Annotated in this window: 413 protein-coding genes, 17 tRNA genes and 10 pseudogenes (1 of these 440 only partly in view); 193 read left to right on the plus strand and 247 right to left on the minus strand. The window is 66.4% G+C overall.

Annotated features, from left to right (window positions below; genetic code table 11):
* Window positions 1–60, plus strand: the final stretch of a protein-coding gene (locus tag ACYKG1_RS12700; protein ID WP_478470665.1) for a helix-turn-helix transcriptional regulator. The gene continues 894 nt to the left of window position 1, outside the view; only the last 60 of its 954 coding nucleotides appear in the window; its start codon lies off the left edge, out of view; the stop codon is at window positions 58–60.
* Between the two features lie 92 nt (window positions 61–152).
* Here the strand turns inward: ACYKG1_RS12700 and ACYKG1_RS12705 are convergent, their stop codons facing one another.
* From ACYKG1_RS12705 to ACYKG1_RS12715, 3 genes are all read right to left on the minus strand, one after another.
* A complete protein-coding gene (locus ACYKG1_RS12705) occupies window positions 153–2,063 on the minus strand; it encodes a CocE/NonD family hydrolase (RefSeq protein ID WP_478470666.1) in 1,911 nt (636 codons plus the stop codon).
* Between the two features lie 144 nt (window positions 2,064–2,207).
* Window positions 2,208–2,594, minus strand: a complete 387-nt coding sequence (locus ACYKG1_RS12710) for a DUF4440 domain-containing protein (protein WP_478470667.1) — start codon at window positions 2,592–2,594, stop codon at window positions 2,208–2,210.
* Window positions 2,594–3,952 (minus strand): MFS transporter, encoded by a 1,359-nt coding sequence (locus ACYKG1_RS12715; protein WP_478470668.1) that lies wholly within the window; start codon window positions 3,950–3,952, stop codon window positions 2,594–2,596. Before ACYKG1_RS12715 ends, ACYKG1_RS12710 begins: the two co-directional genes overlap by 1 nt.
* A gap of 105 nt (window positions 3,953–4,057) precedes the next feature.
* On the opposite strand from ACYKG1_RS12715, the gene ACYKG1_RS12720 reads away from it, so the two are divergent.
* The gene (locus ACYKG1_RS12720; protein WP_478470669.1) at window positions 4,058–4,954 is read left to right on the plus strand and encodes a LysR family transcriptional regulator; all 897 of its coding nucleotides are present in this window, start codon (window positions 4,058–4,060) and stop codon (window positions 4,952–4,954) included.
* Between the two features lie 98 nt (window positions 4,955–5,052).
* Here the strand turns inward: ACYKG1_RS12720 and ACYKG1_RS12725 are convergent, their stop codons facing one another.
* Window positions 5,053–7,848: a beta-glucosidase family protein gene (locus ACYKG1_RS12725; protein ID WP_262084377.1), complete on the minus strand. Its 2,796-nt coding sequence runs from the start codon at window positions 7,846–7,848 to the stop codon at window positions 5,053–5,055.
* Between the two features lie 338 nt (window positions 7,849–8,186).
* Here ACYKG1_RS12725 and ACYKG1_RS12730 point away from each other — a divergent pair, with 338 nt between their 5' ends.
* The gene (locus ACYKG1_RS12730; protein ID WP_100473133.1) at window positions 8,187–8,621 is read left to right on the plus strand and encodes a VOC family protein; all 435 of its coding nucleotides are present in this window, start codon (window positions 8,187–8,189) and stop codon (window positions 8,619–8,621) included.
* A gap of 339 nt (window positions 8,622–8,960) precedes the next feature.
* Window positions 8,961–9,665: a helix-turn-helix domain-containing protein gene (locus ACYKG1_RS12735; protein WP_478470670.1), complete on the plus strand. Its 705-nt coding sequence runs from the start codon at window positions 8,961–8,963 to the stop codon at window positions 9,663–9,665.
* Window positions 9,666–9,674: 9 nt separating this feature from the next.
* Here ACYKG1_RS12735 and ACYKG1_RS12740 read toward each other — a convergent pair whose 3' ends face one another.
* The gene (locus ACYKG1_RS12740) at window positions 9,675–10,553 is read right to left on the minus strand and encodes a sterol desaturase family protein (protein WP_478470671.1); all 879 of its coding nucleotides are present in this window, start codon (window positions 10,551–10,553) and stop codon (window positions 9,675–9,677) included.
* Window positions 10,554–10,695: 142 nt separating this feature from the next.
* On the opposite strand from ACYKG1_RS12740, the gene ACYKG1_RS12745 reads away from it, so the two are divergent.
* From ACYKG1_RS12745 to ACYKG1_RS12775, 7 genes are all read left to right on the plus strand, one after another.
* Window positions 10,696–11,646 carry a LysR family transcriptional regulator gene (locus tag ACYKG1_RS12745; RefSeq protein ID WP_262084380.1) on the plus strand — a complete coding sequence of 317 codons (951 nt, stop codon included), beginning with the start codon at window positions 10,696–10,698 and terminating at the stop codon, window positions 11,644–11,646.
* Between the two features lie 92 nt (window positions 11,647–11,738).
* On the plus strand, window positions 11,739–12,389 hold the full coding sequence (locus ACYKG1_RS12750; protein ID WP_100473141.1) for a DsbA family oxidoreductase: 651 nt from the start codon (window positions 11,739–11,741) through the stop codon (window positions 12,387–12,389).
* 36 nt (window positions 12,390–12,425) lie between these two features.
* Window positions 12,426–13,433 (plus strand): cyclase family protein, encoded by a 1,008-nt coding sequence (locus tag ACYKG1_RS12755; RefSeq protein WP_262084381.1) that lies wholly within the window; start codon window positions 12,426–12,428, stop codon window positions 13,431–13,433.
* A gap of 287 nt (window positions 13,434–13,720) precedes the next feature.
* On the plus strand, window positions 13,721–14,335 hold the full coding sequence (gene imuA, locus ACYKG1_RS12760; RefSeq protein ID WP_478470672.1) for a translesion DNA synthesis-associated protein ImuA: 615 nt from the start codon (window positions 13,721–13,723) through the stop codon (window positions 14,333–14,335).
* Window positions 14,336–14,344: 9 nt separating this feature from the next.
* Entirely contained in the window at window positions 14,345–15,754 is a 1,410-nt protein-coding gene (locus tag ACYKG1_RS12765) for a Y-family DNA polymerase (protein ID WP_262084382.1), read from the plus strand.
* Between the two features lie 6 nt (window positions 15,755–15,760).
* The gene (locus ACYKG1_RS12770) at window positions 15,761–18,871 is read left to right on the plus strand and encodes an error-prone DNA polymerase (protein WP_478470673.1); all 3,111 of its coding nucleotides are present in this window, start codon (window positions 15,761–15,763) and stop codon (window positions 18,869–18,871) included.
* Window positions 18,872–18,952: 81 nt separating this feature from the next.
* Window positions 18,953–19,459, plus strand: a complete 507-nt coding sequence (locus ACYKG1_RS12775) for a hypothetical protein (protein ID WP_100473155.1) — start codon at window positions 18,953–18,955, stop codon at window positions 19,457–19,459.
* Window positions 19,460–19,470: 11 nt separating this feature from the next.
* Here the strand turns inward: ACYKG1_RS12775 and ptsJ are convergent, their stop codons facing one another.
* Window positions 19,471–20,757 (minus strand): MocR-like B6 salvage transcription factor PtsJ, encoded by a 1,287-nt coding sequence (gene ptsJ, locus ACYKG1_RS12780; RefSeq protein ID WP_100473157.1) that lies wholly within the window; start codon window positions 20,755–20,757, stop codon window positions 19,471–19,473.
* A 76-nt stretch (window positions 20,758–20,833) separates the two neighbouring features.
* Here ptsJ and ACYKG1_RS12785 point away from each other — a divergent pair, with 76 nt between their 5' ends.
* The 9 genes from ACYKG1_RS12785 (at window position 20,834) to ACYKG1_RS12825 (ending at window position 28,687) form a co-directional block, all read left to right on the plus strand.
* Entirely contained in the window at window positions 20,834–21,607 is a 774-nt protein-coding gene (locus ACYKG1_RS12785; protein WP_262084384.1) for a YggS family pyridoxal phosphate-dependent enzyme, read from the plus strand.
* Window positions 21,604–22,305, plus strand: a complete 702-nt coding sequence (locus ACYKG1_RS12790; protein WP_478470674.1) for a glutamine amidotransferase — start codon at window positions 21,604–21,606, stop codon at window positions 22,303–22,305. Before ACYKG1_RS12785 ends, ACYKG1_RS12790 begins: the two co-directional genes overlap by 4 nt.
* Window positions 22,302–22,526 (plus strand): hypothetical protein, encoded by a 225-nt coding sequence (locus ACYKG1_RS12795; protein ID WP_049444441.1) that lies wholly within the window; start codon window positions 22,302–22,304, stop codon window positions 22,524–22,526. The genes ACYKG1_RS12790 and ACYKG1_RS12795 overlap by 4 nt, the downstream gene beginning before the upstream one ends.
* Window positions 22,527–22,596: 70 nt before the next feature.
* Entirely contained in the window at window positions 22,597–23,103 is a 507-nt protein-coding gene (locus ACYKG1_RS12800; RefSeq protein ID WP_478470675.1) for a hypothetical protein, read from the plus strand.
* A gap of 122 nt (window positions 23,104–23,225) precedes the next feature.
* On the plus strand, window positions 23,226–23,735 hold the full coding sequence (locus ACYKG1_RS12805) for an RNA polymerase sigma factor (protein WP_087922901.1): 510 nt from the start codon (window positions 23,226–23,228) through the stop codon (window positions 23,733–23,735).
* The gene (locus ACYKG1_RS12810) at window positions 23,732–24,658 is read left to right on the plus strand and encodes a FecR family protein (protein ID WP_478470676.1); all 927 of its coding nucleotides are present in this window, start codon (window positions 23,732–23,734) and stop codon (window positions 24,656–24,658) included. The genes ACYKG1_RS12805 and ACYKG1_RS12810 overlap by 4 nt, the downstream gene beginning before the upstream one ends.
* A 64-nt stretch (window positions 24,659–24,722) precedes the next feature.
* Window positions 24,723–27,194: a TonB-dependent receptor gene (locus ACYKG1_RS12815; RefSeq protein ID WP_478470677.1), complete on the plus strand. Its 2,472-nt coding sequence runs from the start codon at window positions 24,723–24,725 to the stop codon at window positions 27,192–27,194.
* Entirely contained in the window at window positions 27,181–27,981 is an 801-nt protein-coding gene (locus ACYKG1_RS12820; protein WP_478470678.1) for a ChaN family lipoprotein, read from the plus strand. The genes ACYKG1_RS12815 and ACYKG1_RS12820 overlap by 14 nt, the downstream gene beginning before the upstream one ends.
* Window positions 27,974–28,687: an energy transducer TonB family protein gene (locus ACYKG1_RS12825; RefSeq protein ID WP_478470679.1), complete on the plus strand. Its 714-nt coding sequence runs from the start codon at window positions 27,974–27,976 to the stop codon at window positions 28,685–28,687. Before ACYKG1_RS12820 ends, ACYKG1_RS12825 begins: the two co-directional genes overlap by 8 nt.
* On the opposite strand, the gene ACYKG1_RS12830 is transcribed toward ACYKG1_RS12825, so the two are convergent.
* The 8 genes from ACYKG1_RS12830 to ACYKG1_RS12865 all read right to left on the minus strand — a co-directional run bounded on the left by ACYKG1_RS12830 (window position 28,684) and on the right by ACYKG1_RS12865 (window position 38,655).
* Complete coding sequence (locus ACYKG1_RS12830; protein WP_262226833.1) at window positions 28,684–29,118, minus strand: RidA family protein; 435 nt, start codon at window positions 29,116–29,118, stop codon at window positions 28,684–28,686. The genes ACYKG1_RS12825 and ACYKG1_RS12830 overlap by 4 nt on opposite strands.
* Before the next feature lie 99 nt (window positions 29,119–29,217).
* On the minus strand, window positions 29,218–30,120 hold the full coding sequence (locus tag ACYKG1_RS12835; RefSeq protein WP_262084391.1) for a cation diffusion facilitator family transporter: 903 nt from the start codon (window positions 30,118–30,120) through the stop codon (window positions 29,218–29,220).
* 28 nt (window positions 30,121–30,148) lie between these two features.
* Window positions 30,149–32,437, minus strand: coding sequence for an Orn/Lys/Arg family decarboxylase (locus tag ACYKG1_RS12840; protein ID WP_100473168.1), 2,289 nt, complete (start codon window positions 32,435–32,437; stop codon window positions 30,149–30,151).
* A gap of 20 nt (window positions 32,438–32,457) precedes the next feature.
* On the minus strand, window positions 32,458–33,810 hold the full coding sequence (gene adiC, locus ACYKG1_RS12845; RefSeq protein WP_478470680.1) for an arginine/agmatine antiporter: 1,353 nt from the start codon (window positions 33,808–33,810) through the stop codon (window positions 32,458–32,460).
* 77 nt (window positions 33,811–33,887) lie between these two features.
* Window positions 33,888–35,318: a DcaP family trimeric outer membrane transporter gene (locus ACYKG1_RS12850; protein WP_262084392.1), complete on the minus strand. Its 1,431-nt coding sequence runs from the start codon at window positions 35,316–35,318 to the stop codon at window positions 33,888–33,890.
* A gap of 511 nt (window positions 35,319–35,829) precedes the next feature.
* A complete protein-coding gene (dsbG, locus tag ACYKG1_RS12855; protein ID WP_100473171.1) occupies window positions 35,830–36,672 on the minus strand; it encodes a thiol:disulfide interchange protein DsbG in 843 nt (280 codons plus the stop codon).
* A gap of 30 nt (window positions 36,673–36,702) precedes the next feature.
* On the minus strand, window positions 36,703–37,506 hold the full coding sequence (locus ACYKG1_RS12860) for a redoxin family protein (protein ID WP_262226836.1): 804 nt from the start codon (window positions 37,504–37,506) through the stop codon (window positions 36,703–36,705).
* A gap of 81 nt (window positions 37,507–37,587) precedes the next feature.
* Window positions 37,588–38,655 carry a GlxA family transcriptional regulator gene (locus tag ACYKG1_RS12865; RefSeq protein ID WP_478470681.1) on the minus strand — a complete coding sequence of 356 codons (1,068 nt, stop codon included), beginning with the start codon at window positions 38,653–38,655 and terminating at the stop codon, window positions 37,588–37,590.
* Window positions 38,656–38,841: 186 nt separating this feature from the next.
* Here ACYKG1_RS12865 and ACYKG1_RS12870 point away from each other — a divergent pair, with 186 nt between their 5' ends.
* The 7 genes from ACYKG1_RS12870 (at window position 38,842) to ACYKG1_RS12900 (ending at window position 40,178) form a co-directional block, all read left to right on the plus strand.
* Complete coding sequence (locus ACYKG1_RS12870) at window positions 38,842–39,240, plus strand: heavy metal-responsive transcriptional regulator (RefSeq protein WP_100473174.1); 399 nt, start codon at window positions 38,842–38,844, stop codon at window positions 39,238–39,240.
* A gap of 103 nt (window positions 39,241–39,343) precedes the next feature.
* Window positions 39,344–39,419, plus strand: a tRNA-Ala gene (locus ACYKG1_RS12875).
* A 54-nt stretch (window positions 39,420–39,473) separates the two neighbouring features.
* Window positions 39,474–39,549 (plus strand) — tRNA-Glu (locus ACYKG1_RS12880).
* Window positions 39,550–39,733: 184 nt separating this feature from the next.
* Window positions 39,734–39,809 (plus strand) — tRNA-Ala (locus ACYKG1_RS12885).
* Window positions 39,810–39,857: 48 nt separating this feature from the next.
* Window positions 39,858–39,933: transfer RNA gene (locus tag ACYKG1_RS12890), tRNA-Glu, on the plus strand.
* 46 nt (window positions 39,934–39,979) lie between these two features.
* Window positions 39,980–40,055 (plus strand) — tRNA-Ala (locus ACYKG1_RS12895).
* Between the two features lie 47 nt (window positions 40,056–40,102).
* Window positions 40,103–40,178 (plus strand) — tRNA-Glu (locus tag ACYKG1_RS12900).
* 139 nt (window positions 40,179–40,317) lie between these two features.
* Here ACYKG1_RS12900 and ACYKG1_RS12905 read toward each other — a convergent pair.
* Entirely contained in the window at window positions 40,318–40,734 is a 417-nt protein-coding gene (locus ACYKG1_RS12905; RefSeq protein ID WP_100473175.1) for a GNAT family N-acetyltransferase, read from the minus strand.
* Between the two features lie 77 nt (window positions 40,735–40,811).
* Here ACYKG1_RS12905 and ACYKG1_RS12910 point away from each other — a divergent pair, with 77 nt between their 5' ends.
* Window positions 40,812–41,768, plus strand: a complete 957-nt coding sequence (locus ACYKG1_RS12910) for an SOS response-associated peptidase family protein (RefSeq protein ID WP_100473176.1) — start codon at window positions 40,812–40,814, stop codon at window positions 41,766–41,768.
* Between the two features lie 45 nt (window positions 41,769–41,813).
* Here ACYKG1_RS12910 and ACYKG1_RS12915 read toward each other — a convergent pair whose 3' ends face one another.
* Both ACYKG1_RS12915 and ACYKG1_RS12920 read right to left on the minus strand, forming a co-directional pair.
* Entirely contained in the window at window positions 41,814–42,011 is a 198-nt protein-coding gene (locus ACYKG1_RS12915) for a hypothetical protein (RefSeq protein WP_478470682.1), read from the minus strand.
* Window positions 42,012–42,080: 69 nt separating this feature from the next.
* Entirely contained in the window at window positions 42,081–42,461 is a 381-nt protein-coding gene (locus ACYKG1_RS12920) for a response regulator (protein WP_100473178.1), read from the minus strand.
* A gap of 132 nt (window positions 42,462–42,593) precedes the next feature.
* Here ACYKG1_RS12920 and ACYKG1_RS12925 point away from each other — a divergent pair.
* From ACYKG1_RS12925 to ACYKG1_RS12935, 3 genes are all read left to right on the plus strand, one after another.
* A tRNA-Leu gene (locus tag ACYKG1_RS12925) sits at window positions 42,594–42,679 on the plus strand.
* A 70-nt stretch (window positions 42,680–42,749) separates the two neighbouring features.
* On the plus strand, window positions 42,750–43,292 hold the full coding sequence (locus ACYKG1_RS12930; protein ID WP_478470683.1) for a GNAT family N-acetyltransferase: 543 nt from the start codon (window positions 42,750–42,752) through the stop codon (window positions 43,290–43,292).
* 115 nt (window positions 43,293–43,407) lie between these two features.
* Entirely contained in the window at window positions 43,408–44,850 is a 1,443-nt protein-coding gene (locus ACYKG1_RS12935) for a GGDEF domain-containing protein (protein WP_478470684.1), read from the plus strand.
* On the opposite strand, the gene ACYKG1_RS12940 is transcribed toward ACYKG1_RS12935, so the two are convergent.
* Window positions 44,847–46,673: a methyl-accepting chemotaxis protein gene (locus ACYKG1_RS12940; protein ID WP_262083123.1), complete on the minus strand. Its 1,827-nt coding sequence runs from the start codon at window positions 46,671–46,673 to the stop codon at window positions 44,847–44,849. The genes ACYKG1_RS12935 and ACYKG1_RS12940 overlap by 4 nt on opposite strands.
* Before the next feature lie 551 nt (window positions 46,674–47,224).
* Between ACYKG1_RS12940 and ACYKG1_RS12945 the strand changes: the two genes are divergently transcribed.
* Together ACYKG1_RS12945 and ACYKG1_RS12950 are read left to right on the plus strand one after the other, a co-directional pair.
* Window positions 47,225–48,313, plus strand: coding sequence for a DUF5694 domain-containing protein (locus ACYKG1_RS12945; protein ID WP_478472749.1), 1,089 nt, complete (start codon window positions 47,225–47,227; stop codon window positions 48,311–48,313).
* 62 nt (window positions 48,314–48,375) lie between these two features.
* A complete protein-coding gene (locus ACYKG1_RS12950; RefSeq protein ID WP_262227263.1) occupies window positions 48,376–48,666 on the plus strand; it encodes a putative quinol monooxygenase in 291 nt (96 codons plus the stop codon).
* 1 nt (window position 48,667) lies between these two features.
* Here ACYKG1_RS12950 and ACYKG1_RS12955 read toward each other — a convergent pair whose 3' ends face one another.
* The 10 genes from ACYKG1_RS12955 to ACYKG1_RS13000 all read right to left on the minus strand — a co-directional run bounded on the left by ACYKG1_RS12955 (window position 48,668) and on the right by ACYKG1_RS13000 (window position 58,590).
* Window positions 48,668–48,907, minus strand: coding sequence for a hypothetical protein (locus ACYKG1_RS12955; RefSeq protein ID WP_238381588.1), 240 nt, complete (start codon window positions 48,905–48,907; stop codon window positions 48,668–48,670).
* Between the two features lie 165 nt (window positions 48,908–49,072).
* The gene (locus tag ACYKG1_RS12960) at window positions 49,073–51,256 is read right to left on the minus strand and encodes a PAS domain S-box protein (RefSeq protein WP_478470685.1); all 2,184 of its coding nucleotides are present in this window, start codon (window positions 51,254–51,256) and stop codon (window positions 49,073–49,075) included.
* 207 nt (window positions 51,257–51,463) lie between these two features.
* Window positions 51,464–53,851, minus strand: a complete 2,388-nt coding sequence (locus ACYKG1_RS12965) for a Tex family protein (protein ID WP_100473186.1) — start codon at window positions 53,849–53,851, stop codon at window positions 51,464–51,466.
* Window positions 53,852–54,058: 207 nt separating this feature from the next.
* On the minus strand, window positions 54,059–54,274 hold the full coding sequence (locus ACYKG1_RS12970) for a hypothetical protein (protein ID WP_006452005.1): 216 nt from the start codon (window positions 54,272–54,274) through the stop codon (window positions 54,059–54,061).
* A gap of 379 nt (window positions 54,275–54,653) precedes the next feature.
* Complete coding sequence (locus ACYKG1_RS12975) at window positions 54,654–55,106, minus strand: hypothetical protein (protein ID WP_100473187.1); 453 nt, start codon at window positions 55,104–55,106, stop codon at window positions 54,654–54,656.
* Window positions 55,103–55,300, minus strand: a complete 198-nt coding sequence (locus tag ACYKG1_RS12980) for a PspC domain-containing protein (protein WP_202908150.1) — start codon at window positions 55,298–55,300, stop codon at window positions 55,103–55,105. The genes ACYKG1_RS12975 and ACYKG1_RS12980 overlap by 4 nt, the downstream gene beginning before the upstream one ends.
* A gap of 73 nt (window positions 55,301–55,373) precedes the next feature.
* Window positions 55,374–55,748 (minus strand): YfeK family protein, encoded by a 375-nt coding sequence (locus ACYKG1_RS12985; RefSeq protein ID WP_100475212.1) that lies wholly within the window; start codon window positions 55,746–55,748, stop codon window positions 55,374–55,376.
* A gap of 52 nt (window positions 55,749–55,800) precedes the next feature.
* On the minus strand, window positions 55,801–56,868 hold the full coding sequence (locus ACYKG1_RS12990) for a class III poly(R)-hydroxyalkanoic acid synthase subunit PhaC (RefSeq protein ID WP_478470686.1): 1,068 nt from the start codon (window positions 56,866–56,868) through the stop codon (window positions 55,801–55,803).
* A complete protein-coding gene (gene phaE / locus ACYKG1_RS12995) occupies window positions 56,865–57,953 on the minus strand; it encodes a class III poly(R)-hydroxyalkanoic acid synthase subunit PhaE (protein WP_478470687.1) in 1,089 nt (362 codons plus the stop codon). The genes ACYKG1_RS12990 and phaE overlap by 4 nt, the downstream gene beginning before the upstream one ends.
* Before the next feature lie 22 nt (window positions 57,954–57,975).
* Window positions 57,976–58,590: a CDP-alcohol phosphatidyltransferase family protein gene (locus tag ACYKG1_RS13000; RefSeq protein WP_100473191.1), complete on the minus strand. Its 615-nt coding sequence runs from the start codon at window positions 58,588–58,590 to the stop codon at window positions 57,976–57,978.
* A gap of 347 nt (window positions 58,591–58,937) precedes the next feature.
* Between ACYKG1_RS13000 and ACYKG1_RS13005 the strand changes: the two genes are divergently transcribed.
* Window positions 58,938–59,588 (plus strand): class I SAM-dependent methyltransferase, encoded by a 651-nt coding sequence (locus ACYKG1_RS13005; protein ID WP_100473192.1) that lies wholly within the window; start codon window positions 58,938–58,940, stop codon window positions 59,586–59,588.
* Between the two features lie 64 nt (window positions 59,589–59,652).
* Here the strand turns inward: ACYKG1_RS13005 and ACYKG1_RS13010 are convergent, their stop codons facing one another.
* The 5 genes from ACYKG1_RS13010 to ppsR all read right to left on the minus strand — a co-directional run bounded on the left by ACYKG1_RS13010 (window position 59,653) and on the right by ppsR (window position 63,904).
* A complete protein-coding gene (locus ACYKG1_RS13010; RefSeq protein WP_478470688.1) occupies window positions 59,653–61,017 on the minus strand; it encodes an MATE family efflux transporter in 1,365 nt (454 codons plus the stop codon).
* Window positions 61,018–61,135: 118 nt separating this feature from the next.
* Complete coding sequence (locus ACYKG1_RS13015) at window positions 61,136–61,750, minus strand: DUF2239 family protein (protein ID WP_478470689.1); 615 nt, start codon at window positions 61,748–61,750, stop codon at window positions 61,136–61,138.
* A gap of 142 nt (window positions 61,751–61,892) precedes the next feature.
* Window positions 61,893–62,381: an NUDIX hydrolase gene (locus ACYKG1_RS13020; protein WP_478470690.1), complete on the minus strand. Its 489-nt coding sequence runs from the start codon at window positions 62,379–62,381 to the stop codon at window positions 61,893–61,895.
* 42 nt (window positions 62,382–62,423) lie between these two features.
* Window positions 62,424–62,933 (minus strand): DUF1249 domain-containing protein, encoded by a 510-nt coding sequence (locus ACYKG1_RS13025; RefSeq protein WP_100473195.1) that lies wholly within the window; start codon window positions 62,931–62,933, stop codon window positions 62,424–62,426.
* A gap of 149 nt (window positions 62,934–63,082) precedes the next feature.
* Window positions 63,083–63,904 (minus strand): posphoenolpyruvate synthetase regulatory kinase/phosphorylase PpsR, encoded by an 822-nt coding sequence (gene ppsR / locus ACYKG1_RS13030; RefSeq protein ID WP_005417170.1) that lies wholly within the window; start codon window positions 63,902–63,904, stop codon window positions 63,083–63,085.
* A gap of 144 nt (window positions 63,905–64,048) precedes the next feature.
* On the opposite strand from ppsR, the gene ppsA reads away from it, so the two are divergent.
* Together ppsA and ACYKG1_RS13040 are read left to right on the plus strand one after the other, a co-directional pair.
* On the plus strand, window positions 64,049–66,427 hold the full coding sequence (gene ppsA, locus ACYKG1_RS13035; protein ID WP_262083131.1) for a phosphoenolpyruvate synthase: 2,379 nt from the start codon (window positions 64,049–64,051) through the stop codon (window positions 66,425–66,427).
* Between the two features lie 150 nt (window positions 66,428–66,577).
* Window positions 66,578–67,471, plus strand: a complete 894-nt coding sequence (locus ACYKG1_RS13040) for a mechanosensitive ion channel family protein (protein WP_049422444.1) — start codon at window positions 66,578–66,580, stop codon at window positions 67,469–67,471.
* Window positions 67,472–67,512: 41 nt separating this feature from the next.
* On the opposite strand, the gene ACYKG1_RS13045 is transcribed toward ACYKG1_RS13040, so the two are convergent.
* The 5 genes from ACYKG1_RS13045 to ACYKG1_RS13065 all read right to left on the minus strand — a co-directional run bounded on the left by ACYKG1_RS13045 (window position 67,513) and on the right by ACYKG1_RS13065 (window position 71,432).
* Window positions 67,513–68,628 carry an alkene reductase gene (locus tag ACYKG1_RS13045; RefSeq protein WP_478470691.1) on the minus strand — a complete coding sequence of 372 codons (1,116 nt, stop codon included), beginning with the start codon at window positions 68,626–68,628 and terminating at the stop codon, window positions 67,513–67,515.
* Between the two features lie 210 nt (window positions 68,629–68,838).
* Window positions 68,839–69,711: an EcsC family protein gene (locus ACYKG1_RS13050; RefSeq protein WP_100473198.1), complete on the minus strand. Its 873-nt coding sequence runs from the start codon at window positions 69,709–69,711 to the stop codon at window positions 68,839–68,841.
* Window positions 69,712–69,825: 114 nt separating this feature from the next.
* Window positions 69,826–70,398, minus strand: coding sequence for an oligoribonuclease (orn, locus tag ACYKG1_RS13055; RefSeq protein WP_100473199.1), 573 nt, complete (start codon window positions 70,396–70,398; stop codon window positions 69,826–69,828).
* Window positions 70,399–70,472: 74 nt separating this feature from the next.
* Window positions 70,473–70,997: a tRNA adenosine(34) deaminase TadA gene (gene tadA / locus ACYKG1_RS13060; RefSeq protein ID WP_262083133.1), complete on the minus strand. Its 525-nt coding sequence runs from the start codon at window positions 70,995–70,997 to the stop codon at window positions 70,473–70,475.
* A 75-nt stretch (window positions 70,998–71,072) separates the two neighbouring features.
* Window positions 71,073–71,432, minus strand: a complete 360-nt coding sequence (locus ACYKG1_RS13065; protein WP_100473201.1) for a winged helix-turn-helix transcriptional regulator — start codon at window positions 71,430–71,432, stop codon at window positions 71,073–71,075.
* Window positions 71,433–71,510: 78 nt separating this feature from the next.
* Here ACYKG1_RS13065 and ACYKG1_RS13070 point away from each other — a divergent pair, with 78 nt between their 5' ends.
* The 3 genes from ACYKG1_RS13070 (at window position 71,511) to ACYKG1_RS13080 (ending at window position 73,048) form a co-directional block, all read left to right on the plus strand.
* A complete protein-coding gene (locus tag ACYKG1_RS13070) occupies window positions 71,511–72,278 on the plus strand; it encodes an NAD(P)H-dependent oxidoreductase (RefSeq protein ID WP_100473202.1) in 768 nt (255 codons plus the stop codon).
* Between the two features lie 68 nt (window positions 72,279–72,346).
* Window positions 72,347–72,784, plus strand: a complete 438-nt coding sequence (locus tag ACYKG1_RS13075; RefSeq protein ID WP_478470692.1) for an acetyltransferase — start codon at window positions 72,347–72,349, stop codon at window positions 72,782–72,784.
* A gap of 57 nt (window positions 72,785–72,841) precedes the next feature.
* Complete coding sequence (locus ACYKG1_RS13080; RefSeq protein ID WP_087922941.1) at window positions 72,842–73,048, plus strand: hypothetical protein; 207 nt, start codon at window positions 72,842–72,844, stop codon at window positions 73,046–73,048.
* 12 nt (window positions 73,049–73,060) lie between these two features.
* Here ACYKG1_RS13080 and ACYKG1_RS13085 read toward each other — a convergent pair whose 3' ends face one another.
* A complete protein-coding gene (locus ACYKG1_RS13085) occupies window positions 73,061–73,567 on the minus strand; it encodes a GNAT family N-acetyltransferase (protein WP_478470693.1) in 507 nt (168 codons plus the stop codon).
* Between the two features lie 261 nt (window positions 73,568–73,828).
* Between ACYKG1_RS13085 and ACYKG1_RS13090 the strand changes: the two genes are divergently transcribed.
* Genes ACYKG1_RS13090 through ACYKG1_RS13100 form a run of 3 tightly spaced genes read left to right on the plus strand, consistent with a single transcriptional unit; the run spans window position 73,829 to window position 76,502 of the window.
* The gene (locus tag ACYKG1_RS13090; protein ID WP_262083136.1) at window positions 73,829–74,485 is read left to right on the plus strand and encodes a hypothetical protein; all 657 of its coding nucleotides are present in this window, start codon (window positions 73,829–73,831) and stop codon (window positions 74,483–74,485) included.
* Window positions 74,486–74,523: 38 nt separating this feature from the next.
* Entirely contained in the window at window positions 74,524–75,177 is a 654-nt protein-coding gene (locus ACYKG1_RS13095; RefSeq protein WP_262083137.1) for a hypothetical protein, read from the plus strand.
* Entirely contained in the window at window positions 75,174–76,502 is a 1,329-nt protein-coding gene (locus ACYKG1_RS13100) for an XVIPCD domain-containing protein (RefSeq protein WP_262227273.1), read from the plus strand. The genes ACYKG1_RS13095 and ACYKG1_RS13100 overlap by 4 nt, the downstream gene beginning before the upstream one ends.
* A 54-nt stretch (window positions 76,503–76,556) precedes the next feature.
* Here ACYKG1_RS13100 and ACYKG1_RS13105 read toward each other — a convergent pair whose 3' ends face one another.
* The 14 genes and pseudogenes from ACYKG1_RS13105 to ACYKG1_RS13170 all read right to left on the minus strand — a co-directional run.
* Window positions 76,557–77,825 (minus strand): hypothetical protein, encoded by a 1,269-nt coding sequence (locus ACYKG1_RS13105; protein ID WP_478470694.1) that lies wholly within the window; start codon window positions 77,823–77,825, stop codon window positions 76,557–76,559.
* Between the two features lie 97 nt (window positions 77,826–77,922).
* Window positions 77,923–78,930 (minus strand): XVIPCD domain-containing protein, encoded by a 1,008-nt coding sequence (locus tag ACYKG1_RS13110; protein WP_100473209.1) that lies wholly within the window; start codon window positions 78,928–78,930, stop codon window positions 77,923–77,925.
* A 57-nt stretch (window positions 78,931–78,987) separates the two neighbouring features.
* Window positions 78,988–79,524 carry a hypothetical protein gene (locus tag ACYKG1_RS13115; protein ID WP_478470695.1) on the minus strand — a complete coding sequence of 179 codons (537 nt, stop codon included), beginning with the start codon at window positions 79,522–79,524 and terminating at the stop codon, window positions 78,988–78,990.
* Between the two features lie 460 nt (window positions 79,525–79,984).
* On the minus strand, window positions 79,985–80,998 hold the full coding sequence (locus ACYKG1_RS13120; protein WP_478470696.1) for a hypothetical protein: 1,014 nt from the start codon (window positions 80,996–80,998) through the stop codon (window positions 79,985–79,987).
* Window positions 80,999–81,045: 47 nt separating this feature from the next.
* On the minus strand, window positions 81,046–81,630 hold the full coding sequence (locus ACYKG1_RS13125) for a DUF4189 domain-containing protein (RefSeq protein WP_478470697.1): 585 nt from the start codon (window positions 81,628–81,630) through the stop codon (window positions 81,046–81,048).
* A gap of 635 nt (window positions 81,631–82,265) precedes the next feature.
* The gene (locus ACYKG1_RS13130) at window positions 82,266–82,799 is read right to left on the minus strand and encodes a DUF4189 domain-containing protein (RefSeq protein WP_478470698.1); all 534 of its coding nucleotides are present in this window, start codon (window positions 82,797–82,799) and stop codon (window positions 82,266–82,268) included.
* 283 nt (window positions 82,800–83,082) lie between these two features.
* Window positions 83,083–83,607 (minus strand): DUF4189 domain-containing protein, encoded by a 525-nt coding sequence (locus ACYKG1_RS13135; protein WP_478470699.1) that lies wholly within the window; start codon window positions 83,605–83,607, stop codon window positions 83,083–83,085.
* Window positions 83,608–83,637: 30 nt separating this feature from the next.
* A pseudogene (locus ACYKG1_RS13140) lies at window positions 83,638–84,381 on the minus strand (TrbL/VirB6 family protein); the annotation flags it as partial.
* A gap of 52 nt (window positions 84,382–84,433) precedes the next feature.
* On the minus strand, window positions 84,434–84,970 hold the full coding sequence (locus ACYKG1_RS13145) for a DUF4189 domain-containing protein (RefSeq protein ID WP_111175862.1): 537 nt from the start codon (window positions 84,968–84,970) through the stop codon (window positions 84,434–84,436).
* A 168-nt stretch (window positions 84,971–85,138) separates the two neighbouring features.
* Window positions 85,139–85,441 (minus strand): annotated as a pseudogene (locus ACYKG1_RS13150) (TrbL/VirB6 family protein); the annotation flags it as partial.
* Window positions 85,442–85,552: 111 nt separating this feature from the next.
* Complete coding sequence (locus ACYKG1_RS13155; protein ID WP_308307016.1) at window positions 85,553–86,095, minus strand: DUF4189 domain-containing protein; 543 nt, start codon at window positions 86,093–86,095, stop codon at window positions 85,553–85,555.
* Between the two features lie 45 nt (window positions 86,096–86,140).
* Window positions 86,141–86,839, minus strand: a pseudogene (locus tag ACYKG1_RS13160) (type IV secretion system protein); the annotation flags it as partial.
* 179 nt (window positions 86,840–87,018) lie between these two features.
* The gene (locus tag ACYKG1_RS13165) at window positions 87,019–87,633 is read right to left on the minus strand and encodes a DUF4189 domain-containing protein (RefSeq protein ID WP_258014708.1); all 615 of its coding nucleotides are present in this window, start codon (window positions 87,631–87,633) and stop codon (window positions 87,019–87,021) included.
* Window positions 87,578–88,380 (minus strand): annotated as a pseudogene (locus tag ACYKG1_RS13170) (TrbL/VirB6 family protein); the annotation flags it as partial. The pseudogene ACYKG1_RS13170 and the gene ACYKG1_RS13165, both read right to left, overlap by 56 nt.
* 171 nt (window positions 88,381–88,551) lie before the next feature.
* Between ACYKG1_RS13170 and ACYKG1_RS13175 the strand changes: the two are divergent.
* A pseudogene (locus ACYKG1_RS13175) lies at window positions 88,552–89,160 on the plus strand (IS5 family transposase); the annotation flags it as partial.
* A gap of 286 nt (window positions 89,161–89,446) precedes the next feature.
* Here the strand turns inward: ACYKG1_RS13175 and ACYKG1_RS13180 are convergent.
* The 14 genes and pseudogenes from ACYKG1_RS13180 to ACYKG1_RS13245 all read right to left on the minus strand — a co-directional run bounded on the left by ACYKG1_RS13180 (window position 89,447) and on the right by ACYKG1_RS13245 (window position 103,535).
* A complete protein-coding gene (locus ACYKG1_RS13180; protein ID WP_478408994.1) occupies window positions 89,447–89,962 on the minus strand; it encodes a DUF4189 domain-containing protein in 516 nt (171 codons plus the stop codon).
* A 61-nt stretch (window positions 89,963–90,023) separates the two neighbouring features.
* A complete protein-coding gene (locus tag ACYKG1_RS13185) occupies window positions 90,024–91,178 on the minus strand; it encodes a TrbL/VirB6 family protein (RefSeq protein ID WP_478472751.1) in 1,155 nt (384 codons plus the stop codon).
* Between the two features lie 83 nt (window positions 91,179–91,261).
* Complete coding sequence (locus ACYKG1_RS13190) at window positions 91,262–92,077, minus strand: hypothetical protein (RefSeq protein WP_262083352.1); 816 nt, start codon at window positions 92,075–92,077, stop codon at window positions 91,262–91,264.
* 52 nt (window positions 92,078–92,129) lie between these two features.
* Entirely contained in the window at window positions 92,130–94,577 is a 2,448-nt protein-coding gene (locus ACYKG1_RS13195) for a VirB4 family type IV secretion/conjugal transfer ATPase (protein ID WP_478470700.1), read from the minus strand.
* Window positions 94,578–94,658: 81 nt separating this feature from the next.
* Window positions 94,659–94,967 carry a VirB3 family type IV secretion system protein gene (locus ACYKG1_RS13200; protein ID WP_100049996.1) on the minus strand — a complete coding sequence of 103 codons (309 nt, stop codon included), beginning with the start codon at window positions 94,965–94,967 and terminating at the stop codon, window positions 94,659–94,661.
* Window positions 94,960–95,370 (minus strand): TrbC/VirB2 family protein, encoded by a 411-nt coding sequence (locus ACYKG1_RS13205; RefSeq protein WP_100473219.1) that lies wholly within the window; start codon window positions 95,368–95,370, stop codon window positions 94,960–94,962. Before ACYKG1_RS13205 ends, ACYKG1_RS13200 begins: the two co-directional genes overlap by 8 nt.
* Before the next feature lie 579 nt (window positions 95,371–95,949).
* Window positions 95,950–96,427 (minus strand): annotated as a pseudogene (locus ACYKG1_RS13210) (lytic transglycosylase domain-containing protein); the annotation flags it as partial.
* A 3-nt stretch (window positions 96,428–96,430) separates the two neighbouring features.
* Entirely contained in the window at window positions 96,431–97,474 is a 1,044-nt protein-coding gene (gene virB11 / locus ACYKG1_RS13215; protein WP_100473221.1) for a P-type DNA transfer ATPase VirB11, read from the minus strand.
* A 14-nt stretch (window positions 97,475–97,488) separates the two neighbouring features.
* Window positions 97,489–98,760 carry a TrbI/VirB10 family protein gene (locus ACYKG1_RS13220; RefSeq protein ID WP_262083355.1) on the minus strand — a complete coding sequence of 424 codons (1,272 nt, stop codon included), beginning with the start codon at window positions 98,758–98,760 and terminating at the stop codon, window positions 97,489–97,491.
* Window positions 98,757–99,536 (minus strand): TrbG/VirB9 family P-type conjugative transfer protein, encoded by a 780-nt coding sequence (locus ACYKG1_RS13225; protein WP_100473223.1) that lies wholly within the window; start codon window positions 99,534–99,536, stop codon window positions 98,757–98,759. The genes ACYKG1_RS13220 and ACYKG1_RS13225 overlap by 4 nt, the downstream gene beginning before the upstream one ends.
* Window positions 99,533–100,597, minus strand: a complete 1,065-nt coding sequence (locus ACYKG1_RS13230) for a VirB8 family type IV secretion system protein (protein ID WP_262083356.1) — start codon at window positions 100,595–100,597, stop codon at window positions 99,533–99,535. The genes ACYKG1_RS13225 and ACYKG1_RS13230 overlap by 4 nt, the downstream gene beginning before the upstream one ends.
* Before the next feature lie 89 nt (window positions 100,598–100,686).
* Complete coding sequence (locus tag ACYKG1_RS13235; RefSeq protein WP_100473225.1) at window positions 100,687–101,133, minus strand: hypothetical protein; 447 nt, start codon at window positions 101,131–101,133, stop codon at window positions 100,687–100,689.
* Between the two features lie 429 nt (window positions 101,134–101,562).
* Window positions 101,563–103,242 (minus strand): type IV secretory system conjugative DNA transfer family protein, encoded by a 1,680-nt coding sequence (locus ACYKG1_RS13240; RefSeq protein WP_100473226.1) that lies wholly within the window; start codon window positions 103,240–103,242, stop codon window positions 101,563–101,565.
* A gap of 35 nt (window positions 103,243–103,277) precedes the next feature.
* Window positions 103,278–103,535, minus strand: coding sequence for a hypothetical protein (locus tag ACYKG1_RS13245; RefSeq protein ID WP_014037656.1), 258 nt, complete (start codon window positions 103,533–103,535; stop codon window positions 103,278–103,280).
* Between the two features lie 219 nt (window positions 103,536–103,754).
* Between ACYKG1_RS13245 and ACYKG1_RS13250 the strand changes: the two genes are divergently transcribed.
* A complete protein-coding gene (locus ACYKG1_RS13250; RefSeq protein ID WP_262227284.1) occupies window positions 103,755–104,966 on the plus strand; it encodes an MFS transporter in 1,212 nt (403 codons plus the stop codon).
* Window positions 104,967–104,982: 16 nt separating this feature from the next.
* Here ACYKG1_RS13250 and ACYKG1_RS13255 read toward each other — a convergent pair whose 3' ends face one another.
* On the minus strand, window positions 104,983–105,462 hold the full coding sequence (locus ACYKG1_RS13255) for a MerR family transcriptional regulator (protein ID WP_478470701.1): 480 nt from the start codon (window positions 105,460–105,462) through the stop codon (window positions 104,983–104,985).
* Between the two features lie 89 nt (window positions 105,463–105,551).
* On the opposite strand from ACYKG1_RS13255, the gene ACYKG1_RS13260 reads away from it, so the two are divergent.
* From ACYKG1_RS13260 to ACYKG1_RS13285, 6 genes and pseudogenes are all read left to right on the plus strand, one after another.
* The gene (locus tag ACYKG1_RS13260) at window positions 105,552–106,790 is read left to right on the plus strand and encodes an NADH:flavin oxidoreductase/NADH oxidase family protein (protein ID WP_100473229.1); all 1,239 of its coding nucleotides are present in this window, start codon (window positions 105,552–105,554) and stop codon (window positions 106,788–106,790) included.
* Between the two features lie 92 nt (window positions 106,791–106,882).
* A complete protein-coding gene (locus tag ACYKG1_RS13265; RefSeq protein WP_262083359.1) occupies window positions 106,883–107,359 on the plus strand; it encodes a hypothetical protein in 477 nt (158 codons plus the stop codon).
* Window positions 107,360–107,461: 102 nt separating this feature from the next.
* Window positions 107,462–107,731, plus strand: a complete 270-nt coding sequence (locus ACYKG1_RS13270; protein ID WP_100473231.1) for a hypothetical protein — start codon at window positions 107,462–107,464, stop codon at window positions 107,729–107,731.
* Between the two features lie 123 nt (window positions 107,732–107,854).
* Window positions 107,855–108,094: pseudogene (locus ACYKG1_RS13275) on the plus strand (hypothetical protein); the annotation flags it as partial.
* Window positions 108,095–108,214: 120 nt separating this feature from the next.
* Complete coding sequence (locus tag ACYKG1_RS13280; protein ID WP_014647589.1) at window positions 108,215–108,463, plus strand: hypothetical protein; 249 nt, start codon at window positions 108,215–108,217, stop codon at window positions 108,461–108,463.
* Between the two features lie 378 nt (window positions 108,464–108,841).
* Window positions 108,842–110,545, plus strand: coding sequence for an ATP-binding protein (locus ACYKG1_RS13285; RefSeq protein ID WP_478470702.1), 1,704 nt, complete (start codon window positions 108,842–108,844; stop codon window positions 110,543–110,545).
* A 7-nt stretch (window positions 110,546–110,552) separates the two neighbouring features.
* On the opposite strand, the gene ACYKG1_RS13290 is transcribed toward ACYKG1_RS13285, so the two are convergent.
* Window positions 110,553–112,076 carry an FAD-dependent monooxygenase gene (locus tag ACYKG1_RS13290; RefSeq protein WP_478470703.1) on the minus strand — a complete coding sequence of 508 codons (1,524 nt, stop codon included), beginning with the start codon at window positions 112,074–112,076 and terminating at the stop codon, window positions 110,553–110,555.
* 82 nt (window positions 112,077–112,158) lie between these two features.
* Between ACYKG1_RS13290 and ACYKG1_RS13295 the strand changes: the two genes are divergently transcribed.
* The 6 genes and pseudogenes from ACYKG1_RS13295 to ACYKG1_RS13320 all read left to right on the plus strand — a co-directional run bounded on the left by ACYKG1_RS13295 (window position 112,159) and on the right by ACYKG1_RS13320 (window position 118,020).
* Window positions 112,159–112,803 (plus strand): TetR/AcrR family transcriptional regulator, encoded by a 645-nt coding sequence (locus ACYKG1_RS13295; protein WP_478470704.1) that lies wholly within the window; start codon window positions 112,159–112,161, stop codon window positions 112,801–112,803.
* 72 nt (window positions 112,804–112,875) lie between these two features.
* Entirely contained in the window at window positions 112,876–115,017 is a 2,142-nt protein-coding gene (locus ACYKG1_RS13300) for a TonB-dependent siderophore receptor (RefSeq protein ID WP_478470705.1), read from the plus strand.
* Window positions 115,018–115,206: 189 nt separating this feature from the next.
* Window positions 115,207–115,773, plus strand: a complete 567-nt coding sequence (locus ACYKG1_RS13305; protein WP_100473235.1) for a putative periplasmic lipoprotein — start codon at window positions 115,207–115,209, stop codon at window positions 115,771–115,773.
* Window positions 115,770–116,240, plus strand: coding sequence for an outer membrane lipoprotein (locus ACYKG1_RS13310; RefSeq protein ID WP_478470706.1), 471 nt, complete (start codon window positions 115,770–115,772; stop codon window positions 116,238–116,240). Before ACYKG1_RS13305 ends, ACYKG1_RS13310 begins: the two co-directional genes overlap by 4 nt.
* Window positions 116,241–116,374: 134 nt before the next feature.
* Window positions 116,375–117,474, plus strand: a pseudogene (locus ACYKG1_RS13315) (ABC transporter permease); the annotation flags it as partial.
* Window positions 117,475–117,564: 90 nt separating this feature from the next.
* Entirely contained in the window at window positions 117,565–118,020 is a 456-nt protein-coding gene (locus ACYKG1_RS13320) for a hypothetical protein (RefSeq protein WP_478470707.1), read from the plus strand.
* 437 nt (window positions 118,021–118,457) lie between these two features.
* On the opposite strand, the gene ACYKG1_RS13325 is transcribed toward ACYKG1_RS13320, so the two are convergent.
* The 4 genes from ACYKG1_RS13325 to ACYKG1_RS13340 all read right to left on the minus strand — a co-directional run bounded on the left by ACYKG1_RS13325 (window position 118,458) and on the right by ACYKG1_RS13340 (window position 121,995).
* The gene (locus tag ACYKG1_RS13325) at window positions 118,458–119,780 is read right to left on the minus strand and encodes a Smlt3024 family type IV secretion system effector (protein ID WP_478470708.1); all 1,323 of its coding nucleotides are present in this window, start codon (window positions 119,778–119,780) and stop codon (window positions 118,458–118,460) included.
* Between the two features lie 31 nt (window positions 119,781–119,811).
* Window positions 119,812–120,675: a Smlt3025 familytype IV secretion system inhibitor gene (locus ACYKG1_RS13330; protein WP_100473239.1), complete on the minus strand. Its 864-nt coding sequence runs from the start codon at window positions 120,673–120,675 to the stop codon at window positions 119,812–119,814.
* A gap of 76 nt (window positions 120,676–120,751) precedes the next feature.
* Window positions 120,752–121,159: a hypothetical protein gene (locus ACYKG1_RS13335; RefSeq protein ID WP_262227292.1), complete on the minus strand. Its 408-nt coding sequence runs from the start codon at window positions 121,157–121,159 to the stop codon at window positions 120,752–120,754.
* A 488-nt stretch (window positions 121,160–121,647) separates the two neighbouring features.
* The gene (locus tag ACYKG1_RS13340) at window positions 121,648–121,995 is read right to left on the minus strand and encodes a winged helix-turn-helix transcriptional regulator (RefSeq protein ID WP_262083370.1); all 348 of its coding nucleotides are present in this window, start codon (window positions 121,993–121,995) and stop codon (window positions 121,648–121,650) included.
* Window positions 121,996–122,096: 101 nt separating this feature from the next.
* On the opposite strand from ACYKG1_RS13340, the gene acuI reads away from it, so the two are divergent.
* From acuI to ACYKG1_RS13355, 3 genes are all read left to right on the plus strand, one after another.
* Window positions 122,097–123,086 carry an acrylyl-CoA reductase (NADPH) gene (acuI, locus tag ACYKG1_RS13345; protein WP_478470709.1) on the plus strand — a complete coding sequence of 330 codons (990 nt, stop codon included), beginning with the start codon at window positions 122,097–122,099 and terminating at the stop codon, window positions 123,084–123,086.
* A 167-nt stretch (window positions 123,087–123,253) separates the two neighbouring features.
* Window positions 123,254–123,574: a hypothetical protein gene (locus tag ACYKG1_RS13350; protein WP_100473242.1), complete on the plus strand. Its 321-nt coding sequence runs from the start codon at window positions 123,254–123,256 to the stop codon at window positions 123,572–123,574.
* A gap of 316 nt (window positions 123,575–123,890) precedes the next feature.
* Entirely contained in the window at window positions 123,891–126,644 is a 2,754-nt protein-coding gene (locus tag ACYKG1_RS13355) for a UvrD-helicase domain-containing protein (RefSeq protein WP_478472753.1), read from the plus strand.
* A 94-nt stretch (window positions 126,645–126,738) separates the two neighbouring features.
* Here ACYKG1_RS13355 and ACYKG1_RS13360 read toward each other — a convergent pair.
* Window positions 126,739–126,828, minus strand: a tRNA-Ser gene (locus ACYKG1_RS13360).
* 123 nt (window positions 126,829–126,951) lie between these two features.
* On the opposite strand from ACYKG1_RS13360, the gene ACYKG1_RS13365 reads away from it, so the two are divergent.
* The gene (locus ACYKG1_RS13365) at window positions 126,952–128,025 is read left to right on the plus strand and encodes a DUF4241 domain-containing protein (RefSeq protein WP_478470710.1); all 1,074 of its coding nucleotides are present in this window, start codon (window positions 126,952–126,954) and stop codon (window positions 128,023–128,025) included.
* A gap of 55 nt (window positions 128,026–128,080) precedes the next feature.
* Here the strand turns inward: ACYKG1_RS13365 and ACYKG1_RS13370 are convergent, their stop codons facing one another.
* On the minus strand, window positions 128,081–129,073 hold the full coding sequence (locus ACYKG1_RS13370) for a LysR family transcriptional regulator (protein ID WP_005410175.1): 993 nt from the start codon (window positions 129,071–129,073) through the stop codon (window positions 128,081–128,083).
* A gap of 126 nt (window positions 129,074–129,199) precedes the next feature.
* Between ACYKG1_RS13370 and ACYKG1_RS13375 the strand changes: the two genes are divergently transcribed.
* Both ACYKG1_RS13375 and ACYKG1_RS13380 read left to right on the plus strand, forming a co-directional pair.
* Window positions 129,200–129,787, plus strand: coding sequence for an FMN-dependent NADH-azoreductase (locus ACYKG1_RS13375; protein ID WP_478470711.1), 588 nt, complete (start codon window positions 129,200–129,202; stop codon window positions 129,785–129,787).
* Window positions 129,788–129,923: 136 nt separating this feature from the next.
* Window positions 129,924–130,274 carry an SH3 domain-containing protein gene (locus ACYKG1_RS13380; RefSeq protein WP_478470712.1) on the plus strand — a complete coding sequence of 117 codons (351 nt, stop codon included), beginning with the start codon at window positions 129,924–129,926 and terminating at the stop codon, window positions 130,272–130,274.
* A 141-nt stretch (window positions 130,275–130,415) separates the two neighbouring features.
* Here ACYKG1_RS13380 and serS read toward each other — a convergent pair whose 3' ends face one another.
* Window positions 130,416–131,696: a serine--tRNA ligase gene (gene serS / locus ACYKG1_RS13385; RefSeq protein WP_478470713.1), complete on the minus strand. Its 1,281-nt coding sequence runs from the start codon at window positions 131,694–131,696 to the stop codon at window positions 130,416–130,418.
* A 113-nt stretch (window positions 131,697–131,809) separates the two neighbouring features.
* Between serS and ACYKG1_RS13390 the strand changes: the two genes are divergently transcribed.
* Both ACYKG1_RS13390 and ACYKG1_RS13395 read left to right on the plus strand, forming a co-directional pair.
* Entirely contained in the window at window positions 131,810–132,448 is a 639-nt protein-coding gene (locus ACYKG1_RS13390) for an energy transducer TonB (RefSeq protein ID WP_100473247.1), read from the plus strand.
* A gap of 119 nt (window positions 132,449–132,567) precedes the next feature.
* Complete coding sequence (locus tag ACYKG1_RS13395; protein ID WP_262083374.1) at window positions 132,568–133,143, plus strand: energy transducer TonB; 576 nt, start codon at window positions 132,568–132,570, stop codon at window positions 133,141–133,143.
* A 158-nt stretch (window positions 133,144–133,301) separates the two neighbouring features.
* Here ACYKG1_RS13395 and aroA read toward each other — a convergent pair whose 3' ends face one another.
* From aroA to ACYKG1_RS13415, 4 genes are all read right to left on the minus strand, one after another.
* Window positions 133,302–134,609, minus strand: coding sequence for a 3-phosphoshikimate 1-carboxyvinyltransferase (aroA, locus tag ACYKG1_RS13400; RefSeq protein ID WP_262083375.1), 1,308 nt, complete (start codon window positions 134,607–134,609; stop codon window positions 133,302–133,304).
* 76 nt (window positions 134,610–134,685) lie between these two features.
* Window positions 134,686–135,885, minus strand: coding sequence for a prephenate dehydratase (gene pheA, locus ACYKG1_RS13405; protein WP_478470714.1), 1,200 nt, complete (start codon window positions 135,883–135,885; stop codon window positions 134,686–134,688).
* 51 nt (window positions 135,886–135,936) lie between these two features.
* Window positions 135,937–137,022: a 3-phosphoserine/phosphohydroxythreonine transaminase gene (serC, locus tag ACYKG1_RS13410; protein WP_478470715.1), complete on the minus strand. Its 1,086-nt coding sequence runs from the start codon at window positions 137,020–137,022 to the stop codon at window positions 135,937–135,939.
* A gap of 253 nt (window positions 137,023–137,275) precedes the next feature.
* On the minus strand, window positions 137,276–138,082 hold the full coding sequence (locus tag ACYKG1_RS13415; protein WP_478470716.1) for an FHA domain-containing protein: 807 nt from the start codon (window positions 138,080–138,082) through the stop codon (window positions 137,276–137,278).
* A 125-nt stretch (window positions 138,083–138,207) separates the two neighbouring features.
* Here ACYKG1_RS13415 and ACYKG1_RS13420 point away from each other — a divergent pair, with 125 nt between their 5' ends.
* The 3 genes from ACYKG1_RS13420 (at window position 138,208) to ACYKG1_RS13430 (ending at window position 140,296) form a co-directional block, all read left to right on the plus strand.
* Window positions 138,208–138,483: a polyhydroxyalkanoic acid system family protein gene (locus ACYKG1_RS13420; RefSeq protein WP_005417302.1), complete on the plus strand. Its 276-nt coding sequence runs from the start codon at window positions 138,208–138,210 to the stop codon at window positions 138,481–138,483.
* A gap of 80 nt (window positions 138,484–138,563) precedes the next feature.
* Complete coding sequence (locus tag ACYKG1_RS13425; RefSeq protein ID WP_478470717.1) at window positions 138,564–139,055, plus strand: phasin family protein; 492 nt, start codon at window positions 138,564–138,566, stop codon at window positions 139,053–139,055.
* A 236-nt stretch (window positions 139,056–139,291) separates the two neighbouring features.
* Window positions 139,292–140,296, plus strand: a complete 1,005-nt coding sequence (locus ACYKG1_RS13430) for a restriction endonuclease (protein WP_100473254.1) — start codon at window positions 139,292–139,294, stop codon at window positions 140,294–140,296.
* A gap of 102 nt (window positions 140,297–140,398) precedes the next feature.
* Here ACYKG1_RS13430 and hutC read toward each other — a convergent pair whose 3' ends face one another.
* Together hutC and ACYKG1_RS13440 are read right to left on the minus strand one after the other, a co-directional pair.
* Window positions 140,399–141,127: a histidine utilization repressor gene (hutC, locus tag ACYKG1_RS13435; protein ID WP_088026455.1), complete on the minus strand. Its 729-nt coding sequence runs from the start codon at window positions 141,125–141,127 to the stop codon at window positions 140,399–140,401.
* A 28-nt stretch (window positions 141,128–141,155) separates the two neighbouring features.
* Window positions 141,156–142,526, minus strand: a complete 1,371-nt coding sequence (locus ACYKG1_RS13440; protein ID WP_100473256.1) for a formimidoylglutamate deiminase — start codon at window positions 142,524–142,526, stop codon at window positions 141,156–141,158.
* Between the two features lie 67 nt (window positions 142,527–142,593).
* On the opposite strand from ACYKG1_RS13440, the gene hutI reads away from it, so the two are divergent.
* The 6 genes from hutI (at window position 142,594) to ACYKG1_RS13470 (ending at window position 151,719) form a co-directional block, all read left to right on the plus strand.
* On the plus strand, window positions 142,594–143,817 hold the full coding sequence (gene hutI, locus ACYKG1_RS13445; RefSeq protein ID WP_478470718.1) for an imidazolonepropionase: 1,224 nt from the start codon (window positions 142,594–142,596) through the stop codon (window positions 143,815–143,817).
* Window positions 143,814–145,355 carry a histidine ammonia-lyase gene (hutH, locus tag ACYKG1_RS13450; protein WP_100473257.1) on the plus strand — a complete coding sequence of 514 codons (1,542 nt, stop codon included), beginning with the start codon at window positions 143,814–143,816 and terminating at the stop codon, window positions 145,353–145,355. The genes hutI and hutH overlap by 4 nt, the downstream gene beginning before the upstream one ends.
* Window positions 145,352–146,206: an N-formylglutamate deformylase gene (hutG, locus tag ACYKG1_RS13455; RefSeq protein WP_100473258.1), complete on the plus strand. Its 855-nt coding sequence runs from the start codon at window positions 145,352–145,354 to the stop codon at window positions 146,204–146,206. The genes hutH and hutG overlap by 4 nt, the downstream gene beginning before the upstream one ends.
* Complete coding sequence (hutU, locus tag ACYKG1_RS13460; protein ID WP_262083382.1) at window positions 146,203–147,870, plus strand: urocanate hydratase; 1,668 nt, start codon at window positions 146,203–146,205, stop codon at window positions 147,868–147,870. Before hutG ends, hutU begins: the two co-directional genes overlap by 4 nt.
* 149 nt (window positions 147,871–148,019) lie before the next feature.
* The gene (locus ACYKG1_RS13465; RefSeq protein WP_478470719.1) at window positions 148,020–149,456 is read left to right on the plus strand and encodes a serine hydrolase domain-containing protein; all 1,437 of its coding nucleotides are present in this window, start codon (window positions 148,020–148,022) and stop codon (window positions 149,454–149,456) included.
* Between the two features lie 151 nt (window positions 149,457–149,607).
* Window positions 149,608–151,719, plus strand: a complete 2,112-nt coding sequence (locus tag ACYKG1_RS13470) for a TonB-dependent receptor family protein (protein WP_478470720.1) — start codon at window positions 149,608–149,610, stop codon at window positions 151,717–151,719.
* A gap of 46 nt (window positions 151,720–151,765) precedes the next feature.
* Here ACYKG1_RS13470 and ACYKG1_RS13475 read toward each other — a convergent pair whose 3' ends face one another.
* The 4 genes from ACYKG1_RS13475 to ACYKG1_RS13490 all read right to left on the minus strand — a co-directional run bounded on the left by ACYKG1_RS13475 (window position 151,766) and on the right by ACYKG1_RS13490 (window position 154,259).
* Window positions 151,766–152,284 (minus strand): hypothetical protein, encoded by a 519-nt coding sequence (locus ACYKG1_RS13475; RefSeq protein ID WP_100473262.1) that lies wholly within the window; start codon window positions 152,282–152,284, stop codon window positions 151,766–151,768.
* A gap of 193 nt (window positions 152,285–152,477) precedes the next feature.
* Window positions 152,478–153,257, minus strand: a complete 780-nt coding sequence (locus tag ACYKG1_RS13480; RefSeq protein ID WP_478470721.1) for a hypothetical protein — start codon at window positions 153,255–153,257, stop codon at window positions 152,478–152,480.
* 153 nt (window positions 153,258–153,410) lie between these two features.
* Complete coding sequence (locus ACYKG1_RS13485; protein ID WP_478470722.1) at window positions 153,411–153,608, minus strand: hypothetical protein; 198 nt, start codon at window positions 153,606–153,608, stop codon at window positions 153,411–153,413.
* Window positions 153,609–153,683: 75 nt separating this feature from the next.
* Window positions 153,684–154,259 carry a TetR/AcrR family transcriptional regulator gene (locus tag ACYKG1_RS13490; RefSeq protein WP_478470723.1) on the minus strand — a complete coding sequence of 192 codons (576 nt, stop codon included), beginning with the start codon at window positions 154,257–154,259 and terminating at the stop codon, window positions 153,684–153,686.
* A 69-nt stretch (window positions 154,260–154,328) separates the two neighbouring features.
* On the opposite strand from ACYKG1_RS13490, the gene ACYKG1_RS13495 reads away from it, so the two are divergent.
* Entirely contained in the window at window positions 154,329–154,874 is a 546-nt protein-coding gene (locus ACYKG1_RS13495; protein ID WP_478470724.1) for a thioesterase family protein, read from the plus strand.
* Between the two features lie 3 nt (window positions 154,875–154,877).
* Here ACYKG1_RS13495 and ACYKG1_RS13500 read toward each other — a convergent pair whose 3' ends face one another.
* Together ACYKG1_RS13500 and ACYKG1_RS13505 are read right to left on the minus strand one after the other, a co-directional pair.
* Window positions 154,878–155,600: a hypothetical protein gene (locus ACYKG1_RS13500; RefSeq protein WP_478470725.1), complete on the minus strand. Its 723-nt coding sequence runs from the start codon at window positions 155,598–155,600 to the stop codon at window positions 154,878–154,880.
* A gap of 67 nt (window positions 155,601–155,667) precedes the next feature.
* On the minus strand, window positions 155,668–156,798 hold the full coding sequence (locus ACYKG1_RS13505) for an agmatine deiminase family protein (RefSeq protein ID WP_478470726.1): 1,131 nt from the start codon (window positions 156,796–156,798) through the stop codon (window positions 155,668–155,670).
* A 105-nt stretch (window positions 156,799–156,903) separates the two neighbouring features.
* Here ACYKG1_RS13505 and ACYKG1_RS13510 point away from each other — a divergent pair, with 105 nt between their 5' ends.
* A complete protein-coding gene (locus ACYKG1_RS13510) occupies window positions 156,904–157,788 on the plus strand; it encodes a LysR family transcriptional regulator (protein WP_478470727.1) in 885 nt (294 codons plus the stop codon).
* Here the strand turns inward: ACYKG1_RS13510 and ACYKG1_RS13515 are convergent.
* On the minus strand, window positions 157,763–158,551 hold the full coding sequence (locus ACYKG1_RS13515) for an SGNH/GDSL hydrolase family protein (RefSeq protein ID WP_478470728.1): 789 nt from the start codon (window positions 158,549–158,551) through the stop codon (window positions 157,763–157,765). The genes ACYKG1_RS13510 and ACYKG1_RS13515 overlap by 26 nt on opposite strands.
* Before the next feature lie 49 nt (window positions 158,552–158,600).
* Window positions 158,601–159,566 carry a DUF2268 domain-containing putative Zn-dependent protease gene (locus ACYKG1_RS13520; RefSeq protein ID WP_478470729.1) on the minus strand — a complete coding sequence of 322 codons (966 nt, stop codon included), beginning with the start codon at window positions 159,564–159,566 and terminating at the stop codon, window positions 158,601–158,603.
* 138 nt (window positions 159,567–159,704) lie between these two features.
* On the opposite strand from ACYKG1_RS13520, the gene ACYKG1_RS13525 reads away from it, so the two are divergent.
* Complete coding sequence (locus ACYKG1_RS13525; protein ID WP_100473270.1) at window positions 159,705–160,688, plus strand: hypothetical protein; 984 nt, start codon at window positions 159,705–159,707, stop codon at window positions 160,686–160,688.
* 10 nt (window positions 160,689–160,698) lie between these two features.
* On the opposite strand, the gene ACYKG1_RS13530 is transcribed toward ACYKG1_RS13525, so the two are convergent.
* From ACYKG1_RS13530 to ACYKG1_RS13585, 12 genes are all read right to left on the minus strand, one after another.
* A complete protein-coding gene (locus tag ACYKG1_RS13530) occupies window positions 160,699–161,019 on the minus strand; it encodes a hypothetical protein (protein ID WP_100473271.1) in 321 nt (106 codons plus the stop codon).
* A gap of 127 nt (window positions 161,020–161,146) precedes the next feature.
* Entirely contained in the window at window positions 161,147–162,358 is a 1,212-nt protein-coding gene (locus tag ACYKG1_RS13535) for an ABC transporter permease (RefSeq protein WP_478470730.1), read from the minus strand.
* Window positions 162,359–162,390: 32 nt separating this feature from the next.
* Window positions 162,391–163,647 (minus strand): ABC transporter permease, encoded by a 1,257-nt coding sequence (locus ACYKG1_RS13540; RefSeq protein ID WP_262227320.1) that lies wholly within the window; start codon window positions 163,645–163,647, stop codon window positions 162,391–162,393.
* Between the two features lie 70 nt (window positions 163,648–163,717).
* Window positions 163,718–164,494, minus strand: coding sequence for a class I SAM-dependent methyltransferase (locus ACYKG1_RS13545; RefSeq protein WP_478470731.1), 777 nt, complete (start codon window positions 164,492–164,494; stop codon window positions 163,718–163,720).
* Complete coding sequence (locus tag ACYKG1_RS13550; RefSeq protein WP_478470732.1) at window positions 164,478–165,350, minus strand: hypothetical protein; 873 nt, start codon at window positions 165,348–165,350, stop codon at window positions 164,478–164,480. Before ACYKG1_RS13550 ends, ACYKG1_RS13545 begins: the two co-directional genes overlap by 17 nt.
* Window positions 165,347–166,591, minus strand: a complete 1,245-nt coding sequence (locus ACYKG1_RS13555; RefSeq protein ID WP_478470733.1) for a hypothetical protein — start codon at window positions 166,589–166,591, stop codon at window positions 165,347–165,349. The genes ACYKG1_RS13550 and ACYKG1_RS13555 overlap by 4 nt, the downstream gene beginning before the upstream one ends.
* Before the next feature lie 65 nt (window positions 166,592–166,656).
* A complete protein-coding gene (locus ACYKG1_RS13560; protein WP_262083399.1) occupies window positions 166,657–166,959 on the minus strand; it encodes a hypothetical protein in 303 nt (100 codons plus the stop codon).
* 22 nt (window positions 166,960–166,981) lie between these two features.
* On the minus strand, window positions 166,982–167,272 hold the full coding sequence (locus tag ACYKG1_RS13565; protein WP_478470734.1) for a hypothetical protein: 291 nt from the start codon (window positions 167,270–167,272) through the stop codon (window positions 166,982–166,984).
* A 205-nt stretch (window positions 167,273–167,477) separates the two neighbouring features.
* A complete protein-coding gene (locus ACYKG1_RS13570) occupies window positions 167,478–167,822 on the minus strand; it encodes a helix-turn-helix domain-containing protein (protein ID WP_262083401.1) in 345 nt (114 codons plus the stop codon).
* Between the two features lie 129 nt (window positions 167,823–167,951).
* A complete protein-coding gene (locus ACYKG1_RS13575; protein WP_478470735.1) occupies window positions 167,952–169,784 on the minus strand; it encodes a M3 family metallopeptidase in 1,833 nt (610 codons plus the stop codon).
* Between the two features lie 282 nt (window positions 169,785–170,066).
* On the minus strand, window positions 170,067–172,529 hold the full coding sequence (locus tag ACYKG1_RS13580; protein WP_478470736.1) for a S9 family peptidase: 2,463 nt from the start codon (window positions 172,527–172,529) through the stop codon (window positions 170,067–170,069).
* 148 nt (window positions 172,530–172,677) lie between these two features.
* Entirely contained in the window at window positions 172,678–173,007 is a 330-nt protein-coding gene (locus ACYKG1_RS13585; protein WP_100473280.1) for a hypothetical protein, read from the minus strand.
* A 621-nt stretch (window positions 173,008–173,628) separates the two neighbouring features.
* On the opposite strand from ACYKG1_RS13585, the gene ACYKG1_RS13590 reads away from it, so the two are divergent.
* Together ACYKG1_RS13590 and ACYKG1_RS13595 are read left to right on the plus strand one after the other, a co-directional pair.
* Window positions 173,629–174,405, plus strand: coding sequence for a HipA family kinase (locus ACYKG1_RS13590; RefSeq protein WP_100473281.1), 777 nt, complete (start codon window positions 173,629–173,631; stop codon window positions 174,403–174,405).
* Entirely contained in the window at window positions 174,383–174,775 is a 393-nt protein-coding gene (locus ACYKG1_RS13595; RefSeq protein ID WP_100473282.1) for a DUF3037 domain-containing protein, read from the plus strand. The genes ACYKG1_RS13590 and ACYKG1_RS13595 overlap by 23 nt, the downstream gene beginning before the upstream one ends.
* 16 nt (window positions 174,776–174,791) lie before the next feature.
* Here ACYKG1_RS13595 and ACYKG1_RS13600 read toward each other — a convergent pair whose 3' ends face one another.
* The 8 genes from ACYKG1_RS13600 to ligA form a co-directional block, all read right to left on the minus strand.
* Window positions 174,792–175,340: a lysozyme inhibitor LprI family protein gene (locus ACYKG1_RS13600; protein ID WP_478470737.1), complete on the minus strand. Its 549-nt coding sequence runs from the start codon at window positions 175,338–175,340 to the stop codon at window positions 174,792–174,794.
* A gap of 23 nt (window positions 175,341–175,363) precedes the next feature.
* On the minus strand, window positions 175,364–177,886 hold the full coding sequence (locus ACYKG1_RS13605; RefSeq protein ID WP_478470738.1) for a membrane-bound PQQ-dependent dehydrogenase, glucose/quinate/shikimate family: 2,523 nt from the start codon (window positions 177,884–177,886) through the stop codon (window positions 175,364–175,366).
* A gap of 124 nt (window positions 177,887–178,010) precedes the next feature.
* Window positions 178,011–180,710: a DNA gyrase subunit A gene (gene gyrA, locus ACYKG1_RS13610; protein WP_478470739.1), complete on the minus strand. Its 2,700-nt coding sequence runs from the start codon at window positions 180,708–180,710 to the stop codon at window positions 178,011–178,013.
* 260 nt (window positions 180,711–180,970) lie between these two features.
* On the minus strand, window positions 180,971–182,035 hold the full coding sequence (gene mtnA / locus ACYKG1_RS13615; RefSeq protein WP_478470740.1) for an S-methyl-5-thioribose-1-phosphate isomerase: 1,065 nt from the start codon (window positions 182,033–182,035) through the stop codon (window positions 180,971–180,973).
* A 47-nt stretch (window positions 182,036–182,082) separates the two neighbouring features.
* Window positions 182,083–182,814, minus strand: a complete 732-nt coding sequence (locus ACYKG1_RS13620) for a DUF3011 domain-containing protein (RefSeq protein WP_100473286.1) — start codon at window positions 182,812–182,814, stop codon at window positions 182,083–182,085.
* A 143-nt stretch (window positions 182,815–182,957) separates the two neighbouring features.
* Window positions 182,958–183,914, minus strand: coding sequence for an EF-P lysine aminoacylase EpmA (epmA, locus tag ACYKG1_RS13625; protein WP_100473287.1), 957 nt, complete (start codon window positions 183,912–183,914; stop codon window positions 182,958–182,960).
* Window positions 183,911–184,396 carry a GNAT family N-acetyltransferase gene (locus ACYKG1_RS13630; RefSeq protein WP_014037728.1) on the minus strand — a complete coding sequence of 162 codons (486 nt, stop codon included), beginning with the start codon at window positions 184,394–184,396 and terminating at the stop codon, window positions 183,911–183,913. The genes epmA and ACYKG1_RS13630 overlap by 4 nt, the downstream gene beginning before the upstream one ends.
* Before the next feature lie 49 nt (window positions 184,397–184,445).
* Window positions 184,446–186,917 carry an NAD-dependent DNA ligase LigA gene (gene ligA / locus ACYKG1_RS13635; protein WP_478472755.1) on the minus strand — a complete coding sequence of 824 codons (2,472 nt, stop codon included), beginning with the start codon at window positions 186,915–186,917 and terminating at the stop codon, window positions 184,446–184,448.
* A 164-nt stretch (window positions 186,918–187,081) separates the two neighbouring features.
* Between ligA and ACYKG1_RS13640 the strand changes: the two genes are divergently transcribed.
* Complete coding sequence (locus ACYKG1_RS13640) at window positions 187,082–188,206, plus strand: pyridoxal phosphate-dependent aminotransferase (protein ID WP_478470741.1); 1,125 nt, start codon at window positions 187,082–187,084, stop codon at window positions 188,204–188,206.
* Window positions 188,207–188,324: 118 nt separating this feature from the next.
* On the opposite strand, the gene zipA is transcribed toward ACYKG1_RS13640, so the two are convergent.
* The 5 genes from zipA to rpsF all read right to left on the minus strand — a co-directional run bounded on the left by zipA (window position 188,325) and on the right by rpsF (window position 194,106).
* Window positions 188,325–189,062: a cell division protein ZipA gene (zipA, locus tag ACYKG1_RS13645; RefSeq protein WP_006376490.1), complete on the minus strand. Its 738-nt coding sequence runs from the start codon at window positions 189,060–189,062 to the stop codon at window positions 188,325–188,327.
* A gap of 46 nt (window positions 189,063–189,108) precedes the next feature.
* Window positions 189,109–192,612, minus strand: a complete 3,504-nt coding sequence (smc, locus tag ACYKG1_RS13650; protein WP_478470742.1) for a chromosome segregation protein SMC — start codon at window positions 192,610–192,612, stop codon at window positions 189,109–189,111.
* Between the two features lie 259 nt (window positions 192,613–192,871).
* Complete coding sequence (gene rplI, locus ACYKG1_RS13655; protein WP_014647660.1) at window positions 192,872–193,321, minus strand: 50S ribosomal protein L9; 450 nt, start codon at window positions 193,319–193,321, stop codon at window positions 192,872–192,874.
* A 105-nt stretch (window positions 193,322–193,426) separates the two neighbouring features.
* A complete protein-coding gene (gene rpsR / locus ACYKG1_RS13660) occupies window positions 193,427–193,657 on the minus strand; it encodes a 30S ribosomal protein S18 (protein ID WP_002804494.1) in 231 nt (76 codons plus the stop codon).
* Window positions 193,658–193,668: 11 nt separating this feature from the next.
* Entirely contained in the window at window positions 193,669–194,106 is a 438-nt protein-coding gene (gene rpsF / locus ACYKG1_RS13665) for a 30S ribosomal protein S6 (RefSeq protein ID WP_049445625.1), read from the minus strand.
* 400 nt (window positions 194,107–194,506) lie between these two features.
* Between rpsF and ACYKG1_RS13670 the strand changes: the two genes are divergently transcribed.
* Window positions 194,507–194,740 (plus strand): hypothetical protein, encoded by a 234-nt coding sequence (locus ACYKG1_RS13670; RefSeq protein ID WP_262083411.1) that lies wholly within the window; start codon window positions 194,507–194,509, stop codon window positions 194,738–194,740.
* Window positions 194,741–194,829: 89 nt separating this feature from the next.
* On the opposite strand, the gene ACYKG1_RS13675 is transcribed toward ACYKG1_RS13670, so the two are convergent.
* Window positions 194,830–195,168, minus strand: coding sequence for a HesB/IscA family protein (locus tag ACYKG1_RS13675; protein WP_006452998.1), 339 nt, complete (start codon window positions 195,166–195,168; stop codon window positions 194,830–194,832).
* 128 nt (window positions 195,169–195,296) lie between these two features.
* Between ACYKG1_RS13675 and asnS the strand changes: the two genes are divergently transcribed.
* From asnS to ACYKG1_RS13735, 12 genes are all read left to right on the plus strand, one after another.
* Window positions 195,297–196,691, plus strand: a complete 1,395-nt coding sequence (gene asnS, locus ACYKG1_RS13680; RefSeq protein WP_478470743.1) for an asparagine--tRNA ligase — start codon at window positions 195,297–195,299, stop codon at window positions 196,689–196,691.
* Window positions 196,692–196,721: 30 nt separating this feature from the next.
* Window positions 196,722–197,021, plus strand: coding sequence for a hypothetical protein (locus tag ACYKG1_RS13685; RefSeq protein WP_005417403.1), 300 nt, complete (start codon window positions 196,722–196,724; stop codon window positions 197,019–197,021).
* 7 nt (window positions 197,022–197,028) lie between these two features.
* A complete protein-coding gene (locus ACYKG1_RS13690) occupies window positions 197,029–197,343 on the plus strand; it encodes a hypothetical protein (protein WP_014037738.1) in 315 nt (104 codons plus the stop codon).
* 7 nt (window positions 197,344–197,350) lie between these two features.
* Window positions 197,351–197,992, plus strand: coding sequence for an FMN-binding negative transcriptional regulator (locus tag ACYKG1_RS13695; protein WP_478470744.1), 642 nt, complete (start codon window positions 197,351–197,353; stop codon window positions 197,990–197,992).
* A gap of 72 nt (window positions 197,993–198,064) precedes the next feature.
* Entirely contained in the window at window positions 198,065–198,727 is a 663-nt protein-coding gene (can, locus tag ACYKG1_RS13700; RefSeq protein WP_087923022.1) for a carbonate dehydratase, read from the plus strand.
* 19 nt (window positions 198,728–198,746) lie between these two features.
* Window positions 198,747–199,268 (plus strand): 3-hydroxyanthranilate 3,4-dioxygenase, encoded by a 522-nt coding sequence (locus ACYKG1_RS13705; RefSeq protein ID WP_478470745.1) that lies wholly within the window; start codon window positions 198,747–198,749, stop codon window positions 199,266–199,268.
* A 165-nt stretch (window positions 199,269–199,433) separates the two neighbouring features.
* Window positions 199,434–200,708, plus strand: a complete 1,275-nt coding sequence (gene kynU / locus ACYKG1_RS13710; protein WP_100473295.1) for a kynureninase — start codon at window positions 199,434–199,436, stop codon at window positions 200,706–200,708.
* A gap of 31 nt (window positions 200,709–200,739) precedes the next feature.
* Window positions 200,740–202,107, plus strand: coding sequence for an FAD-dependent oxidoreductase (locus ACYKG1_RS13715; RefSeq protein ID WP_478470746.1), 1,368 nt, complete (start codon window positions 200,740–200,742; stop codon window positions 202,105–202,107).
* A complete protein-coding gene (gene sbcB / locus ACYKG1_RS13720; RefSeq protein ID WP_478470747.1) occupies window positions 202,107–203,546 on the plus strand; it encodes an exodeoxyribonuclease I in 1,440 nt (479 codons plus the stop codon). The genes ACYKG1_RS13715 and sbcB overlap by 1 nt, the downstream gene beginning before the upstream one ends.
* Window positions 203,543–204,229, plus strand: a complete 687-nt coding sequence (locus ACYKG1_RS13725) for a DUF2461 domain-containing protein (RefSeq protein ID WP_478470748.1) — start codon at window positions 203,543–203,545, stop codon at window positions 204,227–204,229. The genes sbcB and ACYKG1_RS13725 overlap by 4 nt, the downstream gene beginning before the upstream one ends.
* On the plus strand, window positions 204,229–205,221 hold the full coding sequence (locus ACYKG1_RS13730; RefSeq protein ID WP_478470749.1) for an aldo/keto reductase: 993 nt from the start codon (window positions 204,229–204,231) through the stop codon (window positions 205,219–205,221). The genes ACYKG1_RS13725 and ACYKG1_RS13730 overlap by 1 nt, the downstream gene beginning before the upstream one ends.
* Window positions 205,222–205,263: 42 nt before the next feature.
* Window positions 205,264–205,815 (plus strand): DUF2939 domain-containing protein, encoded by a 552-nt coding sequence (locus ACYKG1_RS13735; RefSeq protein ID WP_478470750.1) that lies wholly within the window; start codon window positions 205,264–205,266, stop codon window positions 205,813–205,815.
* 75 nt (window positions 205,816–205,890) lie between these two features.
* Here the strand turns inward: ACYKG1_RS13735 and ACYKG1_RS13740 are convergent, their stop codons facing one another.
* The 3 genes from ACYKG1_RS13740 to ACYKG1_RS13750 all read right to left on the minus strand — a co-directional run bounded on the left by ACYKG1_RS13740 (window position 205,891) and on the right by ACYKG1_RS13750 (window position 212,891).
* Window positions 205,891–206,835 carry a 5'-nucleotidase gene (locus ACYKG1_RS13740; RefSeq protein WP_100473300.1) on the minus strand — a complete coding sequence of 315 codons (945 nt, stop codon included), beginning with the start codon at window positions 206,833–206,835 and terminating at the stop codon, window positions 205,891–205,893.
* A gap of 47 nt (window positions 206,836–206,882) precedes the next feature.
* Window positions 206,883–207,656, minus strand: a complete 774-nt coding sequence (locus tag ACYKG1_RS13745; RefSeq protein WP_032962058.1) for an NAD kinase — start codon at window positions 207,654–207,656, stop codon at window positions 206,883–206,885.
* 258 nt (window positions 207,657–207,914) lie between these two features.
* Window positions 207,915–212,891, minus strand: coding sequence for an NAD-glutamate dehydrogenase (locus tag ACYKG1_RS13750; RefSeq protein WP_478470751.1), 4,977 nt, complete (start codon window positions 212,889–212,891; stop codon window positions 207,915–207,917).
* A gap of 250 nt (window positions 212,892–213,141) precedes the next feature.
* Here ACYKG1_RS13750 and ACYKG1_RS13755 point away from each other — a divergent pair, with 250 nt between their 5' ends.
* The 3 genes from ACYKG1_RS13755 to ACYKG1_RS13765 are packed head-to-tail and all read left to right on the plus strand — an operon-like array spanning window position 213,142 to window position 218,255.
* On the plus strand, window positions 213,142–213,798 hold the full coding sequence (locus tag ACYKG1_RS13755; protein WP_100473302.1) for a TetR/AcrR family transcriptional regulator: 657 nt from the start codon (window positions 213,142–213,144) through the stop codon (window positions 213,796–213,798).
* A complete protein-coding gene (locus ACYKG1_RS13760) occupies window positions 213,798–215,066 on the plus strand; it encodes an efflux RND transporter periplasmic adaptor subunit (protein ID WP_262227336.1) in 1,269 nt (422 codons plus the stop codon). Before ACYKG1_RS13755 ends, ACYKG1_RS13760 begins: the two co-directional genes overlap by 1 nt.
* 15 nt (window positions 215,067–215,081) lie before the next feature.
* The gene (locus ACYKG1_RS13765; RefSeq protein WP_262227337.1) at window positions 215,082–218,255 is read left to right on the plus strand and encodes a multidrug efflux RND transporter permease subunit; all 3,174 of its coding nucleotides are present in this window, start codon (window positions 215,082–215,084) and stop codon (window positions 218,253–218,255) included.
* Window positions 218,256–218,399: 144 nt separating this feature from the next.
* Here ACYKG1_RS13765 and ACYKG1_RS13770 read toward each other — a convergent pair whose 3' ends face one another.
* Both ACYKG1_RS13770 and ACYKG1_RS13775 read right to left on the minus strand, forming a co-directional pair.
* A complete protein-coding gene (locus ACYKG1_RS13770) occupies window positions 218,400–218,687 on the minus strand; it encodes a hypothetical protein (RefSeq protein WP_262227351.1) in 288 nt (95 codons plus the stop codon).
* 130 nt (window positions 218,688–218,817) lie between these two features.
* Window positions 218,818–219,966 carry an acyl-CoA dehydrogenase family protein gene (locus ACYKG1_RS13775; RefSeq protein WP_262083421.1) on the minus strand — a complete coding sequence of 383 codons (1,149 nt, stop codon included), beginning with the start codon at window positions 219,964–219,966 and terminating at the stop codon, window positions 218,818–218,820.
* Between the two features lie 153 nt (window positions 219,967–220,119).
* On the opposite strand from ACYKG1_RS13775, the gene ACYKG1_RS13780 reads away from it, so the two are divergent.
* The 4 genes from ACYKG1_RS13780 to ACYKG1_RS13795 all read left to right on the plus strand — a co-directional run bounded on the left by ACYKG1_RS13780 (window position 220,120) and on the right by ACYKG1_RS13795 (window position 226,166).
* Window positions 220,120–221,049, plus strand: a complete 930-nt coding sequence (locus tag ACYKG1_RS13780) for an ArsR/SmtB family transcription factor (RefSeq protein WP_014037755.1) — start codon at window positions 220,120–220,122, stop codon at window positions 221,047–221,049.
* A 13-nt stretch (window positions 221,050–221,062) separates the two neighbouring features.
* Entirely contained in the window at window positions 221,063–222,154 is a 1,092-nt protein-coding gene (locus ACYKG1_RS13785) for a homocysteine S-methyltransferase family protein (protein ID WP_100473307.1), read from the plus strand.
* Between the two features lie 57 nt (window positions 222,155–222,211).
* Window positions 222,212–224,896 (plus strand): methionine synthase, encoded by a 2,685-nt coding sequence (gene metH / locus ACYKG1_RS13790; RefSeq protein WP_478470752.1) that lies wholly within the window; start codon window positions 222,212–222,214, stop codon window positions 224,894–224,896.
* Window positions 224,897–224,981: 85 nt separating this feature from the next.
* Window positions 224,982–226,166: an MFS transporter gene (locus ACYKG1_RS13795; RefSeq protein WP_262083424.1), complete on the plus strand. Its 1,185-nt coding sequence runs from the start codon at window positions 224,982–224,984 to the stop codon at window positions 226,164–226,166.
* 12 nt (window positions 226,167–226,178) lie between these two features.
* Here the strand turns inward: ACYKG1_RS13795 and ACYKG1_RS13800 are convergent, their stop codons facing one another.
* The 6 genes from ACYKG1_RS13800 to ACYKG1_RS13825 form a co-directional block, all read right to left on the minus strand.
* Entirely contained in the window at window positions 226,179–228,251 is a 2,073-nt protein-coding gene (locus tag ACYKG1_RS13800) for an acyltransferase family protein (RefSeq protein ID WP_262083425.1), read from the minus strand.
* A gap of 48 nt (window positions 228,252–228,299) precedes the next feature.
* Window positions 228,300–228,980 carry a DUF2058 domain-containing protein gene (locus ACYKG1_RS13805; RefSeq protein WP_100473311.1) on the minus strand — a complete coding sequence of 227 codons (681 nt, stop codon included), beginning with the start codon at window positions 228,978–228,980 and terminating at the stop codon, window positions 228,300–228,302.
* Between the two features lie 10 nt (window positions 228,981–228,990).
* Complete coding sequence (locus ACYKG1_RS13810; protein WP_005410256.1) at window positions 228,991–229,233, minus strand: SlyX family protein; 243 nt, start codon at window positions 229,231–229,233, stop codon at window positions 228,991–228,993.
* Entirely contained in the window at window positions 229,226–230,575 is a 1,350-nt protein-coding gene (locus tag ACYKG1_RS13815) for a UDP-glucose dehydrogenase family protein (protein WP_100473312.1), read from the minus strand. Before ACYKG1_RS13815 ends, ACYKG1_RS13810 begins: the two co-directional genes overlap by 8 nt.
* A gap of 23 nt (window positions 230,576–230,598) precedes the next feature.
* A complete protein-coding gene (locus tag ACYKG1_RS13820; protein ID WP_014037761.1) occupies window positions 230,599–231,576 on the minus strand; it encodes an FKBP-type peptidyl-prolyl cis-trans isomerase N-terminal domain-containing protein in 978 nt (325 codons plus the stop codon).
* 96 nt (window positions 231,577–231,672) lie between these two features.
* Window positions 231,673–232,260 carry a glutathione peroxidase gene (locus ACYKG1_RS13825; RefSeq protein WP_478470753.1) on the minus strand — a complete coding sequence of 196 codons (588 nt, stop codon included), beginning with the start codon at window positions 232,258–232,260 and terminating at the stop codon, window positions 231,673–231,675.
* 606 nt (window positions 232,261–232,866) lie between these two features.
* Here ACYKG1_RS13825 and ACYKG1_RS13830 point away from each other — a divergent pair.
* From ACYKG1_RS13830 to ACYKG1_RS13855, 6 genes are all read left to right on the plus strand, one after another.
* Window positions 232,867–233,226 (plus strand): GntR family transcriptional regulator, encoded by a 360-nt coding sequence (locus ACYKG1_RS13830; protein ID WP_005410261.1) that lies wholly within the window; start codon window positions 232,867–232,869, stop codon window positions 233,224–233,226.
* Entirely contained in the window at window positions 233,226–234,101 is an 876-nt protein-coding gene (locus ACYKG1_RS13835; RefSeq protein ID WP_100473315.1) for an ABC transporter ATP-binding protein, read from the plus strand. The genes ACYKG1_RS13830 and ACYKG1_RS13835 overlap by 1 nt, the downstream gene beginning before the upstream one ends.
* A complete protein-coding gene (locus ACYKG1_RS13840) occupies window positions 234,098–235,126 on the plus strand; it encodes an ABC-2 transporter permease (protein ID WP_100473316.1) in 1,029 nt (342 codons plus the stop codon). The genes ACYKG1_RS13835 and ACYKG1_RS13840 overlap by 4 nt, the downstream gene beginning before the upstream one ends.
* 25 nt (window positions 235,127–235,151) lie before the next feature.
* Window positions 235,152–236,039 (plus strand): GIN domain-containing protein, encoded by an 888-nt coding sequence (locus tag ACYKG1_RS13845; RefSeq protein WP_478470754.1) that lies wholly within the window; start codon window positions 235,152–235,154, stop codon window positions 236,037–236,039.
* A 30-nt stretch (window positions 236,040–236,069) separates the two neighbouring features.
* Window positions 236,070–236,675 (plus strand): YggN family protein, encoded by a 606-nt coding sequence (locus ACYKG1_RS13850; protein WP_100473318.1) that lies wholly within the window; start codon window positions 236,070–236,072, stop codon window positions 236,673–236,675.
* 106 nt (window positions 236,676–236,781) lie between these two features.
* Window positions 236,782–237,207, plus strand: coding sequence for a hypothetical protein (locus ACYKG1_RS13855; protein WP_100473319.1), 426 nt, complete (start codon window positions 236,782–236,784; stop codon window positions 237,205–237,207).
* A 70-nt stretch (window positions 237,208–237,277) separates the two neighbouring features.
* On the opposite strand, the gene ACYKG1_RS13860 is transcribed toward ACYKG1_RS13855, so the two are convergent.
* Window positions 237,278–238,705: a class II fumarate hydratase gene (locus ACYKG1_RS13860; RefSeq protein ID WP_262227342.1), complete on the minus strand. Its 1,428-nt coding sequence runs from the start codon at window positions 238,703–238,705 to the stop codon at window positions 237,278–237,280.
* 247 nt (window positions 238,706–238,952) lie between these two features.
* Between ACYKG1_RS13860 and purB the strand changes: the two genes are divergently transcribed.
* From purB to lpdA, 6 genes are all read left to right on the plus strand, one after another.
* Window positions 238,953–240,320, plus strand: a complete 1,368-nt coding sequence (purB, locus tag ACYKG1_RS13865; RefSeq protein ID WP_478470755.1) for an adenylosuccinate lyase — start codon at window positions 238,953–238,955, stop codon at window positions 240,318–240,320.
* A gap of 729 nt (window positions 240,321–241,049) precedes the next feature.
* Window positions 241,050–242,465: a ribosomal protein uL16 3-hydroxylase gene (locus tag ACYKG1_RS13870; RefSeq protein WP_478470756.1), complete on the plus strand. Its 1,416-nt coding sequence runs from the start codon at window positions 241,050–241,052 to the stop codon at window positions 242,463–242,465.
* Window positions 242,466–242,474: 9 nt separating this feature from the next.
* Entirely contained in the window at window positions 242,475–243,371 is an 897-nt protein-coding gene (locus ACYKG1_RS13875; protein WP_478470757.1) for a GNAT family N-acetyltransferase, read from the plus strand.
* Between the two features lie 187 nt (window positions 243,372–243,558).
* Complete coding sequence (locus tag ACYKG1_RS13880) at window positions 243,559–246,390, plus strand: 2-oxoglutarate dehydrogenase E1 component (protein WP_478470758.1); 2,832 nt, start codon at window positions 243,559–243,561, stop codon at window positions 246,388–246,390.
* 40 nt (window positions 246,391–246,430) lie between these two features.
* Entirely contained in the window at window positions 246,431–247,633 is a 1,203-nt protein-coding gene (gene sucB, locus ACYKG1_RS13885; RefSeq protein WP_049420906.1) for a dihydrolipoyllysine-residue succinyltransferase, read from the plus strand.
* A gap of 63 nt (window positions 247,634–247,696) precedes the next feature.
* Window positions 247,697–249,133, plus strand: a complete 1,437-nt coding sequence (gene lpdA / locus ACYKG1_RS13890) for a dihydrolipoyl dehydrogenase (RefSeq protein WP_478470759.1) — start codon at window positions 247,697–247,699, stop codon at window positions 249,131–249,133.
* Window positions 249,134–249,463: 330 nt separating this feature from the next.
* Here lpdA and ACYKG1_RS13895 read toward each other — a convergent pair whose 3' ends face one another.
* The 8 genes from ACYKG1_RS13895 to ACYKG1_RS13930 all read right to left on the minus strand — a co-directional run bounded on the left by ACYKG1_RS13895 (window position 249,464) and on the right by ACYKG1_RS13930 (window position 258,843).
* A complete protein-coding gene (locus ACYKG1_RS13895) occupies window positions 249,464–249,676 on the minus strand; it encodes a hypothetical protein (protein ID WP_010486834.1) in 213 nt (70 codons plus the stop codon).
* A 156-nt stretch (window positions 249,677–249,832) separates the two neighbouring features.
* Window positions 249,833–251,263: a replicative DNA helicase gene (locus tag ACYKG1_RS13900; protein ID WP_075677331.1), complete on the minus strand. Its 1,431-nt coding sequence runs from the start codon at window positions 251,261–251,263 to the stop codon at window positions 249,833–249,835.
* 347 nt (window positions 251,264–251,610) lie between these two features.
* The gene (locus tag ACYKG1_RS13905; protein WP_262082692.1) at window positions 251,611–252,171 is read right to left on the minus strand and encodes an NADPH-dependent FMN reductase; all 561 of its coding nucleotides are present in this window, start codon (window positions 252,169–252,171) and stop codon (window positions 251,611–251,613) included.
* A gap of 66 nt (window positions 252,172–252,237) precedes the next feature.
* The gene (gene asnB / locus ACYKG1_RS13910; RefSeq protein WP_262228162.1) at window positions 252,238–254,181 is read right to left on the minus strand and encodes an asparagine synthase (glutamine-hydrolyzing); all 1,944 of its coding nucleotides are present in this window, start codon (window positions 254,179–254,181) and stop codon (window positions 252,238–252,240) included.
* Between the two features lie 3 nt (window positions 254,182–254,184).
* A complete protein-coding gene (locus ACYKG1_RS13915) occupies window positions 254,185–256,464 on the minus strand; it encodes a thiamine pyrophosphate-dependent enzyme (RefSeq protein WP_478470760.1) in 2,280 nt (759 codons plus the stop codon).
* Window positions 256,465–256,542: 78 nt separating this feature from the next.
* Window positions 256,543–257,199 carry a glutathione S-transferase family protein gene (locus ACYKG1_RS13920; protein WP_478470761.1) on the minus strand — a complete coding sequence of 219 codons (657 nt, stop codon included), beginning with the start codon at window positions 257,197–257,199 and terminating at the stop codon, window positions 256,543–256,545.
* Window positions 257,200–257,329: 130 nt separating this feature from the next.
* Window positions 257,330–257,872, minus strand: coding sequence for a GNAT family N-acetyltransferase (locus tag ACYKG1_RS13925; RefSeq protein ID WP_478470762.1), 543 nt, complete (start codon window positions 257,870–257,872; stop codon window positions 257,330–257,332).
* Between the two features lie 125 nt (window positions 257,873–257,997).
* Complete coding sequence (locus ACYKG1_RS13930; RefSeq protein WP_478470763.1) at window positions 257,998–258,843, minus strand: glycine zipper 2TM domain-containing protein; 846 nt, start codon at window positions 258,841–258,843, stop codon at window positions 257,998–258,000.
* Between the two features lie 163 nt (window positions 258,844–259,006).
* Between ACYKG1_RS13930 and ACYKG1_RS13935 the strand changes: the two genes are divergently transcribed.
* Both ACYKG1_RS13935 and ACYKG1_RS13940 read left to right on the plus strand, forming a co-directional pair.
* Entirely contained in the window at window positions 259,007–259,222 is a 216-nt protein-coding gene (locus tag ACYKG1_RS13935) for a DUF6116 family protein (protein WP_478470764.1), read from the plus strand.
* A complete protein-coding gene (locus ACYKG1_RS13940) occupies window positions 259,219–259,998 on the plus strand; it encodes a TatD family hydrolase (RefSeq protein WP_478470765.1) in 780 nt (259 codons plus the stop codon). The genes ACYKG1_RS13935 and ACYKG1_RS13940 overlap by 4 nt, the downstream gene beginning before the upstream one ends.
* Before the next feature lie 71 nt (window positions 259,999–260,069).
* Here ACYKG1_RS13940 and ACYKG1_RS13945 read toward each other — a convergent pair whose 3' ends face one another.
* On the minus strand, window positions 260,070–260,897 hold the full coding sequence (locus ACYKG1_RS13945; RefSeq protein ID WP_478470766.1) for a tRNA threonylcarbamoyladenosine dehydratase: 828 nt from the start codon (window positions 260,895–260,897) through the stop codon (window positions 260,070–260,072).
* 79 nt (window positions 260,898–260,976) lie between these two features.
* On the opposite strand from ACYKG1_RS13945, the gene ACYKG1_RS13950 reads away from it, so the two are divergent.
* Together ACYKG1_RS13950 and ACYKG1_RS13955 are read left to right on the plus strand one after the other, a co-directional pair.
* A complete protein-coding gene (locus tag ACYKG1_RS13950; RefSeq protein ID WP_478470767.1) occupies window positions 260,977–261,411 on the plus strand; it encodes a hypothetical protein in 435 nt (144 codons plus the stop codon).
* A gap of 137 nt (window positions 261,412–261,548) precedes the next feature.
* Window positions 261,549–262,043 carry a glycine zipper 2TM domain-containing protein gene (locus ACYKG1_RS13955; protein WP_005410289.1) on the plus strand — a complete coding sequence of 165 codons (495 nt, stop codon included), beginning with the start codon at window positions 261,549–261,551 and terminating at the stop codon, window positions 262,041–262,043.
* A 72-nt stretch (window positions 262,044–262,115) separates the two neighbouring features.
* Here ACYKG1_RS13955 and ACYKG1_RS13960 read toward each other — a convergent pair whose 3' ends face one another.
* Window positions 262,116–262,325: a cold-shock protein gene (locus ACYKG1_RS13960; RefSeq protein ID WP_100473336.1), complete on the minus strand. Its 210-nt coding sequence runs from the start codon at window positions 262,323–262,325 to the stop codon at window positions 262,116–262,118.
* 235 nt (window positions 262,326–262,560) lie between these two features.
* Here ACYKG1_RS13960 and ACYKG1_RS13965 point away from each other — a divergent pair, with 235 nt between their 5' ends.
* From ACYKG1_RS13965 to arsC, 3 genes and pseudogenes are all read left to right on the plus strand, one after another.
* Complete coding sequence (locus ACYKG1_RS13965; RefSeq protein WP_100473337.1) at window positions 262,561–263,046, plus strand: DUF456 domain-containing protein; 486 nt, start codon at window positions 262,561–262,563, stop codon at window positions 263,044–263,046.
* Window positions 263,047–263,446: 400 nt separating this feature from the next.
* Window positions 263,447–264,319: pseudogene (locus ACYKG1_RS13970) on the plus strand (phospholipase A); the annotation flags it as partial.
* Complete coding sequence (arsC, locus tag ACYKG1_RS13975) at window positions 264,319–264,660, plus strand: arsenate reductase (glutaredoxin) (RefSeq protein WP_100473339.1); 342 nt, start codon at window positions 264,319–264,321, stop codon at window positions 264,658–264,660. The pseudogene ACYKG1_RS13970 and the gene arsC, both read left to right, overlap by 1 nt.
* 20 nt (window positions 264,661–264,680) lie before the next feature.
* Here the strand turns inward: arsC and ACYKG1_RS13980 are convergent, their stop codons facing one another.
* The 3 genes from ACYKG1_RS13980 to ACYKG1_RS13990 form a co-directional block, all read right to left on the minus strand.
* Complete coding sequence (locus tag ACYKG1_RS13980) at window positions 264,681–265,316, minus strand: glutathione S-transferase family protein (protein ID WP_100473340.1); 636 nt, start codon at window positions 265,314–265,316, stop codon at window positions 264,681–264,683.
* A gap of 57 nt (window positions 265,317–265,373) precedes the next feature.
* Window positions 265,374–265,709 (minus strand): hypothetical protein, encoded by a 336-nt coding sequence (locus ACYKG1_RS13985; RefSeq protein ID WP_262228160.1) that lies wholly within the window; start codon window positions 265,707–265,709, stop codon window positions 265,374–265,376.
* Between the two features lie 121 nt (window positions 265,710–265,830).
* A complete protein-coding gene (locus ACYKG1_RS13990) occupies window positions 265,831–267,348 on the minus strand; it encodes a fumarate hydratase (protein WP_478470768.1) in 1,518 nt (505 codons plus the stop codon).
* A gap of 170 nt (window positions 267,349–267,518) precedes the next feature.
* On the opposite strand from ACYKG1_RS13990, the gene ACYKG1_RS13995 reads away from it, so the two are divergent.
* The 4 genes from ACYKG1_RS13995 to ACYKG1_RS14010 all read left to right on the plus strand — a co-directional run bounded on the left by ACYKG1_RS13995 (window position 267,519) and on the right by ACYKG1_RS14010 (window position 271,872).
* Window positions 267,519–268,415, plus strand: coding sequence for an RNA polymerase sigma-70 factor (locus ACYKG1_RS13995; protein ID WP_478470769.1), 897 nt, complete (start codon window positions 267,519–267,521; stop codon window positions 268,413–268,415).
* Between the two features lie 36 nt (window positions 268,416–268,451).
* Entirely contained in the window at window positions 268,452–268,901 is a 450-nt protein-coding gene (locus ACYKG1_RS14000) for a carboxymuconolactone decarboxylase family protein (protein ID WP_053509636.1), read from the plus strand.
* A 240-nt stretch (window positions 268,902–269,141) separates the two neighbouring features.
* Entirely contained in the window at window positions 269,142–271,013 is a 1,872-nt protein-coding gene (locus tag ACYKG1_RS14005; RefSeq protein ID WP_478470770.1) for an ABC transporter ATP-binding protein, read from the plus strand.
* 79 nt (window positions 271,014–271,092) lie between these two features.
* Entirely contained in the window at window positions 271,093–271,872 is a 780-nt protein-coding gene (locus tag ACYKG1_RS14010; protein WP_262082701.1) for a ferredoxin--NADP reductase, read from the plus strand.
* Window positions 271,873–271,949: 77 nt separating this feature from the next.
* Here ACYKG1_RS14010 and ACYKG1_RS14015 read toward each other — a convergent pair whose 3' ends face one another.
* A complete protein-coding gene (locus ACYKG1_RS14015) occupies window positions 271,950–272,429 on the minus strand; it encodes a glutathione peroxidase (RefSeq protein WP_100473345.1) in 480 nt (159 codons plus the stop codon).
* A 130-nt stretch (window positions 272,430–272,559) separates the two neighbouring features.
* Between ACYKG1_RS14015 and ACYKG1_RS14020 the strand changes: the two genes are divergently transcribed.
* Window positions 272,560–274,728 carry a M3 family metallopeptidase gene (locus ACYKG1_RS14020; RefSeq protein WP_478470771.1) on the plus strand — a complete coding sequence of 723 codons (2,169 nt, stop codon included), beginning with the start codon at window positions 272,560–272,562 and terminating at the stop codon, window positions 274,726–274,728.
* A gap of 70 nt (window positions 274,729–274,798) precedes the next feature.
* On the opposite strand, the gene cfa is transcribed toward ACYKG1_RS14020, so the two are convergent.
* Genes cfa through ACYKG1_RS14035 form a run of 3 tightly spaced genes read right to left on the minus strand, consistent with a single transcriptional unit; the run spans window position 274,799 to window position 277,155 of the window.
* Window positions 274,799–275,914, minus strand: a complete 1,116-nt coding sequence (gene cfa, locus ACYKG1_RS14025; RefSeq protein ID WP_262082703.1) for a cyclopropane fatty acyl phospholipid synthase — start codon at window positions 275,912–275,914, stop codon at window positions 274,799–274,801.
* Window positions 275,915–275,933: 19 nt separating this feature from the next.
* Window positions 275,934–276,815: a DUF3298 and DUF4163 domain-containing protein gene (locus ACYKG1_RS14030; RefSeq protein ID WP_100473349.1), complete on the minus strand. Its 882-nt coding sequence runs from the start codon at window positions 276,813–276,815 to the stop codon at window positions 275,934–275,936.
* A 37-nt stretch (window positions 276,816–276,852) separates the two neighbouring features.
* Entirely contained in the window at window positions 276,853–277,155 is a 303-nt protein-coding gene (locus ACYKG1_RS14035) for a GNAT family N-acetyltransferase (protein WP_006455911.1), read from the minus strand.
* A 209-nt stretch (window positions 277,156–277,364) separates the two neighbouring features.
* Here ACYKG1_RS14035 and ACYKG1_RS14040 point away from each other — a divergent pair, with 209 nt between their 5' ends.
* Entirely contained in the window at window positions 277,365–277,526 is a 162-nt protein-coding gene (locus tag ACYKG1_RS14040) for a hypothetical protein (RefSeq protein WP_014037806.1), read from the plus strand.
* 43 nt (window positions 277,527–277,569) lie between these two features.
* Here the strand turns inward: ACYKG1_RS14040 and ACYKG1_RS14045 are convergent, their stop codons facing one another.
* Window positions 277,570–278,196: a rhomboid family intramembrane serine protease gene (locus ACYKG1_RS14045; RefSeq protein ID WP_014037807.1), complete on the minus strand. Its 627-nt coding sequence runs from the start codon at window positions 278,194–278,196 to the stop codon at window positions 277,570–277,572.
* 7 nt (window positions 278,197–278,203) lie between these two features.
* On the minus strand, window positions 278,204–279,769 hold the full coding sequence (locus ACYKG1_RS14050) for a POT-type proton-dependent oligopeptide transporter (RefSeq protein WP_262082705.1): 1,566 nt from the start codon (window positions 279,767–279,769) through the stop codon (window positions 278,204–278,206).
* Between the two features lie 161 nt (window positions 279,770–279,930).
* Between ACYKG1_RS14050 and ACYKG1_RS14055 the strand changes: the two genes are divergently transcribed.
* Window positions 279,931–280,767 carry an endonuclease/exonuclease/phosphatase family protein gene (locus ACYKG1_RS14055; protein ID WP_262082706.1) on the plus strand — a complete coding sequence of 279 codons (837 nt, stop codon included), beginning with the start codon at window positions 279,931–279,933 and terminating at the stop codon, window positions 280,765–280,767.
* A 170-nt stretch (window positions 280,768–280,937) separates the two neighbouring features.
* On the opposite strand, the gene ACYKG1_RS14060 is transcribed toward ACYKG1_RS14055, so the two are convergent.
* Window positions 280,938–281,549 carry a superoxide dismutase gene (locus ACYKG1_RS14060; protein WP_005410310.1) on the minus strand — a complete coding sequence of 204 codons (612 nt, stop codon included), beginning with the start codon at window positions 281,547–281,549 and terminating at the stop codon, window positions 280,938–280,940.
* 218 nt (window positions 281,550–281,767) lie between these two features.
* Here ACYKG1_RS14060 and ACYKG1_RS14065 point away from each other — a divergent pair, with 218 nt between their 5' ends.
* Together ACYKG1_RS14065 and ACYKG1_RS14070 are read left to right on the plus strand one after the other, a co-directional pair.
* The gene (locus ACYKG1_RS14065; RefSeq protein WP_100473352.1) at window positions 281,768–282,229 is read left to right on the plus strand and encodes a guanyl-specific ribonuclease; all 462 of its coding nucleotides are present in this window, start codon (window positions 281,768–281,770) and stop codon (window positions 282,227–282,229) included.
* Complete coding sequence (locus ACYKG1_RS14070) at window positions 282,226–282,639, plus strand: barstar family protein (RefSeq protein WP_100473353.1); 414 nt, start codon at window positions 282,226–282,228, stop codon at window positions 282,637–282,639. The genes ACYKG1_RS14065 and ACYKG1_RS14070 overlap by 4 nt, the downstream gene beginning before the upstream one ends.
* Before the next feature lie 185 nt (window positions 282,640–282,824).
* Here the strand turns inward: ACYKG1_RS14070 and ACYKG1_RS14075 are convergent, their stop codons facing one another.
* Together ACYKG1_RS14075 and ACYKG1_RS14080 are read right to left on the minus strand one after the other, a co-directional pair.
* On the minus strand, window positions 282,825–284,585 hold the full coding sequence (locus tag ACYKG1_RS14075) for a hypothetical protein (RefSeq protein WP_262082707.1): 1,761 nt from the start codon (window positions 284,583–284,585) through the stop codon (window positions 282,825–282,827).
* 10 nt (window positions 284,586–284,595) lie between these two features.
* On the minus strand, window positions 284,596–285,195 hold the full coding sequence (locus ACYKG1_RS14080) for an NfuA family Fe-S biogenesis protein (RefSeq protein WP_100473355.1): 600 nt from the start codon (window positions 285,193–285,195) through the stop codon (window positions 284,596–284,598).
* 90 nt (window positions 285,196–285,285) lie between these two features.
* Here ACYKG1_RS14080 and ACYKG1_RS14085 point away from each other — a divergent pair, with 90 nt between their 5' ends.
* The 3 genes from ACYKG1_RS14085 to zupT all read left to right on the plus strand — a co-directional run bounded on the left by ACYKG1_RS14085 (window position 285,286) and on the right by zupT (window position 286,958).
* Window positions 285,286–285,636: a 4a-hydroxytetrahydrobiopterin dehydratase gene (locus tag ACYKG1_RS14085; RefSeq protein WP_100473356.1), complete on the plus strand. Its 351-nt coding sequence runs from the start codon at window positions 285,286–285,288 to the stop codon at window positions 285,634–285,636.
* The gene (locus ACYKG1_RS14090) at window positions 285,633–286,049 is read left to right on the plus strand and encodes an energy transducer TonB (RefSeq protein ID WP_478470772.1); all 417 of its coding nucleotides are present in this window, start codon (window positions 285,633–285,635) and stop codon (window positions 286,047–286,049) included. Before ACYKG1_RS14085 ends, ACYKG1_RS14090 begins: the two co-directional genes overlap by 4 nt.
* 99 nt (window positions 286,050–286,148) lie before the next feature.
* A complete protein-coding gene (zupT, locus tag ACYKG1_RS14095; RefSeq protein ID WP_100473358.1) occupies window positions 286,149–286,958 on the plus strand; it encodes a zinc transporter ZupT in 810 nt (269 codons plus the stop codon).
* A gap of 54 nt (window positions 286,959–287,012) precedes the next feature.
* On the opposite strand, the gene ACYKG1_RS14100 is transcribed toward zupT, so the two are convergent.
* Window positions 287,013–287,987, minus strand: coding sequence for an RluA family pseudouridine synthase (locus ACYKG1_RS14100; RefSeq protein ID WP_049401092.1), 975 nt, complete (start codon window positions 287,985–287,987; stop codon window positions 287,013–287,015).
* Window positions 287,988–288,394: 407 nt separating this feature from the next.
* On the opposite strand from ACYKG1_RS14100, the gene ACYKG1_RS14105 reads away from it, so the two are divergent.
* On the plus strand, window positions 288,395–291,658 hold the full coding sequence (locus ACYKG1_RS14105) for an Rne/Rng family ribonuclease (protein ID WP_262082711.1): 3,264 nt from the start codon (window positions 288,395–288,397) through the stop codon (window positions 291,656–291,658).
* 171 nt (window positions 291,659–291,829) lie between these two features.
* On the opposite strand, the pseudogene ACYKG1_RS14110 reads toward ACYKG1_RS14105, so the two are convergent.
* The 10 genes and pseudogenes from ACYKG1_RS14110 to ACYKG1_RS14155 form a co-directional block, all read right to left on the minus strand.
* Window positions 291,830–292,725 (minus strand): annotated as a pseudogene (locus tag ACYKG1_RS14110) (endonuclease/exonuclease/phosphatase family protein).
* A 2-nt stretch (window positions 292,726–292,727) separates the two neighbouring features.
* On the minus strand, window positions 292,728–295,895 hold the full coding sequence (locus ACYKG1_RS14115; protein ID WP_478470773.1) for a discoidin domain-containing protein: 3,168 nt from the start codon (window positions 295,893–295,895) through the stop codon (window positions 292,728–292,730).
* A complete protein-coding gene (locus ACYKG1_RS14120) occupies window positions 295,892–296,728 on the minus strand; it encodes a carbohydrate ABC transporter permease (protein WP_053460869.1) in 837 nt (278 codons plus the stop codon). The genes ACYKG1_RS14115 and ACYKG1_RS14120 overlap by 4 nt, the downstream gene beginning before the upstream one ends.
* Entirely contained in the window at window positions 296,725–297,606 is an 882-nt protein-coding gene (locus tag ACYKG1_RS14125) for a carbohydrate ABC transporter permease (RefSeq protein WP_005410323.1), read from the minus strand. The genes ACYKG1_RS14120 and ACYKG1_RS14125 overlap by 4 nt, the downstream gene beginning before the upstream one ends.
* A complete protein-coding gene (locus ACYKG1_RS14130; RefSeq protein WP_100473362.1) occupies window positions 297,603–298,940 on the minus strand; it encodes a sugar ABC transporter substrate-binding protein in 1,338 nt (445 codons plus the stop codon). Before ACYKG1_RS14130 ends, ACYKG1_RS14125 begins: the two co-directional genes overlap by 4 nt.
* Window positions 298,941–298,944: 4 nt before the next feature.
* On the minus strand, window positions 298,945–300,549 hold the full coding sequence (locus ACYKG1_RS14135) for a glucoamylase family protein (RefSeq protein ID WP_100473363.1): 1,605 nt from the start codon (window positions 300,547–300,549) through the stop codon (window positions 298,945–298,947).
* Window positions 300,550–300,799: 250 nt separating this feature from the next.
* A complete protein-coding gene (locus tag ACYKG1_RS14140) occupies window positions 300,800–303,856 on the minus strand; it encodes a TonB-dependent receptor (RefSeq protein WP_100473364.1) in 3,057 nt (1,018 codons plus the stop codon).
* A gap of 76 nt (window positions 303,857–303,932) precedes the next feature.
* Entirely contained in the window at window positions 303,933–304,970 is a 1,038-nt protein-coding gene (locus tag ACYKG1_RS14145) for a LacI family DNA-binding transcriptional regulator (protein ID WP_042358849.1), read from the minus strand.
* Window positions 304,971–305,119: 149 nt separating this feature from the next.
* Complete coding sequence (locus ACYKG1_RS14150) at window positions 305,120–305,395, minus strand: BolA family protein (RefSeq protein ID WP_100473365.1); 276 nt, start codon at window positions 305,393–305,395, stop codon at window positions 305,120–305,122.
* Window positions 305,392–305,691, minus strand: a complete 300-nt coding sequence (locus tag ACYKG1_RS14155; RefSeq protein ID WP_032129789.1) for a YciI family protein — start codon at window positions 305,689–305,691, stop codon at window positions 305,392–305,394. The genes ACYKG1_RS14150 and ACYKG1_RS14155 overlap by 4 nt, the downstream gene beginning before the upstream one ends.
* Window positions 305,692–306,066: 375 nt before the next feature.
* Between ACYKG1_RS14155 and ACYKG1_RS14160 the strand changes: the two genes are divergently transcribed.
* From ACYKG1_RS14160 to ACYKG1_RS14170, 3 genes are read left to right on the plus strand one after another with little or no spacing between them, the layout of a single operon-like run.
* Window positions 306,067–306,975 carry a segregation and condensation protein A gene (locus ACYKG1_RS14160; protein WP_100473366.1) on the plus strand — a complete coding sequence of 303 codons (909 nt, stop codon included), beginning with the start codon at window positions 306,067–306,069 and terminating at the stop codon, window positions 306,973–306,975.
* A 13-nt stretch (window positions 306,976–306,988) separates the two neighbouring features.
* Entirely contained in the window at window positions 306,989–307,864 is an 876-nt protein-coding gene (gene scpB / locus ACYKG1_RS14165; protein WP_100473367.1) for an SMC-Scp complex subunit ScpB, read from the plus strand.
* Complete coding sequence (locus ACYKG1_RS14170) at window positions 307,857–309,494, plus strand: pseudouridine synthase (protein WP_478470774.1); 1,638 nt, start codon at window positions 307,857–307,859, stop codon at window positions 309,492–309,494. The genes scpB and ACYKG1_RS14170 overlap by 8 nt, the downstream gene beginning before the upstream one ends.
* A 116-nt stretch (window positions 309,495–309,610) precedes the next feature.
* Here ACYKG1_RS14170 and ACYKG1_RS14175 read toward each other — a convergent pair whose 3' ends face one another.
* Window positions 309,611–310,399, minus strand: a complete 789-nt coding sequence (locus ACYKG1_RS14175; RefSeq protein ID WP_262082717.1) for an AraC family transcriptional regulator — start codon at window positions 310,397–310,399, stop codon at window positions 309,611–309,613.
* Window positions 310,400–310,489: 90 nt separating this feature from the next.
* On the opposite strand from ACYKG1_RS14175, the gene ACYKG1_RS14180 reads away from it, so the two are divergent.
* Window positions 310,490–311,620, plus strand: coding sequence for an MFS transporter (locus tag ACYKG1_RS14180; protein WP_478470775.1), 1,131 nt, complete (start codon window positions 310,490–310,492; stop codon window positions 311,618–311,620).
* On the opposite strand, the gene ACYKG1_RS14185 is transcribed toward ACYKG1_RS14180, so the two are convergent.
* The 3 genes from ACYKG1_RS14185 to ACYKG1_RS14195 all read right to left on the minus strand — a co-directional run bounded on the left by ACYKG1_RS14185 (window position 311,607) and on the right by ACYKG1_RS14195 (window position 314,114).
* Window positions 311,607–312,041, minus strand: a complete 435-nt coding sequence (locus ACYKG1_RS14185; RefSeq protein WP_100473371.1) for a hypothetical protein — start codon at window positions 312,039–312,041, stop codon at window positions 311,607–311,609. The two genes, ACYKG1_RS14180 and ACYKG1_RS14185, sit on opposite strands and share 14 nt — an antisense overlap.
* 103 nt (window positions 312,042–312,144) lie before the next feature.
* Window positions 312,145–312,951 (minus strand): amidohydrolase, encoded by an 807-nt coding sequence (locus tag ACYKG1_RS14190; RefSeq protein ID WP_478470776.1) that lies wholly within the window; start codon window positions 312,949–312,951, stop codon window positions 312,145–312,147.
* A gap of 14 nt (window positions 312,952–312,965) precedes the next feature.
* Entirely contained in the window at window positions 312,966–314,114 is a 1,149-nt protein-coding gene (locus tag ACYKG1_RS14195) for a pyridoxal phosphate-dependent aminotransferase (protein WP_478470777.1), read from the minus strand.
* Between ACYKG1_RS14195 and ccmA the strand changes: the two genes are divergently transcribed.
* From ccmA to ACYKG1_RS14250, 11 genes are all read left to right on the plus strand, one after another.
* Window positions 314,074–314,931, plus strand: a complete 858-nt coding sequence (ccmA, locus tag ACYKG1_RS14200) for a heme ABC exporter ATP-binding protein CcmA (RefSeq protein ID WP_428993185.1) — start codon at window positions 314,074–314,076, stop codon at window positions 314,929–314,931. The genes ACYKG1_RS14195 and ccmA overlap by 41 nt on opposite strands.
* Entirely contained in the window at window positions 314,928–315,623 is a 696-nt protein-coding gene (gene ccmB / locus ACYKG1_RS14205; RefSeq protein ID WP_006456616.1) for a heme exporter protein CcmB, read from the plus strand. Before ccmA ends, ccmB begins: the two co-directional genes overlap by 4 nt.
* Window positions 315,624–315,666: 43 nt before the next feature.
* Complete coding sequence (ccmC, locus tag ACYKG1_RS14210) at window positions 315,667–316,437, plus strand: heme ABC transporter permease CcmC (RefSeq protein ID WP_087923100.1); 771 nt, start codon at window positions 315,667–315,669, stop codon at window positions 316,435–316,437.
* Window positions 316,434–316,622, plus strand: coding sequence for a heme exporter protein CcmD (gene ccmD / locus ACYKG1_RS14215; RefSeq protein ID WP_005410342.1), 189 nt, complete (start codon window positions 316,434–316,436; stop codon window positions 316,620–316,622). Before ccmC ends, ccmD begins: the two co-directional genes overlap by 4 nt.
* On the plus strand, window positions 316,619–317,080 hold the full coding sequence (ccmE, locus tag ACYKG1_RS14220) for a cytochrome c maturation protein CcmE (protein WP_100473374.1): 462 nt from the start codon (window positions 316,619–316,621) through the stop codon (window positions 317,078–317,080). Before ccmD ends, ccmE begins: the two co-directional genes overlap by 4 nt.
* On the plus strand, window positions 317,081–319,000 hold the full coding sequence (locus ACYKG1_RS14225; RefSeq protein WP_262082722.1) for a heme lyase CcmF/NrfE family subunit: 1,920 nt from the start codon (window positions 317,081–317,083) through the stop codon (window positions 318,998–319,000). It begins immediately after the preceding gene.
* 8 nt (window positions 319,001–319,008) lie between these two features.
* Entirely contained in the window at window positions 319,009–319,626 is a 618-nt protein-coding gene (locus ACYKG1_RS14230) for a DsbE family thiol:disulfide interchange protein (protein WP_201116834.1), read from the plus strand.
* A 4-nt stretch (window positions 319,627–319,630) separates the two neighbouring features.
* Window positions 319,631–320,080, plus strand: a complete 450-nt coding sequence (locus tag ACYKG1_RS14235) for a cytochrome c-type biogenesis protein (protein WP_100473377.1) — start codon at window positions 319,631–319,633, stop codon at window positions 320,078–320,080.
* Window positions 320,074–321,063 carry a tetratricopeptide repeat protein gene (locus tag ACYKG1_RS14240; RefSeq protein ID WP_100473378.1) on the plus strand — a complete coding sequence of 330 codons (990 nt, stop codon included), beginning with the start codon at window positions 320,074–320,076 and terminating at the stop codon, window positions 321,061–321,063. Before ACYKG1_RS14235 ends, ACYKG1_RS14240 begins: the two co-directional genes overlap by 7 nt.
* 84 nt (window positions 321,064–321,147) lie before the next feature.
* Window positions 321,148–322,260, plus strand: coding sequence for a homoserine O-acetyltransferase MetX (gene metX / locus ACYKG1_RS14245; RefSeq protein ID WP_478470778.1), 1,113 nt, complete (start codon window positions 321,148–321,150; stop codon window positions 322,258–322,260).
* Window positions 322,261–322,605, plus strand: a complete 345-nt coding sequence (locus tag ACYKG1_RS14250) for a DUF1294 domain-containing protein (protein ID WP_100473380.1) — start codon at window positions 322,261–322,263, stop codon at window positions 322,603–322,605.
* Window positions 322,606–322,660: 55 nt separating this feature from the next.
* Here ACYKG1_RS14250 and cydC read toward each other — a convergent pair whose 3' ends face one another.
* On the minus strand, window positions 322,661–324,340 hold the full coding sequence (cydC, locus tag ACYKG1_RS14255) for a thiol reductant ABC exporter subunit CydC (RefSeq protein WP_478470779.1): 1,680 nt from the start codon (window positions 324,338–324,340) through the stop codon (window positions 322,661–322,663).
* Window positions 324,337–326,082 carry a thiol reductant ABC exporter subunit CydD gene (gene cydD / locus ACYKG1_RS14260; protein ID WP_478470780.1) on the minus strand — a complete coding sequence of 582 codons (1,746 nt, stop codon included), beginning with the start codon at window positions 326,080–326,082 and terminating at the stop codon, window positions 324,337–324,339. Before cydD ends, cydC begins: the two co-directional genes overlap by 4 nt.
* Window positions 326,083–326,309: 227 nt before the next feature.
* Between cydD and ACYKG1_RS14265 the strand changes: the two genes are divergently transcribed.
* The 10 genes from ACYKG1_RS14265 (at window position 326,310) to pgaD (ending at window position 336,998) form a co-directional block, all read left to right on the plus strand.
* Window positions 326,310–327,899, plus strand: a complete 1,590-nt coding sequence (locus ACYKG1_RS14265; protein WP_049423960.1) for a cytochrome ubiquinol oxidase subunit I — start codon at window positions 326,310–326,312, stop codon at window positions 327,897–327,899.
* Window positions 327,900–327,914: 15 nt separating this feature from the next.
* Window positions 327,915–329,066 carry a cytochrome d ubiquinol oxidase subunit II gene (gene cydB, locus ACYKG1_RS14270; RefSeq protein ID WP_100473383.1) on the plus strand — a complete coding sequence of 384 codons (1,152 nt, stop codon included), beginning with the start codon at window positions 327,915–327,917 and terminating at the stop codon, window positions 329,064–329,066.
* A gap of 58 nt (window positions 329,067–329,124) precedes the next feature.
* Window positions 329,125–329,241, plus strand: coding sequence for a cytochrome bd-I oxidase subunit CydX (cydX, locus tag ACYKG1_RS14275; protein WP_005410354.1), 117 nt, complete (start codon window positions 329,125–329,127; stop codon window positions 329,239–329,241).
* Window positions 329,242–329,296: 55 nt separating this feature from the next.
* Window positions 329,297–329,373: transfer RNA gene (locus ACYKG1_RS14280), tRNA-Pro, on the plus strand.
* Between the two features lie 139 nt (window positions 329,374–329,512).
* Window positions 329,513–329,589 (plus strand) — tRNA-Pro (locus ACYKG1_RS14285).
* Between the two features lie 221 nt (window positions 329,590–329,810).
* Window positions 329,811–331,016, plus strand: a complete 1,206-nt coding sequence (locus ACYKG1_RS14290; protein WP_262082728.1) for a CynX/NimT family MFS transporter — start codon at window positions 329,811–329,813, stop codon at window positions 331,014–331,016.
* Window positions 331,017–331,357: 341 nt separating this feature from the next.
* On the plus strand, window positions 331,358–333,385 hold the full coding sequence (gene pgaA, locus ACYKG1_RS14295) for a poly-beta-1,6 N-acetyl-D-glucosamine export porin PgaA (RefSeq protein ID WP_478470781.1): 2,028 nt from the start codon (window positions 331,358–331,360) through the stop codon (window positions 333,383–333,385).
* Between the two features lies 1 nt (window position 333,386).
* On the plus strand, window positions 333,387–335,273 hold the full coding sequence (gene pgaB / locus ACYKG1_RS14300; RefSeq protein ID WP_478470782.1) for a poly-beta-1,6-N-acetyl-D-glucosamine N-deacetylase PgaB: 1,887 nt from the start codon (window positions 333,387–333,389) through the stop codon (window positions 335,271–335,273).
* Window position 335,274: 1 nt separating this feature from the next.
* Window positions 335,275–336,531, plus strand: coding sequence for a poly-beta-1,6-N-acetyl-D-glucosamine synthase (gene pgaC / locus ACYKG1_RS14305; protein WP_100473387.1), 1,257 nt, complete (start codon window positions 335,275–335,277; stop codon window positions 336,529–336,531).
* Window positions 336,528–336,998 (plus strand): poly-beta-1,6-N-acetyl-D-glucosamine biosynthesis protein PgaD, encoded by a 471-nt coding sequence (pgaD, locus tag ACYKG1_RS14310; protein WP_100473388.1) that lies wholly within the window; start codon window positions 336,528–336,530, stop codon window positions 336,996–336,998. Before pgaC ends, pgaD begins: the two co-directional genes overlap by 4 nt.
* Before the next feature lie 75 nt (window positions 336,999–337,073).
* Here the strand turns inward: pgaD and ACYKG1_RS14315 are convergent, their stop codons facing one another.
* The 12 genes from ACYKG1_RS14315 to ACYKG1_RS14370 form a co-directional block, all read right to left on the minus strand.
* Window positions 337,074–338,345, minus strand: a complete 1,272-nt coding sequence (locus tag ACYKG1_RS14315) for a glutamate-5-semialdehyde dehydrogenase (protein ID WP_478470783.1) — start codon at window positions 338,343–338,345, stop codon at window positions 337,074–337,076.
* Entirely contained in the window at window positions 338,342–339,499 is a 1,158-nt protein-coding gene (gene proB / locus ACYKG1_RS14320) for a glutamate 5-kinase (RefSeq protein WP_478470784.1), read from the minus strand. The genes ACYKG1_RS14315 and proB overlap by 4 nt, the downstream gene beginning before the upstream one ends.
* A gap of 11 nt (window positions 339,500–339,510) precedes the next feature.
* Window positions 339,511–339,774 (minus strand): YciI family protein, encoded by a 264-nt coding sequence (locus ACYKG1_RS14325; protein ID WP_100473391.1) that lies wholly within the window; start codon window positions 339,772–339,774, stop codon window positions 339,511–339,513.
* Window positions 339,774–341,069 (minus strand): argininosuccinate lyase, encoded by a 1,296-nt coding sequence (gene argH / locus ACYKG1_RS14330; protein WP_478470785.1) that lies wholly within the window; start codon window positions 341,067–341,069, stop codon window positions 339,774–339,776. The genes ACYKG1_RS14325 and argH overlap by 1 nt, the downstream gene beginning before the upstream one ends.
* A 20-nt stretch (window positions 341,070–341,089) precedes the next feature.
* The gene (gene argC / locus ACYKG1_RS14335; protein ID WP_262228139.1) at window positions 341,090–342,043 is read right to left on the minus strand and encodes an N-acetyl-gamma-glutamyl-phosphate reductase; all 954 of its coding nucleotides are present in this window, start codon (window positions 342,041–342,043) and stop codon (window positions 341,090–341,092) included.
* On the minus strand, window positions 342,040–342,642 hold the full coding sequence (locus ACYKG1_RS14340; protein ID WP_478470786.1) for a GNAT family N-acetyltransferase: 603 nt from the start codon (window positions 342,640–342,642) through the stop codon (window positions 342,040–342,042). The genes argC and ACYKG1_RS14340 overlap by 4 nt, the downstream gene beginning before the upstream one ends.
* 3 nt (window positions 342,643–342,645) lie before the next feature.
* Entirely contained in the window at window positions 342,646–343,974 is a 1,329-nt protein-coding gene (locus ACYKG1_RS14345; RefSeq protein ID WP_262228137.1) for an acetylglutamate kinase, read from the minus strand.
* A gap of 25 nt (window positions 343,975–343,999) precedes the next feature.
* On the minus strand, window positions 344,000–345,097 hold the full coding sequence (locus ACYKG1_RS14350) for an acetylornithine deacetylase (protein ID WP_478470787.1): 1,098 nt from the start codon (window positions 345,095–345,097) through the stop codon (window positions 344,000–344,002).
* Between the two features lie 5 nt (window positions 345,098–345,102).
* The gene (locus ACYKG1_RS14355) at window positions 345,103–345,555 is read right to left on the minus strand and encodes a GNAT family N-acetyltransferase (protein WP_071229716.1); all 453 of its coding nucleotides are present in this window, start codon (window positions 345,553–345,555) and stop codon (window positions 345,103–345,105) included.
* Window positions 345,556–345,610: 55 nt separating this feature from the next.
* Window positions 345,611–346,801, minus strand: a complete 1,191-nt coding sequence (locus ACYKG1_RS14360) for an argininosuccinate synthase (protein WP_100473397.1) — start codon at window positions 346,799–346,801, stop codon at window positions 345,611–345,613.
* A 68-nt stretch (window positions 346,802–346,869) separates the two neighbouring features.
* Window positions 346,870–347,880 carry an N-acetylornithine carbamoyltransferase gene (locus tag ACYKG1_RS14365; protein ID WP_100473398.1) on the minus strand — a complete coding sequence of 337 codons (1,011 nt, stop codon included), beginning with the start codon at window positions 347,878–347,880 and terminating at the stop codon, window positions 346,870–346,872.
* 318 nt (window positions 347,881–348,198) lie between these two features.
* On the minus strand, window positions 348,199–348,762 hold the full coding sequence (locus ACYKG1_RS14370; RefSeq protein ID WP_100473399.1) for a glycine zipper 2TM domain-containing protein: 564 nt from the start codon (window positions 348,760–348,762) through the stop codon (window positions 348,199–348,201).
* A 187-nt stretch (window positions 348,763–348,949) separates the two neighbouring features.
* Here ACYKG1_RS14370 and cysS point away from each other — a divergent pair, with 187 nt between their 5' ends.
* Genes cysS through ACYKG1_RS14385 form a run of 3 tightly spaced genes read left to right on the plus strand, consistent with a single transcriptional unit; the run spans window position 348,950 to window position 352,076 of the window.
* On the plus strand, window positions 348,950–350,326 hold the full coding sequence (gene cysS / locus ACYKG1_RS14375; protein WP_262082742.1) for a cysteine--tRNA ligase: 1,377 nt from the start codon (window positions 348,950–348,952) through the stop codon (window positions 350,324–350,326).
* A 53-nt stretch (window positions 350,327–350,379) separates the two neighbouring features.
* Window positions 350,380–350,832 (plus strand): SufE family protein, encoded by a 453-nt coding sequence (locus ACYKG1_RS14380; RefSeq protein WP_478470788.1) that lies wholly within the window; start codon window positions 350,380–350,382, stop codon window positions 350,830–350,832.
* Window positions 350,829–352,076: an MFS transporter gene (locus tag ACYKG1_RS14385; RefSeq protein ID WP_478470789.1), complete on the plus strand. Its 1,248-nt coding sequence runs from the start codon at window positions 350,829–350,831 to the stop codon at window positions 352,074–352,076. The genes ACYKG1_RS14380 and ACYKG1_RS14385 overlap by 4 nt, the downstream gene beginning before the upstream one ends.
* A 252-nt stretch (window positions 352,077–352,328) precedes the next feature.
* On the opposite strand, the gene dksA is transcribed toward ACYKG1_RS14385, so the two are convergent.
* Window positions 352,329–353,558: an RNA polymerase-binding protein DksA gene (gene dksA / locus ACYKG1_RS14390; RefSeq protein WP_478470790.1), complete on the minus strand. Its 1,230-nt coding sequence runs from the start codon at window positions 353,556–353,558 to the stop codon at window positions 352,329–352,331.
* Between the two features lie 271 nt (window positions 353,559–353,829).
* On the opposite strand from dksA, the gene yidD reads away from it, so the two are divergent.
* From yidD to ACYKG1_RS14405, 3 genes are read left to right on the plus strand one after another with little or no spacing between them, the layout of a single operon-like run.
* Window positions 353,830–354,084: a membrane protein insertion efficiency factor YidD gene (gene yidD / locus ACYKG1_RS14395; protein ID WP_014037867.1), complete on the plus strand. Its 255-nt coding sequence runs from the start codon at window positions 353,830–353,832 to the stop codon at window positions 354,082–354,084.
* 1 nt (window position 354,085) lies between these two features.
* A complete protein-coding gene (locus ACYKG1_RS14400) occupies window positions 354,086–355,432 on the plus strand; it encodes a dihydroorotase (protein ID WP_478470791.1) in 1,347 nt (448 codons plus the stop codon).
* Entirely contained in the window at window positions 355,432–356,280 is an 849-nt protein-coding gene (locus ACYKG1_RS14405) for a M23 family metallopeptidase (protein ID WP_162292085.1), read from the plus strand. Before ACYKG1_RS14400 ends, ACYKG1_RS14405 begins: the two co-directional genes overlap by 1 nt.
* Before the next feature lie 110 nt (window positions 356,281–356,390).
* Here ACYKG1_RS14405 and ACYKG1_RS14410 read toward each other — a convergent pair whose 3' ends face one another.
* The 5 genes from ACYKG1_RS14410 to efp form a co-directional block, all read right to left on the minus strand.
* Complete coding sequence (locus tag ACYKG1_RS14410; protein WP_100473404.1) at window positions 356,391–357,095, minus strand: squalene/phytoene synthase family protein; 705 nt, start codon at window positions 357,093–357,095, stop codon at window positions 356,391–356,393.
* An 11-nt stretch (window positions 357,096–357,106) separates the two neighbouring features.
* Complete coding sequence (locus tag ACYKG1_RS14415) at window positions 357,107–357,802, minus strand: phosphoglycolate phosphatase (protein ID WP_478470792.1); 696 nt, start codon at window positions 357,800–357,802, stop codon at window positions 357,107–357,109.
* On the minus strand, window positions 357,799–358,515 hold the full coding sequence (gene ubiG, locus ACYKG1_RS14420) for a bifunctional 2-polyprenyl-6-hydroxyphenol methylase/3-demethylubiquinol 3-O-methyltransferase UbiG (RefSeq protein WP_262082745.1): 717 nt from the start codon (window positions 358,513–358,515) through the stop codon (window positions 357,799–357,801). The genes ACYKG1_RS14415 and ubiG overlap by 4 nt, the downstream gene beginning before the upstream one ends.
* A gap of 25 nt (window positions 358,516–358,540) precedes the next feature.
* Window positions 358,541–359,884 carry a TRZ/ATZ family hydrolase gene (locus tag ACYKG1_RS14425; protein WP_100473407.1) on the minus strand — a complete coding sequence of 448 codons (1,344 nt, stop codon included), beginning with the start codon at window positions 359,882–359,884 and terminating at the stop codon, window positions 358,541–358,543.
* Between the two features lie 206 nt (window positions 359,885–360,090).
* Complete coding sequence (gene efp / locus ACYKG1_RS14430; RefSeq protein WP_005410381.1) at window positions 360,091–360,657, minus strand: elongation factor P; 567 nt, start codon at window positions 360,655–360,657, stop codon at window positions 360,091–360,093.
* Between the two features lie 96 nt (window positions 360,658–360,753).
* On the opposite strand from efp, the gene epmB reads away from it, so the two are divergent.
* Window positions 360,754–361,794, plus strand: coding sequence for an EF-P beta-lysylation protein EpmB (gene epmB, locus ACYKG1_RS14435; protein WP_478470793.1), 1,041 nt, complete (start codon window positions 360,754–360,756; stop codon window positions 361,792–361,794).
* A 70-nt stretch (window positions 361,795–361,864) separates the two neighbouring features.
* On the opposite strand, the gene ACYKG1_RS14440 is transcribed toward epmB, so the two are convergent.
* The 3 genes from ACYKG1_RS14440 to ACYKG1_RS14450 form a co-directional block, all read right to left on the minus strand.
* Entirely contained in the window at window positions 361,865–363,991 is a 2,127-nt protein-coding gene (locus ACYKG1_RS14440) for a putative bifunctional diguanylate cyclase/phosphodiesterase (RefSeq protein ID WP_478470794.1), read from the minus strand.
* On the minus strand, window positions 363,988–364,863 hold the full coding sequence (locus ACYKG1_RS14445) for a phosphate/phosphite/phosphonate ABC transporter substrate-binding protein (RefSeq protein ID WP_238381601.1): 876 nt from the start codon (window positions 364,861–364,863) through the stop codon (window positions 363,988–363,990). Before ACYKG1_RS14445 ends, ACYKG1_RS14440 begins: the two co-directional genes overlap by 4 nt.
* 103 nt (window positions 364,864–364,966) lie before the next feature.
* Window positions 364,967–365,737 (minus strand): RNA methyltransferase, encoded by a 771-nt coding sequence (locus tag ACYKG1_RS14450; RefSeq protein ID WP_100473411.1) that lies wholly within the window; start codon window positions 365,735–365,737, stop codon window positions 364,967–364,969.
* Window positions 365,738–365,857: 120 nt separating this feature from the next.
* On the opposite strand from ACYKG1_RS14450, the gene ACYKG1_RS14455 reads away from it, so the two are divergent.
* A complete protein-coding gene (locus ACYKG1_RS14455; RefSeq protein ID WP_005417749.1) occupies window positions 365,858–366,685 on the plus strand; it encodes an inositol monophosphatase family protein in 828 nt (275 codons plus the stop codon).
* 688 nt (window positions 366,686–367,373) lie between these two features.
* On the opposite strand, the gene htpX is transcribed toward ACYKG1_RS14455, so the two are convergent.
* Window positions 367,374–368,240 carry a protease HtpX gene (gene htpX, locus ACYKG1_RS14460; RefSeq protein WP_100473412.1) on the minus strand — a complete coding sequence of 289 codons (867 nt, stop codon included), beginning with the start codon at window positions 368,238–368,240 and terminating at the stop codon, window positions 367,374–367,376.
* 93 nt (window positions 368,241–368,333) lie between these two features.
* Here htpX and gluQRS point away from each other — a divergent pair, with 93 nt between their 5' ends.
* The 3 genes from gluQRS (at window position 368,334) to phaR (ending at window position 370,729) form a co-directional block, all read left to right on the plus strand.
* Window positions 368,334–369,254 (plus strand): tRNA glutamyl-Q(34) synthetase GluQRS, encoded by a 921-nt coding sequence (gene gluQRS, locus ACYKG1_RS14465; RefSeq protein WP_478470795.1) that lies wholly within the window; start codon window positions 368,334–368,336, stop codon window positions 369,252–369,254.
* A 17-nt stretch (window positions 369,255–369,271) separates the two neighbouring features.
* Entirely contained in the window at window positions 369,272–370,012 is a 741-nt protein-coding gene (phbB, locus tag ACYKG1_RS14470; RefSeq protein WP_097049002.1) for a beta-ketoacyl-ACP reductase, read from the plus strand.
* 183 nt (window positions 370,013–370,195) lie between these two features.
* Entirely contained in the window at window positions 370,196–370,729 is a 534-nt protein-coding gene (gene phaR / locus ACYKG1_RS14475; RefSeq protein WP_478472756.1) for a polyhydroxyalkanoate synthesis repressor PhaR, read from the plus strand.
* Window positions 370,730–370,803: 74 nt separating this feature from the next.
* Here the strand turns inward: phaR and ACYKG1_RS14480 are convergent, their stop codons facing one another.
* The 6 genes from ACYKG1_RS14480 to ACYKG1_RS14505 all read right to left on the minus strand — a co-directional run bounded on the left by ACYKG1_RS14480 (window position 370,804) and on the right by ACYKG1_RS14505 (window position 378,360).
* Complete coding sequence (locus ACYKG1_RS14480; RefSeq protein WP_478470796.1) at window positions 370,804–371,760, minus strand: TraB/GumN family protein; 957 nt, start codon at window positions 371,758–371,760, stop codon at window positions 370,804–370,806.
* A gap of 2 nt (window positions 371,761–371,762) precedes the next feature.
* Window positions 371,763–372,692: a DUF1684 domain-containing protein gene (locus ACYKG1_RS14485; RefSeq protein WP_478470797.1), complete on the minus strand. Its 930-nt coding sequence runs from the start codon at window positions 372,690–372,692 to the stop codon at window positions 371,763–371,765.
* An 11-nt stretch (window positions 372,693–372,703) separates the two neighbouring features.
* Window positions 372,704–374,605 (minus strand): DNA mismatch repair endonuclease MutL, encoded by a 1,902-nt coding sequence (gene mutL, locus ACYKG1_RS14490; protein ID WP_100473417.1) that lies wholly within the window; start codon window positions 374,603–374,605, stop codon window positions 372,704–372,706.
* A gap of 146 nt (window positions 374,606–374,751) precedes the next feature.
* Window positions 374,752–376,314, minus strand: a complete 1,563-nt coding sequence (locus tag ACYKG1_RS14495; RefSeq protein WP_478470798.1) for an N-acetylmuramoyl-L-alanine amidase — start codon at window positions 376,312–376,314, stop codon at window positions 374,752–374,754.
* A gap of 82 nt (window positions 376,315–376,396) precedes the next feature.
* The gene (gene tsaE / locus ACYKG1_RS14500) at window positions 376,397–376,879 is read right to left on the minus strand and encodes a tRNA (adenosine(37)-N6)-threonylcarbamoyltransferase complex ATPase subunit type 1 TsaE (protein WP_478470799.1); all 483 of its coding nucleotides are present in this window, start codon (window positions 376,877–376,879) and stop codon (window positions 376,397–376,399) included.
* The gene (locus ACYKG1_RS14505) at window positions 376,876–378,360 is read right to left on the minus strand and encodes an NAD(P)H-hydrate dehydratase (RefSeq protein ID WP_478470800.1); all 1,485 of its coding nucleotides are present in this window, start codon (window positions 378,358–378,360) and stop codon (window positions 376,876–376,878) included. Before ACYKG1_RS14505 ends, tsaE begins: the two co-directional genes overlap by 4 nt.
* A gap of 23 nt (window positions 378,361–378,383) precedes the next feature.
* Between ACYKG1_RS14505 and queG the strand changes: the two genes are divergently transcribed.
* Both queG and xseA read left to right on the plus strand, forming a co-directional pair.
* A complete protein-coding gene (queG, locus tag ACYKG1_RS14510) occupies window positions 378,384–379,454 on the plus strand; it encodes a tRNA epoxyqueuosine(34) reductase QueG (protein ID WP_100473421.1) in 1,071 nt (356 codons plus the stop codon).
* Between the two features lie 44 nt (window positions 379,455–379,498).
* Window positions 379,499–380,830 carry an exodeoxyribonuclease VII large subunit gene (xseA, locus tag ACYKG1_RS14515; protein ID WP_478470801.1) on the plus strand — a complete coding sequence of 444 codons (1,332 nt, stop codon included), beginning with the start codon at window positions 379,499–379,501 and terminating at the stop codon, window positions 380,828–380,830.
* Between the two features lie 747 nt (window positions 380,831–381,577).
* Here the strand turns inward: xseA and ACYKG1_RS14520 are convergent.
* Complete coding sequence (locus ACYKG1_RS14520) at window positions 381,578–382,474, minus strand: M48 family metallopeptidase (protein ID WP_478470802.1); 897 nt, start codon at window positions 382,472–382,474, stop codon at window positions 381,578–381,580.
* A gap of 88 nt (window positions 382,475–382,562) precedes the next feature.
* The gene (locus tag ACYKG1_RS14525; RefSeq protein WP_262228123.1) at window positions 382,563–384,455 is read right to left on the minus strand and encodes a formylglycine-generating enzyme family protein; all 1,893 of its coding nucleotides are present in this window, start codon (window positions 384,453–384,455) and stop codon (window positions 382,563–382,565) included.
* 84 nt (window positions 384,456–384,539) lie between these two features.
* Here ACYKG1_RS14525 and rnd point away from each other — a divergent pair, with 84 nt between their 5' ends.
* Window positions 384,540–385,619 carry a ribonuclease D gene (rnd, locus tag ACYKG1_RS14530; protein WP_478470803.1) on the plus strand — a complete coding sequence of 360 codons (1,080 nt, stop codon included), beginning with the start codon at window positions 384,540–384,542 and terminating at the stop codon, window positions 385,617–385,619.
* 116 nt (window positions 385,620–385,735) lie between these two features.
* Entirely contained in the window at window positions 385,736–386,806 is a 1,071-nt protein-coding gene (locus ACYKG1_RS14535; protein ID WP_478470804.1) for a hypothetical protein, read from the plus strand.
* A gap of 76 nt (window positions 386,807–386,882) precedes the next feature.
* On the opposite strand, the gene ACYKG1_RS14540 is transcribed toward ACYKG1_RS14535, so the two are convergent.
* Window positions 386,883–389,213 carry a TonB-dependent receptor gene (locus ACYKG1_RS14540; RefSeq protein ID WP_478470805.1) on the minus strand — a complete coding sequence of 777 codons (2,331 nt, stop codon included), beginning with the start codon at window positions 389,211–389,213 and terminating at the stop codon, window positions 386,883–386,885.
* Between the two features lie 235 nt (window positions 389,214–389,448).
* Between ACYKG1_RS14540 and ACYKG1_RS14545 the strand changes: the two genes are divergently transcribed.
* Window positions 389,449–389,524, plus strand: a tRNA-Ala gene (locus ACYKG1_RS14545).
* A gap of 62 nt (window positions 389,525–389,586) precedes the next feature.
* Here the strand turns inward: ACYKG1_RS14545 and ACYKG1_RS14550 are convergent.
* Window positions 389,587–389,757 (minus strand): hypothetical protein, encoded by a 171-nt coding sequence (locus ACYKG1_RS14550; RefSeq protein WP_262082760.1) that lies wholly within the window; start codon window positions 389,755–389,757, stop codon window positions 389,587–389,589.
* A 163-nt stretch (window positions 389,758–389,920) separates the two neighbouring features.
* Between ACYKG1_RS14550 and ACYKG1_RS14555 the strand changes: the two genes are divergently transcribed.
* Entirely contained in the window at window positions 389,921–390,406 is a 486-nt protein-coding gene (locus ACYKG1_RS14555) for a hypothetical protein (RefSeq protein WP_478470806.1), read from the plus strand.
* Between the two features lie 6 nt (window positions 390,407–390,412).
* Here ACYKG1_RS14555 and ACYKG1_RS14560 read toward each other — a convergent pair whose 3' ends face one another.
* Window positions 390,413–391,174 (minus strand): SDR family oxidoreductase, encoded by a 762-nt coding sequence (locus ACYKG1_RS14560; RefSeq protein ID WP_478470807.1) that lies wholly within the window; start codon window positions 391,172–391,174, stop codon window positions 390,413–390,415.
* A 132-nt stretch (window positions 391,175–391,306) separates the two neighbouring features.
* Here ACYKG1_RS14560 and ACYKG1_RS14565 point away from each other — a divergent pair, with 132 nt between their 5' ends.
* Window positions 391,307–392,149, plus strand: a complete 843-nt coding sequence (locus ACYKG1_RS14565; RefSeq protein WP_478470808.1) for a bifunctional transcriptional activator/DNA repair enzyme AdaA — start codon at window positions 391,307–391,309, stop codon at window positions 392,147–392,149.
* Between the two features lie 61 nt (window positions 392,150–392,210).
* On the opposite strand, the gene ACYKG1_RS14570 is transcribed toward ACYKG1_RS14565, so the two are convergent.
* Window positions 392,211–393,236, minus strand: coding sequence for an NADP-dependent oxidoreductase (locus tag ACYKG1_RS14570; protein ID WP_478470809.1), 1,026 nt, complete (start codon window positions 393,234–393,236; stop codon window positions 392,211–392,213).
* 334 nt (window positions 393,237–393,570) lie between these two features.
* On the opposite strand from ACYKG1_RS14570, the gene ACYKG1_RS14575 reads away from it, so the two are divergent.
* The 7 genes from ACYKG1_RS14575 to dxs all read left to right on the plus strand — a co-directional run bounded on the left by ACYKG1_RS14575 (window position 393,571) and on the right by dxs (window position 400,192).
* A tRNA-Phe gene (locus ACYKG1_RS14575) sits at window positions 393,571–393,646 on the plus strand.
* A gap of 73 nt (window positions 393,647–393,719) precedes the next feature.
* Window positions 393,720–393,795 (plus strand) — tRNA-Phe (locus ACYKG1_RS14580).
* A 160-nt stretch (window positions 393,796–393,955) separates the two neighbouring features.
* The gene (locus ACYKG1_RS14585) at window positions 393,956–394,507 is read left to right on the plus strand and encodes a lipocalin family protein (protein ID WP_262082763.1); all 552 of its coding nucleotides are present in this window, start codon (window positions 393,956–393,958) and stop codon (window positions 394,505–394,507) included.
* A 163-nt stretch (window positions 394,508–394,670) separates the two neighbouring features.
* On the plus strand, window positions 394,671–395,147 hold the full coding sequence (locus tag ACYKG1_RS14590) for an LEA/WHy family protein (RefSeq protein ID WP_100473432.1): 477 nt from the start codon (window positions 394,671–394,673) through the stop codon (window positions 395,145–395,147).
* A 64-nt stretch (window positions 395,148–395,211) separates the two neighbouring features.
* The gene (locus ACYKG1_RS14595; protein WP_478470810.1) at window positions 395,212–397,002 is read left to right on the plus strand and encodes an acyl-CoA dehydrogenase C-terminal domain-containing protein; all 1,791 of its coding nucleotides are present in this window, start codon (window positions 395,212–395,214) and stop codon (window positions 397,000–397,002) included.
* Between the two features lie 511 nt (window positions 397,003–397,513).
* The gene (locus ACYKG1_RS14600; protein ID WP_032956174.1) at window positions 397,514–398,179 is read left to right on the plus strand and encodes an HNH endonuclease; all 666 of its coding nucleotides are present in this window, start codon (window positions 397,514–397,516) and stop codon (window positions 398,177–398,179) included.
* 105 nt (window positions 398,180–398,284) lie between these two features.
* Window positions 398,285–400,192: a 1-deoxy-D-xylulose-5-phosphate synthase gene (gene dxs, locus ACYKG1_RS14605; protein WP_100475224.1), complete on the plus strand. Its 1,908-nt coding sequence runs from the start codon at window positions 398,285–398,287 to the stop codon at window positions 400,190–400,192.
* Window positions 400,193–400,318: 126 nt separating this feature from the next.
* On the opposite strand, the gene ACYKG1_RS14610 is transcribed toward dxs, so the two are convergent.
* The 3 genes from ACYKG1_RS14610 to ACYKG1_RS14620 form a co-directional block, all read right to left on the minus strand.
* The gene (locus ACYKG1_RS14610; RefSeq protein WP_005417823.1) at window positions 400,319–400,522 is read right to left on the minus strand and encodes a hypothetical protein; all 204 of its coding nucleotides are present in this window, start codon (window positions 400,520–400,522) and stop codon (window positions 400,319–400,321) included.
* A 174-nt stretch (window positions 400,523–400,696) separates the two neighbouring features.
* A complete protein-coding gene (locus tag ACYKG1_RS14615) occupies window positions 400,697–401,254 on the minus strand; it encodes a DUF3011 domain-containing protein (RefSeq protein WP_100473435.1) in 558 nt (185 codons plus the stop codon).
* A 119-nt stretch (window positions 401,255–401,373) separates the two neighbouring features.
* On the minus strand, window positions 401,374–401,580 hold the full coding sequence (locus ACYKG1_RS14620) for a hypothetical protein (RefSeq protein WP_478470811.1): 207 nt from the start codon (window positions 401,578–401,580) through the stop codon (window positions 401,374–401,376).
* A 403-nt stretch (window positions 401,581–401,983) separates the two neighbouring features.
* Here ACYKG1_RS14620 and ACYKG1_RS14625 point away from each other — a divergent pair, with 403 nt between their 5' ends.
* The 4 genes from ACYKG1_RS14625 to ACYKG1_RS14640 all read left to right on the plus strand — a co-directional run bounded on the left by ACYKG1_RS14625 (window position 401,984) and on the right by ACYKG1_RS14640 (window position 403,517).
* The gene (locus tag ACYKG1_RS14625) at window positions 401,984–402,268 is read left to right on the plus strand and encodes a hypothetical protein (RefSeq protein ID WP_478470812.1); all 285 of its coding nucleotides are present in this window, start codon (window positions 401,984–401,986) and stop codon (window positions 402,266–402,268) included.
* Window positions 402,269–402,280: 12 nt separating this feature from the next.
* The gene (locus tag ACYKG1_RS14630) at window positions 402,281–402,514 is read left to right on the plus strand and encodes a DUF1653 domain-containing protein (RefSeq protein ID WP_478470813.1); all 234 of its coding nucleotides are present in this window, start codon (window positions 402,281–402,283) and stop codon (window positions 402,512–402,514) included.
* A gap of 87 nt (window positions 402,515–402,601) precedes the next feature.
* Window positions 402,602–403,171: a TetR/AcrR family transcriptional regulator gene (locus tag ACYKG1_RS14635; protein WP_478470814.1), complete on the plus strand. Its 570-nt coding sequence runs from the start codon at window positions 402,602–402,604 to the stop codon at window positions 403,169–403,171.
* A gap of 13 nt (window positions 403,172–403,184) precedes the next feature.
* Window positions 403,185–403,517, plus strand: coding sequence for an SMR family transporter (locus tag ACYKG1_RS14640; RefSeq protein ID WP_100473447.1), 333 nt, complete (start codon window positions 403,185–403,187; stop codon window positions 403,515–403,517).
* A gap of 22 nt (window positions 403,518–403,539) precedes the next feature.
* Here ACYKG1_RS14640 and ACYKG1_RS14645 read toward each other — a convergent pair whose 3' ends face one another.
* From ACYKG1_RS14645 to ACYKG1_RS14665, 5 genes are all read right to left on the minus strand, one after another.
* On the minus strand, window positions 403,540–403,713 hold the full coding sequence (locus ACYKG1_RS14645; protein WP_006380555.1) for a DUF1328 domain-containing protein: 174 nt from the start codon (window positions 403,711–403,713) through the stop codon (window positions 403,540–403,542).
* Between the two features lie 94 nt (window positions 403,714–403,807).
* Entirely contained in the window at window positions 403,808–404,449 is a 642-nt protein-coding gene (locus ACYKG1_RS14650; RefSeq protein WP_262082769.1) for a LysE family translocator, read from the minus strand.
* 98 nt (window positions 404,450–404,547) lie between these two features.
* A complete protein-coding gene (locus ACYKG1_RS14655; RefSeq protein WP_087923173.1) occupies window positions 404,548–405,156 on the minus strand; it encodes an ATP-dependent Clp protease proteolytic subunit in 609 nt (202 codons plus the stop codon).
* A gap of 37 nt (window positions 405,157–405,193) precedes the next feature.
* Window positions 405,194–405,544, minus strand: coding sequence for an SRPBCC family protein (locus ACYKG1_RS14660; protein WP_087923174.1), 351 nt, complete (start codon window positions 405,542–405,544; stop codon window positions 405,194–405,196).
* Complete coding sequence (locus tag ACYKG1_RS14665) at window positions 405,544–405,855, minus strand: ArsR/SmtB family transcription factor (RefSeq protein WP_100473449.1); 312 nt, start codon at window positions 405,853–405,855, stop codon at window positions 405,544–405,546. Before ACYKG1_RS14665 ends, ACYKG1_RS14660 begins: the two co-directional genes overlap by 1 nt.
* Window positions 405,856–405,940: 85 nt before the next feature.
* Between ACYKG1_RS14665 and ACYKG1_RS14670 the strand changes: the two genes are divergently transcribed.
* Window positions 405,941–406,633 (plus strand): aspartate/glutamate racemase family protein, encoded by a 693-nt coding sequence (locus ACYKG1_RS14670; RefSeq protein ID WP_478470815.1) that lies wholly within the window; start codon window positions 405,941–405,943, stop codon window positions 406,631–406,633.
* Between the two features lie 24 nt (window positions 406,634–406,657).
* On the opposite strand, the gene ACYKG1_RS14675 is transcribed toward ACYKG1_RS14670, so the two are convergent.
* Complete coding sequence (locus tag ACYKG1_RS14675; protein WP_100435043.1) at window positions 406,658–407,053, minus strand: hypothetical protein; 396 nt, start codon at window positions 407,051–407,053, stop codon at window positions 406,658–406,660.
* Window positions 407,054–407,294: 241 nt separating this feature from the next.
* Between ACYKG1_RS14675 and ACYKG1_RS14680 the strand changes: the two genes are divergently transcribed.
* The 3 genes from ACYKG1_RS14680 to ACYKG1_RS14690 all read left to right on the plus strand — a co-directional run bounded on the left by ACYKG1_RS14680 (window position 407,295) and on the right by ACYKG1_RS14690 (window position 408,683).
* Window positions 407,295–407,804, plus strand: a complete 510-nt coding sequence (locus ACYKG1_RS14680; RefSeq protein WP_478470816.1) for a DUF3011 domain-containing protein — start codon at window positions 407,295–407,297, stop codon at window positions 407,802–407,804.
* Window positions 407,805–407,919: 115 nt separating this feature from the next.
* Window positions 407,920–408,246 (plus strand): DUF6713 family protein, encoded by a 327-nt coding sequence (locus tag ACYKG1_RS14685; RefSeq protein ID WP_238381602.1) that lies wholly within the window; start codon window positions 407,920–407,922, stop codon window positions 408,244–408,246.
* Window positions 408,243–408,683, plus strand: a complete 441-nt coding sequence (locus ACYKG1_RS14690; RefSeq protein WP_478470817.1) for an N-acetyltransferase family protein — start codon at window positions 408,243–408,245, stop codon at window positions 408,681–408,683. Before ACYKG1_RS14685 ends, ACYKG1_RS14690 begins: the two co-directional genes overlap by 4 nt.
* A gap of 65 nt (window positions 408,684–408,748) precedes the next feature.
* Here the strand turns inward: ACYKG1_RS14690 and ACYKG1_RS14695 are convergent.
* The 9 genes from ACYKG1_RS14695 to thrS form a co-directional block, all read right to left on the minus strand.
* Window positions 408,749–408,825 (minus strand) — tRNA-Pro (locus ACYKG1_RS14695).
* 68 nt (window positions 408,826–408,893) lie between these two features.
* On the minus strand, window positions 408,894–409,250 hold the full coding sequence (locus ACYKG1_RS14700; RefSeq protein ID WP_005410431.1) for a MerR family transcriptional regulator: 357 nt from the start codon (window positions 409,248–409,250) through the stop codon (window positions 408,894–408,896).
* A complete protein-coding gene (locus ACYKG1_RS14705; protein ID WP_005410432.1) occupies window positions 409,231–409,530 on the minus strand; it encodes an integration host factor subunit alpha in 300 nt (99 codons plus the stop codon). The genes ACYKG1_RS14700 and ACYKG1_RS14705 overlap by 20 nt, the downstream gene beginning before the upstream one ends.
* A gap of 27 nt (window positions 409,531–409,557) precedes the next feature.
* On the minus strand, window positions 409,558–411,939 hold the full coding sequence (pheT, locus tag ACYKG1_RS14710) for a phenylalanine--tRNA ligase subunit beta (RefSeq protein ID WP_478470818.1): 2,382 nt from the start codon (window positions 411,937–411,939) through the stop codon (window positions 409,558–409,560).
* 123 nt (window positions 411,940–412,062) lie between these two features.
* Window positions 412,063–413,058 carry a phenylalanine--tRNA ligase subunit alpha gene (locus tag ACYKG1_RS14715; RefSeq protein ID WP_005417865.1) on the minus strand — a complete coding sequence of 332 codons (996 nt, stop codon included), beginning with the start codon at window positions 413,056–413,058 and terminating at the stop codon, window positions 412,063–412,065.
* Window positions 413,059–413,251: 193 nt separating this feature from the next.
* On the minus strand, window positions 413,252–413,611 hold the full coding sequence (gene rplT, locus ACYKG1_RS14720; protein ID WP_005410435.1) for a 50S ribosomal protein L20: 360 nt from the start codon (window positions 413,609–413,611) through the stop codon (window positions 413,252–413,254).
* 11 nt (window positions 413,612–413,622) lie between these two features.
* A complete protein-coding gene (gene rpmI, locus ACYKG1_RS14725; protein WP_005410436.1) occupies window positions 413,623–413,820 on the minus strand; it encodes a 50S ribosomal protein L35 in 198 nt (65 codons plus the stop codon).
* A gap of 265 nt (window positions 413,821–414,085) precedes the next feature.
* Complete coding sequence (gene infC / locus ACYKG1_RS14730) at window positions 414,086–414,628, minus strand: translation initiation factor IF-3 (protein WP_005410437.1); 543 nt, start codon at window positions 414,626–414,628, stop codon at window positions 414,086–414,088.
* A 48-nt stretch (window positions 414,629–414,676) separates the two neighbouring features.
* Window positions 414,677–416,578, minus strand: a complete 1,902-nt coding sequence (gene thrS / locus ACYKG1_RS14735; RefSeq protein WP_100473453.1) for a threonine--tRNA ligase — start codon at window positions 416,576–416,578, stop codon at window positions 414,677–414,679.
* Window positions 416,579–417,007: 429 nt separating this feature from the next.
* Here thrS and ACYKG1_RS14740 point away from each other — a divergent pair, with 429 nt between their 5' ends.
* The 3 genes from ACYKG1_RS14740 to ACYKG1_RS14750 are packed head-to-tail and all read left to right on the plus strand — an operon-like array spanning window position 417,008 to window position 419,137.
* On the plus strand, window positions 417,008–417,304 hold the full coding sequence (locus ACYKG1_RS14740; RefSeq protein ID WP_478470819.1) for a hypothetical protein: 297 nt from the start codon (window positions 417,008–417,010) through the stop codon (window positions 417,302–417,304).
* On the plus strand, window positions 417,304–417,567 hold the full coding sequence (locus ACYKG1_RS14745) for a hypothetical protein (protein WP_100473455.1): 264 nt from the start codon (window positions 417,304–417,306) through the stop codon (window positions 417,565–417,567). Before ACYKG1_RS14740 ends, ACYKG1_RS14745 begins: the two co-directional genes overlap by 1 nt.
* Window positions 417,568–417,577: 10 nt before the next feature.
* Window positions 417,578–419,137 carry a PepSY-associated TM helix domain-containing protein gene (locus ACYKG1_RS14750; RefSeq protein ID WP_262082775.1) on the plus strand — a complete coding sequence of 520 codons (1,560 nt, stop codon included), beginning with the start codon at window positions 417,578–417,580 and terminating at the stop codon, window positions 419,135–419,137.
* A 121-nt stretch (window positions 419,138–419,258) separates the two neighbouring features.
* Here ACYKG1_RS14750 and ACYKG1_RS14755 read toward each other — a convergent pair whose 3' ends face one another.
* On the minus strand, window positions 419,259–420,449 hold the full coding sequence (locus ACYKG1_RS14755) for a glycoside hydrolase family 18 protein (RefSeq protein WP_262228106.1): 1,191 nt from the start codon (window positions 420,447–420,449) through the stop codon (window positions 419,259–419,261).
* Window positions 420,450–420,820: 371 nt separating this feature from the next.
* Between ACYKG1_RS14755 and ACYKG1_RS14760 the strand changes: the two genes are divergently transcribed.
* Complete coding sequence (locus ACYKG1_RS14760) at window positions 420,821–421,885, plus strand: serine hydrolase domain-containing protein (protein ID WP_262228105.1); 1,065 nt, start codon at window positions 420,821–420,823, stop codon at window positions 421,883–421,885.
* On the opposite strand, the gene ACYKG1_RS14765 is transcribed toward ACYKG1_RS14760, so the two are convergent.
* The 27 genes from ACYKG1_RS14765 to tpiA all read right to left on the minus strand — a co-directional run bounded on the left by ACYKG1_RS14765 (window position 421,854) and on the right by tpiA (window position 449,737).
* Window positions 421,854–423,422 (minus strand): winged helix-turn-helix domain-containing protein, encoded by a 1,569-nt coding sequence (locus tag ACYKG1_RS14765; protein WP_478470820.1) that lies wholly within the window; start codon window positions 423,420–423,422, stop codon window positions 421,854–421,856. The genes ACYKG1_RS14760 and ACYKG1_RS14765 overlap by 32 nt on opposite strands.
* A 127-nt stretch (window positions 423,423–423,549) precedes the next feature.
* Complete coding sequence (gene pnp, locus ACYKG1_RS14770) at window positions 423,550–425,658, minus strand: polyribonucleotide nucleotidyltransferase (RefSeq protein WP_262082779.1); 2,109 nt, start codon at window positions 425,656–425,658, stop codon at window positions 423,550–423,552.
* Window positions 425,659–425,809: 151 nt separating this feature from the next.
* Complete coding sequence (gene rpsO / locus ACYKG1_RS14775; RefSeq protein ID WP_005410445.1) at window positions 425,810–426,070, minus strand: 30S ribosomal protein S15; 261 nt, start codon at window positions 426,068–426,070, stop codon at window positions 425,810–425,812.
* 173 nt (window positions 426,071–426,243) lie between these two features.
* Window positions 426,244–427,152, minus strand: a complete 909-nt coding sequence (truB, locus tag ACYKG1_RS14780) for a tRNA pseudouridine(55) synthase TruB (RefSeq protein WP_262228103.1) — start codon at window positions 427,150–427,152, stop codon at window positions 426,244–426,246.
* 105 nt (window positions 427,153–427,257) lie between these two features.
* Window positions 427,258–427,641: a 30S ribosome-binding factor RbfA gene (rbfA, locus tag ACYKG1_RS14785; RefSeq protein WP_005410447.1), complete on the minus strand. Its 384-nt coding sequence runs from the start codon at window positions 427,639–427,641 to the stop codon at window positions 427,258–427,260.
* A 124-nt stretch (window positions 427,642–427,765) separates the two neighbouring features.
* Window positions 427,766–430,414: a translation initiation factor IF-2 gene (gene infB / locus ACYKG1_RS14790; protein WP_478470821.1), complete on the minus strand. Its 2,649-nt coding sequence runs from the start codon at window positions 430,412–430,414 to the stop codon at window positions 427,766–427,768.
* Window positions 430,415–430,506: 92 nt separating this feature from the next.
* Complete coding sequence (gene nusA / locus ACYKG1_RS14795) at window positions 430,507–432,018, minus strand: transcription termination factor NusA (RefSeq protein ID WP_005410449.1); 1,512 nt, start codon at window positions 432,016–432,018, stop codon at window positions 430,507–430,509.
* Window positions 432,019–432,022: 4 nt separating this feature from the next.
* Window positions 432,023–432,613: a ribosome maturation factor RimP gene (rimP, locus tag ACYKG1_RS14800; protein ID WP_100473464.1), complete on the minus strand. Its 591-nt coding sequence runs from the start codon at window positions 432,611–432,613 to the stop codon at window positions 432,023–432,025.
* A 366-nt stretch (window positions 432,614–432,979) separates the two neighbouring features.
* A tRNA-Met gene (locus ACYKG1_RS14805) sits at window positions 432,980–433,056 on the minus strand.
* 82 nt (window positions 433,057–433,138) lie between these two features.
* Window positions 433,139–433,215: transfer RNA gene (locus ACYKG1_RS14810), tRNA-Met, on the minus strand.
* A 127-nt stretch (window positions 433,216–433,342) separates the two neighbouring features.
* Window positions 433,343–434,803 carry an NADH-quinone oxidoreductase subunit NuoN gene (nuoN, locus tag ACYKG1_RS14815; protein ID WP_100473465.1) on the minus strand — a complete coding sequence of 487 codons (1,461 nt, stop codon included), beginning with the start codon at window positions 434,801–434,803 and terminating at the stop codon, window positions 433,343–433,345.
* Window positions 434,804–434,818: 15 nt separating this feature from the next.
* Window positions 434,819–436,327: an NADH-quinone oxidoreductase subunit M gene (locus ACYKG1_RS14820; RefSeq protein WP_005410452.1), complete on the minus strand. Its 1,509-nt coding sequence runs from the start codon at window positions 436,325–436,327 to the stop codon at window positions 434,819–434,821.
* Window positions 436,328–436,350: 23 nt separating this feature from the next.
* Window positions 436,351–438,516 carry an NADH-quinone oxidoreductase subunit L gene (gene nuoL / locus ACYKG1_RS14825; RefSeq protein ID WP_100473467.1) on the minus strand — a complete coding sequence of 722 codons (2,166 nt, stop codon included), beginning with the start codon at window positions 438,514–438,516 and terminating at the stop codon, window positions 436,351–436,353.
* A gap of 7 nt (window positions 438,517–438,523) precedes the next feature.
* A complete protein-coding gene (gene nuoK, locus ACYKG1_RS14830) occupies window positions 438,524–438,829 on the minus strand; it encodes an NADH-quinone oxidoreductase subunit NuoK (RefSeq protein WP_005410454.1) in 306 nt (101 codons plus the stop codon).
* Window positions 438,826–439,482: an NADH-quinone oxidoreductase subunit J gene (locus ACYKG1_RS14835; protein WP_100473468.1), complete on the minus strand. Its 657-nt coding sequence runs from the start codon at window positions 439,480–439,482 to the stop codon at window positions 438,826–438,828. Before ACYKG1_RS14835 ends, nuoK begins: the two co-directional genes overlap by 4 nt.
* A 9-nt stretch (window positions 439,483–439,491) precedes the next feature.
* On the minus strand, window positions 439,492–439,980 hold the full coding sequence (gene nuoI, locus ACYKG1_RS14840) for an NADH-quinone oxidoreductase subunit NuoI (protein WP_005410456.1): 489 nt from the start codon (window positions 439,978–439,980) through the stop codon (window positions 439,492–439,494).
* A 4-nt stretch (window positions 439,981–439,984) separates the two neighbouring features.
* Complete coding sequence (gene nuoH, locus ACYKG1_RS14845; protein WP_006458641.1) at window positions 439,985–441,079, minus strand: NADH-quinone oxidoreductase subunit NuoH; 1,095 nt, start codon at window positions 441,077–441,079, stop codon at window positions 439,985–439,987.
* A complete protein-coding gene (gene nuoG, locus ACYKG1_RS14850; RefSeq protein ID WP_478470822.1) occupies window positions 441,076–443,310 on the minus strand; it encodes an NADH-quinone oxidoreductase subunit NuoG in 2,235 nt (744 codons plus the stop codon). The genes nuoH and nuoG overlap by 4 nt, the downstream gene beginning before the upstream one ends.
* On the minus strand, window positions 443,307–444,647 hold the full coding sequence (gene nuoF, locus ACYKG1_RS14855) for an NADH-quinone oxidoreductase subunit NuoF (protein ID WP_005410459.1): 1,341 nt from the start codon (window positions 444,645–444,647) through the stop codon (window positions 443,307–443,309). Before nuoF ends, nuoG begins: the two co-directional genes overlap by 4 nt.
* 4 nt (window positions 444,648–444,651) lie before the next feature.
* Window positions 444,652–445,179: an NADH-quinone oxidoreductase subunit NuoE gene (gene nuoE, locus ACYKG1_RS14860; RefSeq protein WP_100473470.1), complete on the minus strand. Its 528-nt coding sequence runs from the start codon at window positions 445,177–445,179 to the stop codon at window positions 444,652–444,654.
* A gap of 97 nt (window positions 445,180–445,276) precedes the next feature.
* The gene (locus ACYKG1_RS14865) at window positions 445,277–446,584 is read right to left on the minus strand and encodes an NADH-quinone oxidoreductase subunit D (protein WP_100473471.1); all 1,308 of its coding nucleotides are present in this window, start codon (window positions 446,582–446,584) and stop codon (window positions 445,277–445,279) included.
* Complete coding sequence (locus ACYKG1_RS14870; RefSeq protein WP_478470823.1) at window positions 446,581–447,330, minus strand: NADH-quinone oxidoreductase subunit C; 750 nt, start codon at window positions 447,328–447,330, stop codon at window positions 446,581–446,583. The genes ACYKG1_RS14865 and ACYKG1_RS14870 overlap by 4 nt, the downstream gene beginning before the upstream one ends.
* 33 nt (window positions 447,331–447,363) lie before the next feature.
* Window positions 447,364–447,918, minus strand: coding sequence for a NuoB/complex I 20 kDa subunit family protein (locus ACYKG1_RS14875; protein ID WP_005417936.1), 555 nt, complete (start codon window positions 447,916–447,918; stop codon window positions 447,364–447,366).
* Complete coding sequence (locus ACYKG1_RS14880) at window positions 447,909–448,265, minus strand: NADH-quinone oxidoreductase subunit A (protein ID WP_008265012.1); 357 nt, start codon at window positions 448,263–448,265, stop codon at window positions 447,909–447,911. The genes ACYKG1_RS14875 and ACYKG1_RS14880 overlap by 10 nt, the downstream gene beginning before the upstream one ends.
* 111 nt (window positions 448,266–448,376) lie before the next feature.
* A tRNA-Leu gene (locus ACYKG1_RS14885) sits at window positions 448,377–448,461 on the minus strand.
* 51 nt (window positions 448,462–448,512) lie between these two features.
* A complete protein-coding gene (gene secG, locus ACYKG1_RS14890; protein ID WP_010486424.1) occupies window positions 448,513–448,950 on the minus strand; it encodes a preprotein translocase subunit SecG in 438 nt (145 codons plus the stop codon).
* A gap of 31 nt (window positions 448,951–448,981) precedes the next feature.
* Window positions 448,982–449,737, minus strand: coding sequence for a triose-phosphate isomerase (gene tpiA / locus ACYKG1_RS14895; RefSeq protein WP_262228097.1), 756 nt, complete (start codon window positions 449,735–449,737; stop codon window positions 448,982–448,984).
* Window positions 449,738–449,848: the final 111 nt, after the last annotated feature.

Genomic DNA, 449,848 nt, shown 5'->3' on the forward strand with positions numbered 1-449,848 from the left:
CGCAAGCGCTTCGGCCTGGTCCCCAGCCGCTGGCGCACCGGTCCTTCGAAGGTCGGCTGAAAGCCCCTGTTGCGGTAGGTGCCGACCTTGGTCGACACGCTTCATACCGATGCGGATGCCGGCCAGCGGCCGGCACCACCACCCGCTCCGCCTCAGTACACCGGCAGATCGATGTAGCTGGCCTGTGCCGCGCTGTGCCAGACCCGCTGGGTGGCCTTCTGGTAGTCACCCGGCTTGGCCAGGTAGACGTTCGGCACGTAGGTCTGCGGATTGCGGTCGTACAGCGGGAACAGGCTGGACTGCACCTGCACCATCACCCGGTGCCCCTTCTGGAAGGTGTGGTTGGCATTGGGCAGGTCGAAGCGGTACGGCAGCACTTCGTTGGCAGCCAGCGGTTTCGGATCGCTGAAGCTCTCGCGATAGCGGCCACGGAAGATCGCCAGCGACACCGGCAATTCATAGCCACCCATTTCCGGCGTCGACGCTTCCTGGTCCGGATACACGTCGATCAGCTTCACCACCCAGTCGCTGTCGGTGCCACTGGTCGACGCCTGCAGATGCACCACCGGTGCGCCGCCGATGCGCAGCGGCGCGGTCAGCGGTTCGGTGATGAAGGTCAGCACGTCCGGGCGGCCATCGACGAAGCGCTGGTCCTTGACCAGCCAGGTGGTCCACATGTCGCGGTCGCCGAAGCGGACCGGGCGCGGCACGAACGGCACCGGCTTGGCCGGGTCGGACACATATTCCTCGAAATCACCCTCGCCCGCCGCCGGCGCCTGGAACGCCAGCTTGCCGCCGGCCCGCAGGTACAGCGGCTTGCTGCTGGCGGCACAGCCCTTGTCGCAACTGCGCGGCCAGCCCTTGAGGCGATCCCAGTGGTTTTCACCGGTGTTGTAGATCAGCACCGGCGGCGTGTCCGCCTTCGGCGCACCGTCCACCAGGTACTGGTCGAAGAACGGCTTGAGCACATCGCGACGGAACTGCAGCGCGGTATCGCCATCGAACTTCAGCGCACCCAGCTCGCTGCCGCTGTAGTTCACCTGGCTGTGCCGCCACGGGCCCATCACCAGGTAGTTGCGGTTGTTGCCGCTGTCGCGCCCTTCCATCGCCTGGTAGGCGTGGTTGGCACCCCACATGTCTTCCTGGTCCCACAGGCCCTGCAGCCACATGGTCGGCACCTTCAATGGTGTCTTTGCCATCACCGCGTCCAGCGCCTGGTCCTGCCAGAAGCCGTCATAGGCCGGGTGCTCGACCAGCTTCTTCCACCAGGTCAGCTGGTCCACGCCGGTGAAGCGCGCGTAGTCGCCGGCCGAACCGATGCGCAGGAAGGTGCTGTAGTCGTCGTAGCCGAGGCTGGGCAGCGGCGTGCCCTTGCCGCGCTTCTCGGTCTGCATCGCGAAATAGTTGAAATTGACCTGGCGGAACGCACCGTAATTGAGCCAGTCGTCGCCCATCCAGCCATCGACCATCGGGCTCTGCGGCGCGGCCACCTTCAGCGCCGGGTGCGGGTCGGTCAGCGCCATCACCACGGTGAACCCCTCGTACGACGAGCCGAGCATGCCCACCTTGCCGTTGCTCTCCGGCACGTTCTTCACCAGCCAATCGATGGTGTCCCAGGCGTCGGTCGAATGGTCGACTTTGGTGCTGTTCAACGGCCCGCGCAGCGGCCGGGTCATCACGTAATCGCCTTCGGAGCCGTACTTGCCACGGATATCCTGGAACACACGGATGTAGCCGCCGTCGACGAACACCTCGTCGCCCTGCGGCAGCAGGTCGCGCATGCGTGGCGAATCACTGCGGTTGGCGCGGCCAGCGGCATCGTAGGGCGTGCGGGTCAGCAGGATCGGCGCGTTGTGGGCACCCTTGGGCACCACGATCACCGTATACAGCCTGGTGCCATCACGCATCGGCACCATCACCACGCGCTTGTCGTAGTCGCGGCCGACATCGGGGGCAACGAAGGGTTTGCCGCTGATGTCCGGGGTCATCGGCGGGGTATCGGCAGCCAGCACGGTGCTGGACAGGCAAAGGGCGATGGCTACAGCAACGGCACGCACACGCATGGAGACCCCTCCCGGCAGGAAAGCCTCAAGCCTACTCCTGCCCTGTGCCGTGAAGTGTGGGCGGGCTTTGCATTCTGCGGTGAATGCAGGCAGGACTGATGGCACATGTGCCTCCGGTGCCGCTGCGCTCGCCGGCACTATCGGTCAGGCTGCCGCCACCTCATGCAGCGCCAGCCAGCGCCAGCGCCCCTGCTCCTGCCCCAGTACCGCCAGCGACTCCCGCCATGCGGGTGCGCCACTCTCGATCGAATGCCCTTCGCGATAGCGCAGTACCGCCAGCGGTGAAGGCGCTTCCACCGCCTGCACGGCTTCGATGGAAATCTGCAGCCCTGGACGCGCGCCATGGCCGCCCGCGAACAGCGCCTGCACGGCATTCCGGTCCAGCCTGCGACCGGCGATGCCGACCATGCTGAAGTCCGCGCAGAAATGCGCCATCAGGTCCTCCAGCGCGTCGGTGCCGACGTCGGCACGGAACCAGGCCTGCAGTTTGTCGTGCAGGTGGTGGACTTCATGTTCTGCGGTGGTATCCATCAGGCATTCTCGGGTTGCGGAAAGGAAAGCTGTTGCGGCCGGCGCAACAGCGCCAGAGGCAGCAGGGTCAGTACGGCGGCCAGCCCCAGCGCTACGCGGGTGGCGTGGGCCGGCAGCCATTGCATGGCCAATGCCAGCAGCAGCGCGATGGCCGCGGTGCCCAGGCAGAAGCTGAGTTGGCGGTTGAGATTCCAGAGTGCGCTGGCATCGCCCAATGCGTCGCCCTCGACCCCATGGAAGGCCAGCGTCTGCGCGGTGCTGCTGCACAGGCTGCCGCCGGCGCCCATCAGTGCGAACAACAGCCCGGCCAACGCGAACGCCGGCTGCGGCAGCAGCGCCATCAGCAGCAGGCCGCTGGCCTGCAGGAGCATGCCGGCGCGCAGTACCGTGGCCGGACCGAAGCGGACCAGCAGGCGCTTGCTGGCTGTGATCGCAATGGCCGAGGCCAGCGCCCACGGCAGCATCAACGCGCCGATGCGTGCAGCGCTGTAACCGGCCTGGTGCAGCTGCAGCGTGCTGACCAGCTGGCTGCCGATGAACACACCGGGTACGGCCAGATAGACCAGCATCGCCAGGCGCAGCCCGCGATGGGACAGCAGCGACCAGCGCAGCAGGGGCTGCGCCTGCCGGCGTGCATGCCGCAGGTGGGCCGCCGCCAACAGCAGTGCAATCAACAGCAGTACGACACCGGCTGACCGATGGCCGGGTTCGCCCAGCCAGGTAAGCGCCAACAGCAGCGCGCCCAGCGCCATCATCGCGGTGGACAGCGCATAGGACTGCAGGCGTGGCGCACTACGCGCGCCGTCGGCCGGCGTCCACGCCAGTACCAGCCCAATCGCCGCCACCGCCAGCGGCAGGCTGGCCCAGAGCACACCGCGCCAGGACAACCACTGCACCAGCAGCCCACCGAGCGCGGGCGCCAGTGCCGGCACCAGCAACGCCACCAGCAGGATGCGGCGGGTCAGCGCGCCACGCTGGTCGGGCGTGCAGTGCCGGTACGCTGCCGCCTGTGCCACCGGAATCAGCAGGCCACCGGCCAGGCCCTGCAGCAGCCGCCAACCCAGCAGCCAGCCGATACCCGGTGCAGCGCCCGCCAGTGCAGCGGCGCTCGCGAACAGCAGCAGCGCCATCAGCAGCAGACGGCGCTCACCACAGCGCGCGGCCAGCCAGGGCGCCAGCGGAATCACCACGCTCAGGCCCAGCATGTAGGCGGTGCCCACCCAGGCCAGGGCGCCGACGTCGGCGCGCAGTTCCGCCGCCAACGCCGGATAGGCCACCGTGGCGATGAACATGTTGACCAGATCCAGGGCGAACACCAGCAGGAAGATCGCCTCGTGGCGCAGGCGGGGGGACGGCATCGGCGGCGCTCCAGCGGGGAAGCGGCCAGCATGCCGTGCGGGCTTTGTTGGAAAAACACGACGACAGCTGCAACACTGTCAAATCTGTTTTGACAATGAATGCCCATGGTCAGCCTCGATCGCTTCGATATCTTCCGTGCCGTGGTCGAGGCGGGCAGCCTGACCGCAGCGGCCGATCGCCTCGGCCTGAGCCGTGCGGTGGTCAGCTTCAACCTGAAGCGGCTGGAGCAGGAGCTGGGTGTGACCCTGCTGCTGCGCAGTACCCGCCACCTGGCCCTGACCGACGCTGGCGAGCAGTTCCTGCAGCACTGCGTGCAGGCGCTGGATGCCGCACAGGCGGCGATCGATGCCGCACGCCGCGACCAGCACCAACTGCAGGGTGTGTTGCGCCTCACCACCACCCCGGAGTACGCGCAGCTGCGCCTGATTCCCGCACTGGAAGCCTTCCGTGCGCGGCATCCGGCCCTGCAGCTGCACCTGTCGACCTCACCGGCGCCGGCCGACCTGATTCCCGAACGTTTCGACCTGGCGATCCGCCTCGGCCGTCTGCCCGATTCGGGCCTGCATGCCAGTGAACTGGAACGGCATCCACTGTGCGCGGTGGCGGCTCCGTCCCTGCTGGCACGCCTGCCCTCTGCCGATGCTGCCGATGACCCCGTGCAGCTGGGCACCCTGCCCCGCCTGGGCTACCCGCGCCTTGCCGATGTGCCGGTGATTGCACCTGACGGCAGCGACGCGCTGTTTGCCACCAACCCGGGCAATGCAGTGGTGCGCGTGGATGGCGCCAGCAGCCTGCGCGCCTTTGCCATGGCCGGCGCCGGGGTCACCGTGCTGCCACGCTGGCTGATCGAGGACGACCTGGCCCAGGATCGCCTGTGCCCGGTGCTGCGTCAGCACCGCTTCCCACAACAGCGCGTGTACGCGGTCTACCCGCACAGCACGCAGCCCTCACCGAAGGTGCGGCAGCTGATCGACTTCCTGCGCGGGTGGTTCGTCACCTGAAAAGGGGACGGAGGGGATTAAGTCGTTTATGCATAAACGACTTAATCCCCTCCGTCCCCTTTTTTGCACGGCCCCTTGCGGGGCCATGCCTTCAGGCATCAGCGCAGCACCTGCTCCACCAGCTGCACGTCCACTGTCTGCAGCGGCTCGGCGGCGTTGCGCGACAGCTGCACCTGGTAGGTGCCACCGTCGATCTTCCACTGGCGGGCCTGCGCATCGTAGTGGGCCAGGGTCTTCGGCTCGGCTTCGATGCGGATGCGGCGCTGTTCGCCCGGCTGCAGGGTCACCTTGTCGTAGCCGATCAGGCGGATCGGCGTGGTGCTGCCGGCCGGCAGTTTCAGGTACAGCTGGGCGACGTCGGCACCGGCGCGCTTGCCGGTGTTGCGGATGTCGACGCTGGCAACCAGGCGCGAGCCTTCCACGCTCACCTTCAGATTTTCATAGGCGAACGAGGTGTAGGACAGGCCATGGCCGAAGGCGAAGGTCGGGGCCAGGCCCTTGGCCGCCATCCACTTGTAGCCGACGTTGGCGCCTTCGATATCGAAATCGAATACATCACCGAACGGCTTGGCCGGCTTGAAGCCGAGGCCATCGATGTGCGGGCGCGGCAGCTGCGATTCGTCCACCACCCAGGTCACCGGCAGGCGGCCGGACGGATTGGCCTGGCCGGTCAGCAGCGCGGCAATGCCTTCGCCACCGCGGATGCCCGGGTACCAGGCCTGCAGCATCGCCGGCACCTGCGCCAGCCACGGCGTGCGCACCGGGCCGTTGGTTTCCAGCACCAGCACGGTCTTCGGGTTGGCCTTGGCCACGGCCGAGATCAGGGCGTCCTGGTTGTCCGGCAACTGCATGTCCGGCAGGTCCACCGATTCGGCCGCCCACTGGGTGGCGAACACGATGGCTACATCCGCCTGTGCGGCAGCCTTGGCCGCAGCGGCGGCGTTGGTACCGTCCACATACTCGATGGTTGCATCCGGACGCGCCGCACGCAGCGATTCCAGCGGCGAGGACGGGTGGAAGATCACCGGGCCCGGCCAGGTGGTCGGCAGCACGCCTGGCACCGCGTTGGTGCCCTTGGCGGTCACGCCCACCATCGACGAACCACCGCCACCGATCACGCCCTTGTCGGCGTGGCCGCCGATGATGACGATGCGCTTCACGCTGTCGGCCAGCGGCAGCAGGTTGCCTTCATTGCGCAGCAGCACGCTGCCTTCTTCCACCGTGCGCTGGGCAACGGCGAAACCGGCCTCGGCGTCGACCTTCTGGTGCTGCGGCGGGTTGTCGAAATTGCCGTGCAGGAACATCGTGCGCAGGATGCGCGCCACCATGTCGTTCAGGCGCGCCTGCGGCACCACGCCGCCATGCACGGCCAGGCGCAGCGGTTCGTCGAAGAACACCGCCGCGTCGAACACTTCGCCGGCCGACTGCTGGTCCAGGCCGGCCAGCGCCGCCTTCGAGCCACTGTGCACGCCGCCCCAGTCGGACATCACGAAGCCGGGGAACTTCCATTCCTGCTTCAGCACCTGGTTCATCAGGTAGCCGTTCTCGCAGCCGTAGGTGCCGTTGATCTTGTTGTACGAACACATCGCCACGCCCGGGCGGCCGGCTTCAAGCGCGATCTCGAAGGCCAGCAGGTCCGACTCGTGCATGGCCTGTTCGCCGATGCGTACGTCGTGGAAGTTGCGGCGGGTCTCCATGTCGTTCAGCGCGAAGTGCTTCATCGAGGAGATCACGTGCTGGCTCTGCACGCCCTGGATCACTGCGCCAACCATCGAACCGGCCAGCAGCGGGTCTTCACCGGCGTACTCGAAATTGCGGCCGTTGCGCGGGTCTCGCTGCAGGTTGACGCTGCCCGACAGCAGGATGTTGAAGCGCTGCTGCCACGCCTCGCGACCCATGGTTGCGCCACCGGCAAAGGCGACCGCACGGTTCCAGGTGGAAGCGGTGGACGGACCCGACGGCATTGCCGTGGCGAAATCGCCCGGGCGGATGCCGCCCGGATTGGTCACGCCGACGCCGGCATCGGCCGACTGCTGCGACGGAATGCCCAGCCGCGCCACGCCCGGCACGAAACCGGCCGAACCGACCGCACCTTCCGGCAGCGGGCCACCATCCTTGCCCAGCCCGAAGTAGCTGTGCAGCATCTGGAACTTTTCATCCTCGGTCATCGCCTTCAGCAGCAGCGCAGCGCGCGCATCGGCGTTGAGGGTGGTGTCCATCCACGGCCTGTCACCGTGCTTGTCGGCGGCGTAGGCCAAGGTCAGCAGCGTGGCACGCAGGGTGCTGCCTTCCACCTTGAACGGTGCGCTGCTGGCGGCCTGGAAACCATCGCTGAAGTAACTGGCATCGGCCTCCAGCGCGACATGCGCCGGATCGAAGCCTGCGGCCTTGGCCGATTCACCGGCCACCGCGCCAAGCAGCACCGCCGGTGCGCCCAGCCGCGAACGGGTAACCAGCGCCGGCAGCTGCGCGGCGCCTGCGCCGGCATCGGTATAGACCGCCACGGTGTGGCGACCGTCGTCCAGGCGCAGGTAGTTCAGGCCGGGCTGGTCCGGACCGGATTCGGCAGCGATCGGCAACCGGGTCAGCACGGCCTGGCCGCGCTGGGTCTGGCCATCGTCCTTGCCGGCGGCAATGAAGCGGTACTCGTAGCCCAGGCCATCGGCCAGCACCTGCAGCGGATCGACCTGGCCGATGCCACGCTGTACCTGGCGCACGCTGACCGCGTCCACCTGCAGCGTCTTCAGTTGGGCCGCGAGGGCCGGCATCGCCTCGGCGGTCGGCGCCTGTTCCAGGGTCAGCACGGTGAATGCCGCAGGATCAGCCCAGGCCGGGGTGGCAAGTGCGGCAGACAGGGCCAGGGACAGTGCAAGCGGCTTTGTAAACGTTTTCATCGGCAGGCGTAATTCCGTTGCCAAGGCAATCGGTCCAGGGAAAGTGCCGCCGAAGGGTGCAGCGTTCATGCCGCGCAGGGGTTGCCAGGCAACGTCCCGCAGGCCGAAGGACGGGCCGGTCTGCGCGCGGGACCCTCCTCCCGGCGTGACAACCTGCCTGCCCGGGCCGCGCAGGGCGACCCAATCATGTGAAGATTGTGCGAGGGCATTCACACCTGTCAACAGGACCTAAGTCACAGGGGCAACCTGGTCGCCGGTTATCAGGCCATCACCGGCAGTCATCAGCAGGCCGCACGGGGCTGCCGATAATGGGGCATCACCGGCCCTGCCCTCCGCCCATGAACATGCACCGCGACTTCGACCATCTCTGGCGCGACCGCTGTGATACCTCGAGCCAACGCAGCCCACGCGTGCTGATCCGGGTATTCGTTGCTCCTGGCGAACTGGAGCGCAGCGTGGCCTTCTACGAGCAGCTGCAGGGCGTGGTGGCCGATGCGGGTTTTCCGTTTCCCGATGCCGGCCTGCGCCTGGCGATGGTCGGTGCATTCCTGCTGATCGAAGGTTGCGATGAAGCGCTGGCGCCGTTCACCTCGACCACGGGGACGCTGCTGGTCGATGACGTTCGGCCCTATCACGACAAGCTGGTCGCTGCGGGCGCCGAGATCATCTTCCCGCTGCAGGTGGTACCGACCGGGGCGGCGTTCAATGCGGTGCATCCCGATGGCACCGTGGTCGAGTACGTGCATCACCGGCCCGACCCGCATGGGCGGTGAGGGTACGCACGGCCGGGCTGCGCCCGGCACCCGCAGAGGCAACGGCCAATGCAACAGCAACAGCAAAAACTGGGTTTCTGCAGGCAGGCGGGGTGGATCCGGTTGCGGGGGACGGCGCAAGTACGTCCATGTAGCCTCGATCGCGCCATCCATGGCGCTCACGCCCCCGCAACCGGACCCACCCCGCCTTCGACAATTCCCCGCACGGCCTGCTGTAGCGCCGAACCCATGCTCGGCTCATATGTCTCGGATCTCGAAATATTCGATTTCATCGCTTGGGGTCAGATCTGTTTTCCCAAGGAAAAGCGGATCTGACCCCAGATTCATTTCGATCCACGCATGGCGTGGATCTACAATTCCTCCATGTCCTCTCCCGCCCTGCCCCGGAATGGCACGCTGCTGCTGGATGCTCACGTGGCCGTGCTGCAGGGCCACGCCGGTGGCAGCGATACGCACGCGCACTACGCCCATCAACTGTTGCTGAGCGACGGCGCGCCCTGGCAGGTCGAGATCGATGGCGCGCAGCAGCAGGGCCAGCGGCTGTGGCTGCCGTCGTTCCAGCCGCATGCAATCCTGTCGGCGCCGCAAGCAGGCTGCATGGTGTTCCTTGAACCGGCCCATGCCGATCCTCCCCAGATCCAGCAGCACCTGCATGCACTGCCGGGCAACGCAGTGGAACTGCATGACTGGCTGCCACGACTGAGCCGCCCACAGCCGCTGGATCGCCGCGTGCAGGCAGCACTGGCCCGTATCACACAGCACCTGCCTGGCCCGGTACCCGCCGCCGATATCGCCGAGGCGGCGCATCTGTCGGCCAGTCAGTTGCACCGGCGCTTCCAGTCCGATCTGGCGGTGACCCTGCGTGGCTGGGTGCTGTGGCAGCGGCTGCGCAGCGCGCTCACGCATCATCTGCGCGGGCACACCCTGACCGTCAGTGCGCATGCCGCCGGATTCGCCGATCTGGCCCATCTGTCGCGCAGCCTGCGCCGCATGTTCGGCATCGGTGCCGCACAGCTGCAGGGCCTGCAGCTGCATGCGGCCTGACACCGCCGATCATCCGCGCCTGCGTAACCCGTCCGGCAACGCCGGCACCTCGCCATGCGGCAGTTCGCGGAACGGCGCCAGCAGCTGCCCGGGATAATCGCGCGGATAGTCCGGTTGGCTGCCGATGCCGAGGTCGCGTTGCTGCAGCCGATAGCCGGGCGCATCGAAGGCGGTCCCCAGCAGGTGGTCCCAGACAGTCAGGAACAGGCCGAAGTTGACGTCGCCGGCGGTGCCGTAACGCATGTGGTGGAAGCGGTGCAGCGGCGCCCAGGCCATCACCCGGCCCAGCACACCCGGGCGCATGTCCACGTTGGAATGCTGCAGCAGCAGCTGGATGGCAATGGCGAACGCCAGCACCGCGGCCACCGGCATCGGCAGGCCCAACACCAGCAGCGGCAGCACGCCACCGACGGCTTCGGCCGCCTGGTGCAACGGGTGTTTCATCAGGCCGTTGAAGCCGTACATGCGGGTGACGCTGTGATGCACCGCGTGCAACCGCCACAGCCAGCCGATGCGATGGCTGGCGTAGTGCACCAGGGTGATGCCAAGGTCGGCGCAGACGATGGCCAGCAGTACCTGCAGCGTGAACGGCCACTGCAGCGGCCACAGCTGCCACGGAATGAGCGCTGCCAGCAGCGGCACCGCGGCGATCGACAGCAGGTTCAGGCTTTCGTTGACCAGCCCATGCAGGGTGTCACGCAGGCTGTCGCCCTGGTCGTGGTTGAACGCGGGGTCATACGGCCAGGCATGTTCGGCAGCGAACGAAACCGCGATGGCGACCGCCAGCAAGACCAGCAGCCATAGCGGATCGCCGCGGAGGTGGCCGACCCACACGACGGCGGCGGCAACGAAACCGAGCAGGAACAACGGGGCATACAGGCGGAGCATCCAGTGTTTCATGGGCAACCCGGAACGTGAGGGGCCTGCATGCTGGCGCGGCGCGACGGTTGCGGGCTTGAACAAACGGCGCAACCCGGCGCGCTCCTGCTGGAGACCCATCGTGGTTGGCACCGCGTTTCCACATCCATGCATGGCGTGGATCTACAATGGCGCCCTCATCGCGCCCGGGACCGGCATGGATTCCTTCAACCTGATGCGTGCCTTCCGCCGCATCGTCGAACGCGGCGGGCTGGCCCGCGCCGCCGAAGACCTGGGCATGTCGCCCGCCGGGCTCAGCAAGCAGTTGCGCACGCTGGAAACACACCTGGGCGTGGTGCTGCTGCAGCGGACCACGCGGCGCATGAGCCTGACCGAGACCGGCCACGCTTATTACCGTGAATGCTGCCGCCTGCTCGATGAGCTGGACGCATTGGAACGTGGCATCGCCGAACAGCGTGGCGAGGTGGCCGGGCGCCTGCGTGTCAATGCACCGCAGTCGTTCGCGCTGAGCACGCTGTCGCCGCTGCTGCCACGTTTCCTGCAGCAGCACCCGCAGCTGTCGCTGGACCTGGTGATGGAAGACCGCCTGCTTGATGCAGTCGGCGAAGGTTTCGATGTGTCGCTGCGGCTGCGTGCCGAACTGGATGACTCACGACTGGTGGCGCGCCGGCTGGCCTCGCTGCAGCAGGTGCTGTGCGCGGCCCCGTCCTACCTGCAGCAGCATCCGGCACCACAGGCGGTGGACGATCTGCAGGCGCACAGCGTGCTGGCCTACAGCCTGTCCGACTCGCCCGGCAGCTGGCCGCTGCTCGGCCCGGATGGGCAGGTGACCATCACCCTGCCGGCACGCGTCACCGTCAACAACAGCCTGCTGCTGCGCGACCTGCTGGTGGCCGGCATGGGCATCGGCGCCCTGCCCTCGTTCCTTGCGGCACCGGCACTGGCCCGTGGCGAACTGCAGCAGGTGCTGCCCGACCACCGCTATCCGCCGCGCTTCGTGCATGCGGTCTACCCCACCTCGCGCCACCTGCAGCCCAAGGTGCGTGCCTTCATCGATTTCCTGCACGCCGAGCTGCCCGGCTGCGCCGGCCTGGATTCGTAACCGCCAGCGAAAACTGAGCTGCCCGCGGCGTGCTGTTTCAACCACGCCGCGCTGCCTAACCTGCCGCCTCCCCTCTCACCGATGGCAGGCAGATGTCTTCCGTTCCCTCCCCCGCCACCGCAGCGCCGGTGGTCGATTTCTTCCACGACGTGGTCTGCGGCTGGTGCTTCGTGCTGGCCCCGCGCCTGCAGCAGGTCTCGGCCGAACTCGGCATCCAGGTGCGCCACCGCAGCTTCGTGCTGCAGGACTCGCGCGCACAGATGATCGAGGTGTTCGGCTCGATGGAGCGCGCCAAAGCGATCATCCTGCGCCACTGGACCGACTGCGCCGCGCATGAAGACAGCGCACGCATCGATATCGAAGGCATGCGCGCACAGGACTTCGAGTATCCGTCCGGCTGGCTCGGCGCACTGGCCTGCCAGGCCGCCGGCATGCTCGGCGGCAATGATGCCCATGGCGCGATGTTCGATGCCGTGCAGTGGGCGCACCTGCACCAGCACCGCAACATCGGCGATGCCGAAGTGCTGCTGGATATCGCCGAATCGCTGGGGCACCCGCGTGGTGCCTTCGCTGACCACATGCGCAGCGACGCAGTGCGCCAGCGCGTGCAGGCCGATCGTGCCGAAGCCGCAGCCCTCGGCATCCGTTCCATTCCCACCGTGATCGGCGGCAACGGCCTGCGCCTGCAGACCCTGCCGCTGCCACAACTGCGCCAAGCCCTGGCGCACCTGGTCGCGGCCTGAGCCGCACCGTCCCCCCACCCTGCAAGGAGATTCCCCATGGCCCCACGTACCCTGGCCACCGCGCTGGCCCTGCTGCTGGCCGGCACCGCCGCTTCCACCACCGTGTCCGCACACGAACGCGTTCCCTCCGGCCAGCAGGTCGGCACCAGCCCCTGGGGGCCGAAGGACGAGATCGGCCGCCTCAACCTGATCACCGAGGCCTCGCGCGCGGCCATCCTGTCGCGGGTCAGCGGCGGCAAGGCCTATGACCTGGCCACCGAGTACTACGTCGGCATGCCCAGCTGGCAGGACGCCGGCGACCCGCACTACCAGTTCTGGATGACCCACACCCCGCGCGGCACGGTGATGGATGATCCGATGGGCGTGGGTGAAACCATGAACCTCACCCGCAGCTACACCGGCACCGCGTTCTCGATGTACAGCCACACCGGCACCCATATCGATGCGCTGAACCACTTCGGCATCCATGGAAAGATCTGGAACGGCTTCGAGGCCGACAAGCACCTCGGTGACCGTGGCTGGAACGTCACCGGCATCGAGAAGTTCCCGCCGCTGATCGCGCGTGGCGTGATGATCGACGTGGCAGGCGCCAAGGGCGTGGACATGCTGCCGGACAGCTACCGCGTCACCCGCCAGGACCTGAAGGATGCGCTGGCACGCCAGCAGGTGAAACTGCAGCAGGGTGACATCGTGCTGATCCGCACCGGCCGCATGCGCCTGTTCGAACAGCCCAAGGCCTACATGGCCAACCCGCCGGGCATGGGCCTGGATGCGGCGCGCTTCCTGGTCGAGGACAGTGGCGCGATGATCGTCGGCGCCGACAACCTCAGCTTCGAGACCTTCCCTTCGGAGGTATCCGACGACTACGTGCCGCTGCACACCTACCTGCTGGCCCAGCAGGGCGCGCCGATCATCGAGCTGGTGGCGCTGGACGAACTGGCCCGCGACAAGGTCTACGAGTTCGCCTTCATCGGCGGCCCGCTGAAGATCCGCGGCGGCGATGCCGCGCCACTGCGCCCGATCGCGTTGCCGGTCCGCCCGTAACCGGGGCCTGTGGGTGCCGACCCTGGTCGGCACCGTTCCCCCATCCACGCATGGCGTGGATCTACCGAGGCTCTGTCCAGTAAATCCACGCCATGCGTGGATGCTTTACCCCTTCAGCAACCTGAAACCTGACCCGCCAATTTCATTAGTAATTCTACTCACAACGCGAGTAGCATGTGCGGTCTCAGCCCCTGATACCGGCCCGCCGATACTCGCTCCATGCCTGCCGTTTCCGCCCGTTCCTGCCGCTTCCAGCCTGCCCGGCACCTCTCTTGGAGGACCGGCTGATGGGCGCCGTCGTCGCCCTCGACCGGCTGCTGGACGGGCGTCAGCTGTGGCGCGGCCCGGCCCGGCAGGGGCCGGCCAGTGATCATCTGGCCAGCGGGCACCCGGCACTGGATGCGCGCCTGCCCGGCGGTGGCTGGCCCACCAGCGGGCTGTGCGAGGTGCTGCAGGCGGCGCCCGGCGTGGGCGAGCTGGCCCTGGTCTGGCCGGCGCTGGCCAAGCTGAGCCAACGCGACCGCCCGATCGTGCTGGTCGCCCCACCCTATCGCCCGCATGCCCCGGCCTGGGCGGCGGCCGGGCTGGACCTGGCCCAGCTGCAGATCATCCACGCCGCGCCGAAGCAGGCGCTGTGGGCCGCCGAACAGTGCCTGCGCTCTGCGGCCTGCGCGGCGGTGCTGTGCTGGCCGCACCAAGCCGACGACCGCTCACTGCGCCGGCTGCAGGTGGCTGCCGACAGCGGCCAATGCCTGGGCTTCGTGTTCCGCGAGGCGCAGGCGGCGCGCAATCCCTCTCCGGCCAGCCTGCGCCTGCAGCTCGACCACGGCCAGGTGCGGGTGCTGAAGTGCCGTGGCGGCCTGCCGCCGGCGCAGCCATTACCGCTGGCCATCGCCCACTGAGGCCGCGCCATGCACTGGGCCTGCCTGTTGTTGCCGCAGCTGGCGTTGGACAGCGTGCTGCGCCTGCAGCCGGACCCGCAGCGGCCGCTGGTGCTGCTGCAGGGGCCGGCGCAGCGTCGCGTGCTGCGAGCGGTCAGCCCGTCCGCACGCGCAGCGGGGCTGCGCCCGGGCATGCTGCTGTCGGCTGCGCAGGTGCTGGTGCAGGACATGCACCTGCACGACTACGACCCGAACGCCGAACAGCACACCCGGCAGCTGCTGGCCAGCTGGGCCTACGCCTACAGCTCGCAGGTCAGCCTCGATTTTCCGCACGCGCTGGTCATGGAGATCGGCGCCAGCCGTGCCCTGTTCGGTGACTGGCTGACGATCGAAAAGCGCCTGCGCGGCGAACTGCATGAGCTTGGTTTCCGCCATCGCCTGGTGGCCGCACCCACCGCGCATGCCGCGCGCGTGCTGGCCAACGTCCATGATGGTCTTGGCATCGATGCGCAGCAGCTGCCGGCGGCGCTGGCACAGCTGCCGTTGCCGCGCTGCGGCCTGCCCAGCGAAGCGGTGACCGTGCTCGGCCGTTCCGGCCTGCGCACGTTGGGCGCAGTGCTCGAACTCCCTCGCGACAGCCTGGCCCGGCGCTTTTCACCGGAGGTGCTGCAGCAGCTGGATGCGCTGCGCGGCCTGCCTGCCGCACCACTGCGTTACTACCAGCCACCGGACCGTTTCGATGCACGCATCGAATTCGAATACGAGATCGAATCCAGCCAGGCCCTGCTGTTCCCGTTGCGCCGCCTGCTGCTGGACCTGGCCGCTTTCCTGTGTTCGCGCGATGGCGGCGTGCAGCGCTTCGACCTGCATTTCGAGCATGACCTGCTGCCGGCCAGCGTGCTGACCATCGGCCTGCTGGCACCCGAGCGTGATCCCGCATTGCTGTTCGAGATCGCGCGCAACCGCATGGAAGCCTTCGCCTTGCCCGCCGGCAGCCGCGCACTGCGCCTGCAGGCCGAGCAGCTGCCACCGTTCGTTCCCGCCGCGCGTGACCTGTTCGATACCCGGCCGGCGCAGGCGATGCCCTGGAACCAGCTGCGCGAGCGCCTGCGCGCGCGGCTCGGCGATGACGCCGTGCAACCGCTGGCGGTACAGGCCGACCATCGCCCCGAGCGCGCCAGTGGCACCCAGCCGCCGGCCAAGCCTCCGTCGTACTGGCCGCTGCGCCCCGGCTGGTTGCTGGACACTCCGCAACCGCTGCGTGATCCGCGGCTGCGCATCGTCACCGGGCCGGAGCGGATCGAATCGGGCTGGTGGGACCAGGCCGATGCGCGTCGCGATTACTACGTGGTGGAAACCACGCATGGCCAGCGCGGCTGGGCTTTCCGTGAGCGCAACGACCCGCATGCGCCGTGGATGCTGCACGGCTGGTTCGGCTGAGCCGTCATGCACAACGAACTGCCCGGCTACGCCGAACTGCACTGCCTGTCGGCCTTCAGTTTCCAGCGTGGCGCCTCGATCGCCGAAGAACTGTTCGCGCGCGCCGCTGGCCAGGGCTACCGCGCGTTGGCGATCACCGACGAATGCTCGCTGGCCGGCATCGTGCGTGCCTGGCAGGCCGCCAAGGCGCATGCCGTGGCGCTGATCGTCGGCGCCGAATTCCAGGTCGAGGACGGGCCGAAGCTGGCCCTGCTGTGCACCGACCAGGCCGCCTACGCCGGGTTGTGCCAGTTGATCACCACCTGCCGGCGACGCGCGGCCAAGGGCGAGTACCGCTGCCTGCGCGAGGACCTGCTCGGCCTGCCCGACGGCCTGCTGTGCCTGTGGCTGGACCGGCAACCGGCCGCTACTGACCTGGAACTGCTGCGTGCCGGCTTCAACGATCGCCTGTGGCTGGCGGTGGAGCTGCACCACGAGCACGACGACGCGCGCCGCCTGCAGCAGCTGCAGGCCTTCGGCGAGCGCCACCGCCTGCCGCTGGTTGCCAGTGGTGATGTGCACATGCACGTACGCCGCCGCCGCGCCCTGCAGGACACCCTGACCGCGATCCGCCACCGCTGCAGCGTGGCCGAAGCCGGCTGGCGCCTGTTCCCCAATGGCGAGCGCCACCTGCGTCCGCGTACCGCACTGGCCCGGCTGTATCCGCCGGCCCTGCTGGCCGAGACCCTGCGCATCGCCGAGCGCTGCCACTTCACCCTGGAGCAGCTGCAGTACACCTATCCGCGTGAGCTGGTGCCGCAGGGCCACGACCCGGACAGCTGGCTGCGCGTACTGGTCGAACGTGGCATCCCCTGGCGCTGGAAAGGTGGCATCGAACCGGCGCAACGCGCGCAGATCGAACACGAACTGGCGCTGATCAAGCAGAAGAACTACGCCTCGTACTTCCTCACCGTGCAGGACATCGTGCGCTTCGCACGCAGCCAGGGCATCCTCTGCCAGGGCCGTGGCTCGGCAGCCAACTCGGCGGTGTGTTTCGTGCTGGGCGTGACCGAGATCGATCCGGCGCGCAGCAATCTTCTGTTCGAGCGCTTCATCTCCGCCGAGCGCGACGAACCACCGGATATCGACATCGACTTCGAGCACGAGCGCCGCGAGGAAGTGCTGCAGTACGTGTTCAAGCGCTATGGCCGCGAGCGCGCCGCGTTGACCGCGGTGGCGATCAGCTACCGTGGCCGCAGCGCGATCCGTGACGTCGCCCGTGCGCTTGGCCTGCCGATGGACCAGGTGAACGAACTGGGCGCGGCGATGGACCACTGGGGCGGCAACATTCCACTGCCGGAAACCCTGCGCGAGCGCGGTTTCGATCCGGACACGCCCTTGATGCGGCGCCTGCTGGCGTTGACCGCTGAGCTGATCGACTTCCCGCGCCACCTGTCGCAGCACCCCGGCGGCTTCGTGATCTCCGAGCACCCGCTGTCGACCCTGGTACCGGTGGAGAACGCGGCGATGGCCGGCCGCACCGTCATCCAGTGGGACAAGGATGACCTGGATGCCACCGGCCTGATGAAGGTCGACTGCCTGGCGCTGGGCATGCTCACCGCCATCCGCAAGTGCCTGGCGATGCTGCAGCAGCATGGCCTGCACGAAGGACGCATGGATGCGATTCCCGATGAAGACGGCCCAACCTACGACATGATCTGCGCCGCCGACACCATCGGCGTGTTCCAGATCGAGTCGCGCGCGCAGATGGCGATGCTGCCACGCCTGCAGCCACGCGAGTTCTACGACCTGGTGATCGAGGTGGCGATCGTGCGCCCCGGCCCGATCCAGGGCGACATGGTCCATCCTTACCTTGAGCGGCGGCGGATCCTGCGCGAACAGGGACCGGACGCGTTGAACGATCCGGACAATCCGCTCTATCCAGCACGGCTGGAACGTGTGTTCGCACGCACGCTGGGCGTGCCGCTGTTCCAGGAACAGGTGATGCAGCTGGCAGTGGAAGCCGCCGGTTACACGCCTGGCCAGGCCGATGCACTGCGCCGCTCGATGGCGGCGTGGAAGCGTCGTGGCGGCTTGGAACCGCATCGCGAAAAGCTGCTGACGGGCATGTTGAAAAACGGCTTCAGCCTGGAATACGGCGAGCACCTGTTCGAGCAGATCAAGGGGTTCGGTGATTACGGTTTCCCGGAAAGCCACGCCGCCAGCTTCGCCCTGCTGACCTATGCCAGCTGCTGGCTGAAGTGCCACCATCCGGCCGCGTTCACCGCCAGCCTGATCAACAGCCAGCCGCTGGGTTTCTACAGCCCCGACCAGCTGCTGCAGGATGCGCGCCGGCATGGCATCGGCGTGCTGCCCGTGGACGTGCGCTACAGCGACTGGGACTGCACCCTGGATTTCAGCAAGGGCGCGGCCGCGATCCGGCTCGGCCTGCGCCTGGTCGACGGCTGTAGTGAAGCGGCTGTGCAGGCCATCATGCGCGAACGTGCGCGGCGCCCGTTCGATGATGTCGGCGACCTGTGCCAGCGCACCGCCCTGGATCGCCGCCAGCAGGGCCTGCTGGCCGATGCCGGTGCGCTGCGTGGGCTCAGTGGCCATCGCCATCGTGCGCGATGGGACATCTCCGGCGTGGAGAATCGTCTGCCGCTGTTCGACCAGGCCCGCGCCACTGCTGAAGCCCGCGTGCCACTGCCCCTGCCCAGTGCGTGGGAGGACATGCAGGCCGACTACCGCAGCACGGGCACTACTCTCGGCCGCCATCCCATCTCATTCCTGCGCGCGCAGCTGCGCAGCCGCGGCTGCCTGGATGCCGCACAACTGGCGGGCCACGGCCATGGCCGCCGCGTGCGCATCGCCGGCCTGGTACGCATGCGCCAGCGCCCGCAGACCGCCAGCGGCGTCACCTTCCTCACCCTCGAAGACGAGACCGGCATGGTCAACGCCGTGGTCTGGCGGCACCTGGCCGATCGCCAGCACCGCGTGCTGGTCGATACCCAGCTGATGCAGGTCGATGGCCGCCTGGAGCGCGTCGATGGCGTGCAGCATGTCATCGTGCAGCGCATGCATTGCCTGGATGAACTGCTGCAGGGGCTGCGCAGCCACAGCCGCGATTTCCATTGACGATACACAGCGTCACACAGCGAACTGGTCATCAGTCCCCCGCATCCGCTATCGTCGCTGCATCCAAGGAAGGACGACACGATGCCCCGTGCACTGCTGCTGACCACGCTGGTGGTCTCCATACTCGCCCTGCTGGTTTCCGGCTGGACTGCCTGGAACCTGCATCGCAGCCAATCGTCGCAGCGCATCATCGAAGCGCGCGGGCTGATCATCCACGATGGCAACGGCCAACCACGGGTGATCCTCGGCGCGCCGGTTCCCGACCCACTCAGCCGGGGCCGTACCCAGGGGCCGCGCGCCACGGCCCTGTCCGGCCTGATCCTGCTGGGCCCGGATGGCTCCGAACGCGGGGGCTATGGCACCAGCGATCGTGGCGGTGAAGCCGTGCTGACCCTGGACGATGCCAATGGCACCACGGAAGTGTTCAAGGTGGTGGCCAACCCGGACCGCGGCGCCAGCCTGATGGTCAAGCACCAGAACAACACCGGCGCCATGCTCACCTCCTGGCAGGGCAAGCCGGAACTGATGTTCGTCGATGACAGCGGCCAGTCCTACTACGTGCGCCCGGGCGCCAACGCCGCGCCCTGATCTGCCTTTTTCTACAGACCGCACACCGCCGCCAGGTCATCGGCCAGCTGCCGCAACTGCACCGATCCCAGCGCCGCGCAGGTGATGCGCAGGCCATGCCCCGGCGCCGCCACCGCGAACACTTCGCCAGCACGCACATGCCATCCGCGTGCAGCCAGCGCCAGCACCTGCGGATGGCTGTCGGCCGGCAGCGGCAGCCACAGGTTCAATCCTTCCATCGGCTGCGGCGTCGGCATGCCACGTGCGTGCAGCAGTTCCTGCAGCGACTGCAGCCGCTGCTGGTAACGCTCGCCCGCCGAGGCGATCTTCGCCCGCAGCGTTGCCGACCCCAGCACCGAGGTCGCTGCATCCTGCAGCAGGTGACTGACCCAGCCCGTGCCGGACGCCAACCGCAGCCGCAACCGCGACGCGGTCTCTTCATCACAGGCCAGCCAGGCCAGCCGCAGATCCGGACCGAGCGGTTTGGACAACGAACGCAGCAGCGCCCAGCGCCGGCCATCCAGCGGCAGTACCGAGTGGTAGGCCTGCTGCGAAAGCAGCGCGTAGTGATCGTCGATCAGCACCGCTACCTGCGGGTAGGCCGCCAGCAGCTGGCGCAACGCCCGTGCCCGCTTCGCATCCAGGCTGGCCCCGGTCGGGTTGTGTGCCCGCGGGGTCAGCAGCACCGCGCGTGCGCCGGCCTCCAACGCCGCCCGCAGCGAATCGACCTGCATGCCATGCGCGTCCACCGTCACCGGCAACGGTGCGTGGCCCACCGCGTTGAGCACGTTCAGGCTGCCGAGGAAGCACGGATCCTCTACCGCGATTCGATCCCCCGGCAGCAGCCATGCCGCCAGCAGGCGTTCGATGCCATCGACCGCGCCATGGGTCAGCTCCAGCGCATAACCCTCGGGGCAGTCCGCATCCAGCGAGGCCCGTGCCAGCACCTGCAACTTCGGGTCGACCGTGCCCACGCCGTACAGGCGCGGCGCCGCCGGCGCCACGCGCAGATTGGGCAGCAGGCGCGGGTCCGGGTTGCCACCGGCGAGGTCATGCAGGGCCAGCCCTGGTGTACTGCCCTCGCGTGCCAGCGTCGGCGGCAGGCCACGCACCACTGTGCCGCGGCGACCCGCCGTGCTGGCCAGGCCCGCCGCATCCAGGCGCTTGTAGGCAGCGGCCACCGTATTGCGGTTCACCCCCAGCTGCCCTGCCAGCTCACGCACCGGCGGCAGCACGCTGCCAGCCAGCAGGCGGCCCTTGCCGATGCCGTCGCGGATGCTGTCGAAGATCGACTCGGCGCTATGCCCGGTGATTTTCATTTTGTCCTATGCCAAAATATATCTTGTCCTGTGCCAGTGTATCCCACCCTGGCCACCCTGCATTGGAGGTGCCCGCATGCCCCTTGCCGCTGCCGACTGGCCCGTCGCCCAGTCCGTTGAACAGATCGCCGCGAACCTGGTCACGGTGCGCCAACGCATCGCCGATGCCTGCGCCCGCGTCGGCCGGGACCCGGCCAGCGTTCGCCTGCTGCCGGTCAGCAAGACCGTTGATGACGCCCGTATCCGCATGGCGGTGGCTGCCGGTTGCCACGAACTGGGCGAGAACAAGGTGCAGGAGGCGCAGCGCAAGGCCGGGACGATGGCCGACCTGGGCGTGCGCTGGTCGGTGATCGGGCATCTGCAGACCAACAAGGCGCGCTACGTGGCACGTTTCGCCAGCGAGTTCCAGGCGCTGGACAGCCTGCGCGTGGCCGAGGCCCTGCAGCAGCGCCTGCAACTGGAAGACCGCACGCTGGATGTGTTCGTGCAGGTCAACACCTCGGCCGAACCCAGCAAGTACGGACTGGAGCCCGACGCGGTCGAGACCTTCGTGCAGCAGCTGCCGGCTTTCGATCGCCTGCACGTGCGCGGCCTGATGACCCTGGCCATCTTCACCCCCGACGTCGAGCGCGTGCGCGCCTGCTTCGTGCGCCTGCGCGAACTGCGCGACCAGCTGCAGCGCACCGCCCCGCCCGGCCTCGACCTGTCGCAGCTGTCGATGGGCATGTCCGGTGATTTCGAAGTGGCCATCGAGGAAGGCGCCACCGTGGTCCGCGTCGGCCAGGCCATCTTCGGTGCCCGCGCCACCCCGGACAGCTTCTACTGGCCTGGCAGCGGAGCCCCGGCATGAAGCGTGCGGTCGTTCTGCAACACGTCGCCTTCGAAGACCTCGGCACCCTGCAGCCGCTGCTGCTGGCACAAGGCTGGCAGCTGCAGGTGCTGCAGGCCGGTATCGACGCGCTCGACGCCGCCGAAACCGCCGACCTGCTGGTGGTGCTGGGTGGTCCGATCAGTGTCAATGACACAGAGACCTACCCCTTCGTCATCGACAGCATTGCCCTGCTGCAGCGCCGGCTGCAGCAGCAACAGCCGACCCTGGGCATCTGCCTTGGTGCACAGCTGATGGCCCGCGCGCTTGGTGCCGGCGTCGCCGCCAGTGGTGGCAAGGAGATCGGCTTCGCGCCGTTGCTGCTGACCGATGAAGGCCAGCGTTCACCGCTGCAGGCCCTGCAAGGCATTCCCGTGCTGCATTGGCATGGCGAGGCATTCGAACTCCCAACCGGTGCCAACCGCCTGGCCAGTACACCGGCCTGCCGCCACCAGGCCTTCGCCATCGGCTGCCATGCGCTGGCCCTGCAATGCCATCCGGAACTGGACGCCCGCCAGTTCGAACGCTGGCTGATCGGCCACACCCTGGAGCTGGCGCAGGCCGGCATCGATCCGAACGATCTTCGCGCCCAGGCACGTCGATATGGCGCACCGCTGGCGGCGGCGGCCACCGCAATGTTCGACCACTGGCTGCAGGACCTGCCGGAGCTGCCGCGATGAACTACCGATTGCAGATCCACCGCGATGGCGCCTGCTGGGGCCACTTCGACTGCAGCGGCCCCGACGCGCTGCAGCGCATGGATGCCATCGCCGCACAGCTGCCTGCCGACCAGGGCTTCCAGTTGACGCGACAGAAGGGAGTTGGCGAAGAACGCATCCTGTCCAGCAATGCCGACGGCCTGCGCGTACTGGCGTCGCAGATCCAGTACCGCGACCTCTGACCCGACGATGGTAGTGCCGGCCGCTGGCCGGCACTACCCCGGCTGTTTCCCCACATGCGAAGCTTCACGCATGCTGACCCTGCACCGCGGCAGCCACCACGGGTTGCATGTCGCCCCGCGCTGGCCCTCCCGCCATATCCAGATCGACGCAGAGGTGCTGCAACGCCTGCTCGAGGCACAGGCACTGCTGCCTGCCGAACTGCGCCTGCTGCTCACCCGGGGCTTCGAGCCCCGCCACAGCCGCCTCGGCGGCTTCCGGCGCCTGGTGCGGCGGCTCGGTATCACCCTCTTCCGCACCTGCTATCCGCAACGGCACGATGAAGTCGATGCCATTTTCGGCGCCAACGGCCACGATATCGATGGCCGTCATATCGATGTCTCACTGGTACTGCGCGGCAAGCGACTGCGGCTGCTGCCGCTGGGCGTGTTCACCCCGCCGCGCTGGCAGGATCGTCGCGTCGCCCGCCATGCAGAAGTGATCGCGCGGGTGAAGCACGGCCTGCAGCACTGCGGCTTCGAGCTGCACCACAACCCCACCGAAGCCCTGCAGATCCACTGCGACTATCGCCCGCGCTGATCCCGCGTCCGCGCAGGTGTGCCATGCCCATCTATAGATGCAAATGATTCTCTTTTGCTGTAAGGTGCAGCCGCTGCCCTTGCCGCCGCGGGCTGTTCCCTTTCCCAGTTGTCGCCCGCCCCGTGTCCACGCCTGTCGAACCGACGGATGTCGCGCAGCTGTGTGCGGCCCATTACCGGCCGCTGCACGCCCATGTCCGCCGTAAACTCCCGCAACGCAGCGACGCCGATGACGTCGTCCAGGAAACCTGGCTACGCGTCGTCAAGGTCGCCGCCAGCGGCCTGCTGAGCAACGGCCGCGCCTACCTGTACCGCGTCGCCCACAATCTGATCGCTGATCACTACCGGCAACGCCAGCGCCGTCGTGAGGAAGCGCTGGATGACGCGCAACTGCACGCCCTCGCCGATCCTGCACCGCTGCCGGAGCAGCGCCTGCTGGATGCCGAACAGCTGCGCCATCTCGACGCGATCATCGCCGCGCTGCCACCGCGCTCGCGCCAGGTGTTCCTGCTGGCCCGGGTGGAGCAGATGGCGCTGGCCGAGATCGGCCGCCAGCTCGGTATCAGCCGGCAGACCGCGCACGGCCATCTGCTGCGTGCGCTGGTAGCGCTGCAGCAGGTACCCGGCGCATGAGCCAGGATGCGATCGCGCGCGAGGCTGCGCGTTGGTGGCTGGACGGCCACGACGGCGGCCGCGACGAGCGCGCCTTCAACCAGTGGTACCACGCTGACTACCGCCACGCCGCGCAGTACCAGCACCTGCAGGCGCTCTGGCAGGCCGGTGATGCGACGCCCAGCCTGCAGCGGCACCAGCGCAAGCGGCAGCGCCGACGATTGCGCGATGCCGGCACTGCCGTGCTGCTGCTCTGTGCCTTGGGCCTGTATACCCGCCAGGCCGCGCCACCAGCCGCCCAGGTAATGCGCACGGCGTCGGGCGAGATCCGCGAAGAAGTCCTGCCGGATGGCTCGCACGTGCTGCTCTCGCCCGGCAGCGAAGTCCATGTCCGCATCGATGCACAGCGCCGCCAGCTGCAGCTGCAGCATGGCCAGGCCTGGTTCAAGGTAGCCGCCGATGCGCAGCATCCGTTCCAGGTGCATACGGCGCACGGCACGGTCACCGCGCTCGGCACCGCCTTCGACCTTGCCGTGCAGGACAACGACAGCGTGGTCACCGTCACCGAGCATCGCGTCCGCGTGGACAGCGGCAGCCGCAGTGAGCAGGCCATCGAAGGGCAGCAGCTGCGCTTCGATGGACAGGCAGCGACCGTCGGCCTGGCTCCCAGCCAGAGCGCGCTGGCCTGGCGCGAACGTCGCCTGCATTGGGTCTCCACGCCCTTGGCCGAGGTCACCCAGAACCTGGATCGCTGGCATGGCGGCCATACCTGGATTATCGGCGCACACCTGCGCCAGCAGCCGGTCACCCTGCTCGGCAGCGCTGGCGGTGCGGCGCGCAGCCGGGACCAGCTGGCCACGCAGCTGCATGTGCGAGTGCTCCGCCTCGGCGCGGGCGTGCAGGTCTGGCTGCCACCACGCAGGGGACATCGCGATGCACCCTGACATCGGCCCTGCCGCTGCGTCTACCCAGGATGACGACGCGCTGCGTCAGCCCCTGGAGCCCCCGATGCTGTTTCACCGCCCCCTTGTCCTCGCCCTGTCACTGGCCTGCGCCAGTCCGCTTCCGCTGTTGTCCGCCAGCGCTCATGCGCAGGCCGCCACCCGCCACTTCGATCTTCCTGCACAACCGCTGGCCAGCGCACTGGACGCCTACAGCCGCTTGACCGGTGTCGACCTGGTGATCGGCGCGGCTCTGCCGGGCGGCCAGACAGCGCCGGCGCTGCGCGGACAGTTCGACGATGCTCAGGCCCTGTCGCGCCTGCTGGCGGGCAGCGGCCTGCGCCCCCGCTTCATCGACCCACGCCGCGCCACGCTGGAACCGGCGCCGGCCGAACCCGCCGATGGCAGCCGTCGAACCGGCCCGCTGCGCGTGCAGGGTGATACCGCGAACGGTCATTCTCCCGGTGCGGGCGCCAGTCAGTATGTGCCAGCCACGCGCGATGGCTTCGCGCCGGCGGTCGGCAGCGAGCGCGTGGCAATGGCCGAACGCCAGGACGGCAACAGCCTGCTGCGTTCGATGCCCGGCACCCACAGTTTCCATTCGCGCAGCCAGCCCGGCCTGCAGGTCAACATCCGCGGCATGACCGGCGCTGGCCGGGTCAACACAATGATCGACGGTGTCACCCAGACCTTCCGCAACAATGCCGGGCATGGCTCGGGCGGCCCGTTCGCCTATGTCGACCCGTTCCTGCTGGCCGGCGTGGACGTGCAGCGCGGCGCGGTGGCCGGCGGTGATGGCGCCGGCACGCTGGCCGGCAGTGCCAACTTCCGCACGCTGGACATCGACGACCTGCTCGGCGAAGGCCGCGACTGGGGCCTGCGCGCGGGCTATCGCCATGGCAACAACGGCTACGGCAGTGGCCGCACCTTCGCCGGTGCCTGGCGCCACAGCGAGGACGGTGGTGACCGCCAGTTCGGCCTGCTGGCCGCCGCCAGCAGCAGTCGCAGCAGCGAGTACGCCACCGCACGCGGGCAGAAGAACAAGGCCGACCCCGGCAGCCAGCAGCCCAGCAGCTGGCTGTTGAAAGCACGCCTGCAGCCCAGTGACCAGCATCGGCTCGACCTGAGCCACATGCGATACGAAAACGACTTCTACCACAACTACCCGTGGCAGATTTCCGCGCGTAACCAGCGCGCGAGTTACCACTACACGCCCTACACGCCGTGGATCGACCTGCGCGCGACCTTCGCCAGCAACAAGACCCGGCTGTTCTATCCGCCGGTGGAGGACTCCAGCTACATCGGCCGCCGCACCCACAGCAGCCTGAGCAGCTGGACACTCGACAACACCAGCCGCTTCGACATCGGCGCACTGCAGGCGCGCTGGAACACCGGCATCAAGCACCAGTCAGACATCTACGTGGCCGACACCCCGACCCTGCGCGGCGCCAACCCCCAGGGTCGCAGCCAGCTGGACAGCGTGTTCAGCACGCTGGAACTGCAGTACGACGTCTACGCGCTGACCGCAGGCCTGCGCCAGGATCGCTATGGCATCCGTGGCCACGTCCCGGTGTGCTCGGATGTCCCCGGCCAGTGCGCGGAGACCAACGGCGGCGGCATCGACGTGCGCCGCACCCAGCACGCGCTCAGCCCCAGCCTGGCGGTTTCGTGGCAGGCCACCGACTGGCTGCAGCTGTTCGCCGAAGCCTCGCGCACATCGCGCCCGCCGCGCGTGCAGGAGATGTTCTTCGAGAAAATCCCGCTGGAAGGCATGAGCGATGCCGACGGCGTGGGCGCCAACCCGTTCCTGCGCCGTGAGCGCTCGCGAAACCTGCAGTTCGGCGCCAACCTCAGCACCGACTCGCTGCTGGTTGACGGCGACCTGGCCCAGCTGCGCGTCACCCGCTTCGACAACCGCATCCGCGACTACATCAAGCCGCAATACCTGCTGATCGTGCATCCGCCGGAAGTGGAGCCATTCGTGGTGCCGATCGATAGCGATCCACAGCTCACTGCCTGGACCGATGCGCTGGACGTGGACGACTTCAGCACCACCACGCGCTGGATGAACCACCCGGGCGTGGTGCGCATGCGCGGTATCGAGCTGGAAGCGCACTACGCCAGCGAGCACTACCACGCCACGCTGAGCTGGACCCGCTCGCGCACCAGCGCGCCGCCCATCGAGTTCGTCAACCTTGAAGACATCACCGCCCTGCCCGATCGCTACTGGACGTTGGACGTGGGCGGCCGCTGGTGGCAGCAGCGCGTGCAGGCCGGCCTGCGCGCCGAGTACTCCGGCCCGACCGAGGAAGGCTACGACTTCTTCCAGACCCGCAAGACCGGCGGCACCGGCGTGCTGCTGGACTTCTACGCCAGCTTCAAGCCCCAGGCCAACACGACCCTGTGGCTGAACATCGAAAACCTGCAGAACAAGGCCTATGACAACAATGCCTCGATCGACAGCATCTTCAGCCCGATCCTGGACCGCGGCAACGGCCGTGGCCGCACCGTCTCGATGGGCGTCAATGTGGCGTTCTAGCCGGCGCTGGTGGCCGCTGTGCCTGCTTGCGCTGGCGTCGATGGCCAGCGCGCAGCCGATGCCCGGCAAGGTGGTCGACCTCGCCAGCGGCCAGAGCCTGGACGAAGCGGCGTTCGTGAAGCGCGCAGCGAACGCCCCGCGGCTGCTGTTGGGCGAACGCCACGACCTGGCCGGTGACCACGCCGCCCAGCGCTGGCTGCTGCAGTCTCTGCAGCAGCAGCGTCCACAAGGCGCGCTGGTGCTGGAGATGATCGCCAGCGAACGCCAGCCGCGCCTGCAGCGGGTGCAGCGCTGGCTGGCCAAGGGCAACCATGCCGACGGTGCGCGCCTGCAGGAGCTGCTGGGCTGGGATACACGATGGCCATGGACCGCCTATGGCGGGCTGGTGCAGGACGCCACCGCCGCCGGCATCCCCCTGTTCGGCGGGAATCTCGCGCGCGCCGAGGTCAACGCGCACCTTGCGTCCGCTGATGCAGTGCGGTTCCCGGTGGCCGCTGCCCGCCAACGCCTGTCGGCCGTGGTGCTGGCCCAGCACGCGGACGCAGCACCGATGCTGGAAGGGATGCTGGCCGTGCAACAGGCCCGCGACAGGCGCATGGCACAGGTAATGACCGAGGCACCTGCACCCGCGCTGCTGGTGGCCGGTCGCTGGCATGTACTGCGCGGTACCGGCGTGCCGGGCTACCTGCCAGCGGACACACCGGCGCTGGTGATCGCACTGGCCTCGCCGGGTGAAACCATCGAGGCGGCCGACGCCGACCTGCTATGGGTGCTGGACGATGAGTGAGCGCGGCCAACACTGGCAGGCGGTCGCCATCAGCATCGGCCTGCACCTGTTGCCCCTGCTGCTGTTGGTGCACTGGGTGGCCGCGCCGCCGCTGCTGCCGCCGCCTGAGCAGGACGTGCGCATCAGCCTGCGCCTGCTGGCGCCGGCGACACCGCCCCAGCCAGTGGAAGAACGCCAGGCCGACACCCCGAGCCAGGCGCAGCAGGCCCGCGCATCGCAACCCACCCGGTCACCGCCGCCGCCCACGCCCACCGCTGCGCGCGAAGGCGACCTCGCCGCCAGCGAACACGGTGGCACTGGCCGACAACCGCTGCCGGTCGCCACGCCTGCGGCCGTGACCGATGCAAGTCCCGCACCGGCATCGATCACGGCCGCGCCGCACGCTCCCGACGCACCACCGGCAGACTTCCAGGCCGGCGCCGCCAGCGACCAGTGGGAAGCCCGCCTGATGGCGCGGCTGGAGCGTTACCGCTACTACCCCGCCGCCGCACGTTCACGCCGGCAGCAGGGTACGGCCTGGGTCAGGGCCAACATCGACCGCGAAGGTCGGCTGCTGGCGCTGCGGTTGGAGCAGTCCAGTGGCCAGCCGATGCTCGACGCCGCCGCGCTGCAGACATTCCGTCGTGCGCAGCCGCTGCCGCCCATTCCCGATGAACTGAAGGCACCGCAGGAACTGGTGGTGCCGGTCGAGTACTACCTGCGCTAGGCCGTGTAAGCCTCCGCCTCGATCTCGAACAGCATGCCGTCCAGCGCCAGCCGTGGCACAGGGATCAGTGTGCAGGTCGGTGCAGCACGGTTCGGCCAACGCTGCCGCACCTGCCGGGCGATGATGCCCAGCCGGTCCTCGTCGTGGTCGACCACCAGGATGCGCAACCGTGCGACATCAGCCAGGCTGGCCTGCGCCGAGCGCAACGCAATCTGCAGGTTGTCCAGTGCCTGCTCGACCTGTTCCTCGAAACCGGGGGAGAGATGACCATCGGCATCCTCACCGCCCTGCCCGGCGATATGGATTACCCGCGCCGGCAGGCGAACGACGGCCACGTGCGAGTACCCGTTGGCCGAAGGGTCGTATAGCCCGGGAGGATTGAACAGTTCCAGCAGGCCATGGCCGAGGTCCGGGGTGGTCAGCAGGTTCATGCCGCATGCCTCGTGGGGGATGCGAGGCAGTCTGCAACCTAAACTCGGGTTGAGGTCAAACAGCGCCCGTGCAACAGATCGGTTCGCCACGCGCAACGATCACGTCCACGCCGGATCCGCCGTGAAATCGATGGTCAACCAGAACGTACTGCCGCGGGCATCCAGCCGCACCGCGATCTCATCGCGCATCGCATCGACTTCGCCCACCGACCCCAGCGGCGTGGTCGGGTCAGCCAGCACATGGATCTCGATGAAGCGCATCCGCCCCATCTTCGCCACATGGCTGGTGAAACCGGCATAGCCACGCTCGGCCACGAACGCCTGCATCACCTGCTGCACGCGCCGGTCCAGATCATCCGGTGCCACCTGCAGCACTTCGCGCATGGCCTTCCACGCGCTGCGCGCCGGCACCGGCAGCACCGCAAGGCTGATCAGCGCCAGCACGATCGAATCCAGGTACGGCACCCAGTGGTGCCACTCACCGCCGTGCAGGACCAGCGCCAACACGAAGGCCAGCACCACCGCCAGGCTCATCAACCCACCCAGCAGCCAGCCGCGCACATCCAACCACAAAAGAGCGGAGCGCAGATGCCGCGCCTGCTGCGCGACGAACGCCGCCATCGCCAGGTTGCTGGCACTCAGCAGCGCCGCCCACCACAGCGCTGGCCCGAACTTCACCTCGTGCCCGCCCGTGGTCAGGCCGATCACGGCGTTGGCCAGCGCATACACGCAGGCCAGCGACAGGATCACACCGCCCAGTGCCTCGACCATCGGCTCCAGGTGCCAGTAGCCGTACTGGAAGCGCGGGCTCTGTTCCCGCGCCACCAGCCGCAGCACCGACAACGACACCAGGGTCAGGGCGACGTCGACCAGGCTGTACACGCCGTCGAACAGGATGGCCTGTGATCCCACCAGCAGGCCACCGCCGAAGCCGGCCGCGCTCACCGCCAGGGTGACCCCGATCGAGAACTTCAGGATGCGTTGCTCGCGCGCGGTATCCATCGTTCGCCGAAGCGCCGACCGTTGCGGGTCAGGCCTTCAGCACCTCCACCTTGTACGAAACCGCATCCCCCTCCTGCTCGATGATGAGCCCGTGCACGTCCGATTCGAAGCCCGGGAAGCGGGCGTTCTGCTCACGGGCGATGCGCAGCGACTGGATGATCGGCTCGTCGCTGTCGCCGAAGCGCTCGCCCGGCATGATGGTCGGGATGCCCGGCGGGTACGGCACCAGCATGGTCGCAGCGACGCGACCACTGAGCAGCTCGATGTCGACCCGCTCGATCTCGCCCTTCACCAGGTGGTTGTAGGCATCGGCCGGGGTCATCACCGGGGTCGGCAGATCCACGTACATCTCGCGCATCACCTTGGCCACGGCAAATTCCTGGTTGAACGCATGCAGCGCGTCGCACAGGTCACGCAGGCCCCAGCCGGCGTAGGCATTCGGATAATCGGCGGCCAGCGTCGGCAGTGCCTGGCTCAGCGGCGCATTGCGATCGTAGAGCTCCTTGAACGCCATCAGCTCGGTGACCAGGGTGCTCCACTTGCCCTTGGTGATGCCCATCGAGAACAGGAACAGCACCGAGTACAGGTTGGTCTTTTCCACGGTGATGCCGCGGCCCCACAGGAACTTGCTCAGCACTGCCGCCGGGATGCCCAGCTTGCCCATGCTGCCGTCCATCGCCAGGCCCGGGGTCAGCAGGGTCACCTTGACCGGGTCGATCAGCACATAGTCATCAACCAGGTTCTCGAAGCCGTGCCAGTGCGCATCCGGCTGCAGGTACCACTCCTCGCGCTTGGCCACCAGCGGTGCTGGCGTATCGCCCTTGTCCAGGCTGCGCTCGAGCTTGGTGGGCTGCCACACGCTGAACCACCAGTCGTCCCGGCCGAGATCATCGCGCACGTGCAGCATCGCGCGGCGGAAGGCGATGGCCTCGTCGTGCATTTCCTGTACCAGCGAACGGCCGGCATCGCCCTCCATCATCTTCGAGGCGACGTCACAGGCCGCGATCACCCCGTAGTGCGGGCTGGTCGAGGTATGCATCATGAACGACTCGTTGAAGCGCTCGGCATCCAGGTTGCGCTGCGCCGAATTGCGTACGTGGATCATCGATGCCTGCGAGAACGCCGCCAGCAGCTTGTGGGTCGAATGCGTGGTGAAGATGATCGCATCCTGCTCACGCGGCTTGCCCTTGGCCATGCCGTAGTGGTTCTCGTAGAACGGATGGAACGCGGCGTAGGCGTACCAGGCTTCGTCGAAATGCAGGAAGTCGACCGCGCTGCCGATCTCATCGGCAATCTTCTCGGCGTTGTAGCACAGGCCGTCGTAGGTCGAATTGGTCACCACCGCGATGCGCGGCTTGGAACCGGCCCTGTAGGCCTGGCTGGCCAGCGGATTGGCGGCGATGCGCTGCTGCAGCGACTCCGGCGTGAACTGATCCAGGCTGATCGGACCGATGATGCCGTGCGCGTTGCGGCTGGGGGTGAAGTACACCGGCACCGCACCAGTCATGATCAGCGCGTGCAGCAGCGACTTGTGGCAGTTTCGATCGACGAACACCACGTCGCCACGCGCCACCGTGCCATGCCAGACGATCTTGTTGGCGGTGGAGGTGCCGTTGGTGACGAAGAAGGTGTGGTCGGCACCGAAGTTGCGCGCGGCTTCGTTCTCGGCGTCCTTGATCGGGCCGGTGTGATCGAGCAGCGAGCCCAGCTCCGGCACCGAGATCGACAGGTCGCTGCGCAGGGTATTCTCGCCGTAGAACTGGTGGAATGCGCGGCCGACCGGCGATTTGGTGAACGCCACGCCGCCGGCATGGCCGGGCGTGTGCCAGGAGTAGTTGGACTCGGCCGCATGATGGATCAGCGCCTTGAAGAACGGTGGCAACAGGTTCTTCATGTAGTCTTCGGCCGCGCGCATCACCTGCCGCGAGATGAAGCTCTTGGTGTCCTCGAACAGGAAGATGAAGCCATGGATGTACTTGAGCAGCTTGCTCGGCACCTTCTCGATGGTGCGGCGCTCGCCGTACAGGAACACCGGCAGGTTGGCGCGGCGTGCGCTCTGCTCGCGCAGGAAGGCAGTCAGGCGCTGGAACTCGCCATCCACTTCTTCGCTGCCGTCGATCGAGATCAGCACTGCCGAGGCCGCCACGTAGGTGCGGGCACCAGCACGGGCATCATCCAGGTTCAGGCCGCACAGCACGCGCTGGCCATTGCCGCGCAGCTCTTCCACCAGGGCGCGGATCAGGATGCCGCCGATGCGCGGCGACTCGTAGTCGTTGTCGATGACAATGACCGGATAGTCCAGGGACTTGAAGTACACGTTTATTCTCCTTGTCGAACTCAGGAACGCTGGGCGCCGGCGCTGATGGCCGAGGCCTCGCGGGCGCGCTGCCGCTGCTGGCGGCGCTCCTCGCTGAAGAAGGGATAGAACACGGTGATGAACAGCACGAACAGGAAGGCGTACTGCACGATGGTTCCCGACGAGCCGTAGATCGCCCACAGGCAGTACACGACGGTCAGGCTGGTCAGGGTCCAGAACGCACCGGTGTGGACCAGGGTGTGCGACCGCTCGACCACGAAGTAGCACGCTACGCACGAGTAGATGTAGGGCAGCAGGGTCAGCACCACGGCCGCCGACGTGATCACGTCGAACTGGGCCGACGCGGTTTCCGAGGTGGAGGTGACCAGCACCGCCAGGGTCATCAGCACGGCCACGATCAGCACGCCCTTGACCGGCACGTCATCCTTGTTGGTCTTGCTGAAGATGCTCGGGAACAGGCCATCATCGGAGGCCGCCTTCGCACTCTGCGCAGTCAACAGGATCCAGCCACCCAGCGAACCGGCGGCACCGATGAAGGCGCACAGGCTGACCAGCGCACCGCCCCAGCCACCGACCGCCTTGGCCGCGGCCAGCGCGAAGGGCGCGTCGGACACCTGCAGTTCCGAGTTCGGCACCATGCCCATGATCACCGAAGAACTGGCGATGTAGGCGATGGCGGCCAGGAACACACCGGCCAGCGTAGCGCGGGCCACGTTCTTTTCCGGGTTCTCCACCACGCCAGCCGTCACCGAGGCCGACTCGACACCGATGAAGGCCCACAGAGTCAGTGCTGCAGCGCTGGAGACCGCGCCGAAGTTGGACTCGCCCGACACGTTGTACGCGCCCTTGAAGATGTCGGCATCGAAGAAGAACCAGCCGAAGATGGCGATGCCCAGGATCGGCACCAGCGCAAAGCTGGTGGTGACCGTCTGCACCCGGCTGACGAACGCCGGCCCGATCATGTTGGCGAAGCTCAGTGCCCACACCAGCACCAGCACCGCGATGCAGCGCACCAGTGGTTCGGACAGGATCGGGAAGAAATAGCTGAAGTAGCCCACCGCCGCGATCGGGATGGCGACGTTGCCGATCCAGTTGGCGAACCAGTAGATGGTATTGGTCTGGAAGCCCATGTAGGGTCCGAACCAGTCACGCGCGTAGGCGTAGGGGCCACCCGCCTTCGGTGCCAGCTTGCCCAGCTTGGCGAACACGAAGGCCAGCAGCAGCGCACCTGCGGTAGTGATCAGCCAGCCCCAGATCGAGGCAGTACCGATCTTGGCCAGGCTGGAAGGCAGCAGGAACACGCCTGAGCCCATCATGTTGCCGGCGACGAGGAAGGTGGCTCCGACCACCCCGATTTTCTTTGCTTCTGCCATGACAATCTCCAGTACTGGCATGAGCCCGGTGCAGCCGGGCGTGGGGACGGGTTACGCTGGCGTACGACCGCTGGCGCCTATTTGATGAAGTTGTATTGCAGGCTGCCCTGCACCCGGACCGTGTCGCCGCGCGCACCGCCCTGCTGTTCAAGGCGGCCGTACAGCAGCTCCATGCCCATCGTCCACGAAGGCGCCGGGCTCCAGATCAGGTTGAAGACGCCGTAGCGGCTCTGCCGGAATGCGTCGGCCGCCAGTGCGGCATTCCGCTCCAGGGTCAGCTGGCCGAAGATCACGTTCGAACGCCACAGCCCGGACCAGTAGTGGGTGTAGCCGACGAAGCCGCCGTGCAGATCCAGCGCATCGAGGCGGCCATCGGTACCGACTACCGCGTCCAGCCCGGAGCCGGTCAGGTCGGCGGTGTAGCGGCTGAGACCACGCCCACCCAAGACACCGAACAGCAGCAGATCGCGCTCACCCACGGACGCCGATCCACTCACCTGCAGACCGCCGGCCACGCGCCGGTCGCGCACGCCATCGCCGTCATAGGCCAGGCTTCGTGCCACTGCGCCGAGCTGCAGGTGGCCCCAGTCACGCTCCATGCGCGCGGTCACCGTCACATCAGGCAACCGGTTTACCGCGCCCCGCTCATCGGTGGCACCAGCAAGTTCGGTCTTCGGATCTTCGGCAGCGACAGTCAGGATGTTGCCCTTGCCTATTGCGAAGCTGTGGTGGATGCCCGCCACCAGCAGGTATCCGGCACCGCCGGGCCCTGCGAAATCCAGCGTATCGGGCAGGCTGTCCGGGTCCATGAAGCTGGAATAGCCGTAGCCGGCATAGGTATTGCCGAGCTGGCCATAGGCATGGCGCAGGCGGAATTCGTAGCCGTCACTGCTACCGAAGAAGTCATTCTCCAGGTAGAAGCGTAGGTTGCCGTGCGTGGTCGGACGTCGCGCCTCGAAGCTGAAGCGGGTCTGCTTGGCATGGATGTTGAAATTGGAGACGTCACGATGGCGACCGCCCACCGGCATCGATGAAGGAATGAACTGGTCCTCGTCGCCGGCTGCACGCGAATCGGCGATGGCATCCAGCTTGGCGTAGCCGCCGATGCGGATCATCGTGTCAGTGCCAGGAATGGCGAAGAAGCCCTTCAGGTCCGGATCGGTCGGGCCGGCCGCACTGTCCGGTCGCGACGCAGCGGTGGACGGGTCGGCCACTGATTCGCGCTGCGGCAGCACCGGCTGCGCCACGCCCGGCACCTGGGTGGGATGCAGCAGGTTGGCGCTGCTGGCGGCTGCAGCCATCGGCGGCGGCACCTGCGCCCTGGCCGCTACGGCCCCCTCACGCTGCTCCAGCCGATCCAGGCGCTGCTGCATCCCTTCCAGCGCCTGGCGCATGGCAGCGATCTCCTTTCGCAACGCCTGCGCATCTTCCTGACCATCCTGCTGCGCATACGCTGGCGTGATCGCCAGTGCGGTCAAGCAGGCCAGACTCAGTACCGCCACGCGCATTGCATCCTCCCTGGACGAACACTTGATTCGCGCTGACGGGACGCACGCATGTGCCACCCCGGCCTCGCGCCGCCGTTGCTGGAAATGCGGATACTGCGTCGACGACAACGGACAGCCTGCGCATGACAGGCAACAGGACCGTGACACTGCCCTGCCTGTACCGATGTCGACGCCATCAAGGCCGCACTGCCAGAGAGGTGGCGACCGCAGCGGTCTGGGTAACAAGCATGGGGTGAGAGTGTCGTGAATGGCTGAGCCGACCGACCCCGATCAGGGCCTGGCGAGCGCGGCATCCATCGCGCATTGACGCTGTATTCCATGCGTCACAGGCTAATCCGCCTGTCGTTTTTGGCCTTGATTGGAATCAAGGCACGAGGCTTGATGTCAGTCACTATTCAGACGTGACGACGAACAGATGATGCGCAGGCCGCACATCGATCCTGATCACGGAAAGCAACAGGCCCGCATGCTGCCATGCGGGCCCGTGGGTCATTCCGATGAGAGGCGCGACTCAGCGCGGGCCCAGCACCGTCTGCAGGTCAGCGCCCTGCGGCAAGCCGGCGCGACGCTGCACCTGGCCCTGCGCGTCCTGGAACAGGATGCCCGGCGTGCCCTGGAAGCCCATCTCGATCATCAGCACCTGGTTGGCGTCGAGCTTGCCAGCGATCTCGCGACTGATGTTCGGCAGCGCCTTGATGCCACCACGATCAAAATCGTGCTCGTTCTGCAGCAGCGCCGCGCTCGGGTCACGGGCAGCGAGGATGGCCGCCGCCTTGGCCGGGCTGTCCTCGCGGATGACGCCGACCATGATGTGACGCAACTGCACCTTGCCGGCGTCGACCCACGGCCGTGCTGCTTCCCAGAACTTGTGACAGTAGGGGCAGTTGGCATCGCTGAAGGTATAGACCACGCGCGGCGCATCGGCCTTGCCGTCACGCACCCATGCACTGGCTTCCAGCTTGGTCCACATCTTGGCCGACATCGGTGCAGCGACCAGCTTTTCCACCGCCTCGGCGGCCACATCATTGCCTTCGGCATCGAACAGGCTGCCTACCAGCACGTGCTTGCCGTCGGCGGTGACGTAGGCTGCGGCCGGCTGCTGCCCGCCCACCACGCCAGCGAAGCCACGCAGGCCGCCCGGTGCATCGAACTCGGCAACGACTTCGAAGCCGTGCTTCTCGATGCCTTTCAGCACCGCAGGACGGTCACCTTTGGCCGCGGACGTCGGAGCACTCGCAACCGGTGCTGCCGCCGTCTTGCCCGGTGGGGTCTGGGCCTGGCTGCAGGCGGCCAATGCCAGCATGACCGGCAGCAACAGCACCGCCGGAGCGATGCGCAGGGAAGTGGACAACATGGGAACTCCGTAGTGAGATGCCCGGGCAGGCTACCGCAGCCGGCGCAGTTTGTGTTCAAGACCGGCCGCAGTCAGTTCGCCCAGGTGCAGTTCACGCAGGCGCCCGTCGGCATCGAAGAAGAGCGTGGAAGGATAGGCCTGCACGCCCAGCACGGTTGAAGCGGCAGCGTCATCGTCCAGCAACACGTTGCCCAGCACCAGTCGTTCGCTGGCGAGGAAACCCTGGACCTCATCCAGGGTTTCGCCCTGGTTGAGGAACACAAACTGCACCTCGGTATGCGTCTGCTGTGCGGATGCCAGCACCGGCATTTCGCGTCGGCAGGGGCCACACCAGCTGGCCCAGAGATTCAGTACCACCGGTTTGCCCCGGAACTGCTGCAGGTCGATCACGCGCCCCTGCAGATCGGCCACGTTCACCGCCGGCAGCGGCATCCGCTGTGCCTGCCATGCCGCCAGCACGTGGCTGCCCGCCGCCCAGAGCACCACGCCCGCCAGCGCCCCGGCCAGCACCGGCGCACGCAATGCATGCCATGGCCTCAGCCGCCAGACACCCCATGCCAGGCCTGCAACCAGCGCGACCGTGAGGTGATACCCACCATCGGCGATCTGCAGGATGCTCCAGGGGGCCTCACGATAGAGCGCGAAGTTCAAGGCCACGAAGCTGATGCGTCCGCATAGCAGGCCGATCAGCAACATGTCCAGGACCATGCTTGCCGCGGAAGGCACTGCCATCCCGTCCTTCCGACGCGGCCACAGATGTGCCACGGCCATGGCCAGCAGCACGCACATCAGGATCAACACCACCGGCATCGGCACCGGCCCAACACTCGACATCAGCCCACCTGTTCCAACATCCGTTGCCTGCATGGTCGAGGCGTCGCGCCCAGGTTGCAAGCGCGACGCCCGCCGCAGGCATCAGGCCGCGCTGCGCGGCATCTGCATGCCAGGCACCGATTGCAGCCCGCGCAGGCTGCCCGCCACCGATGACAACAGCGGCCGCTCGCGCCGCTTGTTGTTGACCAGCCGACGATAGTTGGCCGGCGTCATTCCGACGATGCGCAGGAACAGGCGGCGGAAGGCGCTCTGGTCGGCGTAGCCCACGCCCCAGGCCACTTCATCGATCCCCGCCCCCTGCTGCAGCAGCGTCTGCGCCTTGGCGATACGCAACCGCTGGCAATACTCGATAGGACGCAGCCCCGTGGCCTTCAGGAAGCGCCGCTGCAGGGTCCGCGGCTCCAGTCCGGAAACCTCACAGATCGCACCGAGCGTGGCGCCGCGCGCAGCCGTGGTATGCAGCCAGCGCTGCGCCTTCAGCACATCACGATCACCGTGAGCGAAGTTGGCACTGAAGCGCTCCAGATCCTGCTGGATGGCTGCCGGCACCGTGATTCCCAGCTGCTGCGCCACGGAACTCGCCACCCCCTGGCCATACAGCCGATACAGCAGTCGCAGGCCGAGGAAACGCCACGCCTGGGAACCGGCCACCGTCAGCAGGTCGCCATCATCGACCAGCGCGCGCTCACTGGGTACCCAGCTGGCTGCTTGCCCCTGCAGGCCCGGATGGCGTCCGAGGTCCGGCCCACTGACCGTGCGCCCGGCCAGCAGACCGGCACGCGCGAGCATGCTGACACCGTCGCTGGCCGCCGCCAGCAGACTGCCACCGTCGTAGTGCGCGCGCAGCCAATCCAGCAGGACCTCATCGGCACGCAGGCAGACGCCTTGGCTGATCTGGCCAGGCACGGCGATTACAGCGGGAATGTCTGCCTCGAGCATCTCCGCGCCGGCGATGCGGTGCACGCCGGTCTGGCTGGCCGGCACGATCCAGCGGGTCACCAGGACACGCTTGAACGGACGGCGCTGTTGCTGGGCAAGCCGGTTGGCCACATGTGCCATTTCAGTCAGCACGGAGGCGGCCGATGGGTCGCCTCCCGGGTACTCGACCACCGCGACCTCGACGAATCCTTCGTTTCTGAATCCTTCCACAGACCATCTCCTCGGTTCGTTGCAGGCCATCCAGCGGCCGGTTCAGGCGCAGGGTAGGAACTGCCTCGAGGGTGGGGCTATGAAGAAAGTTGCAAAGTGCGCTGAATGCGCCCTCATCGGCGGGGCCTTGACCCTTGACCAGACTCAAGGCTTCACAATGGCCGGCGGCATCCGCAGGAATCCCCCATGAACATTGGTCAACTGGCGCGCCAGGCCGGCGTACCGATCGATACGGTGCGCTACTACGAGCGCCAGCAGTTGCTGCCCACGGCGGCACGCTCGGCCGGGGGCTACCGCATCTTCGGCGAGCAGGACCTGCGCAGGCTGCGCTTCATCCGCCGTGCCAAAACGCTGGGTTTCAGCCTGGAAGAAATCGCCGAACTGCTGGCGCTCAGTGACCGCCACCCGCAGGACATGGGCAGCGTGCGCGACACGGCGCAGGCCCGACTGAGGGACATCGCGCAGCGCATGGCCGAACTGCAGCGCATGCACACCGCGCTTTCGCAGCTGGTCGACGCCTGCCCCGGCCACGGCACACTGGATCAATGCCCCATCCTGGCGGCACTGACCGACGACGCCCCCTGAGTACGGACGACCACCATCCGCCTCGCAACGCGCGTGAAGAAAAGTGCAACAAATGCTTGCCAACCCCCTGGGGCAAGGCTATTATTTCGCTCCTCAGCGACGTGGGGCCATAGCTCAGCTGGGAGAGCGCCTGCATGGCATGCAGGAGGTCAGCGGTTCGATCCCGCTTGGCTCCACCAATCTTTCGGCATTAGGCCGCCGAAAGGTCGCTAAAGAACATTGATGAGAATTGCGTCCCCATCGTCTAGAGGCCTAGGACATCACCCTTTCACGGTGGCGACCGGGGTTCGAATCCCCGTGGGGACGCCACTCATCACGAACAACGAGGACCCGGCCGATAACCGGGTCTTTTTTGTTCACCGCCTACCGGCATTCAGGTTGTGGCGTTGCGGGTCCCCTGCCTTGGTGGCAGCGGTTGAACCGGAACGAAAAAAGTTCTGAAAAAGCTTCCACAAACGTGAACACGCAGGTATGATAGGCGGCTCGGCAACACGGGGCCATAGCTCAGCTGGGAGAGCGCCTGCATGGCATGCAGGAGGTCAGCGGTTCGATCCCGCTTGGCTCCACCACTTTCGACATTAGGCCGTCGAAGGTTCTACAACTTGAAGTTTTCGTGCGTCCCCATCGTCTAGAGGCCTAGGACATCACCCTTTCACGGTGGCGACCGGGGTTCGAATCCCCGTGGGGACGCCAGTTTCAAAACGGACTCTGCTCCCGGCAGATCATCCGGAGTTTCATTGGGGCCATAGCTCAGCTGGGAGAGCGCCTGCATGGCATGCAGGAGGTCAGCGGTTCGATCCCGCTTGGCTCCACCACTTCGACATTAGGCCGTCGAAGGTTCTACAACTTGAAGTTTTCGTGCGTCCCCATCGTCTAGAGGCCTAGGACATCACCCTTTCACGGTGGCGACCGGGGTTCGAATCCCCGTGGGGACGCCAATTCTTGGAAACCCCGGCTTCGGCCGGGGTTTTTCTTTGCCCGCGATTCCTGGGAAGGCCCTATCCACGCATGGCGTGGATCTACTGCAGGTCCCCGGTAGATCCACGCCATCGTGGATGGCTTCACCCCGATTACGGCTCAGAACCGCCGATACATCCCGATCGATGCTGGTGCCGTGGGTGCGAAACCAAACTGGGCGTACAACCGATGCGCCTCGCCATCGGCCAGCAGGCTGACGTACGCCGATGGCGGCAGGTTGGCCTGCATCCAGCCATCCAGGCGCCGCATCACCTCCTTGCCCAGTCCCTGCCCCTGCAGCCGCGGCAGCACCGCGATATCGCAGACCTGCAGATGGCAACCGCCATCGCCGACGATGCGCCCCATCGCCACCAGCTCACTGCCCTGGTACGCACAGACACCAAACAGCGTGTTGGGCAGTGCGCGCGCAGCTGCTTCCCGGGTCTTGGCGCTGAGGCCGGCCAGTACACGCAGCTGGCAGTAGTCCTCGACCGTGGGCACGGCTTCGCGGAACTGGCAGGCGATGGAATCGTTCATGCGGTATCTCCCTGTAGGTCGGGCTATCCTGCCGCATCCACGTCGCAGCTGCTGCGACCCAGGCCCTCCACAGTCCCATGTGCTATTCCGCCCTTATCCGCGCTGACTACGCCAAGCTGGTACGCGAGTTCGGCGCCATCCTGTCGCTGGAAGAGTTCGCCGAACTGTACGCACACGATCCGGGCAAGAAGCGGCCGAAGACCCCGAAGGCGATGGATGACGGATTCGCCGGCGCGCGTACCGAACAGGGACGGGACATCGTGACGAAGATCCAGCAATGGCATGCGCAGGAGCGGCAGGCACTGGAGGCCGAACTGGCCCGGCAACGCGAACGACGCGATATCGCCCATGCCACGCTGGCCACCCGGCCCACCCAGAAGGCACGCCATGACCTGCGCGTGGCCGGCAACCGCATCGAGCGCGCGCAGGCCCGACTGGAGGACCTGCATCGGGTGCAGTTGCTGCCGCGCGACAACCGCATCTTCCCTGGCACCTACGCGCCGGTGATGGTCAGCGAGAACGGCCAGCGCGTGATCAAGCCGATGCGCTACCAGTGCCGGCTGCCGGACAAGCCGGCGCGCAACGACGTGCTGTACCCCGGCACCTACAATGCGCGGCGCGACAGCCTGGAGGGTTACTGGCGGGGTGCGTTCGGACTGCGCCACGGCGTGGTAGTGGTGCAGGCGTTCTACGAGCACGTGCCACGCCACGCCATCGCCGGCCGCACCCTCGGTGCCGACGAAAAGGAACAGGACGTGGTGCTCGAATTCCGTCCCGATCCGCCCCGCGACCTGCTGCTGGCGTGCCTCTGGGCGGAATGGGAAGGACCGGAAGGCCGCCTGCTGTCGTTTGCCACGATCACCGACGCACCTTCCAGCGACGTCGCCGCGGCCGGGCATGACCGCGGCGTGGTACCGATCCGCAGGGAACACCTCGACGCCTGGCTCAATCCCGACCCGGATGACCTGGCACGCCAGTACCAGATCCTCGATGACCGCGAGGAGATCCGTTACGTGTACGAGGAAGCGGGCTGAGCGCCAGGCGCAATTGAAAAACCCCGCCTGGGCGGGGTTCCTGGTTCAGGGGTTGCCGCCGCATATCGCCTCTTCGCAGAAGGCCTGTTCCTGCAGGCATTGCTCAACTTCACCGCCGCGCGCGATACAGCTCTTGTAGAGCTGGAAACAGGGCTGGCCGCACCATGCGGCAGACGCCGTACCACCGAAGACCGCCATCGAAAGGACACCCGCAGCAACCATGCGCTTGATCCACTTCTGCATGCCACTCTCCTTGTAGGCCTGAGCATTCAGGCCCCAGCAGCATACCCCCGCCGGTGCACGGCGAGCGGCTCAGGCCTGGACGCTGGAGCGGCCAACCGCACGCGCCAGCGCCCGCGACAGATCGGCTGACAGGTACGGCTTGACCAGCAACAGACCCTCCAACATCGGCGCCGGCAGCTGCTCGGCCAGCATTCCGGTGGCCAGCACGAACGGAATGCCACGTGCCGAAAGCGCTGCGGCCACCGGCTCACTGGTCTCGTTGCGGGCCAGCCGGTAGTCCAGCAGGGCCACGTCCGGGGTGCTCTGCTCGAGCAGCTGCAGGGCTTCGGACACGCTCGCTGCGAGCCCGACCACGGTCGCACCGGCATGCACCAGCTGCATCTGCAGCAGGGCCGCACTCATTTCGTCGTTCTCGACCACCAGCACCCTCAGGTCCTGCAACACTGTCATCAGCTACCGCTCCTGGAGGCAATTGCACACTGGGAGTATAGCTACCAAGGAGCCAATGCCGACAGGAACCGCCCTGATAGGCCCTCCTACTATGCATCTCCCGCCGACCTCGGTTACACTCGCACGCTGCCTGCCGGTGTGGCGGAATGGTATACGCAGCTGACTCAAAATCAGCCGGGGGTAACCCCATGAAGGTTCGAGTCCTTTCACCGGCACCACTGCATCAAAGGCCAGGTCCCCGACCTGGCCTTTTGCATTTTCAGGGCCGGGGCGCCGACACTGGCGACGATGCCAACGCCCGCCCTGCCCACGCTCCCTGCAACCCTGCCCGCACGGTTGCGTCCACTGCACGTGGATGATGCTGCCGCCTGGTCCCGCTATCTCTCGCTGCCGGGCGTGACCCGGCACACCAGCTGGGGCGACGTTTCCGAAATGGCACTGCGACGCCAGATCGCCAGTTACCTGCCCACGGCAACGGACCAGCGCTGGGCGCTGGTGAACGCCGACGACCAGCTGATCGGCACCGTTGGCCTGAACGGAATCGACCTATCGCATGGCCGCGGCGAACTCGCCTATGATCTTGATCCGCGCTGGCAGGGTCAGGGACTGGCCACGCACGCAGCACGCGCGGTGCTCGAATGGGGCCGTGCCGCACACGCCCTGGTCCGTATCCAGGCGACCGTCCTGGACAGCAACGCCCGCTCGATCGCCGTGCTGGAACGCCTCGGCATGCAGCGCGAAGGCCTGCTGCGCGCTTACCGGCGGGTTCGGGGACAGCCCCGTGACTTCTGGATGTATGCCCAGGTGGAAGGCTCTGCGTCACCTCGATGACACACAACTGCAATCTACGGCAAGGTTTAAAATAGACGTAGCTCACACTTTTCTTGCCAGCCTCACCTACTTCTGCCTATCGTGATCCCAGCCGGAGCTGGGGGCGGGGGAATGCATGACGTTGCGTGCGGCACTGTTTTTCCTGGTCACGCACGCGCTCGTCATTACCTTTGTCGGCCCGCAGGACCCGATCGGCTCCTACCTGATGCTGATCACCGCCCCACTGCTGGCCGCACTGGCCTGCGTGCGGCGTGCACGTGACAGCCATCAGGCGGCCTGCAAATGGCGGACGCTGGGCGCTGCGGTCGGCTTGTTCTCGCTGGCCCTGCTGGCCCTGCTGTACCGCAATGTGGCCGGCCTCGATCCTGCGCAGATGACCGTACCTTCACTGGTTCTGTACGTGTTCTACCGGATTCCCCTGACCTACGTGGCCGCCAGCCCAGGCGGTGGCAACCGCTACATCCGCGCGGTGGACCTGCTGATCATCGGGTTGCTGTGGCTGTTGTACTACGGGCACACGCGGGCGATGGCGCACTTCAATACCGCCCTGTGGACGCAGTGCCTGAACACCATGAGCAGCGTGCAGAACAGCCTGGTGTTCTGCTTCGCACTGATCCGCTTCCTGGCCGAGGACAATGCCGACCGCCGTGACTTCTTCCGCACGTTGACGATCTACGCGCTGGGCTACTTCCTGTTGGCGTTCTACATCAATACCTGGCAGCCGCAGGTACCCAATGGTGCCTGGGGGGACCTGCTGATCAGCGGGCTGTTCGTGCTGTTGGCCGTGCTGGCCGGCAGCCTGCACCGCCCACCAGCAGTGGCTGTGCCGCGCAACCTTCGCCGCATCGTCGATGCCAGCGCGCCACTGATGCTGCCGTTGCTGCTGATGATGGTGGCGCTGCTGGTCGCACGCCTGCAGCCGACCCTGGCCTCGGTCGGTTTCATCGGTGCCCTGCTCGGCTACGCGCTACGCGGCGTGCTGACCCAGGCCCAGATCCAGCGCGAGCGCGACGAACTGGCGCTGCTGGCCCGGCGCGATCCGCTGACCGGCCTGGGCAACCGCCGCAACTTCGATGAATCGCTCATCAGCGCGCGCGGTCGCGCTCGCCGCCAGGGCATGGGGCTGGCGGTGCTGATGATCGACATCGACCACTTCAAGCGACTCAATGACACCTACGGGCACCCGGAAGGTGATCGCCGCCTGCAGGCGGTCGCCGCGATCCTCGAGGGCTGCCTGCAACGCGGTGATGACCTGCTGGCCCGCTATGGCGGCGAGGAATTCATCGCTGCCCTGCCCGCGCCCGACGCAACCCACGCCCTGGACCTGGGCGAGCGCCTGCGCGCCGCCGTGGAAGCCGCCGCGCTGCCCGCCGCCGAGGCTTACGTGACCATCAGCATCGGCGTGGCCTGGCAGGCCGCACATGAGCAGGCCGACCCGCGCGGCCTGGTCGACCGCGCCGACCATGCCCTGTACCGCGCCAAGCATGCCGGCCGCAACTGCGTGCAGGCTGCCTCGGGCCTCGAGACCGGGAAACAGCCCTCCGACCGCTTGGCCTAGACCGCGCGCAGCACCGCCGCACCATGCATGTGCCCAGCCCCGCCCTGCACGCGGAAGCTGGCCACGGTCTGCAGCAGCTGCGCCGACTGTTCTTCCATGCTGCGCGCCGCGGCGGAGGCTTCCTCTACCAGCGCGGCGTTCTGCTGCGTGCCCTGGTCGATCAGGTCGACGGCATGGTTCATCTGCTGGATGTCGTCGCTCTGCTGCTGTGCTGCCGTGCTGATCTCGGACATCAGGTCACTGACCCGGCGCACGTTGACCACGATCTCGTCCATGGTACGGCCGGCGCTCTCAACCTGCGCCGTGCCGGCGCCCACATTGGCAACCGATGCATCGATCAGCTGCTTGATCTCCTTGGCTGCGCTGGCCGAACGCTGCGACAGCTCGCGGATCTCGGTAGCAACCACGGCGAAGCCACGCCCGTGTTCACCTGCTCGCGCCGCCTCCACCGCCGCGTTCAACGCAAGGATGTTGGTCTGGAAGGCGATGCCGTCGATCACGCCGATAATGTCGACGATGCGCCGCGAGGACGCGTTGATCACCGCCATGGTCTCGACCACTTCGTGCACCACGTTGCCGCCGCGCGCGGCGACATCAGCGGCGCCTCCGGCCAGCTGGCTGGCCTGCCGTGCGTTGGTCGCGGTGCGCTGCACGGTCTCGGCCAGGCCCTTCATCGACACCGCGGTCTCCTCCAGCGACGCTGCCTGCTGCTCGGTGCGCTGCGACAGATCGCTGTTGCCCTGCGCGATCTCGGTTGCACCGACCGCGATGGTGTCGGCGGCGAACTTGATCTGACCGATGATCGCGGCCATCGCCTCGACCAGCGAATTCACGCCTTCGCACAGCTCGGCGATCGGCCCGCGCTTGTCGGTGGTGGCCACGCGCTGGGTCAGATCACCCTGCTTGGCGGCAGCCACCACCTCGCGGGTCTGCGCCACGGCACGCTGCATGGCCTGGTTCTCATGCACCTGCGCGGTGATGTCGGTGGCGTACTTGACGACCTTGAACGGCTTTCCGTTGAGGTCCAGGATCGGGTTGTAGGACGCCTGGATCCAGACCTCGCGCCCGCCCTTGCCAAGGCGCCGGTACTGGCCGGCATCGTATTCGCCACGGCCGAGCTTCTCCCAGAACTGGCGATACTCGATGCTGCCGCGATGCTCGGGCTCGACAAACAACGAATGGTGCTGCCCGCGCACTTCGTCCAGGCTGTAACCGGTGGCGGCCAGGAAGTTGTCGTTGGCCGACAGGATGCGGCCATCCATGCTGAACTCGATCACGGCCTGCGACTTGTCGATGGCAGCCAGCTGGCCAGCCGAGTCGGCCGCCTGCAGCTTCTGCGCGGTGATGTCAGTGGCGAACTTGACTACCTTGTACGGACGCCCCTGACGGTCCAGCACCGGGTTGTACGAGGCCTGGATCCAGATCTCGCGCTGGTTCTTGCCGAAACGCCGGTACTGGCCAGCGTCATATTCGCCACGTCCCAGCCGCGCCCAGAAGTCACGGTATTCGGCGCTGCGCGCCTGCTCGGGATCGACGAACAGGGAATGGTGCTTTCCCTGGATATCCTCCAGCCGGTAGCCCATCGCCTGCAGGAAGTTGTCGTTGGCCTGCAGGATCGTGCCATCGAGGGCGAACTCGATGACCGCCTGCACGCGATGCAGCGCCGCGACCTGGGCTTCAAGTTCGGCGCGGTCGGTTGCCATCGACTCGGTGCCGGTCCGCTGCTGCGGGGCAAGGGCACCCAGCAGCGCGCGCCACGGCGACCAACGGGTATGCAGCTCGGCCGGCGCCTGCGCGTCCGCCGTGAAGCCTGGAATGAGCATTGTCTGATCCTCGGTGTCCGGTAAGCGGTTGCGATCCGACGGGCGGGATGCCCGGCGGCAACTTCGGTTGCTTGGGACTGCAGGTGCCCGCAGGCACCCCTCGAGCAGCTGGCAAGAACGTCTGGTGCGGGTCCGATCAGCATTGGGGAGCGGCGGAACACACTGCGCGGACCGCCCATCGGGGCAGTCTGGGGTCCTGCGGCGGGTGGCTGGAGCGGGATCCAGAGGGAGTATCGGCGATGCCGTCGGCCGCTTTAGCGGGATTCCGCGACGTCCGTCGCAACTCCGTACATTGCAGACGGAATGTGGTCGACGATTGCCGTGTACTTCACGTTCCGCTCACGTGCCACAACCTGCCCACCAAGGGACTCAGGCCCTCCCCCGCCACCGGGTAGCGGAATGCAGCAATGCCTGAGCACTGAATACAGCATCGCTCAGCAGAAGGATGCAGCTCAAGGCAGAAAGGTTTACATGACCAATGCGGGATTCCCCAGCAGGAAAAAGCGAACAGCATGAACGTCCCGCAGGACGCTCATCGACATGGAGATCGCATGTTCCCTCGCATTGCCACCCTTCTCTTCCTGGCCATGTGCAGCAACAGCGCGCTGGCCACCGACACGGCCTATCGACCGGCCTTCCACCCAGACCGGTTGAAGGGCCCCCCAGCCGGGCGCCCGAACGAAGTGCTGGTACTCGGCACCACCCATTTGTCCGGCCTTCCCACGTCCTTCCAGCCGGCCTCGCTTGAGCCATTGCTGCAGCGACTGGTCGCCTGGAAACCCGAGCTGATCGCTACCGAAGACCTGTCTGGCCTCCAGTGCGATTTCATGCGCCGTTATCCGGCCCGCTATGCGGAGAGCGTGGCCACCTACTGCTTCGACACCACCGCTGCGCAGGTTGCGACGGGACTGGACGTGCCTGCGGCGAACACCCAGGCCGAGCGCCTGCTCGCAACCTGGCCGAACAACCCGACGCCCGCACAACGTCGTCGGCTCGCCGCGCTGTTCCTGGCAGCAGGCGAACGCGGCTCAGCGCAGGTGCAGTGGCTGCGCCTGCCTGCGTCCGAGCGCAAGGACGGTGATGGATTGACTCCGGCGCTGGTCGAGATCCTCGACAAGGGCCTGGTTCGCCGCAATGAAACCCATCTGATCGCCGCCGAAGTCGCCGCCCGCCTCGGGCATGAGCGCCTGTGGGCCGTGGACGACCACACGGCCGATTCCCCCACACCCGCCGAGGATGAAGCGGCGGCGAGCGCGGCCATCACCGGTGCCTGGAACAACGCCCATACCCAGGCACGCAAGGACGCGGATAAACGCTTGTTGGCCGATCTGGACAAGCCCGGGGGTGTCATGGCGCTGTACAGGGCGTACAACAGTCCCACGGTAGCGATGACCGCTTACCAGAGCGATTTCGGCGCGACGCTCGTCGAGCCCTCGCCAAAAGCCTTCGGCAGGATGTATGTGGGCTACTGGGAAACGCGCAACCTGCGCATGGTCGCCAACATCCGCGATGTGCTGGGCCTGCATCCGGGCCGCCGCATGCTGGCCATCGTCGGCGTCTCGCACAAGGGCTACTACGAGGCTTACCTCAACCAGATGCACGATGTGCGTATGGTGAATTCGGACAATGTATTGCGTTGACGGTGAAGTGCCGGCGGGGCGCCGGCACTATCATCGGATGCCTCCCCTGCACGGATTCGCACATGCTGAAGGTGATCGCCGAAGACTTCATTTACCCCGAAGCCCTGGACCACGTCCTGCCGCTGTACCGGGAACTGGTCGCCTGCACGCAGCGCGAACCACTGTGCATCAGCTATGAGCTGTTCGTTGACGAGAAGGATCCTGGGCACTTCGTCTTCATCGAGCTGTGGCCCGACCACGGCGCCCTCGACGCCCACTGCGCCAGCGAGCACTTCCAGCGTCTGGTGCCGCAGATCAATGCTTTCCAACGCGCGCCCTGCCGGTTCGTACTGATGAAGCCCGCTGCGCTGTAGATCATCCAGCGGTGGGCTGGCGCGGCGGCCGGCGGGAACGCCACAGCACCGCGCTTGCTGCCAACGTGCAGGCCAGCGTCAGCACCAGCAACGTCACCGCGCCGCCCTGCAGCACTGGCAGCAACGCCTTCGCATGCAAGTCGTCGCGCAGTTGTTCCAGGCGCAGCCAGCTGGCCAGCGCCAGGCACCAGCCAACCATGGCGGGCGCATAGGCGGCAACGACGTTTCGATTCCAGGCCATCATCGTCAGATCTCTTGTCCGGGGGAGGGGTGATTGTTCCGCCCTGCCCTCTCACGGACTGAGACGGGCCGGAGTGCCCCGCCGGGCATGGGCCGATGTCACCGCTCCAATCCAACGCCCAGTGCCCCATCGGCACCGCGCTGGCTCCCGGTGGTGCGGACCGGTTCAGCCCGGTTCGCCGTCGTCACCCGGACTTTCGGACAGCTCGCCCTGTACCTGCACGTTGTTGCGGCCCAACGCCTTGGCCCGGTAGCACTGGGCATCAGCCGCAGCGACCGCCTGGTCCACGCTCATGCCGCTGGCCAACGGCGCGATACCAATGCTGGCACCGACCCGCAGCCGGTCCTGGTCCCACGGAATCGACAGGGAGGCCAGCGTGTGCAGCAGTTCACCACCGATACGGGCCGCACGACGTGGCGTACAACCGGACAGGATCACCGCGAATTCGTCCCCCCCCAGCCGCGCCACCACGTCCGAATCGCGCACGCCATGGCGCAGCACGCTGGCCACCGCCCATAGCACGGCATCGCCGGCCAGATGGCCCCAGGTGTCGTTGACCGGCTTGAAGCGGTCCAGATCGATGTACATCAGCGAGGCTGCCTGACCGGTGCGCTCGACGCGGGTGATCGCCTGCTGCAGGTGCACCTCGAAGCCGCGGCGGTTGCTCAGCTCAGTCAACGGATCGATCTCGGCCAGGTGCCGGGCTTCGCGCTGGCGCGCGCGCTGCTGGGTGTCGTCGCGCAGCACCCAGACTGCACCGCGCACATGGCCTTCATCATCGCGCAGCCAGGCGCGGGTCAGGTCCACCGGTACCGTTGCCGTGCCCAGCCGCAGCAGCAGGTCGGCGTGCAGGTCCACCGCATTGCTCTCCGGGTCCAGCAGTACTGACACATCCAATACCGAGCCGGGCGCGTACTCGGTGGTCAACGCCAGCACGTCCTGCACCTTGTGTCCGGCCAGCGACAACGCGCCATCCCCGGCCAGGGTACGCACCGCGGCCGCGTTGGCGTAGTCGATGCGGCCATCAAGGCTGACGCTGAGCACCAGGTCAGCCACCGCATCCAGGGTGATGCGGCTGCGTTGTTCACTCTCGAACAGGCGCTGCTCGCTGCTGCGCTGGGCGGTGATGTCCTGGATCTGCGACACGAAATGCAGCGGTTCGCCATGCTCGTTGCGCACCAGCGACACCGACAGCCGGGCCCATATGATGCGGCCGTCGCGGTCGAGATAGCGCTTTTCCAGGTGGTAATGGCTGCGCCGTCCGTCCAGCAGGTCCCGCACCAGGGCCAGGTCGGCCTGCAGGTCATCGGGATGGGTCAGGCGCTGGAAATCGACCTGCAGCAGCTCTTCGCGCGGGTAACCCAGGATCCGGCACAGTGCGTCGTTGACATCCAGCCAGCGCCCCTCCAGCGAGACCAGGGCCATGCCCAGCGCGGCAGACGTGAACGCCCCGGCGAACTTCTCCGCCGAAAGCCGCGCCTCCGCGCGCGCCTGCAGGATTTCGGTAATGTCGATGGCCATGCCGACATAGCCGATGCGCGCGCCTTCGGCGCCATCCATGCGGCTGATCGACAGGCGCACCTGCCGTGGCTGGCCGTCCTTGCGCAGCAACATCCACTGCCGCGAATAGGTCTGTCCGTCGGCGCGTGCACTGAGCGCTTCGAACACGTCAGGAAGATTGCCATGGACATCGGCCAGCGGTCGCATCCATGCCTTCAGCTCATCCGGATCGTGGAAGGCATCGAGCCGCCGTTGGCCGACCACCTCCGCCGCGCTGTAGCCCAGCAGACGCTCCGCCCCCGTGTTGAACAAGGTGATGGTGCCATCGGTATCGGTGGCGATCACCGCTACCTCGTCGGACGCATCGACCACGGCCTGCAGGCGTTGCCGGGTCTCGGCCGCGTCCTGCCTCGCCTGCTGCAGCTCGGTGACATCGGCATGCGCGCCGGCCATCCACAACGGCTTGCCCTGCCTGTCCCACTCGAAGACCCGCCCGCGGTCCTGGATCCAGATCCACTGGCCGTTCTTGTGGCGCATGCGCAGCAGGCAGGCGTAGTTGTCGCTGCGTCCTTCGAAATGCTCATCCAGCGCCGCATCGGACAGCGCGATGTCATCGGGATGCACCAGCTTCAGGAACGTCTTCTGGCAGATCGGTTCCAGCTCTTCCAGGCGGTAACCGACAATCTCGGCCCAGCGCGCATTGACCCGCATCTCGCCGGTCTGCACGTTCCACTCCCAGGTTCCCGCAGCGGTACCGTCGATGATCATCGCCAAGCGGCGACGCTCTTCCGCCAACTCCTGCAGGCGGCGCTCCAGCAGTCCATTGCCGTGGGTGCCCTGGCCCGGCATCAATCCGGCCCCCTGCCGGCACGGGCAGGCGCCGGCCGCAGCGGAGCGCTGCGGCCTGCAACGAAGACGGCGGGTCGTGCTGGCGTCATGGCCCTCCCCAGCGACAGCGGGGAGGCCAAACGCCCCCCTCAGGCGCAAGTGTGCGCAATCACGGGGAAAACCGACAAGTCCCCCGCCACGAATCAAGCGTGACGGGGGGCACGATCCTCAGCTGCGCTTGGCCCGGGCAAAGGCCTCGGCCAGGGCATTGTTGGCCGGCGGCGCAGACTGGGCCGGACGGCCGCCAGCGCCCTGGCCGCGGTTCGGCCCACGGTTCTGGCCGCCAGCGTCACGGCGCGGTCCTTGGCCCTGGCCGCGCTCATCACGCTGACCCGGGCGGCTGGTGGCCTGGCCCGGGGTATCGTCCAGGCGCCGGGTCAGGGCGATGCGCTTGCGCGCCACATCCACCTCCAGCACCTTCACCTTGACGATGTCACCGGCCTTGACCACGTCGCGCGGGTCCTTCACGAAGGTATCGGAAAGCGCCGAAATGTGGATCAGGCCGTCCTGGTGCACGCCGATATCGACAAAGGCACCAAACGCAGCCACGTTGCTGACCACACCTTCCAGCACCATGCCCTCGCGCAGGTCCTTGATGTCCTCCACGCCCTCGGCGAAACGCGCCGCCTTGAACTCCGGGCGCGGGTCGCGGCCCGGCTTCTCCAGTTCCTTCAGGATGTCGCGCACGGTCGGCACGCCGAAGGTGGCATCGGTGAACTGCTCGGCCTTCAGGCCACGCAGGAAGCTGCCATCACCGATCAGTGCCTTGATCGGGCGCGAGGTGCTGGCGACGATGCGTTCAACCACCGGATAGGCTTCCGGGTGCACCGCCGAGGCGTCCAGCGGCTGGTCACCATCGGCGATACGCAGGAAGCCGGCGCACTGCTCGAAGGTCTTTTCGCCCAGGCGCGCGACCTTCAGCAGGTCCTTGCGACGCTTGAACGGGCCGTTGTCGTCGCGATGGCGCACGATGTTCTCGGCCACCGTGGCCGACAGGCCGGACACCCGCGACAGCAGCGCAGCCGACGCGGTGTTCACGTATACGCCGACCGCGTTCACGCAGTCCTCCACGCGCGCATCCAGCGCCCGTGCCAGGCGGTACTGGTCCACGTCGTGCTGGTACTGGCCAACGCCGATCGCCTTGGGCTCGATCTTCACCAGTTCGGCCAACGGATCCTGCAGGCGGCGTGCAATCGACACCGCGCCACGCAGCGACACGTCCAGGTCCGGGAACTCCTTGGCCGCGAACTCGGACGCCGAGTACACCGACGCACCGGCCTCGCTGACCACCACCTTCTGCAGCTTCGGATTGGCGGCGGCCTTGATCGCTTCGCCGGCCAGCTTGTCTGTTTCGCGGCTGGCGGTGCCGTTACCGATCGCGATCAGTTCCACGTTGTGCTTGGCGCACAGCTGCTTGATCGTCTGCAGCGACTGCTCCCACTGCCGGCGCGGTTCGTGCGGATAGATCGTGTCGGTGGCGACCAGCTTGCCAGTGGCGTCAACCACAGCAATCTTGCAGCCAGTACGGATGCCCGGATCCAGGCCGAGTACGGTCTTCGCGCCGGCCGGCGCGGCCAGCAGCAGGTCCTTCAGGTTGTCGCCGAACACCGCAATGGCCTCGGCTTCGGCCTTCTCGCGGGCCTGGTTGAACAGGTCCAGCAGCAGATGGGTATGCAGCTTGGCGCGCCAGGTCAGGCGGCAGGCATCCAGCAGCCAGCGGTCAGCGGCACGACCGTGGTCGGCGATGCCGGCCTTGCGCGCCACGCGCCCTTCGGCGTACTGGTGGCCGGCCTCGGCATCGCTGCCCGGGTCCAGCTCCAGGAACAGGATCTCCTCGCGGCGCGCACGGAACAGTGCCAGCAACCGGTGCGACGGAATCTTTGCCAGCGCCTCCGCATGCTCGAAATAGTCGCGGTACTTGGCACCTTCGGCTTCCTTGCCCTCCGCCACGCGCGCGCGGATCACGCCGGTCTCGCCCAGCCAGGTGCGCAGCTCGCCGACCAGCGCGGCATCTTCGCCCCAGCGCTCCATCAGGATTGCGCGCGCTCCCTCCAGCGCGGCCTTGGTGTCGGCCACACCCTTGTCGGCATCGACGAAACCGGCGGCGAAGATCTGCGGGTCCTGCGTCGGATCGGCCAGCAAGCCGTCGGCCAGCGGCTCCAGGCCCGCCTCACGGGCGATCTGGGCGCGGGTGCGGCGCTTGGGCTTGTACGGCAGGTACAGGTCTTCCAGCCGGCTCTTGGTATCGGCCGCCAGGATGTCGTTGCGCAGTTCGTCGCTGAGCTTGCCCTGCTCGCCAATGCTGGCCAGCACTGCCGCGCGGCGGTCTTCCAGTTCGCGCAGGTAGGTCAGGCGCACTTCCAGGTTGCGCAGCTGGGTGTCGTCCAGGCCTCCGGTCACTTCCTTGCGGTAGCGCGCGATGAACGGAACGCTGGCGCCCTCGTCGAGCAGGCCGACGGCGGCGCGTACCTGGGCGGTCTGGGCACCGATCTCGTCGGCGATGGTCTGGGCGATCTGCTGGGCGAGCGCGCTCTGGGCGTTCTTGGCGTCGTGCATTGCTTCAGGTCTGTGCCGCGTTACGGGAAGACCCCATTCTGGCAATCCGCGACGGAGCCGGACAAGGCATTGACAGGGGACGAGGTTCAGCGGCCAGGCCGGATTGGACGCCGGCATCCTGGCGAAGAGAGGGCTCGGACTGGCCCTGGGCTGGGATGCCGGCGCGGGCGCACGATGGTGGGCGCGCCCTGCCGCGTGTTGCGAAGGTCAGCGGTAGTGGCGGGCGGCGCGCTGCATGACGATGTCGTCGCGCATGCTTTCCAGGGCCATCAGGCGGACCTTGCCGACACCCTGCAGTTCCATGAACCGCTCCGTGTAGAACTCCGGCCCCAGCGCGGTGTCAGCGCGGGATTTGCTGAAGCCGTAGGGCACCACGCCCTTCTCGCCATCCTTGCTACCACCGACATAAAGAACGATTGCCATGTGATGTATTCCTCCAAATTGCTACTGCGTACTGCACTCGATGAGCGATGCTGCGAGCTCATCGGGGGAGAGCTTACCGCGTCGAACCTGACTGGAACGTCACGAAGGCTAATGACGATCGGTTGCATGCAGATGACTGCGGGATCGCAGCAGAATGCTTACGGATCTTTAACCTCCGGCTAACGAACCCGCAGGGGATTCCCGCCGACGGCGCTGCCCCTTGTGGGTGGTTTGGGGGTGATCGCGAAAAGCCGGTTTCCCATGGGCTGGCCGGGTGGCTGGGACTGGCGGGGACGCCGCGACCCCATCCCGCCCGGCCCAATCGCATGGAAACGCATTCCGCGACCAAGGCACGAGGGGCTGCGCCGTTGGCGGGAACCTACGGCCACCAGCCACGCCCGAACCGGGCGAAATGATCCGCCGCGCGCTCGAACGGATTGCGCGCACTCACTCCGCCACACAGCAGGTACACCGGCAGGTACAGTGGCCCCAGCACCATGTACTGGTACACGTGCGCGCGCTCGTGGTCGTCCAGCCGGATCAACGGTTCCACGCCCCACCCCGCCTGATGCGCATAGGTGCGGCAGGAAATGCCAAGATCGTGGCCGGTATGCAGGATCACATTGCCCAGTGTTATCGCCCCACCCGGCCCCCACGGCCAGCGGTCGAACACCAGCGCACAATCCCGCCCGCTCCATCGCAGCGTCGCGCCGCCGAGCATGCCGGCCAAGCCGCCGATCACGCCGATCAGTGTGTTGGGCAGCGTCCATGCTGCGCCCAGCGTCTGCAGCGCGCGCAGCCAGAGCCGCCAGGGTCGAGCGGCGGTGTTCAATCCGCCTCGTTCGGAATCAGCAGCCACAGGATCAGGTAGACCAGAATGCCGGGGAAGGCGGCCGAGGCCAGCGACAGCAGCACGTAGACCACCCGCAGGAGGGTGACGTTCCAGCCGAAGCGATGGGCAATGCCGCCCATCACGCCGGCGATCATGCGGTCGTTCAATGAACGCGACAGCGTCTTGGGCGTCATGTTCATGGCGGTGCCTCCTCGGCTTGCGGGCAGAATCAGTCGAGCACGCCGCGACTCTACACCGCCCCCATGTCTACGGCGTGCGGTGACGCAGTGCCTGCAGGCGGGCACCGAACCAGGCCGCTGCGGTCTGTTCAGGCTGCCCCGGGCACTGGATGCGGTAAGGCTTGCCGCTCATGCTGCTCTGGCTGGCGGCGCGCTCGATGAACTGCTCGGCGCTGTCCACCATGTCCTTCTTCAGCAGGTAGTCGTACTTGCGCTGCAGATGCGCGCGCGCATCGCCGCCTTCATACCAGCTGCCATTGCGCTGGAACCGGCACTGGGAGCCGTCCAGGCTGGAGATCAGCTGGGCGATCTCCCGCCGTGCATCCGCACTGGGCGCGGCGTGGGCCACAGGCGCTGCCAACAGCAGTGCGGCAAGCAGCTTCGAAATCCTTTGCGACATCATCATTCTCCATGCAGTCGAGCATGGCTCGACGCTACAGAAATCGAAGCGGGCTTCACGCGTCACGCGCCTTCAGCCAGTCATTGATCGTCGCCGGCACTTCCCGCTGGGCACGACCAGACACATAGATACCAATATGCCCGCCACGGAAACTGGACTCGGTGTAGTCCTCGGTGCCCAGGCGCCCGCGCATCGCGCGCGAGGCATCCGGCGGCACCAGATGGTCCTGCTCGGCGTAGATGTTCAGCACCGGCAGCGTCACCTGCGACAGATCCACAGCTTCCTCGCCGATCCGCACCGTGCCGTTCACCAACCCGTTGCCCTGGTAGAACTGCTTGATGAAGTCACGGAACGCCTCGCCCGCCAGGTCCGGCGAATCGAAGATCCACTTCTCCATCCGCAGGAAATCCTCCAGCGCCGCCTTGTCATCGAGGATGTCGAGCAGCCCCACGTACTTCTGCACGTTCAGGCGGAATGGCTTGAGCATCAGGTAGCTGGCATTCATCAGGTCAGCCGGGATGTTGCCCAGCGTGTCGACCAGCAGGTCCACGTCCACCTGCTGCGCCCAATGCGAAAGCATGTTGTCGGTGGTGTGGAAATCGACCGGGGTGACCATGGTGATCAGCTTGCCCAGCTTCTGCCGACGCAGCGCGGCGTAGCAGAGTGCAAACACGCCGCCTTGGCAGATGCCCAGCAGGTCCACCGGACCACCGCTGCGCGCGCGCAGCGCATCCACCGCGCCATCGATGTAGCGCAGCAGGTAGTCCTCCAAGGTCTGGAAGCGCTCGGAGCGGTCCGGGTAGCCCCAGTCCAGCACGTACACATCCTGGCCCAGCGCCAGCAGCTTCTGCACCAGCGAACGGTCGGCCTGCAGGTCGACCATATACGGCCGGTTGACCAGTGCGTAGACGATCAGCAGCGGCGTGCGCCGGGCCGGTGCCTGCTCGCCGACGAAGCGGTACAACACGACCTTGCCGTCGCGCCAGACTTCCTCGCGGGCGGTCACGCCATAGTCCACGTCTTCCACCTGCGGCAGCAGCTTCAGCCCTTCCATCAGCTTGCGCTGCATGGCCAGGGTTTCCTGCATCAGGTCATCGGCGTTGAAGCCCAGCGGCCCCTTCATCGGTCACGCGCCCGAGTGGAAGTGCGACGCGCGGCCTTCTTCGCAGACGCTTTTTTCGCAGGTGTCTTCTTCGTTGCGGCCTGTTTTGCAGGCTTTGCCGGCGCCGTCTTCTTCGTGGCCCTGCGCGCGGCCGGCTTCACCTTCGCCGGTGCGGGCTGTGCCACCGGATCGACTTCGCCCGTACCGGCCATGGCCACCACCTGCGCCTGCAGGCGGCGCAGGCTGCGCTCCAGCTCGGCGATGCGGCGGTGTGCGGCGTCCATCTCGCTGCGGGTCGGCAGGCCGATCCGTTCACTCATCTGTTCCACCTCGCGCTGCAGGCCGGCGCGCAGGCGCATCTGCGCGTTGCCCAGCGAGGCATACACCTGCTGGAACGGCTCGGACATGGCGACCTTGGCGTAGGCCTCCTCGGCTGCTTCGATCCACAGGTCGAACATCGCGCGGGCGCTGGTCAACTGGCTGCCCGGCTGCTCGTGCTCGGCCAGGCGTTGCTCGAACAGCGCGAAGGCCTCGTCCAGCGCCTGCTTGATCTGATCGACGTACGCGCGCGAATGCTGCTGGTATTCCTCCTGCGCACGCAGCAGGGCCTGCCAGCGCGCCTGGTGCTCGCGGCCGGGGCCGAATGCCGGGCTCTGCAGCCACGGACCGGCCTGCAGCTGGAACTGCTGCAGCCAAGCCGCGAATTCCGGTACCGCGGCGCCGGCGTGGGTGCTGCCGCGGGCGCCCTGCAGCATCCATTGCAGCATGCCGTCACCCTGCCCCTGCACCGCCTCACGCCACGCCTGGGCCACCTCGGCACTGCTGGCGTCGCGGCCGGCAAACCGTGCAGCGACTTCCTGCATGGTGCCGTACCAGCTGCCCGCCTGTTCGCGGAACCGGCGCAGGGCATCTTCCGGCGCGCCCGGCCCCTGTTCGGGCAGCAGCTGGCCCCACCAGTCGAACAGCCGTTTCCAGCTGCCCGGGTCATCGCCAGCCGGCGCACCGGGCGTGGTCGCATGGCGCAGGGCATCGCCCCAAGCGCCGAAGTACTGCCGGGCCAGGGTTTCGAAATCGCTGCTGCCGGCATCGTGGGCCGAGCTGGTCATCGCAGGCCTCCGCAGGGCTGGCTCATGGCTTGGGGATACGCAGGGTCTTGCTGATCATCAGCGACCCGGACAGGGCGAACAACAACACCATCGGATGCAGCTGCCACGGGCCGATCTGCCACTGGCCAAACCAGATGTTCTGGCCGATGGCATCGGTGCCGGCGGCGATCGCCAGCACGATCACCAGCACCAGGCTGGTCGGGATCGGGGTGCCCTCGAAATACTTGACCTTGCCCTCGTCGCCGGCCAGCGCCTCGGCGGTGACGTTGTAGCGCGCCAGGCGGCTGACGCCACAGCAGACGAAGTAGCTCAGCACCAGCCAATCCCAGCCGCCCTGCATGCCACAAGCGTACGCCAGCGCTGCCGGCGCCACGCCGAAGGAGATCACGTCGGACAGCGAGTCGAGCTCGCGGCCCAGGGTGGAGCTGGACTTGCGCCAGCGCGCGATGTGCCCGTCCAGGGCGTCGAAGATGAAGGCCAGCGGGATCAGCGCCATGCCGAACAGCAGGTACCCGCGCTCGCCGTCCTGCAGGAAGCGCATCGCGGCGAACACCGCACCGGTGCCGCAGAAAGCATTGGCCAGGGTGAACCAGTCGGCCAGCTGGAATTCGCGCAGCATCGAGAAGTGACGTTTCATGGGGTCTCACGGAGCATCAAGGCCCACAGGTTACCGCGAGCGCCGCCGCTGGCGACAGCGCCGACAGGATCCACCCTTCACCGCTCCCTCACCCATCCTCACCGGCGGTGAATTTTTCGCCACCCATCTTGACAGCCTAGGGGGGTGGCGCCTGTCGCGGCTTATCCACAAAGTTGCCCACGCGTAATCCACACCCCCTGTGGACAACCAGATCTCACCGACTGCGACGGTGGACATTTCCTCATCACCCTTCCGCGGGGTTTCCCTACTTCCCAAGCCGCGGAGTCGGCGCTATGGTCACCGGCGGGCCCGCCGCCGCCACGTCCGAAACCCACCGACGGACGACGATGACGATGCTGGATGCCTCCTCCCTGGCCGCGCAGCTGCGGCAGCCCCACGGCGACGCCGCACTGGCGGTGGCCGATTCAATGAATCGCAGCAACGGCGCGCTCAACCGCGCGGCGATCAGCCTGCTGGCGGTGTCGGCAGGCGAACGCATCCTGGAGATCGGTCCGGGCAACGCCGCCTTCGCACCCGAGCTTCTGCAGGCCGCCGACAGCCAGTACCTGGGGATCGAACTGTCCTTTGCCATGGTCGAGGCCGGCAATCAGCGCCTGGCCGCCGGCGGGCTGGCCGACCGTGCCGCGATGCGCCATGGCGATGCCCACCTCCTGCCAGTCAGCGATGCCTCGATGGATGCGGCGCTGGCAGTCAATACCCTGTACTTCTGGCCGAACCTGGCACCGGTGCTGGACGAACTGGCGCGGGTACTGCACCGGGGCGGCCGCCTGTGCCTGGCCTTTGGCGATGCTGCCTTCATGCGCAGCCTGCCGTTCGCTGCCGACTTCCAGCTGCATGAGCTGGACGCGGTGGAGCTGGCCCTGCGGGTATCCGGCTTCCGCGTCTCGGCTTGGCGCAGCCACCGCGAAACCGCGAGCGGCAATGACGGCCAGACCCGCGAAAAACACTTCCACCTGCTGCTGGCACAGCGGCGCTGAAGTGTTAGAGCCGGCCGCTGGCCGGCTGCCCCGACCGTTCCGGGTTGCCGGCCAGCGGCCGGCATTACCCGCCTTGCACCCGTCGCCGCCAACGCGCGAAACAGAACACCTGCATCACCAGCATCGCCAGCAACCCCAGCGGCCACGCCCACCACACGCCCGCCAGCCCATGCCGCGCCTGCAAGCACATCGCCAGCGGCAGCTCCAGCAGCAGTACCGCCGCCATGCCCAGCAACGCGGGCAGCAAAACCGTTCCGCTGCCACGCATCACCCCGACCAGCACGGTGCTGCCTCCCATCGCCAGCACGCCCCACGCCACTGTGCGCAACTGCAGCGTGGCCAGTTCGCGCGCTTCGGTCGCCACCAGGATCAGCCCAGTCAGCCAGGGTGCCAGCGCCATCACCAGCAGCACCACCGCGCTCAGTATCGCCAGGCCAAGCAGCACGCCGGTGCGGGCGATGGCGAACAGCCGTTCCGTACGCCCCGCGCCCATCGCATGCGCCGCGAGGATGGTGGCGGTGATCCCCAGTGACATCGCCGGCAGCTGCACCCAGCTCATCAACTGGTTGACCGCACCGTAGGCGGCCGTGGCCGTGTATCCGTAGCGGTTGATCCAGCCCAGCAACACGATCTCGGCAATGGCCAGGCTGAGCATCTGCAACGAAGACGGCACGCCAATGCGGAGCATCGCGCGGATGATCGCGCCATCGAAACGGATGGCGCGCAGCAGGTCACGGCCCGGCGCCAGCGGATGTCCCAGCCGATGCCAACGCCACAGCAACCAGACCAGTGCCAGCAGCGACGCGAACGCCGCGGATACGGCCGCACTGGCCGAACCCAGCTGCGGCGCGCCCGCCCCGCCCAGGATCAGCAGCGGCGTGCACAGCAGGCCGACCGCCGTGGCCAGCAGCAGCGCATGCAACGGCGACGTCGCATCGCCCACTGCACGGCTCACGGCGGTGGCCAGCCATAGCAGGAAGAACGCCGGGGCCGCCAGCAGCAGCACGCGTGCATAGACAATGGACTCACTGAGGACCGCTGCCGGCGTGGCCAGCGCCGCCAGCAGCTGTGGCGCGAAACCGCCGCCCAGGGCCATCACCAGCACCGATAACAGCAGGATCAGCGCCACCGCGCTGCCAGCCACCGCGCGTGCCTGCTGCGGGCGGCCCGCACCCCAGGCCTGGCCGATCAACACCATTGCGCCCGTGGCCAGGCCCATCACCAGGGCCAGCAACAGGAAGAAGACCGGGAAGAACGCGGCGGCTGCAGCCACCGCCTGTGTGCCAAGCAGGTGGCCAAGATAGATGTTGTCCAGCGTGCCTGCGGCCAGCTGCAGCGCATTGGTCAGCAGCATCGGCAGCAGCAGCGTCAGGTAGGCGCGCCACAGCGGGGGTGCCGCCGGGGATATCGGATGTACGGGGGGGCTCATGGGATTCTCTGGGCAAGGCGCCGCCCTGCCCGGCGTTTCCGCCAGCAAAGCAAGCACAGGGGAAGCGGGCCGCGGCCCGCAATCAGATGACGCCGTCGCTCAGCAACGGCGCGATGGCTCAGCCGCCAGCGTCTTCGAAGGCCAGGCGCAGGGCGTGCTCACGCACGTCCAAGGGCCAGGAATGCAGTGCCGCCTCCAGGCCCGCGCGATCGTGCGCGAACAGCACGCGGATGGCCTCCTCGAAGCCCGGCAGGTCACCGGCGATGGCCTGCAGGAAGTGATAGGCACGCTCGCTATGGCGGCGCTGCCGGTCCTCGTCAGCACCGGCACGGCTGGCCGCTTCCACCAGCCTGCGCAGCACCACCGAGGCCCCACCCGGCTGTTCGGCCAGCCACGCCCAATGGCGCGGCAACAGCGTCACTTCGCGGGCGACCACGCCCAGCTTGGGGCGGCCGCGGCCACGCGGGGTTGCGGGCGCCCCTTCGGCAGTGACATCCGCATCCGCCTCCACGGCGGGAAGCGACTCGGCCACCCGCGCCAGCAGTTCTGCGTCGCTGCCGCGCGTGTCGAAATCGCGGGTTCGGCCGCTGGCGTTGTCGAACACCAGCAGCGGACCGGTGGCGTTATCGGCACGTAGCTGTTTCAACGCCAGCGCAGCAACTTCCGGGGTACCGGAAGCGACCAGGCGATGGCCGTCGAAACAGCTGAAGGGAGGAAGTCGGGACGCAGGCATGGCAATGGCATCGGAGGCGATGCGGGAATATTGCCCGGGTAATTTGCGCGAGTCAATATTGCCCGGGTATTAACCAGCCAGAAGAGCGTGCCAACCAAGGTTGGCACCCACCCGAAAGGTCGGCATCCACCGATTCGTCGGGTCACAGCCGGCTGTAGGACCAGCTGACCATGCGACCGTCCTTGTACGGCATCACGCCGTGGAACGGGCGCGGGTCGGCGTCGAACACCAGCGGCAGGAAGTTGCGGTCGCCCTCCCACATCGGCAGCGTGTCCAGCTTGTCCAGGTCCACCCACTCCAGCGTGCCCTCGTGGTTGCCGCCATGCGGGGTGCCCTCGAATCCGTCGATGACGAAGACGAAGCCCAGCCAGTCCTCGCCATGCTTGCCGAAGCCCGGCCAGCTGATGGTGCCGCGCAGGTGCATGTCGGTGCAGTGGATGCCGGCCTCCTCGACGATCTCGCGGCGCATGCTGGCCGCCACGTCCTCGTCCGCTTCGATCTTGCCGCCCAGTCCGTTGTACTTGCCCAGGTGGTGGTCACCAGGGCGGGTATTGCGGTGGATCATCAGCACCTGGCGACGATCAGGCGACAGCACATAGCCCAGGGTGGCGACGATCGGGGTGTACGGCATGGGGCGGCATCCAGCGGCAGGTCAGCCGTGGATTATGGCCGATCAGCGCACCAGCGACAGGCGGCGTTCGGCAGGCGCAGCGGCGCCATCGGGATCGCGGCGCAGGGTGGCGACGCCGTGGCCGCGTTCGGCCAGGTATTCCAGCCATTTGCCGAGGAAGGTGTTCATCCGCATGCGATGGCTGATCAGCTCCGCCGGCGGGGGGTACAGGCCCATGGTGTCCTGCCAGCGGCGACCGACGTAGCAGTGCGTGGTCTCCGCCTGGCGCGCATCACGATACAGGCGCACGTAGGCCGACGGATCCGGTTCACCGGTGACCGGGTCGGCCAGGTCGTAGGTCAGGCGCAGTTCCACCGTGTAGCGGTGGCACTCGATCACGTCCAGGCGTACGTCCAGGCCGTCGCCGATCGAGGAAATGTAGCTGCCCGCCACCAGTCCGGCCGGTTCGAACAGGCGCACCAGGTGGCGGTAGTTTTCCGCGTACAGGCCCATGAGCCAGCTCAACCGGCTCAGGCGGGGAATGCGTTCGGTGCGGGGCGAGGCTTGGGCCATGGGTCGATCCTACACGTTGGTGCTTCAACGTGGGGGCGGGATCGCCCTGACCAAAGGGACTCGGTGTCGACCAACGGCCGATACCCACCGCGGAGGAGGCGTAATGCCCGCCACACAGGTAGGCCACGCCCGTTGGTCGCGGCGACGGATCAATACAGCTCGCGCTGCAGCCCCAGCGTGGCCAGCACCTTGCTGGAAATCTCCTCGATCGAGGTATGCGTGGTGCTCAGGGTCGGGATCCGCTCCATGCGGAACATGGTCTCGGCCGCGGCCACCTCGCGCTTGCAGGTGTCCAGGTTGGCGTAGCGCGAGTTCGGACGGCGCTCCTGGCGGATCTGCTGCAGGCGGTCGGGGTCGATGGTCAGGCCGAACAGCTTACGCCGGTAGTTGCGCAGGCGCGGCGGCAGGCGGTCGCTTTCCAGGTCTTCGTCGGTCAGCGGGTAGTTGGCCGCGCGTACCCCGTAATGCAGGGCCAGGTAGATGCAGGTGGGCGTCTTGCCGGCGCGCGACACCGCCACCAGGATCACGTCGGCATCGTCGTAGTTCACCGCGATGCCGTCGTCATGGGTCAGGGCGAAGTTCATCGCGTTGATGCGGCGGTGGTAGGTGTCGAAATCGACCATGCCGTGGGCCTGGCCGACCCGGGCCAGGCGTGGGCTGGCCAGTTCACGCTCCAGCGGCTCGATGAACGGCGCGAACACATCCAGCATCAGCGCCCCGCTGTCGGCCAGGATCAGGCTCAGGCTCTGGTCCACGCAGGAGTTCACCACGATCGGCCGGACCTGGTACCGCTCCCCTGCCGCCTGGATCCGGGCACAGGCTTCACGCGCTTTTTCGGGGTCGTCGACAAACGACATGCGGTCGGTAATGAAGCTGAACCCGGAGAACTGGGTAAGCAGGCTATGCCCAATGGTTTCAGCGGTGATACCGGTTCCATCGGAAACGTAGAACACCGGACGGATGGTCGACATGCGCGCTTTTACCCCCTACGAAGCTTAAAAAGGCCGCCAGCACAAGCTTGTGCCGACGGTGGTCTGCCCGGCATCATATCGGCTTCTTCCTACGGACGCGGCCATTCAGCCCGCCTCGGGCGATGGCCAAACGGAGCATCGCGCTTGAACGAGAACATCCTGTGGTTGCACGAACTGCGTCTGGCCGATCTGGCCCGCGTAGGCGGCAAGAATTCGTCGCTGGGCGAGATGATCGGCAACCTCGCCGGTCTGGGCGTTTCGGTGCCGGGCGGTTATGCCACCACCGCTGAAGCCTTCAAGGACTTCATCGCGCACAACGATCTGTCCAAGCGCATCTTCGACAAGCTGGCCACGCTGGACGTCGAGGACGTCAACGCGCTGACCGCCGCCGGCAAGGAAATCCGCACCTGGGTGATCGATGCGCCGCTGCAGCCGCAGCTGGACCAGGACATCCGCAGCGCCTACGCCAAGCTGAGCGCCGACAATGGCGGCGGCGACGTGGCCGTGGCCGTGCGTTCCTCGGCCACCGCCGAGGATCTGCCGGATGCGTCTTTCGCCGGCCAGCAGGAAACCTTCCTCAACGTCACCGGTGCCGACGACGTCGTGCACAAGGTCAAGGAAGTGTTCGCCTCGCTGTACAACGACCGCGCCATCGCCTACCGCGTGCACCACGGCTTCAAGCATGAAGACGTGTTCCTGTCCGCCGGCGTGCAGCTGATGGTGCGTTCGGGCGTCGGCTCCTCCGGCGTGCTGTTCACCCTGGACACCGAATCCGGCTTCCGCGACGTGGTGTTCGTCACCTCTTCGTTCGGCCTGGGCGAAATGGTCGTGCAGGGCGCGGTCAACCCGGACGAGTACTACGTCTACAAGCCCACCCTGCAGGCCGGCAAGCCGGCGATCCTGCGCCGCTCGCTCGGCAGCAAGGCCATCCGCATGGTGTATTCGGATGTTCCGGGTGAGCGCGTCAGGATCGAGGACACCCCGGTCGAACTGCGCAACACCTTCTCGATCAGCGACGAGGACGTGCAGGAACTGTCCAAGCAGGCGCTGGTCATCGAAAAGCACTACGGCCGCCCGATGGACATCGAGTGGGCCAAGGACGGTGTCAGCGGCAAGCTGTTCATCGTGCAGGCGCGCCCGGAGACGGTGAAGTCGCGCAGCCACGCCACCCAGATCGAGCGCTTCGCGCTGACCGAAAAGGGCGGCAACGTGCTGGCCGAAGGCCGCGCCGTTGGTGCCAAGATCGGCTCGGGCGTGGCCCGCGTGGTGAAGACGCTGGACGACATGAACCGCGTGCAGCCGGGCGACGTGCTGATCGCCGACATGACCGATCCCGATTGGGAGCCGGTGATGAAGCGCGCCTCGGCCATCGTCACCAACCGTGGCGGCCGAACCTGCCACGCCGCGATCATCGCGCGCGAGCTGGGCGTGCCGGCCGTGGTCGGTTCGGGCAATGCCACCAAGGTGATCGAAGATGGCCAGCTGGTCACCGTCAGCTGCGCTGAAGGCGATACAGGCTTCATCTACGAAGGCAAGCTCGGCTTCGAGCGCACCACCACCGATCTGGGCAACATGCCGCCGGCACCGCTGAAGATCATGATGAACGTGGCCAACCCGGAACGTGCCTTCGACTTCGGCCAGCTGCCGAACGCCGGCATCGGCCTGGCCCGCCTGGAAATGATCATTGCCAGCCACATCGGCATCCACCCGAACGCGCTGCTGGAATACGACCGCCAGGACGCAGCGACGAAGAAGAAGATCGACGAGAAGATCGCCGGCTATGGTGATCCGGTCAGCTTCTACGTGGACCGCCTGGCCGAAGGCATCGCCACCCTCACCGCCTCGGTCGCCCCGAACGCCGTGATCGTGCGCCTGTCGGACTTCAAGTCCAACGAGTACGCCAACCTTATCGGCGGCAGCAACTACGAGCCGCACGAAGAGAACCCGATGATCGGCTTCCGCGGCGCCAGCCGTTACGTCGACCCGAGCTTCTCGGCCGCCTTCGCGCTGGAGTGCAAGGCCGTGCTGCGCGTGCGCAACGAAATGGGCCTGGACAACCTGTGGGTCATGATCCCGTTCGTGCGCACCCTGGAAGAAGGCCGCAAGGTCATCGAGGTGCTGGAACAGAACGGCCTGAAGCAGGGCGAGAACGGTCTGAAGATCATCATGATGTGCGAAGTGCCGTCCAACGCACTGCTCGCCGATGAATTCCTGGAGATCTTCGACGGCTTCTCGATCGGCTCCAACGACCTGACCCAGCTGAGCCTGGGCCTGGACCGCGACTCGTCGATCGTCGCGCACCTGTTCGACGAGCGTAACCCGGCAGTGAAGAAGCTGCTGTCGATGGCGATCAAGGCAGCACGTGCCAAGGGCAAGTACGTCGGCATCTGCGGCCAGGGCCCGTCCGATCACCCGGATCTGGCCGAATGGCTGATGCAGGAAGGCATCGAGTCGGTGTCGCTGAACCCGGATACCGTGGTCGATACCTGGCTGCGCCTGGCCAAGCTGAAGGCCAACGGCTGATGCCGTGATGGCCACAGGCTGACGCCGTGTTCATCGGCGTCGGCCCATACTGCTGCTGCACGCAAGCCCCGCCTCTGCGGGGCTTGCTGTTTCTGGCGTCCACGTACGCCCTGCCCCGCGCAGACTTCCCCCGCAGCAAAGGATTTCCGCATGATCGCCGCCGCAGCACCCGCCCCCACCGCAACGCCCTGGTTCCATTCGCTCGACTGGGAGCGCCTGCTGGAAACTTACGGTGTGCCGTTGCTGGCCGCGATCGTGGTGCTGCTGGTCGGCATGTGGCTGGCGCGACGCCTATCCAACGCAATGCCGCGCGCCACCGCGCGCATGGGCGTGGACCCGATGCTGGGCAGTTTCCTGCGCAACGTGGTGTACGCCGCGTCGCTGGTGATCGTAGTGGTGCTGGCGATCGGCACGCTGGGTGTGCAGATCACCCCGCTGCTGGCCGTGCTCGGTACCGCTGGCCTGGCAGTTGGCCTTGCCCTGAAGGATTCGCTGTCCAACATCGCGTCGGGCGTGATGCTGGTGACGCTGCGCCCGTTCCGCGTGGGCGACGTGGTGACCGTGGCCGGCCAGACCGGCACGGTGCGCGAAGTGCGCATCTTCCAGACCGTCATCACCGGTGCCGACAACCAGCACACCACCATTCCCAACACGCTGATCACCGCCGCACCGATCATCAACCTCACCGCCGAGCCGACCCGCCGCGTCGAACTGGTGATCGGCATCGGTTACGAAGACAACATCCAGCTGGCACGCGACACGGCGCTGGCGCTGATGAAGGCCGACCCGCGCGTGCTGCAGGCACCCGCACCGGACGTGGTCGTCTACGAGCTGGGGGCGCACGCGATCAATCTTGGCATCCGCTGCTACGTGAAGTCGGCCGACTGGTTCGGCACCAAGGTCACGCTGCTGGAGCAGCTCAAGCTGGGCTTCGACAAGGCCGGCATCAACATTCCGTATCCGCAGCAGGACATGCACCTGTACCTGCACGGCAAGGATGGCGGCGTGGTCGAGGCCGATGCCCTGGTACGCGACAAGCCCTGATCGGGAGTGCCGACCATCGGTCGGCACCCACTCGTCCCGGATCAGGCCGCGACGCTCTCTTCCAGCGTCGGGTAATCGATGAATCCGACCGCGCCACCGCCAAAGAACGTCGCCCGATCCGGCAGGTTCAATTCCGCCCCCAGACGCAGGCGCTCAGGCAGGTCCGGGTTGGCGATGAACGGGCGGCCGAAGCCGATCAGGTCGGCCCAGCCTTCGGCCAGTGCCTGCTCGGCGCGCTCGGCGGTGTACTTGCCGGCGTAGATCAGGGTACCCGGGTAGACCATGCGCAGCGCCTGCTTGAACGCCACCGGCATCAGCGGCGCATCGTCCCAGTCGGCTTCGGCAATGTGCAGATAGCCCACACCCAGCTCACCCAGAAGGTGGGCAGCCGCCAGATAGGTCGCCTGCGGCGTATCGTCGACCGCGCCCTGCAGCGTCGTCAACGGCGCCAGACGCACGCCCACGCGATCACCGCCGGCCACCGCGATCACCGCCTGCACAACCTCGCGCAGGAAACGCAGACGGTTCTGCAGTGAGCCGCCATAGGCGTCGGTGCGCTGGTTGGCCTGCGAGTCGATGAACTGGTTGATCAGGTAACCGTTGGCGCCATGTAGTTCTACGCCGTCGAAGCCGGCCTCCAGCGCATTGCGTGCAGCCTGGGCGTAGTCGGCGACGACGCCCGGAATCTCGCCTTCGGTCAGCGCACGCGGCATCGAGTGCTGGATCATCTCACCCACGCCCGCTTCCGGGCCTGCGCCGGTGGGGTCGACAAACACCTTCACGCCTTCGGCCAGCAACGCCGACGACGACACCGGCGCGGCACCACCGGGCTGCAGGGCCACATGCGAGACCCGGCCCACGTGCCACAGCTGGGCGTAGATGCGACCGCCGGCAGCGTGCACAGCATCGGTCACCCGGCGCCAGCCCTGCACCTGTTCCGGGCTGTGGATGCCCGGGGTCCAGGCATAGCCCTGGCCCTGCGGGCTGATCTGGGTACCTTCGCTGACGATCAGGCCCGCGCTGGCCCGCTGCGCGTAGTAGGCGGCCATTTCCGCGGTGGCGACGTTGCCATCGGCAGCACGCGACCGGGTCATCGGCGGCATCACGATGCGGTTGGGCAACGTCAGCGCGCCCAGGCGGTGGGGGGTGAACATCATGGCGGCAATCTCTTGCGGGGGGGGAGTACCGCAAAGGATGGGGATGCCGGCTGCCGCGCAACAGGCATGCGCTGGCAAAACAATTGTTCCCCCGAGGCAAGGATGGCGTGACCAGGGGTCAGAGCCCCTGCCTGCGGAAGAGGATCCGACCCCACGCGCAACCGGGGTCGGATCCCTTTGCAACGCAAAGGGCTCTGACCCCAAAGCCGGTTACAGAGTCGGCTCGATCTTCACCGCGCCGTGTGCCACGCGGTCATAGCAGCTGCGCACCACATCTTCCCCGTACTTCAACTCCAGCCGGCGCACGATGAAGTGGCCGCGCGCCATGTCCTGGTAGTAATCGGTGAACATGGTATTGAGTGTCGCACCGGCAGCCGCGCCGACGATCGGCACCGCTTGTGCCGCGAACTTCTCGGTGACCACCACGCCGAAGCGCGCCGCCACCTTTTCCACCATCTTCGCCAGCAGCTTGCCAGCCTCCTTCGGTGCCACGCCCAGGGTCAGGTCGCGGCCGGTCACCACGCGCCCGGCCAGCTCGGCCGACAGATGGCGCATCACATCGGTGGTAAAGCCACGGGCCAGGTAATAGCCGGTCTCGCTGGCATCATCGCGCGGCGAGTTGCCGCCCAGCGCGAACACCTCCAGGCAGGCCTGGCGGGTGCTGAACTCGGACAGGTCGAAGCCCTCGCTGCGGGCCACATCGGCCACCGCGCGCATCATGATGGTGGTCGACACCGGCAGCTCGATGAATAGTGCCGCGAAGCCGAAGGCCCCGCCGACCGCGCCCGAGGTGGCTGCCGCCACCTTGTGCCAGCGCGTGGAGGCCCCTTTGCCGGGCGTGTTGTCCATGCTCCACAGCGCCGCCTGCGCCGACTTGGACAGCGCCGCCTGCACCGCGCCATGGATGCGGTTGGAGACCGAACTGGGCAGCGCCTTCACCGCGAATTCCAGCGGCGTGCCGACCAGGTTGGCCATGCGTGCGGTCAGGGTCGGGGCTTCCAGCAGGGTCACCGCCCGCTGCAGGTCGGACCAGTCGCGGGCGTCGTGGGCAATGTCGCGGGGCAGCAGGATGGGCTCGTTCATGGCGCCGATCTTAGCGCCAGGGAGTTGAACGAAGCGTAGTGCCGGCCGCTGGCCGGCAACCTGTTGGACCTCACGAAAGCCCTGGAATTGCCAGCCGGCGGCCGGCACGACCGGTCAAGGTGTCGAAAGCCCGGACAGCGCGCCCATGAACTGGCGGTAGTGGCGCAGCTCGGCGATCGAATCGTGCACGTCGCTCAGCGCGGTGTGGTTGCTGTTCTTGCCAACACCGGCGGCCACGTTCGGCGCCCAGCGCTTGGCCAGTTCCTTCACGGTGGAGACGTCCAGGTTGCGATAGTGGAAGTACTTCTCCAGGCGCGGCATCTGGCGATGCAGGAAGCGGCGGTCCTGGCAGATGGAGTTGCCGCACATCGGCGACAGGCCAGCCGGGATCCACTGCGCCAGGAAGTTCACCGTCTGCGCCTCGGCCTGGCCCAGGGTGGTGGTGCTGTCCACCACGCGCTGCCACAGGCCCGAACGGCGGTGCTGGTTGCGGTTCCACTCATCCATCGCTTCCAGCGTTTCCAGCGGGTGGTGGATGGCGAATTCCGGCCCTTCCGCCAGCACATTGAGCTGGGCATCGGTGACCACGGTGGCGATCTCGATGATCGAATCGTTGTCGGTATCCAACCCGGTCATTTCCAGGTCGATCCAGATCAGTCGTTCGTTGGCCGCGCCGTTGTCCGCCATGTGTCGCCTCGTTGCTGGGCAGGCGCGCGGCCTACCGGTAATGGAAAGAGGCGCCCATCATACCCGTTCGCCCCTCAGGCCTCGCCGGCATGGTCTTCCAGCAGCAGCGGCGGCTTGCCACGCTTGGCACGGAAATAGTTGGTCAGGCGCATGCTGGCCTCCTTGGCCAGCACCCCGCCGTGGATCTCGACGCGGTGGTTGTGGCGGGCATCGCCGAGCAGGTCGAACACGCTGCCGCAGGCCCCGGTCTTGGGGTCGCTGGCGCCGTAGACCAGACGGGCAACGCGTGCATGCACGATCGCCATCGCGCACATCGCGCACGGTTCCAGGGTCACGTACAGGGTACTGCCCAGCAGCCGGTGGTTGGCCAGCAGCTTGCCACCGGCACGCATTGCCACGATCTCGGCATGCGCGCTGGGGTCGTGCGAAGCGATGTTGAGGTTCCAGCCCTCACCCAGCAGCTGGCCATCAGCGCCGACCAGCACCGCTCCCACCGGAATTTCATCGAACTCGCGCTGCGCACGCTCGGCCAGCGCCAGCGCATGGCGCATCCAATGTTCATCGGCGTCGTGCACCGGCACACCCAGGGCATCGGTCATGGCGGTTCTCGCGTATATGCAGGGCCAGGATGGCCGCCGGGGCCGCATTGTACGCCCACGGCCGTGCAGGTTCCGCTAGCGCGCGTCGAAGCGTTCGCGGGCAGCGTCCAGTGCCGGGAAGTTGTGCTCGGCCCAACGGTCCAGCGCGTTCAGGGTGTCCACCAGACTGCGCGCAACCTCGGTCAACCGGTACTCGACATGCAGCGGCTTGCTGCCCAGATCGCAACGCTCGACCAGGCCGTTGCGCTCCAGCTGCCGCAGGGTCTGGGTCAACACTTTCTGCGAGATCCCTTCGATCTTCCGCAGCAGTGCGCCGTTGCGTTGCGGGCCCTGCGCCAACGCTGGCAACAGCAGCATCACCCACTTGCCGGAGATCAGCGCCAGCGCATCGCGTGCCGAGCAATCGGCGGCATAGACATCGCCCGGATAGGCCATGGTTACCTCAAGGTGCGTAATTGCCGGGGCACCCCGGCATCGCGAGGATGGTCGCACACTCCGCCAACGCCTCGCCCCATGCGCGCCCTGATCCTGCTTGCCCATCCGGAACCCCGCTCGTTCAACGCCCATCTGGCCACGCAGGCCGCCGAGCAGCTGCGGCACGACCATCTGCAGGTGGACATGGTCGACCTGTATGCAGAGGGCTTCGATCCGCTGGAAGCGGCCTGGCACCATCCACGGCGCCTGCAGCCCGAGCGCTTCGATGCCCAGCGCGAACAACGCTACAGCGCCGAACACGACCAGTTGCCCGCCGAGGTGCAGCGCCATCTGCAGCTGCTGCAGGCCACCGACCTGCTGATCCTGCAGTTCCCGCTGTGGTGGTTCGCGGCACCGGCCATCCTCAAGGGTTGGCTGGACCGCGTGCTGGTCTACGGGCCGATGTACAACAGCCGCCAGCGCCACGAGCACGGCGTGATGCGGGGCAAGCGCGCGTTGCTGAGCGTCACCACCGGATCATCGGCGCAGGCCTGCGCAGCCGACGGCCGCGAGGGAGATACCCGGTTGTTGCTGTGGCCGTTGATGTACAGCCTGCGCTACGTAGGCTTCGAGGTGATGGAACCGCATGTGGTGCACGGCGTGCGTTCAGGGCTTGCACCGGAGCGCGCGCAGGCGCACGACGAGGCGCTCGCCATGGCTGCACGCAACTACCGGGAACGGCTCGCTCAGTGGACGCAGTGGCCGATCGTGCTTTTCAACGACAGCGAGGACTTCGAGGATGGCGTGGTGCTGCGCGCGGAGGCCACAGCCTACAGCCCGTTCATCCGCCATCGCCACACCGGATGAATCCGCTTCTGCAGGCGCGGTCGGGACACTTCATACTGCGCGTTCCTGTCAAGCACTTTGGTGACCCCATGACCACCCTGCGCCCCTCGCGCGCCAGCGACGGCACCGCCCTCGTCGACCTCTGGCGTCGCGCCGTCGACGCCACCCACGACTTCCTCAGTACCGATGACCGCCAGGCCATCGAAGCCGAAGTGGCTGGCTTCCTGCCGCAGGTGCCGATGACCGTTGCCGTCGATGCGCAGGATCGGCCCGTAGGCTTCATGCTGATCGACGGCACGCACATGGAAGCGCTGTTCATCGATCCGGACGTCCGCGGTACCGGTATCGGCCGGCAGCTGTTGCAGCACGCACTGGCCCTGCATCCGCAGCTGAGTACCGACGTCAACGAACAGAACGCACAGGCCGTTGGCTTCTACGTCCGCATGGGCTTCGTCGAAACCGGCCGCTCACCGCTTGATTCGCAGGGCCGTCCGTATCCCCTGATCCATCTACGGTACAACGGCTGACATCCCTCGACAGCAACTGCGTGCTAGCGTGGTTGCTTTCGAAGAGGAGTGCCCTACATGGAAGGTGGCAGAGCCCTGCTGACCCTGTTTGCGCTGGGAATCAGCCTGATATGGATCCTGGTGCCGTTCGCGATCTTCGCGGTGCGCAATCTGCTGCGAGAGCTGTTGGCCGAGCAGCGCCGCACCAATGAACTGCTTGAACACATCGGCGGCTACCGCATTCCCAAGCCGCAACCCGAGCCCACCGTCTGGCGTGCGCCCTGACCTCCCGCACTCTCAGGCGGTGGCTTCAAAGGCCGTGGAATAGCTCACCTCGCCCTGCGCCATCGGCGGCCGCAGGCACAGCGCCTGGAAGTACTCCGGCGGAACACCCGGTAGTACCAGGCCCGGCTCGGCGCGGAATCCGAACCGCCCGTAATACGCCGGCTCCCCCAGCAATACGCAGCCGTGCGCGTCCTGCCCACGCAATGCGTCGAGCGCCGCGTGCATCAGCGCCGCGCCAATGCCCTGTCCCTGCCATCCGGGCAGCACCGAGATTGGCCCCAGGCCAAACCAGCCGGTGCTGCCATCGCTGATCGTTACCGGCGACAGCGCAATGTGGCCCACCACCTGCCCTTGGCGCTCGGCGACCATCGAAATGCTCAGCTCTCCGCGTGCACGCAGCGCGTCGACGATGAACTGCTCGGTATGGCTGCTGTGCGGGGCTTCACGGAAGGCCGCCTCGGTGAGTGCATGGATGCCGGCGTGGTCTTCGCGGGTTTCGGGGCGGATCGTGCAGTTCAAGGACAACACCTTTGATGAAGTGATGGACATGTGAATGATCGATTTCCGTCACGGATTCAGTTACGAACCTGCGTCCGGCAGCAGAGCCAACGCGGCGATCGGACGCCCTGTGCGGTAAGCGATCTGCCGGCGCGGAGCGCCCTGGATGCGTCAAAAGTCCGTCTCGAGGGGTGGCACAGCCCTCCCGGCACGTTCCATAATCGAGAAACCTGCCACCCAGGAAGGATATATGGACACGGACGCACGATGCAGGATCGGGCCATGGGTGTAGAACACCGCGCGCACAGGAGACGGCCGTTGCTGGCAGTGCTCGCCCTCCTCCCGCTGGCGGCGTGCTCGCCGTACGCCGATGCCGAGCGTGATGTCGCCGCGGGTGGACGCGGTCTGGCCAAGCTCAACCCGGCACCGAAGCAGGCCTATGAGCTGGTGCTGACACTGAAGGACGCGCCGGGCCCGTTCGCGATTGTTGAGGGCGTGGCCCAGTACGACGCCAGCAACTACGCAGACTGTGGACGGATCGTGCCTGCAACAGGCACTGCGGGCCGCATCACCAGCCAGGAGCCCGTCATCCTGCGCAAGATCGGCGAGAACGAATACCGCGGCACGTTCTACCTCGACCGTATGCAGGACGAGGACTACTACGGGCGTGGCGTCTGCCATTGGTCGCTGACGGGTGCTGGTGCAATGTTGCGCGCCACGAACGGAGAGGCGGATACGCGATTCCTGACGTATTTCAGAAAGGAACGCATGAACGCCGAATCGCCGTTGACTCTCTACTATCCGAAGGCTGCCTATCCTCGCGCCGAACTTGCTGCCAACTATCCTGCAAGTGGCAAGGAAGATCCTTCAGCCTACAAAGAAGAGCTGCGAGACGCGCTGTTCTCTACCACCACCACTGTGCAGAAGCTCATGCCATGAGCTGCCAGTTCCCCCCCCTACCCCCAAGGAGGCCGACATTGCGCCACAAGATGATTCCGTGCCTTGCTCTGCTTCTGTTGACCGCCTGCCACCCGGAGACCGCCATGAACCAGGAACGTGCCGCTGCCGAAGCCGATGTCGCCCAGGGAGGGCGCGGGCTCGCAAAGCTCAACCCCAGCCCGCGCAAGGCCTATGAACTGGTGCTGCGCCTGAAGGACGCACCCGGCGACTTCGCTCTGGTCAAGGGCGTGGCTCAGTACGACGTCACTAACGAAGACCAGTGCGGCCACATCGAGCCAGCCACCGGCACGGCTGCTCGCATTACCAGCCAGGAGCCAGTGGAGCTGCGCAAGGTCGCTGATGGTGAGTACCGGGGCATGCTGTATGTGGACCGCATGCTGGATGAAGACTACTACGGTCGTGGCGTGTGCAAGTGGGAGTTCACCGGTGCCGGGGCAATGCTGAAGGCAACGGGCGCTGAAGAAGAGACCCGCTTCCTCACCTTCGTTGACGCCAAGCCGCTGACCGAAGGTGGCGCGCATACGCTCTACTATCCGGATCTGGTCTATCCGAAGGCAGATCGCGTTCCGAATTTCCCCGCCAGCGGCGAGCCCGATCGCAGCAATTACGCCCCTGATCTTCGGGACAAGCTGTTTACGATCACCCTCTCCGCAACTGAGGTGGCGCCGTGACCATCACCTCCCAGGACTACGCCGCGTTATCTGATGACGCCTACAAGGATCGGGCCGTCGGCCGACGTGAACCCGGCCAGGAAGAGAAGGTCACGTTAAACGGCCATGAGTACAAGATACTTGAGCATGTCAACAATCGCCTCAACGGCTATCAAGGTACCGTCTATCAGCGCGTAGACACCAAAGAGATTGTCATTGCGCATCGTGGCACCGAGCAGATAGCTCGCGACGCGATTCTGACCGATGGCGGCATGGTGGTTGCGCGCACCAACGTGCAAGCGCCCGACGCGATTGCCTTGACACAGAGGACACTTGAAGGCGTCGCGCTTCAGTCGCGCTTGAACGGTGTACCCGCCCCCCAGGTCACCGTCACCGGCCACTCCCTCGGCGGCGCCCTGGCCCAGATCACCTCGCACCACTTCAACGTCAAGGGCGAGACCTTCAACGCCTATGGCGCGGTCAGCCTCAGCTACCGCATCCCCGAAGGCGGCAACACCATGATCAACCACGTCATGGCCTCCGATCCGGTCAGCGCTGCCTCGCCGCACTTCGGCCAGGTGCGCATCTATGCCAAGCCGGATGAGATCAAGACACTTGCCGCAAACGGCTTCAGCAATCATCCGATGCGCGCCCTGATCCCGGACAGCCCGCTCGTCGCAGCAGGCAGCTCGTTCGGCGCGCACAAGCTGGGCAACTTCCTCGGCGACGGCTCGGTGCTGCAACACCCGGAAACGCAGACGCTGGCAAAAGACAACGCCAGGATGATCGAGGAATACCGCGACGACGTCGAATCGTTGCGCCGTGGTGTCACCCGCGCGGCACGCGGCATTCCCGGCGGCGCCGTCGATCTGTACGACCATATCCGTGGCCCGCTGCAGCCCGGTGAGCCGGCACGCCGCGAAGCGGAGAAGAACGGCCATCACACCAGCATGCTGCGCATGGACGATGCCAACCATCTTGGCAATCCCTTGTTCAACGATGCGATCCGCGGCGTGCACGCGCAGGACGTGCGCGTCGGACGCGTGCCGGACGTGATGAGCACGCAGCTGGCAGGCAGCCTGGCTGCCGAAATGCATGCAGCAGGCGGCAAGCGCATCGACGACGTGGTGATGAATGCCGATGCCTCGCGCAGTTTTGCGGTACAGGGCCAGGGCGGTGACCCCGCCCACCTTCGCGTGTCGGTGGATACCGCCGTGGCGATGAATACACCGCTGGAACAGAGCAGCCAGCGCATCGACCAGCAGGCCGCAGGCCAGCGTCTTGCGCTGGAGCGCGACCAACAGCTGGAGCAGCAGCAGAATCAGACCCGCAGCCTGCAGGCCTGACGGACAGCACGGGAGCCGGTCATTCCGGCTCCCGCTCCAGCTCAACACCGCGCCTCAGGGGCTGGAGGCTGCGACCGCTCCAGACCCATTGGCGGTCACGAACAGATCCGGCCCGGAATCCGGGAATCCACCACAGGCGCGATCGCCCGGTGCCACCGGATCACAGGGCCACTGCGCACGCGCCACCTTCTCGCGCAGCTCGAAGCGATCACCGGTCCAGACCACGAACGCGATGTGCTCGCGGCTCCAGTCACTGTAGGCGCGCGGACCGCTCTTCTGCGCCGTCTCCGGGTACTGCACGAACCAGCGCATGGCGGGGCCGTACTGCAACTTGCTGTGGTCCAGGCTGATCCGGCCCTCGCGCGACAACTGGCGCGCACGATCGGCCTCGGTCACGTGGGGCATGGCCGGCATGGCATCGGTGGTCACATCCCTCGGCGCGGCGTCCCCGCGCACCTGGTACACGCGCTGGGCCACATAGGCCTCGCGGCAGTCACCCGCTGGCACACGTACCGGCTCCGCGCCGTACTCATCGCGGTTGGCGACCCGGTCGCTGCAGGTGAACGGCGCTGAGACCAGGTAGAACCTGATGTCGGCGTCGCGCCCTTCCAGCGAGCGCACCCAGATGTCGCCCATCCGCACGATGAAGTCCGGGCGTTGGCCGTAGCCCGGCACGGCCTTGAACCAGGCCTTCTGCTGTACCTCTCGCTCGCGCCAGCTGCGCGGCAGGTGGATGTCCTGCTCGGGCAGCGCGACCAGCATCGCAGCCAGATGCGCCGGCATCGTGCCCTGGCAGGCGCCGATCAGCAGGTCGCCCTGGGTCGCCAGCCGCCCGGCCAGATCCACCGGGCAGCGGGCACCAAGTGCCCGCTCGGTCGCCTGCTCGGGCGGCAACGGCACGATGGCCAAGGCGGGAGGTGCGGGCGCTACCGCAGGGGCGGCTGGCTCGACGGCGGCAGGCGGTGCAGCTACAGGGGCCGTCGCTGCGGCCGTCACGGGCGGGGGCGTCGGGTTTGCAGCGGGCTCCGGCTGCGCGTCCACCACGGCTGTTGCAGGGGATGGCGCGGCAGCGGGTACATCGGAAGCCGGCGCCGCGACAACGGCGTCGGTCGCCGCAGGCGCTGCAACGGGTGCCGCCCCTACAGGCGCGTCAACGGTCGCCTCGGCAGCGGGGGGCGTCTCCACGACAGGTGCCGCTGCCTCCTGAGCCCGTGCCGACGCTGCGGCAAGTCCAAGTGACAGCAGCCAGAGCGGCGGCAGGCGGCGCACGGATGCATTGCAGCGGGTAACGGCGTGCCGGTCATTGGAGGGAACGATTCGCATGTGGTGTCCTTACGAGTGGGTTTCCATGTCGGCGCCACAGGGCGCCACGCGTCGTACGTAAAGCGCCTGCGGGCACCCTGCCCGCCGGCATCAGGTGCTACAAGGATCGAGAACGCTGCTCCTGCTCGCGGGCGAGCGCAGCCGCCGGGTCCTGCTGCGCAACGCTGGCGGCCAACTGCTGGCTGCTCTGCGCCAGCGGCTGCTGCGCCGCCTGTTCGCGATCGACCGATGCGCGCAGCATGGCCGGATCGCCCAGCGCACCCTGTACAGCGAACAGCGTGCGACCGTCATTGCCGGCCAGCAGATGATCGATACGCGACATCCCGGCCTTCTGCGCGCTCAGCGCCAACGCGCCGGCGGCATTGTCCAGTTCCTGCCCAGTGCGCAGCCCGCTCTGAGGCCCCATCTGCTGCAGGTGCTGGCGCGCGCCCGAGAACAGTGTGTATCCCGGCTCGCCCGGTTGCGACATGTCGCGTTCGGTTGCCTGCTGGGCTGGCGCCCCCACTTCGCCACGTTCCAGGCGCGCCATCACATCGGGGGTCAGCTTCTGCTGCCACACGTCAAAACGCTGCTGGCGGGCTTCGATGCCGTTGAGCGCGCCATTCAGGGCACGCGTGGCTTCCCGCACATCCTCGCGCGCCGCTTCCGGCACCCGCGTCTGCCATTGCCACACGGCAATACGGCCTGCGTGCTCGGGCTGCGCGGCCAGTTCCGGCTGATTCACCAGGTCCAGATCCAGCGCCTTGCCGGCACGCTCGTAATTCTCCTTGCCGACCAGCGGCAGGTAGCCACGGCCGTGATACTTCAGCGCATCACCGGGCGCATCGTTGCCCATGCGGCCGCCATACATCAGTTCGGCCAGGTTCTCCGGCCGCCCACGCAGCGCTTCCTGTCGGGCGCTCTCAAGCGCGCCATTGCCATTGCGCCACGCCGCTTCCACCGGGATCTGCGAGATACCCCGGGTGAAGTTGAAACTCTCATTGAGCCGGCTCAGGCCACGGGACTCGTGCCCGGCCTGCGCCATGAAGTTGGCCAGTTCCCGGGACGAGGTCATGCCGGCCTCCGTGGCCTGCCGCAACAGCTGCGACTCTCTATCCTGCGACACGGTGAAACTCCTGCTCGATCATCGTTGGGTACTCCCGCCTCCTTACAGGCATGGCACTCAGGGCAAGCTCACGTCGGCGACGACGGACGGATCGAAATCCTCGAACCGCACCCGGCCAAGCTCGGCCGCCGAAAAGTCACGCGTGTGGGTGGCTTCGGTCTCGGTGTCGACCACCCTGCGCTGCACGCCATGCACCCAGCAGGCCTGCTCGGCGGGTGCATAGCGGAAGGTGTAGACACTGCTCCAGCGCTCACGGCTGCCACCATTGGTGATCACGCTGAACGCGCCGTCCTCGATGGTCACGTACGCGAAGGGATCGCCGGCGATGCCACCGCGCGTTGAGCACGGCACCAGCTTGTCGTTGCGTGCCGCCAGCTGCCAGCGGCCCGTGGCATCGCCCAGCAGCAACAGCAGGACCCGGTTCGGTCCGTGCTGGCCGGGCAACAAGCCCTCCGGAGGAGGTTGGTCGATCACCAGGAGCTGGTCCTGGAAACCATTGCCGGTCAGATCGCCGCGCACGGCTTCCAGCAGGTTCGCGCCGGACGGAACGAACGCCAGGGCATTGTCCATGTGCGTATCACTCCCCTTCTCCATCCCCTGCAACTCCTTCAATCCCGTCTTGCCAGTTCCCGAGCGGAGGCCGGAAACGGGGCGATGCCTCGCACGTGCCCTGCGGCCGCCATGGCGGATGATAGCCCCGAGCCCACGGCAACCGCGATGGTGGCAAGCGTCACCCGCACCGCGGGGGGACACAGTCCTCATGGACGGAAAAGCTCCTGCGTTCGATGGCACCGGCGCGTCGGGATTTTGACGCGCACGCAGCTTACTTCGGGGAGGCGGGGCTCGTCGAAGGGGGCTTGGGATGAAAAGCGCACTTGATCACAGAAAAAGCGCGGCTAACGTGAATGGTGGCTTATCTGACAAACAGATCCGCAGTGGATGGCGCCGTGGAGGATGCGCCGCGCCCCCGCCCACGGCCTGGTCCGGCAGGGGCGATGTTGCAGGGAAAGCCTGCACACGCTTTGTCGCCCCGCGTCGTGGCCAGCAATCGCGATCAGCGCAAGTGCTGCGCGCAGGTGGCTTCCTGCGTGGCGTAGTCACGAACGTAGCCGTCCATCGTGAGCACCGATATATCGCATCGATTGTTCACGTCACTGACGACATGCCCGTAAGCGTTCAACCCCCGCACACGCTCGCCACGATGCAGATACAGCGTGCGCGAACCATCGGCCCCATTCTCCACACGATCCGGCGGGCCCCACGTCCGCACGAATTCCTGCTCTGTCTTGCCGATCCACATGTCCATGAGATTGTTGCGACCCACGCGGTTGGCAGCGCGACGCGACTCATCCAAAGCCCTGCTGGTTTCATTCTGGGCGCGCGCCACAGTCGCTTCAAGGCTACGCACAGTGCGGTCCATTTCAGCGTCGGTCGGCCGATAGGTGAATGCTGGGCGCTTGCCGTCCTTCCACAGGTCACCCCAGATGACATCTACAGGTGATTGCCCGACGTCACCGACGGAAAGGAAGCCGTGCTTCAGCATTTCCGCCGGCACCTTGGCCTTGGGATCAGGCCCCACGAGACAGGCAAACCGCACCAGTTGCACCTGCCAGGGAGCAATCGCCTCGGCTCGCGGTTCGAATCTTTCCGGTGGGACGTTCTCCATCGGTCGGTCGCGCCACTGGATCAGACTCGTCCTGATGGCCACGGTGTTCTGTGAGCAGTTCACCCAGTACTTCCTGATCAGGCGATTCGGTTTCGTCGCGTTCTCGTAGACGGTATTGACCTGGATCTCGTACACCGGTTCCGGACCAGCAACGGGCTCACCGGGTTTCGGTGCCTTCCTGCGGCGCAACTGCTTCAGGTACGCGTTCTGCTCTGCCGGCGTGGCACGCTGCAGAAAACCGACCAGATCCGAGCGGTCAGCGAGCGTTTGCGCATCGACCACCCACGCCTCGCGGTTCGGCGTTTCGCCACCGGTGAAGATGACCCAGCTATCAGTGGCTTGTGCCGCCGAAGCGAACAGCAGTCCGCCAATCAGCAAGGCAACACGACCGGGATTCTGCATGATTCGCGCAACTATCGGGCACCTCACCATTTCGATCTGTCTAACATTCAATCTTCCGGATTCTTTCCATAAAGGACTGTGCTAGGACGCCAGTCGGACGACCACAAACTCGCCATAGGATTTCTAGAGTTCCTCGAAGATCGGCTCAGAGCAAGCGGAATAGACGGCAGCACAGTCGCTCCCTCCTTTCGAGGCACAGAGGCGGGAGGCACACTCCTTGCACTCTCGATCGTTGCGCCGGTACCAAATTGCGTGGTTCCACCTGTGCCCGAGCTGGCGACAACCGCGGCTACGCATTGATTCTTATATGTAATTGTGACCTTACATCCCATTCCGCCGGATTCAGCACACTTCCTCTGTGCCTCTTCAACAGCCTCCGTCTTCCGTACCCGCCCTGTTGAGGAGCCAGAGGCGCCCGACGGCGCCAACGATACTGCGCCCCAAGTCTTGATCCATTTACCCGTCGCTCTGGGCCCACTGGTGGCTGTACCTTCGCCTCCAGGAATCGGGGCGCAACCGCCGACACCATGCCCTCCGATCGGGTACTGCCCAGGAGGACACCGCCCCTCAGCCTGAGCCTCAAGGGCCGATGTGGCGAACACGAACACCAACGGCGCTAGCAAATGGATCATTACACAGACAACGCGTATTTCCGCGAACTAAATAGGTACCTTGGCAAATCGGCCTGTATCCGACGGCGTATCGGTAACATGTGAAGATCCAGTTGATCTACCCATCTGCCCTACTCCGCTTGCTCCATGCCCGATACTCACCTTCTCTGGCCTCGCCGGCGTGTAGTAACTACCCGGCGGCTACCCACTCGGACCCGGCGCCTGCGCGACCGGGCTGCCATCTATCTGCGAATATGCCATGAAGCTACCCAAGGTGCCTTGGAAGTACATGGCCGCCATTGGCAACAGTCAGAATCGTGTTCGCCAGGATCAAGCCCATGCCGCGCTACTGCGCCGTGAGCGTCACCCGCAATACTCGCCCTCAGAGCCGTCAACGACGAAGAAGTTCCTGCGTCTGAGGGGCTGATGCATCAACATTTTTGACGCGAACGCACCCTACTTCGAGGAGGGATTGCTCGCCTAACGGAACTTGGATTGAGAGGCGCTCTTGATTGAAAAAAGCGCAATCACCATGAGTGGCTACCTACGCGACTCAAGCGCCAAGCAGCAGTCTCACATAGAGACAGATACCACTAATATGCCAGAATGCGATAGACGCTGGACGTCGGATGTATCAACGCAGCTCCATCGAGCAATCAGAATTCTTGGAAGATCGGCTCACTGCAATCGGTGTACTTGATCGTGCACTGCCCACCGCCGTGAGCAGCACAGTACTTCAGAACCTCAGTGGAAGCAGCCTCTCTCGTTGGGCCGCCGGCCATTGAAATCAAGCCTTTAGAGCCCGGAGCCGGATCCGCGTAAGCGACGCACTGGTTCTTATACGTTATCCCTACAGTGCAATCCTTCGCACCATATGTCGCACACCGGGACTGAGCCTCAGCGACAGCCTCGGCCTTTGATCTCTTTCCAACCGAAGCTCCCACATCACCGGTCGCAACAGAACGGGATATGGCTCCCCAGGTTTTGATCCACTTACCTATCGCACGCGGCCCGGAACTCCCCTCACCCTGAGAGGCTGGAATCGGGGCACAGCCACCAACACCCCGGCCACCGATGGGATACTGACCAGGTGGACACCGCCCCTCTGCCCGGACCGACTCAGAGGTGAGCGCAGCACCCGCCACCACAATTGCTGCGACCAAACTTGCCGCCACTGAACGCCTGATCACATCGGGAATCTCCTAACACAAAGAATAGAGATCTTTTCTTAGCGGGCAGAACCAATCTCCCCAACAGCCAAGCTATTTCCAATCCTAGCCATTGGAATGACAGGCGTAATGGCATGATCTGTACTATTGCCATCAGCGTGAGAAAGATGAGGCTCCGGCCGGCACCCATACGGAGACCCGATCACGTGATCAGGACTTGCGACTCGATCGGCGCAGAGAAGAAATGGTCCGCTCAATACCGGCCATTCCACTGCCGGATCATCAGAATAACGCGAGCAGTGACTCAGAACTTCTCAAACTCCGGTTCGGTGCAATTGGACATGACAATCTCACATGTCTCTTTGGAACCAGCACGACATTGCGCCAGGGATAGACCTGCCGCCTCTTCCTTTGTGGCTGCAGCAGAGTAGAAGGTTCCCCCATTTCCCGTATTTGAGACAGCCGCCGTTGCGCACTGATTCTTATAGGTGAACTTCACTCGACAATCCCGGCCGCCGGCATCAGAGCAGGACCTCACTGCCGCGCTTCCCGCATCCGCCTTCTTCCTCCACCCGCTTGCCGCTCCTGCGATACCGGAAGGCGAGGCAGCAAATGCTCCCCAAGTCTTGATCCACCGCCCCGTTGGACGCGGGCTTTCCGCTCCTGATCCACCAGCAGGAATCGGTGCACATCCGCCGGCGCCCTGCCCACCAATCGGATACTGGCCTGGAGGACACCGTCCTTCGGCGAAGGCAGCGCTGTTCCCCCCAAAAATTAGGACTGCCGCAAGAGCGCACCTCAGAACTTGAGCTGCCCAGTCAATATTCATACACACATCCTTCAACCTAAGTCAGAACCATCAATCCGCCAAGCCATACTGCCCCTGCTTCTGATTAGACGGCGTGTAAGTACTTGGAGCAGAGTTCCTTACAGTGACACCACTATCCTGGTGACTCGAATGCCCTTCGCTCTTCGATGGCGAAGGAGGCGTGTAAGTGCCCGGGGGCCGACCATCAGCACTAGGAGTTGAGGCCGCACTGCCACCTATCTGCGAATATGCCATGAAGCTACCCAGCGTGCCCTGGAAGAACATGGCCGCCATTGGGGGCGCAGTCAGAATCAAGGTCGTCAGGATCAATCCCATGCCGCCCTGCTGCATCGCCTGGCTGGTCATGCCGTCGCTGGAGGCGCCCTCGAGCAGGAACTTGTTGACCAGGGCGGTGGACCAGAACGCGGTCGAGACACGGATCACCATGTCCAGCGCGATCGATACCATCGCTGCGAGTACCGCCATCGAGAACATCGTGCCGATGCCGTAGAACAGCCATCGCTGGAACAGCTGCTTGGTCTGGTCGAACAGCAGGCACAGAATGAACAAGGGACCCAGGCCGATGAACAGCGCCAGCGCGACCTCGTAGAGCAGCAACATCGCACCAGCGGTGACCGCCGGGCCGCCCGTGCCCAGGCCGATGAACCACAGCGCCCGGGTCTTGTCCGCCTGCAACCCTGGATCATTCAGGATCTTGATGCCATCAATGCTCGACAGCGCCACCTGCATCCACGCCAGGCTCTTGTCGATCTGGTCATCCGGGCCTTGTCTTTTCCGGCTAATCAGGCATTTCTACGTTTTCAGCCAGAAACTCATAAGCGCAACCTCAGAAGTTCTCAAACTCAGGCTCGGTGCATCCAGAATAAATCACTTTACAGCCATCGCTCCCCTGCTTTAAGCACGCATCCACAGCCATCTTACTCGCAGCATCAACAGATGCCGCACGCGCAAACGTGGAGCCACCAAATCTTGCATCACTGGGGGATACGAATGCTGCACATTGATTATTGAACTCCAATACCACCCTGCAATCCGTAGCCCCCCGCTGTGCGCAATTAGCAAGGGACTCCGAAGCCGCATCCCTCTTCTTTCGCTTACCGAGAGCCACGCCGACATCGCCCCCCTTCGCTAAAGCGATGGCCCCCCAAGTCTTGATCCAACGCCCTGTCGCAACAGGCGACGCTTGGCCTGCTCCAGTGGTACCACCTGGGATGGGAGCACAGCCGCCGACTCCCTGACCACCAATTGGATACTGACCAGGAGGACACCTACCTTCTGCGTTGGCCGTCTGTGGCAATTGGCACGCAATGATTCCCAGACCCAGCAGGATTACTGCACCTGAATAGACACGAATTGACTTCATCTCCGGCCTCTAGTTCGAAGCTAAGCCTTTACGGCCAGTATCAGAATTGCCTGACCCAGCTGTGGAGTTGCTGCCAGTGACTACGACATTGCTCCCAACTGAAGTCGATCCACCCGATTGACTGCCACCGCTCGTTGAAGGTTTATCCGGCGTGTAATAGCTACCCGGCGTGATCAGGCCTTTGACGTCCTCGTTGAGGAATTTCTGCAGGTTGCTGCCGAACATCGCCATGCTGGTGGCAACGCTCACAATCAACGCCGCGCGCGCCATGTTGGTCACCAGCACCATCATGGAGTCGCGGCTGCGGCCGGTGACGATCCGGAAGCCCTGGATCAGCACCCACAGGGTCATCAGTATCAGGGCGATGCTATCGACCCACGCCATCATGTTGCCGAGCAATTCGATGCCGAACTCGTCAATCCTCTTGCGCGGATACGACAGGATCGACCGGAAGAACACGAAGTCCCCGATCGATCAGACCCACATGGCGTTTTGAGATAAGCATCCAGCCAACGCACATGCATTGAGCCTGATCACGAACGTGGCGCCGTTGAACAGACTTCAATTGAGTCAACTCAACTTTCAAAATTTTCGAAAAACTGGCTCGGAGCAATCAGCGTAAAAAACGGTGCACTTTTTGCCACTCGGATCCACGCACTTTCTCTGCGCTTCTGCAATCGCAATCCTCTTTTTTGGAGCACGGCCAACCGCAGATTGGGCTCCAGGTAAATCAGCAGATGGAACTAACCATGCCACGCATTGGTTTGAGTAGGATACCGTAACCTTGCAATCCCGTGCTCCACCACCAGCGCACCGCCGCATGGCTTCAGAAGCAGCAAGCTCTGCAGATCGCATATCTGAGACCATTCCCACCTCGGAAGTAGCAAGAGAGGTCGCTATCGCTCCCCAAGTGCTGATCCATTCGCCTGTGGGTCGAGGCGGCAAGGGTATCTGGTCACCTGATCCAGCAGCGCCGCCAGGAATTGGAGCGCAGCCGCTCGCGCCCTGCCCCCCAATTGGGTAGAAGCCCGGAGGGCAACTTCCGCCCTCTGCACGACCAAGATTTGGAAGAAAGGCGCCAAGAACACCAAACGATGCCAACAAAATGAACGGATACATGCGCATGATATGACGACTCTCCAATTTCTGCGGAAACCCTTCCGCTTTCAGTCAACGAGTGGGCGCATTTCCAAGCGCTCCGGGAGTGTGGCTCGGCGCATCATGACTTGGCGCCACCTTCGGCATCGTCAACTGACTGCTCTCTGCGCGCCTCTCGGTACTCGTGGGATCAGTAGGCTTGTAACTACCCGGCGGCTGTCCATTGGGTCCCGGCGCAGCAGCAACCGGGCTGCCACCTATCTGCGAATATGCCATGAAGCTACCCAGCGTGCCCTGGAAGAACATGGCTGCCATTGGGGGCGCAGTCAGGATCAGCGTCGTGAGAATCAGGCCCATGCCGCCCTGCTGCATCGCCTGGCTGGTCATGCCGTCGCTGGAGGCGCCCTCGAGCAGGAACTTGTTGACCAGGGCGGTGGACCAGAACGCGGTCGAGATACGGATCACCATGTCCAGCGCGATCGATACCATCGCTGCCAGTACCGCCATCGAGAACATCGTGCCGATGCCGTAGAACAGCCATCGCTGGAACAGCTGCTTGGTCTGGTCGAACAGCAGACACAGAATGAACAAGGGACCCAGGCCGATGAACAGCGCCAGCGCGACCTCGTAGAGCAGCAACATCGCACCAGCGGTGACGGCCGGACCGCCCGTGCCCATGCCGATGAACCACAGCGCCCGCGTCTTGTCCGCCTGCAACCCTGGATCATTCAGGATCTTGATGCCATCAATGCTCGACAGCGCCACCTGCATCCGCTTCCTGGTCCCGGCTATGGGATACGAAATTCAGGGGCAAGGTCACACACTCAACATTACCACCTAGATCGGCCGTTCCAGCTCACCCACAAATGAGATGGCCTGCTCTTCAGCAGGCCATTCCCAACATGCAAAGGCCGATTCAAGGATCCCGTCCATGATTCGACTGGCATAGCTTAGAAAGATTCAAATATTGGCTCAGCACAATCCGTGTACAACACCTTGCATTGCCCACCACCGTTCTTCGCGCAGTAGGAGAGAACCCGACTGGTCGCCTCCTCTCTTGAGCCGGCGACGGAAATTGAAACTATTCCCTTACTGCCCGGCTCGGGATTGGCATACGCAACGCATTGATTCTTATAGGTCGTACTAACTTTGCAGTCAGTCGCGCCATGGGTCGCGCAACGCGACAAGGCCTCAGATTCCGCCTCTCGTTTAGATCGCTTTCCCACTGAAGCTCCCATGTCGCCGGTTACCACAGCGTCTGCAATGGCCCCCCAAGTTTTGATCCAACGACCAGTCGCAACAGGACCACTTTGCCCTTCGCCTGCCCCTGAGCCCGGTATTGGCGCACAGCCACCAACCCCCTTCTGCTGGTCACCCACTGGATACTGCCCAGGCGGGCAGCGGCCTTCTGCTTGGGCGTTCCCCGCTAACAACAAGATCAGGAAAATCCCAGTCGCGATAATGAAGGCCGAGATATTCTTCACGTCACCACTCCAATACACATGGAAATTACTGCTTACCAGGATGAGTCGCTCGCAAGCCGGTATCAACCACTCTTGTTGCATCTGATTGTGGCAAAGTCATGCGCGCAGCCGAGTGCTTATCGTGGACACCATCGTCCGCCCCTGCGCGCCCCTTCTCCGGAGCGGCCGGCGTGTAGTAGCTACCCGGCGGCTGCCCACTCGGGCCCGGTGCCTGCGCAACCGGGCTGCCACCTATCTGCGAATACGCCACGAAGCCACCCAGCGCGCCCTGGAAGAACATCGCAGCCATTGAGGGCGCAGTCAGAATCAAGGTCGTCAGAATAAGGCCCATGCCGCCCTGCTGCATCGCCTGGTTGGTCATACCGTCGCTGGATGCTCCCATGAGTGGGAACTTGTTCACAAGCGCCGTCATCCAGAACGAAGCCGACACGCGGATCACCATGTCCAGCGCGATCGATACCATCGCTGCCAGTACCGCCATCGAGAACATCGTGCCGATGCCGTAGAACAGCCATCGCTGGAACAGCTGCTTGGTCTGGTCGAACAGCAGACACAGAATGAACAAGGGACCCAGGCCGATGAACAGCGCCAGCGCGACCTCGTAGAGCAGCAACATCGCACCAGCGGTGACGGCCGGACCGCCCGTGCCCATGCCGATGAACCAAAGCGCCCGCGTCTTGTCCGCCTGCAACCCCGGATCATTCAGGATCTTGATGCCATCAATGCTCGACCGCGCCACCTGCATCCACGCCAGGCTCTTGTCGATCTGGTCTTCCGGCTGCTGGTCCTTGCCGATCACCACGTGGGTGTGATCAGGCCTTTGACGTCCCCACGCGCACGCCACTCTACAATCAGAATGCCTTGAATTCGGACATGCTGAAGGCCGAATACACTACCTCAAACGTCTGACCACCTAAGGACGCTCTGAAAAATCCCTTGGTAGTGCCGGCCGCTGGCCGGCAGTCTGAGCGACAATGACGGCATACCTTGGAGCCATCGATGCAGCTGACATTTGGCGACGCCGAAGGCTTGGGCAAGCGCATGCAGACCCGACGCGAGATCTTCCTGGCCGAGATGAAGCAGGTAGTGCCGTGGAAGGCGCTGCTGACTCAGATCGAGCCGCACTATCCACGCTCAGGCCGCGCGGGTCGGCCGCCGTATTCGATGGAGACGATGCTGCGTATCCACCTGCTACAGCAGTGGTACGCGTTGAGCGATCCAGGCGCGGAAGAAGCGCTGCACTAGATCGCTTCGATGCGGATGTTCGCCCGGCTCAGCGGGCTCGATGTAATCCAGGATGAGACCACGATCCTCAACTTCCGTCGTCTGCTGGAGGAGCATGGCCTGGAGGCGGTGAATGCGCACCTTGCGCGCAAAGGTCAGAGCCTGCGCGCAGGCACGATCGTGGATGCCACGATCATCCACGCGCCGAGCTCGACCAAGAACGCCACCAAGGCACGTGACCCGGAAATGCATCAAACCCGCAAGGGCAACCAGTGGCACTTCGGGATGAAGGCGCACATCGGCGTTGATGAATTGTCCGGGCTGGTGCACCACGTGAAATACACGGCAGCCAATGTCAGCGATGTCACCGTCACCGATACGCTTACGCTGTTTGCGCTATCCAACTTGTGGATGCTGCGCCGGCAGCTCATGCCGGCATAGGGGTTAGTCCGCCCCGAGGTGCCCGCAGGGCACTTTGGCCGCGGCAAAACAGGGTAGTACTTCTGCGACTGCCGGCTCTGAAAAGCCGAGGATTCAGAAATGCTGCGCGCAACGAGGGTTGTTCAGAGCATCCCTAGTGCTGCTGTGAATTATGGCTGCAATGTGTCTAGGAAAGTCGGGGTAATTGACAAAGCCGCCGAATGAAATCCCAGTCAAATCCAAAGGAAACTCAGAATGCTTCGAACAGGGGCTCACTGCAATCGGTGTACTTAATTGTACAAGTTCCGCCACCATTTTCTGCGCAATACTTCAAAACTGCCTCAGTAGCAACCTCTCTCGAAGAACCACCTGCCATTGATATCTTTCCGCCAGAACCCGGCTCGGGAGCTGCCAAGGCAGCACACTGATTCTTGTACGTAAGACCCACAGCGCAGTCCTGCGCGCCATAAGCTGCGCATCGAGATTGAGCTTCCGCGACAGCTTCTGCCTTCGCACGTTTCCCAACCGATGCACCGACGTCACCCGTTGCCACCGAACGAGAGATGGCCCCCCATGTTTTTATCCAGCGCCCGGTCGCCCTAGGACTCGGTGGTTCAGTTCCACTCACGCCCCCGGGGATTGGAGCACAGCCACCAACCCCTTGGCCCCCAATCGGATACTGACCAGGTGGACAGCGGCCCTCTGCATATGCAAGTACAGGCAAGGCGAACAGAAGCATCGGCAGAACGAATTTTCCAAAATTCATGAGCTCTACTCAATAGCCATGTAATGAAGCCAACTCAAGTTAAGGATTCCCAACAAGAAGGCTAGCGATTCGCCCCTCGAAGGCCCGTATCCTGGGTCCCCAAAGTGGAGTTCTGCGGCAATGTCATGCGCGATATCCCAGCTGTCGCATCCTGAGTGTTGGTGGGTGCACTTGTATTACTAGATGGCTTATCCGGCGTGTAATAGCTACCCGGCGGCTGTCCATTAGGTCCCGGCGCAGCAGCAACCGGGCTGCCACCTATCTGCGAATATGCCATGAAGCTACCCAGCGTGCCCTGGAAGAACATCGCTGCCATTGGGGGCGCAGTCAGGATCAGGGTCGTCAGGATCAATCCCATGCCGCCCTGCTGCATCGCCTGGCTGGTCATGCCGTCGCTGGAGGCGCCTTCGAGTAGGAACTTGTTGACCAAGGCGGTGGACCAGAACGCGGTCGAGACACGGATCACCATGTCCAGCGCGATCGATACCATCGCTGCCAGTACCGCCATCGAGAACATCGTGCCGATGCCGTAGAACAGCCATCGCTGGAACAGCTGCTTGGTCTGGTCGAACAGCAGACACAGAATGAACAAAGGACCCAGGCCGATGAACAGCGCCAGCGCGACCTCGTAGAGCAGCAACATCGCACCAGCGGTGACGGCCGGACCACCCGTGCCCATGCCGATGAACCACAGCGCCCGGGTCTTGTCCGCCTGCAACCCTGGATCATTCAGGATCTTGATGCCATCAATGCTCGACAGCGCCACCTGCATCCACGCCAGGCTCTTGTCGATCTGGTCTTCCGGCTGCTGGTCCTTGCCGGTCACCACGTGGGTGATCAGGCCTTTGACGTCCTCGTTGAGGAATTTCTGCAGGTTGCTGCCGAACATCGCCATGCTGGTGGCAACGCTCACAATCAACGCCGCGCGCGCCATGTTGGTCACCAGCACCATCATGGAGTCGCGGCTGCGGCCGGTGACGATCCGGAAGCCCTGGATCAGTACCCACAGCGTCATCAGCACCAGGGCCATGCCACCGACCCAGGACATCATGCGCCCCATCAGGTCGATGCCGTAGTCACTGATCCTGTCGCGCAGGTAATCCATGATCAGCTTGAAGAAGACGAAATCGCCGATCGACTGGACACGCACCGCGTAGCCCAGCAGATCCTGCAATCCGCCTGAGAAATCAAAGTTGGCCAGCCACCTGATCGTCATTTCCACAATCCCTTGGTAATTCCGTTACTGCATGAAATGCCGCATTGCTTTGCAGCGCATGTCTACGTATTAGCGGCCTGCAATCACTTGACGCTGAGCGCGGCCTTCAGTGCGGTGGTCTTGACCATGTCGCTGATCAGCTGCTTGGTCGGGTCCCCCTTCAATGCGGCCTGCGCCACCACCTTCTGGTTGGCCTCCATGACCTCGATATAGGCATCATAGGATTTCATCCGTGCTTCCCAGCTCTGGGCAAGTGCGGCAATGTCATTGGCGGTGCGGAGCGATTCGCTGTCGGCACCCTGCACGGTGCCCTGATCGTTGTTGGTCAGGCGGATCTTGAGGATGCGGGTCAAGGAGTTGTTGATGCGCGGAACGGTCTGGGTCAGGAAATCGATCGCGTCGTTGTACTTGCGGTTCTGCATCATCCGGATGTTGACGCAGATCTGCATCTGCTGCTCCTTCACATCCGCCTGCGGATTGAACACGAACACCTTGAAGGCGGACTCCAGGTTGAAGTCCAGCGCCTTGCCACAGGTTTCGGCAACCAGATAGTTCGGCGCCACCGGCACCAGCGGCGCGCTGTCGGGCATGCCGAAGCTGTTCACCGCCGCCTGCACCTGGATCAGCGCCTGGCGATACTGCTCCAGCGTGCGGATCCAGCGGGTGTTCTGCTCGACGTACTCGGCCGCGTCCTGCGCTTTGGCCGCGTAGGCAGTCGCCTCGGTCTTGTAGGTATTGATCTGATTGAGCAGGTGCTGGATGAGGCTGGCACCGGTCTCCTGCACGGGAATCCAGGCGCTGACATTGCCGGTGCCGAGCGCCATCATGGCTGCCACGGTCATCGCTGCAAGACGGGGCGCGCGGCGGCGGGGCAAGGAAGTTTGCTTGGTATTGTTCATATCAGTCTCCATTGATCGGAACTCGTAGTCTTCGGGCAGGCCGTCTTGCGGATCAGGTAACAGTGTCGCGCGCTTCGACAGCCGCCTTGCCCGAGCCCTTTCGTTTCCTGTAGAACTCGCTCAACCACTGCTCGGGAGTGAGGTCAGCCTGGGAGACGCCTTCCGTGCGCGCAGCCTCCAGCAGTACCCGGTGCATCACCTCGATATTGTCGGTAGATGCGGAAATCACCGACAGGATGTCGTCCATACCACGCAGGTTGAGCTGGCAGACGCTGGAGGCATGACCCTGCTTGACCAGGAAGCAGCGCGAGCGCTCGTCCAGGGCTGTAACCACCCTGAACTCGGCCTCGGTCAGTTTCAGGCCGTCCATGTAGTCGCTCTTGCTGGCGTTCGGGTTCGGCAGCAGGATCAACGTGGCAGTCTGCTCGATCAGCGCTGCCGAGATGTCGCTCTTCAGCGCGTCCTCCGGGCTCTGCGTCGCGAAGATGCCCAGGCCATTCTGCTTACGAATGGTCTTCTGCTTGTTCTTCGCGAACTCCTTCAGGCCACCTTCGCCATCCAGGATCTTCCAGAATTCGTCCATCACGTAGATCAGCGGACGACCATCGATCAGCGACTCCAGGCGGTGCAGCAGGTAATTGATGACCGGCACGCGCACTTCGGGATTGTCGATGATGTCGGTGTAGTCGAAGCCGATGATGTTGGCCTTGCTCAGATCAACGGTGTCGACCGGATTGTCGAATACCCAGCCCAGCGAATTGCCCGAGGTCCAGCGACGCATGCGCGCGTAGAGGCCATCGTCACCCATGTTGGGCAGGCTCTTCTGGAAGTTGGTCATGCTGCGCAGGTGCATCGGCGTATCAAGCATGCTTTCCACCGCGCGATAGATATCTTCTTCCTCGCGCGCGCTGTACTCACGCTTGCCGGCCAGGACCTTGATCAGGTCGGCCAGGAACTGCACGTTGGCTTCGTTGTTCTCGCACTGGAACGGGTTGAAGCCGGTCGGCGCGCCGTTCTCCAGGGCCAGGTAGTTGCCTCCGCAGGCACGCACGAATATCTCCGCGCCGCGATCCTTGTCGAAGAAGAAGATGGTCGGCGACGGCTCGTACTTCTGCACCTGGCTGAGCAGGAAGTTGATCAGCGCGGTCTTACCGGTACCGGACTTGCCGATCACCATGGTGTTGGCGATCGCCTTCTCACCCAGCGAGTTTTCCGACGGGTGGGTCGCGTGGAAATTGAAGTAGTACGGCTGGCCATTGGTGGTCTGCAGCGTGGTGACGCAGTCGCCCCACGGGTTGTTGTGCTGCTTGCCGGTCGCGAAATTGTGCAGCGGCGACAGGCCCAGGAAATTCAGCGAGCTGACATTGGCCAGGCGGGTGCGATAGCGCCAGTTGCCCGGCAGCTGCGAATAGAAGGACGAGGTAACCGCCAGGTCTTCCTTGGTCGACACGAAACCGGCGTTGGACAGCTCGGCACGGGTCGAGGCGACATTCTGCGAAAGCTTGGCCTGCGTGTCGCCGTAGACCGCCATGATGAAGTGGTATTCACCCAGCACGAAGTTGCCCGACGACAGCTGATCCATGGCCTGGTCGAGCTCGACGATCTGGCTGACCGCCTTGTCGCCGGAGGAGATCATCATGCCCTTGGTGCGGTCGAGCACCTTCAGCGCGTCCTGGCGCCCCATCGGGCTGAACGAATGGGTGATGACGTATTCGTAGTCCAGGTACTTCAGGCCATTGAGGATGCCCGGGTAAGTGCCCTCGGCATACTCCTTGATGTTCAGAATGGCGCCGAAGTGGTTGGCACCATTGGGGGTATTGATCGCGAAATCGCCGGTCTTGGCCGAGAACATATGGCGGCTGACAGGCAGGTAGTCCTTGATCGATGCCGACAGCACCGGCACCGGCTCGTCGATGCGATTGATCAGGTAACCGAACAGCTCCAGCGTTTCCGAGAACACCACGCCGTTCTTGGCCTCGTACATTCCCAAGCGGTATGGCGCATAGTCCCGGATGACGGCCTCGACGTTGCCGGCCAGCTCCATCAGCTTTTCGACCGCCTGCTCCTGCTCGGCGCGCAGCTTGTCCACGTTCGCCGACTTCTCTACGAAGCGCTTACCCGCCACCACGGGGCGGTAGATCATGGTCAGGTACAGCTCGTTCTGCATGATGCGCTGCGAGGACAGCATGCCCATGTACTGGTCGGACACGTCCTGGTTGAAGCGCTGCTTGTAGTTGCTCTTGCCCTTCAGCGTGCGACGGCGACGGATGTCGTGCACCCAGAACGCCACGTTCACGAAGTCCGGTGCACGCAGCGTCTGCAGCAGGCGGTTGAACGTGTTGTGGCGATGCTCGAGCTCCCACTCCTCACGACCCACGAACGGCAGCCCTTCCAGATGCCAGGTCAGCAGGTAGTCGCCGCCCGTGGTCTTGACCACGTTCGGGGCAACATGCGACGACAACGGAATGAACTCGCTGATGGAGGTGTCAGGGCTGAACATACGACTGCTTCCAAAGAGGTACTGCCAAGGAGTTTCAAGAGACCCGGCGGGCGCGGACGCCCGCCAGGCCGGATCCGGACCTCAATCCATTCGGGCCGGCTTGTCGCGGTAATGGTTGGGGTTGAACACCCACATGCCATCGTGTTCCTGCACGTTGCGCACCTTCAGCTTGAACATCAGGCGCAGGCCCAGCAGCCGGAAGATCATTTCGTCACGCTTGGCCATGTGCCGCATGATGAAGACCGCCACCGGAATGGTGAGCAGGAACCAGAAGTTCGTGTACATGCTGAGCAGCAACAACCCACCGGCCACCATGAAAAATGGCAGGTAGGGGACGCCCAGGAACATCGCTGGGCGCGTGCAGCCGCGGAACACGACGTTCTTATGCACTGTAGTACTGGATCGCGTTGTTGATCAGGTAGTAGGTGGTGCTGGTGCCAGCACCGCACTTGCCATCGCTGCCTTCGCCCAGCAGCATGCGCGCGATCTGGCCAGCGGCACCGATCAGCACGCCACCGATCAGGATCGGCGCGACGTCACCGATGCGCTTGTGCGCGAAGGCGATCTGGTAGCCGGCGAAGATCACCGCAATGGTCACCACGGCGATCGAGGCCATGTTCAGCAGGCCGTTGATGTTGGAGAAGAAACCGCAGACCTTCTTGTCGGTGCCGCCGAAGTCGGTGCTGGTGGCGAACACCTGCGGGGCGAACAGTGCGCCAACGAAGATCGTGGCCATCAGCAGGGTCTTCAGCGTGCGCTGGGCCTGGACGAGGTCGAGATTGGATCGCTTCATGGATTGATTTCCTTGTTGATGGACTAACACAACTGAATCGACCAGCCGGGGGACTGGCCGCACCACGACTTCGTCAGAACACGAAGGCCGCATCCCCTGCGGGAATCTGCTGCACCGGCGCAGCCTGCACCGGTGCGTTGAATGAATTTTCGCCACCGGCCACAGGCTGGTTGCGCTCGCTCCAGGGCCGCAGCATCACGGGCCCCTCGTTGCCGGCGCCGGCAGCGCCCGGCAACTGCTGCGGCATGGCCATTGCCTGCGCCGGACTCTGCTGAGGCAGCTGCTGCGGCATGCCACCGGCCTGTTGCTGCGGATAGGCGGCCCCTTGGGTGGGCTGCGCCTGTGGCTGCATCATCCGCTCCACCGAGCCCAGCACTACCTTGGACAGCGCCTGGTCGGCGATGTTCAGCAGGCTGCCCCGCGCCATTGCACCGGTGGACGGGTACACGACATAGGCGCGTGCGGGATCTTCCGACGGCACGTACACGGGGCCATTGGATTGAGCAACGATGCGCGCCTGCGCCGGCGAAGCCAGCTGCGGGTGATGCTCGACCTTCACCGCGCGGCGCTCCCCCCGACTGACCACGTCGATCGGTGCGACACCATTACTGGCGACCTGCTGCCCGCGGCGGATCGAGTCGTAGATCTTCTGCACGTAGCCATGACGGAAGCCGGTCTCGAAATTGCCCGAGTAGTAGCAGCTGAACGACTTGCCCCAGTCACCACCGGAGCGCTTGTAGCACTCGGCGAGGATGCGCGAACCTGCCTGCAGGTTCGGGCACTGCTGGAAGGCCTTCTCGTAGGAATCCAGGCCGTACTTGCCCAGGTTGTAGCGATTGACCTGAGCCAGCCCGATCGAGAAGTTGTAGCCCTTCTCTTCCAGCATGCGCACCGTCGCCAGTGCTTCATCCAAGGCCTTGGGCTGGCGCACCAGTGCGCCGCCGACCACGCCGATGGCGTAGGGATTGCGCGACGATTCGACGTTGATGACGTGCTGCATCACATCCATCGATACGGCCATCTCCGGGCACGCCATCATTTCCAGTCCTGGCAGCATCCTTCAGCCCTCCTGCCCCTGGGCACGCCCAGGATTGAAGTCGATGCCGGTGATGTAGCGCGAGCCGGCATGCGCCTTGATATGCACGACGATGTCGATGGTCATCATCAACAGTCGCTTGATCACGTTGAATTCAAGGCCCGAACCTTCGGTCGAGGCCTTCACCATCAATGCCAGCTGGTCCCAGGTCTGCTCTGGACTGCCAGCGTGGCAACTGGTGATCGAACCCGGGTGGCCCGATGCACAGTTGCGAATGAAGTAGAACGCCTCGTCACCGCGCAGCTCGGCGAGGATGATGCGTTCGGGCTTCATGCGCAGGCAGGCCTCCATGCAGCTCTTGGCCGTCACATTGCTGGTGCTCTGCCCGCCTTTGGAATACAACAGGTGCACGACGTTGGGCTGGGTCAGGAACAGCTCGCGCGCGTCCTCGATCGTGACCAGGCGCTCGTTGTCCGGGATATGGTTGACCAAGGCCTTCATGAAGGTGGTCTTGCCGCTACCGGTCGCACCGGATACCACGATGTTCTTGCGGTACATCACCGCACGCCGGAAGAACTCGGCGTACTCGCGCGAATGGCGCAGCTCCAGCAGCTCGCGATCCTGCTCGCTGATGCTGCCATCGCTTTCCAGGATCTGATTGAAGAAGCCGTCTTCGTGATACTGGCTGAGCGACTTGGTGTGCTTGGACGGCAGACGGATGGTGATCGACACCTTCCCTGCATCACATGCCGGCGGAATCACGAACTGCGCACGCTGGCCGGTGGGGAACGTGAGCGACACGACCGGATCGGCATCGGTGATGCGCTGGCCGGTGTTGCTCTCGTTCACCACCGCCGTGCAGAACTGCCGGGCCCGCTCGAAGGTCAGGCTCGGCACGTCCACCCGCTGCCACCCGGCCCGCGTTTCCAGGTACAGCTCACCGGGACGGTTGATGCAGATTTCCGTCACTTCCGGGGATGTCATGTACTCGGCGATGCCCAGCACTTCGTACTGATAGCGCAGGAAATCGCTGGAGACGAGGGCGAGGGGTGACACTTCAGCGTCCATGATCGTTCGTTGGGTTACCGGCGGGGGTGCAGCACGTTGGTGAAGTCGACGTCCTTGGCAACGTAGACGTTCACGATCGTGCCCTGGTTGATGGTGACGGTCGGCGGACGACGGTTGCTGCTGAGTGCTTCGTTGGCCAGGCGCTCCATCGTGCGTGCGGTAGCACTCTCATAAGGCGACTGCACCGTCATGCCGTTGTTGGCGATGGTGGTCGTCTCCGGACCGTGTTCGGCGGCCGCGTACTTGAAGGCGTCGGAAATCAGGCTGATCATCAGCGCCGAGGCGATACGGCTGCCCCAGTGCGCGCTGTACTGGCCCGGATGACCGGCACCGCCCAGCTGATCCACGCCCGGGCTGGACATCGCAACGTCGATGCCATTCGGAGTGGTGATGCGATCCCAGATCACTTCCACGCGCTTGCCCATCGGACCGCCGCCGTAGGCGCCATAGATCTTGGAGCCCTTCGGCAGCAGCAGGTTGCGACCGTTGATCGAGTACACCGGCTCGGTCAGCAGGCACGAGGTATAGCCGGCGAGATCGGTGATGATTCGGGTTTCCAACACGCAACGCAGGTAGGTGCCACGCACCAGCAGCGCGTCGGGGCTCTGGATATAGGTGGCGCTGGAGACATCCTCGACGTCCGGGCCGCGGCGAACCTTTGCCGGCGCCGCCTGATTGTTGGGCAGCTGGGCCAGCATGGCACGGGTGTACTCATCCATGCCGCGGCCGCCATTGCCCCCGTTGCCATCCTGTCCATCACCACCACCCACCCCGCTCCCGGAGCCGATGCGGCGGTCCAGCAAAGTCGGGCCACGGTCCATCTCGCGCGCCGAATCGGACTGGGGAACGAACAGCGGGGTGGAATCCAGCGGCGGCGGCGGTAGCGGCGGCGTCATCGGAATCGGATCAACCGGTTGCATGGCCTGGGAGGGCACCGGACTCGTCTGCACGGCGTCCGGCAGAGTCGGCGTAGACACGCGCGCAACGTCCGGCACCTTCTGCACAGCGTCCTTGTCATCCTGGCCCTTGCGGAACAACAGGAAGCCCATGGCCACCAGCAGCACCACGATGCCGCCGAGGAACATCAGCGCCTTGCGGTTCAGCCGCTGTTCTTCGGCCGAGCGCAGCTGCGGTGCGGCCGCATCCAGATCCGGCGCAGGCTCGGCCTGGGTCGTGCCGAAGTATGGATTCGACTGCGCGTCCGGGGCACCCTGTGCGCCGTACGGGCTCTGGCTCTCGTCGCGTCCGTTGTTCGGGTCGTTTCCGGGAGTGTTCTGCTGGCTCATTTCTTCACGTTCCTTCGCAGGCCGACGACGAAGTCGCCGTGGCGGATGACCAGGTACGGGTGCGTCCCGTGCACGATCAGCGTATTGCCTTCAACCGTGGTGTTGACCACGAAGTCTTCACCGTATTCCGTTTCGCGACCGAAGACCGCCGGGAAGATGCCTGTCTTGTACTCCGGCGAATTCGGCAGTTTCAGATAGGTGAAACGACCATCGTCATAGGCGTTGACCGGGATCAGCCACCCCATCTTTTTCGCCTTGCTGGTCGAATAGGAGTAGTTGAAGTTGTACTGGCGGTCCTTGGCCAGTTCGGAGCTCAACAACGGCTTGGCCTCTTCCTCGACCGCTTCCTGGGCGACGCCGAACACGGTGTCGTTCGGATAGACGAAGGCGATCTTGTACTGCACGCCTGCACGACGGGCCTGTTCCAGCTGGCGCCAGTCGGTGGCCACCACCTTCAACTCGAAGATGTAGGAATGGGTCTCGGTGCGCACCATCATGTTGGTGTCGACGTCGACGTTCTTCGGCTTGAGGTAGAACACGTTCTCGCGACGGGTCAGTTCCCAGCCGCTGCTGAAGCCGGTGCTGTAGTCGAGGATCTTCTCGTTCGGGCTCAACTCGATCTGGGTGGTCAGGCCCAGGCCGGTGCGAACCGGATAGATGCGGTCCTTCTCGTACTCGTAGTGGTCAACCGCCTGCGCCATCGCCGCCGCTGGGAACAGCAACGACAACATCGACAGCAGCGCCAGCGCGCTTCCCCTGATATTTCGACTACTCATCGGTTGCTTGCTCCATCAGCAGTTCCGGTGGAATTGTTCTGCGCCGGCCTCATGGCCGGCTGTCCGGGCATGGCCTGCCCCGGCATTGCTTGCCCCTGCACCGGCTGACCCGGCATGGGTTGACCCTGTACGGGCTGGCCCGGCATCGGCTGGCCCGGCACCTGGCCGTTGGCCGGAACCGCGACCGGCTGGCCGGTGGCCGGATCGATCATCGTGGCCGCGGCCGGGTTGTTGGGATCGTAGACGCCCTGCGCCTGCTGCGCGGCCTGCGCGGCCTGTGCAGCCTGCTGCGCCTGTGCCTGCATGGCGCCGTCATCCGGCACCGGCACGCCACGCGAGTAATCGTTGTCGACGCGGTACTCGGTGACCTGGAACGCCAGCGGGTTGAGGATGCGATCCTGCTCGGACAGCGCCAGGTTCTGGTTGTAGCCGAAGCGCATCGTCACCAGCTGGTTGTCCAGGTAGGTAGAGACGCCGGTGCGCTTGTCCAGCAGGCTGCGCTGTATGCGCACCGAAGCGCCGCGGAAGCTGCCGTTCGGCTCGGCCCCCAGTGGCGTGATGCTGAGGATCTTGACCCGGATGGCGCGCTCGCGACCGTACATCACGAACGGGTTCTGCGGGTTGTTGCCGGCATAGCGGACCCGCATGGACTGCGCTACCGGATCGGTGGACATCACGAACACCAGTTCCCAGTCGCGCAGGCCCATCACCGCCGAGTCGTACGATTCGCGCGCGAGCACGTACTGGGCGACGTTGCTGCGATTGATCGCTTCGTTGGTGGTGATCGTCTCGCCCTGGAAGGTGCCACTCAGGCGCGCGACGGTCGCGGTGCCGGTGTAGGCATCGGCCATCACCAGGAACGGCACCTTCTCCTTCAGCGGCAGCATGTAGTAGTAGCCGCCCGCCAGGGCGAGCGACATCAGCAACGAGCCTGTGGCGACCCACCATGCGCGCCGCTCGCTGCGGCGCGCCATGTCGGCCACGGTGATCTCGTAGCTGACCGCCTTGGCGACCGACTGCTCGACCTTGGGACTATTGCCGGGATCCTTCTTGCGGAACATGGATTCTTCCGTACTGCTGAAACATCAATGGGCGTGGCACCCCTGCGACAGGCGCGGGGAGCGGCACGTTCGATGATTTCGAGGTGGACTCAGGTGCCGCTGCTGGAATCAGCGCCCTGCGCCGACGCGGTCGGCGTCGAGCCTGCGCTCTGCACAACGATCTGGTTGCCAACGATGGAGACGGAGATGCCCTGCGCTGCATAGGCTGCGGTCAGATCGATCACGGCCTGCTGTGCATTGGTGGTGTCGATGTTCGAGACCGCGCCGAACAGCGTGAAGTCCGAGCTGAGGCGGTAGTCCAAGGTGCGTCCAGAATCCTTGGCCCAGCGCTCGAGCATGGCTTTGAGCGTGCCATCCATCGGCGAAGCCTGGTAGACGTAGCTGGAGTACAGCGGGATCTCGGTCGTTGCCGCAGCGAAGCGGTTGACCGGCTTCCAGCGGCCTCCGAAATCGGGAGCGGACTTGGTGGCACAACCGGCCACCATCAGCGCCGCCACTGCGGCGATGGATATTTTCGCGATAAACGCCTGATTCATACGGGCTTCACTTTGACGTACGAAAAAGCAGTCCCGAGCATTGGTCCCCTGGTCGTCCGGCGCTGCATCGCGCACGCCGGAATCGGAGGGAAGCGCTGCTGCGTGCAGCACACCCGCTCCGGCTCCCCTGCAGCCCCAAAGGCTGCCAACCAGGTCGCAGGGCCGCCGGACGTTGCCGACCGCGCACCCGCATACCTCACCAACGTCGAAACCATCCTTGTTTCCATGGCACAAACTCCTGGCCACCCTACTGCTACAACTTTGACATCCAGCACACATTTCTGGATGACAGACACAGGGTCGCACAACCACGCGTCAATTCCATGTCAGACAAGTCTGAAAATCCATGAACAGATGCCAAATTATTGACCTCCGTCACTAATTCACATTCTTAAATGTGAATCAATTTCACAAATTTAGCGACGTGAATTAGACATTAAGCATTGGAACGTCCACCTTCGGCAGCAGCCTGGAGGTGAAGTAGCGGTCCTTGTAGTAGCGGATCTTGTCGCATTTCACCGGATGCGGTATGCCCTCATACAGGAACACCTCCATGTCCGGCCCCATCGCTTTCAACTCCTGCGGCAGCATCAGCGCGCGCCGTTCCTCGGTGAAGTTGTGGGTCTTCTCGCGGGCGTGGGTGACGTTCTTCCTGCGCACCGTGGTGTAGCCCAGCATGTCCGAGTAATCGTTGGCATCCTGCTGTTCACGCGGCGCGTAGAGGATCTGCAGCGCGTGGTTGGTGATGATCGTGCGCGAGACTTCCCGGCCGTAGGTGGCATCAAGCTGGGACATGCTCTGGATGATCGGCAGCAGGCGGATGTTGTAGCCGGCCATGTAGGAGACCGCCGAGGCGATGATCTCCACCTTGCCGATCGAGGTGAATTCGTCCATCAGCAGCAGGCACTGGTACTTCAGGTCCGGGTTGGACTTGGGCAGTTCCTTCGTGTTGAGGTTGATCAACTGGCTGAAGAACAGGTTGATGATCAGCCGGCTCTCGGCCAGCTTGTTCGGCTGGATGCCGATGTAGATGGTCATCTTCTTCTTGCGGACGTCGGTCAGCAGGAAGTCGTTGCAGCTGGTCGCCTTGTCCAGCACCGGATTGATCCAGGGATTGAGCGGTTCCTTGAAGGTGCCCAGGATCGAGGCGAAGGTCTCGTCGGCCTGGGACAGCATGTTGGCGAACGCCGAGCGGGCGTTGGCACTGAGGAACGGCCGCTCCGACAGGGTCTTGAGGTACTTCTTCAGGTCGGTGCCGTCACCGGAGGACAACCGGTACACCGCGCCCAGCGTGGGCGTGCCCGAGCCGCCCGGGAAACCGCTGCTGCGCTCGTCGTCCCAATTCTCGAACAGGTACAGGGTGAAGGCCATGAACGCGTTGCGTGCCTGGCTGACCCAGAATTTCTGGTCCTCGGCCCCGTCCGGATATAGCATCGCGGCGATGCTCATCAGGTCCGAGACACGGAAGGCCGGATCGTCGGAGACGTAGCTGAGCGGGTTCCAGCGGTGCGTGCGCCGATCCTCGGCGAAGGGATTGAACAGGTAAATCTCCTGGCCCTGGCTGGCGCGCCAACCGCTGGTCAGGTCGAAGTTCTCCTGCTTGATGTCCAGCACCACCAGTGATTCGCCGTACTCCAGCAGGTTCGGAATGACCACGCCCACGCCCTTGCCCGAACGGGTCGGCGCGGCCAGGATCACGAACTGCTGGCCATCCAGGCGCACCAGCTTGCCACCATGGCTGCCGACCACGATGCTCTGGCCGGTCTTCTTGAACATGCCGTGCTTGGCAAGGTCGGCACCGGTGGCAAAGCGCGCGTCGCCGTGCAGCGAGCGCTTGTCCTTCTTCAGCAGCAGCACCAGGCCAGTCACCAGCAGCACCAGCAGCGGCAGGCCAAAGCCCACGTAGCCGGCCCATTTGATCTTGCCCACGAAGGGCGCAACCTGCGGCTGGCCGATGGCGTGGAAGTACTGGTAGTACGTATTCCAGGTGAACAGCTGGGTGTCCAGCCCCAGGAACAGCAGGGTCAGGTAACCGGAAAACACGAAACCAAGCAGCAGGGTCGCCAGCGTGATGATGGCGATGAGCGGATACTTCTTACTGGGCAACACCCGAATCCTCCATGATGCGCACGCGGCGCGACGGCCTAGCGGTGGCGCCAGCGCGACGCCTTCTTCCGCAGGTGGTTCTCGTTCTCCAGCCCGGGCTCCTCGCCCTCCTCACGCACCAGTTGTAACAAGCGTTGGCGCGCTTCGGCCAGAGATATCAGGTCGGTCAGACGATCCCCATCGTCGGCGACGACCGCATGGCCGACCACATCGCCCGGAGCGTACACCGGCGCGTAGGACACCGCTACCAGCTGATAGCGCCCGCGCGACTCCAGCACGTGCTTGAACTCCTGCATCGATCCGCCTCCTTGTTTGAGCAACGCTACAGTGCCCTGCACCACCATCATGCCCACAGGCATGTCATCTGCGCATGCACACCAGCGGCACGGATTGGCGGACCATCCCGCAGCGGAACCGGCATCACCACCGATCAAACACTGATTTACCCCCGGCGTGGCTGCTCCTGTTGCGGTGCAGCAGTACAATGGCTGGCTCCCCGCCTCCATCGCGCCCGCATGAGCCCCAACTCTTCCCTGGCTGCGCGGCTGACGCCCCGTCAGCGCACCCTGATCATCCTCGCCCTTTCACTGGGCGGCTTCGCCATCGGCACCAGCGAGTTCGCCAGCATGGGCCTGATGCTGGAGATCAGCCGCGGCCTGTCGATCTCCGAAACCCAGGTCGGGCACCTGATCAGCGCCTACGCAATCGGCGTAGTGGTCGGCGCTCCGATCCTCGCCTTCGTAGGTGCCAGCTTCCCGCGCCGCAAGCTGCTGCTGGCGCTGATGGGCTTCTACGCGGTCGGCAACCTGGCCAGCGCGCTGGCGCCGAACTATGCCACGATGCTGGTGGCGCGCTTCGTTGCCGGCCTGCCGCATGGCGCTTACTTCGGTGTTGCGATGCTGGTGGCCGCGGCGATCAGTCCCGCCGGCCAGCGCGGCCAGGCGATGTCGCGCGTGCTGCTGGGCCTGTCGATCGCGATCCTGGTCGGCAATCCGCTGACCACCTGGCTGGGCCAGCAGCTGAGCTGGCGCACCGCCTTTGCCCTGGTCAGCGTGCTGGCCATCGCCACCGTGGCGATGATCGCGCGCTTCCTGCTGCCGGACCCGGATGAAGTACGCACCTCACCGATGCGCGAGCTGCGCGCCTTCAACACCACCCAGGTGTGGCTGGCGCTGGCGATCGGTGCGGTCGGCTTCGCTGGCATGTTCTGCGTGTTCACCTACCTGGCACCGACCCTGGTGCAGGTCACCGGCGTGGCCGAATCGTGGATGCCGCTGGCGGTGGGCGTGTTCGGCATCGGCGCGATCATCGGCAACATCGCCGGTGGCTGGCTGGTGGACAAGTTCCACTTCAAGGCCGCCGCCGTGGTGCTGCTGTGGTCGATTGTGATGCTGCTGCTGTATCCACTGGCCGCGCAGTCGGTGTGGACCATCGGCCCGATGATCGTCACCGTCGGCACCATGGGCGCGCTGGCGGCGGTGCTGCAGACCCGCCTGATGGACGTGGCCGGTGAAGCGCAGACGCTGGCGGCGGCCTCCAACCACGCCGCGTTCAATACCGCCAATGCACTCGGCCCGTGGCTGGGCGGCATGGCGATCAGCGCTGGCTTCAGCCCGGCCAGTACCGGCTACGTGGGTGCGGCTACCGCGATCGGCGGCCTGCTGCTGTGGTGCGTGGCGGTGATGCTGGACAAGAAGCGCAGGACCGCCGTCGCCGGCAGCCACTGAACATCGCGCCGGATCGTCAGTCGCTGCCCCTGCGGCGGTGGCGATCCGGTCGCAGCAGCGCTATATCGCCGGCCGCCAGGGTCGGCCGCGCCAGCTCACCGCGCTTCACGCGGTCCAGCACCCGCCGCGAATTGGCTGCACAGTCGATGCCGTCCGGCCGCGCCTGGATGTCCTCGATCAGGGCCAGCAGGTGCGCCCGGCTCTCTGCCAACCGCAGCTGCAACGCCTCGATGTCAGCCACCTTCTTCTGCAGCATCGTGATCAACGCATCATGCTGCCACTGGCCCATGTCCGGTGGCAGCAGGGCACGGATCTCTTCCAGGCTGAAGCCTGCACGCTGCGCACCCGTGATCAGCTCCAGCAGCAGCACCGCCTGTTCCGGATAATCGCGGTAGCCATTGGCCTGGCGCTGCACCACCAGCAGCCCCGCGTCTTCATAGAAACGAATGCGCGACGCCGCGAGGCCTGTGAGGCGGGCCAGCTCACCGATCTTCATCTGCCTGAATCCTCGACATGGGAAGCCGTTGACCTTCAATCAAACTTGAAGGTTAGCGTAACGTCATTCCCCTGTCCTGGAGCTGTCCGATGTCGCTGTTCTCGCCCCTGGCACTGCCCTCCGGTGCCGTCATCCGCAATCGCATCGCCAAGGCGGCGATGGAGGAGAACATGGCCGACGCCGACCATGCGCCTTCCGCTGCACTGCTGCAGCTGTACCAGCGTTGGGCCGACGGCGGCGCGGGGCTGATCATCACCGGCAACGTGATGATCGATGGCCGCGCCATGACCGGTCCCGGCGGCGTGGTGCTGGAAGACGACCGCCACCTTGATCGCTTCATCGCCTGGGCCGAGACAGTACGTTCGCGGGGCGCGCAGATGTGGATGCAGATCAACCATCCCGGGCGGCAGATGCCGGCCGCACTCGGCCAACCCGCACTCGCGCCGTCAGCCGTCGCCCTGGAGATGGGCGCACTGTCCAGGCAGTTCGCACCGCCGCGGGCGATGACCGAGGCGGACATTGAAGAGGTGACCGCCCGCTTCATCCGCAGCGCCGAGCTGGCCGAGCGCGCCGGGTTCAGTGGCGTGCAGATCCATGCCGCGCACGGCTACCTGCTCAGCCAGTTCCTGTCGCCACTGTCGAACCGCCGCGACGACCGCTGGGGTGGCAGCCTGCACAACCGTGCGCGCCTGCTACTGGAGATCGTGCAGGGCGTGCGCGCCACCGTGTCGCCCACGTTCGCGGTGGCCGTGAAGCTGAACTCTGCCGATTTCCAGCGCGGCGGCTTCTCGCCCGAGGATGCGCGCGCCGTGGTGGAAATGCTGGCGCCGCTCGGCGTGGACCTGGTCGAGCTGTCCGGCGGCAGCTACGAAGCACCGGCCATGACCGGTGCCGCACGTGACGAACGCAGCCTGGCACGCGAGGCCTACTTCCTGGAGTTCGCGCGTGAGATCGCCACGGTGGCGACGATGCCACTGATGGTCACCGGCGGCATCCGCCGTCGCGCCGTGGCCGAGCAGGTGCTGGACAGCGGTGTAGCCATGGTCGGCATCGCCACCGCGCTGGCGATCGAGCCGGATCTGCCGCAACGCTGGCAGCAGGGACGCGATCCGGTGCCGACCCTGCGCACCATCGACTGGCGCAGCAAGCCGTTGGCCGCCAGCGCGCATATGGCAGCGGTGAAGTACCAGCTGGGGCGGTTGAGCCAGCGCCGCCCCACCGCGCCGGGTGTCTCACCGATGTGGGCGCTGCTGTTGGCCCAAGCCGCCGGCAAATGCCGGACCCGCCGCTACCGGCGCTGGATCGGTGCACGCGCAGGCGGATACTGAGCGGACAGGCTTCTCATCGCTGACGCGATGCTCCACCATCTGCATGATCGGCGGCAGCCCGTCGTCGGTCGCAACAGGCGGAAGGAACCCTCGTGGCAGCAGGACCAACCAGGAACCGCGAAAAGCTGCTCGATGACCTGCTATCGCTGGGCCGCAACTGGGCGCTGGCCATCGCCATCGCAGGCGCCGGGGCCGCGGTCCATTACAGCGAGTCGGTATACGAGGCAGGCCTCTGGCGCGGCCTGCTGCCCACGCTCTGCTTCCTGGTTGCCATCGTCTGGATCGTGCTCAGCATCATCCGCTTCGACCTGACCATCCAGCAGCACTTCGAGCGGAAACTGTCGCGCTGGCTCAGCCGCCTGCTGTATGTCCTACTGCTTGGCACCGGCATCACCGCCGTGTTCTTCGTCACCGAACTGGCGGAGAACAACCACATCGCGCGGATGTGCGACTCGGTGGCCAACGAACCCGGCAGCCGCATCCACAGGTCGGCCGAATGCCAGCGCCTGTACCAGCATCGCGCAGCGTACCGGCAGCGCCTGGAATCGGCCGAGGGTGAGTTCGACTGAACGGCTTCATCGCGGTCTTCGCGCGCGATGAACACATTTCGTGGATGTGCATTTGGGCACAGTGCAGCCGACGCCGCGCTCTCGGCCCGTACCGGACCCGCAATGCACCCCCATCGCGCATCTGCCCGCCATGATGCCATCGCCTTGCAGGCCGGCATGCTGGGCAGCGTATTGGGCGCGGCGCTGTTCAAGGCCATCGCACTGTCTGCGTTGGCGACGGGTTCGATGATGGGTATCGGGCTATGGGTGATAGCCTGCGCGCTGCTGGCAGCGTGGGCGCTCGCAGCCTATCTGGCCTGCCTGGCACTGAGCCGACGCGTGTTCGTGCTGATGCTGGTGCTGTGCACGGTGCTGATGATCTGCATCGCCTGACGCCGGCAGGGGCCGGACTATTGGGCATCTGTTATAGAATAACAAGCACGATTGGTCCGATTGCGCATGGCCGATGTCACGGATTTGAATTCCATGGCCATCCCGGCATCACCCGAGGCCCTCATGAACCTGCAGCCCCCGCTCCGCGCGACCCTCATTGCCATCGCCCTCGCATCGCTCAGCGCCTGCGCCACCTATGACGACAGCAACATGCGTCAAGCCTGACAGGAATCGCCGCACCTGACGGACCTGCCGCCCGAGGTCGCTGCCCGCGAGAGCCGCTGCAACAAGGGCATGGAAGTGTGGTCGAGCGAGCGCAAGGGCAGTGACAAGCCGCTGGACCTTAGCGGAAAGACGAAGAATCCCCGACGAAGGTGCACACCCGGTTGCCGCGCCTGTCTTGATCGCGCCCATGCATCCGGCTGACTGCTCCATCACAGCCGGCGCGCAACGATGAGGTCTCCCCACCCTGTCGAGACTCAGATGCCGGACACTGCCCACCCTGTCATTCGCGCGTTCGAGGCCGTGTTCGATCTATCAGGCAGCGTGCAGCGCATCACTGCGCTCACGGTCACCTGCCGGCATTGCTCGTCGACCAGCTCTGCCAGCGAAGACAACCTGGTGCAACTTCCGGGCGGGGCGTTGTTCCGTTGTGACGGGTGCGGCTGCCATCAACCGGTCAGCCACGCCCGCCTGTCGGACTGGCAACCGGCGTCGTTGCTGGGTATCTGAGGGCCGCCACGTGGGAATGACTGCGGAACAGCGGAAAATACTCCAGGCAATCGCCGCTGCAGAGCCGGTGCGCGGCGATGCCGCAACGTGGGCGGTGACCGCCGGATGGGCGGTACAGGCGGAAGACGGGGATATCGATCTCACCGAGGCTGGCCGGGATGCGCTCACCGCGCAGGCAGGTCGTGAGGGCTAGACCCGCCGATCAGGCCAGCTTCGCCTCCCTTCGCGCGGCGCCGCGATAGCGGCAACCTGCGGAACAAAGGGTGCATCCCTGCCACGTCGACGGCGAAGTGGCGAGGCCTTTCATGCCGGCGGTGTGCAGGGCGTCATGACATGCGCTCGGCTATGCTGCGCCACCTCCCTGCGCCAATGGCGGCCATGCATCCTTTTCCCCTGCCAGTCTCTGCACCTGATCAGCTCGCCTACCGACTGCTGCAGGACAGTGACTGGGCCCGCTCGGCCACTGCCGCAAGCGCCCCCGCCGAACTTCGCACCTTGCTGGCGATGATCCTGGATTCGCCGGAACCCCTGTGGCTTGCCTGGGGCAAGGAAGACAAGGCGTTCTTCTTCAATGATGCCTACCTGCCGATGCTGGGGGAAAAGCTGCACGGCGCGATGGGCAACCGCCTGGAGGATGTCTGGGCGGACGTATGGCCGGACGTGGTGCAGGCCGTCAACGATGCTTTCGCCGGCACCAGCCGCAGCTTCAAGAACCTGCCATTGATGATGGATCGCGACGGCACGCTGCGCGAAACATTCTGGACGTTTTCCTATTCACCGCTGCGCGTCGGCTGCGGCAGTGTCGCCGGTATCCTGTGCGTGGTCAGCGAGCAGACCGAACGGGTGATCGAGCGCGACTTGCACAGCCGCCAGGTCGCGGCGATCACCGAGCAGGCGCGAGAGGCCCATCTGGAACTGGTGCGCGCCCGCGAGCAGCTGCGCCAGTCGCAGAAGCTGGAGGCGATCGGCCAGCTCACCGGCGGTGTGGCCCACGACTTCAACAACCTGCTGCAGGTCATCACCGGTTCGGTGGACATGCTCCTGCACACGTGGCCGTCAGACGACACCCGGCGCCGCTACATCCAGGCCATTGCCACAGCCTCGGACCGCGCCACCAAGCTGACCGCGCAACTGCTTGCGTTCTCGCGTCGCCAGAGCCTGTCGCCGGAGGTCTTCGATCTCTGCGAGAGCGTGCACGCGCTTTCGGACATCATCACCACGGTACTGGGTGCACGCATCCAGGTGTCGTTGACGTTGCCCGGCACGCCGCTGCCGGTGCTGCTGGACCGGACCCAGCTGGACACTGCATTGATCAACATCGCGGTCAATGCGCGCGATGCGATCGAGGGACAAGGCAGGGTGACCATCGAGGTGGAGCAGGTAACCGCCGTGCCTTCGGTGCGCTTCGCCGCGCCGATGAAGGGCGACTTCGCCGCGATCAGCGTGACCGACACCGGAGCAGGCATTGACCCCGCCGTCGTCGACCGCATCTTCGAGCCCTTCTTCACCACCAAGAGCGTCGGCGCCGGAACCGGCCTCGGCCTCAGCCAGGTGTTCGGCTTCGTCAAGCAGTCAGAAGGCGAGGTGGACGTGCAGAGCCGGGCGGGTGCTGGTACCCGCTTCACCCTGTACCTGCCGCTGGCGCAGGCGAGAGAAATGACGGAACGGCCGGCGACGCTACCGGGGCTGCAGCATGGTCATGGTGTCTGCGTGCTGGTTGTGGAAGACAACGTCGATGTGGCCGAATTTGCCGTCGGCGCCCTGCGCGAGCTCGATTACAACGTGGTACTTGCGCACAATGCGGACGAGGCCCTGGCGGAGCTCGAACGGGATGCCTCCCGCTTCGATGTAGTGTTCAGCGACGTAGTGATGCCTGGCATGAACGGCCTGGATCTGGCCCGTACCATCCGCAGCCGCCTGCCTGGGCTTCCAGTGATCCTTACCAGCGGCTACAGCGAGCTGCTGGCCCGGGATCCTGGCCATGGCTTCACCCTGCTGCGCAAGCCTTACTCATTGAAGCAGCTGGCCTCGGTGATGACCGAAGCCGGGCGCTGCGCGCAGGCCGTAGTGGCGTCGCCCTAGCGGGCGGTCAACGCAGCGAACCGAACCAGCGTTCCAGCGAAGACTCGATCCCCGACGTGTCGCCGCCAGCATCGCAGGCCCAGGCCACAATACCGTCAGGGCGGACCAGCAACGCACCCAGTCCCATCGCATCGCGCGCCAGGGACATCACGCAGGGAACCGACTGCTGCCAGCGATCGATAGCCGGGCCGAGCGAAACGTCGGCGTCGATCCCCAGCAGCACGCCCTTCCCCGCACGCAACAGCTCTCCCATGCGACGGTCATCAGCCAGTTGGACGTCCGGCGCGCTTCGGCCAACCCACGGATGGCTGCCGTCGAGCACCGGTGGCGGTGCTATACCCCACAGCCGCTCGGCGAGATAGGTGGCACCGTCGCGGGTCGCGGCCAGGTCGGCGATGACCGCCGCCAGCGCGCGCGACCCGGGGCCTGGCCGCATCAACGCCACCTGCGCACGTGACCAGTCGAGCACCCGGGCGCCGATCGGATGGCGCTCAGCCTGATAGCTGTCCAACAGCGACTCTGCGGCATCACCTCGCACCACCGCGGCCAGCTTCCATCCCAGGTTCATCGCATCGCCGATGCCGAGGTTCAGCCCCTGCCCGCCCAACGGTGAATGCATGTGCGCGGCATCACCGGCCAACAGCACGCGGCCGCTGCGATAGGCCGTGGCCTGGCGCGCGGCGTCGGTCCATGTGGTGGCCAGATGCAGCGCCGTGATCGTTGCCTCTCGCCCGGACACACGCCGCAGTAGCGCCTGGGCGGTGTGCCGGTCCAGCGGCGTGCGATGGCCGGCGCCACCGTCGAAATCGGCCAGCGCCAGCATGCCCGGCGGATTGAAATTGCACATGCCGTGTTCGGTGAACTGACGCCCCGGGACGAGCACCGACGGGTCCGCCAGTTCGACCTGCAGCGTGTGCCCGGTGAACTCCGGCGCCGTCCCTGCGAACACGAACCCCGATTGCTTGCGTACCGTGCTGCGGGCGCCATCGCAACCGACCAGCCAGCGCCCCCGCATCAGCCCGCGACCGGTCTGGACCTCCATCTGTGCTTCGCGTGCGTGCACCGCCTGCACCGTGCAGCCACGCTCGATCTGTACACCCAGTGACACCGCACGCTCGGCCAGCACCGCCTCCAGCGACTGCAGTTCGACCGCCATCTGGGTGGGCACCGGCGTCGGCGGGCGATGGCGCCAGCGCGCACTGTCCACGTTGTCCAGCGCAAAGGGAATGCCGGCGAAGTGGCCGCCCAGCGGCCGCGGTTGCGCCAGCCAATGGGCGGTGCCGGGCGGCGGTGCGCCGTTGCCCGGCTTCAGTACCTGACTGGCGGCGACCGCATCCAGCAGGCCGCGTCGATCCAGGGCCTCCAAGGTGGGCGCGTTCAAGCCGCGCAAGCCAAAGGGCAGGCGTTTCAAGGCTGTCTCGGGCGACGCTGCCTGCTCCAGCAACAGGACCGAACAGCCGGCCTGGGCGAGCTCACAGGACAGGAACAGGCCGACCGGGCCGGCCCCGGCGATGACGACGTCGTACAACATGGGAATTCCCTGTGAGCGCCGGGTCGGCGCCCTGGCGGGCCAAATGTTACACTCGGTGTATGTTTTTACAACCGAGCCGCCCATGACCCCGCCTTCTGGCCGTCGTGAACAACGCAAGGCCGAGACCCGACAAGCGATTTCGGACGTCGCCACCGAGCTGATCATCCGTCGTGGCTTCGAGTCGGTGTCCATGTCCGAGATCGCTGATGCGGCCGGGGTGTCGCGCAAGACGGTCTTCAATTACTTCGCCAGCAAGGAAGACCTGGTATTCGACCGCGATGAGGAGGCCCGGACCCTGCTTCGCGAAGGCATGGCGGCGCGCCGTGGCATGACCCCGCTGGCCGCCTTCCAGTCGCTGGTGAGGGAGTTGCTCGACAATGGCCATTCCCTGTTGCGGATCAACTCCGGTGCAGCGGCCTTCTGGGCCACCGTGGCCGACAGTCCGGTGCTGGTGGCGCACGCGCGACGGCTGCAGGCACAGCTGGCCGACGACCTGGCGCAGCTGATGGCCGACGCCGCCGGCCGGCCGACGCATGACGCCGAGGCACGCCTGGGCGCAGCCATGCTGCTGGCGTCGATGGTGGCGGCCTATGAGAAAGGACTGGCTAGCCAGCAAGCCGGCGAGGATCCGCGCCAGGCGATGCTGCAGCTGATCGTGCGCGGCGGTACCGGCGTGCTGGTGGCCTTGGCTGGTACCCCGTATACCGACCCGGGCCTGCGTCCATAGCGCATTCGGGGGATAGGTTTCGAAGTGTTGCAAATGCTAATCTTTCTCATTTGCAATCGACCCGGACCTCTCATGCCCCTTCCAAACCCGCTGAAGCACGCACTCTGCCTGGCGTTGCCCCTTTCCCTGGCTACGCATGCACTGGCCTCCGAGGCCTCCGCTGACGCCCCGAAGGAGCTGGACAAGGTCGAAGTCCGCGGCCGCGCGCAGACCCTTTACCGCGCCAACGATGCGGCCGTCGGCACCCGCACCGATACCCCGCTGGAACTGGTACCGCAGTCGATCCAGGTCGTGCCATGCGAGCTGATCGACGACCAGGCCGCGCGCCAGGTCACCGATCTGTACCGCAGCATCAGCGGCATCAGCTTCTTCAGCTATGCCGGCGTCACCCTGCGCGGTTTCCGCCAGGAGAACGTGCTCTACGACGGCCTGCGCGGCGATCCCTATGCAGGCTTCTCGGTGCCGCAACTGTTCAACATCGAACGCGTGGAGGTGCTGAAGGGTCCGGCCGGTGCGCTGTACGGCGGTGGTGATGCAGGCGGTGTCATCAACTATGTAACGCGCAAGCCCAAGGCGCGCGCCGAACGCCGCATCGAGCTGCAGGCAGGCGATAAGGACTTCCGCGCCGGATCGATCGAAGGCACCGGCCCCTTGAATGCCAACGGCAGTATTCGCTATCGCGCCGGCCTGTATGCCGACAGCGAGCAGGGCGTGCGCTGGAATGCCGACAGCGAAAGCGTGATCGGCGATGCCTCGCTGGCCTTCGACGTTGGCCAGACCGGCGAGCTGGTGCTGCAGTTCACCGACATCTCCCAGAACCTGGGCGGCAACCGCCTGCGCGGCGTGCCGGTGAACGATGCCGGCAGCTTCCTGACCGACCGCCGCTGGAACCACAACGAGGCCAGTGACTTCCTCGACATGCGCGCCAAGGTCGCACTGGCGCAGTATCGCTTCGCACCGCGCGACAACCTCGACGTGGACATTGCCGCGCGCTGGTTCAGCAACACCGAGCACCAGATGTACCACGAGCCGATGGGGCTGATTGATCGTGATCGCGACGGCGTGGCCGAGTGGATGACGCGCCAGCTGCGCAACCAGATCCGTGACAACGAGGCCTTCACCGCCAGCGGCAATGCCATATGGCGTATCAACACCGGCCGTATCGAACACAAGATGCTGTTCGGTGCCGACGTGTATCAGCTCGACGCTGACTTCACCGCGCAGACCGCCAACAGCGCCGACCTGGCACGCGGCGCCGGCCCAGTGCGCGGCATCGATCTGTTCAACCCGGTCTACGGCGCAAGCACCTGGCACGACTACAACCTGGCGACTCTGCCCTGGCGCAGCACCGCCACCCGCAGCAAGCGCTACGGCGGCTATCTGCAGGATGAGCTGGCACTGGGCACGCGCTGGCACGTGCTGGCCGGACTGCGCTGGGACGGCTTCAAGGATGAGGACCGCATGGGTGGCAGCAGCGTGGATGGCAACGATCTCAGCTGGCGCCTGGGCAGTACCTTCACCGTGCGCGACGGCCTGAACCTGTATGCCAACGTCGCCAGTGGTTTCGTGCCGCAGAGTGCCGCCAACCAGAACCGCGCAGCCGGGGGGCCGTTCGATGCCGAGCGCAGCAGGCAGTGGGAAGTCGGCATGAAATCCCTGCTGGCCGACCGCGTGACCTTGAACATGGCGGCCTACCGCATCGACCGCAGCAACATCGTGCAGGCTACCGGCGAGGTGATCGGCGGGGTAAACCAACTCGCTGCACTGGGCCTGGTACGCAGCACGGGCATGGAAGTGGACCTGTTGGCCGACGTGACCGAGCGTTGGGTGGTGAACCTGACCTACGCCTACAACGACGCACGGGTGAAGGATGCCGGACCGAACGGCATCACCAATGCCTCCGGCGACCGCTTCGCAAACGCGCCACGCAACAAGCTCGGCCTGTGGACGCGCTACGACCTGCCATCGATCAACTCGGCCATTGGCTTCGGCGCCGACCATGTGGGCGAGCGTGTCAGCCTGGATGGGCAGGCGGTCAAGGCTTACACGGTGTTCGACATGAGCTGGAAGACCACGTGGAAGCAGTGGCAGTTCCAGGCCAACGTCAAGAACCTGTTCGACAAGGTGTATGCGGCCAGCGGCTTCATCGAACGCAATGGGCATTTCCCGGGCGAGCCGCGGCGGGTGTATGTGCAGGCGGCTTACAGCTTTTGATCGGAGCCACCTACGTCGCCTGCATCTCCTGCCAGCGGGTCGCCTGCCCGGACGGCAGACCACCCCAATTCAGGTATCCTTGCGCCCAGTCAGCCACGCCTACATGCGACCGCTGCGGTGCAGCATAGACGTTGCCGACGGACGCACGATTCACCATGGATGTTTCAACGTAGTCACAGGGGAGAATGGATGAAGAAGTTTCTGCTCGCGGCGATCATCGCCGTGTCGCTGGCGGGTTGCACCACTAATCCGCCACTCAATTTCTCAGTCCCGAACGTCGGGGTCAGCAGCAAAAAGATTGATGGCGAACTGAAGTCGCTGACGGTCACGCTGGCACGTCCGGATGAAGCCAAGGGCAAGATCCCCGCGGAGGCCCAGCACGAAGTACCGCAGATGTGGCAGAACGCGCTGACCGAAGCGCTCAACAGGATGGCGGTGTTCCGCGACGACGCACCGGTGAAGTTGAGCCTGTCGGTGAAGATCCTGGCGATCGACATTCCCAGCTTCGGTGCATCGATGACCACCAAGACGATCGCCCGCTACGAGCTGATCGATCGTGCAACCGGCAGCATCGTCTACACCCAGGATGTCAGCGCATCCGGCGAAGTTCCGTTCAACTATGCCTTCGCAGGCATGGTCCGTGCCCGCGAATCGATCAGCCGCTCGGCACAGAACAACATCGCCCAGTTCCTGCAGGCGCTGGAAACCGTGGACATTACCAAGCCGATGTTCCCGAACAAGCAGGAAGCGCCATGAAGCGGCTGCTGGTGGCTGCATCCGTTGCTGCGATGCTGACGGCCTGCGCGCCGAACGTGCGTACGGACAGTTATTCCATCGGTTCAGTGGGACAGGTCAATCGAACTGTCGGCGGTACGGTCATCAGCGTCCGTGCGGTCAGTATTGACGGCTCACAGGGCGGCGGTGCAGTTGCCGGCGCTGCGGCTGGCGGTGTGGCCGGCTCCACCATCGGTGGCAGCGACCAGGCAGCGGCCATTGGTGCCATTGGCGGCCTCGTGGTCGGCGCGATTGCCGGTGCGGCCTCCGAACGCGCACTCTCGCAGGCCAAGGGCCTGGAATACGTGGTGCAGACGGAGAACGGCAACCTGATGACGGTTGTGCAGGGCCCCGATCCGGTGTTCATCACCGGCATGCGGGTCCTGGTGCTGTATGGATCGCCCTCGCGCATCATTGCCGATCCGCGCCCAGCGAAGACAGCACCGTAACTCCACAGCAATGCCCCTTTCGAGGGGCATCGTTGTATTGAGCACCGAGGGGGAGGTGGCAACCCACCTCCCCTGCCCACGTCAGTGCGAGCAGGATACCAGCATCGAGCGGGTGGCCATCTGGGTGGAGGTTCGGCATTGCGTCGGTGGTCTCCGTAGTCGCGCTGGGTACCGGCGCGCGCCAGGCCATCCTGTCCAACATTTCCTCGCTGGGCACCAACACCATCGAGATCTACCCCGGATCCGGCTTTGGCGACCTGCATTCGGCACGGGTGGAAACGCTCACCCCCGGCGACAGCGTGGCCCTGGCCGGACAGCCGTTCGTGGACAGCGCTACGCCCGGTGTGGCCACCACGGGCACCGCGCTGCGCGGCAACCGCTCGGCCAGCGTGCAGGTGCAAGGCGTCAGCGAGCAGTACTTCCGCTTGCATGGCGTGAAGCTGGGCGAAGGTGACTTCTTCGGCCCTGCCGCCATAGCCGGCTACCAGCAGGTGGTGATGATCGATGCCAATGCCCGTGCCCGCTTCTTCGCTGCGGCGGACAACCCCATCGGCCAGACCCTGCTGCTGGGCAACGTGCCGGTTCGCGTGGTGGGCGTGGTGAAGAAGGATGCCGGCGTGGTCGACGACGCCTCGTTGCTGGGGGTGTGGTTGCCCTACACCACCACCCTGGCACGCATGCTGGGGCAGAGCCACGTTTCCAGCATCACCGTGCGCGTCTCCGACGCTATCAGCATGGAGGCGGCCGAGCACGCCATCGGACGATTGCTGGCACGCCGCCACGGCAGCACCGATTTCTGCATGAGCAACAACGCGCAGATCCGCCAGTCCATCGAACAGACCACCGGATCCTGACCATGATGATCAGCTCCATCGCCGCCATCGCGCTGGTGGTGGGCGGAATCGGAGTGATGAACATCATGCTGGTATCGGTGACCGAGCGAACACGCGAGACTGGCGTGCGCATGGCGGTGGGCGCGCGGCGCAGCGACATCCTGCAGCAGTTCCTGATCGAATCGGTACTGGTGTGCCTGCTCGGCGGCATGCTCGGCATCGGCGTGGCCCTGGCACTGGGCGCTGGATTGGAGCTGGCCAACGTGGGTTTCAGCCTGGTGTTCTCCGCCAACTCGATTCTGGCTGCCTTCGCCTGTTCCAGCCTGATTGGCATTGGCTTTGGCTTCCTGCCAGCGCGCCGCGCCGCGCAGCTGGACCCGGTCGAAGCACTGGTTCGATAGCCCGTGAAGTTACCTGCAGTGACGGCAGGTTCGCGCAATGTCCACAGGCTCTACTGGCGCTACCTACAATGTCCGCACAGGAGCTGGACGATGTTTCTGAAACCAGGAAGAACCGCACTGCTGCTGGCAGCGGCTGCACAACTGATGCTGCTGTTGCCCTACTCCGGCGACGCCCATGCGCAACGCGGCGACCACTACAACCCGCAGTGGAGCCGAGACTACCGAGACCACGATCGTGACGCGTGGGATCGCCGGGAACGCGAGCGCCGCCACGAGGCCAAGACTACCGGTGTGGTGGTGGGCGTGGTGGGCGCGGCAATGGTGGCCGGTGTCATTGCCGCTGCCGCAAAGCGCGAACGCGAGACCCGCGAACGCGCCGACTACTGCATTCGCGCTACGGCAACTATGACCGCCGCAGCGATACCTATCGCGGCGCCGACTGCTACACCTATCCCTGCCACAGTAAGGAAGAAGCCAGTGTGGTGCCGGAGATTGCGAAGTACTTTGCGGGCCTGGACACCGATGGCGATGGTTTTCTGTCGCTGAAGGAAATGCAGCAGGCCATGGTGGCCGCGCAGACCGCAGACGCGCCAACAAAGTAAATCCAGGGCGGCGCGCTGAAGATAGATGCCCATACGGGCGCGACGGGGGTTGAATGCACCCTCTTCCCACGATAGCCTCCGTGCTGCCCAAGGAGGGCTATCAACGGAGTGAAGCATGAAGATTGGATTCAAGCTGTCTGTTGCTATTGCGGCTGCTGCATTGACCCTGGGAATCGGCAGCGCCGCCGCGGAGTCCCGGTGTACCCCGTGCTACACCGCATACCAAGCCTGCCTCGCCACAGGCAAGAGTGATGATTTCTGCTACCCGCCGTTTGCCCGCTGCCTGCGGAACAGCGGCTGCACCGTCCCGTAAGTCACACCTCACCATGATGTGTGCCGGCCCCCTCCCGGGGCTGGCATTGGCGGCCCGGCACTGTGATTTCAACCCATCCGCATCGCAGGGCTCTCGCAAGCCTGCACGTCAATGTACTGCTGGCGTTGCACAGCCGCCTGTTGGCGGTCCAGGCCGGCGGCCTCGATCTGCTGCAGTGACTGCTCGACCGGTGTCTGCACCGCCCGGTCCGTGGGCATGGAGGCGCGCAGATGCGCCGGATCATTCAACTCGCCCTGCACCACAAATACGTTGCGGCCGGCCGGGTGATCGGCGGTCTGGGCGCTCAGCAGCACATGGTCGGCACGCTCGAGCTGGTTGTGGCGCGCCAATGCCATGACGCTCGCCACGAGGCGCTCGCTGTTCTCATCATGGGTACGCCCAGCACTGGCATCGATCGCGGCCACGCCTTCGCGCACCTGCTGCATCAATGCGTACTCACGATGGCCGGGACCAATGTCGGCCAGACGGGTCGGTGCCTGTGCGGGATCCGGCACAGCGTCCACCGCTGCGGTAAGCGGGCTGCGGGTAATGGTCCGGTACGGGTCGTCCGGGTGGAACTGGGTGCGCTTCTCCTGCCGCTCCAGACGAACCTCGCGGGCGTCGTTGAGTTCGGCGATGCGTGCGGGATCGGTGATCTCGCGCAGCGACAGGTGGCCGCCAGCCGCGCTGACACTGGCCCATTTCCTGTCGGCTTCGAAGTACATCGCGTAGTAGCTGGTGCCACCGATGACGTTTGGATCGACCGCCGAGCGGCCCTCCAGTGCCTGGGTGGCTTCCAGCACGCTCAACCGGGTCAGGTATTGCCCGCCCTTCGCCCATCCCATCTGGCTGATGGCATCGACGCTGGTGTTGCCTACGCGCGGGCCCCCGGCGTAGTCATTGTTGAGCATGTTGGTCCAGATCTGTTCCAGCTTCTCCGGGCCGCTCTTCTGCTCGGCCGCCTCCAGCAGCACGCGCGGCGTCCAGCAGTTGGGATCAAGCTCATGCCGTTCAAATGCCCGGTCGTGGGCCAGCATCACATCCTTGCCGGGGAGATTCAGTGCCAGGTCTGGGCGGCGCTCGTTCATCCACTGCTGCCGCAATTCAAGATCTCTTTCGAGCAGGGTCTGCCCAAAGGACTCCCACCGCCGCTCGGTCAACTGTGCATTTGAGAAACGCGATCCCTCATCCTGCTGGGTCTTCGCATAGTTCTGTGCGTAGCTGTTTGCAACGCGGCCTGGCAGGCTATCGTTGCGAACGACACCCAGTGCCAGCGTCCCGTAGCCATCGGCTCCCGGCAGTTGTGACAGGTAGTTCCAGTAAAGCTCGCGGTTGCCGTCTCTGGCATAGCTGCCAAGCACTCTGAGATCGCGTTCGGTCAATCCACTCATACCCTGTCCCTTCTCTTCCTTGATTCACCGATCACTGTGACCGCGTGCGCGCGATGACATCCCTGACAGCCTCTTCCATACGCTTCCAGTCCTTCAGAAACGCTCTCTTGTAGTCCAGGCTGACGGACAGCTTGTTGTCGATGTCCACGAAATAATGAACGCAACCGGCTGCCACTTCTCCTGGCTCACTGATCACCTCGCTTCCCTCCAGCCGCACGCCGTCGCGTCGGAATTCCTCGCCGTCACATTTGATGAACGAGCTGATCCGGCCGTCGGCCTGGCGTGCGATGTACCAGTCTCTCTCGTAGGCAGGATTGCGGACAGGCGGCTTCCCATACCGGGCCTCATACTTCTTCGCGTACAACACCATCTTCCCTTCATCGATTGCATAGGGCGTCAGGCCCAAGGTCTCCGGCTGTGCGACGCGTTGATCGAGACGGTCCCTGGGATCCTCCCTTTCCACAGAGCCCTCCTCCGTGATGGCTTCATTTGAGGAAAGCCTTGAAAGCGAAGTCTCAATTGGAATGCGATCGATATAGTTGATACGGACAGCAATCTCCTTGCGGAAATCATTCGTACGCGGATTCGCCCGGGCACCCGGCGGTGTCGGCGTCATGCCCGGCCACTCGATGACCAGCGTCACGCCCTCGCCCGGCCACGGTGCGATCTGGCTGTCCAGGTAGTTGGCCGGAATGCGGAAGGTGTTCGGCCCCAGCTTCACGTCTACGGGGGCATCGGTATAGGTATGGCCGTTGATCGTGCGACCGGTCTGGGTTGCGCCGGACATGGCGGGATTCCTTTCGTGTTCGGTGGACGGCGGCCGTGCGCACGCGCCGGCACTTACTACGACGGCAAGTGCGAGCGTCAGGCAACGGCCAAGGGACATCACGTGCATGGGCATTCCATTGCAGGGTTCCGGCGCCACTATAGGCAACCGGGCGTCAACGGAACAGGAACCGCATCGCAGCCCTTCACGGAACCAGGCAGCGCTCCACTTGCAGCGACAACGCCTGGCAGGCGTTGAACAGGCCCTCGACCACCGCTGCGGAGGGGCAACAGGCAGGATCGTCGTTCTCCCGCGCCACATGCGCAGCGTGCAGCACCGCGGTCAACGCCGTGATTCCCGACGCGCTGCGGGTCGCCAGGGCCATGTCGAAGGCGCGGCCGGGGCTCAGGCACATTTCACTCCAGGCCTCGCCATCGGCGCGCAGGTTCCGGCCGTGGCCTTTCAGGTGTGCAAAGAATGCCGATGGCGTGACGAGATCGGCGGATTCGCGGAGCGCGTCCTCCAGCGTTTCGGCCAAGGCCATGGGAAGATCGCGCGCTGCGGCGCCCAGCAGCGCGTGCAGGCGGGGATGATCGGGCAGTCGTTCGGGCATGACGGCAACCTCACGATGTGGCCACCTGCAGATGCAAGGTGGCGGACGGTGCGGGTTGGCGTGCCGGATACATGATGCAAGAAGCCGGCGGATCGAGAGATCCCCACGCACCGTCCGCCATGAACTGGCAGGCGATGCATTGTCACGGTTGCAACTCTGGCTGCAACCGCGACGCCGCGCATCATGTACGTTCGGGACGCCAATCCCGGCCACGGCGAATGCCTTGGCGCGGCCATGGTTACCGCCCCGAACCGGCGATGGAAAGCAGGGAAATCCCGAGCGATCGCGCTGTTACGTTGGTTGCGTCAGCGGATGTCGAGTTGTCCATTGGCTGACGCGCTTCGCCAGCAGACGACTCCCGCCAGCGTGCGCTTTCCGGATGCGCTATCCCGCCGTATACGACACGCGTGCTGTCGGCACCAAAGACCCGTCGGTGGCTGTGAGCATTCGCGAAAGCCGGACGCAGCAAGCGCAACGCCGCTCAGCCTTCAGCTGTCGTCTTGGGTGCTCTGATAGCCCCGGTAGGTTTCACCCCACTCGCGCATGGCCAGAAGCACCGGCACCAGCGTGCGCCCGAACTCGGACAGCTCGTATTCCACCTTCGGCGGCACTTCCGGGTACACGTGGCGGATCACCACGCCGTCGGCTTCCAGCTCACGCAGTTGGCTGGTCAGCATGGACTGGGTGGCGTTGGGCACCCGCCGCGTCAGTTCCATGAAACGCCGCTTGCCCGTCATCAGGTGAAAAAGAATGATCGGCTTCCACACGCCGCCGATTACTGACAGCGTGACTTCCACGGCGCAACCGCTCTTGCCATCCCAACGCTTGCTACGCATGCATACTCCGGAAAACCATAGTACCTACGGAAAATCATCGTTCTTGTTGCGATAGAGGCGCGAGCCTAGCATGGTCACATCCAGTGAATGTGAGCCCCTCCATGACGTTCAAAGCACTGCTCGCCCGCAAGACGAACAACGAGGTTTCGACCGAGCTGGTCGATTTCGATGAGACCGACCTGATGGACGGTGACGTCCTGGTGCAGGTCGAGTACTCCACGCTCAACTACAAGGATGCGCTTGCCCTGACCGGCAAGAGTCCGGTCATCCGGACGTTCCCGCTCATTCCCGGTATCGATCTGGCAGGCGTGGTGCTGGAATCCAGCAGGGCCGACTTCAAGCCAGGCGACCGCGTTGTGCTCAATGGCTGGGAGCTGAGCATGGGCCACCACGGCGGCCTGGCACAGCGTGCCCGCGTGCGCGGCGAATGGCTCAACCGGATTCCCGGCAACCTGAGCACCCGCGACGCCATGGCCATCGGCACCGCGGGCTATACCGCCATGCTGTGCGTACTGGCCCTGGAACATGCCGGCGTGACGCCCGACAGGGGCGATGTGCTGGTGACCGGCGCCAACGGCGGTGTCGGCTCGATCGCGGTGGCGATCCTTTCAAAGCTGGGCTATCGCGTGGTGGCCGCCACCGGGCGACCGGAGCACGCCGAGTATCTGCACAACCTGGGTGCGGCCGAGATCATCGATCGTGCGCAGCTTTCGGAACCGCGCGACCGGCCGGTGAGCGCCGAACGCTGGGCCGGCGTGGTGGATGTGGCGGGCGGCCCTACCCTCGTCAACGCCATCGCCGAGACGAAGTATCGCGGTGCCGTGGCCGCGTGCGGCCTGGCGCAGGCCGACGCGCTGCACGGCTCGGTGCTGCCCTTCATCCTGCGCAACGTGACCCTTGCGGGCGTGGATTCGGTGAATGCACCGCAGGACGTTCGCCAGCACGCGTGGGATCGCCTCGCTACCGACCTGGACCCGCAGAAGCTGGAAAGCACGGTGCAGCTGATCGGGCTTGCCGACGTGCTGGACGTGTACCGGAAGATCATCCCCGGCCAGGTACGCGGCCGCATCGTTGTGGATGTCAATGCCTGAGCGGGTGACCGCAACAGGGCTCGACAGATGAGGGGGATGGAGGGCTGCAACGCGCCCTCCATGCTGCAGCGAATGGTGAACCTGCCGTGAAACACGCGGCGCGACACTGGCCTTTGGCCACCGCCGGTCGCATACGCTCAGGCTCCCACCGCTGCTGGACACCCGCCATGCCAATGACCGCATTCGCGCTTGCTGCCGCACTTTCGGGCCTGCCCGACATCGACTGGGAGCGCCAGCGCGCCGAGGACGCGCACCAGCTCATGCTGTGCCAGATCCATCGCGATGAGTTGCAGCAGGCCGAGGGAAAAGACGAGGCCTACCAGCGCGCAAAGGCGGTCTGCGACCTGCTGGCACGGGACTACAAGGATAGGTGGGATTTCGACGCACAGGATGCACTGGCGGCATCGGCGGTGGATCTGGATGAGCTGATCCGGCGTGGCGACGCGGTTGAAGTCCCCCCTGCAAAGCGGGACCGTGCCTACGAGTGATCCGGCAACTGCCGGGATGACGGTGCCGTCGTCCATCACAATCAGCATGTCGGAGACTTCGCCCTCGTGCCCTTGCTCCGCAGTGGTCACCAGGATCCTCAATGGATCTGTCCGGATATCGTAGCCGCCGCTGGCGTGCTTCAACGTTCCCATGCGGTCCCAGTCGATTTCCATGGCCTGCTCCGGGATCCAGACGCGCCATGATGCATGCGCCAGGCAATTGAGAAGGCCACACGCAACGTCAAGGCCCCTTATCATGCGGGCTTAGGGGCTCTACATGCCCAGTTGACGCTTGCAAGGCAGTACCTGGATGTCTATGGAATGGCGCCCCTCGATCTGGGGCCAACGTGTGACTCGCTCTCCACACTGGTGGCTGCGGCTGGAGGGCGAATGCATCGACCTGGACATCGCAGGCCAGCGGCACCGGCTGCGCGTGGATGATGATCACAGCGTGCAGGTCATTCCAGGGTTTTTCTGGTCGCGGGTCGAGCTGCAGACAGAAGGCGCCGCGCGGCTGTCGGTGGATGGGCTTGCCAACGCGCAGGCGTCCCGGCTTGCGGCAGCGCTGCAGCAGGTGCGCTTTGCGCGCAGCACGCGAGGGCGCAAGGCCTTGTTTGACACGATCCTGGAGCGGATCCAAGCGTGGTTGAGCGCCGCGGACGCCCTCATTGACCGCGGCAGTACCGGCCGCCGCTGGATCACCCACGAGCAGCAGCAGGCGCTGCTGGCCGAGCGCTCCTCCCTGCCGCTGCAGTCGCCGGAGCTTGAGCAACTGTTCCTTGATGAAAGCGTGCATGGCGACCTGCATTCGCATAGCCATCGTGCTGCGCTGGACGCCCTGCACGACTGGCAGCTGGATTGGCCGGCCGCCTGGGCCGAAGCCAACGCGACCATGGCAGCGCATGAGCGGGTGCTGGCCAAGGACTTCCTGGACCGGGTCGAGAGCAAGCCCCTGACCGAAGAACAGGCCCGCGCCGTCATCTGCTTCGACAACCGGGTACAGGTCGTGGCCGCGGCCGGCTCGGGCAAGACCTCCACGATGGTCGCCAAGGCCGCTTATGCCATCGATCGCGGCTTTGTCGAACCCGAACGGATCGTGATGCTTGCCTTCAACAAGGACGCCGCGAAGGAGCTGGAAGCGCGTGCGCAGCAATGCTTCGACCGGCTCGGCATGGGCGACACCGTGGTTGAAGCCCGGACCTTCCACGCCCTCGGCCTGGCCATCATTGCCAAAGCGACAGGTCGCAAGCCCGATATCCCGGAATGGGCCGTCGACGCGACGCTGGGCTTCAACAAGCTGGCCGAGCTGGTAGACGACCTGAAGGACCGCTCGACCCATTTCCGCACCCAGTGGGACATGTTCCGCCTGGTATTCGGGCGCGATCTTCCGCCGTTCGGTGCCGACATGATGGCCGATGGGTACGACCGCGATGGCACGCCCTACATGCGTACCCTGCAGGGTGAGCGGGTGAAGAGCCTGGAAGAGTGCATCATCGCCGACTGGCTGTTCTACAACGGCGTGGCCTACGACTACGAGCGGCGCTACGAGTTCGATACCGCGACAGACACCCACCGCCAGTATCGTCCGGACTTCTACTATCCGGACGCCCAGTTGTATCACGAGCACTTTGCGCTGGATGCCGATGGCCAGCCGCCTAAGCACTTTGCCAACTACAGCGAAGGGATGCACTGGAAGCGCCAGCAGCATGTGGCGCGCGGCACCGCCCTGGTCGAGACGACGTCGTTTGGCCTGCGCAGTGGACAGGCCCTGCAGGATCTAGCCGACCGGCTCGGCGCGTCTGATGTCGAGCTCGACCCGAACCCGGACCGCGAGCTGCCTGACCAGGGCGCCAAGCCGATGCCGGACGCGGACCTGATCGGCCTGATGCGCACCTTCATTGCCCATGCCAAGAGCAACTGCCTGACGCTGGACGATATGGCGGCGCGCCTGCGGCAGATGCCCGAGGATCAGTTCAAGGAACGCTACCGGCGCTTTCTGGAGATCGCCGGGCCGGTTTTCCAGGCCTGGGATAACGCGCTGGCTGACGAGCGCAGCATCGACTTCGAGGACATGCTCAACATGGCGGCCGGACTGCTGGAACAGGGCCACTATGAATCGCCCTACGAACTGGTGATGGCCGACGAGTTCCAGGATGCATCGCGCGCCCGTGCGCGCCTGTGCCGTGCATTGGTCAGCCAACCAGGCCGCCATCTGTTCGCGGTGGGCGATGACTGGCAGTCGATCAATCGCTTCGCCGGTGCCGACGTTTCGGTGATGACCGGATTCCGCGAATGGATAGGGCATGGCCAGGTGCTGAAACTGGAGCAGACGTTCCGTTGCCCGCAGGCACTGTGCGATGTGTCCAGCCGCTTCATCAGCCGCAACCCCGCGCAGATCGCCAAAGCAGTTCGCTCTGCTGCACCGGAAATGGGCCCGGTACTGCAGGCGTTCCAGATGAACCGGCGCGAGGAGGTGCAGGATGGGGTTCGCCAGTACCTCGCCAAGCTGCATCAGCAGCTGCTGGCGGGTACGGTTGCGCAGGGCCGCAGCGGGCGCGTGACGGTCTTTGTTCTGGGGCGGTATCGCGCGGATCGTGGCGCAGTGCCTTCGGATTGGAAGACCGCCTTCGGCAGCACGATGGACGTCGAGTTCCTGACCGCACATCGATCGAAGGGACGCGAGGCGGACTACGTGATCCTGCCGGGCATGATCAACCGCAGCTTCCCGAGCCTGCGCGCGGATGACCCGGTGCTTTCGCTGGCAATGCCGGATGGGGATACCTATCCGCTGAGCGAAGAACGGCGGTTGTTCTATGTCGCGCTGACGCGTGCGCGACGGTCGGTCGCGATGTTCACCCTGCAGGGCAAGCACTCGCCGTTCCTGGATGAGCTGGTGAAGGACGGAGCAGTGGAAGTGACCGCGATTTCAGGGGCGGCCATCCACGACGAGCGCTGCCCGGTGTGCAAGTTGGGCGTGTTCGTGGAGAGGAATGGGCCGCACGGGGCCTTCCGGTCGTGCTCCAGCTATCCGTTGTGCCATAACAAACCGAAGGATGGGCGTCGTGAATGAACACGTGAGCTCAGGTGCAGGCCAACAGCTCAAGTGTTCAGGGGGCCACGGCCTGTCAGAAACGTAAAACGCCCCTTCCGGGGCGTTCGCGGTATGGCGGAGAGAGTGGGATTCGAACCCACGGAAGGTTTGACCCTTCGCCGGTTTTCAAGACCGGTGCCTTAAACCGCTCGGCCATCTCTCCAATCGGGTCCCGGTCGCCCGGGCAGCGGCGTATTCTCGCACGTGAAGGGCATTTGCCCAAGACCATCTTGCCCCTGCCCTCCGCATCCGGCACGGTGGGGCCTCCACCGCACTCGGAGCCGCCATGGCCCATCTCGATCTGGCCAACCTGCGCACCTGCCTGCTGGACGACACCCAGCTGGCCGCAGTGGCCCTGCATCGCACCTTCGCCGGGCACCTGCCGGTCAGCAGCGGGCAGCTGGTGGTCTGCGATCCGCTGGTCCAGGCCGACGCGCCTGCGCTGGCCGACTACACCGCCCCGCTGGGCCGGCACCCGGTCGAGATCATCGTGCACAGCGGCCGCCCGGCGCTGGCCGTGGTCTGGTTCAAGCCGCGCCAGTCGCTCACCGCGTCCGCCCTGCACTGGCAGATGGCGCGCTGGACCACGCAGGACCTGACCGGCCTGGATGAGGACAGCTTCACCGGCTATCCGGTCGACGCCGGTATCGGTTGCTTCATGGACACCGAGACCCAGCAGGCGCTGCTGGCCCTGATCGAACAGGCCGATGGCGAGGAAGAGAGTGAATGGTCGGAGGCACTGGTCGACCACGATGGCCTGGATGAAGGCGCCGAATATCGCCCCTGGGGGGAGGACTCGCCGCACGGCCTGGTGGTGTTCACCAGCGGCTGGGGCGACGGTGTCTATCCCAGTTACTGGGCGCTGGATACGTCCGGCATTCCGGTCGCCCTGGTCACCGACTTCCTGTGCATCCAGGGCGGTGATGGGCGCGACGAGCGCGAGATCGCCGACCAGGCCTATCGCGACAGCCTGCCACCTGCGGAAGCCGAGGCCCTGGCCCGGCTTGTGGCCGCCGTGGAGCGCGATGACGCGGAGGCGCTGCGTACCCTGCTGAAGGATGCGCCGCAGCGCGCCAACCAGATCGAACCGGGCTGTGGCGGCACTGCGCTGTTCGAGGCGATCCGCCTGGACCGTCCGCAGGCATTGCGGGTGCTGTTGCAGGACGGTGCATTGCCGGCAATGCCGGAACGCTTGCATATGAGCAAGGTCACCAGCTACCTGGACTACGCGCGCTTCCTGAAGAAGCCAGGAAGCGCGGCGCTGATGGCGGTGCTGGAAGCGCCCGTCGTTGCAGCCGAACCGCCACCGGCCGCACCGCGACGCCGTAGTTTCTGGGACCGGCTGTTCGGCCGGAAGTGATCGGCGCCGGAATACAGCAACGCCGGGCATGACCCGGCGCTACCGTTCAGCTCGCTCAGCCGGCATCCACGGCCAGCGCACCCAGTGCACTGGCCTTGATCCGTTCCTTGGCCTTTTCACAGGCGCCACCGCAATCCAGGCGCGAGGCCTCCAGCTGCGGCGGCAGGTGCTCGGCCAGGAAGTCGATGAACACGCGCACCGCCGGCAGCAGGCCACGGCGCGAGGCGAACACGGCATGGCACACGCCCTGCGGCAGTGACCAGTCCGGCAGCACCACTTCCAGCTCGCCGTTGCGCACGGCGTCGGCGCACACGGTTTCCGGCAGCATGGTGATGCCGAAGCCGTCCTTCACCATGCTCTGCAGCAGCGGAAAGTCGAAGCCGGCCACGCGCGGCTGCAGGTCCACCCGGCGCACTTCGCCTTCCGGGCCATGCAGCTCCCAGCGCTGGCGTGCTTCGTCCTCGCTGATGCTGAGGGTGACATGCTGGGTCAGTTCTTCCGGATCCTTGGGACGGCCGGCGCGGTCCAGGTACTTCGGGCTGGCCACCAGCAGTTCCTGCACCTGGCCGAAGCTGCGCATCACCAGGCTGCCGTCGTCGTCCAGGCGCGAACGCACGCGCAGGGCCACGTCGTAGCCTTCGTTGATGATGTCCACGCGGCGGTTACTGATGTTCAGCTGCAGGCGCACCTTCGGGTACTGCTCGAGGAACTTGGGCAGCAGCTTGGGCAGCTGCATCTGCGCCAGCGACACCGGCACGCTGGCGCGCACCACACCGCGCGGTTCGGCGCTGAGGCGGTCAACCACTTCGCGCGCGGCCTGGGCCTCGGCCAGCATCGTCTGCGCATGGCGGTGCACGCTGGTGCCGACGTCGGTGACCGCGAAACGGCGCGTGGAGCGCTGCAGCAGGCGCACGCCCAGGTCGGTTTCCAGCTGGCTGATGCGGCGGCTCAGTCGCGACTTGGGGATGCCCAAGGCGCGCTCGGCGGCGGCGAATCCACCGTGGTCGACCACCATCGCGAAGTAGTACAGATCATTCAGGTCATGCATGCCCGAGTTCCATATCTAGAACAATACGTGGCATTCAACCACCTTTATCCCGCCTTTGCAACAACCTATCGTTCTCTCCGTCGGCGGGGCACCCCGCCCCTTCCTCCCAGAACATAGGTGACTGCCATGAAGCTTCTGCATCTCGACGCCAGCGTGCTTGGCGACAACTCCGTGTCCCGCCAGCTGTCGGCCGCCGTGGTCGCCCGCTTCACCGGCCAGATCGACGGCCTGCAGGTCGATTATCGCGATCTTGACGCCAATCCGGTACCGCATCTGCGCAGCAGTTCGCTGGCCAAGACCGACGCCGCCGAGGCGACCGATGCTGAACAGGTGATGCAGCAGTTCCTGGAAGCCGACATCGTGGTGATCGGCGCACCGATGTACAACTTCAGCATTCCGTCCACGCTGAAGGCCTGGATCGACCGCGTGGCCGTGGCCGGCCGCACCTTCAAGTACACCGAGAACGGCCCGGTGGGCCTGGCCGGTGGCAAGCGGGTGATCATCGCCAGCAGCCGCGGCGGCATCTACACCGACTCGCCGGCCGACTTCCAGGAACCGTTCCTGCGCCAGGTGTTCGCCTTCATGGGCATCAACGAGATCGAGTTCGTGCGCGTCGAAGGCATCGCCTACTCGCCGCAGCACCGTGAAGACGCCATTGCCGGCGCGCTGGCGGCACTGCCTTCGCACGAAGCGGCCGAAGCTGTCGCCGCGTAACGCGTTCCAGCGTTCGGCGCCCCTCTCTCCTCGTCTGGGCGCTGAACGCGGGCCGGGATCCCCTCCCCCATCCCGGCCCACCCTGGCGGCCCCGCTCTGCGGGGCCGTTTTTTCATGGGCGCGCTACGCTGGGGCCATGGACTACATCGTGACGGCTGCGCACCGCAGCGAATTTCCGCACCCGATCACCCTGCGCCGCGGCCAGGCGCTGGTGGTGGGCGAACGTTATGAAGGCCCGGAGGGCTGGGACGACTGGCTTCTGTGCGAAGCCGAGGGGCAGCAGCCCGGTTTCGTGCCGGCGCCGGTGATCGGCCGCGATGCGCAGGGTGGCGCGTTTGCCACGGAGGATTACTGCGCGCGGGAGCTGGATGTGGATCCAGGGCAACTGCTGCGCGGGGTGCGCACGCTCAATGGCTGGGCATGGTGCGTGCCGGGAACGGGCGAACCGGGATGGGTGCCGTTGGAGAAGCTGCGCGCTGTTGAGTAATCGCGGTGGTTCATCCACGCATGGCGTGGATGTCGCCCGCATTGTAGATCCACGCCATGCGTGGATTCGGTGCCATGCGAGCATGGCACCCACCAAGGCCACAGCGGTGCCATGCAGGCATGGCACCCACCGATCAGGGAATCAGGCGATGGTTTCCAGGCCGCCCATGTACGGGCGCAGGGCCTCCGGCACGGTGATGCTGCCGTCGGCGTTCTGGTAGTTCTCCATCACCGCGATCATCGCGCGGCCAACGGCCACGCCCGAGCCATTCAGCGTGTGCGTCAGCTCCGGCTTGCCAGTGGCCGGGTTGCGCCAGCGGGCCTGCATGCGGCGGGCCTGGAAGTCACCACAGTTCGAGCACGAGGAGATCTCGCGGTAGGTTTCCTGCGACGGCAGCCAGACTTCCAGGTCATAGGTCTTCACCGCCGAGAAGCCCATGTCGCCGGTGCACAGCAGCACCTTGCGGTAGGGCAGGCCCAGCTTTTCCAGCACCACTTCGGCGCAGCGGGTCATGCGTTGGTGTTCGGCGTCGCTGTCTTCCGGGCGGCTGATCGAGACCAGCTCGACCTTCTCGAACTGGTGCTGGCGGATCATGCCGCGCACGTCGCGGCCACCGCTGCCGGCCTCGGCACGGAAGCACATCGAGTGGGCGGTCATGCGCAGCGGCAGGCGCTCGGCGTCGACGATCTCATCGCGCACGATGTTGGTCAGCGGCACTTCCGAGGTCGGGATCAGGTAACGCGTGGAGTCACCCACGGCGGTCTTGAACAGGTCGTCCTCGAACTTCGGCAGCTGGCTGGTACCGCGCAGCGAGTCGGCGTTGACCAGCAGCGGTACGTTGGTTTCCTCGTAGCCGTGCTCGCCGGTGTGCAGGTCGACCATGAACTGGGCCAGGGCGCGGTGCAGGCGCGCGATCGGGCCGCGCAGGACGGTGAAGCGCGAACCGGACAGCTTGGCCGCGGTCTCGCCGTCCAGCCAGCCGTTGCGGGCGCCCAGTTCAACGTGGTCGAGCACCTTGAAGTCGAACTGGCGCGGGGTTCCCCAGCGCGCCTGCTCGACATTGTCGTTCTCGTCGGCACCGGCCGGCACGTCATCGGCCGGAAGGTTGGGAATGCCCATCGAGATCGCTTCGATCTTCTCGCGCAGCTCGTCCAGCGCCACTTCCGAAGCCTTCAGCTCGTCGGCAAAGGCAGCGACCTCGGCCATGATGGCCGAAACGTCCTCGCCCTTGGCCTTGGCCTGGCCGATGGCCTTGGAACGGCTGTTGCGCAGGCTCTGCAGCTCCTGGGTCCGCACCTGGATGCGCTTGCGATCAGCCTCCAGGGACTCCAGGGCAGACACGTCGAGCTCGAAGCCGCGGCTGGTGCGCAGGCGTTCGGCGAGGTCGGCGGGCTGGTGGCGGAGCAGGGCTGGATCAAGCATGGCAGGTGTCGTGGTGGGTATCAGGAACGGGATTATCGCCTGTTATACGGTTTTCTGCCGCCCGGTTCATTCCCGCCGTGGCAGAATCAGGCTATTCCGTACTGGTCCGGTCCATGTCTGCACCCCGCTCGTCGTCCGCCAAGTCGTTCACTGTGCATATCCCGCGCAACGCCCTGAAGATCGCCGGCATCGCCTTCGGCGTGGGCATGCTGCTGTTCGTGGTGGTCTGGTTGACCGGCCGCGACAAGGAGTTCTTCCGTGCCGACCCGGCCGCGCAGACGCCGCAGGAGACCGCGCAGGTGGAACCGCTGCCGGAACCGCTGGCTGCAGCCGCAGGCTCCAGCGACATGCCCGATGCCAAGCCGGCCCCGGCAGAGGACGAAGCCCCGAAGCTGGTCGAAACCGCCCCGCCACCGCCGGCACCCATCGCTGAACCGGCCCCGGCCGCGCCGCCCCCTGCGCCGGCCGCCACCGGCAACAGCCAGCCGATGCCGATTGCCGGCCAGTCGCCGCCGCCGGCCTACCCGGCTGCCGCGCTGCGCGCCGGCGAGACCGGCAGCGTGGTGGTCCGCGTGGACGTGGATGCCACCGGCTACCCGAACAATGCCACCGTGATCCAGCGCAGCGGCTCACGCGAGCTCGACCGTGCCGCCACCGACGCCGTGCGCCGCTGGCGTTTCACCCCGGCGCAGAGCAACGGCCAGGCCGTCCCCGGCAGCATTGAAGTGCCGTTCGACTTCAAGACCCAGTAACTGAACGTTGCCCGGCAGGAAAACTGAACCCTGCCGGTCGCGTTGACGCAACGCTGACACTTCCCGCCGCTGGCCCGCGCAACACTCTCCCCGTCGTCCATTGACGGAAGGAGTTTGCGATGACTGCCACCACCCACGAAGACCTTCATTCGCCGCAGTTGCAGCAGCAGCAAGCCAGCGAACAGCACAAGCCCACGTCGCCCTGGATGTGGATCGCGCTGATCGTGGCGATGTTTGCCGCCGCGCTGCTCTGGCTGCGTCACTCGAGCCAGGAAGACGTGGCACCGGCACCGGTTGGCGAGCGCATGCTCCCTGCCCCTGAGCAGGCGCCGGTCGCCGACGCGCAGGCACCTGCTGCCCGCCAGACTGCACCGGCCAGCAGCCAGCCCAAAACTGCTCCCGCAGTGCGCAATCGCGAGGCGCGCCCGCTGGCAGGCAACAGCAAGCCGGCCTACCCCCCTGCAGCGCTGCGCAATGGCGTGCAGGGCAGCGTGATCGCCAGCCTCAATGTCGATACCCGTGGCCAGGTGACCAATGCCGCGATTGTCTCGCGCAGCGGTGAACGCAGCCGTGACCTGGATCGTGCTGTGCTGAGTGCCGTGCAGAACTGGAAGTTCCAGCCGGCGATGCGTGATGGCCGTGCGGTGGCCAGTGTGGTGCGGGTTCCGGTGGATTTCCGTACCGAACAGCGTTGATCGCGGACGAGGGGTTCGTGATGCTTAGACGGAGGCTTCGGCCTCCGTCCTTTTATGCGCAGACGCGTGCCAACCAGGGTTGGCACCTGCCAGGTGATCTGAGCGTGCCAACCAGGGTTGGCACCCACCGGGTTGCGCCATCCGCCGGGCGTGGCCTTTCAGGCCAGGTTGAAGCCGGCGCTGCGGGCCAGGCCATCGAAGTCCGGGAAGGACGTGGCGACGTTGGCGATGTCGTTGATGCGCACTTCGCCATCACTGATCTGGCCGGCAATGGCGAACGCCATGGCGATGCGATGGTCGCCGTGGCTTTCAATGGTGCCGCTGCCCAGGCGCACACCGCCGTGCAGGGTGGCGCCGTCTTCGGTTTCGTCCACCTGCATGCCCAGCGCGCGCAGCCCGGTGGCCATCGCTGCGAGGCGGTCGGATTCCTTCACCCGCAGTTCGGCGGCACCACTCACCACGGTCTGGCCTTCCGCGGCGGCGGCAGCCACGAACAGCGCCGGGAATTCGTCGATCATGTCAGGCACCAGTGCTTCCGGAATGCGCGCACCCTTCAACGGGGCGTAGCGCACCACCAGATCGGCCACCGGCTCACCGCCCTGCTCGGCCGGGTTCTCTTCGGTGATGTCCGCACCCATCAGGCGCAGCGCGTGCAGCAAACCGGTGCGACGCGGATTCAGGCCGACCTGCTTCAGTCGCAGTTCGGAGCCGGGAATGATGCTGGCGGCAACCAGGTAGAACGCGGCCGAAGAGAAGTCGGCCGGTACCACGATATCCGTGGCGCGCAGGCGCTGGCCGCCACGCAGGCGGGCCTTGCCGGGCGAGAATTCGATCTCTACCCCGAATGCAGAGAGCATGCGCTCGGTGTAGTCGCGGGTCGGGTGCGGTTCCACCACGCTGGTTTCGCCCTGCGCATACAGGCCGGCCAGCAGCACCGCCGACTTGATCTGCGCACTGGCCACCGGCGAGGCGAAGTCGATGCCGTGCAGCGATTGCCCGCCATGCACGTGCAGCGGCGGCGTGCCGTCATCCTGGGTATCGATCTTCGCGCCCATCTGCGACAACGGGCCGGTGACACGACGCATGGGGCGGCCGGACAGCGACTCATCGCCGATCAGCGTGCAGTCGAACGCCTGGCCTGCCAGCAGGCCGGCCAGCAGGCGCATGCCGGTACCGGCGTTGCCGCAGTCCAGCGGCGCATCCGGGGCCTGCAGGCCGTCGATACCGACGCCGTGCACGATGCGCTGCGACGGGCTGGGGGTTTCGATGCGCACACCCAGCTGGCTGAAGATGCGTGCAGTGGCGCGGGTGTCTTCGCCTTCCAGGAAACCTTCGATATGCGAGGTGCCATCGGCCAGCGCGGCGAACATCACCGAGCGGTGCGAGACCGACTTGTCGCCGGGAATGGTCAGGCTGCCCTGCAGCGGCTGGCCCTTGCGGGCGATCCAGTGTTGCGCGTTGCTCATCGTTCGATCATTCCGTAAACGCCGGCAGCGCCGGCGATGCATCAGGGAGCGGCGGCCAGGGCCGCCACAGCAGCACTCAGGGCACGGCCACCGGATAGGAGCCCAGCACCTTGATCTGCGCCGAGTGCGCTTCCAGTTCGGCCAACGCGGCCTGCATCGGCGCGTCGTCGATGTGGCCGGCCAGGTCGATGAAGAAGCCGTATTCCCACTTGCCGTGGTGCGACGGCCGCGACTCGATGCGGTTCATGCTGATGCCGTGGCGGGCGAACGGGCTGAGCACGTCGAACAGCGCACCGGGCTTGTCATGGATGAACACCAGCACCGAGGTGCGGTCGTGGCCGGAGGTCGGGAAAATGTTGCGGCCCACCACCAGGAAGCGGGTGGTGTTGTCGGCATCGTTCTGGATTGGCTTGGTGACCACCTTCTTCAGGCCGTACACGTGGCCGGCACTCTCGCCACCGATGGCCGCTGCGTCGTCGGCGTTGCGCGCACGACGCGCACCTTCGGCGTTGCTCGACACCGGAATCTTCTCGGCCTTCGGCAGGTTGGCGCGCAACCATGCCGAGGTCTGCATGAACGACTGCGGATGCGCGTAGATGCGCTCGATGTCCTCGATGCGGCCGCTGCGCGACATCAGGTACTGCTGCACGCGCAGTTCCACTTCACCGCAGATCTTCAGGTTGGAGGTCAGGAACATGTCCAGGGTGATCTGGATGGTGCCCTGCCCCGAATTCTCCACCGGCACCACGCCGAAGTCGGCATTGCCCGCTTCCACTTCCTGGAACACTTCCTCGATGCTGGCCATCGGCAGCCCCAGCGCAGAGCGGCCGAAGTGCTTGAGCACCGCCTGCTGGCTGAAGGTACCTTCCGGGCCGAGGTAGCCGATCTTCAGCGGCTCCTGCTGGGCCAGGCAGGCCGACATGATCTCGCGGTAGACGTGCACCAACAGCTCATCGCTGAGCGGGCCTTCGTTGCGGTCCACCACCATGCGCAGCACCTGCGCTTCGCGCTCGGGGCGGTAGTAATCGACGGCAGCGGCGAGCTTGCCCTTGGCCTTGCCGACCTGGTGGGCGAAACGTGCGCGCTCGGCGATCAGGCTCTGGATGTCGCGGTCGATCTGGTCGATCTTCGAGCGCACATCGGCCAGCGCCAGTGGCGCCAGGGTGGGGGCCGGGTTCGAGGCGGCCTTGGCCTTTCCCTTCGCCCTGGCAGGCGCGCTGTCCTTGGCCGGTACGGCCTTCTTCGGCGCCTTCTTGCTGGATTTGCTGCTTGCCATCGGAATTCCTTGTTGCGGGGCACGCACCCGACGGTGCGCGCCGTTCATTGCTCAGCCGTGACGCTGCTGGAAATCGGCCATGAAGGCGACCAGCGCCTCGGCCCCGGCCAGCGGCATGGCGTTGTACAGCGAGGCACGGATGCCACCGACCACCTTGTGTCCCTTCAGCGCCAGCAGGCCGGCGGCCTTGGCTTCGGTGACGAAACGGGCATCAAGCTCGGCATCGGGCAGGAAGAACGGGATGTTCATCCGCGAACGTGCCGCGTGTGCGACCTCGTTGCGGTAGAAGCCGCCGGAACCATCGATGGCGCCGTACACCAGCGCGGCCTTGGCGGCGTTGCGCCGGGCGAACTCGGCCACGCCGCCTTCGGCCAGCATCCACTTGAACACCAGGCCGGCCAGGTACCAGTTCCAGGTCGGCGGGGTGTTGAGCATCGAATCGCGGGCAACGTGCGAGCGGTAATCGAAGATGTCCGCACGCGGCTGGCCGCTGCGCTCGAGCAGGTCGCGGCGGATGATCATCACCGCGATGCCGACCGGGCCCAGGTTCTTCTGCGCGCCGGCGTAGATCACGCCGTAGCGGCGCACGTCCAGCGGTTCGCTGGCGATGGACGAGCTGAAGTCGGCGATCAGCGGGACGTTGCCGGTGTCGGGCACATCACGGAACTCGACGCCGTGGATGGTCTCGTTGGCGGTGATGTGCACGTAGGCGGCATCGGGCGAGAGCTGCCAGCCGGCGCGCGGCGGCAGCGTGCGGTAGCCATCGGCCTCGCTGCTGGCCGCGATGTTGACGTCGACGTAGACACCGGCCTGCTTGACCGCGGTCCTGCCCCAGTGGCCACTGACCACGTAGTCGGCGCGTTGGCCGGGGGCGGCGAAGTTGAGCGGGATCAGCGCCTGCTGGGTGGTGGCACCACCGGACAGGAACAGCACCGCATAGTCTTCGGGGATATCGAGCAGGCGGCGCAGGTCAGCCTCGGCCTCGGCGGCCACGGACATGAATTCCGCGCCGCGATGGCTCATTTCCACGATCGAGGCACCGGTACCGTGCCAGTCCAGCATTTCCGCCTGCGCCTGGCGCAGGACCGATTCCGGCAAGGTCGCAGGGCCGGCACTGAAGTTGAACGCGCGCGTCATGTCACACCTGTGGGGCAAGACCCCTAGTATGCCGCAGTGCACCAGCCTTGCGGCCTTGTGCGGCAAGGGAAATTTGGTTTCATTGGAATCCATCGGCCGCAGCAATGCGGCCGGTAGTCGCCAAGCTTGGTCTACGTACGCCGTCAGGCGTCAAGCCCGCCGAAGCAGCGTGCCGACCAAGGTCGGCACCCACCAAGAGCGGGGAAATGAACGCCGTCCCGGTAGCGCGCGGGCCATGCCCGGCCGGTTCAGATCAGCGCGCGCCGAACCAGAGCAGCAGGCTGAGCAGCGCGGCCAGCAGCAGCGCACTGACCAGCAGCCACGGCCAGCGCCGGACCCTGCGCGGCGCGGCCGGCAGCACCGTTGCCTGCTCGGCCTCGTGGCTTGCATCGTCCTCGACCGGCAGCGGCCGTCGGCGCGGATCATGCGGCACTTCCAGCACGAAACGATGCTGGCCATCGAACACCACCTGGTCGCCGGCCTGCAGCCAGCAGTGGCGCACGGCCACGCCGTTGACCCGGGTGCCGTCGGCACTGCCCAGGTCGCGCAGCAGCACGCGCTCGCCGTGCACTTCCACGCGGGCATGCTGTTCGGCGAAGGCCGGGTCATCGATGGCGATGTCGGCTTCGTTGCCGCGGCCGATCAGGCGGGCCCGCGACAGGGTGAAGCTACGGCCATGGTGCAGGCCGCCAACACCGCGCAGCAGTCGTTGCTGCTCGTCGCTGCCGTCTTCGGTTTTCGGCGCAGGCGCCTGCAGCAGGCTCTCGACTTCGCCCTGCAGCACCATTTCCACGCCATCCACGTACACCGCGTCGCCCGCGCGCAGCAGGGCCATCCGGCGCACGGGGCGACCGTTGACGTGGATGCCGCGGATGCCATTGCCAACCTGCAGCCAGAGGCCGCGATCGTCCATGCAGAATTGGGCCAGCAGCAGTGCGCCGTGGCCGGCATCACCGAGCCGCACGCTGCCGTTGGCCTGGCGCACGATGCGCTGCACCCCGGGCCGCAGGAGCTGGTCGGGCTGTTGTTGTTGACTGAAGTGAACAAGCAGGTTCTGCACGCGGCGCAGCCTAGCAGGTTGGCCGCCAACGAAGAAGAACCCACGATGAGTGCTTGGCGCGAAGGCCCGCGATGCGCACAATGCTTGCCCTCTTTGATCATCCCCGCCCTGCGCCAGGAGCCTGCATGTCCACCATCGATGTCCGCCACGCCCACGCCCTGCCCGACGCACAGGCGCGCGCCGCGATCGAGCAGGTCGCTGCCAAGCTGTCCGAGCGCTTCGGCCTGAAGTCGTCCTGGACCGCCGACGTCCTGAACTTCTCCGGCAGCGGCGTGGACGGTGCGATCGAACTGCAGCCGGGCGCCGTGCGCGTGACCGCCAAGCTGGGTTTCCTGCTGTCGGCGATGAAGGGCATGGTCGAAGGCGAGATCCAGCGCGTGCTGAAGGAAAAGCTGGGCTGAACCCCGGCGGCGGCCGTCACGGCCGTGCAACGCCAACGCGCGCTACTCTCGGGGCAGGCCCAACTCCCACGGGAAGTGCGATGAACCACTACGAAAACGACGACCGCCGCAACGACGACGCCTCTTTCGGTGACCAGGCCGAGCGCTTCTCGCGCAAGCTCAGTGACTCGGCACAGCAGGTCTGGCTGGCCGGGCTGGGTGCGCTGGGCCGTGCCCAGGCCGAGGGCAGCCGCTTCTTCGATGGCCTGGTGAAGGAAGGTGAAGCCTGGGAAGCCCGCCGCCGTGAGCGCAGCGGCGAACAGGGCCCGGGCTGGCGCGACAACGTCGAAACGTCGCTGGACGAGGCCCGCGAGAAGGCTTCCGGCACCTGGAACAAGGTCGAGAAGGCCTTTGATGACCAGGTGCAGGGCGTGCTCAAGCGCCTGCATGTCCCCACTGCCGACGAAGTGACCGCGCTCGAGGTCCGCATCGATGCCCTGCACGCGCGCCTGGCCAAGCTGGAAAACCGCGCCGCGTCCGGCACCGACGCCCCCGCTCCGGGCAGCCATCAATCGCCGGACAGCGTGCCCTGAGCGCAATTGTTGCAATGCAATAAAAATTGATTGACAATCGCGAGCAACCCGCCAATCGCTTCGGCTGCCGTTTGTTCCCTCCCCTCACGGCTTCAGGATTGGCGGGTTTTTCGTGCCCGCCGTGCGCCGATCTGCGCGCTCCATCACGCTTCCTGTCAGGAACATCCTGACCCAGCCGGGCACCGCGACCTTTACACTGTCGTTCTCCGCTTTCGCCCCTTCCGCCCTACTCCTGCATGCTCCCTTGGATCCTGGCCCTGCTGTCGGCCCTGCTTACCTGTTCCCTGGCCGTTGTCTATCTGTGGTGGATCAAGCGGCGGCGGAAGGAGATGCAACTCGGCCTGCAGGCCCTGGCCGGCATGCACTGGCGCGAATTCTCGGTACTGGTCAAGCGCATGCTGCGCGAACAGCGCGGCCTGCGCGAGCTTATCGATCCGGCCGAAGATGCCCGCGAGCCGAGCAGCGACTTCCTGCTCAGCGATGGCCCCAATCAATGGCTGGTGTCGTGCAAGCATGGCCTGGCCTACCGCATCGGCACCGCCGCAGTGAACGAGCTGGGCGCGGCCGCGCGCCTGGCCGGGGCCAAGGGCGGCGTGCTGCTGACCGAAGGCCGTATCGAGCGCGACGGCCGTGGCGCCGCCGAGAAGCAGGCCGTTGAAGTGCTGGACGGCCCGCGCCTGTGGCCGCTGCTGCAACCCTACCTGCCTGGCGATATCGAGGCACGTGTGCGTGCCAGCGCCCGACATGAGGCACTGCGCCGGATTGCCATTGCGGCACTGGGTTCGGCAACGCTGGGGCTGCTGGTCGGCTTGGGCCTGCAGGGCCTGCACGTGGAAAAAACCGCGCCCGGTGCTACGGCGCCGGCGGTGGCAACGCCTTCGGCCGCACCTGCGGCTGAACCTGCCCCGATCGAAGCAGTACCCGCGCCCGCCCCCGCTCCCGCGGCTGCCGTCGCCCCGGCGGTGGACGCGCGCAGCAATCCCAACCCGGATGCCGCCACGCTGGAGCGCTTCCAGGCCGATCTGGCCCGCGCACTGGCCGGCAAGCCCGGCATCGCCAGCGGCGTCTGGCTGACCCGCCAGACCCTGGCGATCAACCGCACCGGCGAACTGGAAGCGGTGTGGCCGCGGGTCTGCGAGGAAGTGCTGCATTACCCCGCCCTGCGCAACGTGCGCATCCAGCTCAACGCCCGCCCCGGCGTGGATGAACCCGTGCGCTGGCGGCAGTGCGCTACGTATTGATGAGGCAGCAACCACCCATGGCGTGGATCTACCAGGGGTTCACACCCATCGCGTAATCCCGGCGAGACTTCAGTGGATCCACGCCATGCGTGGATACGGCTCTTAACGCGCCCCCGGCGCGAAGCGCGCGACCAGATCCCAGGCGTCGCCAAGGAATACCTGGCGCACGCGGGTGATCGGCTGTTCGCCACGCCAGGTCAGGCGCTCGATCACCAGGCAGGCGGTGCCCGGCTTCACGTCCAGCAGCTTGGCGGTGGCGGTGTCGGCGCCCCAGGCGCTGATGCGGTGCTGGGCGCGGGTCCACGAAACGTTCTGCAGCAACCAGCTGCCCGGCGCGGTGGTACTGAAATCGACCTCCAGCACCTCGGGCACGCCCACCGGGCTGATCAGGCGGTGCTCCAGCGCCAACGGACGGCCATCGGCCAGGTGCAGGCAACGCATCGCCAGCAGCGTCTCCTGGCCCGCCAGCTCCACTTCGCCGGCATTGCCGGCATCGGCCAGGCGCAGGTCGCGTTGCAGCAGTCGATAGGCGTACTGATGGCCGCGTGAGCCGACTTCCATCGCGATATCCGGAATCTCCAGCGCCACCTGCTCCAGGTGCGGGGGTTGCCGTGCCACGAACGAACCCGCGCGGCGGCGACGCTCGATCATGCCGCTCTCGGCCAGTGCGGTCAGCACCTTGTTCACGGTCATCCGCGAGCAGCCGTACTGCTCCATCAGCTCGTGCTCGTAAGGAATGCGGAAGCCCGGCGCCCACTCTCCGCTGAGGATGCGGCTTTCCAGATCGCTGCGGATACGCTGGTTGAGCGTGGCGGACTTGCTGGCCTTCACGTAATGGAGTCTCGGTGGCGGGAGGCGATCAGCCCAGCACGCCGCGCAGCGCGGCGGCGAAGGCGGTGGTGATCGCCTCGTGCTGCAGGTGGCGGCCCTCGGCCACGCATTGGCGGCCATGGCGCCAGACCGATCGCAGCGCGCCATTACGTGCGGCGAACACCCAGCTGTCAAGCCATGCGTCATCCTGTCGCGCCTGCAGTGCCGGGTGCGCGGCGTCCAGCTCGACCAGATCGGCACTGGCGCCGACCTGCAGTCCCGGGGCCACGCCCAGGGCCTGCGCACCACCGTGCAGTGCGCCCTCGAACAGGAAGCGGCCAGTGCTGCGGGTGGCGTCCGGGGCCAGCACATTGCGCCCGCGCAGAGTCAGCCGCTGTCCGTATTCGAGCAGGCGCAGTTCTTCAGCCGCGTCGATCAATACATTGGAATCGGAGCCGACACCGAAGCGACCACCTTCGCGCGCGAATGCCTGCATCGGGAACAGGCCGTCGCCCAGGTTGGCCTCGGTGATCGGGCACAGGCCGGCCACGGCCTGGCTGGCCACAATGGCCGCACGCTCGTCATCGGTGATGTGGGTGGCATGCACCAGGCACCAGCGCGCATCCACCGGCGCATGGTTGTACAGCCACTGCACCGGGCGCTGGCCGCTCCATGCCAGGCAGGCCTCCACCTCGCGCACCTGTTCGGCGATGTGGATGTGCACCGGGCCGTCGGTCAGCGGCAGCAACGCACTCAATTCCTCGCCGGTGACTGCACGCAGGCTGTGCGGTGCGATGCCGAGCACCGCGTCGGGCAGCGTGGCCAATGACAGCTTGGCGGTGTCCAGCAGCTGCGCGAAGCCGTCCACGTCGTGGATCAGCCGCCGCTGCGCAGGGTTCGGGGCCGCCCCGCCGAAATCGGCGTGCGCATAGAACACCGGCAGCAGGGTCAGGCCGATGCCGGTCTGGTCGGCCGCCGCCGCAATCCGTGCGCTCATCTCGGCACGGTTGGCATACGGCCGGCCGTCAGCATCGTGGTGCAGGTAGTGGAATTCGCCGACGCGGGTAAAGCCGCTTTCCAGCATTTCCATGTAAGCCTGGGCCGCGATGGCCTGCACCGCGTCCGGGCGCAGATGGGCCAGGAAGCGATACATCAGCTCGCGCCAGCTCCAGAAGCTGTCACCGTCGCCGCCGCCGATCTCGGTCAGCCCAGCCATGCCACGCTGGAAGGCATGGCTGTGCAGGTTGGGCAGGCCCGGCACCAGGATGCCGACGCGGGTGTCGCCCGCCTGCGCGCCCTGCCCCGTGCTGATTGCCGTGATGCGACCGTCCTGCACCTGCAGGCGGACATCGCGGGCCCAACCTTCGGCCAGCAGGGCGTGGGCGGCATGGAAACTGTGCGGGGAACGCGAATCGGACATGGCTGGACAACCCGAAATGGACGCCTATATTGTATAGACATATAAGCACAGCCGCGTTGTGGATGCCATGCACGTCGATACCCTCTGGTCCAACGTCCACCTGATCACCCTCGATGGCGAGGGGCTGGGTGTCATCCGCGATGGCGTACTGGCCTGCGCCGACGGCCGCATCGTTCATGTTGGCGCGGCCGGCAGCGATGCCCACCTGCAGCCGACCACCCGCATCGACGGCGAAGGCCGCTGGATCTCGCCGGGCCTGATCGACTGCCATACCCACCTGGTCTACGCCGGCAACCGCGCCAACGAATTCGAGCAGCGCCTGCAGGGCGTCAGCTATGCCGAGATCGCCCGTGCCGGCGGCGGCATCGTCTCTACCGTGCGCGCCACCCGTGCCGCCACGCCCGAACAGCTGGCCCTGGAAAGCCGGCCACGCCTGCTGGCGATGCGCGCCGAGGGCGTGACCACCCTCGAGATCAAGTCCGGCTACGGCCTGACCCTGCCCGACGAACGCAAGCAGCTGCAGGTGGCGCGTGCACTGGGCGAGGAATGCCGGGTCAACGTGGTGACCACCTTCCTCGGCGCACACGCGATTCCGCCGGGCCGCGAAGCACAGGAATACACCGACGAGGTGTGCAACGTGATGATTCCGGCCATCGCCACCGAAGGTCTGGCCGAAGCGGTGGATGTGTTCTGCGAGAACATCGCCTTCTCGCCGGCTCAGGCGCGGCAGGTTTTCGAAGCGGCACGCGCCAACGGGCTGGCGGTGAAGATCCACGCCGAGCAGCTGAGCAACCAGCATGGCGCCGAACTGGCGGCCAGCTTCGGTGCACTGTCGGCCGACCATATCGAACACCTGGACGATGCCGGCATCGCCGCGATGGCCGCCGCTGGCACCGTCGCCGTGCTGCTGCCCGGCGCGTTCTATTTCACCCGCGATACCACCCTGCCACCGATCGCCGCGCTGCGTGCGGCCGGCGTGCCGCTGGCGCTGGCCACCGACAGCAACCCCGGCACCTCGCCACTGACCAGCCCGCTTCTGGCGATGAACATGGGCGCCACCCTGTTCCGCCTGACCGTGGACGAGTGCATCGCCGGCTTCACCCGTGAAGCAGCGCGCGCACTGGGCCATGGCGAGCGCATCGGCCGTTTGGCCGTAGGCATGGACTGCGACCTGGCGATCTGGGACATCGACGCCCCCGCCGACCTGGTCTATCGCATTGGATTCAACCCGCTGCACGCGCGCGTGGTGCGCGGACAGCCCGACCTGCCTGCCTCCTGGAGCAACACATGAGCAACACCCTGGTTCTTCGCCCCGGCCATGTCACTCTTGCCCAGTGGCGGCAGGTCTATCGCGGTGCGCCGCTTGCACTGGACCCGGCCGCGCTGCCGGTGGTGCGCGCCAGTGCGGCGGCCGTCGCCGCCATCGTCGCCAAGGGCGCACCGGTGTATGGCATCAACACCGGCTTCGGCAAGCTGGCCAGCGTGCGCATCGAGCGCGAAGACCTGGCCACCCTGCAGCGGAACATCGTGCTTTCGCATGCGGCCGGCGTGGGCGAGCCGATGCCGGCCAGCGTGGTGCGCCTGATGATGGCGCTGAAGCTGGTCAGCCTCGCCCAAGGGGCTTCAGGCATCCGCGAGGAAACGCTGCTGCTGCTGGAAGCGATGCTGGTCAAGGGCGTGCTGCCGGTGGTGCCCGCGCAGGGGTCGGTGGGTGCCTCGGGCGACCTGGCGCCGCTCTCGCACCTGGCCAGCGTGATGCTGGGCGTGGGCGAAGCGTTCATCGGTGACGAACGCCTTCCGGCAACCGACGCACTGGGACGCGCCGGTTTGCAGCCGATCGACCTGGGCGCGAAGGAAGGCCTGGCACTGCTCAACGGCACCCAGTTCTCCACCGCCTATGCGCTGGCCGGCCTGTTCGAGATCGAGACCGTGTTCCAGGCTGCGCTGGTCACCGGCGCGCTGTCAGTGGAAGCGGCCAAGGGTTCTGACACACCGTTCGACCCGCGCATCCATGAGATCCGCGGCCAGCGCGGGCAGATCGCCACTGCGGCCACCCTACGCACGCTGATGCAGGGCTCGGACATCCGCGAATCGCACCGCGACAACGACGTGCGCGTGCAGGACCCGTACTGCCTGCGCTGCCAGCCGCAGGTGATGGGCGCGGCACTGGACATCCTGCGCCAGGCCGCTACCACCCTGGAAATCGAAGCCAACGGCGTGTCCGACAATCCGCTGGTGTTCACCGATACCGGCGAAGCACTGTCCGGCGGCAACTTCCACGCCGAGCCGGTCGCCTTCGCCGCCGACATGCTGGCGATGGCGGTGTGCGAGATCGGCTCGATCAGCGAGCGCCGCCTGGCGATGCTGGTCGACCCGGCGCTGTCCGGCCTGCCGGCGTTCCTGACCCCGCGCCCGGGCCTGAATTCCGGCTTCATGATTCCGCAGGTGACCGCCGCGGCGCTGGTCGCGGAAAACAAGCAGCGCGCCTACCCGGCCAGTGTTGATTCGATCCCGACCTCGGCCAACCAGGAAGACCATGTGTCGATGGCCGCGCATGGTGCGCGCCGCCTGATGCAGATGGCCGAGAACGCGGCCAACGTGATCGGCATCGAACTGCTGGCCGCTGCGCAGGGTTGCGACTTCCACGCCCCGCTGCGCTCCAGTGCCGCGCTGGAATCCGTGCGCGCCACCCTGCGTGCGCAGGTGCCGACGCTGGAAGAGGATCGCTATTTCCATCCGGACATGGTGACCGCCACCAACCTGGTGCGCAGCGGCGCGCTGGCGCAGGGCCTGGCCGAACTGTTGCCGACTGTGGAGCCACAGGCATGAACGCCCATCCCGACTGGCTGACGGTGCACGAAGGCGATGCCCCGTTGATCGTCAGCTTCCCGCATACCGGCAGCGAGCTGCCGCACGACCTGATCGGCGACTACCACTCGCCATGGCTGGCCCGGCGCGACGCCGACTGGTGGGTGCACGAACTGTACGATTTCGTGCGAGGCATGGGCGCGACCACGGTACGCTCGGCGATCTCGCGCTCGGTGATCGATCTCAACCGCGATCCCAGCGGTGTGTCGCTGTACCCGGGCCAGAACACCACCGGCCTGTGCCCGCTGACCACCTTCGACAACCAGCCGCTGTACCACGCCGGACGCGAACCCGACGACGCGGAAATCGCGCGCCGCCGCGACACGTATTTCCTGCCTTACCACGACGCGCTGGCTGCGCAGATCACGCGCCTGCGTGCGAAGTTCGGCACTGTCGTGGTGTATGACGCGCACTCGATCCGCTCGCATATCCCGCACCTGTTCGACGGTGAACTGCCGCAGTTCAATCTCGGCACCGCCGGCCCGTCCGGTGCGCCGGATACCTCCTGCGACAACGCGTTGAGCGATGTGGTGGAGAACCTGCTGAAGATCAGTGGCATGAGCCAGGTGCGCAACGGCCGCTTCAAGGGCGGTTGGATCACCCGCCACTACAGCAACGTCGCCGGTGGCGTGCACAGCCTGCAGATGGAGCTGGCCTGCCGCGGCTACATGCACGAACCGCTGCCGGACCAGGTGGACGAACACAGCTGGCCCACCCCGCTCGACCCCGACCACGCCGCACCGCTGCGCCACACCCTGGCGCAGGTGCTCAATGCCTGCCTTGAATTCGCTACGAACCGGAGCGCCGCATGACCCGCAACGACCCGTCCCGCACCATTGCCGCGCCGACCGGCACCACGCTCAACGCCAAGAGCTGGCTGACCGAAGCGCCGCTGCGCATGCTGATGAACAACCTGCACCCCGACGTGGCCGAGCGCCCGCAGGAACTGGTGGTGTACGGCGGCATCGGCCGCGCCGCGCGCGACTGGGAGAGCTTCGATGCGATCGTCGAGACGCTCAAGCGCCTGGACGACGACCAGACCCTGCTGGTGCAATCGGGCAAGCCGGTGGGCGTGTTCCGCACCCATGCCGATGCGCCGCGCGTGCTGATCGCCAATTCCAACCTGGTGCCGCGCTGGGCCAACTGGGACCACTTCAACGAGCTGGATAGGAAGGGCCTGGCCATGTACGGCCAGATGACCGCCGGCAGCTGGATCTACATCGGCGCACAGGGCATCGTGCAGGGCACCTACGAGACCTTCGTGGAGATGGGACGCCAGCATTTCGGTGGCGATCTGACCGGCAAGTGGCTGTTCACTGGTGGCCTCGGCGGCATGGGCGGCGCGCAGCCGCTGGCTGCCGTGATGGCCGGCGCCTCCTGCCTGGCCGTCGAGTGCCGCAAGAGCAGCATCGACATGCGCCTGCGCACCGGCTACCTGGATACCTGGACCGACAACCTGGACGAAGCGCTGCGCCTGATCGATGAATCGTGCAAGGCCGGTACGCCGAAGTCGGTGGGCCTGCTCGGCAACGTCGCCGATGTGTTGGCCGAACTGCTCAAGCGCGGCGTGAAGCCGGACCTGCTGACCGACCAGACCTCCGCGCACGATCCGGTGAACGGCTACCTGCCGCAGGGCTGGACGGTCGAGCAGTGGGACGAGAAGCGCGTGAGTGCGCCGAAGGACGTGGAGAAGGCCGCGCGCGCGTCGATGGCCAACCACATCCGCGCCATGCTCGGCTTCCACGCACTGGGCGTGCCCACGGTGGACTACGGCAACAACCTGCGGCAGATGGCGCTGGAAGAAGGCGTGGAGAACGCGTTTGACTTCCCCGGTTTCGTGCCGGCCTACATCCGTCCGCTGTTCTGCCGCGGCATCGGCCCGTTCCGCTGGGCCGCACTGAGCGGCGACCCGGAAGACATCGCCAAGACCGACGCCAAAGTGAAGGAACTGATTCCGGACAATCCGCACCTGCACCGCTGGCTGGACATGGCCGCCGAGAAGATCAAGTTCCAGGGCCTGCCGGCACGCATCTGCTGGGTCGGCCTGGGTGACCGCGATCGCCTCGGCCTGGCGTTCAACGAAATGGTCGCCAACGGCGAACTGAAGGCGCCGGTGGTGATCGGCCGTGACCACCTGGACAGCGGCAGCGTGGCGTCGCCGAACCGCGAAACCGAAGCGATGGCCGATGGTTCCGATGCCGTCTCCGACTGGCCGCTGCTGAACGCCCTGCTCAACACCGCCAGCGGCGCGACGTGGGTGTCGCTGCACCACGGCGGTGGCGTCGGCATGGGCTTCTCGCAGCACGCCGGCATGGTGATCGTCTGCGACGGCACCGAAGCCGCAGCCAAGCGGATTGGTCGCGTGCTGTGGAACGACCCGGCCACCGGCGTGATGCGCCATGCCGATGCCGGCTATGAGATCGCGATCGACTGCGCTAAGGAAAAGGGACTGGATCTGCCGGGGATCCTGGGCTGATCGCAGGGGTGCCGGCCAACGGCCGGCACTACCGGAAACGTGTGGTAGTGCCGGCCGCTGGCCGGCTCTCCATGATGCGGGAATCTGTGCCCTTGACCCGCTCTTCCGCCGTGACCAACATGCGCCATCACCGCTGACGGACCACCGCGATGTACCGCATCCCTGCTGCCGCATTGCTCTGTGCCCTGGCCATCGCCCTGCCCGCCTCGGCGCGTGACGTCCCTACCGGCCTCTCTTCCCGGCTCGACGCCCAGCTGCAGAGCAACCGCGAGCGCTACGGCATCGCCGGCCAGGCCGTACTGGTCGCACACAACGGCCAGGTGCTCTACCAGGGGGCCAGCGGCGAACGCGATCCCGCTGCCCATGCGCCTGCCACTGGCGATACCATCTTCGCCGCGCAGTCGATGGCAAAGCTGCTGACCAGCACGCTGGTGATGCAGCTGGTCGACCAGGGCAAGGTGGATCTGGACGCGCCGGCCAGCCGTTATGTGCCGGACCTGCCATCCGCATGGCAGGCGATCCACGTGCGCGATTTCCTCAACCACAGCGCGGGTATCGGCGAGTACTACGGCCGGGTGGACAATCGCTGGGTGAGCAAGGGCTACACCGGTGTTGCGCCCGACCTTTCCGCTGCACTGAAGGTGGCTGCGGCTGCGCCGATGCAGTTCGCCACCGGCAGCCGCGTGCAGTACACGCAGGCCAACTACCTGGTGCTGACGGCGCTGCTTGAAGCGCATTACCGCAGGCCCTACCCGGCCATCGCGCGCGAACGCATCCTGCAGCCGCTGAAGATGACCAGCACCTCATGGGGCGCCACCAGCGTGCCAGCCCAGCGCGCGGCGGTGCCGTACATCGGCAAGGATGGCGCGTTGCAACCGGCCAATGAAGATCCCTGGCCCAACTACGGCTGGGGGCATGCCGACCTGCAGACCACCGTGGGCGACATGAACCGATTCCTGCAGGCGCTGGCGACCGGCAAGCTGCTGCGCACGTCCACGCTGGAAACGCTCTGGCAGCCGCAGAAGCTGAGCGGCGGCGGCAGCAACTTCTTCTCCACGGGCTGGGACACCACCCGCAGCGACGGCTACACCCAGGTCGGCCACGATGGTGGCACCCGCGTGCGTGCACGGCTGGCCTACAAGGGCACGCTGGCCAACGGCTACTGGGTGTTCGTGTACCTGACCAACGGCAGCGCCCGCAACGTGTGGTCGAGCACGCTGGTGGAAAGCACGATGGCGGTGGCCGCGCCCGAAGAATTCCCGCATGCGGTGTTGTCCGAGCGATTGATCGCGTATGCGCTGGATGACAGCGCTGGCGCGGCCGAAGCTGTGCATCGCTGGCTGCGCGACAGCAACAAGGTTGCTGCCAGTGAACTGGAACGCGCGATCAATGCCGATGGGTACGCGATCCGCGAAAGTCTTGGTGCACGCAAGGCGGTGAAGGTGTTCACGCTCAACACCGAGCTGTATCCGGATTCGGCAAATGCGTGGGACAGCCTGGCGGAGTGTCATGCCGCGCTGGGTGAGAAGGAAACGGCTGACCGGCTGTATGCGAAGGCCAAGGCGCTGGCGAAGACGGCTCTGTAGTGTCGAGCCATGCTCGACTCCGGGCAGACAAGCAGTCGAGCATGGCTCGACACTACAGAGCGCCGCAGCGAACCATACGCGGGAGACGGGTGACGCGGGGCTGCCGACCTGTTAACTTGCGCGCCACTTTCGTGGTTTACAGCATTTCCGCATGTCGCTCTCGCCATACCGCCCCACCCCTTCGCTGTTGTTCCTGGCCGTTTCCTTTGGCCTCTCCACCACCGCCGCTGCCGCGCCGCAGGCAACCACCCTTGATGCGGTGCGGGTCACTGCTGCCGCCGATGCCAGCGCCCAGGCGCGCGAGGCGCTGAAGCGCGTACCCGGCGCTAGCAACGTCATCGACGTGGCCAAGGCCGACAGCCGCTTGTCCAGCAGTGCCGATGTACTGGCCTACCAGTTGGGCATCAGCGCGCAGTCGCCGGGCAACGAAGGTACCAAGGTCTCGATCCGGGGCTCGGGCATCAACCGTGGCCCGGGCGCGCATGCCTCGGGTATTGCAGTGTCGATCGACGGCCTGCCGCTCACCGGCCCGGGCGGCACCCCGTACGAGCTGCTGGAACCACTGTGGGTGTCCCGTGTGGAAGTACTGCGTGGGGCCAGCGGTTTCGAGCGTGGCGCCTTGGCGCTGGGCGGTGCCATCGACTACGTCAGCCGCAGCGGCCGTGATTCGGCGGGCGTGCAGCTGCACTACGAAGCCGGCAGCCGTGGCTACCAGAAGCGCGGCATCAGCTGGGGCGGCGTCAGTGGCGATGTCGATTACTTCCTGGCCTACACCGATACCGAATTCGACGGTTACCAGCGCCATGCGCGCGGCGATGGCAAGGGCGCGATGGCCAACATCGGCTGGCAGATCACGCCTGCCCTGCAGACGCGCTTCTTCGTACGTTACCGCGAAACGAATCACGAAACGCCCGGTCGCCTGACCCGCGACCAGATCCGCAACGACCCGCATGCGGCGAACCCGGCCAACCTGGCCATCGATGCGCGTCGCCCTCAGCCGGGCAGCACCTGGGTGGGCAACGTCACCACGCTGCGGATTGATGAGGACTCCTCGCTGCAGGCCGGGCTGGTCTACCACACGTACCCGATGGACTTGAACGAGAGCCTGTACCGGCAGCAGCTGGACTACGCCAACCTCAATGCCACGCTGGACTACCGCCGCCGCCACCGGCTGTTCGGCCTGGACAGCGAAACCACGGTCGGCCTGCGTATCACCCACGACCTGGACGCCGATGTGCGCGAGTCGCTACGCTTTGCCAGCAACGGCTATGCCGCCGGTACGCGCACGCGTGATTTCCGCCACCACGGCACCGACAGCACGCTGCACGTCGGCAATACCCTCACCTTCAATGACCGCCTGCGCATGCAGACCGGGCTGGCACTGATCAACACCCGTCGCGATGTGCAGGTGACCTGGCCGAGCAGCGGCGGCCGCCTGCGCGACCGCGACTGGGACTACGCACCTCGATTGGGCTTCACCTGGCAGCACAGCGCCCAGACCCAGTGGTTCGGCAACCTCAGCCGTTCGGTGGAGGCGCCGCACCCGTGGTCGATGATCTGGGGCTCCAACCAGTACTTCGGGCCGGGCAATGGCCCGTCCACTGGCCGCCAGCGCGCGCCGGTGCCGATGCAGAACCAGACGGCCACCACGCTGGAACTGGGTGCGCGCGGTGACGCGGCGCTGGGTCGCTGGGAACTGACCGGCTACTACGCACACGTGAACCACGAACTGCTGAGCGTCGAACTGCAGCCGGTGCCGAACCTGTTCATCGCCGAGAACAACGCCAGCCCCACCGTTCACCGCGGCATCGAAGCCGGGTTGGACAGCACCTTGTGGCAGGCTGCGCCGGGCCGCCTGTCGCTGCGCCAGGCGTATACCTTCAGCGACTTCCGCTACCGCCATGATGCGCGCTTCGGCAGCAACCGCCTGCCCGGACTGCCGCGCCACGCCTACCAGGCCGAGTTGCGCTTCGATCACGCGTCCGGCCTGTACGCCGCGCTGAATACCGAATACGCCTCGCGCATCGCCGTGGACTACGCCAACAGCTATTGGGCCGACAGCCACGTGATCTTCGGCAGCCGCATCGGCTACGACGCACCCGGTGGCCGCTGGCAGGCCTGGGCGGAGATGCGCAACATCGGCAACCGCCACTATGCCGCCACGGTTACGCCGGGCTACGACGATGCCGGCAGGGATGTCGCCCGCTCGACGCCGGGCGAAGGTCGTGGCGTCTACGCAGGTGTGCGCTGGCGCTTTGATTGATGGCCGCAGGCGGCGCCGGGTGTGATCCGGCGCCGCCGTTCCAGGGTCAGCCGATACGCCAGGCCGGCAGGCGCTCGCTGCGCTTCCAGATGGAAGGCGCAAAGCCGATCAGCACCAGTGCCGCCAGCCACTTCGGCGAGGTAGTGAGCAGTGTGGAGGTGAGCGAGCCATCAACGGGTGCGGCCATTTCCTGCCAGGGGTTGTAACCCAGGTAGAGGATGCTGCCGGCCCACCACAGCAACGCCGCCCCGATACCCACCAGCAGCAGGGCCAGCGTGCGGCAGGTCCAGCGCTGCGAGGTGGTGCCCCATTCCCGCGATGCGGCGATCAGCAGGCCGACCACCAGCAGCGACACCAGTGCCACCAGGCCGATATCGACCTTGGGTCCAATGCGCTCATAGGTACAGGCGCGGCATTGCGCCTCTTCCGCGGCGGTGGCAGCTTCGGCGCCCTCAGCCTGCGCGGCTGCGGGCTGTGCCAGTGCTGCAAACGGCAACAACGCTGCCAGCAGCGTCACCATGATCCAACGAAACAACGTCCTGTTCCTGCGTGCGGCGACATCCATGCGCTCTTCCTCGTCAACGGTTGTGTGTTTGGACGGGCGTTCGGATAACCGGCGTCCCTGTTCCCTACCCAGTACGACAAGCTTCGAATAGGCGAAACCGCCAGGACACCGATTCCGGGCGACCGCGATCATAGCCCACTGTCCACTGCTGCTGAAAATGGTCCGGGCTGGCCATTTCAAGGACGCCCCCCAACTACAGCGCCGGGATGACCTGCAGCAGATGGCTCGCACCGGGCGCGAGTTCCTGCGCGAGCCAGCCCAGCATCGCGAAGAACAGCAGCAACCCGAGCAGCGGCCAGACCGTATGCGACACGCATACCCGCCACCACCCGTGCTGCTGCATGCCCTGCATGCGCCGGTACAGGCCTCCGGCGATCGCCGCGTCCACCAGCAGTTCAGCCATCAGCACCGGCGCCGACCACACCACCCACACGCTGGCCAGCAGGACGGTCGCCACCAGCGCGACGAGGCCGAGGATCGCCAGCAACGGCAGGCCCGCTTCGTCTTCGGCCAGGCCGGTCAACGGCAGCTCACCGGCATCGCCGCCGCTGGCCGGCGCCGGCTCGTTCCACGATGCCGATGCACCGCCACCGCCGGATCGCCCACCGACGCCGCTCCACGGTGATTCCACGGCACTTCCGCGTGGCGAGGGGCTGCCACCACCCACATCCGGCGACAGCCCATCCAGCACGTTGTCCCAACGCCAGCGCATCCAGATCCACATCAGCAGCAGGAACACGCCATAGGCCAGCAGCACGGCCATGGGATAGCGAAGCAGCATCGCGTCGATGCCGGCCAGGCGCAGCAGATGCGAGGCAAGAAAACCGGCCGCACCGGTCAGGGCCACGATCAGCGCCATCTGCAGGCGCGGCCAGCCGCGCTGCTGCAGGTGCTGCCGCGCGCGCACGACTTCGCTGCCGCGGTTGACCGGCAGCTTCAATGGACTGCGTGAAAAGAAACGGGTGCGTTTCATCGGCGCCACCGGGTGCCGCGGATCGTGCAGCATGGAAGTGCGAGAACCTGATGTTGCATGCGGACATCCTTGCCGGGCACGCGTAGGCGGTGGTGCGCGGATTCTACCGCGGGCAGGTCCGCTGTCCAGCCGGCGGACCTGGGCGGCCGTTGCTCAGCTGCGGTCGATGATCCGCACGATGCGACCGCCCTCAAATGCGAACTCGCTACGTCCCTGCAGTGCCAGTTCCGTGCCCGCACCGGGGCCATCGGGCATGTCCTGCGCGAACACGCCACGCCAGCCGATGCTGGCCAGCGCTACGTCGTCCTTGAAGGTCAGCTCGAGCAACTGCTGCTCACGCTCACGGAACAACGGCGCCGATTGCCGTGCCAGATGGCGGCGTCAAGTCAGGGCCTGCGCCGAGTCTCCCGCGACCGTGCCGCCGGATCAAGGCGGCGCAGCGGCTTTCAGCAACTGCGCGGCCACCTGGTCGAACGGGGCGATGTCCTGCAGCGCGCGGCACATCGCCACCACACCTTCCACGCTGGCAATCACCAGGCTGGCCAGCCCGCCCGCGGCGGCCGGCTCGTGGCCATCGGCGACGAACGCCGCCGCCAGGTGGCCCTGCCAGCGCGCGAACACTTCCGCAGCCGCCGCGCGGGCCTGGCTGGGCGTCGCCTCAACCGGCTCCTCCACGGCAGCGGCCAGCACCGGGCAGCCGGCGCGAAAACCGGTGCGCAGCAGGCGCTCGCGCCACATCGCCAGGAACTGCTGCAGGCCCTTCACCGCCCCATCCTTCAGCAGCTCCACCAGCAGCGCCTCCACCTTGTCGCCGGCCATGTGGGTGGCACGCGCCAGCAGCTCCTGCTTGCCGCCGGGAAAGTGGTGGTAGGTGGACCCTAGCGGCGCCTCGGCCAGCTTGGTCACTTCACGGATGCTGGTGGCATTGAGACCCACGCGCGCCAGCATCTGTGCCGCAGCATCAATCACGCGTTGAGGCGCATCAGAGGGGCGCGGGCTCACGGCAGGTTCCTTGCCAGGACAGTCGTCATAGATTAGCGTACCGGCCGTTCTATAACAGTCGTCATAGCCATGAATCTCTGGTTCCGCCTGCTCCACCTGCTGCTGTGCAGTCTGTTCCGGCCCAGGCTGGAGGCCCCGTTCGGGGTCTCGCGGCTGCAGTTCCGGGTGCTGCCCAATGACCTGGACAGCAACCTGCACATGACCAACGGCCGCTACTGGAACATTTTCGACCTGGGCCGGCTGGACCTGATCCTGCGCATGGGCCTGGGCCGGGTGGCGCTGCGCGAGAAATGGGCACCGATCGTCGGCGCCGGCACCATCCAGTTCCGCCGCGAACTCAAGCCGTTCCAGCGCTTCACCCTGGAAACGCGGCTGGTCGGCTGGGTCGGTTCGCGCGGCATCATGGAGCAGCGCGTGCTGATCGGTGCCGAGCAGAAGATTGCCACGCGCGCGCTGCTGGTCACCGGCATCTACGATCGCCGCGCGCGCCAGTTCCTCGGCATGCCCAGGATGATGGAAGCGATCGGCGTGGTCGCCCCGCCGTCGCCGCCGCTCAGTGCAGCCGCCGAGGCGCTGCTGGCGGCCGATGCGGCGTTGAAGCAGGACGATGCCTGAGCCTCAGGGAGCCGCCATCGGCATCGTGGGCTGTCCGCGCGATACGACCTGGCTGCGCCCACCCACGTGCAGCACGTATTCGAAGGACTGCCGCATGCGGCTGTACGCGCCCCCATCCGGTACACCGTAGTTGGCGCCCACGCTGAGGGTATGCCGGCCTGGCGGCAACGGCTTGATCATCACCCAATAACCATCCGCAGCAGCCAGCCGCGAGCGTTCGTCCTCGGCATCCATGCGGAAGCAGCCTTCGCTGCGGACCCGATGCCTGCGCATGTCGCCCAATGGCTGGCCGTCCAGCAGCACTACCGCGCTGATCAGGTAATCGTTGTTGACCGCGGCCCCTGCCTGCAGCTCCTTGCAGGACACACGCTCATCCATCTGGTAGTGCGCCATGTTGATGATCGGCAGCAACAGGTACTTGCCGGCCGGCACCACGCATTCGCGATGTGGCCGGAAACGGCCGTTGGTGCCGGCCAGGTTCCAGACCGGACCCTCCTGGCCCAGATCGCACACACGGCCATCCGGGTCGAGATAGGGCGCGCCGCCCTGGCCGTCGGCCCACCGCCACCACCGTGCGGTCCATTCGGCCAACGACACGCCGCCCACCGGTTCACGCGTCAGCGGCGAAGGCGCCGCCGTGCCTGCACTGAAAACCGGCGCGGCGGCCAGCAGCAATGCCATCGTTGCGCCGCCTCGGCGCAGCCAGCCCTGGATTCCCTTCCGCATCACTCGCTCCATCATCCCTGGCGGCCACGCTGCGTGGCCGGCTTCCGCGCCACTGTACCGTGACGGGCTAGACCTTGGGCATGTTCTTGGTCACGCAATGGATGCCGCCACCACCGCCGGCAATCGCATCGATGTCCACCTGCTCGATCGCCCGGCCCGGATACAGATCCTCCAGCAGCTCGCGGCAATAGCCATCGGCTGCATCGTCTCCGAACTGCGGCGCGACCACGGCGCCGTTGATCGGCAGGTAGTTGATGTAGCCCATCGCCAGATCATCGTTGTCGCGGGTATGCACGTTGTCGCGCCCGTCCAAGGGCGGCGGCAGCGTGTGCACCTGCAGGCGACGGCCATCGGCATCGGTGGCCCCGCGCAGAATGTCCAGATGCTCGCGGGTCAGATCGTAATCGTAGGACGCCGGGTCGTTGTCCAGGTTGGCGATCACCACGCCCGGCCGCACGAAACGCGCATAGAAGTCCACGTGCGCATCGGTGATGTCCTTGCCGGCGATACCGGGCAGCCAGATCACCTTGCGCAGGCCGAGGTGGTGTTTCAGCTCGGCCTCGATATCCGCGCGCGACCAGTCCGGATTGCGATTGCGATTGACCCAGCAGCTTTCGGTAAGGATGGCCGTGCCGTGGCCATCGACTTCGATGCCGCCGCCCTCGCCCACCAGATCGCTTTCCAGCAGCGTGGCACCGGTCACCTGTGCCAGCCACGGCGCCACCGCGCCATCGTTGCGCGCGCTCTGCTTGCCGCCCCAACCGTTGAAGTTGAAGTCGACCAGGCCGAGGCCACCTTTGCCATTGGTGACGAAGCAGCCACCGTAGTCGCGCACCCAGATGTCGTCCAAGGGCACTTCCAGGAACTCGATGTTGTCGCGCCCGCAGCGGTCCTGCGCCTGCTTCAACTGCGCCGGGCGGCACAGCACGCTGACCGGCTGGTGGCGGGCGATGGTGCGGGCCAGCCGTGCCACGGCGGTGTTCACCGCATCGGCCCGCGCCCCCCACACCCGCGGCTGCGCGGCGAAGGCCAGGAAGACGCGTTCCTGCGGCCCATGTTCGTCGGGCATGCGCCAGATGCCTGCACCCGGTTCCGCGGCAGCCACGCGCCCCGGCAGGCCGGCCAGGCCAAGAGCAGCAAGGCCGCCAAGACCGGCGGCGCCCGCCAGCTGGGTGAGGAAGTGACGTCGGTTGGTCATGACAGGCTCCAGGGCCGGTGTGGGATGGGCGCTATGCTGCGCTTGCCGACACATAAGAACAAACGATAGATTCAGCCGCCAATTGAAAAGTTTTACTTATCTGAAATGCTCAAGCACTGGCCACCGCTGAACGCCCTGCGGGGTTTCGAGGCCGCCGCCCGGCTCGGCAGTTTCCACCGTGCGGCGGAGGAACTGCACCTGACCCAGTCGGCCATCAGCCAGCAGATCCGGGGCCTGGAAGCGTCGCTGCAGCAGCCGTTGTTCTTCCGGCAGGGCCGCAGCGTCACCCTCACCGATGCCGGCATCGACCTGCTGGAAACCACCCAGTCCCTGCTGCGGCAGCTGGCCAGTGGCATCCGTCGGCTCGACCAGTACCGCAAGCCGAATCAACTGATCGTCAACACCAGCCCGGCCTTTGCCCGCCACTGGCTGGTGCCGCGCCTGGCCAGCTTCCGCCGGCTGCATCCCGATGCCGACCTTTGGCTGCTGACCAGTGAGGAAGCCCCGGACATGACCACGCAGACGCTTGACGTGGCGGTACGTGATGACCTCGACTCGCAGGCGCAGTGCCAGCATCGCGTGCTGCTGCAGGACCGTCTCTATCCCGCTTGCCACCCCAGGCTGCTGGCCACGCCCGTGCACGAGCGCCTGACCCTGCATGGGGAACGCGAAATGGACTGGAGCCAGTGGCAGGTACAGGGCGGTGCCGATGTCGGCCAGCGCCGCGAGGGCATGAATTTCTCCGAGCCCGGGCAACTGCTGGATGCCGCATGCCAAGGGTTGGGCATCGCGCTGGTCAGCGAACTGCTGAGCGCGCGTGCGTGCGATCAAGGCCTGCTGCAAGCCCTGGATGATGCACGCGTGCGCGGCCCGCGCTGGAGCTGGCTGGTGCATGAGGACAGCGCGGCCGATCCGCTGGTGATCAGTTTCTGCGAGTGGCTGCTGGCGAGCCTGCCCGCGGGAGCTACTTCTGCTGCAACGCGCGCTTGACCGCCGCTTCGGCCAGCGGCGCCATCACCGCATAGCCCTTCGCCGTGGGATGCACGCCGTCGACGGCCAACTGCGGATCCAGCCCACCGGCGGCATTGGCCATCGGCGTGTAGTAGTCCAGATAGACCAGTTGCTGCACATCGGCATAGCGCTTCAACGCCGTGTTCAATGCACGCACCTTGGGCGCAGGTGCCGTGCCCGGCAGCCACGGGTAATCGCTGACCGGCAGCACCGATGCCAGCACCACACGGATGCCGTGTGCACGGGCGAGGTCCACTATCGCGTGCAGGTTGTCTTCGATCATCGCCTGCGTGGACGGGCCGGTGTTGCCGGCGATGTCGTTGGTGCCGGCCAGGATCACCACCACCTGTGGCTTCAGTGCCAGCACGTCCTGCGGGAAACGCACCAGCATCTGCGCCGTGGTCTGGCCACTGATACCGCGGTTGAGCCAGCCCTTGCCCGGGAAGAAACCGGCACTGCCTTCCCTGCCCCAGCCTTCGGTGATCGAGTCGCCGAAGAAGACCACGCGTGGCTGACCCGGCACCGCCGCAGGCAGTCGAGCGTTGGCGTCACGATAGCGTTGCAGCTCCGGCCAATCGGCCAGGCGTTGCTGCATGAAACGAACCTCGTCGGGGCGCAGCTGGTCGATGGGCGTCTGCAGCAGCGGATTGACTGCGACGGCTTCGGCGGCGCCCAGCGGAGAAGCCATCGCGAGGCCCAGCGTCACGACGGTGGCAGTGGCAAGCTCAACAGGTCCACGCATGCGGATACTCCTGAAATCATCTTCCGCAGTCTAACGCCATGCCCTGTGCTCAGCGCACAACCGTACGCGCCGCCACTCCCGTGACTTTCGCCGGCATCCACATGCCTGGCGTCCAACCACTGGCGGCGAGGATCGCCTTCGGATTGTCCTGCTGGATCAGCGCACGCACCGCATCGCGCTTGTCCTTGGCCTGCAGGTAATAGGCCTTGGCGATGCGGTAGCCGACCCAGTAGCCGAGGTCATAGGGTTCCTGTGAACCGGGCTTGTAGTTGTACAGCCACGGCGACAGGTCGGTGCTGTCCACATCCAGCGCAAAGGCGCTTTCGATATGGACCTCCCGGCCGTGCGTCCAGGTGGCGTGGCGACCGTTGCCGACGTTGCCGGAAATCAGCTCGGCGATGAACTCAGCGATGCCTTCGCCCAGTGAAACACGCAGCACCGTTGCACGCGGGTCGCCCGGCTCGAAGTCGGTCAGGCCGGTCTGCTGGATGTGCACGTACTCGTGCGCGATCACGTGCACGAAGCGGTCCTGCACATTGGGATTCATGAAATCCGCTGCGCACAGCGCTTCCAGGCCGATGATCACCCCGCTTTTCGAGGTCAACCCGACCGGACGGCCACGGCCGACCGCGATGGTCACCGGCGGAAACGTGGCCTGCGGATAAATAGCCTGCAGGTTACTAAACACCTGCACCAGGCGCTGCTTCACCGCCGGCAGCTCCGCAAGGCAACTGCGGCCCTTTGCATACACCTCGGGCTGGCTGGCAATGGCCTCGGCAATACGCTCGGGCGTGACCCGGCGTGCCTTCGCCAGTTCACCCAGGCCCGTACTGCCTTCGGCCAGGTAACCGGCCAGCTGGGCGACGCTGGGCTTGCCGCCGGTGCTGTCGTAGAGCGCGTAGAAGCGACTGGCATCGGTGGTGAGGATCTGCGGCCCCGGCGGGATACCCGCCGACGCCACGCCGACCGCCCCGGTACAGGCCAGGGCAAGCAGGCAACGCAGGAAACTGGACATCGCTCCGTCCTTGGTGGAGTGCATGCGAAGCGCGCAATCTACCACTCCGCCCCGGCCACCGCAGCGGGTACATGCGGCCCCTTCGGGGCTGTGCCAGACTCACTCTGGCACCGGCCATGGATGATGGAGCACCGTACGATGATGATCGTTCCCGCGTACTGGGCTGAAGCCCGCCTGCAGTCCCGCTTTCGTGGCCGGCCGGTGGTGGTGCGCCGCTTCGGCTGGTCCGACGAAGGCCCTGCCCAAGCCCAGGCCCACGCCGACGCACGTGCCCATGAAGCCCTCAACGCCATCATCGCCGGGCAGGTACTGCCGCGCCGCGAAGTGCGCAGCAACTACGGTGTGGAGGGCGTGCCGATCCGCGAGCAGATCGTGCAGCGTGACGGCGATGTCATCATCACCCGCAACAGCTATGGCGCGCTGTGCCTCAACAGCCCCGACGTGCTGTTCGCCGATATCGACCATGCGCAGCCACCAGCCGGGTGCGTGATACCGGCCATCGTCGCTGCGGTCGTACTGCTTGCCGGTGCCATCATCGGCACCCTGCTCTGGCATTGGCTGGTGGGCCTGGTACTGGGCGTGGCGGCAGTGCTGCTGGTCAACACGGCCCTGCTGATGCGGCGGAAGCAGCGCCTGGCCGCGGCCGGCGGTGCTGAAGGGCTTGCGTTGAAGCGCGTGGACACTTTCAGTGAACAGCATCCTGATTGGCATCTTCGCGCCTACCGCACCCCGGCGGGGCTGCGCGTGCTGGTGATGCATGCCACGTTCTCACCCGAGGACGAGCTGCCGCAGGACTTCTTCAAGGCGCTGGGCACCGATCCGTTGTATGCGCGCATGTGCCGGCTGCAACATTGCTTCCGTGCCCGGCTGACCCCCAAACCCTGGCGTGTTGGCCTGCGATATCGCATCCGCCCGCCAGCGGCGGCATGGTCGGCCGAGCAGGCCAGCAATCCGGATCGCCTGGCCTGGATTGCCGACTACGAAAAGAAGAGCGCTGGCTTTGCCGCCTGTACCTACCTTCGCAGCTTTGGCGACACCACCCGTGTGCATGCCAAGGCCGAGCATGTGCGCGAGCTGCACGACCGGCTGTCGCACGCGCAGGACCGCCTGCCGCTGGCGTGAAGGTGGAGGCTCAGTCAGCACCCTGCACGAACGGCTGCCCTGCCAGGGTAGTGCCCAGCCGCACCGCGACCTGCTGCCCGCCCTTTTCGAAGGTTGTCGTGCAGCGGGTTCCCCCCTTCTGGCATCCGACTTCCGGAAAGCCCTCGAGCGACTCAGGCGTGCCCTGTACCGGGCGCGCCTGCCACCCTGCCGCATCCAGCAGGCGCTTGGCCTTGGCATAGGGCATGCCGGCAACGATGCCAAGCTGCGCCAGTTCCGACGGGAGTGACTGGGCATGCAGGCTCGGCGTCATCCCCAGCGCCAACACTGCGGCAACAAGTTTGGACTTCATTGGTGAAACCCATGGCGGACAGCAACAGACCTGCAGCGTATCGCAGCTTCCGCGCGCCATGGCTGCGGCATCACACACGGTTACGTAATCGCAACAGCACATGACACGGGGTCACCCTGCGGATCAATCAGGTGCTGTTGAGAACCGCGACCGGCGCCTCGCGCGCCGCCCGACGTGCCGGCACCCAGGCGGCAAGCTGTCCCAGCGCGAACATCAGCCCGACCCCCAGCGCGAGAAAGCCAGGATCGATGCGGGGTATCTCGTAGTAGCGCGCAACCCAGATATTCAATGCCAATGCCAGCGCGCTCCCAGCCAGTGCACCGACGAGTGTCAGCATCAGGTTCTCGATCATGAAGAAGCTGACCACATCACGCCTGCGCGCACCCAATGCCCGTCGTATCCCGATCTGGGGATAGCGCTTGCGGACCCAGAAGCTGGCCAACCCGTAAACGCCAGTACCGGTCACGATCAGCAGCGAGACGCCAGCGCACAGGAAAATGATCGCCATGGTGCGGTCACGCCGGAAGTACTCGGCCCGCAGCTCGCTGAAGCGCTGGACGCGAGACAGCATGCGATTGGCTTCGCGCCCGGCCAACGCGTTGCTGGCAGAGTCGAGCACGGTGGGAAGTACGCCCGGCTCGCTACGCACCGCATACATCACCCGGGTGCCATCAGGAATCAACGGCAGCAGCAGGCTCATGTCGTTGTCTCCATCGGTCCGCAGCACCGGCCTGGACAGGGTCTCGACGACCCCGACGATGCGCAGTGGATGGATGCCGTCCGTATACAGATCCCGCCCGACCGCACTGGCCGAGCCGAACAGGTGACGTGCGAGCGCGGCGGAGACGATGGCTTCACTGGCTTTGTAGAGGCCGGCGTAGTCCTGCGCGGACTCGGTCTGCACGAATGATGCGGCGGAGAAATCACGGCCTGCGACAAGGCGCATGCCCAGCGCTTCCACCGCACCGGCAGACATGCCATAGACTGCGGGCTCGGCCTCTACGATGCCGGACGTGTCCTGGCCCTGCACCGGGGCATTGGTGAAGCCGACGGTCCAGTTGTGCTGGCTCAACGGCAGTGACTCGGCCGCCACCACGGCCTTCACCCCGGCCACGTTGCGCAATGCCTGCATGTCTGCCTTGACCGCGGCGGCTGGATTGGCCGCCGCGCTGCCGACGAACTCGGTTTCGATGATGCCAAGCCCCTGCTCCTGCAGGCCGGTGTCGTAGGCGAGCGTCTCCACGCGCTGCGCAAGCAGGAAGGCGATATTGGTGACGCAGGCGGTGGCGATGATCACCTGCAGCAGCAGGATGCCGGCCACCAGCCGGTTCTTCTTCATCGCACGGGCAATCAACGGAATCTGTGAAACGCTCATTCAGCGGCCTTGATCTGCATGGCGACACGGGTGGAGGCCGCGCGCAGCGCGGGCAGGACGGCGGCGAACAGGCTGGCGATGCATGCCAGCACGGGCGTGGCGATCACCATCGCCGGGTCGATGACAGCGAGGCTGGCATAGTCTTCCGGCTGCATCCGCACCAGGAACAGCCCGGCCTGCGCGACCAGCAGGCCCACCCCTCCTCCCAGCAACCCGATCATCAGCGCTTCGGTGCACAACTGCAGGATGATGTCCCTGCGGCGGGCCCCCAGCGCACGGCGGACCGCGATCTCGTGCGTCCGGCGGACAAAACGGGCGAAGATCAGCGCTCCCATGTTGACCAGGCAGACGACCAGGAAGGCCAGGCACAACGCCAGCTGCAGCCGTACTTCGTCCGGAATGATCCGGCGCTGGACCAGATAGCTGCGCAGGCCGTCCAGGTGCGGGGGCGTCTGCCGGTCGAAGCGCCCACGTGCGTGCTGGTCCTGTACGTAGCGTTGCAGGAAGTGCAGGTACGCCTGCTGGCCGGCCTGATCCGGGATCTCGGCCCAGAGCTGGACCCACGCCGTGCTCGCGTCGACCATGCGGTTCGCCGGCGTGCTGCCTGACCAGCCGTACATGCTGTTGGCAACCCGAAGCTGAAGTTCTACCGCGGTCTGCAGCGGAATGAAGACATCGTCGCGTCCCTTGAAGGGTTCTTGCTGCAGGTCGGTATGGAAGCGCGGCAGCGGCATCCAGTCAGCGATCACTCCGACCACTCTGAAGGGCTGGCCATCCAGCTGCAGGGTCCGCCCGACCAGGGAACGTCCATGACCGAGCCGCTGCGCCAGCGTGTGACTGACCACCACGACCCGGGAGCGCTGCAGATCATCGTCCGCAGACCACCAGCTCCCCTGCAGCACCTCCATGCCGAACATCGCCGCTGCGTCCGCATTGGTGTACTGGCCATCAACGAAGAAGGCCGTCGATGCGCCCGGCTGCGGATCCACCAGCAGCCGGCCCGCAGCCAGTACGGCCTGCCGATGCGCAGGTGCATTGCGCAGCAGTTCGCGGGCATCGGGCCAGGTCATGGCCACCCGCGGATCCAGCCCCCCCTTGAGCTGGTACCCGGCCGGCAGCGGATCCAGGAAGGGGTGGAACAGCTGACCGCTGCGCCCGGGCAGCGGGTCCCAGGACATGGCGCGGACGACAGTGAGCATGGTCACGCTGGCACCGATGCCCAGCCCCAACGCCAGCACCAGAGCCAGCGTCATGCCTTTGGTCTCCAGCAAGCGGGTTCGCGCCAGCCCCAGGTAATACGTCAGCATCATCATCCTCGGCGCCTCAATGGAAGAACTCGGCGGCGGTCGGAACGACATCCACCGGCTCGATGCTCAACCACGCAGTGCTGTTCTGCGCACGTGCCCGCGCCTCGATGAGGTGCATCAGGCGGAACCGCGAGCGCTGCACCCGATCAATCGCCGCAGCGGTCTCCTGCGGCGCCCAGCAGCGCGCCAGCCCCAACGGGATCTTGTTGCCGTTGAGATCGTCGACGATCCGCTCCAGCGTCAGGTAACTCAGGCGCTGGGTCGAGGCGCTGTCGATGAATACCGATGCGGTGGGTGACAGGCGGGGCAGGAAGTGGCCCAGAAGGGCCTGGATGCTGTCCGGCGAATGATTGAAGTCCGAGAACAGCATGTCGATGCCGCCGTGCAGAGCGGGAGTAGCCGCGATGGCGGCGAAGTCGATGTCCTCGACGTGCACGTGGGCGAAGTCGGCCACGCCCGCCCAGGTCAGCAGCGCGTGCAGGAACGAAGGATAGTCCTGCCCCGGTTCGACGATCGTGCGCAACGGCCCCTGCAGCTCGGCCAGGAAACGCCGTGCGGGATCGCTGGCAAAGTGTGATCCATTGTCATAGCTGTGCAGGGCACCGGTCTGGTTCTCTTTCAGTGCTGCGGCGATCCAGGCAGTGGATACGCCGAACCCCGTACCAAGTTCGACCACTCTCTGTGGACGTGCACGCTTGACCAGGCTGTACAGCAGCACGCAGAGATCCTCGCTGCCGTACAGCCAGCCCATGCGCTCGCGGATCTCGGCCAGGCGCTCAATGTACGAGTGCATGTCGGGCATCGTTGCTCCCACAGCTGGAATCATCAGCGGCCAACCATTTGTCCAGCATGTCCACCATTGCGGGTTCCTCCGCCACTGAAAGCAGATAGGGCGAGAATGCGTGGAAGCGCAGCTGCCCGCCCTCGGCGAAGAGCAGCAGCTCTCCGGTTTCAGAACGGAAGGCACGACGCGCGGCCTGGTTGATGGCGCGCACCCGCTCGAGATCGAACGGCACCGTTTCGCCCCTGGGGAAGTGGACGCCATGCGCCGATTCACCGCAGAAGTACGCCACCAGCGGTACACCTTGTGGCCGCGAAACGAAGAACTGGTGACGCCGTTTCTCTTCCGGCAGCAGGTTGCGCTCCTGCTTCCAGTCGAACAGCGACCATACCGACTTCTGCAGAGGATCAACCAGACCGCGCAGGTCCGGCGCCTCATAACCGATCGAATAGACGAAGTCGGGCGTCTGGATATCGGCAAGTACCCGCTTGAGCTCGAACCACTGTACGTTCAGCGGCATCAGTGTGCGCGAGACGCCACGCACGCCGGTGTCGTGGCAGACGCTGGCCGCGGAATCGAGCAAGGACTGCAGCCGGATGTGCAGCCAGCGAGCGTCGATTCCGCTGTCCCTCAGGAATCCGTCCATGTGGGTGTTGGCCAGCGAGAACACCCGGTTGACCACCCTAGCACCGATGAACCGCTCGCGCATTTCCGCGCTGGGCTCGAAATCCAGAACTGCAGGCCAGCTGCCGGCACGCACCCGTGGCAACAGGTCATCAAGGTGCAGCAAATCGGCCCCGGACCGCGCCGCCCGGCGCGCGACCGGATCAGCGTGATCGGTGTACAACACGATGGTCCTGGCCTTCATTGCTGCCTCCCATAGCCATATTCCCGCTTCATGTCCGCCTGCATCTCGTCCATCATCGTCCCGATGTCGGCATTCAGTGGCTGGGTACTCATCAGCCGGCTGCTGAGATCCTGCTCGATGAGGAATCCGGCAGCACACACCGCAAGGCGACGGTGCACGTGCGCACGGGCAGCGGCATCGATGTTGTCGGCCACCGCAAGATGGCTCTTCAGCAACCGATGGCAGATGTAGTACACGAAGACCGCGTGGATGTACGAGGAGTTGGGGATCGGATTGCCCGACCACGGCGACACCACCCGGTGCTGATAGTCGTTGGCGACAAAGAAGCCATTGGCCAACTCCCACGCTGCAAGGAAATTATGGGTGCTCTCGTGCATGATGCTCTCCATGCAGGCCTCCACGCTCAGCTCGGGGTGGTGGATATTGAGCAGGCGCAGGGAACCGGGCTGGCGCGGTACATGCTCCGACCCGAAACGGCGCGCGACATCGGGTATTGATTCCTCGGATTTCCGGACAACGATGCGGCGGACGAAGTTGCGGATCACCAGGCCATACAGCGGTTCGGCGCGATCAATGCCTGCCAGCGCGCGCGACAGCTTGTCGAGCACGGCCGTCTGTTCCGCCTCATCCAACGCAAGGCACGGCTGGCTGAGCACGCCGGAACGCGGTTCATGGTGCCTGGCGACCTTGCTGTGCAGGTCGACGGCAACGCAATCACCCAGCATCGGAGGCGCATCCAGGATCCAGCGCCCCTGCTCGTCCTTGCGGGCGAACTGATCACCCACCGGGCTGTCGACCACCCAGTCGCGGCTCTCAAGCAGGTAGCGCGAGGGGGTGCCTGTGGCCAGGTCCAGCAACGCCTTTTCCCTCTGTACCAGATCGTGGATGGCAGACAGATTGCGTGCGGTTTCGGCATCCCATGCCATTGCGTCGGCGCCGGCTTCCGGCCGTTGCTTGCGAGCGGCGTCAAGCGCCATGTAGTTCTCGCAGAACTCGGAGCTCAGCAGCACACGCGCCTGGCGGTCGGCCGGCAGCGTTTCATAGATTGCATGGATCGAGCGAGCGATGACGCCATGCTCGGCATTCCCCAGTGCTTCCTGCAGGCGCGTCCGCATGCGTCGCAGGCGGGCCCACATGATGCCTTCCATCACGGCATCCATCTGGGCACTTGTGCGGGTGATCTCCATCAAGCACGCCGGGCGTGCCACATCGGCTTCCAACGGTTTCAGCTGCGCATTCATCGTTGCTCTCCCTGCATCCCGCATCAAAGAGTTGCGGGGGACACGGCCCCCCGCAGGCCGCCAGGTCAGACGTTGAAGCGCGTGGCTTCCACGTTCAACTCCGGCTCCTTGACGATATCGTGATGATGGTGCGAACCAATCGAATCGTCGTGGTGGCCGGTGGCCAGCGCTTCCAGGTTGTTGGCACGCGCGTTGGCCTGGAACTCGGCCATGGCCAGGTCATCCAGGCTCACGATGGCCGTGGCCTGGTCCAGGACACTGGATGCCACCGGAGCCTCGCTTGCCATCACGGCACCGGCTGAAGCGCTTCCGATCACCAGCAGCGTCAGGGCCGACAGCGCCTTGGGCATGTTGCGGTTGTCCTTCATGATGTTGCTCCGTTTGACTGACTCAGACGTCGAAACGTGCGTCGGAAAGGCCCTGGGCCTGCTCCTCGGGCACGGCATCGTGATGGTGGTGGGAACCGATGGAATCGGAGTGATGGCCCCCGGCGAGCGCGATGGCCTGCAGTTCGACGAACTCGGACATGCGCAGCGCGTCCAGGTCGGCATTGATCGAGGTGGCCGACTGCAGTCCCTGCTCCGCCGGTGCCGGGAGTGCCGCAGCACCTGCGGTGCCGGCAGCGCCGGCAATGATCAGGGTGAGCGAGGAAAGTGCGGTGGTTTTGATGCGATTGCTCATAACTAACCTTTCTCCAGAATGATGGACTTTCAGGCAACTACGAGTCGCGCTCCGTCCGTCGTGCACGAACGTCGGACCGCGATCGATTAATGCCAGTGTCGGAGAAGGGGAGCAAACACTCTGCTGTGCGCTGCACAGCACCGAGGAAATTGCGGGCTCACCGATGGGCGTGACCGCCTGGCAGCACGAGGCTGCCGGTGCAGGATCAAAGATAGGTTTCTGCGTTTTCCATCAGCGCGACAACGCTGGCAAGAAACGATACCGGCAGGTGCTTGGAGAGCTCGATCATCTTCTCTTCCAGCCTTGCCCTGGAGCCGCGCACCACGGGCTCGGCGGAAGGGGTTTCGCCCTGGGCCAGCCAGGCCAGCGTGACGCCAAGGGCATCGCTCATCTTATGCAGGTGATCGAGCGTCGGCGTGAATCCCTCCTCGCGCTCCCAATGCGCGACGGTGGCGCGGTTCACGCCCAGGCGGCGTGCCATGTCGGTCTGCGACAAACCGCAGTTGGTACGGGCCAACTTGATTCGTGAAGAGATCGTGCTGACATCCATCGGCTGGCCAAGCTCCCTGATCTGCCCATGTAGTCCAGGGACGGGCAGGAACGCCGAGTGTCAGACATGATCCGGAGCGAGTCAACGCAGTTGCGTCGCCTCCCGTGAATCCATCTGTGCGCCGCCTGTTCAGCGACTGCGCTGGCGCTCGATTTCCGCGTGGAGTTCCTGCAGTTGCGCAAGATACTGCTGGAAAACACCCAGGTCCGCCTCGACCAGGCGTGGCCAGTCGGGCTTCGCATTCAGCAACTGCTCGACCTGCTGTTGCGGTGCGCGGTCGAACCCCTCACCCAGGACCGCCAGGTAGCGCTGCCTGAAGCCCTCCGGATCCTGCTGGTCCTGTACAAAGAGCTGCACCGCGATCAGTCCGGCATACAGATAATTGGCCAGATAGAGCGGATCTTCGTACATGAGCCGTTTCGATATCCAGGTATTGCGCAGCTCGGGACGTTGCTCCCATGCCCCCCCATACCGGCCCAGAACCTTCATCGTCAGGGCGTCAAGCGCATCCGCATTGCCGACCCCATCGGCCACCACTTCCCGGTAGATGGACTGTTCCAGATCGGCCTCTTCCGAGGAAATGAACAGCTGCAGGATGATGTCATCGAGCAACGATTTCAGGTAATACGCCCTGGCCCGTGGATCACTCGCCTGCCGATAGAGCTGATCGCGGAACTTCAGTTCGTTGTAGATGGCAAACGACTCGGTCAACCACTTGTTGCCGTTGCGCTGGAATGATGATGCGCCGCCGCGCTGCATCCACTGGCCGTGCATGGCATGACCGGCTTCGTGGGCGATCTGGACGTCCCCTTCGAGGTCTCCCTGGCGATGGCCAACGAACAGCAGCGAAGGCATCCCCGGGGCACTGATCGAAAACGCATCCATCGCGCGCCGCCCTGCCGATCCGCCCAGATCCATGCGCCCGCCTGAAGGATCAAGCAACGCTCGCAGTCCTGTCACGTAATCCGGCCCCAGCACCTGCATTGATGCAGCCGCAGCATCCCGCAACTGCGTCAGGTCAAGCGGCGGAGGGATATAGCCGGCATCAGGCAGGTCCATGTCCCAGATCTGTGGAGAGGCCAGGCCCATGCGCTCAAGATGGGCCAACTGCATCTGCTGATAGTTCCGCCGCAGCGGCGCGTGGCGCGCTACCGCCGCCAGTGTCGCGTCGACGGCGGCCTGGTCCAGGCCCATGTGCCGGTAACTGCGGCCAGGTGCAGTTCCATCACCTTGCAGTTCCGATGCACGCTCATTGAGGCGCACCAGACCCAGCAGCACCGTTGCCATTTCGCCGCGCCGCGACGCCATCCCCTGCCAGTAGGCACGCCATGCCGCCTCGCGCAGCGGACGGTCCGGCAGGCGGGAAAGGGTACGCGCGTCGGTCCGGCTGTCGAGCGTCCGGCCTTCATGCTCGAAGCGCGCAAAGGACGCCGATTGCAGCAGCTGCCGGTGCAGGCGCCCGAAGCTGTCCAGCGCTGGGTCGGCCAGCGCGTCGACCGCATCAACCAGCGCTGCATTGGCCGGTTGCACGTCCTCCCGCAACGCCCGTTCACGCAGGTCGGCATGCGGCGCGATCCAGGCAGCGTGCGCAGGGGCATCACGCAATGCCTGCTTGGCAATCGCCGCGATACGTCCACACAGGCTGGCCACTTCGCCCTGGGTGTTGGCCAGCCGCGCATCATCGGCATTGCGCGCTGCCTGCAGATGCAGGTAACCATGGTGCCGGAGACACTCGCCATACAGATGCTCGGCCTGCTGGAAACGCGCTTCTGCTGGCGCATGCAGGGCCTTGAGGGCATCGGTCCTGCGCTCGAGGTTCTGCCATGCCGCACGTTCAGCGGTGGCGCTGCCAAAGTAGCTGCGGTCATCCGCCCGCAGGGCCTGCGCGTCCACTCCGTGTGTCATCCCGGCCAGCAGCGTGGCGATGATGAAAGTGATGGCGCGCATCCCGTTGCGATGCATCGATGTCTCCTGGACAGTTCCCGTGCGCAGCTTAGCAGCCCCGGCCCCGCCGCTGCCGCATCATGGACCGCCACGCAATGCAGGCCGGGCGGAACAGGCAACCTGCCAGCGACAGGAGCATCACCAGCGCCCTCTGCGCGCGGCCGTTCATGACGATCCATCGCTGCCCATTCCGCATGCCGTTCCTGGATGCTGCCTCTCTGTCAATGCGCGACGAATTCGTCGCGCACGGTTCCCCTCTTCCGATGCAGCAAGGCCGCCCAGAGGCGGCCTTGCCGTTCGTCACCTGGCGTTCTTCACGTAGGTGTCGAACCAGTTCAGCATTTCCGACACCAGCTGCTCGTTCGATTCCAGCGCGGTGTACCAGTGCGGTTCGTTCGGCAGCATCACCAGGCGGGTGGTACCGCCATTGCCGCGGATCGCCTGGTACAACTTTCGCGACTGGAACGGCTCGGTGCCCGGGTTGGCGTCATCCTCGCCGTGGACCAGCAGCAGCGGCAGCTTGATCTTGTCGGCATAGAAGAACGGCGAGGCCTTCAGGTACACATCCTGCGCCTGCCACACCGAGCGACGCTCGTTCTGGAAGCCGAACGGAGTGAAGGTCTTGTTGTAGGAACCGCTGGTAGCTACGCCAGCCTTGAACAGGTTGGTGTGCGCGATCAGGTTGGCGGTCATCAGGCCGCCGTGGCTGTGGCCGGTCACGCCGATGCGGTTGCGGTCGACCACGCCCATGTCCACGGCCTTGTCCACCGCCGCCTTGGCGTCGGCTTCCAGCTGCTCCAGGTAGGTGTCGTAGGCGTTCTTCGGGTCGCCCACGATCGGGAACGAAGCGTTGTCGATGATCGCGTAGCCGGCCAGCAGCATCAGACGGTACGGCTGCAGGCGGGTGAAGGTCTGCTGCGAGCCGGACACCTGGCCGGCCTGCGCGGCGTTGGCGAAGTCGGCCGGGTACGCGTACAGGATCGCCGGCACGCGCTGCCCTTCCTTGTAGCCCGGCGGCGTGTACAGGGTGAACGACAGGTCCACGCCGTCGGCACGCTTGTAGGTCACCAGCTGCTTCTTGATCTGGCGTACCTCCGGGGTCGGGTCGGCCAACCTGGTCAGCGCGGTCGCGATGGAAGCGAACTCCGCCTCGCCGGCCTTCGCATCGGCCACCGCCTCACCCTGCTGGCGGATGAAGGCGTTCGGCGGATCGATCACCGACTGGTGCCAGGTCAGGTAGCGGCCCGGCGTGCTGCTGAAACCGAGGAACTGTTCGTAGGCATCAGCACTGCTGCGGAACAGGCGCTCGCTCTTCAGCGTGCCCAGGTCCAAGCGATCAAGGAACGGACGGTCGCCCTGCGGCGAGGCACCACGGCCGCTGAGGAACACGTGGTTGCCGTCCTGGCGCACGACCTGCGCGCCATTCGCCAGGCGGGTAAAGACCAGGTTGCCGGGGTTGCCGTACAGCTCATCGCTGGACATGTCCCACAGCAGGCGGCCTTCCTTCTTCGGCTGGTCCACGTCGACGATGCGGGTCTGCATCCAGTGGCGGTTCTCGTCGTTCTCGTACTGGAAGGCCACGGCCGGATCGGCGGTCCACGCGAAGCCTTCAAAACGCTGCACGGTACGGGTGATTTCGGTCGGCTTGCCGGTGAACGGGGCCTTCAGCATCAGCACGCGATCGCGATGGGGCACGTTGACCTTCCAGTCGCCCTTGTCCAGCGCTTCGGCATAGACCAGGGTGGCCGGATCGGTGGCACGCCAGTCGAAACCGCGCGGGCCTTCCGGTACGCCGTGCACCGGCACGCGGTCGGCCAGCGGCAGGCTGGCGATCGGCGTGCTGCGGCCATTGCTGATGTCCAGCACCGCCACATCATTGGCGAAGCGCTGGTAGGTCACCGCATGCGAGTACGGTGCCTTGATCGACTCGGTCAGCACATGCACGCCATCGGGCGCTGCGCTGACCTCGTTGAACAGCGCCGGCTGCCCCACCGGGCGCACGCTGCCCGCGGCAGTGTCGACCACAGCCAGCTGCGAGGCACCATAGTAGGCGAACAGCTTTTCGTCATGCACGCTGGTCAGCGTATCGCGGGCCTCATAGGTGCTGCTTTCGCCACTGCTGCCCAGCGACTCCTGCGCGTCCGGACCGGTCGGCACGCCCCCATTGGACGGCGCCGGGCCCTGATTGGCCGGTACCAGCTTCACCAGCAGGTTCTGGCTTCCACCCAGCCACTGCACGGTGTTGCCGAAGATCGGGTTCAGCTGCACGTTCGGCACCTGCTTCACCTGGCCGGTGGCAGCATTGCCCACCCACAGCTGCACGCTCGTATCGACCGCGTTCTGGAAGGCGAAGTGACTGCCATCGGCCGACCACAGCGCCCCGGTCGCGCAGCCCTGCGGCAGGTCCACCTTGGTTTCCTTGCCGCTGCCGATGTCGACCAGGGTGAAGTCGGCCACGCAGGCCGGAATGCCGTAGCCGCCGGGAGTGTCATGGCGACTGCGGTTCTTCGGCTCCAGGCGCACGCCGGCCAGTTTCAGGTACGGCTGGGCGACGCGGCTGATCGACGGATAGGTCTGCGCGGTAGTCAGCAGCAGGCGTTGGCCACCCGGCGCCACGTTCGGTACCGGCGGCGGCGGTGCCTTCAGCACCTTGAGCAGGTGTTCCGGCGGCTTCGCGTAATCAGCGAAGGCCGGGCCGGCGGCCAGCAGGCCGACGGTGGCAACGGCAACAGCCGCCGCCAGAGAGGTTCGACGGATCAGCATCCTTATCCCCTGGGTGTGAATGGATGCCCGGACTCGGGCATGGCCCCGAATCTAGCACCGCAGGGGGTGAGGAGAATGGGCCGGAAGGGCTAGTGGCCGGATGGGGCAAAGTGGAGTGCGGGCGGCCATCGCCAGGCATGGCCTGGCACTACTGCCGGGCGTGCAGGTCCCAGGTGGCCAGATAGTCCGGGTCGACCACGATCATGCCGCTGTTGCGCATGCGGTACTCACCGGGCTCGGCCGGCAGGTACTGATCGAGCATCGGCGGCAGGTAGCGCTCGTGGCCATCATTCTCGTCGGCCAGCACCACGCCCTCAACGGCACTGATGCGCAGCACCGTGCCGGCGTACTGCTCGAGTCCCTGCACCTGGCCGTCACCGCCATAGCGCGTTACGCCGACCAGCACCACCTTGCCGATCATTTCCTCGACCTTGGCATCGTCCAGGGGCGGCAGCATGGGAGTGAGTTCGTCGCTCATCGGTACACCTCCAAAGCCTGCAGGATCATCGTGGACAAGGCACCTTCCGCGCGGCAGTCATCGGCGGCATCGCAAGGGGCGCATTGAAAGCAGGTATCCAGCGGAATCGCAGCGCCGGCAATCCATGCCGGCTCCGCCATGATGGGTGAGGCAGGTCGTGCGTTGGGCGGCCATCCCTGCCGGCATTATGACCGTATCAGGCCAGGCTCAACTCCACGCGGTGCATGGCGTGCAGGATGATGCGTGACAGCTGCGCTCTAGCGGCATGACAGCCTCCCGTTGAAGGTTACACGCGGGTGGAATGCTCCATTGAAGGCGATGCTGCCACCGGCAACGGAAGGGCGAAGTGAAGACCAAGCCCCAATTCGTCTTTCCTGTCGATTTCGCATGGATCAGGTGCACTTGACCTTCGCTTCATCCGGCTCAGCCACCAGACAGAGGGTGCGGGCGCGGCGCAGGACATCTTCGTGGTGAAGAGCGCGCAGGAGAAGCCGTCCTCGCTGCGCGCGCCCTCGCCCACCGCAGCGGCCCGTGCAGGACGGCCAGACAATCGCCGGGGTCAACCAGTGCACCGCCGCGGCGTTGCCGGGCGCGCCCCCCAGCACCACGCTAGAATGCGCCATGCGCACCGTACACGCCCTCCGCTACATCACCCCCTTACGGGAGGGGGGCTCCCTGCCGGCTGTGGTCGAGACCGACGACGACGGCATGGCCGTGCTGAAGTTCCGTGGCGCCGGGCAAGGCCCGAAGGCGCTGATCGCCGAGCTGGTCGCCGGTGAGATGGCGCGCACGCTGGGCCTGCCGATTCCGGAAATCCTGTTCGTGGAACTGGACCGCGAGTTCGCCCGCACCGAGCCCGACCCGGAGATCCAGGAGCTGATCCGCGCCAGCGAGGGCCTGAACCTGGGCCTGGACTACCTGCCCGGCGCGATCAATTACGACCCGGCGGCGATGCCGGTGGATGCCGAGCTGGCCTCGCGCATCGTCTGGTTCGATGCGTTCACCAGCAATGTCGACCGCACCACCCGCAACCCCAACCTGATGGTGTGGCACCGCAAGCTGTACCTGATCGACCACGGTGCGGCCATGTACTTCCATCACGACTGGGCCAATGCCGGCGACGCCTGCGAAAAGCCCTTCGTACTGATCCGCGACCACGTGCTTCTGTCGTTCGCCAACCGCATCGCCGAAGTGGATGCCGAGCTGGCCGCGCGCCTCACCGATGCCGAGATCGAGCGCATCGTCGGCCTGGTGCCGGACAGCTGGCTGGTCAACGAGCCGGCATTCGACAGCCCGCAGGCCTACCGCCAAGGCTACATCGACTATCTCAAGCATCGCCTGGAAGTGCGTGCGGTGTTCGTGCAGGAGGCCCTCCGTGCCCACGCTGCACACGTATGACTACGCGGTCATCCGCGTGGTACCGCGGGTGGAACGGGAGGAATTCATCAACGTCGGGGTGATCGTCTCCTGTCCTGGAGCGCGTCATCTGGAGGCGGCCATCGAGATCGATCCTGCGCGCCTGCACGCGTTTGCCCCGGCGCTTGACCAGGGGGCATTGCAGCCGTGGCTGGATGCGATCGTGGCGATCTGCCGCGGCGATGCTGGCGCTGGGCCGATCGCGCAGCTGCCCGCACGCGCACGGTTCCACTTCCTCACCGCCAAGCGCAGTTCGATCGTGCAGATGTCGAGCACGCATGTGGGCCGCACGGCCGATCCGGCGGGTGTGGTGGAACACTTGATGACGAAGATGGTGCGGGTGCCGGAATGACCGGCACCTGCCGCGGTCACAGTGGCACTCTACGCGCGATGTAGTTGACCACGTTGCCGATCGCATCCGGATCGACATTGGCCAGCCCAACGATCACATAGCCCTGTGCGGGCAGCACCACGATGGCGCTGTTGGAGCCGGGCGCACCGCCTTCGTGGCCATACTGGTGTTCCCTGCCCTCGCCCTGCACCACGAAGCCGAATCCATACCAGCCCTTGTGGTTCTGCGCCGTGATGGCCTGCTGCAGCAATGCAGGCGAGACCAGCGTGCGGCACTGCTGTGCATCCAGCTGGGCAACGGCCGTGCCACCTTCCGGACATCGGTTGTCGCGCTGGCGCAGCCATTGCCGCTGCAGATCGCGCAGCACCCTCTGGTCGCTGGCCGTCAGCGTGGAGCGCGCCGCACTATAGGCGGCGTTGAGCGCATCGTCGTGCACCTTGAATTCAGCGTCGGAACAACCACGCTGGGCGTCCAGCGCGTTGCCCGCGGCCGCCATGCAGGGCGCATGGGCGGGGCTCAGATAGCGCGCATCGCCCGCGATCAGCGACAGCGGTCCCAGCCCCATGGCCGTGTTCAGGCGAGCAGCCACTATTTCGGCAGGGCGAAGGCCATCACGTAATCGCCGTTCGGGGTTTCCATGAAATGGTGGCCGCCGGCCATGATCACCACGTACTGGCGCCCGCCCTGTTCGTAGATCATCGGAGTGGCCTGGCCACCGGCCGGCAGCCGGGTGTGCCACAGCTCCTTGCCGGTCTTCAGATCGATGGCGCGCAGCAGGTCATCGGTGGCCGCGGCGATGAACACCAGGCCACTGGCAGTGATCACCGAGCCGCCATTGTTCGGTGTGCCGATCTCGATCGGCAGGCCGGAACGGATGCCGAACGGCCCATTGCCGCGTGCACTGCCGAATGGGCGATCCCATAGCAGCTTGCCGTTGCGCAGGTCGATGGCACGGATGCCGCCATAGGGCGGCTGCTTGCACAGCAGGCCGGTGAACGGCAACCGCCAGCCGGCATTGACATCGATGGCATACGGCGTGCCCACCTGCGGGTCGCCCGCGCCCTCGGCACCGCCCTTGTCGAACCGGATCTTCTCGCGCGGCAACCAGCCCAGCCGGTCGGCCTCCGCGCGTGGGACCAGCCGGATGTAGTTCGGCATGTCGTTGTAGTTGGCCACGATCACGCCGCGGCGTGTATCGATCGACACGCTGCCCCAGTCCGAGCCACCGTTGTAACCGGGGTACTCGATGGAATGGCGGTCACTGCTCGGCGGCGTGTAGAAGCCTTCGTAATAGGCCTTGCGGAACTGGATGCGGCAGACCAGCTGGTCGATCGGGGTGATGCCCCACATGTCACGCTCGGTCAGGTCATGCTCGCGACGCAGCGTGTGGTACAGCGAGAACAGCTGGGTGGGTGAACGCTGCTCGGGTTCGACGCCACCCACCGGTACCTTGCGCTCTTCGGCAGCTGTCAGCAGCTGGCCATTGCGGCGGTCGAGGATGTAGAGGTCGCCCTGCTTGGTCGGCAGCAGGATCGCCGGTACCCTGCCCGCCGCCGTCGGGTAGTCGATCAGGCTGGCCTGCGAACCCAGGTCGTAATCCCACACATCCTTGCGCACGGCCTGGAAGTGCCAGGCCGGCTTGCCAGTGGCTACGTCGATCGCCACCAGCGAGGTCGAGTAGCGGTTCTGGTTTTCCGTGCGTGAGCCACTCCAGTAGTCACCCGCGGAATTACCCAGCGGCAGGTAGACCAGGCCCAACGCCTCATCACCGGTGGCCGTGGTCCACATGTTGGGGGTGCCGCGCGTATACGTCTGCTCGCGGGGCGGCAGGCCGCTACGCTCGGGCTGGTCCATGTCCCACGCCCAGCGCAGCTTTCCAGTGATCGCGTCGTAGGCCTGGATCACGCCCGACGGCGCATCGCGGCGCTGCCCATCCAGCACCTGGTGGCCGGTGACGATCACCCCGCGCACGATGGCCGGCGGCGAGGTGATCGACACATAGCCCGGCGGCACCTCGCCCATGCCCAGGGTGATATCGACCTGGCCGTTGTTGCCGAAGTTGGCGCACGGGCGGCCGCTGTCCGCATCCACCGCGATGATGCGCCCGTCCAGCGTGCCTTCGATGATGCGCGCCCAGCACGCCGGACGGCTACCCGGCGCGGCACCGCGGGTGACGCTGGGCGACGGTTCGGGCAAGGCCAGATCGGCTGCGGCATCGGCCAGCGTTGCATCGGCAAGGACCGGTGTGCGGGGCTGCTCGTAGTAGCTCACCCCACGGCAGGCGGCGGTGTACGGGATCGAGGCGTCCTTCACCTTCGGATCGAACCGCCACAGTTCCTTGCCGCTGGCTGCATCCAGCGCGATCAGGCGGTTGCGCGCGGTGCACAGGTACAGGCGGTCGCCGATCTTCAGCGGCGTGGTTTCCGCGCCCCAGCGCTTCTTCGGCAGGTCACCGGTGCGGAACTGCCAGGCCAGCTGCAGCGTGCCGACGTTGGCCGGGGTGATCTGCTGCAGCGGCGAGTAACGGGTGGCGGCGTTGCTGCGGCCCCAGGCCGGCCAATCACTGTTGGCAGGTTGGTCGGCCGGCTGCAGGCCGGTGGTATCACGGGTGGGTTCCAGGCCGGCGCTGACCGCGCCTTCCGGGAACGGCTGGTGCCCATCCACCTCGCCATGCGGCGCAAACGCCAGGCCGAACGCGGCCACGAATACCAGCATCAGCATAGCGGCCACCGCACGCGACAGCCGTTTGGGAACGGGATCACACAGGGTCGGCGCCAACAGCGCCAGCACGATGCCCAGTGCGGTCACCAGGCCCAGCCGCGGCACCCACCGCCAGTAGTCACTGCCCGACTCCCACCAGGTCCACAGCAGCGTTCCGATGAACACCAGCGCGTACAGCAGCGCGCCACTGCGGCGGTTGCCGAACAACAGGATGCCGCTGGCCAGCATTCCAAGGCCGGCAATGGCGTAGTACGCCGAACCACCCAGGCTGAGCAGCCACGCGCCGAGCCCGCCGATGACCAGGCCAAGCACGGCCAGCAGCAGCGACAGCACGGCCACCAGGGGATGGCGGTACACAACGGGGGCGGCGGACTGCGGCGTGGCGGACATCGTCGATCTCCGGGGCAGCATGCCTGTTATCCCACCGTCGCTGTGAAGTGCGCGTGCGGTGAGCGCCGGATACAACAACGCCGGCACGAAGCCGGCGTTGTTGAGGTGGCGAGACGACGCGAGCTTACGCCTGCGGCGCGTCCTCGCTTGGTGCGGGGGCTTCGGCCGGGGCGGCGGCTGCCACCTCGTCCTCGTCCTCGTCGATCGAGGCGTCCATGCGCTCCACCGCCTGCAGCTTCTCGTCCTTGGACAGGCGGATCAGGGTCACGCCCTGGGTGTTGCGGCCGACGCGGCTGATTTCCGAGCCGCGCGTACGCACCAGGGTGCCACCATCGGAGATCAGCAGGACTTCGTCGCTGGAACCCATCAGCACCGCAGCAACCAGCTTGCCGTTGCGCTCGGTGGTCTGGATGCCGATCACGCCCTGTGTACCACGGCCCTTGCGCGGGTAGTCCGGCAGCGGGGTGCGCTTGCCGTAGCCGTTCTCGGTGGCGGTGAGGATGTACTGCACGCTGGCGTCATCAGCACCGTCGATCACCGCATCGCCAGTGGCGACGGCTTCATCGACACCGTTGTCCTCCTCGTTCTCATCCTCGATGCCACCGGCACTCTCGGCCACGATCAGGCTGACCACTTCCTCGCCGGCCGGCATCTTGATGCCGCGCACGCCGGTGGCGGTACGGCCCATCGAGCGGACCTTGTCTTCACCGAAGCGCACGGTCTTGCCGTTGGAGGCGAACAGCAGGATGTCACGCTCGCCATCGGTCAGGCCGACGCCGACCAGGGCATCGCCCTCGTCCAGGTTGATCGCGATCTTGCCGCGCGCCAGACGGAAGGCGAACTCGCCCAACGGAGTCTTCTTGACCGTACCGTTCTTCGTGGCGAAGAACACGAACTGGCCATCGGCGTACTCGCGGACCGGCAGCACGGCCTGCACGCGTTCGCCGGGTTCCAGCGGGATCCAGTTGATGATCGGACGGCCGCGGGCGTTGGAACCGGCTTCGGGCAGCTGGTAGACCGGCAGCCAGAACACCTTGCCCGAGCTGGTGAAGGTCAGCAGCGTGTCGTGCGTGTTGACCAGCCACAGCTGTTCGATGAAATCCTCTTCCTTGGTCGCCGCCGCACTGCGGCCACGGCCACCGCGGCGCTGTGCGCGGTACACGCTTACCGGCTGCCGCTTCACGTAACCGGCATGCGACACGGTGACCACCACGTCTTCCGGGGCGATCAGGTCGAGGATGTCCAGGTCTTCTTCGCTGTGGCGGATTTCGGTACGACGCTCGTCGCCGAACTCGGCCTTGACGTTGACCAGCTCCTCGCGGATCACCTGCAGCAGGCGGTCGGGATCTTCCAGGATGTGGATCAGCCCGGCGATCACTTCCAGCAGCTGCTTGTACTCGTCGGTCAGGCGGTCCTGCTCCAGCCCGGTCAGGCGGTGCAGGCGCATCTCCAGGATCTGGGTGGCCTGGATCTCGGTCAGCTGGTAGCCGCCCTCGATCAGGCCCACGCCCTTGGGCAGGTCTTCCGGACGCGAGGCTTCGGCACCGGCGGCACCCAGCATCGCCCCCACCAGGCCCGGCTCCCACACGCGCGCCAGCATGCGCTCGCGGGCTTCGTTCGGGTTCGGCGAGGTCTTGATCAGTTCGATCATCTCGTCGATGTTGGCCAGCGCAACGGTCAGGCCTTCCAGCACGTGCGCACGGGCGCGCGCCTTGCGCAGCTCAAACACGGTGCGGCGGGTGACCACTTCGCGACGGTGGCGGACGAAGGCCTCGAGCATCTGCTTGAGGTTCATCAACTGCGGGCGGCCATCGACCAGCGCCACCATGTTGATGCCGAACACCGATTCCATCTGCGTCTGCTGGTACAGGTTGTTCAGCACAACCTCGGCAGATTCACCGCGCTTGATCTCGATGTAGATGCGCATGCCGTCCTTGTCGGACTCATCGCGCAGCTCGCTGATGCCTTCGATCTTCTTTTCCTTGACCAGCTCGGCGATCTTCTCGATCAGACGCGCCTTGTTCACCTGGTAAGGAATTTCAGTGACGATGATCGATTCGCGGCCGTTGTCGGCCACTTCGATATCGGCCTTGGCACGGATGCGCACGCGGCCACGGCCGGTGCGGTAGCCGGCGACGATGCCGGCGGTGCCATTGACGATGCCGGCAGTCGGGAAGTCCGGGCCGGGGATGTATTCCATCAGGCCGTCGACATCGATGTCCGGGTTGTCGATCAGCGCGATGCAGGCATTGATCGATTCACTCAGGTTGTGCGGCGGGATGTTGGTCGCCATGCCCACCGCGATACCGGCCGAACCATTGACCAGCAGGTTCGGGAACCGGGTCGGCATGACCGTCGGCTCCAGTTCCTTTTCATCGTAGTTGGGCTGGAAATCGACGGTTTCCTTGTCGATGTCGGCCATCAGCTCATGCGCCAGGCGCGACATGCGCGCCTCGGTGTATCGCATCGCTGCGGCGGAGTCGCCGTCGATCGAACCGAAGTTGCCCTGGCCGTCGACCAGCATGTAGCGCAGCGAGAACGGCTGTGCCAGGCGCACCAGCGTGTCGTACACCGACTGATCGCCATGCGGGTGGTACTTACCGATGACGTCACCGACGATACGCGCCGACTTGAAATAGGGCTTGTTGCTGTGCGCGTTGAGCTCGTTCATCGCGTACAGCACGCGGCGATGCACCGGCTTGAGGCCATCGCGCGCATCCGGCAGCGCACGGCCCACGATCACGCTCATGGCGTAATCGAGGTAGCTCTTGCGCATCTCGTCTTCCAGGTTGACCTGGATGATTTCCTTGGCGGTTTCTGCCATTCGGGTTCCGTTGTCTGGTAGCGGTCCAGTCCGGCGCAGCCCTCTGCGGGAGGGGGTCGTGCCGGAACCTCGATTCAACCTGCGAATACTACCACAACAGGCTGTTTCCCGCCTCCCTTTACGGGGATTTTACCGGCACAAATCAGGAACTTAGGGGGCTATACCGCGCCAGTCGGGCCAGGCCCATGCTGGGTTGCGGCGGATTCCCGGCTGGGCCGAGCATGTGCTCGGCTCCGCAGGCATCCGCGACCCAGCCTGCCTCAACCGCCGAAGGCGGCGCGCATGTTCTCGGCGGTCGGGTTCAGGATGACCCCCCGCTCGGTCACGATCGCGTCGATCAGCTCGCCCGGGGTGACGTCGAACACCGGGTTCCAGGCAGCAATGCCCTCGGCGACAGTACGGGTACCGCCCACACCGTACAGCTCACCCGGGTCACGCTGCTCGATCTCGATCTGGCTGCCATCGACGGTTTCCATGTCCACGGTCGAGGACGGCGCCACCACCATGAACCTGACACCGTGGTGGCGCGCGGCGATGGCCAGCTGGTAGGTGCCGATCTTGTTGGCGGTATCGCCATTGGCGCAGATGCGGTCCGCGCCCACGATCACCCACTGCACGGCGCCGGTCTTCATCAGGTGCGAGGCGGCCGAATCGGCGATGAGGGTGGCATCGATGCCATCCTGCTGCAGCTCCCACACGGTCAGGCGTGCACCCTGCAGCCACGGCCGGGTCTCGCCGGCGAACACGCGGGCGACGCGGTGCTGGGCCATGCCGGCGCGGATCACGCCCAGCGCGGTACCGAAGCCCGCAGTGGCCAGCGAGCCGGTATTGCAGTGGGTCAGCACGCCGCTGCCGGCCTCGATCAGGCCCGCGCCCAGCGCGCCCATGTGGCGGTTGGCGGCCAGGTCTTCCTCGGCGATGGCCTGCGCTTCCGACTCCAGCAGAGCCTTCCAGTCGGCACCGGCGGCGCTCAGGCAACGGCGCATGCGTGCCAGCGCCCAGGCCAGGTTGACCGCAGTCGGGCGCGATGCGTTGAGGCGCTGCAGGGCCGGTTCCAGCTGCTGTAGCGTGTGCGCACCATCGGCGGCCTGCACCTCGCGCGCGGCCAGCACGACTCCCCAGGCGGCGGCAATGCCGATCGCCGGCGCGCCACGCACGGTCAACGCGTGGATCGCGCTGGCAACTTCGTCGCTGTCATGGCAGACCACGTGCTCGACCACGAACGGCAGCTTGCGCTGGTCCAGCAGTTGCAGGGCATCGCCGGTCCACAGGATCGGGCGGATGTGGTCGTAACGGGCGTAGTCGATGTCAGAGGCAGTGTTCATGGGCCCATTGTAGGGCCAGGCCCCGCAGGGTTGGAGCCTGCCCGGGCTCAATTCACCGAGAATTCGGCGCGGCAGCCGCCGTCCACCCAGATCCCGTTGCGACTCCAGCCCCAGGTGCTGCCTTCCTCGCAGGGCGTGCTGGACAGCTGCTCGGAGACCACGGCGCCAACCGAGATGCTGGCACCGCAGAAACGCCGCTTCTTCGACTTCGATTCGCAGGTGAGGCGGCGTGGCACGTCAACGAAGCGGCCGTCATCATCGGCCACTTCGAAATCGCCCTGGCAGCCACGGCTGGTCCAGACTTCATTGCGCTTGTAGCCCCAGCCCTGCCCTTCGCGGCACGGCAGCACGGACAACTGGCGCAGCAGGCGCACCGGCGCGCCATCGAGCCGTACCGGGCAACTCTGCGGACGGCCATTGGATTCACAGCGCACCACGCGGCGCACCAGGCGCTTTCCAGAGGTGTCTGCCGGCAGCGCCGTGCCCGCTGCGCGCCGGGCACGGAACTCGGCACGACAGCCCAGGGTGACCCACACGCCGCTGCGGTCGGTTCCCCACTCACTGCCACGGATGCAGCTGTTGCTGGACAGCTGGCGCACCAGATCGACGCCGTTGGCGACCTCGATATCGCAGTGCACCCAGCCCATGTCGCGTGATTCGCAGGTCACCACTTCGTCGTCGTAGCCCACCTGCTGGGCCGACGCCGGCGACGGCAGCCAAGCCCCCCACAGCGCGATGGAGTAGACCGGTGCCGCCACGACCGCAAACCACTTGACCAATGCCTTCCCCAACAGGAGTGGACGAATTCCGATGCCAGTGTCCCGCATCTGCCGTGATAAGAGCATCATCCTGCTTGCCGAAGCAAGCACGGAAATGCGGCAATCCGTTCAGTCTTCAATGTTCAGGAACGTGCGCGCCACGCTCACGCGCGGGCAAAGTCGTAGGCCAGCACGTCGGCGATCCGCGGCGTGCGGTTCATCGCCATCAACAGCCGATCAATACCCACCGCCACGCCGGCACAGGCAGGCATCGATGGCAACGCCGACAACAATGCCTCGTCCACGGCCGGCTGCACCTGGCCGCGCTCGTGGCGGCGCTGCAGATCACGCTGGAATCGCATGCGCTGTTCGTGCGCGTCGTTCAGTTCGTGATAGCCGTTGGCCAGTTCCACCGCGCCCAGATACAACTCGAAACGCTCCGCCAGCGGCGGCGTGCCGGCACGGATGCGTGCCAACGCGGCTTGGCTGGCGGGCCAATCGTGGACCACGGTCATGACCGCGTCATCGAAATGCGGCTGGATATGATGGGTCATCAGCAGATCCAGCCAATCGTCGCGGGTCAGCCCGACGGGATCGACATGCACGTCACCGAGCGCGGCACGCAGCGCGGCCTGGTCGGCCTCGAACGGATCCACGCCCACGTACTGCTGGAACAGCTCGCGGTAACCGAGCACACGCAGCGTCGCACTGCGCCCGACCAGGGCCAGTGCCTGTCCGACCAGCTCGGCGGTTTCCCCTACCAACCGATGATGGTCCCAGCCGACCCGGTACCACTCCAGCATGGTGAATTCCGGGTTGTGGCGACCACCAGCCTCGCCGTTGCGGAACACGCGGCCCAGTTCGTAGCAATCGCCAACACCGGCAGCAAGCAGTCGCTTGAGCGGATACTCCGGCGAGGTGCGCAACCAGCGGCGGCGCCCGCCCGCGTCGACGTGGCCAGTGAAATCGGTATGGAAGCTGTCGATGTTCGGCTCGGTGTTGCCCGCCACCGACAGGATCGGCGTTTCCACCTCCAGCACATTGCGCTCGGCGAAGAAGCGGCGCACCAGCGCATTGAGCGCGGCTCGCTGCCGCAGCGCGTGCAGCAGGGCCTCGCTCACAGGATGCCCTCCGGGCGCGGATGGTCCAGCGGCAGGGTCAGCAGATCGCGGGTATCGTCGATGTAGCCGCTGGCCAGGTACAGGCGCCGGGCCAGTTCGTTGTGGTGGTTCACTTCCAGGCGCAGGCGGCTGACGCCACGCCCACGAGCGCGCTGTTCGCAGATGGCCAGCGCCTGCTTGCCGCGGCCGCGGCCGCGCGCGCGATGGCTCAGGTACAGCTCGTCCAGCAGCATGAAGTGGCCGCCCTGCTCCAGGCTGAAGCCCATCGCGATCACTGCGTAGCCAACCACCTCGCCCGCCTCGTCCAGCCACAGCAGCACTTCGCCGTTGCGCGGATCGGCCAGCAGCGCGTCCACGCCGCGACGCACGCGCGCGTCATCGAAGTCGATCCTGTCTTCGGCGTAGAACTCACGCATCAGCTCGATCAACAGTTCTTCGTCGGCACGGGTGGCCAGGCGGAAATCCAGCGGGGCGGTCTGCATCGGTATTCCTTTGTGCTTCATGCCGGGCGCGAGGCACCCGGCGGGGTCATCATTCGTGCTGGGCGAGATAGGCCAGCAGGCGGTCTTCGTCCCATACCGGCACGCCCAGCGATTGCGCCTTGTCCAGCTTGGAACCGGCCTCGGTACCGGCCACCACGAAGCTGGTCTTCTTCGACACGCTGCCGGAGACCTTGGCACCCAGTGCTTCCAGGCGCTCCTTGGCTGCATCGCGGGTCAGCTGGGCCAGGGTGCCGGTCAGCACCACGGTCTGCCCATCCAGCGGGCCAGCCACGATCTCGGCCATCGCCGGCGCCTTGGCCAGGATCTGCTGCATCGCCTTCTCGGCCGCCAGCAGCATCGCGCCATGACCTTCGGCATCCAGCCACTCGGCCAGACCGCGCGCGGTGTCGTCCGGCAGGCCCGCGTTGACGAACTGGCCATGTTCGGCATCCAGCACCGCCTGAGCGCCCGGCAACGCCGCCACCAGCTTCTCCGCACGCAGGCGGGTGATGCCAGGGATCTCCGATTCAACCAGCAGCTGTGCCAGATCCAGCCCCTCGCGCAGCTTGGCACTGGGCGCATGCACGTCGCTGATGCGCACCTGGCCGACCTGCAGCAGATCATCGATGGCCTGCTGGTTGCCCTGCTGTTCGAAGAAGTGGCCGAGCGAGCGCGCCACTTCGCCACCGATGTCCGGCACGCGCTTGAACAGCGGCCACGGCAGGTGGCGGATCAGCTCCAGGTCACCGAACCACTGCGCCAGCGCCTTGGCCGTGCTCTCGCCCACGTGCTCGATGCCAAGCGCGAACAGCAGGCGCTCCAGCGTGGCAGCGCGACTGGCGTCGATGGCCGCGATCAGGTTGTCAGCCCACTTGGTGGCGATCTTCTTCGTGTTCCATTCGAAGCCGGCCGGCTGCGCCAGCGCCTGCGCGCGCCACGCCGGATCGTTGCCATCCAGCTTGAGCACCGCATTGAGCACCGCGCCGCTCCCCTCTGCCGGCAGGTGCAGCTTCAACGCGGCGGCCAGTGCGGAAGGGTCCTCGGCATCCAGCACCAGTTTCAGGTGCAGCAGCTGGTCGCGGTTAAGCCGGTACAGGTCGGCCACGCTCCTGACGATGCCGGCGTCGACCAGCGTTTCGATGTACCTGTCGCCGAGGCCGTCGATATCCATCGCACGACGCGAAGCGAAATGGGCAATGGCCTCCTTGCGCTGCGCCGGGCAGGACAGTTCGCCCGAACAGCGCCACGCGGCGGCACCTTCCTCGCGCACGATTTCCGAGCCGCACACCGGGCACTGCATCGGCATCTGCCAGGGCGCCGTGCCTTGCGGACGGCGGTCGAGGATGACGCTGACCACTTCCGGAATCACGTCACCAGCACGCCGCACGATCACGCTGTCACCGACGCGCACATCCAGACGCGCGATCTGGTCAGCGTTGTGCAGGGTGGCGTTGGACACGATCACGCCAGCCACGGCCACCGGCGCCAGGCGGGCGACCGGCGTGGCGGCACCGGTGCGGCCGATCTGGATCTCGATCGCTTCCACCGTGGTGCTCTGTTCCTGTGCCGGGAACTTGTGCGCGATGGCCCAGCGCGGCGCACGCGAAACAAAGCCCATGGCCTGCTGGCCGGCGCGGTCATCCAGCTTGTAGACCACGCCATCGATGTCGAACGGCAGGCCATCGCGGCGCTCGCCGATGTCACGGTAGTAGCCGAGCAGGCCGTCGGTGCCTTCCACCACCTTGCACAGCTCACTGACCGGGAAGCCCCAGGCACCGAGCTGGGCCAGCGTGCCCGAATGGGTGTCCGGCAGCTCGCCGCCCTGCACTTCGCCGGTGCCGTAGGCGAAGAAACTCAGCCTGCGCTGCGCACTGATCTTTGGATCAAGCTGGCGCAGCGAACCGGCGGCCGCGTTGCGCGGGTTGGCCAGCACCTTGCCCCCCTGCCGGCGCGCGCGTTCGTTGTAGGCCTCGAAGTCGGCGCGGGCCATGTAGACCTCGCCACGCACCTCCAGCACGTCCGGCCAGTCCTTGCCGTGCAGGCGCTTGGGAACATCGTCGATCTCACGCAGGTTGGCGGTCACGTCCTCGCCGGTGCTGCCATCACCACGGGTTGCGCCGAGTACGAAATGACCGTCCTCGTAGCGCAGGCTGATCGCCAGGCCATCCATTTTCGGTTCGGCCGAGAACCGCAGGCTGCGACGACCCAGGCGCTCATCGATGCGGCGCACGAAATCGGCCACTTCCTCATCGCTGAAGGCATTGGACAGCGACAGCATCGGTACCGCGTGGCGCACCTCGGGGAAGCGGCCGGACGGACGTGCACCGACCTGCTGGGTCGGGCTGTCGGCACGGGCCAGTTCCGGGTGCTCGCGCTCCAGCGTTTCCAGCTCGCGCACCATCCGGTCGTAGTCGACGTCGGGGATCTCCGGCGCATCCAGCTCGTGGTAGGCGCGGTTGGCCTGGGCGATCTGCCGGCGGAGTTCGTCGGCGCGTTCGGCGGGGCTGGGGCTCATCGGGATCCGGTGGTTCTGGGATGGCCGGGGATTCTACCGCGCCCGGCCGTCAGGCCCTGTAACGCCGCTGCGTTCATAGCGTCGAGCCATGTTCGACTCCACAGAAGGCGGGCTTGCCGCCCACCTCCACCGGCGCTAGCGTGCGACGTTCGCCCTTCGGAATACTGCCCGTGACCCTGCCTGCCTCCCGTCGACGCTTCCTGCAACTGGCCGGTGCCGGCCTCGCCGTCGCCGGCAGCGGGCTGCCGCGGCTCGGCCATGCCCAGCCCGCGACAGCCGCGGCCCCCGCCCCTGCCGAAGGCGCAGTACTGCTGAACTTCAACGAATGCCCATATGGTCCCTCGCCCGCAGCCCAACAGGCAGCGCGCGACAGCATCGCCAGCTGTGGCCGTTACCGCTTCGAGCTGGCGGGCAGCGTGCGCGACGCCTTCATCGAGCAGGCCGGCATTCCGGCCGACCATGTACGCCTCTACCCCGGTTCCAGTGAACCGCTGAACCGTGCCGCCACGCGGTGGACCGGCCCGCAGGCGGGACTGGTGATGGCCGACCCGACCTTCGAGACGCTGGGCGAGGTCGCCGCTGCACACGGTGCGCACGTGCAGAAAGTGCCACTGCGCGACGACGGCGCGCATGACCTGCGCGCGATGGTCGCTGCCGCGCACCGGCGCCCGACCGGGTTGCTGTATGTGTGCAACCCGAACAACCCGACCGGCTCGATCAGCCCACCGGATGAGCTTGCCTGGCTGCTGGCCCACAAGCCCGCCTCCACCCGCGTGCTGGTCGACGAGGCCTACCTGCAGTACAGCGAACAGCCCAGCCTGATCACGCAGGTGACGCAGCGCGACGATCTGATCGTGCTGCGTACGTTCTCCAAGCTCTACGGCATGGCCGGCCTGCGCCTGGGCGTGGCGGCCGCCCATCCCGACCGTCTGCGCGAACTGGCGAGCCTGGGCGACAACCCGCTGCCGGTGCCGGCACTGGCCGCTGCACTGGCCAGCCTGCGCGATCCGCAGTTGATTCCGCAGCGCCGCCTGCAGAATGCCAAGGTGCGGCAGGCAACCATCGCATGGCTCGGCAAGCGTGGTTTCAGCTGCGTGCCGTCGGAAGCGAACTGCTTCGTGGTCGACGTGCAACGCGACGGCAGCGCGTTCGCCAAGGCGATGGCGGAGAACGGTGTAGTGATCGGACGCAGCTGGCCGATCTGGCCACAGCGCGTGCGCGTAACCGTCGGCACCGAGGACGAGATGGCCGCGTTCCGCCGCGCGTTCGCCAAGGTGGCCGGCGTACCGGCCTGACCCTGTTGGTGGGGGCGAACCTTGGTTCGCCCCATCCACGCATGGCGTGGACCTACTGTTGTGGGTGCCAACCGTTGGTCGGGGTGGGTGCCGACCGTTGGTCGGCACACCATGGCGCTTACCAGCGCGGGGTCTTGGTCAGCGGCGGCGCCTGGTGCTGGCGGTCATAGGCGCGCAGCTCGTCACGGATGTGCGCGATGCGCTGGCGACCCAAGGCATTGCGGCTGTCATCCAGCACCACGCCGTCGAGCAGTTCGGCCATGCGCTGCACGGTCGGCAGCATCTTCTCCCAGGCGTCCAGCGCGGTCAGCGGTGCCGGCAGGGTCAGGAAGAAGGCGATGGCCGGGGTCTCCATGGCGCGGATGTTGGCCATGTCGAAGCTGCCCGGCTTCATGATGCTGGCCATCGAGAAGATCGGGCCGCGCTCGGGGTGACCTTCCACCAGGCGGTGGAACACGTTCATGTGGCCGAACACCAGGCCGGTCTTCTCAGCCGCCACCACGATGTCTTCGCCACGCAGCTGTTCGCCGGCGCGGGCGGCCACGAACAGCGAGACAATCTTGTCGAAATCCTGGGTGGCGCGCTTGCCGAGATCGCTGGCGCCCGGGTCGGTTTCGCCCAGACCGAGTTCGGCCTGCTCGCCTTCCGTGCCCATGCCCGGTTCGACGCGGCCATCGGCCACGGCGACGCCGTCTTCGCCCAGTACCGGTTCGCGGCGCTCGCCGCTGGTCGGTTCCGCGCCTTCCACGCGGCGCCCCTGGGGCTTCTTTTTCGGACGGCCAAACAGGAAGATCGCGGCGATCAACAGCAGGCCGGCGGCCAGGATGCCGATGCGCAACAGTGCCGTGTCGGACATTCGATAGGTTCTCCGGCTAGTTCATTCAGGTAACTAGGATGGCACGTCAGGCCGCGCCCGCCAATCGCGCGGCTTCTTCCAGGTCCACGCTGACCAGGCGGCTGACACCCGGCTCGCGCATGGTGACGCCCGACAGCTGGTGCGCGGCCTCCATCGTCGCCTTGTTGTGGCTGACGAACAGGAACTGCACCTTCTCGCTCATTTCCTTGACCATGTTGGCCAGGCGGCCGACGTTGGCTTCGTCCAGCGGCGCGTCCACCTCGTCCAGCAGGCAGAACGGCGCGGGGTTCAGCTGGAAAATCGCGAACACCAGTGCCACTGCGGTCATCGCCTTCTCGCCGCCGGACAGCAGCGAGATGCTGGACACGCGCTTGCCCGGCGGGCGCGCCATGATGGTCACGCCGGTGTCGAGCAGGTCTTCGCCGGTCAGTTCCAGATAGGCGTGGCCGCCGCCGAACAAGCGCGGGTACAGCGCCTGCACGCCGGCGTTGACGCGGTCGAAGGTGTCCTTGAAGCGGCCGCGGGTCTCACGGTCGATCTTGCGGATGGCGTCTTCCAGGGTCTCCAGCGCGGTGGTCAGGTCCACGTGCTGCGAATCCAGGTAGTCCGAACGCTGCGAGGCCTCGCCGTACTCGTGGATGGCGGCCAGGTTGACCGGCTCCAGCCGGCGCATGCGGCCATCGATCTGGTGCACGGCCTGCTCCCAGTCACCCAGGCGGGCGTCCTCGGGCAGTGCGTTGAGCACGTCCTGCAGCACGAACCCGGCCTTCTCCACCGCGCCCTGCAGGGTGTCCGCGCTGAGCACCAGCGCCTGCTGGTCCAGCTTGCGCTGCGAAATGCGTTCGCGCTGGGCCAGCGCCTGTTCGTCGCGCTGGTGGCGGGTCTGTTCGTAATTGCGCAGCTCGGCGTCGATACCGTCCAGCAACGTGCGCGCTTCGGTCAGCACGCGATCAGCCCGCACGCGCTCCTCCAGCGCATTCTGGTGCTCGGCCTGCAGCGATTCGACCGGCGAATCCCCTTCGTCCAGCTGTGAATGCAGCTCCTCCAGCCGCGAATCCAACTGCCCGCGCTGGGTACCCATGCGCTCCAGTGCCTGGCTCAGCGAGGCCAGCTGCGCACGCTGCGATTCCAGGGTCAGCGCCAGCGAATGCGAGCGCTCACGCACCGCGCGTGCGGCGTCGCGGGCCAGGTCGCGTGCCTCGGTCAGCTGGCGGCGCTCGCCCTCCAGCCGCTGCCGGGTCGATTCCAGGTCGCCCATGCTGCTGACCGCATTCTCCAACCGCGAGCGCGCCTCACGCGCCTGCTCGTTGTTGGCCTCGAGCGTTTCCTGCAGCTGCTTCAGTTCGCCCTCGATGCGGTCGATGCGCGTGCGTGCGGCCTCCACCTTGCCCTGCTGGCCCTGCAACTGGCCTGCCAGTTCGGACACCGCACGGTGGGCCTGGTACAGCGCACGCTGCGCGTCTTCGCGCTGCTGTTCGGCCGCCTGCAGCTGTTCGCGGAACCCGGACAGCTGCTCTTCCAGCTCGGCCTCGCGATCCTGCAGTTGCTCGATCTGCTCGCGCAGCTCATTGATCTCACGTTCGCGCAGCAGCGCGCCCTGCTGGGCCGCACCGGAGCGCGACACGCGCAGCCAGCCCTGGCCCAGGCGCTCGCCGCCCTGGGTGATGATCGAATCACCCTCCGGGAGGCTGGCCTGGAGGGCCTTCGCCTCGGACAGGTCCTTGGCGCCATGCAGGTGTGCCAGCAGGCGACGGATCGCCGCCGGGCCACGCACGCGCGCGGCCAGCGAGGTCGGCGCGACCTTCAGGTCCGCACCATCGTTGGCGACCAGTGCGATGTGGCCCTCGCCCAATTCGCCGAGCGCATCGACCAGGCTGGCCGGGTCATCGACCAGCACGCCTTCGATCAATTGGCCGAGCGCGCTTTCCACCGCGTTTTCCCAACCGGCATCAACGTCCAGGCGTTCGCCGACACGCGCCGCCGAATCCAGCCCGCGTGCCTTCAGCCACGCCACGGCCGCGCCCTGCTCCTGGCCGAGTGCAGCCTGCTGCAGGGTTTCCAGCGAGGCCAGGCGACCGCGCAGGCCATTGGCCTGCTTGCGCAGTTCGGCCAGCTCGTTCTGGCCATTGCGCTGCTGCTCCTGCACCGCCGCCACGCCCTGCTTGCGCAGCTCCACGTCTTCGCTCAATTCATCCAGCGCTGCCTTCTGCGTGTCGTGCTGCAGGTGCAGCTGCTCGAAGGCTTCTTCCAGCGCGTCCACGTCCAGCCCGGCGCGCTCGGCAGCCAGAGCCTCGCGACGGCGGTCGGCATCGAGGATCTGCTTGTCCAGGTAGTCCACGCGCGTGCGCTCGACATCGCCGGCGCGCGAGGCCTCCGAACTCTGCGAGGTGTGCTGTTCCCAGCGCTGCTGCCAGCTCGCCAGCCGGTCTTCGGCCTCGCGCAGGCTTTCCTGCTTGATCTCGTTTTCTTCCTGCAGCGCTTCCAGCTGCGGGGTGGCCGCCTCGACCGCTTCCCGCAGCACCCTCAGCCTGGCCTCGTCGCCGCTGATGTGCTGGCCCAGGTCAGCCAGCGCCTGGCGGGTTTCATCGCGCGCCTTGTGCAGGCGCTGCGACAGCTCGCGCTGGTGCTGGATCTGCTGTTCCAGACGCGCCAGCGTGCTGCCGACCTGGTAGACCGCGGCCTGCGCGGTATTGAGCGCATCGGCAGCCTCCTCGCGACGCGCGCGCGAGGTCTCGATGCGGGCCTCGGCGTCGCGCTGATCGGCAATCAGCTGCTGCAGCTTGGTCTCTTCCTGCGACAGCCCTTCGCGCAGCTTGGACAGGCGCCCGTCCAACCCGCGGAACTCCAGGGCCTTCCATTCGGCATCCTTGACCCGGCGTTCTTCCTGCAGCGCCTGGTACTGCTCGGCCTGCTTGGCTTGGCGCTTGAGGTGTTCGAGCTGCTTGCTGATCTCGTCGCGCAGGTCGCCCAGCCGGTCCAGGTTCTCGCGGGTGTGGCGGATGCGGGTCTCGGTCTCCTTGCGGCGCTCCTTGTACTTGGAGATGCCGGCCGCCTCTTCCAGGTACACGCGCAGGTCTTCCGGGCGCGCCTCGATGATCTGGCTGATCATGCCCTGCTCGATGATCGAGTAGCTGCGCGGACCCAGGCCGGTGCCGAGGAACAGGTCGGTGATGTCGCGGCGGCGGCACTTGGTGCCGTTGAGGTAATAGTTGCTGGTGCCGTCGCGGCTGACCGTGCGCTTGACCGAGATTTCGTTGAACGAGGCGTACTCGCCGGAGATCGTATGGTCGGAGTTGTCGAAGATCAGCTCGACGGTGGCCTGCGAGACCGGCTTGCGGGCGTTGGAACCGGAGAAGATCACGTCGGTCAGCGAGTCGCCGCGCAGGCGGCTGGCCGAACTCTCGCCCATGACCCAGCGCACGGCGTCGATGATGTTCGACTTGCCGCAGCCATTGGGCCCCACCACGCCGGTCATGTTGGTCGGCAGGTGCAGGGTGGTCGGATCGACGAACGACTTGAAGCCGGACAGCTTGATCGTGGAAAGACGCATAGGGGTTCCGGACTGGGGCCGTCGAGCGGCCTGCGTTTACCCTCCAAGTCATTGATCCTGCTGGGATCGCTGGCCGTGGAACGGGTGTGACGCCCTGAGTATACCGATGTGGCCGTGTTCTACGAATGGGCGTGGAACATTGCCCGGCCGTGCCCCTCGGTCGGGCATGGCTCAACGCCACGAAACCCGGGCCGCAAAACAAAACGGGCACCCTTGCGGGCGCCCGTTCTGCGGTGATTCCAGGCCTTGCGGCGAGGGATCAGGCTTCGGCGACGACGACGACCTTGACGGTGGTCTCGACGTCGGCGTGCAGGTGGATCAGCACGTCGTACTCGCCGATGTTGCGGAAGGCGCCTTCGCCCAGGATGACTTCGCTCTTGCTGACCGGCAGGCCGGCGGCGGTGAAGGCATCGGCGATTTCGCGGGCGCCGACCGAGCCGTACAGCTTGCCTTCGGTCGAAGCGTTGGCCGGGATGGTCACGCTCGCGCCGTCCAGCTTGGCCTTGCGGGCGTCTGCATCGGCGTGGATGGCCTGGGCCTTGGCTTCGTATTCAGCGCGCTTGGCTTCGAACTCGGCCTTGTTGCTCTCGGTGGCCGGCACGGCCTTGCCCTGCGGCACGAGGAAGTTACGGCCGTAGCCCGGCTTCACGTCGACCAGGTCGCCCAGGTTGCCGAGGTTGGTGACTTTCTGCAGGAGGATCAGCTGCATGGTATTGCTCCAGATGAGTTATTCGTTAGCGAGGCGATGCCCCGCAACAAACGCTGTCCGAATAGCTGGCACGGCAGGGGCGGCACCGGGCCGCCCCGCCGGGCATCAGACGTCGTGGTTGTCGGTGTACGGGATCAGGGCCAGGAAGCGAGCGCGCTTGACGGCGGTCGCCAGCTGACGCTGGTACTTCGACTTGGTACCGGTGACGCGGCTCGGCACGATCTTGCCGTTCTCGGTCAGGTACTGGCGCAGGGTGTTGAGATCCTTGTAGTCGATCTCCTTCACACCTTCAGCCGTGAACTTGCAGAACTTGCGGCGACGGAAGAACTTGGACATGGGAAGGCTCCTTAGGCGGCGGAAGCGGCGTCGTCGCCGGCTTCGTTGTCAGCGGTGGTGGTGGACTCGCCTTCTTCGTCGTCACGACGACGGCGCTCACCGCGCTCCGGCTTGTCACCCTTCTCGTCCTTGCTCTTCATGATCAGCGACTGCTCGGTGTCAGCCTCGTCACGCTTGATGACCAGGTTGCGCAGCACGGCGTCGTTGAAGCGGAAGCTTTCGGTCAGTTCGTTCAGCACGGCCTGGTCGGCTTCGATGTTCAGCAGCACGTAGTGCGCCTTCACCAGGTTCTGGATCGGGTACGCCAGCTGGCGGCGGCCCCAGTCTTCCAGGCGGTGGATGGTGCCGTTGCCGTTCTCGACCAGCGACTTGTAGCGCTCGATCATGGCCGGGACCTGCTCGCTCTGGTCCGGGTGGACCATGAACACGATTTCGTAATGACGACTCATGTTTTTTCTACCTTTCGGATGTGGCCTTGCGGCCGGACAGCCCCCCGCCGTTGAGACCGCGGTGGGGCAAGGATTCCCGCCAGGGAGGCAGGAAGCCGCGCATTATGGCGCAGATGGGGTGGCCGGGCAACCGGCCGGCCCCATGGGGCAACCTGAACCGGGGGCGCCGCTCCCATGCCCTCCCCCTGGGCCGACCAGGAACGGTCACCACCGGAGCCCCCGGCAGAACTCACGACTCCGCCCGACGTCACCCCAGGTCGACGTGATGGCGTTGCCGGCCGCATTCCGCGCACTGGAACGGGCAGCCAACCCTCATCGGTCCCAGCTCAGATGGTCCAGTCCCCCCGTCGGCAAGAGCGGTCGTTGCATCCGCACCTCCCTTCCGGGCTACATTCCGCCCATGAACCGCCTTTCGCGCCTCCGGCGCTGGATCAACCGCGACGATGGACGCCTGATCCACGTGGGCAATGCCCCGCTCGGCATCCTTGAAATCCTGGGCTGCATGAGCCTGCTGGTGGCAATGCTGCTGCACCTGCTGCGGGAGACGATCGGCCTGTCGGGGCTATGGGCGACAGCGAGCGTGATCCTGGGACTGGTACTGCTGGGACGGAACGCTTGGCGCGAGCGGCGATAGCGCCGGATCATGCCCCGCGTGCCGACCAAGGACGGCACCTACCACATCAGATTCCGCCAGCACGGGGCATGCCCGGCAGACAACCGGCGTCAGGCCTTGTCGGCGTCGGTGGTGAAGCTTTCGCCGCAGCCACATTCGGCAGTGGCGTTCGGGTTGCTGAACGTGAACGTCTCGCTCAGGCCGTGCTTGCCGAAGTCGATCACGGTGCCATCCACCAGCGCCAGGCTCTTGGCGTCGACGTAGATCTTCACGCCGTCCTGGTCGAACACGGTATCGCCCTCGCGCTCGTCGCGGGCCAGGTCGGTGACGTGGCCCCAACCGGAGCAGCCGGTCTTGGTCACGCCGAAACGCAGGCCCAGCGCGCCGGGGGTCTGGGCGACGAAGCGCTGCACGCGCTCAAAGGCAATGGGGGTCAGGCTGACGGCCATGGGGCTACTCCAGAGGTACGGGGACATTATAAGGAGCCGTTGCCACGAAAAATGCCTCGCAAGCAGAACGCTGCAACCGGTAAACTCCCGTGTTCACAGATCGAGTCGATCAGCAGAGGATTCAAGTCATGACGGTGGTCAGCGTTGAACATGCGCTTGCCGGGAAGATCCCGGAAGGCGGCGAAGTCACGGTACGCGGATGGGTGCGCACGGTGCGCGGTTCAGCGAATCTGGCCTTCGTGAATGTGAGCGACGGCTCCTGCTTCGCCCCGATCCAGGTAGTGGCCAATGACAACCTGGCCAACTTCGACGAGATCAAGCGCCTGACCAGCGGCTGCTCGGTCATCGCCACCGGCACGCTGGTGAAGTCGCAGGGCAAGGGCCAGTCGTTCGAGATCCAGGCCAGCGCGCTGGACGTGGTCGGCTGGGTCGAAGACCCGCTGACCTACCCGATCCAGCCCAAGCCGATGTCGCCGGAGTTCCTGCGCGAAGTGGCGCACCTGCGCCCGCGCACCAACCTGTTCGGCGCGGTCACCCGCATCCGCAACTGCCTGGCCCAGGCGGTGCACCGCTTCTTCCACGAGAACGGCTTCAACTGGATCAGCACCCCGATCATCACCACCTCCGACGCCGAAGGCGCCGGCCAGATGTTCCGTGTGTCCACCCTGGACATGGTGAACCTGCCGCGTGACGAGAAGGGCGCGATCGATTTCAGCCGCGACTTCTTCGGCAAGGAAACCTTCCTGACCGTGTCCGGCCAGCTGAACGTCGAGGCCTACTGCCTGGCGCTGAGCAAGGTCTACACCTTCGGACCGACCTTCCGCGCCGAGAACAGCCACACCACCCGCCACCTGGCGGAGTTCTGGATGATCGAGCCGGAAATCGCCTTCGCCGACCTGGCCGAAGATGCGCGCCTGGCCGAAGAGTTCCTGAAGTACCTGTTCCGCGCGGTGCTGAACGAGCGCGGCGACGACCTGGCCTTCATCGCCGAGCGCGTGGACAAGAACGCGATCACCAAGCTGGAAGACTTCATCAACGCGCCGTTCGAGCGCATCGACTACACCGATGCAGTCAGCCTGCTGCAGAAGTCCGGCAAGAAGTTCGACTTCCCGGTCGAATGGGGCCTGGACCTGCAGACCGAGCACGAGCGCTGGCTGACCGAGGAACACGTCGGCCGCCCGGTGGTGGTGACCAACTATCCGGAGCACATCAAGGCGTTCTATATGCGCCTGAACGACGACGGCAAGACCGTCGCCGCGATGGACGTGCTGGCCCCGGGCATCGGCGAGATCATCGGTGGCAGCCAGCGCGAAGAGCGCCTGGACGTGCTGGACGCGCGCATGGCCCAGTTCGGCCTGGACCGTGAGCACTACGGCTGGTACCGCGATTTCCGCCGTTATGGTTCGGTGCCGCACGCCGGCTTCGGCCTCGGCTTCGAACGCCTGGTGGTGTACGTCTGCGGGCTCTCCAACATCCGTGATGCGATCCCCTACCCGCGCGCCCCGGGCAGCGCGGACTTCTAAGCCCCACACGACCACGGAGGTACCGCTCCCATGACCCTGTTCTTCGCCCTCTGTTTCGTCGGCGTTGCAGTGGCCGGGTTCAGTGCCTTCGTGATCTTCTGGCCGCTGACCCTGGTGCACGTGCGCGACCGCCATCCGGCGCTCGCCGAGCGCTTCGGCAGCGGCGCCTTCCTAAAGCCCGATGCCCTGGCCTGGCTGCTGCGCCGTGACTATCGCCAGCAGCCGGACCGCTCACTGTCCGGGCTGGCGACGCCGGCCTGGGTATCGCTGCTGACCCTGCTGGCCGGACTGGGCATGGCCGCCCTGCTCTGGCTGGCCTCGCTCTGGTAATACCTCCATGAATGACATCTCCGCCTCGCGCGACAGCTGGTGGCTGGCCAGCCTCGGCAACACCTTGATCTGGGCGCGCCTGCGCGTGCGCCCGGCCGGCACCGCCGAGGTGCTCGACAGCGACGGCAACACGCTGAGCTATGACAGCGAAGACACCGCCCGTTCGCAGCTGTTCGACGCCGAGTTCGTCGAGTACGACGGCCTGGACGAGGAAGACGCGCTGGTGCGCGGTTTCAGCCTGCACGAAGTACAGCCGCCGCAGGCCGACAGTGACGAGGGCCTGCGCGGCCGCATGATCCAGTCGCTGGGCGGGCGCGCCTGACTCTCGCATGTTCACCCCGCGCGCCTTCGCCGAGACCGACCTGCGCTGGCTGGACCGCCTGCTGGCGCGCGATCCATTCGTCACCGTGCTCACCGCCGGCGACGATGGCCTGCCGGAGCTGACCCGGATGCCGGTGCTGTACCGGCGTGATGGCGAGCGTATCGAGCTGCGCGGGCACTGGGCCCGCGCCAATCCGCAGTCGCGCCACAGCGGCGCGGCCAAGGTGCTGGTCGACGGCCCCCACGGTTACGTCTCGGCCAGCTGGTATCCGGACAAGGAGCCCGCCGCGCGGGTGCCGACCTGGAACTACGCCGCAGCCGAGCTGCGTGGCCAGCTGCAGACCTTCGACGATACCGATGCACTGGCTGAGCTGGTCGGCGCGATCAGCGACCGATTCGAAGCGAGCGTGGGCCAGGCCTGGCAGTTCGATGCTTCGCGCGCCGAACATGGTCCGGAGCTGCGCGCCATCGTCGGTTTCCGCTTCCAGGTCGAACAGGTGCAGCTGAAGCTGAAACTCAGCCAGAACCACCCGGAAGCCAACCAGCAGGCGGTGATCGCCGCACTGGAAGCGCTGGCCACGCCCTCCTCCCAGGAACTGGCGCAGTGGATGCGCTGGCACCGCGACCCGGCCGCCCTGCAGGGCGACTGAACACCACAGATTCCCGCGACGACGCAGCCGGACGGCTGCGGCGAGCCCCCACCCGACGCCAGGGACCCGTACATGAAAGACATCCACAAGCTGCTGCAGAACAACCGCGACTGGGCCGACCGGATCGAAAAGGAAGACCCCGACTTCTTCCACCAGCTCGCCAAGCAGCAGCACCCCGAGTACCTGTGGATCGGCTGTTCCGATTCGCGCGTGCCGGCCAACCAGATCATCGGCATGGCCCCGGGCGAAGTGTTCGTGCACCGCAACGTTGCCAACGTGGTCGCCCACACCGATCTGAACTGCCTGAGCGTGGTGCAGTACGCGGTGGACCAGCTGAAGGTCAAGCACATCCTGATCGTTGGCCACTATGGCTGCGGCGGCGTGCATGCCTGCCTGCACAACACCCGCGTTGGCCTGGCCGACAACTGGTTGCGCCACGTCGGTGACGTGATGCAGAAGCACACCGGCATCCTCGATGCGATCGAGACCGACGAGCTCAAGCACGCACGCCTGTGCGAACTGAACGTGATCGAGCAGGTGGCCAACCTGTGCCGCTCGACCATCGTGCAGGACGCCTGGGCCCGCGGCCAGAAGCTGATGGTGCACGGCTGGGTCTACAGCCTGAAGGACGGACGCGTGCGCGAGATGGGCATCGACGTCGGTTCGCAGGAAGAGCTGCAGCCGGCCTATGAAAAGGCCCTGTCCTACGTCCCGCGCAAGGGCAAGCGCGACTGATCCCCCACGGATGACCACCATGCTCGCTTCGCCGATCAACCTGCACGCCTGGATCGAAGAGAACCGCCACCTGCTGAAGCCGCCGGTGGGCAACAAGATGATCGACAACGGCGATTTCATCGTGATGGTGGTCGGCGGGCCAAACTCGCGTACCGACTACCACTACGACGAAGGCCCGGAGTGGTTCTACCAGCTCGAAGGCGAGATGGTGCTGAAGGTGCAGGAAGACGGCGCGGTGCGCGACATTCCGATCCGCGCCGGTGAGATCTTCCTGTTGCCGGCGAAGGTGCCGCACTCGCCGCGGCGCCCGCCCGGTGGTATCGGCCTGGTGGTCGAGCGCAAGCGCCTGCCGCATGAGATGGACGGCGTGATCTGGCACTGCGAGCGCTGCAACCACAAGCTGCACGAAGAGTTCTTCCCGCTGCAGAACATCGAAACCGACCTGCCCAAGGTATTCGCGCGCTACCACGCCAGCCTGGAACTGCGTACCTGCAGCCAGTGCGAGCACGTGGACCCGCTGCCGGCGCCCGCGGTGGGCTGAACCATCGAACGGTCGTCGCCCACCTGGGTCGGCGCCTGCTCGCACGTGCGCCAACCAAGGTTGGTGACCACCGGATCATGCGGTGCTGGTGCTGGGCTGGTGGCAGCTACCGGGCCATGCCCCAGGCGCTACACTGGCGGTCCCGTTGCAGCCTGTTGCCCGACCATGTCCGACCTGCTCAGCCGCACCCACGCCATCGCCCTGGACGCCGCCGATCCGCTGCGCCCGCTGCGCAATGAATTCCTGATTCCGCGCCACGGTGGCGGCGAGCAGACCTACTTCGTCGGCAACTCGCTGGGCCTGCAGCCGCGCGGCGCGCAGGCCGCCGTGCAGGAAGTGATGAAGCAGTGGGGCGAACTGGCCGTGGAAGGCCACTTCACCGGCCCGACGCAGTGGCTGTCCTACCACCGCCTGGTAAGCGCGCAGCTGGCACGCGTGGTTGGCGCGCTACCCAGCGAAGTGGTGGCGATGAACACGCTGAGCGTGAACCTGCACCTGATGATGGTCAGCTTCTACCGGCCGACCACGCAGCGCCCGGTGATCCTGATGGAAGCCGGCGCGTTCCCGACCGATCGCCACGCGGTGGAAGCCCAGATCCGCTTCCATGGCTTCGACCCGGCCGAGTGCCTGGTGGAAGTGCAGCCGGACGAAGCCAACGGCACGATCTCGCTGAACGCCATCGAACGCGCCATCACCGAACACGGCCCGCGCCTGGCGCTGGTGCTGTGGCCCGGCGTGCAGTACCGCACCGGCCAGGCCTTCGATCTGGATGCGATCACCCGCGCCGCACGCCTGCAGGGCGCACGCATCGGCTTCGACCTGGCGCACTCGGTCGGCAACCTGCCGCTGCGCCTGCATGACGTGGCCCCGGATTTCGCCGTGTGGTGCCATTACAAGTACCTCAACAGCGGCCCGGGTGCAGTCGCTGGCGCCTTCGTGCACGAGCGCCACCACCGCGACACCAGCCTGCCGCGCTTCGCCGGCTGGTGGGGCCATGAGGAAGCCACCCGCTTCCAGATGGCGCCGCAGTTCACGCCGGCCATCGGCGCCGAAGGTTGGCAGCTGAGCAACCCGCCGATTCTCGGCCTGGCACCGCTGCGTGCCTCGCTGGACCTGTTCGAACGTGCCGGCATGGAAGCGCTGCGCGGCAAATCGCTGGCGTTGACCGGCATGCTCGAAGCGCTGGTGCGCGCGCGCCTTCCGCAGGTGCTGGACATCATCACCCCGGCCGACCCGCAGCGCCGCGGCTGCCAGTTGTCGCTGCGCGTGATCGATGGCCGCGAGCGTGGCCGCGCACTGTTCGAGCACCTGCGCGGCATCGGCGTGCTGGGCGACTGGCGCGAGCCCGACGTGATCCGCATCTCGCCCACGCCGCTCTACAACCGCTACCTGGACGTGCACCACTTCGTCGAGGAAGTGGAAGCCTGGGCCGGCCTTTAGGCCGGCCCCTCCCCTACTGCTGGACAGTTCGTTGATCGCACATGCTTCCCGCTCGTTGAGCATTATCGGCGCCGGCCTGGCCGGGTCCCTGCTGGCCATCCTGCTGTCACGGCAAGGCTGGCGCATCACCCTGTACGAACGCCGCGGCGATCCGCGCGTGGCCGACTACGAGAGCGGCCGCTCGATCAACCTGGCGTTGGCCGAGCGCGGGCGCAATGCGCTGCGCCAGGCGGGCGTGGAGGACGAAGTGATGGCGCGGGCGGTGATGATGCGCGGCCGCATGGTGCACCCGCGCGACGGTGAACCGCAGTTGCAGCGCTATGGCCGCGACGACAGCGAAGTGATCTGGTCGATCCACCGCAGCGACCTGAACACCACGCTGCTGGAGCTGGCCGAACAGGCCGGCGCCACCGTGCACTTCCATCGCCGCCTGCACACCGTTGATTTCGATGCCGGCTACGCACGTTTCATCGATGACCGCGACGACAGCCCGCACGACATCCGCTTCGACACCCTGATCGGGGCAGACGGTGCCGGCTCGGCACTGCGCGCGGCGATGAACCGCCGTGCGCCGCTGGGGGAGGACATCGCCTTCCTCGACCACTCCTACAAGGAGCTGGAGATCCCGCCGGCCGCCGACGGCAGCTTCCGCATCGAGCGCAACGCGCTGCACATCTGGCCGCGCGGCCACTACATGTGCATCGCCCTGCCCAACCACGAAGGCACCTTCACCGTCACCCTGTTCCTGCCCAACCAGGGCGATCCCAGCTTCGCGACGGTCAACACCGGCGCGCAGGCCGAAGCGCTGTTCGCACGCGAGTTCGCCGACACCCTGACGTTGATCCCGAACCTGCGCGCGGACTGGGAACAGCATCCGCCGGGCCTGCTCGGCACGCTCACCCTGGAGCGCTGGCATCAGCAAGGCCGCGCCGTGCTGATCGGCGATGCCGCGCACGCCATGGTGCCGTTCCACGGCCAGGGCATGAACTGCGCGTTCGAGGACTGCGTTGCGCTGGCACGCCACCTGACGGAAGCAGATGATCTGGAAGGCGCGTTCGCCGCGTTCGAAGCCGAGCGCAAGCCGAATGCACGTGCCATCCAGCAGATGGCGCTGGAGAACTACCTGGAGATGCGCGACCGCGTCGCCGATCCCGCGTTCCTGCTGCAGCGCGAGCTGGAGCAGGAACTGCAGCGACGCTGGCCGACCCGTTTCGTACCGCATTACACGATGGTCACCTTCCTGCACACGCCCTACGCCGAGGCGCTGCGCCGCACCGAGCTGCAGCGCGACATGCTGGTGGCCGCCACCGCCGGCCACGATTCACTGGACAACATCGACTGGACCGCCCTGGAAGCGCAGATCCACGCGCAGCTGCCGGTCCTGGAGGGCGCGCACTGATGGCCGACAGCTTCCTGTTCTACGACCTGGAAACGTTCGGCCAGGACCCACGACGCACGCGCATCTCACAATACGCCGCGATCCGTACCGACGCCGACCTGAACGAGATCGACACCCCGGTCAGCTTCTTCGTGCGCCCGGCCGATGACCTGCTGCCCTCGCCGATGGCCACCCTGGTCACCGGCATCACCCCGCAGCAGGCCCTGGCCGAGGGCATCAGCGAGGCCGAGGCCTTCGATCGCATCAACGAGCAGCTGTCGCGCCCCGGTACCTGCGCGCTGGGTTACAACACGCTGCGCTTCGACGATGAATTCGTCCGCTATGGGCTGTTCCGCAACTTCCACGACCCGTACGAACGCGAGTGGCGCAACGGCAATTCGCGCTGGGACCTGCTGGACATGCTGCGGCTGATGCGCGCGATGCGCCCGGACGGCATCCAGTGGCCGCTGCGCGAGGATGGCGCCACCTCGTTCAAGCTCGAGCACCTGGCCGAGGCCAACAACGTGCGCGAAGGCGATGCGCACGAAGCGCTGTCCGACGTACGCGCCACCATCGGCATGGCACGCCTGTTCAAGCAGTCGCAGCCACGCCTGTGGGACTACGCGCTGAAGCTGCGTGACAAACGCTTCGTCGGCGGCCTGCTGGACGTGGCCGCGATGAAGCCGGTGCTGCACATTTCCATGCGCTACCCGGCCAGCCGCCTGTGCGCGGCACCGGTGCTGCCGCTGGCCGTGCACCCGACCATCAACAACCGGGTGATCGTGTTCGACCTGGAAGGCGGGATCGACGACCTGCTGGAACTGCCGGCCGAGGTGATCGCACAGCGCCTGTACATGCGCGCCAGCGAGCTGCCCGAAGGTGTGGCGCGGGTGCCGCTGAAGGAAGTGCACCTGAACAAGGTGCCGGCGCTGATCGCCTGGAACCACCTGCGCGCCGATGACCACGCGCGCCTCGGCCTGGACGTGGCCGCGATCGAGGCCAAGGTGGAACGCCTGCGCGCGTTCGCCCCACAGCTGGCCGAGAAGGCGCGACAGGTCTACAACCAGACTCGCGCCGCCACCGTGGCCGACGTCGATGCCTCGCTGTACGACGGCTTCCTCGGCAATGGCGACAAGCCGCTGCTTGCGCTGGCACGCACCAGCGCGCCGGAGCAGCTGGCCGCGCTGGAAGGCCGCTTCCGCGACCCGCGCCTGCCGGAACTGCTGTTCCGCTACCGCGCGCGCAACCACCCCGACAGCCTCGCACCGTCCGAACGCCAGCGCTGGCAGGAGTACCGCCGCCAGCGCCTGCTGGGAGACGGCGGGCTGGGCGAACTCAACCTGCCCCAGTACCAGCAGCAGCTCGATGCACTGGCCGCCGAAGCGCCCGACGACGCCCGGCGCCAGGCCCTGCTGCAATCGCTGCGCGACTGGGGCCAGCACCTGCAGGAGACGCTGTGAGCACCTACTTCTCGGACGCCAGTTTCAAGTTCCTGCGCAGCCTGGCGCGGCACAACGACAAGGCCTGGTTCAACGACCACCGCCAGCAGTATGAAGACCACGTACGGCAGCCGTTCCTGCGCCTGCTGGGCGACCTGCAACCGGCACTGGCCGAGGTCAGCGACCATTTCCGCGCCGATACGCGCGGCGTCGGCGGCTCGCTGTTCCGCATCCATCGCGACGCGCGCTTCTCCAACGACAAGTCACCGTACAAGACCTGGCAGGGCGCGCGCCTGTTCCATGAGCGCCGCCGCGAAGTGGCCGCGCCTTCGTTCTACGTGCACCTGCAGCCCGGCGAGAGCTTCGTCGGTGCCGGCCTGTGGCATCCGGAGCCTGAAACCCAGCGTCGCGTGCGCCACTTCATCCTCGACAACCCGGGCAGCTGGAAGGCCGCCGCGCATGCGCCGGCCCTGCGCAAGCGCTTCGATTTCGAGGAGAGCGAAAAGCTGGTGCGGCCACCCCGCGGCTTCCCGGCCGACTTCGAGTTCATCGGCGACCTCAAGCACCGCAACTGGGTGATGTGGCGCTCGCTGGACGACGCCACCATGACCGGCCCGCGCCTGCTGTCCACGCTGGGCAAGGACCTGGCCGCGCTCGGTCCGTTCGTCGACTACCTGTGCGCCGCGCTCGACCTGGAGTTCTGATGTCGCCGGATCTTCCGCTGGCCCGCCAGCGGCGCGTGCTCGGCCGCACCGGCCTGGCCGTTTCACCGATCGGCCTTGGCTGCTCCGGCTTCTGGGGTCATCGCCGCTTCCCCGAGCCTGAGGCGGCTGCCGTGGTCGAGCATGCGCTCGCCCATGGCGTGAACCTGCTCGATACCGGCCACAACTACTCCGGCTTCCATGCCGAACCGCGCCTGGGCCGCATCCTGCGTCCGTTGCTGAAGCAGTACCCGCGCGACGCGCTGGTGATCTCCAGCAAAGGCGGCACGCTCACCGGCCAGGCCGGCATCAGCGGTGCCGAGCAACGCAACTTCTCGCCCGCGGCCATCACCGCCAGCTGCGAGGCGTCGCTGCGCAACCTCGGCCTGGATCATCTGGACCTCTACCAGCTGCATGGCGCCAGCGAACACGACATCAACGATGACCTGCTGGCCGCGCTGCAACGCCTGCGCGAACGCGGCCTGGTCCGCCACACCGGCATCAACACCCACTCGGCATCGACCCTGCGCTGGATGATCGCCCATCCCGACGCGTTCGATGTGGTGCTTCTGGACTACAACGCCCTGCAGCAGGACCGCGAACCGCTGATCGACCAGCTGCAGGCGGTGGGCATTGGCGTGCTGGCCGGCACCGTGCTCGCGCAGGGCCACCTGCTGCCCGCCCGTCCGCGCCTGCCACGGCTGGCCGATGGCTGGTACCTGGCGCGCGCCTGGCTGAAACCCAGCAGCCGCCAGCTGATGCGCAGTGCCCGCCAGATGCGGCGCGCGATGGGCGCGATCCACAGCCAACGCCCGGCCCAGACCGCCTTCGCCTATGCGCTGGGCCATCCCGGCGTGGCCAGCGGCATCCTCGGTACCACCCGCACCCGCAGCCTCGACGAGGTGCTGGCGACGCGGCTGGAAGCACTGACCCCGGCCGAACGGCAACAGCTGGTCGATGCCTTCGGTGACGGCCGTGGTTCGCCCAGTCATTGAGTCTTCACCCGGCACTGCCGCCATTGCGGCAGTCTGGTCGGCATGAAGAAACTCACCGCACTCATTGTGCTGCTGGTCCTGGCCGTGGCGGCCTGGTGGTTCGGCGGCCCCTACATGACCGTCAATGGCCTGTCCAAGGCCATCGAGCAGCGCGACACCGCCCGCCTGGAGCGTTATGTCGACTTCCCGCGCGTGCGCAGCAGCCTGCGCGCGCAGCTCAATGACTACCTGGTGCGCCAGGCCGGCCCCGAGGTGGCGGCCAGTCCATTCGGCGCCCTGCTCTATGGGCTGGGCGACCAGCTTGGCGGTGCCGCAGTGGAGACCATGGTGACCCCGACCGGGATCGGCGCGATGCTGCAGGGCCACGTGCTGTGGAAGCGTGGCCGCAATGAACTGCAGGGCGGCGATGCCTTCGGCGCGACCGAACCGGCGCGGCCGCTGAAGCATGCCGAGCACCATTTCGAGGCACTGGACCGCTTCGTGATCGATGTCGATCGCGGCCCTGGCCAGCCGCCGCTGAAGGTGGTGCTTGAACCGCAGGGCCTGCGCTGGAAGGTGGTGGACCTGCAGCTGGGGATGTCGGTCGCGCATTGACCCGTAGAGGCCCACCTCGGTGGGCACCGATGCATGGCAGGGCCAACCGACGGTTGGCACCTGCCCGTCATGGCCTCAGCTCTCGTTGGCGACACCATGCGGTACGTGGCCAGCGGCCACATGCTCGCGGGCACTGTCGATGTTGTGCTGCGAATCATCGAAGAAGATGTCGGCGCCGAACGCCTGCAGGAACGGCCCCTTGTGGCGGCCACCGAGGAACAGCGCCTCGTCCAGGCGCACGCCCCACTCGCGCAGGGTGCGGATCACCCGTTCATGCGCCGGTGCCGAGCGCGCGGTGACCAGTGCGGTGCGGATCGGCGCACTCTCGCCGGCCGGAAACACTTCCTGCAGCGTGTGCAGGGCCGACAGGAAACCCCGGAATGGCCCGCCGCTGAGCGGCTCGCGGGCGCGCTCGCGCTCGTGGCGGCCAAACGCCTCCACGCCCTGCTCGCGCGAAATGCGCTCACTCTCGTCACCGAAGATCACCGCGTCACCATCGAAGGCGATGCGCAGCTGGCCGGCCGGGCGACCGATATCGATCTGGTCGGCCGCTGCCGCAGCGGTCTCGCCGGGCGGCTTGGGCAGGATGGTCGCCGCCGCGATCCCATGGCGCAGCGCGCTGCGCACCGATTCGGGGTTGGCCGACAGGAACAGGTCGGTACCGAACGGCTTCACGTACGGCCAGGTCGGCTCGCCGGCGGTGAACGTCGCACGGATGATGCCCAGGCCGTAGTGCTGGATCGAGTTGAAGATGCGCAGGCCGGTGTCGGCCGAGTTGCGCGACAGCAGGATCACCTCGACCCGTGGGTTCTCCGGGCTGGCGCCCTGGTTCAGCGCCAGCAGCTTGCGCACCACCGGGAAGGCCACGCCGGGGCCGAGGATGTCGTCCTCATGCTGGCGCTGGAATTCGGCATAGGCCGCCACGCCATCACTCTCGAACAGCGCATGGCTTTCCTCGAGGTCGAACAGGGCGCGCGAGGTCACCGCGACGGTCAGCAAACGGGGGGAGTTGTCGCCCATCGGTGGGGGTCCTTCAAGCGGTCGGCGGGGCCGGCCGCCCATTGTCCTCAAAAAACGAACTGTTCGCTCAGGATCCGGTCTTCCAGGTTGTGCTCCGGGTCGAACAGCAGGGTCACGCGGCGGTCCTTCGACTCGCGGATGGTCACCTCGACCACGTCACGGGTCTCGTGCGAATCCGCAGTGACGCTGACCGGGCGCTTGTAGGGGTCAAGCACGCGGAAGCGCACCTCGGTGTCGGCCTTGAGGATCGCCCCGCGCCAACGACGCGGCCGGTACGGAGCCAACGGCGTCAGCGCGATGGTGTGCGAGCCCAGCGGCAGTACCGGACCGTGCGCGGAATAGTTGTAGGCGGTGCTGCCGGCCGGGGTGGCCACCAGCACGCCGTCACCGATCAGCTCGGCCACGCGTTCCTGGCCGTTGAGGTCGATGCCGATATGCGCTGCCTGCCGGGTCTGGCGCAGCAGCGACACATCGTTGTAGGCCAGCGAACCGGTACTGGTGCCCGACTCGGTCAACGCGACCATCTCCAACGGGCGCAGGTTGGCCGGTTCGGCACGGGCAATGCGGGCCTGCACGTCGTCGTCGCCACGGTACTGGTTCATCAGGAAGCCGACGGTGCCCAGCTTCATGCCGAACACCGGCTTTCCCAGGTGCCCGTGCCGATGCAGGGTCTGCAGCATGAAGCCGTCGCCGCCCAGCGGACACAGCACGTCCGCCTGCTCCGGCGCGTGATCGCCATAACGCGAGACCATCGCGGCGCGGGCCATCTGTGCAGGTTCGGTGGCGCTGGCCAGGAAGGCGATGCGGGGGGTGTCACTCATCGGTGGATCCGGGGGGAAGGCATGAGGGAGAGCATAACCGAGCGCCGGGCGTTGGACCCCGCAGGGCGGATGACCGGCGTCGGGTCAGTGATCGCAGAAAAACAGGCAGAAACAGAACGGCCCCGCTTTCGCGGGGCCGTTCCTCCAACTGCCCCCCTGAGTCAGGGGGGCGCGCCAACGGCGCGGGGGTCCGGGAGCATGGTTGGCATGGGGCCCACGGTTTGCAGAGCAAACCGTGGGGCGTCAGCGCGAATGCGCTTACGCACCATGCGCGGCCAGCTGGCCCAGGCGCTGGACCGCGACCGAGACGGTCGGGTAGTCCAGGGTCTTCTGCTCGGCCAGTTCGGCCAGCATCGCCAGGGTGAAGCGCAGGCTGTTGTCGTCGCGGCCCATCCAGGCCGCCACCTTCGCTTCAGCACTGCTGCCCTTGGTGCCCAGCACCTGGCCGGCCAGGTTGCGGTGGTTGGCGGCCAGCTCGTCACGCAGCACGCCACGTGCCACGGCGTGCCAGCGGCCGTTGACCTCCAGCGCGTCGACCTGCTCGAACAGCCACGGCAGCTGCAGGGCATCGCCCAGGCGGAAGTGGACCTTGGACACGTCCACCGGCTTCAGCTTGCGGGTACGGGCCAGTTCGATGATGTCGAACGCCGGCTCCAGGAAGTGCAGTTCGGCCAGCTGCTGCGCCAGCGCGGACGGCAGGCCCTTTTCCTTCCACTCGGCCACCAGGGCTTCGTAGGTCGGACGCTGCGAATCCGGCAGCACGCCCGAAGCAACGCGGATGTCGTTGAACGGACCCTGGTAGCGGTTGACCGCTTCGGTGATGCCCGGCATCGCACCCGGGCGCGACAGCAGCCAGCGCACGAACGAACGCTGCAGCTTCCAGATCACTTCCAGTGCGTCGATCTGCACCGACTCCGGCACCTTGCCGTCGAGCGCATCGATCTGCGCCCAAAGCGCGCGTGCATCCAGCGTTTCACGGCTGATGGTGTAGGCCTTGGCGACCTCGGCGATGGAACGACCGGTGTCTTCCTGCATGCGCATCAGGAAGGTGGCGCCCATGCGGTTGATGGTCTGGTTGGTCACGGCCGTGGCGATGATTTCGCGCTTCAGGCGGTGACGCTCCATTGCGTCGGCGTACTTCTTCTGCAGCGGTGTCGGGAAGTAGCGCTGCAGTTCCTTGGACAGGTACGGATCTTCGGGGATGTCCGAATCCAGCAGCTGGGCGAACGCCACCAGCTTGGAGTACGACAGCAGCACCGACAGTTCCGGACGGGTCAGGCCCTGGCCGCGTGCCTTGCGCTGCGACAGCTCGGCATCGGACGGCAGGAACTCGATCTGGCGATCGAGCAGGCCCTGCTGTTCCAGGGTACGGATGAAGTGCTGCTTGGAGCCCAGGCGCTTGACCGCCATCCGCTCCATCAGGCTCAGCGCCTGGTTCTGGCGGTAGTTGTCGTTGAGCACCAGCTCGGCGACTTCATCGGTCATCGAGGCCAGCAGCTTGTTGCGCTGCTCGACGGTCAGCTTCTTGGCCCGCACCACATCATTGAGCAGGATCTTGATGTTGACTTCATGGTCGGAAGTATCAACACCGGCCGAGTTGTCGATGAAGTCGGTATTGAGCAGCACGCCAGCCTGCGCGGCTTCGATGCGGCCCAGCTGGGTCATGCCCAGGTTGCCGCCCTCGCCCACCACCTTGCAGCGCAGCTCGCCACCGTTCACGCGCAGCGCGTTGTTGGCGCGGTCGCCGACATCGCTGTGCTGCTCGCTGGCAGCCTTCACGTAGGTACCGATGCCGCCGTTCCACAGCAGGTCGACCGGCGCCTTCAGGATCGCGCTCATCAGATCGTTCGGCGACAGCGCCTTGACGTTTTCGTCCAGGCCCAGCGCTTCGCGCACCTGCGGGGTGATCTCGATCGACTTCAGGCTGCGCGGGTACACGCCGCCGCCCTTGCTGATCAGCTTGGCATCGTAGTCCGCCCAGCTCGAACGCGGCACGGTGAACAGGCGCTCACGTTCAACGAACGTGGTGGCCGCATCCGGGTTCGGGTCCAGGAAGATGTGGCGGTGGTCGAACGCAGCGACCAGGCGGATGTGGCGCGACAGCAGCATGCCGTTGCCGAACACGTCGCCGGACATGTCGCCGACGCCGACCGCGGTGAAATCCTGGCTCTGGCTGTCGCGGCCGAGCGCACGGAAGTGGCGCTTGACCGACTCCCACGCACCGCGTGCGGTGATGCCCATGCCCTTGTGGTCGTAACCGACCGAACCACCGGAGGCGAACGCATCGCCCATCCAGAAGCCGTGCGCGATGGCCAGGCCGTTGGCGATGTCGGAGAAGGTCGCGGTGCCCTTGTCGGCGGCCACCACCAGGTACGGATCGTCCATGTCGTGGCGCACGACATCCACCGGCGGCACGATCTTGTTGTTGACGATGTTGTCGGTGATGTCCAGCAGGCCCTGGATGAACAGCTTGTAGCAGGCCACGCCGTTGGCGAAGATCGCATCACGGTCGCCGTTCACCGGCGGGGTCTTGGCGAAGAAGCCGCCCTTCGCGCCGACCGGCACGATGACGGTGTTCTTGACCATCTGCGCCTTGACCAGGCCCAGCACCTCGGTACGGAAGTCTTCGCGACGGTCCGACCAGCGCAGGCCACCACGGGCGACCGCGCCGAAGCGCAGGTGGGTACCTTCCACGCGCGGGCCGTAGACGAAGATTTCGCGATACGGGCGCGGCTTCGGCAGGTCCGGCACCAGCGCCGAATCGAACTTGAAGCTGATCACATGGCCGTGCTGGCCGTCGGCATCGGTCTGGTAGTAGCTGGTACGCAGGGTCGCGTCGATCACGCCCATGAACGAACGCAGGATGCGGTCCTCGTCCAGGCTCGACACGCGGTCCATCAGCTTCAGCAGCGCATCGCGCGCGGCCTGCATCTGTGCGTTGCGGTCACCCTTGCGGGCATCGACCACGGTCTTGAGCACCTTCAGGGTGGCATCGTCGCCAGCAGCCAGCACATCGAAGTGGGCCTTCAGCTGGGCCTGGCCGGCCGCGATGTCGTCCTTGCTTTCGTGGCCGGTGGCCGGATCGAAGCGGGCTTCGAACAGCTCGACCAGCAGGCGGGCCAGCAACGGGTAGCGCGCGAAGGTGCCTTCCACGTAAGCCTGCGAGAACGGCACGCCGGTCTGCAGCAGGTACTTGCAGTAGCCACGCAGCATGGCGACCTGGCGCCAGTGCAGGCCGGCAGCCAGCACCAGGCGGTTGAAACCATCGTTTTCGGCATCGCCGTGCCAGACGCGTGCAAAGGTCTCGCCGAAGGCTTCATCGACGCTGGCGGCATCGATCGCGCCGGCGGTCGACTCGACCTCGAAGTCCTGCACGTACACCGGGGCGTTATCGACCGACAGGCGGTACGGACGCTCGGCGATCACGCGCAGGCCCATGTTTTCCATCATCGGCAGCGCGTCCGACAGCGGAATGTCGTCCAGCTGGCGATACAGCTTCAGGCGCAGGCCATCGCCGCTTTCGCGCGGCACGGCCTGCAGGCTCAGGCGCAGGTCGTCCGGGCCGGTCAGGGCGTCGAGCTGGCTGACATCGTTGGCGGCAACCGCGGTGCTGTTGTCTTCGATGTAACCGGCCGGCAGTGCCTTGCCGATACGGGCGGCGATGCGCAGGCCTTCGGTCTCGCCATGGCGGGTCACCAGCGCTTCGCGCAGGTCGTCCTGCCAGTTGCGCAGCACCTGGGCCAGCTTCTGCTCCAGTTCGGCGGTATCGACGTCGAGCATTTCACCCGGCTTCGGACGCACGATCAGGTGCACCTGGGCCAGCGGCGATTCGCCCAGCACCACCGAGCTGTCGACGTACTCGCCATGCAGCGCGTCCTTCAGCATCGCTTCGATGCGCAGGCGCACGTCGGTGTTGAAGCGCTCGCGCGGCAGGTAGACCAGCGCGGAGATGAAACGGCTGTACTTGTCACGGCGCAGGAACAGGCGGCTGCGCACGCGCTCCTGCAGGCCCAGCACGCCCATCGCGGTGCGGAACAGTTCGTCCTCGCTGGACTGGAACAGTTCTTCGCGCGGCAGGGTTTCCAGGATGTGGCGCAGGGCCTTGCCGCTGTGGCTGGCCGGGGCCAGGCCCGACTGCTTCATCACGTGCTCGTGGCGCTGGCGCACCAGCGGGATTTCCCACGGGCGACGGTTGTAGGCACTGGACGTGAACAGGCCGAGGAAGCGCTGCTCGCCGATGATCTTGCCCTTGGCGTCGAATTCCAGCACGCCGATGTAGTCCATGTAGCCGGCGCGGTGCACGCGCGAGCGGGCATTGGTCTTGGTCAGGATCAGCGCGTCCTTCAGACCGGATGTGGTGTTCAGGCCCTGCGCGGCCAGGGTCTTGACCGGGCGGGCGGCGGACTTGTCCTTGCCGCGCATCAGGCCCAGGCCGGTGTCGTTCAGCGGCGCGAGCACTTCTTCCTTGCCCTGCTTCTCGACGCGGTACTCGCGGTAGCCGAAGAAGGTGAAGTGGTTGTCGGCGGCCCAGCGCAGGAATTCCTGTGCTTCCTTGCGCGACGCGTCGTCGACCGGCAGCTGGCGGCTGCCCAGGTCGTCGGCCAGCGCCAGCGCCTTGTCCTTCATCGGCTGCCAGTCGCGCACGATCGCGCGCACTTCATCCAGCGCCTTGTTGATGGCCTGCTCGATGGCGGCCATGGCTTCAGCCGGCTGGCGGTCGATTTCCAGCAGCATCACCGACTCGGCATCACCTTCGCCGACCTTGACCAGCTTGCCGGCCTTGTCGCGGGTGAAGCGCAGCACCGGGTGGCCCAGCACGTGGACACCCACGCCCTGCTCGGCCAGCGACATGGTGACAGTGTCAACCAGGAACGGCATGTCGTCGTTGACGACCTGCAGCACGGTGTGCGGCGATTCCCAACCGTTGGCCCTCGCGGTCGGATTGAACACGCGGACGTTGGCCTTGCCGGCCTTGCGGGCGCGGGCGAATTCCAGCGTCTCAGCCGCGAGAGCGGCCCACTCTTCAGCGCTGTGGTGCGGGAACTCGTCCGACTCCATGCGCTTGTAGAAGTCAGTGGCGAAGGCCACTGCTTCGGCCTGTGCGGCCGCGGGGTAACGCTTGCGCAATGCCGTGTACACCGGCTCCAGGGAGAAACCAGCGGTCACTGCGACCTCCGACTCTGCTGGTTTGGTCTTGTTTTTCACGGTCTTGGCTGCGGTTTTTTGCGGTTTCATGGCAGAGCGATGCGCTTGCTCAGTTGGGAAAATGAAATTGTAGCCCTACCGCACGAAAAGGCCTTGCTGCAGGACGGAATAACCAGATTCGGGTTTGCTGCGGTTTAGACGCCTATTCAGTTCGCTCCGGTATGGAGCTGGCGCCTGTTTCAGCACTGCCGACAGGATCGGCAAAACGTGTTACCGGAAGACACACGCGGCGACGCAGATTCGATTCCACAATCCTGAACTGGACGGTATAGTCCACCGCGTGAACCCGGCCTACCTCCCCGTTGCCCTCGACGCGCGCGATGAGCGCGTGTTCGATGCCGTGCGCGAACTGCTGGCCCAGCAGGGCATGCAGATGAGCATGGACGCGGTGGCCCAGCATGCCGGCTGCTCCAAGCAGACCCTGTACTCGCGCTACGGCAGCAAGCAGGAACTGCTGCGCCGGGTTATGCAGCGCCACGTCGGCCACGCCACCGGGGCCATGCTGCGTGCACTCCGCGGTGACGACCTGCGTGCCAGCCTGCTCCAGTTCGCCACCGACTTCCTGGAGCATTTCAACCAAGCGCACGTAGGACAGGCCTGCCGGCTGATTGCGGCCGAGGCGGCCCAGTTTCCCGAAGAGGCGCGTACGCTGTACCGGCACGGTGCCGGCGCGCTGACGCTTCATCTTGCTGAATGGATTGAAACCGTTTGCATGCGAGGCCAGCTCCGGCATGACGACCCGCACTTCATGGCCGAACTGCTGCTGAGCATGATCGCCGGTCAGGATTTCGACAAACAGCGCTTCCATACCCCCCATCGTGATGACGCGCTCTTGCGTCGGCGCTGGGCAGAGTTCTCCGTCGACAGCTTCCTGCGCGCGTTCGCGCCACGGCCGTCGCCGGCCCCGTCTACAAACCAACCCCGGAGTTCCTCCTGATGACCGCCCCACTCCGCACCCTTGCCTTGACGTGCGCCGTTGCTGTCGCTCTGGCTGCCTGCAAGAAGCCGGAACAGCAGACGCCCCCGCCGCCGGAGGTGGGCGTGATCGACGCCAAGCCGCAGACCCTGCCGCTGCAGCGCGAGCTGGTCGGCCGCCTGTCGCCGTTCCGCAGCGCCGACGTCCGCGCACGCGTGCCCGGCGTGCTGCTCAAGCGCGTCTACCAGGAAGGCTCGCAGGTCAAGCAGGGCCAGACCCTGTTCCTGATCGACCCGGCGCCGTTGCGTGCCTCGCTCAATGCCTCCGAAGCGCAGCTGGCCTCGGCCCGCGCGAGCTACGCCAACGCCAAGGTCGCCGCCGACCGCGCACGTTCGCTGGCGCCGCAGCAGTTCGTCTCCAAGGCCGACCTGGACAACGCCGAATCGGCCGAGCGCACCGCGCTGGCCGCGGTCAAGCAGGCCGAAGCGGCGGTGACCTCTTCGCGCATCAGCCTGGGCTATACCGAAGTGACCGCACCGATCAGCGGCGTGGCCAACAAGCAGCAGGTCACCGAAGGTGCGCTGGTCGGCCAGGGCGATGTGACCCTGCTGACCACCGTCGACCAGCTCGACCCGCTGTACGTGAACTTCTCGCTGAGCGTGGATGAACTGACCCAGCTGCGCGCGCAGCAGGCCAAGGGCGCGCTGGCGCTGTCGGGCGACGGCAAGGCCACGGTCAACGTCAAGCTGGCCGATGGCAGCACCTACAGCGAGCCGGGCACCCTGGACTTCTCCTCGACCACGGTCGACCCGGCCACCGGTGCGGTGTCGTTGCGTGCGTTGCTGCCGAACCCGCAGCAGATCCTGCTGCCGGGCGCTTTCGTCAGCTTCCAGGCCAACCTGGGCGAACGCAACAATGCCTTCCTGGTACCGCAGCAGGCCCTGCTGCGCGACACCACGGGCGGCTACGTGATGGTGGTCGGCGCCGACGGCAAGGTCGCGCGCAAGAACGTGAAGACCGATGGCGCGCAGAACGGCAACTGGCTGGTCAGCGACGGCCTGGCCGCCGGCGACAAGGTGATCGTGGCCGGCGTGCAGAAGGTCAAGGAAGGTGCACCGGCGGTGGCCAAGCCGTGGACCCCGGGGCAGGACGCCAACGGCAAGCCGGCCGCGGGCGGCGCCGCTGCGGCGGGCACCGCACCGGCTGCTGGCAAGGCACCGGCCGACGCGGCCAAGCCCGAGCAGGCCGATGCGGCCAAGCCGGCCGCCACCGATTCGAACAAGCAGTAACGGGAACCTTCCGTCATGCCTAAATTTTTCATCGAACATCCAGTCTTCGCCTGGGTGGTGGCGATCCTGATCTCGCTCAGCGGCGTGATCGCGATCCTCAACCTGGGCGTGGAGTCCTATCCCAACATCGCCCCGCCGCAGGTCACCGTCTCGGCCACCTACCCGGGCGCCAGTGCCGACACCACGGAAAAATCGGTCACCCAGGTGATCGAGCAGCAGCTGACCGGTATCGATCACCTGCTGTACTTCAGCTCTTCCTCGTCGTCCAACGGCCGTGCGCAGATCACCCTGACCTTCGAGACGGGTACCGATCCGGACATCGCCCAGGTGCAGGTGCAGAACAAGGTCTCGCTGGCCACGCCCCGACTGCCTTCGGAAGTGACCCAGCAGGGCGTGGTGGTGGCCAAGGCCAACGCCGGCTTCCTGATGGTGGTGGCGCTGCAGTCCGATACCCCGACCATCAACCGTGATGCGCTGAACGACATCGTTGGCTCGCGCGTGCTCGACCAGGTCTCGCGTATCCCCGGCGTCGGCAGCACCCAGCAGTTCGGTTCCGAGTACGCCATGAACATCTGGCTGAACCCGGAAAAGATGCAGGGCTACGGCCTGTCGGCCAGCCAGGTGCTGGCCGCGGTGCGTGCGCAGAACGTGCAGTTCGCCGCCGGTGCGCTTGGCTCGGACCCATCGCCGGAAGGCCAGCACTTCACCGCCACGGTCTCGGCCGAAGGCCGCTTCAGTTCGCCGCAGGAATTCGAGAACATCATCCTGCGCGCCAACGCTGACGGCTCGCGCGTGCTGCTGAAGGACATCGCACGCGTTGCGTTCGGCGCCAACAATTACGGCTTCGACACGCAGTACAACGGCAAGCCGACCGGCGCCTTCGCCATCCAGCTGCTGCCGGGCGCCAACGCCCTGAACGTGGCTGATGCGGTGCGCGCCAAGATGGACGAGCTGCAGCCCAGCTTCCCGGCCGGCGTGACCTGGTTCTCGCCGTACGACAGCACGACCTTCGTCAAGATCTCCATCCAGGAAGTGGTCAAGACCCTGTTCGAGGCCGTGTTGCTGGTGTTCCTGGTGATGCTGATCTTCCTGCAGAACTTCCGCGCTACCCTGATCCCGACCCTGGTCATCCCGGTGGCCCTGCTCGGTACCTTCCTGGGCATGTGGATGATCGGCTTCACGATCAACCAGCTGACCCTGTTCGCGATGGTGCTGGCGATCGGCATCGTGGTCGATGACGCGATCGTGGTGATCGAGAACGTCGAACGCATCATGACCGAGGAAGGGCTGGCGCCGAAGCCGGCCACGCAGAAGGCGATGACCCAGATCACCGGCGCGGTGGTGGCGATCACCGTCGTGCTGGCCGCGGTGTTCATCCCGTCCGCCCTGCAGGGTGGTGCCGCCGGTGAGATCTACAAGCAGTTCGCGCTGACCATCGCCATCTCGATGGCATTCTCTGCGTTCCTGGCACTGGGCTTCACCCCGGCGCTGTGCGCGACCTTCCTCAAGCCGACGCACAACGACAACCCGAACATCGTCTACCGCACCTTCAACAAGTACTACGACAAGATCAGCCACACCTATGTGGGCCACATCACCTCGGCGGTGCGCCATGCGCCGCGCTGGATGATCCTGTTCGTGGTGCTGACCGCGCTGTGCGGCTTCCTGTTCACCCGCATGCCGGGCAGCTTCCTGCCGGAAGAAGACCAGGGCTATGCGCTGGCGATCGTGCAGCTGCCGCCGGGCTCGACCAAGGGCCAGACCAACGAAGTGTTCGCGCAGATGCGTGGCATCCTGGAAAAGCAGGATGGCTATGAAGGCATGCTGCAGGTGGCCGGTTTCAGCTTCGTCGGTTCCGGCGAGAACGTGGGCATGGGCTTCATCCGCCTGAAGCCGTGGGAGGAACGCAAGTTCACCGCACCCGAGTTCATCCAGAACATGAACGGCGCGTTCTATGGCATCAAGGAAGCGCAGATCTTCGTGGTCAACCTGCCCACCGTGCAGGGTCTCGGCCAGTTCGGCGGCTTCGACATGTGGCTGCAGGACCGCAGCGGTGCCGGCTACGAGCAGCTGACCCAGGCGCGCAACATCCTGCTCGGCAACGCAGCGCAGAAGCCCGAAGCACTGGTCGGCGTGCGTCCGAACGGGCTGGAAAACGCCCCGCAGCTGCAGCTGCACGTGGACCGCGTGCAGGCGCAGTCGATGGGCATGTCGGTGTCGGACGTGTACAGCACCATCCAGCTGATGCTCGCCCCGGTGTACGTCAACGACTTCTTCTACGAAGGCCGCATCAAGCGCGTGACCATGCAGGCCGATGGCCCGTACCGCACCGGCCAGGAGTCGCTGAAGAGCTTCTACAGCCCGTCCAGCCTGACCACCAATGCTGACGGCACCAACGCGATGATCCCGCTGAACACGGTGGTCAAGTCCGAATGGGTGTCGGCACCGCCGTCGCTGAGCCGCTACAACGGCTACTCGGCGATCAACATCGTCGGCTCGCAGGCCCCGGGCACCAGCTCGGGTGAAGCGATGCAGACCATGGAGAGCATCGTCAACGACGACCTGCCGGCCGGCTTCGGCTACGACTGGTCCGGCATGTCCTACCAGGAAATCCTGGCCGGCAACGCCGCGACGCTGCTGCTGGTGCTGTCGATCGTGGTGGTGTTCCTGTGCCTGGCGGCCCTGTACGAAAGCTGGTCGATCCCGGTGGCGGTGCTGCTGGTCGTGCCGCTGGGCGTGCTCGGTGCCCTCGGCCTGTCGATGCTGCGCGGCCTGCCCAACGATCTGTTCTTCAAGATCGGCCTGATCACCGTGATCGGCCTGGCGGCGAAGAACGCGATCCTGATCGTGGAGTTCGCGGTGGAGCAGCGCGCAGCAGGCAAGAACCTGCGCGATGCCACCATCGAGGCGGCCCGCCTGCGCTTCCGCCCGATCCTGATGACCTCGTTCGCGTTCATCATGGGCGTGATCCCGATGGCGATCTCCACCGGCGCCGGCGCCAACTCCCGCCACGCCATCGGTACCGGCGTGATCGGCGGCATGCTGTTCGCCACCCTGCTGGGCCTGCTGATGATCCCGGTGTTCTTCGTGGTCGTGCGCCGCATGCTGGGTGACAAGCTGGATGAGCCGTCCAAGGAGTTCATGGAGCGCCAGCGCGATGCGGAATCCGCCCACCGCCCGGATCGTTGATTCGGTGGTAAGCTGAAACGAGAAAGGCCCCGGAGCGATCCGGGGCCTTTTTTCTTTGCCATCTGGTAGATGCCAACCTTGGTTGGCGCTCTTCGATTCGTGCCAACCAAGGTTGGCACCTACCAGGGCTGTAGGCGCTACGTCTCAGCGCAGCAGCGCAACTACTGCGCACACCGCCACGATCACCAGTGCAGCCCATTGCATCGGCACAAAGAAGAAATGATGGGGTGCGACCTCGCCCTTCTGCCGGGGCGCACGGTTGAGCCACAGACCCAGCAGTACGTTCACCGCTGCGCCGATGCCTGCACCCAACAGAACCTGCGCCAGCGGCGTGTTGCCCCTGGAGCCTTCATGCGGGAAGAAGTACGCCAGCAGCAGGATGGCTGCAATCGGCGTCACCAGCGTCATGAATCCCCAACCACGATAGATCATATTTGCAGACCGCGTAAAAACGGCCTGCATTGGAACAGATCGGGTATCGCTCGGCCAAGTGGACCGTGTATCCACGCATGCCGTGGATCTACTGGCCGCGCCGCCGTTGCAGCGGCGCGGCCGTTGCGACTCAGCGCAGCCCGGTCTCGTTGCGGGCGATCACCAGGCGCTGGATTTCCGAGGTGCCTTCGTAGATCTCGGTGATCTTGGCATCACGGAAATAGCGCTCCAGCGGCATTTCCTTGGAATAGCCCATGCCACCGTGGATCTGCACGGCCTGGTGGGTGATCCACATCGCTGCTTCCGAAGCGGTCAGCTTGGCAATGGCCGCTTCATTGCTGAAGCGCTTGCCCTGGCCCTTCACCCACGCCGCGCGCAGGGTCAGCAGCAGCGCCGCATCCAGCTTGCACTTCATGTCGGCAATCTTGGCCTGGGTCATCTGGAAGGTGCCGATGGCCGCGCCGAACGCCTTGCGTTCCTTCACGTACGCCAGGGTCGCTTCATAGGCGGCACGGGCGATGCCGATGGCCTGCGAGGCGATGCCGATGCGGCCGGCATCGAGAACGCTCATGGCAATCTTGAAGCCCTCGCCTTCCTGGCCCAGCACGTCTTCGGCCTGCGCCACGTAATCGTTGAACTCGATCTCGCAGGTGGCCGAAGCGCGGATGCCGAGCTTGGGCTCGGTCTTGCCACGGCCGAAGCCGGCCTTGTCGGTATCGATCAGGAAGGCGGTGATGCCGCGCGCGCCCTTGTCCGGCTCGCTCATCGCGAACAGCACGATGTACTTGGCCACCGGGCCGGAGGTGATCCAGCTCTTCTTGCCGTTGATGACGAAGGTGCCATCGGCCTGCTTCACCGCACGGCAGCGCATGGCGGTGGCGTCCGAACCGGACTGCGGCTCGGTCAGCGCGAACGCGCCGATGGCCTCGCCTTCGGCGATGGCACGCACGTAGGTCTGCTTCTGCTGCTCGCTGCCATGGGTGAGGATGCCGTTGCAGAACAGCGAGTTGTTGACCGACATGATGGTCGAGTGGGCTGCGTCGGCGGCGGCGACCTCCACCATCGCCAGCACGTACGCCACCGGGTCCATGCCTGCACCGCCGTATTCGGTCGGCACTTCGATGCCCATCAGGCCGTTCTCGCCCAGCAGGCGGATGTTGTCCAGCGGGAACTCGCCCGTGCGGTCATGGTGCTCCGCGCTGGGGGCGATCTTTTCCTGCGCGATGCGCCGCGCCACGTCCTGCAGCATCAACTGCTCTTCGGTAAAGCTGAAATCCACAACACCCTCCCGGGTACATGAAGTTATGGGCTGCATACGGCGCGCCCAGGTGCTCCGATTGTACCGGGGCCCGGCTGTTTCCGTACGCTGGCGACTTGACCGCGGCAGGCCTTCTCGGCGAATATATCTCTATATCGCGATAGGTAGATATTTATGGATCTGGAAGACTGGTCGACCCGCCTGAAGGTGTTCGCCGATGCCACCCGCGTGCGCCTGCTGGCGCTGCTGGAGCAGGAAGAGCTGACCGTGGCCGAACTGTCGGCGATCACCCGGCTGGCGCAGCCGCGCGTGTCCACCCACCTGGCGCGCCTGAAGGAAGCCGGCCTCGTCCGCGACCGCCGTGCCGGCGTGTCGGCCTACTACCGCTTCGACGAGGCCCAGCTGGACCCGGCGCAGCGTGCATTGTGGCATGCCCTGAGCAACGGAAGCGACGACCCGTTGCTGCGGCAGGATGCCGAGCGGGTGGCTGCAGTGCTGGCCCACCGCGCCTCGGACCAGAACTGGGCCGACAGCGTGGCCGGCGACATGGAGCGCCACTACTCTCCGGGCCGTACCTGGGAGGCGCTGGCGCGCACCGCCCTGCCGTTGCTGGAAACCGGCGACGTGCTGGACATCGCGTCCGGTGACGGCGTGCTGGCCGAACTGGTCGCCCCCCATGCCAAGCGCTACATCTGCATCGATACCAGCGCGCGCGTGGTCGCCGCTGCCAGCGAGCGCCTGCGCCGGCTGCCCAATGTGGAAGTCCGCGAGGGTGACATGCATGCCCTGCCGTTCAAGGACGGCAGCTTCGACCTGGTGGTGCTGATGCACGCGCTGACCTACGCCAGCAAACCAGCGCAGGCGGTGACCGAAGCCGCGCGCGTGCTGCGCCCAGGCGGCCGCCTACTGCTGTGCAGCCTGGCCCGCCACGAGCACAAGGCGGCGGTGGAGGCCTACGGCCACGTCAACCTCGGCTTCAGCGACAAGGAACTGCGCAAGTTCGTCGACAAGGCCGGCCTGCAGGTATCCAGCCTGGAGACGGTCACCCGCGAGAAGCGTCCGCCGCACTTCGAAGTGATTTCGCTGATCGCCAACAAGCCCTGAGCCCGAGACCGCCATGCCCGCCCTGCCCTGGTTGCATCCTGATCGTGCCAACGCCCTGCTCGATGCCCTGCGCGAGCGGATCCTGATCATCGACGGTGCGATGGGCACCATGATCCAGCGCCATGGCCTGCAGGAAGACGATTATCGCGGCGAGCGTTTTGCCGGTGGCTACGATCATGTGCATGGCCCCGCCTGCGACCACGCCGTGCCCGAAAGCCATGACCTGAAGGGAAACAACGATCTGCTGCTGCTGACCCGGCCGCAGGTCATCGCCGACATCCACACTGCCTACCTGGACGCCGGCGCGGACCTGGTCGAGACCAACACCTTCAACGCCACCTCGGTCAGCCAGGCCGACTACCACCTCGAACACCTGGTGTACGAGTTGAACAAGGCAGGTGCTGCGGTCGCCCGCACCTGCTGCGACGCCGTGGCTGCAACCACGCCGGGCAAGCCGCGCTTCGTCATCGGGGTGATCGGCCCGACCAGCCGCACCGCCTCGATCAGCCCCGACGTCAATGATCCCGGCTTCCGCAACACCAGCTTCGACGAGCTTCGCGACACCTATCGCGAAGCCATCGAGGGCCTGATCGACGGTGGCGCCGACACCCTCATGGTCGAAACCATCTTCGACACGCTCAATGCCAAGGCGGCGCTGTATGCGCTGGAGGAAGCCTTCGACGCGCGTGGCGCACGCCTGCCGGTGATGATCTCCGGCACCATCACCGATGCCTCCGGACGCACGCTGTCCGGGCAGACCGCCGAGGCTTTCCATGCGTCACTGGCGCATGCGCGTCCGTTGTCGATCGGCCTGAACTGCGCGTTGGGCGCCGATGCGATGCGCCCGCACGTGGAAACCCTCTCGCAGGTCGCCGACTGTTACGTCAGCGCACATCCCAACGCAGGCCTGCCCAATGCCTTCGGCGAGTACGACGAGACGCCCGAGGACATGGCCAGCACCCTGCGTGGTTTCGCCGAGGATGGCCTGTTGAACCTGGTCGGTGGCTGCTGCGGTTCCACCCCCGATCACATCCGTGCGATCGCCCAGGCCGTTGCCGGGCTCCCGCCGCGCGCCCTGCCCGGTGTCCAGGAGCAGGCCGCATGAACATCGCCGCCACCGTCCCGCACTTTCCGCCCTATTGCCGCTGAGCCGCCGCCTGCCATGACGCCCGTCCGCCCTACCCGCCTGTCCGGCCTGGAACCCCTGGTCATCACGCCGGACCTGCTGTTCATCAACGTCGGCGAACGCACCAACGTCACCGGCAGCGCACAGTTCCGCAAGCTCATCAAGGAAGGCCGCTACGAAGAAGCGGTGGACGTGGCCCGCCAGCAGGTCGCCAGCGGCGCGCAGATCCTCGACGTCAACATGGACGAGGGCCTGATCGATTCGGAAGCGGCGATGACCCGCTACCTCAACCTGATCATGTCCGAGCCGGACATCGCCCGCATCCCGGTGATGGTCGACTCCTCCAAGTGGAGCGTGATCGAAGCCGGCCTGAAGTGCCTGCAGGGCAAGAGCGTGGTCAATTCGATCTCGCTGAAGGAAGGCGAGGCGCTGTTCCGCGAGCACGCGCGCAAGGTGCTGCGCTACGGTGCCGCCGCGGTGGTGATGGCCTTCGATGAGAATGGACAGGCCGACACCTGCGCGCGCAAGGTCGAGATCTGCACCCGCGCCTACCGCATCCTGGTCGACGAGATCGGCTTCCCGCCCCAGGACATCATCTTCGACCCGAACATCTTCGCCGTCGCCACCGGCATCGAAGAGCACGACAACTATGCGGTGGACTTCATCGAAGCTACCCGCATCATCAAGCAGACCCTGCCGCACTGCCATGTCTCCGGCGGAGTCTCCAACGTTTCGTTCTCGTTCCGCGGCAACGAAACGGTGCGTCAGGCCATCCACTCGGTGTTCCTCTACCACGCCATCGCCGCCGGCATGGACATGGGCATCGTCAACGCCGGCGCCATGCCGATCTACGACGAACTGGACCCCGAGCTGCGCGAGCGCGTCGAGGACGTGATCCTCAACCGCCGCAGCGATGCCACCGAGCGCCTGCTGGAGATCGCCGAGCGCTACAAGGGCAGGAAGGGCGCAGCGAAGACCGAAGACCTGGCCTGGCGCGGCAAGCCGGTGGCACAGCGCCTGGCGCACGCGCTGGTGCACGGCCTGGACGCCTGGGTGGAGGAAGACACGGAACTGGCCAGGCAGGCCTCCAGCCGCCCGCTGGACGTGATCGAGGGCCCGCTGATGGACGGGATGAACATCGTCGGCGACCTGTTCGGCGCGGGCAAGATGTTCCTGCCGCAGGTGGTGAAGTCCGCGCGCGTGATGAAGAAGGCCGTGGCCTACCTGCTGCCGTACATCGAAGCGGAGAAGGCACGCAGCGGTGATACCGCCAAGAGCAACGGCAAGATCATCATGGCCACGGTGAAGGGCGACGTGCATGACATCGGCAAGAACATTGTTGGCGTCGTCCTGGCCTGCAACAACTTCGAGGTGGTCGACCTCGGCGTGATGGTGCCTGCGCAGAAGATCCTCGATTCCGCCCGTGAGCACAACGCCGACCTGATCGGCCTGTCCGGACTGATCACCCCGTCGCTGGAGGAGATGAGCCACGTCGCCCGCGAGATGGAGCGCCAGGGCTTCGACCTGCCGCTGCTGATCGGGGGCGCAACCACCTCGCGCGCGCATACCGCGTTGAAGATCGACCCCCATTACAAGGCACCCACGGTGTGGGTGAAGGATGCCTCGCGCGCGGTGGGCGTTGCCCAGTCGCTGATCTCGCGCGACCTGCGCGAAGCCTTCGTCGCCGCCAATGAAGCGGACTACGCGGAGATCCGCGCACGCCACCGCAACCGCGGCGACGCCAAGCGCCTGGTCACGCTGGAACATGCCCGCGAGCAGAAGTTCCAGGGCGGTTGGGACAGCTACACGCCACCGGCACCGGACCAGCCCGGCCTGCACGTATTCGACGACTACCCGTTGGCCGAACTGGTCGACTATATCGACTGGACGCCGTTCTTCCAGGCCTGGGAGCTGGCCGGCAAGTTCCCGGCCATCCTCACCGATGAGATCGTCGGCACCCAGGCCAGCGAGCTGTACCGCGATGCCCGCGCGATGCTTGACCGCATCGTCGGCGAGAAGTGGCTGACGGCCAAGGCCGTGTTCGGCCTGTGGCCGGCCAACAGCATCGGCGACGACGTGCGAGTGAAGCACCCGCAGGGCGAGACCACCCTGCACTTCCTGCGCCAGCAGGTGGACAAGCCGGCCGAGCGCCCGGACTTCTGCCTGGCTGACTTCATCGCGCCCGCCGACAGCGGAAAGCAGGACTGGATCGGCGCGTTCGCGGTCACTGCCGGTATCGGCATCGACGCGCACGTCGCGCGCTTCGAAGCCGAGCATGACGACTACAACGCGATCCTGCTGAAGGCCCTCGCCGACCGCTTCGCCGAGGCGCTGGCCGAGCGCCTGCACCAGCGCGTGCGTACCGAATTCTGGGGCCATGAGCGCACCGAGACGCTGGACAACGAGGCCCTGATCGACGAGCAGTACCGCGGCATCCGCCCCGCACCCGGCTACCCCGCCTGCCCGGAGCACAGCGAGAAACGCCGCCTGTTCGACCTGCTGCAGGCCGAAGCCAACGCCGGCATGGCGTTGACCGAGAGCTTCGCGATGCTGCCCACGGCCGCTGTTTCGGGCTACTACTTCAGCCATCCGCAGAGCCAGTACTTCGTGGTCGGCCGGCTCAGCCGCGAGCAGGTCAGCGACTACGCCCGCCGCAAGGGCGTGGACCGTGCCCAGGCCGAACGCTGGCTGGCCTCCAACCTCGACTACGACCCCGAGTAGCACAAAAAGGGGACGGAGGGGATTAAGTCGCTTATGCACAAACGACTAAATCCCCTCCGTCCCCTTTTTGCCTCATCATTCCGCGATGACCGTTCCCGTTGCCCGCCTCTCCAGCTTCTACCTGTTCTACTACGCGGCGCTGGGCGCGTTCACTCCGTACTGGAGCCTGTTCCTGACCGCGCGCGGCATGAGCGTGACCGCCATCAGCGTGATGATGGGCCTGTGGTATGCCACCCGCGTGATCGCGCCCAGCACCTGGACCTCGCTGGCGGCCGCATCACCGCGACCGATCCGCCTGCTGCGCATCGGCTGCGTGCTGACCCTGCTCAGCTTCGCGGTATTCCTGCTGCCGCTGCCGCAGCCGTGGATGTACCCGGCCATGGTGGTGTTCTGCTTCTTCTACAACGCGGTGATGCCGCAGTTCGAGTCGATCACCCTCACCCACCTGGGCAACGACAGCCATCGCTACGGGTTGATCCGGGTCTGGGGTTCGCTCGGCTTCATCGCCGTCGTGACCCTGTTCGGCTGGCTGATCGAAGGTGACGGCACGGCCAGCCGCGCCGGGCTGCTGCCGTGGATGATGCTGCCACTGTTCGCGCTGCTGGTCGCCTCGGCCTTCGGCAACCACTACGCACGCGGCATCGGCAAGACCGACGGCGACGCCAGCGGCTTCTGGCAGATCGTGCGCCGCCCGCCGGTGCTGGCATTCTTCCTGGCCGCCTTCATGGAGCAACTGTCTTTCGGCCCGTACTACACGTTCTTTTCGGTCTACATGGACCATCACGGCTACCGCACCTCCACCCTGGGCCTGTTGTGGACCATCGGTGTGGTCTTCGAAGTGGGTGTGTTCTTCACCATCGGCCGCTTCTTCCGCCGCTATGACGCCAGCTGGATGCTGCTGATCGCGCTGGTCAGTTCCTGCCTGCGCTGGGCCGTGACCGCATTGTTCCCGGAAAACCTGCCGGTGATGCTGCTGGCGCAGAGCGCGCACGCACTGGGCTTTGCGGCGTTCTTCGCTGCGGCGATGCAGATGCTGGCGACCTACTTCCCCGGTCGCCTCAATGGGCATGGCCAGGGGCTGCTGTACGGATTCTCGTCCGGTGCCGGCGGTGTGCTCGGCGCACTCATTGCCGGCCAACTGTGGAAGATCGACGACGGTCGCACCGCATTCCTGGCCGGCAGCGGCTTCGCCCTGATCGGCGCCCTGCTGTGCTTCTTCGCGCTGAGCCTGCCGCTGATCCGTGCGCGACGGAACAACCGCGCGCACTGACCCGATTCCGGTTCAGCGCTGCAGCACCACCTGCAGCAGCGACGGCAGCAGCGCGCGATTGCCATGCGCGCTGAGATGATCGCCATCGAAGAACAGCGGGCGGCCATCGCGTTGCGCGGGACACAGCGCGTCGTCGCACAGCACCGGCATCGGGTCCCACAGCACGCCGCCCGGCAGGCCATCGACCAGCTGCTGCAGGCTGCCCAGCATCGGCGCCCGCAGCGTTTCCATCGCCTCGCGCGTGCTGTCCAGGCCGTTGCGGCAGACCTCGTTGCGGGCGTTGAAGCGGTCCGAGCAGCGATAGGGAGGCGCCGGCAGCACCGGCTTGGGAGCCTCCAGCACGATGCGCACACCACGCTCGGCCAGTGGCCTCCACTGCGTGATCGCCTCGGCTACTTCGGCCGCACGCCCTGCCGCCGCTTCCACAGTCAGTTCGCCCGCCAGCTGCGCCTGTGCATCGAACAGCACGAACTGATCGGACAGGCGCGGCACGCGCAGCGACACCAGCACCACCGCGTCTCCCGGCTGCGCACGCCGCTCGATGTCCGCGAACACTGCTGCGTCGAAATCAGCGCACCCGGCACCGGCGCCGCGCCACTTCTGCAGGCTCACCTGCGGGCATCCGCCACGGCCATAGAGGGACACCTCCGAGCCGGTTTCCAGCGCCAGCCGTTGCAGCAGTTCGATAGAGGCCATCGCATGCGAATCACCGGCAACGAACACCCGCTTCGGTGCACCGGCCGGCAGCGGGCGGTCGCAGTTTCCACGGGCGAAGGTCCGCGCACTACCGCCTTCGAAACGATGCTTCGCGGCCACCAATGTGCAATCGGGATAGTCACCTGCCACGCTCTTGCCATTGGGGTACCAATCGGCCGGATGCCGGCTGACCGTACTCAGCGACAGCCGCGGTGCCTGCTGATAGAGCAATGCCTGGATGCCGGCCGCGCACAGCAGCACGACCGCGCCAGCCAACACCCAGCGCCCAGGGCGCAAGCGCTGCGCCAATGGCCCGCGGAACGGTTGTTCCACCCAGCGCCATGACAACCAGGACAACAGCAGTACCAGCGCGATCGCAGCGATCATCTGTAACGGTGTCTGCAGGCCCACTGTCCAGCGCATCAGCACGAACACCGGCCAGTGCCACAGATACAACGAGTACGACAGCAGGCCGATGCGGCGCATCGGAGCGCTGGCCAGCAGGCGCGCCACCCACGCCTGCGGATGATGATGCAGCGCCCACAGCAGGCCTGCGGTGGCGAAGGCCGGCAGCAGGCCGTCAGGCCACGGTGAACGTCCTGCGCGCGCAGACCACAGCGCCCACCCCAGCAGGGCCAGCGCCCCCATGGCCAGCAGGGAGAACACCGGCGCAGCGCGCTTCAGTGCCTGGCCGGTTGCCGGGTCCAGCGACTCGCGCACGTGCAGCAGCTGGAACAGCAGCACGCCCACTCCCAATTGCCAGAGACGGGTGCTGGTGGCGTAGAACGCCCACGACGGCGGCACCTCGCGCAGGCCCAGCACAGCAGCGTGCAGCAGCGACGCCATGCTGACCACGGCGAACAGGCCCAGGCTGATCCAGCGCCCGCGTGCGCCGCGTGCCCAGGCCAGGAACAGCAGCGGGAACAACAGGTAGAACTGCTCTTCCACACCCAGCGACCAGGTATGGGTGTAGGGATTGAATTCGGCTTTGGGCGCGAAGTAATCGTTGCCGATCGCCGCCAGCACCCAGTTGCTGAAGCCGAACAACGCCATCAGCCCGGTCCTGTCACTGGCTTCGCTGAGCCAGGACTCGGGAATGAACAGCACGCTCGCCACGGCCGTCAGCAACAGGCAGGCCAGCAGTGCCGGCGCGATGCGGCGGATCCGGCGCGCATAGAAGCGCAGCATCGACTGCCCCAGCGACAACGGCGGCAGCCGGTGTACCGACGCGCTGACCACGAAACCGGAGATGACGAAGAACACATCCACGCCGGTGAACCCGCCCGGCAACCAGGCCGGGTCCAGGTGGAACACGATGACGGCCAGCACGGCGATCGCGCGCAGGCCATCAATGTGCGGCACGTAGCCGCGGCTTGGATCAGCGGTCATCCCTTCCCCCACGGCCGCAACGGCAGTGCGCCCGCGGCGGTCACGCGCTTACCAGACTAGGTCGTCCGGCACCTGGTATTGCGGGTCCGCGTACGGATCTTCCTCGGCCGGCGCATTCGGATCGACCTTCAGCGCCACCGACGCGGCGAACACCGCCTCGGCCTGCGCCAGCACCTCGGCGGTCACCAGCAGGTAGCGGCCATTGAGCTGGACCACACCCAGCTCACCGGCGTTGAGCGCGGTCAACTGTTCAGCGGTCACATAGATGCGCTTGATCTTGCCGCCGTACGGGAAGTGACGGGCAATGTCCGCCGCTTCGGCATTCAGGCCCTTGTCCTTCAGCAGTTCTTCCAGCTTGGCCTTGGCCTCGCGGCGCACGCGCGCTTCTTCCTGCTTCAGGCGCTCGGTCTCGATGCGCTCTTCCTTTTCCTTCTGAGCCCGGATGGCGTAGGCCTTGGCCAGGTCCATCTCTTCGGCGCTGCGCGGCTTGCGCGGGCCCTGCTGGCCCGGACCCCGCGACTGGCCAGGCTTGCCCGGGCCACCGTGGCCATGCCCACGGCGCTCGCCGGGCTTGTGCTCGCCCTTGCCAGCGCCCTGCGGCTTTCCATTGCCGTTGCCACCCTTGCCCTGCGGGCGGCCGTCACGGCGGGGGGCGTCATTCTTGCGCTCGGGCTTGGGCGCAGGCTTGAAGCCCAGGCCCAGCAGCTGGTCGCGGAGGGTATCGCTCATAGAGTTCGGATCAATAGTGCGGCGGCGGCGGTTCGCTCGCCGGATCGGAAGAATTCAGTGCGTTGCGGACCTTGCCCAGGTCTTCCAGCAGCACGCGCAGCACGTCGGCGTTGCGCATGCCCTGCATGCGGGCATCGGCCAGCGCATCGCTCAGTTCGGCCAGCGCCTGTTCCTGGAAGGACACGCGCATTTCCAGCTCGACCAGGCGCGCTTCCAGCGCCTGCTCGCGTTCGGTTGGCAGCAGATCAGACATGCAGCGAGCGCCCCCGGCCGATGCCGTAGTAAGCCAGGCCCGCCGCTTCCACATCCGCCGGCTCGTACAGGTTACGGCCGTCGAACACCACCGCGTCCCTCAACTGCTCGCGCAGCTTCTGGAAATCGGGGCTGCGGAACTGCTTCCACTCGGTCACCACGACCAGTGCATCGGCGCCCTGCAGCGCCTCGTTGGCATTGCTGCAGAACACCAGGTCATCGCGTTCGCCGAAGATGCGCTGCGACTCGTGCATCGCTTCCGGATCGTAGGCACGCACCGTCGCGCCACCTTCCCACAACTGCGCCAGCAGGCGGCGACTGGAGGCTTCGCGCATGTCGTCGGTGTTCGGCTTGAACGCCAGGCCCCACACGGCAAAGGTCTTGCCACGCACGCCTTCGTCCTCGCCCTTGTCGTAATGGCGCTGGATCAGGGCGAACAGATGGCCCTTCTGCGCATCGTTGACTGCTTCCACGGCGTTGAGCAGCTTCGGCTCCAGGCCGGCCTGCTGGGCGGTGCGGGCCAGCGCCTGCACGTCCTTGGGGAAGCACGAGCCGCCGTAACCGGCGCCCGGATAGATGAAATGCCAGCCGATGCGCGGATCCGAGCCGATGCCCTGGCGGACCTGCTCGACATCGGCACCGACACGTTCGGCAATGTTGGCGATCTCGTTCATGAACGAGATCTTGGTCGCCAGCATCGCGTTGGCTGCGTACTTGGTCAGCTCGGCCGAACGCACGTCCATTTCCACCACCCGGTCGTGGTTGCGGTTGAACGGTGCATACAGGCGCCGCATCACCGCCACCGACTCGGCACTGGTCGCACCGACGATGATGCGATCCGGGCGCATGCAGTCGGCAACGGCGTCGCCTTCCTTCAGGAATTCCGGGTTGGACACCACATCGAAAGCGATGTCCGCGCCACGTGCAGCCAGCTCCGCGGCAATGGCGGCACGTACCTTGTCGGCGGTGCCCACCGGCACCGTCGACTTGTTGACCACCACGGTCGGCACGCTCATGTGCTGGCCGATGGTGCGGGCCACAGCCAGCACGTACTGCAGATCGGCGCTGCCATCCTCGTCCGGCGGCGTGCCGACGGCGATGAACACGACCTGGCCGTGGCCGATCGCGGTCGCGGCATCGGTGGTGAAGGCCAGCCGCGACGCGGCGTGGTTGGCCTTCACCATCGGTTCCAGGCCCGGCTCATAGATCGGGATGATGCCCTGGTTGAGGCCATCGACCTTGGCCTGGTCGATATCGACGCAGACCACCTGGTGGCCGACGTCGGCCAGGCAGGTACCGGTCACCAGTCCCACGTAGCCGGTACCGAAAATCGCAACGCGCATGTCCGTGCAGGCTCCGTGGTCGCTTAGGGCAGGACGCCCAGCAGCTCGACGTCGAACGTCAGAGTCGCGTTCGGGCCGATCGGGCCACCCGGGGTACCGTTCTCACCGTAGGCAAGCTCGCCCGGGATCCAGAAGCGGTACTTCGAACCGACCGGCATCAGCGCGACGCCTTCGGTCCAGCCCTTGATCACCTGGTCCAGGCCGAACTCGGCCGGCTGGCGACCGTAGGAGCTGTCGAACACGGTGCCGTTGAGCAGCTTGCCTTCATAGTTCACGCGCACCTTGCTGCTCGGCAGCGGACGCTCGCCGCTACCTGGGCGGATGATCTGGTACTGCAGGCCCGACGGCGTGGTCACCACGCCCGGCTGGGTCTTGTTCTTGGCCAGGAACGCGTTGCCTTCCTCGCGGTTGGTCTGTGCGGCGGCGGCAGCCTTGGCCTGCATTTCGGCCTGCTTGCTGCCCATGAAGGCCTGGATGGTGGCGGTTGCGTCAGCTTCCGTCATCTTCGGCTGACCCTTGCTCAGGCCGGTGCTGATCGCGTCAAACAGCGAGGCGACGTCGATGTCGTCCTTCAGCTGTGCCAGCGACGGGCCGACCGAGTACGAACCGATCATCTGCGACACCTTGACGCGATCGACCTTCGGCGGCTGCGAACCGGGGGCCATGCCCGGCACCTGCTGGCCACTGCGGGCCATCACGACCTGGCGCAGCGCGGCATCGGTGGCCTTGGCCTGTTCCTGGGTGATCTGCGGCTGCAGGCCTTCGAACGAACGCTCCACGGCGGTGCGCAGCGCGGCCACATCGATCTCATCGGCGATCGGGGTGAACGACTTGGCGACATCAAGGCCGATGGCGTAGCCGAGCTTCTGCTTGGGGGAATTCAAGGTTGCGGTCTCCTTGGCGGCTGCGGGGGCAGCCGGTTGTTGCGACAGAGCGACACCCGAAGTGCCCATCGCCAGAATCAGAACCGACGCCGCGGCGCCGCGCATTCCCATCTTCATTCGCTGCATTCCTGGAAGTGTCTGGGCGCCGACGTCGGCGCGAAAAGAAGCATTGTCGCACGCATGCCGTCGATGTCGAGGCATCCGTGCCGGATATCAACGCGTAGCGGCTGCGGCCAGCGCCTTGTCGATGGCCGCGGTCAGCTGCGGATCGTCCGGCGTTACCTTGCTGGCGAACTGGGCGATGACCTTGCCATCGCGGCCGACCAGGTACTTGTGGAAGTTCCAGCCCGGCGCCACGCCAGTGGCTGCGGCCAGCCGCTGGTACAGCGGCGTCGCCTCTGCACCGACCACGTGCACCTTCTCGAACATCGGGAATTTGACGCCATAGGTGAGCGTGCAGAAATCCTGGATCTGCTTCTCGTCACCGGGCTCCTGGCCCTTGAAATCGTTGGACGGGAAACCGAGCACGGCAAAGCCGCGCCCGGCATAACGCTTCTGCAGCGCCTCCAGCCCTTCGTACTGGGGGGTATAGCCACACTTGCTTGCAGTATTGACCACCAGCAGCACCTGCCCGTGGTAGCGCTGCTGAAGGTTGACCTGCTGCTTGCTGGCCAGCGGGCGGTAATCCAGGTCCAGCAGATCGGCCGCCAGCACATGGGTGGAAGCGGCCAGGCCGGCCACCAGCAGGGTCAGCAGGGACAGGCCGCGCAGGGGGCGCGGAACAACGGTCGGCAGGGGCATCGAGAGCAGTCCGCGGTAGCCATTCACAGGGCCGGCCGGTAGCGGCCGGGAATCGGCCGAACTATAGCACCGGGGCCCAGTCCCTCCTGTTGCGACGGGCGCTGGCGGCTTTGCGCAGCGTGGCGCTTCCCAGCAGGACACACCAGCAAGGGCGCAGTGATGACATAGCATGGACAACGCTGAATGGAAGGCAGGGTTTGATCGGCCCGCACGACAATTTTATTTCCCTTTCCAATCAAAGAGATAAGGTGATATTTCAGCGATTTGACCACCCCTGCCATCAGTTGGGGACGGCAAGGGGTTGCACGTAGGCGTGCCGGTGTTATAGTTGCATACAACACCAGTCACCTGAGACAGGGGGGAAGCCATGAACGCCCGGATCCGTCGCAACCTCACCGCACCTGCGGCCGCTGTTGTTTCGACCCTGATCGTGTTGGCCTGGCTGGCCATGCCAACCTCCCCTGACTCCGCCGACAGTGCGCAGGACGCAATCGCTTCACCGGCCGGGAACGCCGCTCCCTCCCCCCCTCCCCCGCGTCGGCTGCACAGCTCCCTGTCCATGCCGTATTTCTCGTTCGCACAGCCGCTGACCCCACGGAGCTGAATATGAGCGACATCCAGTGGAGCGACGGCGCTCCCATCTACCGTCAGTTGAAGGAGCGCGTGATCGCCATGATGCTCGACGGAATCCTCAAGCCGGGCGATGCCCTGCCTTCGGTGCGCCAGGTGGCCGCCGACTACCAGCTCAACCCCATCACCGTTTCGCGCGCTTACCAGGAACTGGCCGATGAAGGCCTGGTCGAGAAGCGCCGCGGCCTGGGCATGTTCATGACCGAGCAGGCGGCCACGCAGCTTCGCAGCAGCGAGCGCGAGCGCTTCCTCAATGAAGAATGGCCGGCCGTGCTGGAGCGCATCCAGCGCCTGGGCCTGAGCCTCGACGAATTGCTGCCCCAGGGGAAAGTCTGATGAATAGCACTGCAAGTGAACCGGTCATCACTGCCCGAGGCCTGCGCAAGGCCTACAAGACCACCGTCGCCCTCGACAATGCCAGCTTCAGCATTCCGAGCGGGCGCATCGTCGGCCTGATCGGGCCCAACGGCGCCGGCAAGACCACCGCGCTGAAGGCCATCCTCGGGCTCACCTCGGTGGAAGGTGAACTGAGCGTGCTCGGCCGCGACCCGCGGCTGCACCGCGACGAGCTGATGAACGACATCTGCTTCATTGCCGACGTCGCCGTGCTGCCGCGCTGGCTGAAGGTCCGGGAGGCGATCGATTTCGTGGCCGGTGTCCACCCGCGCTTCGACCGTGCCCGCTGCGAGCGTTTCCTGGCCAACACCAAGCTGCAGCCGAAGCAGCGCGTGCGCGAACTGTCCAAGGGCATGATCGTGCAGCTGCACCTGGCGCTGGTGATGGCCATCGATGCCCGCGTCCTGGTGCTGGACGAGCCCACCCTGGGCCTGGACATCCTGTACCGCAAGGAGTTCTACCAGCGCCTGCTGGAAGACTATTTCGACGAGCAGAAGACCATCATCGTTACCACCCACCAGGTGGAGGAGATCGAGCACATCCTCAGCGACGTCATGTTCATCCGTGATGGCCGCATCGTGCTGGACGCGGAAATGGACGACGTCGGCCAGCGCTACACCGAGCTGCTGGTCAATGCCGACCAGCTGGAGACTGCGCGCGCGCTGAAGCCGATCGACGAGCGCAGCCTGGCGTTCGGCAAGACCGTGATGCTGTTCGACGGCGTGCCGCGCACCCAGCTTTCCACCCTTGGCGAGACCCGCAGCCCGGGCCTTGCCGATCTGTTCGTCGCGATCATGAAGGGGACCTACGCATGAATGCCGTCAATCATCCTGTCAGCCCGATGGGCACCCTGCGCTGGCTGCTCAAGCGCGAGTACTGGGAGAACCGTGGCGGTTTCCTGTATGCGCCGCTGATCGCCGGCCTGATCTCGCTGGTGATGAGCACCGTCGGCATCGCCTTCGGCCTGTTCGCCCTGCACCGTGCTGCGCGTGATGGCGGCCTGCATATCGACGGCGAGGACGTGAACATCAACGGCCTGGACCTGGCCCTGCTGACCCGCGACATCAGTGCCAAGGACCTGACCGACCTCGGCAACGGCCTGGACCTTACCCTGGTGCTCAGCTCGGCCTGGCCGTTCCTGGTGTTGGCCTTCGTGGTGTTCTTCTACTGCCTGGGCGCCCTGTACGACGACCGTCGCGACCGCAGCATCCTGTTCTGGAAGTCGCTGCCGCTGTCGGACACCCAGACCGTGCTGTCCAAGGTGATCAGCGCACTGGTCGTGGCCCCGCTGATCGCGGTGATCGCCGGCATCATCACCATGTTCGGCTTCATGCTGGTGATCAGCATCGTCGCGCTGATGCACGGCGGTAGCCCGATGACCCTGATCTGGGGCCCGGCCAGCCCGCTGACCCTGGCCGCTGGTCACCTGGCCTGGATTCCGGTCTACGCCCTGTGGGCGCTGCCCACCGCCGGCTGGCTGTTGCTGTGCTCGGCCTGGGCCCGTAGCAAGCCGTTCCTGTGGGCAGTGATGCTGCCGCTGTTCGCCGGCGTCATTGTCAGCACCACCAAGGTGATGCCGCTGATCGGCCTGACCACCGGCTGGTTCTGGCAGAACATCGTCGGCCGCCTGTTGCTGGGCGGCGTGCCGGGCACCGATCTGGTGTATCGCCTCAGCGACGGGGAAGGTTCGCGCCGCGATCTTGAATCGGTGGTCAGCCTGATGTCGCCGGCCTCGCAGCTGAAATCGCTGGCGATGCCGGAACTGTGGATCGGCGCCGCCGTCGGTGTCGTCTTCATCGTCCTTGCCATCCGCCTGCGCAAGCGCGCCGGCGAGATCTGATTCCATCCACCCGGAGGCACCGCCCATGCGTTCGCTGCTCGCCTGTTCTGCGTTGTTGCTGTTGCCGCTGTCGGCGCTGGCCGCCGATGCTCCGAACTGCAAGTTCACTGCCGCCCGCTCGCTGAAGCTGGATGTGTCCGGCGCCAGGGCGGTGGTGCTGGAGGTGAACCAGCACGACCTGAAGGTCATCGCCAGCATGGGCGGTGGCCAGCTTGATGGCCGCGCCTGTGCCTCCAGCCAGGAATGGCTGGACCAGCTGGTACTGGACCAGCGCAGGGAAGGCGACAAGCTGGTCGTCAGCCTTCGCCGCGACGGCCGTCACAGCGGCATCAGCCTGGGCAACAGCTATGCCTGGCTGGACATCCGCGGCAGCGTGCCGGACAACCTGCCACTGCAGCTGAAGGTCGGCTCCGGCGATGCCAGCATCGACAACGCCCAGTCGCTGAGCGTGGACGTCGGCTCAGGCGACGCGATCGTTCGCGGTACCCGCGGCAGCATCCACGCGGCGGTAGGTTCGGGTGACCTGGACATCGACGGTGGCGGCTCGCTGAACCTGTTGTCGCTGGGTTCCGGCGACGTCAAGGCGCGCAACATCGGCGGCGATGCGGTCACCGGCACCGTCGGTTCGGGTGACCTGAAGATCAGCGATGTCCGCGGCAACGCACGGCTGGACACCGCCGGTTCCGGCGACATCGGCTTCAAGCGCGTGCAGGGCAACGTCGAGGTCGGCGTGGTCGGCTCGGGCGATGTTGATCTGTCCGACATCGGCGGCAACGTGCGTGTGCGCAGCCATGGTTCGGGTGACATCCAGGTCGATGGTGTGCGTGGCAGCCTGACCGTCGACCACAGTGGCAGCGGCGATGTCGGGCACCGCAACGTCAGCGGCACGGTCACCCTGCCCCGCAACAAGTAACCACCACCGGACCGATTCGAGGACATTGCCATGAACCTGCTGCGCGTGCTGCCTGCCACCCTGCTGTGCCTGCCGCTGATCGCCTGCGGCGGCACTTCTTCCGCGCCCGACAAGACCGTCGGCAAGAGCGTCGCCGAGGCCACCAGCGGTGTCGGCCAGACCGTCAAGGACGCCATGGTCGATGCCCGCAAGGACCTCACCCAGGGCAACATCAAGATCTCCGCCGACAAGCAGCCGCGCGCAGAGATCACACCGGACGGCCACCTGTTGATCGACGGCAAGGACGTACCGGCCGACGAGGCCCAGCGCCGTCGCTTGCTGGAGTATCGCGGCCACGTCGTCGCCATTGCGATGGACGGCATGGATGTCGGCCTGGCCGGCGCCAAGCTCGGCGTCAACGCCGCCGGCGAGGCACTCAAGGGCATTTTCAGTGGCGACAGCGAAGGTATCGAGAAGCGGATCAACGCCGAAGCCGAGAAGATCGAGGCCCAGGCCAAGCGCATCTGCAACCGCCTGCCGGCGATGCTGGCCAGCCAACAGGCACTTGCGCGCGAGCTGCCGGCGTTCAAGCCCTACGCCACGATGGACCAGAGTGACGTCGACGACTGCGGCAAGGACACCGTGGTCCTGCCCTAGGCCTGTGACAGATCAGCGCACCCGGCCGGCAGCGGCACCCCGCTGCCGGCCGCAGTGCGCCAGCCGGCTTACAATGGCGGCCCCGGAGGCCCCCGAACCGAATGCCATGAAGAAGTTGTTCCTGCTGCTGGCCGCCCTGCTCTGCCTGGGCCTGGCCGGCTGTGACAAGGATTACCGCAACCACCGCGCCGAGCGCGGCAAGCCCAAGATTTCCGTCAGCGACGGCATGGTCACCGTGCGTCGCCCGCCGGCACCGAACATCATCATCCTCGGCGATGGCTCGATGAAAGTGGACGAGATCCAGATTCCGCTGGACGAGGCACAGAAGCAGATGCTGCAGACCATGTTCGGCAAGCTGCAGGTGCTGCGCCAGAATACCCTGGTCGCCGCTCCGGCCGATCCGAACATGCAGCCGGTGAAGATCCAGCCGCCGGAGGGCATGGAGGTGATCCCGGCCGACCTGATCCAGCGCATCCCGGAATTCAAGGATTACACCGACACCTTCGGCAACATCGTCGCCGACCGTCGCTGAAGAAAAACGCCGCCCCAGGGCGGCGTTTCTGCGTGTGGTGGGTGCGGACCTTGGTCCGCACGCCGTTCGATCAACCGCCGGCGCCACCGCCCCCCGCCTGGATGCCGCCGGCAGTCAGCGCGGCCGGGTCCAGCAGGCGGCGCAGCTCGGCTTCATCCAGGCCACTGTCCTCCAGCGCGACGTCCAGCACCGGGCGCTGTTCCTTGTAGGCACGCTTGGCGATGGCCGCGGCCTTCTCGTAGCCGATGATCGGGTTCAGCGCGGTCACCAGGATCGGATTGCGCGCCAGCGCCTCGGCCACGCGGTCTTCGCGTACCTTCAGCCCGGCAATCGCGCTGTCGGCCAGCAGGCGGGACACATTGGCCAGCAGGCCGATGCCATCGAGCAGGTTCACCGCGATCAACGGCAGGGTGACGTTGAGCTGGAAGTTGCCGGTCTGCCCTGCCACGGTGATCGCGGTGTGGTGACCGATCACCTGCGCGCAGGCCATCACTGTGGCTTCCGGAATCACCGGATTGACCTTGCCCGGCATGATCGAGCTGCCCGGCTGCAGCGCCGGCAGTTCGATCTCGCCCAGCCCGGCCAGCGGACCGGCGTTCATCCAGCGAAGATCATTGGCGATCTTGATCAGCGCCACGGCCAGTGCATTGAGCTGGCCCGACAGTTCCACTGCATCATCCTGCGCGGCCAGGCCCTCGAACTTGTTCTCGGCGCTGTCGAACTTGAAACCGGTCTGCTGCTTCAGCGCCTTGGCCACCTGCGCGCCGAAGCGCGGGTCGGCATTGATGCCGGTGCCGATGGCGGTGCCGCCCAGCGGCAGCCGGCGCACGCGCTTGAGGCTGTCTTCGATGCGTTCCTGTGCCGAGGCCAGCTGTGCCGACCACGCGCCGAATTCCTGCTCGAAGGTCAGCGGCATCGCATCCATCAAATGGGTACGGCCGGTCTTGACCACCTTGCGCAGGCTGCGGCCCTTCTTGTCGAGGGTCTTGCGCAGGTGCACCAGCGCCGGCAGCAGCTGCTCATGCGCCGCCAGTACCGCCGATACGCGCAACGCGGTCGGGATCACGTCATTGGAGCTCTGCCCCTGGTTGACGTGGTCATTGGGGTGCACCGCGGTCTTGCCCGCCTTGCCGGCACGGTTGGCCAGGGTGGCGATCACCTCGTTGGCGTTCATGTTCGAGGAGGTACCCGAACCGGTCTGGTAGACGTCGATCGGGAAGTGCGCGTCCCATTCGCCTGCAGCCACTTCGGCAGCGGCTGACTGGATGGCCTTGGCCACATTCTTGGGCAGGTGGCCGAGCTCGGCGTTGACGCCGGCAGCGGTGCCCTTGACCAGGCCCAGAGCACGAATGAAACCGCGCGGCATGCGCTGGCCCGACACCGGGAAGTTCTGCACGGCACGCTGGGTCTGCGCGCCCCACAGGGCGTCGGCAGGTACCTGCAGCTCGCCCATGCTGTCGTGTTCGATTCTGAAACCCTTGCTTGCAGCTTTGCTCATTGCATCAACTCCGCACTACTTCAGTTGGGGAAAGGGAAGCGGCGGCTGGCAGGGTGTCGCTTCCCGGGCTGGCGGCTGCGCCAACGATACTCCCTCGCCCGTAGCGTGGGATGACGAGGACGGGCCAGATCGTTCCGTCCGCAGGGCCGTTCTGCACGCTCAAGGGGTAGTGCCGGCCGCTGGCCGGCACTACCTCGCCGGCACGTCGTAGAATATCGGCCCCGCCGCTCGTCCCAGCCCTGCCGACATGTCCGATTCCGCCCTGCTCGCCCTGTCCCCGCTCGATGGCCGCTATGCCGGCAAGGTCGACGCCCTGCGCCCGATCTTCTCCGAGTACGGCCTGATCAAGGCCCGCATCACGGTCGAGGTGGAATGGCTGCTGGCCCTGGCGGCCGAGCCGGGCATCGTCGAGCTGGCCCCGTTCTCCGGCGCCGCCATCGCCCGCCTGCGTGCGCTGGCCGAAAGCTTCAGCCCGGCCCAGGCCGCGCGTGTGAAGGAGATCGAGCGCACCACCAACCATGACGTCAAGGCGGTGGAGTACTTCATCAAGGAACAGCTGAAGGACGACGCCGAACTGGCGCCGGCGCTGGAATTCGTGCATTTCGCCTGCACCAGCGAAGACATCAACAACCTCAGCTACGGCCTGATGCTGGAACAGGCGCGCCGCGAGGTGCTGCTGCCGACCCTGGACGGCATCGCCACCACCCTGCGCACCCTGGCCCACGCCCAGGCCAGCCAGCCGATGCTGTCGCGCACCCACGGCCAGACCGCCTCGCCGACCACCCTGGGCAAGGAACTGGCCAACGTGGTCGCCCGCCTGGAGCGCCAGCGCAGGCAGATCGCCGCTGTCGAACTGACCGGCAAGATCAACGGCGCGGTCGGCAACTACAACGCCCACGTGGCCAGCTACCCGGACGTGGACTGGCCGGCCTTCGCCGAGCGCTTCGTGACCGGCCTGGGCCTGGTGTTCAACCCGTACACCACGCAGATCGAGCCGCACGACAACGTCGCCGAGATCGGCGATGCCGCGCGCCGCGCCAACATCATTCTGATCGACCTGGCCCGCGACATCTGGGGCTACATCTCGCTGGGCTACTTCAAGCAGCGCCTGAAGGAAGGCGAAGTCGGTTCGTCGACGATGCCGCACAAGGTCAATCCGATCGATTTCGAGAATGCGGAAGGCAACTTCGGCATCGCCAATGCGCTGTTCGAGCACTTCAGCGCGAAGCTGCCGATCAGCCGCTGGCAGCGTGACCTGACCGATTCCACCGTACTGCGTGCGCTGGGCACCGCGTTCGGCCACAGCCAGGTGGCTCTGGATTCGCTGGCCAAGGGGCTGGGCAAGCTGGAAGTGAACCCGCAGCGCCTGGACGCCGATCTGGACGCGGCCTGGGAAGTACTGGCCGAAGCCGTGCAGACGGTGATGCGCCGCCATGGCTTGCCGAACCCGTACGAGCAGCTGAAGGCGCTGACCCGTGGCCAGGGCATCACCGCCGAGTCGATGCGCGCGTTCGTACAGGGGCTGGAGCTGCCGGCGGATGCGAAGCAGCGCCTGCTGGAGATGGCCCCGGGCAGCTACACCGGCCTGGCCGAGTCGCTGGCGAAGAAGATTTAAGGGTTTTCTTTGCGGCGGCGGCCGCGGGCGCTGCCTGCGGCAGGCCTTACTGCAACGGCAACAGCAACTGCAACAGCAACTGCAACTGCAACGTCAAAGGCGGCTCTGGGTTATGCCGTGCTTGGCGGGGCGGGTTGGGTTCGCGGGGGACGCCGTGAACCCGTCCCTGGGGGCTTGGCCGCGGCATCCATGCTGCGGACACCCCCGCGAACCCAACCCGCCCCACCTCTGACAGATTCCCGGGGACGGATCGAAGAGCATTGGGTTGTCGGGACGGAATTTGAAAGAGGGACGCGGCTTCGCCGCGTCCCTCTTTCGTTTGTCCGATGGGGCCAGATTCCTTTTCCATTGGAAAAGGGATCTGGCCCCACGAGCGCAGGAGCATGAGCAAGCGCAGCGCGCGACCCGCTTTTGCCTTGCTTTTCTTCTTTCATTCCGTGGCGGGCTGCGCAGGAAACTGTCAGGGGCCGGGCGGGTGGGCTGCGCGGGGGTGTCCAGAAGAACTTGACCACCACAGGTTTACGGCGTCCCCCGCGCAGCCCACCCGCCCGGCCAAACCCGGCTTTTGCTTTCAGCGACCACCCCACCCCGCCACGAGGGGCTCCGCCGTTGGCCGGAACCCCCGCGACAATCCCGCGCACGTGCGCAATCCCCACGAACGGCGGACAATGGGGATCTCAGGCGGCCCGCCGTGCCGCCTCTCCCGCTTTCCGCTGCAAGGATTCCCCCATGGCCGCCCGCAAGTCCTCCGCCCCCCTCATCGAAGTCACCGCCCGCCCCGGCCAGCCGCTGGGCATGGCGCCGGCCACCTTCCTGCGCGACTTCTGGCAGAAACGCCCGCTGCTGATCCGCAATGCCTTCCCGGACTTCCAGACCCCGGTGCAGCCGGAAGACCTGGCCGGGCTGGCCTGCGAGGATGGCGTGCTGGCACGCCTGATCGAGCACGACAAGGCCCAGGACGGCTGGCGCGTGCGTACCGGCCCGTTCCAGGAAGACGTGTTCCCCGCCCTGCCCGACCATGACTGGACCCTGCTGGTGCAGGACGTGGACAAGTGGGACCCGGACGTGCGCGCCCTGATCGAGCACTTCAGCTTCCTGCCGCGCTGGCGCATGGATGACGTGATGATCAGCTTTGCCGCCACCGGCGGCTCGGTCGGCGCCCACGTCGACCAGTACGACGTGTTCCTGCTGCAGGCCCACGGCCACCGCCGCTGGCAGATCGACGCCAGCGAATCGATCAAGGGCAAGCAGCCGCCGCTGGGCTTCCGCCCGGACGTGGAGCTGAAGCTGCTGAAGGTGTTCAAGCCCACCCACGACTGGGTGCTGGCGCCGGGCGACATGCTGTACCTGCCGCCAAACGTGCCGCACCACGGTGTCGCCGAAGATCCCTGCCTGACCTTCTCGTTCGGCATGCGCGCACCGGCGTCGGCCGAGCTGATCAGCGACTACCTGGACACCCTGATCGCCGATGCCGACGAGAACATCCGCTACCAGGATGCCGACCTGAAGGTGCCGGCCGACCCGAACGAAATCGACACGGTGGCGATGGCACGGGTGATCACCGCGCTCAATGCCATCCGCATGAACGACCCGGACAAGCTGGGCGACTGGTTCGGCCGCTTCATCACCACCTACCGCGCCGCCGGCGAAGTGATGGCCCACCAGGCCGCACCGCCCATGGAGGAGGTGGTCGATGCGCTGGCCTCTGGCCTGCTGCTTCAGCGCCACCCCTGGGCGCGCCTGGCCTGGCGCCGGGCCAAGCGTGGCGCCAGCCTGTACGTCAGCGGCCAGGACTTCGCGCTGCCGGTGAAGGACGCGCAACGCCTGGCCGGCGCCGAGCAACTCGACGCCGCCGCCTATCGCGGCCTGTCCGACAAGGCTCGTGCCGTGGTCCAGCAGCTGCTGGTCGGCGGTGTGTTCCAGCTGATCGACCCGAATGAGGTATACGAGGCCGAAGACGAGGAAGATGGCGAGGATGCCGTGGTGCTCGGCGAGGTCGTCGAAGGCCGCGACCGCGTGGATGCGATCGACGCCGATGCGGTGTCCGACGATGTCCACTCCGTCACCGTGCACGACGACGGTATCGAGGTCATCGTCAACTTCGAGGATGATGAGGAAGACGACAGCGCCCCCGGCCGCACCTGAGCCATCGCCATGATCCGGGTCCAGCAGGTCAGCCACGCCGACGCCCACGTTGCCATCCATCAGGTGCGCCAACGCGTATTCGTGCAGGAACAGGGCATCGCCGCCGAGCTGGAACGCGATGCGCTGGACCCGGTCAGCGCCCATGTGCTGGCGCTGGACAGTGACGACCAGCCGGTCGGCACCGGCCGGCTGGCCCCGGACGGCCGCATCGGCCGCATGGCCGTGCTGGCCAGCCATCGCAGCCACGGCGTCGGCGAGGCCGTGCTGGAGGCACTGGTCGAGGCCGGGCGCCGGCTCGGCCTGGCCGAGCTGCACCTGCATGCGCAGCTGCCCGCCCGCGATTTCTATGCACGCCAGGGCTTCCTGCCCGAAGGCGAGGTGTTCGAGGAGGCCGGCATCGGCCACCAGCAGATGCGCCGCCGGTTGGGCGCGGCCAGCGCCATCGACAGCCGCGCCGAGGCGGTGGCGATCACCACGGCCATCATCCACCGCGCCCGTCGCCAGCTGTGGCTGCACAGCCGCCAGCTGGACCCGGGCCTGCTCGACGCGCCCCCGGTACAGGCCGCCCTGCGCCGCTTCGTCACCGCCCGCCACGACAAGCAGCTGCGGGTGATCGTGCACGATGCCGCTGCGATCGCCGCTGCCGGCGCGCCGCTGCTGGCACTGGCCCAGCGCCTGCCAAGCGTGATCCAGTTCCGCGAGGTCAGCGATCCGGTCGACCGCGCGCTGGCCTCGGCCTGCCTGCTCAACGATGCGGGCGACTTCTACTTTCGTCTGATCGGCCATCGCCTCGACGGCGAGGCCGGCATCGCGCTGCCGGCACGTTCGCAGCCGTTCGGGCAGCAATTGCAGCGTGTCTGGGACCGTTCGCGCGATTGCAGCGAACTGCGCGCGCTCGGCATCTGAGCCGGCGCAGCTGACCCAACCTGTCTGGAACCGGCACCGGCGCACGCGGGATACCTGCGGTGGTGCCCCTTCGTGTCCGGTTGGGGGTACAATTTGGCTGTTTGAACGCGCCCGCGCAGGGCTATTCATCATTCCTGCCGGGTCCTTCTGAAGCCATACCCCACAAAGCGAATCAACACCCTCCATCGTGGACAATCAACTGAAGCAGTTTGCGCAATCTTCGCAACTCGCCGGCGGCAACGCCTCCTATGTCGAGGACCTGTACGAGCAGTACCTGGTCTCCCCGGATAGTGTCGATCCCAAATGGAAAACCTACTTCGACGGCTTCAAGGGCCGTGAAGCAGGTGACATTCCGCACTCGGCCGTCATCTCCCACATCGCGGACGCGGCCAAGGATGCGTTGAAAGCCGGCACCGGTAGCGGTGCGGGCGACGAGCGTGAGCGCAATGTCGGTCGTCTGATCACCGCCTACCGCTCGCGCGGCCACCTGGATGCCCGCCTCGATCCGCTGGGCCTGGCGGCGCCGGTCAACACCCCGGACCTGGGCCTGCCGTTCCACAGCCTGTCCGATGGCGACCTCAACAGCGAGTTCAGCACCGGCGGCGTCGGCGGCCAGCCGCGCATGAAGCTGCGCGACCTGCTGGCACGCCTGAAGGCGACCTACACCGGCTCGATCGGTGCGGAGTTCATGCACATCTCCGAAGTCGAGCAGCGCCAGTGGATCTACAAGAAGCTGGAACTGGCCGGTGGCAACTACCAGCTGGACGCTGATACCCAGCGCCGCACCCTGGAGCGCCTGACCGCGGCCGAAGGCCTGGAGCGCTACCTGCACACCAAGTATGTCGGCCAGAAGCGCTTCTCGCTGGAAGGCGGCGACTCGCTGATCCCGATGATGGACACCATCATCCGCAGCGCCGGCAAGGATGGCGTCAAGGACGTGGTGATCGGCATGGCCCACCGCGGCCGCCTGAACGTGCTGGTCAACACCCTGGGCAAGAACCCGCGCAAGCTGTTCGACGAGTTCGAAGGCAAGTTCGAGCACGACGAGCACGCGTCGGCCGGCGACGTGAAGTACCACATGGGCTTCTCGGCCGACGTCGCCACCGACGGCGGCCCGGTGCACCTGGCGCTGGCGTTCAACCCGTCGCACCTGGAAATCGCCGACCCGGTCGTCGCCGGCTCCGTGCGTTCGCGCCAGGAGCGCCGCAAGGACACCGCGCGCAAGCAGGTCATGCCGATCCTGATCCACGGCGACGCGGCCTTCTCCGGCCAGGGCGTGGTCATGGAACTGTTCCAGATGTCGCAGGCACGCGGCTTCGCCGTCGGCGGCACCGTGCACATCGTGGTCAACAACCAGGTCGGCTTCACCACTTCCAACCCGCTGGATACGCGCTCCACGCGCTATGCCACCGACGTGGCGAAGATGATCGCCGCCCCGGTGCTGCACGTGAACGGCGATGATCCGGAAGCGGTGGTGTTCGCCGCACAGCTGGCCTTCGAGTTCCGCCAGAAGTTCGCCAAGGACGTGGTCATCGACCTGATGTGCTACCGCCGTTGGGGCCACAACGAGGCCGACGAACCGGCGATCACCCAGCCGCTGATGTACCAGGTGATCCGCAAGCACGCCACCACCCGCGAGATGTACGCCGAACAGCTGGAAAAGGCAGGCGTGATCGCCGCCGGCGCCGGCAAGGCGATGGTCGATGCCTACCGCGAGAAGCTGGATGCCGGTGAAGTGACCACCGAGCTGGCCAAGGTCGAGAAGACCCCGCCGACCAGCCCGCTGTTCGTCGACTGGCCGAAGCTGCTGGAAGGCAAGCTGTCCGACCCGGTCTCGACCAAGGTCGAGAAGAACAAGCTGGTCGAGCTGGCCAAGCAGATCAACACCATTCCGGACGAAGTGCAGCTGCACTCGCGCGTGGCCAAGGTCTACGACGACCGCCGCAAGATGGCCGCCGGCGAGATCCCGGGCGACTGGGGCTTTGCCGAGAACCTGGCCTACGCCACCCTGCTCGACGAAGGCCATGCACTGCGCCTGGTCGGCCAGGACGTGGGCCGCGGTACGTTCACGCACCGACACGCGATCCTGCACGACCAGAAGACCGACAACTACTACATGCCGCTGCGGCAGCTGGTGGATTCGCCGGAGAAGGCCACCGTCATCGATTCGCTGCTGAGCGAAGAAGCGGTGATGGCCTACGAGTACGGCTTCTCGACCACCGATCCGAACACGCTGTGCATCTGGGAAGGCCAGTTCGGCGACTTCGCCAACGGCGCCCAGGTGGTGATCGACCAGTTCATCGCCGCCGGTGAGGCCAAGTGGGGCCGCATTTCCGGCCTGACCCTGCTGTTGCCGCATGGCTATGAAGGCCAAGGCCCGGAACACAGCTCGGCGCGCCTGGAGCGCTTCCTGCAGCTGTGCGCGCTGGAGAACATGCTGGTGGTCGTGCCGTCGACCCCGGCGCAGGCCTTCCACATGCTGCGCCGCCAGCTGCACCTGACCACGCGCAAGCCGCTGGTGGTGATGTCGCCGAAGTCGCTGCTGCGCCACAAGCTGGCCGTGTCGACCCTGGACGAACTGGCCAACGGCGAGTTCCAGCACCTGATCGGCGACGCCAATGCGGACGCCAAGAAGGTCAAGCGCGTGGTGCTGTGCTCGGGCAAGGTCTACTACGACCTGCTGGAAGACCAGACCAAGCGTGGCCAGGACGATGTGGCGATCATCCGCGTGGAGCAGCTGTACCCGTTCCCGCGTGCGCTGCTGGCTGCCGAACTGAAGAAGTACGGCAAGGCCACCGACGTGGTGTGGACGCAGGAAGAACCGCAGAACCAGGGTGCGTGGTACCAGATCCGCCACCACCTGCAGTTCTGCCTGGCCGATGGCCAGAACCTGCACTACGCCGGTCGCGCACGTTCGGCTTCGCCGGCTGCCGGTCACATGGCTGACCACGTCCGCGAACAGCAGCAGCTGGTCGCCGATGCACTGGTCAACCCGTTCAACGACACGTTCGCTGAATAATCCTCCCCCTATTTAGAAGACAAACCAGGAAGCTCCCGCAATGGCCACCGAAGTCAAAGCCCCGGTACTGCCCGAATCCGTCGCCGACGGCACCATCGCCACCTGGCACAAGAAGGTGGGCGACGCCGTCAAGCGCGACGAAAACCTGCTTGACCTGGAAACCGACAAGGTCGTCCTGGAAGTGCCGTCGCCGGTCGACGGCGTGCTCAAGGAAATCAAGTTTGCCGAAGGTTCGACCGTGACCTCCAGCCAGGTCGTGGCGATCATCGAGGAAGGCGCCGTCGCAGCTGCCCCGGCCCCGGCTGCTGAAGCCGCTCCGGCTGCCGCTGCGGCCCCGGCCGCCGCTGCGCCGGCCGCAGCCGCTGCCCCGGCCCCGGCTGCCAAGTCGGCTGCCGACGCGCTGCCGCCGGGCGCCCGCTTCACCGCCATCACCGAAGGCGTGAACCCGGCCGACGTCGACGGCACCGGCCGTCGCGGCGCGGTAACCAAGGAAGACATCGTCAACTTCGCCCGCAACGGCGGCGCCGGCAAGGCCGGTGGCGCACGTCCGGAAGAACGCGTGCCGATGACCCGCATCCGCAAGCGCATCGCCGAGCGCCTGATGGAGTCGAAGAACTCCACCGCCATGCTGACCACCTTCAACGAAGTCGACCTGTCCAAGGTGTCGGCCGCGCGCAAGGAACTGCAGGACGAGTTCGTCAAGGCACACGGCATCAAGCTGGGCTTCATGAGCTTCTTCGTGAAGGCCGCTGCCAACGCGCTGCAGCGCTTCCCGCTGGTCAACGCCTCGATCGACGGCGACGACATCATCTACCACGGCTACTCGGACATCTCGATCGCGGTGTCGACCGAAAAGGGCCTGGTCACGCCGGTCCTGCGCAACGTCGAGCGCATGTCGTTCGCCGACATCGAGAAGACCATCGCCGACTACGCCAAGAAGGCCCGTGACGGCAAGCTGGGCCTGGAAGAACTGCAGGGCGGCACCTTCACCGTGACCAACGGCGGCACCTTCGGTTCGCTGCTGTCGACCCCGATCATCAACCCGCCGCAGAGCGCCATCCTGGGCATGCATGCCATCAAGGAACGTCCGATCGCCCAGAACGGCCAGGTCGTGATCGCGCCGATGATGTACCTGGCGCTGTCGTACGACCACCGCATCATCGACGGCAAGGATTCGGTGCAGTTCCTGGTGGACATCAAGAACCAGCTGGAAAACCCGGGCCGCATGCTGTTCGGCCTGTAAGAAACCTCCCGCCCCTCCGCGCCTGCGCGGAGGGGTTCTGGTAATGCATCAAGGAATAATTCAATGGCTGAACAATTCGACGTCGTCGTCATCGGTGCCGGCCCGGCCGGTTACCACGCTGCCATCCGCGCGGCCCAGCTGGGCCTGAAGACCGCCTGCATCGACGCAGCGCTGGGCAAGGACGGCAAGCCGGCACTGGGCGGCACCTGCCTGCGCGTGGGCTGCATCCCGTCCAAGGCGCTGCTGGATTCCTCGCGCCAGTTCTGGAACATGGGCCACATCTTTGGCGACCACGGCATCAGCTTCAAGGATGCCAAGATCGACGTCGAGGCGATGATTGGCCGCAAGGACAAGATCGTCAAGCAGTTCACCGGCGGCATCGGCATGCTGTTCAAGGCCAACAAGGTGGCCGCCTATTATGGTTTTGGCGAGCTGCAGCCGGGCAACGTGGTCAAGGTCACCCAGCATGACGGTTCCATCGTCGAGCTGAAGGGCACCAACGTCATCATCGCGGCCGGTTCGGATTCGATCGAACTGCCGTTCGCCAAGTTCGACGGCGAGACCATCGTCGACAACGTCGGCGGCCTGGACTTCACCGAAGTGCCGAACCGCCTGGCGGTGATCGGCGCCGGTGTGATCGGCCTGGAGCTGGGCAGCGTGTGGAAGCGCCTGGGCGCTGAAGTCACCATCCTGGAAGCACTGCCGGAGTTCCTGGCCGTGGCCGACGCCGAAGTGGCCAAGACTGCTGCCAAGGAATTCAAGAAGCAGGGCCTGGATATCCGCCTCGGCGCCAAGGTCTCCAAGACCGAGATCACCGGCAAGGGCAAGAAGAAGGAAGTGGTTGTCACCTACACCGACAGCGAAGGCGAAAAGACCCTGACCGTGGACAAGCTGCTGGTGGCCGTTGGCCGTCGCGCCGCCACCAAGGGCCTGCTGGCCGAAGGCACCGGCGTCAAGATCAACGAGCGCGGCCAGATCGAAGTCGACGCGCACTGCCACACCGGCGTCGACGGCGTGTGGGCAGTCGGCGACTGCGTGCGCGGCCCGATGCTGGCGCACAAGGGCTTCGAGGAAGGCATCGCGGTGGCTGAGCTGATTGCCGGCCTGCCGGGTCACGTCAACTTCGACACCATCCCGTGGGTCATCTACACCGAGCCGGAACTGGCGTGGGTCGGCAAGACCGAGGCGCAGCTGAAGGCCGAAGGCATCCCGTACAAGGCCGGCAGCTTCCCGTTCGCCGCCAACGGCCGTGCCGTGGCGATGATCGAGCCGGCAGGCTTCGTGAAGATCCTGGCCCATGCCGAAACCGATCGCATCCTCGGCATGCACCTGGTCGGCGCCAACGTCTCCGAGCTGGTGCACGAAGGTGTGCTGACCATGGAGTTCAGCGGCTCGGCCGATGACCTGGCCCGCATCTGCCACGCTCACCCGTCGCTGTCGGAAGTGATCCACGACGCGGCGATGGCGGTCAGCAAGCGCGCCATCCACAAGGCGAACTAAGCCTTCACGGATGCTGCAACAAAAAACCCCGCCTTGGCGGGGTTTTTTGTTGGCCATTATTCCTGGAGGGCCGAGCATGGGCTCGGCGCTATACCTTCCCCGTTGGCTTTCGTGGCGGGTCGTCACAGATGCGATGCTGCACCACGGCCTCACCGACCTTCCATTCCTTCACCACCCTGCAGCGCTCCTTGGCATTAGGCACCGAGGCCGCAGCGTTCGCCTCGTCAGCCGCAGCCGTCTGCTGGCGCTCCAGCCACACCGAGGGCGGCGCTGGAGGTGCGGCCAGCACCGGAGACGCCAACAGGACCAGCCCCGCCAGCAGCCCCGTCCTCATGCAGCCACCGCCCGGCCACCGAGCAGGCGTGCCGGCAGCATGAACAGCGCGCGCAGGAAGGCGAACAGAGCCGAGAAGGTGATGCCGACCAGGCGGAACGGCAGGCTCAGCAGCCACACGAACGGCCAGGCGATCAGGGCGAGGATCGCCAGCGGCCAGCACAGCACGAACAGCAGGCACCACACACCGAGCGCGAACAGGGTCTTCATCACGGTCTCCTTGGGGCGGCACCCTGCCGCCTGCGGACACCTTGGCGCCCTGCCCCACCTGGCCGCAAAGGGTTTGCGACGAAACCGGCCTGGCGGCGATGAAAGCCGGTAGGCATCGGCCGGGCATGGCCCGGCGCTGGGGCAACGTCGAAGGCGTTACTCGAATGAACCGACCGAATCGTGGGCCAGGTTGTCGAAGCGGGTGTATTCACCGAAGAACTTCAGCTTGCACGAACCGGTCGGGCCACCACGGTGCTTGCCGATGATGATCTCGGCCAGGCCCTTGTCCGGCGAGTTTTCCTTGTTGTAGTAGTCATCGCGGTAGATGAACACGATCATGTCCGCGTCCTGCTCGATTGCACCCGACTCGCGAAGATCGGCCATCACCGGGCGCTTGTCGGTACGCGTTTCCAGCGAGCGGTTGAGCTGTGACAGTGCGATCACCGGCACATTCAGTTCCTTGGCCAGCCCCTTCAGCGAACGCGAGATCTCCGAGATTTCGGTCGCGCGGTTTTCGCTGTTGCCCGGCACGCTCATCAACTGCAGGTAGTCGATCACGATCAGGCCAAGATCATGCTCGCGCTTGAGGCGGCGGCACTTGGAGCGCAGCACTTCCGGCGACACGCCCGGCGTATCGTCGATGAAGATCTTGGTTTCCTTCAGCATCTTGATCGCGCTGGTGACGCGGCTCCAGTCCTCGTCTTCCAGCTGGCCGGTACGCAGGCGCTGCGCATTGATGCGGCCATTGGAGGAAATCAGGCGCATCGCCAGCTGCGATGCCGACATTTCCATCGAGAACACCGCCACGCCCTTCTTCGACTTGATCGCCGCGTACTCGGCAATGTTCAGCGCAAAGGTGGTCTTGCCCATTGCCGGGCGGGCAGCAAGGATGATCAGGTCGGTCGGCTGCAGGCCGGCGGTCATCGCATCGAAATCGTTGTAACCGGTCGGCAGGCCGGTGATGTTGCCGCCGTTCTCGAAGCGGTTGCGCAGCTCCTCGAAGGCATCCTTCAGCGCGCCGGGCATGGCCACGAAATCGGTGCGACCGCGCGCACCCTGTTCGGCGATGGCGAACACGCTCTTCTCCGCCGAGGCCAGCAGCTCGCTGCTGTCACGCCCTTCGGGCTGGAAACCGTCGTTGACGATGTCGGTGCCGACCTGGATCAGCTGCCGCAGCACCGCCTTGTCACGCACGATCTCGGCGTAGGCCACGATGTTGGCAGCCGACGGCGTGGTACTGGCCAGTTCGATCAGGTAGGCGCCGTCGCCCACCAGTTCCATCTTGCCCTGCGATTCAAACCACTCACCCAGCGTCACCGCATCGAACGGCCGTTCGCGCTCGGACAGTTCGCGGATCGCTCGGTAGATCATCTGGTGATCGCGACGGTAGAAGTCGCCTTCGGTCAGCTGGTCGTTGACCCGGTCATACGCTTCTGGCGCCAGCATCAGGCCACCCAGCACCGCCTGCTCGGCTTCCACCGAATGGGGCGGTACCCGCAACTGGTCGATGCGCGACTCGTCGCGATCGCGATCGAAGCCATCACCGCGCTCTCTGCGGTTGGAACGGAAGCCGGGACGAGCGGACATGCTGCGGTGTTTCCTGCAAAAGTGGGCCAGACGAGTGTAGGCATGCGCCGACCCCGGCGGCCATGGACAAGCCTGTGGATAAGCCGTGGAGAAACGGGGGATATCCGCCGGCACCTGGCCAGACTGGCGTGGGGGCGTCGCACTGCCTGCGACGGGCGCCATTGCGGCACCCGAGCAGGGCATTATCGCAGATCAGGCGACCAGGGTCGGATCCCGTGCGATGCACGGGCTCTGGCCCGCTCAGCTGGACGTGGGGTCAGAGCCCGCCACTGCGCGACGGGATCCGACCCCGGGCATGGCTGGGGTCGGATCCCCCTGCAACGCAGAGGGCTCTGACCCCGCCGGCCTCAATCGCCCTTGACGTGCACCGCGATCAGCGCCAGGAACCGGTCCACGTAGCCCTGCAGGAACTTCTGCGTGCCCTCGTTGTGGATCGAGCCGTCGGCATCGATCAGGCCGTCCTTGAAGTGAATGAATGCCTCGGGCTGGCCCAGCACGTGCATGTCCAGGAAGGCCAGGCTGTTACGCAGGTGCTGCTGGGCCACGGCGGTGCCGATCTGGCCGATGGAGGCACCGATCACCGCCGCCGGCTTGCCCGCAAACGCACTGTCACCGTAGGGGCGCGAACCGATATCAATGGCGTTCTTGAGTACGCCCGGCACTGACCGGTTGTACTCGGGGGTCACGAACAGCACCGCGTCGGCGGCGCGCACCTGGTCCTTCAGCCGGGTACCCTGCGGTGGGTACTGCGCGTCGAAGTCCTGGTCGTACAGCGGCAGGTCGCCGATCTGCACGTACTGGAAGCGCGCGCGGCCGCCAGCGATCTTTTCCAGCGCATGGGCCAGCTTGCGGTTGCAGGAGTCCTTGCGCAGGCTGCCGACGAACACGGCGATGGTGGGGACGGACATCGGGACATACTCCTCACGGTGCGGGAGGCCCAGCCTAGTCGCCGGGCCCGTGCAGGCCGGTGAAAATCAGCCGCCGGCAACGCCCGCGCGCACCTGGCGCCAATGCGCCTGCCAGGCCTGGAACATCAGCACGTTCCACAGATGGGTATGCCACTTGCGCTGCCCTCCCAGGAACTGCTGCCACAACGGCTGCACCGCGGCCGCCGACAGCACGCCCTCACGCTCCAGCCGCGCCGGCTGCAGCAGGTCCTCGGCCCAGGGGCGCAGGTCGCCCTTCAGCCAGTCACTGACCGGTGCGCCGAAGCCGCGCTTGGGACGATGCACCATCGAATGCGGCACGTAACGGCCAAGCACGCGCTTGAGCAGCACTTTGCTGGTGGTCTCGCTGCGCTTGAAGCCCAACGGCAACGACCACGCGAACTCGGCCACGCGCCAGTCCAGCAGCGGCGCGCGCGCCTCCAGGCTGACCGCCATCGAGGTCCGGTCGACCTTGCACAACAGGTCGTCCGGCAGGTAGGTCACGAAATCGGCCAGCATCATCGCGTCGGCCGGCGTACCCGCGCCGTGCAGCGGATCAGCCAGATCGTAGAAGCTGCCGGCGGCCTGCGCGCCGGGCACCGCCGCGGCCGGGTCGCGCCAGCGCGAGATGCGGTTGCGGTAGACGTCGCCGATGCCACGTGCGCCGGTTTCCGCCAGCAGCGCCGCCAGGCCACCGGTCCGCGAGGCCTCGCCCTGCTGCTGCGAGCGCGCGCCCATCCAACGCCGCAACGGCCCAGGCACGCGGCCGAGCATCTGCCAGTTGCGCAGCGCGCGTACATACCGGGTGTAGCCAAAGAACAGCTCATCGCCGCCGTCGCCGGACAACGCCACGGTCACCCCCTGCCGCGCCAGCCGGGCCACCAGTGCGGTCGGCACCTGCGAAGCATCGGCAAAAGGCTCATCGAACATCGCCGGCAACTGCGGCACCACCGCCAACGCGTCGGCGCCGCTGACGTACAGCTCGGTGTGATCACAGCCCAGGTGAGTCGCCAGCTCCTTGGCCAGTGGTGCTTCGTCATGCCCCGAGTCGGTGAACCCGATGCTGAAACTGTGCACCGGCTGCCCGCTCTGCGCCTGCATCAGCGCCGCCACCAGCGATGAGTCGGTGCCGCCGGACAGGAACACACCGACCGGCACGTCGGCCACCATGCGCAGCGCCACCGCGTCGCGCAGCAGCGTGTCCAGCTGTTCCTCGGCCTCCTCGATACGGCCCTGGAACGGAGCGGCCAGCGCCGCCTGCATGCGTGCACGCGCATCCCAGTACGGGCGTTGTGCCTGTTCCGGGCGATGTGCGGATGCACCGGCGGCGACCATCGCTGCATCCAGGCGCAGCACGCGGCCGGGCATCAGCTTGTAGCAGCGCTGGTGGATGCTGTGCGGCGCCGGGATGTAGTCAAGCCGCAGCAGCAATGTGAGCGCATCGCGATCGATGTCGTTGTCGAACGACGGGTGCTGCCAGAGCGCCTTCAGTTCCGAACCGAACACCAGCGTGTCACCGGCCCAGCCGTAGTACAGCGGCTTCTTGCCAACGCGGTCGCGGGCCAGCCACAGGCAACGCTCCTGACGGTCCCACAGCGCGATGGCGAACATGCCGTTGCAGCGCTGCAGGGTGTCTTCCACACCCCATTGCAGGATTGCCGCCAGCAGCACTTCAGTGTCGGAATGGCCGCGGAAGGCATGCCCCAGCGGCTCCAGTGCCTCACGCAGGGCGGCGAAGTTGTAGACCTCGCCGTTGTAGGCCATCACGTAGCGGCCATCGGCCGAGGCCATCGGCTGGTGGCCCAGCGGGGACAGGTCGAGGATGCTCAGGCGGCGATGCGCCAGCGCGATGCCCGCCTCGGCATCGACCCAGCTGCCGCCGTCATCCGGCCCGCGATGGTGCAGCGCCTGGCCCATCGCCAGGGCCTGCGCCTGCAGCGCCTCGCCCGACGCCAGCGGCGCCGGCAACAACATTCCCGCCAATCCACACATGCATCAGGGTTCCTGCGCCAGGTCGAGGGCGGCGCCAATCACCCCATTGTCGCTTGGAAGCCCGAACATTGCTGCCCCCGCCAGTGGGGTGTAGGTATCGGCACCACAGACCCGGCGCAACGGCAGGTGGCCGAACCCGGCCTCGACCAGCGCCGTGACCACGCCCTCCCCCACCCCACCACTGTGGCGCCCCTCGTCCAGCACCAGCACCCGCTGTGCACTGGCAGCCTGGGCGGCAATGAAGCCGGCGTCCAGCGGTACCAGCCAGCGCAGGTCGACCACCCGTACCTGCCAGCCCAGCTGCTGCTCGATTGCCTGCGATGCGCGCAATGCCATTGGCACGCCGTTGCCATAGGTATAGATCACCAGGTCCCCGGCCTCCGGCGCATAGACCCGGCCCTCGCCCGGCACCAGCGCCTGGCCCTGTGCGGGGTAGTCGAACAGCCATTGGCCATCCCCCGCTTCATGCAGGTCCTTGCTCATGTACAGCGCGATCGGCTCCAGGAACACCGCCACACGGCCATCCACCCGCGCCAGTGCGGCCAGCGTGCGCAGCATCATCACCGCATCGTCGCCGCGCGACGGGCAGCCCACCACCAGTCCGGGAATGTCGCGCAGCGCGGTGATCGAGTTGTCGTTGTGGAAGTGCCCACCAAAGCCTTTCTGGTAACCCAGCCCGGCCACCCGTACCAGCATCGGGTTGCGGTACTGGTCATTGGAGAAGAACTGCAGCGAACACGCTTCGCCGCGCACCTGGTCGATGGCGTTGTGCAGGTACGCTAGGTACTGGATCTCCGGAACCGGCAGCATGCCCAGGTTGGCCAGGCCCTGCGCCATGCCCAGGATCATGGTCTCGTCCAGCAGCGTGTTGAACACCCGGCGTGGGCCGAAGCGACGCAGCAGGTCCTTGGTGACGGTGTAGACACCGCCCTTCTGCGCGACGTCCTCACCGAACAGCAGGCTCTGCGGATACTTCGCCAGCAGTTCCTGCAGGCCATGGTTGATCTGGATCGCGAGGTGGCGTGGCGCCTGCCGCTCGGGCAGTGCCTGCGCACCGCCGTACAGCGCTTCACGCGTCCCGGCGGGCACCTCGCGCCGCGCTTCGGCCTGCACCGCTGCCGGCGTGTACGGTGCCAGCGGTGCCATCACTTCCTGCAACGACTGCAGCTTCCGACTGCCTTCGGCCTCGGCCGCTGCCGCCATGCAGCGCGCGCGCATCGTCTCGTAGGCCACCTCGATGGCTGCCGCATCCATCCAGCCCGATTCCATCGCGATCTGTGCCGAGCGCAGCAGCGGATCCTGCGCCTCCGCCGCGCACAGCTCAGGCAACGCGCGCCATTCCACCTCGAAGTCGGTGCCGGCGTGCCCCATCAGGCGCGTGGTGCGCAGGTGCAGGAAGGTCGGCCGCCGCGTGCGCCGGCAGTGCTCCACCGCCGCCTGCACCTGGGCATGGCCCGTGGCCAGGTCGAGGCCATCGGCATGGAAATAGTCCAGCCCGGGCTGGCGACTGAAGCGTTCGGCGATCCAGCCTTCAGGCGTTTTCACCGAGATGCCAAGGCCATTGTCCTCGCAGACGAAAAGGACCGGTGCCGGCAGCTTCTGGTAAGCAGACCACATCGCGGTGTTGAACGCAGTCTGCGCGGTGGCATGGTTGGCCGAAGCATCGCCGAACGAGCACAGCACGATGCTGTCGGCCGGAATCGGCAGTTCATGGCCCAGTCGCTTGCCACTTTCAATGGCCAGCGCAGTGCCCAGCGCTTTCGGCAGATGCGACGCAATGGTCGAGGTCTGCGGCAGTACCCACAGCGGTTTGCTGCCCCACACCTTGTGGCGCCCGCCGCTGGCCGGGTCATCGGCGCTGGCAGCGAAGGACAGCGCGGCATCGCGCAGCGGATCGATCCCCGGCACCTGGCGCGAACGCTCGGCCATGAAGGCACCGGAGCGGTAGTGCAGGAACGCTGGATCCGTATGCCGGCAGGCCCGCGCCAACAGCGCGTTGCCTTCGTGGCCGGAGGAACCGATGGTGTAGAAGACCTTGTTCTGCACGCGCAGCACGCGCGCCATCAGGTCCAGCTGGCGGCTGGCCAGCTGCGAATCGAACAGCTCGCCAAACGCTGCGGCAGTGAGCGTGCTGCCAGGCAGGATCGGCGCATCCGGTGCCGGGCGCGGATGCGGCGCACCGCGCCAGCCTCGCACCGCGTCGAGGAAATTGGCGTCGCACACGTCGGCGCGGTTGAGCACGCGCATGCGCGCGGGAATCGGATCTGGAACCACAGCGAACATCAAACACCCTCCGTGTCGTTGTTGCATTCCGCCCGGCGCTGGCCAGGCGCTACCCTGCGGGGGCCACCCTGGTGAGCGTCACGCGGCCTCGAAGCGTGCCCGCACCTCGGCGGTTACCGCCGGCATCGGCAGGAAGCGCGGTTGCCCACGCACGCGTTGCAGCCAGGCACGCACCTCGGGGAACGGCTGCAGGCTGATACCGCCCTCGCCTGCCACATCGGTGTAGGCGAACAGCGCGATGTCGGCGATGCCGTACCCACTTCCGGTGAACCACGGCGCCTGGCGCAGGTGCTGCTCCATCACCGCCAGCGCGCTGGCAGCACGTTCATGCAGGCGTGGCAGTTCGGCACGGCGCGCCGACTCAGGCGGCGTCCAGCCACGGATGAAGCGCGCCACCGCCACGCACGGCTCGTGCGTGTACTGCTCGAAGAACATCCAGCTCAACGCCTGCGCGCGCTCCCAGCCATCGGTGGGCAGGTAGGGGGTGCCTTCGGCCAGCCAGAACAGGATCGCATTGGATTCGGTCAGCACGCGGCCATCGTCGCGGACGATCAATGGCACCTTGGCATTCGGATTGAGCGCGAGGAACTCGGGGGTGTGGGTCTGGCCATGGGCACTGTCCACTTCCACCCAGCGGTAGCGGCTGCCGAGCTGCTCCAGCAGCAGGCGGACCTTGTGGCAATTGCCTGACACCGACATGCCGTGCACCGTCAACGGGACGCGCTCTTCCACCATGGCCTGCTCCATCGGATCCGGCCAACGGCCGGCTGGGTGCAGTCTGGCAAGCACGCCGGTGAATGCCAAGCGCGGGTGCAACATGGCGACGCGGCAGTGCCGGCCGCTGGCCGGCACTACCGGGCAACGCTCAGCGCGCGCGCTGCCGCCACTGCTCGCGCGACTGGCCCCAGATCTGCATGGGCTTGTCGTTGTACGGCGCTGGCAACTCCCCCATGCGCAGCAGGGTGCTGCCCAGCTTGCGCGCGACCGCCCGCGAGTTGTCGTTGTTCTCGGCGATGGTGTGGATCACCTCCTCCCAGCCCAGCGTGTCGAAGGCCCATTCGATCGCTGCAACCGCCGCCTCCGGCGCATAGCCCCTGCCCCAGCTGGCGTGGCGGATGCCCCAACCGACCTCGGTACCCGGCCAGTCCTGCGGCTGCCACGGTCCCGTCCGCCCGATCCAGTCGCCGCTGGATTTCTCGATCACGCTGAACATCGAGAAGCCGAACAGCTGCCAGGCGCCGGCCAGGCTGCAGAAACCACGCCAGGCCACCGACGGCGGCTGTACGCCACCCAGGGTACGCATCGCGTCCTCGTCGGCGCAGAAGGCCAGATATGGTTCATAGTCCTCGCGCAGCAGCGGGCGCAGGATCAGCCGCTCGGTTTCGATGCGCAGGTCGAAGATGCTCATGCCGACTCCATGTCGAGGGGGCGTCCATGATGAAGGATTGCCTCCCTGCGCGGATGAACATCGCCGGCTGCAATGAAACGGGCCGGCATGGGCCGGCCCGTCGGGTGTTGCGAGCAGCGCCTGGATTACTGGCGCGTGGCCGCGGCGGTGCCACCGGCGGCAGCGGTCTGCGTGACCAGCTGGCCATCGACCACCGGCAGGCGATCGCTGGCCGGCTTGTTGTCCATGCGCACGGTCTTCTCGGCGCCGTCATAGCGATAGGTCACGTTGTACCCCTTCACCACATCATTGGTACCCATGGCGATGCGGTTACCCGGCTTGCTGGCCATGCGCATGGTGCCGGTGGTGCCGTCTTCGTTGCGGTAGGTCACGTTGTAGCCGGTGACGCGGCTCGACTGGGAGGTCGCGGTCTCGGTGTGGCACTGGCGCTCGGTGCGGTTGACCACGCGGCCACCCACATGGCGCTTGTCGACCTGGTTGCCGATGAAACCGCCGGCCACTGCACCGGCTGCGGTCGCAGCCTTCTTGCCGTTGCCGCCGCCGACCTGGTTGCCGAGCAGGCCACCGACCACAGCGCCGACCACGGTGCCGCCGACGTTGCCATCACGCTCCGGCAAGCGCTCCTGGACCGTCACGTCCTGGCAGACCTCATGCGGGGTCTGGGTGGTGGAGGTCTCGCGTACCGCGTCGGTGCCGATCACGGTGGCATACGCCTTCTGCTTTTCAGTGATCGGATCGACCTTCAGCACATCGGCATACTCCAGCCCACGGGGCGCGGACGGGTCGAGCTGGTCACCACGCGCGCCATCGTCGGCGGCGCTGCCATCGACCAGGCGCGACTCGCCGTTGGGGGTTGCGGCGCTGATGGAATCGGGCGACTTGTCGCCACTCTTCATGAAGGCGGCGGTGGCGATGCCACCGACCAGCAGCGCGCCCGCTGCGACCAGGACAGTTGTAGTTGTGCTTTTCATGACCTGCTCCTTGCGGACCATCCGCAACGTTCTCGAGCCAGATTGCAGCATGCGCCGCCTGAACGGAATCTCCACATTTCCTGCTCATCCCTGTAACCCATTCAGCATCGGGAAATGCTGGGCCCGTGGTAGCGTTTGCATGTTCCCCACCAGGATTCCCGCCATGGCCAACCCGATGCTGCTGCCGCTACTGCAATGGGCCCGCCGGCTGCGCTACCCGACCCTGTTCAAGCTTACCGCCGGCCTGTTCGTGCTGACGCTGTTCATCCCGGACCCGATCCCGTTCGTCGATGAGCTGGTGCTGGGCTTCGGTACGCTGCTGCTGGCCAACTGGAAGAGCCGCAACGCCACAACGCCGCCACCGCTGGAACAGCGTTGAGCGTGCTGGTCGACAGCCACTGCCACCTTGACGCCAGCGAGTTCGACCGTGACCGCGCTGCCGTGGTCGAGCGTGCGCAGGCGGCCGGCGTGCGCCTGCAGGTGGTGCCGGCAGTGACCGCGGCCAGCTGGCCGAAGCTGCGCGAGGTCTGCCAGCAGGCCCCGGGGCTGTATCCGGCCTACGGCCTGCATCCGATGTTCCTGGCCGAGCACCAGCCTGGGCACCTGCCGCTACTGCGCGAATGGATCGAACGCGAACGCCCCTGCGCGATCGGCGAATGTGGTCTGGACTTCTTCGTTGAAGGCCTGGATGCCGAGGCGCAACAGGCATATTTCATCGGTCAGCTGGAGCTGGCCCGTGAATTCGAGCTGCCGGTGATCGTGCATGCACGGCGCGCGGTGGATGCGGTGATTGCCGCGATCCGCCGCGTCGGCGGCCTGCGCGGTGTGGTGCACAGCTTTTCCGGCAGTCCGGAACAGGCAGCGCAACTGCACCGGCAGGGCTTCCTGCTCGGGCTCGGCGGCCCGTTGACCTACGAACGCGCGCAGCGCCTGCAGCGGCTGGTGCGCGGGATGCCGCTGGAACAACTGCTGCTGGAGACCGACGCCCCCGACCAGCCCGACGCCGGCATCCGCGGCCAACGCAACGAACCGGAACGTCTGGCGACCATTGCCCGGCACGTGGCCGCGCTGCGCGGGATGGAGCTGGACGCGGTGGCACATGCGACGACGGAGAATGCGCGGCGGTTGTTCAACTTGCCCGCCATTCAACGGTAGTGCCGGCCGTCGGCCGGCATCTGCACTGATTCAATCATTCCGAAGTTGCCGGCCAGCGGCCGGCACTGCCGTCACGCGTCGGCGTGATCCTCGACCACTTCAGCCTTGACCTTCTTCGGCTCCAGCAGCATCTCCAGCGCCTTGCCGACCGCCGCGAAGGCGAACGCGCCGGTAATGTGGGTTGCCGCGCCCAGGCCGGCGCCACAGTCCAGCTTCAACGCCGCATCAGCGCCCAGGTTCGGACGGATGCCGCAGACGCTGCCATCGGCCTGCGGGTACTTCACATTCTCCAGCGAATACACCGCTGGCACGCCGAAATAGCGCTTGGCATTCTTCGGGAAGTTGAATTCGCTGCGCAGCTTCTTGCGGATCAGCGCCAGCATGGCGTCGTGCTCGGTGCGCGAGACATCGCGGATACGCACCAGGGTCGGGTCGGTACGGCCACCGGCGGCGCCAACGGTCAGCAGCGGCAGCTTGCGGCGGCGGCACCAGGCGATCGTCTCGACCTTGACCCGGAAGCTGTCGCACGCATCGATCACCAGATCGAATCCGCGGTCCAGCAGCTCGGCCATGTTGGACACGGTCAGGAACGCCTGCACGGCGTCGACCTCGATGTCCGGGTTGATCGCACGGCAGCGCTCGGCCATCGCTTCGGCCTTGTTGCGGCCGTAGTTGCCTTCCAGCGCCGGCAGCTGCCGGTTGGTGTTGGACACGCAGATATCGTCGGCATCGATCAGGGTCAGGTGACCGACGGCCGAACGGGCCAGCGCCTCCACCACCCACGAGCCGACGCCGCCCATGCCAACCACCGCCACGCGGCTGCCCTGCAGGCGCTCGAGTGCACCCACGCCATACAGCCGTTCGATGCCGGCGAAGCGTTGTTTGACCTGTTCGTTCATCGGGCTATTTTAACGTGCAGGTGCAGGCACCTGCAGTGCGCCTGCATCGAACCCACCGTTGCACGCCCGGAGAGCCCGCATGAACGACAGCCCGCCCCGCCGCCTGTCCACCGCCCAGCGCTACCTGTTCGTACTGTGCCTGGGCCTGTTGATCGGGTTGATCGCCACCGTGATGGTCGGTCGCGCCCTGCAGGCGCGTCGCGACCCGTTCCCGGCCAGCCTGATGCAGGTGATGCAGCGGCAGTCGCAGCTGCTGCAGCAGGCGCAGCAGCAGAACCGCTGCAGCCTGGCCGACAGCGTGCCGCGGCTGCAGGCGCTGCGCCTGCTGTCCAACGATCTGGACCAGGCCTTTCCGGGGCTGAAGGACAGTGCACGGTTCCAGCAGCACGCCAGCCAGCTGCGCGGCAACCTCAACGCGGCACTGGCCTCACCGCCAGGCGACTGCAAGGCCCTGGTCCAGGTGGGGGAAACACTGCAGGCGGACTGCCGCGCCTGCCACCAGGATTTCCGCTGAGGGCGCATTCATCCTGCAGCCGGGCACCGCGCGCACGGTTGGCGCGTTGTTCACGTTCGAAAGGAGAGGATTCCTCCACCCTGCTGCATGACGCAGTACCACCCAACACACCCGCCTTCACGGCCAGGAGACGCCCCATGAAGATCCAGCTCATCGCCGCCAGCGCCATCGCTACCCTCGCGCTGGCCGGCTGTGCCACCTCGCCCGGTTACGGTGGCGGCGGTTACAACAACGGCTACAACAACGGCGGCTACGGCAACAATGGCGGGTACAACCAGGGCCGCTGCGCCGACTGCGGCATCGTCACCCGCATCAATACCGTGCCCTCGGGCCGCACCGCGCCCAGCGCAACCGGCGCGATCCTCGGCGGCATCGTCGGTGCCGTGGCCGGCCATGAAATCTCCGACCACACCGGTGGCAGCCGTGGCAACAAGAACATCGCCGCCGCCGCGGGCGCGGTCGGTGGCGCCCTGGCTGGCAACCAGATCCAGAAGAATGTCACCAGCGATACCTACGACATCAGCGTGCGCATGGATGATGGCCGCACCATCGTGGTCAACCAGCGCGATCTCGGCGGTATCCGCGAGAACACCTACGTGCGCGTAGTCAACGGCAAGGTCATCCTGCGCTGACCTGCACCGGGCCAACGGCAAAGAAAAAGGCCCGCTTGCGCGGGCCTTTTTCGTGCCGTCGGGCGGCGGGTATTACACCGGCTGCACCTTGTCAGCCTGCAGGCCCTTCTGGCCCTGCACGACTTCAAAGCTGACAGACTGGCCTTCCTTGAGGCTCTTGAAGCCCTGGGTCTCGATGGCACGGAAGTGAACGAACACATCCTCGCCATTGGCACGGCTGATGAAGCCGAAGCCCTTCGCATCGTTGAACCACTTCACGGTACCGTTCTCGCGATCAGCCATCTCACTAACTCCCTTTGACTCTCTCTTGTGTTGGATACGCCTGTTTGGGCGGCTGACAAGCAAGGGGGAAGCGAGGTGCATCGATGCAGCGGATCGGGAAGATCTTGCTTCATCAGGCCACGATCCACGGTGACCTTGCCAAGCTCAGCGACTGCAACTTAACCCGCCCAAAACGAAAAAGCAACTGGCAAAATCTTTCACTGTCAACCCCAAAACGGACACCATACGGGACAGCATGGGCCTCTCATTCATCTTATATCTGCTAGCGGTCATTTTTGTCCTGATCGGCATCGCCGGCATCGTCCTGCCGGCCCTTCCGGGCATCCCGCTGGTGTTCATCGGACTGCTGCTGGCGGCCTGGGCCGACGGCTTCGCCCATGTCGGCTGGCCCACCCTCGTCGCACTTGGCGTACTGACCCTGCTTTCACTGCTGGCCGACGTGCTGGCGACCGTGGTCGGAGCGCAGCGCGTCGGCGCCAGCCGCAAGGCCCTGTGGGGCACCTTTGCCGGCAGCATCGTCGGCCTGTTCTTCATGCCCATCGGCCTGTTTGCGGGACCACTGATCGGCGCGCTCCTCGGTGAGTACTGGCATACCCGCGAACTCGGCCGCTCGACCAAGGTCGGCCTGGCCACCTGGCTCGGCATCCTGCTGGGCCTGGCACTGAAACTGGCGGTGGTGATCGCGATGCTGGGCCTGTTCGCGTTCGCCTGGTTCTTCTGAGCTACCGGGCCTTCACACCACGCGCACGCTGTGGCCGTGCATAAACCATGGGGCTGGCCGCGACCCGGTACAGCCGCCACACTGTGCGATTCCCGTACCCACCGAAGGGCCTGCTGCAATGACCCTCCCCACGCTGTTTCCCCGCCTGGCGCCGCTGGCGCTTGCCCTGGCCAGTGCACCGCTGGCTGCGCAGGAGTTCGCGGCCAGCGCCGACACATCGCCGGCCGCCTGCGCGGCGATCACCACCGACGCGGCCCGCCTGGCCTGCTATGACCGCTTGTTCGGGCGCACCCCGGAGGCTACCGCCGCCGCCGATGCCGCTGCCGAAGCGGCGGCGCAGGCCCGCCGCGAAGAGCGACAGACCGCGCGCGTGAGCCAGGGCGAGGAAAAACTGCGCGAGCGGGTCAGCGACCTGTTCCGCCCGGCGACGCCGGACAGCGCGCTGGCCAACGCCGGCCGCGGTTCGCTGCTGGACAGCCGCTGGGAGCTTGCCGAGGACTCCAAGCTGGGGCCGTTCCAGCTGCGCGCCTACAAGCCGGTGTACCTGCTGCCCGCGTTCTGGACCAGCGACCGCAACACCACGCCGCATTCGCCGAACCCGGCCAACACGGTCACCACGCCGCAGGTGCTGGACAGTGCAGAGCTGAAGTTCCAGATCAGCTTCAAGACCAAGATCGCCGAGAACCTGTTCGGCGACAACGGCGACATCTGGGCCGGTTATACCCAGAGCTCGCGCTGGCAGGCCTACAACAGCGAGGATTCGCGCCCGTTCCGCGAAACCAATTACGAGCCGGAAGTGATGATGGTGTTCCGCAACGGCTACTCGATCGGTGGCTGGCGCGGGCGCATGACCGGCATCAGCCTCAACCATCAGTCCAATGGACGGGCCGATCCGCTCTCGCGCAGCTGGAACCGGGTCATGCTCAACATCGGCCTGGACCGCGAGAACTGGGCGCTTGTCCTGCGCCCGTGGTACCGCATCCCGGAAAGCCGCAGCGAAGACAACAATCCGGACATCGAGGATTACATGGGCCGTGGTGACGCGACCCTGATCTGGAACCGCAATGGGCATGAGGTCTCGCTGATGGCGCGCCATTCGCTGCGCACCGGCAGCCGCTCCCACGGTGCACTGCAACTGGACTACGGTTTCCCGATCAGCAACCTGCTGCGTGGCCATGTGCAGGTCTTCGACGGCTATGGCGAGAGCCTGATCGACTACAACCACAAGGCCACCTATGTGGGCGTGGGCGTGTCGCTGCTGGAGTGGTTCTGATGGACGTGACGATCTGGCACAACCCGGCCTGCAGCAACTCGCGCGGCGCACTGAAGCTGATCCGCGATGCGGGCTTCGATCCGGTGGTGATCGAGTACCTGGGCAACCCACCCGACCTGGCCGCGCTGCGCCAGGTGCTGGCCGAATCCGGGCTGGACGCGCAGGCGCTGGTGCGCAGCAAGGAAGCCCAGTTCACCGAACTGGGCCTGGAAGATGCGGACGAGGCCACGCTGCTGGCAGCCATGGCCGAACACCCGCGCCTGATCAACCGCCCCGTCGTACGCACGGCCAAAGGCACGCGGCTGTGCCGCCCACCGGAAACGGTGCTGGAGATCCTGTAACCCCTCCGTCCCCTTCTTGGCTACAGCCAGTCGGTGATGCCTTCGCGGCGGCATACCTCGGCGAATGCGGGGCGCGCCTTCATCGTTGACGCGTGCGCCTCGAGCGCCGGCCAGGTGTCGCTGGGCTTGGGCATGTTGCGCGACCAGCGCATCAGCATCACCAGCATGTAATCGACCACGCAGGGGGTTGCACCCAGCAGATACGGCCCGTGCGCCTGCAGGTGCATGGCCAGCCGCTGCCATGCGTTTTCCAGGCGCTGGCGTGCCATCCCGCGACTGGCCTCGACGTTTGCCTCGCCCGCCACTTCGTGCGGATAGAACCAGGCACGATAGGCCGGCTGCAGCGTATTGGCACACCAGAACATCCAGCGGTAGGCGTCACCCCGCTGCGGCGAACCCAGGGCCGGCAACAGACCGGCCTCCGGATGGCGGTCGGCCAGGTACAGTGCGATCGCCGCCGCTTCGGTCAGTACCACCCCATCGATCATCAGCGTCGGCACCACGCCGGCGGGATTCAGTGCCAGGTACTCCGCCGACTTGTGCTCGCGCGCGTCGAAATCCAGCAGCACCAGTTCGTGCTCGATGCCGAGCTCGATCAGCAGCCAGTGCACCACCAGGGCGGCAGTGCTGGTCGAACCATACAGCGTGGTACTCATGCGGCGGATCCTGTGCGGGTGGACCGGCCGATTATGCGCCTCGCCGATGGCAGCCGCTCAGCCGCAGCTGCTCATGCAGGTATCGCGGCGTTCGCCACAGGACATCATCGGCGCGCGCAGCGTGCAGTCATGCGCCTTGAGTTCGCAGGCGCGGCGCAGCTCAGGGTGGGCGACGTCCTTGCAGCGCTTGTCCGGCGCTGGCACCACCTGCTGCTCGCAACTGAAGGCGCTGTTGCCGGTACTACCCTGCGCCATGCAACTGCGGTGGCTGGCCTGGCACTGCATGCGGCACTGCGCGGATGCGGAGAAATCCGCACCCTCCCAGGAGGAGGTCGTGCTGCAGCCAGCCAGGCTCAGCAGGGACGCGAGCGCGAGGGTTCGATGCAGGGCCATGGACACATCCTGTGCGAGGTGGTGCCAAGCCTAGCAGAGCGATGCTGCGCGATCGTCAACCCCATTCCCTTACGACAACGGCGCCACGCGGGCGCCGTTGCCTGGATCGAAGCGACCGGAATTACTCCACGACCACCGGAATCTTTCCGATGCGGGCCTGCCACTCACGCGGGCCGGTCTTGTGCACCGACTCGCCGGTGCAGTCGACCGCCACGGTCACCGGCATGTCCTGCACGGTGAACTCGTAGATCGCTTCCATGCCCAGGTCGGCGAAGCCCACCACCTTGGCCGCCTTGATCGCCTTGGACACCAGGTAGGCCGAACCACCAACCGCCATCAGGTAGGCCGACTTGTTGTCACGAATCGCTTCGATCGCCGCCGGGCCACGCTCGGCCTTGCCGACCATGCCCAGCAGGCCGGTCTGCTCCAGCACCTGGCGGGTGAACTTGTCCATGCGGGTCGCGGTGGTCGGGCCGGCCGGGCCCACCACTTCGTCACGCACCGGATCGACCGGGCCGACGTAGTAGATGAAGCGGCCCTTCAGGTCGACCGGCAGTTCCTCGCCCTTGTTGAGCATGTCGACCATGCGCTTGTGCGCAGCGTCGCGGCCGGTCAGCAGCTTGCCGTTGAGCAGCAGGGTCTGGCCCGGCTTCCAGCTGGCCACGTCTTCCGGCGTGATCGTGTCCAGGTCCACGCGGGTGCCCTTGGACGCGTCGTAGGTCAGCTTCGGCCAGTCTTCCAGCGACGGCGGATCCAGCATCACCGGGCCACTGCCGTCCAGGGTGAAGTGCGCATGGCGGGTGGCCGCACAGTTCGGGATCATCGCCACCGGCAGGTTGGCCGCATGGGTCGGGTAGTCGTTGATCTTGATGTCGAGCACGGTGGTCAGGCCACCCAGGCCCTGTGCACCGATGCCCAGCGCATTGACCTTCTCGTACAGCTCCAGGCGCAGCTCTTCAATGCGGTTGGACGCACCACGGGCCTGCAGCTCGGTGATGTCGATCGGCTCCATCAGCGCTTCCTTGGCCAGCAGCATCGCCTTTTCAGCAGTGCCGCCGATGCCGATGCCGAGCATGCCCGGCGGGCACCAGCCGGCGCCCATGGTCGGCACGGTCTTCAGCACCCAGTCGACGATGGAATCGGACGGGTTGAGCATGGCGAACTTGGTCTTGGCTTCCGAACCACCGCCCTTGGCGGCCACGATCACATCGACCGTGTTGCCCGGGACCACCTTCACGTTGACCACGCCCGGGGTGTTGTCCCTGGTGTTGATGCGCTTGCCGGCCGGATCCGCCAGCACCGAGGCGCGCAGTTTGTTGTCCGGGTGCATGTAGGCGCGGCGCACGCCTTCATTGGCCATGTCTTCCACGCCCATGGTGGCGTCGTCCCAGCGCACGTCCATGCCGATTTCCAGGAACACGGTGACGATGCCGGTGTCCTGGCAGATCGGGCGGTGGCCTTCGGCGCACATCCGCGAATTGATCAGGATCTGGGCCATCGCCTCCTTCGCAGCCGGCGACTCCTCGCGCTCGTAGGCGGCGGCAAGGTTCTTGATGTAGTCGACCGGGTGGTAGTACGAGATGTACTGCAGCGCGTCGGCGATGGACTGGATGAGGTCTTCCTGCTTGATCGATGTCACGGCTTGCTCGCTTGCTCGAGGCTGGCGGGGGTAATCCTCCCATTTTACCCCCTCCCCCGGCCGCAGGTAGAGTCGGGGGTAGAGTCAGGGGTCAGATCCCTTTCCCAGGGAAAGGGATCTGACCCCGCCTCCCCTGTCACGCCACGCGCCACTGCGGCGTCCTTGCCCACATGAACGCCGAAACCGCTTTCCAGACCCACCGCCCGCGCCTGATGGCCCTGGCCTACCGCCTGCTCGGCAGCCGCGCCGACGCCGAAGACGTGGTCCAGGATGCCTGGCTGCGCTGGTCCGGGGCCGACCCGGACAGCGTCCGCGACGCCGAGGCCTGGCTGGTCACCACCACCACCCGGCTCGGCCTGGACCGGCTGCGCGCGGCCAAGCGCGAACGCGTGCACTACGTGGGCCCGTGGTTGGCCGAGCCGCTGGAGGTCACCCTGGAGCCCGACCCGGCGCCCGGCCCGGCGCAGCTGCATGCGCTGGCCGACGACATATCGGTCGCCTTCCTGACCCTGCTCGAACAGCTCGGCCCCGAGGAGCGCGCCGCCTTCCTGTTGAAGGAGGCCTTCGACCACGATTATCGCGAGATCGCCGAGCTGATCGGCCACAGCGAGGCCAACTGCCGGCAGCTGGTGCACCGCGCCCGGCAGCGCCTGCAGGCCGGGCGGCCACGCTTCAATGCCGATGCCAGCCAGCACCGGCATCTGCTGGCGCGCTTCATGGACGCCTCCCAGCGCGGCGACAGCGAGGCGATCCAGGCCCTGCTGCACGCCAACGCGGTACTGGTTTCCGACGGCGGCGGCGTGGTCACTGCGGCTGTGCGGCCCCTGCTGGGCGCCGAGCGCATCGGCCGCCTGTTCTGGGCCATCGCCCGCCGCGGTGCGGTGCATCCGGCGCGGCTGGGCTACGCCAACGGCGAACCGGCGATCCTGCGCTTCATCGGCGATCGCCTGCATTCGATCACCACCATCGAGGTGGTCGATGGCCGCATTGCCAATGTGTACAGCGTGTTGAATCCGGAAAAGCTGCCGGGCGTTGTCACGAACGCAAGCGGTGCGGCGTCCTGGTAGTGAAAGGCGGCCACCGTGGCCGCCGTGGAGCCGAAAATGTCCGACCACGCCTCTCCCCGCGTTCCCTATACCCGCCTCGCCGCCGAAGCCTTCAAGGGCTTGCTGGCCACCAGCAAGGCCGTGCATGACAGCTCGATTGATCCGACCCTGATGGAACTGCTGTTCCTGCGCGTATCGCAGCTCAACGGCTGCGGCTACTGCATGGACATGCATGGCACCGCGCTGCGCAAGGGCGGCATCGAGCCGCGCAAGCTGGACACCCTGCCTGCCTGGCACGAGAGCCGCTTCTTCGATGCCCGCGAGCGTGCGGCGCTGGGCTGGGCCGAGGCACTGACCCGGCTGACCGACGGCGCACCGTCGCAGGCGGCGTTCGATGCACTGGCGCCGCACTTCGATGAGAAGGGCATCAGTGACCTGAGCATGGGCATTGCGGTGATCAATGCCTGGAACCGGCTGGGCGCCGGGCTGCTGCCGCCGCTGCCGTAAAAGAGGCCAGCCCGGTGGGTCAGGTTCCTGCAGCTGCTGGTAGGTGTCGACCTTGGTCGGCACGGTAGATCCACGCCATGCGTGGATGTGGTTGGGTCGGATCCCTTCGCATTGCGAAGGGCTCTGACCCGATTCGGGCCGATGGGGTCAGAGCCCTTTGCACAGCAAAGGGATCCGACCCCGGCGGCCACACGGCTGCACTGACCCCACCTGCACGCATCGGGCGCGCACAATACGCGCATGCCTGCTCCCTCCACCGCTGGCGCTGCCGCCGCAAAGAAACCGAGCCTGCGCCAGCGCTTCAGGGCGATGCGCAACCTGCCACCGTTCCTGCGCATGGTGTGGCAGACCAGTCCTGTCCTGACCCTGGCCAGCCTCGGGCTGCGCCTGATCCGCGCACTGCTGCCGGTGGCGATGCTGTACGTCGGCAAGCTGATCATCGACAGCGCTCTGCACCTGAGCCAGCACGATGCCGGCTTCCCGCCGCTGGGCGAGGCGCTGGCCAGTGGCCTGCTCAATCCGCTGCTGGGCCTGCTGGCGCTGGAGTTCGGCCTGGCCATCGCCTCGGACCTGCTTGGCCGGCTGGTCAGCTATGCCGATGCCCTGCTCTCGGAGCTGTTCGCCAATGCCACCAGCATCCGGCTGATGGAACATGCCGCCACGCTGGACCTGGAGGATTTCGAAGACCCGGACCTGCAGGACAAGCTGGACCGTGCGCGGCGCCAGACCATGGGCCGGATGAACCTGATGAGCCAGCTGTTCGGCCAGGTGCAGGACGCGATCACCGTGGCCAGCCTCGCCATCGGCCTGCTGGTCTACGCACCGTGGCTGATCCTGCTGCTGGCGCTGGCCCTGGTGCCGGCCTTCATCGGCGAATCGCACTTCAACGCGGCCGGTTACAGCCTCAACTTCCAGTGGACGCCCGAGCGACGCCAGCTCGATTACCTGCGCCAGCTTGGTGCCAGCGTGGAAACGGCCAAGGAAGTGAAGATCTACAACCTGCACCGTTTCCTGGTGGAACGCTACCGACGCTTGTCGGTGGCTCTGTTCCAGGCCAACCGTGCCCTGGCCCGGCGCCGCGCGCTCTGGGGCACGCTGCTGGCCGCACTCGGTACGCTGGGTTACTACACCGCCTACGCCTATATCGCGTGGCGCACGGTGCGCGGCGACTTCTCGATCGGCGACCTGACCTTTCTCGCCGGCAGTTTCCTGCGCCTGCGCCAGCTGCTGGAGGGCCTGCTGATCGGGTTCTCGCAGGTGGCCAGCCAAGCGCTGTACCTGGATGACCTGTTCTCGTTCTTCCAGATCCAACCGGAAATCCACTCGCGCGAAGGCGCCGTGCGCGTACCCCAGCCAATCCGCCAGGGCTTCGTGTTCGAGAACGTCGGCTTCCGCTACCCGGATGCCGAGCAATGGGCCGTGCGCCACCTCGATTTCCAGCTGCGGGCCGGCGAAGTGCTGGCGCTGGTCGGGGAGAACGGCGCCGGCAAGACCACGCTGGTGAAGCTGCTGGCGCGGCTGTACGAGCCGGACGAGGGCCGCATCCTGCTCGATGGCCGCGACCTGCGCGACTACGACCTGGACGACCTGCGCGCCAACCTCGGGGTGATCTTCCAGGACTTCGTGCGCTACAACCTCAGCGCCGGCGAGAACATCGGCGTTGGCCAGGTCGAGGCGATGGACGACCAGGCACGCATCGCCGACGCCGCGCGCCGGGGCATGGCCGAGGAGGTGATCGACGACCTGCCCGGCGGCTACGACCAGCTGATCGGCCGCCGCTTCAAGCAGGGCGTGGACCTGTCCGGTGGCCAATGGCAGAAGATCGCCATCGCCCGCGCATGGATGCGCAATGCGCAGGTGATGATCCTGGATGAGCCAACTGCAGCGCTGGATGCGCGCAGCGAGTTCGAGGTGTTCCAGCGGTTCAGGGAACTGGCGGATAATCGCACCGCAGTGCTGATTTCCCACCGCTTTTCCTCGGTACGCATGGCCGACCGCATCCTGGTGCTGGCCGATGGCCGGATCGAGGCCAGCGGCACCCACGCACAGCTGATGGCACAGGGCGGCCGCTATGCCGAGCTGTTCGAGCTGCAGGCGGCGGGTTACCGCTGAGAACGCCTCTCGTTCCGCCCAATGAGAACTTGTCTCATTTGAGATAGAATTCCCCCGACGACTTACGATAGATACGCCCATGTCCTCCGCTTTTGGCGCCGAAACGGTGCTCGAGGTCCGTCACTGGACCGATGCCTACTTCAGCTTCACCCTTACCCGCGACAGCGGTTTCCGCTTCGAGAACGGCCAGTTCGTGATGATCGGCCTGGAAACCGAGGCGCGGCCGCTGTTGCGCGCCTATTCGATCGCCAGCGCCAATTGGGAAGAACAGCTGGAGTTCTTCAGCATCAAGGTGCAGGACGGCCCGCTGACCTCGCGCCTGCAGCACATCAAGCCGGGTGACAAGGTGCTGGTCGGCAAGAAGCCCACCGGTACCCTGCTGATCAGCGACCTGCACCCCGGCAGGAACCTGTACCTGCTGGGCACCGGTACCGGCCTGGCGCCGTGGCTGTCGGTGATCAAGGACCCGGAAACCTACGAGCGCTTCGAGAAGGTGATCCTCTGCCACGGCGTGCGCTACGAAAAGGACCTGGCCTACCGCGACTACTTCGAGAAGGAACTGCGCGAGCACGAGTTCCTCGGCGAGATGATCGGCGACAAGCTGCTGTACTACCCGGCCGTTACCCGCGAACCGTTCGCCAACCAGGGCCGCCTGACCTCGCTGATGGAAAGCGGCGAGATGCAGCGCACGCTCGGCCTGCCGGAACTGAGCCCGGAGAACGACCGCGCGATGATCTGCGGCAGCCCGCAGATGCTGGCGGACCTGCGCAGCGTGCTCGATGCCCGTGGTTTCCAGGTCTCGCCGCGCATCGGCCAGCCGGGCCACTACGTGTTCGAGCGCGCGTTCGTCGAGAAATAAGCAAGAAGGGGACGGAGGGGATTAAGTCGTTTGTGCACAAGCGACTTAATCCCCTCCGTCCCCTTTTTGGGTTCATCTCACAGCAGCGCTTCGATCTCGCCGCGCAGCTGCTCCGGCCTGGTGGTCGGCGCATGACGTGACACCACCCGCCCCTGGCGGTCAACCAGGAATTTGCTGAAGTTCCATTTGATGCGGGCGCTTCCGAGCAGGCCACGCTTCTCGCGCGCGAGCCATGCCCACAGCGGGTCGGCACCTTCGCCGTTGACCTCGATCTTCTCCGACAACGGGAAGCTGACCGGATAGTCCAGCGAACAGAACTGACGGATCTGCGCGGCGTCGCCGGGCTCCTGCGCACCGAACTGGTTGCACGGGAAGCCGATCACCACCAGGCCGCGTTCGCGGTACTCCTGCCACAGCTGCTCCAGACCGGTGTATTGCGGGGTGAAGCCACAACGGCTGGCGACGTTCACCAGCAGCAACGGCTGGCCCTGGTACCGGGCCAGCGCCTGAGGCTGGCCGTCAAGGTCTCGGAAGCTGAAATCGTAGGCGGTGGTCATGGCAGCGGGCCGTGGGCGGTGAATGCATGGTATCCGGGCCCGGCCCCGGCAACATGCCTTTTGACACAAGTGCAGGCGACGCCGGCCGGGTTACCCTCGGGCCCTTGTTTGCCTTACCGGAGCTTCTACCTTGACCACTCGCCTTGCCCTTGCCGTGGCCATGACCCTCGGCCTTGCCCTGCCCGCCTACTCGGCCGGCGCCGCCACCCCGGCCGCCAGCACTACCGCCCAGCAGGCCAACCCGTTCTTCGCCGAAAGCCCGCTGCCGCTGCACTTCCCGCAGTTCGACAAGATCAAGGACAGCGACTTCGCCCCGGCCTTCGACGCCGGCATGGCGCAGCAGCTGAAGGAAGTGGAGGCCATCGCCAACAACAAGGCCAAGCCGACCTTCGACAACACCATCATCGCCCTGGAAAAGAGCGGTGACATCCTCGACCGTGCGACCACCGTGTTCTTCAGCCTGGTCGGCGCCGACACCAACGACACCCGCAAGAAGCTGCAGGCCGATTACTCGGCGAAGTTTGCCGCGCACAGCGATGCGATCGCGCTGAACGGCAAGCTGTTCGCCCGCATCCAGGCGCTGTACGACACCCGCAGCCAGCTGGGCCTGGACGCCGAAGGTGTGCGCCTGGTCGAGAAGTACTACGACAACTACGTACGCGCCGGCGCCAAGCTGTCCGAGGCCGACAAGGCCACGCTGAAGGCCATGAATGCCGAGCTGGCCAACCTGGGCACCAAGTTCAGCCAGAACGTACAGTCGGAAGTGAACGCTTCGGCGATCACCGTCGACGACGTCAAGGAGCTGGACGGCCTGTCCAGGGAGCAGATCGCTGCCGCCGCCGAAGCGGCCAAGGCCCGTGGCCTGGAAGGCAAGTACGTGATCACCCTGCTCAACACCACCGGCCAGCCGCCGCTGACCAACCTGGCCAACCGCGCCCTGCGCCAGAAGATCTACGAAGCCTCGACCACCCGCGGCAGCCGCGGCGGTGAGTTCGACAACACCGCGCTGGTCTCGCGCATCATGAAGCTGCGTGCCGACAAGGCCAAGCTGATGGGCTTCCCGAACTTCGCCGCCTACAACCTGACCAACCAGACCGCCAAGACCCCCGAAGCAGTCAACGCGATGCTGGGCAAGCTGGCTCCGGCCGCGGTGGCCAACGCCAAGCGCGAAGCCGCCGACCTGCAGGCGATGATCGACCAGGAACAGAAGGCCGCTGGCAAGCCGACGTTCAAGCTGGAACCGTGGGACTGGGCCTTCTACAGCGAGAAGGTGCGCCAGGCCAAGTACAACTTCGACGAGTCGCAGCTGAAGCCGTACTTCGAGATGAAGAACGTGCTGGAGAACGGCGTGTTCTACGCCGCCGGCCAGGAATTCGGCCTGACCTTCAAGCAGCGCACCGACCTGCCGGTCTACCACGATGACGTCACCGTCTACGACGTGTTCGACGCCGACGGCAGCCAGCTGGCGATCTTCATCTTCGACCCGTATGCACGCGCCTCCAAGCGCGGCGGTGCGTGGATGAACTCCTACGTCTCGCAGTCCAAGCTGACCGGCTTCAAGCCGGTGGTGGCCAACCATCTGAACATCCCGAAGCCGCCGGCCGGCCAGCCGACCCTGCTGACCTGGGATGAGGTGAACACCACCTTCCACGAGTTCGGTCATGCCCTGCACGGCATGTTCTCCAACGTGAAGTACCCGTACTTCTCGGGCACCTCGGTGCCGCGTGACTTCGTCGAGTTCCCCTCGCAGGTCAACGAGATGTGGGCGGACAACCCGGTCATCCTGAAGAACTACGCCAAGCACTACCAGAATGGTTCGGCGATGCCGCAGGCGCTGCTGGACAAGGTGCTGGCCGCGGCCAAGTTCAACCAGGGCTTTGCCACCACCGAGTACCTGGGTGCGGCGATGCTGGACCAGCGCTGGCACCAGATCGGCGCCGACCAGGTGCCGGCAGCCAAGGACGTGATGGCCTTCGAGCGCGCCGCGCTGGAAAAGGACGGCATCTACTACGCGCCGGTCCCGCCGCGCTACAAGACCCCGTACTTCAGCCACATCATGGGCGGCTACTCGGCCGGCTATTACGCCTACATCTGGTCGGAAGTGCTCGACGCCAACACCCAGAAGTGGTTCAAGGACAACGGCGGCCTGAGCCGCAAGAACGGCGACCACTTCCGCGCCACCCTGCTGTCCAAGGGCGGCAGCGTCGACGCGATGCAGCTGTTCCGCGATTTCGCCGGCCACGAGCCGCAGATCGAACCGCTGCTGGAAAAGCGTGGCCTGACCGGCGCCGGCAACTGATCGCCAGCGCGGTAGCGTGAAACGAAAACCGCCCGGGCGACCGGGCGGTTTTTTTGTTGGGTCATCCAGATCAGCGCGGCGCCACGTACCCGCCCGGCACGCCCTCCGGCGACAGCACCAGCTGCCACAACTGCGCATGGCGGCAGCGGAAGGTGGCCATCGACCCGGCCAGGTAGAAGCGCCACATGCGGCGGAAATGCTCGTCGTAGCGCGCGTCCAGCTGCGGCCACGCCGCTTCCACGTTGCGTCGCCAGGCCTGCAGGGTCAGGTCGTAATCGGTGCCGAAGTTGTGCCAGTCCTCCAGCACGAAACGGCCTTCGAACGCTCGGGTGATCTGCACCGCCGACGGCAGCATCGAGTTGGGGAAGATGTAGCGCGCGATCCACGGATCGGTGCGATGCCGGGAGATGTTGGTGCCGATGCTGTGCAACAGCAGCAGGCCACGCGGCGAAAGGCAGCGTCTGGCCACCTCGAAGAAGCTGGCGTAGTTCTTGTCGCCGACGTGCTCGAACATGCCGATCGAGAAGATCGCATCGAACGGTTCGTCCAGTTCGCGGTAGTCCTGCAGGCGGATCTCGATCGGCAGCCCGGCGCACAGTTCGCGCGCGAACTCGGCCTGCTCCTGTGAAATCGTCACGCCGACGCCGCTGACGCCGTAGCGCTCGGCGGCGAACTTCAGGGCCTCGCCCCAACCGCAACCGATGTCCAGCACACGCTGGCCCGGGCGCAGGCCCAGCTTGCGGCAGACAAGGTCGAGCTTGGCTTCCTGTGCGGCATCGAGGTCATCGGCATTGCGCCAATAGCCGCAGCTGTAGACCAGGCGCTGGCCGAGCATGGCCTGGTAGAGATCGTTGCCGAGGTCGTAGTGGCGGCGGCCGACCTCGTAACTCCCCTGCCCGGCCTGCAGGTTGAACAGACGCGCCTTCAGTGCATCGGCCACTTCGCGCCAGCCGTGCACCCGCTCATCCAGGTGCGCCTGCATCAGGTGGACGAGGAATTCATCCAGGACGTTGGCATCCCACCAACCTTCCATGTAGCTCTCGCCGAGGCCGAGCGAGCCATGGCCCATGACCCGCGCGAAGAAGCGCGGGTCATGCACCTGGATGTCCTGTGGCTGGGTGCCGCCGATGCGGACCCCGGCTTCGTGGAGCAGGCCGGCGACCCGCTCCTGCAACCCTGTATCCACGCCACCTCCTCGACTGCGGTCAACCGCGTGCGAACAGCTCCACGTAGTCCTTGGCCACGTGCGGCAACAGCACCGCCGCCGGAACATCGGCGGTCTGGGTACCATCCGAGTATGGACCCACCTGGTACGGCGGGAAAACAAAGCGCAGCGCGGTGATCTGCCCCTTGTCGTCGGTCAACGGCTGGAACTGGCTGAAATTGTCGGCCTGCGGGCCGGTACCGTCGGCGATCATGCGCGATGCATTGCGCAGCGATTCCTGCAGCTGGGCCGGGTCCATGTCCTCGCCGCTGAGCCGCGTGGCCACGCGTTCGCGCAGCTGGTCGGCGACGAAATCGCTGATCGCCTTCCAGCCCTTGGCGTCGGCCACCAGCTTGTCGGCGCTGAGCATCTGCTGATGCTGCGGCAGCCAGACGAAGCGGGCCACCAGCGGTTCGCCGTGGGCGCCACCGGTGTAGCGGCTGCCATCGGCACTGACCACCACCAGCTGCGGCGTTTCCAGCAGCTTCTCGAAGCTCAGCGACAGCTCGTAGGGCATGGTCGGCTTGTCGTTGCCAAGCCCGTCCAGCGCCTGCTGCAGGTCACTGCGCGCACTCGAGGCATAGCTCTGCAGCGCGCGGGCCAGGCCCGGATAACGGTCAATGCCGGCCGGGTAGCTGATGCCCACCACTTCGCGCTCGTTGTTCTCGATCACGTCGCGCAGGTCCAGCGGCGCTTCCGTGGCCGGCGTTTCGCCTGCCGCCGTCGCCTCGGCGGCGGGCGCCGCGTCAGTCGCCGGCGCCGGCTCGCTTTCACGCTGGCAACCGGCCAGCAACAGCACGCCCACCACGCCGGCCAGCACGCTGCCGTGCAGTGGCCGGTTGTTTCCAGTCTTCATCGGGATCCCCTGTTCATGTTTGTACATCATCGCCTGCCATGGCTGAAGCGTGGCCCGCTGGCATTCAGCCAACGAGCAGGTCGTGGTACTCCTCGTGCCGCTGCAGGAAGGCCTCCGCATAGGAACATGCCGGCACCACCTTGTACTTCTGTTCGCGGGCGAAACGCAGTGCCACGCGGGTCAGCTCACCGGCAATGCCACGGCCGGCAATCGGCTCGGGCACCTCGGTGTGGGTGATGACCATGCGCCTGCGTTTGATCTGGTAGTCCAGCACCGCCAGCTGTCCTCGCACACGGGCGGTGAAGCGGTGGTTGGCCAGGTCGTGTTCGACCTCATAGGCCAGACCGGGGGGCGTGACCGAAGCCATGGAACGTTCTCCTGCGGCGACTGCGTGGATGGTGCGCAGCCGGGCGCCATGATCGCGTGAAGCCTGAACAGGGGCAAGTCCAGTCCATTCACGTCAGTTTTCGCCCCTCAAGCTGGAGGCGGGCCGGCCGCTATCGCCTATGGAGGGGTACGGCCAGGCTGGCACGACCCTTGCGACCGTTGACCATGCGCACCACCGTGGAGGCTCCCATGCACGCCAGCAATTCCCATTCCGATACCGACCGCGCCCTGCTGGAGGGCCTGCTGCAACTGGCGGTGGAAGGGCAGACCGAGGATCAGGATTTCCAGCGCATCGGCGAGGAAGTGTTCGCCCGCCTGCTGGATACCTACGGCCAGCAGACCGCGGCCTGACCCGGCCGGGGCGGATCGCACCCGATCCGCCCCGATCCCCGCATCAGCCGCCGCCGAGGCGGAAGGTCGGGTTGGAGAGTTCGCGCAGGAAGTGGTTGAAGATGCTCGGCTGCATGGCCAGCATGAAGATCACACCGAACGCCGCACCTGCCAGGTGCGCGCTGTGGTTGATGCGGTCGCCGCCGCGCTTGTCCATCCAGATGCTGTAGCCGACGTAGAACGCGGCATAGATGATTGCCGGTGCCGGGATGAAGAACACCAGGATGATCGACCACGGCTTGATCAGGATGAAGGCGAACAGCACCGCCGACACCGCCCCGGACGCGCCGAGGCTAAGGTAGTTCGGGTTCTTCTGGTTCTTCAGGTAGCTGGGCAGGATCGAGACCAGCAGCGCGCCGATGTAGAACGCCGGGTAGGTCAGGTAGCTGCCGGTCAGCTGCACCATTACGCTTTCGATGAATCCCCCGAAGAAGAACAGGGTGATCATGTTGAAGATCAGGTGCGACCAGTCGGCGTGGATGAAGCCATAGGTCACCAGCCGGTCATACTGGCGGTGACGGTCGATGGCCGGCGGCCACAGGATCAGGCGGTCGGCCAGCTTGCGGTTGTTGAACGCCATCCACGACAGGATGGCGGTGATGGCGATCAACAGCAGATTGACGGGGGTCATGTCAGGCTCAGGCGCTACGGTAGTTGTCGACCATACGATAGCGTTTCGCATACCAACCGAAAGCCAACGCCGCGACGAAGGCGAAGCCGGCGAAGAAGAACATCAGGAACGCCGCCTCGCTCAGGCCCGTGCCGGCGATCTGGTGGGTCACCGTGTCGTTGCGCACCGCCGCGTTGGACAGCAGCACCCACAGGTTGCCGATGGTGGTGGTCAGGTTCCAGAAGCTCATCACCACGCCCTTCATCGCCTGCGGCGCCTGGCTGTAGGCGAACTCCAGGCCGGTGGCCGAGACCAGCACCTCACCGAAGGTCAGCAGCGCATACGGCAGGATCTGCCAGAAGATCGACATGGCGTTGCCACCGTCCATCACCACCTGGATGCCGCCGATGACGATCCAGGCCAGGCCGCTGAAGGCGATACCGGCGGTCATGCGGCGCAGCGCGGTCGGCTCGAAGCCAAAACGGCGCAGGGCCGGGTACAGCACCAGGTTGTTGAACGGAATCAGGATCATCACCAGCAGCGGGTTCAATGCCTGCATCTGCGAGGCGGTGAACCAGCTCGGCATCTGCATCTGCTGGCCCTGCAGGACCCAGGTCGAGGCCTTCTGGTCGAACAGCGAGAAGAACGGCGTGGTCAGCGCGAAGATCACCAGCACGCGCAGCACCGAGCGCACGCCTTCCACGGCTTCGGCCGGATGCTGGCCACGCGCGCGGTCCAGCTGCAGCCAGGTGCCCCCGCCGATGCCGGCGAGGATGGCCACCAGCGCCAGGCACAGGCAGATCACGATGCCCAGCGAACCGACCAGGCCGAACGAGGCCGCCGCCAGCACCAGCCCGAGCACGGCGATCACCAGGCCCGGACGGCCCTGGCCGGCCACGCGCGCGGTCAAGGCCGTGCGCACCACGTTGGCGAACGAATGCGGATCCTTCGGCGGCAGCGGCACCAGCACGTAGCGCTTGCGGCCCAGCCAGAACACGAAGGTGGCGATGAACATCAGGATGCCCGGGATGCCGAACGCCCACTGCGGGCCCCAGTTCTTCAGCACCAGCGGGATCAGCAGCGAGGCGAACAGCGAGCCGAAATTGATGATCCAGTAGAAGGCGTCGAAGACGATCTTGGCCAGGTGCTTGTTGCTCTGGTCGAACTGGTCACCCATGAACGAGGCCACCAGCGGCTTGATGCCACCGGCACCGAGCGCGATCAGGCCCAGGCCGAGGAAGAAGCCCTCGCGGCTGTTCTCGAACAGCGCCAGGCACAGGTGGCCGGCGCAGTAGACCAGGCTGAACCAGAGGATGGTGTGGTACTTGCCGAAGAACCTGTCGGCCAGCCAGCCACCGAGCAGCGGGAAGAAATACACGCCGATCATGAAGCTGTGCATGATGTCCTTGGCTTCACCGGCACGGCCTTCCGCCGTGATTTCCTGCAGCAGCAGCGAGGTGATCAGGAACTGCACCAGGATGTTGCGCATCCCGTAGAAACTGAACCGTTCGCAGGCCTCATTGCCGATGATGTAGGGAATCTGGCGCGGCATCCTTCCTTGGCCGGCGATGGGGGCGACTGCGTCGTGGCTCATCCTGTAAGGCATTCCTGCAAAGCGAAAGCCGCAAGGTTACCGGAAGCGGGGCTTGCGAAGCACGCTGCAGGGCTGCGTGACAACGGTGCCAATCCATGGCAGGCAGTGCTGGCCCGCCGGAAGTCACGGCACCTGCACGACAAAAGCGTAAACTTATCGTTATGCGCCCCCTCGCCCACGCCCGTCTCCTGCTCAGCTGTTTCGTGCTGCTGCTGGCGTTGCAGGCGCAGGCGCCGGGCGCCGCTGCCAGTGAAGGCGCCCCCCGGCAACTGACCGTGGCCGCGCTGGAACTGCCCAGCCGCGATGACACGCAATGGAAGCAGCGCCGCGAGCAGGTGGCGCAGCTGCTGACCGACCTGCAGCCGGACGTGATCTCGGTGCAGCAGGTGCTGCAGCAGCAAGGCCGCAACCCGGCCTGCTGGCTGGCCAGCCGGCTGCGCTACAGCTGCGACTTCGTTACCGCCGACCCGCCCAGCCAGCCGCTGCGGCATGGCAATGCCATGCTGACCCGGTTGCCGGTCAGCGAGGATGGCGTCACCCTGCTGCATCCTCCCAGCACCTTCAGCGCGGCCGGCATGATGCGGCTGAAGCTGGGCGAGGCGCTGGTCAACATCTATGTGGCGCGGCTGCGCCCGGACCCGGACGAGGCCACCGCCCGCCAGCACCAGACCAGTGACCTGATGACCTGGATCGGCGCCACCGCCGAAGGCATGCCCAGCCTGATTGCTGGCGATTTTTCGGCCAACACGGTGGAACTGGTGCGCAGCACCCCCGGTTTCCAGCCGGCCCGGCGTAATCCCGGCGGCCGCGCCGAAGCGCCTGCAGCCAGTGGTGGTGGCAGCAGCGGCCATGGCCTGGACGTGCTGTTCCAGGTCAAGCACTTCGGCGGCATCCGCCAGCAACCCATCCTGCTGCCGGCCGACGGCGACCTGCCTGGCCTGCGCCTGGGCGTGATGGCGACGGTGCGCCTGCAGGGCGATGCGCCCACGGCCGAATAGCCCCGCCTTCGGCCCAGGTGCCGACCTTGGTCGGCGCATTCCCACTGCGCTCGCACCCTCTCCCGTGCCGACCAAGGTCGGCACCCACCAGGTCCTGCCCGACATCCGGAAGCTGGCAAAAAAAAGGCCGGGGTCACCCCCGGCCTTTTCCGTTCATCCAGTTACCGCGATCAGGCGATCGCTTCCTGGTAGCGGCGCTCGACTTCGTTCCAGTCGATGACGTTGAAGAACGCGCCGATGTATTCCGGGCGGCGGTTCTGGTACTTCAGGTAGTACGCGTGTTCCCACACGTCCAGGCCCAGGATGGGGGTGTTGCCTTCCATCAGCGGGCTGTCCTGGTTACCGGTGCTCTCGACCACGACCTTCTTGTCCGGGGTCACGCTCAGCCACGCCCAGCCGCTGCCGAAACGGGTCAGTGCTGCCTTGGTGAAGGCGTCCTTGAACTTGTCAAAGCCGCCCAGGTCCTTGTCGATGGCCTTGGCCACGTCGCCCACCGGGTTGCCGCCGGCATTCGGGGCCATCACGGTCCAGAACAGCGAGTGGTTGGCGTGGCCACCACCGTTGTTGCGCACCGGGCCCTGCAGGTTCTCCGGCAGCGACTTGAGCTTCTTCACCAGCTCTTCGACCGGCAGGTCAGCGTACTCGGTGCCTTCCAGCGCCGCGTTGACGTTGTTGATGTAGGTCTGGTGATGCTTGGTGTGATGGATCTCCATCGTCGCCGCATCGATATGCGGTTCCAGCGCGTCGTAGGCGTAGGACAGCTTGGGCAGGGTGTAGGCCATGATGCATCTCCTGAGTGCGAGGGCACCCGACGGTGTCGGGCGGTGCGCGGTGAATGATGGGGACAGACCACCAGATTACCAAGGGGGATGTAAAGGAAATTGCGTCCTGCCAGTGAGCACGACGGCAATTGTTACGCAGCAGTGACGCAATGCTCTCCTCATGCACGGTGCAGCACGCAGGCGCTACAGTGCGTGCATCGCCCTTGCCCGCCCTGCCCATGCGCAACCCCCGGCTGCTGATCACCGCCATCGCCCTGCTGCTGCTCGGCCTGGTCGCCAACCATTTCCTGCAGCGGCCGCCGGCACCGCAGTTCGCGCCCGGCCTGCAGGGAGCACCGGCCGCGCCGGCACCCGCCACGGCCACCGCAACGCCCGGCAAGGACAGCGGGCTTCCCGCGTTCCTGCCTGCCGAAGCGCGCGCGACCATCGCCCTGATCCAGCGCGGCGGCCCGTTCCCGCATCGCCAGGACGGCAGCACCTTTGGCAATCGCGAGCAGCAACTGCCGCAGCGCGCGCGTGGCTACTACCGCGAATACACCGTCGACACCCCCGGTGCGCGCACCCGCGGCACGCGCCGCATCGTCACCGGTGGCGATCCGCCGGAGGCGTGGTACTACACCGACGACCACTACGCATCGTTCCGCAGCTTCACCGTACCGGCCCAGGGAGCGCAGCAATGAGCCACGATGATTTCGGCCTCGGCCTGCATGACATCAACAACGCCGGCGTCTACGCCATCGACAGCGGCGACATCAGTGCACTGGCCGCGGCGATGCGCGATGCCGGCCTGAAGGTGATCCGCATCGACCTGGAGAACGTGGCGGACAAGCGCACCCTGCTCGCCCGGCTGGCCGCGCAGCTGGATTTCCCGGCCGGCTTCGGCGGCAACTGGGATGCGCTGTCGGACAACCTGCGCGATCTGCAATGGCTGCAGGCCAAGGGCTACGCGCTGTTCCTGGCCGACGTGGATGCGCTGCGCGCCGGTGCACAGAAGGACTTCGATACCCTGCTGGACGTGATGGATGAGGCCAGCCGCGACTGGCTCGGCCGCAACGTACCGTTCTGGGTATTCCTGTCGCAGAGCGCGTAGGCGCACGTCCTGTTGGAGGCCGACCCTTGGTCGGCGCTTCTGTGCCAACCAAGGTTGGCACCTGCCAAAGCGCGCCAGCATGGCCGTCCCATCCCGCGATGGGTCCATCGAAAAGCCCCCTTGTTGTTCAAGGGGGCGCGCCAACGGCGCGGGGATAAGGAAACATGCGTGGACAACGGGAGCCCTTAGCGGCTCCCGTTGTCTTCCTGGAGCTCTTTCTTGAACGGGATGTCCGGCGGCGGTCGTGCCACCGCCGGCTGGTCCTGCATGTTGGGGTTGGTCAGGCCACAGCCGCCACCGGCCTGCAGGATCGAAATGACGCAGGAGATCTTCGTGTTGGTGCCCGGCAATGGGATTTCCATCGCCTTGACGCCCTTGCGGACCCATTCGGCCAGCAACGATTCCTGCGGCACCCAGTATTTGTCGAACGAGGTCGGCGTGTAGTCGTACGGCGGGCGCTTCAACCAGGTGCCGGACTGCGCGATGCGCTCCTTGCTCCAGCTGTCGTTGGCGCCACCGGGCGCACCGCGCTCGGCATGGCCATCGCCTTCCTGGCCGGGCACCCTCACGCTGCCATCGGCATTGAACAGGCCATTGCCCCTGCCAGCGGCGCTGGCCTGGCGGGCACCGTCGCTGCTGCCATCGCGGTTGCGGCTGGAAGCCCCCCAGTCATCGCCCTTGGCAGGCGTCGCCCAGTTGCCGGGATCGGGGGCTGGGCGTGCTCCTGCGTTCGCCGGTGCACTGCTGGACGCTGACGGACGCGTACTGCTGCTCGCCTGCGCCGCGCTGCCATTGGCCACAGCTGAAGGCGTCGCCGTGGCACTGCCACTGGAGGATGCGGGTGCCACCGCCGGTGCGGAGGCCACTTGACGTTCCCGCACCTGCACGTCGCGGCCGCTGGGCACGCGCACGGCAGGCTCACGCCCGGCCACCGCCGCCATCCGCACCTGCGGATCGACCACGGCCTGCACTTCACGTTCGCGCACCTGCACGTCCTGCTGCGGCACGCGCACCTGCATTTCCGCGCTACGCAACGGTTGTGGCACGTCCGGCGCATCGACCGTACTGACTTCGCGTTCGCGCACCTGGATGTCACGCACCTGCGGCGTGCGCACGGCCAGTTCCGGGATGCGCACCTGGCTTGGTGCCGGCGGCGCCTGCACCGGCTGCACGCTGCGCTCGCGCACAGCGGGTGTGCTGTCCCGCGGTACGACGCTGACTTCGGTACGCGGCACACTGACCGGCGGCACCACGAAATCCGTGCTGGCCTGCGCCACTTCGGTGGCCTGGACGGGCGAAGGCGGCGGCGCGGCAACCGGCGCCGGCTCGGCTTCGGCGGGTGGTGGTGGAACGCTGGCGGTCGGCGCGGATGCCGGGGATGAGGCGGCGGCTTCGGCAGCCACCGGACGCGGCGCAGGGACCGTGGCAGCGCCCGCCTCCTGGCCCGGCGCAACGCGACCCGCCGCCGCGGTCGCAGCCGCTTCGGCGCCCGGCTGATCGCCACCGCCTTCCCGCGTGGCACGGCCGACGAACTCCACCTGCACCCGCTCGCCCTCGGCGCCCTCTTCTTCCGGCGCAGTGGTACGGATCACCGCCACCCAAAGCAACAACACGAAGAACAGCAGGTGCAGCAGTGCACTGGCCAGTGCCGAGGTCCAGCGCATCCAGCGCTGGTCGCGCGGCGCAGCGTCCCAGTCCTGCCAGAACAAACGGCGCAGTGCCTGCCACGGTGACAGCTGCGGCAGCTGTCCGGGCGGGCCGGGCAATGGGCGGGGCAGCAGGATGGCGATCACGTCGCGGGCATGGAACGGGCGCGGCAACGGCCCCATCGAGCGCAGCCACAGCGCCCAGCCATACGGCAGGCGCGTAGTCTTCTCGAGGACGGCGCGGGGCTGCTGGCGCGCCAGCAGCAGATCGATGAGTTGCTCGGCCCGGGTCAGAGGCACGCGTCAGCGGTCAGGCGACGTTGCCGCGCGGGATGTACGGCGCGTGGCCGCTGTCGTGGTCGGTCGCGTCGCGCACGGCAGTCACGCCCGGCACGCGTCCCATCAGGGTCTTTTCGATGCCCTGCTTGAGCGTCACGTCGGCCATGCCGCAGCCCTGGCAGCCACCGCCGAAGCGCAGCAGCACCACGCCATCGGACGAGACTTCCTGCACGGCCACCTTGCCGCCATGCGAGGCCAGCTGCGGATTGACTTCGTTCTCCACCACCCAGTGCACGCGCTCGACCAGCGAGGCGGCATCACCGGGCGCCTCCCCCTTGATGCGCGGCGCCTTGATGGTCAGCTGCTGGGCACCGGCGGTGCCGGCAACGATGTCGATCTCGGCGCCATCGAGCCAGCCGACGCTGCCGGCATCGACATAGAGCGTGAAACCATCGCAGTCCACCGCCCACTCATCGCCGAGCAGATCGGTCGGTTCGGCGAATTCCAGCCTGGCATCGGCGCGCGGGGTGCCGGGGTCGACCGCACTCAGGCGCACGCCCATGCCGGGCACGGCCTCGCGTTCGATCAGCTTGCGGAAATGGGTCTGGGCAGTGTCGGAGATCTGGATCATCAGGCTATTCTAGCCAAGTAAGCGTCAGCCGCTCATTCGGTTTATACACCGTCCGGCGCATTGTTCAGTCAACACGAGGTGGAGATTCCCATGGCCGACCTGATTCCACTGGCCCAGGCCCGTTGCGTGCCACGCAAAGGCAGCGACCACAAGCTTGGCGAAGCCCGCCTGGCCGAACTGTTGCCGCAGATTCCCGGCTGGGAGCTGAGCGAGGGTGGCCAGGCCCTGTCGCGCACGTTCCGCTTCAAGGATTACTACGCCACCATGGCCTTCGTGAATGCGTTGGCCTGGGTTGCCCACCGCGAGGACCATCATCCGGACCTGGGCGTGCACTACGACCGTGCGGTCGTGCGCTTCTCCACCCACGATGTGGGTGGCCTGAGCGAGAACGATTTCATCTGCGCGGCGAAGACTTCGGCCCTGACGGAGCAACTGCCATGAACGTACGTTTGCTGAGCCTGTCCCTGATCGCTGCGGCCGGCGTGGCCGGTTGTGGCGCGTCCGAACCGCCGGCACAGCCACCGCCGCCGCCGACCGAAGTGGCCGCAGTGAAGACGCCGCCGCCGCAGTATCCGCTTGAACTGGCCTGCATGGGCGTAGGCGGCACCAGCACCTTCAAGGTGACCATCGGTACCGACGGCAAGCCGAGCGACATCGCGCTGTTGAGCGGTGCCGGCAACCCGCAGCTGGACGAACTGGCCAGGACCGCCGTGCAGGGCTGGCAGTTCAAGGCGGCTACCCGCAACGGCGCTGCGGTGCCGGCCACCATCCAGGTGCCGGTCAGCTTCAACCCGCCGCAGCCGAAGCCGGACCAGTGCTTCGCCATCGAAGAGCGCCTGCGCCGCGGCGGCTGATCCCGCGCGCCCCGACGAGGCCAGCCGACGCCCGCCTCGCCCTCCCCCGCCCCGGCTTCATCCGGGGCGGTTGTCTGTTGACCAGGACCGCGTCGGTACATGCTGCAGATTCCCCCCGAAAATGTCTGGATCGCACTGGCGGTCACCCTCGCAGCCGGCCTGGCCACCGCCATCGGCAGCCTGCTGGTGCTGTTCTCGCGCCGCCCCAACCCGCGCCTGCTGGCCTTCGGCCTGGCCTTTGCCGGTGGCGCGATGGTCTATGTGTCGCTGTCGGAAATCCTCAACAAGTCCATTGCCTCGTTCGCCATGGCCTATGGCGAGCGCACCGGCTTCACCTACGGCACCCTGGCCTTCCTGCTGGGCGTGATCGTCATCGTGCTGATCGACCATTTCATCCCCAACCCGCATGAAAGCCTGGACAAGCAGGATCCCGCATTCCGCGAGAACAGCCGCGAGTACCTGAAGCGCGTCGCCCTGCTGACCTCGGTCGCGATCACCGCGCACAACTTCCCGGAAGGCCTGGCGACCTTCTTCGCGACACTGGAGAGCCCGTCGGTGGGCATGCCGCTGGCCTTCGCCATTGCCATCCACAACATCCCCGAGGGCATCGCGATCGCGGTGCCGGTGTATTTCGCCACCCAGAACAAGCTCTACGCATTCACCGCCAGCCTGCTGTCCGGCCTTGCCGAGCCAGTGGGCGCGGCGATCGGTTACGTGCTGCTGTCCGGATCACTGTCGCACGCCACTTTCGGCTGGGTGTTCGGGCTGATCGCCGGCGTGATGGTGTTCCTGGCACTGGATGAACTGCTGCCAGCGGCCAAGCGCTATGCCAAGGGCCACGAGACGGTTTATGGACTGGTCGCAGGCATGGGCACGCTGGCGATCAGCCTGGTGCTGTTCAAGTGGTGAGGGGCTTGCGGCTCGCTTTTACAGGGGAGCGCCGGGCACGGCCCGGGGCAAGCTTCAGCGGAGCCGGTCCAGCGCCTCGACCAGCTCATCGGCCAGCGGTGCGTTCAGCACATACGGGCTCTTGCCGTCGTCCAGGGCAAACTCCAGCGAGGCCGCATGCAGGAACAGGCGCTTCAGCCCGATCTGCTCACGAAGCCGCTTGTTGACGGCGGGATCGCCGTATTTGTCGTCACCGGCCACCGGGTGCCCCAGATGCTGGGCATGCACGCGGATCTGGTGGGTACGCCCGGTCTCGATGCGGACCTCGCAGTAGGAATGACCACCGCGGCGCTCCAGCACGCGGAAGTGGCTGATCGACTCCTTGCCGATCGCATTGACCTGCACATGGCGCTCGCCGCCCTGGCGCAGGCCCACGTGCAGCGGCGCGTCGACCGTCATCACGCCATCGGGCATGCGTCCGGCCAGCAGGGTCAGGTAGCGCTTGCGGATGCCGGCGCCGTGGTCTTCCCGCAGCAGTGCCTGCAATTCGCTCAGCGCCGAGCGCTTCTTGGCCACGATCAGCAGGCCCGAGGTGTCGCGATCCAGCCGGTGGACCAGCTCCAGGGTCTGGCCCGGGCGCAGGGCGCGCAGGGTCTCGATGGCGCCAAAGCTGATGCCGCTGCCGCCGTGGCTGGCAACGCCGGTGGGCTTGTTCAGGGCCAGCAGGCGGGCATCCTCGAAGACGATGGCCTGCTCCAGGCGGCGCATGAACGCCTCCGGCGGACCGGCCTTGTCTCCCTCTTCCGTGAGACGAACCGGCGGCACGCGCACTTCGTCACCGGCCTCCAGCTTGCGTTCGGCCTTGGCGCGGCCACCGTTCACCCTCACCTGGCCGCTGCGCACCAGCTTGTAGACCAGGCTGCGCGGGGCGCCCTTCAGCTGGCCGAGCAGGAAGTTGTCCAGGCGCTGCCCCGCGCGGTCGGCGGGAACGGTGATCATGCGCACGGAAGGCTTGTCGCCAGCGGGTTTGGTCGGGTCTTGGGCGGTCATCAGGCTGTTTATTCTGTTACACTCGGGGGGCGAGATAAGGGATTGATTTCGTTGGAAGTTACTCAGGGCCAGAAGCCCAGCTTCCGACGAATCCGGCACAGTGCGCGACCACCGCCCGCGGGGCGGCCATGTTAGCGGCTCACCGGCCTTCCCGGCCATCGCCGGATGCCTGACACGCAACCGTGCTGAACATGTCCCGCGTGGCGCTCCAGCCTGGCTGACAGCTGCCTGCGGCCCTGCAACACCCAAAACCCATAAGAGTGAAGCGCTCCCGCGGCCTGCCGTGGTGTCGTAGCGCTGGAAACCCAAGCCGCCCTCCCCGCGCTTGCGCGAATGGGCGGCGAGCCGTGTCCAGAGGCGAAACCCCATGGCGTTCCGCGCGGTAGCCGCTTGCGAGGAACGCAACAATGAAGCGAATGCTGATCAACGCCACGCAGGCTGAAGAGCTGCGTGTTGCCATCGTGGATGGCCAGTCGTTGTATGACATCGACATCGAACAGCCGTCGAAGGAACAGAAGAAGTCGAACATCTACAAGGGCCGGATCTTCCGCATCGAGCCCTCGCTGGAAGCCGCCTTCGTCGAGTACGGCGGTGGCCGCCATGGCTTCCTGCCGCTGAAGGAAATCTCCCGCGACTACTTCCAGGCCGGTGTCGACCACAACAAGGCCGGCATCCGCGAGCTGCTGAAGGAAGGCCAGGAAATCGTCGTCCAGGTGGACAAGGAAGAGCGCGGCAACAAGGGCGCCGCCCTGACCACGTTCATCTCCCTGGCCGGCCGCTACATGGTGCTGATGCCGAACTCGCCGAGCGCGGGCGGTGTCTCCCGTCGCATCGAAGGCGAAGACCGGGCCGCCCTCAAGGACGCCCTGGACAAGCTGAACATCCCCGACGACATGGGCGTGATCATCCGCACCGCAGGCGTCGGCCGCGATGCCGAAGAGCTGCAGTGGGATCTGGACTACCTGCTCAACGTCTGGCGCGCCATCGCCGAAGCCGCGCTGAGCAAGCCGGCCCCGTTCCTGATCTACCAGGAATCGCGCCTGATCGTGCGCGCCCTGCGTGACTACCTGCGCGCCGACATCGGCGAGATCCTGGTGGACACCGAGGAGATGTACGAGCACGCCCGCGAGTTCATGCAGCAGGTGATGCCGCAGACCCTGCGCAAGCTCAAGCACTACAAGGACGATATCCCGCTGTTCAACCGCTTCCAGATCGAGTCGCAGATCGAAGGCGCCTACGAGCGCAACGTGCGACTGCCGTCGGGCGGCTCGATCGTGGTCGACCAGACCGAAGCACTGACCGCGGTCGACGTGAACTCTTCGCGCGCCACCAAGGGCAGCGACATCGAGGACACCGCGTTCCAGACCAACCTGGAAGCGGCCGAGGAAGTGGCCCGCCAGCTGCGCCTGCGCGACCTGGGTGGCCTGGTGGTCATCGACTTCATCGACATGGCCTCCAACAAGCACCAGCGCGAGGTCGAGAACCGCCTGGCCAACGCGCTGAAGTACGACCGTGCGCGTGTGCAGGTCGGCCGCATCTCGCGCTTCGGCCTGCTGGAAATGAGCCGCCAGCGCCTGCGCCCGAGCCTGGGTGAATCCAGCCAGATCGTCTGCCCGCGCTGCGACGGCCACGGCCGCATGCGCAGCGTCGAGTCGCTGTCGCTGTCGATCATCCGCGTCGCCGAAGAGCATGCGATGAAGGAAAACACCGGGCAGGTGCTGGTGCAGGCTCCGGTGGAGATCGCCAATTACCTGCTGAACGAGAAGCGCAGCGCCCTGCGCGAGATCGAACAGCGCCACGAGGCGCCGATCGTGATCGTCGCCGACGAGCAGCTGCACACCCCGCACTACGCCGTGACCCGCCTGCGCGAGAACGAGCTGGGCGAAGAGAGCACCAAGCCCAGCTATCAGCGCGGCACCCCGCGCAAGCTGCCGGTGCACGCCCTGACCAAGGGCCAGCTGAACATCCCGCCGCCGGCGGTGACCCAGGTCAAGCACACCTCCCCCGCCCCCGTGCGCGAGGAAGTGGAGCCGGCCGCAGCCGCTCCGGCCCCGGTCGTGGCAGCGCCGGTGGCGCCCGCCTCGAGCGGCGGCGTGATCGGTTGGCTCAAGCGCGTGTTCGGTGGCGAACCGGCGCCGGCGCCGGCACCGGCGGCTCCGGTCGCCCGCCCGCAGCAGGACGGCGGCCGCAAGGACCGCAACAAGGATCGCAACAAGGACCGCAAGGATCGCCGCGACGACAGCCGTGGCAACGCCGGCGGCAACGGCAATGCGCAGCAGCAGAAAGATGGCGGCAACCGCAAGGAGCGCGGTGAGCAGCGCAAGGACGGCCGCAACGGCAATGCCCAGCAGCAGCCGCAGCAGGGCAAGCAGAAGGATGGCCAGCAGCAGCCGCAGCAGCAGAACAAGCCGCGCAACGAGCAGCAGGGCCAGAACCAGAACCAGAACCAGAACCAGCAGCAGCCGAAGCTGAAGCAGCCCAAGCAGCCGCGCCCGCAGCAGGACGGTGACAAGCCGGCGGAGAAGCCGCAGCGCAACGCCGCCGAAGCACCGGCCGAAGTCGTGACCGCGGCTGCCGCCGTGGCCGCCACGGCTGTCGCCGCCAACGTGGTGACCGCCCAGGAAGCTACCGCGCCGGCGGCTCCGGTGGCACCGGCCGCCTCCGCGCCGGTCGAAGCCGCTGCAGCGGTCGATACCGCAGCCAACGCGGGCAACGAAGCCGAGGCGGTTGCTGTGAGCACTGACGAAGCTGCAACCGACGCCAATGGTGACCAGGCCGGCGAAGGCGCGACTCGCCGTCGTCGCGGCCGTCGCGGCGGCCGTCGCCGTCGTCGCGGTGGCGCCGAGAATGCCGCCGGCAGCGACGTCCTAGGCGATGACCAGGACGAGGGTGACGACAACGATGACGCCGATGGCGCCGAGCCGAACGTCGACAACACCGCTGGATCGGCTCCGGTGGCTGCTGCGCAGCCGGCCCGTTCGCAGCCGGAATTTGACTTCGATGATGAAGTCGAGCCGACCGCAGACGCCGCGAAGCCGGTCCGCGCCGCCGCTGCCGTTGTGGCCGCGCCGGTCGCGGTGGTGAGCACCGCCGTGGTAGAAGCCGCCGCCCCGGTCATGGCTGAAGGGGAGACCCCGGTCGAAGCTGCTGCGAAGACCGAAGCGGTGTCCTCGCCGGTGCAGACCAGCATGCTCGATGCCATTGACGCTGCGACCCCGGCCCAGCCGGTGGCAGCGTCAGCCCCGGCGGTCGAAGCGAAGCCGGTGGTGGCTGAGGTAGCCCCGGTCGCTGAGGCCACTCCGGTGGTCGAAGTGAAGCCGGTCGTGGCCGAGGCTGCTCCGATCGTGGAATCGAAGGCGCAGGTTGTTGAAGCGGCCCCGGTGGTTGAAACCCAGCCGGCGGCGGTCGAGGTTGCCCCGGTGGTGGATGCCACTCCCGCGGTTGAAGCCAAGCCAGTCGTCGAGACGGCGCCGGTCGCCGAACAGCCGGTCGCTCCGGTAGCGGTCGAAGCTGCGCCGGTGGAAGCCGCTGCCCCCGTCGCCGAGGCGGTGGTGACGCCGTCGATCGATCCGGTCGCCGATGGTCACACCGACGCCGCCGCGCAGGCCGCCGAAGCCAAGGCCGAGGAAGAAGACGAAGACGCCGCCAAGCGCACGCCGCCGGCGAACTGATCGCGCCTTGATCGCGTAGAAAACGAAACGGCGGGGATCACGGATCCCCGCCGTTTTTGTTTGTGCGCCGGGCGCGTGCAGCGCTCTGGTAGAGGCCAACCTTGGTTGGTGCCGTTGTTGGAGCGAACGCGGACACGTCCGTGCCAACCAAGGTTGGCACCTGCCAGGGCATCAGCGCGCCGGCGCGAACTGCAGGCGGGTCCACACACCGTAGTGGTCCGAGGCCCACCGGCCGCTGTCGTCGGGCTGGTCGAACAGGAGCTTCGCCTCGCGCGCGACCATCCCGTCCTGCTGGAAGAAGATGTGGTCGATCCGCGAGGGCGCCTGGTAGTAGTGCCGGTTCAACGTGCTGACCCCGGCCAGGTCGGTGTTGACGTGGACGCTGCCGTAGCTGTCGCCGTAATGGCTGCGCAGCTCGCTCAGGTCGCCGGCATCCACCAGTGCGTTGAAATCGCCGGCAATCACCACCGGCGCACCGGCCGAGGTGGTGGCGACAAAGCGCAGCAGATCCTCGACCTGGACGCGGCGGATGCGCTGGCCGCGTTCGTCACTACGCTCATTGAGATGCGTGGCATAGACGTTCACCGGGTGACCGTCCACGTCGATGCGCAGGTGCGCAGGTGCGCAACGGTACGGTAGTCATCCAGTGGCTGCAGCAGGTGGTCACCCTGGGCCAGGATCGGGCGCCGGCTCAGCAGTGCGTTGCCGTAACGCTTGGCGGCCCCGACCGGATCGGTGGAGACGAAGATGTACCTGTAACCGAGCTGACTGGCCAGCCATTGCGCCTGGTTGCGCACGTTGCGGCGCTGGATCACCTCCTGCAACGCAATGGCATCGGGCTGCAGGCGCTTGAGTTCGGCCAGGATGGTGCGGCGACGGCTGGGCCAGTCCTCGCGGTCATGGTGCAGGTTGAAGGTGACCATGCTCATGCCTGGCCCGCTGGCAATCTCCGCCGCTGGCGACGCGACCTGCGGCACGGCTGCCAGCGCCAGCGGCGGCAATGCCAACGCGATCGCCAGCCCCAGGGCACGCGCCATCGCGCGCACCCTCGCCCCCTGTTGCTTCATCGTTACTGCCCCTTGCGCTCGGCGCGGCGCACCGCGCTCGGTACATCGATCTCGACCCGCGCCGGCAGCTGGTGCACGTGCAGTTCCTTGTTGATCCATTCGGCCGCTTCACCGTTGATGGTCGCCTCACCCGGATCACCGGCGTACGGCCACGGCAGCACCACGCCACCGACCGGTGGCACCAGGCCCGGCTGCACCTCCAGCACCAGCTGCTTGTCGCTGCGCTGCAGGCGGTAGTTGAGCTGGCCCTGCGGCGTGCGCAGGCCCTGCACGGCGATGCCCTCGCCCTGCAACCAGGCCGTCGGAATGCCGGCGGCAAGCACCAGCGCATCGTCCATGTCACGGCTGTAGGCGAACATGTCCAGGGCTGAGCGCACGAAGTCCGAGGCTACCCAGGCATGCGGCAGGTCACCGACGAAGAACGGCTTGCGTGGCGTGCGCGAGACCACTTCGGCCCACTGGTTCCAGGCCTGCGGCGCACGGTCCTTGAAGAAGAATTCGGTCGCCTGCCAGGCGCGATCACGCCAGCCCATGCGGACGAAGGCGGCCACGTTGCGCCACTCGTAGGGCGTGTAGTCCTTCCACTCGCGCTTGCCGTCGCGACGGGCCACGAACTCCTTCCAGTAACGCTCGAAGGTGGCATCCAGTGCCTGTTGCGGCAGGCGGCCCTGCTCGCCGCCTGGCGCCAGTGCGATGGTGGTGGAGGTCGCGTCGAAATCGCCCAGCTCGGCCGAACCCGGCAGGTAGTCGATGTTGTGCTGCTGCATCGCCGACAGCAGCGAGGCCTGCAGGTCATCACGGAACTGGTCACGCGATTCGGCGATCTGCATCGCCTCGACCTTGCCCAGCTGGGCCGCCAGCATTGCCGCGTCCTTGTAGCCGCGCAACGCCCAGAAGTTGTCCCAGTACGAGTGCATCGGCTTTGCCGAATAGCCTTCGTGGCTGATCGAAGCCGGCATCATCCCGTAGAACGCCGGATTGCGCGCACGGTTCTCGTCCGTGCGCTCGCTGGCGCGCAGTTGCTCCATGTAGCGGTAGGCGCCCTGCACATGCGGCCACATCAGCTCGGCGAAGGTGCTGTCACCGGTATAACGCCCATATTCGGCGATACTGTAGATCAGCTCGCCGTGGCTGTCGTTCTCCGGCACCGGGTCGCTGCCACGTGCATCGACACAGCACGGCACCTTGCCGTTCTCGAACTGGTAAGGCGCATACCAGTTGATGTAGTCACGCACGGCGTCGCTGCGCCCCATGCGCAGCAGGCCCTCGGAAATCATCGCGCCATCGCGGATCCAGCTGCGCGCGTAGGAGCGCGTGCCCGGCTGCAGGCGCGGGCCAACCCGCGAGATCAGCATGTGTGCCACTGCGGTGCGCAGGGTGTCGACCAGTGCCTGGCCCGCAGCAGGTACCTGCAACGAGACCGCGCCCAGCTTCTGCCGCCACTGCTCGGCCACCTGCGCCTGCGCCTTGGCCACGTCCAGCGCCTGCGGCGCCCAGCCGCCGGTCTGCGGCAGCACCACCGCCACTTCACGGCTCTGGCCGGGTTCCAGCTTGATCGTATACAGCAGCGCGCCAGACGCCATGCCGGTGCTGTCCTTCACCACCGTACTGGCCGGATACTTTCCGGACGCCAGGTGCATCGCATCGAGCTTGCCATCGAACGTGCTCGCAAAGCGGGCATCCGGCACCTGCAGCGGATAGATGCGCGGCTCGCCGTTGATGCGCACCAACTGTTCGCCCACATCCAGTGCATCGATGCGGCTGAAGCCGCCGACGGTATTGAGGAACTGGGTCGGCGGGTTGACCTGCCATGGTCGGATCGCCAGCGCCAGGGTGTACTCGTGCGCCACCTTGTCCGGATTGCTCAGCCGGTAGCGGCCGATCAACTGCGCGCGCTCGGGCGTGCCCTGCACGAAGCCGGTCACCGCCAGGCCGGCCTTCTCGTGCACCCAATCGACATTGGCGATCGGCAGGTAGTGATCCTGCAGCGACTGGGTGATGGCGACCTTCGACCAGTCCAGCAGCTTGCCGTCGAGGCGGACGAACGGCTCGATGCTGAAGCTGCCCTTGGCCGGCTCCAGCGCACCGTCCTCGCTGATCAACGCCTGTTCCTGGCCGCCATCGAGGCCGAGCAGGGTCCAGTACGGCTGTTCGTCCACATACGCGCGCGGCAGCGAGCCGCGCGGCAGGTCGGCCGCCACCGAGGACAGGAACGCGTTTGGCGTGGCGGCGAAGGCCAGCGGCTTGAGCGTGATGTCACGGATGCCATAGCGCCAGTTCGGGCCATCGAGCAGATCGAAGCGTACGTAGCGCGCGTCGGTGTCCGGCAGCGCCAGCCAATCGCGGCCACCGGCACCGCCGGTCACCTCGCGCACGGTGCGCCAGTCCCGGCCATCCTGGGAGATCCGCACGGTGTAGCGGTTGGCTTCCAGGTTCGGCAGCCAGTCGATCACCGCACCACCGATCTCGCGGCTCTTGTGCAGATCCAGGCTGACCGTCTGCTGCTTGACCCCGCCGCTGATCCAGAACGTGTCGCCCTTGCCATCGATCATGCGGTCCTGCAGCGCGGTGGCGGTGTCGGCGATCACCGATGGCACCAGTGCCGAATCATCCTGCGGCGGCAGGCCCTGCAGGGTCAGCTTGTCGAAACACACCGTGCCGCGGCCGCCGACCTTGCTGTAGATCGTGAACTCGACCGCGGCGCTGCGTGCCATCTCCTTCCCGGGCGACGGCCCCCACGCCTTGTCGATCTGGCGACGGCGGTACTCGACCGGCGTCCACGCCTTGGGGAAGCTGTAGCCCGGGCGATTGACCCACCAGACGTTGTCGCCGCTGGCGTCGATCAGCTTGAACTGCAGGTCGTTGGCCGGCGAATCACCGCGCAGCTGGAAACCGAAACGGTAGTTGACCGGGTAGTCGATGTTCAGCGCGCGGCGGATGCCGACGTAGCCGGAGACCTTGTGGAAATCGTAGTCCAGGCACAGGGCGCGGCCACCACCGGCACCGCTCACCGGCCGCAGCGAACCACTGACCTGGTCGGACAGCACCAGCTTCCAGGCCGCGATGTCGTCGAAGTCGTCCAGCACCTTCGGTGCCGGCAGCGCCGGTGGTGCGGCGATCGCCACGGAGGTCCACAACAGGCCCAGTCCAACGGCGATCGCTCGCTTCATCCCTTGACGCTCCCCAGCAACAGACCTTGGATGTAGTACCGCTGCAGCACCAGGAACAGCGCCAGCACCGGAACCACGGTGACCACCGCGCCGGCCATCATCATTTCCACGTCCATGATGTGCTCGCGCGAGAGGGTGGCCAGCGCCACCGGCAAAGTGTAGTGCTCCTGGTCGGTCAACACGATCAGCGGCCACATGAAATCGTTCCACGCGCCCATGAAGGTGAAGATCGCCAGGGTCACCAGCACCGGCTTGAGCATCGGCAGCACGATCTGGAAGAAGATGCGCAGCTCCCCTGCCCCGTCGATGCGGGCCGCCTCCAGCAGTTCGTCCGGAATCGAACGCGCGTACTGGCGTACCAGGAAGATGCCGAACACGCTGGCCAGCGCCGGCACGATCACGCCGCCAAAGCTGTTGACCAGCCCCAGCTGCTTCATCAGCAGGAACAGCGGCAGCATCGCCACCTGCGCCGGAATCACCAGCGCCGCCATCAGCACCTGGAACAGGCGCTCGCGGCCGACGAAATTGAGCTTGGCGAACGCGTAACCGGCCATGGTGTTGAGCAGCAACGAACCCAGCGTGATGCCCAGCGACACCAGCAGGCTGTTGGCGAAGTTGCCGCCCATGCCGGTTCGCGCGAACAGCTCATGGTAGTTGTGCGTGGTGATGCTCGACGGCAGCAGCGGCGGCGGGAAATGACTGGCCTCGCCCTGCGGCATGAACGAGACCGAGACCATCCACAGCAGCGGTGCCAGGCTGACCAGGGCCAGCACCAGCAACGCACCATTGATCATCCACGGGTACCAGCGCGACTGGCCGATTTCACGACTCATACCAACTGCCTCTTGCGGCCGAAACGCAGCATCACGGTGGTCACCGCCAGGATGATCAGGAACAGCAGGAACGCCACGGCGGAGGCGCGTCCCAGGTTCCACCACTTGAAGCCTTCCTCGAACATGAAATACAGCACGCTGACGGTGCTCTGCAGCGGGTCGCCGCGGGTCATGACATACGGCTCGGCGAACAGCTGGAAGTAGCCGGACACGGTGATCACGCCGACCACCAGCAGCACCGGCCCGAGCATCGGCAGGGTGATGTGCAGGAACTGCTTCCAGCGTGAGGCGCCGTCGATGCGCGCCGCTTCGTACAGGTCATGCGGGATCGCCTGCAGGCCGGCCAGGAAGATCACCATGTTGTAGCCGAAGTTCTTCCACACCGCGAACAGCATGATGGTCGGCATCGCCCAGTTGGGATCGCCCAGCCAGTCGATCGGGCTGATGCCCAGATGGCCCAGGCCGTAGTTCACCAAGCCATAGCTGGTATGGAACAGGTAGCGCCAGATCACCGCCACCGCCACCAGCGTGGTCACCACCGGTGCGAACAGGGCCGTGCGGAACAGCGCCTTGAAGCGCGCGGCCGGCGCATTGAGCAGCATCGCCGCGCCCAGCGACACGCCGATCGACAACGGCACGCCGATCAGCACGAAGTAGGTGGTGTTCCACAGCGACTTCCAGAACATCGGCGTCTGCAGCAGGTCGATGTAGTTGCCCAGGCCAACGAAGCGCAGGTTGCTGCTGTCGGCCAGCGCATAGAGGTCGAAGTCGGTCACGCTCAGCGCGAGCGCCGAGGCGACCGGCAGCCCGAAGAACACGCCCAGCACGATCAGCGAGGGGCCGGCGAAGATCCAGCCGGCCAGCGAAGTACGTTTCATTGCGCGCTCCCGGCGGCCACGGCGCTGCTCGATTGCGGCGACGGCGCGCGCTCCTGCAGGCGTTGTTGTTCATGCATCCAGCGGCGCTTGGCCAGCACCTTGTCCACGCGCTGGTCCAGCTCTTCCACGGCCTTGTCCTGCGCCAGGCCACCACGCACCACCTTCTCGGTGACGATACGCATTTCCTGCACGATGCGCTCCCATTCGAGCACCTTCGGCGTCGGCCTGACCCGCTCCAGCTGATCGCGGAACGCAGCTGCCAGCGGATCGTTGGCCAGTGACGGTGCATTCCATGCACTGCGGCGCGGTGGCAGGTCGCCGATGATCGAATGGAAGCGCGCCTGGATTTCCGGGCGCGACAGGAATTCGATCAGCTTCCAGGAAGCCTCCTTCTGCTGCGACTTGCGGAAGATCACCAGGCTGGTGCCACCGGCGATGCCCGCGCCCGGACCATCCGGCCCCGGCAGCGCGGCGGTGCCCCACTGCCCTTCCAGTTCCTTCGGCTGCAGTTTCTTGAACTCGCGGATGTTCCAGGGGCCGGAGATGTAGAACACGTTGAAGCCGCGGAAGAATTCGTCCCAGACGTTGGAAATCTGCGTCTCGGACATCTTCGGCGCCCAGCCCTGCTCGAACATGTTGGCGTAGAAGGCCAGCGTGCGGCGGAACCCCGGGCTGGCGAAATTGCCGCGGGTGTCATCGTCGCGCAGCAGCGGGTCGGGCTGCTGCAAGGCCAGCGACAGCTGCTGCTCGAATTCGTTGATCGGCATCAGTACCGCGTAGCGGTTCGGGCCCTGCATGCGCTTGATCGCCGCCATCTGCTCCTCCCATTCCTGCCACGTGCGCGGCGGGTGGTCGTAGCCGGCCTTGGCCAGCAGATCCTTGCGGTAGTAGATCAGGCGCGTATCGACATACCACGGCACGCCGACCAGTTCGCCATGGATCACGTTGGTATCCCAGATGCCCTGGAAGTAGTCCTTCGGGTCGACCACGGTGGAGCGCTGCACGAACGGCTGCAGCGGAGTCAGCGCGTCGAGTTCGGCGAACTCCGGCACCCAGGTGTTGCCCAGCTGGCACACGTCCGGCAGGCCGTCGGCGGCGAACGCGGTCAGCAGCTTCTCATGCGCGGCGGTCCACGGGATGTTCTGCACATCCACCTTGATGCCGGGATTCTCGGCCTCGAATTCGTGGATCAGCTCGCTGACCACCTCGGCTTCGCGGCCCATCGCCCAGAAACGCACGGTGGTGCCCGGTTCGGTACGGGCGCAGCCGGCCACGGCCAACACGGCCAGGGCAGGGAGCGCCCAACGGCGCAGGCGGTCGATCCAGTTCGGCATCGGGTTACTTGCCCTGGCCTGTGGTGCGGTTGGCATTGTTCTTCTGTTCCTGCGCGGCAGCCGCGCGTGATTCGGCGATACCCACCGCGCGTGCTGCCGCGGCCTTTTCGTCCTTCTGCAGTTCCAGCGGCTGGAACGAGCCTTCCGGCGCCAGCCAGCCACCGCTGAACCCGGCCCGCTCCAGGCCCTTGCGGATATACGGGTTCTTCTTCATCACTTCCCAGACGAAGTCGTCGCGGTAGTTGGCGATCATGGTCAGGATCGGCCCCTGGTCGATGGCGATGTAGTCGCTGGCGACCCAGCCACGATCCGGCACCAGGCGACCGGTCTTGATCGGGATGTCGTAGTTGAAGCTGGGGTTGAACGAATCCAGGAATCCGTAGCTGGAATAGATGTAGTCACCGTAGCGCTTGTGCATTTCCAGCGTGGCCGGGATCACCTGCTCGGGGGCGAACACCACCGATGCAATTGCAGCGGTCGGGGCGATGGTGCCGTCATCGAAGTTCTCGCGCAGGCCGGCGCCGCGCGAGGAGTAGTGGCGGAACTGGCGTTGCTCGCCGCGGTACTCCTGCGTGGTGTTCTGCGGACCATCGCTGGCGGTCAGGCCCCAGACGTTCTCGCCATAGTCCTTCCACTGCATCGGGTTGGCGATGGCGTATTCGCGCTGGGCCAGGGCGGCCGAGCGGCTGTTGAGGAAATAGGTGCTGCCACGCTCGCGCATGTACGCATCCTGGATGTCGCGGAAGTCGATCCAGACGTGGCTGTACTGGTGGCCGAACAGCGGGCCGAAGGACAGGTATTCCTGGCCCTGGTAGACCCCCCAGTCGTTGTCGTAGGTGCGCGTCCACACCGTCCACGCGTCCGGGCTGACCGGGTGCGTCGGCGAGCCCAGGGCGAGGATGTAGACCATCATCGCCTCGTTGTAGCCCATCCAGTCGTGGTCGATGAAGCCGCTCTCCGGGAACCAGCCCATCGAGATCAGCGGCGCACGCTGCTGCAGCCACGGCCAGTCGACCTTCTTGTACAGCGTATCGGCGATCTGGCGGATTTCCTTCTCGCGCGGATCGTCGCCATCGTAGTACGACTGCGCGAACAGCACGCCCATCATCAGCAGCGCGGTATCCACCGAGGACAGTTCAACCCAGCTGTCGTAGCGACGGCCTTCCTGCATGTCCAGGAAGTGGTAGTAGAAGCCCTTGTAGCCGGCCTTGCCGGTGCGCTGCGGGCCCATCGGCACGTCGCGGAAGAACTTCAGCGTGGTCAGGGTGCGGTCGATCGCCTGGTTGCGGCTGACCCAGCCGTTCTCGATGCCGATCGGGTACGCGGTCAGCGCGAAGCCGACCGAGGCAATGCTGGCGAACGGCCGCGACGGGTAGCGGTCCGGGGTCAGCCCGTTGATCTCGTTGGTGGTGTCCCAGAAGAACTGGAAGGTGCGGCGCTCGATGTCATCGAACAGCGGCGGCAACTCCGGCTTCATCGGTCGCGGCGGTGCGTCGGCCTCGATCAGGATCACCGGCGGGCGTGGCTTGGCAGGCTCCTGCTGGGCCGGCTGGCAGGCGGCCACGGCCAGGCTCAACGCTGCGGCGGACAACAGATGGCGTGCCTGCATGGCGCGATTTCTCCGGTGGTCTGATCGATGGGAAAGCATAACGTCCAATGATCTGAAATCGTTTACAAGGTGCGCCCTGAAAAAACCACGAAAAACGTGGCCTGACACCGCGATCATTGCCCACGCCGCTGCCCCCTGGCCGGCAGCGGCGTGGGCAATGGACCGGCACGAGGCCGGCCATTGCCATTGTTCATCCTGCCGATGCCGCCGGCGGACCGGCGGCATCGGGGTACTGCTTCAGGGTGTCCGCTTAGAAGCGGAAGCCCACTTCGGCCTTGACCTGGCGCGGGGTGCCGATGATTTCACCGGTCTCGTTGTAGCTGGCCTGCAGCTTGCCGTTGGTCTTGACGTAGTTGTAGGTGGAGAAGTTGTCGAAGTTGAACACATTGATGATGTCCAGGCGGGCGTACAGCTCGGTGTTGCCCGCCAGCTTGAACGTCTTCGTCGCCTGCAGGTCGACCGAGCGGTAACCGAAGATCTTGCCACCCACCAGGAACTTGCCGGTGGCATTCGGCACGGCCGCCTGCGGGGTCGGCAGCGTGTAGCCGCTGGCCTGCATCACCGGGTACCAGTCGTTGACGGCGGTCGGGGTGGCCAGGGTGATCTTGCCGCCGAAGGTGATGCCCCAGAAGCCGGCGTACGAACCGGTCACCACCAGGCGATGGCGCGGCGCACCGTTGGAGCGGATGGTCGGGTAGTCACCGATCAGGCCGCGGTCAAACGCGTACTTCTCGTTGATATCGCGGTTGTGGCGGGCGGTGGTCCAGGTATAGGCAATCGACGTGCCCCAGCCGCTTTCCTTGGTGAACGGCTTCTGCGCCGACAACAGGATCTGGGTGGCACGGGTCTTGATGCCCTGCTGGCCGATGATCAGGCTGCCGAAGCCAGGCACATTGCAGCTCCACGCCTGGCTCAGGCCCGGGTCGGTGCCACCGCACAGGCGCGGATCATCGAAGAACTGGCCGGTCGGGTAACGGTTGCCCAGGGTGAAGGCGAAGCCGTCGTAGCTCAGGGTACGTGCGATGGTGGCGTCGGTCAGCCAGTCACCGATCTGGTTGCTCATACCGAGGCTGAACTGATCCGAGTACGGTGCCTTCAGCTTGTTGTTCAGCAGATCCACTTCAAGACCGGCATTGCTGGTCGCACCGACCAGTGCCTGCAGGTTACCGATGCCATTGAGCAGGTTCGGATTCCAGTCATAGCAGGCGGCCTGGCCGTTGATGCAGGTGCCGGTGGCCGGGTTGCGGAAGTAGATGGTCGGCTGCGGCAGGGCCAGCTTGGTGGTTTCAAGCTGCAGGTTGTCGAACAGATCGCGGTCGTAGGAACGGCCGGCACCGCCGTGGATCACATGCTGCTCGTCGGCATTGATGTCATACGAGAAGCCCAGGCGCGGCTGCCAGGCATCCTTGAACGCCTTGCGGTTGTGGCCGTTACTGATGTAGTCGCTGATGTCCAGGCCGCCCAGTGCCAACGAATCGGCGTAGGTCTGCCCGGCAGGCGCGCGCGGATCCTGCGAATAGATGGCGTCGACCACCTGCTGCGGGGTCACGAAGTCCAGGTACGACGGGGTCTTTTCGTAGTCCCAGCGCAGGCCGAGGTTGATCTGCAGGTGGTCATTGACCTGCCAGTCGTCCTGGATGAACACACCGTACTGCTTGGACTTCGAACGCACTTCCCCGGAAACACCCGACACGCCGGTCACCGGCTTGACGAACTGCGCCTTGTACGGAATGTCGGAGCCGAAATCCGGGTCGCCCAGTGTGTAGGTGAAGGTCGGGTTGATCTGTGCCGCATCGGAAGCGTACAGGTCGATCTGCTTGTACTTCACACCCATCTTGATGGTGTGGTCGCCGGCCCACTGGATGCCGTCCAGGGTCAGGTTGTCCTCGATCGACCAGCCCTTCTGGCCCTTCACCTGTGAATCCAGCGCCGAGGCACCGCCGATCTTCACCACGGTGCGGTCTTCGGTACCATCCGGCGCGGTGTAGGTGATGCCGTTGGCCAGCGTCAGCGGGTTGGGGTTGTTGAACGAATCTTCGTGGGTGAGCATCAACTCGTTGTAGTAGCGCTCGCCGCTGTGGTTCCAGCGCAGAGCGTAACGACGGTCAGTGTTGACCACTTCGCGGCCCGCTTCCGGCGAGGTCTGGCCGCTGAACTGCGACTGGGTCTCGTCGCGGTCCTGGAAGGTCAGCTCGATGCGATCGTTGTCGGTCGGCTCGAAGTCGATCTTGCCGAAGATCAGGTCCTGCTTGAACGGCTGGCTGGCCGGGCCGAGGCCGGCGGCGCCGGCGGGCGGCAGCAGGCCGGCGGCCCCGGTGACGGCGCCATCCGGCGCGATGGTGACCGGCAGGTCGAAGCGCTTCGCTTCGTAGGTCACGAAGAAGTGGGCCTTGTCCTGGATGATCGGGCCGCCCAGGGCGAAACCGTATTCCTTCTCGGCCGAGACCATCTTGTCCTTGCCCCCCTGGCGCTCGGCCGGGGTCTTGGCGCGCATGTCCTCGTCGGTGTAGCGGTAGAACGCCTCACCCTTGAATTCATTGGTACCGGACTTGGTCGCAGCGGTCACCGCAGCACTGGAGACCTGGCCGTACTCGGCCTTGTAGTTGCCACTGATGACCTTGTATTCGCCGATGGCCAGCTGCGGGAACGGGTTGCCGGCGCTGCCGGACTGGCCGGCTACGCCGCCGCCCTTGACGTAGCTCTTCTGGCCCACGCCGTCGATGTACACGTTGGTGCCGTCGGCATTGGTGGCACCGCCGCGCAGCGAAGTGTTGCCCTTGGCATCGCGGGTAAAGATCAGGCCCGGCACCGCGTCGGCGAACTCCAGGAAGTTGCGCGACACCTGCGGGGTGGTCTGGATCTGCTGCAGGCTGACGGTCTTGCCGACTTCCGAAGTGCGCACTTCCTGCAGCAGGGTCGGCGCGACGACGTTGACGGTGTCCAGGTTGGTGGCCGCGGTCGAACCCGGGGTGCTGCTGGCAGCGCCGGCGAAGTTCAGCGTGGCGGTCGAGGCCACGGTGACGGTGACCTTCTGGGTCTGGCCGTTGGCGACCACGTCGTAGGTGCCCGGATCCAGGCCCATCAGCGAATAACTGCCGTCGGCGCGGATGGTGCCGCGACGGACGGTACCGGTGGCCACGTTGGTGGCGGTGACTTCGGTGCCTGCCTGCGCGCCGGCGACCTGGCCGCGAAGGCTGGCATTGGCCGACTGCGCCATGACGTTCGGAGCAGCAGCCAGCATCAGGCAGCTGACCAGCGCGGTGCTCAGCAGCCGGCGCGCCGGCGTGCGGAAGGTGGTATGCATCATCAACTCAATCTCCGGGTGGCGGTAACCGCTTGCGCGGTCCCTGCGATCAATCAGAAAAGAAGGAACGCCTCTGGCTTCAACGGCCCGATGGCGGAGTGGTGGAATCGCGAACTATCAAGCGGGGAACCAGGGTCTGCTTGTCCCCTGTCCCATCCGTGGAGGTGCCGTCCATCAACTGCAGCAGGCGCGTCATGGCCCGGTCGCCGAGCTCGGCGATGCTGACCTGCATGGTGGTCAGCGACGGGTGGACGAAACGCGCCAGAGGAATGTCATCGAAACCCGCCAGGGCCACATCGGCCGGGACACGCACCCCTGCCTGCGTGAACGCATACAGGCAGCCCAGGGCCATCATGTCGTTGGCGGCGAACACGGCATCGGGCAGCGCTCCGGCTGCCAGCAACTCCTGACCGGCGCGATGGCCGGAAGCTTCGTCGAAATCACCGGGCAGCTCGATGCCCTCGGCGCCACTGCCAAAAGCCACCAGCGCGTCACGGAAGCCGCGCAGGCGCTCGCGCGCGTCGAAGTTGAGGTCCGGGCCAGAAATGAATGCAATGCGGCGGTGGCCAGCGTCCAGCAGGTGGCGGGTCATCGCCATCGCACCGGCGTGGTCGTCGATGCTCAGCACCGGGTGGTCCTGCCCGGGCAGATAGGTGTTGATCAACACCGTCGGCAACGACTGCGGCAGGTTGTCGGTCAGGAAGCCCGGGCTCTCGGCATACGGCGAGAGCACCAGCAGGCCGTCGACGCGGCCTCGCATGGCACGCAGGGCCGCGCCCTGCTGTTCCTGGTCACCGTGGTAGCTGGACACCAGCAGGTGCTGGCGGCGGTTGCGGGCCACGCCATCGATGCCGCGCATCAGCTCGGAGAAGAATTCGCCGTACAGGTCGGGCAGCACCACGCCCACCGTATTGGTGCGGCGGCTGCTCAGGCTGCGGGCGGCGGCGTGCGGGGTGTAACGCAGCCGGGCGGCCACCTCCAGCACAAGCTGGCGGACCGGTTCGGCGACATTTTCATGCCCGTTGAGCGCGCGGGAAACCGTGGCCACGGAGACCCGGGCTTCGCGTGCGACGTCTTTGATTGTGATAGCTGCCTTGTTCACGAAGCCGCCCTCCACGGCTTGGACCTACCAGCATTGGCGCGGAATGTAAGCGTTTCCATCTGGGCTTGTAAACAGTCCGTTAGGCGAATGTCCCGAAATGGACATGAAAATCTGTCCGCAGCACGGCCCACGAAGGACCCACCCGGACAGTGCGGGACAAGGGCTCAGCCCTGTTCTGACGGGGTGTGCGCGCGGATGGACAACGCGTGGATATCGGTGTCCATCATCGACCCCAGCGCGGCATAGATCGCCCGATGCCGGGCCAGTGGAGCCAGGCCGGCGAAGCGTTCACTGACCACATGCACGTTGAAATGGCCGCGCCCGTCGCGGGCACCGGCATGGCCGGCATGGCGATGGCTGTCATCCTCGATCTCGAGCACGCTGGGGGACAGCGCCTGCTGCAGTGCGTCACGGATCCGTTCGATCCGCTCCGCGTTCACGGCAGGACCTTGCGGAACGGGCGCACCTGCACGCGGGTGTAGACGCCGGCGGCCACGTATGGGTCGGCATCGGCCCAGGCCTGGGCCTGCAGCAGCGACTCGAACTGCGCGATCACCACCGAACCACTGAAACCGGCCGGGCCCGGGTCTTCGCTGTCCACCGCCGGGCACGGCCCGGCCAGCAGCAGGCGTCCCTCGTCGCGCAGCGCGTGCAGCCGCGCCAGGTGTTCCGGCCGCGCCTGCAGCCTCTGCGCCAGCACATCCTGGCCGTCATACCCTTCGATCACATACCACACCGGCATTTCCTCGCTTGCGTTGTCGGGTCCGCAGATTCTAGCCAATGCGGCCCTCGTCCCGGCCCGGCTGGACACTGGCGCGACAAAGGCTTACCCTAGACTCCATTGCACGTGGCTGGATGCAGCAGCCCGTCGGTTTTTGCGGCCAACGCAGCCCCCGACGACCGATCCGCTGCTTCAAACCGGACCATCCGGCCGGGCCACGTAGACGACCTCCCCGTAGTTCCGTCGCTGCCGTCTCCTGCGGCGCGTCCTGCTGTTTGATATGTGTGGAATCGCGCCGATCCCGGCGTGTCTGGTGCCCTGGGGCTCCGTGGCGCTGGCCCGGTGAACCCGGTGCCGCGACTGGTCCGTTGCAATCCTGATGTCCATTAGATGACTTCCGAACTCGCGCTCGACGCGAACCCGCCAACCCGGCCGCCCGCCCCCCAGCAGCAGGAAATGCCGCTGGCCGTCGTGCATGGGCAACCTGTCCTGCAGATTCCGCAGGACCTGTACATCCCGCCGGACGCGCTGGAAGTCATCCTGGATGCCTTCGAAGGCCCGCTGGACCTGCTGCTGTACCTGATCCGCCGCCAGAACCTGGACGTGCTGGACATTCCCGTCGCCGAGATCACCCGGCAGTACGTGGAATACATCACCGTGATGCGCGAGCTGCGCTTCGAGCTGGCGGCCGAGTACCTGGTGATGGCCGCGATCCTGGCCGAGGTGAAGTCGCGGATGCTGCTGCCGCGCCCGGTCAGCGACGAAGGCGATGAAGCCGACCCGCGCGCCGAGCTGGTGCGCCGGCTGCAGGAGTACGAACGTTTCAAGCAGGCCGCCGAGGACATCGACGCCCTGCCCCGCCAGGACCGCGATACCAGCCTGGCACACGCCTTCATGCCCGAGCGCGCCACGGTGAAGCTGCCGCCGCCGGTGGACCTGAAGGAAATGCTGCTGGCCCTGCACGACGTGCTCAAGCGCGCCGAGCTGTTCAGCGGCCACGCCATCAAGCGTGAGGCACTGAGCGTGCGGCAACGCATGGGCGAAGTGCTGGGACGCCTGGAAGACGGCAAGTTCTACCGCTTTGAAGGGTTGTTCACGGCGGAAGAAGGCAAGCTGGGCGTGCTGGTCACGTTCCTGGCGGTGCTGGAACTGGCCAAGGAACAGCTGCTGGACATCGTCCAGGAAGAACCGCTGGCGCCGATCTACGTGAAGTCGCTGGCGGCCGGCAACACCAATGCCCCGCTGCAGTTCAGCAGCGAGTTCGACGACAACGACGACGCCGCCAATGCAAACGAGTGAGCGCTGACTGCCGATGGATCAATCGCTGATCAACCGCATTGTCGAGGGTGCCCTGCTGGCTTCCAGCCAGCCACTCACCCTGGCCCAGCTGAAGGACCTGTTCCCGGAAGAGGAACCGGCGCCGCCGGGCAGCATCGAACGTGCGCTGGAACGCCTGCGCGAGGCCTGCGAAGGCCGCGGCGTGGAACTGGTCGAGGTCGCCTCCGGCTTCCGCTACCAGGTCACCGGCGAAGTGCATGGCTGGATCAGCCGGCTGTGGACCGAACGCAAGACCCGCTATACCCGTGCCACCCTGGAAACCCTGGCGCTGATCGCCTATCGGCAACCGATCACCCGCGGCGAGATCGAACAGGTGCGCGGCGTGGCGGTCAGCAGCAACATCATCCAGGCACTGGAAGAACGCGAATGGATCCGCGTGGTCGGCCACCGCGACGTGCCCGGCAAGCCGGCACTGTTCGGCACCACCAAGGGCTTCCTGGACTACTTCGGGCTGAAGCGGCTGGACGAACTGCCGCCGCTGTCGGAACTGAAGGACCTGGGCGAGCTGGAACCACAGCTGGCGCTGGACCGTGATGCACCGGCCGGCGCCGGCGCCGAGGGTCCGGACATCTCGGCCGGCGCCGATGGCGCCGCCGCGAACGATGACGCCGGCCTGGCCGGCAGTGACACCCCCGATTCCGCCGAGGCAGTTGCTGCGTCGGCCTCCGATGAGCAAGCACCTTCGCCCCTCGATGATGGGCACCCCGATTCCGCGCCGGGCGAGCGCGCGGTGCCAGTGAACGAACGCGAAGACAACGCCGTCGCGATGACGACCGTGGCTGTTGACCAAGCCGATTCCGAACCAGAGGCCGACCTCGAAACCGTCGGCCGGAGCAAAACTGATGAGTGACACCCCCCGTAACAAGCTCTCGCTGAAGCGCGAAGCCACCTCCGAACAGTTCAAGCTGGAAGAGCGCCTGCACAAGGTGCTGGCCCAGGCCGGCCTCGGCTCGCGCCGCGCGCTGGAACAGCGCATCGCCGAAGGCCTGGTCAAGGTCAATGGTGAAGTCGCGCAGACCGGCATGTCGGTCAAGAGCGGCGACAAGATCGAACTGGATGGCCGTGGCTTCGTCGCCACCGCCCTGGCCGAGCCGTCGCGCGTGCTGGTCTACAACAAGCCGGAAGGCGAAGTGACCACCCGCGATGATCCGGAAGGCCGCCCGACCGTGTTCGAGTCGTTGCCGCCGCTGAAGGGCGCGCGCTGGATCGCCATCGGCCGCCTGGACATCAACACCACCGGCCTGCTGCTGGCCACCACCGACGGCGAGCTGGCCAACGCCATGATGCACCCGTCGTTCGAGGTCGAGCGCGAGTACGTGGTGCGCGTGCGTGCGCCGGAAGGCGAGGAAAAGGTCTCCGACGCCATCGTCGACCGCCTCACCCGTGGCGTCGCGCTGGAAGACGGCCCGGCCAAGTTCGATGAAATCGAACGCATCGGCGGCACTGATTCGCACGACTGGTTCCGCGTCGTGGTGAAGGAAGGCCGCAACCGCGAAGTGCGCCGCCTGTGGGAATCGCAGGGCTGCCAGGTCAGCCGCCTGAAGCGCACCCGCTATGGCAAGGTGAGCCTGCCGCGCGAACTGGCCCGTGGCCATTCGGTGGAACTGGGCACCGCACAGGTTGAAGCCCTGCGCGCGCAGCTGAAGCTGGAAGAAGGCGCGCCGTCGGCACTGACGCTGCAGCCGGTGATCGGCCAGCGCCGCGCCGCCAAGACCACCGTGCGCGTGCGCGAAGGTGGCCGCGGCAACGCCTACGTCAACGGCCACAACACCGCCGACGAAGGCCGCGAGCTGCGTCGTTTCGACAACGTCCGCGAAGACCGCGGCCGTGGTCGCGGTGGCAAGGGTGGCGGCTTCAAGGGCGGCCTGACGGTCAGCGGTGAAGCGGCAGCCAAGCAGTCGCAGAAGCCGTTCAAGCAGCGCACCCAGAAGAACGATCGTTCGCTGCCGGAAGGCAATCCGGCGGCGTTCCGCACCTGGTACGTGCCGGATGGCGTGAGCACCGGCCCGAGCGGCCATCGCAACGCCGGTCCGGGCGCACGCGGCCCGGGTGCCCGTGGTCCGGGTGCAGGCGGCCAGGGTCGTCCGTACGGCAAGCCGAAGGGCCCGGGCGCAGGCGCCGGTGGCGGCCAGGGCCGTGGCGGTTTCGGCGGTGAAGGCCGTGGCGGCGCAGGCGGCCAGGGTCGTCCGGCCGGTGCGGGCAACCGCTCGCAGGGCCAGGGCAACAAGCACCCGTACGGTCATCCGGGCAATGCCCCGAGCTTCCCGTCCGACCACGCCACACCGGGTTTCAACCCGTATGGCAGCCCGAAGCCGGCGCACGGCGCCCGTCCGGGCGGTCGCGGCCCGGGCGGTGGCAACAACCGTGGCCCGGGCGGTAACCGTGGTCACGGTGGCCCGGGTGGCAACCGTGGCCCGGGCGGCCCCGGCGGCAACCGCGGTCCCGGCGGCCCGCGTCGCAGCGGCCCGCGCGGTGGCTGATCACCGGCCCCACTGAAATGAAAAACCCCGGCTCCGGCCGGGGTTTTTCTTTGAAAAGGGGACGGAGGGGATTAAGTCGCTTTCTCCCCTTCGACACACAGCGCGGCAAAAGCGACTTAATCCCCTCCGTCCCCTTTTGCGTGGCGCTGGAAGGCGGCGGGCGTGGTACCGGTCATGCTGCGGAAGAATGCGATGAACGGGCTCTCGGCGGAAAAGCCAGTGTCCTGCGCCACATGCGCGACGCGATGGCCCAGCAGCAGCAACTCCATGGCCCGCATCAGTCGCCATTGCTGGCGCCAAGCCTGGTAGCCCATGCCGGTATCACGCTGCATCAACCGGCCAACGGTGCGCACGCTCAAGCCCGCACGCGCGGCCAGCTCGCCCAGTTCGGGCGGCAACTGCTCGGCCACTGGCAGGCAGCGCGCGATGCGTGGGTCGCGTGGCAGCGGCAGGTCCATCGGGGCCACCGGGGCGGCGGCGATCTCCAGCATGCACAACGCCAGTTGGTGGTGCGCACGCGGCGCCCGCCAGTCATGGTCGAACGGCGCCTGCGCGATCGGCTCCAGCAATGCCTGCAGCAGCGGACCCACGCCGATGATCGCCGGCTGCTGTGGCAACTGGGCCGACAGGGTGGCCTCGAAGTACAACGAACGGTAGTCGACCGCTTGGCGCATCTGCGCGCGATGGCGCAGCCCACCCGGAATCCACGCCGCGCGCGCGGGCGGCAGCAGGCTGATGCGGTCACCGTAGGTCAGGCGCGTACAACCTTGCCGGGTATACAGCAACTGCGCGCGTGCATGCTGGTGCCAACCCGAGTCGTGATCCGCCAGTGAGGCCGCGATGCCCAGCACCGGCGCGCTCCAGGCATCGGCATCGAAGTGCGCATCCGGCTGCAACCAGGCCATGTCTGATTTCATCCATTCAATGACAGGATAGACAGGGTGCGCCATCGCGGACACGACCACAATGCGCGGCCCTGTTCCTGGAGCGCCCGCATGTCGCGCCGCCTGTTGTTGCTCACCATCGCGCTGCTGATGTTCCCCCAGCTTGCGCAGACCCTGTACAGCCCTGCCCTGGCCGATCTGGCCGGGCGCTTCGCATTGCCCCCCGGCGCCGCCAGCCAGGCCATGAGCCTGTACCTGTTCGGTTTCGCCGCCGGTGTCCTGCTATGGGGGCGGATGGCCGACCATATCGGCCGTCGCCCTGCCCTGCTCTGCGGTCTGGCCGTGTTCGCACTGGCGGCCTGCGGCGGACTGCTGGCCAGCACGTTCGGCCAGGTCCTGCTGGCCCAGGCACTGGCCGCGCTGGGTGCAGCGACGGCCTCGGTGGTCACCCAGACCGTACTGCGCGACCACCTGAAGGGACCCGCGTTGGCGCAGGCGTTCTCGTGGATCGGCATGGCGTTGGCCCTGAGCCCGGCGATCGGGCTGGCACTGGGGGCATTGCTGGTTGCCAAGCACGGCTATGCCGGCGTGCAGGCCGGCCTGCTGCTGATGGTCATCCTTCTGATGCTCGGATGCGCATCCGGCCTGCAGGAGAGCCGCCCTGCCGAAGTCGTGCACACGCCCCTGCTGCCACTGCTGCGGCAACTGCTGCGTGATCGCTGGATCTGGTCACAGGCGCTGCTGGTGATGGCGTTCAACGTGGCCATGTACAGCTGGTACGCGCTGGGCCCGTTCGTGTTCGAACGCCTGCACTGGCCGCTGGCCTGGTTCGGCGCCAGCGGCGCGGTGCTGGCGTTGGGTTCGGCGCTGGGTGCATGGGGCAATGGCCGCCTGCTGCGCGCAGGCGTTGCTTCTGCCACGCGTATCCGCCTTGCCGCCGGACTGCTGCTGGCCGGTGGCCTGTTGGCTGCGCTGCTGCGCGACCAACCGGCACTGGTCGCGGCGATGATACCGGTGGTGGCCGCTTTCGGCCTGGCCATTCCCAATGTGCTCGGCCAGGCCCTGCGCGGATATCCGCACTGCCTGGGCAGTGCCGGTGCCCTGTTCGGACTGCTCTACTACCTGTTGATCGGCGTGGCGATGGCGGTGGTCGGTGCACTGCAACTGCTGGCACCGACACTCATCGTGTGCGGCCTGCTGGCCCTGTGGCTGCAGCGGCCGGTGCGGTTCAACGCCGGCTGATGGTGAAGGCGGCGCCGTCCACGCCCAGGTCCCAGCCCTTGCCGGTGCCGGACAGGGCCAGCGAGATGTCGCCCTTGGTCATCACCTGCGCGTTGCTGGACTTCACTGCGCCCGCATGCGCGCCGACCGAGGCGTAGGTGCCCAGCAGTTCGTTGACACTCACGGCACCAGTGAAGCTGCCACGGCCATTGGTGATCTTCGACTTGCCCACGGTCAGGCCGCCGCCCTTCACTTCGATGCGCACCGGCAGGCTGGTGCCGTTGCTGCAGCTGACCGTGCCATTGCCGGAGGCGGTCTTGTAGATCAGTGACCAGCCGGACAGGTTGTAGCGCAGCTGGCAATCAAGGTTGCCGGCAGCGTGCGCGGCCGGGGCCAGCGTTGCAGCGGACAGGGCCAGCAGCAGGGCGAAGGACTTGTTCATGGCAGGACTTCCAGTTCGGTCGGACTGCCGGCGAATCTAGCAGCGCGCGCGTGCACGTTGGATGCAGGCGCGCGCGCTGGTGCGACGGCGTTCAGGCCATTGCTCAGGCCTGTTCGTCCAGGTGGAAGGCATCGGCATCGAGCATCGCCGGGAAGCGCGCGCGGTGCGCGGCCAGCGCCTCGGCCGAGATGGTGGTGGTGACCACCTGTTCGCGTTCGCGGATTTCCACCTGCGGCTGTCCAAGGAAGTCGATCACCGCGCTGTCGCCAGCGTAATGCAGCTGGTTGCCATCGATACCGACACGGTTCACCGCCGCCACGAAGCACAGGTTCTCGATCGCCCGCGCGCGCAGCAGGGTCTTCCACGCATAGGCGCGCGCCGACGGCCAGTTGGCCACGAAGATCTGCAGGTCGAAGTCCAGCTGATCAGGGCGCTCCACGTTGTAGCGGTTGCGGCAGAACACCGGGAAACGCAGGTCGTAGCAGACCTGTGGATTGATCCGCCAGCCTTTCCATTCCACGCTCAGGCGCTCACGGCCGGCGGCATAGCGTTCGTGTTCACCGCCGTAGCGGAACAGGTGGCGCTTGTCGTAGTACTGCAGCCCGCCATCGGGCGTGGCGAACAGCAGGCGGTTGTAGACGCCGCCGCCCTCGCGCAGCTGCACGCTGCCGATCACCGCTGCGTTCAAGGCCTTGGCCTGCTCGCGCACCCAGGCCACGGTCGGGCCGTCCATGCCTTCGGCCTGGGCGATGGCCTCGTTCGAGAAGCCACTGGTGAAGGTCTCCGGTAGGATCACCAGGTCGGTGGTGCCGGCCAGCGGCGCCAGCAGCGCGCCGTAGTAGGCGCGGTTGCCCGCCGGGTCATGCCAGCGGGTGTCGCCCTGGACGAGGGAAATGCGCAGGTCCTGCATGTCCGTACCTTCGCTCACAGCAGGCGCAGGCGTTCGATCGCCGCGTCCATGGTCGCTTCGTTCTTGGCAAAGCACAGGCGCACCAGGCGCTGGCCGGCCGGCGGGCTCTCGTAGAACGGCGACAGCGGAATGGCGGTGACGCCCTTCTCGATGGTCAGCCACTTCACGAACTCATGGTCCGGCAGATCGCTGATGGCCGAGTAGTCAACCAGCTGGAAGTAGCCACCCGGCACCGGCAGTGCTTTCAGGCGGGTGCCGGCCAGCTGCTCGCGGAAACGATCACGCTTGGCCTGGTAGAACGCGCCCAACTCCAGGTGGTGTTCGGGCTCGTCGCGGATCATCGCGGCGAAGCCATGCTGTGCGGGGCCGAAGCTGGTGAAGGTGTTGTACTGGTGCACCTTGCGGAACTCGGCGGTCAGCGCCGGCGGCGCGATCGCATAACCGATCTTCCAGCCGGTGCAGTGGTAGGTCTTGCCGAAGCTGGAGATGACGAACGCGCGCTCGCGCAGTTCCGGGTAGCGCAGCGCCGATTCATGGCGGCGGCCGTCGTAGATGATGTGTTCGTACACCTCATCGGAGATCAGGTAGATCTGCGTGCCGCGCAGCAGCTCGGCCAGCGCCTGCATGTCCTGCGCCGACAGCATCGCGCCGGACGGGTTGTGCGGGGTGTTGACGATCAGCATGCGGGTGCGCGGGGTGATCGCTGCACGCACGCGGTCCCAGTCGACCGCGAACGTCTGCGGATCGAGCGACACATGCACGGCCCTGGCACCGGCCAGGTCGATCGCCGGTTCGTAGCAGTCATAGGCCGGGTCGAGCACGATCACTTCCTCGCCGGCACGCACCACGGCATGGATGGCGTTGAAGATGGCCTCGGTGCCGCCGCTGGTGACGGTGATCTCGCTGTCCGCATCGACCTGCGCGCCGTAGCAGTCCAGCGCCTTCTGTGCGATGGCCTGGCGCAGCGGCGCCACGCCGGTCATCGGCGGGTACTGGTTCAGCCCGGCGGCCATCGCCCTGGCGGTCTCGTCGATCAGGCGCTGCGGCGCCGAAAAATCCGGGAACCCCTGGCCCAGGTTGACCGCGCCGTGTTCGGCGGCGAGCTGGGACATCACGGTGAAGATGGTGGTACCGACCTTGGGCAGCTTGGTGGTGGGTTGCATCGGCCTGGGGATATGGGGAGACAGACCCCCGAGTTTACGCAATCCCTGCTTCGGTAGCGCCGGCCGCCGGCCGGCAACCCGGGACGATCTGCGACGCTGGGTCGCACCTGCCGGGCAGCGGCCGGCACTCCCCTGTGGATTCACCGCTACAATTGCCGCCGCACTCCGGCATGAAGACCTTTGCCCCTTGAACACCCCTGCATTGCTGGCCGCCAGCGGCCTGAGCTTCTCCCGCAATGACGAGCCGGTGTTCGGCCCGCTGGACTTCCATGTGGACGCCGGCGAAGCCCTGCTGGTGCAGGGCGGCAATGGCGCCGGCAAGACCACCCTGCTGCGCGTGCTGGCCGGCCTGGCCCGGCCCGGTGCTGGCCAGGTACGGATCGACGGCAAGCCGGCCAGCAATGCCGAGCGCGCGCGCTATGTCGCCTATCTCAGCCACCTGCCGGCCCTGAAGCCAGACCTCGGCACGCTGGAAAACCTGCATTTCCTGTGTGGCCTGCACGGCCGCCGTGCGCGGCAGATGCCCGGTAACGCGCTGGCCATCGTCGGCCTGGCCGGCTACGAAGACACCCTGGTACGGCATCTGTCGGCCGGACAGAAACGGCGGCTGGCACTGGCGCGCATCTGGCTGTCGCCGGCGCCGCTGTGGCTGCTGGACGAACCCTACGCCAACCTCGACCTGGAGGGCATCACCCTGGTCAACCGGATGATTTCGGCGCACCTGCGCGCCGGAGGCGCGGCGCTGGTCACCACCCACGGCGCCTATGCCGCACCGCCGGTGCGTACCCGCCAGCTCGACCTCGGCGGTGCCGCATGATCGCGCCGGGTACGGAGCCGGGCCTGTGGCAGACCGCGGGCGCCCTGCTCAAGCGCGACCTGCGCCTGCTCTGGCGCCGCCGCGGCGATGCGCTGCAGCCGCTGCTGTTCGCGGTGCTGGTGGTGGTGCTGTTCGCGTTGGCCCAGGGCCGCGAACCACAGCTGCTGGCCGCCACCGCCGGTGCGGTGCTGTGGCTGGCCGTGCTGCTGGCGGGACAGCTGTCGCTGGATTCGCTGTTCCGTTCCGATGCCGAGGATGGCTCGCTGGAACAATGGCTGCTGGCGCCGGTGCCGCTGGCCTGGCTGGTGCTGGTGCGCGTGCTGCTGCATTGGGCCACCACTGCGCTGCCGTTGATCGTGGTCAGCCCGCTGCTGGCGGAAATGCTGCATCTGCCGCATGACCAGCTGCCGATGTTGCTGGCATCGTTGCTGCTGGGAACGCCGTTGCTGAGCCTGATCGGTGGCGTGGTCGCCGCGCTGACCGTAGGCATCCGACGCTCTGGTATTCTCGTGGCGCTGCTGTCGTTGCCGCTGTACGTGCCGGTGCTGGTATTCGGTGCAGGCAGCCTGGCGGCAGCCGGACGCGGGCAGGATCCGGTCGGTGCGCTGCTGATGCTGGGCGCTGGCCTGCTGGTCGCGCTGGTGCTGGCGCCACTGGCCACCGCCGCTGCAATACGTATTTCTCTGAGTTGACCGAGCTGAGAGCCAATCCACCCCTGCTGGATAGCCGCCACGCATGAATCCGATTGTCCGCTGGTTCCACCAACTCGGCTCGCCCCCCACGTTCGACCGTTTCGCTGCCCGCTGGTCGCGGGTGTTCTACCTCGCGGCGGTGCCGGTGCTGCTGGTCGGCATGTGGCAGGCGCTGCTGGTGGTGCCGCCGGAAGCCAAGCAGCTGGACAGCTTCCGCATCCTCTACATCCACGTGCCCAGTGCCTGGATGAGCCTGTTCGTGTTCGCGCTGATGGCGTTGTATGCGGCCATCGCGCTGATCTGGCGGATCAAGGTCTGCGAGATCCTGGCAATGGCCTGTGCGCCGATGGGCGCCGGCTTCACCCTGATCACCCTGTTGACCGGCAGCATCTGGGGCAAGGGCACCTGGGGCACCTGGTGGGACTGGGACCCGCGCATGACCAGCGAACTGGTGCTGCTGTTCCTGTACCTGGGCGTGATCGGCCTGTACCACGCCATCGAGGACCGCCGCAGCGCCGCGCGCGCAGCCGGCCTGCTGGCCATCGTCGGTGTCAGCCTGCTGCCGGTGATCCGCTATTCGGTGGACTGGTGGGGTGGCCTGCACCAGCGCCAGTCGATCAACGTGTTCGGTGAATCGGCGATCAGCAGCGCGATGATCGCGCCGCTGTGGTGGATGGTGATCGGCACCAAGTTCTGGTTCGCCGGCTCGGTGCTGGCCAAGGCCCGCGCCGACAATCTCGACCGCGAGGCCGGCAAGGCCTGGGTCGGCGGCCGCGTCGATGCCGAACGGCCGGCCAGGGAGGCCCAGCCATGACCCACCTGCCCTATGTGATCGGCGCCTACGCCGTGTTCGTGCTGGTGCTCGGCGCCGATGCCATCGGTTCGTGGCTGCGCCTGCGCGTGGCACGCCGGTTGGCACTGGCCCGCCAGCAGCGGCAGCAGACCCGCGCCGGCAGGCAGGACGCAGCGGCGCCGCTGTCGACGGAGCTCGAGCGATGACCCCGGTACAGCGTCGCCGCCTGGTGTGGGTGCTGCTGGCCCTGCTCGCCTCCGGCCTGGCCACCGCGCTGGTGGCGATGGCGCTGGAGCGCAACATCGCCTACCTGTACACCCCCTCGGAAGTCCTGCGCGGCGATGTCGATGCGCAGTCGCGCTTCCGCCTCGGCGGCATGGTGGTGAAAGGCTCCTTCAACCGTGCGGTCGGCTCGCTGGAGGCACGCTTCGAAGTGACCGACGGCGATGCCCAGCTGGCGGTGACCACATCGCGGATCCTGCCGGACATGTTCGCCGAGGGCACGGCGGTGGTCGCCAGCGGCCGCCTGCAGGACGGCGTGTTCGTCGCCGACGAGGTGCTGGCCAAGCACGATGAGAAGTACGTGCCGAAGGAAGTGGCCGACAAGATGGGCGACGCGCATCGCAAGCACGACGTGCCGGTGACGGCACCCGAGGTGCGCTGAGTGCTGCCCGAACTGGGTCAGATCCTGCTGCTGTGCGCGTTGCTGGCCTCGCTGCTGCAGGCCGGCCTGCCGCTGGTCGGCGCGCAGCGCAACAATACGGCGTGGATGGCGGTGGCACGACCTGCCGCGTTCGCGCAGCTGCTGCTGCTTGCCGGCGCATTCGCCGTGCTGACCGCCGCGTTCGTGCAGCAGGACTTCTCGGTGCGCTACGTGGCCGAGAACTCCAATTCGCTGCTGCCGATGGTCTACCGCTACTCGGCGGTCTGGGGCGCGCACGAGGGCTCGCTGCTGATGTGGGCGCTGGTGCTGGCGCTGTGGACCGGCGCGGTGGCGCTGTTCTCGCGGCACCTTCCCGCGCCGGTGCAGGCACGCGTGCTGGCGGTGATGGGCGTGGTCAGTGTCGGCTTCCTCGCCTTCCTGATCTTCACCTCCAACCCGTTCCTGCGCCTGAACCCGGCACCGCTGGAAGGTCGCGACCTCAATCCGCTGCTGCAGGACCCGGGGCTGATCATCCACCCACCGATGCTCTACATCGGGTATGTCGGCTTCGCGGTGCCATTCGCGTTCGCGGTGGCCGCATTGCTGGAAGGCCGCGTCGACGCCCGCTGGCTGCGCTGGACGCGGCCGTGGACCAACGTCGCCTGGAGTTTCCTGACGCTGGGCATCGCGCTGGGCAGCTGGTGGGCGTATTACGAGCTGGGCTGGGGCGGCTGGTGGTTCTGGGACCCGGTGGAAAACGCCAGCTTCATGCCGTGGCTGGTCGGTGCGGCGCTGATCCATTCGCAGGCCGTCACCGAGAAGCGTGGCACCTTCGGCAGCTGGACGCTGCTGCTGGCGATCGCCGCCTTCGCGCTGTCGCTGCTGGGTACGTTCCTGGTGCGCTCCGGCGTGCTGACCAGCGTGCATTCGTTCGCTGCCGATCCCTCGCGCGGCCTGTTCATCCTGGTGTTCCTGTCGGTGCTGGTCGGCGGCAGCCTGCTGCTGTATGCGCTGCGTGCCAGCCAGCTGAGCGTGGACGCCGACGATCCGCGTCGTGGCTTCACCGCCACCTCGCGCGAGACCCTGCTGCTGGCCAACAACCTGCTGCTGGCCACCGCCTGCGCGATGGTGCTGCTCGGCACGCTGTACCCGCTGCTGGCCGATGCGCTGGCGTTGGGGAAGATTTCGGTTGGCCCGCCCTACTTCGGCAGCCTGTTCCTGCTGCTGATGGCGCCGATGATCCTGCTGCTGCCGTTCGGCCCGCTGGTGAAGTGGCAGCGGGACCAGCCCTCGCGCGCGTTCGCGCTGCTGGCACCGTGGCTGGGCCTGGCGCTGCTGCTGGGCGCGCTGGCCTGGTGGCAGGCGCCGCAGAACGGCTGGAAGGCCGGCATCGGCGTGGCCGCTGCGGCCTGGGTCGGGTTGGGTACCGCGCGCTTCGTGTGGCAGCGCCTGCGCGGCAATGGCCGGTTCACCGCCGAGATGCTCGGCATGATCGTCGCCCACGCCGGCATCTCCGTGTTCCTGGCCGGCGCGCTGCTGGTGGAAGCGCTGAACGTGCAGCGTGAGGTGGCGCTGGCGCCGGGCCAGCAGCTGGTGGTCGGCCACTACGAAGTGCGCTTCGAGGGCGTGGACCATCGCGAAGGGCCGAATTTCATTGCCGACCGTGGGCACCTGCGCCTGTTCCGCAACGGCCGCGAACTGGCGCTGCTGCATCCGGAGAAGCGCCAGTACGCCAGCGGCGGCCAGGTGATGACCGAGGCCGGCATCGATGCACGCTTCGATGGTGATGTCTACGTGGCATTGGGCGAGCCGCTGGGCAACAATGCATGGGCGGTCCGGGTGCACATCAAGCCATTCGTGCGCTGGATCTGGCTGGGCGCGCTGTTGATGGCCCTGGGCGGATTCATCACCGCCGCCGACCGCCGTTTCCGTCGTCCGTAGGAGTTCCCATGTCCGAGTCCCCCACCCCGCGCCCCGCCCGCCCGCTGCCGCCGGTAGCCATCGTGATCGGCGTGCTGTTCTTCTTCGGCCTGCTCGGGCTGATGATCTACGGGGTGATGAAATCGGGTGATCCGCAGCGCGACGTACTGCCGTCGGCGCTGATCGACAAGCCGGCGCCGGCATTCGCGCTGCCGGTGCTGCACGACCCTGAGATGATCGTGAACAGCGACGAACTGCGCGGCGCGCCCTACCTGCTGAACGTGTGGGGCAGCTGGTGCGCGGCCTGCCGCGAGGAACACCCGGTGCTGACCCGTTTCGCCGAGAGCAAGCGCGTGCGCGTGATCGGCTACAACTGGAAGGACGACCCGACCGACGCGCTGCACTGGCTGGAACAGCTGGGCAACCCATTCATGGTGGTGCTCAGCGACGTCGAGGGCCGCACCGCGATCGACTGGGGCGTGACCGCCGCACCGGAAACCTTCCTGGTCGATGGCAGTGGCATCGTGCGCTGGAAGTACAGCGGTGCGATGACCCAGCGCGTGGTCGACGAGAAGCTGATCCCGGCGCTGCAGAAGATCGAGAAGGCCCAGGGCAGTGCCGGCAACACACTGCACACGGCGCCCTGAGCCCATGCGCTGGCTGCTGGCGCTGCTGCTCCTGATGCTGCCGCTGGCCGCGCTGGCGCAGCAGCCGCTGCATGATCCGCAGCCACTGCAGTTCCGCGACGGCGCCGAGGAGCGCCGCTTCCACGACCTGGCCGCGCAGCTGCGCTGCGTGCAGTGCCAGAACCAGTCGCTGGCCGATTCCAATGCGCAGATCGCGCAGGACCTGCGCCGCGAGGTGCTGCAGCTGATGCAGCAGGGCCATGACGACGCACAGATCAAGCAGTTCCTGGTCGCCCGATACGGTGAGTTCGTGCTCTATCAGCCACCGTTGCAGCCGGGTACCTGGCTGCTGTGGGGCGGCCCGTTGCTGATGCTCGGCGCCGGCGCACTGGTGGTGCTGGGCATCGTTCGCCGCCGTGGCCGCGCCGTCGCCGCCGTGCCGGCCAGCAAGGCCGAGGAAGGAGATGGATGGTGAGTCATTGGCTGCCGATGCTGGCTGGGCTGGTGGCCGCGCTGATGGCGGCGCTGGTGCTGTGGCCACTGCGCCATCATGGTCGCCGCGGTTTCGTGGTGGGCGTGCTCGCGCTGGGCGTGGCCGGTGCCTGCCTGTATCTGCTGGTCGGTGATCCGCGTGCGGCACAGGTACAACCGACGCCATCGGCAGCCACCCTGCGCGATGGCGTGCAGGCCCTGCAGGACGCACTGAAGCGCGACCCGCAACGGGCTGATGGCTGGGCACTGCTGGGCAGGTCGCAGGCCGAACTGGGCAATGTCTCGGCCGCTGCAGACGCCTTCGCGAGGGCCGCCGCATTGGCACCGGATGATCCGGGCGTGCTGGTGGAAGCCGCGCAGGCACGCGCGCAGGCTGATGCCGGCAAGCAGTTCGATGACACCGCAATGGCCTGGTTGCAGCAGGCGCGCACGCTGGCCCCGGACGCCGAGCGCGCCAGCTGGCTGCTGGGCATCGCCCTGCGCCAACGCGGAAAGAATGCCGAGGCTGCCGACGTCTGGAGCGGCCTGCTGCCACGGCTTGAACCGGGTGCTGCGCAGGCGCTGCAGGCACAGATCGCCATCGCCCGCGAGGCCGCCGGCCAGGCGCCCGATGCCGCCGCTGCGGCGCCACCGGCGCTGCTGCAGGTGCGCGTGCAGTTGCCTGCGCTGGAGAACGCCGAGTGGCCCGCCAGCACCCAGGTGTTCGTACTGGCCCGCGCCGTGGGTGGACCGCCGATGCCGGTGGCCGCGCGCAAGCTGCCCCTGGCAGGTTTCCCGGCCACGGTCGGGCTGGGCGACGGTGACAGCCCGATGCCCACCGCACCGCTGTCGGCCCATCGCGAAGTGGAAGTGCTGGCACGCATCTCGCGCAGCGGCAGCGCCAACCGCAGCGAGGACGACCTGCAGAGCGTTCCGGTGAAGGTGAGCCTGCCACATCAAGGCGTGGTGGAACTGCGGTTCCCTTGACGCGCCGCACGGCACTGCCGGGGGCATCGCCGATGGAAACCAGCGTGTCGCCAGCTCCACATGCGGCCCCGCTAGAATGACTGCATGACCGAATTCATCCCGCCCGGCACCCGCTTCCACGCCCTGCCCTCGCCATTCCCGTTCAAGCGCGGTGGCGCACTGCATGGCGCACGCGTGGCCTACGAAACCTGGGGAACACTGGCTGCCGACGCCAGCAACGCAATCCTGATCGTGACCGGGCTGTCGCCGGACGCGCATGCGGCGGCCAACGAGGCCAACCCGGCACCAGGCTGGTGGGAAGCGATGGTTGGCCCGGGCAAGCCGATCGATACCGGCCGCTGGTTCGTGGTCTGCGTGAACTCGCTGGGCAGCTGCAAGGGCTCGACCGGTCCGGCCTCGCTCAATCCTGCCAACGGCGACCCCTACCGCCTGGACTTTCCCGAGCTGTCGATCGAAGACGGCGCACGCGCCGCCATTGAAGTCGTGCGTGCACTGGGCATCGAACAGCTGGCCTGCGTGGTCGGCAATTCAATGGGCGGCATGACCGCGCTGGCGGTACTGATGCTGCACCCGGGCATCGCGCGCAGCCACGTCAACATTTCCGGCAGCGCGCAGGCACTGCCGTTCTCGATCGCGATCCGCTCGCTGCAGCGCGAGGCGATCCGCCTTGATCCGCGCTGGAATGGCGGTCGCTACGACGATGCCGAGTACCCCGAGTCCGGCATGCGCATGGCGCGCAAGCTGGGCGTGATCACCTACCGCTCGGCACTGGAATGGGATGGCCGCTTCGGCCGCGTGCGGCTGGATTCGGACCAGGCCGACGACGATCCGTTCGGCCTCGAATTCCAGGTGGAAAGCTACCTGGAAGGCCATGCACGGCGCTTCGTGCGCTTCTTCGATCCGAACTGCTACCTGTACCTGAGCCGATCGATGGACTGGTTCGATCTGGCCGAGTACGCCGACGGCGATGTGCTGGCCGGGCTGGCGAAGATCCAGGTGGAGAAGGCGCTGGCGATCGGTGCCAACACCGACATCCTGTTCCCGGTGCAGCAGCAGCAACAGGTCGCCGACGGCCTGCGTGCCGGCGGTGCCGATGCGCGCTTCATCGGCCTGGAATCGCCGCAGGGCCATGATGCCTTCCTCGTCGATTTCGAGCGTTTCGGCCCGGCCGTGCGCGGCTTCCTCGACGCGCTGTAAGTGGCGTGGCGGCGTAACCTCGCGCTGGCTGCATTCGGCGCGCTGGCCGCCTTGATGATCAGCGGTGTGCTGCCGCTGTGGCTGGGTGGCTGGTGCCTGCTGGCCAGCGCGGTGTCGTTCGGGCTGTATGGCCACGACAAGCGCGCGGCGCAGCGAAAGCGATGGCGCATTCCCGAGCGCACCCTGCAACTGCTGGCCTTTGCGGGTGGTTGGCCCGGCGCGCTGCTGGGCCAGGCGCTGTTCCGCCACAAGCACCGCAAAGCCGAATTCCAGTGGGTGTTCTGGCTGTGCGTGCTGGCCAACGTAGCCTCGATCGCGGTGATGCTGCGCGAGTTCTCGCGGTAACCGTTGGAATGGGTGGATCCACGCCATGCGTGGACGTGCCGACCAGGGTCGGCATCTACCGAAGCACTTCGCGCTCCAATACTCCATCACGCAACCGGTACTGCGCATCGACCACGCCGTCGGGCAGCTCGTCGTGGGTGATCATCAGCAGGCTGCGCCCGTCCAGAAGCCCGGAAAGATCCTGCAGCAGCGCGCGCGCGGTATCCACGTCGAGGCCTTCGGTCGGTTCGTCCAGCAGCAGGATCGGCGCAGTTCGCAACAGCGCGCGCGCCAGCGCCAGCCGTCGCGCCTGGCCTGCCGACATCGTTGCGCCGTTCTCGCCGACCCAGGCCTGCAGGCCACCGTTGCGCTCGGCCCAGTCACCCAGGCGCACGCGACGCAGCACCGACCACAACGCGGCATCGCTGGCGTCGGGATCACCCAGCCGCAGGTTCTCGGCCACCGTGCCGGCAAACACCGGTGCGTTCTGCGGCAGCCAGGCGAGCTGGCGGTGCCACTCGGCCTGGGCGACGTCGCGCAGGTCACGGCCACCATAGGTGATTCGCCCCTGTTGCGGATCCCATAGCCGCAGCAGCAGGCTCGACAGCGTGGTCTTGCCACTGCCACTGTCGCCGCGAATCGCGATGCGTTCGCCCGGCGCCAAGGTCAGCTGCAGGCCGGACAACACCGGCCGTGCTGCACCCGGCCACTGGAAATGCACGTCATCCCAATGCACGCGCGCCGCCTGCGGCACCGGCTGCGGCGCCTGCGGATCCTGCACTGTCGGCGGTTGTTCGACGATGGCCTGCAGGCGATCGGCAGCAATGCGCCCGGACTGCAGCGACTGCCAGGCCAGGCCCATGCCGGCCCACAGTTCGATCAGCGCCACGGTCAGGAACACGAGGCCTGCGGCCATTTCCGGCGCGATGCGCTGCTGTTCGGCCGCATGCAGGGCCAACGCCAGCATCGCCACCAGCCCCAGCCCGGCGACCAGGCCGTGCAGGGTCGAGGCCGCGATCAGACGCCAGCGCCGACGACGATCCCGCGAGGCCAGCTGCTTGGCGGCCACGCGCACCTTCAGCTGCCAGGCCGCATCGGCATGCAGCGCGGCCAGATCACCGGCCCCTTCCAGCCCTTCGAACGCGGCGGTGCGCAATGCGGCGCGGTGCGCGGCACGGTCCGCCTCTTCATCGTCGTGGCCACGCACGCCCAGCCACGGCACACCGAAGGCGATCAGCAGTGCCAGCACCGCCAGCAGCATCGCTGCCGCCGGCAGGATCAACGCCGCCGATACAACTGCAACCAGCGACAGCGCGCCCAGCGCCACCAGCGGCCCGATCGCACGCACCAGCAGCCCATCCACTTCGCCGATGTCCCCCAGCAACCTCGCCAGCAGCTCGCCGGTACGCGTGGCCCCCAACCGTGCCGGGGCAAGTGGCAGTGCGCGGCGGAAGAACCACACGCGCAGGTCACGGGCAATGCGCAGCGTGGCATCGTGGCCAACCAGCTTTTCGAAGTAGCGCGACACGATGCGCGCCATGGTCAGGCCGCGGATTCCGGCCGACGGTGAGAAGAAATTGAAGCCCTGGCCGAGGCCGGCTGCACCTGCCAGCGCGGCTGCGGTGAGGAAGCCACCCGACAGGCCGAGCAACGCGGTGCCTGCCAGCATGGTGGTCCACAACAACAGCACGGTCAGCAACAGGCGCGGGCGATGGCGCAGGAACACCGCGCGCAACGAATCGGGCGAACGGCTCATGCGCGCACCGCCTGTGCCGGCTCGACCAGGCGGCCTTCCGGCAACAGCAGGCAACGGTCAGCCCACGCGATCACCGCCGGGCTGTGGGTGGCGACCACCACGCTGCGCCCGCGTGCATACGCGGCCAGGCTGCGCAGCAGGGCCGCTTCGGTATCGGCATCGAGGAATGCGGTGGGCTCGTCCAGCAGCAGCACCTGCGGGTCGCGCAGCAGCAGGCGGGCCAGGCCGATGCGGCGGGCTTCGCCACCGGACAGGCCGAAGCCGCGCTCGCCGATCACGGTATCCAGCCCCTGCGGCAGGCGCTGCGCGAACTGCAGCACCTGCGAGGCCTCGGCCACCGCGCGCAGCCGTGCATCGCTGGCACCGGGATCGGCCAGGCGCAGATTCTCGGCGATGCTGCCATGGAACAGGTACGGTCGCTGGCTGGCATAGGCCACCTGCACGCCGGGCCGCAGCTGCAGCTTGCCGGCACGCGGTGGCAACCAGCCGGCCAGCGCCTCCAGCAGCGTGCTTTTGCCGGAGCCGCTGGGACCGACCAGGGCCAGGCGCTGGCCCGGCTCCAGCAGCAGGTCCAGATCCTGCAGCACATCCTGCGGCGCACCCAACGGGCGCAGCACCAGCCCTTGTGCCTGCAGTGGTGGCAAGGCGGCCTCGGCCGGCTCAACTGCCAGCGGTGCAACCTCGTTTTCGATCAGGCCCTGCTCGTCCGGCAGCGACTGCAGCAGGCGCTCCACTTCGGCGGCGGCAGCCAGTGCATTGGCACGATCGTGGTAGTGCGCGGCCAGCCGTCGCAGCGGCGCATAGAACTCCGGCGCCAGCAGCAGGCAGAACAGGCCCGCGCCCAGTGTCGGCACCGCTGCATGCAGCGACATCATGCCCAGATAGCTCAGGCCCAGGTACAGCGCCACCATCGCCACGCTCACCGAGGCGAAGAATTCCAGCACCGTGGACGACAGGAACGCGATGCGCAGCACCTTCAGCGTGCGCACGCGCACGCCTTCGGCGGCAGCCTCGATGCCCTCCAGCTCGGCGTCACCGCGGCCATACAGGCGCAGCAGGCCCAGGCCCTTGATCCGGTCGGCGAAATGACCGCTCATGCGCGCCAGCTCACCCAGCTGCGCGCGGCCGGCGGCTTCAGCGCCCCAGCCCACCAGCATCATGAAGAACGGCACCAGCGGCGCGGTGAACAGCAGGATCAGTGCCACCACCCAGTCGACCCAGGCCACGGCGGCCAGGATCAGCAGCGGCACCACCACCACTTCGGTGCGTACCGGCAGGAAGCCACTGTAATAGCTGTCGATCGCATCACCGTGGTGCAGCATCAGTTCGCCCAGTTCACCGGTGCGGCGCTGCCGCAGCCACAGCGGGCCATGGCCCAGCAGGCGCGCGAACACGCGTTCGCGCAGTGCCAGGCGGGCGGCATCGGCCACGTCACCGGCAGCGGCCTGGGTGGCGCTGCCCAGCAAGGTGCGCAGCACCAGGATCACGGCCAGCCCACCCAGCACCGGCAGCCCCGAGGCCAGCGGTGCGCGCTCCACCAGTACCTGCTGCACCAGCCAGGCGATGGCGGCGGCCTGGCCGATCAACAGCGCGCCGGACAGGCTGATGCACAGGGCTGCCAGACGCTGGCGGCCCCGGGCGGAGCGTGCCAGATCGGCCAGCCAGGCCGTGCGGACACGCCGCTGGCGGGTGGTTTCAGCTTCCGGGGACAGGCCGTCGGGGGTCGTTTCGGCAGCGCTCAAGGGGTCTTCACGGGCAACGGGGGAGACACGGCATTGTAGGCGCAGGCAATAGCCGGCCTCTGCGGCCAGCGGTCGCAGTCTTCATCAGGTTGGCATACGATCAACCGGGGCACCTGTTCATACATTGATCTGGATCAAGGCTGTTTGAAGTAGTCGGTCACATCATTCACGTCGTAGACCACCCTTCCCGCCACCTGCAACGGCACTATCCACGAGGTAGCCAGGCCATGATTGATCAGACAGTCGTAGAACTGTCGCGGCTGCAATTCGCGCTGACCGCGATGTACCACTTCCTATTCGTACCGCTCACCCTCGGCCTGTCCTTCATGGTGGCCATCATGGAGAGCGTGTACGTGATGACCGGCAAGGAGATCTGGCGCAGGATGACCCTGTTCTGGGGCGTCCTGTTCGGCATCAACTTCGCCATGGGCGTTGCCACCGGCATCGTGATGGAATTCCAGTTCGGCATGAACTGGTCCTACTACAGCCACTACGTGGGTGACATCTTCGGTGCGCCGCTGGCCATCGAAGGCCTGATGGCCTTCTTCCTGGAAGCCACCTTCGTCGGCCTGTTCTTCTTCGGCTGGAACCGCCTGACCAAGGTCAAGCACCTGATGGTGACCTGGCTGATGGCGCTGGGCACCAACCTGTCGGCCATCTGGATCCTGATCGCCAACGGCTGGATGCAGAACCCGACCGGTGCGGTGTTCAACCCGGAAACCATGCGCATGGAAGTCGTCGACTTCATGGCCGTGGTGTTCAACCCGGTGGCGCAGGCCAAGTTCGTGCACACCGTCAGCGCCGGCTACGTGACCGGCGCGGTGTTCGTGATGGCGATCAGCGCCCTGTTCCTGCTGCGCAACAAGCACAAGGACCTGGCCCGCCGTTCGTTCGCGGTGGCCGCGGCGTTCGGCCTGCTGTCCTCGCTGTCGGTGGTGGTGCTGGGTGACGAGAGCGGTTACGCCGCCAGCGAGCACCAGAAGATGAAGCTGGCCGCGATTGAAGCGATGTGGGAGACCGAGCGTGCGCCGGCCGACTTCACCGCCTTCGGCATCCCGAACCAGGAAACCCACCAGAACGACTACGCGGTGAAGATCCCGTACCTGATGGGCCTGATCGCCACCCGCTCGTTGAACCAGCCGATTCCGGGCATCCTGGAACTGGTCGAGCGCGCCGAACACCGCGTGCGCGGCGGCCAGCTGGCCTACGGTGCGCTGGAGCGCCTGCGTGCGAACAAGAACGACGTCGAGGCACGCGAAATGTTCGACCGCCATTGGCAGGACCTGGGCCACGGCCTGCTGCTCAAGCGCTACCGCGATGACATCCTCAACGCCACCCCGCAGGAAATCTCGCAGGCGGCGATGGACACCGTGCCGCGCGTGATGCCGCTGTTCTGGACCTTCCGCGTGATGGCCGGCCTGGGCTTCTACCTGATCGCCTTCTTCGCACTGGCCTTCTACTACTCCTGCCGCAACAACTTCCAGGACAAGCGCTGGTTCCTCAAGCTGGCCCTGTGGACGCTGCCGGCACCGTGGATCGCGATCGAATGTGGCTGGTTCGTGGCCGAGTACGGTCGCCAGCCGTGGGCGGTCGATGGCGTGCTGCCGACCTTCTATGCGGCATCGGGCCTGGCCCTGCATGAAATCGTGCTGACCCTGGCCGGCTTCACCGCGATCTACACCGCGCTGATCGTGGTCGAGATCAAGCTGATGCTCAAGGCGATCCGCAAGGGCCCGGACGAGGTGCTGCCGTCGCTGCAGTCGCCCCAGCCGCATGCTTCCCACAATGCCTCGGCGCCGGCCGCCGGCCAGGCCTGAGGCAGGAGAACCAAGATGGATTTCATTCTTCTGGACTACACCACGCTGCGCGTGATCTGGTGGCTGCTGCTCGGCATCCTGCTGATCGGCTTCGCCGTGATGGATGGTTTCGACCTCGGCGTAGGCACCCTGCTGCCCTTCGTCGCCCGCAACGATGCCGAGCGCCGGCTGGTGATCAACACCATCGGCCCGGTCTGGGAAGGCAACCAGGTATGGCTGGTGCTCGGTGGCGGTGCGATCTTCGCCGCCTGGCCGCCGCTGTATGCGGTCAGCTTCTCCGGGTTCTACCTGGCGATGTTCGTGATCCTGTTCGCCCTGATCCTGCGCCCGGTCGGCTTCAAGTTCCGCAGCAAGATGCCCAGCGAGCGCTGGCGCAACACCTGGGACTGGGCGCTGTTCATCGGTGGCTTCATCCCGGCGCTGATCATGGGCGTGGCGGTGGGCAACGTGGTGCTGGGCGTGCCGTTCCACTTCGATGACAGCATGCGCATCTTCTACACCGGCTCGTTCTTCGGCCTGCTGATGCCCTTTGCGCTGCTGGCCGGCCTGCTCAGCGTGTCGATGCTGGTCGCCCACGGTGCCGCCATGCTGGTGATCAAGACCGACGGCCCGGTGGCCGAGCGTGCGGCCCGCTTCGGCAGCATCGCGGCGATCATCGCCTTCGTGCTGTTCGCCGTCGGTGGCGCCTGGGTGGCATTTGGCCTGCCGGGTTACCAGATCACCTCGCAGGTGGTCACCGATGGCGCCACCAATCCGCTGCTGAAGGCGGCCGAACTCGGTGCCGCCGGTGGCTGGATGCGCAACTACAGCACGATGCCGGCCACGATCCTGGCCCCGCTGCTGGGCCTGGCCGGCCTGCTGGCCAGTGCGGTGCTGCTGCGGGCCCGTCGCGGTGGCCTGGCCTTCATCGCCTCCGGTGCGGCCATCGCCGGCATCATCCTGACCGTCGGCTTCGCCATCTTCCCGTTCCTGCTGCCGTCCTCGAGCCAGCCCACTTCCAGCCTGACCGTGTGGGATGCCTCGTCCAGCCACCTGACCCTGTGGATCATGCTGCTGGCCACGGCGGTGTTCCTGCCGATCATCCTCGCCTACACCACCTGGGTGTATCGCGTGCTGAAGGGCAAGACCACCACCGATGAGATGGGCAACAACCCGAACGCATATTGATTGCTTGCACGTGTGCCGACCAACGGTCGGCACCTACCCGGAATGAAGGAGACTGATCATGTGGTATTTCGCCTGGATTCTCGGTGCCGGCCTCGCCTCGACGGTGGCCATCCTCAACGGCATGTGGTTCGAGGCCCGCGAGCAGAACCGCATCGAGAAAGAAAATCGTCGCTGAGCCGTAAAAAAACCTTGCCGCCTTGGCCTTCACACGGTATCTTAGGCGGCTCCTTCGGGGTGTAGCTCAGTCTGGTAGAGCGCTACGTTCGGGACGTAGAGGTCGCAGGTTCGAATCCTGTCTCCCCGACCACTCACGTGGTCGCATTGAAGCCTGGTGAAGTCGTCCAGGCTTTTTTGTTCCCTGAAGTGGCACTGCTTCGGCAGTGTGAAGAAACGGCATTTACCCCTTGCCGCCATCGGGGTAAATCGCTAGAATAGGCGGCTCCCTTCGGGGTGTAGCTCAGTCTGGTAGAGCGCTACGTTCGGGACGTAGAGGTCGCAGGTTCGAATCCTGTCTCCCCGACCACTTCGGTGGTCACCAAGAAGCCTGGAAGACATCACTGTCCTCCGGGTTTTTTTGTATCAGGCGCCTGGCCGCCCGCATGACGGGACCTTGCTGGAACGCACACGTACAATGGCCGCGCTGCCGGCCCACCTGCAGCCCCTCCCCCACCTGCCGCTTCGGCGTAGACCGATGCCGGCGCTGCATGCCATTGCCTCGGCGTGCGACACCTGCAAGGACCACCGATGAGTTCCTCCACTTCCGATTCGCCGTCGCTGCTGCACGGGCGCGTGCTGGCTTTCGCCGCCATCCTGCTGGCAGCGATCAACCTGCGCACCGCGGTCACCTCGATCACGCCGCTGCTCGACGTGCTCGGCCAGCAGTTCGGCTTCGGCACCACCATGACCGGTGTGCTGGGCATGCTGCCGACCGCCTCGTTCGCGCTGTTCGGCGTGGCGACGCCGGCACTGGCGCGGCGCCTGGGCCTGGAGCGCACCACGCTGCTGGCGATGGTGATGGCAATGGCCGGCCTGCTGCTGCGCTCCAGCGCCGGCAATGTCGGCACGCTGCTGCTGGGTTCGGTGGTGGCGCTGGCCGGCATGGGCATCGGCAACGTGGTGGTACCGCCGCTGGTGAAGCGTTACTTCGCCAACAAGGTCGGCACCATGAGCACGCTGTACATCAGCGTGCTGCAGCTGGGCACGATGCTGCCGGCGCTGCTGGCGGTGCCGGTGGCCAATGCCGCGGGCTGGCGCGTATCACTGGGCATGTGGGCGCTGCTGGCGCTGGCCGCCGCGCTGCCGTGGCTTGTGCTGGCCAGGCGCGCGCCGAAGCCGCAGGCCGACGCCACCGACCCCGCCGCACAGCCGCATGGCAAGGTCTGGCGCACGTCGCTGGGCTGGAGCATGACGCTGATGTTCGGCATGACCTCGCTGATGACCTATTCAATGTTCACCTGGCTGCCGCGCATCGTGGTCGAGGCCGGTGGCACGCCCGCCTTCGGTGGCGTGATGGTGGCGGTGTTTTCGGCGCTGGGCCTGCTGCCGTCGCTGGTCATTCCGTCGATGGCGGTGCGCATGCAGAACCCGTTCCCGCTGGTGCTGATCGGCTTCTTCTCGTTCGTGATCGCCTTCAGCGGCCTGCTGCTGGCACCGATGAAGGCGCCACTGCTGTGGGCCTGCCTGCTCGGCGTCGGCCCATCCACCTTCCCGCTGGCGCTGACCCTGATCAACCTGCGTACCCGCACCCCGACCGGCTCGGCGGCCCTGTCCGGCTTCATGCAGGGCGTGGGCTACAGCTTCAGCTGCCTGGGCCCGTTCCTGGTCGGCTGGCTGCACACCGTCAGCAACGGCTGGACCCTCCCGTTCAGCTTCCTGTTCGGCTGCGCCACCCTGATGCTGTGCGCTTCGTGGGTGGCCTGCAAGCCGCGCAAGCTGGAAGATCTCTGGTGATCATCCGGGGCGGCCTGCCGGCCCCGACCATCGCCGATCAGTCTTCACGCGCATTTTGACGCCGGGCTGACAATTCCGGGCGGATAGTGCCCACGAATGCCCATCCTTGCCGCGTGCCGGCATCGGGCATGGGGGCGGCCGCGCCGCCCAGGCCACCACTCGGTGTGCGGGGGACTCTCGTTTCAGACAAGACATTGCAGGTTGCTGTCCCGGTTCCGCCCATCCCTGCTGGATGGGAGTTCGCGAGGGGAGTGACGCAGGCCACGGCCATCCCAAAATCTGGCATGTGATGTGCGTCACATTTTTCAGGTTGTCTGGTTCGGAAGCCAAGGGGGTCCCCAATGGTTGTCCACCGCCGGCTGGCGCTCTGCGTCGGCCTTGCCTGTACTGCCCTGGCCTGGGCCAGCAGCGCTGCCCCGCCCGATCGCGAGGGGGCCCTGGCCGAGATCGGCCGCTTCCGCGACCAGGCCCGTTGGCTGGATGCGCTCGGCGCGATCGAGCGCGCCAGCCAGCAGCAGCCCAACGACGACCTGCTGTTCAAGCTGCGCGTCCTGACCCTGGGCGACATCGGCAATGCCTGGCGCGCCTGGGAGCTGTACCAGCAGCGCCCGCAACTGTTCGACGCTGCACAGAAGCAACGCATTGAAGGCGACTACCTGGCCAAGCTGGTGGTCTGGAGCCTGGCCTACAGCAGCAGCGAGGACAGCCGCCTGGAGGAGGCCGAATCGACCCTGGCCCGCATGCAGCGCTACCTCGGCGGCGAAGGCACGCCGCCCGCGCAGGCACCACTGCGGATCCGCATGGACCGCCTGATCCTGCTCAACCGGCTGGGCCGCCATGCACAGGTCCGCGCGGAAGCCCGGGCACTGCAGGGCGAAGGCCACACCCTGCCCGACTACGTGCTGCCCGCAGTGGGCGATTCGTTGATGGGTTCCCTGCACCCGGAAGAAGCCATTCCGGTGCTGCAGGCCGCGGTGGCCGGCGACCCGACACGCGACGCCTCGCATTCGGAACTGGCCTACGCCTACCTGGAAAGCGAGCAGCAGGAAAAGGCGATCGACCTGCTGCAGGCATGGCGCGACAAGGAGCCGGCGTGGCGCTGGAGCAACGGCAAATCGCCGTACGCGAACTGGTCCCGCTACGAGGCCGACCTCAACCTGGCAATGGTGCGCGCCTACAGCGGCGACCTCCCGACCGCGCAACGCGATCTGGAATCTATGGTCGACATCGCACCGGGCAACGGTGGGCTGCAGAGTGCGCTGGGCAGCGTCTACATGATGCGCGGCTGGCCACGCAGGGCACTACAGCGCCAGCAGATGGCACACGCACTGGACCCGCGCGACATCGAACCACGGCTGGGCATGCAGGAAGCCCATGTCGCCCTGCAGCGCGACGACCTCGCGCGCCCGCTGCACGACGACCTGGTCGCACGCTACCCCACCCAGCCCGCCGTGGAACGCATGGACCAGGCCTGGCGCGCACATCGCGGCTGGCAGCTGAAGGCATGGACCGACATCGGACGCAGTTCCGGTGGTGGTGGCAGCTCGCCATTGGGCAACGACGACCGCCGCTATGGCATGGAGGTCCAGACACCCATACTTGACGATCGCTGGCGGCTGTTCGCCTTCGCCGACCGGCGCTCGGTTGATTTCCAGGACCAGCGCATCGATCCACTGTGGCTTGGCGCAGGCGTACGCTACCGCTTCGGTCGGCTGGATGCGGAAGCCGCGGTGCTTCGCGCCAACGACCACATCGGCGATACCGGCCTGCGCGCCGGCGCCGGCTGGCAGGTCAATGATTACTGGCACGCAGGCCTGGTGGCCGCACGCCATGATCCGGATGCTTCGATGCAGGCGCGCGTGGCCGGCATCACCGCCAACAGCGTCAGTGCCCAGGTGGACTACCGGCGCAGCGAACGCACGCACTGGATGTTCGGCGCCAGCCGCTTCCGCTACGACGACGGCAACCATCGCGAACTGTTCAGCACCCGCCTCGAACAGCGCCTGCTGACCCGCCCACGGTGGCTGATCGATGGTTTGGCCAACGCTTATACCAGCCGTGGCAGCCGCGACGATGCCCCCTACTTCAACCCGAAGCGCGATCGCATGATCGAGATCGGCCTGCGCATCGACCAGCAGCTGTGGCGCCACTACGAACGCCACTTCCGGCACCGGCTGACGGTCTCGCTGGGTGACTACTGGCAGGACGGCTTCGGCAGCGCGCTGGTCCCTTCGGTGTCCTACATGCACGAATGGCAGCTGGGCCAGGGCCGCGTGTTCGAGTACGGCATGCGCTGGTCGCGGCCGGTCTACGACGGCCACCGCGAGCGTCATCTCGGCTTCGAAGCCGCACTGCGCTGGGGAGAGTGACATGGCCCGCATCCTGCGACTGATCGTGCTCCTGCTGCTGGCCATCACGCCATCGGCGTTCGCGCAGCAGCCCGTGCATCTCGATGCCAACGACAACGGCCTGCTGATCCTCAGCTACCACGACATCCGCGATAAGGTCGCGGCCAAGGGAGATGCTGATACCTATGCGGTGAGCACGCAGAACTTCGCCGCCCATCTGGACTGGTTGGGGGCACATGGTTACCACCCGGTGTCGCTGTCGCAGGTGATCGATGCGTCCCAGGGGCGCGCCACGCTGCCACCGAAACCGGTGCTGCTGACCTTCGACGATGGCCTGCGCAGCGTTTACGACAAAGCCTTCCCGTTGCTGCAGGCCTACCGCTACCCGGCGCTGGTGGCGGTGATCACCGACTACGTGGACATGGCGCCTGGCCGCAGCATCGACTACGGCTACCGCCGGTTCGGCCGCGATGACTTCGTCACCTGGGCGCAGTTGAAGCAGATGCGTGACAGCGGCCTGGTCGAAGTGGCCAGCCATACCGACGACCTGCACCACGGGGTACTTGCCAACCCGCAGGGAAACTCCACGCCCGCCGTGGTCACCCGCGTCTACAGCCCGGCCACGCACAGCTACGAGAGCGAGGCGCAATACGAACAGCGCCTGCATGCCGATCTCTCGCGCAGCGCGCAGCGCATCGAGCAACACCTGGGCGTGCGCCCGCGCGCGATCATCTGGCCCTACGCGGCCTACAACCGGATGAGCAACGACATCGCCGAACAGCTGGGCATGCCGGTCTCGTTCGACCTGGAGGGCCGCAGCACCCCGGTGGCCAGCGACCTGCATGGCCTGGCGCGCTTCCTGGTCAGCGACAACCCGACGGTGGAAGGGCTGGCCTACGAGCTGCGCCGCGATGCCGCGCTCGATGGCATCCGTGCCCTGCAGATCGACCTGGATGATGTGTACGACCCCGACCCCGCGCAGCAGGCGCGCAATCTGGATGCGCTGATCGAGCGGGTCAAGCGCATCGCACCGACCCACGTCTACCTGCAGGCATTCGCCGATCCGGACGGCAACAACACCGCCGACGCGCTGTACTTCCCCAACCGCCACATGCCGATGCGCGCGGACCTGTTCAGCCGCGTGGCGTGGCAGCTGAAATCCCGGGCCGGCGTAAAGGTCTACGCATGGCTGCCGGTGCTCGGGTTCGAACTGCCCGATCCGGTGCAGCGGAAGGCATTGGCGATCCGCAACGGCGATCCTGATGGCATGTACCGGCTGGACTTCACCAACCCGACGGCGCGCAGGATCATGCTCGACATCTACGAGGACCTGGCGATCAATTCCTACTTCGAAGGCCTGCTCTTCCATGATGATGGCTACCTGCGCGACACGGAACTGCCGGCGCTGGCGGCCGGCGACGATGGCAGCGCACGCACCCGGGCGCTGATCGACTTCACCCTGGCCCTGCGCGACAGCGCGCAGCGCTGGCGGCCGAAGCTGGCCACCGTACGCAACCTGTACGCCGAGCCGGTGCTGCGTCCGCAGAGCGAGGCCTGGTTCGCGCAGCGGCTGGACATGTTCAACAGGGCCTACGACCAGACCGCGCTGATGGCGATGCCGTGGATGGAAGGCAGCAAGCATCCGGAACGCTGGCTCGACCAGCTGCTGGCCGCGGCGCGTGCACATGACCCACAGCTGCAGCACACCCTGTTCGAACTGCAGACCGTCGATTGGCGCAGCCGCCAGCCGATTCCCGCCGAACGCCTGCGCGCGCAGATCCGCCAGCTGCAGGCGCAGGGCGTGCACCACTTCGCCTGGTACCCGGACGATTTCATCGCCGACCAGCCTTCCACCCGCGATGCCCGCGCGGCGATGTCCGCCGGCACCTTCCCGTACCCGGAGAAGTGACATGGACATGCATCCGCTGCTGCAGGTCCTGTTCCAGTTCGCCTTCTACTATCCGATGGTGATGGCGTTCTTCTGGATGTCGGGCGGCCTGTATTACTACTTCCGGCGCGAACGCCATTCGCGCCCGCGCAACGACCCGCCGTTGATGGTCGATCCACCGTTCGCGAGCCTGCTGGTACCCTGCCACAACGAAGCAGAAAACCTGGACGATACGCTCACTGCGGCGCTGGCCCAGCGCTACCCCGCCGACTACGAAGTGATCGCCATCGACGACGGCAGCAGCGACGACACCGGCGCACGGCTGGACGCCCTGGCAGCAAAGCACCCACGACTGCGCGTGCTGCACCTGGACCGCAACCTGGGCAAGGCCAACGCCCTGCGCATGGGCGCGCTGGCCGCACGCTCGGAATACCTGGTGTGCATCGATGGCGACGCAATGCTGGAAGAACATGCGCTGCACTGGATGGTCTGGCATCTTGTCAGTGGCAACCGGGTCGGTGCGGTCACCGGCAACCCGCGCATCCGCAACCGCTCCACCCTGCTCGGACGCCTGCAGGTAGCCGAGTTCTCCTCGATCATCGGCATGATCAAGCGCGCGCAGCGCGTGTACGGGCGCATCTTCACCATTTCCGGGGTGATCGCCGGCTTCCGCCGCACCGCACTGCACCAGGTCGGCTGGTGGTCCGATGACATGGTGACCGAGGATATCGACATCAGCTGGCGCCTGCAGCGCGCGCACTGGGACATCCGTTACGAGCCCAACGCGCTGTGCTTCATCCTGATGCCGGAAACGCTCAAGGGGCTGTGGCGGCAGCGACTGCGCTGGGCCCAGGGCGGCGTGGAGGTGATGCTGCGCCACGCGCGTTCGCTGCTGCACTGGAAGGAACGCCGCATGTGGGGCGTCCTGCTGGAGTACGTGCTGAGCGTGGCCTGGGCCTACACCATGCTGTTCATCGTGGTGTTGTGGGTGCTGGGCAAGTTCATCGAAATGCCGCCACAGCTGCATATCGCCAGCCTGCTGCCACAGTGGCATGGCGTGATCCTGGCGCTGGTCTGCCTGCTGCAGTTCGCCAGCAGCCTGATCATCGACCGGCGTTACGAAACACAGATTGGACGCAACTACTTCTGGGTCATCTGGTACCCGATGGCGTACTGGTTGATCAGCCTTTCCACCACCCTGGTGGCGCTGCCGAAAACCCTGCTGCGCCGTCGCAGCAAGCGCGCCACCTGGACCAGTCCCGATCGGGGGATCCGATGAACGCACCACGTCCGTCCAACCGCTTCGACTCGCGGATGATCCGCAAGCCGCATCGCCAACCGCGCTTCCAGCGCACTGCCTGGGGCTTTGTCACCCTGGCGTTCTGGGGCTTCTATTTCTACCTTTGGGCGCCCCTGGTCACCTTGTTCTCGTGGCTGGTGGGCGGGCAGCTGGCCTGGCAGCAGCTGTACGAACGGCAAAGCCAGTTCGACCCCTATGTGCTGGTGGCGCTGCCATTGATGCTGCTGTGTGCCAGCGTTCTGCTGATCGGTTGGGCCGAGTACAACCGCGCGCGCTTCCGCGGCCACGACCGGCGCCTGCCGCGGCCGCTGGCCAGCCTCAACGAAGTGGCCGCCGACCTGGGTGCCAGCACCGGGCTGGCCGAGCGCCTGAAGGGCTGCAAGGCCGCCACGCTGCACATGGATGAACATGCGCGGCCGATCGGCATCCGCCGCGAGGTGGTGTAGGCCGATTGACTGGTGGGTGCCGACCTTGGTCGGCACTTGGGTCTGCCGCCAAGAGCATCCACGCATGGCGTGGATCTACTTGCGCGTCTGCCCTTCGCCGCGCACCACGAAACGCTCGACGGTGAGCGCTTCCAGGCCCATCGGGCCGTAGGCGTGCAGGCGCGTGGTGGAAATGCCGATCTCGCTGCCCAGGCCCAGCTGGCCACCATCGGAGAAGCGCGAGGAGGCATTGACCATCACCACCGCCGAGCGCAGTGCCTTGATGAAGCGCTCGGCATGGCCGGCGTCTTCAGTGGCGATCACTTCGGTGTGATCAGAGGTGTACGCGCGGATATGCGCGATGGCCGCATCAAGATCATCAACCACGCGCACCGCCAGTACCAGATCGAGGAACTCGGCGGCATAGTCCTCTTCGGTGGCCACCGTGCTGCCCGGCAGCAACGGCTGCGCCTGCGCATCGGCGCGCAGCTGCACGCCGCGCTCGCCCAGCGCCTGCGCCACGCGCGGCAGGAACGCTTCGGCCAGGTCGCGGTGCACCAGCAGCGTCTCCAGTGAATTGCAGGCCGCAGGACGGCTGCACTTGCCATCCACCAGCAGGTCGATGGCCTTGCCCAGGTCGGCACTGGCATCCACGAACAGGTGGCAGACGCCCTTGTAATGCTTGATGACCGGCACGCGCGCGTGTTCGGCCACGAAACGGATCAGGCCTTCGCCACCGCGCGGAATGGCAAGGTCGATCAGCTCATGCAGCTGCAGCAGTTCCAGCATGGCTTCTCGGCGCAGGTCGGTCAGCACGGTCACCGCCGCCGGCGGTACGCCATTGGCCTGCAAGGCACCGGCCAGGGCCTGGGCGATGGCGGTGTTGGAGTGGATCGCTTCGGAACCACCGCGCAGGATCACGCCATTGCCGGCCTTCAGGCACAGTGCGGCCGCTTCGGCGGTCACGTTCGGGCGCGCCTCGTAGATCATCGCGATCACCCCCAGCGGAACGCGTACCTTCTGCACGCGGATGCCGTTCGGACGCACATCGTCGCGGGTGACCTGGCCGACCGGATCGGGCAGCGCGGCGACCTCACGCACGGCCTCGGCCATCGCGAACAGGCGAGCCGGGTCCAGCGCCAGGCGGTCGAGCATGGCGCTGCCAATGCCCTTGTCGCGCGCGGCGGCGAGGTCACGTGCATTACCGGCCAGGATCAGCCCGGCATTCACTTCCAACGCCTGTGCCATCGCCAGCAGCAGCGAGCGGCGGGCCGCACTGTCGAGGCCGGCAACGATCTGGGCCGCGTCACGGCAGGCACGCGCCTGCGCTTCGATGTCGCTCATCGGGGAGTCCTTCATACCGGTCATGGCAGCACCAGGTCGTCGCGATGGACGACGCTGCCGCCGTAGTTGTAGCCGAGCACGGCCTGGATGTCGCGGGAATGATGGCCGGCGATCCGGCGCACGTCATCGGCCGCGTACTGGCTGACGCCGCGGGCGACACATACACGCCCCTGCGGCGCGTTCCAGCACACCTGCACCATGTCACCACGGCGGAACGTTCCCTCCACAGCGGTGATGCCACCGGGCAGCAGCGAGGCACCCTTCTCGCGCATCGCCTGTGCCGCACCGGCATCGATGACGATCACGCCCTCGGCCAGCGGCGCGTGCCGCAGCCAGTGCTTGCGGGCCGCCTCGCGGCTGCGTGCGGCATGGATGCGGGTGCCGAACAGGCGGTCCTGTGCCAGCGCGCGCACCACGTCGCTGCTGCGGCCGTTGAACAGGTAGGTCTCGATGCCGAGGCGGCCGGCCTTCGCCGCCGCCTCCAGCTTGGTACGCATGCCTCCAGTGCCGGCACGAGAACCGGCGCCTCCGGCCATCGCCAGCACGTCGTCACTCAGTTCGGGCACGTCGTGCATTGGCTGTGCGCCGGCCACGGCGCGTGGGTCGGCACTGTACAGGCCGTCGATGTCGGTGGCGATGAACAGCGCATCGGCATCGACCAGCGCCGCCACGGTGGCGGCCAGGTTGTCGTTGTCGCCGAGCTTGAGCTCGTCCACCGACACGGTGTCATTCTCATTGACCACCGGCAACGCGCCCAGCCGCAGCAGTTCGCTCAGCGTGGCACGCGCATTGAGGTAGCGGCGGCGGTTGCGCAGGTCGTCGTGGGTCAGCAGCACCTGCGCCACCGGGCGTTCGAAGAAGCGCTGCCAGAGGCCGATCAGCTGCGCCTGGCCGAGTGCGGCAAGGGCCTGCCGCGCCGCCATCGCCGCACCGGGCTCATCGGCCCGCGGCAGAATCGCTCGCCCCGCCGCAACCGCGCCGGAGGAAACGATCACCACCTCGCGCCCCGCCAGAACGTTGGCGGACACAAACTGGGCCAGGCCCAGCGCGTGGCGTGGCGACAGGCCGCCGCCATCGGCGGCCAGCAGGCTGCTGCCGACCTTCAGCACCGCACGCCGCCATGGCGGCAGCGCCTGTTCCGGGAACGGCGAGGCGACGTTGGCGGCATGCAGGCTCATCGGTCAGGGTCTCAGCGGGTATTCCATTCGTGCACGGTCAGGTCGGAGGCCTGCATCGTCACCAGCGGATCGGTGGCGACGATGGCCTGCGCCTGTTCCAGGTTCTCGACATTGCACAGCACATAGGCACCACCGCTGCCGTCGGCGAAACCACCAGTCAGCTGCAGCTTGCCCTGTGCCTGCAACGCATCGAGAAAATCGCGGTGCGGTTGCACGGCCGCGGCGTTGAAATCGGGCCGGCGCATGGCCAGCACCAGGTACACGGTGGCCGCCATCAGGACAGCGCCTGCCAGCGCGCACGCAGTTCATCCAGGCGCAGGTCGGCGGCCGAACCCGGCGACACGCGCGCACTCAGGCTGCCTTCCGGCGTGCGTCCCTGCCCTGCACTGTCGGCGCCGGCCGCGGCCGCCTTGTAGGCCTCGCGGAACGGCACGCCGGCCACGGCCGCTTCCACGGCGACGTCGGTGGCGTACATGCCCGAGTCGATCGCCGCACGCAGCCGGTCGTCGCGCCATTCCAGGTTGGCCAGCAGCGCCGGCAGCAGCTCCAGTGCGGCCAGGCCACGGCCGAAGCCGTGGAAGATGGCGCCCTTGGACGACTGCAGGTCGCGGTGGTAGCCCGAGGGCAGCGACAGCAGCTGCTCGATCTCGGTGCGCGCGGCGGCGACGCTGGCGTGGGTCGCGCGCATCAGTTCGATCACGTCCGGGTTGCGCTTGTTGGGCATGATCGAGCTGCCGGTGGTGTACTGCGCCGGCAATGCCACGAAACCGAATTCGGCGCTGGTGAACAGCGACAGGTCCCAGGCGATGCGGCGCAGGTCCAGCGTGGCGCCACCGAGGGCCTCCAGTGCGGCCAGCTCGAACTTGCCGCGCGACAACTGCGCGTAGATCGGAGAGACCTGCATACGCGCAAAACCGAGCGCGGTCGTGGTGTGCTCGCGGTCCAGCGGCAGGTTCACGCCGTAGCCGGCGGCGGTGCCGAGCGGATTGGCGTCGACCAGTGCGTGGGTATGGCGCGCGCGAATGGCGTTGTCGATGAAGGCCTCGGCCCAACCGGCCCACCACATGCCGGCCGAGGAGACCACGGCACGCTGGATGTGGGTGTAGCCGGGAATCGGCAGGTCCTTCTCGGCCTGTGCGCGGTCCAGCGCGACCTTGGCCACCTCGGCGCTGAGCTGGGCCACGCGCTGCAGCTTTTCCTTCAGCCACAGGCGGGTGGCGACCAGGATCTGGTCGTTGCGGCTGCGGCCGGTGTGGATCTTGCGGCCGGCATCGCCGAGACGCTCGGTCAAGCGTGCTTCGATCGCCGAGTGGCCATCTTCGTACTGCATATCCAGTACGAAGCGGCCTGCGCGGAAGTCCTGCGCCAGCACGTCGAGCTCGCGCAGCAGGCCGGCCAGTTCATCGGCGCTGAGGATGCCGATGTGCTGCAGGCCCTGCGCATGCGCGGCGCTGGCGGCGATGTCATGCAGGAAGAACTCGCGGTCGAGGATCACGTCGTCGCCGGCGAGGAAGGTCTGGATCTGGGCGTCGACAGCGACGCCGGGCTTCTGCCAAAGAAGGTCTGCCATGGGGGCTCCGGAAGGCGTGTTCAGTGCGGGATCGACGTCAGTTCGTCGATGCCCAGCGCGAGGTTGAGGTTCTGCATGGCCTGGGTGGCCGCGCCCTTCAGCAGGTTGTCCAGGGTCGCCACCACGACGACCCGCTTGCCGCCCGGGGCCAGGGTGAAGCCACCGACCTGGGCACCATGGCGGCCGGCGATGCGGCTGACCCACGGTGCTTCATCCACCACCTCGATCAGCGGTTCGCCGGCATAGGCCTGCTGGAAACGCTCGACGATCTGCTCACGGGTCTGCACGCGGTTCAGCCACAGGTTGGCGGTGAGGGTGATGCCACGGAAATGCGGCGCGACGTGCGGCATGAACTCGACCGCCACGCCCAGCTGCACCGACACCTCGCGCTCGTGCACGTGGTTGGTCAGCGCATACGGCATCAGGTTGTCGGCCAGCAGTTCGACGTTGTTCTTGTCCGACGGCGTGGTGCCGGCACCGGAGTAACCGGACACACCGAAGCACTGCGGCGGGCCTGCCAGCAGGTCCAGCAGCGGATGCACCGCCAGCTGCATCGCCGTGGCATAGCAGCCCGGGTTGCTGATGTGCTTCTGGCCGTTGTAGCGACCGCGGGTCAGCTCCGGCAGGCCGTAGTACCAGCTGTTGTCGAAACGGTAGTCGGCCGAGAGGTCGACGATGACGGTGTCCGGCTTCGCGGTCTCAAGCGCGGCCACGAACGGCGCGGCCAGCCCATTGGGCAGAGCCAGGATCACCGCGTCCACGCCCTTGGCGGCCACCGCGTCGGCGTCCAGGTTCTCGTACTGCAGGCCACCCTGGAATTCCGGATGGTGGTCGGACAGGCGCTGCCCGGCGCGCTCGCGCGAAGAGACGAAGGCCAGTTCCAGGCGCGGATGGGCGGCCACCAGCTTGATCAGCTCGGCGCCGGTATGGCCGCGGGCACCGACGATGCCCAGAGTGAAAGTCGAATCGTTCATGCGTGACTGTCCAGGCGGTACTGCAGGTGGCGCTTCACGCCCTGCCATTCCGCATCGATGATGGAGAAGATGACGGTGTCGCGCGGCGTGCCGTCGGCGTGCCGCTTGTGGTTGCGCAGCACGCCATCCTGCTTGGCGCCGAGGCGGGCGATGGCGGTGCGCGACGTGGCGTTGAACCAGCTGGTCTCCAGCACCACGCTGATGCACCCCAGCACCTCGAAGGCGTGCTGCAGCAGCAACAGCTTGGCTTCGGTATTGGCGCCGGTGCGCTGCACGCGCGGCGTGTACCAGGTGTAGCCAAGGCTGAGTCTAGGCACGCTGGCATCCAGATCGTAGAAGCGCGTGCTGCCGATGATGTCCCCGGCCGCATCACGGATCACGAACGGCAGCACCCTGCCCTCGGCCTGCGCCTGCAGCGCCGCCAGCACATAGGCCTCAGCCCGCTCCGGCGACGGCACCTGGGTGTACCAGAGCTGGTCCAGCCCGCTGCCGTCGAGCGCAGCACGCAGGCCGGGCACGTGCTCGTACTGCAGCGGTTGCAGCGTCACGTGCCGGCCGCGCAGGGTGGGCACCAGATTCCATGCGTCCGGGTTGTTCATCGCTCAGCCCTGCAGGCTCGGTGCGCGCCGGGCGCAATGGTCGACATAGGTGCGGATACGATCGATGCCATCGGCGCCGTACCAGAACACCTTCCAATGGTCCTGCTTGTAGCAGCCGTCGGATTCAGCGTAGTAGAAGTGGTTGATCGGGTTGCCGTGGCGGGAGCGCCAGAACAGCTGCGGGGTTTCCTCCAGCATCACGTTCCACACTGCGCGGCCCAGGCCTTCGCCCTGTGCATCGTCGAGCACGGCAAACTTGTCCAGGTACACGCCTTCGGCCTCGTCGGTGAGGATCACCGCGGTGCGGTAGTTCTCGCTGACATAGGCGCGCAGCAGCCTGGTCTTTTCGAAGTAGTCCGGCACCAGGGTGCGGCCGAAGCTGGATTCGATCAGGCCCTTCAGGCGCGGCAGGTCCAGCTCGTTCCAGGCGGTGGCACGCAGCACCTTTTCGCCCTTGCGCACCAGCGTGCCCGAGCCCTTGTGGGTGAACAGTTCCTTGGCCAGGTCGGCCGGTCGGGTGATCGACACCGACGATTCCAGCGGCAGGCGGTCGAGCAGGTCCTTGATCTGTTCGATCTTCACCTTCATGCCACCGTGGATCCACGGCTGCGCGATCAGGTGGTCGTACTCGGTGGACAGGTTGATCGAATCGATCACGCTGCCCGCCTCGTCCAGCAGGCCACCGGTGCCGGTCAGGAAGATGATCTTGTACGGCTGCAGCTCCTGCACCAGCTCGTTGGCGGCGAAGTCGGCGTTGACGTTGAGGATCTGGCCACCTGCGGTTTCACCCAGGCTGGTGATCACCGGGATCGAGCCGGCGCGCAGGCTGGCTTCGATCGGCGCCAGGTTGACCCGCTTCACTTCGCCGACCAGGCCGTAGGTGTCCACGTCCAGGTACTCGGCCTCGAACACGCCACCGGTGATCGAGGTGGCGCGCGCGCCGTTCTGCTGCAGCGCCTCGACCAGGCGCAGGTTGGACTGCTGGAACACGCGGCGCACGATCGCCAGCGCTTCCGGCGAGGTCACGCGCAGGCCGTTGACGGTCTGCTTCTCGATGCCGGCCGCCGACAGTTCGGCATCCAGTTGCGGGCCGGCGCCGTGCAGCACGATCGGGGTCAGGCCGACTTCCTGCAGGAACGACAGCGAAGAGGTCAGCGCGTCGAGATCGTCGCGCAGCACCGCGCCGCCGACCTTGACCACGGCAAAGCGCTTGGCGTCCAGCTGCGAGAAGCGCTTGAGGTACTGGCTGATCTCCTTCGCGCTGGCCATGCTGGAAAGCAGGCGCACTATGGTCTGGCGGGTCTGGCGGTGGGGCTGGAGGGCAGGAGACATTTCGGTTTCGTCGGAAAGGGAAGAATCAGGCACCGGCGGCGATGATGCGGTGCACGGCGTCGGTGTAGCGCTGCAGCTGGTCCAGCGTCACGAACTCATCGGCGGTGTGGGCCTGGGCGATGTCGCCCGGGCCGAACACCAGGGTGGTGTAACCGGCGGCGGAGAACAGCGAGGCCTCGGTCCAGAAGTCCACCGCGTTGCCGATCGGCAGCTCCAGCGCATCAGCCACGTCGCGCGCCAGCAGGCGGCGGTTCTCGGCCTCGGCGATGTCGCCGGCCGGCAGGCTGGGACCACGGAAGGTTTCGGTGAACACGGCTGCTTCCGGTTCGGCGAAACCGGCGAAGGTCGCCAGCAGTGCGTCGATATCCATCGACGGCAGCGGGCGGAACCCGAACCGCACTTCGGCAGCCGGCGCGATCATGTTGGCCTTGATGCCACCTTCCACGCGGCCGATGTTGAAGCGCAACCCGGTCAGGCCGCCGAAGCGCGCCGAGGCCAGCGATTCGACATGGTCCAGCGCGCGGTTGCCCCAGCGCATGGCCTGGTGCAGCGCACTGGCGGCCGCATCCTGCTTGCCCGAGGCATGGCCGGCACGCCCGGCAAACTGCATCAGCACCGAGCTGATGCCCCGGTGCGCCAGCACCGCTTCGCTCATGGTCGGCTCCGCCACCAACACCGCTTCGTACGGCAGGCCACGGGCCAGGAACGCGGCGATGCAGCGCGGATCGTTGGCTTCCTCGTCGCTGGAGAACAGGAACGCGGCGTTGCCGTCGCTGGCATTGGCCGCAGCCACCAGCGCGGCGGCGGCACCCTTGATGTCGCACACACCAAGGCCGACCACGCGGTCGTCCATGCGCCGCATCACGTGCGGGTCGGCACTCCAGTGCGGCGAATCCGGCACCGTATCCAGATGCACGTTGAACAGGTACTTCGGGGTCCCGCGCACGGCGTACAGGCTGACCGCACCAGCGCCATGATCAATCACCTCGACGTTGAAGCCGGGCAGGTTCACGCGCAGGTAATCGAAGATGCCACCGGTGGTGATCGCACGCGGCGGGTTGCGGGTGTCGAAGGACACCAGGGCCTGCAGGTGCTGCAGGGTGGAAGCAAGCAGGTCGGTCATGGGAATCAACAAGGTGTTTGCCCGGGCGTAGCCGGGGCATAGAGGTTCTGGCGCACAATTTCCATCAGCAACTCTGGCCGTGCCGGCGCGCTGAAGCCGAAGGGGGCGTAGAGCCGATGTGCATCGCTGGTGGCCAGCATGAAGCGGCGCAGGCCCTGCAGCTGCGGATGGGCCATGATCGCCTGCAGCAGCTGCTTGCTGTAGCCCTGGCCGCGGTGCTGCGGCAGCACGAACACGTCAGCCAGATAAGCAAAGGTGGCACCGTCGGTGATGACGCGCGCAAACGCAACCTGGCCGGACGCGTCCAGATAGGCGCCAAAACACAGCGAACCGGCAATGGCCCGTTCCACCAGTTCGCGCCCGATGCCCAGGCTCCAATGGGCCTGGGTAGACAGGAACTGGTGGATCAGGGCAACGTCCAAGTGCTGCGGATCGGTGCTGATGCGGAGTGCGCTCATCGATTCATCCGTTTGCTGCGCACCCTGGCCCACAGCGGGCCAGGGCACCAGGGTCTCAGCGGTTCACCTGCGCATAGAGCGTGGAGCTCATGCCGAACAGCTTGATGAAGCCCTCCGCCTCTTCCACGCCCCAGTCGGCCGACTGCGCGTAGGTGGCACCCTTGGTGTTGAGCAGGTGCGGCGACTTCACGGCCACCGCGTCGACGCGGCCACCGCGGGTTTCCAGCACCACTTCGCCGTTGACCTTGGCCTGCGAGGACTTCAGGAACGCCTCGATGTCGGTCTTCAGCGGGTCGTGGTAGAAGCCTTCGTACACCAGCTCCACCCACTTGCGCGCCACGTCCGGCTTGAAGCGGTTCTGCTGCTTGGTCAGCACGGCATCTTCCAGCGCGCGGTGCGCGGCCAGCAGCGAGACCAGGCCGGGGGCCTCGAACACGATGCGGCCCTTCAGGCCGATCACGGTGTCGCCGGTGTACACGCCGCGGCCGACGCCGTAGGGGGCGAACAGCTTGTTGAGCTGGGCCAGGATCTGGTCGCCCGGCAGCGCCTTGCCGTTCAGTTCGACGGCTTCGCCCTCGACGAACTTCAGGGTGACGGTCAGGGCCTGCTCCGGCCATTCGCTGCGCGGCGCGCACCAGCCACGCGCGCCCTCGCCTGGGGCTTCCCAACGGTCGATCTCACCACCGGACATGGTCACGCCCAGCAGGTTTTCGTTGATGGTGTAGGCCTGCTGCTTGGCACGCACGCCGAAACCGCGCTCTTCCAGGTACTTCTGCTCGTAGGCACGGGTCTGGGTGTGTTCTTTCTGGATCTCGCGGATCGGCGCGATGATCTGGTAGTCACCCAGGGCCTTCACCGCCAGGTCGAAGCGGACCTGGTCGTTGCCCATGCCGGTGCAGCCGTGGGCGATGATGTTGGTGCCCAGTTCGGCGGCACGCTTCAGCGCCGCATCGACGATCAGGTAGCGGTCCGAGACCAGCAGCGGGTACTGGCCCTGGTAGCCTTCACCGGCCCACACGAACGGCTTGACGAAGCCTTCCCAGATGGCCGGGCCACCGTTGACGGTGACGTGGCTGGTCACGCCCAGCTCGGCGGCGCGCTTCTCGATGAAATCGCGCTCTTCATCATCCACGCCACCGGTATCGGCGAACACGGTGTGCACGTTGTAGCCACGCTCCTGCAGGTACGGCACGCAGAAGCTGGTATCCAGGCCGCCGGAGAAGGCGAGAACGACGTCTTTGCTCATGGGGGTAATGTCCAATCAGGTGGGGTAGCGCCGGGCCATGCCCGGCGGATTGTTTCAATGCTTGGGAATCAGCGCCCGGCAACCGCCGCCATGATCGCCTTCTGCACGTGCAGGCGGTTCTCGGCTTCGTTGATGGCGATGCACTGCGGCGAATCCATCACGCCGTCGGTGGCCTTCACGTTGCGGCGCAGCGGCAGGCAGTGGCTGAACACACCGTTGTTGGTCAGCGCCATCTTCCGCTCGTCCACGATGAAGTGCTTGAACTGGTCGCGGATCGGCTTTTCCGGTTCCCAGTTGCCGAAGAACGGCAGCGCGCCCCAGCTCTTGGCGTAGACCACGTCGGCGCCGGCGTAGGCGCTGTCGATGTCATGGCTGATCTTCAGCGAGCCGCCGCTCTCGGCCACGTTCTGCTCGGCCCAGCCCATGTAGCGGTCGTCGAGGATGTAGTCGGCGGTCGGGCACAGCAGGGTCACGTCCATGCCCATGCGGGTGGCGATGGTCAGCGCCGAATTGGCCACGGCGGTGTTCAGCGGCTTGGGGTGGTAGGTCCAGGTCAGCACGTACTTCTTGCCGCGCAGGTCCTGGGTGCCGAAGTGCTCCTGCAGGGCCATGATGTGGGCCAGCTCCTGGCACGGGTGGGTGATGGTCTCCATGTTGATGACCGGCACCGGCGAGTACCTGGCGAAGCTGTTGAGGACGATGTCCTGGCGGTCGTAGGCCCAGTCGATGAACTTGGGGAACGCGCGCACGGCGATGATGTCGCAGTAACGGCCCAGCACCTTGGCCACTTCAGCGATGTGCTCTTCGGTATCGCCGTCCATCACCGTGCCGAGGTTGAACTCGATCGGCCACGCATCCTTGCCCGGCTGCAGCACCACCGCGTGGGCGCCGAGCTGGAACGCGCCCAGTTCGAAGCTGGTGCGGGTGCGCATGGACGGGTTGAAGAACACCAGCGCGATCGACTTGCCCTTGAGCTGGTCGCCGAGCTTGTTGCGCTTGAACAGCGCAGCCTGGGTCAACAGCGCATCGAGATCGCTGCGGCTCCAGTCCTGGGTGTTCAGGAAGTGCTTGGGGGACATCATCTTTCCTTGCGTGGCGGCGCCGGCTTCGACGCGGTGGAAGGGAAAACAGGAACCAAAGGTGGAACGAAAAGGTTGCAGTTGCAGCTTTCAGAACGCGGAAACGAAAAAACCCAGCCGGCGGGCTGGGTTTTTTTCGGACGAACAGCAAAAAGCTCCGGTTACCCAGCGAGGATGTGGGGTTCCGGTCGACGCGCACGCGAGGTCATGCCCGACGCCTGTCGGGCTGCGCTGCTGTCGTGCTGGAAGTCGGTGAGCTTCATGGTCGACCATCTTTGCATGCGGCCGGGGCCTGCGCAAGTGGCCGGGGTCCCAGAATCAGGGATTGCTGGCAGTGCCCTGCTCGGGGCCGACCCAGGGGGTGATCGACACCCGGATCTTGAGCCGGTTGCCAGGGTCTTCCGGCAGCCGCGAGCGGTACTTGGTGCCCTTGTAGACGTAATCCACGTCGTAGGCGATGGGGCGGCGGAATTCACGCCCCACCGGCACGATGCGGCAGTCGCGGGTCAGCATCGGGCCATTGCTGGCCGGCGCCGGGGCCGGCGTCTCGGCTCCGGTCTCCTCAACGGCCTCCTCGTCGCTGCGCTTGAACATCGAGCGCACCGAGTCCCAGAAGCGGCTGATCCGGCCCTTGTCCTCGACCGGCTCCTCGCCGGTCACGTTCACCGGGGCCAGGGTCCGGGTCGAGACCGGCTCGCAATGCTCCTCGGTGCGGGTCGCGCGCAGGGTCTGGAACACCGGCTCGACGTTCAGCACCTGGGCATAGTCGAACTTCACGTTCTCCACGATCACCACCCGGTTGCGGGGCTCGGCCTCCTGCGCCAGCACCACGGCGGGCAGCGCCGACAGGCAGGCCAGGGTCAGCAACGCGGTGGATTTCATTGGCGATGGGAGCAAGGACACGGCAATAGTGTAGGCAGTGACGAGCGCAAGGGGCTGAACATTACCCGTCCACGCCGCTCCTGCCCACCCCACCTTGGGTGGACCCGCGTCCACCGGTGGCAACAGGTGCCCCCAAACGGGGCCGACACGTTCTAAAATCGCAGGCTTGTCCCCCAGCCACAGCCCCATGACCCTGCGCCTGCACAACAACCTGACTCGCCAGCTCGAACCGTTCACCCCGCTCGATCCGGCCTGTCCGACCCTGTATGTGTGCGGCCCGACGGTCTACAACTACGTGCACATCGGCAACGCCCGTGGCCCGGTGGTGTTCGGGGTGCTGGCCGACCTGCTGCGCCGCCGCTTCGGCGCACTGCGTTACGCCCGCAACATCACCGACGTGGACGACAAGATCAACACCGCCGCGCGTGAGCAGGGCGTGCCGATCAGCACCATCACCGACAAGTTCGCCGCCGCCTACCGTGAAGACATGGCCGCGCTGGGCGTCGTGCCGCCGGACATCGAGCCGGAAGTGACCGCGCACATGCCGCAGATCATCACCATGATCGAGCAGCTGATCGCCAACGGACATGCCTATGCGGCCGAAGGCCACGTGCTGTTCGCGGTGGCCAGCTTCGACGGCTACGGCAAGCTCTCGCGCCGCGACCCGGACGAGATGCTGGCCGGTGCCCGCGTCGACGTGGCCCCGTACAAGCGCGACCCGGGCGATTTCGTGCTGTGGAAACCATCCGGCGACGACCTGCCCGGCTGGGAATCGCCGTGGGGTCGTGGCCGCCCCGGCTGGCACATCGAATGCTCGGCGATGGCTGCTGCCCACCTGGGCGAGACCATCGACATCCACGCCGGCGGCGTCGACCTGCAGTTCCCGCACCACGAGAACGAGATCGCGCAGAGCGAATGCGCCCACGGCGGCAAGATCTTCGCCCGATTCTGGCTGCACAACGGCATGCTCAACTTCGGTGGCGCCAAGATGAGCAAGTCGCTGGGCAACATCGAGCGCGTGCATGACCTGGTGCGCCAGCACCCGCCCGAAGCGCTGCGCCTGGCCCTGCTGTCGGCCCACTACCGGCAGCCGCTGGACTGGTCCGATGGCCTGATCGAACAGTCGGTGCGCACCCTGGACCGCCTGTACGGCACCCTGCGCGAACTGGCATCGGTCGAGGCGGTCGTGGCCATCCCGGCTACGGTCGAGGCGACCCTGGACGACGACCTGAACACTCCGCAGGCGCTGGCCGAAGTGGCCCGCATCGCCGCCGACGCGCGTCGTGCCACCGACCCGGCCGAGCAGGCACGCCTGAAGGGGGAACTCCTCGGCGCCGGCCTGGCGCTGGGCCTGCTGCAGGCCGATCCGGCGCAGTGGTTCGGCACCGCAGCCAGTGATGACGGTGACGATGCCCGCATCCAGGGCCTGATCGACGAACGCGCCGCTGCCAAGCAGGCCCGCGATTTCGCCCGTTCCGACGCCATCCGCGATCAACTGGCCGCCGAAGGCATCGTGCTGGAAGATACTCCGCAGGGCGTGCGCTGGTCGCGCAAGCGCGGCTGACCCGCCCTGCCCCGTGGCCGGTGCGCCGGCCACGCCCCACCGTAGAGACTGCTGTGACCGACTCCTCGTTCCCGCTTGAACCCACCGCCGCCGAGGCCCAGGCCGCCATCGCCGAGGAATTCGGCTTCTTCGGCGACTGGTCCGAGCGCTACCAGTACCTGATCGACCTCGGCCGCAAGCTGCCGGCCTTCCCGGAAGAATGGAAGACCGAAGAGCATCGCCTGCTCGGTTGCCAGTCGATGGTCTGGATCGTGCCGGAAGGCAATGCGCAGTCGCTGCGCTTCCACGCCATCAGTGATTCGGCCATCGTCTCCGGCCTGATCTTCCTGGCCCTGCGCGTGTACTCCGGGCGCTCGGCGCAGGAGATCCTGGACACCGAACCGAACTACATCCAGGACATCGGCCTGGCCCGCCACCTCTCGCCCACCCGCAGCAACGGCGTGGCGGCGATGCTGGCCTTCATCCGCGAGACCGCGCAGGCGCAGCTGCAGCGCGACCCGTCGTGAGCGAACCTGCCACGGCCGAAGACAGCGCGCTGGGCCTGCTGTCCCGGCCCGGTTTCGCCAGGCTGCTGGCGTACCGCATCTTCGCGATGCTGTCCTACCAGGTGGTCGCGGTCACCGTCGGCTGGCACATCTACGAAGTCACCCGCAATCCGTTCTCGCTGGGCCTGATCGGCCTGGCCGAGGTGCTGCCGTTCTTCTGCGTGGCGCCGTTCGCCGGATACCTGGTGGATCACCTGCCACGCCGCCGACTGGGCATGGTTGCCTGTTGCGGACTGATCGCCACCGCGCTGGTATTGACCAGCGTCGCCATGGGCTGGCTGCCGATCGACGGCGTGTGGCCGATCTACGCAGCCATCGCGCTGACCGGCATGGTCCGTGCCTTCCTGTCGCCGATCTACAACGCCCTGTTCGCCCGCGTGCTGGCCCGTGACCAGTTCGCACGCGGCGCCGGCCTGGGCGCGGTGGTGTTTCAGGCCGGCATGATCGCCGGCCCGGCACTGGGCGGCGTACTGGTGGGCTTCGGCGGCAAGGGCCTGTCCTATGCCGTGGCCACCGTTTTCGCATTGGTGGCGATGGCCTGCCTGGCCACGCTGAAGGTGGAAGAACCGGTACATACCGGCCCGGCCGCCCCGATCTTCAAGAGCATCGCTGAAGGCGCACGCTTCGTGGTCGGCAACCGGATCATGGTCGGGGCGATGGCGCTGGACATGTTCTCGGTACTGCTCGGCGGCGTGGTGGCGATGCTGCCCGCATTCCTGCACGAGATCCTGCACCACGGCCCGGAAGGCCTGGGCATCCTGCGTGCAATGCCGGCGCTGGGCTCGGTCTGCGTGGGCCTGTGGCTGGCCCGCCACCCGCTGCACCGCAATGCCGGCCGCGTGCTGCTGTTCGCGGTGGCCGGCTTCGGCCTGTGCGTGATCAGCTTCGGCCTGTCGCAGCACTTCTGGCTGTCGGCGCTGATCCTGCTGTTCTACGGCGCCTTTGATGGCGTATCCGTGGTGATCCGCTCGACCATCCTGCAGCTGGCCACGCCGGAAGAAATGCGCGGCCGGGTGTCGTCGATCAACGGCATCTTCATCAGTTCGTCCAACGAACTGGGCGCGTTCTATGCCGGCACGATGGCGAAGCTGCTCGGCCTGGTGCCGGCGGTGGTGCTGGGCGGGTTCGCGGTGCTGAGCGTGGCCGGGATCACGGCGTGGAAGAACCCGACGCTGCGGAAGTTGAATCTTCGCGACCTGCAGTGACGCCGCGAACAGCGGATTCGGCGGCGCCGGGCGTTTGGCCGGGGCCGTTGCTCTCCCTCGACGATTGGGCTTGTCACTTTCTTTTCGCGAAAAGAAAGTAACCCAAAGAAACGCTCCGCCATCCGCGAGCCGGCGCGGCGCACGCAGGCTCCCCCCGATACCCGGAAGGCGCCGTTCTACCCAGCCAACCACCACCCAACAAAAAACCCGGCCGGGGCCGGGTTTTTTGCATGACCATACAACGGCCTGGAATCAGTCGCCCTGCTGCTTCTGCAGGTGCTCCCAACGCTCCTGGGCGTCGATGGTGCGCTCGGCGGTCAGGCGCGCTTCCAGGCGCTCCAGGCCGATTTCTTCGCCGGTGTCGACGCAGTAGCCGTAGTCGCCGGCTTCCAGGCGCTTCAGGGTGCTGTCGATCTTGCCGATCAGCTTGCGATAGCGGTCGCGGGTACGCAGTTCCAGCGAGTTCTCGGTCTCGCGGGTCGCGCGCTCGGCTTCGTCACCGATGTCACGCACTTCCTCGCGCAGGTTCTCGATGGTCTGCTTGGATTCTTCCACCAGGTCCGCGCGCCAGTTCTGCAGGCGCTGGCGGAAGTATTCCTGCTGCAGCGGGCTCATGTATTCCTCTTCCGAGGACGGCTTGTAGCCAGCCGGCAGGATCGGGCGGCCAGTGGCCTCGTCGGTCTTGTATTCGACCACCTTGTACTTGCTGCGCGGGGCCGGTGCCGCCGAACGGGCGGCGACGGCCACGGCAACCTTGCCGACAGGGCGCGACACGGTCTTCGGGGCGGAATCGGATTTCACGGCGGTTTTGGCAGGCGATTTCGAAACGGGCACGGGATTCTTGGATTGCGGGGCCTTCGAAGCGGCAGGAGCAGCGGCCGGAGCCGGCTTGGGGGCCGGTTGGGCTGCTGCCACTGCCACGGTCTTGGCCGGGACAGGCTTGGCCGGAGCCGGCTTGGCAGCCGGCTTCGGTGCGGACTTCACTACGGGGGCCGGGGTCGGCTTTGCGGCCGGCGCGGCAACATTCTTGGTGACTTTCTTTACAGCGGCAGGCGTGGCGACCGGCTTGGCCGCAGCGACCTTCTTTGCCGCCGGCTTGGCGACGGGCTTGGCTGCAGCCTTCTTCACCACCACCTTCGGCGACGGTTTGGCTGCTGCCTTCTTCGCCACCGGCTTGGCGGCGGCCTTCTTCACCGGCGCGGCCTTGCTGGCAGCCTTTTTCACCACCGGCGCCTTCTTCCTGGCAGCGGCAGGCTTGGCCTTGGCGGGCGCAGCGGCCTTCTTCGCCACCGGCTTGGTTGCCTTGACCGGCGTTTTCTTTGCGGTGGCCTTCCTGGCCGCCGGTTGCGAGGACGCTGCCTTGGTCGCCGGCTTGCTGGCCGGTTTCTTGGCAACGGGCTTTGCCGCCAACTTCTTCACAACAGGCTTGGCGGTTTTCTTGGCGGCCGTTGCGGCCTTCTTTGCAGTTTTTTTAGCAGCCACGAAACGCTCTTCCTTGGATTCCCCGGGGCCCGGGAAAGCGGGCCTTTATAGCCTACCCGACCCGCAGCAGCAACCTCGGCACCCTGCTCCATTCAGTCCTGGAGTCAAGGCGCCCAAGGGGCGGTCCGACGAACACGGACCGCCTTGCGCGGTACGGAACCTGGCCAGCACCCGAAGGCGCTGGTACCGGTCGCAGGCCATCGGCGACATGCGACCAACGGCCCATCCTGCACAAATGCGGCCTTCATGCCAACTGGCATAAGATGACTGGGTGATCTCGCGCCTGCTCATCGCCCTGCTGCGCTTCTACAAGCGCTTCATCAGCCCCTTGCTGGGGCCACGCTGCCGTTTCGTGCCGAGCTGTTCTGAATACGCGATGGACGCCATCTCGCGACACGGGCCACTGCGCGGCAGCTGGCTGGCTGCGCGCAGGCTGGGCCGCTGCCACCCGTTCCATCCCGGCGGCTTCGATCCCGTGCCCGAGTCCCCCAACGCCCCCTCTTGCCGTTGCACAGGAAAACACTGACATGTCCTCCACCCTCATCACCAACGCCCGCATGGTCAACGAAGGCCGCACCTTCGACGGCGACCTGCGCATCGAGAACGGCCGCATCGCGCAGATCGGCAGTGGGCTGGCGCCGCGCGACGGCGAGCAGGTGGTGGACGCAGCCGGACGCTGGTTGCTTCCGGGCATGATCGACGACCAGGTGCACTTCCGCGAACCGGGCCTGACCCACAAGGGCGACATCGCCAGCGAATCGGCCGCGGCCGTGGCCGGTGGCCTGACCAGCTTCATGGACATGCCCAACACCAATCCGCCGACGCTGGATTCGACCATCCTGGAAGCCAAGTACGAGCTGGCGCGCGGCCGCGCCTGGGCCAACTACGGCTTCTACCATGGCGCCAGCAATGACAACCTGGACGCCATCCGTGCGCTGGACCCGAAGAAGGCGCCGGGCGTGAAGGTGTTCATGGGTGCTTCGACCGGCAACATGCTGGTCGACAACCCGGAAACGCTGGATGCGATCTTCCGCGAATGCCCGACCCCGATCATCACGCACTGCGAAGACACGCCGATGATCGATGCCAACCTGAAGGCCTTCCAGGAAAAGTACGGCGATGCGCTGACCCCGGACATGCACCCGGACATCCGTTCGCGCGAAGCCTGCATCAAGTCGACCCGCCTGGCGATGTCGCTGGCCCGCAAGCACGGCACCCGCCTGCACGTGCTGCACATCTCCACTGCCGATGAGCTGGCGCTGTTCGAGAAGGGTCCGCTGATCCGCGCCGATGGCAGCCGCAAGCAGATCACCGCCGAAACCTGCGTGCACTTCCTGCACTTCGCGCGCCCGGACTATGCGACCAAGGGCAACCTGATCAAATGCAACCCGGCGATCAAGGAGGTGCCCGACCGCGAGGCGATCACCGCCGCGCTGGCCGATGACGTGCTGGACGTGCTGGCCACCGACCACGCGCCGCATACCTGGGAAGAGAAGCAGAAGCCCTACGCGCAGGCGCCGTCGGGCCTGCCGCTGGTGCAGTACGCGCTGGTCGCCGCGCTGGAGCGCGTGCACGAAGGCAAGCTGACCCGCGAGCAGGTGGTGCAGAAGTTCGCCCACGCCCCGGCACAGCTGTTCGACGTCGAAGAGCGCGGCTTCCTGCGCGAGGGCTATTTCGCCGATCTGGTGCTGGTCGAGGACGTGCCGTTCACCGTCAAGCGCGAGGACGTGCTGTCCAAGTGCGGTTGGTCACCGTTTGAAGGCACCACCTTCCGTTCGCGCATCGCCTCCACCTGGGTCAACGGCCAGCAGGTGTGGGACGGCAGCAAGCTGGTGGGCGAGCCCGCCGGCCAGCGCATGACCTACGATCGCTGATGCGCTCGGCACTGATGATCGGGGCGCTGCTGCTGGCCGCGCCCCTGTTCACCGCATCGTCGGCACTGGCACAGGATGGCATCGGCAGCCTGATCGACAGCCGCGTGGTGTTCCCGGCCAGTGCGTCGCAGGGCGCACTGGTGATCGGCAAGGTGCCCGCCGGCAGCCGCGTGCAATACGCCGGCCGGCAGCTGCGGGTGAGCGGCTACGGCAGCGTGGTGTTCGGCATCGGCCGCGACGAGAGGGGCCCGCTGCGCGTGCAGGTGCAACGCCCCGATGGTGGCAGCGAGACCGCGACCATTGCGGTGACGCCACGCGACTGGCCCACCGAGCGGGTCAACGGCGTGCCGCCGAAGACGGTCAACCCGCCGCCGGCGATTGCCGAGCGGATCAAGCGCGAACAGGCGCAGGTAACTGCCGCGCGAGCCCGCGATGACGACCGTACCGACTTCACCCAGACCTTCATCTGGCCAGTGCAGGGCCGCATCAGCGGCCGCTTCGGCAACGCACGCGTGTACAACGGACAGCCCGGCGCAGGTCATTCCGGCATGGACATCGCGGTGCCGACCGGTACGCCGGTGAAAGCGCCGGCCGCCGGCATCGTCACCTTCGCCGGCCCGGACCTGTACCTGACCGGCGGCACCCTGCTGCTCGACCACGGCTTCGGGGTGAGCTCCAACTTCCTGCACCTGTCGCGCATCGACGTGAAGGTTGGCGATCGCGTCGAACAGGGCCAGGTGATCGCCGCGGTCGGCGCCACCGGCCGTGCCACCGGGCCACACCTGCACTGGGGCATGAACTGGTTCGATACCCGTATCGACCCGCTGCTGGTGCTGGAGCGCAGGTAACGCGCGCAATGTGCTTTGGGGGGTGCCGACCTGGGCCGGCACAACATCATGGAGCGTGCGGACCAAGGTCCGCACCCACCTGGACCAAGGTCCGTACCCACCAGAATCGATCAACCGCGCGCGGCCCACCACACGCGCAACAGGGTGCGCACCGGCGTGGCTTCGATCGGCTTGCCCGCGGCCTGCGCCGCCACCCGTGCACGCGCCAGGCTGGACCACACCCGGCGCGGGCGCGGACCGGGCACCCGGCTGCCCCACCCCTTCAGCAGATGCTGCGCCCAGCGCTGCGCGGCCGTGCTGGCATCACCGTCCAGCAGGCTGCGCGGCACACCGGCCACGCCGGCATCCTGCAGGCGCTGTGCCAAGGTCTGCAGCTGCACTGCGCGACCGGCGCCGGTACGCGGCTTGTCAGCGAACAAGGCCGCCTCTACCGAAGCCACGGCTTCCGCGTAGCGGGCCAGCGCACGCTCGGCACCGGCCGCATCCAGTGCCACGGTGCGCGCTTCAACCAGGTCCGGCAGCGCCTCGGCCAACTGCGCCCACGGCGCACGCACCGGCTCCAGCAGGCGGCCCAGCGGATGGCGCGAACGATGCGCCGCCCAGCTGCGCAGCTCCTCGCCCCACCATGCCAGCTTGGCATCGGCCGGCAGCGGATCGCCGCTGGTGTTGAGCATGTCGTCGAACTCCTGCAGCAGCGCAAACCACGCCACTGCAAGCTCGCGTTGCGATTCGGCCACGAACGGGGCGGCCACCGACCATTCCGGCCAACGGCTGCGCCACTTGTCGAGGAAACTGTCCAGCGCGGTACTGCTCACTACGTGATTCCTTACGGCTGGGCCGGGGCTGCCGGCCGGGTCGGCCACAGACTGGCCAGTTGCAGAAGTTCGGCGTTCTCGACCAGCACGTCGGCCTGCCACGCCAGCGGGTCGTCGCTGTGCAGGCGATAGCCCCATAGCGCCGCCACCGACGGCATGGCTGCGGCGCGCGCGGCAATGATGTCGCGCTCGTCGTCACCCACGTACACGCAGTCTCCGGCGGCAATGCCGATGGCCTGCGCAGCGTGCAGCAGCGGCAGCGGATGTGGCTTGCGTTCGGCCAGGCTGTCCCCACCGACCAGCACCGCACAGCGCTGCTGCCATCCATGCTGCGGCAGGATCAGGCGCGCCAGGTACTCGGGTTTGTTGGTGACGATGCCCCACACCGTACCGGCCTCATCCAGCCCGGCAAGCATGCCGGCCACGCCATCGAACAGCACCGCGTGCTGGCCGATCAACGCTTCGTAGCGTTGCAGGAATTCCGGGATCAGCGCATCGCGCGCGGCAACGTCCAGTTCCGGGAAGGCAGCCGAGACCATCGCCCGCGAGCCCTTGGAGACCACCGGGCGCAGCGCGGCCGGATCGACCGGGGCGCGTCCACGCTCGGCCAGCATCGCGTCGCAGGTAGCGACGAAGTCCGGCGCGCTGTCCAGCAGCGTGCCGTCCAGATCGAACAGCACTGCACGCGGGAAGCGGGAAGCGGTCATGCCGGCTTGACCGCGTAAGCCAGGTAGTTGATGTCGGTGCGGCTGCTCAGGCGGGCATGGTTGCGCCACGGCTCGTAGGCCATGCCGCTGACATCCACCAGCTGCATGTCGGCCTCGCGCAGCCAGCGCGCCAGCTCGGCCGGCTTGATGAATTCCTGGTAATGATGGGTACCCTTGGGCAGCAGCCGTGCCACGTACTCGGCGCCGACAATGGCCACCGCGAAGGCAGCGGCAGTGCGGTTGATGGTCGACAGGAACAGGTGGCCGCCCGGCTTCAGCAGGCGCTTGCAGGCCTCGATGATCGCGCCCGGGTCGGGCACGTGCTCGAGCATTTCCATGCAGGTGACAACATCGAAACTACCCGGCTGTTCGGCGGCCAGGTCCTCGGCGGCCTGCACCCGGTAGTCGACCTGGGCGCCGCTTTCCAACGCATGCAGGCGTGCGACCTTGACCAGTTCCGGGGCCAGGTCGATGGCAGTCACGTCGGCGCCGGCCTGGGCCAGTGCCTCACTCAACAGGCCGCCACCGCAGCCGATGTCGAGTACGCGCGCACCGCGCAGCGGCACACGATCGGACACGTACTTAAGGCGTACCGGGTTCAGCGCATGCAGCGGCTTCTGCGGGCCGTCAGCGTCCCACCAGCGGTTGGCCAGTGCGGCGAACTTGTCCAGCTCGGCCTGATCGAAATTGGAGGAAGCGTGGGAGGCAGTCATGAGGGAGTCCTTGCGGCGCCGGGGTTCAGGCGCGGATATGACGGATGCGCTCGCGCCACTGGCGCGCGTTGGCGATGATGCCCGGCAGGTCCATGCCGACCAGCTCGCGCTGCACCAGCTTCGGCTTGCCGGCGATCCAGACGTCGCTGACCTGCTGGCGGCCGGTGGCGTACACCAGCTGCGACAGCACGTTGTGCAGCGGCTGGGTTTCCAGCGCGGACAGGTCGACGCAGACCAGGTCGGCCTGCTTGCCGGCTTCGATCGAGCCGATGCGGTCGCCGAAGCCCAGCGCGCGCGCGCCACCCAGCGTGGACGCGCGCAGCGTGGTCGCCGCGTCCAGTGCAGTGGCATCGTCGGCCACGGCCTTGGCCAGGATCGCTGCGGTGCGGTTCTCGCTGAACATGTCCAGGTCGTTGTTGCTGGCGCAGCCGTCGGTGCCGATCGCCAGGTTCACGCCGGCACGCTGCAGGGCGCAGGCCGGGCAGAAACCGGAGGCCAGCTTCAGGTTCGATTCCGGGCAATGCACCACGCTGACCCCACGTTCGGCGCACAGGTGGATCTCCGCATCGGTCAGCTGGGTCATGTGCACCGCGATCAGGCGGTCGTTGACCAGGCCGAGCCGGTCCAGCCGCGCCAGCGGGCGCTGGCCGTGCAGCTTGATCGAATCGTTGATTTCCTGCGCGGTCTCGTGGGTGTGCAGGTGCACCTGCATGTCGAGCTGGTCGGACAGCATCCGCACCCGCTCGAAGTTGGCATCGTTGACGGTGTACGGCGCATGCGGCGCGAACGCGGTGCCGATCAGCGGATCGGTGCGCCACTGGTCGTGCAGTTCACCGGCCTTGGCGAAGTACTCGTCGTCGGTCTTGGCCCAGGCGGTGGGGAAATCGATGATGACCGCGCCGACCAGCGCGCGGAAGCCGTGCTTCTTGTAGACCGCGGCCTGCACGTCGCCGAAGAAGTAGTTCTCGTTGGCGCAGGTGGTACCGCCGCGCAGCATCTCGGCGATGGCCAGGGTGGTGCCGTCGGCAACGAATTCGGGGCCGATCACCGCCGCTTCCACCGGCCAGATGTGCTGCTGCAGCCAGGTCATCAGCGGCAGGTCGTCGGCGACGCCGCGCAGCAGGGTCATCGGGTTGTGCGTGTGCGCGTTGACCAGGCCCGGCATCAGCGCAGCCTCGGGACGGCTGACCACCTGGGTGGCGCGGAACCGTGCGCGCGCCTCGGCACGCGGCAGGATGGCCACGATCTCGCTGCCACGCACGGCAACGGCATGGTCTTCCAGCACCACCGCATGCGGCTCGATCGGAACGACGTAACCGGCTTCGATGAGCAGGTCGCAGGCTTCGGGGAGGTGCGGGCTATCGCTCATGCGGGCTCACTGGCTGGGGGGCGGCGAGATACTTCTGGGGGACACGCCCCTGAGTCAGGGGCTGCCGCGAAGCGGCGGGGGCTGGAGACTCGTGAAGCGGGGCCCATGATCTGCCGAAGCAGATCATGGGAGCGCCAGCGCGAATGCGATGGCGCGTACCCGGCCAGCGGCCGGCACTACAGCAAGGTCGGCCTACGGCTGGAACCTTACTTGACGCGTGCGGAGTATTCGCCCGAACGGGTGTCGACGCGGATCACTTCGTCCTGGTTGACGAACAGCGGCACGCGGACCACGGCACCGGTTTCCAGGGTGGCGGGCTTGCCGCCGCCGCCCGAGGTGTCGCCACGGACGCCCGGATCGGTTTCGGTGATCTTCAGTTCAACGAAGTTCGGCGGCTGCACGAAGATCGGCTCACCGTTCCACAGGGTGACCACGCAGGACTCTTCGCCCTTCAGCCACTTCTCGGCGCCGCCCATGCCGGCCTTGGTGGCCTGGACCTGCTCGAAGGATTCCGGGTCCATGAAGTGCCAGTACTCGCCATCGCTGTACATGAAGTTCATGTCGGTATCGACGACGTCGGCTGCATCCAGCGAGTCGGTCGACTTCATGGTGACTTCCTGGGTACGGCCGTCCTTGATCAGGCGGTACTTCACGCGGGTGAAGGCCTGGCCCTTGCCCGGCTTGACGTATTCGGTGTCGATGATGACGGCCGGTTGGTTGTTGACCAGGATCTTCATCCCGTTCTTGACGTCGTTCATGCCGTAGCTGGCCATGCGTAAACTCCTGAGTGGCAAAAACGCCGCGGGTGCGGCGAGCCGTTAGAATGGAAAGCCCACCGGATGCCGGTGGGCGACTGTTTTTCTGCCCCCATGATAACCGCAGGCCCCCTCTCCATGCAGCTTTCCGCCTTCCCCCGGCCCCAGTCGCCAGGCGCGCCCGCGCGCTGGCAGCAGCTCTGGCGCCAGGCGCTGCGCGACCCGCACGCCCTGCTGGCCCGGCTGCAGCTGGACCCGGCGGCGCTGGGCGTCTCGGAGCCGGCCATGGCCCAGTTCGCGCTGCGCGTACCCGAGGGCTTCGTGGCGCGCATGCGCGTGGGGGATGCGGCCGACCCGCTGCTGCGCCAGGTGCTGCCGATCGACGAGGAAATGCGCCCGGCGCCCGGGTTCAGCTTCGATGCGGTGGGCGATGGTGCCGCCAAGAAGGCCACCGGCGTCATCCAGAAGTACCGTGGCCGCGCCCTGCTGGTCGCCACCGGCAGCTGCGCGATCAACTGCCGCTACTGCTTCCGCCGCCACTTCGACTATGGCGCGGAGAACGCCGCCAAGGGCGGCTGGCAGGAGGCCGTAGCCGCCATCGCGGCCGACCCGGATATCGACGAGGTGATCCTGTCCGGCGGCGACCCGCTGTCGCTGGCCACGCACAAGCTGGCCGAGCTGACCGATGCGCTGCGCGCGATCCCGCACATCCGCCGCCTGCGCATCCATACGCGGCTGCCGATCGTGTTGCCGGAGCGCGTGGACGAGGAGCTGGTCTCCTGGCTGGGCAGCCTGCCGTGGCCGCTGGCGATCGTGGTCCATGCCAACCATGCCAATGAATTCGACGCCAGCGTGGATGCGGCAATGGCGCGCCTGCGCGGCACCAGCGCGCAGCTGCTGAACCAGGCGGTGTTGCTGCGCGGGGTCAACGACAGCCTGCAGGCCCTGCAGGACCTGAGCGAACGCAGCTTCGCCGCCGGCGTACTGCCCTACTACCTGCACCAGCTGGACCGGGTCGAGGGCGTGGCACACTTCGAAGTGGACGACACACAGGCGAAGGCGCTGATCGCCGGCCTGACCGCGCGCCTGTCCGGTTACCTGATCCCCAAACTGGTGCGCGAACTGCCCGGCGACCCGAGCAAGCGCCCGGTGTAACAGAAAAGGGGACGGAGGGAATTAAGTCGCAAATGCATTTGCGACTTAATTCCCTCCGTCCCCTTTTCTGTCAGACGCCCGATTCGATCATCCGCACCACTTCGGTGGCGGTGACCGGATGGCTCAGCCAGTAGCCCTGGCCGAGGTCGCAACCACGCTGGGCCAGCAGCTCGAACTGCGCCTGCTGCTCGATGCCTTCGGCCACCACGGTAATGCCCAACGCGTGTGCCATGGCGATGATCGCCGTGGTCAGGGCGAGGTCGTCGGGATCGCGCTGCATGTCGGCCACGAAGCTCTTGTCGATCTTGACGCCATCCACCGGTACCTGGCGCAGATGGCTGAGACCGGAGAAGCCGGTACCGAAATCGTCCAGCCAGACCTTCACGCCGGTGCGGTGCAGCTTGTCCAGCAGCTGCGCGGCAACCATTTCGTCGCCGATCACCGCGGTTTCGGTCAGCTCCAGGTGCAGGCGCGAGGCCGGCAGGCCGGATTCGTGCAGGCACTGCGCAACCAGCGCCGGCAGTTCACCACCGCGCAGCTGCCGCGGCGATACGTTCACCGACACGAACAGATCATCGCCACCGGCCCCGCGTGGCCACTGTGAGGCTTCCATGCAGGCCGCACGCAGCACCTTCGGGCCAATGATCTCGATCAGCCCACTCTGCTCGGCCACTTCGATGAACACCGACGGCGGAATCGTGCCCAGGGTCGGATGCTGCCAGCGCAACAGCACTTCGACACCGATCATGCGGCGATCACGCATGCGGAAGATCGGCTGGTAGGCCAGGCGCAGCTCGCCGCGCTCCCAGGCCCCGCGCAACTCCTGCTCCATGTGCACGCGGCGCTCGACCGCATGGTCCATCGCCCGGCTGTAGTAGCGATAGCAGTTCTTGCCGGCCATCTTCGCCTGGTACATGGCGATGTCGCCGTTCTTCAGCAGCGTGGTCGCATCGGCGGCATCGTCGGGGAACAGGGTGACGCCGATCGAGGTGCCCAGGAACAGCTCGCGGCCCTGTACCACCAGGGGTTTGCCCAGTTCGCGCACCAGCACCTCGGCCAGCAGCCGCGCATTCGCGGCCACGTCGCCATCGCCGACCAGGATCACGAACTCGTCGCCGCCGAAGCGGGCCAACAGTGCCTCATCGCCCCCCGCTTCGGCAACGGCGCGCCCGATGCGCTGCGCGAACTGCAACAGCGCCTCGTCACCTGCCTCATGCCCGAGGGTGTCGTTGACGCGCTTGAAGTCGTCGATATCGGCGAACAGCAGGCCCAGCCGATGGTTGGATGCGCGCGCCGCCATCAGGCGATGGTCCAGCGCTTCCCGGAACGCCAACCGGTTGGTCAACCCGGTCAGCGCATCGGTATACGCCATGCGCCGTACCTCGCGGTCATGGCGGGCGATGGCATCGCGCATCCGGGCAAAACCGCGCACCAGCTCGCCGACCTCGTCGTCGCGGGTATTCTCGGCCAGGGGCGCCTGGTAGTCTCCCGCTTCGATGCGGCGCGCCGCAGCGGCCAGGTCCCGGATCGGCGCAACCAGGGTGCGCTGGACGTACAGGATCACCACCACGCCGATCACCACCAGCAGGCCCAGCATCAGCAGCAACCAGCCCAGGTGGCGGCTGCCGACCTGCTGCAGGCGTACGCCGAGCGTGGCATTGGCTGCCTGTTCGCGCTGCTGCACCTCATCCAGGGCCATGCCGACGCGGACGCCGCCGATGCGCTGGTTGCCGACCATGATCGGCATGGTGTTGTCGAGCACCTTGGGCGATTCCTGCACCACCAGCGCCTGCGCCGCTGCGGCCTTGGGCGCCAACGGGTCGGCCATCGGCTGGCCGAATCCGGACACCTCGATCGAGCCGTCATGCACCAGCCGGCCACGTTCGTCGAACACCAGCACATAGCGCACGACCGGCTGCCGTGCGGTGCTGCGCACCAGCGCGCCAACCTGGTCCAGGTCGCGGTAGTACAACGGGTTGGCCAGCGCATCGGACAGCTCCCGCGCCATTGCCTCGCCGCGGCTGCGCACACTGCGGTCGAACAGTTCATGGATGACGCCGCCACTGAGGTTGCGCACCTCACCCTGCATTGCCGCCTGACGCCCCAGCAACACCGCCAGGATCGCCACCACCACGACCATCGCCCCGCCCATCGCGAGCAGGAACCGGGCCTGCATTCCCGAGCCGAGCCACTTCATTCCACTTCCATCCGCACGCGCGTCAATCCTTGTTTCAATTCATCCAGCCGCTGCTGCGCATGCGCATCGACGCGGTGGAAACCGGAAGTGCCGAAAAACCGATGCAACGCCCCCTGTGCCTGCGGGTCGCTGGCTGCCTGCAGCAGCACTTGCTGCAGGCGATCGCGCACCCGTGGGTCAAGGTCGGCGCGGACCATCTCCACCGCACGCGGGTAGGGTTCGGTGCGCAACAGCTCGCGGAAATCGCGCCGGAACGCTGCCGGCATCCGTCGTTCGTCGTTCCAGTCCACGCTGCTCACCGCCCCCACCTCGACCAGGCCCTTGTGCACGAACGTAGCGATGTTCAACTCGCTGCGCGCGAACACATACCCCACGCTGTCCCGGCCCGGCACGTCCCACACGCCGGCCAGGATCTGCGGCGCCAACCCCTCCTGCAGCAACGTCATCACAGGCACCAGGTAGGCACTGGTCGACGCCGTGTTCTGCAGCGCCAGGCGGTGCCCACGCAGATCCTGCACGCGCTGGATCGAACTGTCGCTGCGCACGAAGAACACCGTCTGGTACTCGCGCACGCCATTGCGCTCGGTCAGCAGCAGCGGCCGTGCGCCACTGCGCTGGCCCAGTGCCACCGCCGTGCCCGACGTTTCCGTGACCCAGTCGACCCGCCCCCGCCGCAGATAGCTGGCCATCTGCTGTGGATCGCGTGCCATCAGGATCCGTCCCTCCTTGATGCCGACGTCGTGCATGCGTGCCACCACATAGTCCAGCAACGGCTGCAGCTGTTCGTAATGGGCCTTGGGATCATCGCTGATCCGGCCCAGCACCAGCACCGGGTCCGGTGCTGCATGCACCGTCCCGGCCAGCAGGATCATGACCAGGCTCAGCAGTCCCCTCTGCACTGCCCTTCGCAGACCCGACACAGGCTTCATCCCCCCTGGGTATCGAGACAGACTACCCGAAATAATGAGAACGTCGTCAGCTGTTCTTGTTGCCCGCCTGTGCCAGTCGCGCCATGCGCTGGGTGTCGGCAAGGATGCCGCGCAGCAGGCGCACTTCCTGCTCGCTCGGCTCACTGCGCAGGAACAGGCGGCGCAGCTTGCGCATCGCCGATTCCGGCGCGCGGCCCTTGTGGAAATCGATCTCGTCCAACGTGTCGCCGAGCTGGGCGAAGAAGCTCTCCATCTGCTCGTGGCTGGCCGCCTGTTCGCGGAAACCCGGTTCGGCGCCGGCAGCCGGCTGCGTGCCCAGAAGCTGCATGCGCGTTTCATAGGCCAGCACCTGCACCGCGGCAGCCAGGTTGAGCGAGCTGAACTCCGGGTCGGACGGGATATGCACCGCCGCGTGGCAGAGCTGCAGTTCCTCGTTGGTCAGGCCGGTGCGCTCACGGCCGAACACCAGCGCCACCTCGGCCCCTTCGCCGGCCTTGGCCACTGCACGGGCGGCGGCATCGGCAGGCAGGTACTCCTCCAGCTGGACGCGGCGGGCACGGGCGGTGCAGCCCAGCACCAGGCGGCAATCGGCCACGGCCTCGGCCAGGGTGGCCACCACCGGGGCGTCCCCCAGCACGTCTTCGGCGCCGGCCGAGCGGCGGAAAGCCTCCTCGTCCAGCGGTTTCTCGGGGGCGACCAGCACCAGGCGGGCCAGGCCCATGGTCTTCAGGGCGCGGGCGGCGGCCCCCATGTTGCCGGGGTGCTGGGTACCGACCAGAACGAATCGGAGGCGGGTGGCGGCGGGAAACTGGGACATGAACAGGGAAAAGGTCGAGCTGGACGATGACCAATGGTAAACTGTGCGGCCGGCCACTGCGCCGGACCCGCTCTTTTCCCCCGCCAGTCCTTCTCTTCTGCCTTTCCGGGAGCCCACGCCATGCAGAAACCCGCCGTAACCGTCATGGTCAAGGCCGCCCGCCTCGCCGGCAACGTCCTGTTGCGCAACATCAACAAGCTCGAGGCACTGAACGTGGTGCAGAAGGGCCGGATGGACTACGCCAGCGAAGTGGATGCGGACGCGGAAAAGGTCATCGTCAAGGAACTCAAGCGCGCTTACCCGGACTACGGCATCTTCGGCGAAGAAGGCGGCGTGCAGGGCGAGCGTCGCCAGATGTGGGTCATCGACCCACTGGACGGCACCAGCAACTACCTGCGCGGCGTGCCGCACTACTGCGTGTCGATCGCCCTGGTCGAGAACGGCGAGCCGACCGATGCGGTCATCTTCGACCCGCTGCGCAATGAACTGTTCACCGCCAGCCGTGGTGCCGGCGCCGTGCTGAACGACCGCCGCATCCGCGTGGCCGACCGCAAGGATCTGGAAGGCACCATGATCCACACCGGCTTCGCCCCGCGCGAGCGCAGCCGCGCCAGCGCCCAGCTGAAGGCGGTCGACGCCCTGCTGGTGCACGGCGAGGACATCCGCCGCACCGGCTCGGCCGCGCTGGACCTGGCCTACGTGGCCTGCGGACGCGCCGATGCCTACTTCGAAGCCGGCGTGAAGGCATGGGACATCGCTGCCGGCCTGCTGCTGGTCCGCGAGGCCGGTGGCAAGGTCTGCGACTTCAAGGGCGCAACCCTGGGCCGCATGGACAACCGTGGCCCGGAGACCCACCAGATCGTGGCCGGCAACCTGAAGGTGGCCGAGTCGCTGCAGAAGGTGCTTGTCAACACCGGCTACGCGGCGGAGTTCGACGCGAAGTTCTGATCTGCGCGTAGACGCGGTTCATGGAGACGGCACCTGCGAAGGTGCCGTTTTCGTTTGCGCGCACGGAGATTCGTTTCCGCGACTGCGGAGGGGTGTCACTTTCTTTGCTCGTGCAAAGAAAGTAACCAAAGAAACACGCCGCCGGGGCGCGAGCCGATGCTGCGCATCGGTACCCTGCGCTCCTCGGTCCGTCGAGGGACGGTGCGGGAACTCGCTGCGCTCAGACACCCGCACCTCTTCGCCCTCGCCGGACCTGCGGTGCTCGGCTCGCTCAAGGCGGACCCAAGGTCAAATGCCACAGCCGCATCCGGTTGATCCATGCCACGCGTGGATGCCGTTGCCGTTGATCTTGACCTTCCAGTCCGCCTTGAGCGAGCCGAGCATCGCAGGGGAATCAGGGGCGAAGAGGCGCCGGTGTTTGAGCGCAGCGAGTTCGGCGCCGTCCCCTGATTCGCCGAGAAGCACAGGGCACCGGCGTGCGAAGCACGCCGGCTCGCGGCTCGCGGCTGGCGGCTGGCGGAGCGTTTCTTTGGTTACTTTCTTTGCGCGCAAAGAAAGTGACACCCCTCCGCAGTCGCGGAAACGACTCTCGCCAGATCGTATCCGGCATCACCAATGCATCGGCGCGCAAACAAAAACGCCCGGCGCGAGGCCAGGCGTTCCTGCACTAACGTGGAAGTACGGAAGCTTACGCCACCGTCGACGCCCGCAGCGCGGCGATGCGCTCTTCCAGCGGCGGGTGGCTCATGAACAGCTTCTTCGCCGTCGAACCGGAAATGCCGAAGGCGGCGATCTGGGTCGGCAGCGTGCTCTGGCCGTGGTTGAGCTGCAGGCGCTCCAGCGCGGCGATCATTTTCTGGCGGCCGGCCAGCGAGGCACCACCGGCGTCGGCGCGGAACTCGCGGTGGCGCGAGAACCACATCGAGATCATCGTGGCGAACAGGCCGAACACCATCTCCAGCACGAACACGATGATGTAGTAGGCGAAGCCGCGACCGCCGCCTTCGCGGTTGCCCGACAGTGCGCTGTCGATGACGCCGCCGACCACGCGTGCCAGCACGATGACGAAGGTGTTCAGCACACCCTGCAGCAGCGCCATGGTGATCATGTCTCCGTTGGCGACGTGGGCGATCTCGTGGCCCAGGACTGCTTCGGCCTCGTCTTCGCTCATGTTGTGCAGCAGGCCGGTGGACACCGCCACCAGCGCGTTGTTGCGGTTGGCGCCAGTGGCGAAGGCATTGATCTCCGGGCCGTCATACACCGCCACTTCCGGCATGCCGATGCCGGCGGCCTTGGCCTGGCGCTCGACGGTGGCCAGCAGCCAGCGCTCGGTCTGGTTGCGCGGCTCGGTGATCACCACCGCACCGGTGGAACGCTTGGCCATCCACTTGGACAGCAGCAGTGAGATGAAGGATCCACCGAAGCCGAAGATCGCGGCCATGACCAACAGGCCGCTCATCTGGCTCGGATTGACCCCCAGCAGCGACATCACGATGCTGGCGAGGATCAGGACCGCGAAGTTGGTCGCCAGGAACAGGGCAATGCGGGTAAACATGGGAAAATCCGGCTCGGAAGGGGTCGATACCGGTCAATTTGCGGTGTGGTCAGCTTGAATTCAAGCGCCAACCTGACCGACGATTCAGCCAGCATGACCTCCCCCATTCCCTGCGGCCGCTTCGCGCCCTCGCCGACCGGCCTGCTCCACCCCGGATCCCTGCTCGCCGCCTTCGGCAGCTGGCTGCTCGCCCGCCATCACGGCGGCCTGTGGCGGCTGCGCGTTGAGGATGTCGATCCGCCGCGTACCGTGCCCGGGGCAGCGGACTCGCAACTCCAGGCGCTGGCCGCGTTCGGCCTGCTCCACGACGGCCCGGTCCTCTGGCAGAGCTCACGCGGCGAGGCCTACCAGGCTGCCCTGGACGTGCTGCTGGCCAGCGACCTGGCCTTCATCTGCCACTGCAGCCGCAGCGAACTGGCCGCCAGTGGTGGCATTCACCACCGCTGCGTTGCACGGCAGGCACGACCGGACCCTGCCGTCCGCTTCCGCGTGCCGCGCGGCAGCATCGTGCACTTCAATGATGGCCTGCGAGGGCCGCAGCAGCAGGACGTGCATGCCGAGGTTGGCGACTTCGTGCTGCGCCGTGCGGATGGCTGCTGGGCCTACCAGCTGGCGGTGGTGGTCGATGACGCCGCGCAGGGGGTGACCGAAGTGGTGCGCGGCGCCGACCTGCTCGATTCCACTGCGCGGCAGATCCTGCTGCAGCAGGCGCTGGGCCTGCCGGTACCGCGCTACTGGCACCTGCCGCTGCTGCTCGATGCCCCCGGCCACAAACTGTCCAAGTCGCTGGCGTCGCTGCCGGTGGACAGTACACATCCGCTGCCCGTGCTGCGCCAGCTCTGGCAGCTGCTGGGCCAGGCGCCTGCCGCACTGGAAGGTGCCCACGACCTGCGTGCATTGCTGGCCGCCGCTCGACAGGCCTTCGACCCCGCCCAGCTGCCGCGTGCCGACATCCTGCTGCCGGCCGGCGCACTTTCCGCGCCGATGTTGCAGAATCCCCCTTCCCCCACCTGATACCCGGACAGCATTCCATGACATCTCGCGTCGCACTGGTCACCGGCGGAACCGGCGGCATCGGTACCGCCATCTGCCAACGCCTGGCCGACCAGGGCCACCGGGTCGCCACCAACTACCGCGACGAGGCCAAGGCCCGCGCCTGGCAGCAGGCGATGACCGAACGCGGCTACAGCGTGTCGATCTTCCCGGGCGACGTCTCCGATCCGGACAGCGCCGAAGCACTGGTGCGCGCGGTCGAGGCAGAACTGGGTCCGGTCGAGATCCTGGTCAACAACGCCGGCATCACCCGCGACACCACGTTCCACCGCATGCGCGCGGACCAGTGGCACGATGTGATCAACACCAACCTCAACTCGGTGTTCAACGTCACCCGGCCGGTCATCGAGGGCATGCGCCGCCGCGGCTGGGGCCGGGTCATCCAGATCAGCTCGATCAACGGCCTCAAGGGCCAGTACGGCCAGGCCAACTACGCGGCGGCCAAGGCCGGCATGCACGGCTTCACCATCTCGCTGGCCCGCGAGAACGCCGGCTTCGGCATCACCGTCAACACCATCTCGCCCGGCTACGTCGCCACCGACATGGTGATGGCGGTGCCGGAAGACGTGCGCGCCAAGATCATCGCCGACATCCCCACCGGACGCCTCGGCAAACCGGAGGAAATCGCCTACGGCGTCTCGTTCCTGGTCGCCGACGAAGCCTCGTGGATCACCGGTAGCAACCTGGACATCAACGGCGGCCACCATATGGGGTGGTAAGCCGCGCAGCGGGCCCTCGCGGCGAACGCCGCCGGCCCCTGCCATGAGTCATGCTGCGCAACACGCAAACCCTTGTTGCGCAACATGATCACCGCCGAAAGCCAAGCCTGGCGGGGGCTGAGGCGGTTGCAACGGCTGCTGCACTGCGCCATGCTGCGCGTCTACTGTGACGAGTACCGCTTCATGGCTGCGACCCGCATCATCAAGAAGTATCCGAACCGCCGTCTCTACGACACCGAGATCTCCAGCTACATCACCATCGAGGACGTGCGCCAGCTGATCCTGGACGGTGAAGACTTCGAAGTCCGCGACGCCAAGAGCGGCGACGACCTCACGCGATCGGTCCTGCTGCAGATCATCGCCGACCAGGAACAGGACGGCGAACCGATGCTGTCCACCCAGCTGCTGAGCCAGCTGATCCGCTTCTACGGCGATTCCCTGCAGGGCTTCATGGGCAACTACCTGGAGCGCAGCATGCAGGTCTTCCTCGACCAGCAGCAGCAGTTCCGCCAGCAGATGGGCAACCTGCTGGGCCAGACCCCGTGGGCGATGATGAACCAGCTGACCGAGCGCAACCTGGAGCTGTGGCAGGAATTCCAGCGCAGCATGGGCAGCGGCTTCGGTGGCCCGCGACCGGGCGGCACCGGAACGGGGACCAGCACCGGCAACAAGCCCGGCGAACCGGGCACCAGCACCGGCGGCAAGACCCGCCGCTGAGTTGCAGCACCGGCTGATACGAAAACGGCGCGCCCCTGGCGCGCCGTTCTGTTTCGCATCACGCCGACGATGCGTCAGCGTTTCGCCTTGCACCCCGTGCACACGCGCTCGACCTTGTAGCCCTTCGCCTTCAGCTTCTCGACCACGCCATCACTGCCCAGCAGGTGCAGTGTTCCGACCACCACCAGCGTACCGCCCTGCCCGGCCTGAAGGTACGGCTGCAGCTTCGGCACCCAGGCATCATTGCGCCCGGTGTTGATGCGCTGATACAGCTGCGGATACTGCTGGCGCATCTCCGCCGCCATCTTGGTCCACAGCAGGCGTTCGTCGCCGCGCCGCCATGCATCATGCAGCAGCCGCGCCTGCTCGTCGGACTTGCCGGCCTGGTCCAGCGCTTCGGCCAGCATCTGCCGCTGTTCCTGCACCGTCATCCCGTCGAGCATGCCGATCTGGGTGTCGATGTCTTCCAGTCCGGCCGTCTTGCGGCCGGTCTTCTGCGCGCGCTCCATGAAGTGGCGGTCCAGGCCCAGCGCCGGGTCCAGGCCCAGCTTCTGCATCTGCCCGACCGAAATGCTCAGGCCTACGAACCAGGCCTTCATGCCCTGCATCTGTGCCAGTGGCAGCTTGTTCTCGGTGGCAAAGGCCTGCAGCTTCTGCCAGGTCGCAGCGTCGAGATCACGCTTGAGCTCGCTGCCATCGGTGCGGGTCGCGGCCTGCACCATGCGGCTGGCCAGCTGTGGCGACTGCATGTCTTCCGGCGACAGTTCGAACACCACCCGCTGCGAGGCTTCGAACGCCTGTTCGACATCGGGCGACAGCGGGTAGTCCTGCGGTTTCAGCAGATGGAACGACCCCAGCAGGTACACGCGTGCATCGCCCGGGCCGGTGACTTTCCACAACAGCGGTACGGGCGGCTTGGCCGCCACGGCGGCCGCGGCCGTGGCGCCCGGCGCATCGCGGGCAGTGGCCAGGGGTGCCATCGCGCACGCAGCCATCAGCAGCGCGGCACGGAGCAGATGTTTGATCGGCATGGTCAGCCTTCTCCTTCAGGCAGGTGGTAGGCCTTCTCGCCCGCTTCAACGGGCAGGTCTAGCCGGTTTTCGGGCGGCGCCAGCGGACAGGTAGCGTAGGCGGTGAATGCGCACGGTGGATTGTAGGCATGGTTGAAATCGATGCGCACGGTGCCGTCTGCAGTGGGTGCATCGGTATCCAGGTAGCGCCCGGCCGGATAGCTGCCGCGGCCGCTGGTGCGGTCAGCGAAGATCAGGAACAGCGGCTGCCCGGGCGCACCGATCGCTTCCAGCCGCCAGCTGCGGCCATCACGCTCGAACTCGACCGCGCCGGCATTGGGCATTTCGGTGGTCAGGCCGGTGATGTCGACGATCGGCAGAGTCTTGCCCGGCGGGTGCGCGATGAAGCGCGCCTGCACCTGCCAGTCCGCGCCGCCCGGCCAGTACTGCAGGCCGGCGAAATCACGGCGTGCGGCGGCATCGGCATGCTTGACCCGCAGCGCGTCCCGCGGCCCCCGGCGAATGATGCTGAGCTGGCCCTTGCCCCCATCGAAGGCCAGCAGCGTCGGCTGCGCGTCCTTGTCAGTGTCGATGCGGGTGCGGCCGCGCACCGGCTGGCCATCATGGCTGACATCGGCACCGGCTTCAGGCGTGAACCACCACTGGGTGCCTTCGCGGCGCAGCAGGCCCAGCTTGTCCGGGCCGACCGTCAGGCGGATGCCGTTGGTGGCGCCGCTGCCAACGAAATGGGATTTGTTCTGCAGCCAGTGCAGGCCGACCAGGGCCGTCCAGCCATCGGGCCGGGTCAGGTCCTGGTAGCGCGCAACACGCCATTGCTGCTGCGCGGCCGCGTAGGCTGGATCTTCAACGGCCGCCGGCGCCGGCGGTGTTGCCGGGCTGCAGGCGGCCACCACCACGGCGGCCAGCAGGCCGGCCATTCCCCGATAACGCATCAATGCTCCCCTCAACGTCCGCGCAGGAACCAGCGGTCGATCTCCGCCAGCGAAAAACGGGCCCAGGTCGGTCGGCCGTGGTTGCACTGGCCGGACCGTTCGGTGATTTCCATGTCGCGCAGCAGCGCGTTCATTTCCGGCACGGTCAAGCGCCGGTTGGCACGCACCGCGCCATGGCAGGCCATGGTCGACAGCAGTTCGTCGCGTGCACTGGCCACGCGGCGGCTCTGGCCATGCTCGCGCAGATCGGTCAGCACGTCGCGCAGCAGCCCTTCCGGTTCGGCATGCGCCAGCAGCGCCGGAATGCTGCGCACGTGCAGCGAGCCGGGGCCGGCACGGGTCACCTCGAAGCCGAGCGTGGCCAGCGTTTCGGCTTCGGTCTCAGCGGTATCTGCCTCGCGCTCACCGACCGCCAGCGTGATTGGTACCAGCAGCGGCTGCGACTGCAGGCCGATGCCATCATGCGCGTTCTTCAGGCGCTCGTAACCGATGCGCTCGTGCGCCGCATGCATGTCGACCACGATCAGGCCTTCGGCGTTCTCGGCCAGGATGTAGATGCCATGCAGCTGCGCGATCGCGTAGCCCAGCGGTGGCACGCCTGCGTCGGCACTGGTGACCGGCAGCCCGTTCTCGGTCGGCATGGGTGGCAGTGCCGCTGCACGCTCGGCACCGGCCGGCGTGGCATACAGCGCGGCATAGGCAGCCGGTGCATCGGCCACCTGCAGGCCCAGTGGCTGCTGCGGTCGCCACCCGGAGAATCCACCACCGCCGCCGGAGCCGGCACCGGGTGCCGGACCGCGCACCAGCCCGAAACCGGAGGCGCCCGCACTCGATGCCGTGGCGGCAGCCGTGGCATCCGCCGGAAGTACCGGGCCAGCACCGATCTCCTGCGCCGACATGCCGGCGCGGGTATCGGCCAGCGCATCCTTCAGCGTGCGGTAGACGAAATCATGGACCAGCCGCGAATCACGGAAGCGCACCTCGTGCTTGGCCGGATGCACGTTGACGTCGACGCGGGTCGGGTCCAGTTCGAGGAACAGTACATAGGCCGGCTGGCGGCCGTGGTACAGCACATCGCCGTAGGCCATCTTCACTGCGTGGGCGACGCTGCGGTCACGCACCGAGCGTCCATTGACGTACAGGTACTGCTGGTCGGCGCTGGCCCGTGAATAATGCGGCTGTGCGATCCAGCCATGCAGGCGCAGGCCGGCACCGCTGTGGTCCACCCGAACGGCCTGGTTGGCGAAATCCTCGCCCAGCGTTTCGGCAAGGCGCGCATCGGAATACAGATCGCCCGGCTTGTAGCGGCGCGAAGCCTTGCCGTTGTGCGACACGCGCAGCTCGACATCCGGCCGTGCCAGCGCCAGTGAACGCAGCCACTCTTCGATATGACCCAGTTCGGTGCGCTCGGCGCGCAGGAACTTGCGCCGCGCCGGCACGTTGTAGAACAGCTCGCGCACTTCCACCGTGGTGCCCGGCGCATGCGCGCGCGGGGTCACCTCGCCGATCTTGCCGCCTTCAATCTGCAGTGCGGAACCATGCTCGTCGTGCGCCCGGCGCGAGGACAGGGTGAAGCGGCTGACCGACGCGATCGACGGCAACGCTTCACCACGGAAACCGAGGGTAGCCACCGATTCGAGATCATCCAGGTCAGCGATCTTGCTGGTGGCATGGCGCGACACCGCCAGTGGCAACTGTTCCGGTGCGATGCCACTGCCGTTGTCGCGGATGCGGATCAGGCGGACACCGCCCTCCTCAAGGTCGATATCGACGCGGCTGGCGCCGGCGTCGATCGCGTTCTCGACCAGCTCCTTGACCACCGACGCAGGACGTTCGACCACTTCGCCTGCGGCGATCTGGTTGATCAGGATCTCCGGCAACGGCCGGATCGGGCGCGGACCGGGCGCGCTCATGTGGGGTGATGGGCAGCAGACTTCATGAGTCGATGATAGCGGAGCGGCCGCTTGTAGGGTCGAACCATGCTCGACTGCGGCCGACCGTCGACCCGCCGGTTGACCCGGGAGTCGGGCATGACTCGACTCTGCAGAAAGCGGACGCGTTACTTGCTGCCGCCGGCCATGGTGGCAGCAGCGTCGATCTCGGCCTGGGCCCGGGCGGCATACAGCGTGCCCGGTGGCGGCTGGCGGCTGAAGAAGGTATGCACGCCATCCAGCACCGCGCCAGCGATCTTGCGCTGGTACGCCGAGTCGATCAGGCGGCGCTCTTCATCCGGATTGGAGATGAACGCGGTTTCCACCAGCATCGCCGGCATGTCCGAAGTGCGCAGCACCGCGAAGTTGGCGCGTTCGATGTTCGGCTTGTGGTTGTTGCCGATCCGCTTCAGGCCGCCCAGCACGTGGCCGGCCGCGTCTTCAGACGCCTTCATGTAGCCACTCTGTGCCAGATCCAGCAACACGTTGGCCAAGGTGCCTTCGGTCTGCTGCAGGCGCACGCCACCGACCAGGTCGGCCGCGTTTTCCTTGTCCGCCAGCCAGCGGGCGCGCTGCGAAGAGGCGCCCTTGGTCGACAGCACGTAGACCGACGAGCCCGTGGCCGAACGGTTTTCAGCCGCGTCGGCATGGATCGAGATGAAGATGTCCGCCTTGTTCGCACGCGCCTTCTGCGCACGCATGGGCAGCGGAATGAACACGTCGCTGTCGCGCGTCAGATAGGCCTTCAGGCCCGGCGTGGCGTTGACCTGACGGGCCAGCTCGCGCGCCACCGCCAGGGTGACATCCTTCTCGCGCTTGCCGGTCGGGCCGATCGCACCTGGGTCCTGGCCGCCGTGGCCGGGATCGATCGCCACCACCAGGTGGCGCATGCCGGCCTGCATGCGGATACGCGACGCATCGCTGGGCATTGCCGGACGCGGCGGCTCGGCCGGCTTCGGTGCCGGGGTGGGCACCGTGGCTGGCGGCGTGGTCACCACCGCTGCGGTGCGCTGGCCGGCGAGGATCGCGGCCGGCGAGGACGAGGGCGTGCTGCTGGCGCTGACGCCGGCCGCAGCAACCTGGGCCGGCGCGGTGGCCGGTGCCGGTGTCGGCGTTGCCGGTGCGGCGGCGGTGGCGCTGGCCTGCTGCTGTACCTGTGCGGTCAGCAGGGCCGTGGCACGCGCGGCATCGGTACGCGACTGCGCACTCTCGGCCGGAGTGGGTGCAGGCCCCGCAGCGGCTGCCTGCGGCTGCACGGCCGGCGTCGTCGCGGGGCGGCTGGCGGCCACGGCCGGGCCATCACCCGGCCATTCGATCACCAGCTTGGATTCATTGCCCTCGCGCTGCATCTGCGGGCGGAACGGCGCCACCGATTCGGCGAGGTCGAAAACAACGCGGAACGTTCCCGGAACCGGCTGTCCGGTACGCACCGCCGTGACCACGCCCTGCGCGGCCGGCATCTTCAGGTTGCGTATGGCGCTGGAGTCCGGGAAATCGACCACCAGGCGGTTCGGGCCGGCCAGCGACAGCGTCTTGTAGCCGCCGCTGCCGACCAGCGATATCTCGGCACGGGTGCCGGTAGCGCCAGTATTCAGCAGGACCTGGCGGACTTCACCCGCCCACGCACTGACGCTCGCCAGACCCAGTCCGACGGCGGCACAGATGGCGATGAGACGGTTCCCCGGGCGCATGGCTCAGGATTCAATCACCCCGCTGAACGGAATGCAACACCTTTTTCCTTAATAATCCGTAACCTGCCGGTGTTTGTTCTCGTCAACCAACAGAAATGACCTGCAAGTCGCCCCCCTTGGGAAGCCGTTCCAGCCATTCACGTCCTATGCCGCTGGCCCCAGTGAGACGGACGCGACGCCCCTGCCCCTCGATCTCCAGCGCCACCACCAGGTCGGTCGGCGGCAGCGCGCCAGCGCCGCGTTCCGGCCATTCCACCAGCCACAATACTGCGCCGCCCTCATCCAGGCCGAGGAAATCGAGCTCGCCGGCCTGGCCGATCCGGTACAGATCCAGATGCCAGGCCTCGCCCCCGCTGGCCAATGGATAGCGCTCGACCAGGGTATAGGTCGGGCTGCGGATCGCACCCTGCACGCCCAGCGCGCGCAGCAGCGCACGGGCCGTGGTGGACTTGCCGGCACCCAGGTCGCCGCGCAGCTCGATCAGTGCCTGCGGCGGCCGCGTAGCCGCCAGCCACTGCCCGAGCAGTTCAGTGGCATCGCTGTCGGCAAGGAAGAAATCGGTCATGGAGAGAGTTCCGGGTTGGCCAGTCGCCGCAGCGGCACCAGCAGATCAGTTGGGAGCAGGCCGCGCGCGCCGTCGGCGGCGGCGATATCGCCGGCCAGTGCATGCAGCAGCGCGCCAGCGGCGGCGGCATCGAAGGCGGCCAGGCCCTGCGCGCGCAGGCTGGCGATGATGCCTGTCAGCAGGTCACCCATGCCACCCACAGCCATACCGGGATTGCCGGCAGCAATCAGTCGTGGCCGTTGCCCGGGCGCTGCGACGATGCTGCCGGCGCCCTTCAGCACCACCACCGCGTGGAAGCGCCCGGCGAGCGTCTGCGCACAGGCAAAGCGATCGGCCTGGACGTCAGCGGTTCTGCAGCCGAGCAGGCGCGCGGCCTCGCCCGGATGAGGCGTAAGGATGGCGTCGGGCAGCGCGCGCGGATCCTGCGCCAGCAGGTTCAGTGCATCGGCATCGACCACCAGCGGCTTGCCACACAACAGCACCCGCGCAAACAGTGCGCGTGCCCACTCGTCCTGGCCCAATCCAGGCCCGATCGCCACCACCTTGGCTTTGTCCAGAAGTGCCGGCAGCGCATCACCATCTTCCAGCGCATGGGTCATCGCCTCTGGCAGGCGCGCCAGCAACGGGCCGACGTGATCGCGACGGGTGCCCAGGCTCAGCAGCCCCGCACCCGCTCGCAACGCAGCTTCGGCCGCCATCGCGACGGCACCGCCGCTACCATGGTTGCCGCCGACGCACAGCACGTGCCCGGATTCGCCCTTGTGGGTATTGGCGCGGCGCGGCGGCAACAGTGGCGGCAAGCGAGCCTGCGTCCAATGCTCCGCGGCGGGTGACACGCCCTGCCATGCGGCCGCGGGTAGCTGCAGCGGCGCCAGCGCCTTCCGCCCGCAATGATCCAGCGCATCGCCGGTATACAGCCCGCGATGCGGCACGATGAACTGCAGGGTCAGCGCCGCCCTCACCGCCTCGCCCGGTACGGCGCCGCGGTCGGCATCCACGCCACTGGGGACGTCCAGCGCCAGCACCGGTGCCGCCTGCGCATTGAGCGCGACAATCAGCGCCTGCGCGACGCCTTCCGGCGCGCGATCGAAGCCCAGGCCGAACAGGGCATCGACCCAGATATCGGCCTCGGGCAGCGCGCCGCCGAAATCGGTGATGGTGCCGCCGTCGGACTTGAATTCCGATGCTGCGCGCCGTGCCAGCACGGTTGACGGCGACTTCCCCGGCAAGGCGATCACCATCACCTCGCGTCCGGCCTGCAGCGCGTGACGGGCCAGCACATGGCCATCGCCGCCGTTGTTGCCCGCACCGACCACCACACCGATCCGCTGCGCCTGCGGCCAATGCTGCAGCAGGCACTGCCAGGCGGCCTGCCCGGCCTGCGCCATCAGGCCCCAACCGCCCTCGGCGGCCAGCGCCGAGGCCTGCGCATCAAGCGCACGCGCGGCAGCGGAATCAAAAAGATCGGCAAGGTTGGCCATGCAGGGATTTTATACTGGTGCACATGTCCCCCGCCCCCGCCCCTGTCGATCCGGCCCAGGCCGTGCAGCGCATCCGCGAACTGGCCCGTGCGCATGGCTTCCAGCGCTGCGGCATCGCCGGCATCGAGCTGGGCGAGGATGAAGCGCACCTGGCCGACTGGCTGGGCCAGGGCCTGTACGGCACGATGGACTGGATGGCGCGCCACGGCACCCTGCGCGCGCGCCCGGCCGAGCTGCTGCCCGGCACCGTACGGGTGATCTCGGTGGGCATGGACTACAGCCACAAGGACGACACCGAAGCCTGGGCAACCCTGGCAGACCCGGGCCGCGCCTACGTGGCCCGCTACGCATTGGGCCGCGATTACCACAAGCTGATGCGCAACCGCCTGCAGAAGCTGGCCATGCAGATCAACGATGAAGTGGCACCGCTGGGCTACCGCGTGTTCGTCGATTCTGCGCCCGTGCTGGAACGTGCACTGGCACGCAACGCCGGCCTCGGCTGGATCGGAAAGCACACCTGCCTGATCGACCGCCATGGCGGTTCGTGGTTCTTCATCGGCGAGATCTACATCGATATCCCCCTGCCGATCGATACGCCAGCCACGGCGCACTGCGGCACCTGCACGCGCTGCATCGATGTCTGCCCCACCCAGGCCATCATCGGCCCGCAGCGGCTGGATGCGCGGCGCTGCATTTCCTACCTGACCATCGAGCACGACGGTGCCATCCCCGAGGACATGCGCCCGCTGATCGGCAACCGCATCTATGGCTGTGACGACTGCCAGCTGGTCTGCCCTTGGAACAAGTTCGCCAAGCGCACCGACGAAGCCGACTTCCGCGCGCGCAACAATCTCGACACCGCGCGGCTGGACCAGCTGTTCGCCTGGGACGAGGCAGAATTCCTGCGACGCACCGAAGGCAGCCCGATCCGGCGCAGCGGCCATGAGCGCTGGCTACGCAACATCGCCGTGGCGTTGGGCAATGCGCCATCCACCACCGAAGCGCTGGCCGCGTTGCATACCCGCGTCGATGATCCCTCGCCGTTGGTGCGTGAACACGTGCAGTGGGCGCTGGGCCAGCACACGGTGCGCTGACGTGCGATCCTGAGTCCCCGTTCCGCCCGCAGCACGCCGTTCCCATGCAGCCACGCAACAACGACATCCTCACCCCCAGCCAGCTCAACACCCTGGCCCGCGACCTGCTGGAAGGCAGCTTCCCGGCGATCTGGGTCGAGGCCGAGCTGGGCAGCGTGGCGCGCCCAGCCTCCGGACACCTCTACTTCACCCTGAAGGATGCGCGCGCGCAGCTGCGTGCGGCCATGTTCCGGATGAAGGCGCAATACCTGAAGTTCGTCCCGCGCGAAGGCATGCGCGTACTGGTGCGCGGCAAGGTGACCCTGTACGACGCCCGTGGCGAGTACCAGATGGTGCTGGACCACATGGAGGAAGCCGGCGAAGGCGCACTGCGCCGCGCCTTCGAGGAACTGAAGGCACGGCTGGAAGCCGAAGGCCTGTTCGACCCGGCGCGCAAGCGGCCACTGCCGGTGCACGTGCAGCGCCTGGCGGTGATCACCTCGCCCACCGGCGCTGCCGTGCGCGACGTGCTGAGCGTGCTCGGCCGCCGCTTCCCGCTGCTGGAAGTGGACCTGCTGCCGACCCTGGTGCAGGGCAGCAGCGCCGCCGCACAGATCACCCGCCTGCTGCAGGCAGCCGATGCCAGTGGCCGCTACGACGTGATCCTGCTGACCCGCGGTGGCGGTTCGCTGGAAGACCTGTGGGCGTTCAACGATGAAGCGCTGGCCCGCGCCATCGCGGCCAGCCGCACCCCGGTGGTTTCGGCGGTCGGCCACGAAACCGACTTCAGCCTGAGCGACTTCGCCGCCGACCTGCGCGCGCCAACGCCATCGGTGGCAGCCGAACTGCTGGTACCCGACCAGCGCGAACTGGCGCTGCGCGTGCGCCGCACGGCCGCGCGCATGGTGCAGCTGCAACGGCATGCGATGCAGCAGGCCATGCAGCGCGCCGACCGCGCCCTGCTGCGCCTGAACGCACAGAGCCCGCAGGCGCGGCTGGACCTGCTGCGCCGCCGTCAGCTGGACCTGGGCCGGCGCCTGCATGCCGCATTAAACCAGCAGCAGGAGCGCCGTTCAGCGCGCCTGCGTCATGCGGCGGCGGTGCTGCGCGGGCACCATCCGCAGCGCCAGCTCGACACGATGCAGCGCCGTCTGGCCGCCCTGCGCGGGCGGCCGCAGGCGGCCATGCAGCGACTGCTGGAGCGCGATGCACTACGCCTGCGCGGGCTGGCGCGTTCGCTGGAAGCGGTCAGCCCGCTGGCGACCGTGGCCCGCGGCTACAGCATCCTCACCCGCAGTGACGACGGCACCCTGGTGCGGAAGATCGATCAGGTACAACCCGGTGACGCACTGCAGGCCCGCGTTGGCGACGGCGTGATTGACGTGCGGGTCAAGTAGAGGGGGGGTCGGCAGGGCTGCGCCCTGCACCTGCTGAGTCTTCAAGCCAAGCCAAGGCAACGTCAACGTCAACGTCAACGTCAACGTCAACGTCAAAAGCGTGCATTCCGTGGGATGGTGGGGCGGTGTCGGAGTGCGGGGACGCTGCAAGTACGTCCCTGTAAGCTTGGCAGCCGCTTGCTCGTGTGCGCAGTCCTGCGCACACGGCAAGACCGGGGTTGGGCGTCCTGCCCAACCCGCCCGAGGCATGCCTCGGGCCCATGCGGCTGACACCCCGCACTCCGACACCGCCCCACCTCTGACAGATTCCGGAGGCTGTTGGTAGGTGTCGACCTTGGTCGACACGGCAGATCCACGCCATGCGTGGATGAATCTCTGTCAGATATCGAATCAATTCGGGGTCAGATCCGTTTTCCTACGGAAAACGGATCTGACCCCGCGCAATTCCGACAGATCGCGAGAATCTGTCGAAGGCGGGGTGGGTCCGGTTGCGGGAGTGTCCGCGGCATGGATGCCGCGGCCAAGCCCCCATGGGTGAGGGCGCTTTGCTTGCGAAGCACTGCTTCGCGAGCGCCCGAACGCACAGCCGCCAGCGGCTGGGCCGGACCGCGGAGCGGGGTTTACGGCGTCTCCCGCAACCGGACCCACCCCGCCATCCCGCGGAATGCATGCTGTTGCTGTTGCTGTTGCTGTTGCTGTTGCTCTGGCTTCGGCGGGTGCAGGGCCGCAAGCCCTGCCGAACACCCCCTACTTTGCCTGCTCGCAGAATTTCTGCCGGTATTCGAGCGCCTTCGGCATCAGCGCCTGCAGGTTCTGGATACGGGTACCCGGGTTCGGGTGGGTAGAGGCGAACTCCGGCGGCGACTGGCCGCCGCTGACCTGGCCCATGCGCTGCCACAGGGGCACCGCCTCGCGTGGATCGAAGCACGCCGCAGCAGCCAGCATCAGGCCCACTTCGTCGGCCTGCGTCTCGTGGCTACGCGCATACGGCAGCAGGTAACCGTAGCCCATCGCCGACATCATCATCTGTTGCTGCTGCGCATCCATGCCGCTGGCGGCGCCGGCCACCTGCCCGATCTGGGTCAGCTTCTGCTGGGCCATGCGCTGTGCACCATGGCGCAGCAGCGCATGGGCGATCTCATGGCCCATCACCACCGCCATCGCATCGCGGGTGCGCGCCACCGGCACCAGTCCGGTGTAGACCGCCATCTTGCCGCCCGGCAGGCAGAACGCATTGGCCTGGTCGGACGGGATCACATTCACTTCCCACTGGAAATCCCGGGCGAAATGCGCGGGCTGCACGCCGTGCTCCTGCGCCAGCGCGGTCTCCACCACGTCGACCTTGGCGATCAGGCGCTGCGCGATGTCGCGCACATCGCGCGCGATCGGCGCATTCGGATCCATCGGCCGTTCCTGCGACAGGATCTGCTGGTAGGCCTGCAACCCCAACGCGGTCTCCTGGCGCGCATCCAGGCTGCTGTCGATCATCACCTTCTCGCCGGTGTAAGGGTCGACCGTACGATTGGAGAACCAGTAGAACACCGCATAGCCGGCCGCCAACAGCAGCACCCACCAACGGATGTTGCCGAACAGGCCGCGCCGTTGCGGGCGTTGCGGCGAGCGGGAGAAGGGATCGTTGCGCATCGGGCGGTCTTCCGGCAGGCCCCGCCGGCTGGCGGGCACGGCGCAATCTTAGTGCGCCGATGCGTGCAGCGGGTGAAGCCGGGGCCGCTCAGATGCCACGCACCAGGCGGAAGCCGATGCGCGCGTTGGTGGTGTCCGAATCCTGGGATTGCCGCCATGCCGCACGTGTCTGCTCGGGCGCGTTCGCCCAGTTGCCACCCCGGATCACCCGTGACCGGCAGCCCGGATTGAACCAGGCCACACCGTCGGACGGCGCACGCCGGTAGCTGGCATGCCAGCAGTCGGCCACCCATTCACTGAGATTGCCGGCCATGTCATGCAGGCCGAAGGCATTGGCCTGGAAACTGGCCACCGGCGCCGGTCCCCACCAGCCATCGCCATAGCCGATGAAAGCGTTGTGCCAGTGCCGTCCCGAGGGGGAAACATCCTTGCTGCCGGTGAAATTGCCGGTGCCGGGCGGCGGCGTGCCGGCGTCGCCCCACGAATAGCGGCCACTGCTGCCGGCGCGCAGCGCATACTCAAACTCGGCCTCGCTGGGTAGCCGGTAGCTGCGTCCTGTCTGCTCGGACAACCACGCTGCGTAATTCTCAGCATCACGCACGCTGACATGCATCACCGGCGAATTGCCCAGTGCGCGCGACCCGTCGTAATCGGAGCGCCAGTCCACCCCGCTGCGGCGGATGAAATTACCACTGCGCTCGTCATAGACCACCGAGTGGCCACGCCGCGTTGCTCGCGGCCGCGCATTGGTCGACTTCACATAGCGCTCGAAATCGCCGACGGTGACCTCGGTGATCGCCATCGCAAAGCCGCGGTCGAAGCGCACGTAATGCGAGGGCCGCTCGGCATCGGTGGCACCAGGCTCGGCATCACCCGCACCCATCTGGAAGCCGCCATGGGGTACGACCACCATCTGCGGGCCGCGCCCGCCATCACGCATGGCGTCGCTGAAGACCTGCCCAGGACGGAAACTGCCGTAGTGGGTGGCCAGGTCGATGCGTTCACGCAACTGGGCCACCACCGCATCGCCGGGCAAGGCGATGCGCAGGGCCTCGCCCAGCTTTTCGCGCGCCGGCTTCAGGCCCTGCGGCGTCGCCAGGTCACGCAAGCCATCGTCGCGCAGCTGCAGCAGTGCGGCCGCGCGGATCTGTTCGATGCGTTCGAAGGCATCGGCAATGGTTGGTGACGAATCGCGCACCTTGCTGGCCTCGGCCAGCCAGGTGCCGGCGCTGGCAAAATCGCGCACGCGCGCTGCGTCCTCGGCACGCCGGATCAGGCCGCTCTCGGCCGCAGCCAGGCCCTGCCGCGCCCGGCTGTTATGTTCATCCAGGGCCAGCGCCTCACGGAAGTTGCCGATCGCACCGTCACCGTCCTCGCCGATCCGCCCCGAACGCAGGTCTTCCTCGCCAGCGCGGTTGTAGGCCACCACACGCTGGGCAAGCTCCACCCGGCCCTGCAGCGCACGCACCGTCTCATCCTTCGGCGCCAGGGTCAGCAGTACCAGCGCCTGGCGGCTGGCCTCGGCCAATGCCTCACGCTGCTGCAAGGGCCGGGCCAGCAGGGCATCGGCCTGCTGCTGCAGGCGCTGGCGTGCACGCTGCAGGCCATTGCGGGCCTGGCGGTCATCCGGGTCTTCCTCCTGCACCGCCAGCCACAGCGGAACCGCCGCGTCGGCGTCCTCGTACAGGCGCCCTTCGCTGAATGCCTTCTCGGCCGCGCGGCGCAGCTGGGCCAGGCTGCGCCCCTGCCGATCGACCCGCGGTGGCGTCCACCGCTGCACATCTTCGGCGGCATCTTCACCGGCAATGGTCACGCTGCCCTGCCCCGCCTCCGGCATCGCGGCCGCCGGCGAACCTTCCTGCGGCCGCGCGTCTTCGCCCGCGGCCGGTCCCGGCTCCGGCGCCGCCGAGGGCGACGGCGTGCAGCCAGCCAGGGCCACGGCCAGGGCGGTGCACAGCACGGACGACAGCGGAAAACGCAAGCAGGATCTCCTTCGGCACGGATGCGGACCGACGTTAGGCTATTCTCCCCTGCCTGAGCAAACCCGAGTAGTAGGCCCCGACCCGTGGCAACCTGGATCACCACCCCCGCTGAGCTGGATGCATACTTCCAGCAGCGCCCGGCCCGCATCGGCCTGGACACCGAATTCATCCGTGAACGCACCTTCTGGCCGCAGCTGGCACTGGTGCAGATGGCCATCGGCCAGGACATCCTGCTGATCGACCCACTGATCCCGGGCATGACCGAGGCACTGGCGCCGTGGCTGGCCGATGAATCGATCATCAAGGTGATGCACAGCGCCAGCGAAGATCTGGTCGCCTTCAAGTGGGCCTGCGGGGTGCTGCCACGACCGCTGTTCGACACCCAGATCGGCGCCTCGCTGGCCGGCATCGGCGGTGGCATGGGCTACCAGAAGCTGGTGGCGGAAATCACCGGCGTCGCCCTGGTGAAGGGTGAGACCCGATCGGACTGGATGCGCCGACCGCTGTCAGAGTCGCAGCTGCAGTACGCCGCCGACGACGTCGAGCATCTGTTCGCGCTGCATGACGCCATCGATGCCAAGCTGCAGGCGCTGGGCCGCCAGCAGTGGCTGCACGAAGATGGCGAGCGCCTGCTGGCCAGCGTCGCCAACGACGAGGACCGCTGGCCCCACCTGTCAATGCGCTCGGCACAGTTCCTCGACGCCGCCGCGCAACGTCGCCTGCTGCGCCTGCTGCGCTGGCGCGATACGCAGGCACGCAGCAGCGATCGCCCGCGCAGCTGGATCCTGGACAACGAACTGGCCGCCACGCTGGCACGCACGCCCCCGACCGATGCCACCGCGCTGGGCCAGCTGTTCGAGCAGTTCCCGAAGGCGCCGCGCAAGCTCGCCGGGGCCGTGTGGCAGGCGCTGGACACGCCGCTGGCCGATGAGGCCGAGGCACCGCTGGCGCTGCCCGCCAACGACAGCAACAAGCAAGCGGTGAAGAAGCTGCAGGATGCCGTGGCCGAACGCAGCCGCGAGCTGGGCCTGCCGGATGGCATCCTCGCCTCGCGCAAGCATCTGGAAAGCTACCTGGAGCGCCGCCAGTGGCCGGCCGCACTGGCCGGCTGGCGCCAGCAGGAGCTGGAATCGCGATTGCAGGCCTTGCTGCCGGCAGGCTGATGACGGCGGCGCCGGGGAACCCCGGACGTCACCACGCTTGTTCCAGGCAAGTGAGGCCGTGGACGGCGGTCCGCAGGTGCCATGGTAAGGTCTGGAATAGTGACAAGGAGACGTCGATGCATACCGCGAAGATGGCGGCTACCTGCGTACTGCTGCTGGCACCGTTTGGAATGTCGCGCCCTGCGCAGGCCGCGCCGACCTACAAACAGGAAAAAGAGAACACGGCCAAGCTGGTGGACATCATCGATGGCGCTACCCGCGACGGTCTGGTCGCTGTGCTGGTGCCAGCCCCATATGTCGTGCACACGGGTGGGCCAGGGGTAGGGTCTCCGATTCCCGGCCTGCATCTTGGCCGACGCTCGACCGACCTGCCCGGCTTCTCGATGCGGGTGTCATTCCAGCACAAGGACATCCCTTCCCAGGGCTATGTTCAGCTTTTCAATACCAATGAGCTGGAGAGCGGCCCGCAGCGAACGGTGCTGATGGACGTCTTCGACGTCCATTTGATTCCTCCTGGCACCTACCTGCTAAACGGTGCGGAAAACTACCGTCTGAACACTCGCGTATCCAGACTGAAGCCACTGGGGACACGGGACGAGGTGTCGAAGGACATCGGCGTCACACGCCTGGCCGACGTCGATTACCGCTTCTATTCCTGGAAGAAGGTGTGGGTACCGCCATACACCGCCATCGACCAGAACTCCCAGCAGGTATGCACTTCGGTGCACGTCGCCTCTGGCAACTGCATGTCCTGGAGCACGCAGACCTACGAAACCGCGCGTGTCCTGGAGGGCTACTGGGACGACAAGATCGTCCCCGAGGACATTCCCGCCGTACGCATCCAGGCGGTCATCGCCAAGGCTCACGCGCCGCTGGCCTTCACTGCCCGTGAAGGGCAGATCCTGCTCAGCCCCTTCATCGTTGCCGCCGACGGCGATGTCGACTTCAACGCGAATGACTGCGCACCGGTCGACAATCTTACCGGCTGCGCCCTGCGCCGCTTCAGGGTGCATTACCAGCCGGCACCGCTGGACGCGGCGCGCAAGCACATCGCGATCACGTCACGGGGTCTGAATGCCAAACAGCGCAAGGTACTGGAGCGGATGGAGGCGATGCAGCTGCAGGTGCTTGGCCCCAGCGCACCGTCCGATGCGGTGCTCGGCCAGGGCGTCAGCGCCACCCCATAAATCAGAATCCTGTATCGTCGGCAACGAAATACGGCGCTCGATGAGCGCCGTTTTCGCCCTATGGTCCGGCAACGTCTTACCAGTTCATGTTCAGCGAGACACCCACAGTACGCGGCTCGTTGTAAACCGCGGCCATGTAGTTCTCGATCACACCCTTGAGGTTCTTCTCGTTGGTGATGTTGCGCGCGAAGAGCGCAACTTCGTAGGCACCGTAGTTGCCCGAGTAGCCGATCTTCAGGCCGCCCTCGAAGTCACCCTTGGAGTTGAACTCCTTGCTGTCGTACAGCACGAAGCTGGTGTAACCCTGCTTGTTCCAGTCGGTGGAGACGAACATGGTGCCGGCGTCGCTGACCGGGAAGTCGTAGCGGGCGGCCAGGTTGACGTTGTACTTCGGCGCGTTCGGCAGCGGGTTGCCGTCGATCTGGGCGAAGGTGTTGGCACCGACCTTGATGGTCGGGTCATTCACGGTGCACACCACCTGGCCGTTGAGGCCGCAGACCTGCGCGTAGACGCGCTTGTCCTTGATCTCGCTGTGCAGCAGGCTGACGCCGGCGCTCAGGGTCAGGTTCGGGACCGGGCGCAGTTCCATGTCCGCTTCGAAACCGTAGGCCTTGGCCTTGTCGGCGTTGAACAGCACGCCATTGCCGTCCGAATCGTTGCCGTTGAGCTGGATGTCGTTGACGGTGTAGGTGAACGCGGTGGCGTTCAGGCGCAGGCGGTTGTCCCACAGGCTGCTCTTCACGCCCGCTTCCCAGGACAGGATGGTCTCGGAATCGGCGGTGGTGAAGTCGGCATTGAACACCGCCGAACGGCCCTGGATGGTCGGGCCGCGGAAGCCGCGTGCGACCTTGGCGTAGACGCTCACCTCCGGCGTGATCTGATACATCGCGCTCAGATCCCAGCTCGGGGTGGTGTCGGACATCTTGACGTCGGTGCGGCCCTTGTAGGTGACCACGCCAGCGGCAGTGTCAGCCGTCTTCAGCAGGCGGGTGTGCTTCTCGTCCTTGGTCTGGCGCAGGCCGGCAGTGACGGTGAACTTGTCGGTGAAGGCGTAGCTGATCTGGCCGAAACCGGCCCACGAGGTGTTCTTGTTGCGCAGGCGCACCCAGTTGTTCGGGTTGCGGGCCGCACCCTGCAGGAACCATGCGCGCTGGTAGAAGTCGGTGGTGTCGCTGCCGTTGAAGTAGAACGCACCGGCCTGCCACTGCAGGGCGCTGTCGTCATGGCTGGCCAGGCGGAATTCCTGGGTCCACTGGTCCAGATCACGGATGCGGCCCATCGACTGGCCGTAGCCATTCGGCACGCCGTTGACCGGGAAGTTCACCGCAGCGCCGCCGTCTGTGTCGCCACGGCTGTAGCCGGAGGTGGTCTCGTAGGCGGTGATCGAGGTGAAGTCGATCGCACCGAAGTCGTAGCGTGCCTTCACCGAGCCACCGTAGGTCTTGTAGGCCTGCGGGTTGTTGTCGGCTTCGTCGTAGGCGACCTGGTCGCGCGGCACGTCGGTCTTGTTCGAGCCCTTGGTCAGCGCACCGCGCAGGAACAGGGTCGAGGTGCCTTCGTAGTCACGGGCGTGGGCCGAGGCCAGGATCGAGAACTGGTCGCTCGGGGTCAGCAGCAACTGCGCGCGCACGTTGCGGTCATCGAAGCCGCCCATGGCGTTCTTCTTCGGGCTGACCGTGCCGTCGGCGCTCGGCCCCTTGTAGGTGTTGTCGACGTAGTCGTCGCGGTGCTGGTACAGCGCCGACACGCGGAACGAAGCGATATCGTTGATCGGGCCACCGAAGCCACCGTCGATCGACACACTGTTGTAGGTCGCGTAGCTGGCGCTGACGCGGCCGGTGTAGTCCTGGGTCGGCTTCAGGGTGTCGAACTTGATGATGCCGGCGGTGGTGTTGCGGCCGAACAGCGAGCCCTGCGGGCCGCGCAGCACTTCCACCTGGTCCACGTCATAGACCGGGTTGGACTTCAGCACCACATGTTCCAGCACCACGTCGTCCTGGATGATCGACACCGGCTGCGACGCACCCAGGTAGAAGTCGATGTTGCCCAGGCCGCGGATGTAGAAGCGCGGGAAGATGCGGCCAGTGGTGGTTTCCGCGTACAGGCTCGGCACGCGGCCGGACAGCGCCAGCAGGGTGTCGTCGCCGCCGGCGGTGAAGTCGCGCATGCGCTCGCCCTGCACCACGCCCACCGAGACCGGCACTTCCTGCAGGTTCTGCTCGCGGTGCTCGGCGGTCACGGTGATCGTGTCCAGCCCGGTCGGGGTCGGCGCGCTGTCCTGCGCGGCGGCACCGAAGCTGGCAGCCAGGGCCAGGCCGGCACAGGCCAGGGCCAGCGGGTGGCGGCGGAAGGAAACAAAGGAAGACGACATACCCGACAGGCGGCGGGAATCGGAATGGGAGGGCATGGAATGCTCTGAGGAGGCGTCCGTGCGGCCTGCGCGAGCCGGGCGGTAAATAGGAGGAAAACTGCGCAAGCCGCCATTATCCCCCAAATTGTTACGATTTCGTTGCGTGGCGCCCCCGCCCGGTGAAACAAGCGGTTTCGGCACAGTTGTGCACTTGCGCGCGACGTCTTCCGGCACGAACGCCTGGATCGGCTTGGCAAGGAGCAGCTGCTTGGCTACACTGAACCCCTGCCGTGGGGCCATAGCTCAGCTGGGAGAGCGCGTCGTTCGCAATGACGAGGTCAGGAGTTCGATCCTCCTTGGCTCCACCACTATTCAGAAGAATCCGTAGATCTCCGCGATCTGCGGGTTTTTTCTTTGCAGCACCCACGACTCAAGCGGGATCCTCGTCACCCTCCTTGCGCTGCGGGCTGCGCGAATGCGCATCACGCACCTGTTGATCGCGCTGGCCCGGCCGCTGCTTGGCCACGTCGTCCTGCTTCCTGTCCTGGCGGCTTTCCTGGATGCCCTGCTTCGGGTCCTGATCCTTATCTCGCTCGTTCATTGAAATTTCCCTCGCTGGCGGCAGGCCAACGCTGGGCTCCACGCTAGAGGCTGGCGGGTAATCCACAGGTCAGTCCCGCGGCAACAATGTGTGTACAAACCGGCTTGCTGCGGCGGTCCACACCCGCCCAGAATCCGATGCGACACGAATTCCGGGTGCATCCATGCCCTCTCCAGCCCAGCGCGCGGCGCACGCCGTGCCGATGAACTTCAATCCGACCGACGGCAGCATCCAGCTCGGCAATCTGCCAAGCGTGATCTGCCCCACCCTCTCGCTGGATGAGGCGCGCATCGCCTTCGCCACGCTGATGCATGGCGAGCACGATGTCGGCACCGGCTACGTCTGGCTCAGCCTGCATCGGCTCAGCTTGGGCGGCGCGCCCGCTGGCATCAGCCTGTGCTTCCACGGGCAACAGCTCGACATGGTGGCGATGGGCGTCGACCTGCCGGGTGCAGCGCTGGAAGACGGATGGCCGACCCAAGCCGCGATCGATGCCGAAGTCGCCTTCATGCGCCGCACGCTGGGTGCGGCGCTGGGTCGCAAGCTGAGCGGCGGCGACGCCCGGTTCGACTGGGGCGAAGCCTGGGCCCGTTTCGATCCGAAGGGCTTCATGGCCAGCAGCGGCATCCGCTACTCGCCACGCCGCTGACCGCGCTCAGGTCCGCGTGATCGACACCCCGCCTTCAACACGCATCGCGCTGCCGGTAACGAAACTGCTTTCATCGCCGGCCAGGAACAACGCCGCATTGGCAATCTCTTCCGGCTCGGCGAGGCGCTTGAGCGCGTGCAGCGAGCGCACGAAGTCACGCGCATCCCCGCTGGGCGCGGCCTGCCGGCCCATCTCGGTATCGGTGCCCCCGGGCAACAGCACGTTGCTGCGCACGCCGCGCGCCCCGTACTCGGCAGCGATCACCTGGCTCAGGCCGATCAGCCCGGCCTTGCTCGACGCATAGGCCGCCATGCCCGGGAAGCCCACGGTATAGCCGACGAAGGTGCCGACGAACACCAGCGAGCCACCGCCGCGTGCCAGCAATGCCGGCAACTGGGCGCGTGCGGCATGGAAGGCGGCATCCAGATTGGTGGCCATCACCTCGCGCCAGGCCTCCACCGGGAACTCCGCTGCCGGTACACCAGGACCGAGCATGCCGGCATTGTTGAGGGCAATATCCAGGCCGCCGAAGGACTGCTGGGCCAGATCGACCAGCGCCTGCGCCGTGCTCGGGTCGGCCACGTCGGCGGCATGCACCACGGCTTCGCCACCGGCGGCGCGGATCTGCTCGGCCAGTGCCTGCAGCGGTTGCAGTCGCCGCGCGTTGAGCACCAGTTTCGCCCCTTCGGCGGCGAACCGCAGCGCGCTGGCGCGGCCAATGCCAGCGCTGGCACCGGTGATGAGGGCGATCTTGTTGTTCAGGCGCATGAGGGTGGTACCGGTTGTGGAGTGGCCGCCACGATGCCGCGCCTTCGGCCCGTCAACACTCCGTTTCCGGGCCTCACGGATGAGTGCAGGAAACGGAGTTTTCGCAGCACCGGCACGTGCCAGAATCCGCCCATGGACAGCACCGTCACCACCGCCCTCGATGCCCGTGTCGAACGGGTCTGCCGCCATCTGCAGGCCAGCCTCGACGAGCCCTCGTTGCGGGAACTGGCCGACATCGCCGGCTGCAGCCCGACGCGCCTGCATCGCCTGTTCAAGCAGGCCACCGGGCTGACCCCCAAGCAGTACGCCGCCGCGCTTCGCGCCGACCGCCTGCGCACCGGCCTGGAACACCAGGAGCGCATCACCGATGCCTTCCACGATGCCGGCTTCGGTTCGAGCGGGCGCTTCTACGAGAACGCGCCACGGCTGCTGGGCATGACGCCGAAGCAGTGGCGCGCCGGCGGCCGCGGCGAGGTCATCCACTTCGCCATCGCCGAATGCTCGTTGGGCAGCGTGCTGGTGGCCAGCAGCGGTACCGGCGTGGTCGCCATCCTGCTCGGCGATGATCCCGAGACGCTGCTGCAGTCACTGCAGCAACGCTTCCGCCAGGCCGTACTGGTCGGCGCCGACAGCGGCTATGAACAACTGGTAGCCCAGGTCGTGGGCCTGGTCGAGGATCCCACGCGGGGCACCACGTTGCCGCTGGACATCCGCGGCACCGCGTTCCAGCAGCGGGTATGGCAGGCGCTGCAGCAGATCCCGCGCGGGCAGACTGCCTCCTATGCAGATATCGCCGCGCGTATCGGCGCGCCGCGATCGAGCCGCGCGGTCGCACGCGCATGCGCAAGCAACCCGCTGGCGGTGGCAGTGCCCTGCCACCGCGTGGTGCGCCGCGACGGCGACCTGTCCGGTTACGCCTGGGGCGTGGCGCGCAAGCGCGAACTGTTGCGCCGGGAAAAGGCCTCGACTGCCTGAAGTGGGTGCCGACCTTGGTCAGCACGCCCTACCGCAGCATCGGGCCCTGCCCGGCGAACGCTCAATCCAGCTTCACCACCAGCTTGCCGAAGTTGCGCCCCTGCAACAGCCCGAAGAACGCCTCCGGCGCCTTCTCCAGCCCTTCAACCACATCCTCGCGGTACTGGATGCGGCCGTCGCGCAGCCACTGCGCCATCTCGCGTTCGAAGTCCGGCCACAGGTAGTTGAAATCGTGCACGATGAAACCGCGCACGGTCAGGCGCTGGCGCAGGATCTGGCTGAACAGTGCGGGCAACCGGTCCGGACCGGGCTGCTCGACGCCCCGCTCGTTGTAGGTGGCGATGGTGCCGCACACTGGAATCCGGGCGAAGTCGTTGAGCAGCGGCAGCACCGCATCCAGCACATGGCCACCGACATTCTCGAAGTACACATCGATGCCCGCAGGCACCGCTGCGCGCAGCTGCGCGGCAAAATCAGCCGCGCGATGATCCAGCGCCACGTCCACCCCCAGCGTCTGCAGATAGGCACGCTTGGTCTCACCACCGGCGATGGCGACCACGCGCGCGCCCTGCAGTTTGGCCAGCTGCGCCACCGTCGCGCCGACCGGCCCGGTGGCGGCGGCCACTACCAGCGTCTCACCCGGCTTCAAACGGGCGATTTCATGCAGGCTCGAATAAGCGGTGAAACCCGGCATGCCATACACCCCCAATGCCGTGCTCAGCGGCAGTCCGGCCGGATCCAGACGGCGCCCCAGTGACTTGGCCGGCAGCACCGCGTGAGTCTGCCAACCGCCCGGCGCCAGCAGCAGGTCTCCCATCGCCACGCCTTCGGCGTTGGACCGCAACACTTCGGCCACGGTCTGGCCTTCCATCACCGCCCCCACCGCCACCGGCGCGGCATACGAGGGGCCCTCGTCCATGCGTCCCCGCATGTACGGGTCCAGCGACAGGTAGCGGTTGCGCAGCAGCACCTCGCCTTCAGCCGGTGCCGGCAACGCAGCCTGTTCCAGACGGAAGTTGGCCGCACTCGGCGCCCCCTGCGGACGCGAGGCGAGCACGATGCGGGTGGTGGTCGAGGAATCGGACATGGCCAGATCTCTGCTGTTGCCAGCATCAGGAAAGGAGTGCCGACACTACGCCGCAGCGATCCCCGATGGCGGCCACGAAAACAGCGTTCCATTGCCCGGACCCGCGCGGGTCCGGCACAGCCCTTGCCCTTGCAGCATTGGCGCTTGCGGCAACCCGCTGATTTCCGCCGCAGACGATGATCGATTGGCCACGCCCTGCCCCACAACGGAGGATCAAGCACTTGGGAGCACGCAGACGGCAATGTGAAGGTTTTTTGCCAAAATGCTTGCCGTAGGCGGCTGACCTCCGTAATATGCGCGTCCTTGGCAGCGACCTCGCTGCAACGAAACACGTGGCCGAGTAGCTCAGTTGGTAGAGCAGGGGATTGAAAATCCCCGTGTCGGCGGTTCGATTCCGTCCTCGGCCACCACGTTTTGAGGACCTGCAGAAATGCAGGTCTTTTTTTCCGGGAGCCGCGATTGATTGCGGTTGCCACACAATCTGGCCGAGTAGCTCAGTTGGTAGAGCAGGGGATTGAAAATCCCCGTGTCGGCGGTTCGATTCCGTCTTCGGCCACCATCTTTCGAGACCTGCAGAGATGCAGGTCTTTTTTTGTCCATGCCCCGCGCTCGGGGCAAGTGGTGGGCAACGCACCGGCCGTCTTCGCCCGGTTGACGAAACATTTACACCGGCATGCGCGGCGGCACCTACGCTCCAGACTCCTGCCTGGAGTCTGCCGATGCATCTGCGCCCCGCCCTGCTCGCCTGCCTGCTGCTGGCCACCCTGCCGGTGATCGCCGCCGAGCCGGTGCGCGCGGTCGACCACCTGGACATCGATCGCTACGCCGGCCAATGGCATGAGATCGCGCACCTGCCGGTGTCGTTCCAGAAGCAGTGTGTCGGCGAGATCACCGCCAACTACGGGCTGCGCCGCGACGGCCGCATCAGTGTCACCAATGCCTGCCGCAATGGCGAGGGCGAACGCGTGGTCGCCGAAGGGGTCGCCCGTCCGGTGGCCGGTCACCCGGGGCAACTGCAGGTGCGCTTCGTGCCCGATTGGCTGAGCTGGGTCCCCCTGGTCTGGGCCGACTACTGGGTACTGGCGCTGGACCCGGACTATCAGTGGGCGCTGGTTGGCGAGCCCGACCGCAAGTACCTGTGGATCCTCTCGCGGCTGCCGGAAATGGATCGCGCCCGGTTCGAGCAATTGAAAGAAAAGGCCGAGGCCATGGGCTACGACCTCGGCCCGCTGCGGCTGATGGCACCATTGCGCGATACGCCCGCCGACTGAACCGCTCCGCATCGGTCGCATCCCGCGTGCCCGATCCAGCGTTGCGCACGCCCGGCCGCCATCTTCACGCGCTACCCTCTGTGACGGGTCGCCACAGGCGATCCATAAAACCATACGCCGTAGTATGCTTACGCCAACGCACCCCTCCAGAGGACTTGCGCCCATGCTCCACCGTTTCCGTACCGCCTTGATCGTCCTGTGCACCCTCGCCCTTGTTGCCTGCAACAACGGCATCGTCAAGCGTGTTTCGGAACCGGCGGCCAGTCTGCAGCAGCTGACCGTGCGTGCCGATGGCAACTGGACCGTGGCCCTGCGCCTGCAGAACTTCAGCTCGATGCCGATGACCTTCGATGACGTCTCGCTGGCGCTGACCGTCGGCGACAACGAAGCCGGCACCCTGCTGGCCAAGCCCGGCATCTCCATCGGCGGCACCTCCGCCGACGTCATCAATGTCGACCTCGTGCCCAGCTCGGCCGCGCGCCTGGTGGTGGCCGACGCGCTGGCCAGCAACCGCACCCTGGCCTATGGCCTGAAGGGAACGGTGGCGGCCACGCCGCAGGAAAAGAAACAGCGCAGCTTCGACATCAGCAGCCGCAGCACCCTCAACCAGGCTCCCGGCCTGCCCGGCGTGCTGCGCTGAACCCGCCTTTCGTCGCGGCGCCCGGCGCCGCTCTCCCCTGCCCTGATCAAATCGAGACGTACCGATGAGCAGCTACACCGCCCCGCTTTCCGACCTCCGTTTCGCCCTGCACGACGTGCTCAAGGTCGAACCCCTGTTCGCCCGCCTGGGCTTCACCGACGCCACCGCCGATGTGGTCGATGCCGTGCTGGAAGAAGCCGGCCGCTTCAGCGCCAGCGTGCTGGCCCCGCTCAACAGCGTCGGCGACGAGATCGGCTGCGTGCTCGACCAGGCCACCGGTGAAGTGACCACTCCGCCCGGCTTCAAGCAGGCCTACGACCAGTTCGTCGAAGGCGGCTGGACCGGCCTGACTGCGTCGCCGGAGCTGGGTGGCCAGGGCCTGCCGCACACCCTGGGCGTGCCGCTGAACGAAATGATCAACGCCGCCAACCTGGCGTGGGGCAACTTCCCGCTGCTCTCGCACGGCGCCATCGAAGCGCTGAAGCAGCACGGCGAGGCCTGGCAGCACGAGGCCTTCCTCAAGCCGCTGATCGAGGGCCGCTGGACCGGCACCATGTGCCTGACCGAACCGCACTGCGGCACCGACCTGGGCCTGCTCAAGACCAAGGCCGAACCGAATGCCGATGGCAGCTACTCGATCACCGGCACCAAGATCTTCATCACCGCCGGCGAGCATGATCTGACCGGCAACATCGTGCACCTGGTGCTGGCCAAGCTGCCCGACGCCCCTCCGGGCGCCAAGGGCATCTCGCTGTTCGTCACCCCCAAGTTCAAGGTCGACCGCGACGGCAACATTGGCGAGCGCAACGCACTGCGCTGTGGCTCGATCGAGCGCAAGATGGGCATCAAGGGTTCGGTCACCTGCGTGATGAACTTCGATGGTGCGCAGGGCTACCTCGTCGGCCAGCCGCACAAGGGCCTGCAGGCGATGTTCACCATGATGAACACCGCGCGCCTGGGTGTTGGCCTGCAGGGCATCGGCCTGTCCGAGCGCGCTTACCAGAACGCGCTGAAGTACAGCCGTGAGCGCCTGCAGTCGCGCGCCCTGAGCGGCGCCAAGTTCCCGGACAAGCCGGCCGACCCGATCCTGGTCCATCCGGACGTGCGCCGCATGCTGCTGACGGTGAAGTCGCTGGTCGAAGGCAGCCGCCTGCTGGCCCTGCACGCCGCCACCCTGATCGACGTCGCCCACCATGCCGAGGATGCCGCCGAGCGCGAGCGCGCCGACACCCTGGTGAGCTTCCTGACCCCGATCTCAAAGGCCTGCCAGACCGAATGGGGCATCGAGAACACCTACAACGCCCTGCAGTGCTTCGGCGGCCACGGCTACATCCGCGAACACGGCATGGAACAGTTGGCCCGCGATGCCCGCATCACCACGCTGTATGAAGGCACCACCGGCATCCAGGCGCTGGACCTGATCGGCCGCAAGACCGCGTCGAGCCAGGGCGCCGGCCTGAAGCTGATGCTGGCCGAGATCGAGGCCTTCGCCAAGGAACACGAGGGCAACGAAGCGCTCGCCGAATTCATCGGCCCGCTGCGCGCCAAGGCCGCCGAATGGGGCAAGCTGACCCTGGACGTGCTGCAGCGCGCGGCCGCCAACCCTGACGAACTGGGCGCAGCCAGCTACGACTACCTGTTCTATTCGGGTTACGTGGTGCTGGCCTACTGGTGGGCCCGCAGCGTCGCCGCCGCCGATGCCAGCGCGCACGGCGCCGCCTTCGCCCAGGGCAAGCGCGAGACCGCACGGTTCTACTTCGCCCGCGTACTGCCGCGCACGCTCAGCCACGCCGCCGCGATCCATGCCGGCGCCGCCCCGCTGATGGCCATGGACGACGAGCGCTTCGGCGCCTGAGCCGGGCTGCCGCCCGGCCCCCCGCAGAAGCCAAGGCTGGAGCTAAAGCAACAGCAACAGCTGGCTTCCTGCGGGATGGCAGGGCGGGTCCGATTGCGGGGGACGGCGCAAGTACGTCCTTGTAGCCTCGATCGCCGCTTGCTCGTGTGCGCTGTCCTGCGCACACGGCAGGGCCGGGGTTGGGCGCCCTGCCCAACCCGCCCGAGGCATGCCTCGAGCCCACGCGGCTCACGCCCCCGCAACCGGACCCACCCCGCCTTCGACAGATCTCCGGTGGCCAGTGGATCCACGCCATGCGTGGATGAAAACCACCGAAATCCATCTGGAGAAAAGCCCCCCTTTGTTAAGGGGGGCGCGCCGACGGCGCAGGGGATAGGAGAAATGCGCGGGCATCCCAACCCGCCTACTGCGGGCTGGGATGCCGAATGCGCGGACCTGAATGTTGACGATTTGCGTGTCGCCGACAGGCGATACACAAATCGTCAACATTCAGGTATAAGCTGTTCTCCCGATGGAGACAGACACTACACGCTTGGGTCTGATCGAAGCCGGAGCTCCGTTTTCTGCTCCGGGCGCCGAAGCATCGCCCAACGCCACGACGCTGCATCGCCCCGGTTCGGTCCGGCTGCTCTCGCTTGATGCCCACGGACGCGTACTGGACTGGATCACCTGGCAGGATGCGGCCTGCCTCTACGCCCGTGAAGCCGTGGCCTGGACGCTGGGCGATCCCTGCCTGCACATCCATGGCGGCACCAACCGCTTCAGCGGCCTGCAGAGCGGCATGGACCTGCACCCCATCATCGCCGCTCGCGGCCATGCCCGCTCCCGCGCGATCGACCCGACGCCGAACCTGACCAACCAGGCCCTGTTCGCCCGCGACGCCCATCTGTGCATGTACTGCGGCCAGCAGTTCAGCCGCCCCACGCTCACCCGCGACCATGTCATGCCGCTGTCCAAGGGCGGCCTGGACTGCTGGGAAAACGTGGTCACCGCCTGCTTCCACTGCAACTCGCGCAAGAGCGACCGCACCCCGCAGCAGGCCGGCATGCCCCTGCTGGCGGTGCCCTACCGGCCCAGCTGGATCGAGCACCTGATCCTGTCCAACCGCAACATCCTGGCCGACCAGATGGCCTTCCTGAAGGCGCAATTGCCCAAGCGGTCGAAACTGAGCACCTGAACGCCCGGAAATGCAACCCTCACCGTCCTGTCACGGACGGCGGCGTTTGCTTGCCCCACCCCCGTTTGAGGGCGAAAATGGGCGTTCAGAAAAAGTGCGAACATGATGATCGACTCTGCCCGCTATCCCCGCCTCGCGCGCATCCAGACGCCGGATGACCTGCGCACGTTCGACGAATCCGAATTGAGGGCGGTTGCCGACGAACTGCGCGCCTACCTCATTGAATCGGTGGGCAAGAGCGGCGGACACTTTGCCGCCGGCCTGGGCGTGATCGAACTCACCGTGGCCCTGCACTACCTGTACCAGACGCCGATCGACCAGCTGGTCTGGGACGTCGGTCATCAGACCTACCCGCACAAGATCCTCACCGGTCGCCGCGACGAGATCCACACCGTCAAGCAGAAGGACGGCGTCGCGCCCTTCCCGAAGCGCGAGGAAAGCGAGTACGACACGTTCGGCGTCGGCCACTCCTCGACCTCGATTTCGGCCGCACTCGGCATGGCCATCGCCCGCCAGTCCGAAGGCGACGACCGCAAGGTCGTGGCGGTGATCGGCGACGGCGCGATGACCGCCGGCATGGCGTTCGAAGCGCTGATGCATGCCGGCGGCATGGAGCCGGAACCGAACCTGCTGGTGATCCTCAACGACAACAACATGTCGATCTCCGAGGCGGTGGGTGGCCTGACCAAGATGCTGGGACGCGCCACCGGCAGCCGCACGCTCAACGCACTGCGCGAAGGCGGCAAGAAGATCCTGGGTGACAAGAAGAACAACCCGGCGCGCTTCGTGAAGCGCTGGGAAGAGCACTGGAAGGGCATGTTCGTGCCCTCCACGATGTTCGAGGAAATGGGCTTCCACTACACCGGCCCGATCGACGGCCACGACATGCCTGCCCTGCTGTCCACGCTGAAGACGCTGCGCGCCTCCAAGGGCCCGAAGCTGCTGCACGTCATGACCACCAAGGGCAAGGGCTACGAGCCGGCCGAAGGCGACCAGATCGGTTACCACGCGGTGGGCCCGTTCGATCCGGACAAGGGCCTGGTGGCCAAGGCCGGGGCCAAGAAGCCGACCTATACCGACGTATTCAGCGACTGGCTGTGCGATGCCGCCGCCGCCGAGCCGCGCCTGTACGGCATCACCCCGGCGATGCGCGAAGGCTCCGGCCTGGTGCGCTTCAGCAAGGAGTACCCGCAGCGTTATTTCGACGTGGCGATCGCCGAGCAGCACGCGGTCACCCTCGCCGCCGGCATGGCCACCCAGGGCGGCAAGCCAGTGGTGGCGATCTATTCCACCTTCCTGCAGCGCGCATACGACCAGCTGGTGCATGACGTGGCGATCCAGGACCTGGACGTGCTGTTTGCGATCGATCGCGCCGGCGTGGTCGGCCCGGACGGCGCAACCCACGCCGGCAACCTCGACCTGAGCTTCCTGCGCTGCGTGCCGAACCTTGTGGTGATGGCGCCGTCCAATGAAGCCGAGTGCCGGCAGATGCTCAGCACGGGCCTGCAGCATCCGGGCCCCGCCGCCGTGCGCTATCCGCGTGGCACCGGCACCGGCGTTGCGGCCGGTACCGATCTGTCGACCCTGCCGATCGGCAAGGGCGAGTTGCGCCTGCAGGGCAGCCGCATCGCCCTGCTCGCCTTTGGCAGCACCGTGGCCGCTGCTGAGCAGGTCGGCCGCGAACTGGGCCTGAGCGTGGTCAACATGCGCTTCATCAAGCCACTGGACCGCGAGCTGGTGCTGGCCATGGCCGACCAGCACGAGGGCCTGGTGACGATCGAAGACAACGTGGTGGCCGGTGGTGCCGGTTCCGGCGTCGGTGAACTGCTCAATGCCGAAGGCGTGCTGCGCCCGATCCTGCACCTGGGCCTGCCCGACAGCTACCAGCACCACGCCAGCCGCGAGGACCTGCTGGCCGAAGCCGGCATCGACGCGGCAGGCATCCGCGCCGCTGTACTCAAGCGCTGGCCGCAGCTGGCGGCAGGTACCCCGCCGCTGAGTGCAGCGGGCTGAGACCGATCAGAGACCCACAAATGAGGGGGAAGGTGCGGGACCGCACCTTCGACGGCGAAAGCGGGTAGATCCCCGCCATGCGTGGATGGCGGAATCCTGGCGGCGTGCCTCGGCAGGCACCCGCGCTCAGCCGTAACTGACCGCTTCGACGAATGCGCCGCTGGCTTCCACGCGCACGGCCGCACGCTGACCGGTGTCGACAAAGTGCAGGCGGGCCAGGGTCTCGGCGAAGTCATAGGCACGGGCGCCATCGCGGAACTCGATCGGCTCCGGCCTGTCCGGATGCAGCACGCGCCACTGGCGCTGTTCGCATTGCAGGCGGATCAACATGCAGCTCACTCCTTGAGGCAGCGTATCGATGACGGTGCGATGCCCATGCCGACTGGGGCACGCGACATCGCCGGGAGTCAGGGCACGCAAGGCACCCTGTTCGCAGACAATACGGCGTTCAAAATGTGAGCTGTATCAGATTATTCTGATTTTCACGGGCTGAACCCGAAAAGCTCAGTTCACCTGGAACTGCGCCCGGCAGCCATCACTGACCCAGATGCCACGGCGATTCCAGCCCCAGCTCTGGCCTTCGATGCAGGCGCTGCGCGAGTCCTGGCGGATCAGGCGTACACCTCGGCGGATACGGGCATCGCAGTACTCCTGGCGATGACCATTGGAATGGCAGGTGACGACATCGCCGCCGCCCCACCCATTGCCATTCCCCCAGCCGCCGCCATTGCCGCCCCAGCCGCCACCGCGGCGGTACTCACCCACGAATTCGGCACGGCACCCCTGCGTGACCCAGACGCCATTGCGCGACTGGCCCCAGGTTTCGCCCTCCACACAGGGCGAACCGGACAGCTGGCGGATCAACCGCGCGCGTCCGTCCAGGCGGCACTCATTGCTGCGGTTCTTGATCGACTCGCAGCGCACGATGCCATTGCCATCGCGGCCACCATAGCGGTCGTCGTCATAGCCGTAGCCATAGCTCTGCGCCTGAGCGCCACCGGCGGCCGCCAGCATCGGCAACAGGGTGCAGGCCAGGGTGCGCCAGGTGAGTGCCTTGCCCATCGAGATCTCCAGATGAATACGATGGCGCAAGCATCCGGGATTCACGGCCCGGCGCACAGAGGGGGGCGCAACGGCAGTTTTTCGCCATTCAAACAACGCAACCGTGGCTGACTGCAGCGTCACTCTCCGACGTGGAGCGCGTCTACCGTGTTGCCAAGCGCCTCGACCCGCACCGTGCTGCGCTGGCCAGTGCGGCGGTGATGCTCCAGGGCGAGCGCGGCGGCGGCGTCAAAGGCGTCGGCACCGCGGGCATAGCCGGCGGCGTCGCTCGCCTGCGGATGCAGCACGCACCAGCGCTGGGCGTTGCATTGGACGGTGATGATCATCAGGAGGCTCCTGCGGATGGAAGGGTGCAATGGCAGGCAGACGGGCCGCTTGCCGGTACACCATCAGGCTAGCGACCGCCTCCGGGTTGGCCCATCAGATTTGTACGAAAATGCCGCGCCGCCGGGTCGGGTGTCCGCTCCCTCACATCCCTGAGTCCGTTTAGCCCGTTCATTCCGTGATCCTTGTCACGGAGTCAGGCTGGCTTCACACTACCGTCATCAACAGGGGCCCCTTCCACATGCGCACCTTCTTCTCACAGCAGCGCTGGACGTTGCTGAAGTTCTATTTCGTGGCCAGCTATCTGATCCTGATCGAAGAACTGGTCCGCGCCGCCGTGCATTGAGCGCTTGCCGCTAGGGTATTTGCGACACAAACTGTCGCTTTAGGCACGGAGCCCGCCCGATGAAAGCGCTACTTCTGATTCCCGCCCTGGTGCTGTCCGCCTGTGCCAGCCCGGACAAGGCGGCGACCGCACGTGCCGATGCCAACGCGACGTCGACGGCCACGCCCGTGGTGGGGGGTGATCGCGATGCGCATGGCTGCATTGGTTCGGCCGGCTACCAGTGGTGCGAGCACAGCCAGCGCTGCGAACGCCCGTGGGAACTGGCGCAGGCACAGGGCCTGGCCAACACCGCCGAGGCAATCGATGCGTACTGCGCCAAGCCGGCCAGCCCGGCGCGCAAGTGAGCACGCTCCGTCGTGGCTGAACTGAGTCCCCTGCCCGACCTCGCCCGTGGCCGGTATCGCCACTTCAAGGGCGGCGAGTACGAAGTAATCGACATCGTCCGCAGCAGCGAGACACTGGAACCGCTCGTGCTGTACCGCGCCCTGTATGGCGAAGGCGGCCTGTGGGTGCGCCCCTATCCGATGTTCATCGAACAGGTGCCCGGCGAGCACTGCCCACAGCCCCGCTTCGCACGCATCGACGGTTGAATCCATGCTGCCGGCCCGGGTCGGCAGCCACGGCGCGGCGGCAGGCCTGCGCTACAATCGTACCGTCCAGTCGGTTTCTTCCCGCCCATGTCCGCATCCCCTTCCCGTTCGCGCCGCAAGGCGCCCGACAGCGTGCGCCAGTCATTGCTGCAGGCCACCATCACAGTGATCGGCCAGCATGGACTGGCGGCACTGACCGTACAGGATGTCGCGCGCGCGGCCGGGGTCAGCAAAGGCGCGTTGTTCCACCATTTCAGCAGCAAGCAGGTGCTGGTCGACGAAGCCATCGCCACGCTCATCGGCGACTTCGAAGCGCAGGTGCGCAGCCTGATGGAAGGCAGCGAGCGCTACGCCTGCTTCAGCCGCGCCTACGTGCGCGCCAACTTCGATCACCTGCTGCAGCAGGAGCGGGTCAACGACATCGGCCTGACCCTGGGCAACATGCTCGAACCTGCCCTGCTTGCCCAATGGGGTGCATGGCTGCGACGCATGCTGGCCGAATTCCCGGATGAGGCCTCCGATCCCCGCCTGTATGCGGCGCGCTGCGTGGCCGACGGCTATTGGGCAACCGCCTACGGTCGTCCGTTGGATGAAGAAGAACGCCTCAATGCACTGGCCATGGCCGAACAGGCCCTGAAACTGTGCGACCCGCAGTGAGCTGGAGCCCGCAATGAATCCCTACCTCTACCTTGCCGCCGCCATCGTGCTGGAAGTGATTGCGACGTCCCTGCTGAAGGCGTCCGACGGCATGACCCGGCTGGCGCCGACGCTGGGCGCGCTGGTCGGCTATGGGCTGTGCTTCTACCTGCTGTCGGTCACCATGAAGTCGGTGCCGACCGGCATCGCCTATGCCATCTGGTCCGGCGTCGGCATCGTGCTGATCTCGCTGATCGGGCTGATCGTGTTCAAACAGCGCCTGGATGCACCGGCGTTGATCGGCATCGGCCTGATCTGCGCCGGCGTGCTGGTGATCAACCTGTTCTCGCGCAGCAGCGCACACTGACTACGCCGCTGCGCGATCAGCGCTAGCTGACCTTCTTCGCTACGGTCATGCCGAGCAGGAACAGCACCACGGCGATGATGATGCCGGCCCAGAACAGGAACTTGGCGATGCCGACGGCGGCACCGGCAATGCCGCCGAAGCCGAGCACGCCTGCAATGACGCCGATGATGGCGAAGATGATGGCCCACTTGATCATGTCAAACCTTTCCCCGCAGGGACTGCGTACTGGATGGTCAGGCTAGGCCGTGGCCGATGCGGCAGTCGTGAACAGGCCGCGTGCGCGGCGTGAATCAGCGCGGACGGAAACGCAGCAGGGCAACCGCGAACGCCAGGAACACGCTCCCCACCAGCCGTTCGAACCAGCGTCGCGCAAACGGCTTGGCCAGCCAACGGCGCAGGCCATGGCCTCCGGCGGCATACATCACGTACCAGAACAGTTCGCAGCCAGCGAAGGTGACCACCAGCACGCTGTACTGCAATGCCTGGCCACGCGAGGGGTCCACGAACTGCGGCAGGAACGCCGCCGCGAACAGCAGCAGCTTGGGATTGCTCAAGCCCACCAGGAGACCGCCACGGAACACTGTTCCTGCGCCGAGCACCGGCGCGATTGGCAGAGCTGCGTCCACCACCACCGGCGGCGCCGGCCGGGTGCTGTCACGCCATGCCTTCAGGCCCAACCAGGCCAGATAGGCCACGCCCAGATAGCGCAGCACCTCGAACAGCATCGGCGAGGAATGCAGCAGCGCACTCAGGCCGGCTGCGGAAGCCGCCAGCACCAGCAGCATCGCCAACAGGCAGCCAGCCATCGCCGGCACGCTGCCGCGGAATCCGAGCCCGACGCTGCGGCCAAGGATATGCAGCATGTTCGGCCCCGGCGTGCCACACAGAACGAACACCGTGGCGAGGAACCACCACCAGGTATGCAGGGCCATATCGGACATCCACTTCAGAAGACCGCACCAGCATAGTGGCGGCCTGGCTGGTGCGGCACATACAGCGCAGCATGGATGTGGTGGTTACAGTGGCAGGCTCAGGCCACGAGCGCGTCGCGCCGTGCCAGTACCTGGTCGATCAGGCCCCATTCGCGTGCCTGCTCGGCACTCATGAAACGATCGCGGTCCAGGGTCTGCTCGACCTCCTCGACACTGCGTCCGCAATGCTGCGCATACAGCCGGGTGATGCGCTGCTTTGTGCGCTGCATCTCCTCGGCGTGGATGAAGATGTCGGACGCCTGGCCCTGGACGCCCCCCAGCGGTTGGTGCACGTGCAGGCTCGCGTTGGCCAACGCCGCGCGGTGGCCAGGTTCGCCGGCCATCAGCAGGAACGAGCCCATCGAGCGCGCGGTGCCCATGCACAGGGTATGCACCGGAGCGGAGATGTATTGCATCGTGTCGTACATCGCCAGGCCGCTGGAGATCACCCCGCCCGGTGAGTTGATGTACAGATGGATCGGCTTTTCCGGGTTTTCCGATTCCAGGAACAACAGCTGCGCGCAGACCAGCGCCGACACGGTGTCATCGACTTCGCCGTTGAGGAAGATGATGCGTTCACGCAGGAGCCGCGAGTAGATGTCATAGGAGCGCTCGCCGCGCTCGCTGCGTTCCACCACCATCGGTACCAGCTGCATTCTGTCCCGCATGTGCCTGCTCCCTGTAGTGTTCGATCCAGGCGCCGGCTCAAGCCGCGCGCATCACCGTGCGATGGTCGTCGTTGGAGGCCGGCGGCATCAGCGCGCGCAGGTCGGTGAGCCGATGTACGATGGTCAGCACCGTTCCTCCACCCTCGTCCGCGCGCAGCCGGAAACACACCAGGCTGTGCAGATGTGGGGGATGCGCGTCCCGCAGGTGGAAACCCAGCTCCCGCCCCTGTTCGCACAGGCAGGGCTGCGGATCGGCAAGATCGGCCGCAGGCAACCAGCGCTCACGCAGCGCCGGATCGAACAGTGCGCGCCAGACCCGCTCCGGTGGCGCTGGCAGCCGCTGCTCCATCACCAACGCGGGAACCGCTTCGTTCAGAACATCGTCCATCAGTCCATCTCCTCCAGCAGGTTCTGCAGTGCGGACATCCGCGCCGGCCAATAGGCCCGGTAACGCTGCAACCAGCGGCCGATGTGGGCCAGCCCGCGCGGATCGACCTCGTAGTGGACGAAGCGGCCTTGACGCTGTTCGCTCACGAGCCCGGCATCGCGCAGCACCGCCAGGTGCTGGGACATCGCGGACTGGCTGATCGCCATGCCCTCGCGCAGTGCACTGGCATGCTGCCCGCCATCGGCCAGCTTTTCGAAGATATGGCGGCGGGTGGGGTCGGCCAGCGCCTTGAACAGGGCGTTCTCGATCATGGCCAACACATTAGCAGTCGCTAATGTGTAGTGCAACTCCCGTATCGGCTGTGCTGCAATGAGGGCTCCTGGCATGGAGCTGTGCATGAAGACCCTTGGCCTGATCGGCGGCATGAGCTGGGAAAGCTCGGCCCAGTACTACCGTCTCATCAACGAGGACGTACGGCAGCGCCTGGGAGGCGCGCATTCGGCGCAACTGCTGCTGTGGTCGGTGGATTTCGCCGGCATCAAGCAGCTGCAGCATGACGGCGACTGGGCTGCACTGGGCGACCACATGGTTGACGCCGCACGGCGCCTGCAGGCCGGTGGCGCCGATCTGCTGCTGGTCTGCACCAACACCATGCACAAGCTGGCTGACCGCATCGAGGCGGCCTGCCCACTGCCGCTGCTGCATATCGCCGACCCCACCGCCCAGGCCATCGTGCAGGCAGGCGCACGCAGGGTGGGCCTGCTCGGCACCGCCTTCACCATGGAACAGGACTTCTACCGCGGCCGGCTGCAGGATCGCTTCGGCCTGGAGGTACTGGTCCCCGATGCCGGCGATCGCCGCAGCGTGCACGACATCATCTACCAGGAACTGATCGCCGGCGTGGTCCGCGAGCGCTCACGACAGGTCTACGCCGACGTGATCGCACGCCTGGTCGAACGCGGCGCCGAAGCGATCATTCTCGGCTGCACCGAGATCATGCTGCTGGTACGCCCGGAGGACAGTGCAGTGCCGTTGTTCGATACCACTGCCCTGCATGCGCGGGCCGCGGTCGACGCGGCATTGGCCTGATCCTGCTTGCGACACGGCGCGGAATCAGTCCGCGCCCTGCACTTCCAGCGCGGTGATCAGCCAGTCGACCACCGCCTGCGAATCACACAGGAAGAAGATGGCATCGCCGGAGCGCGCTTCGGTGAGCAGGCGATAGACGGTGATCGCCACCGCCGACTGGTTGGCGATGAACACTTCCGGGCTGCGTGGCCCTTCGCTATGGCCGGCAACCGCGTGCAGCGCCTTGCGTGCGGCCACGGTGGCGGCCGGGTCCGCGCTGCGGGTCAGTTCCGGCCCGCGCAGGCCCCAGGCGATGAACACATGCTTGCCCTTGAACGTGGTGTCCAGGACCCGCACCTCGGCGCCGCCTGCGTCGGCCGAGCGATGAATGACGGTACTGCTGATCAACGCAACCCCCTGTGGTCGTCGTGGTCCGCGCATCCTCCCCCACAGGCCGCCCGCACACCAGTGACGGCAGCCACAGGCTGCGCCGACAGGCGTGGAAGACATGTAAGAAGGTGTAAACCGATGCGATCGGATGTGCAGCGATGATACGGGATGTAAGCCTCTGCATGGGCCCGCGCGTACTACTAAATCCCTACTGAGCCACTTCCGGAACGATCCGTTCCGACGGCCCCGGGCTGGGTCATTCTTGCGGCCCGTTCCCCTGCCGAGGCTCTCCATGATCCATTGCCTGCAACTTCCGTTTGCCGCCTCCACCCTCGCCCTGCTGCTGGCCACCAGCACCGTGGCCGCCCAGGCCTACGACACTGACCACATTCCAGCGCTGCGCTGCGAATCCCAGTTCAACAAGACCGAGCAATGCCCCATCGAGGGCCCGATGCGGCTGGCCAGGCAACTGTCGGTCACCCGCTGCGTGGAGAACCAGAACTGGGGCCAGAGCCGGCGAATGTTGTGGGTGACCGACGGCTGTCGCGCCGAGTTCGTCGCCGACGGATATCGGCGCGGACGCTGGCCAGGGCGCGGCCGGGATCGCGACGATGACGGCGAACGCCTGGTCTGCGAGTCCTACGAAAAGAAGGACAAGGAATGCCGTATCCGTGTGCGCCACGAGGTGCGCCTTGTCAAGCAGAAATCGGTGACGGCCTGCATCGAGGACCAGAACTGGGGCTGGGACCGACGCGGGATCTGGGTCAGCGACGGCTGCCGTGCCGAGTTCCGTGTGTATTGACTGCCGAGCACGCGCTGGCTGCGGCGGGTAGGCATGCGTGCGGGACAGAGCCGATAGACTGTGGCCTGTACATGGCAGGGAGCGCGACATGGAACGATGGTATCTGGCGACGCTGTTGGCGTTGATCCTGCATCAGATCGACGCTGCGTTCTGGCAGGAATGGGCCATGTTCCATGTGCCCGGTGGCATCCAGGGCTTCCTGCTGTTCAACCTGCTTGCGATCGGCTTCGTGCTTTGGGGGTATCGCCAGACCCTGCTGGGCACATCGTCGGCGCGCGGCCATGCGCTTGTTTGTGGCGCACTCGGTATTGGCACGGCGCTGATCCATCTGGCGTTTGCCCTGTTCGGTCGCGATGAATTCCACCTGCCGCTGTCGATCGCCGTCCTGCTCGCCTGCTTTGTGTCGGGCGGCGGCTTGTTGCTGCAGCTGCGCCCGCGATGAGCCGGACTTCCCACTCCGCACACCTGCGTGACGGCAGCATCCAGGACGCCGATGCCTTGATTGCGCTCGACAGCGTGGCGGCCAACGATCCAGGCCGGGCCCTGCAGATCGGCGACTGGCTGGCACGCGGCGGCGTGCAGGTTGCCGAGCAGAACGGCAGGGCCGTCGGCTACCTGGTCATTCATCACCACTTCGTCGGCGAATCCTTCGTCGAAATGCTGATGGTGGCGCGCGCACAGCGCGGCCAGGGCATCGGTACCGCACTGCTGCGCCAGGCCATCGCACTGCACGGCCGGCGCAAACTGTTCACCTCGACCAATGCCTCAAACATCGGCATGCAGCGCCTGCTCGCTGCGTCGGGATTCATCGACAGCGGCATCGTGCACGGATTGGACGAAGGCGACCCGGAGCTGATCTACCGCTTCGCGGGTGCATGATCGGCCTCTGCCGCACGCACAAAAAAGCCCACGCATCGCTGCGCAGGCTTCTTGATTCATCACAGTGGTCGGGACGGCCGGATTCGAACCGACGACCCTCTGCCCCCCAGGCAGATGCGCTACCAGGCTGCGCTACGCCCCGACTGATGCTGCGATGTGCCCGCCAGTGCGGCGGGCCGTGAAGTATAGCGGATTATGATGGAAATGGGATCAGCGACGCAGCAACTGCAGCACTTCTTCCAGCTCCATGCGCACCTGCTTGATGATCTGGTTGCTCAGCGCCGATTCCTCGCGGGCATCGGGACCGTCCAGACGCAGGCGTGCACCACCGATGGTGTAGCCCTGTTCGTACAGCAGGCTGCGGATCTGCCGCACCATCAGCACGTCATGGCGCTGGTAATAGCGGCGGTTGCCTCGGCGCTTGGCCGGCTCAAGGCTGGGAAATTCGGTTTCCCAGTAGCGCAGGACGTGCGGCTTGACGTCGCACAGCTCGCTGACCTCACCGATGGTGAAGTAGCGCTTGGCCGGGATCGGCGGTAGTTCGCGGTTACTGCCCGGATCCAGCATAAGCTTCCACCCTCTCCTTGAGCTTCTGGCCCGGACGGAAGGTGACCACCGTACGGGCGGAAATCGGAATTTCCTCGCCGGTCTTGGGGTTGCGACCCGGGCGCTGGTTCTTGCGCCGCAGATCGAAATTACCGAAGCCCGACAGCTTCACCTGACGTCCCTGTTCCAATGCTTCACGCAGCACATCGAAAAACGCGTCGACGAATTCCTTGGCTTCCCGCTTGTTCAGACCGACTTCGTCGAACAGCTTTTCCGCCATCTCCGCCTTGGTCAATGCCATTGCCTGCTACCCCCGAGTGCTGCCCGCTCAGCCGCGGATCCGGGCGTGGTGTTCACGCTCGATGGCAGTGACCGCCTCGGCCACCACCGCATCCACGTCGCGGTCCGTCAGAGTGCGCGACTTGTCCTGCAAAATCAAGCCCATAGCGAGACTCTTGAATCCCGGCTCGACGCCTTGGCCGACATAGCGGTCGAACAGGTTCAGGTCGCGCAGCAGCGGGCCAGCGGCCTGGCGGACGGTGGCCGCCAGATCGGTCCAGGCCACCTGTTCAGGCACAAGGAACGCCAGGTCGCGGCGCACCGCCGGGAAGCGCGACAGTTCGCCGGCACGCGGCAGGCGGCGGGCGGTCAGCGGCTCCAGGTCCAGCTCGAAGGCATAGACGTCGGCTTCGATCTCCATCGCCTTGGCCAGGCGCGGGTGGACCTGGCCGATCCAGCCGATCGCCACGCCATCTCGGAACACCTCGGCCGAACGCGCCGGGTGGCCGTAGGCGCGGGCGGACGGACGGAACTCCAGCTGCGCGCCACTGGCGGCCGCCAGCGATTCCAGATCGCCCTTCAGGTCATGGAAATCGACCTTGCGGGCCGGCAGGCCCCACTGCACCGCCTGCGCGTCACCGCAGACCGCAGCGGCCACGCGCGGGGTTTCCAGCGGTGCAGGTTGACCTTCACCGGCCTGCTGGGCGAACACGCGGCCAATCTCGAACAGGCGCACGCGACCCAGCTGGCGGGCAGCGTTACGGCCCAGCGTGGCGACCAGGCCGGGCAGCAACGACGGGCGCATCACGGCCAGTTCGGCCGACAGCGGATTGGCCAGCGGCACCAGGCCGTCGCGCAGCTGCCACTGGGTCAGCAGCGCATCGTCGACGAAAGCGAAATTGACGGTTTCCTGCTGGTCACGGGCAATCAACTGGCGACGCACGCTCAGCGCGTCCAGTTGGGTCTCGCTCGGCATCGCCACCCGCGAGGCGCCGCCCGGCAGCGTGGTCGGGATCTGCTCGTAACCGTGGATGCGGGCCAACTCTTCGATCAGGTCTTCTTCGATGGCGATGTCGAAGCGGCGGCTTGGCGCGGCCACCTGCCAGCCATCGGCGGTGGCAACCACCTCCATGCCCAGCGCGCGCAGGATGCGCTCGACTTCGGCGTCTTCGATGGTGATGCCGAGCACGCGGGTGATGCGGGCGCGGCGCAGCACGATCGTTGCCGGCTGCGGCAGTTCGGCATCACGCACTGCCTCGGTGACCGGCGCCGGGGTACCACCGGCCAGGTCCAGCACCAGGCGGGTGGCGTACTCGATCGCGGTGCGCGGCAGCGCCGGGTCGACACCACGCTCGAAGCGGTGGCCGGCATCGGTGTGCAGGCCCAGCTTGCGGCCACGGCCCATGATCGCGGCGGGCGCGAAATGCGCAGCCTCCAGGAACACGGCAGTGGTGGCGTCGGTGACGCGGGTATCGAAGCCCCCCATCAGGCCGGCCAGGCCGACCGCGCGATCGGCGTCGGTAACCACCAGGAAGCTGTCGTCCAGTGCGGCATCACGGCCATCCAGCAGCTTGAGGCTTTCACCGGCGCGCGAACGGCGCACGGCGATGCTGCCCTGCAGGGTGCCGAGGTCGTAGGCATGCATCGGCTGGCCGAGCTCGAGCATCACGTACTGAGTGATGTCGACCAGCAGCGAGACCGGGCGCACGCCACTGCGGCGCAGGCGCTCGGCCATCCACAACGGCGTCTTGGCGGCGGCGTTGACGCCTTCGATGACACGCCCCAGGTAACGTGGCGCTTCGGCGCCGGCGTCGAGCTGGATGCTCAGCTCACGGCTGCCGACCGCCGGGATGGCGTCGGCGGCGAAGTCCAGCACTTCGCTGCGGGTCGCAGCGGCGACGTCGTAGGCGATGCCGCGCAGGCTGAAACAATCGGCGCGGTTCGGGGTCAGCTTGATCTCGATGCTGGCGTCCGGCAGGCCCAGATAGTCGACCAGGGCCTGGCCGACGGGGGCGTCATCCGGCAGTTCCAGCAGGCCGGACGCATCGTTGTCCAGGCCCAGCTCCTTGGCCGAGCACAGCATGCCGTTGGACTCGGCGCCGCGCAGCTTGGCCGGCTTGATCTTCAGCTCGCCGATCTGCGCACCGACCATGGCCAGCGGCGCGACCAGGCCCGGGCGCGCGTTCGGCGCACCGCAGACGATCTGCAGCAGCTCGCCCTGCCCGGCATCGACCTTGCACACCTGCAGGCGGTCGGCTTCAGGATGGCGCACCGCTTCGACGATGCGTGCCACGACCACGTGATCGAGGCCCTCGCCCAGCGCGGTCACGTCTTCCACTTCCAGGCCGATGGCGGTCAGCACCGCACTCAGTTCATCGCGCGAAGCGCTGGTCGGGACGTGGCTGCGCAGCCAGTTTTCGGAGAATTTCATGGTGTCACCCTGGTGGGAGGCGTGCCTCCCGTTGCGGTTTTTTTGTGGTCGCCCAGCGCATGCGCAAGGAGGCGTCCATCCAGAAAGGCAGCCGAGCAGGGCTCGGCGCTGCACGGTTGCGGCTTACGCGAACTGCTTCAGGAAGCGCACGTCGTTCTCGAAGAACGCGCGCAGATCGTTGACGCCGTAACGCAGCATCGCGAAGCGCTCCACGCCCATGCCGAAGGCGAAGCCGGTGTAGCGCTCCGGATCGATGCCGACGTTGCGCAGCACGTTGGGATGGACCATGCCGCAGCCGAGCACTTCCAGCCAGCGGGTGCTGCCATCGGGCTGCTGCCAGGCGATGTCCACTTCCGCACCCGGCTCAACGAACGGGAAGTAGCTGGGACGGAAGCGCATCTCGAAATCGCGCTCGAAGAACGCACGCACGAACTCGGCCAGCGTGCCCTTCAGGTCGGCGAAGGTCGAATGCTCGTCCACCAGCAGGCCTTCCACCTGGTGGAACATCGGCGAATGGGTCTGGTCGCTGTCGCTGCGGTACACCTTGCCGGCGGCGATCATGCGCAGCGGCGGCGCGTGGTCGCCCATGTAGCGCACCTGCACGCCCGAGGTGTGCGTGCGCAGCAGGCGGCCATCGCCGAAGTAGAAGGTGTCGTGCATGGCACGCGCCGGGTGATGTGGCGGGAAATTCAGCGCCTCGAAGTTGTGCCAGTCATCCTCGATCTCCGGCCCTTCAGAGAGCTCGTAGCCCAGCCGGCCGAAGATGCCGGTGATGCGCTCCAGGGTGCGGGTGATCGGGTGCAGGCCGGCGCGGTCGCCATTGCGGCCCGGCAGGGTGATGTCGATGGCTTCGGCGGCCAGGCGCGCATCCAGTGCCGCGTCTTCCAGCAGCGCCTTGCGCTCGCCCAGCGCGCGGGTCAGCGCGTCGCGGGCCTGGTTGATCGCTTCACCGGCGGCCTTGCGCTCGTCGGCCGGCAGAGCGCCGAGCTGCTTGAGCTGCGAGGTGATGCTGCCACTCTTGCCAAGCAGGGCCACGCGCAGCTGCTCCAGCACGTCGGGGCTCTGTGCGGCGGCCACATCGGCCAGCGCCTGGGTGGTGAGGGATTGGATGTCGCTCATGGGGGGCCGGAACTCCAGTCGATCTGCCATCGCGATGCGCGAAGGGCCGACCCCTGTCGCCACCGCCGTCCCCGCGCTGCCGATGTGGCCTCGCCGGGACCCAAAAAAGAATGGGGAAGGACTTGCGCCCTTCCCCATGCATTGCCTTGACCTGACACCGTTCCGAGTGAACGGTTACGGCATCGGGAAGGACTTATGCCGCCAGCGCGCCCTTGGCCTTTTCGGCCAGCGCGGCAAAACCGGCTGCGTCGTGCACGGCGATGTCAGCCAGGACCTTGCGATCCAGGGTGATGCCGGCCTTCAGCAGGCCGTTCATGAAGCGGCTGTAGCTCAGGCCGTTGATGCGGGCAGCCGCATTGATACGGGTGATCCACAGCGAACGGAAGTTGCGCTTCTTCTGCTTACGGCCGATGTAGGCGTACTGCTGTGCCTTGATGACCGCCTGCTTGGCGACGCGGAAGACCTTGCGACGGGCATTGTAATAGCCCTTGGCGAGATCCAGGATTTTCTTGTGGCGGCGACGCGCCTGTACGCCACGCTTAACTCGTGCCATTTTTCAGTTCCTCAGAGGTAAGGGAGCATGCGGTCCAGACGGCCTGCGTCTTCTGCACGGACATGGCCCGTCTGACGCAGATTACGCTTACGCTTGGTCGCTTTCTTCGTGAGGATGTGGCTACGGTTGGCGTGGCCGCACTTGTACTTGCCCGAGGCGGTCTTGCGGAAACGCTTGGCCGCTGCCCGGTTGGTCTTGATCTTGGGCATTGCAATGTCCTTGATGGGATATGACCCTGGTTTCTGACTGATCTGGCGGCGGCCTGGGCCGCTCTTTCCATCCTGCCATGATCGGCGTACGACCCGTCCTGGGTGGGTCGAGCCGGGCATGATACAGGCAAAACCACCCTGCCACCAGCCCCTGCAACCCTTTACCGGCAGTTCACCGGCATCCTGCAAAAGCAAAGGGACGCCAACGGCGCCCCTTTACCCTGAACCATTCAGTCAGGCGCCCTGAAAGGCGGCCCGTCAGGCCTCAGGTCTTCTTCTTCGGCGCGATCATCATGACCATCTGACGCCCTTCCAGGCGCGGACGGGATTCAATGACGATGTCCTCGCCCAGATCGGTCTCGATCCGGTTGGCCATTTCGCGACCCAGTTCCTGGTGGCTCATTTCACGGCCACGGAAACGGATGTTGACCTTGATCTTGTCACCATCTTCAAGGAACCCGCGCATCTTGCGCAGCTTGATCTGGTAGTCGCCCTCGTCCGTGACCGGACGGAACTTCACTTCCTTGATCTCGACCTGCTTGGTCTTCTTCTTGGCCTCGCTGGCCTTCTTCTGCGCTTCGAACTTGAACTTGCCGAAGTCCATGATCTTGCAGACCGGCGGATCGGCCTGCGGCTGGATTTCGACCAGGTCCAGGCCTTCATCTTCGGCCATGGACAGCGCTTCGTCGCGCGACAACACGCCGATCATTTCACCGTCACTGCCGATCACGCGGACGCGCGGCACACGGATTTCCTGATTCTTGCGGTTCTGTTTGTTGTCAGGGGTGCTGATATTACGTTCTCCCAAGGGTATCGAACCGGTCCGGGTGCCTGTGCCCCCGGACCGGACCTTTGCTTACGCGCCCTCGGCGTGGAGCCGCTCGATGAAGGCCTGCAGGCTCATGCTGCCCAGGTCTTCGCCAGAACGCGTACGCACCGCCACAGCCCCATTTTCCTTCTCGCGGTCACCAATGACCAGCAGGTAGGGCACGCGCTGCAACGTATGCTCGCGGATTTTATAGCCGATCTTCTCGTTACGCAAATCCGAGCTGACGCGGAAGCCTTGCTCCGCAAGGGTTTTGGTCACGCCCGAGACGTAGTCGGCCTGGGCGTCGGTGATGTTGGCCACCACCACCTGGGTCGGCGCCAGCCAGGCCGGGAACTGGCCGGCATGGTGCTCGATCAGGATGCCCAGGAAGCGCTCCATCGAGCCGACGATGGCGCGGTGCAGCATGACCGGGTGCTTCTTCTGGCTGTTCTCGTCCACGTACTCGGCGCCGAGGCGGCCCGGCATCATGAAGTCGACCTGCATGGTGCCCAGCTGCCAGGTACGGCCGATCGCGTCCTTCAGGTGGTACTCGATCTTTGGGCCGTAGAACGCACCCTCGCCCGGCAGCTCCTGCCATTCCACGCCGCAGCTGGACAACGCCGAGCGCAGCGCGCCTTCGGCCTTGTCCCAGGTGGCGTCATCGCCGAGCCGCGATTCCGGACGCAGCGCGATCTTGATCTGGATCTCGTCGAAGCCGAAGTGCTGGTAGACCGCCAGCGCCTGCTGGTGGAACGCGGTCACTTCCGACTCGATCTGGCTCTCGGTGCAGAACACATGGCCGTCGTCCTGGGTGAAACCGCGCACGCGCAGGATGCCGTGCAGTGCGCCGGACGGCTCGTTGCGGTGGCAGGAACCGAACTCACCGTAGCGGATCGGCAGGTCGCGATAGCTGTGCAGGCCCTGGTTGAACACCTGCACATGGCCCGGGCAGTTCATCGGCTTGACCGCGTAGGTGCGCTTCTCCGACTCGGTGAAGAACATGTTGTCCTGGTAGTTGTCCCAGTGGCCGGACTTCTTCCACAGGCTCACGTCCAGGATCTGCGGGCAGCGCACTTCGCCGTAGCCGCTGCTGCGGTAGACCTTGCGCATGTACTGCTCGACCACCTGCCACAGTGCCCAGCCCTTGGGGTGCCAGAACACCAGGCCCGGCGCCTCTTCCTGCAGGTGGAACAGGTCCTGCTGCTTGCCGATGCGCCGGTGATCGCGCATTTCAGCTTCTTCGATGCGCTTGATGTACGCCTCGAGCTGCTTCTTGTCAGCCCAGGCGGTGCCGTAGATGCGCTGCAGCTGCTCGTTCTGCGCGTCACCGCGCCAGTACGCGCCGGAAATGCGGGTCAGCTTGAAGGCCTTCAGGAAGCGCGTGTTCGGCACGTGCGGGCCGCGGCACATGTCCACGTATTCCTGGTGGTAGTACATGCCCATCGCCTGGATGTCGTCGGACATGTCCTCGATCAGGCGCAGCTTGTAGTCCTCGCCACGGGCCTTGAAGATCTCGATCACTTCGGCGCGCGGCGTCACCTTCTTGATGACGTCGTAGTCCTGGGCGATCAGCTCGCCCATGCGCTTCTCGATCGCGGCCATGTCGTCCGGGGTGAACGGGCGCTCGGAGTAGATGTCGTAGTAGAAGCCCTCGGCAATGACCGGGCCGATCACCATCTTCACGTCCGGGTACAGCTGCTTGACGGCGTGGCCGACCAGGTGGGCGCAGGAGTGGCGGATGATCTCCACGCCCTCCTCGTCCTTGGCGGTGATGATGCGCAGGCTGGCATCGTGGTCGATGACGTCGCTGGCATCGACCAGCACGCCATCGACCGAACCGGCGATGGTGGCCTTGGCCAGGCCGGCACCGATCGACTGGGCGACGTCCATGACGCTGACAGGATTTTCGAATTCGCGGCGGCTGCCGTCGGGAAGAGTAATGTTGATCATCGCAGTGGCTTCGTGCGGGGCCCGCCGAGCGGGCTGGAAAGCGTTCCCGGGGCTGCGCCCGGGCAATAAAAAAGCGCCGCGAGGGCGCCTGGAACACAGGGCCTTCGGGGGCAGGTCAACAGTGGGCGGTGGTAGTGCTCATGTCGCACGCTCGGCCGGCGCTGGGCGCGGGCCACCTTGTTCCAGTCGGGGTTCTGCAATGATCTTAAACCAGCCCGGAGGAAAGCCCAAGGACTACCGTACGGTCCGCTGAATGGGCCTCGCTGGCGGGGGGAAATTGCAATGATTACCATGTCGCCGCAGGTCGCCCCGTGCCAGCCTGCCCCGCTTCCCCCAGGACCCCGTGATGCGCCACCCGCTCCGACCGGCTCCCGCCGGCCCCGCCCGTGTCCCGCGTTCGCCGGCCCGCCGTCGCGCCGGCTGCCCGCGATGATCACCGTCGGCCTTTCCACGCTCGGCTTCTGCAGCCTGGGCATGCTGGCGGCGATGTTCTCGGCGCTGGCCTTCTATGCCGCCTCGCCTCACTGTCGCTGGCCGCGCCTGCGCCGCGCCGGCCGCCTTGGCCGCCAGATCGGCCTGGTCGCTGCCGCTGCCTCGCTGTGGCTGTGGATGGCCGAGCTCGGCTTCGCCGCTGGCCTGGTGGCAATGCTGTGCACCTGGATGCTGGCGGCGATGCTGCTGCCGGCGCTGGCCGCCTGGCATCGCCCGGACACGGAGTCGCCCTGATGTGGCCGCGCGCCTTCGCCGGCATCGTGGCCGGCTTCTTCCTGGCCGCTGCCGCGACCGGACTTGTCACCTGGCTGCCGCCAGGCCCCTGGCAGAACGCGCTGGTGCCCAGCCTGATCACGTTCATCCCGCTGTGGATGCTGGCCGCCCTGTGGTCGTTCAGCTTCCGCAGCGCGCTGCGCGCCTGGGTGGCCCTGGCCGGCAGCGCTGCGGCCGGCTTCGCCGTGCTGATGCTGCTGCGCCTGACCGGCGCGGTGCAATGAGACCCATGCCATGAAGTTCAGTTCGCAGACCCTGCGTACGTTCACCACCCTGCACACCTGGGTCGGCCTGGTCGCCGGCTTCGGCCTGTTCGTGGCCTTCTACGCAGGCGCGTTGACCCTGTTCCATCACGACCTGCCGCTGTGGCAGACCCCAGGCGCAGCCACCGCGTTGCCGGCGGGCCTGGACGACGCGCAGTACCTGCTGGAAGACGTGCTGGCCACGCATCCGGAAGCCCGCCGCCACGTCGGCATGACCTTCCCCGGCGCCGAGCATCCACAGCCACTGGCCTATTGGCAGGCCGATGACGGCAGCTGGCGTTACGCCTGGCCGGGCCAGATCGCCGGCAGCACCTCGCCCCCACAGACCGGGCTGGCCGAGCTGGTCAACGAACTGCATTACAGCCTCGGCCTGCCGGTGGCCGGCATCTACGTGATGGGCATCGTCAGCCTGCTGTATGGCATGGCGCTGCTCAGCGGCCTGGTGATCCATCTACCGAAGCTGTTCGGTGATCTGTTCGCGCTGCGTCCGGGCCGCAACCTGAAGCAGCTGTGGCAGGACGCGCACAACGTGATCGGCGTGCTCAGCCTACCCTTCCACCTGATGTTCGCGGTCACCGGCGCCCTGCTCTGCCTGGTGTTCGTGCAGATGGCACTGCTCAACCCGCTGATCTACGACGGCAAGGTGCTGCAGGCGGTGCCGACCGCGATGGACACCGCGCCCGTGCGCGACGCCAGTGGCATTCCGGCGCCGCCGGGCAGCCTGCGCGTGCTGCATGCACGTGCGCTTGAAGTTGCCCGCGCCCAGGGCGTTGCCAATTTCGAGCCGGCCTACCTGAAGCTGGCCAATGGCGGCGACGCCAATGCCACCATCGAGATCACCGGCGAATCCACCGGCACGCTCGGCCCGCTTGGTGCCGTAGCACTGGACGTGGCCACCGGCAACCTGCTGGCCTCGCAGCTGCCGGGCCAGCGCGACGCCAACCACGCTACGCTCAGCGCTGCCTACGCGCTGCACTTCGGCGAGTTCGGCAACGGCGTAGTGGTCTGGCTGTACTTCCTGCTCGGTCTCGGCGGTGCCTTCCTGTTCTACTCCGGCAACCTGTTGTGGATCGAGTCGCGGCGCAAGCGCCGCCAGCCGCAGCAGCCGCGTGCCGGGGTGAACATGGCGCGGGCCACGGTCGGCGTGTGCATCGGCCTGTGCGTGGCGATTTCGATCGCGTTCGTCACCGCACTGGTGCTCGAGCGGCTGGCACCGGCGGCGGTCGACCACGGCATCCGCTGGGCCTGCTTCGGCAGCTGGGCAGCCTGTGCGCTGTGGGCTGCACTGCGCCGCCCCGCGCAGGCCGCGCGCGAACTGCTGTGGGCCGCAGCGATCAGCACCGCGCTGGTGCCGATCCTGCACGGTGCGCTCAGTGGCGACTGGCTGTGGCGCGCGGCCGCGCACGGCCACTGGCCGCTGTTCTGGGTCGATGCCATCGCACTGGCCATGGCCTTCGGCTTCGCCCGCCTGGCCGTGGCCAGCCAACGCCGCGCCCGCAACGGCGATCCCAACAGCGTCTGGGCCAATTGAGCCTTTGCCGGTCATGCCCGGGCGCTGCCGCTACCCGCACCGGCCCGGTAGAGCCGAGCCTGCGTGATTGCCGTTCGCGCCAAGCGCAGTCGGAGCAAGCTCGACACTGCGAAGGGCGGACTCAATCGCCGATGCGCGCTTTCTGCCATGGGCCGAGCATGGCGTTGAGCAGACTGGCCTGCTCGTCGTCGCCGGTCAGCTCCCACATGAACACCCCGGCAAGGCCCTGCTCGCGGGCGAACTGCGCACGCAGCCCGATCGAGCGTGGGTCTTCATAGCTGATGAAAACCTTCTGCCCGGCGTTGTACAGCCACGGGCTCTGCGCCTGCGGCTGCCAGTGCTTCGTCCACCCCGGCTGATCGAGATAGCGCGCCTTGATGACCCGCCAGTCGCCTGCGTCAGCCGGGGCGCTGTAGGCCTGGTACAGGCCGTCCGGTCCATCGCCGGTGACCTTGAAGCCGCGACCGTAGAACGGCACGCCCAGGACCAGCTTGTCGGCCGGCACACCGTGCTCGCGGTAGTACTGCACTGCGCCGGCTACGTTGTTCCAGCGCCGTAGTTCCGGCGCCAATGGATCTGTCGGCACTTCATGCAAGGGGGCGTTGAAGGTCGACACCGCCGAGAAGCCGGTACCCATGTCGTAGCTCATCAGGTTGATGAAATCGAACACTTTGGCCAGCGCCGGCAGGTCGTAGCTCGCTGCCGGATCGTAGGGACCATCGGTCTGCAGGCGACCGGCGGCCAACGCGGCAGTCAGCAGCTTCGGCTGCCCCACCTTGCGACCGCGCGCATCGAGTGCCTGGCGGAATGCCTGCGCGAGCCGGGTCAGGTTGGCGCGGTCCTGCGGGCGTTGCGCCAGCTCCTTCGGCCCGCCACTGACCGGGAACTCCCAGTCAATGTCCACGCCGTCGAAGCTGCCGGCATGACGATCGAAGAACAGCGCCATGCAGGAGTCGACCAGGCGCTTGCGGCTGGCCTCGGTCAATGCCGCATCGGAGAACCCGCCCGCACCCCAGCCACCAATGGAGATCAGCGTGCGCAGATGCGGGTGCGCCTTCTTGAGCTCAGCCAGCGCGGCGAAGTTCTTCGGCGCTTCCGCCCCGACCGTGCATCGCCCGTCCTCGATGGTGGAGAACGCATAGAACAGATGCGTGAGGCGCTCGGCCGGAATGTTCGATACCGGATAGCGCTCGGCCGAGCCACCCGGGTAGTAGGCACCGAAGATCGGCGGCTGCGCCGGCGCGGCATGCGCGGCAATGGGCAAGGCACCGGCAATCAGCACGGCAAGGACGGCCACTGTCTGGCGGAACATGGAATCTCCCGGTTCGAAGGCGCAGCCACGTTAGCAAACCGATGTGCCTGCGGTACGGATGTCGCGGCATGTCGTCCAGCGGACAGGCATATCCCGCCGGGTGACGACAACTCGGCAGACATGCAACGACCCTCATGCACTGCAGCAGGACACGCGCCGACGCTGCATCCACGGGCTCGCGCCTCGGCCAAGGCAGCCGTGGATCTTCAACCGTGCATGGACGTGGGCACCGACCATGACAACATCGAAGACGGCGACCTGCAGCAGGCGGCGGCACTGTCGCACAAGGCCTTCAGAATTCTTCAGGCCGTTTTCCAGCACTTCAGCCGGGTCGCTGGCTCAATCGGCCTCCCTTTCGATGGAGTCCGCCGATGCGTTCGACCCTGCCCGTCCTCACCCTGCTCTGCGCCATGGGTGCCCAGCCCTTCACCACGCGCGCCGCGCCTCCAGATCCGGCACGCCTGCTGATGCTGCAGCAGGCCATTGCACACGATGAACTCAAGCAGATCCGCAGCGTGCTGCTGCAGGTCGACGGCAAGGTGGTCTACGAGGGTTACTTCAACGGTGCCGATGCACAGACCCTGCACGACGTGCGTTCGGCCAGCAAGGGCGTGACTGCACTGCTGGTGGGTGCCGCCATCGGCGAGGGACGCGTGCCCGGCGTACAGGCCCGGGTGTACGACTACTTCCCGGCCTTCACCGCGCAGCACGCGATCGACCCGCGCCTGCGCGCCACCACCCTGCAGGATTTGCTGACCATGAGCAGCCTGTGGGAGTGCGATGACGAAAACCCGTTCTCGGCCGGCCACGAAGAGCGCATGTACGTCACCGAGAAGTGGCTGGACTTCGCGCTGTCATTGCCGGTGAAGGGCTTTGCGCCGTGGATGCAGCGGCCGCAGGACAGCCCGCATGGCCGCGCGTTCGCCTACTGCACCGCCAATCCGTTCGTGCTTGGGGCCGTGCTTGAACAGGCCAGCGGCCGCCCCCTGGCGGACTATGCCGCGCACGTGCTGGAGCAGCCGCTGGGCATCACCCACAGCCAGTGGAACCGCTCACCGGACGGCATCGGCATGGGCGGCGGTGGCACTCGCTACCGCACACGCGACCTGGCGCGGTTCGGCCAGCTGGTACTCAACGGTGGCCGCTGGCAGGGGCGCCAGCTGGTGCCGAAGGACTACATCGAGGCGATGGTGCAGGCGCAGGCCACCACGCCCGATGGCAGCGACTACGGATACCAGTGGTGGGGCCTGAAGCTCGATGTGCAGGGTTCGCCCCGCACCGTGTGGGCGATGTCCGGCAATGGCGGAAACTATGTGTTCGTGCTGCCTGATCGGCGCGTGGTGGCGGTGGTCACCAGCCAGGCCTTCAACCGCTCCTTCGCCCATCCGCAGTCGCGGCGCATCCTCACCGAGTTCCTGCTGCCGGCGCTGCGCTGAGGGTGGCGAGATCATCCGGGCGCCACGCGGCGGCCAGCACCTGCGCACGCTGCCGGGCGATGTCGGCATCGATGCGCTCCAGCAGCGCCGGCCAGCCCGGGGCGCCATGCAGGGGCACGAACAGTGGCGTGGCGCGCAGCCACGCCACGTCGCGGAAGCCGTCGTCGACGGCCCGCTGCAATGCCGTGACGGCCTCGTCTTCGCGTCCGCTGGCCTGCAACAGCAGTGCCCGCTCCACAGCTGTGTCGGACCAGCCATCGCCACCGCTTTCGCTGGTGTTGAACCGCTGCAGCCGCTGCCTGATCCACCCGGCCTGCACCGGCTGCGCGCCGTACAGGGCGGCCAGCGTCTGGCCCAGTGATTGCTGGGGCCGCAGCTGGCGACCACGTTCGAACGCCTCAGCTGCCGTCGCAGGATCACCAGCCAGCAGCGCCAACTCCCCCTTCAACCGCAGCAGCTGCGGATGCGGCGTGCCGCGCGCCAGCGCTTCGTCCAGTGCCTGCCTGGCCTGATGCGGCGCGCCGGCCAGATACAGGCTGCGTGGCCAGGCGATATTGGAGAAGAGGTTGTCCGGGTAGAGCTGGAAGTTGCGCGCGTGGCGTTGCGCCGCCGCCCGGGTGAAGCCCAGCAGTTCCAGCTCGCGCGCTACCTGCACGTCACGGAAGCGCACGCGCTCGGGCGCTTTCAGTGACAGGTTCTCGCGCAGCGCCAAGGCCAGCTCGCCGCGCTCCTGCCGCAGGTAGGCCAGCGATGCACGGCTGCGTTCGTCGCCAGGTTCCAGCGCCAGGGCACGCGCGTAACCGGCCATGGCCTGCCGCATGTTGCCGAGGCAATCCTGCGCATAGCCCCACAGGGCCTGCGCAGCGGCATCGCGCGGCGCTCGCCTGCGCTCCTCGCCGGCCAGCGCCAGCGCCTCTTTCATCTGTTCCGGCGTGCCGTTGAACAGGCAGCCCTGCGCCGCCAACGCACGTGACAGGCCACGCCGCGCCAGCGCGGACTCCGGATCGGCCTGCAGTGCCTGCCGGTAGAGGCTGATGGCCCGCTCGTTGTTACTGGCCTGGCCGATGCCAGCGTAGTAATCGGCACGCTGCAGCAGCGTCTGCGCCGCGCCGGGCGCTGCCGGCCGTGACCACCACGCCAGCATTGCGGCGATGCCCAGCACTGCAACGACCGCCAGGCCCCACCCCGCCCCGCGGCCCCACCAGGACCGGGCAGGCAGTGCGGTGATCTGCACCGGCTGCACGCACAGCTGATAGCCGCGCCCACGTACTGAACGGATGTAGCGCGGCCGACGGCTGTCATCGCCCAGCGCCTGGCGCAGAAGTTTGACCCGTTGACTGACCGCATCTTCGCCCACCACCGCCGGTGCCCAGACCTGCGCGGCCAGCGTGTCGAAATCCACCACATCGGTGCCGTGTGCCAGCAGCACGTCGAACAGCGTCCAGCTCAGGCCGGCAACGGGCAGATCTTCACCTGCCCGGCTGACCCGCTGCGCCGGGCGATCGATGTCCAGGTCCAACAGGCGAAGGGTGTCCATGGGCGAAGCATACCTGCGCGGCGGTGCCGGATCGCAGGCAAAGAAAAAGCGGGCCGAAGCCCGCTTTTTCATCTACGAAAGCGTGAGGACCAACGGTCCTCACCCACCGCACAATCAGCAGTACCGATTATTCGGCGCTGGCGCCTTCGCCTTCTTCCACGGCCTTCATCGACAGGCGGATGCGGCCCTGCTTGTCGACTTCCAGCACCTTGACCTTGACCACATCGCCTTCCTTCAGCTTGTCGCCGACCTTCTCGACGCGCTCGCTGGAGATCTGCGACACGTGGACCAGGCCGTCCTTGCCCGGCAGGATGGTGACGAACGCACCGAAGTCCATGATCTTGGCAACCTTGCCTTCGTAGATGCGGCCCGGCTCGACGTCCGAAGTGATCTGCTCGATGCGGGCCTTGGCGGCCTGGGCAGCGATCGCGTTGACCGAAGCGATGACGATGGTGCCGTCATCCTGGATGTCGATCTGGGTGCCGGTTTCCTTGGTGATGGCCTGGATGGTCGAACCACCCTTGCCGATCACTTCGCGGATCTTGTCCGGGTGGATCTTGATGGTCAGCAGGCGCGGCGCGTAGTCCGACAGCTCTTCACGCGGAGCGGTCAGGCCATGGGCCATTTCACCCAGGATGTGCAGACGGCCAGCCTTGGCCTGCTGCAGAGCCTGCTTCATGATTTCTTCGGTGATGCCTTCGATCTTGATGTCCATCTGCAGGGCGGAGATGCCCTCAGCGGTACCGGCCACCTTGAAGTCCATGTCGCCCAGGTGATCTTCGTCACCCAGGATGTCGGACAGGACGACGAAGCGCTCGCCCTCCTTGACCAGACCCATGGCGATACCGGCAACCGGCGCCTTCACCGGCACACCGGCGTCCATCAGGGCCAGCGACGAACCGCAGACCGACGCCATCGACGAGGAACCGTTCGACTCGGTGATTTCCGAGACAACGCGGATGGTGTACGGGAAGGTTTCCAGCGACGGCATGACAGCCAGTACACCGCGCTTGGCCAGGCGGCCGTGGCCGATTTCGCGGCGCTTCGGGCCCATCATGCGGCCGCACTCACCCACCGAGAACGGAGGGAAGTTGTAGTGGAACAGGAAGTTTTCCTTGTACTCACCGGCAACGGCATCGATGACCTGGCCATCACGGGCGGTGCCCAGGGTGATGGTCACGATGGCCTGGGTTTCACCGCGGGTGAACAGCGAGGAACCGTGGGTACGCGGCAGCACGCCGGTCTTCACGGCGATCGGGCGGACGGTGTCCAGCGCACGGCCGTCGATACGGACCTTGGTGTCCAGCACGGAGTCACGCATGGTGCGGTATTCCAGCTCGCCGAATTCCTTCGACAGCTCGGCCGGGTTCCAGCCTTCGGCGGCCACGCGGCCGGCCAGGGCTTCGAACACGTCCTTCTTGATCGCCGAGATGGCGTCACGGCGCTGCAGCTTGTCACGCACCTGGAAGGCTTCGCCCAGGCGCGGGCCGATGGCTTCCTTCAGGGCGGAGATCAGCGCGTCGTTCTTGGCCGGGGCTTCCCAGGTCGACGGCTTGGTGCCGGCTTCGACGGTCAGCTCGTTGATCGCGTTGATGACCTTCTGCATTTCGCGGTGACCGAAGGTCACGGCGCCCAGCATCACTTCTTCGGACAGCAGCGCGGCTTCGGATTCAACCATCAGCACGGCGTTGGAGGTACCGGCGACGACCAGCTCCAGCTGCGAGTCAGCCAGTTCGCTGACGGTCGGGTTCAGGATGTACTCGCCGTTCTTGTAACCGACCTTGGCCGCGCCGATCGGACCCATGAACGGGGTGCCAGCCAGGGCCAGGGCAGCCGAAGCACCGATCAGGGCCGGGATGTCACCGTCCACGTCCGGGTTCAGCGACATCACCGTGGCGATGATCTGCACTTCGTTCTTGTAGTCTTCCGGGAACAGCGGGCGGATCGGACGGTCGATCAGACGCGAGATCAGGGTTTCCTTCTCGGTGGCACGGCCTTCGCGCTTGAAGAAACCACCCGGGATGCGGCCGCCGGCGTAGAACTTTTCCTGATAATCGACGGTCAGCGGGAAGAAGTCCTGGCCTTCGCGCGCGCTCTTGGCGGCGACGGCGGTGACCAGCAGTACGGTGTCGTCCATCTTGACGATGACGGCGCCGCTGGCCTGACGGGCGACTTCGCCGGTCTCAAGCGTGACGGTGTGCTTGCCGTACTGGAAGGTTTTGGTGATTTTTGCCACGGAGGGTGTCCTTGGGGATGCTGTCTGCGAATTTGGACCGTCGGCGACCCTTGCCGCCAGCGGGTGGCCGGATCGTTCCGGCCTGAATCGGGGATTGCGGTACTACAAAACAAAACCGCGGCGCATCGCTGCGCCGCGGGGGATTCGTTGCTTAGCGACGCAGGCCAAGCTTCTCGATCAGGGCCTTGTAACGCTCGACGTCCTTCTTCTTCAGGTAGTCGAGCAGGCTGCGACGGCGGTTGACCATCTGCAGCAGGCCGCGGCGGCTGTGGTGGTCCTTCTTGTGGGTCTTGAAGTGGCCGGTCAGCAGTTCGATGCGGGCGGTCAGCAGTGCAACCTGGACTTCCGGGGAGCCGGTGTCAGCCGAGCTGCGCTTGTTGTCTTCAATGACCTTCTGGGTGTCGATCGACATTTCTTTTTTCTCTGTGATGCGTGGCCGGCAGGAACGCGCTTCGCGCACCGCCAGGCTCGCCGTGGACTACGAGGATGAAACCTGCGCGAGGCAGGTTGCCGGAAAACGGCCGCGAAATTGTAACGGTCGGGGGCTCCCGGGACAAGGACCGGGGCTGAACCGGCAGGCCCAGGTCAGAGGTTGAAACGGCGCTGCGGGGCCAGCAGGCCACTCTCGTCGACCTGGCCGAGGCCCTGGACAGCATCGTCCGGACCGAACACGGCCACCAGGCCCCGCGGCCAGGACAGGTCGCGCTGGCGCTGGCCGACGCAGAACCGATGGACCTGGTCGGCGTCCAGGTCGACCCGCGGGTATTCCGCAAGGCCGGCCGCCAGCGGCAGCAGCAACGCATCCATGCCGGCCTCGTCACCGGCCTCGACCATCGCCCGCAGCTGGTCCAGCGTGACCATGGCAGGCTCGCGGAACGGCTCGACCCAGAGCCGGCGCAGCGCGCTGATGTGGGCGCCACAGCCCAGGCTTTCGCCGAGGTCGCGGGCCAGGCTGCGGATATAGGTGCCGGAACCACAGGTCACGCGCAGCCGCAGCCGTTCCGGCTGCTGCTCCAGCACCTCGATGGCGTGCACCTGCACCTCGCGTTCGGGCGCTTCGATGACGTCACCGCGGCGGGCCTTCACATACAGCGGTTCACCGCCCTGCTTCAGCGCCGAATAGATCGGGGCACGCTGGCGGATGCGGCCGGTCAGCGGCGCCAGCGCAGCCTGCAGGGCCTCGGCACTGATCGCCGGCACCGGGCGCTGCAGCAGCACCTGGCCTTCGGCATCGTCGGTATCGGTGGTCTGGCCGAGCACGATTTCGGCGTCGTAGGCCTTGGCCGAACCCAGCAGCAGGCCGGCGATCTTGGTCGCCTCGCCGAAACACAGCGGCAGCAGGCCGGTGGCCAGCGGGTCGAGGCTGCCGGTATGGCCCCCCTTCTCGGCGCGGAACAGGCGGCGCGCCACCTGCAGGGCAGCGTTGGAGCTCATGCCGGTCGACTTGTCGAGCAGCAGGATGCCATCCAGGCGGCGGAACTGAATTCGGGTCATGACAGGAGTGTGTAGAGCCGGGCCATGCTCGGCTGCCGCACCGCGGCCCGCAGGGGCTTCGCGTTGCCGGAATGGAAAGACGCCGGGCATCGGCCCGGCGCTAGCTTATTCTTCGTCGCTCTCGCGACGCTTCTCGGCGGCCAGCGTATCGGGCAGGTCGCGCAGGATGTTGTCGATGTGCTCACCACGGTCGACCGAGTCGTCGTAGTGGAAATGCAGCTCCGGCACGTGGCGCAGCTTCATCGCACGGGCCAGGTCCATGCGCAGGCGATAGCCCAGTTCCTTCAGGCCTGCCACGGCTTCAGCCGAACGTTCCGGCATCAGCGCGGTGACGAACACCTTGGCATGGGCCATGTCGCGGGTGATTTCCACGTCGGACACGCTCACCGAGGGCAACCCGTGCTCGCGCACGGCGTTGTGCACCAGGGTGCCGAGTTCACGGCGCAGCTGGGCGGAGACACGGTCGGTTCGATGGAAAGTCTTGGGCACGCGGTCGGGCTCTTGATTTGAATGTGACCCGACCAGGGTCGGGCCCTACCAGGAGGAGCGGCCCGACCAAGGTCGGGCCCCACCAGGGGGCGGACCGACCCGTGAGGGCCGGCCCAGTACAGCATTACAGGGTGCGCGGCACTTCGATACGCTCGAAGCACTCGATCTGGTCACCCGGCTTGACGTCGTTGTAGGCCTTCACCGCGATACCGCATTCGGTACCGTTGCGGACTTCCTCGACGTTCTCCTTGAAGCGACGCAGCGATTCCAGTTCGCCCTCGAAGATCACCACGCTGTCGCGCAGCACGCGGATCGGCTTGTTGCGCTTGACCACGCCCTCGATGACCATCGAGCCGGCGACGGCGCCCAGCTTGGAGCTGCGGAAGACGTCGCGGACCTCGGCGATACCGATGATCTCTTCGCGGATCTCCACGCCCAGCAGACCGGAGGCCACCTGCTTCACCTGATCGATCACGTCATAGATGATCGAGAAGTAACGCAGGTCGACGCCGTTGGATTCGATGATGCGACGGGCCGAAGCGTCCGCACGCACGTTGAAGCCGATGACGGTGGCCTTCGAAGCGGCGGCCGAGTTGGCATCCGATTCGGTGATGCCACCCACGCCGGAGTGGATCACGTTGATGCGGATGTCGTCGTTGGACAGCGCGACCAGTGCCTGGCTCAGCGCCTGCACCGAACCCTGCACGTCGGCCTTGATGACCAGGTTGAGGACCTGCTGGCCCTCGCCCTTGCCCAGGGTCGCCATGATGTCTTCCATGCGGCTGCCAGCGGTGGCGACCAGGCGCGATTCACGACGCTTGGTCTCGCGCTGCTGGGCAACGTCCTTGGCCAGGCGCTCGTCCTCGACCACCACGAAGTCGTCACCGGCTTCCGGCACGCCGGACAGGCCCAGGACCTGCACCGGGATGGACGGACCGGCGAACTCCGGCTGCTTGCCGGTCTCGTCGAACAGCGCACGCACGCGGCCGTACTGGATGCCGCACACCAGGTAATCGCCCTTCTTCAGGCGGCCCTGCTGCACCAGCACGGTAGCAACCGGGCCACGACCCTTGTCCAGCGACGATTCGATCACCACGCCCGAGGCGCGGCCTTCATCGACGGCCTTCAGTTCCAGCAGTTCGGCCTGGATCGAGATGGCGTCCAGCAGGTCGTCGATGCCCAGGCCGGTCTTGGCCGAGATCTCCACCATCTGGGTGTCACCACCGAAGTCTTCAGACACGACCTGTTCGGACAGCAGCTCGTTCTTGACCCGCATCGGGTCGGCGTCGGACTTGTCGATCTTGTTGATCGCCACGATCAGCGGCACACCCGCCGAACGGGCGTGCTGGATCGCTTCCTTGGTCTGCGGCATGACGCCGTCATCGGCGGCCACGACCAGCACCACGATGTCGGTCAGCTTGGCACCACGCGCACGCATCGAGGTGAAGGCAGCATGGCCCGGGGTATCCAGGAAGCTGATCACGCCCTTCGGCGTATCCACGTGGTAGGCACCGATGTGCTGGGTGATGCCGCCGGCTTCGCCGGTGGCGACCTTGGTGCGGCGGATGTAATCCAGCAGCGAGGTCTTGCCGTGGTCGACGTGACCCATGATGGTGACCACCGGCGGACGCTGGGTGGCTTCGCCCTGGTTTTCACCGGTCGAGGCCAGCAGCGCGTCTTCGGCGTCGTTGTCGTTGGCGCGGATCGCCTTGTGGCCGAGTTCCTCGGTCACCAGCGCGGCGGTGTCATGGTCGATGGACTGGGTGATGGTGGCCATCACGCCCATCTTGAACAGCGCCTTGACCACCTCGCCGCCCTTCAGCGCGAGCTTCTGCGCCAGGTCGGCCACGGTGATCGTGTCGCCGATCGCCACTTCACGCACCACCGGTGCCGTCGGACGCTCGAAGGCGTGCGGACCGGCGTTGCTACCACCACGCGACATGTCACGACGGCCGCCGGACTGGTTGCGGCCACCCGGGCGCCCACGGGAATTGCTGTTGTTGCTGTTGCCGCGACGCGCACGGTCGGCAGCCGACAGGTGCATCTGGCCGGCAAAGCGATCGCCGGGACCACGCTCATTGCGCGGCGCACTGCGGTTGTTGCGGTCGTCGTTGCGCGGCGGCGCCGGCGGTGCACCACGCGGCGCGGCCGGGGCGGCAGCCGGGGTACGCGGCGGGCGCGGCGCGGTTTCGTCAATGGGAGCGCGCCTGGGCTTGCTGGTAGCCAGCGCCTCGGCGGCCTTGGCGGCAGCCGCAGCTTCCTCGGCAGCCTTCTTCTCGGCCTCGGCGCGTTCCTTGGCGGCAACTTCCTCCTCACGGGCACGGACGATGGCTTCGTCGCGCAGACGATCCTTCTCGGCCAGGGCCTGCTGTTCGGCGAGGTTGCGGGCGCGCGACTCTTCCAGCTTGCGCAGGATGTCGGCGCGCTCTTCGTCCGGGGTCATGGCGCGAGCACCATCCTTGACGTAGGTACGCTTCTGGCGCACCTCGACATTCACGGTCGTCTTGCTGCGACCGGAATTGACCGTCACTTCCTGCTGCTTCCGGCGGTTGAGCGTGATCTTCTTTGCAGACTGATCGGACTCTTCCGGGGCCTGCTCGGGCTTGCCGTGCGAACGACGAAGGAAGCCCAGGAGCTTAACCTTCTCGGAGCTGGTCACGACCTGGTCGGGACCGCTGAACTTCATGCCGGCACCGGCCAGCTGTTCCAGCAGTTTTTCGACCGGCGTGTTGACCAGTTCGGCAAGCTTGCGGATGGTGGTTTGCTGCGACATTCGGATCCTATGATCTTGTGGGCGCCCCCCCGCATCTGGAGGTGGCGCGGATTCTACGCCCTGAGCGGCTCAGGGCCCTGTTCATTGCCGGCTCATTCGCCGCGTTCCAGTCGGGCGATCTCCTCGGCACGGGCAGCCAGGATCAGCGCAGCGGCGCGCGCCTGATCCAGCCCTTCGATGCCGAAGTCCATGACCTCGTCGGCGGCCAGGTCGGACAGGTCCTCGCTGGTACGCACGCCGTGGCCGGCCAGCGCATATGCGGTGGCTTCGTCCATGCCCTTCAGGGACAGCAGGTCCTGCGCCGGCTGGCCGTCTTCAAGGCCTTCCTCGACTGCCAGGGCCTCATTGAGCAGCGCATCGCGGGCACGAGCGCGCAACTCTTCGACGATGTCCTCGTCGAAACCTTCCACGGCCAGCAGTTCGCCGACCGGGACATAGGCGATTTCCTCGACGGTGCCGAAGCCTTCGCTGACCAGGATGCCGGCGATTTCCTCGTCCACTTCCAGCTTGTCCATGAACAGCTGGCGGGCCGAAGCCTGCTCGGCCTCCGACTTGGCGGTGACCTGGTCCTGGGTCATCACGTTGAGCTGCCAGCCTGTCAGGCGGCTGGCCAGGCGCACGTTCTGGCCGCCCTTGCCGATCGCCTGGGCCAGGCGGTCTTCAGCAACAGCCAGGTCCATCGAGTGCTTGTCTTCATCGACGATGATCGACTGCACTTCGGCCGGCGCCATCGCGTTGATGACGAAGTTGGCCGGGTTGTCGTTCCACAGCACGATGTCCACGCGCTCGCCATTGAGCTCGTTGGACACGGCCTGCACGCGCGAACCGCGCATGCCGATGCAGGCACCGATCGGATCGGTACGCTGGTCGTGGGCCAGCACTGCGATCTTGGCGCGGTCGCCCGGATCGCGGGCACAGGCCTTGATTTCCACCAGGCCCTGGCCGACTTCCGGCACTTCCAGCTTGAACAGCTCGATCATGAATTCCGGGGCGGCGCGGCTGATGAACAGCTGCGGGCCACGCGGCTCCGAGCGCACTTCGGCCAGGTAGCCGCGCACGCGGTCACCGGCGCGCAGCACGTCACGCGGAATGCCCTTGTCCTTCGGAATGAAGCCTTCGGCGTTGCCACCGAGGTCGACATAGATGTTGCCGCGCTCGGCGCGCTTGACGACGCCGGTGATCAGCTCACCCACGCGATCCTTCCACGCATCCACGACCTGCTGGCGCTCGGCTTCGCGCACGCGCTGGACGATGACCTGCTTGGCGGCCTGGGCAGCAATGCGGCCGAAGTCCGGGTTCTCGATCTGCTCTTCGATGTAGTCGCCGACGTCCACACCTTCGGCTTCGTCGACGGCGTCCATCAGGCGGATCTGGCGGTCCGGCGATTCCATGACAACGTCATCGGCCACCACTTCCCAGCGGCGGAAGGTTTCGTAGCTGCCATCCTTATGGTCGATGACCACGCGGGTCAGCACTTCCTCGTCGGGATAGCGCTTCTTCGCTGCCGAGGCCAGGGCGGCCTCGATGGCATCGAAGATCACTTCGCGCGGCACGCCCTTCTCGTTGGCGACCGCGTCGACTACCAGCAACAGTTCCTTGCTCATTGGCTCACTCCGCGCGCGGCTTCTTTGCCGCCGGCTCGTTGGAAGAAGAATTCGTGTTCGGCTTCGGACGCTTCGGTGCCGGACCGGTCGGCTTGCTCGGGGCCAGCCCCAGCGCCACCCAGTCGGGCATGATCCGTGCCTTGTCGATGTTGTCGGCCGACACGACCACTTCGGTCTTGTCGACGATGAAGGTGATGGTGCCCGCAACCTCGTCGGTCGCCTCGATACGGCCCTGCAGGCGACGACGATTGTCCTGCGGCAGCTTCAGCGTGACCTTGGCCGACTCACCCTGGTGGCGAGCGAACTGCTCCAGGTTGAACAGCGGCCGGTCCACGCCCGGCGAGGACACTTCCAGCGTGTAATTGCCGCTGATCGGGTCTTCGACGTCCAGCTGCGCCGACACTTCGCGGCTGACCCGCTCGCAGTCGTCGACATTGATGATGCGCTCGGGCTGTTCAGCCAGCGGCACGTCGATGTAAAGGCGCAGGGTCGCACCGCCGGGGGCCGGCAGATACTCAACGCCCAGCAGCTCCAGGCCCAGCGACACAACGGTCGGGGCGAGCAGATTCGCGATGTCGGTTGCCTTGTCGCTCACAGCCTGCCTTGATCTCTTGGTTGGGTGCCGGCCTTGGCCGGCGTGAAAACATGACGCCCCGGAAACGACAAAGGGCCCGCTGGGCCCCTTTTCCGGAAAGACTCCGGTGACTGGATTCCGGTTGCAACCTGCATTGCCTGCCGGTTGCGGCCCTCCCTCCGGGTCTGGACTCCCGCCGGGAGGCCACCTTCAGGGGTATTGCTAGGCCGCTGATGATAGCGACTGCACCGCGCTGGTGCAAGGTGCGGGCCCGGGGTCAGATCCCTTTTCCACGGAAAAAGGGATCTGACCCCGATCACGCAGAAACGACGCAGGCCCCAAAGAAAAACGCCCTCGAAGCAGAACTTCGAAGGCGATCTCTTTACTTGGTAGCGGGGGCAGGATTTGAACCTGCGACCTTCGGGTTATGAGCCCGACGAGCTGCCAGACTGCTCCACCCCGCATCAGAAGCGGAATTATGAGCGATTGCTTCAGAACATGCAAGCCTTCCCTCATTCATCAAACCAGTTGGCGCCGATCTGACGTTGGTAGCGGGGGCAGGATTTGAACCTGCGACCTTCGGGTTATGAGCCCGACGAGCTGCCAGACTGCTCCACCCCGCACCGGAAGTGTTTGAACTGCTGCCCTGCTCTTTCGAGGAGGGCTACCGCAACGATGTTCTGGCTGAACCGCTGCAGTGACAACTCAGGCTGCGCATATTACACGAATCGCGCAGCTTTGTGTCAACTTTTATGCAAGATGCGCAAATGCCTGCTGGCACCAGACCATGATCGGGTTCCAGGCCAGGCCCAGCGCCAGCAGTGCCAGCGCGTTCACGCCCAGCACCAGGCCCAGCACGCGGTCGTTGCCGCGCGGCATGGCTTCGCCCACCGGCTCATCGAAGTACATGACCTTGATGACGCGCAGGTAGTAGAAGCAACCCACCACGGCGCACAGCACGCCGAGGATGGCCAGCCACAGCAGGCCACCGTTGACGGCCGCGCCCAGCACCGCCAGCTTGGTCCAGAAGCCCAGGAACGGCGGGATGCCGGCCAACGACGCCATGATGCACAGCACCAGGCCGGCCATCCACGGGTTGCGGGCATTCAGGCCCTTGAAGTCTTCGATGTTCTCGGCTTCGAAGCCGGCACGCGACAGCGCGATGATCGCGCCGAAGGCGGCGGTGGACATGATGGCGTAGGCCAGTGCGTAGAACAGTGCGGCGGCATAGCCCTGCGAACCGCCGCCGGCGATGCCCATCAGCAGGAAGCCGATGTGCGAGACGGTGGAGAACGCGAGCATGCGCTTGAGGTTGCTCTGCGCGATGGCCATCAGGTTGCCGATGACCAGCGAGACCGCGGCCAGGCCGGCGATCAGCAGCTGCAGTTCGGTCGACAGCGGGCCAACGCCCATTTCCAGCAGGCGGTAGGCCATGCCGAAGGCGGCCAGCTTCGGTGCCGAGCTGATGAACAGTGCGATCGGTGCCGGGGCACCCTGGTACACGTCCGGCAGCCACATGTGGAACGGCGCGGCACCCAGCTTGAAGGCGACACCGGCGATCATGAACACCGCACCGGTGATCAGCAGTACGCGCTCTTCCGAGTGCGGAATGGCCTCGCGGATGACGTCCAGGTGCAGGCTGCCGGTAGCGCCGTAGATCAGCGACATGCCGTACAGCAGCAGGCCCGAGGCCAGCGAACCCAGCACGATGTACTTCATCGCCGCTTCCGAGGCCAGGCCGTTTTCGCGGTTACTGGCGACCAGGGCGTAGGAGCACAGCGCCAGCAGCTCCAGGCCCAGGTAGACCATCAGCAGGCTGCCGGCCGAGACCAGGATCATCATGCCGGCGGTGCCGAACAGGATCAGCACCGGGATCTCGCCCTGGAACAGGTTGCGGTCACGCAGGTAGCGCCAGCCGTAGACCAGGGTCAGGCCGCTGAGCAGCACGATCCCGGTCTTCATCACGTCCGCGGCGGTATCGCGCACGAACATGCCATGGAAGACCTCCCCCTGCCCGCCCACGCCGGTGGCCAGCATGAACAGCACCACGGCCAGCGCAGCGAGCGAGAACAGGTGGGTGACGATCTTGTTCCGGTTGCTGACGAACAGGTCAAGGATCATCAGGGCGAAGGCGCTGCCGATCAGCACCAGCTCGGGAGCGAGCGGTGGCAGGTCGGCGGCGGTCAATGGCAGCAGCGGCGAGGTGGTCATCATCAAATCCTGGAATTACAGCAGCTTGCTGGATGCGATCTGCATCGCCAGCTTCGCGATCGAGGGCTCCATCAGGTCGGTCAGCGGCTTGGGATAGATGCCCAGGGCCAGCACGCCGATGGCGAACACGCCCAGCACCAGCCATTCGCGGCCGTTGATGTCCTTCAGTTCGGCAACATGGCTGTTGGCCACTTCACCGAAGAAGATGCGCTTGTACAGCCACAGGGTGTAGGCCGCGCCGATGATCAGGGTGGTGGCCGCGCCCAGCGCGATCCACGGATTACGCTGGAAGGCCGACAGGATGACCATGAACTCGCCGACGAAACCGCTGGTACCCGGCAGGCCCGCATTGGCCATGAAGAACAGCATGGCGAAGGTGGCGAACCACGGCATCACGTTGACCACGCCGCCGTAATCGGCGATGCGGCGGCTGTGCATGCGGTCGTACAGCACGCCGACGCAGGAGAACATGGCGCCGGACACGAAGCCGTGCGAGATCATCTGCACCATGGCACCCTGCAGGCCCAAGCGGGCGGCATCGGCGTTGCCGGCTTCACGCACCAGCCACAGGGCGATGAAGGTACCCAGGGTGACGAAACCCATGTGCGCGATCGACGAATAGGCGATCAGCTTCTTCATGTCGTCCTGCACCAGGGCGACCAGGCCGACGTAGATCACCGCGATCAGCGACAGCGCGATCACCAGCCAGGCCCATTCCTGCGATGCGTCCGGGACGATCGGCAGGTTGAAGCGCAGGAAGCCGTAGCCGCCGATCTTCAGCGCGATGGCGGCCAGGATCACCGAACCGGCGGTCGGCGCTTCCACGTGGGCGTCCGGCAGCCAGGTGTGGACCGGGAACATCGGCACCTTGACCGCGAAGGCGATCAGGAAGGCGAAGAAGATCCAGGTCTGTTCCTTGGCCGACAGCGGCAGCGCGTACAGGTCGGCCAGCTGGAAGCTGCCGCCCTTCATGTACAGGTAGATCAGCGCCACCAGCATCAGCACCGAGCCGAGGAAGGTGTACAGGAAGAACTTCAGCGCAGCGTAGATGCGGCGCGGGCCGCCCCAGACACCGATGATCAGGAACATCGGGATCAGCATCGCTTCGAAGAACACGTAGAACAGCATCGCGTCCGTCGCGGCGAAGATGCCGACGGTGACGCCTTCCAGGATCAGGAAGGCGGCCACGTACTGGTTCACGCGCTTGTCGATGGCACTCCAGGCACCGATCAGGGCAAGCACGCTGACCAGCGTGGTCAGCAGGATCAGCGCCACGGCAATGCCGTCCACGCCCAGGTTGTAGCCGATCTTGTACGCCGGGATCCAGGCATGGGTCTCGACGAACTGCAGACCGTCGATGCCCGCGTTGTAGCCGCTCAGCAGCGAGAGGCTCGCCACGAAGGTCAGCACCGCTACGCCCAGCGACGCCCAGCGGGCGGTCTGCGCATCACGGATCGCAAGGATCAGGGCACCACCGATGATCGGCAGCCAGATGAGGACACTGAGTAGAGGCCAGTTCGACACGTCTTCTTATTCCGTACAGGTCATCAACGCAGGTAATGCATCAGCACGCCCAGCAGGGCAATCAGGCCGATGATCATCGCGAAGGCGTAGTGATAGAGGAAACCGGATTGGGTACGACGCAGCACGCCGGCTGCGACGTCCACAACACGTGCCGAGAGATTGACCACGCCGTCGACGATGTTGCTATCGATCCAGCGCGAGACCTTGCCCAGCTTGACGCTGCCACCGGCAAAGCCATCGATCCACAGCTTGTCGAAGCCGTACTTGTTTTCCAGCACCGACACCAGCGGGGCGAAGGTCTTGCGCGCCTTGCCCGACAGGTCCGGCTTCCACAGGTAGAACAGTGCAGCCAGCAGGAAGCCCGCAACGGTCAGGAAGAACGCAGGCGCCATCATGCCGTGCAGCGCGAACGCGACCGGGCCGTGGAACTCTTCGCCCAGGAAGCCGATGGTGTTCTTGGCCGGATCATAGAAATCGACGATGCCGGTGAAGAACGTATGCGCCTGGCCCTTGATGGCGTCGTGCGCGTGGTGGCCGGCCCAGTCGGTGCCGTACAGCATCGGACCGATGCTGAAGAAACCGATGGCGATCGACGGGATGGCCAGCAGGATCAGCGGCAGGGTCACCACCCACGGGGTTTCGTGCGGCTCATGCGGACCGTGGCCATGGCCGTGGTCGTCGTGGGCATCGCCGTGGTGGGCGTCGGCGGCGTGGTGATCGTCATGACCGTGGCCATGGGCATGATCATCATGCGCGTCGCGGAAGCGTTCCTTGCCATGGAAGGTCAGGAACAGCAGGCGGAAGCTGTAGAAGCTGGTGACGATCACGCCACCCAGCACCGCCCAGTAGCCGTAGGTGGCCACCCAGTTGTTGGACAGGTGCGCGTGCAGCTCGGCCGCCTCGATGATGGTGTCCTTCGAGTAGAAGCCGGAGAAGAACGGCGTACCGACCAACGCCAGGGTACCGATCCACATGGTGATGAAGGTGATCGGCATGTACTTGCGCAGGCCGCCCATCTTGCGCATGTCCTGCTCGTGGTGCATCGCGATGATGACCGAGCCGGCGCCCAGGAACAGCAGCGCCTTGAAGAAGGCGTGGGTCATCAGGTGGAACACGGCGGCCGAATAGGCCGACACGCCCAGGGCGACGGTCATGTAGCCCAGCTGCGACAGCGTGGAGTACGCAACGACGCGCTTGATGTCGTTCTGCACGATGCCGATCAGGCCGGTGAAGAACGCGGTGGTGGCACCGATGAACAGCACGAAGTTCAGCGCAGTCTGCGACAGCTCGAACAGCGGCGACATGCGGGTAACCATGAAGATACCGGCGGTCACCATCGTCGCGGCATGGATCAGTGCCGAGATCGGGGTCGGGCCTTCCATCGAGTCCGGCAGCCACACGTGCAGCGGAACCTGGGCCGACTTGCCCATGGCACCGATGAACAGGCAGATGCAGATGACGGTGGCGATCGACCAGATCACCGGCTCGTTCAGCAGCTGCATGCCCAGGATCGTGCCGTCCCAGATCTGCAGCTGGGCGCGCGGATCAGCCAGCAGGCCGGCCTGCGAGAACACCTGCGCGTAGTCCAGGGTGCCGAACACCCACAGCACGCCGGCGATGCCCAGCAGGAAGCCGAAGTCACCGACGCGGTTGACCAGGAACGCCTTCATATTGGCAAAGATCGCGGTCGGGCGCTTGAACCAGAAGCCGATCAGCAGGTACGACACCAGGCCCACCGCTTCCCAGCCGAAGAACAGCTGCAGGAAGTTGTTGCTCATCACCAGGGTGAGCATCGAGAAGGTGAACAGCGAGATGTAGCTGAAGAACCGCTGGTAGCCCGGATCGTCCTGCATGTAGCCGATCGTGTAGATGTGGACCAGCAGCGACACGAAGGTCACCACCACCATCATCATTGCGGTCAGCTTGTCGACCATGAAGCCGACGTGGGCCGAATACTGGCCAACCTCGAAGAACGTGTAGATGTTCTGGTTGAACGGCTGCGCGCCGCCCCACATCAGCTGGTAGAACGTGTACATCGACAGGCCGCAGGCAACCGCGACGCCGAGGATGGTGAGGGTCTGCGCGCCGAAGCGCTTGACCTGGCGACCGAACAGGCCGGCGATGATGCTGCCGAACAGCGGTGCAAGCACCACTGCGATCAACAGACTCTTGGAGAGAGTGATTTCCATCTGTGGATCAGCCCTTCAACGAATCGACTTCGCCGACATTGATCGTGCGGCGGGTACGGAACAGGGTCACCAGGATCGCCAGGCCGATGGCGGCTTCCGCGGCGGCGACGGTCAGGATGAAGAACACGAACAGCTGGCCGGACGGATCGCCCAGCTGACGCGAGAAGCCGACGAAATTGATGTTCACCGACAGCAGCATCAGCTCGATCGACATCAGCAGAACGATGACGTTCTTCCGGTTGAGGAAGATGCCGGCCAGGCTGATGGCGAACAGCACCGCGCCAAGCGCAAGCATGTGGCCAAGGGTAATCACGGCTGGGTCTCCTCGCCGGCGGCCGGCTTGCTGTTGCTGTGCACGACCGGTGCTTCGGCGCCCATCTTCACCATGCGCAGGCGCTGGCCCGCCTTGACCATGGTCTGCTGGCCCGGGTTCTGGCTCTTCACGCCGGTACGGCGACGCAGGGTCAGCATCACGGCGGCAACCACGGCCACGGTCAGGATGACGGCGGCGAACTCGAACGGCAGCAGGTACTCGGTGAACAGCGTGCGCGCCAGCCAGGTGACGTTGGAGCTGTCGGCGGCGACCGCAGCGGCGTTGTCGGCCGGGAACGGCGTGACCGAGCGGGCCTTGACGCCGATCAGGATCAGCATCTGCACCAGCATCGCCACTGCGACGATGAGGCCGACCGGCAGGTAGCGCACCCAGCCCTCACGCAGCTTGCTGGGGTCGATGTCCAGCATCATCACCACGAACAGGAACAGCACCATCACCGCGCCGACGTAGACCAGCACCAGGGCCACGCCGAGGAACTCGGCGCCCACCAGCAGCCACACGCAGGCGATGGAGAAGAAGGTCAGCACCAGGCAGAGCACGGCGTGAACCGGGTTGCGCACGCTGATCACCGCACCGGCCGAAACCGTTGCCGCGATGGCGAACACCCAGAAAGCGATATTTACCCAATCCATCTCTCGACCTCAGCGGTAAGCGGCATCGGCGGCGCGACGCTCGGCGATCTCGTTTTCGAGACGGTCGCCCAGGGCCAGCAGCTGCGGCTTGGTAACGATGTTTTCGCCACGATTCTCGAAGTGGTACTCGAGGATGTGGGTTTCGACGATCGAGTCCACCGGGCAGCTTTCTTCGCAGAAGCCGCAGAAGATGCACTTGAACAGGTCGATGTCGTAGCGCGTGGTACGGCGGGTGCCGTCTTCGCGCTTGGCCGAGTCGATGGTGATGGCCAGCGCCGGGCACACCGCCTCGCACAGCTTGCAGGCGATGCAGCGCTCTTCACCGTTGGGGTAACGGCGCAGGGCGTGCAGGCCACGGAAGCGCGGCGACTGCGGGAACTTCTCCATCGGGTACATCATCGTGTACTTCGGCTTGAAGCTGTACTTCAGCGTCAGCCAGAGACCGGCCAGCAGTTCGAGCAGCAGCAGGCTCTTGAAGTAATGGGTAATCCTGTTCATCACTTTAGACGCCCTTTTGAATCACGCCGAAGAACACCATGACGGCGGTAACCGCGATCCACAGAATGGCCAGCGGGATGAAGACCTTCCAGCCCAGGCGCATGATCTGGTCATAGCGGAAGCGCGGGAAGCTGGCACGGAACCAGATGTAGGCACTGGCGAAGAAGAACACCTTGACGAACAGCCACGGCGCACCACCCTTCCAGATCCAGTCGACCAGCGGCGAGACGTCGCCGAAGTTGACCCAGCCCTGGACCGGGCTCAGCCAGCCACCGAGGAAGAAGATCGAGATCAGGAAGCTGATCAGGATCATGTTCGCGTATTCGGCCAGGAAGAACAGGGCGAACGCACCGCCCGAGTATTCGACCATGTGGCCGGCAACGATTTCCGATTCGCCTTCCACCACGTCGAACGGCGCGCGGTTGGTTTCAGCCACGCCCGACACCCAGTAGATGACGAACAGCGGGAACAGCGGCAGCAGGAACCAGTCGAAGAAGCCGGAGCTGCCGGCCTGCGCCATCACGATGTTGCTCAGGTTCAAGCTGCCCGACGCGATCATCACGCCGACCAGGGCGAAGCCCATGGCGATTTCGTAGCTGATCATCTGCGCCGAGGCGCGCATCGCGCCCAGGAACGCATACTTCGAGTTGGACGCCCAACCGGCCAGGATGATGCCGTAGATGCCCAGCGAGGTCATCGCCAGCAGGTACAGCAGGCCGGCGTTGGCGTTGGACAGCACGATCTGCGAATCGAAGGGCACCACCGACCAGGCCGCGAAGGCCGGGGCCAGGGTGATCAGCGGGGCCAGCAGGTAGATCGCCTTGTTGGCGCTGCTCGGCTGGACCACTTCCTTGAACAGCAGCTTGAAGACGTCGGCGAAGGCCTGGAAGATGCCCATGCCCACGTACATCGGGCCGTGGCGGACGTGCATCCAGCCGATCAGCTTGCGCTCCCAGACCACGTAGAAGGCCACCGAGATGATCACCGGAACGGTGATCACCAGGATCTTCAGGATGATCCAGATCAGCGCGCCGATGTCACCGAGGCCAAGCAGCCACTGGTGCAGCGGGTCGACCGCGTTCAACAGCAATTCGTTCATGCAGCCACCACCGTTACGCGAGCGGCACCCAGCGGCGCGGTCGCGCCGTGGCCCGATTCAATCCAGACCGAACCCGCAGCGACGCGGGCATCGACCACCACCGGCAGGGTGGCCTTGCCGGCATCGGTGCCGACCTTGGCCATCTGCCCTTCCTGCAGCTGCAGGCGAGCGGCATCTTCAGCGTTCAGCACGATGCGCGGGGCGTTGTTGAGCGGATGCGACTGCAGCGCCGGGGCGCGGCGGACCACCGCATCGGTGCGGTAGATCGCGGCGGTCGAAGCCACTTCCAGGCCTTCGCCGGCAACCACCGGCTGCGCCGAAGCGGCAACGGTGACCGACACCGACGCCAGGCTGGCGCGCAGGCCGGCCAGGTCGGTGAAGTCAAAACCGGCCACGGCCAGCTCGCCGCCCAGAGCACGCAGCACGCGCCAGCCTTCACGGGCCTCGCCCGGCAGCTTGCCGCCGGCACGCGCCGACTGCTCGCGGCCATCGAGGTTGGTCAGGGTGGCGTCGATTTCCGGCAGTGCACCGATCGGCAGGATCACGTCGGCGACGTCGCGGGTCGAGGTGCAGGCGAACTGGCTGAACGCCACCACCTGGGCACCGGCCAGCGCCTTGCGCGCGGCGGGTGCATCGGCGAAGTCCAGGCCCGGCTCCAGGCCGTACACCACGTAGGCCTGGCGCGGCTGCGCCAGCATCGCGGCGACGTCCTTGCCGGCCGGCAGCACGCCGGCGCGGGTCAGGCCAACGGCGTTGGCGCCCTGCGGGATGCGGCACAGCTTGGCACCGGTGGCGGCGGCGAAGTCACGCGCGGCGGCGCGGATCGCGGCAGCCTGCGGGTGGTTTTCGGCGATGCCACCGACGATCAGCACGGTGTTGTTGCCGCCCTGTACGGCCGAACGCAGCTCGGCGTTGCCCAGTGCGTCGACGAACTTCGACGGCGCGACGATCTGCTTGCCGGCAATGCTGAAGGCGAAGTCGAAGTCCACCGGGTTGACGACGTGGATCTTCGCGCCGTTGGTGGTCTGCGCCTTGCGCAGGCGGGCGTGCAGCAGCGGCAGTTCGTGGCGGATGTTGCTGCCCAGAACGACGATGCGGTCGGCGCCTTCGATCTCGGCCAGCGGCAGGCCGAACACTTCGGCGGTTGCAGCGTCGGAGAAATCGCGGTTGTTGATGCGGTGGTCGATGTTGCTCGAGCCCAGGCCCTTGGCCAGGCGGGCCAGCAGCGCGCCCTCCTCGTTCGAGGTCGACGGGTGCACCAGCACGCCCAGGTTGTCGCCCTGGTTGGCCTTGAGGATCTCGGCGGCCGCGGCCAGGCCTTCGGCCCAGCTCACTTCCTTCCACTCGCCATTGACCTTGCGCAGCGGCTTGACCGCACGGTCTTCGCTGTACAGGCCCTGGTGCGAGTAGCGGTCACGGTCGGACAGCCAGCACTCGTTCACCGCTTCGTTGTCGCGCGGCACGGTGCGCAGCACTTCGCCGCGACGCACGTGCAGGAACAGGTTCGAACCCATCGCGTCGTGGTAGCCCAGCGACTCGCGCGCGGTCAGCTCCCACGGGCGGGCGCGGAACTGGAACACCTTGTTGGTCAGCGCGCCGACCGGGCAGACGTCGACGACGTTGCCGGACAGCTCGGTGGTCAGCGGCTTGCCGTCGAAGGTACCGATCTGCAGGTTCTCACCGCGGTACATGCCACCCAGCTCGTAGGTACCGGCAACGTCGGCGGTGAAGCGGACGCAGCGGGTGCACTGGATGCAGCGGGTCATTTCGGTGGCAACCAGCGGGCCCATGTCCTCGTCCGGCACCACGCGCTTGCGCTCGTTGAAGCGGCTGACCGAACGGCCATAGCCCAGCGACACGTCCTGCAGTTCGCACTCGCCGCCCTGGTCGCAGATCGGGCAGTCCAGCGGATGGTTGATGAGCAGGAACTCCATCACCGAGCGCTGGAACTTCAGCGCCTTCTCACTGCGGGTGGCGACCTTCATGCCGTCCATCACCGGGGTGGCGCAGGCCGGCGCCGGCTTCGGCGACTTCTCCACGTCCACCAGGCACATGCGGCAGTTGGCGGCGATCGGCAGCTTCTCGTGGTAGCAGAAGCGCGGAATCGAAATGCCGGCCTTGTCGGCCGCCTGGATGATCATCGAACCCTTGGGCACGACCAGCGACTTGCCATCGATTTCGATGGTCACGTGATCCGGTGGCACGTTCGGGTTTACGGGTTGCGCGCTCATGCGGCGGCTGCCTCCACCTTCTTGCCGTCAACCATCGAATGACCGTTGACGATGTAATACTCGAATTCGTCCCAGAACTGGCGCAGGAAGCCCTGGATGGGCCATGCAGCCGCTTCACCGAACGCACAGATGGTGTGGCCTTCGATCTGGCCGGCCACCGCCTTCAGCTGGTGCAGGTCTTCCATCGTGGCCTTGCCGGCGACGATGCGCTCCAGCACGCGGTGCATCCAGCCGGTGCCTTCACGGCACGGGGTGCACTGGCCGCACGATTCCTTGTGGAAGAACTGGCTGATGCGGCAGGCGAACTTGACGCAGCAGACGCTGTCGTCGAGCACCACGATCGCACCCGAACCCAGGCCGGAGCCCAGCGCACGGATGGTGTCGTAGTCCATCGGCAGATCCTTCAGCTCGGCCGCGGTCAGCACCGGCATCGACACGCCGCCCGGGATCGCACCCTTCAGCGTGCGGCCCGGACGCAGGCCACCGGCCATTTCCAGCAGGTCGTGGAATTTGGTGCCGAGCGGCACTTCGAAGTTGCCGCCGTTCTGCACGCAGCCGGACACCGAGAAGCACTTCGGGCCGCCGTTGGCGGTCAGGCTCAGGCCCTTGAACCACTCCGGACCGTTGCGGATGATCGCCGGCACCGAACCGTAGGTTTCGGTGTTGTTGATCGTCGACGGCTTGCCATAGAGGCCAAAGTTGGCCGGGAACGGCGGCTTGTAGCGCGGCTGGCCCTTCTTGCCTTCCAGCGATTCCATCAGCGCGGTTTCTTCGCCGCAGATGTACGCGCCGGCGCCCAGCGCACCGTAAATGTCGATGTCCACGCCCGAGCCCATCACGTTCTTGCCCAGCCAGCCATTTGCATAGGCGTCGGCCAGGGCCTGCTCGAAGTGCTCGAACGGCTCGTGGTGGAACTCACCGCGCAGGTAGTTGTACCCCACGGTCGAACCGGTGGCGTAGCAGGCGATTGCCATGCCTTCCACCACCGAATGCGGGTTGTAGCGCAGGATGTCGCGATCCTTGCAGGTGCCCGGCTCGGATTCGTCCGAGTTGCAGAGGATGTACTTCTGCATGTTGCCCTTGGGCATGAAGGACCACTTCAGGCCGGTCGGGAAGCCTGCGCCACCGCGGCCACGCAGGCCCGAGGCCTTGACCATCTCGATGACCTGCTCCGGCGGGATCTTCTCTTCGAGGATCTTGCGCAGGGCGGCGTAGCCACCGGTCTTCAGGTAGCTTTCGTACGACCACGGGGTGTCGTAATGCAGGGTGGTGTAGACCACCTGGTGCGGCAGCGGCGCGGGGCCGACCGGACCCTTGGATTCGTGGTGATGTGCCATGCCCTTACTCCAGCCCGTCCAGCAGCTCGTCGACCTTTTCCAGGGTCAGACGCTCATGGTAGTGACCGTTGATGACCATCATCGGCGCGCCGCCGCAGCCGGCCAGGCACTCTTCCTCGCGCTTGAGGTAGACGCGGCCGTCCGGGGTCGATTCACCGTGCTTGATGCCCAGCTTCTTCTCGCAATGGCGGACGATGTCCTCGGCGCCATTGAGCCAGCAGCTGATGTTCGTGCAGATGGCCACGTTGTTGCGGCCTACCTTCTCGGTCTCGAACATCGAGTAGAAGCTGGCGACCTCGTAGGCCCACACCGGCGGCAGGTCGAGGTACTTGGCCACGGCGGCGATCAGCTCGTCGGTCAGCCAGCCCTCGTTCTGCTCCTGGGCCGCGTGCAGGCCCTGCAGCACGGCAGAGCGCTTGCGGTCCGGCGGGAACTTGGACAGCCAGTGATCGATGTGAGCGCGGGTCTTGTCGCTCAGCACCACCATCGGGTCGACGTCGCGCGCCGCCTCGAAATTACCTGTCGCCTTCATCGGCCGACCTCAGCGAAATGCATAACGTGAAATTGCAGAAACTGCGGCGCCGGCTTGCGCCGGCTGCCTGCAGCGGGCGTTGGCGTGGCGGACGGCATTACCGGTCAACCTCGCCGAACACCAGGTCGTAGGTACCGATCATCGCCACCACGTCGGCCAGCATGTGGCCGCGCACGATCGAATCGATCGAGGACAGGTGGGCGAAGCCCGGTGCGCGCAGGTGCACGCGGAAGGGCTTGTTGGCGCCATCGGAGACCAGGTAGCAGCCGAACTCGCCCTTGGGCGCTTCCACTGCCGCGTAGGTTTCACCGGCCGGCACGCAGTAGCCTTCGCTGAACAGCTTGAAGTGGTGGATCAGCGCTTCCATGTCGTCCTTCATGTCCTCGCGCTTGGGCGGAGCGACCTTGAAGTTCTTGACCATGACCGGGCCGGGGTTGGCCTTCAGCCACGCCACGCACTGCTTGATGATGCGGTTGGACTCGCGCATTTCGGCGACGCGGACCAGGTAGCGGTCGTAGCAGTCGCCTTCCTTGCCCAGCGGGATGTCGAAATCGACGGCATCGTACTTGGCGTACGGACGCTTCTTACGCAGGTCCCAGGCAACGCCCGAGCCGCGCAGCATCACGCCGGTCATGCCCCACTGGTGGGCCAGTTCCGGACTCACCACACCGATGCCGACGGTACGCTGCTTCCAGATACGGTTGTCGGTCAGCAGGGTTTCGTATTCGTCGATGCGCTTGGGGAACTCGACGGTGAAGTTCTCCAGGAAGTCCAGCAGCGAGCCTTCGCGCGCAGCATTGAGCTGCTTCAACGCCTTGCCCTTGTGCCAGCGCGACTCCTTGTACTTCGGCATGTGGTCCGGCAGGTCGCGGTAGACACCGCCCGGACGGTAGTACGCCGCGTGCATGCGCGCGCCGGAGACCGCTTCATAGCAGTCCATCAGCTCTTCGCGCTCGCGGAAGGCATACAGCATCACCGCCATCGCACCCAGGTCGAGCGCGTTGGAGCCCAGCCACATCAGGTGGTTGAGGATGCGGGTGATTTCGTCGTACATGGTGCGGATGTACTGCGCACGCTCCGGCGCCTCGATGCCCATCAGGGTCTCGATCGCGCGCACGTAGGCGTGCTCGTTGCACATCATCGACACGTAATCCAGGCGATCCATGTAGCCGATCGACTGGTTGAACGGCTTGGACTCGGCCAGCTTTTCGGTACCACGGTGCAGCAGACCCACGTGCGGGTCGGCGCGCATGATGGTTTCGCCGTCCATTTCCAGGATCAGGCGCAGCACACCGTGAGCGGCCGGATGCTGCGGGCCGAAGTTCATGGTGTAGTTGCGGATTTCCTGCCGGCTTTCAGCGGCGTTGCTGGCGAACGCTTCGCCGGCCTGGTGTACGTGGCTCACTTCACTGTCTCCTGCGCGCGCTCACCTTCTGCGGTCTGCAGACGGGCGTCGTCGCGGATCACGCGCGGCACGCCGACACGCGGCTCCACCGAGGTGACCGGTTCGTAGATCACGCGCTTCTTTTCTTCGTCGTAGCGGACTTCGACATTGCCAATCAGCGGGAAGTCCTTGCGGAACGGATGGCCGACGAAACCGTAGTCGGTCAGGATCCGGCGCAGGTCCGGGTGGCCTTCGAAGATCACGCCGTACAGGTCGAACGCTTCGCGCTCGAACCAGTTCAGGCCCGGCCAGATGCCGGTCAGCGAGGACACCACCGGCAGCGCTTCGTCAGGGGCGAAGCAGCGCAGGTGCATCATCAGGTTGTGCTGGTACGAGCGCAGCTGGGCGACCACGGCGAAACGCTGGGTCGGCATGTGCTGCGGGCGGGCACCATCGGCGCCGTTCTCCTCGGTGGGGAACTCACCCCACGCGAAGCGGCCCTGGGCCTTGCCTTCGACGCCACGGCTGAAGCCCTGCGAGGACACATCGGCGGTATCCCATTCGTCGGAGCCATAACCAAGGTAGTCGACGCCGCAGAGATCCACGGCCTGCTCGAAACCAAACTCGTCACGCAGCGCCAGGGCGGTGGCGTGCCACTCGGCGGCAGGCACTTCCAGCGTCACTTCGCCGCGGGGTTCGACCACGATGACCTTCGCACCAGCGAAACGTACGGAGAGTCGGTCGATGAAGGATGCTTGCTCTGCCATGGGGGCTTGGCGCGCTCTTGTCAGGTGAAGGGGTCAGCGGGCGATGGTCTGTGTACGCCAGATCTTCTTCTGCAGCTGCAGGATCCCGTACACCAGCGCCTCGGCGGTCGGCGGGCAGCCCGGGACGTAGACGTCCACCGGCACCACGCGATCACAGCCGCGCACCACAGAATAGGAATAGTGGTAATAGCCGCCGCCGTTGGCGCAGCTACCCATCGAGATGACCCACTTCGGGTCCGGCATCTGGTCGTAGACCTTGCGCAGCGCCGGGGCCATCTTGTTGACCAGGGTGCCGGCGACGATCATCACGTCGGACTGACGCGGCGACGGGCGGAACACCACACCGTAGCGGTCAAGGTCCAGGCGCGCGGCGCCGGCGTGCATCATCTCGACCGCGCAGCAGGCCAGACCGAAGGTCATCGGCCACATCGAGCCGGTACGCGCCCAGTTCAGCAGTGCGTCGACGCTGGTGGTGACGAAGCCCTTTTCCAGCAGCGGGTTGTCGCCTTCCGGCCGCAGGATGTCATCAACCCGGCCTTCCGGCGACGGGTTGTTCATGAGGCCATCGAGAGTCTGAATCACTCCCATTCCAGCGCTCCCTTCTTCCAGACGTAAATGAAACCGAGGAACAGCATGCCGACGAACAAGCCCATGGTGATGAGCGAACGCGCGCCCAGCTCCATGAAGACCTGGGTCCAGGGCACGATGAAGATGATTTCCAGGTCGAAGACGATGAACTGGATCGCGATCAGGTAGTAGCGCACGTCGAACTTCATGCGCGCGTCTTCGAAGGCCTCGAAGCCACACTCGTACGGCGACAGCTTTTCCAGATCGGGGCGGCGGGGACCGAGGAATCGACCAACCAGCATCAGCGTAATACCGATACCGGTGGCAACGATCAGAAACAGCAGAGACGGCAAATATTCGGCCAGCACAGCGATTCTCTCTTGCCTCTGCCGCCGCGCCTGCAGGCGCTTTGGCATGGGGGAGTGGACGGGAATCTGCCTGGCGCCTTGCGCGCCAGACGAACCCGCTTTACTTACAAATGGTGCCCAAGAGGGGACTCGAACCCCTACGACTTGCGTCGCTACCACCTCAAGGTAGTGCGTCTACCAATTCCGCCACCTGGGCAAACGATCACATCAGACTATGTTCCCGATGCGCCGCGTATTGTAACCGGCTTCAGTCTTTCTGGGAGCCTTCCGAAGGCTTTTCTTCACCAGAAACCGAAGATTCCGCCTGAGCCGGCACATTCGCGGCCGGAACCGGGGCGGCCGGGACCGCATCGGCCTTCGGAACGGCCGGCAGTTCGCCCGCCGGAGCCGCCGGAGCGACTGCCGCCGGGGCGGACATCAGGCCCAGATCCTGGTCCGCCGCCGGGCGGCTGCCATGCCCGGCATACCAGGCCATGAAGAGGCTGATGCCGAAGAACACGACAGCCAGCCACTTGGTCGACTTGGACAGGAAGTTCGAGGCACCGCGCGCACCGAACACCGTACCCGAGGCACCGGCACCAAAGCCCGAACCCGCCGCCGCCCCCGAGCCACGCTGCATCAGGATCAGCGCGATCATGGCCACAGCGACCAGCACGTAGACGACATTGAGGATCAACATCAGCATTGGAAACCGCCCTCGGACAAAACTTCTAGGATTAGTTCGCGGCCGCCGCCCGTGCGATGGCCAGGAAGTCCGCGGCCACCAGGGAGGCGCCGCCGACCAGCCCACCATCGACATCCGGCTGCGCGAACAGTTCCCCGGCATTGTCGGGCTTCACGCTACCGCCGTAAACAATGGGCAGTGAATCAGCGATTCTAGCATCGATACGCGCGACTTCGCCACGGATGAACGCGTGCACCTGCTGCGCCTGCTCCTTGCTGGCGGTACGGCCGGTGCCGATGGCCCAGACTGGCTCGTAGGCAACCACGGCCTCGGCGAAACCAGCCGCGCCGACCCGCTCCAGCACCGGCGCCAGCTGGCTGGCGATGACCGCTTCGGTCTGCCCGGCCTCGCGCTGCTCCAGGGTCTCGCCCACGCACAACACCGGCACCAGGCCGGCATGCTGGGCGGCGGCGAACTTGCGCGCGACCAGCTCGCTGCTTTCATGGTGGTACTGGCGGCGCTCGGAGTGGCCGACCAGGCCATAGCGGGCCCCGACCTCGACCAGCATGGCCGCACAGACCTCACCGGTGTAGGCGCCCTTCTCATTACTGCTCACGTCCTGCGCGCCGAAGGCCAGGCCGGTCTCACCGAAGTCCTCGACCAGCTCGCCCAGGTACGGCAGCGGTGGCAGGATCACCACGTCCACCCCCTCCAGCGGCAGCCCGGCGGCCACCTGCCCCAGCAGTTCATTGGCGAATTGACGGCTGCCATGCAGCTTCCAGTTTCCGGCGACGATCTTGCGGCGCATGAGCGGGTGGCTCCTGTGTGAAGTCAGCCGGTCATGATACCCGTTGCGGCAAAAATCCGTTTCCGTGTAAGCGTTTACATGGATTTTCAGCCAACGGCGCCGCCCCTCGTG

It is taken from the genome of Stenotrophomonas sp. 85239_Sma (genome assembly GCF_056481725.1).

What these genes read in the sequence shown, in the direction of transcription:
- proB (WP_478470784.1), bottom strand. Translation starts at nt 339,499, where the DNA reads ATGAGCCTGCATGCCGCCAACGTCGCCTCGCCGTTCCCGGAACAGGCG.
- ACYKG1_RS14835 (WP_100473468.1), bottom strand. Translation starts at nt 439,482, where the DNA reads ATGGATTGGGTAAATATCGCTTTCTGGGTGTTCGCCATCGCGGCAACG.
- ACYKG1_RS13760 (WP_262227336.1), top strand. Translation starts at nt 213,798, where the DNA reads ATGACCGCCCCACTCCGCACCCTTGCCTTGACGTGCGCCGTTGCTGTC.
- ACYKG1_RS14125 (WP_005410323.1), bottom strand. Translation starts at nt 297,606, where the DNA reads ATGAAACGTACTTCGCTGGCCGGCTGGATCTTCGCCGGCCCCTCGCTG.
- asnS (WP_478470743.1), top strand. Translation starts at nt 195,297, where the DNA reads ATGACGGTGGTCAGCGTTGAACATGCGCTTGCCGGGAAGATCCCGGAA.
- ACYKG1_RS13365 (WP_478470710.1), top strand. Translation starts at nt 126,952, where the DNA reads ATGGCCCATCTCGATCTGGCCAACCTGCGCACCTGCCTGCTGGACGAC.
- ACYKG1_RS14355 (WP_071229716.1), bottom strand. Translation starts at nt 345,555, where the DNA reads ATGAGCGCACTCCGCATCAGCACCGATCCGCAGCACTTGGACGTTGCC.
- ACYKG1_RS12745 (WP_262084380.1), top strand. Translation starts at nt 10,696, where the DNA reads ATGGCGTGGATCTACAATGGCGCCCTCATCGCGCCCGGGACCGGCATG.
- phbB (WP_097049002.1), top strand. Translation starts at nt 369,272, where the DNA reads ATGACATCTCGCGTCGCACTGGTCACCGGCGGAACCGGCGGCATCGGT.
- ACYKG1_RS13220 (WP_262083355.1), bottom strand. Translation starts at nt 98,760, where the DNA reads ATGAGCCAGCAGAACACTCCCGGAAACGACCCGAACAACGGACGCGAC.
- ppsR (WP_005417170.1), bottom strand. Translation starts at nt 63,904, where the DNA reads ATGTCGACCATCCGTCCGGTGTTCTACGTTTCCGATGGAACCGGTATC.
- rpmI (WP_005410436.1), bottom strand. Translation starts at nt 413,820, where the DNA reads ATGCCCAAGATCAAGACCAACCGGGCAGCGGCCAAGCGTTTCCGCAAG.
- ACYKG1_RS13440 (WP_100473256.1), bottom strand. Translation starts at nt 142,526, where the DNA reads ATGTCCGATTCGCGTTCCCCGCACAGTTTCCATGCCGCCCACGCCCTG.
- nuoL (WP_100473467.1), bottom strand. Translation starts at nt 438,516, where the DNA reads ATGGAAATCACTCTCTCCAAGAGTCTGTTGATCGCAGTGGTGCTTGCA.
- ACYKG1_RS14450 (WP_100473411.1), bottom strand. Translation starts at nt 365,737, where the DNA reads ATGTCCCAGTTTCCCGCCGCCACCCGCCTCCGATTCGTTCTGGTCGGT.
- pgaD (WP_100473388.1), top strand. Translation starts at nt 336,528, where the DNA reads ATGAACGCACCACGTCCGTCCAACCGCTTCGACTCGCGGATGATCCGC.
- ACYKG1_RS14645 (WP_006380555.1), bottom strand. Translation starts at nt 403,713, where the DNA reads ATGATCAAGTGGGCCATCATCTTCGCCATCATCGGCGTCATTGCAGGC.
- pgaC (WP_100473387.1), top strand. Translation starts at nt 335,275, where the DNA reads ATGGACATGCATCCGCTGCTGCAGGTCCTGTTCCAGTTCGCCTTCTAC.
- hutU (WP_262083382.1), top strand. Translation starts at nt 146,203, where the DNA reads ATGACCCGCAACGACCCGTCCCGCACCATTGCCGCGCCGACCGGCACC.
- ACYKG1_RS14670 (WP_478470815.1), top strand. Translation starts at nt 405,941, where the DNA reads ATGAAGACCCTTGGCCTGATCGGCGGCATGAGCTGGGAAAGCTCGGCC.
- ACYKG1_RS12775 (WP_100473155.1), top strand. Translation starts at nt 18,953, where the DNA reads ATGCCCCGTGCACTGCTGCTGACCACGCTGGTGGTCTCCATACTCGCC.
- ACYKG1_RS12850 (WP_262084392.1), bottom strand. Translation starts at nt 35,318, where the DNA reads ATGCGCGTGGCGGTACTGAGTCTGGCCTGCTTGACCGCACTGGCGATC.
- acuI (WP_478470709.1), top strand. Translation starts at nt 122,097, where the DNA reads ATGACGTTCAAAGCACTGCTCGCCCGCAAGACGAACAACGAGGTTTCG.
- virB11 (WP_100473221.1), bottom strand. Translation starts at nt 97,474, where the DNA reads ATGGACGCTGAAGTGTCACCCCTCGCCCTCGTCTCCAGCGATTTCCTG.
- ACYKG1_RS12750 (WP_100473141.1), top strand. Translation starts at nt 11,739, where the DNA reads ATGTCTTCCGTTCCCTCCCCCGCCACCGCAGCGCCGGTGGTCGATTTC.
- ACYKG1_RS14660 (WP_087923174.1), bottom strand. Translation starts at nt 405,544, where the DNA reads ATGGACGATGTTCTGAACGAAGCGGTTCCCGCGTTGGTGATGGAGCAG.
- ACYKG1_RS13985 (WP_262228160.1), bottom strand. Translation starts at nt 265,709, where the DNA reads ATGGCCCTGCATCGAACCCTCGCGCTCGCGTCCCTGCTGAGCCTGGCT.
- ACYKG1_RS13185 (WP_478472751.1), bottom strand. Translation starts at nt 91,178, where the DNA reads ATGACGATCAGGTGGCTGGCCAACTTTGATTTCTCAGGCGGATTGCAG.
- ACYKG1_RS13480 (WP_478470721.1), bottom strand. Translation starts at nt 153,257, where the DNA reads ATGAAACGCACCCGTTTCTTTTCACGCAGTCCATTGAAGCTGCCGGTC.
- ACYKG1_RS13375 (WP_478470711.1), top strand. Translation starts at nt 129,200, where the DNA reads ATGAAGCTTCTGCATCTCGACGCCAGCGTGCTTGGCGACAACTCCGTG.
- rpsF (WP_049445625.1), bottom strand. Translation starts at nt 194,106, where the DNA reads ATGAGTCGTCATTACGAAATCGTGTTCATGGTCCACCCGGACCAGAGC.
- pgaA (WP_478470781.1), top strand. Translation starts at nt 331,358, where the DNA reads ATGGTTGTCCACCGCCGGCTGGCGCTCTGCGTCGGCCTTGCCTGTACT.
- ACYKG1_RS14035 (WP_006455911.1), bottom strand. Translation starts at nt 277,155, where the DNA reads ATGGCTTCGGTCACGCCCCCCGGTCTGGCCTATGAGGTCGAACACGAC.
- ACYKG1_RS12980 (WP_202908150.1), bottom strand. Translation starts at nt 55,300, where the DNA reads ATGACGCCCAAGACGCTGTCGCGTTCATTGAACGACCGCATGATCGCC.
- ACYKG1_RS13925 (WP_478470762.1), bottom strand. Translation starts at nt 257,872, where the DNA reads ATGAGCATCTTCGACCTGCGCATCGAAACCGAGCGGCTGATCCTGCGC.
- dxs (WP_100475224.1), top strand. Translation starts at nt 398,285, where the DNA reads ATGATCGACTCTGCCCGCTATCCCCGCCTCGCGCGCATCCAGACGCCG.
- aroA (WP_262083375.1), bottom strand. Translation starts at nt 134,609, where the DNA reads ATGAGCAACGCGCAACACTGGATCGCCCGCAAGGGCCAGCCGCTGCAG.
- ACYKG1_RS13915 (WP_478470760.1), bottom strand. Translation starts at nt 256,464, where the DNA reads ATGTTCGCTGTGGTTCCAGATCCGATTCCCGCGCGCATGCGCGTGCTC.
- zupT (WP_100473358.1), top strand. Translation starts at nt 286,149, where the DNA reads ATGCTGCAGATTCCCCCCGAAAATGTCTGGATCGCACTGGCGGTCACC.
- ACYKG1_RS13730 (WP_478470749.1), top strand. Translation starts at nt 204,229, where the DNA reads ATGTCGCCGGATCTTCCGCTGGCCCGCCAGCGGCGCGTGCTCGGCCGC.
- rpsO (WP_005410445.1), bottom strand. Translation starts at nt 426,070, where the DNA reads ATGTCGATCGACACCCAGAAGGTCATTGAAGACAACAAGCGCAGCTCG.
- ACYKG1_RS14175 (WP_262082717.1), bottom strand. Translation starts at nt 310,399, where the DNA reads ATGGCCTGGTTGCAGCCGGATGCGCACTTCGATGCCGATGCCTGGAGC.
- ACYKG1_RS14425 (WP_100473407.1), bottom strand. Translation starts at nt 359,884, where the DNA reads ATGAGCGATAGCCCGCACCTCCCCGAAGCCTGCGACCTGCTCATCGAA.
- ACYKG1_RS14135 (WP_100473363.1), bottom strand. Translation starts at nt 300,549, where the DNA reads ATGCAGGCACGCCATCTGTTGTCCGCCGCAGCGTTGAGCCTGGCCGTG.
- ACYKG1_RS14485 (WP_478470797.1), bottom strand. Translation starts at nt 372,692, where the DNA reads ATGCGTTATCGGGGAATGGCCGGCCTGCTGGCCGCCGTGGTGGTGGCC.
- ACYKG1_RS12725 (WP_262084377.1), bottom strand. Translation starts at nt 7,848, where the DNA reads ATGAAAACGTTTACAAAGCCGCTTGCACTGTCCCTGGCCCTGTCTGCC.
- ACYKG1_RS12800 (WP_478470675.1), top strand. Translation starts at nt 22,597, where the DNA reads ATGCTGACCCTGCACCGCGGCAGCCACCACGGGTTGCATGTCGCCCCG.
- ACYKG1_RS13475 (WP_100473262.1), bottom strand. Translation starts at nt 152,284, where the DNA reads ATGGATGTCGCCGCACGCAGGAACAGGACGTTGTTTCGTTGGATCATG.
- serC (WP_478470715.1), bottom strand. Translation starts at nt 137,022, where the DNA reads ATGACGCGCGCGTTCAACTTCAGTGCCGGCCCTGCGACCTTGCCGGAA.
- rpsR (WP_002804494.1), bottom strand. Translation starts at nt 193,657, where the DNA reads ATGTCCAAGTTCTTCCGTCGCCGCAAGTTCTGCAAGTTCACGGCTGAA.
- ACYKG1_RS14365 (WP_100473398.1), bottom strand. Translation starts at nt 347,880, where the DNA reads ATGTCCCCCAAGCACTTCCTGAACACCCAGGACTGGAGCCGCAGCGAT.
- ACYKG1_RS14495 (WP_478470798.1), bottom strand. Translation starts at nt 376,314, where the DNA reads ATGCGCCCGGGGAACCGTCTCATCGCCATCTGTGCCGCCGTCGGACTG.
- tsaE (WP_478470799.1), bottom strand. Translation starts at nt 376,879, where the DNA reads ATGACCGATTTCTTCCTTGCCGACAGCGATGCCACTGAACTGCTCGGG.
- ACYKG1_RS14640 (WP_100473447.1), top strand. Translation starts at nt 403,185, where the DNA reads ATGAATCCCTACCTCTACCTTGCCGCCGCCATCGTGCTGGAAGTGATT.
- ACYKG1_RS14750 (WP_262082775.1), top strand. Translation starts at nt 417,578, where the DNA reads ATGAAGTTCAGTTCGCAGACCCTGCGTACGTTCACCACCCTGCACACC.
- nuoH (WP_006458641.1), bottom strand. Translation starts at nt 441,079, where the DNA reads ATGAACGAATTGCTGTTGAACGCGGTCGACCCGCTGCACCAGTGGCTG.
- ACYKG1_RS14235 (WP_100473377.1), top strand. Translation starts at nt 319,631, where the DNA reads ATGCGCTGGCTGCTGGCGCTGCTGCTCCTGATGCTGCCGCTGGCCGCG.
- kynU (WP_100473295.1), top strand. Translation starts at nt 199,434, where the DNA reads ATGTCCGACCTGCTCAGCCGCACCCACGCCATCGCCCTGGACGCCGCC.
- ACYKG1_RS13745 (WP_032962058.1), bottom strand. Translation starts at nt 207,656, where the DNA reads ATGAGTGACACCCCCCGCATCGCCTTCCTGGCCAGCGCCACCGAACCT.
- ACYKG1_RS12905 (WP_100473175.1), bottom strand. Translation starts at nt 40,734, where the DNA reads ATGAACGATTCCATCGCCTGCCAGTTCCGCGAAGCCGTGCCCACGGTC.
- ACYKG1_RS14060 (WP_005410310.1), bottom strand. Translation starts at nt 281,549, where the DNA reads ATGGCCTACACCCTGCCCAAGCTGTCCTACGCCTACGACGCGCTGGAA.
- ACYKG1_RS14100 (WP_049401092.1), bottom strand. Translation starts at nt 287,987, where the DNA reads ATGACCGCCCAAGACCCGACCAAACCCGCTGGCGACAAGCCTTCCGTG.
- ACYKG1_RS14610 (WP_005417823.1), bottom strand. Translation starts at nt 400,522, where the DNA reads ATGTTGATCCGCCTGCAATGCGAACAGCGCCAGTGGCGCGTGCTGCAT.
- arsC (WP_100473339.1), top strand. Translation starts at nt 264,319, where the DNA reads ATGGACGTGACGATCTGGCACAACCCGGCCTGCAGCAACTCGCGCGGC.
- ACYKG1_RS12790 (WP_478470674.1), top strand. Translation starts at nt 21,604, where the DNA reads ATGAAGCGTGCGGTCGTTCTGCAACACGTCGCCTTCGAAGACCTCGGC.
- ACYKG1_RS13125 (WP_478470697.1), bottom strand. Translation starts at nt 81,630, where the DNA reads ATGATCCATTTGCTAGCGCCGTTGGTGTTCGTGTTCGCCACATCGGCC.
- nusA (WP_005410449.1), bottom strand. Translation starts at nt 432,018, where the DNA reads ATGAGCAAGGAACTGTTGCTGGTAGTCGACGCGGTCGCCAACGAGAAG.
- ACYKG1_RS12985 (WP_100475212.1), bottom strand. Translation starts at nt 55,748, where the DNA reads ATGATGTCGCAAAGGATTTCGAAGCTGCTTGCCGCACTGCTGTTGGCA.
- smc (WP_478470742.1), bottom strand. Translation starts at nt 192,612, where the DNA reads ATGCGTCTTTCCACGATCAAGCTGTCCGGCTTCAAGTCGTTCGTCGAT.
- ACYKG1_RS13500 (WP_478470725.1), bottom strand. Translation starts at nt 155,600, where the DNA reads ATGCGGAAGGGAATCCAGGGCTGGCTGCGCCGAGGCGGCGCAACGATG.
- ACYKG1_RS13295 (WP_478470704.1), top strand. Translation starts at nt 112,159, where the DNA reads ATGACCCCGCCTTCTGGCCGTCGTGAACAACGCAAGGCCGAGACCCGA.
- ACYKG1_RS14400 (WP_478470791.1), top strand. Translation starts at nt 354,086, where the DNA reads ATGTCCTCCACCCTCATCACCAACGCCCGCATGGTCAACGAAGGCCGC.
- ACYKG1_RS13895 (WP_010486834.1), bottom strand. Translation starts at nt 249,676, where the DNA reads ATGAAGACCCTGTTCGCGCTCGGTGTGTGGTGCCTGCTGTTCGTGCTG.
- ACYKG1_RS13040 (WP_049422444.1), top strand. Translation starts at nt 66,578, where the DNA reads ATGATCGCCGCCGCAGCACCCGCCCCCACCGCAACGCCCTGGTTCCAT.
- ACYKG1_RS14065 (WP_100473352.1), top strand. Translation starts at nt 281,768, where the DNA reads ATGCGCAACCCCCGGCTGCTGATCACCGCCATCGCCCTGCTGCTGCTC.
- ACYKG1_RS13045 (WP_478470691.1), bottom strand. Translation starts at nt 68,628, where the DNA reads ATGATGTTCACCCCCCACCGCCTGGGCGCGCTGACGTTGCCCAACCGC.
- ACYKG1_RS14740 (WP_478470819.1), top strand. Translation starts at nt 417,008, where the DNA reads ATGATCACCGTCGGCCTTTCCACGCTCGGCTTCTGCAGCCTGGGCATG.
- ACYKG1_RS13560 (WP_262083399.1), bottom strand. Translation starts at nt 166,959, where the DNA reads ATGAAGGACAACCGCAACATGCCCAAGGCGCTGTCGGCCCTGACGCTG.
- ACYKG1_RS13980 (WP_100473340.1), bottom strand. Translation starts at nt 265,316, where the DNA reads ATGAGTACCACGCTGTATGGTTCGACCAGCACTGCCGCCCTGGTGGTG.
- ACYKG1_RS14180 (WP_478470775.1), top strand. Translation starts at nt 310,490, where the DNA reads ATGTCGCGCCGCCTGTTGTTGCTCACCATCGCGCTGCTGATGTTCCCC.
- cydX (WP_005410354.1), top strand. Translation starts at nt 329,125, where the DNA reads ATGTGGTATTTCGCCTGGATTCTCGGTGCCGGCCTCGCCTCGACGGTG.
- ACYKG1_RS14120 (WP_053460869.1), bottom strand. Translation starts at nt 296,728, where the DNA reads ATGAGTCGTGAAATCGGCCAGTCGCGCTGGTACCCGTGGATGATCAAT.
- ACYKG1_RS13190 (WP_262083352.1), bottom strand. Translation starts at nt 92,077, where the DNA reads ATGAACAATACCAAGCAAACTTCCTTGCCCCGCCGCCGCGCGCCCCGT.
- ccmA (WP_428993185.1), top strand. Translation starts at nt 314,074, where the DNA reads ATGGTGGTACCGACCTTGGGCAGCTTGGTGGTGGGTTGCATCGGCCTG.
- ACYKG1_RS13135 (WP_478470699.1), bottom strand. Translation starts at nt 83,607, where the DNA reads ATGAATATTGACTGGGCAGCTCAAGTTCTGAGGTGCGCTCTTGCGGCA.
- ACYKG1_RS13935 (WP_478470764.1), top strand. Translation starts at nt 259,007, where the DNA reads ATGGCCAACCCGATGCTGCTGCCGCTACTGCAATGGGCCCGCCGGCTG.
- ACYKG1_RS14345 (WP_262228137.1), bottom strand. Translation starts at nt 343,974, where the DNA reads ATGTCTCCTGCCCTCCAGCCCCACCGCCAGACCCGCCAGACCATAGTG.
- gluQRS (WP_478470795.1), top strand. Translation starts at nt 368,334, where the DNA reads ATGACCTCCCCCATTCCCTGCGGCCGCTTCGCGCCCTCGCCGACCGGC.
- ACYKG1_RS13180 (WP_478408994.1), bottom strand. Translation starts at nt 89,962, where the DNA reads ATGAATTTTGGAAAATTCGTTCTGCCGATGCTTCTGTTCGCCTTGCCT.
- rplT (WP_005410435.1), bottom strand. Translation starts at nt 413,611, where the DNA reads ATGGCACGAGTTAAGCGTGGCGTACAGGCGCGTCGCCGCCACAAGAAA.
- ACYKG1_RS12945 (WP_478472749.1), top strand. Translation starts at nt 47,225, where the DNA reads ATGTTCCCTCGCATTGCCACCCTTCTCTTCCTGGCCATGTGCAGCAAC.
- ACYKG1_RS12705 (WP_478470666.1), bottom strand. Translation starts at nt 2,063, where the DNA reads ATGCGTGTGCGTGCCGTTGCTGTAGCCATCGCCCTTTGCCTGTCCAGC.
- ACYKG1_RS14870 (WP_478470823.1), bottom strand. Translation starts at nt 447,330, where the DNA reads ATGGCAGAGCAAGCATCCTTCATCGACCGACTCTCCGTACGTTTCGCT.
- ACYKG1_RS14230 (WP_201116834.1), top strand. Translation starts at nt 319,009, where the DNA reads ATGTCCGAGTCCCCCACCCCGCGCCCCGCCCGCCCGCTGCCGCCGGTA.
- ACYKG1_RS13945 (WP_478470766.1), bottom strand. Translation starts at nt 260,897, where the DNA reads ATGAACGAACAGGTCAAACAACGCTTCGCCGGCATCGAACGGCTGTAT.
- ACYKG1_RS12720 (WP_478470669.1), top strand. Translation starts at nt 4,058, where the DNA reads ATGGTCAGCCTCGATCGCTTCGATATCTTCCGTGCCGTGGTCGAGGCG.
- ACYKG1_RS13000 (WP_100473191.1), bottom strand. Translation starts at nt 58,590, where the DNA reads ATGAAACGTCACTTCTCGATGCTGCGCGAATTCCAGCTGGCCGACTGG.
- ACYKG1_RS12820 (WP_478470678.1), top strand. Translation starts at nt 27,181, where the DNA reads ATGTGGCGTTCTAGCCGGCGCTGGTGGCCGCTGTGCCTGCTTGCGCTG.
- htpX (WP_100473412.1), bottom strand. Translation starts at nt 368,240, where the DNA reads ATGTTTACCCGCATTGCCCTGTTCCTGGCGACCAACTTCGCGGTCCTG.
- ACYKG1_RS13310 (WP_478470706.1), top strand. Translation starts at nt 115,770, where the DNA reads ATGAAGCGGCTGCTGGTGGCTGCATCCGTTGCTGCGATGCTGACGGCC.
- ACYKG1_RS13580 (WP_478470736.1), bottom strand. Translation starts at nt 172,529, where the DNA reads ATGCTGATCCGTCGAACCTCTCTGGCGGCGGCTGTTGCCGTTGCCACC.
- ACYKG1_RS13165 (WP_258014708.1), bottom strand. Translation starts at nt 87,633, where the DNA reads ATGCAACAAGAGTGGTTGATACCGGCTTGCGAGCGACTCATCCTGGTA.
- ACYKG1_RS12825 (WP_478470679.1), top strand. Translation starts at nt 27,974, where the DNA reads ATGAGTGAGCGCGGCCAACACTGGCAGGCGGTCGCCATCAGCATCGGC.
- infB (WP_478470821.1), bottom strand. Translation starts at nt 430,414, where the DNA reads ATGTCGCAGCAAACCACCATCCGCAAGCTTGCCGAACTGGTCAACACG.
- ACYKG1_RS14370 (WP_100473399.1), bottom strand. Translation starts at nt 348,762, where the DNA reads ATGAAATCCACCGCGTTGCTGACCCTGGCCTGCCTGTCGGCGCTGCCC.
- ACYKG1_RS14700 (WP_005410431.1), bottom strand. Translation starts at nt 409,250, where the DNA reads ATGCTGGATCCGGGCAGTAACCGCGAACTACCGCCGATCCCGGCCAAG.
- hutI (WP_478470718.1), top strand. Translation starts at nt 142,594, where the DNA reads ATGCACGTCGATACCCTCTGGTCCAACGTCCACCTGATCACCCTCGAT.
- cydB (WP_100473383.1), top strand. Translation starts at nt 327,915, where the DNA reads ATGGATTTCATTCTTCTGGACTACACCACGCTGCGCGTGATCTGGTGG.
- ACYKG1_RS13735 (WP_478470750.1), top strand. Translation starts at nt 205,264, where the DNA reads ATGAAGAAACTCACCGCACTCATTGTGCTGCTGGTCCTGGCCGTGGCG.
- ACYKG1_RS14505 (WP_478470800.1), bottom strand. Translation starts at nt 378,360, where the DNA reads ATGGCCAACCTTGCCGATCTTTTTGATTCCGCTGCCGCGCGTGCGCTT.
- ACYKG1_RS13300 (WP_478470705.1), top strand. Translation starts at nt 112,876, where the DNA reads ATGCCCCTTCCAAACCCGCTGAAGCACGCACTCTGCCTGGCGTTGCCC.
- epmB (WP_478470793.1), top strand. Translation starts at nt 360,754, where the DNA reads ATGATAACCGCAGGCCCCCTCTCCATGCAGCTTTCCGCCTTCCCCCGG.
- ACYKG1_RS14540 (WP_478470805.1), bottom strand. Translation starts at nt 389,213, where the DNA reads ATGCCCTCCCATTCCGATTCCCGCCGCCTGTCGGGTATGTCGTCTTCC.
- tpiA (WP_262228097.1), bottom strand. Translation starts at nt 449,737, where the DNA reads ATGCGCCGCAAGATCGTCGCCGGAAACTGGAAGCTGCATGGCAGCCGT.
- ACYKG1_RS14615 (WP_100473435.1), bottom strand. Translation starts at nt 401,254, where the DNA reads ATGGGCAAGGCACTCACCTGGCGCACCCTGGCCTGCACCCTGTTGCCG.
- dsbG (WP_100473171.1), bottom strand. Translation starts at nt 36,672, where the DNA reads ATGTTGTCCACTTCCCTGCGCATCGCTCCGGCGGTGCTGTTGCTGCCG.
- metX (WP_478470778.1), top strand. Translation starts at nt 321,148, where the DNA reads ATGACCGAATTCATCCCGCCCGGCACCCGCTTCCACGCCCTGCCCTCG.
- ACYKG1_RS12930 (WP_478470683.1), top strand. Translation starts at nt 42,750, where the DNA reads ATGCCAACGCCCGCCCTGCCCACGCTCCCTGCAACCCTGCCCGCACGG.
- zipA (WP_006376490.1), bottom strand. Translation starts at nt 189,062, where the DNA reads ATGTCCGACACGGCACTGTTGCGCATCGGCATCCTGGCCGCCGGCCTG.
- ACYKG1_RS13605 (WP_478470738.1), bottom strand. Translation starts at nt 177,886, where the DNA reads ATGTCCGCCACGCCGCAGTCCGCCGCCCCCGTTGTGTACCGCCATCCC.
- nuoF (WP_005410459.1), bottom strand. Translation starts at nt 444,647, where the DNA reads ATGGCACATCACCACGAATCCAAGGGTCCGGTCGGCCCCGCGCCGCTG.
- nuoG (WP_478470822.1), bottom strand. Translation starts at nt 443,310, where the DNA reads ATGAGCGCGCAACCCGTAAACCCGAACGTGCCACCGGATCACGTGACC.
- ccmD (WP_005410342.1), top strand. Translation starts at nt 316,434, where the DNA reads ATGACCCACCTGCCCTATGTGATCGGCGCCTACGCCGTGTTCGTGCTG.
- ACYKG1_RS14570 (WP_478470809.1), bottom strand. Translation starts at nt 393,236, where the DNA reads ATGTCCGATTCCTCGACCACCACCCGCATCGTGCTCGCCTCGCGTCCG.
- ACYKG1_RS14480 (WP_478470796.1), bottom strand. Translation starts at nt 371,760, where the DNA reads ATGCCGATCAAACATCTGCTCCGTGCCGCGCTGCTGATGGCTGCGTGC.
- ACYKG1_RS13870 (WP_478470756.1), top strand. Translation starts at nt 241,050, where the DNA reads ATGGCCGCCCGCAAGTCCTCCGCCCCCCTCATCGAAGTCACCGCCCGC.
- ACYKG1_RS14650 (WP_262082769.1), bottom strand. Translation starts at nt 404,449, where the DNA reads ATGGCCCTGCATACCTGGTGGTGGTTCCTCGCCACGGTGTTCGTTCTG.
- sbcB (WP_478470747.1), top strand. Translation starts at nt 202,107, where the DNA reads ATGGCCGACAGCTTCCTGTTCTACGACCTGGAAACGTTCGGCCAGGAC.
- argC (WP_262228139.1), bottom strand. Translation starts at nt 342,043, where the DNA reads ATGAACGATTCGACTTTCACTCTGGGCATCGTCGGTGCCCGCGGCCAT.
- ACYKG1_RS13025 (WP_100473195.1), bottom strand. Translation starts at nt 62,933, where the DNA reads ATGGCCCAAGCCTCGCCCCGCACCGAACGCATTCCCCGCCTGAGCCGG.
- ACYKG1_RS14690 (WP_478470817.1), top strand. Translation starts at nt 408,243, where the DNA reads ATGAGCCGGACTTCCCACTCCGCACACCTGCGTGACGGCAGCATCCAG.
- ccmC (WP_087923100.1), top strand. Translation starts at nt 315,667, where the DNA reads ATGAATCCGATTGTCCGCTGGTTCCACCAACTCGGCTCGCCCCCCACG.
- ACYKG1_RS13630 (WP_014037728.1), bottom strand. Translation starts at nt 184,396, where the DNA reads ATGCAGACCGCCCCGCTGGATTTCCGCCTGGCCACCCGTGCCGACGAA.
- ACYKG1_RS13515 (WP_478470728.1), bottom strand. Translation starts at nt 158,551, where the DNA reads ATGCGTGGACCTGTTGAGCTTGCCACTGCCACCGTCGTGACGCTGGGC.
- truB (WP_262228103.1), bottom strand. Translation starts at nt 427,152, where the DNA reads ATGACCCGAATTCAGTTCCGCCGCCTGGATGGCATCCTGCTGCTCGAC.
- ACYKG1_RS14565 (WP_478470808.1), top strand. Translation starts at nt 391,307, where the DNA reads ATGGACAGCACCGTCACCACCGCCCTCGATGCCCGTGTCGAACGGGTC.
- ACYKG1_RS12755 (WP_262084381.1), top strand. Translation starts at nt 12,426, where the DNA reads ATGGCCCCACGTACCCTGGCCACCGCGCTGGCCCTGCTGCTGGCCGGC.
- ACYKG1_RS13950 (WP_478470767.1), top strand. Translation starts at nt 260,977, where the DNA reads ATGAACGACAGCCCGCCCCGCCGCCTGTCCACCGCCCAGCGCTACCTG.
- orn (WP_100473199.1), bottom strand. Translation starts at nt 70,398, where the DNA reads ATGGCGGACAACGGCGCGGCCAACGAACGACTGATCTGGATCGACCTG.
- ACYKG1_RS13830 (WP_005410261.1), top strand. Translation starts at nt 232,867, where the DNA reads ATGAGCGACATCCAGTGGAGCGACGGCGCTCCCATCTACCGTCAGTTG.
- ACYKG1_RS13280 (WP_014647589.1), top strand. Translation starts at nt 108,215, where the DNA reads ATGCCGGACACTGCCCACCCTGTCATTCGCGCGTTCGAGGCCGTGTTC.
- ACYKG1_RS14635 (WP_478470814.1), top strand. Translation starts at nt 402,602, where the DNA reads ATGTCCGCATCCCCTTCCCGTTCGCGCCGCAAGGCGCCCGACAGCGTG.
- ACYKG1_RS13395 (WP_262083374.1), top strand. Translation starts at nt 132,568, where the DNA reads ATGACTGCCACCACCCACGAAGACCTTCATTCGCCGCAGTTGCAGCAG.
- ACYKG1_RS13105 (WP_478470694.1), bottom strand. Translation starts at nt 77,825, where the DNA reads ATGCGAATCGTTCCCTCCAATGACCGGCACGCCGTTACCCGCTGCAAT.
- ACYKG1_RS13510 (WP_478470727.1), top strand. Translation starts at nt 156,904, where the DNA reads ATGCTCAAGCACTGGCCACCGCTGAACGCCCTGCGGGGTTTCGAGGCC.
- pgaB (WP_478470782.1), top strand. Translation starts at nt 333,387, where the DNA reads ATGGCCCGCATCCTGCGACTGATCGTGCTCCTGCTGCTGGCCATCACG.
- ACYKG1_RS13585 (WP_100473280.1), bottom strand. Translation starts at nt 173,007, where the DNA reads ATGAGCGACGAACTCACTCCCATGCTGCCGCCCCTGGACGATGCCAAG.
- ACYKG1_RS12915 (WP_478470682.1), bottom strand. Translation starts at nt 42,011, where the DNA reads ATGCAGAAGTGGATCAAGCGCATGGTTGCTGCGGGTGTCCTTTCGATG.
- ACYKG1_RS14040 (WP_014037806.1), top strand. Translation starts at nt 277,365, where the DNA reads ATGCACGCCAGCAATTCCCATTCCGATACCGACCGCGCCCTGCTGGAG.
- ACYKG1_RS13750 (WP_478470751.1), bottom strand. Translation starts at nt 212,891, where the DNA reads ATGAAACCGCAAAAAACCGCAGCCAAGACCGTGAAAAACAAGACCAAA.
- ACYKG1_RS14585 (WP_262082763.1), top strand. Translation starts at nt 393,956, where the DNA reads ATGCATCTGCGCCCCGCCCTGCTCGCCTGCCTGCTGCTGGCCACCCTG.
- ACYKG1_RS13905 (WP_262082692.1), bottom strand. Translation starts at nt 252,171, where the DNA reads ATGTCCGTCCCCACCATCGCCGTGTTCGTCGGCAGCCTGCGCAAGGAC.
- ACYKG1_RS13690 (WP_014037738.1), top strand. Translation starts at nt 197,029, where the DNA reads ATGAATGACATCTCCGCCTCGCGCGACAGCTGGTGGCTGGCCAGCCTC.
- ACYKG1_RS13770 (WP_262227351.1), bottom strand. Translation starts at nt 218,687, where the DNA reads ATGATCTATCGTGGTTGGGGATTCATGACGCTGGTGACGCCGATTGCA.
- ACYKG1_RS13465 (WP_478470719.1), top strand. Translation starts at nt 148,020, where the DNA reads ATGTACCGCATCCCTGCTGCCGCATTGCTCTGTGCCCTGGCCATCGCC.
- ACYKG1_RS14045 (WP_014037807.1), bottom strand. Translation starts at nt 278,196, where the DNA reads ATGACCCCCGTCAATCTGCTGTTGATCGCCATCACCGCCATCCTGTCG.
- ACYKG1_RS12970 (WP_006452005.1), bottom strand. Translation starts at nt 54,274, where the DNA reads ATGGCAATCGTTCTTTATGTCGGTGGTAGCAAGGATGGCGAGAAGGGC.
- ACYKG1_RS14005 (WP_478470770.1), top strand. Translation starts at nt 269,142, where the DNA reads ATGCCTGCTCCCTCCACCGCTGGCGCTGCCGCCGCAAAGAAACCGAGC.
- ACYKG1_RS13820 (WP_014037761.1), bottom strand. Translation starts at nt 231,576, where the DNA reads ATGAAGATGGGAATGCGCGGCGCCGCGGCGTCGGTTCTGATTCTGGCG.
- ACYKG1_RS13065 (WP_100473201.1), bottom strand. Translation starts at nt 71,432, where the DNA reads ATGGCCTATCCGGGCGATGTCTATGCCGCCGATTGCTCGGCACGCGAT.
- ACYKG1_RS14055 (WP_262082706.1), top strand. Translation starts at nt 279,931, where the DNA reads ATGCGCCCCCTCGCCCACGCCCGTCTCCTGCTCAGCTGTTTCGTGCTG.
- ACYKG1_RS14325 (WP_100473391.1), bottom strand. Translation starts at nt 339,774, where the DNA reads ATGGCGGCCACCGTGTACCTGGTGCTGGCCATGCGCCGGCCCGATTTC.
- ACYKG1_RS13320 (WP_478470707.1), top strand. Translation starts at nt 117,565, where the DNA reads ATGTTTCTGAAACCAGGAAGAACCGCACTGCTGCTGGCAGCGGCTGCA.
- ACYKG1_RS13335 (WP_262227292.1), bottom strand. Translation starts at nt 121,159, where the DNA reads ATGCCCGAACGACTGCCCGATCATCCCCGCCTGCACGCGCTGCTGGGC.
- ACYKG1_RS14455 (WP_005417749.1), top strand. Translation starts at nt 365,858, where the DNA reads ATGCAGAAACCCGCCGTAACCGTCATGGTCAAGGCCGCCCGCCTCGCC.
- ACYKG1_RS13370 (WP_005410175.1), bottom strand. Translation starts at nt 129,073, where the DNA reads ATGCATGACCTGAATGATCTGTACTACTTCGCGATGGTGGTCGACCAC.
- ACYKG1_RS13290 (WP_478470703.1), bottom strand. Translation starts at nt 112,076, where the DNA reads ATGTTGTACGACGTCGTCATCGCCGGGGCCGGCCCGGTCGGCCTGTTC.
- ACYKG1_RS14105 (WP_262082711.1), top strand. Translation starts at nt 288,395, where the DNA reads ATGAAGCGAATGCTGATCAACGCCACGCAGGCTGAAGAGCTGCGTGTT.
- ACYKG1_RS13155 (WP_308307016.1), bottom strand. Translation starts at nt 86,095, where the DNA reads ATGCGCATGTATCCGTTCATTTTGTTGGCATCGTTTGGTGTTCTTGGC.
- ACYKG1_RS12735 (WP_478470670.1), top strand. Translation starts at nt 8,961, where the DNA reads ATGGCGTGGATCTACAATTCCTCCATGTCCTCTCCCGCCCTGCCCCGG.
- ACYKG1_RS13505 (WP_478470726.1), bottom strand. Translation starts at nt 156,798, where the DNA reads ATGACCAACCGACGTCACTTCCTCACCCAGCTGGCGGGCGCCGCCGGT.
- ACYKG1_RS13420 (WP_005417302.1), top strand. Translation starts at nt 138,208, where the DNA reads ATGTCCACCATCGATGTCCGCCACGCCCACGCCCTGCCCGACGCACAG.
- ACYKG1_RS14350 (WP_478470787.1), bottom strand. Translation starts at nt 345,097, where the DNA reads ATGACCGACCTGCTTGCTTCCACCCTGCAGCACCTGCAGGCCCTGGTG.
- ACYKG1_RS13960 (WP_100473336.1), bottom strand. Translation starts at nt 262,325, where the DNA reads ATGGCTGATCGCGAGAACGGTACCGTGAAGTGGTTCAACGATGCGAAG.
- ACYKG1_RS13565 (WP_478470734.1), bottom strand. Translation starts at nt 167,272, where the DNA reads ATGAGCAATCGCATCAAAACCACCGCACTTTCCTCGCTCACCCTGATC.
- ACYKG1_RS12740 (WP_478470671.1), bottom strand. Translation starts at nt 10,553, where the DNA reads ATGCTCCGCCTGTATGCCCCGTTGTTCCTGCTCGGTTTCGTTGCCGCC.
- ACYKG1_RS13425 (WP_478470717.1), top strand. Translation starts at nt 138,564, where the DNA reads ATGAACCACTACGAAAACGACGACCGCCGCAACGACGACGCCTCTTTC.
- ACYKG1_RS13430 (WP_100473254.1), top strand. Translation starts at nt 139,292, where the DNA reads ATGCTCCCTTGGATCCTGGCCCTGCTGTCGGCCCTGCTTACCTGTTCC.
- ACYKG1_RS14625 (WP_478470812.1), top strand. Translation starts at nt 401,984, where the DNA reads ATGAAAGCGCTACTTCTGATTCCCGCCCTGGTGCTGTCCGCCTGTGCC.
- ACYKG1_RS13685 (WP_005417403.1), top strand. Translation starts at nt 196,722, where the DNA reads ATGACCCTGTTCTTCGCCCTCTGTTTCGTCGGCGTTGCAGTGGCCGGG.
- serS (WP_478470713.1), bottom strand. Translation starts at nt 131,696, where the DNA reads ATGCTTGATCCAGCCCTGCTCCGCCACCAGCCCGCCGACCTCGCCGAA.
- ACYKG1_RS14595 (WP_478470810.1), top strand. Translation starts at nt 395,212, where the DNA reads ATGAGCAGCTACACCGCCCCGCTTTCCGACCTCCGTTTCGCCCTGCAC.
- nuoE (WP_100473470.1), bottom strand. Translation starts at nt 445,179, where the DNA reads ATGAAGGCGACAGGTAATTTCGAGGCGGCGCGCGACGTCGACCCGATG.
- ACYKG1_RS13230 (WP_262083356.1), bottom strand. Translation starts at nt 100,597, where the DNA reads ATGTTCCGCAAGAAGGATCCCGGCAATAGTCCCAAGGTCGAGCAGTCG.
- ACYKG1_RS12815 (WP_478470677.1), top strand. Translation starts at nt 24,723, where the DNA reads ATGCTGTTTCACCGCCCCCTTGTCCTCGCCCTGTCACTGGCCTGCGCC.
- ACYKG1_RS14555 (WP_478470806.1), top strand. Translation starts at nt 389,921, where the DNA reads ATGCCCTCTCCAGCCCAGCGCGCGGCGCACGCCGTGCCGATGAACTTC.
- ACYKG1_RS14085 (WP_100473356.1), top strand. Translation starts at nt 285,286, where the DNA reads ATGGCCGACCTGATTCCACTGGCCCAGGCCCGTTGCGTGCCACGCAAA.
- ACYKG1_RS14080 (WP_100473355.1), bottom strand. Translation starts at nt 285,195, where the DNA reads ATGATCCAGATCTCCGACACTGCCCAGACCCATTTCCGCAAGCTGATC.
- ACYKG1_RS13765 (WP_262227337.1), top strand. Translation starts at nt 215,082, where the DNA reads ATGCCTAAATTTTTCATCGAACATCCAGTCTTCGCCTGGGTGGTGGCG.
- ACYKG1_RS13800 (WP_262083425.1), bottom strand. Translation starts at nt 228,251, where the DNA reads ATGACCGCTGATCCAAGCCGCGGCTACGTGCCGCACATTGATGGCCTG.
- ACYKG1_RS13325 (WP_478470708.1), bottom strand. Translation starts at nt 119,780, where the DNA reads ATGAGTGGATTGACCGAACGCGATCTCAGAGTGCTTGGCAGCTATGCC.
- mutL (WP_100473417.1), bottom strand. Translation starts at nt 374,605, where the DNA reads ATGAGCGCGCCCGGTCCGCGCCCGATCCGGCCGTTGCCGGAGATCCTG.
- ACYKG1_RS14655 (WP_087923173.1), bottom strand. Translation starts at nt 405,156, where the DNA reads ATGCGGGACAGAATGCAGCTGGTACCGATGGTGGTGGAACGCAGCGAG.
- ACYKG1_RS13495 (WP_478470724.1), top strand. Translation starts at nt 154,329, where the DNA reads ATGAATCTCTGGTTCCGCCTGCTCCACCTGCTGCTGTGCAGTCTGTTC.
- ACYKG1_RS13530 (WP_100473271.1), bottom strand. Translation starts at nt 161,019, where the DNA reads ATGAAGTCCAAACTTGTTGCCGCAGTGTTGGCGCTGGGGATGACGCCG.
- phaR (WP_478472756.1), top strand. Translation starts at nt 370,196, where the DNA reads ATGGCTGCGACCCGCATCATCAAGAAGTATCCGAACCGCCGTCTCTAC.
- ACYKG1_RS12785 (WP_262084384.1), top strand. Translation starts at nt 20,834, where the DNA reads ATGCCCCTTGCCGCTGCCGACTGGCCCGTCGCCCAGTCCGTTGAACAG.
- ACYKG1_RS14240 (WP_100473378.1), top strand. Translation starts at nt 320,074, where the DNA reads ATGGTGAGTCATTGGCTGCCGATGCTGGCTGGGCTGGTGGCCGCGCTG.
- ACYKG1_RS14705 (WP_005410432.1), bottom strand. Translation starts at nt 409,530, where the DNA reads ATGGCATTGACCAAGGCGGAGATGGCGGAAAAGCTGTTCGACGAAGTC.
- ACYKG1_RS14550 (WP_262082760.1), bottom strand. Translation starts at nt 389,757, where the DNA reads ATGAACGAGCGAGATAAGGATCAGGACCCGAAGCAGGGCATCCAGGAA.
- ACYKG1_RS13955 (WP_005410289.1), top strand. Translation starts at nt 261,549, where the DNA reads ATGAAGATCCAGCTCATCGCCGCCAGCGCCATCGCTACCCTCGCGCTG.
- purB (WP_478470755.1), top strand. Translation starts at nt 238,953, where the DNA reads ATGTCCGATTCCGCCCTGCTCGCCCTGTCCCCGCTCGATGGCCGCTAT.
- hutG (WP_100473258.1), top strand. Translation starts at nt 145,352, where the DNA reads ATGAACGCCCATCCCGACTGGCTGACGGTGCACGAAGGCGATGCCCCG.
- ACYKG1_RS13815 (WP_100473312.1), bottom strand. Translation starts at nt 230,575, where the DNA reads ATGCGCGTTGCGATTTTCGGTACCGGCTACGTGGGACTGGTGACCGGT.
- ACYKG1_RS14340 (WP_478470786.1), bottom strand. Translation starts at nt 342,642, where the DNA reads ATGAACAACCCGGACGCATGGAATCTGGTGCCCACCCTGCGCGGCCGG.
- ACYKG1_RS13900 (WP_075677331.1), bottom strand. Translation starts at nt 251,263, where the DNA reads ATGTCCGCTCGTCCCGGCTTCCGTTCCAACCGCAGAGAGCGCGGTGAT.
- ACYKG1_RS13995 (WP_478470769.1), top strand. Translation starts at nt 267,519, where the DNA reads ATGAACGCCGAAACCGCTTTCCAGACCCACCGCCCGCGCCTGATGGCC.
- cydC (WP_478470779.1), bottom strand. Translation starts at nt 324,340, where the DNA reads ATGAGCCGTTCGCCCGATTCGTTGCGCGCGGTGTTCCTGCGCCATCGC.
- ACYKG1_RS12870 (WP_100473174.1), top strand. Translation starts at nt 38,842, where the DNA reads ATGAACATTGGTCAACTGGCGCGCCAGGCCGGCGTACCGATCGATACG.
- ACYKG1_RS13695 (WP_478470744.1), top strand. Translation starts at nt 197,351, where the DNA reads ATGTTCACCCCGCGCGCCTTCGCCGAGACCGACCTGCGCTGGCTGGAC.
- ACYKG1_RS13805 (WP_100473311.1), bottom strand. Translation starts at nt 228,980, where the DNA reads ATGAGCGATACCCTCCGCGACCAGCTGCTGGGCCTGGGCTTCAAGCCT.
- ccmB (WP_006456616.1), top strand. Translation starts at nt 314,928, where the DNA reads ATGATCGCGCCGGGTACGGAGCCGGGCCTGTGGCAGACCGCGGGCGCC.
- ACYKG1_RS14440 (WP_478470794.1), bottom strand. Translation starts at nt 363,991, where the DNA reads ATGAAGTGGCTCGGCTCGGGAATGCAGGCCCGGTTCCTGCTCGCGATG.
- ACYKG1_RS13590 (WP_100473281.1), top strand. Translation starts at nt 173,629, where the DNA reads ATGCGCACCGTACACGCCCTCCGCTACATCACCCCCTTACGGGAGGGG.
- queG (WP_100473421.1), top strand. Translation starts at nt 378,384, where the DNA reads ATGTCCCCCGCCCCCGCCCCTGTCGATCCGGCCCAGGCCGTGCAGCGC.
- ACYKG1_RS14050 (WP_262082705.1), bottom strand. Translation starts at nt 279,769, where the DNA reads ATGAGCCACGACGCAGTCGCCCCCATCGCCGGCCAAGGAAGGATGCCG.
- ACYKG1_RS14765 (WP_478470820.1), bottom strand. Translation starts at nt 423,422, where the DNA reads ATGGACACCCTTCGCCTGTTGGACCTGGACATCGATCGCCCGGCGCAG.
- ACYKG1_RS13795 (WP_262083424.1), top strand. Translation starts at nt 224,982, where the DNA reads ATGACCGTTCCCGTTGCCCGCCTCTCCAGCTTCTACCTGTTCTACTAC.
- scpB (WP_100473367.1), top strand. Translation starts at nt 306,989, where the DNA reads ATGGATCAATCGCTGATCAACCGCATTGTCGAGGGTGCCCTGCTGGCT.
- rplI (WP_014647660.1), bottom strand. Translation starts at nt 193,321, where the DNA reads ATGCAGCTGATCCTCCTGCAGAAAGTCACCAACCTCGGCAACCTGGGC.
- ACYKG1_RS13600 (WP_478470737.1), bottom strand. Translation starts at nt 175,340, where the DNA reads ATGGGGCTGGGACCGCTGTCGCTGATCGCGGGCGATGCGCGCTATCTG.
- ptsJ (WP_100473157.1), bottom strand. Translation starts at nt 20,757, where the DNA reads ATGAAAATCACCGGGCATAGCGCCGAGTCGATCTTCGACAGCATCCGC.
- ACYKG1_RS13835 (WP_100473315.1), top strand. Translation starts at nt 233,226, where the DNA reads ATGAATAGCACTGCAAGTGAACCGGTCATCACTGCCCGAGGCCTGCGC.
- ACYKG1_RS14015 (WP_100473345.1), bottom strand. Translation starts at nt 272,429, where the DNA reads ATGACCACCGCCTACGATTTCAGCTTCCGAGACCTTGACGGCCAGCCT.
- ACYKG1_RS13005 (WP_100473192.1), top strand. Translation starts at nt 58,938, where the DNA reads ATGACGATGCTGGATGCCTCCTCCCTGGCCGCGCAGCTGCGGCAGCCC.
- ACYKG1_RS12990 (WP_478470686.1), bottom strand. Translation starts at nt 56,868, where the DNA reads ATGAAGGGGCCGCTGGGCTTCAACGCCGATGACCTGATGCAGGAAACC.
- ACYKG1_RS13535 (WP_478470730.1), bottom strand. Translation starts at nt 162,358, where the DNA reads ATGAAGAAGAACCGGCTGGTGGCCGGCATCCTGCTGCTGCAGGTGATC.
- ACYKG1_RS14030 (WP_100473349.1), bottom strand. Translation starts at nt 276,815, where the DNA reads ATGTACAAACATGAACAGGGGATCCCGATGAAGACTGGAAACAACCGG.
- ACYKG1_RS14185 (WP_100473371.1), bottom strand. Translation starts at nt 312,041, where the DNA reads ATGAACAAGTCCTTCGCCCTGCTGCTGGCCCTGTCCGCTGCAACGCTG.
- ACYKG1_RS13225 (WP_100473223.1), bottom strand. Translation starts at nt 99,536, where the DNA reads ATGAGTAGTCGAAATATCAGGGGAAGCGCGCTGGCGCTGCTGTCGATG.
- ACYKG1_RS14620 (WP_478470811.1), bottom strand. Translation starts at nt 401,580, where the DNA reads ATGATCATCACCGTCCAATGCAACGCCCAGCGCTGGTGCGTGCTGCAT.
- ACYKG1_RS13470 (WP_478470720.1), top strand. Translation starts at nt 149,608, where the DNA reads ATGTCGCTCTCGCCATACCGCCCCACCCCTTCGCTGTTGTTCCTGGCC.
- ACYKG1_RS13780 (WP_014037755.1), top strand. Translation starts at nt 220,120, where the DNA reads ATGGATCTGGAAGACTGGTCGACCCGCCTGAAGGTGTTCGCCGATGCC.
- ACYKG1_RS14415 (WP_478470792.1), bottom strand. Translation starts at nt 357,802, where the DNA reads ATGACCGCTTCCCGCTTCCCGCGTGCAGTGCTGTTCGATCTGGACGGC.
- ACYKG1_RS13250 (WP_262227284.1), top strand. Translation starts at nt 103,755, where the DNA reads ATGAGCCCCAACTCTTCCCTGGCTGCGCGGCTGACGCCCCGTCAGCGC.
- tadA (WP_262083133.1), bottom strand. Translation starts at nt 70,997, where the DNA reads ATGACCGATGCCCTGGGTGTGCCGGTGCACGACGCCGATGAACATTGG.
- ACYKG1_RS14745 (WP_100473455.1), top strand. Translation starts at nt 417,304, where the DNA reads ATGTGGCCGCGCGCCTTCGCCGGCATCGTGGCCGGCTTCTTCCTGGCC.
- ACYKG1_RS12830 (WP_262226833.1), bottom strand. Translation starts at nt 29,118, where the DNA reads ATGAACCTGCTGACCACCCCGGACCTCGGCCATGGCCTGCTGGAACTG.
- ACYKG1_RS14445 (WP_238381601.1), bottom strand. Translation starts at nt 364,863, where the DNA reads ATGATCCTGCTGGCCGGGACGGTGCATGCAGCACCGGACCCGGTGCTG.
- ACYKG1_RS14535 (WP_478470804.1), top strand. Translation starts at nt 385,736, where the DNA reads ATGCATACCGCGAAGATGGCGGCTACCTGCGTACTGCTGCTGGCACCG.
- ACYKG1_RS14010 (WP_262082701.1), top strand. Translation starts at nt 271,093, where the DNA reads ATGTCCTCCGCTTTTGGCGCCGAAACGGTGCTCGAGGTCCGTCACTGG.
- ACYKG1_RS13875 (WP_478470757.1), top strand. Translation starts at nt 242,475, where the DNA reads ATGATCCGGGTCCAGCAGGTCAGCCACGCCGACGCCCACGTTGCCATC.
- ACYKG1_RS12715 (WP_478470668.1), bottom strand. Translation starts at nt 3,952, where the DNA reads ATGCCGTCCCCCCGCCTGCGCCACGAGGCGATCTTCCTGCTGGTGTTC.
- ACYKG1_RS13010 (WP_478470688.1), bottom strand. Translation starts at nt 61,017, where the DNA reads ATGAGCCCCCCCGTACATCCGATATCCCCGGCGGCACCCCCGCTGTGG.
- lpdA (WP_478470759.1), top strand. Translation starts at nt 247,697, where the DNA reads ATGGCTGAACAATTCGACGTCGTCGTCATCGGTGCCGGCCCGGCCGGT.
- ACYKG1_RS13115 (WP_478470695.1), bottom strand. Translation starts at nt 79,524, where the DNA reads ATGGAGAAGGGGAGTGATACGCACATGGACAATGCCCTGGCGTTCGTT.
- ACYKG1_RS12955 (WP_238381588.1), bottom strand. Translation starts at nt 48,907, where the DNA reads ATGGCCTGGAATCGAAACGTCGTTGCCGCCTATGCGCCCGCCATGGTT.
- adiC (WP_478470680.1), bottom strand. Translation starts at nt 33,810, where the DNA reads ATGGCAGAAGCAAAGAAAATCGGGGTGGTCGGAGCCACCTTCCTCGTC.
- ACYKG1_RS12770 (WP_478470673.1), top strand. Translation starts at nt 15,761, where the DNA reads ATGCACAACGAACTGCCCGGCTACGCCGAACTGCACTGCCTGTCGGCC.
- ACYKG1_RS14115 (WP_478470773.1), bottom strand. Translation starts at nt 295,895, where the DNA reads ATGAAGCGAGCGATCGCCGTTGGACTGGGCCTGTTGTGGACCTCCGTG.
- ACYKG1_RS12950 (WP_262227263.1), top strand. Translation starts at nt 48,376, where the DNA reads ATGCTGAAGGTGATCGCCGAAGACTTCATTTACCCCGAAGCCCTGGAC.
- ACYKG1_RS13855 (WP_100473319.1), top strand. Translation starts at nt 236,782, where the DNA reads ATGAAGAAGTTGTTCCTGCTGCTGGCCGCCCTGCTCTGCCTGGGCCTG.
- ACYKG1_RS13850 (WP_100473318.1), top strand. Translation starts at nt 236,070, where the DNA reads ATGAACCTGCTGCGCGTGCTGCCTGCCACCCTGCTGTGCCTGCCGCTG.
- ACYKG1_RS12765 (WP_262084382.1), top strand. Translation starts at nt 14,345, where the DNA reads ATGCACTGGGCCTGCCTGTTGTTGCCGCAGCTGGCGTTGGACAGCGTG.
- hutH (WP_100473257.1), top strand. Translation starts at nt 143,814, where the DNA reads ATGAGCAACACCCTGGTTCTTCGCCCCGGCCATGTCACTCTTGCCCAG.
- ACYKG1_RS13340 (WP_262083370.1), bottom strand. Translation starts at nt 121,995, where the DNA reads ATGCGTAGCAAGCGTTGGGATGGCAAGAGCGGTTGCGCCGTGGAAGTC.
- ACYKG1_RS13195 (WP_478470700.1), bottom strand. Translation starts at nt 94,577, where the DNA reads ATGTTCAGCCCTGACACCTCCATCAGCGAGTTCATTCCGTTGTCGTCG.
- ACYKG1_RS13840 (WP_100473316.1), top strand. Translation starts at nt 234,098, where the DNA reads ATGAATGCCGTCAATCATCCTGTCAGCCCGATGGGCACCCTGCGCTGG.
- ACYKG1_RS14130 (WP_100473362.1), bottom strand. Translation starts at nt 298,940, where the DNA reads ATGCCGAACTGGATCGACCGCCTGCGCCGTTGGGCGCTCCCTGCCCTG.
- ACYKG1_RS14715 (WP_005417865.1), bottom strand. Translation starts at nt 413,058, where the DNA reads ATGAGCGACATCCAATCCCTCACCACCCAGGCGCTGGCCGATGTGGCC.
- ubiG (WP_262082745.1), bottom strand. Translation starts at nt 358,515, where the DNA reads ATGACTGCCTCCCACGCTTCCTCCAATTTCGATCAGGCCGAGCTGGAC.
- ACYKG1_RS14190 (WP_478470776.1), bottom strand. Translation starts at nt 312,951, where the DNA reads ATGCAGGACCTGCGCATTTCCCTCGTCCAGGGCGACACCCGCTGGCAT.
- ACYKG1_RS13785 (WP_100473307.1), top strand. Translation starts at nt 221,063, where the DNA reads ATGCCCGCCCTGCCCTGGTTGCATCCTGATCGTGCCAACGCCCTGCTC.
- ACYKG1_RS12965 (WP_100473186.1), bottom strand. Translation starts at nt 53,851, where the DNA reads ATGCACGACGCCAAGAACGCCCAGAGCGCGCTCGCCCAGCAGATCGCC.
- ACYKG1_RS13570 (WP_262083401.1), bottom strand. Translation starts at nt 167,822, where the DNA reads ATGGATGTCAGCACGATCTCTTCACGAATCAAGTTGGCCCGTACCAAC.
- nuoI (WP_005410456.1), bottom strand. Translation starts at nt 439,980, where the DNA reads ATGAACAGGATTACCCATTACTTCAAGAGCCTGCTGCTGCTCGAACTG.
- ACYKG1_RS13575 (WP_478470735.1), bottom strand. Translation starts at nt 169,784, where the DNA reads ATGCATCGCAACGGGATGCGCGCCATCACTTTCATCATCGCCACGCTG.
- ACYKG1_RS14160 (WP_100473366.1), top strand. Translation starts at nt 306,067, where the DNA reads ATGACTTCCGAACTCGCGCTCGACGCGAACCCGCCAACCCGGCCGCCC.
- ACYKG1_RS13705 (WP_478470745.1), top strand. Translation starts at nt 198,747, where the DNA reads ATGCTCGCTTCGCCGATCAACCTGCACGCCTGGATCGAAGAGAACCGC.
- ACYKG1_RS13260 (WP_100473229.1), top strand. Translation starts at nt 105,552, where the DNA reads ATGTCGCTGTTCTCGCCCCTGGCACTGCCCTCCGGTGCCGTCATCCGC.
- ACYKG1_RS13550 (WP_478470732.1), bottom strand. Translation starts at nt 165,350, where the DNA reads ATGAAGGCCAGGACCATCGTGTTGTACACCGATCACGCTGATCCGGTC.
- ACYKG1_RS14590 (WP_100473432.1), top strand. Translation starts at nt 394,671, where the DNA reads ATGCTCCACCGTTTCCGTACCGCCTTGATCGTCCTGTGCACCCTCGCC.
- ACYKG1_RS13070 (WP_100473202.1), top strand. Translation starts at nt 71,511, where the DNA reads ATGCGCGCCCTGATCCTGCTTGCCCATCCGGAACCCCGCTCGTTCAAC.
- ACYKG1_RS13825 (WP_478470753.1), bottom strand. Translation starts at nt 232,260, where the DNA reads ATGCCCCTGCCGACCGTTGTTCCGCGCCCCCTGCGCGGCCTGTCCCTG.
- ACYKG1_RS13305 (WP_100473235.1), top strand. Translation starts at nt 115,207, where the DNA reads ATGAAGAAGTTTCTGCTCGCGGCGATCATCGCCGTGTCGCTGGCGGGT.
- ACYKG1_RS13540 (WP_262227320.1), bottom strand. Translation starts at nt 163,647, where the DNA reads ATGACGCTGGCTCTGGTGCTGGCGTTGGGGCTGGGCATCGGTGCCAGC.
- ACYKG1_RS13740 (WP_100473300.1), bottom strand. Translation starts at nt 206,835, where the DNA reads ATGGGCGACAACTCCCCCCGTTTGCTGACCGTCGCGGTGACCTCGCGC.
- argH (WP_478470785.1), bottom strand. Translation starts at nt 341,069, where the DNA reads ATGGCAGACCTTCTTTGGCAGAAGCCCGGCGTCGCTGTCGACGCCCAG.
- ACYKG1_RS13390 (WP_100473247.1), top strand. Translation starts at nt 131,810, where the DNA reads ATGTCTGCACCCCGCTCGTCGTCCGCCAAGTCGTTCACTGTGCATATC.
- ACYKG1_RS13930 (WP_478470763.1), bottom strand. Translation starts at nt 258,843, where the DNA reads ATGAAAAGCACAACTACAACTGTCCTGGTCGCAGCGGGCGCGCTGCTG.
- ACYKG1_RS14265 (WP_049423960.1), top strand. Translation starts at nt 326,310, where the DNA reads ATGATTGATCAGACAGTCGTAGAACTGTCGCGGCTGCAATTCGCGCTG.
- gyrA (WP_478470739.1), bottom strand. Translation starts at nt 180,710, where the DNA reads ATGGCAGAAACCGCCAAGGAAATCATCCAGGTCAACCTGGAAGACGAG.
- ACYKG1_RS14360 (WP_100473397.1), bottom strand. Translation starts at nt 346,801, where the DNA reads ATGAGCAAAGACGTCGTTCTCGCCTTCTCCGGCGGCCTGGATACCAGC.
- ACYKG1_RS13285 (WP_478470702.1), top strand. Translation starts at nt 108,842, where the DNA reads ATGCATCCTTTTCCCCTGCCAGTCTCTGCACCTGATCAGCTCGCCTAC.
- ACYKG1_RS14600 (WP_032956174.1), top strand. Translation starts at nt 397,514, where the DNA reads ATGGAGACAGACACTACACGCTTGGGTCTGATCGAAGCCGGAGCTCCG.
- ACYKG1_RS13545 (WP_478470731.1), bottom strand. Translation starts at nt 164,494, where the DNA reads ATGCACTCGTACATTGAGCGCCTGGCCGAGATCCGCGAGCGCATGGGC.
- cysS (WP_262082742.1), top strand. Translation starts at nt 348,950, where the DNA reads ATGACCCTGCGCCTGCACAACAACCTGACTCGCCAGCTCGAACCGTTC.
- ACYKG1_RS12940 (WP_262083123.1), bottom strand. Translation starts at nt 46,673, where the DNA reads ATGCTCATTCCAGGCTTCACGGCGGACGCGCAGGCGCCGGCCGAGCTG.
- ACYKG1_RS12710 (WP_478470667.1), bottom strand. Translation starts at nt 2,594, where the DNA reads ATGGATACCACCGCAGAACATGAAGTCCACCACCTGCACGACAAACTG.
- ACYKG1_RS13860 (WP_262227342.1), bottom strand. Translation starts at nt 238,705, where the DNA reads ATGAGCAAAGCTGCAAGCAAGGGTTTCAGAATCGAACACGACAGCATG.
- ACYKG1_RS13380 (WP_478470712.1), top strand. Translation starts at nt 129,924, where the DNA reads ATGGACTACATCGTGACGGCTGCGCACCGCAGCGAATTTCCGCACCCG.
- ACYKG1_RS14760 (WP_262228105.1), top strand. Translation starts at nt 420,821, where the DNA reads ATGCGTTCGACCCTGCCCGTCCTCACCCTGCTCTGCGCCATGGGTGCC.
- ACYKG1_RS12910 (WP_100473176.1), top strand. Translation starts at nt 40,812, where the DNA reads ATGTGCTATTCCGCCCTTATCCGCGCTGACTACGCCAAGCTGGTACGC.
- ACYKG1_RS13845 (WP_478470754.1), top strand. Translation starts at nt 235,152, where the DNA reads ATGCGTTCGCTGCTCGCCTGTTCTGCGTTGTTGCTGTTGCCGCTGTCG.
- ACYKG1_RS13075 (WP_478470692.1), top strand. Translation starts at nt 72,347, where the DNA reads ATGACCACCCTGCGCCCCTCGCGCGCCAGCGACGGCACCGCCCTCGTC.
- ACYKG1_RS13270 (WP_100473231.1), top strand. Translation starts at nt 107,462, where the DNA reads ATGCACCCCCATCGCGCATCTGCCCGCCATGATGCCATCGCCTTGCAG.
- thrS (WP_100473453.1), bottom strand. Translation starts at nt 416,578, where the DNA reads ATGATCAACATTACTCTTCCCGACGGCAGCCGCCGCGAATTCGAAAAT.
- asnB (WP_262228162.1), bottom strand. Translation starts at nt 254,181, where the DNA reads ATGTGTGGATTGGCGGGAATGTTGTTGCCGGCGCCGCTGGCGTCGGGC.
- nuoN (WP_100473465.1), bottom strand. Translation starts at nt 434,803, where the DNA reads ATGACCACCTCGCCGCTGCTGCCATTGACCGCCGCCGACCTGCCACCG.
- ACYKG1_RS14315 (WP_478470783.1), bottom strand. Translation starts at nt 338,345, where the DNA reads ATGACCGGTATGAAGGACTCCCCGATGAGCGACATCGAAGCGCAGGCG.
- ACYKG1_RS13245 (WP_014037656.1), bottom strand. Translation starts at nt 103,535, where the DNA reads ATGCAGGAGTTCAAGCACGTGCTGGAGTCGCGCGGGCGCTATCAGCTG.
- ACYKG1_RS13520 (WP_478470729.1), bottom strand. Translation starts at nt 159,566, where the DNA reads ATGTCCAGTTTCCTGCGTTGCCTGCTTGCCCTGGCCTGTACCGGGGCG.
- ACYKG1_RS14405 (WP_162292085.1), top strand. Translation starts at nt 355,432, where the DNA reads ATGCGCTCGGCACTGATGATCGGGGCGCTGCTGCTGGCCGCGCCCCTG.
- ACYKG1_RS13675 (WP_006452998.1), bottom strand. Translation starts at nt 195,168, where the DNA reads ATGGCCGTCAGCCTGACCCCCATTGCCTTTGAGCGCGTGCAGCGCTTC.
- ACYKG1_RS13235 (WP_100473225.1), bottom strand. Translation starts at nt 101,133, where the DNA reads ATGAATCAGGCGTTTATCGCGAAAATATCCATCGCCGCAGTGGCGGCG.
- ACYKG1_RS14290 (WP_262082728.1), top strand. Translation starts at nt 329,811, where the DNA reads ATGAGTTCCTCCACTTCCGATTCGCCGTCGCTGCTGCACGGGCGCGTG.
- ACYKG1_RS14090 (WP_478470772.1), top strand. Translation starts at nt 285,633, where the DNA reads ATGAACGTACGTTTGCTGAGCCTGTCCCTGATCGCTGCGGCCGGCGTG.
- phaE (WP_478470687.1), bottom strand. Translation starts at nt 57,953, where the DNA reads ATGACCAGCTCGGCCCACGATGCCGGCAGCAGCGATTTCGAAACCCTG.
- ACYKG1_RS12795 (WP_049444441.1), top strand. Translation starts at nt 22,302, where the DNA reads ATGAACTACCGATTGCAGATCCACCGCGATGGCGCCTGCTGGGGCCAC.
- ACYKG1_RS12920 (WP_100473178.1), bottom strand. Translation starts at nt 42,461, where the DNA reads ATGACAGTGTTGCAGGACCTGAGGGTGCTGGTGGTCGAGAACGACGAA.
- ACYKG1_RS13965 (WP_100473337.1), top strand. Translation starts at nt 262,561, where the DNA reads ATGGGCCTCTCATTCATCTTATATCTGCTAGCGGTCATTTTTGTCCTG.
- ACYKG1_RS13020 (WP_478470690.1), bottom strand. Translation starts at nt 62,381, where the DNA reads ATGCCGTACACCCCGATCGTCGCCACCCTGGGCTATGTGCTGTCGCCT.
- ACYKG1_RS14665 (WP_100473449.1), bottom strand. Translation starts at nt 405,855, where the DNA reads ATGATCGAGAACGCCCTGTTCAAGGCGCTGGCCGACCCCACCCGCCGC.
- secG (WP_010486424.1), bottom strand. Translation starts at nt 448,950, where the DNA reads ATGCTGATGTTGATCCTCAATGTCGTCTACGTGCTGGTCGCTGTGGCC.
- ACYKG1_RS13205 (WP_100473219.1), bottom strand. Translation starts at nt 95,370, where the DNA reads ATGAAGCGATCCAATCTCGACCTCGTCCAGGCCCAGCGCACGCTGAAG.
- ACYKG1_RS13350 (WP_100473242.1), top strand. Translation starts at nt 123,254, where the DNA reads ATGCCAATGACCGCATTCGCGCTTGCTGCCGCACTTTCGGGCCTGCCC.
- ACYKG1_RS13355 (WP_478472753.1), top strand. Translation starts at nt 123,891, where the DNA reads ATGGAATGGCGCCCCTCGATCTGGGGCCAACGTGTGACTCGCTCTCCA.
- ACYKG1_RS14520 (WP_478470802.1), bottom strand. Translation starts at nt 382,474, where the DNA reads ATGCGCAACGATCCCTTCTCCCGCTCGCCGCAACGCCCGCAACGGCGC.
- can (WP_087923022.1), top strand. Translation starts at nt 198,065, where the DNA reads ATGAAAGACATCCACAAGCTGCTGCAGAACAACCGCGACTGGGCCGAC.
- metH (WP_478470752.1), top strand. Translation starts at nt 222,212, where the DNA reads ATGACGCCCGTCCGCCCTACCCGCCTGTCCGGCCTGGAACCCCTGGTC.
- ACYKG1_RS12960 (WP_478470685.1), bottom strand. Translation starts at nt 51,256, where the DNA reads ATGCCGGGCCAGGGCACCCACGGCAATGGACTGCTGGAGCGCCGCCTG.
- ACYKG1_RS14675 (WP_100435043.1), bottom strand. Translation starts at nt 407,053, where the DNA reads ATGCGCGGACCACGACGACCACAGGGGGTTGCGTTGATCAGCAGTACC.
- ACYKG1_RS13120 (WP_478470696.1), bottom strand. Translation starts at nt 80,998, where the DNA reads ATGCAGAATCCCGGTCGTGTTGCCTTGCTGATTGGCGGACTGCTGTTC.
- ACYKG1_RS13145 (WP_111175862.1), bottom strand. Translation starts at nt 84,970, where the DNA reads ATGAAGTCAATTCGTGTCTATTCAGGTGCAGTAATCCTGCTGGGTCTG.
- ACYKG1_RS13330 (WP_100473239.1), bottom strand. Translation starts at nt 120,675, where the DNA reads ATGCACGTGATGTCCCTTGGCCGTTGCCTGACGCTCGCACTTGCCGTC.
- ACYKG1_RS14000 (WP_053509636.1), top strand. Translation starts at nt 268,452, where the DNA reads ATGTCCGACCACGCCTCTCCCCGCGTTCCCTATACCCGCCTCGCCGCC.
- xseA (WP_478470801.1), top strand. Translation starts at nt 379,499, where the DNA reads ATGCAGCCACGCAACAACGACATCCTCACCCCCAGCCAGCTCAACACC.
- ACYKG1_RS14560 (WP_478470807.1), bottom strand. Translation starts at nt 391,174, where the DNA reads ATGCGCCTGAACAACAAGATCGCCCTCATCACCGGTGCCAGCGCTGGC.
- ACYKG1_RS13525 (WP_100473270.1), top strand. Translation starts at nt 159,705, where the DNA reads ATGATGATCGTTCCCGCGTACTGGGCTGAAGCCCGCCTGCAGTCCCGC.
- ACYKG1_RS14070 (WP_100473353.1), top strand. Translation starts at nt 282,226, where the DNA reads ATGAGCCACGATGATTTCGGCCTCGGCCTGCATGACATCAACAACGCC.
- mtnA (WP_478470740.1), bottom strand. Translation starts at nt 182,035, where the DNA reads ATGAACACTGCCTCTGACATCGACTACGCCCGTTACGACCACATCCGC.
- ACYKG1_RS12860 (WP_262226836.1), bottom strand. Translation starts at nt 37,506, where the DNA reads ATGTCGAGTGTTGGGCCGGTGCCGATGCCGGTGGTGTTGATCCTGATG.
- ACYKG1_RS13920 (WP_478470761.1), bottom strand. Translation starts at nt 257,199, where the DNA reads ATGGTGGAAGAGCGCGTCCCGTTGACGGTGCACGGCATGTCGGTGTCA.
- efp (WP_005410381.1), bottom strand. Translation starts at nt 360,657, where the DNA reads ATGGCCAGCTACGGCATGAACGACGTCAAGAACGGGATGAAGATCCTG.
- ACYKG1_RS13670 (WP_262083411.1), top strand. Translation starts at nt 194,507, where the DNA reads ATGAACCGCCTTTCGCGCCTCCGGCGCTGGATCAACCGCGACGATGGA.
- ACYKG1_RS14140 (WP_100473364.1), bottom strand. Translation starts at nt 303,856, where the DNA reads ATGATGCATACCACCTTCCGCACGCCGGCGCGCCGGCTGCTGAGCACC.
- ACYKG1_RS13090 (WP_262083136.1), top strand. Translation starts at nt 73,829, where the DNA reads ATGGGTGTAGAACACCGCGCGCACAGGAGACGGCCGTTGCTGGCAGTG.
- sucB (WP_049420906.1), top strand. Translation starts at nt 246,431, where the DNA reads ATGGCCACCGAAGTCAAAGCCCCGGTACTGCCCGAATCCGTCGCCGAC.
- pheA (WP_478470714.1), bottom strand. Translation starts at nt 135,885, where the DNA reads ATGGCAAGCAGCAAATCCAGCAAGAAGGCGCCGAAGAAGGCCGTACCG.
- ACYKG1_RS14195 (WP_478470777.1), bottom strand. Translation starts at nt 314,114, where the DNA reads ATGCAACCCACCACCAAGCTGCCCAAGGTCGGTACCACCATCTTCACC.
- pheT (WP_478470818.1), bottom strand. Translation starts at nt 411,939, where the DNA reads ATGAAATTCTCCGAAAACTGGCTGCGCAGCCACGTCCCGACCAGCGCT.
- ACYKG1_RS14680 (WP_478470816.1), top strand. Translation starts at nt 407,295, where the DNA reads ATGATCCATTGCCTGCAACTTCCGTTTGCCGCCTCCACCCTCGCCCTG.
- ACYKG1_RS13080 (WP_087922941.1), top strand. Translation starts at nt 72,842, where the DNA reads ATGGAAGGTGGCAGAGCCCTGCTGACCCTGTTTGCGCTGGGAATCAGC.
- ACYKG1_RS13015 (WP_478470689.1), bottom strand. Translation starts at nt 61,750, where the DNA reads ATGCCTGCGTCCCGACTTCCTCCCTTCAGCTGTTTCGACGGCCATCGC.
- ACYKG1_RS12935 (WP_478470684.1), top strand. Translation starts at nt 43,408, where the DNA reads ATGACGTTGCGTGCGGCACTGTTTTTCCTGGTCACGCACGCGCTCGTC.
- ACYKG1_RS12730 (WP_100473133.1), top strand. Translation starts at nt 8,187, where the DNA reads ATGAACATGCACCGCGACTTCGACCATCTCTGGCGCGACCGCTGTGAT.
- imuA (WP_478470672.1), top strand. Translation starts at nt 13,721, where the DNA reads ATGGGCGCCGTCGTCGCCCTCGACCGGCTGCTGGACGGGCGTCAGCTG.
- ACYKG1_RS13050 (WP_100473198.1), bottom strand. Translation starts at nt 69,711, where the DNA reads ATGAACGAGCCCATCCTGCTGCCCCGCGACATTGCCCACGACGCCCGC.
- ccmE (WP_100473374.1), top strand. Translation starts at nt 316,619, where the DNA reads ATGACCCCGGTACAGCGTCGCCGCCTGGTGTGGGTGCTGCTGGCCCTG.
- ACYKG1_RS14170 (WP_478470774.1), top strand. Translation starts at nt 307,857, where the DNA reads ATGAGTGACACCCCCCGTAACAAGCTCTCGCTGAAGCGCGAAGCCACC.
- ACYKG1_RS13810 (WP_005410256.1), bottom strand. Translation starts at nt 229,233, where the DNA reads ATGTCTGATCTGCTGCCAACCGAACGCGAGCAGGCGCTGGAAGCGCGC.
- ACYKG1_RS14875 (WP_005417936.1), bottom strand. Translation starts at nt 447,918, where the DNA reads ATGGGAGTGATTCAGACTCTCGATGGCCTCATGAACAACCCGTCGCCG.
- ACYKG1_RS13255 (WP_478470701.1), bottom strand. Translation starts at nt 105,462, where the DNA reads ATGAAGATCGGTGAGCTGGCCCGCCTCACAGGCCTCGCGGCGTCGCGC.
- ACYKG1_RS14755 (WP_262228106.1), bottom strand. Translation starts at nt 420,449, where the DNA reads ATGTTCCGCCAGACAGTGGCCGTCCTTGCCGTGCTGATTGCCGGTGCC.
- ACYKG1_RS12835 (WP_262084391.1), bottom strand. Translation starts at nt 30,120, where the DNA reads ATGGATACCGCGCGCGAGCAACGCATCCTGAAGTTCTCGATCGGGGTC.
- ACYKG1_RS13555 (WP_478470733.1), bottom strand. Translation starts at nt 166,591, where the DNA reads ATGAATGCGCAGCTGAAACCGTTGGAAGCCGATGTGGCACGCCCGGCG.
- ACYKG1_RS12810 (WP_478470676.1), top strand. Translation starts at nt 23,732, where the DNA reads ATGAGCCAGGATGCGATCGCGCGCGAGGCTGCGCGTTGGTGGCTGGAC.